419 protein-coding genes, 4 tRNA genes, 3 rRNA genes, 1 other RNA gene, 35 pseudogenes and 1 riboswitch (1 of these 463 only partly in view) are annotated in these 453,156 nt (G+C 72.1%); of the genes and pseudogenes, 246 read left to right on the forward strand and 216 right to left on the reverse strand.

Annotated features, from left to right (window positions below; translation table 11 throughout):
- Window positions 1-129: 129 nt before the first annotated feature.
- From KIF24_RS00755 to rrf, 3 genes are all read left to right on the forward strand, one after another.
- Window positions 130-1,647 (forward strand): 16S ribosomal RNA (locus KIF24_RS00755).
- 386 nt (window positions 1,648-2,033) lie between these two features.
- Window positions 2,034-5,146, forward strand: a 23S ribosomal RNA gene (locus KIF24_RS00760).
- Between the two features lie 92 nt (window positions 5,147-5,238).
- Window positions 5,239-5,355 (forward strand): 5S ribosomal RNA (rrf, locus tag KIF24_RS00765).
- Together the 16S, 23S and 5S rRNA genes form the textbook arrangement of a ribosomal RNA operon.
- Window positions 5,356-5,518: 163 nt before the next feature.
- Here rrf and KIF24_RS00770 read toward each other — a convergent pair.
- Together KIF24_RS00770 and KIF24_RS00775 are read right to left on the reverse strand one after the other, a co-directional pair.
- Window positions 5,519-7,336, reverse strand: a complete 1,818-nt coding sequence (locus KIF24_RS00770; protein WP_221082312.1) for a VanW family protein — start codon at window positions 7,334-7,336, stop codon at window positions 5,519-5,521.
- Window positions 7,337-7,544: 208 nt separating this feature from the next.
- The gene (locus KIF24_RS00775) at window positions 7,545-9,215 is read right to left on the reverse strand and encodes a DUF885 domain-containing protein (RefSeq protein ID WP_221082313.1); all 1,671 of its coding nucleotides are present in this window, start codon (window positions 9,213-9,215) and stop codon (window positions 7,545-7,547) included.
- 178 nt (window positions 9,216-9,393) lie between these two features.
- Between KIF24_RS00775 and KIF24_RS00780 the strand changes: the two genes are divergently transcribed.
- Window positions 9,394-10,395, forward strand: a complete 1,002-nt coding sequence (locus KIF24_RS00780; RefSeq protein WP_230414910.1) for a DMT family transporter — start codon at window positions 9,394-9,396, stop codon at window positions 10,393-10,395.
- Window positions 10,396-10,432: 37 nt separating this feature from the next.
- Here KIF24_RS00780 and KIF24_RS00785 read toward each other — a convergent pair.
- From KIF24_RS00785 to KIF24_RS00795, 3 genes and pseudogenes are all read right to left on the reverse strand, one after another.
- Window positions 10,433-11,493: pseudogene (locus KIF24_RS00785) on the reverse strand (PHP domain-containing protein).
- A gap of 149 nt (window positions 11,494-11,642) precedes the next feature.
- On the reverse strand, window positions 11,643-14,588 hold the full coding sequence (locus tag KIF24_RS00790) for a glycosyl hydrolase (protein WP_221082315.1): 2,946 nt from the start codon (window positions 14,586-14,588) through the stop codon (window positions 11,643-11,645).
- Between the two features lie 181 nt (window positions 14,589-14,769).
- Window positions 14,770-15,489, reverse strand: coding sequence for a M23 family metallopeptidase (locus KIF24_RS00795; RefSeq protein ID WP_221082316.1), 720 nt, complete (start codon window positions 15,487-15,489; stop codon window positions 14,770-14,772).
- Between the two features lie 68 nt (window positions 15,490-15,557).
- On the opposite strand from KIF24_RS00795, the gene KIF24_RS00800 reads away from it, so the two are divergent.
- From KIF24_RS00800 to KIF24_RS00815, 4 genes are all read left to right on the forward strand, one after another.
- Entirely contained in the window at window positions 15,558-15,899 is a 342-nt protein-coding gene (locus KIF24_RS00800) for a hypothetical protein (RefSeq protein WP_221082317.1), read from the forward strand.
- A gap of 85 nt (window positions 15,900-15,984) precedes the next feature.
- A complete protein-coding gene (locus KIF24_RS00805; RefSeq protein WP_221082318.1) occupies window positions 15,985-16,152 on the forward strand; it encodes a hypothetical protein in 168 nt (55 codons plus the stop codon).
- A gap of 130 nt (window positions 16,153-16,282) precedes the next feature.
- A complete protein-coding gene (locus KIF24_RS00810; protein ID WP_221082319.1) occupies window positions 16,283-16,810 on the forward strand; it encodes a tRNA adenosine deaminase-associated protein in 528 nt (175 codons plus the stop codon).
- Between the two features lie 177 nt (window positions 16,811-16,987).
- Entirely contained in the window at window positions 16,988-17,509 is a 522-nt protein-coding gene (locus KIF24_RS00815) for a nucleoside deaminase (RefSeq protein WP_221082320.1), read from the forward strand.
- A 7-nt stretch (window positions 17,510-17,516) separates the two neighbouring features.
- On the opposite strand, the gene KIF24_RS00820 is transcribed toward KIF24_RS00815, so the two are convergent.
- The 3 genes from KIF24_RS00820 to deoD form a co-directional block, all read right to left on the reverse strand.
- Entirely contained in the window at window positions 17,517-17,975 is a 459-nt protein-coding gene (locus tag KIF24_RS00820; RefSeq protein ID WP_221082321.1) for an acyl-CoA thioesterase, read from the reverse strand.
- Entirely contained in the window at window positions 17,972-18,613 is a 642-nt protein-coding gene (locus tag KIF24_RS00825; RefSeq protein ID WP_221082322.1) for a TetR/AcrR family transcriptional regulator, read from the reverse strand. Before KIF24_RS00825 ends, KIF24_RS00820 begins: the two co-directional genes overlap by 4 nt.
- Before the next feature lie 76 nt (window positions 18,614-18,689).
- Complete coding sequence (gene deoD / locus KIF24_RS00830; RefSeq protein ID WP_221082323.1) at window positions 18,690-19,397, reverse strand: purine-nucleoside phosphorylase; 708 nt, start codon at window positions 19,395-19,397, stop codon at window positions 18,690-18,692.
- Window positions 19,398-19,472: 75 nt separating this feature from the next.
- Here deoD and KIF24_RS00835 point away from each other — a divergent pair.
- Window positions 19,473-19,559, forward strand: a tRNA-Ser gene (locus KIF24_RS00835).
- 68 nt (window positions 19,560-19,627) lie between these two features.
- Here the strand turns inward: KIF24_RS00835 and KIF24_RS00840 are convergent.
- The 5 genes from KIF24_RS00840 to KIF24_RS00860 form a co-directional block, all read right to left on the reverse strand.
- Entirely contained in the window at window positions 19,628-20,158 is a 531-nt protein-coding gene (locus KIF24_RS00840) for a hypothetical protein (protein ID WP_221082324.1), read from the reverse strand.
- Window positions 20,159-20,196: 38 nt separating this feature from the next.
- Complete coding sequence (locus tag KIF24_RS00845) at window positions 20,197-20,754, reverse strand: hypothetical protein (RefSeq protein ID WP_221082325.1); 558 nt, start codon at window positions 20,752-20,754, stop codon at window positions 20,197-20,199.
- 43 nt (window positions 20,755-20,797) lie between these two features.
- Window positions 20,798-21,019, reverse strand: a complete 222-nt coding sequence (locus KIF24_RS00850; RefSeq protein ID WP_221082326.1) for a DUF397 domain-containing protein — start codon at window positions 21,017-21,019, stop codon at window positions 20,798-20,800.
- A gap of 428 nt (window positions 21,020-21,447) precedes the next feature.
- Complete coding sequence (locus KIF24_RS00855) at window positions 21,448-22,563, reverse strand: hypothetical protein (RefSeq protein ID WP_221082327.1); 1,116 nt, start codon at window positions 22,561-22,563, stop codon at window positions 21,448-21,450.
- On the reverse strand, window positions 22,560-22,901 hold the full coding sequence (locus tag KIF24_RS00860; RefSeq protein WP_221082328.1) for a PadR family transcriptional regulator: 342 nt from the start codon (window positions 22,899-22,901) through the stop codon (window positions 22,560-22,562). Before KIF24_RS00860 ends, KIF24_RS00855 begins: the two co-directional genes overlap by 4 nt.
- Before the next feature lie 185 nt (window positions 22,902-23,086).
- Here KIF24_RS00860 and KIF24_RS34880 point away from each other — a divergent pair, with 185 nt between their 5' ends.
- Window positions 23,087-23,158 carry a FitA-like ribbon-helix-helix domain-containing protein gene (locus KIF24_RS34880; protein WP_407939883.1) on the forward strand — a complete coding sequence of 24 codons (72 nt, stop codon included), beginning with the start codon at window positions 23,087-23,089 and terminating at the stop codon, window positions 23,156-23,158.
- 200 nt (window positions 23,159-23,358) lie between these two features.
- Here KIF24_RS34880 and KIF24_RS00865 read toward each other — a convergent pair.
- A tRNA-Ser gene (locus tag KIF24_RS00865) sits at window positions 23,359-23,443 on the reverse strand.
- Window positions 23,444-23,524: 81 nt separating this feature from the next.
- On the opposite strand from KIF24_RS00865, the gene ffs reads away from it, so the two are divergent.
- From ffs to KIF24_RS00915, 12 genes are all read left to right on the forward strand, one after another.
- Window positions 23,525-23,614, forward strand: an RNA gene (gene ffs, locus KIF24_RS00870) — signal recognition particle sRNA small type.
- A 226-nt stretch (window positions 23,615-23,840) separates the two neighbouring features.
- Window positions 23,841-25,361 carry a DNA polymerase III subunit gamma and tau gene (locus KIF24_RS32030; protein WP_331460977.1) on the forward strand — a complete coding sequence of 507 codons (1,521 nt, stop codon included), beginning with the start codon at window positions 23,841-23,843 and terminating at the stop codon, window positions 25,359-25,361.
- Between the two features lie 107 nt (window positions 25,362-25,468).
- A complete protein-coding gene (locus tag KIF24_RS32035; RefSeq protein ID WP_230414763.1) occupies window positions 25,469-26,305 on the forward strand; it encodes a hypothetical protein in 837 nt (278 codons plus the stop codon).
- Between the two features lie 58 nt (window positions 26,306-26,363).
- Window positions 26,364-26,621: a hypothetical protein gene (locus KIF24_RS32040; protein WP_230414765.1), complete on the forward strand. Its 258-nt coding sequence runs from the start codon at window positions 26,364-26,366 to the stop codon at window positions 26,619-26,621.
- Window positions 26,622-26,760: 139 nt separating this feature from the next.
- Complete coding sequence (locus KIF24_RS00880; protein WP_221083110.1) at window positions 26,761-27,069, forward strand: YbaB/EbfC family nucleoid-associated protein; 309 nt, start codon at window positions 26,761-26,763, stop codon at window positions 27,067-27,069.
- A gap of 7 nt (window positions 27,070-27,076) precedes the next feature.
- A complete protein-coding gene (recR, locus tag KIF24_RS00885) occupies window positions 27,077-27,670 on the forward strand; it encodes a recombination mediator RecR (RefSeq protein WP_221082329.1) in 594 nt (197 codons plus the stop codon).
- Between the two features lie 205 nt (window positions 27,671-27,875).
- Window positions 27,876-28,064 carry a hypothetical protein gene (locus tag KIF24_RS00890; protein ID WP_221082330.1) on the forward strand — a complete coding sequence of 63 codons (189 nt, stop codon included), beginning with the start codon at window positions 27,876-27,878 and terminating at the stop codon, window positions 28,062-28,064.
- A gap of 261 nt (window positions 28,065-28,325) precedes the next feature.
- Entirely contained in the window at window positions 28,326-29,987 is a 1,662-nt protein-coding gene (locus KIF24_RS00895) for an ABC transporter substrate-binding protein (RefSeq protein WP_221082331.1), read from the forward strand.
- 76 nt (window positions 29,988-30,063) lie between these two features.
- Window positions 30,064-31,068: an ABC transporter permease gene (locus KIF24_RS00900; RefSeq protein WP_221082332.1), complete on the forward strand. Its 1,005-nt coding sequence runs from the start codon at window positions 30,064-30,066 to the stop codon at window positions 31,066-31,068.
- The gene (locus tag KIF24_RS00905; RefSeq protein WP_221082333.1) at window positions 31,065-32,033 is read left to right on the forward strand and encodes an ABC transporter permease; all 969 of its coding nucleotides are present in this window, start codon (window positions 31,065-31,067) and stop codon (window positions 32,031-32,033) included. The genes KIF24_RS00900 and KIF24_RS00905 overlap by 4 nt, the downstream gene beginning before the upstream one ends.
- A 120-nt stretch (window positions 32,034-32,153) precedes the next feature.
- Window positions 32,154-33,281, forward strand: coding sequence for an ABC transporter ATP-binding protein (locus KIF24_RS00910; protein ID WP_221082334.1), 1,128 nt, complete (start codon window positions 32,154-32,156; stop codon window positions 33,279-33,281).
- On the forward strand, window positions 33,278-34,381 hold the full coding sequence (locus KIF24_RS00915) for an ABC transporter ATP-binding protein (RefSeq protein ID WP_221082335.1): 1,104 nt from the start codon (window positions 33,278-33,280) through the stop codon (window positions 34,379-34,381). The genes KIF24_RS00910 and KIF24_RS00915 overlap by 4 nt, the downstream gene beginning before the upstream one ends.
- A gap of 14 nt (window positions 34,382-34,395) precedes the next feature.
- On the opposite strand, the gene KIF24_RS00920 is transcribed toward KIF24_RS00915, so the two are convergent.
- Both KIF24_RS00920 and KIF24_RS00925 read right to left on the reverse strand, forming a co-directional pair.
- Window positions 34,396-34,827, reverse strand: a complete 432-nt coding sequence (locus tag KIF24_RS00920; protein ID WP_221082336.1) for a hypothetical protein — start codon at window positions 34,825-34,827, stop codon at window positions 34,396-34,398.
- Window positions 34,809-35,468, reverse strand: coding sequence for an HNH endonuclease family protein (locus KIF24_RS00925; protein ID WP_221082337.1), 660 nt, complete (start codon window positions 35,466-35,468; stop codon window positions 34,809-34,811). The genes KIF24_RS00920 and KIF24_RS00925 overlap by 19 nt, the downstream gene beginning before the upstream one ends.
- A gap of 108 nt (window positions 35,469-35,576) precedes the next feature.
- Between KIF24_RS00925 and KIF24_RS00930 the strand changes: the two genes are divergently transcribed.
- A complete protein-coding gene (locus KIF24_RS00930) occupies window positions 35,577-37,049 on the forward strand; it encodes an MFS transporter (RefSeq protein WP_221082338.1) in 1,473 nt (490 codons plus the stop codon).
- A gap of 66 nt (window positions 37,050-37,115) precedes the next feature.
- Here KIF24_RS00930 and leuA read toward each other — a convergent pair whose 3' ends face one another.
- The 3 genes from leuA to KIF24_RS00945 all read right to left on the reverse strand — a co-directional run bounded on the left by leuA (window position 37,116) and on the right by KIF24_RS00945 (window position 40,567).
- On the reverse strand, window positions 37,116-38,873 hold the full coding sequence (gene leuA / locus KIF24_RS00935) for a 2-isopropylmalate synthase (RefSeq protein WP_221082339.1): 1,758 nt from the start codon (window positions 38,871-38,873) through the stop codon (window positions 37,116-37,118).
- A 240-nt stretch (window positions 38,874-39,113) separates the two neighbouring features.
- Window positions 39,114-39,662, reverse strand: coding sequence for a nitroreductase family protein (locus KIF24_RS00940; protein ID WP_221082340.1), 549 nt, complete (start codon window positions 39,660-39,662; stop codon window positions 39,114-39,116).
- An 83-nt stretch (window positions 39,663-39,745) separates the two neighbouring features.
- Complete coding sequence (locus tag KIF24_RS00945; RefSeq protein WP_331460978.1) at window positions 39,746-40,567, reverse strand: hypothetical protein; 822 nt, start codon at window positions 40,565-40,567, stop codon at window positions 39,746-39,748.
- Window positions 40,568-40,818: 251 nt separating this feature from the next.
- On the opposite strand from KIF24_RS00945, the gene KIF24_RS00950 reads away from it, so the two are divergent.
- Both KIF24_RS00950 and KIF24_RS00955 read left to right on the forward strand, forming a co-directional pair.
- Window positions 40,819-42,084 (forward strand): aspartate kinase, encoded by a 1,266-nt coding sequence (locus KIF24_RS00950; RefSeq protein WP_221082341.1) that lies wholly within the window; start codon window positions 40,819-40,821, stop codon window positions 42,082-42,084.
- A 5-nt stretch (window positions 42,085-42,089) separates the two neighbouring features.
- Window positions 42,090-43,148 (forward strand): annotated as a pseudogene (locus KIF24_RS00955) (aspartate-semialdehyde dehydrogenase); the annotation flags it as partial.
- A 147-nt stretch (window positions 43,149-43,295) separates the two neighbouring features.
- On the opposite strand, the gene KIF24_RS00960 reads toward KIF24_RS00955, so the two are convergent.
- The gene (locus KIF24_RS00960) at window positions 43,296-44,714 is read right to left on the reverse strand and encodes a sensor domain-containing diguanylate cyclase (protein ID WP_221082342.1); all 1,419 of its coding nucleotides are present in this window, start codon (window positions 44,712-44,714) and stop codon (window positions 43,296-43,298) included.
- A 188-nt stretch (window positions 44,715-44,902) separates the two neighbouring features.
- Here KIF24_RS00960 and KIF24_RS00965 point away from each other — a divergent pair, with 188 nt between their 5' ends.
- On the forward strand, window positions 44,903-45,682 hold the full coding sequence (locus KIF24_RS00965; RefSeq protein ID WP_221082343.1) for a phosphodiesterase: 780 nt from the start codon (window positions 44,903-44,905) through the stop codon (window positions 45,680-45,682).
- A 113-nt stretch (window positions 45,683-45,795) separates the two neighbouring features.
- Window positions 45,796-46,254 carry a hypothetical protein gene (locus KIF24_RS00970; RefSeq protein WP_221082344.1) on the forward strand — a complete coding sequence of 153 codons (459 nt, stop codon included), beginning with the start codon at window positions 45,796-45,798 and terminating at the stop codon, window positions 46,252-46,254.
- A 123-nt stretch (window positions 46,255-46,377) separates the two neighbouring features.
- Here KIF24_RS00970 and KIF24_RS00975 read toward each other — a convergent pair whose 3' ends face one another.
- From KIF24_RS00975 to KIF24_RS01000, 6 genes are all read right to left on the reverse strand, one after another.
- Window positions 46,378-50,163, reverse strand: coding sequence for a S8 family serine peptidase (locus KIF24_RS00975; RefSeq protein ID WP_230414767.1), 3,786 nt, complete (start codon window positions 50,161-50,163; stop codon window positions 46,378-46,380).
- 97 nt (window positions 50,164-50,260) lie between these two features.
- Entirely contained in the window at window positions 50,261-50,596 is a 336-nt protein-coding gene (locus KIF24_RS00980; protein WP_221082345.1) for a hypothetical protein, read from the reverse strand.
- A gap of 101 nt (window positions 50,597-50,697) precedes the next feature.
- Window positions 50,698-50,844, reverse strand: coding sequence for a hypothetical protein (locus KIF24_RS00985; protein ID WP_221082346.1), 147 nt, complete (start codon window positions 50,842-50,844; stop codon window positions 50,698-50,700).
- A gap of 155 nt (window positions 50,845-50,999) precedes the next feature.
- Window positions 51,000-51,266, reverse strand: a complete 267-nt coding sequence (locus KIF24_RS00990) for a hypothetical protein (RefSeq protein WP_221082347.1) — start codon at window positions 51,264-51,266, stop codon at window positions 51,000-51,002.
- A gap of 396 nt (window positions 51,267-51,662) precedes the next feature.
- Window positions 51,663-51,908 (reverse strand): hypothetical protein, encoded by a 246-nt coding sequence (locus tag KIF24_RS00995; protein WP_221082348.1) that lies wholly within the window; start codon window positions 51,906-51,908, stop codon window positions 51,663-51,665.
- A 179-nt stretch (window positions 51,909-52,087) separates the two neighbouring features.
- Window positions 52,088-53,239, reverse strand: a complete 1,152-nt coding sequence (locus KIF24_RS01000; RefSeq protein WP_221082349.1) for a helix-turn-helix domain-containing protein — start codon at window positions 53,237-53,239, stop codon at window positions 52,088-52,090.
- 315 nt (window positions 53,240-53,554) lie between these two features.
- On the opposite strand from KIF24_RS01000, the gene KIF24_RS01005 reads away from it, so the two are divergent.
- Window positions 53,555-55,012 (forward strand): pentapeptide repeat-containing protein, encoded by a 1,458-nt coding sequence (locus tag KIF24_RS01005; protein ID WP_221082350.1) that lies wholly within the window; start codon window positions 53,555-53,557, stop codon window positions 55,010-55,012.
- Between the two features lie 334 nt (window positions 55,013-55,346).
- Here the strand turns inward: KIF24_RS01005 and KIF24_RS01010 are convergent, their stop codons facing one another.
- Together KIF24_RS01010 and KIF24_RS01015 are read right to left on the reverse strand one after the other, a co-directional pair.
- Complete coding sequence (locus tag KIF24_RS01010) at window positions 55,347-55,853, reverse strand: nucleoside deaminase (RefSeq protein WP_221082351.1); 507 nt, start codon at window positions 55,851-55,853, stop codon at window positions 55,347-55,349.
- A 31-nt stretch (window positions 55,854-55,884) separates the two neighbouring features.
- Window positions 55,885-56,718, reverse strand: a complete 834-nt coding sequence (locus tag KIF24_RS01015; protein WP_221082352.1) for a GntR family transcriptional regulator — start codon at window positions 56,716-56,718, stop codon at window positions 55,885-55,887.
- 407 nt (window positions 56,719-57,125) lie between these two features.
- Between KIF24_RS01015 and KIF24_RS01020 the strand changes: the two genes are divergently transcribed.
- The 4 genes from KIF24_RS01020 to KIF24_RS01035 all read left to right on the forward strand — a co-directional run bounded on the left by KIF24_RS01020 (window position 57,126) and on the right by KIF24_RS01035 (window position 59,588).
- Window positions 57,126-57,305 carry a hypothetical protein gene (locus KIF24_RS01020; RefSeq protein ID WP_221082353.1) on the forward strand — a complete coding sequence of 60 codons (180 nt, stop codon included), beginning with the start codon at window positions 57,126-57,128 and terminating at the stop codon, window positions 57,303-57,305.
- Window positions 57,305-57,637, forward strand: a complete 333-nt coding sequence (locus KIF24_RS01025; RefSeq protein WP_221082354.1) for a helix-turn-helix domain-containing protein — start codon at window positions 57,305-57,307, stop codon at window positions 57,635-57,637. The genes KIF24_RS01020 and KIF24_RS01025 overlap by 1 nt, the downstream gene beginning before the upstream one ends.
- The gene (locus KIF24_RS01030) at window positions 57,637-58,008 is read left to right on the forward strand and encodes an HNH endonuclease (protein ID WP_221082355.1); all 372 of its coding nucleotides are present in this window, start codon (window positions 57,637-57,639) and stop codon (window positions 58,006-58,008) included. Before KIF24_RS01025 ends, KIF24_RS01030 begins: the two co-directional genes overlap by 1 nt.
- A gap of 296 nt (window positions 58,009-58,304) precedes the next feature.
- Window positions 58,305-59,588, forward strand: a complete 1,284-nt coding sequence (locus tag KIF24_RS01035; protein ID WP_221082356.1) for an AAA family ATPase — start codon at window positions 58,305-58,307, stop codon at window positions 59,586-59,588.
- A gap of 387 nt (window positions 59,589-59,975) precedes the next feature.
- Here the strand turns inward: KIF24_RS01035 and KIF24_RS33765 are convergent, their stop codons facing one another.
- A complete protein-coding gene (locus KIF24_RS33765) occupies window positions 59,976-60,104 on the reverse strand; it encodes a hypothetical protein (RefSeq protein WP_269440560.1) in 129 nt (42 codons plus the stop codon).
- Window positions 60,105-60,446: 342 nt separating this feature from the next.
- On the opposite strand from KIF24_RS33765, the gene KIF24_RS32045 reads away from it, so the two are divergent.
- The 3 genes from KIF24_RS32045 to KIF24_RS01050 all read left to right on the forward strand — a co-directional run bounded on the left by KIF24_RS32045 (window position 60,447) and on the right by KIF24_RS01050 (window position 63,430).
- Window positions 60,447-60,785 carry a helix-turn-helix domain-containing protein gene (locus KIF24_RS32045; RefSeq protein ID WP_221082357.1) on the forward strand — a complete coding sequence of 113 codons (339 nt, stop codon included), beginning with the start codon at window positions 60,447-60,449 and terminating at the stop codon, window positions 60,783-60,785.
- A 455-nt stretch (window positions 60,786-61,240) separates the two neighbouring features.
- Window positions 61,241-62,485: a tyrosine-type recombinase/integrase gene (locus tag KIF24_RS01045; protein WP_221082358.1), complete on the forward strand. Its 1,245-nt coding sequence runs from the start codon at window positions 61,241-61,243 to the stop codon at window positions 62,483-62,485.
- A gap of 600 nt (window positions 62,486-63,085) precedes the next feature.
- Window positions 63,086-63,430, forward strand: a complete 345-nt coding sequence (locus KIF24_RS01050; protein WP_221082359.1) for a hypothetical protein — start codon at window positions 63,086-63,088, stop codon at window positions 63,428-63,430.
- Window positions 63,431-63,761: 331 nt separating this feature from the next.
- On the opposite strand, the gene KIF24_RS01055 is transcribed toward KIF24_RS01050, so the two are convergent.
- The 3 genes from KIF24_RS01055 to KIF24_RS01065 form a co-directional block, all read right to left on the reverse strand.
- On the reverse strand, window positions 63,762-64,763 hold the full coding sequence (locus KIF24_RS01055) for an SUMF1/EgtB/PvdO family nonheme iron enzyme (RefSeq protein ID WP_221082360.1): 1,002 nt from the start codon (window positions 64,761-64,763) through the stop codon (window positions 63,762-63,764).
- An 18-nt stretch (window positions 64,764-64,781) separates the two neighbouring features.
- Entirely contained in the window at window positions 64,782-65,564 is a 783-nt protein-coding gene (locus tag KIF24_RS01060; protein ID WP_221082361.1) for an aminotransferase class IV family protein, read from the reverse strand.
- A 156-nt stretch (window positions 65,565-65,720) separates the two neighbouring features.
- The gene (locus KIF24_RS01065; protein WP_221082362.1) at window positions 65,721-65,954 is read right to left on the reverse strand and encodes a hypothetical protein; all 234 of its coding nucleotides are present in this window, start codon (window positions 65,952-65,954) and stop codon (window positions 65,721-65,723) included.
- Between the two features lie 90 nt (window positions 65,955-66,044).
- Here KIF24_RS01065 and KIF24_RS01070 point away from each other — a divergent pair, with 90 nt between their 5' ends.
- From KIF24_RS01070 to KIF24_RS01115, 10 genes and pseudogenes are all read left to right on the forward strand, one after another.
- Window positions 66,045-66,893 (forward strand): hypothetical protein, encoded by an 849-nt coding sequence (locus KIF24_RS01070; protein ID WP_221082363.1) that lies wholly within the window; start codon window positions 66,045-66,047, stop codon window positions 66,891-66,893.
- Window positions 66,894-66,960: 67 nt separating this feature from the next.
- Complete coding sequence (locus KIF24_RS01075; protein ID WP_221083112.1) at window positions 66,961-67,422, forward strand: single-stranded DNA-binding protein; 462 nt, start codon at window positions 66,961-66,963, stop codon at window positions 67,420-67,422.
- Window positions 67,419-68,264: an FtsK/SpoIIIE domain-containing protein gene (locus KIF24_RS01080; protein ID WP_407939884.1), complete on the forward strand. Its 846-nt coding sequence runs from the start codon at window positions 67,419-67,421 to the stop codon at window positions 68,262-68,264. Before KIF24_RS01075 ends, KIF24_RS01080 begins: the two co-directional genes overlap by 4 nt.
- Complete coding sequence (locus tag KIF24_RS01085; protein ID WP_230414774.1) at window positions 68,261-68,590, forward strand: hypothetical protein; 330 nt, start codon at window positions 68,261-68,263, stop codon at window positions 68,588-68,590. The genes KIF24_RS01080 and KIF24_RS01085 overlap by 4 nt, the downstream gene beginning before the upstream one ends.
- A 90-nt stretch (window positions 68,591-68,680) precedes the next feature.
- The gene (locus KIF24_RS01090) at window positions 68,681-69,097 is read left to right on the forward strand and encodes a DUF6197 family protein (RefSeq protein ID WP_221082364.1); all 417 of its coding nucleotides are present in this window, start codon (window positions 68,681-68,683) and stop codon (window positions 69,095-69,097) included.
- Window positions 69,098-69,120: 23 nt separating this feature from the next.
- Window positions 69,121-69,774: a hypothetical protein gene (locus tag KIF24_RS34240; protein ID WP_331460979.1), complete on the forward strand. Its 654-nt coding sequence runs from the start codon at window positions 69,121-69,123 to the stop codon at window positions 69,772-69,774.
- The gene (locus KIF24_RS01100) at window positions 69,771-70,835 is read left to right on the forward strand and encodes a hypothetical protein (RefSeq protein WP_221082365.1); all 1,065 of its coding nucleotides are present in this window, start codon (window positions 69,771-69,773) and stop codon (window positions 70,833-70,835) included. The genes KIF24_RS34240 and KIF24_RS01100 overlap by 4 nt, the downstream gene beginning before the upstream one ends.
- Window positions 70,832-72,400, forward strand: a complete 1,569-nt coding sequence (locus tag KIF24_RS01105) for a replication initiator (protein ID WP_230414776.1) — start codon at window positions 70,832-70,834, stop codon at window positions 72,398-72,400. Before KIF24_RS01100 ends, KIF24_RS01105 begins: the two co-directional genes overlap by 4 nt.
- Before the next feature lie 57 nt (window positions 72,401-72,457).
- Window positions 72,458-72,787, forward strand: coding sequence for a helix-turn-helix domain-containing protein (locus KIF24_RS01110; protein ID WP_331460980.1), 330 nt, complete (start codon window positions 72,458-72,460; stop codon window positions 72,785-72,787).
- Window positions 72,788-72,809: 22 nt separating this feature from the next.
- A pseudogene (locus KIF24_RS01115) lies at window positions 72,810-74,335 on the forward strand (LacI family DNA-binding transcriptional regulator).
- A gap of 102 nt (window positions 74,336-74,437) precedes the next feature.
- Here KIF24_RS01115 and KIF24_RS01120 read toward each other — a convergent pair.
- Window positions 74,438-74,514 (reverse strand) — tRNA-Pro (locus KIF24_RS01120).
- Between the two features lie 68 nt (window positions 74,515-74,582).
- A complete protein-coding gene (locus KIF24_RS01125) occupies window positions 74,583-75,476 on the reverse strand; it encodes a metallophosphoesterase (protein WP_221082366.1) in 894 nt (297 codons plus the stop codon).
- A 25-nt stretch (window positions 75,477-75,501) separates the two neighbouring features.
- On the opposite strand from KIF24_RS01125, the gene KIF24_RS01130 reads away from it, so the two are divergent.
- Window positions 75,502-75,957, forward strand: coding sequence for a GatB/YqeY domain-containing protein (locus tag KIF24_RS01130; protein ID WP_221082367.1), 456 nt, complete (start codon window positions 75,502-75,504; stop codon window positions 75,955-75,957).
- Between the two features lie 108 nt (window positions 75,958-76,065).
- Here the strand turns inward: KIF24_RS01130 and KIF24_RS01135 are convergent, their stop codons facing one another.
- Window positions 76,066-78,522, reverse strand: a complete 2,457-nt coding sequence (locus KIF24_RS01135) for a penicillin-binding protein (RefSeq protein WP_221082368.1) — start codon at window positions 78,520-78,522, stop codon at window positions 76,066-76,068.
- Between the two features lie 403 nt (window positions 78,523-78,925).
- On the opposite strand from KIF24_RS01135, the gene KIF24_RS01140 reads away from it, so the two are divergent.
- Complete coding sequence (locus KIF24_RS01140) at window positions 78,926-79,246, forward strand: WhiB family transcriptional regulator (protein ID WP_221082369.1); 321 nt, start codon at window positions 78,926-78,928, stop codon at window positions 79,244-79,246.
- A gap of 4 nt (window positions 79,247-79,250) precedes the next feature.
- Here KIF24_RS01140 and KIF24_RS01145 read toward each other — a convergent pair whose 3' ends face one another.
- From KIF24_RS01145 to KIF24_RS01155, 3 genes are read right to left on the reverse strand one after another with little or no spacing between them, the layout of a single operon-like run.
- A complete protein-coding gene (locus tag KIF24_RS01145; RefSeq protein ID WP_221082370.1) occupies window positions 79,251-80,408 on the reverse strand; it encodes an ArsA family ATPase in 1,158 nt (385 codons plus the stop codon).
- Between the two features lie 53 nt (window positions 80,409-80,461).
- On the reverse strand, window positions 80,462-81,439 hold the full coding sequence (locus tag KIF24_RS01150) for an ArsA-related P-loop ATPase (RefSeq protein WP_221082371.1): 978 nt from the start codon (window positions 81,437-81,439) through the stop codon (window positions 80,462-80,464).
- Between the two features lie 26 nt (window positions 81,440-81,465).
- Window positions 81,466-82,056, reverse strand: a complete 591-nt coding sequence (locus KIF24_RS01155; RefSeq protein WP_221082372.1) for an Rv0361 family membrane protein — start codon at window positions 82,054-82,056, stop codon at window positions 81,466-81,468.
- A gap of 323 nt (window positions 82,057-82,379) precedes the next feature.
- On the opposite strand from KIF24_RS01155, the gene KIF24_RS01160 reads away from it, so the two are divergent.
- The 7 genes and pseudogenes from KIF24_RS01160 (at window position 82,380) to KIF24_RS01190 (ending at window position 90,404) form a co-directional block, all read left to right on the forward strand.
- Window positions 82,380-82,889, forward strand: a complete 510-nt coding sequence (locus KIF24_RS01160) for a hypothetical protein (protein ID WP_221082373.1) — start codon at window positions 82,380-82,382, stop codon at window positions 82,887-82,889.
- A 43-nt stretch (window positions 82,890-82,932) separates the two neighbouring features.
- Entirely contained in the window at window positions 82,933-83,088 is a 156-nt protein-coding gene (locus KIF24_RS01165; protein WP_013736319.1) for a DUF4177 domain-containing protein, read from the forward strand.
- A 22-nt stretch (window positions 83,089-83,110) separates the two neighbouring features.
- Window positions 83,111-83,572, forward strand: a complete 462-nt coding sequence (locus KIF24_RS01170) for a RidA family protein (protein ID WP_221082374.1) — start codon at window positions 83,111-83,113, stop codon at window positions 83,570-83,572.
- Between the two features lie 114 nt (window positions 83,573-83,686).
- The gene (locus tag KIF24_RS01175; protein WP_221082375.1) at window positions 83,687-84,514 is read left to right on the forward strand and encodes an MBL fold metallo-hydrolase; all 828 of its coding nucleotides are present in this window, start codon (window positions 83,687-83,689) and stop codon (window positions 84,512-84,514) included.
- A pseudogene (locus KIF24_RS01180) lies at window positions 84,511-88,125 on the forward strand (adenylate/guanylate cyclase domain-containing protein). The gene KIF24_RS01175 and the pseudogene KIF24_RS01180 overlap by 4 nt, the downstream one beginning before the upstream one ends.
- 209 nt (window positions 88,126-88,334) lie before the next feature.
- A pseudogene (locus tag KIF24_RS01185) lies at window positions 88,335-88,796 on the forward strand (hypothetical protein); the annotation flags it as partial.
- A 130-nt stretch (window positions 88,797-88,926) separates the two neighbouring features.
- Window positions 88,927-90,404: pseudogene (locus tag KIF24_RS01190) on the forward strand (serine/threonine-protein kinase).
- A gap of 25 nt (window positions 90,405-90,429) precedes the next feature.
- Here KIF24_RS01190 and KIF24_RS01195 read toward each other — a convergent pair.
- The 9 genes from KIF24_RS01195 to KIF24_RS01235 form a co-directional block, all read right to left on the reverse strand.
- Complete coding sequence (locus tag KIF24_RS01195) at window positions 90,430-90,732, reverse strand: hypothetical protein (RefSeq protein WP_221082376.1); 303 nt, start codon at window positions 90,730-90,732, stop codon at window positions 90,430-90,432.
- Window positions 90,733-90,867: 135 nt separating this feature from the next.
- Entirely contained in the window at window positions 90,868-92,052 is a 1,185-nt protein-coding gene (locus tag KIF24_RS01200; protein WP_221083117.1) for an acyl-CoA dehydrogenase family protein, read from the reverse strand.
- Window positions 92,052-94,079 (reverse strand): ATP-binding protein, encoded by a 2,028-nt coding sequence (locus KIF24_RS01205; RefSeq protein ID WP_221082377.1) that lies wholly within the window; start codon window positions 94,077-94,079, stop codon window positions 92,052-92,054. Before KIF24_RS01205 ends, KIF24_RS01200 begins: the two co-directional genes overlap by 1 nt.
- 191 nt (window positions 94,080-94,270) lie before the next feature.
- The gene (locus tag KIF24_RS01210) at window positions 94,271-95,872 is read right to left on the reverse strand and encodes an acyl-CoA carboxylase subunit beta (RefSeq protein WP_221082378.1); all 1,602 of its coding nucleotides are present in this window, start codon (window positions 95,870-95,872) and stop codon (window positions 94,271-94,273) included.
- Window positions 95,869-97,128 carry an acyl-CoA dehydrogenase family protein gene (locus KIF24_RS01215; protein ID WP_221082379.1) on the reverse strand — a complete coding sequence of 420 codons (1,260 nt, stop codon included), beginning with the start codon at window positions 97,126-97,128 and terminating at the stop codon, window positions 95,869-95,871. The genes KIF24_RS01210 and KIF24_RS01215 overlap by 4 nt, the downstream gene beginning before the upstream one ends.
- Window positions 97,125-98,807 (reverse strand): acyclic terpene utilization AtuA family protein, encoded by a 1,683-nt coding sequence (locus tag KIF24_RS01220; protein WP_221082380.1) that lies wholly within the window; start codon window positions 98,805-98,807, stop codon window positions 97,125-97,127. Before KIF24_RS01220 ends, KIF24_RS01215 begins: the two co-directional genes overlap by 4 nt.
- Window positions 98,804-99,607, reverse strand: a complete 804-nt coding sequence (locus tag KIF24_RS01225; protein WP_221082381.1) for a TIGR03084 family metal-binding protein — start codon at window positions 99,605-99,607, stop codon at window positions 98,804-98,806. Before KIF24_RS01225 ends, KIF24_RS01220 begins: the two co-directional genes overlap by 4 nt.
- A 25-nt stretch (window positions 99,608-99,632) precedes the next feature.
- On the reverse strand, window positions 99,633-100,250 hold the full coding sequence (locus KIF24_RS01230; protein WP_221082382.1) for a TetR/AcrR family transcriptional regulator: 618 nt from the start codon (window positions 100,248-100,250) through the stop codon (window positions 99,633-99,635).
- A 208-nt stretch (window positions 100,251-100,458) separates the two neighbouring features.
- Complete coding sequence (locus KIF24_RS01235) at window positions 100,459-101,136, reverse strand: Crp/Fnr family transcriptional regulator (RefSeq protein ID WP_221082383.1); 678 nt, start codon at window positions 101,134-101,136, stop codon at window positions 100,459-100,461.
- Between the two features lie 217 nt (window positions 101,137-101,353).
- Between KIF24_RS01235 and KIF24_RS01240 the strand changes: the two genes are divergently transcribed.
- From KIF24_RS01240 to KIF24_RS01265, 6 genes are all read left to right on the forward strand, one after another.
- Window positions 101,354-102,013 carry an adenosylcobinamide amidohydrolase gene (locus KIF24_RS01240; RefSeq protein WP_221082384.1) on the forward strand — a complete coding sequence of 220 codons (660 nt, stop codon included), beginning with the start codon at window positions 101,354-101,356 and terminating at the stop codon, window positions 102,011-102,013.
- Window positions 102,014-102,071: 58 nt separating this feature from the next.
- Window positions 102,072-103,220, forward strand: coding sequence for a CapA family protein (locus tag KIF24_RS01245; protein ID WP_221082385.1), 1,149 nt, complete (start codon window positions 102,072-102,074; stop codon window positions 103,218-103,220).
- A gap of 16 nt (window positions 103,221-103,236) precedes the next feature.
- On the forward strand, window positions 103,237-104,061 hold the full coding sequence (nth, locus tag KIF24_RS01250) for an endonuclease III (protein WP_221082386.1): 825 nt from the start codon (window positions 103,237-103,239) through the stop codon (window positions 104,059-104,061).
- Entirely contained in the window at window positions 104,061-104,666 is a 606-nt protein-coding gene (locus KIF24_RS01255) for a TlpA family protein disulfide reductase (protein WP_407939885.1), read from the forward strand. The genes nth and KIF24_RS01255 overlap by 1 nt, the downstream gene beginning before the upstream one ends.
- A 53-nt stretch (window positions 104,667-104,719) precedes the next feature.
- Window positions 104,720-105,388, forward strand: a complete 669-nt coding sequence (locus KIF24_RS01260) for an NUDIX hydrolase (protein WP_221083118.1) — start codon at window positions 104,720-104,722, stop codon at window positions 105,386-105,388.
- A 63-nt stretch (window positions 105,389-105,451) separates the two neighbouring features.
- On the forward strand, window positions 105,452-106,630 hold the full coding sequence (locus tag KIF24_RS01265; RefSeq protein ID WP_221082388.1) for a MarP family serine protease: 1,179 nt from the start codon (window positions 105,452-105,454) through the stop codon (window positions 106,628-106,630).
- A gap of 38 nt (window positions 106,631-106,668) precedes the next feature.
- Here the strand turns inward: KIF24_RS01265 and KIF24_RS01270 are convergent, their stop codons facing one another.
- From KIF24_RS01270 to eccCa, 3 genes and pseudogenes are all read right to left on the reverse strand, one after another.
- Complete coding sequence (locus KIF24_RS01270; RefSeq protein WP_221082389.1) at window positions 106,669-107,388, reverse strand: phosphatase PAP2 family protein; 720 nt, start codon at window positions 107,386-107,388, stop codon at window positions 106,669-106,671.
- An 82-nt stretch (window positions 107,389-107,470) separates the two neighbouring features.
- The gene (mycP, locus tag KIF24_RS01275) at window positions 107,471-108,631 is read right to left on the reverse strand and encodes a type VII secretion-associated serine protease mycosin (RefSeq protein WP_407939886.1); all 1,161 of its coding nucleotides are present in this window, start codon (window positions 108,629-108,631) and stop codon (window positions 107,471-107,473) included.
- 234 nt (window positions 108,632-108,865) lie between these two features.
- A pseudogene (gene eccCa, locus KIF24_RS01280) lies at window positions 108,866-112,806 on the reverse strand (type VII secretion protein EccCa).
- Window positions 112,807-112,906: 100 nt separating this feature from the next.
- On the opposite strand from eccCa, the gene eccD reads away from it, so the two are divergent.
- A complete protein-coding gene (eccD, locus tag KIF24_RS01285; RefSeq protein WP_221082391.1) occupies window positions 112,907-114,307 on the forward strand; it encodes a type VII secretion integral membrane protein EccD in 1,401 nt (466 codons plus the stop codon).
- A gap of 27 nt (window positions 114,308-114,334) precedes the next feature.
- Here eccD and KIF24_RS01290 read toward each other — a convergent pair whose 3' ends face one another.
- Both KIF24_RS01290 and KIF24_RS32050 read right to left on the reverse strand, forming a co-directional pair.
- Window positions 114,335-114,841: an inorganic diphosphatase gene (locus tag KIF24_RS01290; RefSeq protein ID WP_221082392.1), complete on the reverse strand. Its 507-nt coding sequence runs from the start codon at window positions 114,839-114,841 to the stop codon at window positions 114,335-114,337.
- A 171-nt stretch (window positions 114,842-115,012) separates the two neighbouring features.
- Entirely contained in the window at window positions 115,013-115,474 is a 462-nt protein-coding gene (locus KIF24_RS32050; RefSeq protein ID WP_230414778.1) for a hypothetical protein, read from the reverse strand.
- A 12-nt stretch (window positions 115,475-115,486) separates the two neighbouring features.
- On the opposite strand from KIF24_RS32050, the gene dacB reads away from it, so the two are divergent.
- The 4 genes and pseudogenes from dacB (at window position 115,487) to KIF24_RS01310 (ending at window position 120,790) form a co-directional block, all read left to right on the forward strand.
- On the forward strand, window positions 115,487-116,893 hold the full coding sequence (dacB, locus tag KIF24_RS01295; RefSeq protein ID WP_407939848.1) for a D-alanyl-D-alanine carboxypeptidase/D-alanyl-D-alanine endopeptidase: 1,407 nt from the start codon (window positions 115,487-115,489) through the stop codon (window positions 116,891-116,893).
- 127 nt (window positions 116,894-117,020) lie between these two features.
- Complete coding sequence (locus KIF24_RS01300) at window positions 117,021-118,088, forward strand: zinc-dependent metalloprotease (protein ID WP_221082394.1); 1,068 nt, start codon at window positions 117,021-117,023, stop codon at window positions 118,086-118,088.
- Window positions 118,089-118,101: 13 nt separating this feature from the next.
- A pseudogene (tilS, locus tag KIF24_RS01305) lies at window positions 118,102-119,088 on the forward strand (tRNA lysidine(34) synthetase TilS); the annotation flags it as partial.
- 55 nt (window positions 119,089-119,143) lie between these two features.
- Entirely contained in the window at window positions 119,144-120,790 is a 1,647-nt protein-coding gene (locus KIF24_RS01310) for a gamma-glutamyltransferase family protein (protein WP_221082396.1), read from the forward strand.
- Between the two features lie 70 nt (window positions 120,791-120,860).
- On the opposite strand, the gene KIF24_RS01315 is transcribed toward KIF24_RS01310, so the two are convergent.
- Window positions 120,861-121,823 (reverse strand): GlxA family transcriptional regulator, encoded by a 963-nt coding sequence (locus tag KIF24_RS01315; RefSeq protein ID WP_221082397.1) that lies wholly within the window; start codon window positions 121,821-121,823, stop codon window positions 120,861-120,863.
- A gap of 150 nt (window positions 121,824-121,973) precedes the next feature.
- On the opposite strand from KIF24_RS01315, the gene KIF24_RS01320 reads away from it, so the two are divergent.
- The 4 genes from KIF24_RS01320 (at window position 121,974) to folE (ending at window position 125,829) form a co-directional block, all read left to right on the forward strand.
- On the forward strand, window positions 121,974-122,111 hold the full coding sequence (locus KIF24_RS01320) for a hypothetical protein (protein WP_221082398.1): 138 nt from the start codon (window positions 121,974-121,976) through the stop codon (window positions 122,109-122,111).
- 99 nt (window positions 122,112-122,210) lie between these two features.
- Window positions 122,211-122,786 carry a hypoxanthine phosphoribosyltransferase gene (hpt, locus tag KIF24_RS01325; protein ID WP_221082399.1) on the forward strand — a complete coding sequence of 192 codons (576 nt, stop codon included), beginning with the start codon at window positions 122,211-122,213 and terminating at the stop codon, window positions 122,784-122,786.
- A gap of 326 nt (window positions 122,787-123,112) precedes the next feature.
- Window positions 123,113-125,128, forward strand: coding sequence for an ATP-dependent zinc metalloprotease FtsH (gene ftsH, locus KIF24_RS01330; protein ID WP_221082400.1), 2,016 nt, complete (start codon window positions 123,113-123,115; stop codon window positions 125,126-125,128).
- Window positions 125,129-125,166: 38 nt separating this feature from the next.
- Window positions 125,167-125,829, forward strand: a complete 663-nt coding sequence (gene folE, locus KIF24_RS01335; protein ID WP_221083119.1) for a GTP cyclohydrolase I FolE — start codon at window positions 125,167-125,169, stop codon at window positions 125,827-125,829.
- A gap of 11 nt (window positions 125,830-125,840) precedes the next feature.
- On the opposite strand, the gene KIF24_RS01340 is transcribed toward folE, so the two are convergent.
- The gene (locus tag KIF24_RS01340; RefSeq protein WP_221082401.1) at window positions 125,841-126,551 is read right to left on the reverse strand and encodes a hypothetical protein; all 711 of its coding nucleotides are present in this window, start codon (window positions 126,549-126,551) and stop codon (window positions 125,841-125,843) included.
- Window positions 126,548-129,099 (reverse strand): annotated as a pseudogene (locus KIF24_RS01345) (FtsK/SpoIIIE domain-containing protein). Before KIF24_RS01345 ends, KIF24_RS01340 begins: the two are co-directional and overlap by 4 nt.
- 198 nt (window positions 129,100-129,297) lie before the next feature.
- Between KIF24_RS01345 and KIF24_RS01350 the strand changes: the two are divergent.
- Window positions 129,298-129,855 (forward strand): Rv0361 family membrane protein, encoded by a 558-nt coding sequence (locus tag KIF24_RS01350; RefSeq protein ID WP_221083120.1) that lies wholly within the window; start codon window positions 129,298-129,300, stop codon window positions 129,853-129,855.
- Between the two features lie 4 nt (window positions 129,856-129,859).
- Here the strand turns inward: KIF24_RS01350 and KIF24_RS01355 are convergent, their stop codons facing one another.
- From KIF24_RS01355 to KIF24_RS01385, 7 genes are read right to left on the reverse strand one after another with little or no spacing between them, the layout of a single operon-like run.
- The gene (locus KIF24_RS01355; RefSeq protein WP_221082402.1) at window positions 129,860-130,447 is read right to left on the reverse strand and encodes a hypothetical protein; all 588 of its coding nucleotides are present in this window, start codon (window positions 130,445-130,447) and stop codon (window positions 129,860-129,862) included.
- A gap of 13 nt (window positions 130,448-130,460) precedes the next feature.
- Complete coding sequence (locus KIF24_RS01360) at window positions 130,461-131,630, reverse strand: M23 family metallopeptidase (RefSeq protein ID WP_221082403.1); 1,170 nt, start codon at window positions 131,628-131,630, stop codon at window positions 130,461-130,463.
- Window positions 131,627-132,175, reverse strand: coding sequence for a hypothetical protein (locus tag KIF24_RS01365; protein WP_221082404.1), 549 nt, complete (start codon window positions 132,173-132,175; stop codon window positions 131,627-131,629). The genes KIF24_RS01360 and KIF24_RS01365 overlap by 4 nt, the downstream gene beginning before the upstream one ends.
- A 5-nt stretch (window positions 132,176-132,180) precedes the next feature.
- Window positions 132,181-134,118, reverse strand: coding sequence for an MFS transporter (locus KIF24_RS01370; RefSeq protein ID WP_221082405.1), 1,938 nt, complete (start codon window positions 134,116-134,118; stop codon window positions 132,181-132,183).
- Between the two features lies 1 nt (window position 134,119).
- A complete protein-coding gene (locus KIF24_RS01375) occupies window positions 134,120-137,410 on the reverse strand; it encodes an ATP-binding protein (protein ID WP_221082406.1) in 3,291 nt (1,096 codons plus the stop codon).
- Between the two features lie 49 nt (window positions 137,411-137,459).
- Window positions 137,460-137,822, reverse strand: a complete 363-nt coding sequence (locus KIF24_RS01380; RefSeq protein WP_111212817.1) for a hypothetical protein — start codon at window positions 137,820-137,822, stop codon at window positions 137,460-137,462.
- A 13-nt stretch (window positions 137,823-137,835) separates the two neighbouring features.
- On the reverse strand, window positions 137,836-138,153 hold the full coding sequence (locus KIF24_RS01385; RefSeq protein WP_221082407.1) for a hypothetical protein: 318 nt from the start codon (window positions 138,151-138,153) through the stop codon (window positions 137,836-137,838).
- 340 nt (window positions 138,154-138,493) lie between these two features.
- Here KIF24_RS01385 and folP point away from each other — a divergent pair.
- The 7 genes and pseudogenes from folP (at window position 138,494) to KIF24_RS01420 (ending at window position 143,077) form a co-directional block, all read left to right on the forward strand.
- Window positions 138,494-139,410: pseudogene (folP, locus tag KIF24_RS01390) on the forward strand (dihydropteroate synthase).
- Window positions 139,407-139,772, forward strand: a complete 366-nt coding sequence (gene folB, locus KIF24_RS01395; protein ID WP_221082408.1) for a dihydroneopterin aldolase — start codon at window positions 139,407-139,409, stop codon at window positions 139,770-139,772. Before folP ends, folB begins: the two are co-directional and overlap by 4 nt.
- Window positions 139,769-140,296: a 2-amino-4-hydroxy-6-hydroxymethyldihydropteridine diphosphokinase gene (gene folK, locus KIF24_RS01400; RefSeq protein ID WP_221082409.1), complete on the forward strand. Its 528-nt coding sequence runs from the start codon at window positions 139,769-139,771 to the stop codon at window positions 140,294-140,296. Before folB ends, folK begins: the two co-directional genes overlap by 4 nt.
- Before the next feature lie 29 nt (window positions 140,297-140,325).
- Window positions 140,326-140,811 (forward strand): DUF3180 domain-containing protein, encoded by a 486-nt coding sequence (locus KIF24_RS01405; protein ID WP_221083121.1) that lies wholly within the window; start codon window positions 140,326-140,328, stop codon window positions 140,809-140,811.
- A gap of 119 nt (window positions 140,812-140,930) precedes the next feature.
- The gene (locus KIF24_RS01410; protein WP_221082410.1) at window positions 140,931-142,139 is read left to right on the forward strand and encodes an ABC transporter permease; all 1,209 of its coding nucleotides are present in this window, start codon (window positions 140,931-140,933) and stop codon (window positions 142,137-142,139) included.
- 64 nt (window positions 142,140-142,203) lie between these two features.
- The gene (locus tag KIF24_RS01415) at window positions 142,204-142,509 is read left to right on the forward strand and encodes a hypothetical protein (protein WP_221082411.1); all 306 of its coding nucleotides are present in this window, start codon (window positions 142,204-142,206) and stop codon (window positions 142,507-142,509) included.
- A gap of 76 nt (window positions 142,510-142,585) precedes the next feature.
- Complete coding sequence (locus KIF24_RS01420) at window positions 142,586-143,077, forward strand: hypothetical protein (RefSeq protein ID WP_221082412.1); 492 nt, start codon at window positions 142,586-142,588, stop codon at window positions 143,075-143,077.
- 30 nt (window positions 143,078-143,107) lie between these two features.
- On the opposite strand, the gene KIF24_RS01425 is transcribed toward KIF24_RS01420, so the two are convergent.
- Window positions 143,108-144,103 (reverse strand): ABC transporter ATP-binding protein, encoded by a 996-nt coding sequence (locus tag KIF24_RS01425; RefSeq protein WP_221082413.1) that lies wholly within the window; start codon window positions 144,101-144,103, stop codon window positions 143,108-143,110.
- Window positions 144,104-144,105: 2 nt separating this feature from the next.
- On the opposite strand from KIF24_RS01425, the gene KIF24_RS01430 reads away from it, so the two are divergent.
- From KIF24_RS01430 to KIF24_RS01440, 3 genes are all read left to right on the forward strand, one after another.
- Complete coding sequence (locus tag KIF24_RS01430) at window positions 144,106-144,792, forward strand: ABC transporter permease (RefSeq protein ID WP_221082414.1); 687 nt, start codon at window positions 144,106-144,108, stop codon at window positions 144,790-144,792.
- A gap of 46 nt (window positions 144,793-144,838) precedes the next feature.
- Window positions 144,839-145,561, forward strand: a complete 723-nt coding sequence (locus tag KIF24_RS01435) for an ABC transporter permease (protein WP_221082415.1) — start codon at window positions 144,839-144,841, stop codon at window positions 145,559-145,561.
- Between the two features lie 213 nt (window positions 145,562-145,774).
- Window positions 145,775-146,776: a glycine betaine ABC transporter substrate-binding protein gene (locus KIF24_RS01440; protein WP_221082416.1), complete on the forward strand. Its 1,002-nt coding sequence runs from the start codon at window positions 145,775-145,777 to the stop codon at window positions 146,774-146,776.
- A gap of 533 nt (window positions 146,777-147,309) precedes the next feature.
- Here the strand turns inward: KIF24_RS01440 and KIF24_RS01445 are convergent.
- The gene (locus KIF24_RS01445; protein ID WP_221082417.1) at window positions 147,310-147,453 is read right to left on the reverse strand and encodes a hypothetical protein; all 144 of its coding nucleotides are present in this window, start codon (window positions 147,451-147,453) and stop codon (window positions 147,310-147,312) included.
- Window positions 147,454-147,519: 66 nt separating this feature from the next.
- Between KIF24_RS01445 and KIF24_RS01450 the strand changes: the two genes are divergently transcribed.
- Entirely contained in the window at window positions 147,520-148,620 is a 1,101-nt protein-coding gene (locus KIF24_RS01450; protein ID WP_221082418.1) for a hypothetical protein, read from the forward strand.
- Between the two features lie 58 nt (window positions 148,621-148,678).
- Here KIF24_RS01450 and KIF24_RS01455 read toward each other — a convergent pair whose 3' ends face one another.
- Both KIF24_RS01455 and KIF24_RS01460 read right to left on the reverse strand, forming a co-directional pair.
- Complete coding sequence (locus KIF24_RS01455; protein WP_221082419.1) at window positions 148,679-149,860, reverse strand: NADH-quinone oxidoreductase subunit D; 1,182 nt, start codon at window positions 149,858-149,860, stop codon at window positions 148,679-148,681.
- The gene (locus KIF24_RS01460) at window positions 149,848-150,987 is read right to left on the reverse strand and encodes an SAM-dependent methyltransferase (protein WP_221083122.1); all 1,140 of its coding nucleotides are present in this window, start codon (window positions 150,985-150,987) and stop codon (window positions 149,848-149,850) included. Before KIF24_RS01460 ends, KIF24_RS01455 begins: the two co-directional genes overlap by 13 nt.
- Window positions 150,988-151,097: 110 nt before the next feature.
- On the opposite strand from KIF24_RS01460, the pseudogene KIF24_RS01465 reads away from it, so the two are divergent.
- From KIF24_RS01465 to KIF24_RS01515, 11 genes and pseudogenes are all read left to right on the forward strand, one after another.
- Window positions 151,098-152,058, forward strand: a pseudogene (locus tag KIF24_RS01465) (Rossmann-like and DUF2520 domain-containing protein).
- Window positions 152,059-152,096: 38 nt separating this feature from the next.
- Window positions 152,097-152,945, forward strand: a complete 849-nt coding sequence (gene panC, locus KIF24_RS01470; protein WP_221082420.1) for a pantoate--beta-alanine ligase — start codon at window positions 152,097-152,099, stop codon at window positions 152,943-152,945.
- 31 nt (window positions 152,946-152,976) lie between these two features.
- Entirely contained in the window at window positions 152,977-153,396 is a 420-nt protein-coding gene (panD, locus tag KIF24_RS01475; protein ID WP_221082421.1) for an aspartate 1-decarboxylase, read from the forward strand.
- Between the two features lie 180 nt (window positions 153,397-153,576).
- Window positions 153,577-154,473 carry a septum formation family protein gene (locus KIF24_RS01480; RefSeq protein ID WP_221082422.1) on the forward strand — a complete coding sequence of 299 codons (897 nt, stop codon included), beginning with the start codon at window positions 153,577-153,579 and terminating at the stop codon, window positions 154,471-154,473.
- A 62-nt stretch (window positions 154,474-154,535) separates the two neighbouring features.
- The gene (locus tag KIF24_RS01485; RefSeq protein WP_221082423.1) at window positions 154,536-156,230 is read left to right on the forward strand and encodes an L-aspartate oxidase; all 1,695 of its coding nucleotides are present in this window, start codon (window positions 154,536-154,538) and stop codon (window positions 156,228-156,230) included.
- A gap of 14 nt (window positions 156,231-156,244) precedes the next feature.
- On the forward strand, window positions 156,245-157,120 hold the full coding sequence (gene nadC / locus KIF24_RS01490; RefSeq protein WP_221083123.1) for a carboxylating nicotinate-nucleotide diphosphorylase: 876 nt from the start codon (window positions 156,245-156,247) through the stop codon (window positions 157,118-157,120).
- Between the two features lie 19 nt (window positions 157,121-157,139).
- Entirely contained in the window at window positions 157,140-157,898 is a 759-nt protein-coding gene (locus KIF24_RS01495) for a type III pantothenate kinase (RefSeq protein WP_221082424.1), read from the forward strand.
- A 186-nt stretch (window positions 157,899-158,084) separates the two neighbouring features.
- A complete protein-coding gene (gene lysS, locus KIF24_RS01500) occupies window positions 158,085-159,593 on the forward strand; it encodes a lysine--tRNA ligase (RefSeq protein WP_221082425.1) in 1,509 nt (502 codons plus the stop codon).
- A gap of 114 nt (window positions 159,594-159,707) precedes the next feature.
- Window positions 159,708-160,058 (forward strand): histone-like nucleoid-structuring protein Lsr2, encoded by a 351-nt coding sequence (locus KIF24_RS01505; RefSeq protein WP_331460982.1) that lies wholly within the window; start codon window positions 159,708-159,710, stop codon window positions 160,056-160,058.
- Between the two features lie 520 nt (window positions 160,059-160,578).
- Complete coding sequence (locus KIF24_RS01510) at window positions 160,579-163,113, forward strand: ATP-dependent Clp protease ATP-binding subunit (protein ID WP_221083124.1); 2,535 nt, start codon at window positions 160,579-160,581, stop codon at window positions 163,111-163,113.
- 427 nt (window positions 163,114-163,540) lie between these two features.
- The gene (locus KIF24_RS01515; protein ID WP_221083125.1) at window positions 163,541-164,194 is read left to right on the forward strand and encodes a C39 family peptidase; all 654 of its coding nucleotides are present in this window, start codon (window positions 163,541-163,543) and stop codon (window positions 164,192-164,194) included.
- Window positions 164,195-164,245: 51 nt separating this feature from the next.
- Here KIF24_RS01515 and KIF24_RS01520 read toward each other — a convergent pair whose 3' ends face one another.
- A complete protein-coding gene (locus KIF24_RS01520; protein WP_221082427.1) occupies window positions 164,246-165,148 on the reverse strand; it encodes an HhH-GPD family protein in 903 nt (300 codons plus the stop codon).
- A 97-nt stretch (window positions 165,149-165,245) separates the two neighbouring features.
- On the opposite strand from KIF24_RS01520, the gene KIF24_RS01525 reads away from it, so the two are divergent.
- The 3 genes from KIF24_RS01525 to KIF24_RS01535 all read left to right on the forward strand — a co-directional run bounded on the left by KIF24_RS01525 (window position 165,246) and on the right by KIF24_RS01535 (window position 167,211).
- Window positions 165,246-165,758, forward strand: a complete 513-nt coding sequence (locus KIF24_RS01525; protein WP_221082428.1) for a glycine cleavage system protein R — start codon at window positions 165,246-165,248, stop codon at window positions 165,756-165,758.
- A complete protein-coding gene (locus tag KIF24_RS01530; RefSeq protein ID WP_221082429.1) occupies window positions 165,755-166,348 on the forward strand; it encodes a peptide deformylase in 594 nt (197 codons plus the stop codon). Before KIF24_RS01525 ends, KIF24_RS01530 begins: the two co-directional genes overlap by 4 nt.
- A 146-nt stretch (window positions 166,349-166,494) precedes the next feature.
- Entirely contained in the window at window positions 166,495-167,211 is a 717-nt protein-coding gene (locus tag KIF24_RS01535) for a hypothetical protein (RefSeq protein WP_221082430.1), read from the forward strand.
- A gap of 78 nt (window positions 167,212-167,289) precedes the next feature.
- Here the strand turns inward: KIF24_RS01535 and disA are convergent, their stop codons facing one another.
- The 4 genes and pseudogenes from disA to KIF24_RS01555 form a co-directional block, all read right to left on the reverse strand.
- Window positions 167,290-168,468 carry a DNA integrity scanning diadenylate cyclase DisA gene (gene disA, locus KIF24_RS01540; protein WP_221082431.1) on the reverse strand — a complete coding sequence of 393 codons (1,179 nt, stop codon included), beginning with the start codon at window positions 168,466-168,468 and terminating at the stop codon, window positions 167,290-167,292.
- Window positions 168,469-168,569: 101 nt separating this feature from the next.
- The gene (gene radA / locus KIF24_RS01545; RefSeq protein ID WP_407939849.1) at window positions 168,570-170,021 is read right to left on the reverse strand and encodes a DNA repair protein RadA; all 1,452 of its coding nucleotides are present in this window, start codon (window positions 170,019-170,021) and stop codon (window positions 168,570-168,572) included.
- Between the two features lie 87 nt (window positions 170,022-170,108).
- Window positions 170,109-170,756, reverse strand: coding sequence for a hypothetical protein (locus KIF24_RS01550; RefSeq protein ID WP_221082432.1), 648 nt, complete (start codon window positions 170,754-170,756; stop codon window positions 170,109-170,111).
- Between the two features lie 139 nt (window positions 170,757-170,895).
- Window positions 170,896-171,734, reverse strand: a pseudogene (locus KIF24_RS01555) (UbiA family prenyltransferase).
- Between the two features lie 45 nt (window positions 171,735-171,779).
- Between KIF24_RS01555 and KIF24_RS01560 the strand changes: the two are divergent.
- The 4 genes from KIF24_RS01560 to KIF24_RS01575 are packed head-to-tail and all read left to right on the forward strand — an operon-like array spanning window position 171,780 to window position 175,502.
- The gene (locus KIF24_RS01560) at window positions 171,780-172,517 is read left to right on the forward strand and encodes a methyltransferase domain-containing protein (RefSeq protein WP_221082433.1); all 738 of its coding nucleotides are present in this window, start codon (window positions 171,780-171,782) and stop codon (window positions 172,515-172,517) included.
- Window positions 172,518-172,559: 42 nt separating this feature from the next.
- Window positions 172,560-173,762: an acyl-CoA dehydrogenase family protein gene (locus KIF24_RS01565; RefSeq protein ID WP_221082434.1), complete on the forward strand. Its 1,203-nt coding sequence runs from the start codon at window positions 172,560-172,562 to the stop codon at window positions 173,760-173,762.
- Window positions 173,740-174,846: a type III polyketide synthase gene (locus tag KIF24_RS01570; protein ID WP_221082435.1), complete on the forward strand. Its 1,107-nt coding sequence runs from the start codon at window positions 173,740-173,742 to the stop codon at window positions 174,844-174,846. Before KIF24_RS01565 ends, KIF24_RS01570 begins: the two co-directional genes overlap by 23 nt.
- A gap of 26 nt (window positions 174,847-174,872) precedes the next feature.
- The gene (locus KIF24_RS01575) at window positions 174,873-175,502 is read left to right on the forward strand and encodes a hypothetical protein (RefSeq protein WP_221082436.1); all 630 of its coding nucleotides are present in this window, start codon (window positions 174,873-174,875) and stop codon (window positions 175,500-175,502) included.
- A 68-nt stretch (window positions 175,503-175,570) separates the two neighbouring features.
- On the opposite strand, the pseudogene KIF24_RS01580 reads toward KIF24_RS01575, so the two are convergent.
- Window positions 175,571-176,247 (reverse strand): annotated as a pseudogene (locus KIF24_RS01580) (hypothetical protein).
- Between the two features lie 371 nt (window positions 176,248-176,618).
- On the opposite strand from KIF24_RS01580, the gene KIF24_RS01585 reads away from it, so the two are divergent.
- From KIF24_RS01585 to KIF24_RS01600, 4 genes are read left to right on the forward strand one after another with little or no spacing between them, the layout of a single operon-like run.
- Entirely contained in the window at window positions 176,619-177,104 is a 486-nt protein-coding gene (locus KIF24_RS01585) for a CarD family transcriptional regulator (protein ID WP_007073334.1), read from the forward strand.
- Between the two features lie 56 nt (window positions 177,105-177,160).
- Window positions 177,161-177,856, forward strand: coding sequence for a 2-C-methyl-D-erythritol 4-phosphate cytidylyltransferase (gene ispD / locus KIF24_RS01590; protein ID WP_221082437.1), 696 nt, complete (start codon window positions 177,161-177,163; stop codon window positions 177,854-177,856).
- 13 nt (window positions 177,857-177,869) lie between these two features.
- On the forward strand, window positions 177,870-178,355 hold the full coding sequence (gene ispF / locus KIF24_RS01595; protein WP_221083127.1) for a 2-C-methyl-D-erythritol 2,4-cyclodiphosphate synthase: 486 nt from the start codon (window positions 177,870-177,872) through the stop codon (window positions 178,353-178,355).
- 10 nt (window positions 178,356-178,365) lie between these two features.
- Window positions 178,366-179,607: a tetratricopeptide repeat protein gene (locus KIF24_RS01600; RefSeq protein ID WP_221082438.1), complete on the forward strand. Its 1,242-nt coding sequence runs from the start codon at window positions 178,366-178,368 to the stop codon at window positions 179,605-179,607.
- 63 nt (window positions 179,608-179,670) lie between these two features.
- On the opposite strand, the gene KIF24_RS01605 is transcribed toward KIF24_RS01600, so the two are convergent.
- Window positions 179,671-180,837 (reverse strand): homogentisate 1,2-dioxygenase, encoded by a 1,167-nt coding sequence (locus KIF24_RS01605; protein ID WP_221082439.1) that lies wholly within the window; start codon window positions 180,835-180,837, stop codon window positions 179,671-179,673.
- Between the two features lie 84 nt (window positions 180,838-180,921).
- On the opposite strand from KIF24_RS01605, the pseudogene KIF24_RS01610 reads away from it, so the two are divergent.
- From KIF24_RS01610 to KIF24_RS01635, 7 genes and pseudogenes are all read left to right on the forward strand, one after another.
- Window positions 180,922-181,778, forward strand: a pseudogene (locus KIF24_RS01610) (hypothetical protein).
- Entirely contained in the window at window positions 181,775-182,971 is a 1,197-nt protein-coding gene (fahA, locus tag KIF24_RS01615; protein WP_221082440.1) for a fumarylacetoacetase, read from the forward strand. The pseudogene KIF24_RS01610 and the gene fahA overlap by 4 nt, the downstream one beginning before the upstream one ends.
- Before the next feature lie 175 nt (window positions 182,972-183,146).
- Window positions 183,147-183,356 (forward strand): DUF397 domain-containing protein, encoded by a 210-nt coding sequence (locus tag KIF24_RS01620; RefSeq protein WP_221082441.1) that lies wholly within the window; start codon window positions 183,147-183,149, stop codon window positions 183,354-183,356.
- An 89-nt stretch (window positions 183,357-183,445) separates the two neighbouring features.
- Window positions 183,446-183,580, forward strand: coding sequence for a hypothetical protein (locus KIF24_RS33770; RefSeq protein WP_269440561.1), 135 nt, complete (start codon window positions 183,446-183,448; stop codon window positions 183,578-183,580).
- Window positions 183,581-184,236: 656 nt separating this feature from the next.
- On the forward strand, window positions 184,237-185,628 hold the full coding sequence (ltrA, locus tag KIF24_RS01625; RefSeq protein ID WP_230414784.1) for a group II intron reverse transcriptase/maturase: 1,392 nt from the start codon (window positions 184,237-184,239) through the stop codon (window positions 185,626-185,628).
- Window positions 185,629-185,704: 76 nt separating this feature from the next.
- Window positions 185,705-186,085: an SRPBCC family protein gene (locus KIF24_RS01630; RefSeq protein WP_221082443.1), complete on the forward strand. Its 381-nt coding sequence runs from the start codon at window positions 185,705-185,707 to the stop codon at window positions 186,083-186,085.
- A gap of 70 nt (window positions 186,086-186,155) precedes the next feature.
- Complete coding sequence (locus KIF24_RS01635; RefSeq protein ID WP_221082444.1) at window positions 186,156-187,415, forward strand: outer membrane protein assembly factor BamB family protein; 1,260 nt, start codon at window positions 186,156-186,158, stop codon at window positions 187,413-187,415.
- Between the two features lie 13 nt (window positions 187,416-187,428).
- Here the strand turns inward: KIF24_RS01635 and hisC are convergent.
- From hisC to hppD, 4 genes and pseudogenes are all read right to left on the reverse strand, one after another.
- Window positions 187,429-188,528: pseudogene (hisC, locus tag KIF24_RS01640) on the reverse strand (histidinol-phosphate transaminase).
- Window positions 188,525-189,519: pseudogene (locus tag KIF24_RS01645) on the reverse strand (RDD family protein). Before KIF24_RS01645 ends, hisC begins: the two co-directional pseudogenes overlap by 4 nt.
- 22 nt (window positions 189,520-189,541) lie before the next feature.
- On the reverse strand, window positions 189,542-190,093 hold the full coding sequence (locus KIF24_RS01650; protein WP_331460983.1) for an RDD family protein: 552 nt from the start codon (window positions 190,091-190,093) through the stop codon (window positions 189,542-189,544).
- Window positions 190,094-190,264: 171 nt separating this feature from the next.
- Entirely contained in the window at window positions 190,265-191,470 is a 1,206-nt protein-coding gene (gene hppD / locus KIF24_RS01655) for a 4-hydroxyphenylpyruvate dioxygenase (RefSeq protein ID WP_221082445.1), read from the reverse strand.
- A gap of 140 nt (window positions 191,471-191,610) precedes the next feature.
- On the opposite strand from hppD, the gene KIF24_RS01660 reads away from it, so the two are divergent.
- Window positions 191,611-192,138, forward strand: coding sequence for an Lrp/AsnC family transcriptional regulator (locus KIF24_RS01660; protein WP_221082446.1), 528 nt, complete (start codon window positions 191,611-191,613; stop codon window positions 192,136-192,138).
- On the opposite strand, the gene KIF24_RS01665 is transcribed toward KIF24_RS01660, so the two are convergent.
- Complete coding sequence (locus tag KIF24_RS01665) at window positions 192,057-193,082, reverse strand: ArsR/SmtB family transcription factor (protein WP_221082447.1); 1,026 nt, start codon at window positions 193,080-193,082, stop codon at window positions 192,057-192,059. The two genes, KIF24_RS01660 and KIF24_RS01665, sit on opposite strands and share 82 nt — an antisense overlap.
- 81 nt (window positions 193,083-193,163) lie before the next feature.
- On the opposite strand from KIF24_RS01665, the pseudogene KIF24_RS01670 reads away from it, so the two are divergent.
- The 5 genes and pseudogenes from KIF24_RS01670 to KIF24_RS01690 form a co-directional block, all read left to right on the forward strand.
- Window positions 193,164-194,374, forward strand: a pseudogene (locus KIF24_RS01670) (MFS transporter); the annotation flags it as partial.
- A 169-nt stretch (window positions 194,375-194,543) separates the two neighbouring features.
- Entirely contained in the window at window positions 194,544-195,980 is a 1,437-nt protein-coding gene (locus tag KIF24_RS01675) for an outer membrane protein assembly factor BamB family protein (protein WP_221082448.1), read from the forward strand.
- A gap of 88 nt (window positions 195,981-196,068) precedes the next feature.
- Window positions 196,069-197,736, forward strand: coding sequence for a fumarate hydratase (locus tag KIF24_RS01680; protein ID WP_221082449.1), 1,668 nt, complete (start codon window positions 196,069-196,071; stop codon window positions 197,734-197,736).
- A 247-nt stretch (window positions 197,737-197,983) separates the two neighbouring features.
- A complete protein-coding gene (locus KIF24_RS01685; RefSeq protein ID WP_221082450.1) occupies window positions 197,984-200,959 on the forward strand; it encodes an AfsR/SARP family transcriptional regulator in 2,976 nt (991 codons plus the stop codon).
- A gap of 54 nt (window positions 200,960-201,013) precedes the next feature.
- Entirely contained in the window at window positions 201,014-202,414 is a 1,401-nt protein-coding gene (locus KIF24_RS01690; protein WP_407939850.1) for a class II fumarate hydratase, read from the forward strand.
- A 10-nt stretch (window positions 202,415-202,424) separates the two neighbouring features.
- Here the strand turns inward: KIF24_RS01690 and KIF24_RS01695 are convergent, their stop codons facing one another.
- A complete protein-coding gene (locus KIF24_RS01695; protein WP_221083200.1) occupies window positions 202,425-202,658 on the reverse strand; it encodes a hypothetical protein in 234 nt (77 codons plus the stop codon).
- On the opposite strand from KIF24_RS01695, the gene KIF24_RS01700 reads away from it, so the two are divergent.
- Complete coding sequence (locus KIF24_RS01700) at window positions 202,651-203,046, forward strand: pyridoxamine 5'-phosphate oxidase family protein (RefSeq protein ID WP_221082452.1); 396 nt, start codon at window positions 202,651-202,653, stop codon at window positions 203,044-203,046. The two genes, KIF24_RS01695 and KIF24_RS01700, sit on opposite strands and share 8 nt — an antisense overlap.
- A gap of 311 nt (window positions 203,047-203,357) precedes the next feature.
- Here the strand turns inward: KIF24_RS01700 and KIF24_RS01705 are convergent.
- Window positions 203,358-203,900 (reverse strand): annotated as a pseudogene (locus KIF24_RS01705) (CGNR zinc finger domain-containing protein); the annotation flags it as partial.
- Window positions 203,901-203,986: 86 nt separating this feature from the next.
- Here KIF24_RS01705 and KIF24_RS01710 point away from each other — a divergent pair.
- Window positions 203,987-204,946, forward strand: coding sequence for an EamA family transporter (locus tag KIF24_RS01710; protein WP_221082453.1), 960 nt, complete (start codon window positions 203,987-203,989; stop codon window positions 204,944-204,946).
- Window positions 204,947-205,142: 196 nt separating this feature from the next.
- Complete coding sequence (locus KIF24_RS01715) at window positions 205,143-206,840, forward strand: S8 family serine peptidase (RefSeq protein WP_221082454.1); 1,698 nt, start codon at window positions 205,143-205,145, stop codon at window positions 206,838-206,840.
- 80 nt (window positions 206,841-206,920) lie between these two features.
- Here the strand turns inward: KIF24_RS01715 and KIF24_RS01720 are convergent, their stop codons facing one another.
- Together KIF24_RS01720 and KIF24_RS01725 are read right to left on the reverse strand one after the other, a co-directional pair.
- A complete protein-coding gene (locus KIF24_RS01720) occupies window positions 206,921-207,499 on the reverse strand; it encodes a hypothetical protein (protein WP_230414788.1) in 579 nt (192 codons plus the stop codon).
- A 423-nt stretch (window positions 207,500-207,922) separates the two neighbouring features.
- Window positions 207,923-208,596: pseudogene (locus tag KIF24_RS01725) on the reverse strand (IclR family transcriptional regulator).
- Window positions 208,597-208,659: 63 nt separating this feature from the next.
- Here KIF24_RS01725 and cysS point away from each other — a divergent pair.
- Together cysS and rlmB are read left to right on the forward strand one after the other, a co-directional pair.
- The gene (cysS, locus tag KIF24_RS01730; RefSeq protein ID WP_221082455.1) at window positions 208,660-210,075 is read left to right on the forward strand and encodes a cysteine--tRNA ligase; all 1,416 of its coding nucleotides are present in this window, start codon (window positions 208,660-208,662) and stop codon (window positions 210,073-210,075) included.
- Window positions 210,075-211,195 (forward strand): annotated as a pseudogene (gene rlmB, locus KIF24_RS01735) (23S rRNA (guanosine(2251)-2'-O)-methyltransferase RlmB). Before cysS ends, rlmB begins: the two are co-directional and overlap by 1 nt.
- Window positions 211,196-211,260: 65 nt before the next feature.
- Here rlmB and KIF24_RS01740 read toward each other — a convergent pair.
- Window positions 211,261-212,352 (reverse strand): ABC transporter ATP-binding protein, encoded by a 1,092-nt coding sequence (locus KIF24_RS01740; RefSeq protein WP_221082456.1) that lies wholly within the window; start codon window positions 212,350-212,352, stop codon window positions 211,261-211,263.
- A gap of 319 nt (window positions 212,353-212,671) precedes the next feature.
- On the opposite strand from KIF24_RS01740, the gene KIF24_RS01745 reads away from it, so the two are divergent.
- From KIF24_RS01745 to KIF24_RS01755, 3 genes are all read left to right on the forward strand, one after another.
- Window positions 212,672-212,745, forward strand: a tRNA-Thr gene (locus KIF24_RS01745).
- Between the two features lie 132 nt (window positions 212,746-212,877).
- Entirely contained in the window at window positions 212,878-213,891 is a 1,014-nt protein-coding gene (locus tag KIF24_RS01750; protein ID WP_221082457.1) for a tyrosine-type recombinase/integrase, read from the forward strand.
- A 212-nt stretch (window positions 213,892-214,103) separates the two neighbouring features.
- Window positions 214,104-214,436 (forward strand): hypothetical protein, encoded by a 333-nt coding sequence (locus tag KIF24_RS01755; protein ID WP_221082458.1) that lies wholly within the window; start codon window positions 214,104-214,106, stop codon window positions 214,434-214,436.
- Between the two features lie 152 nt (window positions 214,437-214,588).
- Here the strand turns inward: KIF24_RS01755 and KIF24_RS01760 are convergent, their stop codons facing one another.
- A complete protein-coding gene (locus KIF24_RS01760; RefSeq protein ID WP_221082459.1) occupies window positions 214,589-214,999 on the reverse strand; it encodes a GntR family transcriptional regulator in 411 nt (136 codons plus the stop codon).
- 177 nt (window positions 215,000-215,176) lie between these two features.
- Between KIF24_RS01760 and KIF24_RS01765 the strand changes: the two genes are divergently transcribed.
- From KIF24_RS01765 to KIF24_RS01775, 3 genes are all read left to right on the forward strand, one after another.
- Window positions 215,177-216,412, forward strand: coding sequence for a helix-turn-helix domain-containing protein (locus tag KIF24_RS01765; RefSeq protein WP_221082460.1), 1,236 nt, complete (start codon window positions 215,177-215,179; stop codon window positions 216,410-216,412).
- A gap of 267 nt (window positions 216,413-216,679) precedes the next feature.
- Window positions 216,680-216,892: a hypothetical protein gene (locus KIF24_RS01770; protein ID WP_221082461.1), complete on the forward strand. Its 213-nt coding sequence runs from the start codon at window positions 216,680-216,682 to the stop codon at window positions 216,890-216,892.
- Window positions 216,889-217,152: a hypothetical protein gene (locus KIF24_RS01775; protein ID WP_221082462.1), complete on the forward strand. Its 264-nt coding sequence runs from the start codon at window positions 216,889-216,891 to the stop codon at window positions 217,150-217,152. Before KIF24_RS01770 ends, KIF24_RS01775 begins: the two co-directional genes overlap by 4 nt.
- Before the next feature lie 50 nt (window positions 217,153-217,202).
- Here KIF24_RS01775 and KIF24_RS01780 read toward each other — a convergent pair whose 3' ends face one another.
- Entirely contained in the window at window positions 217,203-217,412 is a 210-nt protein-coding gene (locus KIF24_RS01780) for a hypothetical protein (protein ID WP_221082463.1), read from the reverse strand.
- Window positions 217,413-217,509: 97 nt separating this feature from the next.
- Between KIF24_RS01780 and KIF24_RS01785 the strand changes: the two genes are divergently transcribed.
- From KIF24_RS01785 to KIF24_RS01810, 6 genes are all read left to right on the forward strand, one after another.
- A complete protein-coding gene (locus KIF24_RS01785; protein WP_221082464.1) occupies window positions 217,510-218,700 on the forward strand; it encodes a hypothetical protein in 1,191 nt (396 codons plus the stop codon).
- Between the two features lie 88 nt (window positions 218,701-218,788).
- Window positions 218,789-219,133: a hypothetical protein gene (locus KIF24_RS01790; protein WP_221082465.1), complete on the forward strand. Its 345-nt coding sequence runs from the start codon at window positions 218,789-218,791 to the stop codon at window positions 219,131-219,133.
- Window positions 219,130-219,348 (forward strand): hypothetical protein, encoded by a 219-nt coding sequence (locus KIF24_RS01795; RefSeq protein ID WP_221082466.1) that lies wholly within the window; start codon window positions 219,130-219,132, stop codon window positions 219,346-219,348. Before KIF24_RS01790 ends, KIF24_RS01795 begins: the two co-directional genes overlap by 4 nt.
- On the forward strand, window positions 219,345-220,145 hold the full coding sequence (locus KIF24_RS01800) for a hypothetical protein (RefSeq protein ID WP_221082467.1): 801 nt from the start codon (window positions 219,345-219,347) through the stop codon (window positions 220,143-220,145). Before KIF24_RS01795 ends, KIF24_RS01800 begins: the two co-directional genes overlap by 4 nt.
- Before the next feature lie 55 nt (window positions 220,146-220,200).
- The gene (locus tag KIF24_RS01805; protein WP_221082468.1) at window positions 220,201-222,153 is read left to right on the forward strand and encodes a hypothetical protein; all 1,953 of its coding nucleotides are present in this window, start codon (window positions 220,201-220,203) and stop codon (window positions 222,151-222,153) included.
- 196 nt (window positions 222,154-222,349) lie between these two features.
- Window positions 222,350-222,757, forward strand: a complete 408-nt coding sequence (locus tag KIF24_RS01810) for a hypothetical protein (protein WP_331460984.1) — start codon at window positions 222,350-222,352, stop codon at window positions 222,755-222,757.
- Between the two features lie 120 nt (window positions 222,758-222,877).
- Here the strand turns inward: KIF24_RS01810 and KIF24_RS01815 are convergent, their stop codons facing one another.
- The 48 genes from KIF24_RS01815 to KIF24_RS02045 all read right to left on the reverse strand — a co-directional run bounded on the left by KIF24_RS01815 (window position 222,878) and on the right by KIF24_RS02045 (window position 253,798).
- Window positions 222,878-223,126: a hypothetical protein gene (locus tag KIF24_RS01815; protein ID WP_221082469.1), complete on the reverse strand. Its 249-nt coding sequence runs from the start codon at window positions 223,124-223,126 to the stop codon at window positions 222,878-222,880.
- Window positions 223,123-223,350 (reverse strand): hypothetical protein, encoded by a 228-nt coding sequence (locus KIF24_RS01820; RefSeq protein ID WP_221082470.1) that lies wholly within the window; start codon window positions 223,348-223,350, stop codon window positions 223,123-223,125. The genes KIF24_RS01815 and KIF24_RS01820 overlap by 4 nt, the downstream gene beginning before the upstream one ends.
- Window positions 223,351-223,361: 11 nt before the next feature.
- Window positions 223,362-223,676: a hypothetical protein gene (locus KIF24_RS01825; protein ID WP_221082471.1), complete on the reverse strand. Its 315-nt coding sequence runs from the start codon at window positions 223,674-223,676 to the stop codon at window positions 223,362-223,364.
- 9 nt (window positions 223,677-223,685) lie between these two features.
- Entirely contained in the window at window positions 223,686-224,063 is a 378-nt protein-coding gene (locus KIF24_RS01830) for a hypothetical protein (protein WP_221082472.1), read from the reverse strand.
- Window position 224,064: 1 nt separating this feature from the next.
- Window positions 224,065-225,075 (reverse strand): peptidoglycan-binding domain-containing protein, encoded by a 1,011-nt coding sequence (locus tag KIF24_RS32060; protein ID WP_230414790.1) that lies wholly within the window; start codon window positions 225,073-225,075, stop codon window positions 224,065-224,067.
- A gap of 8 nt (window positions 225,076-225,083) precedes the next feature.
- Window positions 225,084-226,793 (reverse strand): right-handed parallel beta-helix repeat-containing protein, encoded by a 1,710-nt coding sequence (locus tag KIF24_RS34245; RefSeq protein ID WP_221082473.1) that lies wholly within the window; start codon window positions 226,791-226,793, stop codon window positions 225,084-225,086.
- Window positions 226,794-226,808: 15 nt separating this feature from the next.
- Entirely contained in the window at window positions 226,809-227,741 is a 933-nt protein-coding gene (locus tag KIF24_RS01845; protein WP_221082474.1) for a hypothetical protein, read from the reverse strand.
- Window positions 227,742-227,743: 2 nt separating this feature from the next.
- Window positions 227,744-228,913 carry a siphovirus ReqiPepy6 Gp37-like family protein gene (locus KIF24_RS01850; RefSeq protein ID WP_230414973.1) on the reverse strand — a complete coding sequence of 390 codons (1,170 nt, stop codon included), beginning with the start codon at window positions 228,911-228,913 and terminating at the stop codon, window positions 227,744-227,746.
- A 5-nt stretch (window positions 228,914-228,918) separates the two neighbouring features.
- Window positions 228,919-229,839 carry a hypothetical protein gene (locus KIF24_RS01855; RefSeq protein WP_221082476.1) on the reverse strand — a complete coding sequence of 307 codons (921 nt, stop codon included), beginning with the start codon at window positions 229,837-229,839 and terminating at the stop codon, window positions 228,919-228,921.
- A 244-nt stretch (window positions 229,840-230,083) separates the two neighbouring features.
- Window positions 230,084-232,492 carry a phage tail tape measure protein gene (locus KIF24_RS01860; protein ID WP_221082477.1) on the reverse strand — a complete coding sequence of 803 codons (2,409 nt, stop codon included), beginning with the start codon at window positions 232,490-232,492 and terminating at the stop codon, window positions 230,084-230,086.
- 17 nt (window positions 232,493-232,509) lie between these two features.
- Window positions 232,510-232,815 carry a phage tail assembly protein T gene (locus tag KIF24_RS01865; protein ID WP_221082478.1) on the reverse strand — a complete coding sequence of 102 codons (306 nt, stop codon included), beginning with the start codon at window positions 232,813-232,815 and terminating at the stop codon, window positions 232,510-232,512.
- Window positions 232,816-232,832: 17 nt separating this feature from the next.
- Window positions 232,833-233,228, reverse strand: a complete 396-nt coding sequence (locus KIF24_RS01870) for a hypothetical protein (protein WP_221082479.1) — start codon at window positions 233,226-233,228, stop codon at window positions 232,833-232,835.
- An 18-nt stretch (window positions 233,229-233,246) separates the two neighbouring features.
- Window positions 233,247-233,753 carry a hypothetical protein gene (locus tag KIF24_RS01875; RefSeq protein ID WP_221082480.1) on the reverse strand — a complete coding sequence of 169 codons (507 nt, stop codon included), beginning with the start codon at window positions 233,751-233,753 and terminating at the stop codon, window positions 233,247-233,249.
- Window positions 233,750-234,163, reverse strand: coding sequence for a phage tail tube protein (locus KIF24_RS01880; RefSeq protein WP_221082481.1), 414 nt, complete (start codon window positions 234,161-234,163; stop codon window positions 233,750-233,752). The genes KIF24_RS01875 and KIF24_RS01880 overlap by 4 nt, the downstream gene beginning before the upstream one ends.
- A 1-nt stretch (window position 234,164) precedes the next feature.
- Window positions 234,165-234,590: a DUF3168 domain-containing protein gene (locus KIF24_RS01885; RefSeq protein ID WP_221082482.1), complete on the reverse strand. Its 426-nt coding sequence runs from the start codon at window positions 234,588-234,590 to the stop codon at window positions 234,165-234,167.
- The gene (locus KIF24_RS01890) at window positions 234,587-234,949 is read right to left on the reverse strand and encodes an HK97-gp10 family putative phage morphogenesis protein (protein ID WP_221082483.1); all 363 of its coding nucleotides are present in this window, start codon (window positions 234,947-234,949) and stop codon (window positions 234,587-234,589) included. The genes KIF24_RS01885 and KIF24_RS01890 overlap by 4 nt, the downstream gene beginning before the upstream one ends.
- A 1-nt stretch (window position 234,950) precedes the next feature.
- Window positions 234,951-235,292: a phage head completion protein gene (locus tag KIF24_RS01895; RefSeq protein WP_221082484.1), complete on the reverse strand. Its 342-nt coding sequence runs from the start codon at window positions 235,290-235,292 to the stop codon at window positions 234,951-234,953.
- Complete coding sequence (locus tag KIF24_RS01900; protein WP_221082485.1) at window positions 235,289-235,843, reverse strand: hypothetical protein; 555 nt, start codon at window positions 235,841-235,843, stop codon at window positions 235,289-235,291. The genes KIF24_RS01895 and KIF24_RS01900 overlap by 4 nt, the downstream gene beginning before the upstream one ends.
- A gap of 54 nt (window positions 235,844-235,897) precedes the next feature.
- Window positions 235,898-236,308, reverse strand: coding sequence for a hypothetical protein (locus KIF24_RS01905; RefSeq protein ID WP_221082486.1), 411 nt, complete (start codon window positions 236,306-236,308; stop codon window positions 235,898-235,900).
- An 11-nt stretch (window positions 236,309-236,319) separates the two neighbouring features.
- Entirely contained in the window at window positions 236,320-236,721 is a 402-nt protein-coding gene (locus KIF24_RS01910; RefSeq protein ID WP_221082487.1) for a hypothetical protein, read from the reverse strand.
- 37 nt (window positions 236,722-236,758) lie between these two features.
- Window positions 236,759-238,726: a phage major capsid protein gene (locus tag KIF24_RS01915; RefSeq protein WP_221082488.1), complete on the reverse strand. Its 1,968-nt coding sequence runs from the start codon at window positions 238,724-238,726 to the stop codon at window positions 236,759-236,761.
- 4 nt (window positions 238,727-238,730) lie between these two features.
- Window positions 238,731-238,859, reverse strand: coding sequence for a hypothetical protein (locus KIF24_RS33775; RefSeq protein ID WP_269440562.1), 129 nt, complete (start codon window positions 238,857-238,859; stop codon window positions 238,731-238,733).
- Window positions 238,856-240,169 carry a phage portal protein gene (locus KIF24_RS01920; RefSeq protein ID WP_221082489.1) on the reverse strand — a complete coding sequence of 438 codons (1,314 nt, stop codon included), beginning with the start codon at window positions 240,167-240,169 and terminating at the stop codon, window positions 238,856-238,858. Before KIF24_RS01920 ends, KIF24_RS33775 begins: the two co-directional genes overlap by 4 nt.
- A gap of 2 nt (window positions 240,170-240,171) precedes the next feature.
- A complete protein-coding gene (locus KIF24_RS01925) occupies window positions 240,172-240,498 on the reverse strand; it encodes a hypothetical protein (RefSeq protein WP_221082490.1) in 327 nt (108 codons plus the stop codon).
- Between the two features lie 19 nt (window positions 240,499-240,517).
- The gene (locus KIF24_RS01930) at window positions 240,518-242,284 is read right to left on the reverse strand and encodes a terminase large subunit (RefSeq protein ID WP_221082491.1); all 1,767 of its coding nucleotides are present in this window, start codon (window positions 242,282-242,284) and stop codon (window positions 240,518-240,520) included.
- A gap of 46 nt (window positions 242,285-242,330) precedes the next feature.
- Entirely contained in the window at window positions 242,331-242,813 is a 483-nt protein-coding gene (locus KIF24_RS01935) for a phage terminase small subunit P27 family (protein WP_221082492.1), read from the reverse strand.
- A 57-nt stretch (window positions 242,814-242,870) separates the two neighbouring features.
- Window positions 242,871-243,191 carry a hypothetical protein gene (locus KIF24_RS01940; protein WP_221082493.1) on the reverse strand — a complete coding sequence of 107 codons (321 nt, stop codon included), beginning with the start codon at window positions 243,189-243,191 and terminating at the stop codon, window positions 242,871-242,873.
- Window positions 243,188-243,523: an HNH endonuclease signature motif containing protein gene (locus KIF24_RS01945; RefSeq protein WP_221082494.1), complete on the reverse strand. Its 336-nt coding sequence runs from the start codon at window positions 243,521-243,523 to the stop codon at window positions 243,188-243,190. Before KIF24_RS01945 ends, KIF24_RS01940 begins: the two co-directional genes overlap by 4 nt.
- 122 nt (window positions 243,524-243,645) lie before the next feature.
- Window positions 243,646-244,419 (reverse strand): DUF7341 domain-containing protein, encoded by a 774-nt coding sequence (locus KIF24_RS01950; protein WP_221082495.1) that lies wholly within the window; start codon window positions 244,417-244,419, stop codon window positions 243,646-243,648.
- The gene (locus KIF24_RS34250) at window positions 244,416-244,691 is read right to left on the reverse strand and encodes a helix-turn-helix domain-containing protein (protein WP_221082496.1); all 276 of its coding nucleotides are present in this window, start codon (window positions 244,689-244,691) and stop codon (window positions 244,416-244,418) included. Before KIF24_RS34250 ends, KIF24_RS01950 begins: the two co-directional genes overlap by 4 nt.
- 2 nt (window positions 244,692-244,693) lie before the next feature.
- The gene (locus tag KIF24_RS01960) at window positions 244,694-244,900 is read right to left on the reverse strand and encodes a hypothetical protein (protein WP_221082497.1); all 207 of its coding nucleotides are present in this window, start codon (window positions 244,898-244,900) and stop codon (window positions 244,694-244,696) included.
- Window positions 244,887-245,963: an HNH endonuclease gene (locus KIF24_RS01965; RefSeq protein ID WP_221082498.1), complete on the reverse strand. Its 1,077-nt coding sequence runs from the start codon at window positions 245,961-245,963 to the stop codon at window positions 244,887-244,889. Before KIF24_RS01965 ends, KIF24_RS01960 begins: the two co-directional genes overlap by 14 nt.
- Window positions 245,964-246,073: 110 nt before the next feature.
- Window positions 246,074-246,535 (reverse strand): hypothetical protein, encoded by a 462-nt coding sequence (locus KIF24_RS01970; protein WP_221082499.1) that lies wholly within the window; start codon window positions 246,533-246,535, stop codon window positions 246,074-246,076.
- Entirely contained in the window at window positions 246,532-246,825 is a 294-nt protein-coding gene (locus KIF24_RS01975) for a hypothetical protein (protein ID WP_221082500.1), read from the reverse strand. The genes KIF24_RS01970 and KIF24_RS01975 overlap by 4 nt, the downstream gene beginning before the upstream one ends.
- A complete protein-coding gene (locus tag KIF24_RS01980) occupies window positions 246,822-247,256 on the reverse strand; it encodes a hypothetical protein (RefSeq protein ID WP_221082501.1) in 435 nt (144 codons plus the stop codon). Before KIF24_RS01980 ends, KIF24_RS01975 begins: the two co-directional genes overlap by 4 nt.
- A 1,076-nt stretch (window positions 247,257-248,332) precedes the next feature.
- The gene (locus KIF24_RS01985; RefSeq protein WP_221082502.1) at window positions 248,333-248,512 is read right to left on the reverse strand and encodes a hypothetical protein; all 180 of its coding nucleotides are present in this window, start codon (window positions 248,510-248,512) and stop codon (window positions 248,333-248,335) included.
- Window positions 248,505-248,723 carry a hypothetical protein gene (locus KIF24_RS01990; protein ID WP_221082503.1) on the reverse strand — a complete coding sequence of 73 codons (219 nt, stop codon included), beginning with the start codon at window positions 248,721-248,723 and terminating at the stop codon, window positions 248,505-248,507. Before KIF24_RS01990 ends, KIF24_RS01985 begins: the two co-directional genes overlap by 8 nt.
- Window positions 248,710-249,774, reverse strand: coding sequence for a hypothetical protein (locus KIF24_RS01995; RefSeq protein WP_221082504.1), 1,065 nt, complete (start codon window positions 249,772-249,774; stop codon window positions 248,710-248,712). The genes KIF24_RS01990 and KIF24_RS01995 overlap by 14 nt, the downstream gene beginning before the upstream one ends.
- Window positions 249,771-249,983: a hypothetical protein gene (locus KIF24_RS02000; RefSeq protein ID WP_221082505.1), complete on the reverse strand. Its 213-nt coding sequence runs from the start codon at window positions 249,981-249,983 to the stop codon at window positions 249,771-249,773. Before KIF24_RS02000 ends, KIF24_RS01995 begins: the two co-directional genes overlap by 4 nt.
- A complete protein-coding gene (locus KIF24_RS02005; RefSeq protein ID WP_221082506.1) occupies window positions 249,976-250,299 on the reverse strand; it encodes a hypothetical protein in 324 nt (107 codons plus the stop codon). The genes KIF24_RS02000 and KIF24_RS02005 overlap by 8 nt, the downstream gene beginning before the upstream one ends.
- Before the next feature lie 2 nt (window positions 250,300-250,301).
- A complete protein-coding gene (locus KIF24_RS02010; protein ID WP_221082507.1) occupies window positions 250,302-250,541 on the reverse strand; it encodes a hypothetical protein in 240 nt (79 codons plus the stop codon).
- Window positions 250,534-250,851, reverse strand: a complete 318-nt coding sequence (locus KIF24_RS02015; RefSeq protein WP_221082508.1) for a hypothetical protein — start codon at window positions 250,849-250,851, stop codon at window positions 250,534-250,536. The genes KIF24_RS02010 and KIF24_RS02015 overlap by 8 nt, the downstream gene beginning before the upstream one ends.
- A complete protein-coding gene (locus KIF24_RS02020; protein ID WP_221082509.1) occupies window positions 250,848-251,351 on the reverse strand; it encodes a hypothetical protein in 504 nt (167 codons plus the stop codon). Before KIF24_RS02020 ends, KIF24_RS02015 begins: the two co-directional genes overlap by 4 nt.
- Window positions 251,348-252,106: a hypothetical protein gene (locus KIF24_RS02025; protein ID WP_221082510.1), complete on the reverse strand. Its 759-nt coding sequence runs from the start codon at window positions 252,104-252,106 to the stop codon at window positions 251,348-251,350. The genes KIF24_RS02020 and KIF24_RS02025 overlap by 4 nt, the downstream gene beginning before the upstream one ends.
- Window positions 252,103-252,711, reverse strand: coding sequence for a GGDEF domain-containing protein (locus tag KIF24_RS02030; protein ID WP_221082511.1), 609 nt, complete (start codon window positions 252,709-252,711; stop codon window positions 252,103-252,105). The genes KIF24_RS02025 and KIF24_RS02030 overlap by 4 nt, the downstream gene beginning before the upstream one ends.
- A complete protein-coding gene (locus KIF24_RS02035) occupies window positions 252,708-253,169 on the reverse strand; it encodes a hypothetical protein (RefSeq protein ID WP_221082512.1) in 462 nt (153 codons plus the stop codon). The genes KIF24_RS02030 and KIF24_RS02035 overlap by 4 nt, the downstream gene beginning before the upstream one ends.
- Window positions 253,170-253,250: 81 nt before the next feature.
- Complete coding sequence (locus KIF24_RS02040) at window positions 253,251-253,541, reverse strand: hypothetical protein (RefSeq protein ID WP_221082513.1); 291 nt, start codon at window positions 253,539-253,541, stop codon at window positions 253,251-253,253.
- Window positions 253,541-253,798: a helix-turn-helix domain-containing protein gene (locus tag KIF24_RS02045; protein ID WP_221082514.1), complete on the reverse strand. Its 258-nt coding sequence runs from the start codon at window positions 253,796-253,798 to the stop codon at window positions 253,541-253,543. The genes KIF24_RS02040 and KIF24_RS02045 overlap by 1 nt, the downstream gene beginning before the upstream one ends.
- Before the next feature lie 265 nt (window positions 253,799-254,063).
- On the opposite strand from KIF24_RS02045, the gene KIF24_RS02050 reads away from it, so the two are divergent.
- From KIF24_RS02050 to KIF24_RS02060, 3 genes are all read left to right on the forward strand, one after another.
- Entirely contained in the window at window positions 254,064-254,468 is a 405-nt protein-coding gene (locus KIF24_RS02050) for a hypothetical protein (protein ID WP_221082515.1), read from the forward strand.
- A gap of 239 nt (window positions 254,469-254,707) precedes the next feature.
- On the forward strand, window positions 254,708-255,670 hold the full coding sequence (locus KIF24_RS02055; protein ID WP_331460985.1) for a hypothetical protein: 963 nt from the start codon (window positions 254,708-254,710) through the stop codon (window positions 255,668-255,670).
- Window positions 255,621-257,261 carry a hypothetical protein gene (locus KIF24_RS02060; protein ID WP_221082516.1) on the forward strand — a complete coding sequence of 547 codons (1,641 nt, stop codon included), beginning with the start codon at window positions 255,621-255,623 and terminating at the stop codon, window positions 257,259-257,261. Before KIF24_RS02055 ends, KIF24_RS02060 begins: the two co-directional genes overlap by 50 nt.
- Window positions 257,262-257,280: 19 nt before the next feature.
- Here the strand turns inward: KIF24_RS02060 and KIF24_RS02065 are convergent, their stop codons facing one another.
- Window positions 257,281-258,408: a glycosyltransferase gene (locus tag KIF24_RS02065; RefSeq protein ID WP_221082517.1), complete on the reverse strand. Its 1,128-nt coding sequence runs from the start codon at window positions 258,406-258,408 to the stop codon at window positions 257,281-257,283.
- Window positions 258,395-259,396 carry a glycosyltransferase family 2 protein gene (locus tag KIF24_RS02070; RefSeq protein ID WP_221082518.1) on the reverse strand — a complete coding sequence of 334 codons (1,002 nt, stop codon included), beginning with the start codon at window positions 259,394-259,396 and terminating at the stop codon, window positions 258,395-258,397. Before KIF24_RS02070 ends, KIF24_RS02065 begins: the two co-directional genes overlap by 14 nt.
- Window positions 259,397-259,562: 166 nt before the next feature.
- Here KIF24_RS02070 and KIF24_RS02075 point away from each other — a divergent pair.
- Window positions 259,563-260,380, forward strand: a pseudogene (locus KIF24_RS02075) (enoyl-CoA hydratase/isomerase family protein).
- 11 nt (window positions 260,381-260,391) lie between these two features.
- Here the strand turns inward: KIF24_RS02075 and KIF24_RS02080 are convergent.
- Together KIF24_RS02080 and KIF24_RS02085 are read right to left on the reverse strand one after the other, a co-directional pair.
- Window positions 260,392-261,927, reverse strand: a complete 1,536-nt coding sequence (locus KIF24_RS02080; protein ID WP_221082519.1) for an FAD-dependent oxidoreductase — start codon at window positions 261,925-261,927, stop codon at window positions 260,392-260,394.
- A 43-nt stretch (window positions 261,928-261,970) separates the two neighbouring features.
- The gene (locus tag KIF24_RS02085; protein ID WP_221083130.1) at window positions 261,971-262,453 is read right to left on the reverse strand and encodes an MSMEG_6728 family protein; all 483 of its coding nucleotides are present in this window, start codon (window positions 262,451-262,453) and stop codon (window positions 261,971-261,973) included.
- A 102-nt stretch (window positions 262,454-262,555) separates the two neighbouring features.
- Between KIF24_RS02085 and KIF24_RS02090 the strand changes: the two genes are divergently transcribed.
- Window positions 262,556-264,502 carry a potassium channel family protein gene (locus KIF24_RS02090; protein ID WP_230414794.1) on the forward strand — a complete coding sequence of 649 codons (1,947 nt, stop codon included), beginning with the start codon at window positions 262,556-262,558 and terminating at the stop codon, window positions 264,500-264,502.
- Here KIF24_RS02090 and KIF24_RS02095 read toward each other — a convergent pair.
- Entirely contained in the window at window positions 264,420-265,646 is a 1,227-nt protein-coding gene (locus KIF24_RS02095; protein WP_221082520.1) for an APC family permease, read from the reverse strand. The two genes, KIF24_RS02090 and KIF24_RS02095, sit on opposite strands and share 83 nt — an antisense overlap.
- Before the next feature lie 9 nt (window positions 265,647-265,655).
- Window positions 265,656-266,423, reverse strand: a complete 768-nt coding sequence (locus KIF24_RS02100) for a phosphatase PAP2 family protein (RefSeq protein ID WP_221082521.1) — start codon at window positions 266,421-266,423, stop codon at window positions 265,656-265,658.
- Between the two features lie 112 nt (window positions 266,424-266,535).
- Here KIF24_RS02100 and KIF24_RS02105 point away from each other — a divergent pair, with 112 nt between their 5' ends.
- The gene (locus KIF24_RS02105) at window positions 266,536-267,747 is read left to right on the forward strand and encodes a DUF4032 domain-containing protein (protein WP_221082522.1); all 1,212 of its coding nucleotides are present in this window, start codon (window positions 266,536-266,538) and stop codon (window positions 267,745-267,747) included.
- A gap of 18 nt (window positions 267,748-267,765) precedes the next feature.
- Here KIF24_RS02105 and nagA read toward each other — a convergent pair whose 3' ends face one another.
- The 3 genes from nagA to KIF24_RS02120 all read right to left on the reverse strand — a co-directional run bounded on the left by nagA (window position 267,766) and on the right by KIF24_RS02120 (window position 270,810).
- The gene (nagA, locus tag KIF24_RS02110) at window positions 267,766-268,875 is read right to left on the reverse strand and encodes an N-acetylglucosamine-6-phosphate deacetylase (protein WP_221082523.1); all 1,110 of its coding nucleotides are present in this window, start codon (window positions 268,873-268,875) and stop codon (window positions 267,766-267,768) included.
- Window positions 268,872-269,810 (reverse strand): ROK family protein, encoded by a 939-nt coding sequence (locus KIF24_RS02115; RefSeq protein WP_221082524.1) that lies wholly within the window; start codon window positions 269,808-269,810, stop codon window positions 268,872-268,874. The genes nagA and KIF24_RS02115 overlap by 4 nt, the downstream gene beginning before the upstream one ends.
- A 70-nt stretch (window positions 269,811-269,880) precedes the next feature.
- Window positions 269,881-270,810 carry an SIS domain-containing protein gene (locus KIF24_RS02120; protein WP_221082525.1) on the reverse strand — a complete coding sequence of 310 codons (930 nt, stop codon included), beginning with the start codon at window positions 270,808-270,810 and terminating at the stop codon, window positions 269,881-269,883.
- A 196-nt stretch (window positions 270,811-271,006) separates the two neighbouring features.
- Between KIF24_RS02120 and KIF24_RS02125 the strand changes: the two genes are divergently transcribed.
- The 6 genes from KIF24_RS02125 to KIF24_RS02150 all read left to right on the forward strand — a co-directional run bounded on the left by KIF24_RS02125 (window position 271,007) and on the right by KIF24_RS02150 (window position 276,268).
- Window positions 271,007-271,792 carry a DeoR/GlpR family DNA-binding transcription regulator gene (locus KIF24_RS02125; protein ID WP_221082526.1) on the forward strand — a complete coding sequence of 262 codons (786 nt, stop codon included), beginning with the start codon at window positions 271,007-271,009 and terminating at the stop codon, window positions 271,790-271,792.
- 123 nt (window positions 271,793-271,915) lie between these two features.
- Window positions 271,916-272,926, forward strand: coding sequence for an ATP-binding cassette domain-containing protein (locus KIF24_RS02130; RefSeq protein ID WP_269440564.1), 1,011 nt, complete (start codon window positions 271,916-271,918; stop codon window positions 272,924-272,926).
- The gene (locus KIF24_RS02135; protein ID WP_221082527.1) at window positions 272,923-273,936 is read left to right on the forward strand and encodes an ABC transporter permease subunit; all 1,014 of its coding nucleotides are present in this window, start codon (window positions 272,923-272,925) and stop codon (window positions 273,934-273,936) included. The genes KIF24_RS02130 and KIF24_RS02135 overlap by 4 nt, the downstream gene beginning before the upstream one ends.
- Window positions 273,937-274,106: 170 nt before the next feature.
- The gene (locus KIF24_RS02140) at window positions 274,107-274,559 is read left to right on the forward strand and encodes a DUF3263 domain-containing protein (protein ID WP_221082528.1); all 453 of its coding nucleotides are present in this window, start codon (window positions 274,107-274,109) and stop codon (window positions 274,557-274,559) included.
- 79 nt (window positions 274,560-274,638) lie between these two features.
- Window positions 274,639-275,655 (forward strand): hypothetical protein, encoded by a 1,017-nt coding sequence (locus tag KIF24_RS02145; protein ID WP_230414799.1) that lies wholly within the window; start codon window positions 274,639-274,641, stop codon window positions 275,653-275,655.
- 106 nt (window positions 275,656-275,761) lie between these two features.
- Window positions 275,762-276,268 (forward strand): GNAT family N-acetyltransferase, encoded by a 507-nt coding sequence (locus tag KIF24_RS02150; protein WP_221082529.1) that lies wholly within the window; start codon window positions 275,762-275,764, stop codon window positions 276,266-276,268.
- Between the two features lie 6 nt (window positions 276,269-276,274).
- On the opposite strand, the gene KIF24_RS02155 is transcribed toward KIF24_RS02150, so the two are convergent.
- The 8 genes and pseudogenes from KIF24_RS02155 to KIF24_RS02185 form a co-directional block, all read right to left on the reverse strand.
- Window positions 276,275-278,632: an AAA family ATPase gene (locus tag KIF24_RS02155; RefSeq protein WP_221082530.1), complete on the reverse strand. Its 2,358-nt coding sequence runs from the start codon at window positions 278,630-278,632 to the stop codon at window positions 276,275-276,277.
- 37 nt (window positions 278,633-278,669) lie between these two features.
- Window positions 278,670-279,182, reverse strand: a complete 513-nt coding sequence (locus tag KIF24_RS02160; RefSeq protein WP_221082531.1) for a hypothetical protein — start codon at window positions 279,180-279,182, stop codon at window positions 278,670-278,672.
- A gap of 41 nt (window positions 279,183-279,223) precedes the next feature.
- The gene (locus tag KIF24_RS02165; RefSeq protein WP_221082532.1) at window positions 279,224-280,000 is read right to left on the reverse strand and encodes a GTP-binding protein; all 777 of its coding nucleotides are present in this window, start codon (window positions 279,998-280,000) and stop codon (window positions 279,224-279,226) included.
- Window positions 279,978-280,459 (reverse strand): annotated as a pseudogene (locus KIF24_RS02170) (DUF742 domain-containing protein). Before KIF24_RS02170 ends, KIF24_RS02165 begins: the two are co-directional and overlap by 23 nt.
- The gene (locus KIF24_RS02175; protein WP_221082533.1) at window positions 280,456-280,926 is read right to left on the reverse strand and encodes a roadblock/LC7 domain-containing protein; all 471 of its coding nucleotides are present in this window, start codon (window positions 280,924-280,926) and stop codon (window positions 280,456-280,458) included. The pseudogene KIF24_RS02170 and the gene KIF24_RS02175 overlap by 4 nt, the downstream one beginning before the upstream one ends.
- Window positions 280,923-281,174 (reverse strand): hypothetical protein, encoded by a 252-nt coding sequence (locus KIF24_RS32075; protein WP_230414801.1) that lies wholly within the window; start codon window positions 281,172-281,174, stop codon window positions 280,923-280,925. The genes KIF24_RS02175 and KIF24_RS32075 overlap by 4 nt, the downstream gene beginning before the upstream one ends.
- Window positions 281,129-283,483 carry a sensor histidine kinase gene (locus KIF24_RS02180; protein WP_230414803.1) on the reverse strand — a complete coding sequence of 785 codons (2,355 nt, stop codon included), beginning with the start codon at window positions 283,481-283,483 and terminating at the stop codon, window positions 281,129-281,131. Before KIF24_RS02180 ends, KIF24_RS32075 begins: the two co-directional genes overlap by 46 nt.
- The gene (locus KIF24_RS02185) at window positions 283,470-284,657 is read right to left on the reverse strand and encodes a hypothetical protein (protein ID WP_221082534.1); all 1,188 of its coding nucleotides are present in this window, start codon (window positions 284,655-284,657) and stop codon (window positions 283,470-283,472) included. The genes KIF24_RS02180 and KIF24_RS02185 overlap by 14 nt, the downstream gene beginning before the upstream one ends.
- A 369-nt stretch (window positions 284,658-285,026) precedes the next feature.
- Here KIF24_RS02185 and KIF24_RS02190 point away from each other — a divergent pair, with 369 nt between their 5' ends.
- The gene (locus KIF24_RS02190; protein ID WP_221082535.1) at window positions 285,027-287,894 is read left to right on the forward strand and encodes an alpha/beta fold hydrolase; all 2,868 of its coding nucleotides are present in this window, start codon (window positions 285,027-285,029) and stop codon (window positions 287,892-287,894) included.
- A complete protein-coding gene (locus KIF24_RS02195; RefSeq protein WP_221082536.1) occupies window positions 287,894-288,793 on the forward strand; it encodes an ABC transporter permease in 900 nt (299 codons plus the stop codon). Before KIF24_RS02190 ends, KIF24_RS02195 begins: the two co-directional genes overlap by 1 nt.
- A 102-nt stretch (window positions 288,794-288,895) precedes the next feature.
- Here the strand turns inward: KIF24_RS02195 and KIF24_RS02200 are convergent, their stop codons facing one another.
- A complete protein-coding gene (locus KIF24_RS02200; RefSeq protein WP_221082537.1) occupies window positions 288,896-289,594 on the reverse strand; it encodes a DUF4232 domain-containing protein in 699 nt (232 codons plus the stop codon).
- A 405-nt stretch (window positions 289,595-289,999) separates the two neighbouring features.
- Between KIF24_RS02200 and KIF24_RS02205 the strand changes: the two genes are divergently transcribed.
- The 5 genes and pseudogenes from KIF24_RS02205 to paaN all read left to right on the forward strand — a co-directional run bounded on the left by KIF24_RS02205 (window position 290,000) and on the right by paaN (window position 296,275).
- Window positions 290,000-290,449 (forward strand): DoxX family protein, encoded by a 450-nt coding sequence (locus tag KIF24_RS02205; protein WP_221082538.1) that lies wholly within the window; start codon window positions 290,000-290,002, stop codon window positions 290,447-290,449.
- A gap of 327 nt (window positions 290,450-290,776) precedes the next feature.
- A riboswitch (SAM riboswitch) is annotated at window positions 290,777-290,912 on the forward strand.
- Between the two features lie 10 nt (window positions 290,913-290,922).
- Complete coding sequence (gene thrC / locus KIF24_RS02210) at window positions 290,923-292,209, forward strand: threonine synthase (RefSeq protein ID WP_221082539.1); 1,287 nt, start codon at window positions 290,923-290,925, stop codon at window positions 292,207-292,209.
- Window positions 292,210-292,457: 248 nt separating this feature from the next.
- Window positions 292,458-293,477 carry a GNAT family N-acetyltransferase gene (locus KIF24_RS02215; protein WP_221082540.1) on the forward strand — a complete coding sequence of 340 codons (1,020 nt, stop codon included), beginning with the start codon at window positions 292,458-292,460 and terminating at the stop codon, window positions 293,475-293,477.
- A 53-nt stretch (window positions 293,478-293,530) separates the two neighbouring features.
- Window positions 293,531-294,549, forward strand: a pseudogene (locus KIF24_RS02220) (N-acetyltransferase family protein).
- Between the two features lie 52 nt (window positions 294,550-294,601).
- The gene (gene paaN / locus KIF24_RS02225) at window positions 294,602-296,275 is read left to right on the forward strand and encodes a phenylacetic acid degradation protein PaaN (protein WP_221082541.1); all 1,674 of its coding nucleotides are present in this window, start codon (window positions 294,602-294,604) and stop codon (window positions 296,273-296,275) included.
- A 42-nt stretch (window positions 296,276-296,317) separates the two neighbouring features.
- Here the strand turns inward: paaN and KIF24_RS02230 are convergent, their stop codons facing one another.
- Window positions 296,318-296,848, reverse strand: coding sequence for a GNAT family N-acetyltransferase (locus tag KIF24_RS02230; RefSeq protein ID WP_221082542.1), 531 nt, complete (start codon window positions 296,846-296,848; stop codon window positions 296,318-296,320).
- A 216-nt stretch (window positions 296,849-297,064) separates the two neighbouring features.
- On the opposite strand from KIF24_RS02230, the gene KIF24_RS02235 reads away from it, so the two are divergent.
- From KIF24_RS02235 to groL, 3 genes are all read left to right on the forward strand, one after another.
- Window positions 297,065-297,268 carry a cold-shock protein gene (locus KIF24_RS02235; protein ID WP_221082543.1) on the forward strand — a complete coding sequence of 68 codons (204 nt, stop codon included), beginning with the start codon at window positions 297,065-297,067 and terminating at the stop codon, window positions 297,266-297,268.
- 127 nt (window positions 297,269-297,395) lie between these two features.
- Window positions 297,396-298,439 carry a hypothetical protein gene (locus tag KIF24_RS02240; RefSeq protein ID WP_221082544.1) on the forward strand — a complete coding sequence of 348 codons (1,044 nt, stop codon included), beginning with the start codon at window positions 297,396-297,398 and terminating at the stop codon, window positions 298,437-298,439.
- Between the two features lie 275 nt (window positions 298,440-298,714).
- Window positions 298,715-300,337: a chaperonin GroEL gene (gene groL / locus KIF24_RS02245; RefSeq protein WP_221082545.1), complete on the forward strand. Its 1,623-nt coding sequence runs from the start codon at window positions 298,715-298,717 to the stop codon at window positions 300,335-300,337.
- 54 nt (window positions 300,338-300,391) lie between these two features.
- Here groL and KIF24_RS02250 read toward each other — a convergent pair whose 3' ends face one another.
- The 4 genes from KIF24_RS02250 to KIF24_RS02265 all read right to left on the reverse strand — a co-directional run bounded on the left by KIF24_RS02250 (window position 300,392) and on the right by KIF24_RS02265 (window position 302,509).
- A complete protein-coding gene (locus tag KIF24_RS02250; RefSeq protein ID WP_407939887.1) occupies window positions 300,392-300,628 on the reverse strand; it encodes a hypothetical protein in 237 nt (78 codons plus the stop codon).
- Window positions 300,629-300,701: 73 nt separating this feature from the next.
- Window positions 300,702-301,655 (reverse strand): GNAT family N-acetyltransferase, encoded by a 954-nt coding sequence (locus tag KIF24_RS02255; RefSeq protein WP_221082546.1) that lies wholly within the window; start codon window positions 301,653-301,655, stop codon window positions 300,702-300,704.
- Window positions 301,656-301,742: 87 nt separating this feature from the next.
- Window positions 301,743-301,895: a hypothetical protein gene (locus tag KIF24_RS02260; RefSeq protein WP_221082547.1), complete on the reverse strand. Its 153-nt coding sequence runs from the start codon at window positions 301,893-301,895 to the stop codon at window positions 301,743-301,745.
- 74 nt (window positions 301,896-301,969) lie between these two features.
- Window positions 301,970-302,509 carry a helix-turn-helix domain-containing protein gene (locus KIF24_RS02265; protein ID WP_230414805.1) on the reverse strand — a complete coding sequence of 180 codons (540 nt, stop codon included), beginning with the start codon at window positions 302,507-302,509 and terminating at the stop codon, window positions 301,970-301,972.
- A 57-nt stretch (window positions 302,510-302,566) separates the two neighbouring features.
- Here KIF24_RS02265 and KIF24_RS33780 point away from each other — a divergent pair, with 57 nt between their 5' ends.
- Both KIF24_RS33780 and KIF24_RS02270 read left to right on the forward strand, forming a co-directional pair.
- Window positions 302,567-302,866 (forward strand): benzoate/H(+) symporter BenE family transporter, encoded by a 300-nt coding sequence (locus KIF24_RS33780; protein WP_269440565.1) that lies wholly within the window; start codon window positions 302,567-302,569, stop codon window positions 302,864-302,866.
- A 17-nt stretch (window positions 302,867-302,883) separates the two neighbouring features.
- Window positions 302,884-303,747, forward strand: coding sequence for a benzoate/H(+) symporter BenE family transporter (locus tag KIF24_RS02270; protein WP_331461013.1), 864 nt, complete (start codon window positions 302,884-302,886; stop codon window positions 303,745-303,747).
- 61 nt (window positions 303,748-303,808) lie between these two features.
- Here KIF24_RS02270 and KIF24_RS02275 read toward each other — a convergent pair.
- Window positions 303,809-306,293, reverse strand: a pseudogene (locus KIF24_RS02275) (S8 family serine peptidase).
- Between the two features lie 150 nt (window positions 306,294-306,443).
- Here KIF24_RS02275 and KIF24_RS02280 point away from each other — a divergent pair.
- Together KIF24_RS02280 and KIF24_RS02285 are read left to right on the forward strand one after the other, a co-directional pair.
- Complete coding sequence (locus KIF24_RS02280; RefSeq protein ID WP_221082548.1) at window positions 306,444-308,267, forward strand: glycerol-3-phosphate dehydrogenase/oxidase; 1,824 nt, start codon at window positions 306,444-306,446, stop codon at window positions 308,265-308,267.
- A gap of 82 nt (window positions 308,268-308,349) precedes the next feature.
- Window positions 308,350-308,877, forward strand: a complete 528-nt coding sequence (locus tag KIF24_RS02285; RefSeq protein WP_331460986.1) for a hypothetical protein — start codon at window positions 308,350-308,352, stop codon at window positions 308,875-308,877.
- 40 nt (window positions 308,878-308,917) lie between these two features.
- Here KIF24_RS02285 and KIF24_RS02290 read toward each other — a convergent pair whose 3' ends face one another.
- Entirely contained in the window at window positions 308,918-310,318 is a 1,401-nt protein-coding gene (locus KIF24_RS02290) for an FAD-binding oxidoreductase (protein WP_221082549.1), read from the reverse strand.
- 69 nt (window positions 310,319-310,387) lie between these two features.
- On the opposite strand from KIF24_RS02290, the gene KIF24_RS33785 reads away from it, so the two are divergent.
- Window positions 310,388-310,765 (forward strand): DUF4031 domain-containing protein, encoded by a 378-nt coding sequence (locus KIF24_RS33785; protein WP_221082550.1) that lies wholly within the window; start codon window positions 310,388-310,390, stop codon window positions 310,763-310,765.
- Window positions 310,766-310,951: 186 nt separating this feature from the next.
- Here the strand turns inward: KIF24_RS33785 and KIF24_RS02300 are convergent, their stop codons facing one another.
- The gene (locus KIF24_RS02300) at window positions 310,952-311,590 is read right to left on the reverse strand and encodes an HD domain-containing protein (RefSeq protein ID WP_221082551.1); all 639 of its coding nucleotides are present in this window, start codon (window positions 311,588-311,590) and stop codon (window positions 310,952-310,954) included.
- Between the two features lie 155 nt (window positions 311,591-311,745).
- On the opposite strand from KIF24_RS02300, the gene KIF24_RS02305 reads away from it, so the two are divergent.
- Complete coding sequence (locus tag KIF24_RS02305; RefSeq protein WP_221082552.1) at window positions 311,746-313,005, forward strand: FUSC family protein; 1,260 nt, start codon at window positions 311,746-311,748, stop codon at window positions 313,003-313,005.
- Between the two features lie 57 nt (window positions 313,006-313,062).
- The gene (locus KIF24_RS02310; RefSeq protein ID WP_221082553.1) at window positions 313,063-314,514 is read left to right on the forward strand and encodes a PrsW family intramembrane metalloprotease; all 1,452 of its coding nucleotides are present in this window, start codon (window positions 313,063-313,065) and stop codon (window positions 314,512-314,514) included.
- Window positions 314,515-314,525: 11 nt separating this feature from the next.
- Here KIF24_RS02310 and KIF24_RS02315 read toward each other — a convergent pair whose 3' ends face one another.
- Complete coding sequence (locus tag KIF24_RS02315) at window positions 314,526-314,693, reverse strand: hypothetical protein (RefSeq protein WP_221082554.1); 168 nt, start codon at window positions 314,691-314,693, stop codon at window positions 314,526-314,528.
- A gap of 82 nt (window positions 314,694-314,775) precedes the next feature.
- Entirely contained in the window at window positions 314,776-315,114 is a 339-nt protein-coding gene (locus KIF24_RS02320; protein ID WP_221082555.1) for a GroES family chaperonin, read from the reverse strand.
- Between the two features lie 74 nt (window positions 315,115-315,188).
- Here KIF24_RS02320 and KIF24_RS02325 point away from each other — a divergent pair, with 74 nt between their 5' ends.
- Window positions 315,189-316,574 carry an AI-2E family transporter gene (locus KIF24_RS02325; protein WP_331461014.1) on the forward strand — a complete coding sequence of 462 codons (1,386 nt, stop codon included), beginning with the start codon at window positions 315,189-315,191 and terminating at the stop codon, window positions 316,572-316,574.
- Window positions 316,575-316,701: 127 nt separating this feature from the next.
- Here KIF24_RS02325 and KIF24_RS34255 read toward each other — a convergent pair.
- A pseudogene (locus KIF24_RS34255) lies at window positions 316,702-317,379 on the reverse strand (ATP-dependent DNA helicase); the annotation flags it as partial.
- 156 nt (window positions 317,380-317,535) lie between these two features.
- Window positions 317,536-318,941 (reverse strand): annotated as a pseudogene (locus KIF24_RS34260) (ATP-dependent DNA helicase); the annotation flags it as partial.
- A gap of 137 nt (window positions 318,942-319,078) precedes the next feature.
- On the opposite strand from KIF24_RS34260, the gene KIF24_RS02335 reads away from it, so the two are divergent.
- The 4 genes from KIF24_RS02335 (at window position 319,079) to KIF24_RS02350 (ending at window position 322,369) form a co-directional block, all read left to right on the forward strand.
- Window positions 319,079-319,585 (forward strand): DUF402 domain-containing protein, encoded by a 507-nt coding sequence (locus KIF24_RS02335; protein ID WP_221082556.1) that lies wholly within the window; start codon window positions 319,079-319,081, stop codon window positions 319,583-319,585.
- An 81-nt stretch (window positions 319,586-319,666) separates the two neighbouring features.
- On the forward strand, window positions 319,667-320,602 hold the full coding sequence (locus tag KIF24_RS02340; protein ID WP_221082557.1) for a PPK2 family polyphosphate kinase: 936 nt from the start codon (window positions 319,667-319,669) through the stop codon (window positions 320,600-320,602).
- A 131-nt stretch (window positions 320,603-320,733) separates the two neighbouring features.
- Entirely contained in the window at window positions 320,734-321,360 is a 627-nt protein-coding gene (locus tag KIF24_RS02345) for a DUF47 domain-containing protein (protein ID WP_221082558.1), read from the forward strand.
- 4 nt (window positions 321,361-321,364) lie between these two features.
- Window positions 321,365-322,369, forward strand: a complete 1,005-nt coding sequence (locus KIF24_RS02350) for an inorganic phosphate transporter (RefSeq protein WP_221082559.1) — start codon at window positions 321,365-321,367, stop codon at window positions 322,367-322,369.
- Window positions 322,370-322,448: 79 nt separating this feature from the next.
- Here KIF24_RS02350 and KIF24_RS02355 read toward each other — a convergent pair whose 3' ends face one another.
- Window positions 322,449-323,417 (reverse strand): Gfo/Idh/MocA family protein, encoded by a 969-nt coding sequence (locus tag KIF24_RS02355; RefSeq protein WP_221082560.1) that lies wholly within the window; start codon window positions 323,415-323,417, stop codon window positions 322,449-322,451.
- Between the two features lie 69 nt (window positions 323,418-323,486).
- Between KIF24_RS02355 and KIF24_RS02360 the strand changes: the two are divergent.
- Window positions 323,487-324,316: pseudogene (locus tag KIF24_RS02360) on the forward strand (NUDIX hydrolase).
- A gap of 21 nt (window positions 324,317-324,337) precedes the next feature.
- On the opposite strand, the gene mshD reads toward KIF24_RS02360, so the two are convergent.
- The 3 genes from mshD to KIF24_RS02375 all read right to left on the reverse strand — a co-directional run bounded on the left by mshD (window position 324,338) and on the right by KIF24_RS02375 (window position 327,060).
- Complete coding sequence (mshD, locus tag KIF24_RS02365; RefSeq protein ID WP_221082561.1) at window positions 324,338-325,264, reverse strand: mycothiol synthase; 927 nt, start codon at window positions 325,262-325,264, stop codon at window positions 324,338-324,340.
- Window positions 325,265-325,360: 96 nt separating this feature from the next.
- A complete protein-coding gene (locus KIF24_RS02370; protein ID WP_221082562.1) occupies window positions 325,361-326,242 on the reverse strand; it encodes a polysaccharide deacetylase family protein in 882 nt (293 codons plus the stop codon).
- 74 nt (window positions 326,243-326,316) lie between these two features.
- Entirely contained in the window at window positions 326,317-327,060 is a 744-nt protein-coding gene (locus tag KIF24_RS02375; protein WP_221083136.1) for a winged helix-turn-helix transcriptional regulator, read from the reverse strand.
- Between the two features lie 248 nt (window positions 327,061-327,308).
- Between KIF24_RS02375 and KIF24_RS02380 the strand changes: the two are divergent.
- The 5 genes and pseudogenes from KIF24_RS02380 (at window position 327,309) to KIF24_RS02395 (ending at window position 330,759) form a co-directional block, all read left to right on the forward strand.
- Window positions 327,309-328,330, forward strand: a pseudogene (locus KIF24_RS02380) (hypothetical protein).
- A gap of 97 nt (window positions 328,331-328,427) precedes the next feature.
- Window positions 328,428-329,213, forward strand: a complete 786-nt coding sequence (locus KIF24_RS02385; protein WP_221082563.1) for an LmeA family phospholipid-binding protein — start codon at window positions 328,428-328,430, stop codon at window positions 329,211-329,213.
- A gap of 72 nt (window positions 329,214-329,285) precedes the next feature.
- On the forward strand, window positions 329,286-329,363 hold the full coding sequence (locus tag KIF24_RS34265; protein ID WP_311202345.1) for an Ms5788A family Cys-rich leader peptide: 78 nt from the start codon (window positions 329,286-329,288) through the stop codon (window positions 329,361-329,363).
- Between the two features lie 213 nt (window positions 329,364-329,576).
- Window positions 329,577-330,425, forward strand: a complete 849-nt coding sequence (locus KIF24_RS02390; RefSeq protein ID WP_221082564.1) for a sulfurtransferase — start codon at window positions 329,577-329,579, stop codon at window positions 330,423-330,425.
- Window position 330,426: 1 nt separating this feature from the next.
- The gene (locus tag KIF24_RS02395) at window positions 330,427-330,759 is read left to right on the forward strand and encodes a DUF1416 domain-containing protein (protein ID WP_221082565.1); all 333 of its coding nucleotides are present in this window, start codon (window positions 330,427-330,429) and stop codon (window positions 330,757-330,759) included.
- Between the two features lie 124 nt (window positions 330,760-330,883).
- Here the strand turns inward: KIF24_RS02395 and KIF24_RS02400 are convergent, their stop codons facing one another.
- A complete protein-coding gene (locus KIF24_RS02400; protein WP_407939851.1) occupies window positions 330,884-335,254 on the reverse strand; it encodes a S8 family serine peptidase in 4,371 nt (1,456 codons plus the stop codon).
- Between the two features lie 291 nt (window positions 335,255-335,545).
- Here KIF24_RS02400 and KIF24_RS02405 point away from each other — a divergent pair, with 291 nt between their 5' ends.
- Both KIF24_RS02405 and KIF24_RS34270 read left to right on the forward strand, forming a co-directional pair.
- The gene (locus KIF24_RS02405; RefSeq protein WP_221082567.1) at window positions 335,546-336,094 is read left to right on the forward strand and encodes a winged helix-turn-helix domain-containing protein; all 549 of its coding nucleotides are present in this window, start codon (window positions 335,546-335,548) and stop codon (window positions 336,092-336,094) included.
- Window positions 336,095-336,098: 4 nt separating this feature from the next.
- A pseudogene (locus KIF24_RS34270) lies at window positions 336,099-336,957 on the forward strand (hypothetical protein).
- A 9-nt stretch (window positions 336,958-336,966) separates the two neighbouring features.
- Here KIF24_RS34270 and KIF24_RS02415 read toward each other — a convergent pair.
- The 3 genes from KIF24_RS02415 to KIF24_RS02425 form a co-directional block, all read right to left on the reverse strand.
- On the reverse strand, window positions 336,967-339,015 hold the full coding sequence (locus tag KIF24_RS02415; RefSeq protein ID WP_221082568.1) for an amylo-alpha-1,6-glucosidase: 2,049 nt from the start codon (window positions 339,013-339,015) through the stop codon (window positions 336,967-336,969).
- Window positions 339,012-339,392, reverse strand: a complete 381-nt coding sequence (locus KIF24_RS02420) for an SCP2 sterol-binding domain-containing protein (RefSeq protein WP_221082569.1) — start codon at window positions 339,390-339,392, stop codon at window positions 339,012-339,014. The genes KIF24_RS02415 and KIF24_RS02420 overlap by 4 nt, the downstream gene beginning before the upstream one ends.
- Before the next feature lie 70 nt (window positions 339,393-339,462).
- Window positions 339,463-339,837 (reverse strand): DsrE family protein, encoded by a 375-nt coding sequence (locus tag KIF24_RS02425; protein WP_221082570.1) that lies wholly within the window; start codon window positions 339,835-339,837, stop codon window positions 339,463-339,465.
- 12 nt (window positions 339,838-339,849) lie between these two features.
- Between KIF24_RS02425 and mtfM the strand changes: the two genes are divergently transcribed.
- Together mtfM and KIF24_RS02430 are read left to right on the forward strand one after the other, a co-directional pair.
- On the forward strand, window positions 339,850-339,954 hold the full coding sequence (gene mtfM, locus KIF24_RS33790; protein ID WP_046570768.1) for a small membrane protein MtfM: 105 nt from the start codon (window positions 339,850-339,852) through the stop codon (window positions 339,952-339,954).
- The gene (locus KIF24_RS02430) at window positions 339,948-340,565 is read left to right on the forward strand and encodes an FABP family protein (RefSeq protein WP_230414808.1); all 618 of its coding nucleotides are present in this window, start codon (window positions 339,948-339,950) and stop codon (window positions 340,563-340,565) included. Before mtfM ends, KIF24_RS02430 begins: the two co-directional genes overlap by 7 nt.
- 26 nt (window positions 340,566-340,591) lie before the next feature.
- Here KIF24_RS02430 and KIF24_RS02435 read toward each other — a convergent pair whose 3' ends face one another.
- Window positions 340,592-341,440, reverse strand: a complete 849-nt coding sequence (locus KIF24_RS02435) for an aminotransferase class IV (RefSeq protein WP_221082572.1) — start codon at window positions 341,438-341,440, stop codon at window positions 340,592-340,594.
- 67 nt (window positions 341,441-341,507) lie between these two features.
- On the opposite strand from KIF24_RS02435, the gene KIF24_RS02440 reads away from it, so the two are divergent.
- The 4 genes from KIF24_RS02440 (at window position 341,508) to KIF24_RS02455 (ending at window position 344,994) form a co-directional block, all read left to right on the forward strand.
- Window positions 341,508-341,936, forward strand: coding sequence for a Fur family transcriptional regulator (locus KIF24_RS02440; RefSeq protein WP_221082573.1), 429 nt, complete (start codon window positions 341,508-341,510; stop codon window positions 341,934-341,936).
- Complete coding sequence (ygfZ, locus tag KIF24_RS02445) at window positions 341,933-343,045, forward strand: CAF17-like 4Fe-4S cluster assembly/insertion protein YgfZ (protein ID WP_221082574.1); 1,113 nt, start codon at window positions 341,933-341,935, stop codon at window positions 343,043-343,045. Before KIF24_RS02440 ends, ygfZ begins: the two co-directional genes overlap by 4 nt.
- Window positions 343,046-343,111: 66 nt before the next feature.
- Window positions 343,112-343,939, forward strand: coding sequence for a BKACE family enzyme (locus KIF24_RS02450; protein ID WP_221082575.1), 828 nt, complete (start codon window positions 343,112-343,114; stop codon window positions 343,937-343,939).
- 95 nt (window positions 343,940-344,034) lie between these two features.
- Complete coding sequence (locus tag KIF24_RS02455) at window positions 344,035-344,994, forward strand: asparaginase (RefSeq protein ID WP_221082576.1); 960 nt, start codon at window positions 344,035-344,037, stop codon at window positions 344,992-344,994.
- Between the two features lie 5 nt (window positions 344,995-344,999).
- On the opposite strand, the gene KIF24_RS02460 is transcribed toward KIF24_RS02455, so the two are convergent.
- The gene (locus KIF24_RS02460; RefSeq protein WP_221082577.1) at window positions 345,000-345,797 is read right to left on the reverse strand and encodes an alpha/beta fold hydrolase; all 798 of its coding nucleotides are present in this window, start codon (window positions 345,795-345,797) and stop codon (window positions 345,000-345,002) included.
- A 109-nt stretch (window positions 345,798-345,906) separates the two neighbouring features.
- Here KIF24_RS02460 and KIF24_RS02465 point away from each other — a divergent pair, with 109 nt between their 5' ends.
- The 5 genes from KIF24_RS02465 to KIF24_RS02485 all read left to right on the forward strand — a co-directional run bounded on the left by KIF24_RS02465 (window position 345,907) and on the right by KIF24_RS02485 (window position 349,663).
- On the forward strand, window positions 345,907-346,536 hold the full coding sequence (locus KIF24_RS02465; protein WP_221082578.1) for a helix-turn-helix domain-containing protein: 630 nt from the start codon (window positions 345,907-345,909) through the stop codon (window positions 346,534-346,536).
- A complete protein-coding gene (locus tag KIF24_RS02470; protein ID WP_221082579.1) occupies window positions 346,533-347,255 on the forward strand; it encodes a hypothetical protein in 723 nt (240 codons plus the stop codon). Before KIF24_RS02465 ends, KIF24_RS02470 begins: the two co-directional genes overlap by 4 nt.
- Window positions 347,256-347,355: 100 nt before the next feature.
- Window positions 347,356-347,670 carry a DUF2516 family protein gene (locus KIF24_RS02475; protein ID WP_221082580.1) on the forward strand — a complete coding sequence of 105 codons (315 nt, stop codon included), beginning with the start codon at window positions 347,356-347,358 and terminating at the stop codon, window positions 347,668-347,670.
- Window positions 347,667-348,554 (forward strand): alpha/beta fold hydrolase, encoded by an 888-nt coding sequence (locus KIF24_RS02480; RefSeq protein WP_221082581.1) that lies wholly within the window; start codon window positions 347,667-347,669, stop codon window positions 348,552-348,554. Before KIF24_RS02475 ends, KIF24_RS02480 begins: the two co-directional genes overlap by 4 nt.
- 194 nt (window positions 348,555-348,748) lie before the next feature.
- Window positions 348,749-349,663, forward strand: a complete 915-nt coding sequence (locus KIF24_RS02485; RefSeq protein ID WP_221082582.1) for an SDR family oxidoreductase — start codon at window positions 348,749-348,751, stop codon at window positions 349,661-349,663.
- A gap of 30 nt (window positions 349,664-349,693) precedes the next feature.
- Here KIF24_RS02485 and KIF24_RS02490 read toward each other — a convergent pair whose 3' ends face one another.
- The 5 genes from KIF24_RS02490 to KIF24_RS02510 all read right to left on the reverse strand — a co-directional run bounded on the left by KIF24_RS02490 (window position 349,694) and on the right by KIF24_RS02510 (window position 354,308).
- The gene (locus tag KIF24_RS02490; protein ID WP_221082583.1) at window positions 349,694-350,674 is read right to left on the reverse strand and encodes a helix-turn-helix transcriptional regulator; all 981 of its coding nucleotides are present in this window, start codon (window positions 350,672-350,674) and stop codon (window positions 349,694-349,696) included.
- Window positions 350,675-350,680: 6 nt separating this feature from the next.
- Window positions 350,681-351,328, reverse strand: coding sequence for a response regulator (locus tag KIF24_RS02495; RefSeq protein WP_221082584.1), 648 nt, complete (start codon window positions 351,326-351,328; stop codon window positions 350,681-350,683).
- Window positions 351,325-352,632 carry a sensor histidine kinase gene (locus KIF24_RS02500; RefSeq protein WP_221082585.1) on the reverse strand — a complete coding sequence of 436 codons (1,308 nt, stop codon included), beginning with the start codon at window positions 352,630-352,632 and terminating at the stop codon, window positions 351,325-351,327. The genes KIF24_RS02495 and KIF24_RS02500 overlap by 4 nt, the downstream gene beginning before the upstream one ends.
- Before the next feature lie 22 nt (window positions 352,633-352,654).
- Window positions 352,655-353,071, reverse strand: coding sequence for an ABC transporter permease (locus tag KIF24_RS02505; protein WP_221082586.1), 417 nt, complete (start codon window positions 353,069-353,071; stop codon window positions 352,655-352,657).
- 328 nt (window positions 353,072-353,399) lie between these two features.
- Complete coding sequence (locus KIF24_RS02510) at window positions 353,400-354,308, reverse strand: ABC transporter ATP-binding protein (RefSeq protein WP_221082587.1); 909 nt, start codon at window positions 354,306-354,308, stop codon at window positions 353,400-353,402.
- A 159-nt stretch (window positions 354,309-354,467) separates the two neighbouring features.
- Here KIF24_RS02510 and KIF24_RS02515 point away from each other — a divergent pair, with 159 nt between their 5' ends.
- A complete protein-coding gene (locus KIF24_RS02515) occupies window positions 354,468-355,259 on the forward strand; it encodes an EI24 domain-containing protein (protein ID WP_407939852.1) in 792 nt (263 codons plus the stop codon).
- Between the two features lie 355 nt (window positions 355,260-355,614).
- On the opposite strand, the gene KIF24_RS02520 is transcribed toward KIF24_RS02515, so the two are convergent.
- The 4 genes and pseudogenes from KIF24_RS02520 to KIF24_RS02535 form a co-directional block, all read right to left on the reverse strand.
- Window positions 355,615-355,809: a DUF397 domain-containing protein gene (locus tag KIF24_RS02520; protein WP_221083137.1), complete on the reverse strand. Its 195-nt coding sequence runs from the start codon at window positions 355,807-355,809 to the stop codon at window positions 355,615-355,617.
- Window positions 355,797-355,982, reverse strand: a pseudogene (locus KIF24_RS32085) (Scr1 family TA system antitoxin-like transcriptional regulator); the annotation flags it as partial. The gene KIF24_RS02520 and the pseudogene KIF24_RS32085, both read right to left, overlap by 13 nt.
- 272 nt (window positions 355,983-356,254) lie before the next feature.
- Entirely contained in the window at window positions 356,255-356,446 is a 192-nt protein-coding gene (locus tag KIF24_RS02530) for a DUF397 domain-containing protein (RefSeq protein ID WP_221082590.1), read from the reverse strand.
- Window positions 356,437-357,237 carry a helix-turn-helix domain-containing protein gene (locus KIF24_RS02535; protein WP_221082591.1) on the reverse strand — a complete coding sequence of 267 codons (801 nt, stop codon included), beginning with the start codon at window positions 357,235-357,237 and terminating at the stop codon, window positions 356,437-356,439. Before KIF24_RS02535 ends, KIF24_RS02530 begins: the two co-directional genes overlap by 10 nt.
- 340 nt (window positions 357,238-357,577) lie before the next feature.
- Between KIF24_RS02535 and KIF24_RS02540 the strand changes: the two genes are divergently transcribed.
- Both KIF24_RS02540 and KIF24_RS02545 read left to right on the forward strand, forming a co-directional pair.
- Entirely contained in the window at window positions 357,578-357,838 is a 261-nt protein-coding gene (locus KIF24_RS02540) for a hypothetical protein (RefSeq protein WP_331460988.1), read from the forward strand.
- On the forward strand, window positions 357,835-358,089 hold the full coding sequence (locus KIF24_RS02545) for a flavin reductase (RefSeq protein ID WP_221082593.1): 255 nt from the start codon (window positions 357,835-357,837) through the stop codon (window positions 358,087-358,089). The genes KIF24_RS02540 and KIF24_RS02545 overlap by 4 nt, the downstream gene beginning before the upstream one ends.
- Here KIF24_RS02545 and KIF24_RS02550 read toward each other — a convergent pair.
- A complete protein-coding gene (locus KIF24_RS02550) occupies window positions 358,058-359,011 on the reverse strand; it encodes a GNAT family N-acetyltransferase (protein ID WP_221082594.1) in 954 nt (317 codons plus the stop codon). The genes KIF24_RS02545 and KIF24_RS02550 overlap by 32 nt on opposite strands.
- A 132-nt stretch (window positions 359,012-359,143) precedes the next feature.
- On the opposite strand from KIF24_RS02550, the gene KIF24_RS02555 reads away from it, so the two are divergent.
- From KIF24_RS02555 to KIF24_RS02565, 3 genes are all read left to right on the forward strand, one after another.
- Window positions 359,144-360,373, forward strand: coding sequence for a ricin-type beta-trefoil lectin domain protein (locus KIF24_RS02555; protein ID WP_221082595.1), 1,230 nt, complete (start codon window positions 359,144-359,146; stop codon window positions 360,371-360,373).
- A 109-nt stretch (window positions 360,374-360,482) separates the two neighbouring features.
- Entirely contained in the window at window positions 360,483-361,517 is a 1,035-nt protein-coding gene (locus KIF24_RS02560; protein ID WP_221082596.1) for a hypothetical protein, read from the forward strand.
- Window positions 361,460-361,978 carry a hypothetical protein gene (locus KIF24_RS02565; protein WP_221082597.1) on the forward strand — a complete coding sequence of 173 codons (519 nt, stop codon included), beginning with the start codon at window positions 361,460-361,462 and terminating at the stop codon, window positions 361,976-361,978. The genes KIF24_RS02560 and KIF24_RS02565 overlap by 58 nt, the downstream gene beginning before the upstream one ends.
- Here the strand turns inward: KIF24_RS02565 and KIF24_RS02570 are convergent.
- On the reverse strand, window positions 361,957-363,921 hold the full coding sequence (locus tag KIF24_RS02570) for a hypothetical protein (RefSeq protein WP_221082598.1): 1,965 nt from the start codon (window positions 363,919-363,921) through the stop codon (window positions 361,957-361,959). The two genes, KIF24_RS02565 and KIF24_RS02570, sit on opposite strands and share 22 nt — an antisense overlap.
- Window positions 363,922-364,164: 243 nt before the next feature.
- Here KIF24_RS02570 and KIF24_RS02575 point away from each other — a divergent pair, with 243 nt between their 5' ends.
- Entirely contained in the window at window positions 364,165-365,646 is a 1,482-nt protein-coding gene (locus tag KIF24_RS02575) for a S8 family serine peptidase (RefSeq protein ID WP_221082599.1), read from the forward strand.
- A 65-nt stretch (window positions 365,647-365,711) separates the two neighbouring features.
- Here the strand turns inward: KIF24_RS02575 and KIF24_RS02580 are convergent, their stop codons facing one another.
- Entirely contained in the window at window positions 365,712-367,343 is a 1,632-nt protein-coding gene (locus tag KIF24_RS02580) for a ricin-type beta-trefoil lectin domain protein (RefSeq protein WP_221082600.1), read from the reverse strand.
- A gap of 393 nt (window positions 367,344-367,736) precedes the next feature.
- On the opposite strand from KIF24_RS02580, the gene KIF24_RS02585 reads away from it, so the two are divergent.
- From KIF24_RS02585 to KIF24_RS02635, 11 genes are all read left to right on the forward strand, one after another.
- Window positions 367,737-368,306, forward strand: coding sequence for a sigma-70 family RNA polymerase sigma factor (locus KIF24_RS02585; RefSeq protein WP_221082601.1), 570 nt, complete (start codon window positions 367,737-367,739; stop codon window positions 368,304-368,306).
- Between the two features lie 70 nt (window positions 368,307-368,376).
- Window positions 368,377-369,276: a zf-HC2 domain-containing protein gene (locus KIF24_RS02590; protein ID WP_221082602.1), complete on the forward strand. Its 900-nt coding sequence runs from the start codon at window positions 368,377-368,379 to the stop codon at window positions 369,274-369,276.
- Window positions 369,277-369,616: 340 nt separating this feature from the next.
- Window positions 369,617-370,153 (forward strand): hypothetical protein, encoded by a 537-nt coding sequence (locus KIF24_RS02595; protein ID WP_221082603.1) that lies wholly within the window; start codon window positions 369,617-369,619, stop codon window positions 370,151-370,153.
- The gene (locus KIF24_RS02600; protein WP_331460989.1) at window positions 370,150-370,833 is read left to right on the forward strand and encodes a hypothetical protein; all 684 of its coding nucleotides are present in this window, start codon (window positions 370,150-370,152) and stop codon (window positions 370,831-370,833) included. Before KIF24_RS02595 ends, KIF24_RS02600 begins: the two co-directional genes overlap by 4 nt.
- Window positions 370,834-370,897: 64 nt before the next feature.
- A complete protein-coding gene (locus KIF24_RS02605; protein WP_221082604.1) occupies window positions 370,898-371,251 on the forward strand; it encodes a hypothetical protein in 354 nt (117 codons plus the stop codon).
- 52 nt (window positions 371,252-371,303) lie between these two features.
- Window positions 371,304-372,047, forward strand: coding sequence for a hypothetical protein (locus KIF24_RS02610; RefSeq protein WP_221082605.1), 744 nt, complete (start codon window positions 371,304-371,306; stop codon window positions 372,045-372,047).
- A gap of 1 nt (window position 372,048) precedes the next feature.
- A complete protein-coding gene (locus KIF24_RS02615; RefSeq protein WP_221082606.1) occupies window positions 372,049-373,080 on the forward strand; it encodes a hypothetical protein in 1,032 nt (343 codons plus the stop codon).
- A gap of 376 nt (window positions 373,081-373,456) precedes the next feature.
- The gene (locus KIF24_RS02620) at window positions 373,457-374,956 is read left to right on the forward strand and encodes an SCO6880 family protein (RefSeq protein ID WP_221082607.1); all 1,500 of its coding nucleotides are present in this window, start codon (window positions 373,457-373,459) and stop codon (window positions 374,954-374,956) included.
- Entirely contained in the window at window positions 374,953-376,749 is a 1,797-nt protein-coding gene (locus KIF24_RS02625) for an ATP/GTP-binding protein (protein WP_221082608.1), read from the forward strand. The genes KIF24_RS02620 and KIF24_RS02625 overlap by 4 nt, the downstream gene beginning before the upstream one ends.
- Window positions 376,746-378,509: a type IV secretory system conjugative DNA transfer family protein gene (locus KIF24_RS02630; protein ID WP_221082609.1), complete on the forward strand. Its 1,764-nt coding sequence runs from the start codon at window positions 376,746-376,748 to the stop codon at window positions 378,507-378,509. Before KIF24_RS02625 ends, KIF24_RS02630 begins: the two co-directional genes overlap by 4 nt.
- 5 nt (window positions 378,510-378,514) lie before the next feature.
- Window positions 378,515-379,942, forward strand: a complete 1,428-nt coding sequence (locus tag KIF24_RS02635) for a glycoside hydrolase family 19 protein (RefSeq protein ID WP_221082610.1) — start codon at window positions 378,515-378,517, stop codon at window positions 379,940-379,942.
- A gap of 106 nt (window positions 379,943-380,048) precedes the next feature.
- Here the strand turns inward: KIF24_RS02635 and KIF24_RS02640 are convergent, their stop codons facing one another.
- Window positions 380,049-380,447: a DUF4913 domain-containing protein gene (locus tag KIF24_RS02640; RefSeq protein ID WP_331460990.1), complete on the reverse strand. Its 399-nt coding sequence runs from the start codon at window positions 380,445-380,447 to the stop codon at window positions 380,049-380,051.
- 38 nt (window positions 380,448-380,485) lie between these two features.
- The gene (locus KIF24_RS02645; protein WP_221082611.1) at window positions 380,486-381,289 is read right to left on the reverse strand and encodes a hypothetical protein; all 804 of its coding nucleotides are present in this window, start codon (window positions 381,287-381,289) and stop codon (window positions 380,486-380,488) included.
- A gap of 243 nt (window positions 381,290-381,532) precedes the next feature.
- Between KIF24_RS02645 and KIF24_RS02650 the strand changes: the two genes are divergently transcribed.
- Window positions 381,533-382,132 (forward strand): sigma-70 family RNA polymerase sigma factor, encoded by a 600-nt coding sequence (locus KIF24_RS02650; protein ID WP_221082612.1) that lies wholly within the window; start codon window positions 381,533-381,535, stop codon window positions 382,130-382,132.
- On the opposite strand, the gene KIF24_RS02655 is transcribed toward KIF24_RS02650, so the two are convergent.
- The 10 genes and pseudogenes from KIF24_RS02655 to KIF24_RS02700 form a co-directional block, all read right to left on the reverse strand.
- Window positions 382,031-382,552, reverse strand: coding sequence for a response regulator (locus tag KIF24_RS02655; protein ID WP_221082613.1), 522 nt, complete (start codon window positions 382,550-382,552; stop codon window positions 382,031-382,033). The two genes, KIF24_RS02650 and KIF24_RS02655, sit on opposite strands and share 102 nt — an antisense overlap.
- A 322-nt stretch (window positions 382,553-382,874) precedes the next feature.
- The gene (locus KIF24_RS02660) at window positions 382,875-383,531 is read right to left on the reverse strand and encodes a LuxR C-terminal-related transcriptional regulator (RefSeq protein WP_221082614.1); all 657 of its coding nucleotides are present in this window, start codon (window positions 383,529-383,531) and stop codon (window positions 382,875-382,877) included.
- A 2-nt stretch (window positions 383,532-383,533) separates the two neighbouring features.
- The gene (locus KIF24_RS02665; RefSeq protein WP_221082615.1) at window positions 383,534-384,733 is read right to left on the reverse strand and encodes a sensor histidine kinase; all 1,200 of its coding nucleotides are present in this window, start codon (window positions 384,731-384,733) and stop codon (window positions 383,534-383,536) included.
- Window positions 384,734-384,743: 10 nt separating this feature from the next.
- Window positions 384,744-385,403, reverse strand: coding sequence for a carbohydrate-binding protein (locus tag KIF24_RS02670; protein ID WP_221082616.1), 660 nt, complete (start codon window positions 385,401-385,403; stop codon window positions 384,744-384,746).
- A gap of 476 nt (window positions 385,404-385,879) precedes the next feature.
- Window positions 385,880-386,887 carry a LacI family DNA-binding transcriptional regulator gene (locus tag KIF24_RS02675; RefSeq protein ID WP_221082617.1) on the reverse strand — a complete coding sequence of 336 codons (1,008 nt, stop codon included), beginning with the start codon at window positions 386,885-386,887 and terminating at the stop codon, window positions 385,880-385,882.
- A 19-nt stretch (window positions 386,888-386,906) separates the two neighbouring features.
- A complete protein-coding gene (locus KIF24_RS02680) occupies window positions 386,907-388,280 on the reverse strand; it encodes a GH1 family beta-glucosidase (protein ID WP_221082618.1) in 1,374 nt (457 codons plus the stop codon).
- Complete coding sequence (locus KIF24_RS02685; RefSeq protein WP_221082619.1) at window positions 388,277-389,110, reverse strand: carbohydrate ABC transporter permease; 834 nt, start codon at window positions 389,108-389,110, stop codon at window positions 388,277-388,279. The genes KIF24_RS02680 and KIF24_RS02685 overlap by 4 nt, the downstream gene beginning before the upstream one ends.
- On the reverse strand, window positions 389,107-390,114 hold the full coding sequence (locus KIF24_RS02690) for a carbohydrate ABC transporter permease (protein ID WP_221082620.1): 1,008 nt from the start codon (window positions 390,112-390,114) through the stop codon (window positions 389,107-389,109). Before KIF24_RS02690 ends, KIF24_RS02685 begins: the two co-directional genes overlap by 4 nt.
- Before the next feature lie 113 nt (window positions 390,115-390,227).
- Window positions 390,228-391,532 (reverse strand): ABC transporter substrate-binding protein, encoded by a 1,305-nt coding sequence (locus tag KIF24_RS02695; protein WP_221082621.1) that lies wholly within the window; start codon window positions 391,530-391,532, stop codon window positions 390,228-390,230.
- Between the two features lie 202 nt (window positions 391,533-391,734).
- Window positions 391,735-392,498: pseudogene (locus KIF24_RS02700) on the reverse strand (maleylpyruvate isomerase family mycothiol-dependent enzyme).
- Between the two features lie 70 nt (window positions 392,499-392,568).
- Between KIF24_RS02700 and KIF24_RS02705 the strand changes: the two are divergent.
- Window positions 392,569-393,651 (forward strand): UDP-N-acetylmuramate dehydrogenase, encoded by a 1,083-nt coding sequence (locus tag KIF24_RS02705; protein ID WP_221082622.1) that lies wholly within the window; start codon window positions 392,569-392,571, stop codon window positions 393,649-393,651.
- Window positions 393,652-393,706: 55 nt separating this feature from the next.
- Here the strand turns inward: KIF24_RS02705 and KIF24_RS02710 are convergent, their stop codons facing one another.
- Window positions 393,707-394,519 (reverse strand): class I SAM-dependent methyltransferase, encoded by an 813-nt coding sequence (locus KIF24_RS02710; protein WP_221082623.1) that lies wholly within the window; start codon window positions 394,517-394,519, stop codon window positions 393,707-393,709.
- 12 nt (window positions 394,520-394,531) lie between these two features.
- Window positions 394,532-395,296, reverse strand: coding sequence for an SDR family oxidoreductase (locus KIF24_RS02715; protein ID WP_221082624.1), 765 nt, complete (start codon window positions 395,294-395,296; stop codon window positions 394,532-394,534).
- Between the two features lie 181 nt (window positions 395,297-395,477).
- On the opposite strand from KIF24_RS02715, the gene mshA reads away from it, so the two are divergent.
- From mshA to KIF24_RS02730, 3 genes and pseudogenes are all read left to right on the forward strand, one after another.
- On the forward strand, window positions 395,478-396,830 hold the full coding sequence (gene mshA / locus KIF24_RS02720) for a D-inositol-3-phosphate glycosyltransferase (RefSeq protein WP_407939888.1): 1,353 nt from the start codon (window positions 395,478-395,480) through the stop codon (window positions 396,828-396,830).
- 38 nt (window positions 396,831-396,868) lie between these two features.
- Entirely contained in the window at window positions 396,869-397,399 is a 531-nt protein-coding gene (locus tag KIF24_RS02725; RefSeq protein ID WP_221082626.1) for a type III secretion system chaperone family protein, read from the forward strand.
- 75 nt (window positions 397,400-397,474) lie between these two features.
- Window positions 397,475-398,226 (forward strand): annotated as a pseudogene (locus KIF24_RS02730) (hypothetical protein).
- A gap of 381 nt (window positions 398,227-398,607) precedes the next feature.
- On the opposite strand, the gene KIF24_RS02735 reads toward KIF24_RS02730, so the two are convergent.
- Together KIF24_RS02735 and KIF24_RS02740 are read right to left on the reverse strand one after the other, a co-directional pair.
- The gene (locus KIF24_RS02735) at window positions 398,608-399,906 is read right to left on the reverse strand and encodes an MFS transporter (RefSeq protein WP_221082627.1); all 1,299 of its coding nucleotides are present in this window, start codon (window positions 399,904-399,906) and stop codon (window positions 398,608-398,610) included.
- Window positions 399,907-399,983: 77 nt separating this feature from the next.
- Window positions 399,984-401,282, reverse strand: a complete 1,299-nt coding sequence (locus tag KIF24_RS02740; protein ID WP_230414814.1) for an MDR family MFS transporter — start codon at window positions 401,280-401,282, stop codon at window positions 399,984-399,986.
- Window positions 401,283-401,440: 158 nt separating this feature from the next.
- Between KIF24_RS02740 and KIF24_RS02745 the strand changes: the two genes are divergently transcribed.
- Window positions 401,441-402,208: a phosphoglyceromutase gene (locus KIF24_RS02745; protein WP_221082629.1), complete on the forward strand. Its 768-nt coding sequence runs from the start codon at window positions 401,441-401,443 to the stop codon at window positions 402,206-402,208.
- Between the two features lie 78 nt (window positions 402,209-402,286).
- Here KIF24_RS02745 and phoU read toward each other — a convergent pair whose 3' ends face one another.
- Window positions 402,287-402,937: a phosphate signaling complex protein PhoU gene (gene phoU / locus KIF24_RS02750; RefSeq protein ID WP_221082630.1), complete on the reverse strand. Its 651-nt coding sequence runs from the start codon at window positions 402,935-402,937 to the stop codon at window positions 402,287-402,289.
- Between the two features lie 231 nt (window positions 402,938-403,168).
- Between phoU and KIF24_RS02755 the strand changes: the two genes are divergently transcribed.
- A complete protein-coding gene (locus tag KIF24_RS02755; RefSeq protein WP_407939889.1) occupies window positions 403,169-404,374 on the forward strand; it encodes an ATP-binding protein in 1,206 nt (401 codons plus the stop codon).
- A gap of 56 nt (window positions 404,375-404,430) precedes the next feature.
- A complete protein-coding gene (locus tag KIF24_RS02760) occupies window positions 404,431-405,114 on the forward strand; it encodes a response regulator transcription factor (protein WP_221082632.1) in 684 nt (227 codons plus the stop codon).
- A 176-nt stretch (window positions 405,115-405,290) separates the two neighbouring features.
- Here the strand turns inward: KIF24_RS02760 and KIF24_RS02765 are convergent, their stop codons facing one another.
- Window positions 405,291-406,100, reverse strand: a complete 810-nt coding sequence (locus KIF24_RS02765; RefSeq protein ID WP_221082633.1) for a hypothetical protein — start codon at window positions 406,098-406,100, stop codon at window positions 405,291-405,293.
- 73 nt (window positions 406,101-406,173) lie between these two features.
- Between KIF24_RS02765 and KIF24_RS02770 the strand changes: the two genes are divergently transcribed.
- Window positions 406,174-407,118: a Ppx/GppA phosphatase family protein gene (locus tag KIF24_RS02770; protein ID WP_221082634.1), complete on the forward strand. Its 945-nt coding sequence runs from the start codon at window positions 406,174-406,176 to the stop codon at window positions 407,116-407,118.
- A gap of 76 nt (window positions 407,119-407,194) precedes the next feature.
- On the forward strand, window positions 407,195-408,001 hold the full coding sequence (locus KIF24_RS02775; protein ID WP_221082635.1) for a sugar phosphate isomerase/epimerase family protein: 807 nt from the start codon (window positions 407,195-407,197) through the stop codon (window positions 407,999-408,001).
- Window positions 408,002-408,026: 25 nt separating this feature from the next.
- Here KIF24_RS02775 and KIF24_RS02780 read toward each other — a convergent pair whose 3' ends face one another.
- The 3 genes from KIF24_RS02780 to KIF24_RS02790 are packed head-to-tail and all read right to left on the reverse strand — an operon-like array spanning window position 408,027 to window position 410,042.
- A complete protein-coding gene (locus tag KIF24_RS02780; RefSeq protein ID WP_221082636.1) occupies window positions 408,027-408,584 on the reverse strand; it encodes a CGNR zinc finger domain-containing protein in 558 nt (185 codons plus the stop codon).
- Window positions 408,585-408,603: 19 nt separating this feature from the next.
- Entirely contained in the window at window positions 408,604-409,770 is a 1,167-nt protein-coding gene (locus tag KIF24_RS02785) for a glutathionylspermidine synthase family protein (RefSeq protein ID WP_221082637.1), read from the reverse strand.
- A gap of 2 nt (window positions 409,771-409,772) precedes the next feature.
- On the reverse strand, window positions 409,773-410,042 hold the full coding sequence (locus KIF24_RS02790) for a hypothetical protein (protein ID WP_331460991.1): 270 nt from the start codon (window positions 410,040-410,042) through the stop codon (window positions 409,773-409,775).
- A gap of 118 nt (window positions 410,043-410,160) precedes the next feature.
- Between KIF24_RS02790 and KIF24_RS02795 the strand changes: the two genes are divergently transcribed.
- From KIF24_RS02795 to KIF24_RS02845, 11 genes and pseudogenes are all read left to right on the forward strand, one after another.
- Window positions 410,161-411,081, forward strand: a complete 921-nt coding sequence (locus tag KIF24_RS02795) for a proline dehydrogenase family protein (RefSeq protein WP_221082638.1) — start codon at window positions 410,161-410,163, stop codon at window positions 411,079-411,081.
- Window positions 411,082-411,174: 93 nt separating this feature from the next.
- Window positions 411,175-411,975 (forward strand): alpha/beta fold hydrolase, encoded by an 801-nt coding sequence (locus KIF24_RS02800; RefSeq protein ID WP_221082639.1) that lies wholly within the window; start codon window positions 411,175-411,177, stop codon window positions 411,973-411,975.
- Window positions 411,968-412,555, forward strand: a complete 588-nt coding sequence (locus KIF24_RS02805) for a TetR/AcrR family transcriptional regulator (RefSeq protein ID WP_221082640.1) — start codon at window positions 411,968-411,970, stop codon at window positions 412,553-412,555. The genes KIF24_RS02800 and KIF24_RS02805 overlap by 8 nt, the downstream gene beginning before the upstream one ends.
- A 98-nt stretch (window positions 412,556-412,653) precedes the next feature.
- Entirely contained in the window at window positions 412,654-414,066 is a 1,413-nt protein-coding gene (locus KIF24_RS02810) for a hypothetical protein (protein ID WP_230414818.1), read from the forward strand.
- An 85-nt stretch (window positions 414,067-414,151) separates the two neighbouring features.
- Window positions 414,152-415,500 (forward strand): annotated as a pseudogene (locus tag KIF24_RS02815) (efflux RND transporter periplasmic adaptor subunit).
- Window positions 415,497-416,234: an ABC transporter ATP-binding protein gene (locus tag KIF24_RS02820; RefSeq protein ID WP_221082641.1), complete on the forward strand. Its 738-nt coding sequence runs from the start codon at window positions 415,497-415,499 to the stop codon at window positions 416,232-416,234. Before KIF24_RS02815 ends, KIF24_RS02820 begins: the two are co-directional and overlap by 4 nt.
- Entirely contained in the window at window positions 416,231-417,415 is a 1,185-nt protein-coding gene (locus tag KIF24_RS02825) for an ABC transporter permease (RefSeq protein WP_221082642.1), read from the forward strand. Before KIF24_RS02820 ends, KIF24_RS02825 begins: the two co-directional genes overlap by 4 nt.
- 226 nt (window positions 417,416-417,641) lie before the next feature.
- Window positions 417,642-417,851 carry a helix-turn-helix domain-containing protein gene (locus tag KIF24_RS02830; protein WP_110563213.1) on the forward strand — a complete coding sequence of 70 codons (210 nt, stop codon included), beginning with the start codon at window positions 417,642-417,644 and terminating at the stop codon, window positions 417,849-417,851.
- 222 nt (window positions 417,852-418,073) lie between these two features.
- Window positions 418,074-418,175, forward strand: a complete 102-nt coding sequence (locus KIF24_RS02835) for a 30S ribosomal protein bS22 (protein WP_007465623.1) — start codon at window positions 418,074-418,076, stop codon at window positions 418,173-418,175.
- Between the two features lie 116 nt (window positions 418,176-418,291).
- On the forward strand, window positions 418,292-419,365 hold the full coding sequence (locus KIF24_RS02840; protein WP_221082643.1) for an NAD-dependent epimerase/dehydratase family protein: 1,074 nt from the start codon (window positions 418,292-418,294) through the stop codon (window positions 419,363-419,365).
- Window positions 419,366-419,475: 110 nt separating this feature from the next.
- Window positions 419,476-420,339, forward strand: a complete 864-nt coding sequence (locus KIF24_RS02845) for a lysophospholipid acyltransferase family protein (protein WP_221083142.1) — start codon at window positions 419,476-419,478, stop codon at window positions 420,337-420,339.
- Between the two features lie 48 nt (window positions 420,340-420,387).
- On the opposite strand, the gene KIF24_RS02850 is transcribed toward KIF24_RS02845, so the two are convergent.
- Together KIF24_RS02850 and KIF24_RS02855 are read right to left on the reverse strand one after the other, a co-directional pair.
- Window positions 420,388-421,248 carry a DUF5667 domain-containing protein gene (locus tag KIF24_RS02850; protein WP_221082644.1) on the reverse strand — a complete coding sequence of 287 codons (861 nt, stop codon included), beginning with the start codon at window positions 421,246-421,248 and terminating at the stop codon, window positions 420,388-420,390.
- A gap of 289 nt (window positions 421,249-421,537) precedes the next feature.
- Window positions 421,538-422,485, reverse strand: a complete 948-nt coding sequence (locus tag KIF24_RS02855) for an ECF subfamily RNA polymerase sigma factor, BldN family (RefSeq protein WP_221082645.1) — start codon at window positions 422,483-422,485, stop codon at window positions 421,538-421,540.
- 613 nt (window positions 422,486-423,098) lie between these two features.
- Here KIF24_RS02855 and KIF24_RS34275 point away from each other — a divergent pair.
- From KIF24_RS34275 to KIF24_RS02895, 9 genes are all read left to right on the forward strand, one after another.
- Window positions 423,099-423,254: an AMP-binding enzyme gene (locus KIF24_RS34275; protein ID WP_331461016.1), complete on the forward strand. Its 156-nt coding sequence runs from the start codon at window positions 423,099-423,101 to the stop codon at window positions 423,252-423,254.
- 84 nt (window positions 423,255-423,338) lie between these two features.
- Window positions 423,339-423,590, forward strand: coding sequence for a glutaredoxin family protein (locus KIF24_RS02860; RefSeq protein ID WP_221082646.1), 252 nt, complete (start codon window positions 423,339-423,341; stop codon window positions 423,588-423,590).
- 34 nt (window positions 423,591-423,624) lie between these two features.
- Entirely contained in the window at window positions 423,625-424,308 is a 684-nt protein-coding gene (locus KIF24_RS02865; protein ID WP_221082647.1) for an HAD family hydrolase, read from the forward strand.
- 234 nt (window positions 424,309-424,542) lie between these two features.
- Window positions 424,543-425,313 (forward strand): redox-sensing transcriptional repressor Rex, encoded by a 771-nt coding sequence (locus KIF24_RS02870; protein ID WP_221082648.1) that lies wholly within the window; start codon window positions 424,543-424,545, stop codon window positions 425,311-425,313.
- Window positions 425,310-426,638 (forward strand): glutamyl-tRNA reductase, encoded by a 1,329-nt coding sequence (locus KIF24_RS02875; protein WP_221082649.1) that lies wholly within the window; start codon window positions 425,310-425,312, stop codon window positions 426,636-426,638. Before KIF24_RS02870 ends, KIF24_RS02875 begins: the two co-directional genes overlap by 4 nt.
- 8 nt (window positions 426,639-426,646) lie before the next feature.
- A complete protein-coding gene (gene hemC, locus KIF24_RS02880; RefSeq protein ID WP_221083143.1) occupies window positions 426,647-427,642 on the forward strand; it encodes a hydroxymethylbilane synthase in 996 nt (331 codons plus the stop codon).
- Window positions 427,639-429,219: a bifunctional uroporphyrinogen-III C-methyltransferase/uroporphyrinogen-III synthase gene (locus KIF24_RS02885; protein WP_221082650.1), complete on the forward strand. Its 1,581-nt coding sequence runs from the start codon at window positions 427,639-427,641 to the stop codon at window positions 429,217-429,219. Before hemC ends, KIF24_RS02885 begins: the two co-directional genes overlap by 4 nt.
- A gap of 41 nt (window positions 429,220-429,260) precedes the next feature.
- Window positions 429,261-430,244: a porphobilinogen synthase gene (gene hemB, locus KIF24_RS02890; protein ID WP_221082651.1), complete on the forward strand. Its 984-nt coding sequence runs from the start codon at window positions 429,261-429,263 to the stop codon at window positions 430,242-430,244.
- Between the two features lie 386 nt (window positions 430,245-430,630).
- On the forward strand, window positions 430,631-431,131 hold the full coding sequence (locus KIF24_RS02895; RefSeq protein ID WP_230414820.1) for a helix-turn-helix domain-containing protein: 501 nt from the start codon (window positions 430,631-430,633) through the stop codon (window positions 431,129-431,131).
- A gap of 17 nt (window positions 431,132-431,148) precedes the next feature.
- Here the strand turns inward: KIF24_RS02895 and KIF24_RS02900 are convergent, their stop codons facing one another.
- Window positions 431,149-432,165, reverse strand: a complete 1,017-nt coding sequence (locus KIF24_RS02900; RefSeq protein WP_221083144.1) for a GNAT family N-acetyltransferase — start codon at window positions 432,163-432,165, stop codon at window positions 431,149-431,151.
- A 72-nt stretch (window positions 432,166-432,237) separates the two neighbouring features.
- Window positions 432,238-433,369: pseudogene (locus KIF24_RS02905) on the reverse strand (lytic transglycosylase domain-containing protein).
- Between the two features lie 56 nt (window positions 433,370-433,425).
- On the opposite strand from KIF24_RS02905, the gene KIF24_RS02910 reads away from it, so the two are divergent.
- Both KIF24_RS02910 and KIF24_RS02915 read left to right on the forward strand, forming a co-directional pair.
- On the forward strand, window positions 433,426-433,656 hold the full coding sequence (locus KIF24_RS02910) for an FmdB family zinc ribbon protein (RefSeq protein WP_221082653.1): 231 nt from the start codon (window positions 433,426-433,428) through the stop codon (window positions 433,654-433,656).
- Between the two features lie 165 nt (window positions 433,657-433,821).
- The gene (locus tag KIF24_RS02915) at window positions 433,822-436,650 is read left to right on the forward strand and encodes an ATP-binding protein (RefSeq protein ID WP_221082654.1); all 2,829 of its coding nucleotides are present in this window, start codon (window positions 433,822-433,824) and stop codon (window positions 436,648-436,650) included.
- A gap of 51 nt (window positions 436,651-436,701) precedes the next feature.
- Here the strand turns inward: KIF24_RS02915 and KIF24_RS02920 are convergent, their stop codons facing one another.
- The 3 genes and pseudogenes from KIF24_RS02920 to KIF24_RS02930 form a co-directional block, all read right to left on the reverse strand.
- Window positions 436,702-437,238 (reverse strand): phospholipase, encoded by a 537-nt coding sequence (locus tag KIF24_RS02920; protein WP_221082655.1) that lies wholly within the window; start codon window positions 437,236-437,238, stop codon window positions 436,702-436,704.
- A 220-nt stretch (window positions 437,239-437,458) separates the two neighbouring features.
- On the reverse strand, window positions 437,459-438,184 hold the full coding sequence (locus KIF24_RS02925; protein ID WP_221082656.1) for a methyltransferase domain-containing protein: 726 nt from the start codon (window positions 438,182-438,184) through the stop codon (window positions 437,459-437,461).
- A gap of 137 nt (window positions 438,185-438,321) precedes the next feature.
- A pseudogene (locus KIF24_RS02930) lies at window positions 438,322-439,958 on the reverse strand (ABC-F family ATP-binding cassette domain-containing protein).
- Window positions 439,959-440,019: 61 nt separating this feature from the next.
- Here KIF24_RS02930 and KIF24_RS02935 point away from each other — a divergent pair.
- The 3 genes from KIF24_RS02935 (at window position 440,020) to KIF24_RS02945 (ending at window position 441,596) form a co-directional block, all read left to right on the forward strand.
- Window positions 440,020-440,772, forward strand: coding sequence for an ROK family protein (locus KIF24_RS02935; RefSeq protein ID WP_221082657.1), 753 nt, complete (start codon window positions 440,020-440,022; stop codon window positions 440,770-440,772).
- Window positions 440,773-440,858: 86 nt separating this feature from the next.
- The gene (locus KIF24_RS02940; RefSeq protein ID WP_221082658.1) at window positions 440,859-441,227 is read left to right on the forward strand and encodes a tetratricopeptide repeat protein; all 369 of its coding nucleotides are present in this window, start codon (window positions 440,859-440,861) and stop codon (window positions 441,225-441,227) included.
- A gap of 114 nt (window positions 441,228-441,341) precedes the next feature.
- Entirely contained in the window at window positions 441,342-441,596 is a 255-nt protein-coding gene (locus KIF24_RS02945) for a Smr/MutS family protein (protein WP_221082659.1), read from the forward strand.
- A 5-nt stretch (window positions 441,597-441,601) separates the two neighbouring features.
- Here KIF24_RS02945 and KIF24_RS32090 read toward each other — a convergent pair whose 3' ends face one another.
- Complete coding sequence (locus KIF24_RS32090; RefSeq protein ID WP_230414822.1) at window positions 441,602-441,805, reverse strand: hypothetical protein; 204 nt, start codon at window positions 441,803-441,805, stop codon at window positions 441,602-441,604.
- Window positions 441,760-444,012 carry a M28 family peptidase gene (locus tag KIF24_RS02950; protein ID WP_331460992.1) on the reverse strand — a complete coding sequence of 751 codons (2,253 nt, stop codon included), beginning with the start codon at window positions 444,010-444,012 and terminating at the stop codon, window positions 441,760-441,762. Before KIF24_RS02950 ends, KIF24_RS32090 begins: the two co-directional genes overlap by 46 nt.
- A gap of 122 nt (window positions 444,013-444,134) precedes the next feature.
- On the opposite strand from KIF24_RS02950, the gene KIF24_RS02955 reads away from it, so the two are divergent.
- The 7 genes from KIF24_RS02955 to KIF24_RS02985 all read left to right on the forward strand — a co-directional run bounded on the left by KIF24_RS02955 (window position 444,135) and on the right by KIF24_RS02985 (window position 453,005).
- Window positions 444,135-445,385 carry a PP2C family protein-serine/threonine phosphatase gene (locus KIF24_RS02955; protein WP_221082660.1) on the forward strand — a complete coding sequence of 417 codons (1,251 nt, stop codon included), beginning with the start codon at window positions 444,135-444,137 and terminating at the stop codon, window positions 445,383-445,385.
- Window positions 445,382-447,151 (forward strand): sensor histidine kinase, encoded by a 1,770-nt coding sequence (locus tag KIF24_RS02960; RefSeq protein WP_221082661.1) that lies wholly within the window; start codon window positions 445,382-445,384, stop codon window positions 447,149-447,151. Before KIF24_RS02955 ends, KIF24_RS02960 begins: the two co-directional genes overlap by 4 nt.
- Window positions 447,148-447,600 carry a response regulator gene (locus tag KIF24_RS02965; RefSeq protein WP_221082662.1) on the forward strand — a complete coding sequence of 151 codons (453 nt, stop codon included), beginning with the start codon at window positions 447,148-447,150 and terminating at the stop codon, window positions 447,598-447,600. The genes KIF24_RS02960 and KIF24_RS02965 overlap by 4 nt, the downstream gene beginning before the upstream one ends.
- Window positions 447,593-448,402 (forward strand): inositol monophosphatase family protein, encoded by an 810-nt coding sequence (locus KIF24_RS02970; RefSeq protein WP_221082663.1) that lies wholly within the window; start codon window positions 447,593-447,595, stop codon window positions 448,400-448,402. Before KIF24_RS02965 ends, KIF24_RS02970 begins: the two co-directional genes overlap by 8 nt.
- Window positions 448,403-448,696: 294 nt before the next feature.
- Window positions 448,697-449,701 carry a coiled-coil domain-containing protein gene (locus KIF24_RS02975; RefSeq protein ID WP_221083145.1) on the forward strand — a complete coding sequence of 335 codons (1,005 nt, stop codon included), beginning with the start codon at window positions 448,697-448,699 and terminating at the stop codon, window positions 449,699-449,701.
- A 36-nt stretch (window positions 449,702-449,737) separates the two neighbouring features.
- Window positions 449,738-451,291: a fused MFS/spermidine synthase gene (locus tag KIF24_RS02980; RefSeq protein WP_221082664.1), complete on the forward strand. Its 1,554-nt coding sequence runs from the start codon at window positions 449,738-449,740 to the stop codon at window positions 451,289-451,291.
- Between the two features lie 70 nt (window positions 451,292-451,361).
- Window positions 451,362-453,005, forward strand: coding sequence for a serine/threonine-protein kinase (locus KIF24_RS02985; RefSeq protein ID WP_221082665.1), 1,644 nt, complete (start codon window positions 451,362-451,364; stop codon window positions 453,003-453,005).
- Between the two features lie 43 nt (window positions 453,006-453,048).
- Here KIF24_RS02985 and KIF24_RS02990 read toward each other — a convergent pair whose 3' ends face one another.
- A protein-coding gene (locus tag KIF24_RS02990; RefSeq protein ID WP_230414828.1) for a potassium channel family protein crosses the window boundary here: on the reverse strand, window positions 453,049-453,156 show its 3' portion. It continues 564 nt past the right edge of the window; the window shows 108 of its 672 coding nt (coding positions 565-672); its start codon lies off the right edge, out of view — the gene reads right to left on this strand; its stop codon occupies window positions 453,049-453,051.

Below are 453,156 nucleotides of genomic sequence, written 5' to 3' on the forward strand. Positions count from 1 at the left end.
TGCTTGATATGCCAGTGCCAATTGTTTTGTGGCTTGGGCTGGATGGGCTGTTGTGGTCTGTTTGGTTCGGGTTTTCTTTTGGCAGCAGATGTTTTTGTTTGTTGCTGGGATGGCTGTTTCGACAGGTTTTTGTTGGAGAGTTTGATCCTGGCTCAGGACGAACGCTGGCGGCGTGCTTAACACATGCAAGTCGAGCGGAAAGGCCTTTCGGGGTACTCGAGCGGCGAACGGGTGAGTAACACGTGAGCAACCTGCCCTAGGCTTTGGGATAACCCCGGGAAACCGGGGCTAATACCGAATATTCACTGTTGGCCGCATGGTTGGTGGTGGAAAGTTTTTCGGCTTGGGATGGGCTCGCGGCCTATCAGCTTGTTGGTGGGGTGATGGCCTACCAAGGCGACGACGGGTAGCCGGCCTGAGAGGGCGACCGGCCACACTGGGACTGAGACACGGCCCAGACTCCTACGGGAGGCAGCAGTGGGGAATATTGCACAATGGGCGGAAGCCTGATGCAGCGACGCCGCGTGAGGGATGACGGCCTTCGGGTTGTAAACCTCTTTCAGCAGGGACGAAGCGTGAGTGACGGTACCTGCAGAAGAAGCGCCGGCCAACTACGTGCCAGCAGCCGCGGTAAGACGTAGGGCGCGAGCGTTGTCCGGATTTATTGGGCGTAAAGAGCTCGTAGGCGGCTTGTCGCGTCGACTGTGAAAACCCGTGGCTCAACTGCGGGCTTGCAGTCGATACGGGCAGGCTAGAGTTCGGTAGGGGAGACTGGAATTCCTGGTGTAGCGGTGAAATGCGCAGATATCAGGAGGAACACCGGTGGCGAAGGCGGGTCTCTGGGCCGATACTGACGCTGAGGAGCGAAAGCGTGGGGAGCGAACAGGATTAGATACCCTGGTAGTCCACGCTGTAAACGTTGGGCGCTAGGTGTGGGGGGCCTCTCCGGTTCTCTGTGCCGCAGCTAACGCATTAAGCGCCCCGCCTGGGGAGTACGGCCGCAAGGCTAAAACTCAAAGGAATTGACGGGGGCCCGCACAAGCGGCGGAGCATGCGGATTAATTCGATGCAACGCGAAGAACCTTACCTGGGTTTGACATCGCCGGAAATCCTGCAGAGATGTGGGGTCCTTCGGGGCCGGTGACAGGTGGTGCATGGCTGTCGTCAGCTCGTGTCGTGAGATGTTGGGTTAAGTCCCGCAACGAGCGCAACCCTCGTTCGATGTTGCCAGCGCGTTATGGCGGGGACTCATCGAAGACTGCCGGGGTCAACTCGGAGGAAGGTGGGGATGACGTCAAGTCATCATGCCCCTTATGTCCAGGGCTTCACGCATGCTACAATGGCCGGTACAATGGGCTGCGATACCGTGAGGTGGAGCGAATCCCAAAAAGCCGGTCTCAGTTCGGATCGGGGTCTGCAACTCGACCCCGTGAAGTCGGAGTCGCTAGTAATCGCAGATCAGCAACGCTGCGGTGAATACGTTCCCGGGCCTTGTACACACCGCCCGTCACGTCACGAAAGTCGGCAACACCCGAAGCCGGTGGCCCAACCCCTTGTGGGAGGGAGCCGTCGAAGGTGGGGCTGGCGATTGGGACGAAGTCGTAACAAGGTAGCCGTACCGGAAGGTGCGGCTGGATCACCTCCTTTCTAAGGAGCACCATCCGGCGAAAGCTGGTATGGGGCCCGCGGCCTGCGGATGTTGGGTCGGGGTGCTCGGATGGCGGAGACACTGGTGAGTTTTTCTTCGGCAACGGCCGGGTTCTTCTAGTACTGCTGATCTTTCGGGGTTGGTGTGGAACGGGGGGTTTGGTGCGGCTGGGGATGGCGGAGAGCACCCTGTTGGGTCCTGAAGGAACAATCCTGTGGGGTTGGTTTCTTCGGAACCGATGCTGAGGCCCTTTTTGTGGTTTTGGTGTGGTTGCCAGGCATGGCCTTGTCTCGCATACCGCCGGCGGTTGTCGGGCTGGTGTGGGGTGGTGGGTTGTGGGTTGGTTGTTTGTTGAGAATTGCACAGTGGACGCGAGCATCTTTGTGGTCAAGTTGTCAAGGGCGAACGGTGGATGCCTTGGCACCAGGAGCCGATGAAGGACGTGGGAGGCCGCGATAGGCCTGGGGGAGCTGTCAACCGAGCTGTGATCCCAGGGTGTCCGAATGGGGTAACCCGGCATCAGTCATGTGGTGTCACCTGCACCTGAACTCATAGGGTGTGTGGAGGGAACGCGGGGAAGTGAAACATCTCAGTACCCGTAGGAAGAGAAAACAAATAGTGATTCCGTGAGTAGTGGCGAGCGAAAGCGGATTGAGGCTAAACCGGTTGCGTGTGATACCTGTCAGGGGTTGCGTGGTCGGGGTTGTGGGACCCTGCGACACGGGCTGACACTCGTGTGAGGAGTGATAAAGCCAGTTGTTAGCTGAATGGTCTGGAATGGCTGACCGTAGACGGTGATAGTCCGGTAGGTTAAAGCAGCTGGTCTTCTGTGGGTGTTCCCGAGTAGCGGCGGACTCCTGAAATCTGCCGTGAATCTGCCAGGACCACCTGGTAAGCCTAAATACTTCCTGGTGACCGATAGCGGACGAGTACCGTGAGGGAATGGTGAAAAGTACCCCGGGAGGGGAGTGAAATAGTACCTGAAACCGTTCGCCTACAATCCGTCGGAGCCTTGCGGGGTGACGGCGTGCCTTTTGAAGAATGAGCCTGCGAGTTAGTGGCATGTGGCGAGGTTAACCCGTGTGGGGGAGCCGTAGCGAAAGCGAGTCTGAAGAGGGCGTTTGAGTCGCATGTTCTAGACCCGAAGCGGAGTGATCTAGCCATGGGCAGGCTGAAGCGCGGGTAAGACCGTGTGGAGGGCCGAACCCACCAACGTTGAAAAGTTGGGGGATGACCTGTGGTTAGGGGTGAAAGGCCAATCAAACTCCGTGATAGCTGGTTCTCCCCGAAATGCATTTAGGTGCAGCGTCGTGTGTTTCTTGCCGGAGGTAGAGCACTGGATGGTCTAGGGGGCCTACAAGCTTACCGAAATCAGCCAAACTCCGAATGCCGGTAAGTGAGAGCGCGGCAGTGAGACTGCGGGGGATAAGCTTCGTAGTCGAGAGGGAAACAGCCCAGATCACCAGCTAAGGCCCCTAAGCGTGTGCTAAGTGGAAAAGGATGTGGGGTCGCATAGACAACCAGGAGGTTGGCTTAGAAGCAGCCATCCTTTAAAGAGTGCGTAATAGCTCACTGGTCAAGTGGTTCCGCGCCGACAATGTAGCGGGGCTCAAGCACACCGCCGAAGCTGTGGCATTCACATGTGACTTGGTGTGTCTCTTTGGGGGCGCATCCAGGTGTGTGGGTGGGTAGGGGAGCGTCGTGCCGGGGGTGAAGCAGCGGGGTGACCCAGTTGTGGACGCGGCACGAGTGAGAATGCAGGCATGAGTAGCGAAAGAAGGGTGAGAAACCCTTCCGCCGGATGACCAAGGGTTCCAGGGCCAGGTTAATCCGCCCTGGGTGAGTCGGGACCTAAGGCGAGGCCGAGAGGCGTAGTCGATGGACAACGGGTTGATATTCCCGTACCCGCGAAGGAGCGCCCGTGATGAACTTCGTTGTGCTAACCATCCGAACTGTCCAAGGCCTTCGGGTTGAGGGTGGGGAGCGTGGGAACCTGGCGGGTAGTAGTCAAGCGATGGGGTGACGCAGGAAGGTAGCTGAGCCCGGCCGGTGGTTGTGCCGGGGTAAGCGTGTAGGCCGCATCATAGGCAAATCCGTGGTGCATGAAGGCTGAGACGTGATGCCGAGCCGATTCAGGTGAAGTCAGTGATCCTATGCTGCCGAGAAAAGCCTCTAGCGAGTTCTGAGCGGCCCGTACCCCAAACCGACACAGGTGGTCAGGTAGAGAATACCGAGGCGATCGGGCGAACTGTGGTTAAGGAACTCGGCAAATTGCCCCCGTAACTTAGGGAGAAGGGGGGCCGGAGACGTGAAGCCCCGTGCGGGTGGAGCGTTGTATGGCCGCAGAGAGCAGGGGGAAGCGACTGTTTACTAAAAACACAGGTCCATGCGAAGAAGTAATTCGATGTATATGGACTGACGCCTGCCCGGTGCTGGAACGTTAAGGGGACCTGTTAGTTCTTTCGGGGGCGAAGCGGAGAACTTAAGCGCCAGTAAACGGCGGTGGTAACTATAACCATCCTAAGGTAGCGAAATTCCTTGTCGGGTAAGTTCCGACCTGCACGAATGGCGTAACGACTTCCCCACTGTCTCAACCACAGGCCCGGCGAAATTGCAGTACGAGTAAAGATGCTCGTTACGCGCGGCAGGACGGAAAGACCCCGGGACCTTTACTATAGCTTGACATTGGTATCTGAGTTAGCTTGTGTAGGATAGGTGGGAGCCGGTGAAGTGCATACGCCAGTATGTGTGGAGGCAATCTTGAAATACCACTCTGGTTGATTCGGGTTTCTAACTTCGGACCGTTATCCGGTTCAGGGACAGTGTCTGGTGGGTAGTTTAACTGGGGCGGTTGCCTCCTAAAAGGTAACGGAGGCGCCCAAAGGTTCCCTCAGCCTGGTTGGCAATCAGGTGTTGAGTGCAAGTACACAAGGGAGCTTGACTGTGAGACTGACGGGTCGAGCAGGGACGAAAGTCGGGACTAGTGATCCGGCACTTGCGTGTGGAAGCGGTGTCGCTCAACGGATAAAAGGTACCCCGGGGATAACAGGCTGATCTTCCCCAAGAGTCCATATCGACGGGATGGTTTGGCACCTCGATGTCGGCTCGTCGCATCCTGGGGCTGTAGCAGGTCCCAAGGGTTGGGCTGTTCGCCCATTAAAGCGGTACGCGAGCTGGGTTTAGAACGTCGTGAGACAGTTCGGTCCCTATCCGCCGTGCGCGTAGGATACTTGAGAAGGGCTGTCCCTAGTACGAGAGGACCGGGACGGACGAACCTCTGGTGTGCCAGTTGTCCCGCCAGGGGCACGGCTGGTTAGCTACGTTCGGAAGGGATAACCGCTGAAAGCATCTAAGCGGGAAGCCTGCTTCAAGATGAGGTATCCCACCCACCTTTGGTGGGGTAAGGCCCCCAGCTAGACGACTGGGTTGATAGGCCGGAAATGTAAGCCCGGTAACGGGTTCAGTTGACCGGTACTAATAGGCCGAGGACTTGCTCACGAAGATTCTGCTCGCGTCCACTGTGTAACTCACAACAAACAAACAAACCCGCCGGCAGGTTGGTGTGGTGTTGTTTGACATGTTGATAAGGTTACGGCGGTCATGGCGGAGGGGAAACGCCCGGTCACATTCCGAACCCGGAAGCTAAGCCCTCCAGCGCCGATGGTACTGCACCCGGGAGGGTGTGGGAGAGTAGGACACCGCCGGACACACTTCCCGTTCAGGGCCACCCCCCCAAAGGGGTGGCCCTGAACGCATTCCCACACCACACCGTGAAACGCGCGGGCCCGGTCAGCCTGGGGTACCGGATGGAACGGCCCCGCCGGGGCGGTGCGCAGGCGGGGCCGTGCGAAGCTGACTGCCCGACGGGCGTCAGGAAGGCCGCCTGGCGCAGATGAAGCGCGGCTCCGCGCTGTAGGCCCACGTGAACTTCTCCCGCTTGACGACCTTCCCGCCTTTCTTGATGACCCGGAAGGCGTCCTGGGTGAAGCCCTGACTGCCGTTGGCGGGTATGCAGGTCGGTCCCGGGTCCAGGTACACCGTCTTCGGCGAGGTGATGTTCCGTCGGGGGCCGTACTCCGTCTTGACGCTGTCCCAGATCTTCGTGCTCCAGATCGACACCGTCACGGAACTGCCCGTGTAGGAGGTGTCGATCAGGACGCCGTAGTCGGTGTTGTTGCGGAACTTGAAGTCGAGGTTGGGCCAGAAGATGGTCGACTCGATGACCGCCGGGTAGCGGCTGAAGTAGTACGAGTGTGGCTTGTGCTCGACATCCTCCAGTCCGGCGTAGTAGGTGGCGTTGAACAGGGTGGTGGTGAACTGGGAGGTGCCGCCGCCCACGCCCGGCACCAGCTTCCCGTCCAGAATGACCGGCGCGTCGCGATAGCCCTGCGCGTAGCCGCGCTCGCCGGTGTGGCCGTTCAGCGAGAACGTGTCGCCGGGCAGCACCACGGTGCCCTTCACGTCGTTGGCGATCGTCACGATGTTCTGGCTGCGCGGTGACGAGAGCCCACCGGTGAAGTTGGTGGTGAAGGAGGCGACCTTCTCCTTGATCCCCAGCCCGCGGAGCTTCTCCGCGGTGAGCTTCGGCTGCACCGGCTTGAGATCGGCGGAAACCGTACGGTCCCCGATGCGCGGCAGGACGGCCAGCAGGTCCTCGCCGAGCTTGCTGGCGTCCACCTGCTGGCCCGGACGCCCGCCGGTGACCTTCGGCTTGCCGCCGGAGATGGTCATGGCGGCGTTCTTCGCGGGCACCTCGACCGCTGCGAGCTTGCTGCCCAGCGCGGACCGCAGCCGCTTCACGTCGACGCCGGCCGTCAGCTCGCCGGTCTTGTCCGCCTTGAAGCGGAGGCCCTTGGCTATCGCCTCCGGCGGGATCGTCACCGAACCCCGCTCCGTGGTCAGCTCGACCGGCGCCGCCACAGCCGGCTCGGCCAGCTCGGCGACCAGGCGATCCACCTCGTCGGCCGAAGTGGCCGGGTGCTTCTCCACCAGCGGCACCGTCACCGGCTGCCCGCTCAGCCAGCCCGCCTTGACGACCTGTGCGGAATGCTCCGGGTCGACGGTGAGGCTCGGCTTCGGGTAACGCACCTCCGGTTTGGTGCCGGCGAAAGTGATGGCCGGCATGGTCATCTTTCGGCCCTGGTCGCCGACGAGTTCCTCAAGCGCGGCCTCCAGCTTCGGTACGTCGACCGAGACCACCGGTTCGACCTCCCGCGAGCCGACCAGCCGGTCCACGGCATGCGCGTCGGTCGCCGCCGCCGCGGCCACGGTGGCGCCCACGTCGACCGTGAGCCCTACCTCGGCCGGGTCGATCTCGGCCGTCCGCTCGCCCACGCGTACCTGGATGGGGGCGGCGAGTTCGGCCGCGCGCCGGTCCAACTGCGCCCGCAGCTGCCGGACGGCATCGGTCCGGCTGCGCCCACCGAGCTCGGTGCCCAGCACCCTGGTACCCCGGGGCACGTCACCCGCGTACGCCCAGACGGCGACCGCGCCGACGGAGGCCAGTACGGCGGTGGCCACACCGGAGGCGAGCAGGATCCGGAACCGGCGGGATCGGAAGCGCCCGCCGCCCGGCGGAACGGCCGGGGCGGGCCGTACCGGTTCTTCGACCGGCCAGCTGACCGCCTTCACCTGCACGGTGGGCCGGTCGTCGGCGGGCGGTGGGCGTTCTTCGCCGTACAGCGTCACAACTACCTCTTAGGGACATACCACATGCGGAGCCGGGACCCCCAGCCCGGAAGACAACTACGGTAGCCAACGCGGGGCGCCACCGGGATCCGGTGCCCCGCTGCTCATCGCGTTTGCTGGCTACGATCGCCGGGGCGCGTCCCCTCGGTGACTCTCCGCAAGCAGCGGCCCGTACGCTCGCAACCCGACCGGCGAACGAGAGGTCCCGTCAGAGTCGGGCCAGCGCCCGGCGTAGCGGATCCAGCCCGAGCCCGCCGAGGTCGAGCGCCTGCCGGTGGAACGCCCGCAGGTCGAAGTCGGCACCCTTGCGGGCCTTCGCCTCATCCCGGGCCTGGAGCCAGATCCGCTCGCCCACCTTGTACGACGGCGCCTGTCCCGGCCAGCCCAGGTAGCGGTTGAGCTCGAAGCGCAGTATCTCGTCCGGCACCCGGCAGTGTGCCCGCAGGAACTCCCAACCCAGCTCCGGCGTCCAGCGCTCACCCGGACGGAAGTCGAACGGGTTGTCCTTGGGAATCTCCAGCTCCAGGTGCATCCCGATGTCGACGATCACCCGGGCCGCCCGGAACGCCTGGCCGTCCAGCATGCCGAGCTTGTTGCCCGGATCGTCCAGGTAACCCAGCTCGTCCATCAGTCGCTCGGCGTACAGCGCCCAGCCCTCGCCGTGACCGGAGACCCAGCAGAGCAGCCGCTGCCAGCGGTTGAGCAACTCGGCTCGGACCGCGGTCTGCCCGATCTGCAGATGATGCCCGGGGACCCCCTCGTGGTAGACGGTGGTCACCTCGCGCCAGGTGGAGAAGTCGGTCAGGCCCGGCGGCACCGCCCACCACATCCGGCCGGGCCGGGCGAAGTCCTCGCTCGGGCCGGTGTAGTAGATGGAGCCGTCGCTGGTCGGCGCGAGCTTGCACTCGATGCGGCGGACCTGCTCGGGGATGTCGAAGTGGGTGCCGTTCAGGTCGCTGATCGCCTGGTCGGCCAGCTCCTGCATCCAGTCGCGGAAGGCGTCCCTGCCCCGGATGGTGCGCGCCGGGTCGGCGTCCAGCGCGGCCACCGCCTCGTCGATGGTGGCGCCGGGGCCGACGATCTGCGCGGCCACCGTCCGCATGTCGGCTTCCAGCCGGGCCAGCTCCGCGAACCCCCAGGCGTACGCCTCGTCGAGGTCGATCCGGGCGCCGAGGAAGTACTGCGATGCCAGCTCGTAGCGCTCCCGCCCGGCGGCCTGCTTGTCCCGGCCGAGCGGGGCCAACTCGGTGCGCAGGAACTGCCCGAACTCGGCGGTCGCCGCGGTGGCCGCCGCCGCCCCCCGGCGCAGGTCGGCATCGAGTGTGCCATCGGCGCCGAGTCGCTCCACCAGCCCGTGGAAGATGTTGTCGCCGTCCGGGTCCACCCAGGCGTCACACTGTTTGGCCACCTCCAGCAACTGCGCCCGCGAGCTGACCCGTCCGGCGCTCGCCGCCGCACGCAACGTCGTCTTGTACCCGTCCAGCGTGCCGGAGAAGAGGTTCAACCGGGCGGCGATGTTGGCCCGTGCCTCGTCTCCCTCGGTCGGCATCAGGTCGAAGACCATCCGGATGTCGTGCAGCCCGCTGGTGATGACGCTGACCTCGCTGGTTGTCTCGCCCGCGGAGTACCGGTCGAGTTCGAGGCCGAGCCGTTCCTGCATCGCCTCCCGGGCGGTGCGCTCGGCCTCGGTGTCCGGCTGTGTGGCGTCGAGGTCGGCCAGGGTGCGCCGGGTCAGCTCGGCGCGGGCCGCGTACCCGTCCGGCGAGAGATCGTCCAACTGGTCGTCGTAGCCGGCGATGCCGGCGTAGGTGGCGCCGGTCGGGCTCGACGCGGCCCAGTCGGCCACGTAGCGGTTCGCGAGGTCGTCGATTTGTCCCACGCTGTGAACCCTACGCGAGGCGCCCCGGCCGATGCCGCGACCGGCCGGTCAGGGCAGCAGGTCGGCCGGGTCGACGCGCGTCGGCATCGCCACGGATACACCTCCTCGGTCGGTCAACGCCCTACCAATGTAGGTGGCTTCTGTGGTGCGCGACACGGCGGCGGAAATCCGCCGGACAATGTCGCACCCGAGGAGCAGAGTGTCAGGGGTGACAGCGGACTTCACCCCTGACCGGCCGGCGCTGCGGAGCTGGCTGCCCGGCTTCGTCGGCCTCGCCGCGATCTGGGGCTCCAGCTTCCTGTTCATCAAGGTCGGGGTGGCGGAGCTGCACCCACTGCACCTCACCCTCTACCGGGTCGCCGCCGGCGCGCTGACCCTGCTCGTCGTGCTCGTGGTGGTGCGTGACCGGCTGCCTCGCGATCCGCGGGTCTGGGGCCACCTCGCGGTCGTCGCCGGCCTCGGCGTGGCGTTGCCGTTCACCCTCTTCGGCTACGGCGAACAGCGGGTGGAGTCGATGCTCGCCGGCATCTGGAACGCCACCACCCCGCTGGTCGTGCTGCCGCTGGCGGTCCTGGTCTTCCGCACCGAACGGCTGACCGCCCGCGGTGCCGTCGGGCTGGGGCTCGGCTTCGCCGGGGTGACGGTGGTGCTCGGCGTCTGGCAGGGCGTCGGCGGGGCGCACTTCGCCGGCCAGTTGATGTGCTTCGGCGCTGCCGCCTGCTACGGCCTGGCCATCCCGTACCAGAAGAGGTTCATCGCCGGCCGCACGCTGTCCGGGTTGTCCCTGTCGGCCGCGCAACTCGTGGTCGCCACCGTGCAGCTCGCCATCGTGGCGCCGCTGGTGGCCGGCCCGCCGCCGCTGCCGACGGCGCTGTCACCCCGGGTGCTCGCGGCCGTGCTGGCGCTCGGCGCCCTCGGCACCGGGCTGGCCTTCGTGATCCACCTGCGCAACATCCGGATCGTCGGAGCGTCCACCGCGTCCACCGTGACCTATCTGATCCCGGTCTTCGCGGTGCTGATCGGCGCCGTCGTGCTCGGCGAGCGGCTGACCTGGCACCAGCCGGTCGGTGCGCTGATCGTGCTGCTCGGCGTCGCCGTGTCGCAGGGCCTGGTCGGGCGGCGACGACCGGTGGCCGCCGCGGTGGACCGGCGGGCGCTCGCCGAGTCCGCCGCCCGCTGACCGGTCGGGCGGCCGGCCCTTCGCCCGCCGAGCAGGATCAGGAGCGCGTCCAGGCGATCAGATCGCCCGCCGGCCAGGTGTTGATCACACGGTCGGCGGGGACGCCGCAGCGGGCCGCCCGTTCGCAGCCGAAGCGTTGCCAGTCGAGCTGACCCGGAGCGTGTGCGTCGGTGTTGATGGCGAAGACGCAGCCGGCCTCCAGCGCCCGCCGGATCAACCGTTTCGGCGGGTCCTGCCGCTCCGGACGGGAGTTGATCTCCACGGCGGTGCCGTGCTCCACGCAGGCTTCGAAGACCGCGTCGGCGTCGAAGTCGCTCTCCGGGCGGCTCCGGGCCCGGTGCCCCCGATCGCCGGGGCCGGTCACCCCGGCCGGCCGGGACGACACCATCCGGCCCGTGCAGTGGCCGAGGATGTCCAGGTTCGGGTTGGTGACCGCGGTCACCATCCGGCGGGTCATCTTCGACCGGTCGTCGTTCAGCCCGCTGTGCACCGACCCGACCACCACGTCCAGCCGGGCCAGCAACTCCTCGTCCTGGTCCAGCGAGCCGTCGGCGAGGATGTCCACCTCGATGCCGGTGAGAACGCGGAACCCCTCCGGCAGCGCCTCGTTCAGCTTCGCCACCTGGTCGAGCTGGCGGCGCAGCCGGTCCGCGGTCAGTCCCCGAGCCACCTTCAGCCGAGGCGAGTGGTCGGTCAGCACCAGATACTCGTGCCCCAGCTCGACCGCGGCCAGCGCCATCTCCTCGATCGGTGACCCGCCGTCCGACCAGTCGGAGTGGGTGTGGCAGTCGCCGCGCAGGGCGGTACGCAGGCCGGCGGCCTCCGCGTCCAGGTCGGTGCCCTCGGTGGCGACCAGCCGGCGCAGGTAGACCGGCTCCTCGCCGGCCAGCGACTCGGCCACGCAGCGGGCCGTGACGTCGCCGACCCCGGCCAACTCGGTGAGCTTGCCGGCGCGGGCTCGTTCGGCCACCTCCTGCCCGGCAGGGCGGCCAGCGCTCTCGCCGCCGAGCGGAAGGCGCGCACCCGGTAGGTGGCCTCGTTCGCCCGTTCCAGCAGGAAGGCGATCCGGCGCAGGTCGGCGATGGGATCGCGGCTCATGACGGCACTCCGCCGCGCCGCGTGCCGTCCTGGGGCACCAACGCATCGCGTCGATGATCCGCTCGCTGGCGCTCGCTCATGCCCTGCAAAATACGCGCCCGCGCCGCCGGTCGCGGGACGACCGGCGGCGCGGGTGTCGGTACGAGGGATCAGGCGTACGGCAGCCGTACGAGCGAACGGTCACCGACACCGAGGGTGGTGGGGTTGGTTCCGATCGCGGACCAGACCTCCACCCGCACGGTGCCGCCACGCAGGTTGGCCAGGGAGCCGGTGCTGGAGTGCAGCCCGGCCGACTGGGTGTAGTGCTCCCAGCCCGGCACCGGGTCGGTGGCGAAGTAGCGGTACGTCTCCGTCCGCTCCCAGCTCCCGTCACCGGTCAGGTCGTAGGAGATCCGCGCCTGCACCCCGTTGGCGACCGCCTGGCCGGCGTCGAGGAAGAGGTCGAACGCGGTCTGCCCGCCGTTGTGGTTCAGGTTCAGCCCGGTCGCGGTGAACACCACCGGGTTGGTCGGCGTCCCGTCGTGGTTGGTGCCCGCGGCACCGGCCACCGTCGTGGTGCCGGCGGTGCCGACCGCGCCCAGGCCGCCGCCGGACAGCAGGTAGCGGACCGGCTGGTCGGTCGGCGGCGGATCGGTGGGCGTCGGCGTGGGCGTCGGGGTGGGCGTCGGGGTGGGCGTCGGGGTGGGCGTCGGGGTGGGCGTCGGGGTGGGCGTCGGGGTGGGCGTCGGGGTGGGCTCGACGCCACCGCCACCGCTGCCACCGCTCCAGGAGTGCGCGCCGCTGGTGGTGGTGCGCCCGGGTGCGACGTTCAGCTGCGTGCCGTCGGAGAACCGTACGGTCAGCGGTGTGCCGGAGATGTTGCTGGCCACGTAGGTGCGGGCTCCGCCCCGGTTGAACACGGCGGCCAGCGGGTGGTCGGCGGTGATCCCGGTGTCGACCCGGCCGAGGGCGGCCAGGTTGCGGACCCAGTGGAAGGTGTGTGCCCGGCTCTCGCCCTCCTCCGGCGGGTAGCCGGGGTTGGCCCGCAGCTTGGCCAGGGCGGCGTCGGCGTCACCGAGGGCCAGGAACTGCCAGTGGATGTCCTGCCACACCGTCGGCTCGCCGCCGTTGTTGCGGACCAGTTCCTGGTATTTGATCGAGTTGTCGTTCGGGTGGTAGCCCAGGTAGAGGTGCCCACCGGTGATCGGCAGCAGGTTGATGCCCTGGATCATCTCCGGCTCGGCACTGAACCAGGTGGCGTACGCCCCACCGTCGCCCCAGACCATGCCCACGTTGGAGTGCCCGAACGCGGCCGGGAAGTTCTCGTCGTCGACGTCGAACCAGTACTCGTGGATCGCCGCCGCCTGGGTGGTGTAGAGGAAGACGCCGGCATCCCGCACGGCGGTGTTCCCGGTGGCCTGCCCCCACTGGATGAGGGCGTTGGCGAAGTTCATCCCCTCGGACGACGACTCCTGGTTGTTGCCACTGGCGAACGCGCCGTGCCCGGAGGCCCAGTCGTGGCCGGCGTAGATGTCGAAGTCGCGCAGGTACGGGAAGCGGGTGTCCGCCCGGTCGTAGTTGTTGGCGTCCCGGATCAGCAGGTCGATCATGCCGCCGTACTGCTCCTGGCCGGCCCAGGCGGGATCGAACTTGGCAAGCGTCGCGGCGGCGGCGATGTAGTAGCCGTAGTGGAAGTGATGGTCGTTGAGTTCCTGGTCGGAGCCGTACGAGGCCGGGTAGCCGATCAGCGTGCCCCACCGCTCGTCGTAGTAGAAGAGGCGTTCGGTCTCGCCGGCGGAGGCGGTGAGCCAGTCGTTGAGCGTGGACCGGATGGCGTTCAGCGCGGAGGTGCGCGTCTCGACGTCGCCGACCAGGTCCGCGATCTCGGCGATCCGGGCCGCCCGGCCGAGCCCCTTGCCGGTCCAGTAGGTGTCCCCGCCGCGCTGGTCCAGCGGGTTGCTCCGCACCGCGGCCAGGTGTTGCCGCAGCGTGGTCAGGTCGGCGCCGGACCCGGTGGCGACGGCGGGCAACTCCGGCAGTACGCCGTGGAACCGCATCGAGGTGCGGAACTCGCCGACGCCGGTGACCACCTTCATCCGGCCGCGGGCCGACGGGTAGGTCGGTGCGATCGGGGTGGCGCCGGCCAGGGCCTTCCACTGGTGCGGGTAGAGGCTGACCACGGTCCGCGTCTCGGTGCCCTCGCGGGGCGTGGTGGTGAAGGTGTACCGGGTCTCCACCCGGCTGGTCGCCGGGTCGTACGTGTAGGCGACGCGGGTGCCGGTGACGTGCGCGTGCGCGTACCGGCCGTAGCTGGTGGCGAGTTGGGCGCGGGTCGCGCTGTCGCCGGTGGTCGGCAGCAGCGCCACGGAGAAGTACCCGCGGCCGGCGAGGGTGGAACTGATCCGGTTGCCGCTGACGGTCCAGCTGGCACCGGCCGGCGCGTACGCGACGTAGTCGTGGCCCCGGACGGTGAAGCCGATGGTGGTCCCGTTGTTGGACCAGACCGCGGGGCTGCCGCCGGTCGCGTTGATCACCGCGTCGCCGCCGGTGGTCCGGAAGTACGCGAAGGGCAGCCCGTGGCCGATGGTGGCGCGCAAGGTCTGCGCCCCGTCGCTCCAGTACGGGGTGACCGTCCAGTCCGTCCAGTCGGCGACCTGCACGTTGGGTGCGCCGAGACCGGCCACGCCGACCCGGATGTCCTCGACGTAGGGATATTTGAACTCACCCACGCCGGTCGCGGTGCCGGTGATGGTGGCTGTGGAGGTGGCGGAGAAGCCGAGCCCGTCGGTGACCGGTTGGTACGACACCGGGTGCGCGTGCAGCGGTTCGCTGAAGGCGCAGTTCAGGCGCTTCCACAGCAGCGATGACCACCAGTCGTTGGTCGGCACCGGCCCCGGTGGCGCCTCGGCCGTGGCGAACTGCCGGGGGTCGGTGGTGATGTTGCCGCAGCCGCCCGGGAGCGGGCCGACGGGGGTGGTGGTGTAGCTGCCGGCACCGACCGGTGCGGCCTGTGCCGCGGAGGTGGCGGTGACGGCCAGCCCGCCGAGGACGAGGGCCGCGGCGGCGGTGGCGGCCAGGATCCGGCGTTGGGGGCGGCGTGGGACGGGAGGTTTCATCTTTCCTCCATCGCGTGCCGGCCCGGCCGCGCCGGGTCGGCGCACGCTTCGTCGGAATTGAGAGGTTAATTGCCTGAGAGAGCGCTCTCCCAGGTCTTAACCGGACGCTAGTTCACCGGCAAGACCTGCGTCAATGTTTCGGACTGATGAAACGCGGATGACGCCGGACCGGACGTCCCGGCTAGCGCGCGGGCGGCTTCTCCGGGCAGCCGTGCCGGCGGTGCCAGGCGGCGACCTCGGCCGCCGGCTCGCGGTTGCCACCCCGGCGCCACGAGTCGAGGTACTTCGCCGGCCAGACGACGCCCCGCCGGATCCACCAGCCGTCCTCACCGAGGCACGGCGGGGAGATGCCGAAGTGCAGGTGACAGACGTTGTTGGCGTTGCCCGTCCGGCCCAGCGTGCCGACCTGCTGGCCGGCCCGCACCCGTACCCCCGGGTCGATGCCCTCGGCGATCTCGGTCAGGTGTGAGCCGTAGTAACGCACCCCGTCGTCGCCGATGACCGACACCGACAGGCCGCCGTTGTACGGTCCCTGCGGGCCGCGCTTGTCGTACCGGTCGCGCCTACTGACCTCACCGATCGTGCCGTCGGTGACCGCGACGACCGGTTCACCGCAGTCGGCGAAGATGTCCGTCCCCGGATACGCCGAATGGGTCGGGTGGTACGCCACCTTCTTCGCGCGTACCGGAAAGATGTGCGCAAGCCCGCCGGGGGCCGGCGTCGCCGTCGGTGCCGGTTGGTCGGCGGCGTCGGGCGTCGGGTCGGCCGCGGCCGGTGCGCTGGTCGCGGCCGTCGGGCCGGCCGCCGAAGGCGAACCACCCGCACCGCAACCGGCGGCGAGCAGCGGCACGAGCACCAGCACCGCGTACGCCGGGCGGCGTCCGATCGTCAGCGAGACCACGCGGTCATCCTGACAGACTCGGTACGTTGAACGGACAGCCGTCCATGCGGGGGAGGAGTGGGGCGCCGATGATGCCGTACAACCCGTCCGGCCTGTTCCCCTCCGGGCGACCCCCGCGCCCCACCTACCGGGAACCGAACCCGGTCGGCGGCGCCGGTGTCGCGGCGGGAGCCGCCGGGACGCTCGCCTGGCTGGTCCTCTTCGGCCTGCTCGGGCGCAGCCTCGCCGGGTACGCCTGGTGGACGCTGCTCGCCGGTGGTGTGGCCTGGTTCGCCGCCCTGGTCCTGGTCCGGTACGGCGACCGGGGGGTGGCCGCCGGCATCGCGATCGTCACCGCCGGCGGCTGGAGCATCGCCGCCGCCGCGTTGGCCACCCGCTGGGTGACCAGCGGTGACTGGCCCCTCTGGTGACCCGTCGCCGGTGACTGCGTTGCGTGGTCGGGCCGGCACCGAAACCCGTCTTGACTCGATCGCGGTAACTCGGCACGCTCCCGGTATGGCCTGGACGACTCCGCGGCTGGATCCGGATCGCAGCCGCCGCCGCCTCCAGCTTCTGGCGCAGCTGGCCGACGCGCGCGCGGCACGCGAACGGGAACGGCCACAACGCGCCCGCACGGAGCGACTGCGCCAGCTGATCGCCACCCGCCGCCGCCTCGCCGGCTGAGCGGGTCGGAGATACTTCCCCAGGAATGACCGGCCCTTCGGGGCGTTGACCGGTCGCCCGCCGACCCGACCGGCTAACGTGCACGCGTAACGGGTCGGCGTGTGCTGTGCCGAGGCAACTTGGGGGAACCGTGTCGTACTTCGCTGCGGCCGTGGTGCGCGAGAAGGGTGGCTGGACGGCCGCCGAGCTGAACCTGCGGGGCGCCGCCGACGTCGACGAGGTGGCCGAGCGGCTGCGCGACGTCGCTGCCGAGGCCGACCTGTCGTTGCTGTTCGTCGAGGCGGACGACACCTACCTGGTCATCCTGCGTCTCGACGAGGGGGAGGACCTGCGGGTCTTCGGCTCCGACTCGGCGTACGCGGAGGAATCCCGACTGGGCGCCCTGCTGGTCGGTGACCTCAAGACGTCGGTCACCGGGCTGGACGACACCGAGGAGGCGCGTCCGGCCGTCGCGAGTGGCGACGACACCGAGCAGCCGGCCGTCGATCCCGAGGCCGACCCGGTCGGCGAGGCGGACCTCCTCACCGACCTGGGCATCCCCGCGCAGCGGCTGCTCTCGCTCTGCGCCCGCGAGGGGATGATGCCGGCAGACGTCACCGCCGAGATCTGCCAGGTGCTGGGCTGCGTCGACGACGTCGAGGAACTGCGTGAGGTCTGACCCGGTTGGTGCCGGGCCGGTTGGCGGTGCTGAGCCGGCTGACGTGACCGACCCGGCGTTGGGGACGGTGCGGCCGGGGCAGCCCACACCCGGCTCGCTCGGCCGGGCCGGGCCGGGGCGGACGAGGGACTGGCCGACCCGACCGGCACCGGCCGGCGGCAGCGGCACGAACTCTGGATGCGCCGAGCCCTCGAAGTCGCGGTGACCGGTCCGGACGGCGCGGTGCCCGGCGCCGGTTCGGCGGCCCCGGGTGGCGGCGCTCCGGTGCCGGCTGCCGGCACCGGGACCGGGACCGCCAGGGACGATGACGGCGCGGCGGGCGATGTGCCGGTGGGCGCGGTGGTCTACGGGCCGGACGGTGCCGAGTTGGCGATCGGCCGCAACGAACGGGAGTTGACCGGCGACCCGACTGCCCACGCCGAGGTGCTGGCGTTGCGCCGGGCGGCGCAGCTGCTGGGCCGGTGGCGGTTGGACGGCTGCACCCTGGTCGTGACCCTCGAACCCTGCACCATGTGCGCCGGCGCGTTGGTGCTGGCCCGGGTTTCGACAGTGGTCTTCGGCGCCTGGGAGCCGAAGACCGGTGCCGCCGGCTCCCTCTGGGACGTGTTGCGCGACCGCCGGCTCAACCACCGCCCCGAGGTGTACGGCGGTGTGCTGGGGACCGAGAACGCCGCCGTCCTGCGCGCCTTCTTCCGCTGAGGTCCCGTCAGGCGGCCGGGCGGAGCAGCGTGGCGGCCACCGCCCGGGCGGCATCCGTCCACGGGGCCGGCCGCAACGTGGCCTGGTCCAGCCGGACGATCGCCCGGCGACCCTCCGCATACAGCGTGGCGCCGCAGGGCGAGTGGAACCGGAAGGCGTACTTGGCGCTGCTGGTGCCGAAGTGCTCCAGCCAGAAGTGCACGGCGACCGGGCCGGTGCCGGTGATCGGCGCGTGGTACGTGATGGCGAACTCGCGTACCGCGTGGAACAGGTCGGGCGCACTGCCCCGGGCACCCTGGTAGGAGATGCCGTGCATGGACCAGTAGGCGGTCAGTGCCCGCTCCAGCAGCAGCGCGTACCGGGCGTTGTGCAGGATGCCGAGGGCGTCGAGGTCGTCGAAGTGCACCAGGGCATGCTCGACGTGTCCGTACTCGACGGCGGGCTGTTCGTCGACGGCGTGACTCATGACGGGCCTTCCGGTAGGAGGGTGAGGTCGGGGCAGAGCGCCCGCAGGCGGCCCAGCACCGCGAGGCGGGCGTGCCGGTAGGTGGCCGCCGGGTCCAGCAGCCGGGAGCGCATGGCGGCGGCGATCCCGAACGCGTCGATCTCGTACGCCAGCAGGGCCACGTCCGTCCCCGCCGGCAACTCGCCGAGCTCGACCGACTCGGCGACGAGCCGCTCCAGGAACGCCGTCCAGGCCGCGAAGACTTCGGTGAGGCGGTCCCGGACCGCGCCGGGTCGGGCGTTGAACTCGAACTCGGTGGTGGCGAAGAAACAGCCGCCGGGCAGCACCCGGCCGGCGTAGAAGTCGACACGGGCCTCGTGCAGCGTCCGGATCCGGCGGACGCCCCGGGGCGCGCGCAGTGCCGGGCCGATGATCCGTTCCTGCCACTGCGCGACGGCCCGGTCGATGGTGGCGAGTTGTAGCGCCTCCTTGGAGCGCCAGTGCGCGAACAGGCCGGACTTGCTGACGCCGAGGGAGTCGGCGAGGTGCCCGAGGGAGAGCCCGTCGAGACCGCTGGCGGAGGCGAGGCTGACGGCGGCGTCCAGCACGGCGGTGCGGGTGCGCTCACCGCGGGCGAGCCGGCCGTCGAGGGGGGTCATGTGGTGACCCTACTGAAAAAGACCGACCGGTCGTATTAATTCTTCGGGTGATCGTCGTCACCCGATGTCGGCCCGATCAGGCGGTGATCGTGTCCAAGGCGATCTCGACCATCTGGCTGAAGGTCTGCTCGCGCTCCTGCGAGGTGGTCTTCTCGCCCGTCTTGATGTGGTCGCTCACCGTCAACAGCGTCAGGGCGCGGGCCCTGAACCGGGCGGCGATGGTGTAGAGCGCGGCCGACTCCATCTCCACCGCCAGCACGCCGTACTCGGCAAGGCGGTCGTAGAGGTCCGGCCGGTCGGTGTAGAAGGCGTCCGCGGCCAGGATCGGCCCGACCCGCATCGAGATGCCGCGCCGCTCGGCCACCTCCACCGAGGTACGCAGCAGCCCGAAATCGGCGACCGGGGCGTAGTCGATCAGCCCGTCGAAGCGCATCCGGTTCATGTTCGAGTCGGTGGACGACCCGATCGCGGCGATCACGTCACGGAGCTGAAGATCCTCGGTGAGGGCGCCACACGAGCCGACCCGGATCAGCGACTTCACGCCGTACTCGTTGACCAACTCGTGTGCGTAGATCGAGGCCGATGGCATGCCCATCCCGGAGCCCTGCACGGAGACCTCGACGCCGTTCCAGCGGCCGGTGAAGCCCAGCATCCCCCGGACCGTCGAGTAGCAGTCCGCGCCTTCCAGGTAGGTCTCCGCGATCCACTTGGCCCGCAGGGGGTCACCCGGCATCAGGACCCGCTCGGCAATCTCGCCCGGCTTCGCGCCGATGTGCGTACTCATGGCGGAGATCCTGCCAGGCCGGCCCGGCCGGGACCGGTTCGGCGTCGGAACCGGTGGTCCTGTAGCCTGTTCGGCGGTGGCGTGTCCGAGCGGCCTAAGGAGCACGCCTCGAAAGCGTGTGAGGGTTTACGCCCTCCGAGGGTTCAAATCCCTCCGCCACCGCTCGTCAGCAGCGAGAACGCCCGGCACGGTCCGTGAGGATCGGCCGGGCGTTTCGTGAGGATGCAGGCTCAGCAGGGGCCGTGGCCCTCGACGAAGAGGCGGTGCGCCCAGTCGGCGTACCCGGCGATGACCTTGCGGACGGTGTGGCCGTCGTGCAGGAAGAGGTACGCCCGGTCGCCGTCGCGGGCGAGCAGCCCGTCGAAGCGGTACGTCCCCTGTGGAGCGCGGAGCTGGCGTACCGCCGGATAGCTGGCCTTGACCTCGGCGATCGGTGTGCCGGCCGCGATGCCCTCCGGGGTGCGGACCGGGTCGCCGACCCAGAGCAGCACCAGCCGGTCCTCGATGAATATCGGGCTGATCATGTCGTGTCCGGCCAGCGTCGGGCCGCAGCCGTCGACGTCGGTGCGGAGTATGCCACGCCGGGCCAACTCGGTTTCCGTGTCGCCGAAGTCGACGTCGGTCAGGCCATCGAGGTCGACGATGCCGACCGCCGCGACGGGTTCGGGCACGGCGATGAGGCCTGGTGGCATGGGTCCGCTGCCCGTGAACGAGGCAGCAAGAAGCAGTGCGGCGATGAAGCCGAATTGTCGCAATTTCATGGAATCCCCCAGTCACCAACGTGCCGGGGGCGCGGAGGTTATTGCCGGGTCTCCCATTCGTCGGCCAACTCGTCCCAGTAGTCGGCGCTCAGCCCGCGACGCCCGTGCGCGAGCCACCCTTCGGTGCTCCGTTCGACGTGCAGGCCCAGCTCGGCGAAGGGGTCGATCCACCGGCCCGGCTCCACGCCCAGCTCGCTGAGCGCGGCGTTGATCGGCCACTGCGGGCGCGGCCCGTCGAACGCCGCGTCGAAGCGAGGCCCCCAGGCCAGCGCGCCGCCCAACCAGACCGCCGCCGCCTGGTGCCCGGCACCACCGGCGAACTCCGCCTCGACGTACGCCAGCGGGCCGTGCCGCGACCAGCGGGCCAGCACCTCGGTCAGCGTCGGGGAGAGCGCCAGCGTGAACGGATGCTCCGGGCCGGGCTCCTCGACCAGGTAGTCCGGTGGTGTACCGGTCAGTTCCTGCACGAGTTGCGGCGTCACCGGCAGCAGCGCAAAGTCCTGCCGCAGCTCGCCGACGACGGCATGGTCCAGCTCGCGGGTCTCCTCCCGCAACCGCCCGGCGTCCGCGATGACCGCGCTGAGCTGGTAACTCAACCCGCCTCCACAGGCTGTGGATAGAACATGTGTACGACGGAGGTCAGTGTCGGGTCGACAGCTCGCCGACGAACGCGCGCCAGGCGGTCGGGGTGAAGACCAGCGCCGGGCCGCTCGGGTCCTTCGAGTCGCGTACGCCGACCAGGCCGGGTAGGTTGCCGGCGACCTCGACGCAGGTGCCGCCGTTGCTGCGGCTGCTGGTGCGCCACCGTGCGCCGTGCAGCCTCGTGGCTCCGCTCAGCCTCGTGGCTCCGCTCAGCTCCATGACTGCGCCACCTCCCTGATCAGGTCGACCGACTGCTAGCCGGAGAGCGTCTACCGGGCGCACGTTCTTCCACGGTCAGTATCGCCTGCCCACTCATCGTCGCCGACCGCCGACGCCGTGATCTCGCCATGATCCGCGCAACTTCCCTGTTCGTGCTGCCTCCTTGCGATGCTGAGCCAGCAACATCCCCGAAGTTGTGCGGATCATGGGCGCGAGGAGGGGTCGGGTGACGGCGCCGGTCGATGGAGGCCGCCGCGTAGGTCGGTGACGTGACGTCGGCTGGGACGTTCGACCGCTTCGTGTCCCGGGCGCGTGCGCGGGGGTGAGGAGACTGTCCGCGTACCGCCGGGGGAGCCGGACCGGGACGGACCTGGCGTGTGACCAGGGGCCGCTCCCGGTCGGAACGGCCCTGCCCCCGTTGTCGCACCTCAGACCGGCTTGACGGCCTGCTGTGGTGGTTGCTCGCCCGGCCGGGCGACGAGGGTCGTGGCGACGGCGAGCATGAGCCCGGCGGCACTCAGACCGAGCACCAGCCAGGACGGGCCGAACGGGTAGTACCCGCCGGGCGTGAAGGCACTGTGCACGGTGAGGGCGGGATAGCCGTCCGCGTGGTCGTACCGGAAGACCCGCATGACGTTGCCGTAGAAAGCGACCGCCGGCAGCGCCAATACCAGGGACATGCCCCAGAGCCCGGCGGCAGCGCGACGTGGCCCGGGGGACACGGCGACCATCCGGTACCCGACGGCTGCCGCGACCAGCCAGCCGGCGAGCAGCCCGACGGTGGTGCCGATGACGACCAGGGGCAGGAACGCGGCGGTGCGCTCCGGCGACACATTGACCCCGACGTGGCCTGTGCTTGTGGCGACGAAACCGGGGTCTGCAGGGGCTAAGCCGTCTATATCGACGATCAGGCCGTTGGCCTTGGCGGTGAACCGTGCGCCGTGTAACGGAACATAACTGATCGAGCCGTCATCGTGGAAGATGCTCCCCCCGCCGCTGCTCGGGGTCAGGCCGGAGACCGACCAGCCGTCGGCGGCGAACCGCTGCCGGACCTGCTCGGCGTCCCAGGTGCCGTCCACCGAACCGCTCGCGAAGGCCGTTTCGGCGGCCCACGGCGACGCCGTGTAGGAGTAGTTGTCCGGGCCATCCTCTACGCCGGCCTGCTGGGTGAGGCGGGTCATGGCGGCGTCGTCGGGCAGGTCCGCGAACGTCTGGGCGCCGAGCCAGGAGCCGGCGGCGGCACCGAAGCCGCCCATGGTCAACGCGGTGAGCAGCGCCGCGATCGCCATGAACGGCCGACCGGCCGGCAGCCGGAAGCGCAGCCGCAGGCCGCTGGCGATCAGGTGCATGGCCTCGCCGGCACGCGGACGGCGCTGGCCCGGTGTCGCCATCTCCAGCAGCGTGGTGACCACCTCGGTGCCGTGCCGTCGGCGGTGCCGGCGCGGATAGGCGAGCAGCAGCGTGCGGTAGCCACGCTCCAGATTGCGGTCGGCGGTCGGCCAGGCAGTGGTGCTGCGGTCGGGGGCCGGCCAGGCGGCGGTCATCCGGTCACCGTGCCGAAGCTCAGCGCGCCGCCGAGACGCTTGCCCAACTGCGTCTCGGCCGCCGTGGCGTGCCGGCGGAGGCGTTCGATCTGGACCTGGAGCGCGGCGGCACCGGTGTCGCTGAGCCGGTAGTAGCGGCGCAGCCGCCCTTCGACGGCCTCCTCCCGGTCGACGGTGACCAGACCCTGCTCGGCCAGCCGGTCGAGGGCGCCGTAGAGGGTGCCGGGTCTCAGCTTGACCTCACCCGCCGAGAGTTCGTCGACCGCCCGGATCACGCCGTAGCCGTGCAGCGGCTGCCCGGCCAGGGCAGTGAGGATCAGAAAAGTAGGTTCTTGCACGTGGCCAATAGTACGGTCACCGTTATATAACGTCAACCGTTCATGGGGACGGTGCTTCGCGTTCCCCGCCTTCGGCCTCACGTGGGTCGTGGCGGCCCGCGCTAGCCGTGCTGTCAGAGCGGGTCGTCTGACGTGAAGGAGGTCAGACGGTGGCTGCGCTCAGCATCCGAAACCTGGACGATTCGGTGAAGGACGAGCTGCGGCTCCGAGCGGCTCGACACGGTCGATCCATGGAGGCCGAGATTCGGGCATCCTGACCACCACCACCGCCGCCGCCGCCGAGGATGCGCCGCGAGCTGATCTCTTCGAGGCGCTCACCGAACGGTTCCAGCGACTTGGTGGTGTGGACCTGGACGTGCCGGAGCGGAAAACGCCGCCCCGAGCGGCGGAGACCCCAGAGACGATTCAGGGCCGGTCCTCTGGGGACCGGCCCTGTCGTTTTTCCGGCTCAGGTCAGCGGAGGATACGAGATTCGAACTCGTGAGGGTGTAAACCCAACACGCTTTCCAAGCGTGCGCCCTAGGCCTCTAGGCGAATCCTCCGCGAGCCAGGATACAGGTTTGCGCCGGGCCGCCCACCGCACCACCCCCTGAAGATCCTCCACGGGTCGGGTAGGCTGGGGCCACCTCCCGTGCGGCGGTATCTCGTGAACCTCCCCAGGGCCGGAAGGCAGCAAGGATAAGCGAGCTCTGCCGGGTGCACGGGAGGCCTTTTTGTCTCGTGCCCGCGTGGTCTGCCCAGTGGCGGCTCGGGTCCCGGTGGCGGCCGTTGATCGACTCCAGGTCGCTGAAGTGGCGGTGTCCCGAGCACCTCGATGCCGCCGTATCCGCGGAACGGAGTTGATCAGCACTGGTCCGCGCCGCCGTGAAACCGGCGGGGTGGGTGGTCAGGCGGGGCGGGTCGGCGCAGAATGGCTCGGTCGAGAGGAGGCGGGACGCCGTGGCACTGGCGCTCTACCGCAAGTACCGGCCGCGTACCTTCGCCGAGGTCATCGGACAGGAGCACGTCACCGAGCCGTTGTCGCAGGCGCTGCGCAGCGGGCGGCTCAACCACGCATACCTCTTCTCCGGCCCGCGCGGCTGCGGCAAGACCTCCAGCGCCCGCATCCTGGCCCGCTCCCTCAACTGCGAGCACGGACCCACGCCGGAGCCGTGCGGCACCTGTGACTCGTGCCGGTCGCTGGCCGGCGACGGGGCCGGCTCGATCGACGTCATCGAGATCGACGCGGCCAGCCACGGTGGTGTGGACGACGCCCGCGAGCTGCGGGAGAAGGCGTTCTTCGCCCCGGCCAACAGCCGGTTCAAGATCTACGTCATCGACGAGGCGCACATGGTCTCGTCGGCCGGCTTCAACGCCCTGCTCAAGCTGGTCGAGGAGCCCCCGGAGTACGTCAAGTTCATCTTCGCCACCACCGAGCCGGAGAAGGTCCTCGGGACGATCAAGTCGCGGACCCACCACTACCCGTTCCGGCTGATCCCGCCGAAGACCCTCCGGCCGTACCTTGAGCAGCTCACCCAGGCCGAGGGGGTGCAGGTCGAACCGGCGGTGTTTCCCCTCGTGGTGCGGGCCGGTGGCGGCAGCGCCCGGGACAGCCTCTCCGTGCTCGACCAGCTCATCGCCGGCGCCGGCGCCGACGGTGTGACCTACGCCCGCGCCGCCGCGCTGCTCGGCGTCACCGACGCGGCGCTGATCGACGAGATGTGCGACGCCCTTGCCGCCGGGGACGGTGCAGCCGCGTACGCCACGGTCGACCGGGTCGCCGAGGCCGGGCACGACGCCCGCCGGTTCGCCGCTGACCTGCTGGAACGCCTGCGCGACCTGATCGTGCTCCAGCAGGTGCCGGACGCCGCCGCCAAGGGCCTCATCGACGGGCCGGACGACCAGATCGAGCGGATGGCCGCCCAGGCCCAACAGCTCGGCCCGGGAACCCTGTCCCGCTGCGCCGACATCGTGCACGACGGCCTGGTGGAGATGCGTGGCACCACCGCGCCGCGGCTGCTGCTGGAGCTGATCTGCGCCCGGATGCTCTTGCCCGGCGTCGACGACTCCACCGGCGGCCTGCTTCAGCGCCTCGAACGCATGGAGCGTCGGCTCACCCCGGTGGCACCGACGCGCCGCCGGCCACCGCCGGCTCCGCACCCGCCGCCGGCCCTCCGGCGGTACGCACCCAGGCTTCCGCCGCGCCCGCGGCTGCCGCCGCGACCCGGGCCGGGACCGACGCTGCCGCGCCGGCTACCGCCACCGGCGCTGCCGTACCGCCTGTCGGTGGCGGCGCAGCCGCAGCTGCCCTCCGCGACGGCGGGACCGCACCGCCGGTGCGCGACGGCGCGACCGCACCGGCCGGACGTAATGGCGCAGCCGTACCGGCCGGGCGTGACGGTGTGCCGTCCACGGTCGGTCCGGGCGCAGGGGCGACCGACGCGGCCGGTCCCGCCTCGATGGACGCCGGCGCCGGGGTGAACGGGGCGGCCACCGGTGGGCCTGGTCTCCCGGGCCGGTCGGGTGGCAGCCACGACGCATCCGCCGGTGCTGCCACGCCCCGACGACCCGTACCCGCGTCGGCCGTCATGCCTGATCCGGCTACTCCGGAGCCGCCGCGGCCCGGTTCGGCGGCCCCGGGCGTACTGGACGCGGTCGCGGTGCGTCGGGTCTGGCCGGAGGTGGTCGGCAAGGTGAACCGGAGCAACAAGCGGATCGCGGCGCTGATGCGGGCCGCGGTCGTCCGCGATCTCGACGGCGACACCCTCGTGCTGACCGTGAAGTCGGCCGTGCTGGCCCGGATGATGTCCGACCACGCCCACGTGCTGACCGACGCGCTCTACGAGGAACTGGGCGGACGCTGGCAGATCCGCTGCGAGGTGCCCGGCGAGCGCAGCGGCATGTCGCCCGGCAACCCGCGCACCACATCCCGTTCCGCCCCAGCGTCTGATCCGAGCGCCGCCGGTGCCGGCCAGGGTTCGGGTGGTGCCCATGGCCCCGGCCCCGCCGCCCCGTCCGGCTTGCCCGCCGACGTCGGGGACCCGGGCCGGTCCGGTGACGCGACGTCCGCCGCTGTGGCGGGTGACCAGGACGACTGGCCGGAGCCGGCCCGCCCCGGCAGTTCCGCACCGGCCTCCTCGGCCACCGCGGGGGACGATCTGGATGACGGGTGGCCGGAGGCGGCTCGCCCTGGCGGCTCGTCCGCACCTCCGGTCGTCTCCCGACGCCGGACGCTCCGGCGGGCGGTCGAGCCGGTGCCCCGGCGGGCGGTGCCGGCGTCGCCGGTAGCGGTGCCCAGCCGGGCGGTGCCGGTGCTCCGGGCGGCTCGCCGGCCGACGCGAGGGCGGATGTCCCGCCGAGACAGCAGGGCGCGGCGACCAGCGGCAACGGCAGCGTTGGCAGCGGCGCCGGTGGCGCGCCGGTGAGTCGTGCGATCGCGGCGGCTCGGGCGGCGGCGGCCGGCCGGGCGCGCGTACCGCCCAGGTGACCCGGCGGACGGCGGACGTCGAGTTCGCCGGCGAGCCGCCGTACGATCCCGATTTCGACGGCCCGGTGCGCGGCGATGCGGGACGCCCCGGCGGCGCGCGACCGGCTGCCGTTCCCGCCTACGAGGGTTTCGACCCGGGCGACGAACCGCTCGACGAGATCATCGACGAGAAGACGGCCCGCGAGTCGAGCGAGGAACAGGCCGTCCGGCTGCTTCGCGAGACCTTCGGCGGAGCCGAAAAGATCGGCGACTGACCTCCAGGGACACACCCCGCCGAGGTGGAACGGCGACGGGTGCGGCGGGCGGGGTGGGGTCGGTGGGGGCCGTTAGGGTGGGCGGCGGCAGGGAAGACGAGTTGAGGGAGTCATCGTGCGGCCTGGTGGACAGCCGAACATGCAGCAGATGCTGAAGCAGGCGCAGAAGATGCAGCAGCAGATCGCCAAGGCGCAGGCCGAGCTGGCCGAGGCCGAGGTGACCGGCACCGCCGGCGGTGGCCTGGTCACCGCCACCGTTTCCGGTTCTGGCGAGGTGAAGAGCATCAAGATCGACCCCAAGGCGGTCGACCCGGACGACGTGGAGACGCTGGAAGATCTGGTCGTCGCCGCGCTGCACAACGCCACCGAGGCGGCCCGCGAGCTGACCGACCAGAAGATGGGCCCGGTCGCGGGCGGGATGGGCGGCCTCGGCCTGCCCGGATTCTGAGCCCCGGATGTACGAAGGCGCCATCCAGGACCTGATCGACGAGCTGGGGCGGTTGCCGGGCGTGGGTCCGAAGAGCGCCCAGCGGATCGCCTTCCACGTGCTGTCCGCCGACCCGGCCGACGTGAACCGGCTGGCCGGGGCGCTGCGCAAGGTCAAGGAACTGGTGCGTTTCTGCACCAGTTGCTACAACGTCGCCGAGTCCGACCAGTGCCGGATCTGCCGCGATCCGCGCCGGACGGACGAGGTGATCTGCGTGGTCGAGGAGCCGAAGGACGTGGTCGCGATCGAGCGGACCGGTGAGTTCCGCGGCCGTTACCACGTGCTCGGTGGGGCGATCAACCCGTTGGAGGGCATCGGGCCTGACAACCTGCGCATCCGCGAGCTGCTGGCCCGGCTGGGCAGCGGCGCGGTCCGGGAGCTGATCCTGGCCACCGACCCGAACACCGAGGGCGAGGCGACCGCGACCTACCTCGCGTTGATGGTGAAGCCGATGGGCATCGCGGTGACCCGGTTGGCCAGCGGGCTACCGGTCGGCGGCGACCTGGAGTACGCCGACGAGATCACCCTGGGTCGGGCCTTCGAGGGGCGCCGGGCCGTGTGACGGATCGCCGAGCGGCGGGCCGTGGAAGGTGTGTCCGCCGACGACGGGGTGCCGGTGGGACGACGGTGACGCGCTGGTGATGACCTCCGTGAAGTGCGTCGGGTGGGGTCGGCCGGTAGCGGCCGACCCCACCGGTCGCACCTGGTACGAGGGAGGTCGAGGTGCGGCAGGAACGGGACAACCGGCCCTGGCCGCCGAGCAGAGGGTGGACATCTGGGAGATCCGCCGGGAGCCGGAACTGTCGCTGGTCGTCGAGTCGACCGAGGCCTACGGTCCATGGCCGGACGGAATACTGCAGCTCTGCCATCGACTCGATTTCCGGGCTCTGGGCGCACCGGATGCCGGCTTCGATCTGGTGCGTCTGCCCACGTGCCCGGCGCCGCCCACACCGTGAGAGGCTTCGGCCGGTGGTATGACACACTGCTAGTGATCCGCCCGATCGATGTAACAGAATGGTATCGATTGTTTAGGGCTATTGAGGGCTTTTGTCCGTGAGCCCCCTGGTCCGCGTCACCGGGGCCAGGCACTAAGGACACGATCCGGTACCAAGAGCTTCCCGCGCCGTTTCCGGGCGGTCCGAACGGGAGCTATGGTCACCGCCATCGGTGACCCTGTCACCACGTTGTCCGTACCCCCCAGGACGAGGTGAAGCACCATGCGTGCATCCAGGCCGAAGGTCGCTATCGCGGCCGTGGCGGCCGCGGCCCTCGCGGTAGCAGGCTGTGCCGAAAGCGACCGTGAAGGCTCCAGCGGTAGTAGCAAGGACACCCTCGTCTTCGGCGTTGCCGGAGACCCGAAGGTGCTCGACCCCAGCTTCGCCAGCGACGGTGAGTCGCTGCGCGTGGCCCGTCAGGTGTTCGAGACGCTGGTCCGCCCCGAGGAGGGTGGCACCAAGGTCAGCCCCGGCCTCGCCGAGACCTGGGAGCCGGACGCCACCGGCACGACCTGGACGTTCAAGCTGCGTACCGGCGTGAAGTTCCACGACGGCACCGACTTCAACGCCGAGGCCGTCTGCGTCAACTTCGACCGCTGGTACAACGCCAAGGGCCTCATGCAGAGCCCCGACGTGACCGCCTACTGGCAGGACGTCATGGGCGGCTTCGCCGCCAACGAGGACGACACCCTCGGCGAGAGCCTCTTCAAGTCCTGCACCGCCACCGACCCCACCACGGTCAGCCTGGCCTTCACCCGGGTCTCCAGCAAGATCCCGGCCGCCCTGATGCTGCCGTCCTTCTCCATCCACAGCCCGAAGGCGCTGCAGGAGTACGACGCCAGCAACGTCTCGGGCAGCGCGGACGACATCAAGTACCCCGTGTACGCGACCGAGCACCCGACCGGTACCGGTCCGTTCAAGTTCAAGACCTGGGACATCGCCAACAAGACGCTGACCCTGGAGCGGAACGAGGACTACTGGGGCGAGAAGGCCAAGCTGAAGAGCCTGATCTTCAAGACCATCTCGGACGAGAACGCCCGTAAGCAGGAGCTGCGCTCCGGCGGCATCCAGGGTTACGACCTGGTCGGCCCGGCCGACGTCGAGCCGCTCAAGAGTGAGGGCTTCAACGTCCTGACCCGCCCGGCCTTCAACATCCTCTACCTGGGGATCAACCAGAAGGGGAACCCGAAGCTGGCCGACCTGAAGGTCCGCCAGGCGCTCGCCCACGCGGTCAACCGGCAGGCCCTGGTCGACTCGAAGCTGCCACCGGGCGCCCAGGTCGCGGTGAACTTCTTCCCCGACACCGTCGAGGGCTGGAACGGCGACGTCACCAAGTACGAGTACGACGTCGAGAAGGCCAAGGCGCTGCTGGCCGAGGCCGGTGCGTCGGACCTGACCCTGCGGTTCCACTACCCGACCGAGGTCACCCGGCCCTACATGCCCAACCCGAAGGACCTCTTCGAGCTGGTCTCGGCGGACCTCCAGGCGGCCGGCATCACGATCGAGCCGATCCCGCTGAAGTGGAGCCCGGACTACCTCAACGCCACCACCTCCGGCGACGAGCACGACCTGCACTTCCTCGGGTGGACCGGCGACTACGGCGACGGCTACAACTTCATCGGCACCTTCTTCGACCGGCAGAAGGACGAGTGGGGCTACAACAACCCCGCCCTGTTCGAGAAGTTCAAGCAGGCGGACTCGACCGCGGACCCGGCGGCCCGGGTGGCGCTCTACAAGGAGCTCAACGCCGACATCATGAGCTTCCTGCCCGGCGTGCCGATCTCGCACTCGCCGCCGGCCATCGTGTTCGGCAAGGACGTGACCGGGGTCAAGGCGAGCCCGCTCACCGACGAGCGGTTCGCCACCGCCGAGTTCAAGTCCTGATCTGACGCACAGACCGCGGGCGGGCGCTGTACCACAGCGCCCGCCCGCGATCGGCAAAGCACCCTACGAGGCCGCCGTGTTCCGGTTCATCGTCAGACGCCTGCTGCAGTTGATACCCACGCTGTTCGGGCTCTCCATCCTGCTGTTCATCTGGCTCCGGCGGCTGCCCGGCGGCCCCGAGACCGCCATCCTCGGCGAGCGGGGCACGCCCGAGATGCGCGCCGCGATCCGCCGCAACCTCGGCCTCGACGAGCCGATCCTGATCCAGTACGGCCGGTTCGTCCGGCGGATGATCCGCCTCGACCTGGGCACGTCGATCTCGACCAAGCGCGAGGTCACCACGGAGTTCCTCCAGCGCTTCCCCGGCACCGTCGAGTTGACCATCGCCGCGCTGGTGATCGCGATCGGCATCGGCATCCCGCTGGGCTACCTGGCCGCCCGTCGGCGCGGCCGGTTCCTCGACCACGCCTCCGTCGGCGGGTCGCTGATCGGCATCTGCATTCCGGTCTTCTTCCTGGCGTACATCCTCAAGGCGATCTTTTCGGAGAACCTCGGCTGGTTCCCCTCCAGCGGGCGACAGGACCCGACCCTCGGCGCGACCCGGATCACCAACTTCTTCGTCCTCGACGGGCTGATGACCCGGGAGTGGGACGCTGCCGCCGACGCGCTCATGCATCTCGTGCTGCCGGGGATGGCGCTGGCCAGCATCCCGCTGGCGATCATCGTCCGGATCACCCGGGCCAGCGTGCTTGAGGTGCTCAACGAGGACTTCGTGCGCACCGCCGAGGCAAAGGGCCTGACCGAGAACGTGGTTCGCCGCCGGCACGTGCTGCGCAACGCGATGCTCCCGGTGGCCACCTCGATCGGTCTGCTCACCGGTGGTCTGCTCTCCGGCGCGGTGCTCACCGAGACCGTCTTCGCGTTCAGCGGGATCGGCGCCTTCCTCGCCGACGCCATCAGCCAGCGTGACTATCCGGTCCTGATGGGCTTCATCATGATCATTGCGGTGGTCTACGTGCTGGTGAACCTGCTCGTCGACCTCTCGTACAGCCTGATCGACCCGAGGGTGAGGGTCCGATGACGATCATCAGCGGGAAGAAGCGCGAGAAGATCGACAGGCTCGCCGAGCTCGCCGCCCGTGAGGAGGAGCGCGGGGTCAGTCTCTGGCAGGACGCCTTCCGTCGGCTGCGACGCAACCCGGCGGCCATCGTCGGCGCGGTGATCCTGGCCATCTTCGTCCTGGTCGCGGTGGTCGGCCCGTTCTTCGTGCCGTACGGCCCGACGGACACCATCGGCATCCGCGAGGGCGTGGTCCGGGTGGGGCAGGGCATGATCCCGGGGCACTCGGCCGAGCACTGGCTCGGTTACGACCACCAGGGTCGGGACGTCTTCAGCCGGATGATCGTCGGAGCCCGGCAGACCCTGCTGGTCGGCGTGGTCGCCACCATGATCGGTCTGGCCATCGGCGCGCTGATCGGTGGTGTCGCCGGCGCCGCCGCCGGCCTCGGCGGTCGCTGGGGGCGTTGGATCGACACCACCCTGATGCGCTTCATCGACATGCTGCTGGCACTGCCCAGCCTGCTGCTGGCGGTGAGTATCGCCGCCCTGCTCGGGCCGAGCCTGACCACCGTGATGATCGCGGTCGGCATGGTGTCGGTGCCGATCTTCGCCCGGCTGCTGCGCGGCTCGATGCTTGCCCAGTCCAACAGCGACTATGTGCTGGCGGCCACCTCGCTCGGCGTACGCAAGTCGAAGATCGCGCTGGCCCACGTGCTGCCCAACTCGCTCGCCCCGGTCATCGTCCAGGCCACGCTGACGCTGGCCACCGCGATCATCGAGGCCGCCGCGCTGTCCTTCCTCGGTCTCGGCAACCCCGACTCGGCCACTCCCGAGTGGGGCGTGATGCTGGCCGACGCGCAGCCGTGGATCGGCATCCGGCCCGCGCTGGCCATCTACCCGGCGGTCGCCATCATCATCACGGCGCTGGGCTTCACGTTGCTCGGTGAGGCGATGCGTGAGGCCCTCGACCCGAAGCTGCGGAAGTAGGTGTCGTCAGCGTGAGAAGTGAGCTTGTGAGCCCCAGTCGCGCGGGCGAGGAGCGAGCGGAGCGAGCCCCGCAGTCGCGGGCAGAAGCTGGTGTAGCCGCGAACGAAAGGGCGGTGCGTCATGGCACTGCTTGATGTCGAAGATCTTTCCGTCACCTTCGCCCGGCGCGGTCAGCGGACCGTACGCGCCGTGGACGGGGTGTCCTTCTCCGTTGACGCCGGGGAAGTGGTCGGCCTGGTCGGCGAATCCGGCTGCGGCAAGTCGGTGACCTCGCTGGCGATCATGGGGTTGCTGCCCAAGCAGCCCGGCCTGCGAGTGGGTGGCAAGGCGGTGTTCGACGGTTCCGACCTGCTCCGGCTCGACGACCGGTCGCGGCGGGACATCCGGGGTCGCGACATCGCGATGATCTTCCAGGACCCGCTGTCGTCGCTGAACCCGGTCGTGCCGATCGGCCTACAGGTGACGGAGGTGCTGACCCGACACCGCGGCCTCAAGGGCGACGCGGCGGCGAAGGAGGCCGCCGCGCTGCTCGACCGGGTCGGCATCCCCGACCCGAAGCGGCGGTTGAAGGAGTATCCGCACCAGCTCTCCGGAGGGATGCGCCAGCGCGCCCTGATCGCCATGGCGGTGGCCTGCCAGCCTCGGCTGCTCATCGCCGACGAGCCGACCACCGCTCTGGACGTCACCATCCAGGCGCAGATCCTGGAACTGCTGAAGGACCTGGTCCGGGACTCGGGCACCGCACTTGTGATGATCACGCACGACCTGGGCGTGGTGGCCGGCCTGTGCGACACGGTCAACGTGCTGTACGGCGGTCGGGTGGTGGAGACCGCGCGCCGGCGTCCGCTGTTCCGCGAGCCCCGACACCCGTACACCGTGGGGTTGCTCGGCTCGGTGCCGCGTCTGGACGCCGGGCGCGGCGAGCGGCTCATCCCCATCCCCGGCTCGGTGCGGGACCTGTTGCCGTGGCCCGACGGCTGCGCCTTCGCCCCGCGCTGCACTCGCCGGGTGGACGCCTGTGTCGGTGAGCCGCCCGAGATGGTGCTCACCCACGCCGGTCGCAGCTACCGTTGCGTCAACCCGGCCCCGGTGCCCGGCACGGTGCCCGCCGCGGCAGCATCGCCGGCCGGGCCGGCGGACGCCGCCGACGGTGCCGGGTCGGCACCGGCCGTCGACGCCCAGGTCCAGGAGGCGGGTAGCCCGGCCGGCGGGCCGGTGCCCGCGCCGCGCGAGGAGGAGAAGCGATGACCGGCAGCGACATCCTCGTCGAGGTACGGGATCTGAAGGTGCACTTCCCGATCAAGCGGGGAGTGTTGTTCGACCGCACGGTTGGCCACGTCAGGGCGGTCGACGGCGTCGACCTGCGCATCCCGCGCGGCCGGACGTACGGCCTGGTCGGCGAGTCGGGTTGCGGCAAGTCCACGCTCGGGCGGGCGCTGCTCCAGCTCACCCCGCCCACCGCCGGGGAGGTCGACTTCGACGGGGTCGAGCTGACCAAGCTGCCGCCGGGCAAGCTGCGCGCGATGCGCAGGCGGATGCAGATGATCTTCCAGGACCCGATGTCGAGCCTCGACCCGCGGCAGAACGTCGAGTCGATCCTCACCGAAGGCCTGCAGACGCACGGCATCGGCGGCGACCGCGACGGACGTCGTAAGATCATCGCCGAGACGCTGGACAAGGTCGGGCTGCCCCGCTGGGCGCTGTCCCGCTACCCCCACGAATTCTCCGGAGGTCAGCGGCAGCGCATCGGCATCGCCCGCGCGCTGGTGCTGGGACCGGAACTGATCGTCGCCGACGAGCCGGTCTCCGCGCTGGACGTGTCGATCCAGGCCCAGGTGGTCAACCTGCTCGACGAACTGCAGGACAGCCTCGGCCTCACCTACCTGGTGATCGCGCACGACCTGGCGGTGGTCCGGCACATCTCCGACATCGTCGGCGTGATGTACCTGGGTGCACTGGTCGAGGAGGCGCCGAGTGACCGGCTCTACACCGAGCCGCTGCACCCGTACACCCGGGCGCTGATGTCGGCGGTGCCGGTGCCCGACCCGGACGTGGAGGACCGCCGGGAGCGGATCCTGCTCGCCGGTGACCTGCCCTCGCCGGCCAACCCGCCGTCGGGCTGCCGCTTCCATACCCGATGCCCCTGGGCGCAACCGACCCGCTGCGCCGACGAGCGGCCGGTGCTGCGGGAGATCGGCCGTAGCCGGGTCGCCTGCCACTGGGCCGAGCAGGTCGCCAGCGGCGAACTGCGTCCGCACAAGGTCGGCGCGGAGATGGTCCGCCCGGCGGATGAGGGTGAGGATCCCGAGGCGGTCTCCGCCCCCAGCGAGCCCGGCTCCTTCGTCTGAGGAAGGTGACTCCCTCAGCCCTCCGGACGGTTCAGCAGGCCGACGGCGATGCTGTGCACCGCGTCCAGCCCGGCGGCGTCGCCCCACGACGCCCGGCCGCCGGTGACCGCGTACCACTCGTCGGCGTCCTTGTACTGCACGCGCAGGGTGACCTGCCCGTCGGCGAATTCGGTGCGCAGGGTCAGCTCGCCGGTGACCACACCGACCTCGTCGGTCATCACCCCGCCCGGCCCGGACACGATGTCCGTGGTCCGGCTCTGCGGTCCGGGAGCGCCCCCGGCGTCGGCGGTCATCCCGGCGCTCGGCACCTCCACCTCGCCGTCGGCGGTCATCCCGGCCGTGGCCGGACCGGGCGGTGGGTTGCCGGCCGCCGCCGCGTCCGCACCGCCGGAGCCCGGCGCCCGCTCGGGCACGGGGACATCGCCGGTTACGGCTTGCTCTCCCATGCGCAGCCCTCCAACATGTCGGCCAGCGCGGCCTTCTCCGCACTGGTCACCGTCAGCCGCCAGTGGTGCTTCACCGCCACCCAGTCGCCGGCATACTGGCACCAGTATGACCGGTTTGGTGGTTTCCACTGGGACGGATCCTGGTCACCCTTTGACCGGTTGGAGGAGGCGGAAACCGCGAAGAGCTGCGGCCGGTCGAGGTCGTTGGCGAAGTCGCCACGCTTCGCGTCGTCCCAGTCGTCGGCGCCGGAGCGCCAGGCGTTGGCCAGCGGCACCATGTGGTCGACGTCCACGCTGGACGGATCGGTGAAGCTTCGCCCGTCGTAGACGCTCTCCCACCGGCCGCCCACCACGTTGCAGCCGGAGTGGCGGATGCTCTTGCCGTCGCGTTCCAACACCGTGTCCCGGATGTCGCAGTTCTGCCCGGTCTTGTCCCAGTGCGGAAAGCGGCTGCGGCTGTAACCGCGCATCGGGTTGGCCTCGGCGACGGTGAGTTGGTCGAGCATCTGGGTGACGCTGGCGCCGTCGCCACTCGGCAACGCCTCCGGCTCCTCCAGTGGGACGCAACCCGCCGCGCCGAGGATCAGCGCCGCGGCGAGCGCGAGCGCCCCCCGGGCGCGGGCTCCTGATCTGGTACGCACAGACGACACCTCTCCAGCTTGCGGGCTCCCGGCGATCCCGCACAGTACCCGGGCGAGGTTTCGGCGTTTCGTGGTGTCTTACAGATGGCGCACGGCAGATTGGTAGCCATGCCTGAACCCGCCTCCGCCCTCCGGCTGCGAAGCAGCGCCGGCCGGGGCACCCTGGCCGCCGCCGTGCTCGCCTCCGGCATGGTCTTCCTCGACAGCACCGTGGTCAACGTGGCGCTGCCCCGACTCGGTGCCGACCTCGGCGCCTCCGTGGCCGGCCTACAGTGGACCGTCAACGGCTACCTGCTGACCCTGGCGGCGTTCGTCCTGCTCGGTGGGGCGCTGGGCGACCGCTTCGGGCGGCGGCGGATCTTCCTGATCGGCGTCGTCGCGTTCACCCTCGCCTCCGTACTCTGCGGGCTCGCCCAGCGGACCGACTGGCTGGTGGCCGCCCGGTTCCTCCAGGGCGCCGGCGGAGCCCTGCTGACCCCGGGCTCCCTGTCGTTGCTCCAGGCCAGCTTCCACCGGGACGACCGGGCGAAGACCATCGGGGCGTGGTCGGGGCTGTCCGGTGTCTCCACCGCGCTGGGCCCGTTCATCGGCGGCTGGCTGATCGACGCACTCTCCTGGCGGTGGATCTTCTTCCTGAACGTACCGCTGGCCGTGCTGGTGATCCTGGCGACCCTTCGTTGGGTCCCGGAGAGCCGGGACGAGAGCGCCTCCCGGGCCGGGCGGGCACGCCGGTTCGACGTGGCCGGCGCGCTGCTCGGCGCCCTCGGCCTGGCCGGCGTGACGTACGCCCTGGTCGACGCGCCCGGTCGCGGCCTGTACTCGCCGGCGGTGCTGGCGGCGGCCCTGCTGGCGGTGCTCGCCGCCGTGGTCTTCGTGCTCGTGGAACGGCGTCGTGGAGACACCGCGATGCTCCCCACCGGCCTGTTCGGCAGCCGGCTGTTCTCGGTGTTGAACGTCTTCACCGTGCTGGTCTACGCCGCCCTCGGCGGGTTCACCTTCTTCATCGCCGTCTACCTGCAGAACGTGGTCGGCTGGTCGGCGCTGCTGACCGGTCTCGCGCTGCTGCCGATGACCCTGCTCCTGCTGGTCGGTTCGCCCGGAGCCGGTGCGCTGTCGACGAAGATCGGGCCGCGGTTGCCGCTGACCGTCGGCCCGGTACTGGCCGCCGCTGGTCTGCTGATGCTGCGTGAGGTCTCACCGGGGGCGTCGTACTGGCGCGAGGTGCTGCCCGGGGTGGCGGTCTTCGGTGCCGGACTGACCCTGGTGGTGGCGCCACTGACCGCCTCCGTGCTGGCCGCCGTCGAGGACCGCTTCGCGGGGGTGGCGAGCGGCTTCAACAACGCCGCCTCCCGGGTCGGCGGCCTGCTGGCGGTGGCGGCCCTGCCGCTGCTGGTCGGGCTCTCCGGCACCGGGTACGAGCAGCGCGACGAACTCACCGCCGCCTACCGTGGAGCGCTGCTCTGGTGCGCCGGGCTGCTACTGGCCGGCGCGGCCATCGCCGTCCTGCTGGTCCATCGTCCGGCCCGCCGGCCGCCGCCGGCCCAGCCCTGCCACTCGATGCCGGTCTCCACCCCGAAGTAGTAGCCCCACCGGGATGGCCGGCCGGGAGAGGGCTTCCGGTCGACCGGAAGCCCTCTCCCGCACACCTCAGCCTCGGGCGCGGTTGACGGCGCTGGTCACCGCCTTGACGGAGGCGGTGACGATGTTGGCGTCCATGCCGACGCCCCAGACCGTGCGCCCCTGCACCTCACACTCGACGTACGCGGCGGCCTGCGCGTCGCCACCGGAGGACAGCGCGTGCTCGTGGTAGTCGAGCACCCGTACGCTCACGCCGGCCGAGCCGAGCGCGTTGACGTACGCGTCGATCGGGCCGTTGCCGATCGCGGTGACCGAGTGGCGCGCCCCGCCGACGCCGACCTGTGCGGTGATCTCGACCTTGCCGTCGGCGGTGCCGATCGCGTACTCGGTCAGGGTCACCGCCGGATCGGCCTGGTGGTCGAGGAGGTACTGCCCGGCGAAGATCCGCCACATGGTGGCCGGGTCGACCTCGCCACCGTCGTGGTCGGTGACCTGCTGCACCACCCCGGAGAACTCGATCTGGAGCCGGCGTGGCAGGTCGAGCTGGTGTTCGGTCTTCATGATGTACGCGACGCCGCCCTTGCCGGACTGCGAGTTGACCCGGATCACGGCTTCGTAGCTGCGGCCCAGGTCCTTCGGGTCGATCGGCAGGTAGGGCACTGCCCAGGTGAACGTGTCGACCGGCACCCCGGCGGCGGCCGCGTCGGCCTCCAACGCGGTGAAACCCTTGTTGATGGCGTCCTGGTGGGAGCCGGAGAAGGCGGTGTAGACAAGGTCACCGGCGTACGGGTGACGCTCGTGCACGGGCAGCTGGTTGCAGTACTCGACGGCCCGCTTGATCTCGTCGATGTCGGAGAAGTCGATCATCGGATCGATGCCCTGGGAGAAGAGGTTCAGCCCCAGCGTCACCAGGTCGACGTTGCCGGTGCGCTCGCCGTTGCCGAACAGGCAGCCCTCGATCCGGTCGGCGCCGGCGAGCAGGCCCAGCTCGGCGGCGGCCACCCCGGTGCCCCGGTCGTTGTGCGGGTGCAGGCTGAGCACCAGGCTGTCGCGCCGGGGCAGGTGCCGGTGCATCCACTCGATCGAGTCGGCGTACACGTTCGGCATGGCCATCTCGACGGTGGCCGGCAGGTTGACGATCAGCTTCCGGTCCGGCGTCGGGTCGACCACCTCGATGACCTTCGCGCAGACCTCCAGCGCGTACTCCAGCTCGGTGCCGGTGTACGACTCCGGCGAGTACTCGTAGTGGATCTCGGTGTCCGGGGTGTGGATCTCGGCGTACTTCTGGCACAGCCGGGCGCCGCTGGTGGCGATGTCGGTGATGCCGTCACGGTCCAGCCCGAACACCACCCGGCGTTGCAGGGTGGAGGTGGAGTTGTAGAAGTGCACGATCGCCCGGCGGGCTCCGCGCAGCGAGGAGAAGGTCCGGTCGATCAGATGCTCCCGGCACTGGGTCAGCACCTGGATGGTGACGTCCTCGGGGATCAGGTCCTGCTCGATCAGTTGCCGGACGAAGTCGTAGTCGGTCTGGCTGGCCGACGGGAAGCCGACCTCGATCTCCTTGTAACCCAGCTGCACCAGGAGCTGGAACATCCGGCGCTTGCGCTCCGGCGACATCGGGTCGATCAGCGCCTGGTTGCCGTCGCGGAGGTCGACCGCGCACCACCGCGGCGCGGCCTCGACCCGGCGGGTGGGCCAGGCGCGGTCCGGCAGGTCGATCCGGAACTGCTGTTGGTACGGCTGGTACCGCTGGTACGGCATCCGGCTGGGGCGTTGCCGGGCGGTCGGATCGGAGTCAACGTCGGTGGTGCCGGCTGGGTGAGCCATGGCGGAGTTCTCCCGGGGTCATGTGACGTCAGCAGTAGAGGTCGGCAGCGAGGCCGAGCAGAAGATCCGGAACAGTGCTGGCGGCGCGGTCCGACTCCGCGACGAGGTGCCGGCCGTCAGGCCTCGTCGCGGCGACCAAGGAGAAGGTGCACCTGCCACATGACAGAGTGACCCTACGTGATGGGACGACCTCTGGGAAGGTCGGTCCGGACTTTGGGACGAAGCTCGCGAGAGACGGGGTCAGGCGGTGGCGCCTGCGCAGCCCATCACCAGTTCGGCCAGGGGTCGGCGGTGGCGTAGCGAGGTCTCCTCAGCCAGCAGGTCGGCCGGGAGGCTGAACGGATCGCCCAGTTGCCCGACCGCCACCGCCACGTACGGCCGTACGTCGCCGGGCAGGTCGAGGTCTGCTACCAGGCCGCCTCGATCGAGATCGGTGATCTGGCGCACGTGCAGCCCCAACGCGGTGGCCTGGACGGTCAGGTGGGCCACCGCCTGGCCGAGGTCGTACGCCGCGAACGGGTGGCCGGTCTGGCAGTGCGCGGCGAGCAGCAGGATGCTGGCGCGTCCGGCCCACCGCTGCTCGTCGGGCGGCAGGTTGACCAGGATCCGTTTGAAGATCTCGTCGTCGCGGTGCCCCACGACGAACCGCCAGGGCTGCCGGTTGCCGACCGACGGGGCCCAACGGGCGGCCTCCAACAGCGTCGCCACCTCGGCTCGGGTCAGCTCCGCCACCGGGTCGAAGGACCGGGGGCTCCAGCGGAAGGCGAGCAGCGAGGTGAGGTCGGTCATGCCGATAGCGTCCCCTATGGGCGCTTTCGCCCCAGGTGCGGCCTGGACAAATGTGGTAAATGACACCCGTAACGGAGTGGAGATCAGGGCGTTCCCGCGTCCTGGGCAGTGCCGCCGGCCTCGGCGCTCGGCGCGGTCCCGGACGGGTCGACGGGTGGCGCCGTCATGCCCAGCGGTTCACCCTCGACCACCGGCCCGGCCAACTGCACGGTCGCCGGCGCCGGCTCGGGTGGCGCGGCCAGCGTCAGCGTGCCGAACGCCGCCCGTGCCGCGGTCGGCGTGCCGTCGGTGTCGAAGCAGTAGATCCCCACGTCGAGCGGCGGGTTGATCGACGCCGCGGTGGTCTCCACCGAGTAGCAGCTGCCGGTCGCCCCGGTCGGCGCCATGGCCGGCGAGACCGACAGCGGGGCGCGGCGGTCGGTCAGCACCTCGAGCCAGTCGGTGAACGGATGCTGCACCCGGGGGTCGAGTCGACGCGGCAGCGTGTCGTCCCGCTCGCCGACGCGTACGCAGCTCGCCGGCTCCGGCCGGGTCGCCGACGGCAGCGCGCACTGGAACAGGCCGTCGGGCGTCGCCGCGAGCGAGATGTCGGCCGCGCCGCCGAGTGCGCCACCCGGCACGTCCACCCGCCAGCTGCCGTCGTTCGCACTGGTGAACGCGATCGAGCGGTCGGCGGTGCCGTCCACCCGGAGTGTGTACCGGGCGATCAGGTGCCGGTCCTGGGCGGCGGCCGCGAGGGCGGCCAGCTCGTCGCGGGCCGCGTCCAGCCCGGCCGGTCGCGGTGCGGAACTCGGCGGCGGCGAGGGCTCCGGCGGTGGGTCGGCGGAGCAGCCGGCGAACAGGACGGGCAGCGCGAGCGCGAGCGGGCCGGTCAGCCGGCGAGCGGGATGGTGGGCGGGGTACACCCGGCCATTCTCGGTGTTGGACCGGCCTCCGGGCACCCCCGGGAAGGCCGGCGTTTCCGGTGTGTCGCAGGCCACCCTCGCTCTGCGCCCGGGCCGGATCGTGGGATCACCTGACCCTGCGGTCAGAGCGGACCGATACCCTGAGGTCGTCCGACCCGCGCCGCCGGCCACGGTACCGGCGGCGTCGGCACGCTCAGCCCGGTGCCGGCGGCGTCGGCACGCTCAGGGCAACCGGGAGGGAGTGCGCCGTCGTGGCACTCGTGGTGCAGAAGTACGGCGGATCCTCCGTCGCCAACGCCGAGCGGATCAAGCGGGTGGCCGAGCGCATCGTCGCGGCCCGCAAGGCCGGCGACGACGTGGTCGTGGTGGTCTCCGCGATGGGCGACACCACCGACGAGCTGCTCGACCTGGCCAACCAGGTCAGTCCGTTGCCGCCGGGACGAGAGCTGGACATGCTGCTCACCGCCGGTGAGCGGATCTCCATGGCGCTGCTCGCGATGGCGATCCACAACCTGGGGTACGAAGCCCGTTCGTTCACCGGCTCCCAGGCCGGCGTGATCACCACCTCGGTGCACGGCAGGGCGCGGATCATCGACGTCACGCCGGGGCGACTCAAGGGCGCGCTGGACGAGGGCGCCGTGGTGATCGTCGCCGGCTTCCAGGGCGTCTCGCAGGACACGAAGGACGTCACCACCCTGGGGCGGGGTGGCTCGGACACCACCGCGGTGGCGCTGGCCGCGGCGCTGCGCGCGGACGTCTGTGAGATCTACACCGACGTGGACGGGGTCTTCACCGCCGACCCACGGATCGTGCCCAACGCCCGGCACATCAGGCAGATCACCTACGAGGAGATGCTGGAGCTGGCCGCCTGCGGCGCGAAGGTGCTGCACCTGCGTAGCGTGGAGTACGCCCGCCGGGCTGGGCTGCCGATCCATGTCCGTTCGTCATACTCGACCAACACCGGCACCATGGTCACCGGATCGATGGAGGAGCTTCCTGTGGAGCAGGCACTGATCACCGGGGTCGCCCACGACCGCAGCGAGGCCAAGATCACCATCGTCGGGGTGCCCGACGAGCCGGGTGCCGCCGCGAGCATCTTCGACACCGTCGCGGGTGCCGAGATCAACATAGACATGATCGTGCAGAACGTCTCCACCGAGGGCACCGGCCGCACGGACATCTCCTTCACGCTGCCCAAGACCGACGGTCCCACCGCGATGGCCGCGCTGAGCAAGATCCAGGAGACGGTCAACTTCAAGGGGCTGCTCTACGACGACCACGTCGGCAAGGTCTCCCTGATCGGCGCGGGGATGCGGTCGCACCCCGGTGTGGCCGCCAGCTTCTTCGCCGCGCTGGGCCAGGCCGGGGTGAACATCGAGATGATCTCCACTTCGGAGATCCGCGTCTCGGTGGTCTGCCGGGACACCGACCTCGACGCGGCGGTCCGGGCCATCCACGAGGCTTTCGACCTCGGCGGCGACACCGAGGCCGTGGTGTACGCGGGGACGGGGCGGTAGCGCGCGTGGCCGGCCTGCCCACCCTGGCCGTGGTCGGGGCGACGGGAGCCGTCGGCACCGTGATGTGTGAGCTGCTCACCGGGCGCCGCAATGTGTGGGGCGAGATCCGCCTGCTGGCCTCCGAGCGGTCGGCCGGGCGCAAGGTCTGGTGCCGGGGCGAGGAGTTGACCGTCCAGGCTCTCACCGAGCAGTCGCTCGACGGCGTCGACGTGGCGATGTTCGACGTGCCGGACGAGGTCTCCGCACACTGGGCGCCGATCGCGGTGAGCCGCGGCGCCGTCGTGGTCGACAACTCGGGTGCCTTCCGCTTGGACCCGGACGTCCCGCTCGTGGTGCCGGAGATCAACCCGGAGCAGCTGCGCAACCGGCCCCGCGGCATCGTCGCCAACGCCAACTGCACCACGCTGGCGATGATCGTCGCGGTTGCCCCGCTGCATCACGAGTACGGCCTGCGCGAACTGGTGCTCGCCTCGTACCAGGCGGTTTCCGGGGCAGGTCAGCTCGGGGCGGACGTCCTGCACGACCAGTTGACCAAGGTGGCCGGCGACCGGTCGCTCGGCTCGCGCACCGGCGACGTGCGGCAGGCGGTCGGTGACGACCTCGGCCCGTTCCCCGCCCCGTTGGCGCTCAACGTGGTGCCGTGGGCGGGCTCGTTGGTCGACGGCGGCTGGTCGTCCGAGGAGTTGAAGCTGCGTAACGAGTCGCGCAAGATCCTCGGGATGCCCGACCTCAAGGTCTCCGCCACCTGCGTACGGGTCCCCGTGGTGACCGGCCACTCGGTCGCGGTGCACGCCGTCTTCGGCACCGAGATCGACGCCGATGGTGCCCGCGGGGTGCTGCGCAACGCGCCCGGTGTGATCGTGGTCGACGACCCGGAGGCCGGCGAGTTCCCGATGCCGATCGACGCCGTCGGCACCGACCCGTCCTGGGTCGGCCGGATCCGCCGCGCTCTCGATGACCCCCGCGCCCTCGACTTCTTCGTCACCGGCGACAACCTCCGCAAGGGCGCCGCCCTCAACACCGCCCAACTCGCCGAGCTGCTGGCCGAAAACCTAACCCACCCTAACACCCCCACCCCACCCCGCTCGGCCTCACCCCACCCCACCCCGCTCGTCGATCATGCAGTTGTGGTGGTGACGTATCGGACTCTAAGTGGCAAAACGACAACCATAACTGCATGATCGCCGGGGCCGGGGGTGGGGGTGGTTGGATTAGGCGGCGGAGAGGTGGACGCCGTCGCGGCCCTGCCGCTTCACGGCGTAGAGGGCCTGGTCGGCGCGACGCAGGGCGAGTTCGGGTGACTCGCCGGGGCGGGGGAGGGCCACTCCGATGCTGATCGTGCGACCCACCCGGCGAGCCGCCTCGGTGAGCCGTTCGGCGACGCGGACCGCCTCCTCGGGGCGACCCACCTCGATCACCGCGACGAACTCGTCCCCGCCGATCCGGTACAACTCGTCGCCCTGGCGCAGCGCATCCTCCAACGCCCGGGCGAGTCCGATCAGCACCCGGTCGCCCGCCTGGTGGCCGTACGTGTCGTTGACGGTCTTGAAGCCGTCCACGTCGATGGCCAACAGGGCGGTGCGGTCCGGCGTCACGGTGGCGATCCGCTGCCCGAACGGGCCGGTGTGCCGCAGCCCGGTCAGCGGGTCGGAGCTGGCCTGCTCGCGCAGCCGATCCAGGGTGCGCAGCCGGTCCAGGCAGCTCCACGCCTGCCCGGCCAGCAGCTCCAACAGGTTGACCGTGGTCGGGTCCGGCCGCAGCAGCCGCTCGTCGGCGACCAGCAGCACCCCGCCACGCTCCGGCGGCCCGAACGGCACCGCCACCAACGTGCTTACGCCGGCCCGGACCAGCGGCTGATGCTCGTCGGTCGGTGGATGACCGGCCTCACCGAGGGTGTATCCGGCGCCGTAGCGGTGGGCCCGGTCGATGATGCGCCCGACCGCCGGGGCATCCAGCTCGGCCAGCTCGGTACGCATCCGGGTCTCCAACTCGCCCGGGGCGACCGTCGGGGCACCGAGTCGCGGGCCGCCCCGGCCACCGAGCAGCAGGACGGCCGCGGCGAGGGTCGACACGTCCCGGGCCGCGGCGATCGCGGCTGTCACGAGGTCCCACTCGGTGGCGGCGGCGGTCACCGCCGAGGCGTGCCGGAGCAGCTTCTCGCTGCGGCTCTCCGCCGGTCCACCGAGGGCCGTGACTCGGGCGCCGAGGCGGGCGGCGACCCGCTCGGCGACCGCCCGCCACGAGACGAGGTCGGCCGGCCCGGTCCACTGCAGGTCGAGTACGCCGATGGCCCGGCCCGCCGGGTTCAGGACCGGCACGCACACCTCGGCGGTGACGTCGGGGCGTACCGGGATGTGAGCGGCGTCGGCGGCGACATCCGGGACGACGGCGGAACGCCCCCCGGTGTAGACCCGCCCGACGATTCCGGCGTCCGGCGCGACGGTGGCGAAGACCTGCCAGGATCCGGTGGCGGCGACGCAGCGGAGTCGGCCGTGCACGTGCAGCAGGATGGCGATGGTGGCGGGGGTGTACCGGGCGAGGGCATCGACGGCCGCTTCGCAGGCATCGGCGACGGTCGACGCCATGGGCAGGCGGACCGTGACGTCACGGATGACTTTCTGGTGATCCACTCGCACGTCGTTCCAGGTCGGATCCGTTCCCGGTGGCGCCGGGTCGCGGATCAAGCGTACTCACGCGGGACTGAGAGCCAGCTGTGGTCGTACACATGTGCTATCCACAGGATGTGGACACGGCCTGTGGGGCCACGCGCGGGGCGCGGCGGCGATAGCGTGGGGATCTCCGGTCGAGTGGAGGCCCGATGCTCGTCGCCCACCTCAGCGATCCGCACCTGACCACCGGCGTCCTCGCTGCCGAGCCGGCTGCCGGCCTGCACCGGGCGCTCGGCCGGGTGCTGGCGCTGAACCCCCGGCCCGACTGCGTGGTCATCACCGGCGACCTGGCCGATCACGGCCGTCCCGACGAGTACGCCGTGCTGCGCGAGGTGCTCGGGCGGTTCCCGTTGCCGGTGCACCTGGTCACCGGCAACCACGACGACCGGGAGTCCCTGCTCGACGCCTTCGGCGGCACGCCCTGGCTCGGCGGTGGCTTCTCCGCGCACTACCAGGTCGATCACCCTGGGGCGACCCTGGTCGTGCTCGACTCCCTGGTTCCCGGCTCGGACGGCGGCCGGCTCGGTGCGGAGCAGCTCGCCTGGCTGGACGGGGTGCTGGCCGCACGCCCCGACGTACCGGCTGTGGTCTGCCTGCACCACCCACCGGTCGAGGTCGGCATCCCGATCGCCGACTCGGTGCGGCTCGCCGACGGTGCCGAGCTCGCCGAGGTGCTGCTCCGACACCCCCACGTGGTACGCGTCGCCGCGGGCCACCTGCACCGTCCGGTGAGCGCGACCTTCGCGGGCACGGTGCTGTCGGTCGCACCGAGCACCTGGCGGCAGTCGACGCTGACCATGAGTGACGACGAGCGGATCGGGTGGGTCGCGGAGCCGAGCGCACTGCTGCTGCATGTGGTGTCCCGGGCGGGCTGCGTCACGCACACCGTCCAGGTGAGCCACACCGCCGGTATGACCTGCGCCTTCTGACCGCTGCGCGGCGGCGAAGCACGACGCGGATCACTATCGTGGTCCGCTGATGTTGCTGGTGGTCGGTCGGGGCCGTCCGACTCGACAGCCCAGCGGAACAGAGGGGTGTCGTGTTGAAACGTGGTCTTGCGCTGCTGGTGGTGGCCCTGCTGCTGAGTACGCCGGTGGTGACCGGGTGGCTCCTCGGCGACCTGACCGGTGAGGCGGCGCGGCAGCTCGCCGCCGAGGGAGAGTCGCTCGACTACGCGGTGGAGCCGGTCGGTCTGGGCGAGGTCGGCGATCGGGTGTTGGTGGTCGTGGCCGGTGCCCTCATGGTGATGTCACTGGGCCTGTTGATTCGCGCCACCGCCACCCGCAGGCTTGATCCCCGCTGGTGGTTCGTGCTGGTACCGCTGGTTCTGGCCGGCGCGCTGATCGGCCTCGCCTGGCGGATCGCGACCGCCGGAGCGATTGGTGCGAACATCGGCGCCGGCCTCGTCGTCCTCGTCGGCGGGCCGGTGCTCCTGGTTCTTCTCGGCGTCGCCGCCGTACAGGCGTTCCGGCTGCGTCGGCGCCGCAACCGGGTGGTGTGATCGACCAACGGGATCAGTGCAACCGCCAGGGGGCACGTCCATTGATCGGACGTGCCCCCTGACCCCGGTCGGGTGGCCGGTCGACTCGGGGTGGGGCCCCTCTACCGGGCCCCACCCCGACCATCACCGCAGGCCGAAGGCCCGGGTGATGCGCTGGTCGACGCTGTTGCCCCGCGAGTCGCGGGCGGTGGCGCGTAGGGTGACGAACCCCGCGGTGCGCGGGGCGTCGAGGCGGGTGCGCCAGCCGTCGCCGCGGCGGTGGAGCTTGGCGTCGTGCCAGGTGGCGCCGTCGTCGTAGGAGACGTCGAGCGTCACCGTGCGGATGGGGGCAGGCTCGGCTGCCGTTGGCAGATGCAGTGCGGTGACGGTGAGGTGGGCGTTGCGTCTCGTCTTCCCGTCGACGTCGGTGTCCACGGCGTAGTCGAGCTGGATCAGCGACGGGTTCCACACCCCGCCCGGGCTGACCCCGCCTGAGGTGAAGCCCCATTCGGTCCGGGTGGCGGTGGAATACGGTCCGGCCCAGGCGTCGCGCCTGTTCTCCGACACCAGGCGGTACGGCAGCGGCTGTGGGTTCACCAGACCGACGGACAGCATGCGCTGGTACCGGTCGGTTTCGCGGAGGAGCGTATCGCCCTGGTAGAGGCGCAGGACGTTGTCGGCGGCGTAGTTGTCGTAGGTGTCGCCCCGGTGGGCGGTGCCCGAGTCGCCCCAGCCGGGGATGAAGGCGGAGAGGCCGCCGTCCTCGCGGAAGACGCTGGTGTGGTCCAGCAGGCGGGGCCGTTGGACGGGGCCGAACCAGCGTTCCTCGTGCACCGGGCCGGCCCGGTAGGCGGTGGGGGCCGTCCGCTGGCCCTGTTCGCCGGGGATGGTGACCTCGGTGGTCCACTGCTCCCCGGCGGTGACCCAGTCGGTGCGCTCGCCGCGCGCCGGGACCTCGACGAAGTCGAGCGTGCTCGATGCCCCCGACGGGGTCAGGTCGGCGCGCGTTTCGAGCGCCCGCCCCGGGCGCCAGTTGCGGAAGGACATGTCGACCCGGGCCAGGTCGCGCCGGGTGACCCGGTGGGTGAGGTTGGTCGGCACGGCGCCCGCGTAGTCCTGGACCAGGTCGTAGATGTACTCGGTTTCCGGCTGGGAGGTGATGTCGAGCCGGACCCGCCGCTCGTGCCCGAGGCGGGCGATCAACCGCTCGCCCTCGTCACGGGTGAGGGTGGCCACGGTCACCGGCGGCGGGTCACGCGGGTCCCACCAGAAGCTGGGCCACGGGTTGAGTCGCCCGGTGCCGTCGTTGACCACGAGCAGGAGGCGGGCTCCGGCGGACGCGGCCGCGGCGGCCTGCTCCTCCAGTGACACGGTGTCGCTGCGGCGTACGACGACGGCCTTGCCCCGGGCGTTGACCGAGGCGTACCCGGCGCTGTCGCCGGCGCCGGCGAACACCGTGTCGAGGCGGTGCTTCCCGCGCGGCAGGGGCGTCTCGGCGCGCTGCACCCTCAGGTCTTCGTAGGCGCGGTGGCCGGCCGAGACCGTCAGTGCGGGCTGGGTCATGCGCCAGCGGGCGCCGACGGCGAAGGCACCCGTCGTCACCTTGCGGTCGCTCGGCAGGATCCAGACGCTGTCGTACTCGGGGCCCGCGTACCACGCGGAGACCCAGGGGTTGCCTCCGAGTTCGCGGAACAGTTCGAAGCGGGAACCGTCCAGGGTGGAGGGCCGTGGAGTGGTCACGGTGGTCCGGCGGGCTCTGGTGGCGTCGAAGACGACCGTGCGGTCCCGGTCCAGGGTGATCTCGGGTATCGGGAGCAGCGCGAATCCCCGCGAGTACGGCCCGTTGACGCCCTCCACGTCGGTGGTCAGCCACGCCGAGTACGTGCCCGACGGCAGTCGCAGATCCAGGGTGCCGCTCTCGTCGATCTGATACGCCGGCAGCGCGGCGCCGTCCTTGTCCAGCACGACCAGGTCGCCGCGGATCGGCCGACCGCTGCGGTCCTTGGCCTGCAAGGTCAGCTTGTGGCGCGCCCCCTCCTTGCCGACGGCGATCGAGGTGCGGGCGCGGACCTTGCCGGCGGCGTCGGTCGCGGTCAGGAAGCCCGATATCAGACGGTCGGCCGGCACCCGGTCGAAGTTCGTTGTCAGGGTCACCGCGGCGCTGCCGTGCGCCGGAACGGTGACCTGCCGGGCCGACGGGACGACGAGGTCCGCGGGACCGCCGTCGAGCGCCGTGGCGAGGTCGAGGGTGAGGGCGCTGTCGGCGATGTTGGTGAAGCGGACGTCTCGTCCGACGGTGCCTTCGGGCGCCGTCGGCCACTGCGGGTAGCCGAAGTCGGCGCCGACGGTGGCGAACAGAGTCGCGGCCGTGGTCGCGGCGATGTCCACCCGGCCGTTGCCGCCCTGGAACGGGCTGATCTCAGGGGTCGGCTTGGCGGTGCTCACCAGGGCTTCCTTGAGCTGCTGCCCGGTGAAGTCGGGATGTTGGGCGGCCAGCAGCGCGGCAGCGCCCGCGACGTGCGGGGCGGCCATCGAAGTTCCGTCCCCGAACCGATACAACCCCTCGCCCTGGGAGTACTGCGAGCGGGCGGCCAGGATACCGACGCCGGGTGCGGTGAGGTCGGGCTTGATGGCCCGGTCACCGAGGCGCGGACCTTGACTGGAGAAGTAGGCGAGCAGGTCGTCGCCGTCCACGGCGCCGACGGTCAGCGCGGCGTCGGCGGCGCCCGGAGAGCCGACCGTGTAGGACCAGGGACCGCTGTTTCCGGCCGAGATCACGAACAGGGCGCCGGTCTCTTCACTGAGCTCGTTGACCGCCACGCTCATCGGGTCGGTACCGTCGGTGGGATCGCCGCCGAGGCTCATGTTGACGATCTTGGCCTGCCGGTCACGGACCGCCCACTCCATGCCGCTGATGATCCATGACTCCTGACCGAAGTTGTTGTCGGCGAGGACCTTGCCGATGTGCAGCCGCACGCCCGGGGCGACACCCTTCTCCCTGCCGTCCGAGGCGGCTCCGGTGCCGGCGATGGTGGAGGCGACATGCGTGCCGTGTCCGTAGACGTCCTTCACCGTCTCACCGGGAACGAAGGACTCGGTGGCGGCCAGCTGGCCGGCGAAGTCGGGGTGGCCGGCATCGATGCCGGTGTCCAGGACGGCGACGTCGACACCCTCGCCGGTGTTTCCGGACTCCCACACCTCGGGCGCGCCGATCTGCGCGGTGCTGTCGGCGAGCGTGGCCTCGACCTTGCCGTCCAGCCACACCTTGGCGATACCTCCGCCGAGCGCGAGCTGTCCGTCCGTGGAACGGGCGGCCACACCCTCGCCAGTGGAACGGACGGCCGCTGCCTCGCCCGCAGTGATCGAGGACCAGAATGCGCCCGAGCGTTCCACGTCCAGCGCGGCGCCCTGGATGCTGTCCAGCGCCCGGACGGTGCGGGCACCCTCGGGCGCCGCCATCCGCCGAGAAGCCGCCGCGCCGTCGGTGTAGGTGACGATCAGCGGGATCCGATCACGGTGCGCGTCGTCGTAGCCGTCCGCCAGCAACTCGGTGATGTTGAACAGTTCCTCGTCGAGCAGCCCTGCGGACACGTACGCCAGCGCCCCATGCGGGTAGACGTAGGTGTCCCCCTCTTTCCTGTGCGAGGTGTATCCGGTCAACCGCCCGGCGGCATCCCGCACCTCGGGGCTCAACCCCCCGTCGGCGGTCCGGGTCGCGGTGACCTTCTCACCCGTGATCAGAGTGACGGTGAACGTGGTGGATGCGGTAGCAGGCGGCCCGGCCGACGTCACGGAGGAGTACGGCGGGTCGGCGGGTGCGGCCGAGGCCGGGGCGGGCAACGAGGCGAGCACCACGGTAGTGGTGAGCAGCGCCAGCAGACGGCGCCCGGAAAAATGTGTGAACAGCACAGCGTCCCTCAGGTTGGTCAACAGGAAGCGCTGCTAGCGTGTCGATCTTTTGTTTCGGCAAGGGGGCTGTGCCGTTGCGCGGTTGGTGCGACGACGCCCGGTTCAGGCCGGGTCGGCCTCAGCCCTCGATCGACGGAGGGCGGTCGGCGTTGAGATGGAACGCCCGCTCCTCGGCTTCCTGCCGGGCCACGATGAAATCACGCTGCCAGTCCTGGGCGTCGTCCGGGATGCGGGCGACCACGTGCTCACCGTGCATCCGGCCGTCCACGTCGGTCAGGGTGACTCCGACGACGGTGTGCCCGCGCCCCGGTATGGCGTAGTGGCGGACCGCCCAGCGGGCGGACATCCGCGAGGCATGGCTTCGGCGTTTGGCAGCGGCCGTCATGGCCACGGCGACCAGGAGGATTGCGGTCAGCACGATGATGGCGACGGCCAGGAACGCGATGATCCGCACCCACCCGAGGTTACCGGGCATCGTGTCGGCGTGCACCGCGCGGAGACGTCAACGGGCAGCCCGGAATGCGAGCAGGGCCGCTCGTGGGGAGCGGTCATCCCTCAGACCAGCCTGATACCGAGGGCGAACTGCACGATCGTCGCGGGGGCGTCCTGGTCGCGGGCGACCTGGGCGACCACGTCCCGAACCGTTGGTCGGTGCCGGATCGGCTCGCCCCGGTCATCGGCTGGCGGGAGGCGCCGAACCACCCACGGACCGCGAGCCGCCCGGGTTGCCAGTGACGGAGTTGGTCTACCTGCCAGATGCTCCGGCCGGTGCTGCGCCAAGGCGCGGCGGTCATGGATCGGACTCTGCCGCGGTCGGATCGGGCTCGATGCGAGGTCATCCGGCCTGGTGACGCCCGTTACGGCCTGGGTCCGGTTGCGGTACTTCGCTGCGGCACTTCCGGCGGCTGCCTCGTCCAGCCGACGAAGCGGCGGTGCAGCGCGCCAGCCGGTGCCCAGGGCATGTCCTTGGCCGCCTGCACGAGATAGGCCCCGAGGTAGAGGGCCAGCGACACCGGCGCGTCGGCATACTCCGCGCGCAGCTCCCGCCGCCGGGTGGGGCAGGGCCAGGGCAGGTCGCAGCCGCCGCAGCTCCAGATCGGCAGGACCGGGCCGTGGGTGCTCACCGCACACGGCCGAGGAATCTGGCGACGCTCGCGTGGGCCTGCCGGCTGGTCGCCCACTCCACCTGCCAGCACGGGTACGGGGACAGCCGCGACCACCAGGCTCGGCAACCGGCACACATGCCGTCGAGTCCTCGGACGTGGACCGCGAGGATCGCCTGCTCCGGCCCGCCGGTCACTGCTCACCCTCCTGCGGCCAGTGATCACGGTTGATCGGGATGCGATGCCGGGCACGACACGGCAGATCGGCCCCGCACCGGCAGACGCGCCGCCACCGCTGCCACGACCACACGGGCCGATGCCGCCGGGCAAACGTCAACGCGGTAGCCGAGAGGTATTCGTCGTACGAGACGCGCCGCCGGTCCGGGCTCGGCATGGCAACGCCTGTCCCCGCTGGGCTCACCGGTGGTCCCTCGTCCCGTCACTGGTGCGTTGGCCCAGCGTCGTCGGCACGTAGGTGACTGCGTGGATCGGCTGGCGGTGCCACTGCGTGTCCCGCAACCGATTCGCCTGGTCGAGTAGCCTCCGCTGCGCCGCCGCATGCTCGGTGGCCTGGTGGCGCTGGCCGGTTCCGGGCGGCGGAGGTGAGTCCGCGCGCCGCAGTAGCCACCGCATGATGTCGCGCAGCTCGGACCGGATCGTCACAGGTTCCGCCTCCCTCGTCACGGGTGGGAGGGTGGCGACGGCAGCGCGGCTGTCAGGCGTCGCGCTCGGGTTGACGCCGCCACCCGACGGACACGTTGGCGCAGCGGGTACTTCCTGCCGTCGTGTCCTGATCGGAACGCTATGGGCGGCACGGTGTGTGATGGCACACCTACGCACCACTACTGGCCGGAGACTCCCGAACGCTCGCACAGGCCCCGCAGTTCGGTGGAGACAAGCCCTCGGCGCAGCAGCCCACGGGCGATTTCCCGCGCCGCCGTCGATGACCGGGTGTGCTGCGGGCCGACCCGTTCGGCCGCCAGCAGCATCCGCACCGCGTCACGCTCCCGTTCAGCCGCCACCATCGCGCGGGCCATGTCCAGCCAGTAGTACACCTGCCGCACCGCCGGCAACTCCCCGACCGCCACCCCGGCAGCCGCCGGCAACGCCTCCTGTGGGCGCCCGGTGTCGAGCAGGTAGGCCATCCGCCACAACGCCACGTTGCTCGGTCCCCACGCCAGGTCCCAGCTCGTCGTCTCCCCGGTGTGCGCGGCGATCCGCGCCGCCTCGTCGAGATGCCCCTCGGCGGCGGCCTGATCCTTCATTCCGGCGAGGTGATGCGCGCGGGCCAGGTGCAGGAACCCGAGCACATCCAACGCCGTGTCCGCGCCGCTGCCTTCCAGGTCCGCACCGGCCCGATCGCAGTACGCCCGGGCCGGGCTGTACGCGCCGGTGTATGCCGACACCCGCGCCCGATTCGCCGCCGCCACCCCCACCGCAACCCGATCACCAAGCAGGTGCGCAGCCTCCGCACAACGCTCCGCTGCCAACCAGGCGTGGGCTGAGTAGCCCACGTTCAGCAACGAACCCATTGCCACCCCGTACACCGGCACCATCAACCGGTAGCCCGCCCGCTGATCCGTCACGCCGTGCAGAGCCGGCAGGAGATCCACCAGTCGACGCAGGGCACCGGCGTAGTCACACCGCCCGTACAGATCCCGCACCAGCGCCGACTCCCGAGCCACCTGCTCCACAGTGGCGACCCCGACGACCGGCGGTCCATCGAACGGATACGCCATCATCGCCCGCCACACCCGCTCGGCGTCGACACGCGCGCCATCAAGCTGCCGATCAGCAGGTGTATACGGCTGCCCGGTGAGATCGAAGACCGAACACTCCAGGGCCGCGGCCAGATCGACCACCATGTACCGATCCGTACGCTGAATACCACGCTCGATCCGCGACCACGTCGTATGCGAGATACCCGCGCGACTCGCGGCGTGCCGGATACTCCAGCCACGCAACTCACGTCGGGACCGGATGCGCTCACCCACCGACGGGTCAGCAGGTATGGCTCGGCGGGGCACAACGATCCCTTTCGAACAACGGTCAATGCGGCGGCAGCCAGGAACGACAACCGGCAATCATGCCGCCACCGACGGTACCCTGACCGCAGCGCCTCACAGAGCCCCGACCAGACCGACACGGCCCTCCGACGTGCCGTCGCTCGGGGCGGTGGCCGAGGAACGAGAAGCCGGCTGGACGGCGTTCGGGACAATGGCGGCGTGCGATCCTTGGTTGCGCGGCGGAAGCCCCGACCCCAGCAGTCTGATACCGAGCTGCGCCGACTTCCCTGGCGCCTCTCGGCAGTGCTGGTCCTGGGGGTAGTGCTCGGCGGCGGCCTGGTCGCCCTCTGGCTGCTGGACACGTGGGCGAGCCGCCAGGGCGGGATGAGCCCAGAGGCAGGCGCGAAGCTTCGCTTGGAGGCGATCCGGACGGCACTCACGGTGGCCGCCGGCCTCGGCGCGGGAGCGACTCTCCTTGTCGCGTTGCGCCGTCAGTCGATCTCAGAGCGCAGCCAGCAGTACATCGAGCGTTCCCAGCGCTTCGCGGAAGAGGACGCGCGAGAGCAGCGGATCACGGCGTTGTACGTGGCCGCTGCCGAGCAGTTGGGCAGCGACAAGGCTGCCGTCCGGCTAGCGGGGGTGTACGCCCTGGAGCGATTGGGGCAGGACAACCCGAAGCTGCGTCAGACGGTTGTGGAGGTGTTCTGCGCGTATCTGCGGATGCCGTACCGGCCGCCGGTGGAGGTCCTGCGGGCAGATGGGAAGGGTTCGCCACAGGATGCGACGCCGGATGCCGACGTGCCGGAGACGGAGACGGAGCAGCAGCGGCGCGAGGAGCTTCAGGTGCGGTTGACCGCGCAGCGGCTGATCGCTACCCATCTGCGCATGTCTGACATGTCAGACGGTTCTGAGCCGGTCACGTATTGGCGGGGCGCGGCGGGTGAGCGGATGAACCTCGACCTGGTGGGCGCCACCCTCACCAATTTCAACCTTTCGACATGTCACGTGGACCGGCTTGACCTGGCCGGAACGCGGTTCCATGGCGAGGCGGACCTGAACGGCGCGCAGTTCCATGGCGAGGCGGACCTGAACGGCGCGCAGTTCCATGGTGAGGCGGACCTGAACGGCGCGCGGTTCCACGGGGAGGCGGACCTGCGCGAGACGCAGTTCCACGGAAACGCCGACCTGAGCGGGGCACTGTTTCACCGGAACGTGTATCTGGGCGAGGCGCAGTTCCACGGGGACACGTACCTGCACAGGGCGCAATTCCACTCGAACACGTACCTGAGCGGGGCGCAGTTCCACTCGAACGCGTACCTGAGCGGGGCGCAGTTCCACAGGAACGCGTACCTGCGCTGGGTGCGGTTCCACGGGAACGCACACCTGGACGGGGTGCGGTTCCACGGGGACGCGAGCGCGGACCTGCGCGAGGTGCGGTTCCACGGGAACGCTGACCTGCGCGAGGTGCGGTTCCACGGGGACGCCGTCCTGACCGGCGCGCTGTTCCACGGGGACGCGGACCTGCGCGGGGCACAGTTCCACGGAGACGCGGACCTGCGCAGGGCGCAGTTCGACCGTGGCCTGGACCTGGCGGTCTGGGCTACGCCTGCCGCCCAGCTCCCACCCGGTTGGGTCCTCCGCTACGGCACGGATGCGAAGGGCGGATTGCGTCCGGCCGTTCGCGTCGATGGCGGTGCGCCTCCGCCCGATGACCATGGCCGGCCCGCCGGGGACGTCGACACCGGGAGTGACGCCGCGTAGCGCCGGATCGACACCGGGCAGGCGGCAAGCGCCCGAGAAGGGCTGGCCGGAGGCGCATGTGCGCGGCCACACTCCACGACCTTCTCCCCCCGGGGGAGGGAGACGCAGATCAGGGCCGGTATCCCGTCCTGGAATACTGGCCCTGACCTGGCGTTTCCTCTGGTCGGGGTGGCCGGATTCGAACCGACGACCTCTTCGTCCCGAACGCCGATCCACCTTGGCAGCGTATATCGATGAGCCCGCATTCTTACTGTCTACGTAGCGGGTCGTGACAAGCCTTGTCGAACTTTGTCAACCAGTATCAGCGGTCTTGCTGACTTCCTGCTGACGGCGGTCAGTACTTCGGTACAACAGGATCGGGCAGGCCATCAGCCCACGCTCGCAAGACCTGCGCGGCGCTCTCTCTCATGGTTTCCCCTGCCGGCTGCTCCGTAAGGACCCGATCACCGATCGGCAGGCTAAGCTCTCGATATATCTGCAAGTCCTCAAATCCGTACGTTGCAACATCGTAGCTTGTGGCTCCGAACACCAGGCGAGGAATTCGCGCCCAATAGCAAGCGGCGAGGCATAGCGGGCACGGTTCGCTACTGGCGTACATTACCGCATCCGGCATAAGGTGACGCCCGAGAGCCGTAGCCGCTTGACGAATCGCCATCACCTCAGCATGGGCGGTCGGATCACAAAGCTCCACAACGCTACTCGTGCCGGTCGCCACCACTTCGCCACCGACTGCCACTAATGCGCCGAATGGCGTCTTGCCATGCTCTTGAAGCGCTTGCCTCGAAATATCGATTGCCTGAGAGAGGAGCTGTTCATCCAGGGCATTTAGCTTGTCGGTCACGGCTCTCCTCCAAAGACGAGGGACAGGAGACTCAGGTAGGACGACGCTTCTTTGGCCAGGGCCTGAGCTTTGTAACAAACTCAAGCTCCGACCGATCGGCGGGGTAATCGGCGTCAGATATTTCCACCACCCGTCCATCTAGGTCGCAAGAGACGCGACGGCACAGTATGAGCGGCACACCAGCGGGCAGATTCCACATCTGTGCTTCGACTGTTGTCGGCATCCGAGCGGTCACCCTATCGACCATGCGATCGATCTCGATTCCTACGGTCATCAACTGATGTTGAGTGCCGCCAGGCCACGGCTCGTTGCCCTGATCGAGCAGTGCGGGATTCGACTCGACAAGCACCAAAGGAATGTAGGACACGCTCTTAGATAGATAGTAGCCCGTTGAGGAGTCGAAGGACTCGTATCGTCGCCGCAGTACCCCGTCGCCTTGGGTAATTTCCAACGCATTCGAGATTTCTTCGTCTGCTGCAACCTGATCGTAAACGGAGGTAAACCGCTGATCCGAGATCGACATGGCGAGGTTGGTTTCGGCCTCGCCGATCTTTGCCCGCTCCGACTCGGACTTAATGGCAAGGTCTTTCTCGATTTGATGCCGCTCAGACGAACGTACGACCCGTTGAGTCTGAACACGGACGGTCGGAGCTTTCCCTCTTCCCGTCACGATCAAGCCCTGTGCTTTGAGAAGCGCGACCGCGCTCCGGGCGGAATTCATGGAGCATGACCAGCGCTCGCACAGCTCAGCGAGCGTCGGCAGGGGTGCCCCCGGGCGGAGGTCACCTCGCTCGATCTTCATACGGATGTCATCGGCAATGCGCAGGTGGATGGGTGCCTGTACCGCTGTCGGGCGTGGGTCCATGCCTACATCCTTGCAGGTTTGTGGGCGAACCTCTTGCCAGGGACACGACGAGTGCCCTACTGTCCGGTTGTGGGTTTGTGGTCAAACCCACAAAGGTTGGCCCCGGCGGCTCCTACCCCGCCAGGGCCAGCGCAATCAACGTCCCGCTTGACGAACGGAGTACGAAGATGCAGGTCAAGGGTATCCCGGTGGCACCGACGATGGACAGTCGTGCGTTTGCTGGGTTGGCGGTGCAGTTTCGGCCGGCGCGACTGAACGCTGCGGGTGTGTGCCTGTTCTGCGAGACGCGCTGGTGCCAGTTGTCGGCGTGTATCGAGGCTCACCGGTCGTCGCTGTGGGCTCCGTGCCCGGTCTGTGACGGGTTCAGCTTCGGTAGCTGCTCGAACTGCCTGAATGGTGTGGTGGAGGTGGACCGGGCCGGTCTGATCGAGTTGGCCGGTCGGGTGCTGCCGCGCCAGCCGGAGGGCTCTACCTCGTACGCGGTAGCCGGTGACCACCGGCCGTACGTGCTGCTCGACGGTGCGGCGGCTGACGCGGAGATGGCCGGCGAGGTTAGCGGGTCGGCGTACCTGGCGGCGGTGGCCTGATGGAGACGCGCTGGAAGCGGATGCGGTTCGAGCGGGGTTGGTCGCAGCGTGACGTGCTGCGGCGGCTGGCGGTGGCGGCCCGCCGGCAGGGAGTGGCTTTGCCGGCTGAGGAGTCGGTGAAGAAGGCGCTGTCTCGGTGGGAGAACGGGCACAGCCGGCCGACCTCGTTCTACTACGGGCTGTTGGCCGAGGTGTTCGATCTGCCGGCCGACGCCGGTCCGGTGCCGGTGGCTGGGCCGAAGCCGGGCACGGTGACGGCCGAGTTGGCGCAGATGCGCGCCGAGGTGGGGCGGCTTGCCGAGTTGGTGTCGCACCTGGCGGCGGTGGCGTGATGGCCCGGCCATGCAGCAAGCGGATGCGGCGGATCAAGCGAGGGTTGGCGGCGCGGGATGGCGCGCAGTGCTTCTACTGCGGTCTGCCGTTCCTGACGCTGCTCGCGGCGACGGTGGATCACCTGATTCCGCAGAGCCTCCTTCCGGGGTGGGCGCAAATCAACCTGGTGTTGGCGTGCCGGCCGTGCAACCAGCGCAAGTCCGGGCAGCTTCCGCAGGTGTTCCTGCGGACCGCCGGCCTGGTGCCGCCGCTGCGTCAGCCAACCCGTAGCCGCCTCGCGGTGCTGCTCGCCTCGCTGGCGGCCCGCCTCGCGCAGGTCGCGCAGATGCACCGCCGGATGACAACCCCGGTTGTCACCACCTGCCGGTGACGGATGCCGCCTGGCGGCTTGCGTCACGTGATCGAACCGGCAAGCAGCCTCATGCCGGACCCGGGTCCGGTACCCCAGACCGCACCGCACAATCCTCGGACGGGAGTCACCCAGTGACCGCCACGAACCAGAGCCGAATGGACCGGCTGACGCCGGACTCACCACCACCACCAACCCGGTCGGGCGGATCTTCGGACCCGGGTCTCCGGCCATCACAACCGGCTGAAACACTCCGCAGCGGCGTCACGGCCGGACCTGATCCCGCTGGCGGATGTTTCAGCCGAACTGACCCGGAGATGGCCCCGCGCCTGGCGGGTCTGAACGGCATCACCGCCGGTCACGCCCCGGATGGTGAACCGGTCCACGAACCGGCCAGCACCGGTCAGGTTGAGCCCGGCGGGACCGCCGAGTACGGCCGCACGATCCTGCTGACCCCGGCCTCACAGATCCGGATGCGCCCCGTCGCGTGGACGTGGACCAACCGCATTCCCTCCGGCGCGCTGACCGTGATCCCCGGCCGTGAAGGCATCGGTAAGTCCCTCACCCTGGCGTGGCTGACCGCGCAGATCACCCGAGGCATCCTGCCGGGCCGGCACCACGGCACCCCCCGGCCGGTCATCTACGCGGCCACCGAGGATTCGTGGTCGCAGACCATCGGCCCGCGACTGTTCGCGGCCGGCGCGGACATGGACATGGTGTACCGGGTCGACGTGCAACACGACGGAGGCTTTGACGCCCTCACCCTGCCCCGCGACTGCACCGCGCTGGGTCGGGAGATCACCCGGCATGGTGTGGCGCTGCTGGCCGCTGACCCGCTGCTGTCGCTGATCCACTCGGGCATCGACACCCACCGCGACCGGGACCTCCGCACCGCGCTGGAACCGTTGGTGAACATGGCCGACCGGACCGGGTGCGCGGTGGTCGGCCTGGCGCACTTCAACAAGTCCGCCAGCGCCGACGCGCTGAACCTGATCACCGGGTCACGGGCGTTCTCGGCGGTAGCGCGGGCCGTGATCGCCATTGCCCGCGACGACGACGCCGGAGACGGATCGTGCGTCATGTCCCAGGCGAAGAACAACCTCGGCCCCCTCGACGTGCCCTCACTGCGGTACGTGGTGGAGTCCGTCGAGATTCCCACCGACGAGGGACCGGCCTACGTCGGGAAGCTGACCATCACCGGAGAGTCCGACCGGTCGGTCGCAGACATCCTCGGCGACGGGGCCGGCGACGGAGACACCCGCAGCGAGCGCGACGGGGCCGCCGCCTGGCTCAAAGACTTCCTGATCGCCCAGGGCGGCGAGGCAGCATGGGCCGACGTGCGCAAGGCGGCCCGCGCCGAAGGCATCGCAGAGCGGACCATCCAACGCGCCCGCACCCGCGCCGGGGTCACCGTCGAGCGGCACGGCTTCCCCTCGACCACCGTGTGGTGCCTCAACCCCGGCCACGGAGCGTCACCAGTGACGCCAGTCGCGCCACAGTCGCGCCAGTCGCGCCAGCTTCCGGAACGTGGCGCGACTGGCGCGACTGGCCCCGAAGTGGCGTCACTGCCGATCCCCGGTCACGTTCCGTTACCCCGCTAGCCCTCGGCCAGGTGTCAGCGCTGTCAACGCCTGTCAACACCCGGCGCTGACAGCGCTGCATCCGCCCTGACCAGCACCAACACCACCGATCACGAGGGAGTGTCAACGTGTCAGCGCCACCACCCCCGCCGGTCGCACCACGCGGCCAGGCGACCGGGAACCGGCCCGCTCAGAGCCACACAGACGCATCGACGCATGGCCTAACCCCGACCCGGGTCGGATCATGCGCCTACGGACCTCTCAGCGCCCCGCCCTGTGCCCTTCTGCCGAACCGCCTCACCAGCCCTCCACTAGGGACGGACGGGCCGGGAACAGCCGCCACCGGGCCGCACAGCGGCCGGGATGTAGCCCCGCCGGCAGGCATCCGTCACCCGAGCGGGCGTTGCGTCACGGCCAGGCGGCAACCGTCACCACACCGGGTCGCGGCCCGCCCGCGACCGGTCGCGCCGACGCGACCCGCACCGCGACCGACCCGACCAGCACCAACGACCCCGGGTAGCGGGTCGCGGCCACCACCACCCATCCACCGAACCGGGCCGCCGGCCACCCTCCCGGCCGGCGCTGGCAGCGACCGCGACCGGTAGCAACCCGCACCGAGGTAGAGCGCGCTCTACCCGAACCGCTACCCCCTGGCCGTGACCGGAAACGACCACCGCCGACCGGCCAGGGAACCCCGACGCAATGTAGCGGCACCCCGCTACCAGGTAGCGCCACCGCTACCCCTGCCGCTACCGACCCCAGCAGCCCAAACAACCAAAGGTAGCGGTAGAGCAGCACACCACCGACACCCCGAAAACCCGCCCTACAGCCCTTCACCGACCCCCGACAGCCGCTACCGCTACCCCGGAGGACACCGACGTGAGCACCGTCATCCCCTTCCCACAGCGACCGACCCCGACCACCCCCACCGAGGCGGGGGCCACCTCCACCAGCCGACCCGCGCCCGTCGTCAGCGCCGTCTACACCGTCGCCGAAACCGCCGAGATCCTGCGACTGTCCCTCGGCTCCACCTACGCCCTCGTCCGCTCCGGCGACATCCCCGCGATCAAACTCGGCGGACGGTGGGCCATCCCGAAGCGCCGCCTCCACCAATGGATCGACGGACTACCCACCGCCAGCGTCGAAGACGTCGAACGAGAACTAGCCGCAATCGAACGCCGCGAGCAACGCGAGCAGCGCCACCGCAACGGCGCGTAACCGCCGACGTGCTGCTAGGTCTAGCACCACCACCCGCTAGACCTAGCAGCACCGCTAGCGGCAAACCCTCGGCACGACCAGGCACCTAGCGCCTAGCGGCACCACCCGGCCAGAACGGCTGAACCCCTCCACAGCGGCTTTTCGACGTGGGTTCAGCAGCGCTAGGCCACCCGCCCCACCGCCCGGCCAGTTACACGCTCCGTCACCAAACCGAGCGGCGGCACCCGACCTAGCAGAGCTGCAATCGATAGCACCCCGCCCTGCTAGCGATAGCAGACGTGCTAGCAGCCAAACGCCCACACCACCAGCGGCATAGCAGATAGCAGCCCACCAGCACCAACACCCGAAAACCCCGCCAGAACGCGAATCACCACCCCCGCAATCCCTGCTAGCGCGGCCAACCACCGGCCGCGCCACAGATAACACACCGTCACCGACGCAAGGAGATCTACACCGTGGGATTCGTCATCCGAACCGACGCTGGCACCTACCGTGCCAACTGGCGCGACACCACCGGCCGACAGAAGGCCAAGACCTTCCCTACCAGGCGGCAGGCCAGGGACTTTCTCGCGGAGACGGAGGCAGCGCTCAGCCGAGGGCTTTACGTCGACCCGCACGCCGGCCGCGTGCTCTTCGAGGTCTACGCGGCCAAGTGGACCGCCGGCCGCAATGACGAGGTGGTGACCATCGCTCGGGACGCCTCGGTCATGCGGCACCGGGTGCTGCCACGCTGGGGCGCGGTGCCGGTGGGCCGGATCAGTCACTCCGACGTTCAGCAGTGGGCGACCGAGCTGGGTCAGCGCCTGGCCCCGGCGACCGTCCGGGAGTGCTGCCGTCTGCTGCGGGCCGTGCTGGCGCTTGCCGCTCGCGACCGCATCATCGCTGAGAACCCCGCCGATGGAGTGCGCCTGCCCAAGCGCCGCCGCACCGATGCCGATGAGCAGGTCATCACCCGAGAAGCGTTCGCGACCCTGCTGCCGGAGATCCCGAAGCGCTACCGGGCGTTGGTGGCGCTGGCGGGTGGAACCGGGCTGCGGTGGGGTGAGTGCGTCGGCCTGACGTGGGACGCGATCGACCTGGACAAGGCCACGGCAAAGGTCAGCCGGGTCGGTGTCGAGGTGGCCGGCACGGTGACGTTCAAGCCCTACCCGAAGTCCCGCGCGGGCCGGCGCACGGTGCCGCTACCGCCGTTCGCCGTGCGGGAGCTCCGGCGCCACCGCAAGGCCGTCCCGCCGGGCGCGGCTGGTGAGGTCTTCACCAACGAGGCGGGCGGATCGATGCGCCGCACCGTGTTTCGCGCCTGGATCTGGCGACCGGCGCTCGTGCGCGCTGGACTTCTCGGCCAGGTCGTCCAGGTCGGCCCCCGCGCGTGGCGTGCGACCTGGCGCGATCGCAGCGGCAGTGAAGTCAGCGAGGAACTTGCCAACCGCCGGGTAGCCCGCGCTCGCGTCTCTCGCATGGCGCAAGGTGGGCTGCGGTTCCATGACCTGCGGCACTCGTACGCGACGTGGCTCATCACGGACGGCGTGCCGGTCAACGACGTGGCCCGGGTGATGGGGCACGAGCAGATCTCGACCACGCTCGACCGCTACACGCACGCCTTCGAGGCCGGCGCTGACCGGGTGCGGGAGTCGTTCGCTGACTTTCCGCTGACTTCCGAAGAGAACGACGACCAGGACGGCGGGACGGCAGTGGCGTAAACCAATGAGCTAGATCGCGCCAGATATGGCAAAAGGCCAGGTGAGATGCCTTCTCACCTGGCCTTGCCTATCTCGGTCGGGGTGGCCGGATTCGAACCGACGACCTCTTCGTCCCGAACTAGGTCAAGGTCACTTTTTGACATGGACCTCTGGCTATTCCTGCTGGTCAGGGTGTTGGTGCTTGTTGGTTTGGCGAGGTGTCGAAAGCGTCTCCGGGCAAGATCGTCTCCCCATTCTCTCCCAGGACGAGGGGCCCGTACTTGGCTCCTACCGGTACCGGCATCCCGTCGCGCAGGCTCCGCCCTGCCGGGCCGCGCCGACCTGGTCCAGGTGGAGCGCCCCACTGGACGTACGACCTGGACCAGGTCGGCGCGGTCTGGTGGCCTCTGGTGGGCGACGGGTCCCCGGTCGCAGCCGGGGCATCCCAGAGTCGCCGAGGGTCCGGGGCGAGTAGCCCCGGCCGCCGGAGGCCATCCCCGGGTCGTAGGGCCGGAGGCCCTGCCCGCCGGAGGCGAGGTCCTCGCCGCCTGGGAAGCTCTGATGTGCTCCCGTCACGATCTGTGCTTTCCCGCTCACAGTGGCGTCGCTACCTTGATACGTATGGATGAACCGGACTGGGACGAGCAGGAGCGGGGCGAACCTGACTGGGTCTACGACCCACCGGCCGAGGAGGACGGGTACGACCTGGCCGACACGGGCGCCGGTCCCAAGAGCCACCCCGTTGGGATCGCGAAGATCCGGCAGCATCACCCGAAGGCGTACCGCCTGTGGACACGTCAGGCTGACTCGGAGCTGATGAAGGGCTACCTGGCCGGTCGCAGCATTGACGAGCTGGCCGTGTCTTTCGAGCGGCAATCAAGCGCCGTCCAGCGACGCCTTGAGCGGCTGGCCTTCGTCGAGTTGAGTCGACATCGCACTGTGCCAGGTGCGCCCGAGCCGGGCTGACCCAACCGATCCTCCATGCCCTGCGCTGAGTTCCAAGCGGCGCAGGGCATCTGTGCGTCCGACTGCCGGTCCGCCGTTGCCGCAGGCATAAGGCGGAACCGGCAGGGGTCCGGCTACGCGGCCCGAAGGGCCGCCTTGAAGACGTATGGAAAGTTCTCACCGGGCCGACACCAGCACAATTTAGGGTGCGCTTCTCTGGTCTACGGACGCCAAGTGCCGGCTCGCGCCCTGGTGCGTGGTGCCACACCGACTCACCCTGCGCCCTGACGAGCATGCCCGAGAGCGGCTCTGTCGTCCAAGCGGATGCCGCTCGACCTCGCTCGCTCCGAGCCTAGGACTGTGGAATTAGCCTGGCCCCGCGACCGCCTCCGAGCAGACGACGGATGCTGTCGACGGAAGCTGCGCAGCGAAAGCCGGTGTCGTCATCCAACATATCGGCCGACGCATCGTTGAAGATGGAGGGCGTGCAGCGAAGAAACGGGCTTGTGAAGGCGCTTCCTTTTAGCTCGTATCTGCCAGTAGTTGATCCCGTTGCACACCACTCCCAGACGTTGCCACATAGGTCATACACCCCGTATTGGCTTACGCCGCTGGCGTAAGTGCTAACCGGGGTAGTACTTCGGATTCCGCTCTCCCGACAATTGCACTTGGCCGGCGTTCGCTGGCTCCCCCACGGGTAGATATCACCTCGGGTGCCCCGGGCGGCTTTTTCCCACTGGTGGGAGGTGGGAAGCTCCTTCCCTGCCCAACGACAATAGGAATCGGCGTCGCGCCAGGTCACGAAGACTACCGGGTGACTGAGCTGATTGGCGGGAGGGCTGCCGTCAAGCCAATGCTGAGGAGCGTTAGCCTGAGTTGCGGCTACGTATCGGGCATAGTCAGCATTGGTGGTGGGGTAGATGTCCATGTAGAAAGCTGGGAGGTAGATGGGCTCGTTCCGGTCCCCCGCGAAGAACACTCCCGCCTCGACTAACGTCATCAGCTTGCCGTCGATCGGATGCCTGATGTGGTTCTCGTCTCCGGCCGGTGTCGACACTTCGTCGTTCACCTCGGATTGTTTGACGGCAGGCCCAGGGCCGGCAGGCCGATCGGCTGTGAGGTCGAGCTCCCGGGCAAACCGCTCTTGAACTTCCTGGCTGGAAGCAGCGAGTGATGTGTCTAAAGCAGACTGGTTGACTGGTCTGGGAACGAGGTTTTCGCCGCCCGCCTCCCACTTCGACACCATGCGCTCGCTGATGCCGAGATGTCCGGCGAACTCACGGAGGCTCATGCGCTTCGCTTTTCGCAGGACGCGGACCTCGCGTCCAGACCACCGTTGGACCGTGATCGCCATAGCTCGCGGCTCCGTACCTCATAGGGGCTCGGCTGGGATCGCCTCGTACTCCTTGCATAGATCATCTAGGATCGCGTGCTCGGTTGGCAACTCGACGTCATCGATCTGGCTGATCGGCCGCATGCCGAACGTGACGTTGGTAGCGAACGCTGCTTCCATCCCGCGAAGGTCTGCAAGGTTGACCGGGGCAAGGATGGTGTGGTCGTGGACCTGCTGGAGTAGGCGCATCGTTACGCCTGGCAGAACCTCCGCGTTGGGCCACACCACGTCAGCACCATCGAAGAAGCCGAGATTCCATGTGGGACCTTCGGAAAGGTAGCCATCGGCGTCGCTAAAGACGGCGTCGTCGAAGCCGGTGAGCTGGGCGGCACGACGGTGCCACAGCGCTCCAAACAGCCCGATGTGCTTTGCCTCGGGAAGGTCACGGGTGTAGGTCCTGGACTGGACACGCAGCGGAGGCAACGGCAGCGTGCTGGCTTCCCGCAGGGTCACCAGTACGCCGGGATAGCTGGGGCTGCGGCTGGGACTGGCCATGTCAAGACCTGGATCGAACACAGTGACCCGTGCAGCGAATAAGCCGTCACGATCGTCGAGGGCCTGGTGCACATACTGGCGTATGAGGCCACGGTCCAGCTCGACGGCAAACAGCTTCCGGCAGTCTCGTACCAACCGCTCTAGGTGGTGTGAAAGCCCTCGGACGCACCCGTTCTCGACTCGCATGGACGTGAAGTGCCCGTAGTTGATCAGGGCAAGGGACTGAAGTTCCTTGGGCGTGATCGGGGTGCCGTTCAGCTCTGCCATAGGAGCAAGTCTCGCAGGCCGCACGGGCTGAATCGGCCAAGGTTCAGCGGGAGTTCAGCGCTGGGGCAGCGCGGAGAAGTTCAGTGCTGAGGCAGTTACGGGGCGTGGCTGACGCGAGAGAAGTCCGCGATTCTCGATGCATGGACAGAGAAGCGATCAGCTTGACCGTTTGGGTCCGGGAGATGCGGGCGGCACGCCGTGCTCGCGGGCAAGCCGACGGACATAGGTCGCCGTGAAGGGTGACAGGCGTACGACTTCGGTCGGGCTGATGTTCGCCCGGAGCGCTTGGATGACCGCACTGATTGTCTCTTGCCGCGCCTCCTCCTGGGCGGCTTCGGCGGTTCGATAGCGCCTGGTAGCGGCGGCGAGCTGCTGGCGAGGATCGGTCACCAAGAGAGAGTACCGCAACTTACTTGCGGTACTGCCTGTCGTATCGCTACTCTGTTGCGCAACACCGTTTCCTATCGATTGGAGTGTCTGATGAACCGAGGACTGTTCAACACACGCCCGGTGGGCGCGGTGACGCTGGTGGAGACGCCGGTGTCGCGGTCGTACGCGCAGAAGGCTCGGGTGGCGTTCGTCGTCGTGGCGGCGTCGGTCGCGCTGGTGGTGTCCGCTACCGCGTCGGTGGCGCTGCCGCTGGTGCTCGCGGTGGTGGTGGGGCTGTTGTCGGGCGGGGTGTGCGGCCTGGTGGTCGCGTGTGTGGTCCGGGTGTGGCCGGCGTTGCGGGTGCTGTGGTGGTGGGCGGTCGAGATCGTTTCTGCGGTCACGCTGTTCGTGGGCATGGCGTACCTGTCTCGGGCGACGCATCCGGCGGTGCCGCTGGTGCTCCTGGCGGTGGTGCTGGGTGTGGTCTTCGGTGTCGGTCGGCTTCGTCGGCGGGTGTCGGCGTGGGTGTGGTGCGTGGTGGTGCGGCATCGGCTGCGGTTGTGCTTCGCGGAGTTCATCCGGTCGGCGTCGCGGCTGCATCCGGGTCGGTTGCCGCTGATTCTGTGGGCGCGGCCGACGCCGGCCGGGGAGCGGGTGTGGGTGTGGCTGCGGCCGGGCCTGGATCTGATGGACCTGGACGGCAAGGCGGACAAGCTCGCGGTGGCTTGCTGGGCGGGTGAGGCGCGGATGGTTCGTGCGTCAGCCCGGCATGCCGCGCTGGTGCGGGTCGACATCACCCGTCGTGACCCGCTGACCGGCTTGGTGGCCTCACCGCTGTCGGCCTGGGTGACGTGGATGCGCGACGAGAACGCCCCGGTGTCCCCGGCTGTGCCGCCGCTGGGCCTGGACCTGCTGGACGTGCCGGAGCCGGCACCGGAGCAGCGCAACCCGCGCCGCTGAACCAAGACTCACACGCCCTGACCGGGGCGTGTGCGGTGACCGCCACGAGGGCGGCTCACCTCCAACAATCTCGAAGGAGATCGCAATGGCAAACGACACGACCGTGACGGTGGTCGGGAACCTGACCGCCGACCCGGAGCTGCGGTTCACCCCGGCCGGGGTGGCGCTGGTGAAGTTCACCGTGGCGTCCACGCCTCGGGTGTTCGACCGCAGCTCGGGCGAGTACCGCGACGGTGACCCGCTGTTCCTGACCTGCACCGCGTGGCGGGACCTGGCCGAGCACATCGCCGAGTCCCTCGCCAAGGGCACCCGTGTGGTGGTGGCCGGGCGGCTGCGGCTGTCGCGGTGGGAGAACGAGCAGGGCGAGAAGCGCTCCGCGTACGGCCTGGACGTGGACGAGGTCGGCCCGTCGCTGCGGTTCGCCACCGCGACGGTGAAGAAGATGGCCCGCACCCGTAACGGGGACGGGTTCACTCCGGAGACGCCGGCGGATGACCCGTGGTCGACCGCCGCGCCGGCGGTGGGCTGATGTCGACGCTGACCGTTTCCGCCGTACCGGGTGGCATGCCCGCTGACCCGTCCGTGTCGATCTTCGACCCGGTGCATGTCGGGGTGGACGAGTTCGGCCACCCGGTGCGGGTCCCACTGATCTACCGCAACTTGTTGATCGGTGGGGAACCGGGCGGCGGCAAGTCGACCCTGCTGAACCTGATCGTGGCTCACGCCGCCCTGTCGCTGGACTGCCGGCTGTGCCTGCTCGACGGCAAGCAGGTCGAGTTGGGTCAGTGGAAGAGCTGCGCTGACGTGTTCGTCGGCCCGGACATCACGCATGCCCTGGCCACGCTGCGACGGATGCAGATCGTGATGGACAACCGGTACGCCTACCTGGAAGTGGCCGGCCGCCGGAAGACCCAACGCGATGACGTGTTCAGCCCGATCCTGGTCGCGATTGATGAGATCGCCTATTTCTCGGCCACCGTCGGGGACAAGAAGACCCGGGAGGACTTCGCGGGTCTGCTGCGGGACCTGGTGGCTCGGGGCCGGGCGGTCGGCATCATCGTCGTCGCGGCGACGCAACGCCCCTCGTCCGACATCATCCCCACCTCGCTGCGGGACCTGTTCGCGTGGCGGTGTGCCTTCCGGTGCACCACCAACGTGTCCTCCGACATCGTGCTGGGGCACGGGTGGGCCGATCGTGGCTGGTCGTCCAACACGGTCAGTCCGACCAATCCCGGTGTGGGCCTGCTCATCGCCGAGGGCGGCATCCCGCAACTGATCAAAGCCGCGTACCTGGATGACGCGGCCTGCGCCCGGATCGCCATCCACGCCGCCCGCATGCGGGCTGACCGCAGCAAGGAGCGTGCGGCATGAGTATCCGTATCCGCCCCCGGTCGGCCACGTCGCCAACCTGGCCCGCCACCGACGACCACCTGCCGCACCCGGACTGGTGCGCCCGAGGGCACGCCTGCGGCCTGGGCGAGCACCGGGCGCAGCCGGTCACGCTCCGGGTTCCCGGTCACGGTGTGGTGGTCCTGACCCGCGTGCTGGCCGCCGACGGTCGTCAGCACGCCGAGATCCGCACCCGCATCAGCCTCGCGGCCGGCGACGCAGGGGCCCGGGCGCATCTGATGCGGATCGTCACCGAGTTCGACGCGGCCCTGAGGCGGATGGTCCGCCTCCAGCGCCGAACGCCATAGAAACGGGCCGGCAGCACCGGGATTCGCCCTGGAAAAGCACCCCGGACGCCGCCGACCCGCCCCATCAACAGCCCGGAAGGAGCTGCCGTCATGCACGCTACCCAAAACGAGGTCGCCGAGCAGGTGACCACCCCGGCCCGCACGCTGCGGGACGCCGCCCTGTACCTGTCCCGCCACGGCTGGACGCAGGGCGCCTACTACGACGCCACGTCGGGGTCGTTCACGCCCCCGGCCTGTCTGGTCGGTGCGGTCGGCATGGTCTGCTACGGCGGACCGGTCGACGCCCCGGCGCAGATGTTCGACGCCCCCGAGTTCGCCGACTTCGAGTCCGCGTTGGTTCACCTTGACCGGCACTTGGACGCGGTAGTCAGCGACGACGAGTACAAGTCCGGGTTCGACACTGTCTACGACTTCAACGACGCCAAGGACCGCACCTCTGGCGAGGTGATCGCGGTCCTGCGGGCGGCAGCGAACGAGTGGGACCGCACCAACGGCGGTGCGGCATGAACGAGAACACTGTCAAGCCTGGCTTGACGCGCACTCGCACCAAGCGCGCCAAGCGGTCGGTGGAGACCACCGAGTTCGATGCGTTCGTGCGGCGCATCCTGCGGGCGTACGCCCGTCGGGTCGCTGCCGGCGACATCGAGGCGCTGCGGTCGCTCGCGGTGCTGTCCACCGATGTGGACGCCGTGACCCGGCTCGCTGTCGCTGGTCTGCGTCAGCCTCCGTACCGGTACTCGTGGGCGGAGATCGCCGATCGGCTGGGTGTGTCCCGGCAGGCGGTGCAGATGCGCTACGGCGACCGGTCCGACCGCGTCGCCCTGGACGAGCGGCTCGTCCGCGCCGGCCTGGGTGTCACGGTGGCGACCCTCGCGCAGGTGTTCGCCGACCATCACCCCGGTAGCCCGGCATCGTCACTGTGCCCGGGCTGCGGCTTCCGCTACCCCGACGGGGTGACGGACTGCCCGACCAACGCCACTGTCCGCCCCCTGCTCTACCGGCGGCGTGGCGAGGACAAGCAGGCGCTCACCGTGCTGACGCCTGACCAACTCGCCGACCTGCACAACCTGAAAGCCGCCCGGACCAACCGGACGGCAACCCGCAGGGCGGCCCAACCCACGCCACCGGCTTCCCGTGAGGAACCGACTCTGTTCGGCCTCGCTGACGGGAGGGCCACGGCGTGAACACCAACCCGAATCCACCCACTGTCCGGCCGGCGGCCGGTGAGCCCCGGCTGGCGTCGATCGCCTCGTGGGCGGTGCTGGTCGCGTCGTTCGGCCTGTCCGCCGCTACCTGGATCGCGCTGGCGGAACTCGCCGGCTTCACCGACCGCATCACGGTCCCCGGCACCTCGGTCCGCCTCGCCTTGGCCTGGCTGATGCCCATCGCGGTCGACGGCTACGTGGTCGTCGCCCTGGTGCTGTGGATGGCTCCCGTGCCCGCACGGGTGGCCGCGTTCGCCAAGAAGAACACCTACGGTGCGGCCGGCATCGGCATCGCAGCCCAGTCGGCCTACCACCTGCTAGACACCATGTCCACAAACGGCGAACTCTGGCGCGTGGTCCTGGCCGCGATCGTCGGCGCACTGCCGCCGGCCGTCGCTGGCTTGGCCGTGCACATGCGCGCCCTGATCCGCCGGGAAAGCGGCCGAACCCTGACCGCCGCCACCGGCACCGCGCCAGCGTCCCCGGCACCCGCCGAGACGCCAACCCTGACCGTGAACGTTCCCGCCGTCCCGGCACCGACGCCCGGCCGGCCCGAGCTGCCCATCGTTCCTACCGCCGACCCGGCCGATCCGGCACCGCTGCCGGCCCGGCCTGAGATCCCGACCCCGGCCCAAGTGGTCACCCGGCTCGCCACGCCGCGAACGGCCTCCAACCCGGAGTCGTCGGCGTCCCGGCCCGATGCGACTGCCCGCCCCGCCCGTCCCCGACCGAGCAAGCCCGAGCACACTCCGGCTCCGACGTTGGCACCGTCCACCACTGACATTCCTGTCACCGCGTCTGACGCTGCCCAACTTTCGCTGCCGACCGTGGCCCCGGACCTGCTCGCCCGAGCGACCCGCGTCGCGAAGCAGTACCGCACCGAGCACGGCACGCCGATCACCCCGGGCCAACTGGCCGTCCGCCTCAAGGTGACCTCCGACGAGGCCACGCAAGCCCTAGCGGTCATGGACCTCGACCCCAACACCAGCAACCGAACCGTCCAGCCCGCCAACGGCCGCCCCACGAAGGCGACCCGTTGACCGTCTCGACGCTGACCGTCGTACCCGAAGCACCTGCTTCGGGTACGGCCCCGTGCGCCGAGCCGACCACGCCACCCTGGTACGCCACCTCCACCGACATCCGGCTCCAGGCCGCCGCCCGGCTCACCCAACCCGACCTCGCCGGCTGGCTGCGCCATGTCCGCCCGGCCGCCGGCTGCACCCGCCCGGTACGCCTCGTCGGCACCATCGCCACCATCGAGGCCACCACCGGCCGGCTTCTCGCGGAGCGGTCAACGGCGGACATGCCCGACGGCGTCATCTACAAGCCGTGCGGCAACCGCCGCGCCGCCGTCTGCCCGACCTGCTCGAAGCTCTACCAACGTGACGCCTACCAGGTCGTGCGGGCCGGGCTGGTTGGCGGCAAGGGTGTGCCGGAGCAGGTCGCCCACCATCCGGCGGTGTTCCCCACCTTCACCGCCCCCAGCTTCGGCGAGGTGCACACCCGCTACGTCAAGCGGCACACCTGCAACCGCCGCACCTCCTGCGACTGCCGACCCGAACCCTGTCACCCCCGCCGGGAGTCGACCGTCTGCCCGCACGGTGTGCGGCTGGTCTGCTTCGCCCGCCACGAGGACACCGACGCCCGGTTGGGCGCGCCGCTGTGCCTGGACTGCTACGACCACGACGCGCAAGCCGTGTGGAACGTCTCGGCCGGGGAACTGTGGCGGCGCACCACCATCGCCATCAACCGCTACATGCACCGCCTGGCCACCGCACGCGGCATCCCCAGCATCCCCGTGACCTCGCCGCGTACCGGCAAGACCCGGTGGGTGTCCCCGGTGCGGTTGTCGTTCGGCAAGGCCGCCGAGATGCAACGACGCGGCGTCGTGCACTTCCACGCCATCATCCGCCTCGACGGCCGCGACGCCGACGACCCGGATGCCATCATCCCGGCCCCGCCGCAGCTCGACGCCGCCGACCTGGTCGCCGCCGTCGACCACGCCGCCGCCACCGTCGGCTTCACCACCCCCGACCACCCCAACCAGCCCGGCGGCTGGCCAATCACCTGGGGCACACAGGCGCTCACCAAAGTAATCACCGTGGCCGGCCGGGGCGAGGTGACCGACGCCCAAGTGGCCGCCTACCTCGCCAAGTACGCCACCAAGTCCACCGAGGTCACCGGCCACGCCTCCAACCGGCTCACCGCCGACAGCATCGACATCTACGCCGACCCGGCCGGCAACCACACCGAACGCCTCATCGACGCCTGCTGGATGCTCGGCCTCCCCCGCGACTGGCGGCGGCTGCGCCGCTGGGCACACATGCTCGGCTTCGGCGGCCACTTCCTCACCAAGTCCCGCCGCTACTCGATCACCTTCGCCCTGCTCCGCAACCAACGCGTCATCTTCCGCCGTGCCCAGAGCAGCGGACCGCAGGAAACCGCGGCCGGCACCGAGCCGACAACGCTCGTCGTCAACTTCCTGCAATTCGTGGGCGCCGGATGGCACACCACCGCAGACGCGCTGCTCGCCAACGCCTCCGCCGCAATGGCCCGAGAGCACCAGGACGCCGCCCGCGAGTACCTACAGACCCTCGTCGCCTGACGCTCGATTCAGCGTCAAGCCCACCTTGACACCAATTCGGAGAGGAGCACGGAGACCGTGAGCGGCATCGGAGCGGCACGCGCGACCTTCTACCGCTCGGCGGAGGTCGCGGAGATGCTGCGCTGCTCTGAGTGGTGGGTGAAGGAGCAGGCCCGTAGACGCCGCATTCCGTACTGCTGGATCGGTGGCAGCTACCTGTTCACCGAGGAGCACATCAGGGAGATCCTCCGGCTGTTCGAGGTCAGGCCGAGCGGCGATTCCGCCCAGGCACCTGCACCCGGCCGGAGTCCCCTCCGGACCGTCGGCGCGGAGGACGTCCCGGTTGTCCAGCTCAGCGCGCGTGTACCGCGTCGCGCACGTCGCGCCGCGCCGGGCGCGGCGGCATAGGCACCGAAGGAGACAACAGGTCATGGGGTACGCGGAGAAGCGCGGCGACTACTGGCGTGGCCGGTTCAAGTTGGCGTCGGGGAAGTACGGCACGGTGGTCGACTCCACCGGGGTGACGGTCCGTTTTCGGACCAAGCGGGAGGCAGAGCAGGCCGCGAACGACGCCGAGGCGAGGGTTCGCGCAGGCGCGCGACGTGATCCTAGCGCCGGGCGGATGACGTTCGGGGACTACGTGAGCCGCTGGTATGCGGCGCAGGATCTCGCGGCGTCGACCATGCAGAACTACCGCAGGCACATTGAGGAACACTTGCTGCCGGTCTTCGAGCATCGGGCTGTCGCGGACATCGTGGCCTCTGATGTCGCCGCGTGGGAGAAGCAGGAGCGGGCGGCGGGCTACGCGGACTCCAGCGTGAAGACGTGGCGGGGGACTCTGCATCTCGTCCTGGCCGACGCGGTGGAGGAAGGGCTTCGAGACTCCAACCCGGCGGCGAGGCGGCGCGGAAGGGGCAAGCGTGCCGGGCGGTCCCGCAACCGTGGCCCGGAGAAGGTGGTGACCACGGGGTTGGGCGTCCTGCTCGTTGCCGAGCGGGCTGCCCTGCTGTCGGGTCGCGATGACGAGTTCGTCGCCATCGTGCTCAAGGGTTTCACCGGTATGCGGTGGGGCGAGGTCGTCGGGCTGGAAGCCAGTTTTGTCCGCCCGGCTGCCGTGCGGGTCGAATGGCAGTTGTACGAGCTGGACACGGGGGTGCTACACCGTTGCCCGCCGAAGGACGACTCACGCCGCACGGTCGACGCCCCGCAGTGGTTGACAAAGCTCCTGGCGGATCACCTGGCCCGGACCTCGCCGAAGCCTTGCAGCTGCCATGACCGGACGTACGTGTTCCGGGGTCACGGGGTGGCCAACGGCGTGGCGGGACGAACGGGCGCGAAGCTGGTCGACGTGGCCCGTCGTGCCGGGGTGGCAACGGGGACGGTGTCGGCGGTGCTGAATCGCTCGGCGTCCGTGTCTGAGGCGACGCGGGTCAAGGTTGAACGAGCTGCGGCTGATCTCGGTTATGCGCGAGGGGGTTCGGTGGGGGAGCCGGCCGCGCACTGGCGTCGCAACGGCTTCTCGACGTGGCTGTTTCAGCCGGCCGTCACGGGCTGGTACCCAAGGAAGGCACCTCAGAATGCGCGGCCGGTGCCGGTGCTGGCCGAGCCGTGGCCCGGCGTGCCGGTGCGGGGCGGAACGCCCAGGCGCGAGCCGACGTCTGCTGGCTGCCGGTCGCCCAGGGCCTGACGCCGCACGGGCTGCGGCACACCCACAAGACGCTGATGGAGGAGTTGGGCACGCCGCCCAAGCTGATGGATGAGCGGATGGGGCACGAGGACGGGTCGGTGCAGGCCCGGTACTCCCACGTCACGGCGGAGATGCGCCGACGGCTGCTCGATGGCCTGACCCAGGTGTGGGCGTCGGCCCTGGAGGAGCGGTGGGCGATGGCTCCGGGCTCGCCGGTGGCGGCGCTGGATCGGCTGCTGGCGACCGGGCGGGGAGAGGCGCGAGAGTGAACGCACAAGATCGTCTCCCAGATTTCTCCCAGGACAAGCCTGGAACGCAAATCAGGACCAGTCTCCCTCGGCGGAAAACTGGCCCTGACCTGGCGTTTCCTCTGGTCGGGGTGGCCGGATTCGAACCGACGACCTCTTCGTCCCGAACGAAGCGCGCTACCAAGCTGCGCCACACCCCGAGGCGTGCCGACAAATAGTAGCCCACCCGTCCCGGGGCTCAAACTCGGTACCCTCGGGCGCGGGGTGGTCAGCTCGGGATCAGGGTGAGCAGGCTGGCCTCGGGCGCGCAGGCGAACCGGACTGGGGCGGTCGGATGGGTGCCGAGCCCGGCAGAGACGTGCAACCAGGAGTCCGAGCCGGGCCAGCGGTGCAGCCCCTTCGCCATCGACCGGGGCAGTCCGCAGTTGGTGACCAGCGCGCCGAACCCCGGTACGCAGACCTGGCCACCGTGGGTGTGGCCGGCCAGCAGCAGGCCGAAGCCGTCGGCGGCCATCTCGTCGAGCAGCGCCGGCTCGGGTGAGTGGGTGAGTGCGATGGAGAGGTCGGCCGCGGCCGAGATGGGCCCGGCGACCGAGGCGTAGTCGTCCCGTTCGACGTGCGGGTCGTCGACGCCGGCCATGTCGATCGCCCGGCCGCCGGCCTTCACCGTTGTCCGCCGGTTGTTGAGGTCGGCCCAGCCGGCCCCGGTGAGCACGTCCCGCAGCTCCTCGAAGGGCAGCTCGACCCCCTCGGTGTACTCCCGGTCGGGCAGGAAGTAGGTGAAGGGGTTCTTCCAGACGGGCCCGGTGTAGTCGTTGGAGCCGAAGACGAACGCGCCCGGGTAGTCGAGCAGGGGTTGCAGCGCCCGCAGCACGCCCGGCACCGCCCCGGGGTGCGCCATGTTGTCCCCGGTCACCACGACCAGATCGGGGTCGAGGGCGGCCAGTGAGGCGACCCACTGCTGCTTGCGTACCTGATTGGGGGTCATGTGCAGGTCCGACAGGTGCAGGACGCGCAGTGGCTCGGTGCCGGCCGGCAGCACCGGCACATCGAAGCGGCGGAGGGTGAACATGTTGCGCTCGACGAGCGACGCGTACGCCAGGGCGGCGGCACCCGTCGCGGCGGTAATCGTCGCGAGCCGGAATAGTGTGCGCTTTCGCATGCCGATCAGGGTAGTTTGACCGTCCATGAGCACGCTGAAGGACCGCCTCACCGCCGACATGCGCGCCGCCCTGAAGGCCCGCGACGAGTTGACCACCTCCACCCTGCGGATGGCCCTGGCCGCCGTCGGCAACGCCGAGGTCTCCGGCAAGGCCAAGCGCGAGCTCAGCGACGACGAGGTGCTGTCCGTGCTGACCAAGGAGGCCAAGAAGCGCCGGGAGGCCGCGGCCGCCTTCGCCGACGCGGGTCGTACCGAGCAGGCCGCGAAGGAGACCGCCGAGGGTGCGGTGCTGGACCGCTACCTGCCCAGACAGCTCTCCGACGCGGAGCTGACCGAGCTGGTCGCGGGGGCGCTCGCCGCGGGCGGCTTCACCGGCAAGGCTCAGATGGGCCCGGCGATGAAGGCGGCCCAGGCCGCGGTGGCCGGCCAGGCCGAGGGCGGTCGGGTGGCCGCCGAGGTACGCCGCCAACTCGGCCTCTGACGACTCCCCCCGGCGTCCCGACCGACAACTCGCCCGGCGCCCGGACATCGAAACGGGCGGGCACCCCGTTGAGGGATGCCCGCCCGTTCGTCTCGACTCGGCTGCCGATCAGCCGCCAGGGCGGTCGTCCGGCGGCCGGCCCGGGTTGCTGGGTGGACCGTTGCTGGGCCGGCCGTTGCCGCCGTCGTTGTCGTTGTCGTTGTTGCCACCACCGGAGCTGATCAGGATCGTCACGATCCCGCCCTTGATGGTGCGACCGCCGGGGCTGGTGCCGGCGGCGGTGCCCGCCGGGCATTCCGAGGTGATCCGGCTGCTGGAGACGATCGGCTGGAAGCCGGCGCCGGAGATGCGCGACTTCGCCCGCGCGATGTCGACACACCGGACGCCGGGGATGCTGCGCTGGTCGCCCTCGGAAATCTTCTTCCCCGGCGCGTCGAAGTTGATCCGCTTCTTGCCCTTCATGGCGTCGCGCAGCGTCTGCCAGACCGGCGGGTTGATGCCGTCCGCCTGATTGTGCTTCATCTTGACGTTGGTCTGCGGCCAGTCCGGGTCGGCCATGATGCCGGCCACCGCGTACTGCTTGGTCATCGCGACCAGGGCGGCGGTCTTCTCCGAGTCGGTGGTGCCCGACTTGCCGGCCACCGGGGCGTCGACGATGCCCTTGGTCTGTGCGGCGGTGCGGCTGCCGCCGCACTTGGTGGTGGAGGAGTTGTCTCCGACCGGGCAGCGGGCGACGTCGACGGCGGCCCGGGCGACCTCGGTGCTGACCCGCTTCTCGCAGCGCGGGTTGGCCACGTCCAGCTTGTTGCCGTCCAGGTCGCGGATCTGCTGCACCGGGATCGGTTCGCAGTACTTACCGTCGGCGGCGAGGGTGGCGTACGCGTTGGCCAGCTCCAGCGGGGTGGCCTGCGACACGCCCAGGGTGAACGCGCCCCACTGGTGCGCGGCCTCCTTGTCGTTGGCGAACTTCGCGTCCTCGCTCTGCCGGAACTGGATGCCGAGCCGCTTGGCCGCGTCGACCACGTTCTCCGCGCCGACCTGCTGTTGCAGCGGGACGAAGTAGGTGTTGATGGATGCGGAGAAGGCACTCCACATGTTCTGTACGCCGCCGGCCTTCTTGCCGGAGTTGGTCGGGCAGTAGAGGTTGGTGCCCGGGCAGGCCGCGTCGCTGCTGCTGTCGATGATGTACTCGGACTTGAAGGTCTGCGGCGCGTTGATGGTGTAGCTGAGCGGGATGCCCTTCTCCAGCGCGGCGACGATGGTGAAGATCTTGAAGGTCGAGCCGGCCTGGTAGCCGGTGATCCCGTCGCCACCGCTCAGCAGCGGGTTGACCGTGTTCGGGTAGTTGCCGAGCTTCCCCTTCTTGCGCTTGGCCGGGTCGCTGTGCGGCTTGTTCTTCGGGCTCTTCGGGTTGTCGAGCTTGAAGTTCCGGTTGACCGACAGCGCGCGGACCCGGCCGGTGCCGGGCTCGACCACGGCGACCATGGCGGCTTCCTTGGAGGTCTCCGGCTTGGCCCTGCGGACGGCCTTGTCGGCGCCGTCCTGCGCCTGCTTGTCCAGCGTGGTGATGATCGTGTAGCCGCCGCTCTTGAGCCGCCGCTCCCGGTCGTAGGAGGTCGAGCCGAACGTCTCCTGGGCCATCCACCAGCGGTAGAAGTAGTCGCAGAAGAAGCCCCAGGCGTTCTTGTTGGTGGCGACGCAGCCGTTCGGTGCCCGCTTGCCCTTGACCTTGAGCTCGGCGGCCTTGGCCGTGTCGGCCTGCTGCTGGGTGATCGCGCCGATCTTGGCCATGTTGTCGATCACGTAGTCGCGCCGGGCGATCGCCTGCGGGCGGCCGCTCTTGGTGGTCGGGTCGAACGCCGTCGGCGCCTTGACCAGGCCGGCCAGCATGGCAGCCTCTTCGATCTTCAGGTCCTTCGGGTGCTTGTTGAAGTAGACCTGGCTGGCGGCGTAGACGCCGTACGCGCCGTTGCCGAAGGCGGCGAGGTTGAGGTAGCTCTCCAGGATCTGATCCTTGCTGAGCTTCTTCTCGATCTGCAGCGCGTAGTTCATCTCGCGCAGCTTGCGGGCGCTGGTGTCCTCGGTCGCGGCGACCACGTCGGCCGGGTGGGTGGCCGAGTACGCGATGCCCATCCGGACGTACTGCATCGTCAGCGTCGAGGCGCCCTGCCGGTCGTTGCCCGCGGCGCTGTTGTTGACGAAGGCCCGGGCCACGCCGTTGAGGTCGACCCCGTTGTGCTTGTAGAAGTCGTGATCCTCGGCGGCGATGATCGCGTTGCGCATGTTCTCCGAGATGTCGGCGAATTCCACGTCCCGCCGGTTCTCGTCGTACATGGTGGCCAGCGGTGTCTTGCCGTCCGAGGCGAGCAGGTAACTGATCTGGGGCGCACGGGACACGGTCAGCTCGTTCGGCAGCGCACCGAAGGTCTCCGCGCCGGCCTTCGCGGCCAGGCCCGACATCGCCACCGCGGGGAAGGCCGCAGCGGCGACCACCACACCGGCCAACAGCCCACAGATGAGCAGCGATGCGGCGTTGGTCAGGACGTTGTGGTCACGTTTCCGCATCCAGGTCACCTCGACAGGGTACGCGAACAGGTAACGAGGGGCGCTGGGGCGTCTTTTCCCCATTTCCTGCGCGCGCCGTCCTCGTTGTGCTAGACGCGTGGCACCGGGTGTCCGGTTGCGTGGATCCGTGCCGAGTTTCCTCCTCGCGGAGGTGACCCGCAGCGTTTTCGCGGACTCCGGTGGGGTAAGCGGCCGGTCCCGAGCCCGAGAAGCCGGGAGTGTCCGGAATGATGGATTTGGCCGACAACGTTGCGTAATCGGGCGACTACAGAGCATGATGGAGGCGGCGACAGCGCCACATGTCGTCCGTGCCGCCTTGGGGGTAAGGCGTGCCGGACGACCGGGGGGATTGCCGGCTGGCCCGCGACGGCGTCGGTAGTACTGCAAGGGGGGACGTGTACAGATGGGCATGATCACTGACTGGCCGTCGTTGGCGGCGTGTCAGAACGGGGACCCGGACGCGTTGTTCGTACAGGGCGCCGAACAGAACGTGGCGAAGCGGATCTGCCGGAGCTGCCCAGTCCGGTACGAATGCCTGGCCGACGCGCTGGACAACCGGATCGAGTTCGGCGTGTGGGGTGGCATGACCGAACGGGAACGCCGCGCGCTGCTGCGCCGCCACCCGCAGGTCACCAGCTGGCGGAAGATGTTCGAGGCGGCGATGAAGAAGAACGCGAAGGACAAGGCCGGCCAGGACAAGATCCTGGCCGCCGCCGGCAGTTAGACCGTCACGGTCGGTCGCGGCTCATCGCCGCACCGATCGTCCGCAGCCCGTCGACGTCGTGCACGTCGGCGGGCTGCGCCGGCACCGAGACGGCCGGCACCTGCGGAAACGCCTCGGTGAACCGGGTGGCCACCTGCTGCTCGCGTACCGCCTGCTCGGCCAGGGCCGCGTGCGCCCGCAGCACCTCGACGGTGCCCTCGTGGCCGCCGGCCGAAGCCAGCTGGTCTGCGGCGGCGCGACTGGCCGGCGCCTCCAGCCCGGGTACCGCCGGGCGGTGCACCCGGTTGAGCACCAGGCCGGCAAGCGGCATCTTCTCCTCGCGCAGCCGGCCGGCGAAGTAGGCGGCCTCCCGCACCGCGTCCGGCTCCGGCGCGGCGACCAGCAGGAACGCCGTCTCGCGGGCCTGAAGAATGCGGTACGTCTGCTCCGCGCGCTGCCGGAACCCGCCGAACATCGAGTCGAGCGCGGCGACGAAGCCGGACAGGTCGGTCAGCAGTTGCGTGCCGATGACCTTCTGCACGACCCGGGAGAACATCCCGAAGGAGGCGGTGACCAGGCTGAACATGCTGCGCCCGCCGGTCCGGGCCGGGGCCAGCAACAGCCGCAGCATCCGCCCGTCGAGAAAACGGGACAGCCGGGCCGGCGCGTCGAGGAAGTCCAGCGCCGAGCGGGAGGGTGGGGTGTCCACCACGATGAGTTCCCACTCGCCCCGCGCGTGCAGCTGGCCGAGCTTCTCCATCGCCATGTACTCCTGCGTACCGGCGAAGGTGGAGCTCATCGCCTGGTAGAAGGGGTTCGCGAAGATCTCCGCGGCCTTCGCCGGATCGGTGTGCTGGAGCACCACGTCGTCGAAGGTGCGCTTCATGTCCAGCATCATGGCGTGCAGCTCGCCGCCGCTGTCCTCGGCGTCGATCCCCTTCACCTGCCGGGGTGTGTTGTCCAGCTCGTTCAGACCGAGCGACTGGGCCAGCCGCCGCGCCGGGTCGATGGTGAGCACCACCGTGCGCCGGCCGTGCCGCTCGGCGGCACGCAGCGCGAGCGCGGCGGCGGTGGTCGTCTTGCCCACCCCGCCCGCTCCGCAGCAGACCACGATCCGTACGCCCGGGTCGGCCAGGATCTGGTCGACGTCCAGCGGCGGCGCGGCGGTGTCGGAAGGCACCAATCGAGCGTATCGGGCCGGCTCGCTCCGCGCGGCAGGCCGAGGTGAGGTGTGCGTCAATCGCCGCGGACGAGTGCCCTGGCGAGGACATCGAGGCCGGCGCGGTCCACCCCGTCGGGCAGCAGCGGGAGTTCCACCAGGGGCCGGCCCAACTCCACCAGGTCGGCGCGGAGCGAATCCTCCAGTTCCCGGCGGATGACCAGGTCGCGGGCCTCCTCGTGCAGCCCGGTCACGACCCGTTGGTCGACCGGCAGCCCGGCGGCACGCAGCCCCCGCGTCAACTCCGCCTCGGTGACCAACCGGCCCGCCGGCAGCGGTGCCCGGGTGCCGTTGACGATCAGCCGGCCCACACCGAAACCCAGCGCGGTCAGCTCGGCGATCGCGTCGACGGTCTCCTGCACCGGCATCTCCTCAAGCAGGGTCACCACGTGCACCGCGGTCATCGGCGAGCGCAGCAGCGCCGAGACCCCCTCGCTCTGGGTCTTGATCGGCCCCACCTTGGCCAGCCGGGCGGTCTCGGCGGTGACGTTCAGGAACCGCCCGATCCGACCGGTGGGCGGGGCGTCCAGCACCACCGCGTCGTACACCCGTCGCTGGTCGACGGTGCGGGTGGTCGCCTCCTTGAGCTTGCCGGTGAGTAGCACGTCGCGCAGGCCCGGGGCGATAGTGGTGGCGAAGTCGATCGCACCGAACTTGCGTAGCGCCCGGCCGGCCGCGCCGAGCTTGTAGAACATGTCCAGGTATTCGAGCAGCGCCTCCTCGGCGTCCACCGCGAGCGCGCAGACCTCGCCGCCGCCGGGCGCGTCGGCCAGGCGCCGTTCGGCGTACGGCAGCGGCTCGGTGCCGAACAACTGGGCGATGCCCTGACGCCCCTCCGCCTCGACCAGCAGCGTGCGCCGACCGCCGGTGGCCAGGCCCAGGGCCAGGGCGGCGGCCACGCTGGTCTTGCCCGTGCCTCCCTTGCCGGTCACCACGTGCAGGCGGGCGGGCCAATCGGTGCCGGCCCGGTCAGCCGGGCGCTGCGCTGCTCCCACCCGTCGAGCCTATCCATCCGGCGAGGTCAGGCGACCTCGCAGACCCACCAGCCGGTTTTCCGGATCACGGTGAAGCGCAGGTCCTGGTCGGCGATCTTCTCGTCGGCGGTGGTCACCGTCACCGTGGTGGTGACGGTTGCCCGGTCACCGGTCTCGTTGTCCACCGTCGGGGTGTCCCAGCGGAATCGGGGACTCTGGTGGGTCGAGACGTACTCCTCGACCTCGGCGACCTTGGCCCTGATCTTGTCCTGGTCGCGGGCGGCCGTGCAGACCAGCTTCGCCGCCTTGGCCGCGTCCCGCTCCTGGTAGACCGCGGTGAGGAAGTCGTCGACCGCCACCGACGGATCCTGCGCACCTTCGCCGGACTCGGTGTTGCGCAGGGTCAGGAACGCCGCCACGCCGCCTCCCACGCAGAGCAGCAGCACCACGACCAGTGCGACCGAGGCCAACAGTGCCCCCCGCTTGCGGGGTGGGCCGGCTGGCGACTGGTACGCCGGATAGCCGGACGGGGGTGGGCCCGCCGAGCCGTGGCCGTCGGCCGGGGCGGCCGGCGGGGAGGACTGGGCCGGTGGATGGTCGGCGGGGCCGGTCGGGCCGCCGACGGGTGGCTGGGTCATCGGTCCCCCCGGGTGCGACGCAGCACCGCGCTACGGCGGTGAGCGTGGGATCGGGTGGTCGGGCCGGGCGCCCGTCCAGACCGGAAGGGTATCGGTCCCCGGTGCCGTTGCGGAGGGCCCGGTGCCGCGCGCGGGCGGGGTGCCATCGGCTTCCGCTGCTGGGTGTCGCAAATGTGACCGAATGCCATCGGGCGTGCGCGTCCTGTTGATGGGACCGGCCGGCCGGTCCTACGGTCGCTCCGGCACGCCCGGCTCGGGCCGGGCGGATGCGGCCCGGATCGGCGGGCGGCGCCGTGACCAGGTACGACGCCGGGAGGCAGTGCATGCGCGACACGGACAACACCCTCCGAGCCCAGTTCCCGGCCGGGCCACAGCGGGGCGGCCGGACGGCTGGCGGCCACTCCTCCGGCCGGCCGCCGACGAACGAGCGGTCGTACCGGCGGCCCGCCGAGTCGGGCACCAGCGCCGAGCCGGCCGGGGGACGGGAGGAGGACGGCCCCGGGTACGTGATCCACCTGCCCATCCGGGTGACCGACCTGGCTGCCGCGACGGCCCTGGCCGGCCGGGTGGCGACCTCGTTGAACTTCCTGCTCGAACTGGACGCCGGCGAGACCGAGGTGTCGACGGCCGACGACCAGAACAACCGGCACCGGGTCTTCTGCGATCTGTTGCTGCCCGACCGCAGCCGTTGCCCCCAGCCCTACGACCACACCGGCCCGTGCGGGGAGTTGCCGCCCGCCCCCGAGCAGCGGCCCGCGGTCGGGCAACTACCCGCCGAGGAGCGGTCCGCTGTCGAGCAGCGTCCCGCGTCCCGGCCGGCCGGTGGACCGTAGGCTGTGCCCCGAAGTGTCCACGCCACCGAGGGAGCCCTCCACGATGCAGAAGTGGGAATACGCCACGGTCCCGCTGCTGGTCCACGCGACCAAGCAGATCCTCGACAACTGGGGTGAGGACGGCTGGGAACTCGTTTCCGTCGTTCCCGGGCCGAATCCGGAGCAGCTCGTCGCCTACCTGAAACGACCGAAGGCATGAGTGAGCGCGGCGGAGTAGCGGCATGAGCAAGGGGCCGCACGCCAAGCTGGCGGAACTCGGACTGGAGCTGCCGGAGGTGGTGCCGCCGGTGGCGAGCTACGTGCCGGCCGTGCAGTCCGGGCAGCACGTGTACGTCTCCGGGCAGTTGCCGATGGCCGAGGGCAAGCTGCTGGCCACCGGCAAGGTCGGTGCCGGCGTCTCCGCCGAGCAGGCCAAACAGCTCGCCCAGCGGTGCGCCCTCAACGCGCTTGCCGCCATCGATTCGCTGGTCGGCCTGGATAACGTCGTCAAGGTGGTGAAGCTGACCGGCTTCGTGGCGAGCGCACCGGGATTCACCGGCCAGCCCGGTGTGATCAACGGCGCCTCGGACCTGCTCGGCGCGGTCTTCGGTGAGGCCGGTCGACACGCCCGATCGGCCGTCGGCGTCGCCGAGCTTCCGCTGGACGCCCCGGTCGAGGTCGAGGTCATCGTCGAGGTCTCCTGACCCTGCCGCGATCTTGCAGTTCCCACCCGGACGAAGAGCCCTGACTCCGGACGAATCGGGGACCGGAACTGCAAGATCGCGGGGGGTCGCGCCCGGAGTCGTACGATCGCAGCCATGGGAGGGCATGTGACGGGGGCGGTGACCGCCCTCGCCAGCGAACTGCCGGAGTGGGTGACGCTGTTGCGCGCGCCGAACCCCGGGCCGATGACGCTGGACGGCACCAACACCTGGCTGCTGCGGGCCGCGCCCGACGAGCCGGCCCTGGTGGTCGACCCGGGGCCGGCGGACGAGGCGCACCTCGCGGCGATCGTCGCGCAGGGGCCGGTCGGGCTGGTGCTGATCACCCACGGACACCCGGACCACACCGAGGGCGCTGCCCGCCTGCACGACCTGCTCGGCGGGGCGCACGTTCTCGCCGCCGACCCGGCGCACACCATCGGCGGTACGCCGCTGACCGAGCCGGGCGAGGACTTCGGTGGCTTCGGCCTGGAGATCCGCCTGCTCGCCACTCCCGGTCACACCGCAGACTCGGTTTGCTTCCTGGCCGAGCGCGACGGTCAGCACGTGGTCCTCACCGGCGACACGATCCTCGGCCGGGGCACCACCGTGGTCGCCCACCCGGACGGGCACCTCGGCGACTACCTGGCCAGCCTGGAGTTGCTGTCGACGTACCGCGGGATTCCGGCGCTGCCCGGACACGGCCCGGCGCTGGCCGACTGCGGCGCCGCCGCCGACTTCTATCTCGCCCACCGCCGCGCCCGCCTCGACCAGGTCCGGACGGCGCTCGACGAGGGTGCGCGGAGCGCCGCCGAGGTGGTCGCGCGGGTCTACGCGGACGTGGACCGGTCGCTGTGGTGGGCGGCCGAGTGGTCCGTCCGCGCCCAACTCGAATACCTCGACCGGGAATCCGACGGCGGCAGCGCGGGGTTGGACCGACCGTGACCTGCCCGGTGTGTGGAACCGTGGCCGTGCCCGGCGCCCGGTTCTGCCACAACTGCGGCGCCGCGCTGCCGGCCGCCGCCAGCCTGCCGGCCGCCGAGCGCCGGGTGGTGACCGTGCTCTTCGGCGACCTGTCGGACTTCACCTCCTGGTCGGAGGACCTCGACCCGGAACGCGTGGGTGCGGTCACCGACCGGGTGCTGGCCGCCCTCGCCGGGGCGGTCAAGACCTTCGGCGGGCACGTCGACAAGCTGACCGGTGACGGGATCATGGCGGTCTTCGGTGCGCCGGTGGCGCACGAGGACGACGCCGAGCGAGCGGTTCGCGCCGCGCTCTCCATGCAGCGGGCGGTCCGCCGGGTGCTCGACGACGAGCGGGGCGGCGGCGCACCACTGGGCCTGCGGGTCGGCCTGAACACCGGTGACGTGATCGCCGGTATCCAGGCCGCCATCGAGTACACGGTCATCGGCGACACCGTCAACACCGCCGCCCGGCTGGCCGACGCCGCCGCCGTCGGAGCGGTCTACGCCGGCGGGCGCACCGCCGCGGCCACCCGGCACGTCGCGAGCTGGCGGGCGCTGCGTCCGCTGCGGCTCAAGGGCAAACGGGAACCGGTCGAGGCGTACGAGCTGCTCGGCCTGCTGGACGCGCCGGGCACCCGCTCCGGCCTCGGCGACGAGGCGCCCTTCGTCGGCCGGGAGACCGAGATCGGTCGCGTCGCCGGCCGGCTGGCCGAGGTGATCGACCGCGGTGAACCCCGGGTGCTGCTGATGACCGCCGAGGCGGGCATCGGCAAGTCCCGGTTCGCCGCCGAGGTGGAGCGCCTCGCCGCCGGCTACGACGTGGGCGCGGGCCGGTACGCCGCGCACACCGGAGCCCGGGTGCTCTCGGTGCGCTGCGCCGCGTTCGGCGAGCGTCGCCGGCTGGCCCCCTCGCCGACCTGGTGCGCGCCGCCACGGGGCTGCCCAACGACCCGGCCACCGCGGTCACCCGCCCGGCCGTCGAGGAGCGGCTGCGCCGCCTCGGGCAGCGACTCAGCCGCAGCCGCGCCGAACCGGCCCCGGTCGCCGTCGACCAGTTGCTGGCCCTGCTCGGGTACGCCGAGCTGCCCACCGGTGGCCCCACGGACCAGGGCGAGTGGAGCGGTGCCCAGCCGCCCGTCGACGCCGACGCGGTACCCAACGCGGTTGCCGACCTGCTCAGTGCGCTCGCCGAGGAGGCGCCGCTGGTGATGGTCGTGGACGACCTGCACGACGCCACCGCCGAAACCATCCAGGCGCTGGAGCTGACGCTGTCCCGGCTCACCGGGCCGGTGCTGGTGCTGCTGCTCGGCCGGCCCGAGCTGGTGCGTACCGCCGGCACCCTGGCCCGGGTCGCGGACGCCGAGGTGCAGCCGCTGCCGCCACTGCGCGGTGCCGACGCGGCCCGGCTGCTGACCAGCTACCTCGGCGGCGGGCGGCTGCACCAGGCCGACACCGACCGGCTGCTCGCCACCGCCCAGGGCAACGCGTTCTACCTGGCCGAACTGGTCACCCTGTTGATGGAGCGCGGCGCGCTCACCGCCGGCATGGGCAACGACTGGCGGCTGGCGCCCGGTTCACTGGGCAGCCGGCTGCTCTCCCGTGACCTCGCGGCGGTGCTCGCCGCCCGGATCGACGCCCTGCCCAACGAGGCCCGTTCGGTGCTACGCGACGCCGCGGTGGTCGGCGACGCGGTGCCCGACGGCGCGCTGGAGGCGCTGCGGGATCAGCGGGCCGGTCGCGACGGCCGGCCGGCCGCGGTCGCCGCGGTCGAGATGGAACGCGCGGTCGAGGAACTGCTGCAACGCCGGATGCTGCACCGCACCCGCAGCGGGTATGCCTTCGCCACCCCGCTCATGCGGGAGGCCGCGTACTCCGGGATCAGCAAGGCGGAGCTGGCCGAGCGGCACGCCGCACTGGCCCGCTGGGCGGCCCCATGGGCAGCCCAGGCGCCCTCGCGACCGGCCCGGCCGCCATCGCGAGCGGCACGGGCGGGGTCGCGACCGGCCCCGGCGGCTTCACCGAGGCGACCCGGGACGAGTTCGTGGCCGAACACGTCGAACGGGCCACCGCGCTGGCCGACGCCGTCACGCTGCGTCCGGACGCGCCGGCCCGGGCGGTCGCGCCGCTGGGCGTCACCGCCCTCGGCCGGGCCACCCGCCGGGCACTGCACGCGGGCGAGCCGGCGCTCGCCGTCGAGTACGCCGAACGCGCCGCCGAACTGGCCCGCGACGGGGTGCCGGCGGTAGATCGGGTGGTGCACGCCCGGGCGCTGCTCCAGGTCGGCCGGGCCGCCGACGCGCTGGCCTCGGCCGAGAAGATCGCCGCCAACGCGGGGGACCCGTCGACCCGAACCAGTGCCCTGCTGCTCGGCGGTCAGGCCCAGCAGGTGATGGGCGACCTGCGGCGGGCCGAGTCGTGCTGGCGGGAGGCGTTGCAGGTGGCCACCGACGCCGACCTGCCGACCCTGCGAGCGTCGGCGATGCGCCGGCTGGGCATGGCGGACTTCGTGGCCGGGCGGCTGGGGCAGGCGAGCAGCCGGCTCGCGGCCGCGTACCAGGTGAGCCTGGCCGCGCGGGACCGCCGGGGGCAGGCCTGGTCGTTGCAGAACCTGGCCTGGGTGACCACCACCCGCGGCGACTTCGCCGGCACGGACGCGGTGCTGGGCCGGGCGGCCCGGCTCTTCGCCGAGCTGAAGGACCCGTACGGACGGGCGTGGTTGCGTGGCACCACCGCGTTCGCCCGGCTGCTCGCCGGTCGGTTGCGGGAGGCGCGCCGGCTGGCCCGGATCTTCCTGCCGTTCGGTGAGCGGGTCGGTGAGGCGTGGGCGGTCGGCACCCTGCGGGCGGTCGACGCGTACGCCAACGCCGAGCTGGGGGAGTTGGTCGACGCCGACCGGGAGGCCCGTCGGGCGTACCGGGATTTCGCCGCCGCCTCCGACGACTGGGGGCAGGGCTTCGCGCTGGTGGTCCGTGGCGTCGTCGCTCGTGGCCTGGGTGAGCCGGAGCACGCCGCGGACCTGCTCACCGACGCGCTGTCGTACGGCCATCGGACCGCCCATCCGCTGCTCACCGGGATGGCCGGCACGCTGCGCGGTTTCGTCGCCCTGGACATGGGCGACGTGGCCGCCGCGGAGCGGGACGCCCGTGCGGTGCTCACCACCGTGGAGCCACACAACCCGCAGGCGCCGGCCCAGGTCGCCCCCGGGTGCTGCTGGCGACGGCCCGACTGGCGGCCGGCGACTCCGGCACCGCGGTCGGCCTGCTCGCTCCGGTCGCCACCGCCGCCGCCACCACCGGGTCACTGATCTTCTCCCGCCGACAGTCGATGGCGCGTTACGCCTCGGCCCTGCTCGCCCATGGCCAGCGGGAGCAGGCGCTGGACTGGGCCCGGCGGGCGGTGAAGGCGCCGGCCGAGGACGTCCGTAGCCAGGTCATCGCCGCGAGCGTGCTGGCCGAGGCGCTGGTCGCCTGCGGGCGACCGGCGGAGGCGAAGGCCTGGGCCGAGGACGCGGTCCGGCTGGCGTACGCCACCGAGCAACGCAGCGAGCGGGCCGCCGCCGAGGCACTGCACACCCGACTCCGCACCGCCTGACGGGCCGCCCCCGACGAGGCCACCCGATCCCGGATCGAGCAGGATCCCGGATGGCCGACCGATGGAGCCGGGCCGATTCGTCCGATCGTTGCCGGCCGGGTGCGGATCTGACGGTTTCGGGGATGTGGCCTGTCGGTGGTGGCCGCTAGCGTGAATCCTGCACGGGACCGTCAACATGGACGGTCGGGCCGGTCAATGGGAGGGTTCAGATGAGGTTGCCGCGTTCGGTCGCAGGTTGGACGATCGCGGTGTTCGGCCTGCTGGCGCTGGTGCTGGGCGCGGTCGGCCTGCTCTGGCCGGAGGCCCTGCTGGGGGTGCTCGGTTTCGAGATTCCGGAGACCCGCGCGCCGGGGGACCACACGGGCACCTTCGTGACGGCGTCGTCGATGGCCTCTTTCAACATGGGGGTCTACTACCTGCTCGCCACCGCGACCGAGTGGCGGCCCTTCTACCGCTTCACGGTCGTGTTCCGGCTGGTGACGTTCACGGTGTTCACCCTCGCGGTGCTGGCCGACGTGGCACCCGGGCAGTTCTTCGGGGTGGCGGCCTGGGAGGGCCTGGGTGCGCTCGCCACCGCCGCCGGGCTCTGGTGGGACGCGCGTCGCGGGAGCCGGTCCGCCGGCAGCACAGTGACCTCGGCCGATGGTGCGGGGGCGGTAGGCGCCGCCGCTGCGGGCGGGGACGGATCGAGCGCCGGCGAGCCGGTGTCGGGCGACCGGCGTGGTGTCCCGGCGCCGGGCACGGGGCCGGCAACCGATGCGGTTCACTGAGCGGCCGGCCCGATTCGGTATTTTCGAAGTTGTGACCGACACCCCGCCCGGCGCCCTGCCGACGCCCATCGTGCCTGGTCTGACTGATTTGCAGGTTTTTGCCCGAGGTGGCTACGCGACGGTCTACCGGGCCACGCAGATCTCGGTGGGTCGTGAGGTCGCCGTCAAGGTGGAGAACCGGACCCTGGTCAGCGAGCGGGACCAGGCGCGCTTCCTGCGTGAGGCGCGCGCCGCCGGCCGGATGTCCTCCCATCCGCACGTGGTCGATTTGTTCGACGTCGGGGTGACCATCGACCAGCACCCCTACCTGATCATGGAGCTCTGCGACGGGTCGTACGCGGAGCGGATGCGAAACTCCCCGCTGGGCGCGGTCGAGGCCCGTGACCTCGGCGTCAAGATCGCGGATGCGATCGCCCACTCGCATGCCGCCGGAGTGCTGCACCGCGACGTCAAGCCGGCCAACATCCTCCACTCGCACTTCAACCCGGCGGTGCTGGCCGACTTCGGGCTGGCCGTGGTCGCCGAGATGCGCGACGCTTCGGTCGCACTGGAGGTGCTCACCCCGGCGTACGCGCCGCCGGAGATGTTCAACCACAGCCCGCCGTCGCCGGCCGTCGACGTGTACGCGCTCTGCGCCACGCTCTACGCGGTCATGCACGGCCGGCCGCCGCGCTGGCAGGCCGAGCGCAACCCGAGCCTGGTCACCGTGCTGGAGATGTTCCACCAGCCGATTCCGGGACTGCCCGGCATCCCCGAGGAACTGCTCGACGTGCTGCGCGTGGGGATGGCCAACGATCCCGGCGACCGCCCCTCCGCCGCAGAGCTTCGCGACCTGCTCACCAACCTGCCGCTGGGCACGCCGGCCGGCGGGGTGACCGCACCGACCGCACCGACCGCACCGACGGGTGCCGTCGGTGGCCGCCACCCGGCCGGCCCCGACCAGGCGGCGGCCCCCGTGGAGGGTGGCTCGACGGAGCGGCGCCGCGGGCGACGTTGGTTCCTGGGTGCCGCCGGTGCGGTCGCTCTCGCCGCCTCGGCGGGGTCGGGGCCTGGGCGGCGGGTGGCGTCCCGTCGCCGCAGCCCACGCTTCCGGCCCGACCGGCGGCGACCGGCGTGTTCCGTCCGGGCTGCGCCGCCCTGCCCGGGGCGCTTCCCGACGGTGCGCAGTGCGCGCCGGAGTTGGAGTGCTTCGGGCCGGTGCAGGTGCGCGCCCAGCGGGCCGTGGCCAGCCGGGTGCCCTGCGACGCCCGGCACACCTGGGAGAGCTACGCCCAGGGGCAGTTGCGGGCAGCCTTGGCCGACGCCGATCACGACGAGGTCGTCGCCGATCCGGCCGTCCGCCGGGTCTGCAACGCGGAGACCTTCCGGTTGGTCAGCGGGATCCGCCAGATCACCGGTTGGAATCTGGAGGTGCTGCCGCCGGCCGACGCGGACGGTGACCTCACCTATCGCTGTCTGGCCGGGCAGGGCCTCAACGGCCTCGCCTCGCCGACCCTCACGAACGGCTAAGCGCCGGCGACGATCGCCGCCGTGGTCAGTGCCGGCCGTCGTCGCGGCGGTGGCGGTCCCGCATCGCCCGGACCGCGTCCCGGTCGCCAAGCGTCTCCAGCGTGTCCGCGTCAATTCCGGGCAGCTCGGCCCCGGGGTGGGTGGTCGGCTGGCCCGGACCTGGCTGGCCGTCCGCGTCATGCTGCCTGGCAGCGGTCACGGCCACCCCGGCGATGGTGGCGAGCAGGACGCAGAGCAGGGCCATCGCCACCCCCAGCAGATCCTGCCGGCGCCCGACGACCAGCGTGACCAGCAGCCAGGTCGCCGCGAGTGCCGTGACCACGGCCACGGTCCGAGCGTCGGGTCCGGGGAACCGTCTCACCGGTCCAGAATGTCGGAGATCGCCGATCTGTCAACAGTGGCCGGATCCCGGATGTGTAACAGCTGTCACTGATCAACGTCACCGGCCGCTGACTGAACCTGCTCAATACGACTTGTCCTGGCCGAGGACGTGTTGGGCGACGAAGTTGAGAATCATCTCGCGGCTGACCGGGGCGATCCGGCCCGCCCTGACCGCACCCAGCAGCGTTGCCACCCCGTATTCGGTGGTCATGCCGGCGCCACCGAGCGCCTGCACCGCCGTGTCGACGGCGAGGGCGGCGGCCTCGCCGGAGGCGTACTTGGCCATGTTGGCGGAGCTGCCGGCCTCCAGGTCGCGGCCGGCGTCGTACAGCGTCGCGGCCTTCTGGATCATCAGGCGGGCCAGCTCCACCTGCACCGCGGCGTGCGCCAGCGGGTGCGACACGCCCTGGTGCGAGCCGATGGTCCTGCCGCCCCAGACCGACCGGGTAGCGGTGTACTCCGACGCCCGCTCGATGGCGTACCGGCCGGTGCCGGCGCCCATCGCGGCGACCGTGATGCGCTCCGGGTTCAGCCCGGAGAACAGCGCCGGCAGGCCGGCGTCCAGCGACTCGCCGACCAGCGCGGCGGCGGGTAGCCGCACCTCGTCCAGGTAGAGCAGGAACTGGTTCTCCGGGGAGACGATCTCCATGTCCAGCTTGGACCAGGTCAATCCGGGTGCGCCGGTCGGCACGATGAACAGCGCCGGCTTCAGTTGCCGCGCGCCCGCCGAGCCGCCACCGCCCTCCCCGGTCGAGACCCGGGCCACCACGAGGACATGGCCCGCCTCGTCCACCCCGGAGATGTAGCACTTGCGTCCGGAGAGGACCCAGTCGTCGCCGTCGCGGCGGGCGAGGGTGCCGAGGCGGTGGAAGTTGGAACCGGCCTCCGGCTCGGTGATCGCGAAGACGATCTTCTGGGAGCCGTCGGCCAGGCCGGGTAGGTGCCGGTTGCGCTGCTCCTCGGTGCCGTGCCGGTTGATCACGGTGGCGGCGATGGCGGGGGAGACCACGAGCAGCAGCAACGGGCAGCCGGCGGCGGCCAACTCCTCGCAGACGATGGCCAGGTCGGTGATGCCGCCGCCTCCGCCGCCGTACTCGGTGGGGATGTTGACGCCGAGGTAGCCGAGCTGGCCGGCCTCGTGCCACAGCTCGGTGGTGTGCTCGCCGGCCTTCGCCTTGGCCACGAAGTAGCTGTGGCCGTACCGCCGGCCCAGCGACCGGACGGCGTCGCGGAGCTGCTCCTGCTCCGCGCTGAGGTCGAAGCTCATCACGATGCCTCCTCAACAGGGGTGACCACGGCGAGCACGGCGCCGGTGTCGACCTGGCCGCGGGCCGGTGCCGGCAGCTCGGTGACCACACCGTCGGTCGGGGCGAGCACCGGGTGTTCCAGCTTCATCGCTTCCAGGGTCAGCAGCAGGTCACCGGCGGCGACCCGCTGGCCGACCTCGACGTGCACCCGGGCCACCGCGCCGGGCAGCGGCGCCAGCAGCGACCCGGCGGCCAGTTCCACGCCCGGCAGCGGGAAACGCGGCAGCTCGACCAGGCTCGCCGCCCCGTCCGGGCCGTCCACGAAGATCTCCGATCCGACCTCGTGTACGCGGTACGCCCGGCGCACCCCGCCCACGTCGAGCACCACCCGCTCCGGGGTGGCCTCGACCAGGGCGAGGGCCGGCGGCCCGTCCTCGGGTCCGTCTCCGGCCGTCGGGGCGACCGCCGTCCGCGTGGAGGCTTCGCGGACCGCCCGCACGGACCACTCGGCGAGCCGGCCGGCGCGGTCCAGCCGGTAGCGGACCTCGATCTCGCCGTCGGGGCCGGTGTATCGGGTGGCCTGGGGGAACGCCGGCACGTTCCGCCAGCCGGAGGGGATCCCGGCCAGCAGCGGTGCGGCGGCCCGACGGGCGGCGGCCGAGGCGAGCGCCGCCGCCAGGGCGGCCAGCGGGAGCTGCGCGGCGGGCAGCAGCGGAGCGAAGAGCCCGGCGTGTCGGTCCAGGAAGCCGGTGTCGACGTCGACCGCGCCGAACTCCTGGCTGCGCAGCACCCGGACCAGCAGGTCGCGGTTGGTGGTCACGCCGTGTAGTTCGGCCCGGGCGAGGGCGCCGGCCAGGGTGCGGGCCGCGTCGGCACGGGTGGGTGCCCAGGCGATCACCTTGGCCAGCATCGAGTCGTAGTGCACGCCCACCGGCGAACCGTCCAGCACACCCGAATCGAGCCGCAGGCCCCGCGTCGGCGTGAACTCGCCGGTCACCCCCGGAATCGTGAACCGGTGCAGGGTGCCGGCGGCCGGGCGGAAGCCCTGGGCCGGGTCCTCGGCACAGAGGCGTACCTCGATGGCGTGGCCCTCGACCGGCGGAGTCGCCGCCAGCGGCAGCGGTTCGCCCTCGGCGACCAGCAGTTGCAGCCGGACCAGGTCCAACCCGGTGACCGCCTCGGTGACCGGATGTTCGACCTGGAGGCGGGTGTTCATCTCCAGGAAGTGGAACGTGCCGTCGGGGGCGAGCAGGAACTCCACCGTGCCCGCGCCGACGTAGTCGACCGCCCGGCCGGCGGCCACCGCCGCCGCGTGCAGCCGTGCCCGCAACTGCGGCCCGACGATTGCCGGTGCCTCCTCGACGATCTTCTGGTGCCGGCGCTGGATCGAGCAGTCCCGCTCGCCGAGGGCCAGCACCGTACCGTGCCGGTCGCCGACGATCTGCACCTCGACGTGCCGGCCACCTTCGACGTACCGCTCGATGAAGACGGTGCCGTCGCCGAACGCCGCAGCGGCCTCGCGGCGTGCGCCGGCGACGGCCTCGGCGAGCCCCGCGGCGCCGCGGACGACCCGCATGCCGCGACCGCCGCCCCCGGCGGTCGCCTTGACCAGCACCGGGAATCCGGTGACCTGCTCCGCGTCGGTCCAACTGGGCAGCATCGGCACGCCTGCGTCGGCGAGCAGCTCCTTCGCGGCCAGCTTGTCGCCCATCGCGGCGATCGCCATCGCGGACGGGCCGACCCAGGTCAACCCGGCATCGGTCACCGCCGCGGCGAAATCGGCGTTCTCGGCGAGGAAGCCGTAACCCGGATGGACGGTGTCCGCACCGGACCTGCGGGCCGCGTCCAGGACCGCGTCGAGGCGCAGGTACGTCTCGACGGGCGTGTTACCCGGCAGGTGTACCGCCTGGTCGGCCTCGGCGACGAAGGGCGCGTCGGCATCCGCGTCGGAGTGCACCGCGACCGTCTCGACACCCAGCGTCCGGCAGGTGGCGAAGACCCGACGGGCGATCTCCCCCCGGTTGGCCACCAGCAGTCTAGTGATCATTTTGGGCTGAGCCAGCCTTTCGTTTCGCGACTGCGGGACTCCGCTTCGCTGCGTTCCTCGCGCTCACGGGTGCCGGCCTTTCGTTCGCGACTGCGGGACTCCGCTTCGCTGCGTTCCTCGCGCTCACGGGTGCCGGCCTTTCGTTCGCGACTGCGGGACTCCGCTTCGCTGCGTTCCTCGCGCTCACGGGGTCACATCCGGAAGACGCCGAAGCCGCCGGCGCCCCGCACCGGTGCGTTGTGCACGGCCGACAGGCAGAGGCCGAGGACGGTACGGGTGTCCCGAGGGTCGATCACCCCGTCGTCGTAGAGCCGGCCGGAGAGGAACAGCGCGCCGGACTGCGACTCGATCTGCTGCTCGACCATCATCCGCATCGCCGCGTCGGAGTCCTCGTCGAACTCGTGACCGCGGGCGGCGGCGGCCTGTCGGGCCACGATGGACAGCACCCCGGCCAGCTGCGCAGGCCCCATCACCGCCGAGCGCGCGTTCGGCCAGGTGAACAGGAACCGTGGCTCGTACGCCCGGCCGCACATGCCGTAGTTGCCCGCCCCGTACGAGGCACCCAGGTTGACCGTCAGGTGCGGCACCTTGGAGTTCGACACCGCATTGATCATCAGCGCGCCGTGCTTGATGATGCCGCGCTGTTCGTACTCGGTGCCGACCATGTAGCCGGTGGTGTTCTGCAGGAAGATCAGCGGGGTGTCGGCGGCGTTGGCGAGCTGGATGAACTGGGTCGCCTTCTGCGCCTCCTCGCTGAACAGCACGCCCCTGGCGTTGGCCAGCACGCCGACCGGATAGCCGTGCAGCTCGCCCCAGCCCGTCACCAGCGCGGTGCCGTAGGCCGGCTTGAACTCGTCGAACTCGCTGCCGTCGAGCACCCGGGCCAGCACGTCACGCGGGTCGAACGGCACCTTGAGGTCGGCGCTGACGATGCCGAGCAACTCCTCCGGGTCGTACTTCGGCGGCTGTGGCATCGGGTTGCGCGGCCCCGGCCCCTGCTTGCGCCAGTTCAGCCGGCGTACGCACTGCCGGGCCAGCCGGATGCCGTCGCGCTCGTCGGCGGCGAGGAAGTCGGCCAGTCCGCTCCTGGTGGCATGCATCGCCGCACCGCCCAGCGACTCGTCGTCGGCGTCCTCGCCGGTGGCCATCCTCACCAGCGGCGGCCCGGCCAGGTAGACCTGCGACCGCTCCTTGATCATAATGGTGAAATCCGACATACCGGGCACATAGGCGCCGCCGGCCGTGGCGTTTCCGAAGACCACGCTGACCGTGGGGATCTTCTCGGCGGAGAGCCGGGTCAGGTCGCGGAACACCCGGCCGCCCGGGATGAAGATCTCCGCCTGGGTGGGCAGGTCCGCCCCGGCCGACTCGACCAGATTGACCATCGGCAGCCGGTTGGCCAGGGCGATCTCGCCGGCCCGCCGGGTCTTGGCGAGCGACCACGGGTTGACCGCGCCGCCGCGTACCGTCGGGTCGTTGGCGACGACCAGGCACTCGACGCCCTCCACCACACCGATCCCGGTCACCACGCTGGCCCCGACGGGGAAGTCGGTGCCGTACGCGGCGACCGGGGACAGTTCCAGGAACGGGCTGTCCCGGTCCAGCAGCAGCTCGACACGCTCCCGGGCAAGCAGCTTGCCACGCCTGTGGTGCCGGGCCACGTACTTCTCGCCGCCGCCCGCCCGCGCGTGATCGAGCGCGGCGTCCAGGTCGGCGAGGCGCTCCAGCAGCGCCGCCCGGTTGGCCTGGTGCGTCGGCGAGGCCGGGTCGACCGGGCTCTCCAGTGTGGTCACAGGCCCATGCCCTTCGCGACGATCTCGTTCATGATCTCGGTGGTGCCGCCGCCGATGCCGAGAATCCGGGCGTCCCGGTAGTGCCGCTCCACCTCGGCGTCCCGCAGGTAGCCGAAGCCGCCGTGCAGTTGCAGCGCCTGGTCGACCACCCAGTCGCCGGCCGCCACCGCCACGTTCTTCGCCATCGCCACCTCGGTCACCACCGGCTCGCCGGCCGCCACCCGGGCCGCCACCTCGTGGACGTACGCGCGGGCGGCCTCGGCGCGGGTGTGCATCTCCGCCAGCCGATGCCGGACCAGCTGCCGGCTGGCCAGCGGTCGACCGAAGGTGGACCGGTCCCGGCACCAGTTCACGGTCAGTTCGACGCAGCGCTGCGCGATGGCGTACGCCTGGGTGGCCAGCGAGAGCCGTTCGGCGGCGAGCTGCTGCATGATCGCGAGGAAACCGGTGTCCTCCTCGCCGATCCGGTTCGCCACCGGCACGCGAACGTCGGCGAAGGAGAGTTCGGCGGTGTCCGAGCAGTGCCAACCCAGCTTCTCCAGCCGCCGTCCGACGGTGAATCCGGGCGTGCCCTTGTCGATCACCAGTAGGCTCAGCGAGCCGCCGCCCGGAAGGCCGGTGCAGACCGCGGTGGTCACGAAGTCGGCCCGTACGCCGCTGGTGATGTAGGTCTTCGCGCCGTTGACCACGTAGTGGTCGCCGGCGCGGCGGGCGTGGGTGCGGATGCTCGCCACGTCGGAGCCGGCGTCCGGTTCGGTGATCGCCAACGCGCCGATCATCGAACCGGCCAGCGTCGGCCGGACGTAGCGGTCGATCAGGTCGCTCCCGGTGCTGGCCGGGCTCTCGGCGCCGGCGGTCCCGGTGGCTCCGGTCGGGCCGACGGCGCTCTCGGGGCCGGTCGACCGGCCGCCGAGCCGGCCACGGAGTCCGCCAGCGAGCCGGCCTCCGGCCGCGGCGACCATGTGCGGCAGCGCGATGCCGTGCGTGAAGAGCGCGGCGACCAGCCCCGACGAGCCGCCGCAGCGGATGATTTCCTCGGTCACGACGATCGAGTCGAGCAGATCCCCGCCGCTGCCGCCCATCGACTCGGGAAAGCCGATGCCGAGCAGACCGATCTTCGCGGCGCTGGCGTGCAACTCGCGGGGCACCTCGCCGGCCCGCTCCCAGTCGGCCAGGTGCGGCAGCACCTCGCGGGTCACGAAGGCCCGGGTCAGCTCGCGCAGTTGCCGCCGCTCCGGCGTGTCCACGATGGTCATGCCCGCAACTCCGTAGGCAGGTCGACGATCCGGGAGCGCAGCAGTTCGCCGAGGGCCTTGGCCTGCGGGTCGAACCGGGTGGAGGCGGCCACCCCCGGCCCGAGCAGCCCTTCGATCACGAAGTTGACCGCACGCAGGTTCGGCAGTTCGTACCGCGCGACGGCCAGCGGGGCGGTCTCCGGCAGCAGCTCGGCGAGCCGCGCCACGGTGAGCCACCCACGCAACCAGGCCCAGGTGGCATCCGTGCGCGCCCAGACGCCGAGGTTGGCATCGCCGCCCTTGTCGCCCGAGCGCGCTCCCACCACCTCGCCCAGCGGCGCGCGCCGGCTCGGGCCGGTCGAGTGCGAGGAAGGTCCGGTCGATGCCTGGTGTCCTAGCGGGGTCTCCGCGGGGCACGTCACCGGCGGCGGGGCGATCGGCTGCCGGGTGCCGTCCGGCAGCACGGCGAGATGGGCGACGGCGTCCTGCGGCACCGTGTCGGCGGTGAAGACGCCGTACGGGGTGGCGTCGCCGGGCAGCGTGGTCAGCGTGCAGCCCGGGTAGGAGGCCAGCGCCAGTTCCACCGCCGCCGCCGAGAACGCCCGCCCGGCCCGCGCCCGGTCACCGTCGCGCAGGTGTACGTGCAGCAGTGCGCTCGCCGACTCGGTGTCGGCGGCGTCCGGGTGGTCGGTGCGGGCCAGGATGAACTCCAGCCCCTCCTTGCCGACCGCCTGCTCCAGTTGTGCCCGGACCAGGGCCGCCTTCGCCGGTATGTCGAGCCCGCAGAGCACGAACGTCATCGAGTTACGGAAGCCACCCAGGTTGTTGACGCCGACCTTGAGCGTCTCCGGCGGGGGCGTGCCCCGGACGCCCCGGACGCGCACCCGGTCGGGTCCGTCCTGGTCCAAGCGCACCGTGTCCAGCCGGGTCACCACGTCCGGCCCGAGGTAGGCCGGTCCGCCCACCTCGTACAGCAGTTGGGCGGTGACCGTCTCGACGGTGACCGCGCCGCCGGTGCCGGGATGTTTGGTGAGCACCGCCGAGCCGTCCGGGTGCAGCTCCGCGATCGGGAAGCCCGGCCGGTGCCCGCGGTCGGGCAGCTCGGTGAAGAAGCTGAAGTTGCCGCCGGTGACCTGCGCCCCGCACTCGACGAGGTGCCCGGCGACGGTCGCCCCGGCCAGCGCGTCGAGGTCCTCGCGCCGCCAGCCGAAGCGGGCGACGGCCGGGCCGACGACCAGCGAGGCGTCGGTGACCCGGCCGGTCACCACGACATCCGCCCCGGCGTCGAGGCAGGCGGCGATGCCGAACGCCCCGAGGTACGCGTTGGCGGTGAGCGCCTCCGGCCTCGCCAGGGCGTCGCCCTGGACGTACCCGATCCGGACGGGCAGGCCGAGGCGGCCGGCGAGCGAGCGGATCGCGGCGGCCAACCCGGCCGGGTTGAGCCCACCGGCGTTGGTGACCAGCGTGACCCCGCGGTCGAGCGCGGCGCCCAGGCAGCCCTCCAGCTGCCGGAGGAACGTCTTCGCGTAGCCGAGGTCGGGGTCGCGCATCCGGTCCCGGCCGAGGATGAGCATGGTCAACTCGGCCAGGTAGTCGCCGGTCAGCACGTCCAGATCGCCGCCGTCGAGCATCTCCCGCCAGGCGGAGAACCGGTCACCGTAGAAGCCGGAGGCGTTGCCGACCCGGAGCACCCCGCTCATGACGGCGTGCCGGTGTCGGCCGTGGCCTGCGGGGCACGACCGGTGCCGGGCGGGCCGGCGAACGCCTGGGCCACGTCCAGCCACCCGTCGGCGACCGGCCCGGTGGCGACCAGGGCAAGGTCGGCGCGGTGCCGGCGCCGGGTCACCAGCAGGCAGAAGTCGAGGGCCGGGCCGGTCACCCGGTCGGCCGCCCCGGCCGGGCCGAAGGACCAGGTGCCGCCGGTGGGAGCCGCCAGCTCCACCCGGACCGCCGCGGTCGGCACCGGACGGCCGTGCGCGGCGAAGCTGTGCCCGAGTGTACGGAAACCCAGGAACGCGATGTGCCGCAGCCGTCCGGTGGCCGGCCGGGTGACGCCGAGCGCCTCGGCCACGTCCTCGCCGTGCGCCCAGGTCTCCATGATCCGGGCGGTCGCCATCGAGGTCGGCGACATCCGGGTGCCGTACCAGGGCAGCTTGTCGCCGGCCGGGACGGCGGCGAGGTCGGCCGCGAGCGCCGAGCGGCCGGCCCGCCAGCGGGCCAGCAGCGCATGGGGCGGGGCGAGGAACGACTCCGCCCCGGCGTCGACCAGCCGGGCCGGACCCGGCGTGGAGGTGAGCGTGGCGTAGAACGCGTCCGCGTCGGTCGCGGCGAGCCGGGCCACGTGATCCGTCCACGCCAGGTGGGCGATCTGGTGGGTGATCGTCCAGCCCTCGGCCGGGGTCTGCCGCGCCCAATCCTGCGCCGGCAGCGGCGCGACGAGCGCATCGAGTTGCTCGGACTCGGCGGCCAGATCCGTGAGCAGTGCGGTCAGGTCGACCATCGAACCTCCGGGCGGGTTGGACCGGTCAGCGGGTCTCCGCGGCGGTCAGCAGCATCGCGAGCTGGTGTTTCCAGGGGTGCAGCAGGGCGGCTCGGCGGGCCGAGTCGTCGCTGAGCAGGTTGGCCACGCCGAGGCCGCGCAGCAGGTCGAGGGTCGCCTGGACCGCCTCGCGCACGCCGGGCCGCCGCTCGTCCACGCCGAGCAGCTCGACCGCCAGCCGGTGCATCTCGCGGCCGATCCGGGTCTCCACGGGCAGCAGCGCGGCGCGCAGCTCGGCGTCGGTGCGGGCGGCCACCCACAGCTCCAGTGCGGCGACGAAGAGCGGCCCGGTGAAGGCGGCGGCGAGCAGGTCGACCACCCGGTCCAGCCGGCGGGGACCGGCGGGCAGGGTGTCGGCCTCGGCGCGCAGCTCCGCCGCCCGGCGCTCGGTGAGATGACCGACGGCGGCGGTGACCAGGGCGGTCCGGGTCGGGTAGTGATGCAGCTGGGCTCCCCGGGAGACGCCGGCCCGGGCCGCCACGACCGTGGTGGTGGTGCCGGACCAGCCGTGCTCCACCAGGCACTCGACGGTCGCCTCCAGCAGCCGGGCCTGGGTGGCGCGGCTGCGTTCCTGTTGCGGGACGCGGGTCGATGCGGGAGGCACCCGCCCAGCCTGCCGCCCGGACAAACAAACAGTCAAGACTGACTTTTTGTGGTCGCGTCAGGCAGGCCGTTTCAGCCGGGAGAACGGACCCGCACTGCGCCCTTGTGCTACGTCAGCCAGCGCAACGGGTTCAACCTGAGCCGTCGCGCGGTTGAACGCAGCGCAAGGGCGCGTGCGCAGAGACGGTTGGCCGGGCGTCGGCCGGGTCTCAGACCCGTGCGCGGCGGGCCAGGCGCTCCGGGTCGAGGATGATGATGCTCTTGCCGTCCAGCCGCAGCCAGCCACGCGAGGCGAAGTCGGCCAGCGCCTTGTTCACCGTCTCGCGGGAGGCGCCGACGAGCTGGGCGATCTCCTCCTGGGTCAGGTCGTGCGTCACCCGCAGCACGCCGCCGTCGCGGGTGCCGAAGCGGCCGGCCATCTGGAGCAGGTTCTTGGCGACCCGGCCGGGCACGTCGGTGAAGATCAGGTCGGCCAGCGCGTCGTTGGTCCGGCGCAGCCTACGGGCGAGCACCCGCAACAGCTGCTCGGCGATCTCCGGACGGTTGTTCAGCCACGGCCGCAGGGCCTGCTTGCGCAGCCGGGCCAGCCGGCTGTCGGTGACCGCCGTGGCCGTCGCCGTACGCGGCCCCGGGTCGAACAACGACAGCTCGCCGACCATGTCCGACGGGCCCATCACGGCGATCAGGTTCTGCCGGCCGTCCGCCGCCCGGCGACCCACCTTGATCTTGCCGGACAGCAGGATGTAGAGACTGTCGCCGGGCTCACCCTCGTTGAAGACGACCTCGCCCTTGCGGACGTCGATCGTCTCCATCTCCTTGGCGAGTGCCTCGGCAGCCTCCGGGTCGACACCCTGGAAGATCCCGCTGCGAGCCAGTACCTCGTCCATCGCGCACCTCCGGTTGCGCGTGCCGCCCATCGGCCGGGTCCGCCGTCCGCTGATCCCTCGCGCGCCGACCAGTCTAGGCGCACGTGAGCAGGAATCAGAGGTCCACCCCTGGAATCTTGATCGTTGGGCGTAACGTGCCCGTCGTGATCGCGCACTAGGATCCCGCCCCTGGTCGGGCCGGTGCGGGCCGGTCGGGTCCCGGCCATAGGGTCACGGCGTGCTGAACGAGCCCCTGCTGACCGCCCGGCGCGAGGATGAACGGGACATTCCGCTGCTCATGTGGCGTGCCGCGCGGCCGCTGCGGGCGATCAGCTCCGCCCCGCTGGGCGGTGGGCTCGGCCTGCGGCGGTGGGTGCTGAACGCGACGGTGCCGATGTCGTACGACCGGGACGACCCCGCCGACCACCTGGCGGCGATGGCCCGCGGGCTCGGCCTCGACGGGCCTGGAGTGGGCCTGCTGACCGGCGTCGACGTCGGCGAGGTGGTCACCCGGACCGACACGGGCGTGCAGGTCTGGACCACCGTCGGCCTGGGCACCCCGGTCCCCGCCGCCGCTCCCGCGACGGGCGCACCGGCGCAGCCGGTCGGCACGGTCAACATCGTGGCCTACGTACCGGCCCGGCTCGGCGACGCGGCACTGGTCAACACGGTGGCCACGGCCACCGAGGCGAAGGCCCAGGCGATCGCGGAGCTGGGGCTGCCCGGCACCGGCACCCCGACGGACGCCGTCGTCGTGCTCTGCCCGCCGGACGGGCCGGCCTGCCCCTACGGTGGCCCCCGTTCCACCTGGGGAGCGCCGCTGGCCAGGGCGGTACACGCCGCCGTACTGACGGTCGGGGCCGACACCGTCGGATGGTCGGATCGGCTTCCGGGCTGAATCTCCTCACCCGATCGGCCGTCGTCGTCGCGTTTTCCGCACGGTAGGGTCGCCTCCGATGTACTCTCCCGCCCCCCTCGCGTCCCGACCGCGCCGCCGCGCCGCGGCCGCGCTCGGCGCGCTGCTCGCCGCACTCCTCCTCGCCGGCTGCGCCACGACCGACGAGGGCCCGATCTGGCAACCCGGTGCGGGCGGTGGTGACACGGGCGCACCGGTCGAGTCGAGCGCCCCCGCCGTCAAGAAGATCTCGCTCTCCGCCACCGGTGACATCGTCATGGCCATGGCGCCCGACCGGCTGCCGCCCGACGACGGCAAGGGCTTCTTCGACTCGGTGAAGAAGGCGATCGCCGCGGACGTCGCGATGGGCAACCTGGAAGAGCCGTTGACCGTGGACACCGGGGCCGGCAAGTGCGGGGCGAACTCCACCCGCTGCTTCCAGTTCCGGGCCCCGCCGGAGTATGCCGCGCACCTCGCCGACGCCGGGTTCGACCTGCTCAACCAGGCCAACAACCACGGCTACGACTTCGGGCCGGAGGGGTACGAGAACACCCAGAAGGCACTGGAGGAGCACGATCTCGCCCACACCGGGGCGCCCGACCAGATCACGGTGGTTCAGGCCAAGGGTGTCAAGGTCGCCGTCGCCGGCTTCTCGTCGTACCGCTGGTCGAACAGCCTGGTCGACATCCCGGCGGCCAAGAAGGTGATCGCCAAGGCGGCCACCATGGCGGACATCGTCGTGGTGCAGGTGCACATGGGCGCCGAGGGGTCGGAGATGACGCGGGTGCGCCCGGGTACCGAGATGTTCCTCGGCGAGAACCGGGGCGACCCGATCAAGTTCTCCCGCGCGATGATCGACTCCGGTGCCGACCTGGTCGTCGGCCACGGACCGCACGTGCTGCGCGGCATGGAGTTCTACCAGGGCCGGCTCATCGCGTACAGCCTGGGCAACTTCGCCGGTGGCGGCAACTCGCTGAGCAACAACGGCCGCCTCGGCTGGGGCGGCGTCCTCAAGGTGTCGCTCGAGGCGGACGGCAGCTGGGCCGGAGGCTCGTTCACCTCCACCTACATGAACGGTGCCCGCCTGCCGACGATCGACCCGGACGACCGGGGCCTGGGGCTGCTCCGGGATCTCACCAAGCTCGATTTCCCGGACACCGGTGCCCGGTTCACCGACGCCGGAAAGATCAGCCCACCGGCCGAGGACTGATCAACGGCCCACCGGGATGGGTCGGCGGAAGGTGTCGTCCCGGCGACGTAGGCTGGCCGTCGTGACCAGAAGCGCCACCGAGACCGACCTGGGTCGTACGCGCCGGGCGCGCCGGATCGGCCGCGTGCTCGCCGAGACGCACCCCGACGCGCACTGCGAACTCGACCATGGCAACGCGCTGGAGCTGGCCGTCGCCACGATCCTCTCGGCACAGTGCACGGACAAGAAGGTCAACGAGGTAACTCCGAAGCTGTTCGCCCGCTACCCGGGCGCCGCCGACTATGCCGGGGCGGATCGCGGCGAGTTGGAGGAGATGATCCGACCGACCGGCTTCTACCGCAACAAGACCAACTCGCTGATCCAGCTCGGCCAGGCCCTCGTCGAGCGGTACGACGGCCGGGTTCCCGGCCGGCTGGCCGACCTGGTCACGCTGCCCGGGATCGGCCGCAAGACCGCCAACGTCATCCTCGGCAACGCCTTCGACGTGCCCGGCATCACCGTCGACACCCACTTCCAGCGGCTGGTGCAGCGCTGGGGGCTGACCACCGAAAGTGACCCGGTCAAGATCGAGCACGAGATCGGGGCGATGTTCCCGAAGCGGGACTGGACCATGCTGTCGCACCGGATCATCTTCCATGGGCGCCGGGTCTGCCACGCACGCAAGCCCGCCTGCGGGGCGTGCACACTGACGAAGCTCTGCCCGTCGTACGGCGCCGGGCCGACCGAGCCGCCCGCCGCGGCGAAGCTGCTGAAGGGACCCCGGGCCCGCGACCTCGCGGTGGCCGCCGGAGTCGATCCCGAACTCGTCCCGGTGCAGGCGGTCCAGGCGGAGGCACCGTGATCCGCCGGCTCGCCCTGCTGTCACTGCCGCTGTTGCTGCTGGTCACGGTGGCCTGCACCACCGAGACCGAGGCTCCGGAACCCGCCCGGGAGGATGCGGTGGCCACCCGTCCGTCGCCGTTCCAGGACTGCGCCGGTCTCACCGACGGCCCGGCGGACCCCGTCGACGGTGCGGCGGCGGGCGACCCGCTGCCCGAGTTGACCCTGACCTGCTTCACCGGCGGCGACCCGGTCGCCCTCCGCGACGTGCGCGGGCCGGCCGTGTTCAACATCTGGGCCTCCTGGTGCCCACCCTGCCGCAAGGAGTTGCCCGCCTTCCAGCGGCTCAGCGAACGGGCCGAGGGCCGGTTGCGGGTGATCGGGGTGAACAGCCGGGACAGCCGCGGTGCGGCCCAGTCGATCGGCGAGGACTTCGGCGTCCGGTTCCCGATGCTTGTCGACCAGGGTGAGGCGGTGCAGCGGGCGCTGCGCCGCAACGCGGTCCCGCTGACCGTCTTCGTCGACGCCCAGGGCCGGGTCCGGCATGTCGACAGCTCCGGTGCGCTGGACGATGCCCGCCTCGCCGAACTCGTCCAACAGCACCTCGGCCTCACGGTAACGGCGTGAGCGAGCACCAGCGGGCGAGGAGTCAGCGAGCGGGCCAGCCACCGCCGGAGTGGATGCAGCCGCTGCTGGGTCGGCTCGGCACCGCGCGCACCGAGGACTTCACCCAGCTGCGTACGCCGGAGCGCGGCGGCCGGGACAGCGCCGTGCTGGTGCTGCTCGGCGAGGATGTCGCCACCGGCCCGGACGTGCTGGTCCTTCAGCGGGCCGCCACTCTGCGTAACCACCCTGGTCAGCCGGCGTTTCCCGGTGGTGCCGCCGACCCGGGGGACACCGACGCCGCGGCCACGGCCCTGCGCGAGGCGAACGAGGAGGTCGGGCTCGATCCGGTGAGCGTCACCGTCCTGGCGCAGCTGCCGAGGTTGTGGATCCCGGTCAGCGACTTCGTGGTGACGCCCGTGCTCGCCTGGTGGCACGAGCCACACCCGGTGCATTCCCGGGAGCCGGCGGAGGTCGCGCACGTCGCCCGACTGCCGATCGACGAGCTGGTCGACCCGGCGAACCGGGTCCGGGTACGCCACCCGAGCGGCTGGGTCGGCCCGGCCTTCTCCGTCCGCGGGATGCTCGTCTGGGGCTTCACCGCCGGGGTGCTGGCCGCGCTGCTGGAGATGGGCGGCTGGAGCCGGCCGTGGCCGCATGGCCGATTGATCGATCTTCCACCGACCGGCGCGTCGCCCGCCCCGTCGGCCGGCACCGACGAGGTCGACGAGAGCGCCCTGCGCTGACCTGACCGTCACCTTGCGCAAGCGATCGTCATCTCGCGAGCCTGCTGCCCGTACGCTTGAGTCGTGTCGGCCGTGGATCTCGTTCTGCTGTTGCTCATGCTCGTGTTCGCGATCAGCGGATATCGACAGGGGTTCGTCATCGGGGTGCTCTCGTTCTCCGGCTTCTTCCTCGGCGCCCTGATCGGTCTCCAGGTCGGGCCGCGGTTCGCCCAGCAGTTCGTGGACAGCGGCACCCGGGTGCTGATCTCACTGGTGGCCATCTTCGGCCTGGCCGTGGTGGGTCAGGCCCTCGCCGGCTGGCTCGGCTCCCACCTGCGCCGCACGATCGCCAGTGACGTCGGGCGGCAGGCCGACGACATCGGCGGTGCCTTCGTCTCGCTCTTCGCGGTGCTCCTGGTCGCCTGGCTCGTCGCCGTGCCGCTCGGTTCCTCCTCGCTGCCCTGGCTCGCCGCCTCCGTGAAGAGCAGCGCACTGCTCAACGTGGTCGACCGGGTGCTGCCCGACCAGGCCCAGCAGCTCTCCACCGCGCTGCGGGACACCGTCGACACCAACGGCTTCCCGGACGTCTTCGACGGGCTTCGGCGCACCCCGGCCCAGCAGGTCGAGCCGCCCGACCCGGCGCTCGCCGGCTCCGAGGTGGTGAGCAGCGGCCAGCGTTCGGTGGTGAAGGTGCTCGGTTCGGCGCCGAGCTGTTCCCGGCGGATCGAGGGCTCCGGCTTCGTCTACGCCGACGACCGGGTGATGACCAACGCGCACGTGGTCGCCGGCACCCGTTCGGTGGCGGTGGAGCTGCGCGGGGACCGGTACGAGGGTGAGGTGGTCGCCTACGACCCGGACCGGGACCTGGCCGTGCTCTACGTGCCCGGCCTGCCCGGCCCGTCGCTGCGGTTCGCCGCCGGCAACGCCTCCACCGGCGCGGACGCCATCGTGCTCGGTTTTCCGTTGGACGGGCCGTACAACGCGCAGTCGGCCCGGGTCCGCGACGTCGACCGGATCACCGCGCCGGACATCTACTCGTCGGGGAACGTGACCCGGGAGATCTACACGATCCGGGCGCTGGTCCGCAGTGGCAACTCGGGCGGGCCGCTGATGTCCTCGAACGGCCTGGTGCTCGGAGTGATCTTCGCGGCTGCGGCCGAGGACCCGAACACCGGTTTCGCGGTCACCGCCGCCGAGGCCCGCCCGGTGGCGTTGGCCGGCGCCGAGCGTACCCGGGGTACCGACACCGGCGACTGCACCTGACGTCCGCACCCGGCCGGACGCGCGGTGAAGCCGGCGGGTCAGCCGGGCCAGGCCCGGGGCCAGACGGCGAAGGCGGTGCTGGTGGCGGCGACCACCGCCACTCCGAGCAGCCATCCGGCGAGCACGTCGCTGGTCCAGTGGACGCCGAGGGCGATCCGGCTGAGCCCGGTCACCAGGGCGATCAACAGGGCGCCGAGCCGGACCGCCAGGCGGGCCGTGGACCGGTCCCCGGCCCGGGGCAGGAACACCACCACGAGAACCCCGGCGGCGAGTACCGCGTTCAGCGCGTGCCCCGAGGGAAAGGCCAGACCGGGCGCCTCCGCCACCGGGTCGGCCAGGTCCGGTCGGTGGCGACCGACCAGCAGCTTGAGCAGCGGTCCGAGCAGTCCGCCGAGCAGCACGGTCGTGGCGACCCAGACGGCGAGCCGCCGGGCACCGCGGCGGATCAGCCAGATCACCAGCACCAGCGCCGCGGCACGCAACGGCATCGGCGCGAGGGTGTCGGTCCAGACGCTCATCACCCACACCCAGGCCGGATGGTCGAGGGCGTACCGGTGCAGGTGCGCGGCGATCGCCGCGTCCAGCCGGAGCAGCGGCGGCCAGTCGCCCACCACCAGCGTGGCGAGCAGCGTGAACGGCACCAGGGTCAGCAGGCCCGAGGTGGTGGGTGCGGACCGCGGCCCCGATGGATCGTCCGGGCGCCGGCGAGGGCGCCACCCGGTTGGTGGCGCCGCACCGCGCCGGCCGTAGCTGTTCACGGCGATTGTTGTACCCGCTGTCCGGGCCGGAGTAGCCGCGATCTGCCGAATCTGTTCCACCCGGCACCCGGACGGCGGCCGGTCAGCGGTGGGAGTGCCGGAACCTGCGCACCATGAGCGCAGCTCCGCTGAGCAGGGCGACGAAGATGGCCGACCCGAACCAGAGCCGCTCCGACGCGGCGTCGTCCTGTGCTCCGGCGGCCCGGGCCCGCCACTGCGTCTCCTGCCGCGACCCGTCGAGGCCGAGCTGCTCGGCGTCCGGGTCGCCCGCCGTCAGGGAGCCGGGTGCCGGGCCGAACCCGGCCACCCCCGGCGGGTCGTTGTCGTCCAGCGGGTTCTGGTGCACCAGCGGCACCTGCGCGGTCAGTGCCCGGATCGGGTCGATCAGGCCGTAGCCGAACCGGTCGTCCCGGCCGGTGGGGCCGATGTCCTTCGCGGTGACCAGCAGCCGGTTCACCACGTCCCCGGCGGACATCCGCGGGTAGCGGGACCGGACCAGGGCCGCGGTGGCGGTGACCAGCGGCGCCGCGAAGCTGGTGCCCTGCACCCGCCAGTACCCGCCGGGAGGGCGAGCGCCGACCAGCCCACTGGCGGGGGCGGTGAGGATGGTGGCGCGCCCGGTGATCGCACCGTTCCAGAGGTTGTCGCTGCTGCGTTCCAGACCGGAAACGGCGATCACGCCCGGCTCCCGGGCCGGGTACCAGACCTTCGCGTCGGGTGAGGTGGCGAGGTTCCCGGTGCAGGCGACCACCACCACGTCCTTGGCGAAGGCGTAGTCGATCGCCGCGGCCAGGGCTGCGCTGTCGCCACTCCCACCCAGCGACAGGTTGATCACCTTGGCGCCGTTGTCGACCGCCCACCGTACGCCCTTCGCCACGATGAGCGCGTCGTCGTAACGGTTCTCCTCGTCGAGAACCCGCACCGGCAGGATCCGGGCGTCCGGTGCCAGCCCCACCACGCCCCGACGGTCGTCGTTGCGCCCGGCGATCAGGCCGGCCACCGTCGTGCCGTGCCCGACCGGATCCGGATCGAGCGCCCCGCCGGAGGCGACCAGGTCGAGCCCGGGCAGCACCTGACCGGCCAGATCCGGGTGGGAACCGTCCACCCCGGAATCGATCACGGCGACGACCACGCCACGCCCGGTCGACGTGCGCCAGGCGAGCTGGGCGCCCAGTTTGTCGAGCTGCCACTGTTCGTCACGGACCTGGTCGGGGCGTTCGGCCGGGTCGGGCGCGTAGGCCACCGGAACGCCGAGGGCGGGTGCGGCGCCCGGCACGGCGGCGGCGGAACGACCGCGACGGCGGCCGACAGCACGGTGGCGGCCGCCGCGAGCAGCGCCCGGTGAGCGAACCGTCGGGGCCCTGGCGGGCCGCTGTGCCGCACCCTGGTCACATCCTCAGCCATTCGTCGCAGGACACATGACGATCGGAGATTACCCGTTCCATCCCTCTCCCAGGGACGTTCCGTGGAGTCGGCGTCACTGTGGCGGCAGATGGGCCAACTGGACCAGGCGTACGCCCTCGCGCCGGGTGGACAACCGGCCGCGCCCGGGCGGCAGCGGACCGGGGCGGACCGGGCCGACCAGCGCACCCTCCTCCGGGCTGCCCGACATCACCAGGCCCGAGGTGGACAGCTCGCGCAGTCGCTGCACGACCGGCTCGTACTGGGCGCGGGCGGCACCGCCGCAGCGCCGGACCAGCACCAGGTGCAGCCCGACGTCGCGGGCGTGCGGCAGGTGCTCCTCCAACGCCCGTAGCGGGTTCGCCGGCCCGCTCGCCACCAGGTCGTAGTCGTCGACCAGTACGAACAGTTCCGGGCCGGACCACCACGACCGGTCGCGTAGCTGCGTCGGGCTGACCTCGGGGCCGGGGATGCGGCCCTGCATGTAACCGGCGGCCGACTCGACCAGTTCGGCGGTGTGCGCGGCGGCGGTGCCGTACCCGATCAGGTGCGGCGTCGAGACGGCACCGAGCAGGCTGCGCCGGTAGTCGACGAGGATCACCCGAGCCTGTTCCGGCGTGAACCGGGTGATGATCGAGGCGGCCAGGGCGCGTAGGAACGACGACTTGCCGCACTCGGCGTCGCCGTAGACCACGAAGTGCGGTTCGGCGGCGAAGTCGAGGACCACCGGACGCAGATCCGCCTCGGCGATGCCCACCGGGATCCGTAGCCCGGCGGCGGCGTCGAGGTCGAGGTCGGCGTACGGCAGCACGGCCGGTAGCCGCCGCACCGGGGCGCGGCCGGCCCGGACCAACCCTCGCTGACCTGCTTCACCAGCCCGGCGGTGTCCGTGCCGGCCGCCTGCGGCAGCGCGGTGAGGAAGTGCAGGCTCTCCGAGGTGATGCCACGCCCCGGCGTCTGCTCCGGCACCTGCGTCGCCGCGCGCCGGGCGACCAGCGAGTCGGACGGGTCGCCGAGTCGCAGTTCGAGCCGGGAGCCGAAGAGATCCCGGATGCCCGCCCGGAAGTCCAGCCAGCGCACCGCGGTGGCCACCACGTGCAGGCCGTAGGAGAGCCCCCGGGTGGCCAGGTCGGTGATCAGCGGTTCCAGGTCGTCGTACTCGCCGCGCAGGGTCGCCCAACCGTCGACGACGAGAAAGACGTCGCCGAACCGGTCGGCATCGGCTTCACCGGCGACCCGGGTGCCGCGCCGCTGCCGCCAGGTGGCCATCGACTCCACGCCGGACTCGGCGAAGGCGCGCTCCCGTTCGGCGAGCAGGGTGGACATCTCGCCCACCGTGCGCCGGACGCCGGTCGGGTCGGCCCGCCCGACGACCCCGCCGACGTGCGGCAGGTCGCGCAGCGCGGCCAGCCCGCCGCCACCGAAGTCGAGGCAGTAGACCTGCGCCTCGGCCGGGGTGTGGGTCAGCGCCAGCGCGCAGATCAGCGTACGCAGCGCGGTCGACTTGCCGCTCTGCGTACCGCCGACCACCGCGACGTGGCCGGCCGCCCCGTCCAGCGCCAGCCAGAGCAGGTCCCGGCGCTGTTCGTACGGCTTGTCGACCACGGCCACCGGCACCTGCAGGGCCCCGTGCAGCTCGGGGTTGCCGAAGGTCAGCCCGCGTACCGGATCCACCGCGAGCGGGCCGACCAACTCGTCCAGCACGGGAGCGCCGGCCAGCGGGGGCAGCCACACCTGGTGTGCCGGCGGACCCTGCCCGGCCAGCCGGCCGATCAGCAGCTCCAGCAGGATCTCCCGGCTGTCGTTCTCGTCCGGCACGGTTGGCGGGGCGGGCGGTTGCGGCACGGGGGTGAAATGGGTGCCGAAGGCGAGCAGGCGCGGGCGGCCCGGTCCGGCCGCACCGGCCGCCGGGTCGCGCCGGCGCACCGGCCCGGAGACGTACGCGGCCTTGAAGCGCAGCAGCGGCTCGGTGCCGAAGCGCAGGTAGCCATGCCCCGGAGAGCGGGGCAGCTCGTGCGCGTCCGGTGCACCGAGCACCGTGCGGGACTCCAGGGCGGAGAAGGTCCGCAGCCCGATCCGGTACGACAGGTGTGTGTCGAGTCCCCGCAGCCGGCCCTCCTCCAGGCGCTGGCTCGCCAGCAGCAGGTGCACGCCGAGTGACCGGCCCAGGCGGCCGATCTGGACGAACAGGTCGATGAAGTCGGGCTTGGCCGACAGCAGTTCGGAGAATTCGTCGCAGATCAGCAGCAGCGACGGCAGCGGGGCCAGTGGACTGCCCGCCGCCCGCGCCCGCTCGTAGTCGCGCAGGCTGGCGAAGTTGCCGGCCCGGCGCAACAGCTCCTGCCGGCGGACCAGTTCGCCGTTGATCGCGTCGACCATCCGGTCGACCAGCGGCAGCGCGTCCGCCAGGTTGGTGATCACGGCGGCGGTGTGCGGCAGCCGGTCGAACGAGGCGAAGGTCGCCCCGCCCTTGAAATCGACAAGCACGAAGTTGAGTTGCTCGGAGGAGTGCGTGGCGGTCAGCCCGAGCACCAGCGTACGGAGCAGCTCGGACTTGCCCGACCCGGTGGCCCCGATCAGCAGCCCGTGCGGACCCATGCCGTCCTGCGCCGACTCCTTCAGATCCAACTCGATCGCGCCGCCGTCCACGCCGACGCCGATCGGCACCCGCAGCCGCTCGCGCGCGGGCCTCGACGCCCAGCCCTGCTCGGCGGTGTAGCCCTCCGGTTCGCCGATGCCGAGCAACTCCGGTAGGCCCGGCTCGGCGCCGGGTGACGCGTCGGCGCCCCGGGCACCGGCCAGCCGCAGCGGTGCCAGCCGGCGTCCCGTCGCCTCGGCCTCGGTGACCTCCAGCGCGTCGGCGGTGCCGACCTCGACCGCCCCGTCCGCGGAGTGCGAGTGCAGGCGACCGCCCCGCAGTTCCAGCAGCAGCGCCGACCGGTCGAGCAGGCGCGGCGGTGGGTTGTCCAGGTCGAGCAGGGTTACCGCGTCGATCCCGCCGTCCCCGGCCAGCTCGGTGGCGCCGGTCAGGTCACCACCGTCGAGCACGACCACCACGTGCGGCCCGCCGGTGGCCGGCCCGGCCGGGCTGAACCGGGAGCGGCTGGCCAGCACGTCGTCGAGCAGTCGCTCCAGCTCCACCGCGGAGCTGCTCACCAGCCGGGCCGGGCCGAGGGCGTCGCTGCGGGTCGGATGCTGGGCGTGCGGCAGCCACTTGACCCATTCCCAGACGGCACGCCGTTCCGGTCCGGCGCAGACGGCGACGAGCAGTTCGTCCGGCGCGTGGAACACCGCGAGCTGGGTGAGCATCGCCCGGGTCAGTGCCTGTGCGGGCGGCGACCCGGTCGGACCGACCGGTGCGGCCCGGACGAAGACCCGGGCGAAGCTGCGCAGCGACAGGGCCACCGGCAGGTCGGGCACCACCGAGTAGGCGTCCAGGAAGCGACGCAGCGCTCCCGCGGTCATCGGCTCCAGCTCCTCCAGCGGGCGAGTGACCGGCGGCACCAACGGAGTGGCCAGAGTCTGCGGCCCGACGGCGACCCGGACCACGGCGAAGTCCGGATCGCCGGGGCGCCGCTCCCAGACCCGGTGGCTGTCCACCGTCGACCAGAGCAGCGAGGGATCCGGGTGCCGGTAGGAGAGGCCCGCGCGTTGCCTCGCCGCGGTCTGGCGTACCTGCCGCCGCAGCGTCGCCAGGTGCCGCAGGTACTCCCGGCGGGCCGCCATCATCTCGGACTTCTTCGGCGTGCCCGAGGCGCTGCCCCAGGAGGTCACCAGCATGGCCAGCGAGGAGAGGCCGAACATGCCGCCGACCACGTACGAGTACGCCCCGCCGCCCCGGCCGAACATCATCGCCATCGCCACCGTACCGCCGAGCATCGGCAGCACCATCAGCAGCTGCTGCCAGCGTGCGCCGGTGACGGCCGGGATCTCCGGCGGTGCCGGTACCGGCAGCTCACCGAGCGGAATCTCGGGCGCCGGGCGTCGCGGCGGCCGCCGGATGACGACAGTGGACACTCGACCTCCTGACAGCGCACGGTAACCCGAGCCTGGCTCATGGTAGGTAAAGTCCTATCGTCCGCGCAGCAGCCGCCCCGCCAGATATGGAGATCAGCCGATGACAGTCGGCCTGGCCCGGGTCACCGTCAGCGCGCCCCAACGACGGGTCGACGTGGCCCTGCCGGAGCACGTCCCCCTCGCCGAGTTGCTGCCCGAGGTGCTCCGTCACGCCGGCGAGGGGCTCGCCGACGACGGTGAACGGCACGGCGGCTGGGTGCTCCGGCGGGCCGACGGCACTGTCCTGGTCACCGGGCAGGCCCTGCTCGCCCAGGGCGTCCGCGACGGCGAGGTGCTGCACCTGGTGCCGGCCCGGTCGCAGTGGCCCGAGTTGGAGTACGACGACGTGGTGGAGGCCGTCGCCGACGGCGCCCGCCGGCGGGGCGGAGCCTGGTCGCCCGGTGCCACCCGGGCGGTGGCGCTCGCCGGTGCCGGCGTCCCGCTCACCGTCGGACTGCTCGCCCTGGCCGCCGGCGGGCCGGCCGACGCCGCCGGCTGGCCGGCCGCGACCGTGGTGGCGGTGCTGCTGGTGCTGGCCGGCACCGTGCTGTCCCGAGCACAGGGCGACGGACCGGCCGGCGCCACCCTCGGCGGTTACGCGTTGCCGTACGCGGCCATGGCCGGTGCCCTCGCCGTCAGCTCGGGCGACCCGGTCGGCCCGGTCGGCGCGCTGCCGTGGATCGGCGCCCCGGAACTGCTGGCCGGCTCGGTGGCGTTGCTGCTGGGGTCGGTGCTCGGCCTGCTCGGGGTGGCCACCCGGCTGCGGGTCTTCGTGGCCGGCGTGGTGGTCGGCGCGGCCGGCGCCCCGGCCGCCGTCGGCGGGATGCTGCTCGGGCCGGCCGGTGCCGCCGCCGTGCTGCTCTGCGTGCTGGCCTTCGCGATCGGGGCGATCCCGCTGTTGGCGATCCGGTTGGGCAAGGTGCCGCTACCGCCCGTGACCCTGCCCAGTGGCGCTCCGGACGATCCGGACCGGGCCCGTGACCTGCCGGACCGGGGTCGGGTGTACGCGGCCGTGACCCGCACCGAGGAGATGCTCAGCGGCATGCTGATCGGGCACGGGGTGCTGGCCGTGGGTGCCGCCGTGCTTCTCGGCGTCGCCGGCGCTACGGCCGGCCGGCTGCTCGTCGGGGTGACCTCGGCGGTGCTGCTGCTGCGGGCCCGGGTCTTCGCCGCGGTGCGGCACCGGGTGCCGCCGGTGCTCGCCGGGCTGGCCGGCTACGCGGTCCTCGGCGGGGCGCTCGCCGGTGCTGGCGGCGCGCCGGGCCGGCTCGCCCTGGTGGCTGGTGGGCTGCTGCTCGCCCTGCTGGTGGTGGCCGGTGGCACCACGTACGCCCGCCGCCCGGTCTCGCCGTACGTCGGCCGGGTCGCCGACCTCACCGACACCGTCCTGGTGGTTTCCGTGGTGCCGACCGCCTGCGCGGTGCTCGGCCTCTACGAACGGGCCCGGGGACTGCTCGGTTGAGCGCCCCGGGAACCGCCGGGACGTGGGTCAGTGGGTGGACTCGCCGCGCTCCTCGGCCTCCTTGGCCCGCCGGTACGACGCCCGGATCTCGGCCTCGGCCTCGGTGCGCCCCACCCAGGTCGCACCCTCGACCGACTTGCCCGGTTCCAGGTCCTTGTACACCTCGAAGAAGTGCTGGATCTCCAGCCGGTCGAACTCGCCGAGGTGGTGGATGTCGCGTAGGTGTTCCTGCCGCGGGTCCTCGTAGGGGACGCAGAGGACCTTGTCGTCGCCGCCCTTCTCGTCCGTCATCCGGAACATGCCGATGGTGCGGCACCGGATCAGGCAGCCCGGGAAGGTCGGCTCGGGCACCAGCACCAGGGCGTCCAGCGGGTCGCCGTCCTCGCCCAGGGTGCCCTCGATGAAGCCGTAGTCGGCTGGGTACTGGGTGGAGGTGAAGAGCGTGCGGTCCAGCCGGATCCGGCCGGTCGCGTGGTCCACCTCGTACTTGTTGCGGTGACCCTTGGGGATCTCAACCGTGACGTCGAAATCCATCTGCACGCTCCCTCGCTCGCCGGCGCTGGCTTGACGGAACCGGCGGCAGGGCCAGGCAGGCGAATGCTCACCCACCGACTCCGGCCGCCGCATAGTCTTCGGACCGAAGTAGTGTCACCCAGGCGCGTTCCCGGTGGGGGAGGAGGGGGTCGTGGGGAGGGAAGATTCACACTACCGTCCGGGCGGTGCCGCCGAAGGTGGTACGGGCCAACCGTCCGTGAAGCCGGCTGCCGGGCGGGTGCCGGTGCCGGAGGCGCAGATCCTCCGGCCGCAGCCGCCGACACCTCCGGCCCCCGGTCCCGCCTCGCCGTCCCCGACACCGCCCGCCCCAAATCCCGCCTCGCCGTCCCCGGCGACGCCGGCCCGGGGTGTCGCCACCGGCCGGGCCGTGGCGCCCGCCGCCGCCGTCCCGGCGAGCCCCGCCGCCGCTGCGACCGATCCGGCACCGGTGCCGACCGGCTCGGCGTCCGCCCCGACCGGCTCGGCGGCGATCCGGTCCTCGGCGGAGCCGACCCAGGAGCCGAGCACCGGGACCGGCCCCGGGCCGACCCTGGCCCCCGCCCGACCGCCGGGAGCCGCCGCCGGCACCCCGGCGACCCGCCGGGCGGCGCGGTGTCCCCGTCCCCGCGGCACCGGCTGCCACTGGTGCTCAGCGCTGTGCTCGTGCTCGTCCTGGTCGCGGTGGGGCTGGTCGTGGTCCGGCCCGGGCCGGTGGGCCGGTGGCTGGGCGGCGCTCCGGCAACACCGACGGCCACCGGGCCAGCCGAACCCGCACCGGTCGCGGTGCTGACCGGCGCCGACATCGGCGCACCGCTACCCAGCGCCGACGGGCTCCGGGCCGCGCTCGACCCGCTGGTCGGCGACGACGCCCTCGGCGGCCGGGTCAACGTGGCGGTGGCCGACGCGCTGACCGGGGAGCCGCTCTTCGACCGCGGTGGCGGTGAGGGGACCGTGCCGGCGTCGGTCACCAAACTGTTGACCGCGGTGACGGCCCTGACCGCCCGCGGTCCCGGCCACCGGATCCCGACCCGGGCGGTGGCCGGCGCGCAGCCGGGTGAGGTGGTGATCGTCGGTGGCGGAGACCCGACGCTGGCGGTCGACACGAAGGGCTTCTACCCGGGTGCCGCCAGCCTCACGGACCTCGCCGACCAGGTGCGCGCGGCGCTGGACGGAGTCGCACCGACCAGGGTCGTCGTCGACTCCTCGCGCTACTCCGGCCCGGTGTACGGACCCGGCTGGGACAGCGACGTCCCCACCGGCGGATACGGCGGTGCGATCACCGCGCTGATGCTCGACGGGGCGCGCAGGGACCCGAAGGCCGGCCCGGGCTGGGCCGAACGGGTGTCCCAGCCCGACCTGACCGCCGGTCGGGCCTTCGCCCAACTGCTCGGTGTGCCGGCTGACGCCGTGCGCAAGGGCACCGCACCGGCGGCGGCCGGGACGACCGGGGCACCATCCGGCAGCACCGGGCCCGGCACCGAGCTGGGCGTGGTGCATTCGCCACCGCTGATCCGCCTGGTCGACATCATGATCAGCGAGAGCGACAACATCGTCGCCGAGTCGCTGGCCCGCCAGGTTGCCCTGGCCCGCGAACGGCCCGCGTCGTTCGCCGGTGCCGCCGCGGCGATGGCCGAGGTGGTGTCCGAGCTGGCACTGCCGACGAGCGGGCTGACCCTCGCCGACGGCAGTGGCCTGTCCCGGCAGAACCTGATCAGCCCCGTGCTGCTGACCGAGCTGTTGACGCTCGCGGCCAGCCCCGACCGGCCCGAACTCGGCGGCATCTTCGGTGGGCTGCCGGTAGGTGGTTGGTCCGGCACGCTGCGTGACCGCTACGGGGCGGCAGCCGGTACGGCCGCCGGCGCCGGCGTGGTCCGCGCCAAGACGGGCACGTTGACCCGGGTGCACGCCATCGCGGGAGTGGTGACCACGGCCGAGGGCCGTCTGCTCACCTTCGCCGTGCTCACCGACGACGTGCCGCCGGACGGGATGGACGCGGCGCGGGCGGCACTCGATCGGATCGCCGCCGCCCTCGCCGCCTGCGGCTGCCACTGATCCGGCCGCGGCCGTGCCTGACCCCGGCCGGCGGGCGGTCCATGCCGGCTGGCGCCGGGCCACGCCCCCGGTCGCCCGTGCGCCGACCGGCGAGGTCGGGTGTCGTGGCGCGGGTACGGTGGGTCGCATGGCGCAGTTCGTGGACTGGGATCTGGCCACCGCGACCGCGGGGGCCCTGGGCAAGTCGGGCCCTCGGGTGACGTACCCGGAGGCCACCGAGGTGGTCGCCGAGCTGCGCCGGTTGACCGACGAGGCGGCCGGGCACGTCGCCGACTACACCGGGCTGACCTCGCAGGTGGTGCACCCGCCGGTGCGGGTGGTCGATCGGCGTGACTGGGCTGCGACCAACATCGCCGGCCTGCGCGAGGTGATCACACCGCTGGTCGGCCGGCTCGCACAGGACAAGCAGCCCGGTGTGTTCACCGAGGCCGTCGGGTCCCGGGTGACCGGCGTGCAGGCGGGCACCGTGCTTGCCTACCTGTCCGGCCGGGTGCTCGGGCAGTACGAGGTCTTCTCCGCCGACCCGGGGCAACTGCTGCTGGTCGCGCCGAACATCGTCGAGGTGGAACGCAAGCTGGCTGCCGATCCGCGTGACTTCCGGCTCTGGGTGTGCCTGCACGAGGTGACCCACCGGACGCAGTTCACCGCCGTGCCGTGGATGCGTGCGTACTTCCTCGGTGAGGTGCAGGCATTCGTGGACGCCGCGCAGGGCGGCGAGCATCTGCTGGAGCGGCTGCGCCGGGGGATGGGCACCCTCGCCGACGTGGTGCGGAACCCGCAGAGCCGAACCAGTGTGCTGGATCTCGTGCAGACGCCGGGACAGCGCGCCGTGCTGGACCGGCTGACCGCGCTGATGACCCTGCTGGAGGGCCACGCCGAGTTCGTGATGGACGGCGTCGGCCCCCGGGTGATCCCGAGCGTCGAGCGGATCCGGGCCAGCTTCAACCGTCGCCGCGAGGCGGGCAACCCGGTGGAGAAGGCGGTCCGGCGGCTGATCGGCATCGACGTCAAGATGCGGCAGTACGCGGAGGGCCGCAAGTTCGTGCACGCGGTGGTGGACCGGGTCGGGATGGCCGGCTTCAACCGCGTCTTCGAGTCACCGTTGACCCTGCCCCGGCTCGCCGAGTTGAGCGAACCGGACGCCTGGGTGGCGCGGGTGCACGGGCCGGTCGGCCCGGTGCCGACCGCCGGCTGAGCACGCCGCGTCGATGGCCCCGCTCGCCCCGCCGGTCGCCGCGATCCGGGTCGCGGTCCGCCATGCGCTGGCCGACCTGCCGGCGGACGGGCCGGTGCTGGTCGCCTGTTCCGGTGGTGCCGACTCGCTCGCCCTGGCCGCGGCGACCGCCTTCGTGGCACCCCGGGCCGGCCGCCGCGCCGGACTGGTGACCGTCGACCACGGATTGCAGGCCGGGTCGGCGACCCGGGCCGAGGCGGTGGCGCGGTGGGCGGAACAGGCGGGCCTGGCACCGGTGGAGGTGGTCCGGGTCGAGGTCGCCGGCCGGCCGGGCGGCCCGGAGGCGGCGGCCCGCGAGGCCCGCTACCAGGCGCTGGTCGAGGTCGCCGGGCGGCACCGCGCGGCGGCCCTGCTGACCGGGCACACCCGGGACGACCAGGCCGAGACGGTGCTGCTCGCGCTGGCCCGGGGCGCCGGCCCACGAGGGCTGGCCGGGATGCCGCCACGCCGGGACCTGGGCGGTGTCGCCTTGGTGCGACCGCTGCTGGAAATCGCGCGGGCCGAGACCCGCGGCGCGTGCGCGGCGCTCGGGTTGACGCCGTGGGAGGACCCGCACAACAGTGATCCCGCGTACACCCGGTCCCGGGTCCGCGCCGACGTGCTGCCCGTACTGGTCCGGACCCTCGGGGCGGGCGTGCTGGACAATCTCGCCCGCACCGCCCGGCTGCTGGCGGCGGACAACGCGGTCCTGGACGACCTCGCCGGGGAGGCACTGGCCGCGGCCCGGCATCCCGACGGCGGGCTGGCCGTCAGGGCGCTCGCCGACCTCCCCACCGCCGTGCGGGGTCGGGTGCTGCGTGTCTGGGCCCACGAACTCGGCGCGCCGCCGGCCGCGCTGTCGCACCGGCACATGGCCGCGCTCGACACGCTCGTCACGGCGTGGCGGGGACAGGGTGCGGCGTACCTGCCGGGCGGGCTGCGGGTGCTCCGCCGGGACGGCCGCCTGCTGCCGGAGCGGCCCCCGCCGCCGGGGCCGGCCGGTGCGGGGCGCCCGCCCGGCCGGCGGGTGGGGGACGGTGTGCTCGGGGAATGACCTACCCCGGCAGCCACTCTTCGCCCCGCGCGCGGCCGTGGCCACCAGCCAGCCGTTGGCCGCGGCAGCGGGCCTGGGCGTGCTGCGGCGCGGCGGAAACGCCGTCGACGCCGCGCTGGCCACCGCCGTCACCCTGACCGTCGTGCAGCCTCCGTCGAACGACATCGGTGGCGACCTGTTCGCCATCGTTTGGGACGGGGAGCGGCTGCACGGTCTGAACGCCTCCGGCCGGTCACCGGCCGGGTTGACCCGCGAACTGGTACTGGCCGCGACCGGCGGCCGGGGCGTCGCGCCCGTCGAGGCGCTGGGCGGCGCCCAGGCCACCGGCCCGGCGATGCCGGCCCGGGGCTGGCTGCCGGTGACCGTGCCGGGCGTGCCGGCGGGCTGGCGCGATCTGCACGACCGGTTCGGTTCGCTGCCCTTCGCCGAGCTGTTCGTCGACGCCATCCGTTATGCCGAGCGCGGGCATCCCGTCTCCACCGCCACGGCGACGGCGTGGGCCCGGGCGGTCGCCGGCCACGCCGGGTCGACCGGTCCGGAGTGTGCGGACTTCGCCCGGGTCTTCGCGCCGGGCGGACGGGCACCCGGTGCGGGCGAGTGGTGGCGCAACCCGGACGCGGCGCGGACGCTGCGGCTGATCGCGCAGAGCCGGGCGGAGGAGTTCTACCGGGGGCGGATCGGCGCGGCCCTGGCCGACCACGCCGCCCGCACCGGCGGGCTGCTCACCGCCGACGACCTGGCGGCCCACACGAGCAGCTGGGTCGATCCGATCTCGGTGCGCTACCGGGGGCACGAGGTATGGGAACTGCCGCCGAACGGGCAGGGTCTGGCCGCCCTGCTCGCCCTGGGCATCCTCGACGGCTTCGACCCGGCCGAGGCGTCGCTCTGGCCGCACCGGCAGATCGAAGCGATCAAGCTCGGCTTCGCCGACGCACACGCCCACGTCGCGGATCCCGACCGGAGACCCGTACCGGCGGCGTTGCTCACGCCCGGGTACCTGGCCCGGCGCCGCGCGGCCATCACCGCGGGCGCCGCCGACCCGGTTGCCGGCGAGCCCGAGCGCGGCGGCACGGTCTACCTCTGCACGGCCGACGACGGCGGCATGATGGTCAGTCTGATCCAGTCCACCTACCTGGCCTTCGGCTCGCACGTGGTGCTGCCCGGGTACGGCTTCGCGGTGCAGAACCGTGGCCTCGGCTTCCGGCTCGACGCGGACCACCCGAACGTGGTCGGCCCGGCGAAGCGGCCGTATCACACCATCATCCCCGGCTTCCTGAGCCGGGACGGAGCGCCGGTCGGGCCGTTCGGGGTGATGGGCGGGCACATGCAGCCCCAGGGCCACGTCCAGCTGATCTCCGCGACCGTGGACGCGGGGCTCGACCCGCAGGCGGCGCTGGACGCGCCCCGTTGGTATTGGCACACGGGCCGCTCGCTGCTCGTCGAGGAACACCTGGCCGCCGGGCCGGGCGGTGCGGCGCTCGTCGCCGACCTGCGGGCCCGGGGTCACCGGGTCACCGTCGCGCCGGAGCCCAGCGTCTTCGGGTACGGACAGGCGATCTGGCGCCGTGCCGAGGGCGGGTACGTCGTCGGCTCCGAGTCCCGGGTCGACGGGGGTGTGGGCGGCTTCTGAGGGTCGGCGCAACCGATCGCTTCCGACGCCGTCGCGCCGGGCGGCCGACCGGAGCGACGGCTGCGGCCGGTCAGCCGGTCGGGGCGCGGTCGCGAAACGTGGTGCGGTACGCGTGCGGGGTGGCGCCGACCCGGCGGGTGAAGTGGTGTCGCAGGGCGGCGGCGTCGCCGAAGCCGGCCCGGTCGGCGACCGCCTCCACGGAGAGCCCGGTGTCCTCCAGCAGCCGCCGGGCCAGCAGGACCCGCTGGTTGGTCAACCAGTCGTGCGGCGTGGTGCCGGTCTCGGCGCGGAACCGGCGGGCGAAGGTACGCGGCGCCATCCCGGCTCGCGCCGCCAGCTCGTCGACCGTGATCTGCCGGTCCAGGCGCCCCATCAACCACTCCAGCACCGGCTCCAGGGTGGGTGCCTCCGGTGCCCTCGGGATCGGCGCCTCCACGTACTGCGACTGGCCGCCGTCGCGGTGCGGTGGCACCACCATCCGACGGGCCAGCTTGGTGGCGGTGGCCGAGCCGTGTTCCTGGCGTACCAGGTGCAGGCAGGCGTCGATGCCGGCGGCGGTGCCCGCGCTGGTGAGCAGCCTCCCGTCCTGCACATACAGCGAATTGCAGCGGACCTGGGCCTTCGGGTGCCGTCGCTGCAGTTCGTCGACGTGCCGCCAGTGGGTGGTGCACTCCCGGCCGTCGAGCAGCCCCGCCTCCCCCAGCAGGTAGGCGCCGGCACACACGCTGAACAGGTGGGCCCCCCGTTCGGCGGCCCGACGCAGCGCCTCGTGCACCTGCACCGAAGCGGTGGTGGCGGGGTCGTGCGCGGGGACGGCGACCAGATCCGCTTCGTCGAGCGGGCCAAGGTCGGCGCTGGGCACCAGGTGGAAGCCGGCGGAGGTGCGCACCGTGGCACCCTGCGGGCTGCACACGTCGAAGCGGTAGCCGGGCAGGCCGTCGGCGGTGCGGTCGGTGCCGAACACCTCGGCGAGCACGCCGAGCTCGAACGGGGCCACCCCGTCCAGGGCGAGCACTGCGACCGAGCGGAGCATGTGACGAGGGTAACCGCACGGGTGGCGGAAAATCGAGCATGGATGGCATCCCTGCCACTGTCCGGTGGGTGGCGCGAACCGCAGACTGGCAGTTGTCCGGTGCGCACCGGCGGCGACAGACACCAGCAACGCGTGAAAGCGAGCGCCGCCATGGGATTCCTGCTCTTCCTGCTCTTCTTCCTGCTCCTTGCCCTCCTGTCCGCCGTGGGACTGACCGCCGACAGCCGTGACTCCGCGGACTGGAAGCCGTCCGAGGGGGGTCGCCGGTGGCGATCTCACCCCTGCTGAGGTGATTGGTCCTGCCAGTCGGGAAAATCCGGGCCGGGGTCGCGCCGAAAGGGGCGGCCCCGCCGACGAAGAACCCGGGGCGTACGGCAGGCTATGGGCATGGCTGACGGCTCCTGGTACGACGCCGACATCGACCACGTGATCATTTCCGAGGCGCAGATTCGCGAGAAGACCGCGGAACTGGCCAAGCAGGTCTCCGCGGACTACGCCCACGTCTCCGACGGGTTGCTGCTCGTCTGCGTGCTCAAGGGTGCGGTCATGTTCATGGCCGACTTCGCGCGGGCGCTCGGTCGTCAGGGTCCCCCCGCTGAGTTGGACTTCATGGCCATCTCGTCCTACGGGCAGGGCACCACCTCCTCCGGCGTGGTGCGCATCCTCAAGGACCTCGACCGGGACATCGCCGGCCGGCACGTGGTGGTCGTGGAGGACATCGTCGACTCCGGGCTCACCCTCTCCTGGCTGCTGCGCTACCTGGAGTCGCGGTCGGCGGCCAGCGTCGAGGTGGTCGCGCTGTTCCGCAAGCCGGACGCGGTCAAGGTGCCGGTGCCGGTCAGGTACGTCGGCTTCGACATCCCGACCGAGTTCGTCGTCGGCTACGGTCTCGACTTCGGCGAGCGCTACCGCGAGTTGCCGTACGTCGGCGTGCTCAAGCCGGAGGTGTACGCCCGCTCCTGACCGTCCCCGCCGCCGGCTCCCGGCGCCGCGCCCGACCGGCGTTCAGCCGACTTTCAGCTGATCGGACTACCGTGGACCCCGGTGGCGCGGGGGTCAGCTCCGGGTCACGCCGGCTGACAGCCGGTTCGCCGTGCGCGTAAGTGCCGGGCTCGCCAGCTCACATCCGTCTCGCACGGTGTACCGTCGAATGACCGTGGTGCGGCAATCCGCGCCCCGGGGCCGAGGCCGGCCCGCACGGCGGCTCCGGCAGCCGCCCCGCGGCGACACCCACAGTCGGTCAGGACGTCGATCAGGAGGATGCGGGCGTCTCGGCGCTCGACAACAGCATGGAACGTACGCGTTTCTTCCGCCGACCGGTGTTCTGGGTCATCCTGGTCATCCTCGGCGCCGTCGTGCTCAGTCAGTTGTTCACCGGTGGTCCCAGCTACCACCGCGTGGACACATCCGTCGCGCTGGACCAGCTCAACAAGGGCGGCATAGAAAAGGTCGTCTTCCAGGACAAGGAACAGACGATCCAGCTCGAACTGGCCGAGGAGGCCGAGTTCGGTGACACCACGACCAAGCTGATCGAGGCTCAGTTCCCGTACGAGGTCGGCAACGAGGTCTGGAACCAGGTCCTCGACGCCAAGGCCAACAACCGGGTCACCGGGCCGGCCGACACCGAGGTGTCGTCCGACAGCATCTGGGTCAGCCTGCTGGTCAACCTGCTCCCCATCGTCCTGCTCGTGCTCCTGCTGCTGTTCTTCATGTCGCAGATGCAGGGCGGCGGCTCCCGGGTGCTCAACTTCGGCAAGTCCAAAGCCAAGATGATCACCAAGGACACGCCGAAGACGACGTTCGCGGACGTCGCCGGCGCCGAGGAGGCCGTCGAGGAGCTGTACGAGATCAAGGACTTCCTGCAGAACCCGGCGAAGTACCAGGCGCTCGGCGCGAAGATCCCGAAGGGCGTACTCCTGTTCGGCCAGCCCGGCACCGGCAAGACGCTGCTCGCCCGGGCGGTCGCCGGCGAGGCCGGGGTGCCGTTCTACTCGATCTCCGGTTCCGACTTCGTGGAGATGTTCGTCGGTGTCGGGGCCAGCCGAGTCCGTGACCTGTTCGAGCAGGCCAAGGCGAACGCGCCCGCCATCGTCTTCGTCGACGAAATCGACGCCGTCGGCCGGCACCGTGGTGCCGGCATGGGCGGCGGCCACGACGAACGCGAGCAGACTCTCAACCAGTTGCTCGTAGAGATGGACGGGTTCGACGTCAAGGGCGGCGTCATCCTGATCGCCGCCACCAACCGGCCGGACATCCTCGACCCGGCGCTGCTGCGCCCGGGTCGGTTCGACCGTCAGATCCCGGTCGACGCCCCCGACATGGAGGGCCGCAAGGCGATCCTCCGGGTGCACGCCAAGGGCAAGCCGTTCACGCCCGACGCGGACCTCGACGCGGTGGCCAAGCGGACGCCCGGCTTCAGCGGCGCCGACCTGGCGAACGTCATCAACGAAGCGGCCCTGCTGACCGCCCGTAAGGAGCAGCGGGCGATCTCCAACGAGTCGTTGGAGGAGTCGATCGACCGGGTCATCGCCGGCCCGCAGCGGCGTACCCGGGTGATGAGCGACCAGGAAAAGAAGATCACCGCCTACCACGAGGGTGGGCACGCCCTGGTCGCCTGGGCGCTGCCGCACGCCGCGCCGGTGCACAAGGTGACGATCCTGTCCCGCGGCCGGTCCCTCGGTCACACCCTGGTGCTGCCCACGGAGGACAAGTACACCCAGACCCGCGCCGAGATGATCGACACCCTGGCGTACGCGCTGGGCGGCCGGGCCGCCGAGGAGCTCGTCTTCCACGAGCCCACCACCGGTGCCGGCAACGACATCGAGAAGGCCACCCAGCTGGCCCGCGCGATGATCACGCAGTACGGCATGAGCTCCAAGCTCGGCGCGATCAAGTACGGCACCAGCGGCGACGAGCCGTTCCTCGGTCGCAACATGGGCCACGAGCGGGACTACTCCGACGTGGTCGCCGCCGAGATCGACGGCGAGATGCGGGCACTTATCGAACTGGCCCACGACGAGGCCTGGGAGATCCTGGTCGAGTACCGGGACGTCCTGGACAACGTGGTGCTCGAGTTGATGGAGAAGGAGACCCTCTCCACCGCCGACATGGCCCGGATCTGCGCCCGGGTGGTCAAGCGGCCGCCGATGGCTCCGTACAACGGCTTCGGCAAGCGGCAGCCCTCCACCGAGCCGCCGGTGCTCACCCCGGCTGAGAAGGACGCGCTCAAGGTGCAGGCCGAGGCCGACGGCGCGCAGGCGACCGTGGGTGGCCCCAGCTCGAACAACTCGGACGGTTCGCACTGAGCACCGACGACACGGCGGCCAGTTCCCCACAGCGGGGACTGGCCGCCTCCGCAACCGAGCCCGACAACGGCAACCTCGACTACATCGCCGCACGGCTGGTCAACGGTCGCCTCACCGGCCGCCCGGTCGAGGAAACCATGGATCTCGGCCGGATCGAGAAGGCCGTGCGCGAGATCCTCATCGCCGTCGGCGAGAACCCGGACCGTGACGGCCTCCTGCAGACCCCGGCCCGGGTGGCCCGCGCGTACGCCGAACTCTTCGCCGGCCTGCGCGTCGACCCGGCCACCGTGCTCACCACCACCTTCGAGGCCAACCACGAGGAACTGGTCCTCGTCCGGGACATCGACGTGATGAGCCTCTGCGAACATCACCTGCTGCCGTTCCGCGGCAGTGCCCACATCGGCTACATCCCCGGGCCCGACGGGCGGATCACCGGCCTGTCCAAGCTGGCCCGGCTGGTCGAGGTCTTCGCTCGCCGGCCGCAGGTGCAGGAGCGGCTCACCTCGCAGGTCGCCGACCTGCTGATGGAGCGGCTGGCACCGCGGGGCGTGATCGTGGTGCTGGAGTGCGAGCACATGTGCATGGCGATGCGCGGCATCCAGAAATCCGGTGCCAAGACCATCACGTCGGCGGTGCGCGGCACCCTGCAGCGGGATGCCAAGTCCCGCGCCGAGGCGATGGCCCTGATCATCCCGCGCTGACCGGCACGAGATCAGGCGGCCAGCATCGCCAGGACGATCCCGGCGGTGGTCACCACCGCCGGCACCAGGCAGGCCAGCGCGCCGAAGCGGGCAGTGCGATCCACCCGCTCGCCGGACCGGGGCGGGAAGAGCCGGCCCACCGCCAGCCAACCCACGCCGAACGCGACCGCCGGTGCCGGCAGCCCCACCACCAGCGCCAGGACGGTCACCGCACCAGCGCCCGTCAGCGCATAGACACCCACCAGGAGCAGTGGAACGATCAGCCCCAGCGGCGCGTACACCAGCAGGTTGCGCGGGCCGGACGGCCAGTGCGCCACTCGTGGGAGGCCGCGGACCGCGAGCGTGTCGTCCGCCGCGTGCGCCCACCGCCCGGCGTCGCGCAGCGCCGACAGCGCCACCGCCGGACCACCGGCCATCGACCGGGCCGCCTCGGTCAGCTCCGGCGGCGTCGGCACCAACGAGATCGGTGGTACGCCCAGCTCACGCAGCCGGGCCTCCTGGGGTGCCAGCCGGGTGCGTACCGCCGCCAGCTCCTCCCGGGCGGCCTGAACCGTGCGGGCCTGCTCGCTCGCGGCGGTCGCCGCGCCCCGGCGTACCCCGTCCAGCTGCCGGGCGGCGGCAAGGTAGTCGGCCCAAGCGGCCGGCACCGGATCCTCGGACGCGCCAGCCGCCCGCTGCCGAACCGGCCGGCCGGCCGTGGTCTGTGCCTGACCGGGAGTCATTCCGGTTCCTCCGCCTCGTCGTACGGCACCAGCACCACGCCGCGGTCGCCGGGGCCGTCCCACAGCACGATCCGATCGGGTCGGGGGCGCCACTCGACCGGGCGGCCGAACACCGGCGTGAGCTGGGCTCCCGGCACCCCCGCCACCGCAACGGCGGTCAGCTTGTCGACCGTTTCGTCCGGCTCGATCAGCGCCGCGAACGACGGCACCGTCCGCCACCAGCCGAGCAGGTGCTGCCCGGCCGGCGGGGCGTCCCGTAGCAGCGTGCGCAGCCGAGCCGGCGGCAACTGCTCGGGCGGCGCCACGTCGAGCCCGAAGACCACCAGGTAGGCCGGCTCCCCGCGGTCCATCACGGCGAGCAGCCCGGCCAGGTCCACCGTCTCGACCGGGTGCCGCCCGGCCAGCTCCGCCGCGAGGCGTCGGCCAGTGGCCGTGCCTCGGGGTCCGGCGCGGCCACCACGAACCGCGCCGTACCCGGCGAATGGTGGATCGCCGTGCTGCGGGTGGCGGTCGCCAGCAGCCGGCTCGCCGCCGAGCGGGGACCGAGGACGGCGAGATTGCGCCCCGCGGCCGGTCCGAACGGCACCGCCACCGTGCTTCGCGCGACGTCCACCGCCCGTCCGAGCAGCGCTGCTGGGGCCAGTGCCTGCCCGGAACGGGCCGCCCGGTAGCGGGGATCGTTGCCGAGTAGCGGGCGCGCGTACCCGGCGAAGACCACGGGTGAGGTAGCGTCCTTCGGACGGGCCGCCCAGAGCCGATGGCGCAGCCCCTCCACGGCGTCCGGCTCGTCCGGAGGGTCCGGATACCGCACCAGCCGCTCGTGACCCCGGATGGCGCCCCGAGGACCGCCGAGCCCACCGGCGGTGTTCACCACCGCGCTGCCCAACGGCAGTCCCGCCGCGGAGTCGTTGGTGGGCTCCAGCACCGCCCCGCCGCCGGGCAGCGCGACCCGCACCGGGAACTGGCCGAGCAGCGAATCCCGCTGCCCACCGTCGGAGCGGGCGCCCAGGCCCAGATCGCCCTCGCCGGCGAGCACCAGGTGCACACCGTACGCCCGACCGGACCTGGTCAACGCGTCCAGCCGGACAGCGGCCTCGGCGGCCAGCCGATCCCGTTCGGCGAAGAGCACCGGCAGGCTGTCCACCACGCAGACGATCCGGGGCAACGGACGGTGCCGGCGCAACTCGGCGAAACGCTGGCCACCGGCGCGGGCACCCGCCTCGACACGCCGCTGGACCTCGGCCGTCAGCTGGTCCAACAGGTCCAGCACGTATTCCCGATCGGCGGCCATCGCGGCGGCCCGGACCTGCGGGATCCAGGACCGGTCCCGCTCGGTCTGCAGGAATTCGGCGTACGACTCGCCCGCGCCGAGGTCCACCAGGTAGAGCGAGAGCTCCTCCGGGCCGTACCGGGCGGCGAGACCGAGCAGCGCCGTGGTCAGGAAGGCCGACCGGCCGGCCCGGGAACGGCCGCTCACCAGCCAGTGCGGGGTCAGTTCGGTGAAGCCGAGCGAGACCGGCCGGCCACCGGCGTCGCCGACCGTGCTGGCCAACCCGTCCGTCGCGTCAGCCTGCCACAGGTCGCCCTCCGCTGACGGCAACAGATCCGAGAGGGACAGCCGGCTGCCGGCCTCGATCTGGGCGGCGACCCGGCGGCAGACGCGGTCGACCAGTTCGACCGGTGGATCCGGTTCGAGGAAGACGGGCGAATTCAAGCCACCCGGAGGGCCGGTGCCCCCGGTGGCGAACGGTGCCCCGGGCGGGTCGCCCAGCAGCGCGTACGCCGTCCGCGTCGAGACCGTGGTGGCGCTGGGCAGCGCGGGCCGTCCGGTCGGCCACCCGGCGACAACCAGGTGCAACCCGGCGGGCGGCCCCAGCTCGGCGAGCTTCTCGATCCGCGCCAGGTCGGTCGGCCCGGCCTGCTCGGGCAAGGCGGCGAGCACCAGCAGCAGCGAACGGTCGTGCCGGCGGGCACCGGACGAACCCGGAGCCACCCACCGCTCCGCCTCGGTGAGTACGGCCCGCAGCCCGGCGGTGTCCGTGGCCGGCGGGGAGAGCACCCCGGCGTCGCCGAGCGCCGCGAACGGCGCCAGTGTCGCGCCGGTCGCGTCCACCGCGCGTACCAGTAGGGATCCCGCCGGTGTCGCCGCCAGCAACCGCAGCAGCACGGCCCGCAACAGCCCGGCTACCCGTGGGTCGTGCGCATCGGTGTCCGACACGAGGTGACCGGTGCCGAGCAGCGGAACCAGGGCGGGAAAGCGGGCGTCGTCCAGCGGCGCCGCAGTGCCGATCCGGACGAAGGGCGGTGGGCCCTCACCGGCCGGAGCGGCCGGCTCGACGGTATCCATGGTGGCGCCGGCCCAACCCGGTGCGAGGAGGGCGGCCGCGGCCCGCATCCGCTCAGCCAGCGCGTACTGCCGACGCTGGTCGGCCGGAGCCGGCCGGGTCTCGTCGAGAACCGTTGCCGCCGCGGCGACCGTCGCGGCTGCCCGGCGGTGCAACGCGGCGGCGCGAAGCGTCCGTGCCGTCGGACCGCCCACCGTGTCCACCTCCTCCGCCCGAGGTCGGCACCCACTCGCCGGGCAGAGAAGACGGTATCCCAGCGGAGGCTCGACCTCCGGGATGCGCCGCGGCGGTGCGTGGGTGTTGTCGTGGATCTCACCGGTCGGCAGTGTTCCGTCACGATCTGCTGAATCTGGGGCATTGGGTCCACGGCGTCCAGCCGATAGCCTCAGGGGGTGGAATCAGTGCCGCCCTCCGCCGGTTCCCAGGTCTCCCACGTACCGGCGCAACGGACGCCGCCGGAGGAACTGGCGCCGCCCGCGGTCGCGCCGGTCCCGCAACAACCCCGGCGGCGGCTGGGAACCGTGCTGACGGTGGTCGCCGGGGTGGTCGCGGCGCTGTGCCTGGGCGGCGGGGTGGTCGGCTACCTCGTCTACGATCGAGCCACCACCCCAGACCGCAGCGCTCCTGACGTGGTGGTCGACAACTACCTCCGTGCGTTCCTGGTGGACCGGAATGATGTCCGAGCGGACCTCTTCACCTGCGGGGGCAACACGGATCTGGACCAGCTCCGGCTGCTCAGGGAGGATCTGGCAGCCCGCGAGGAGCGGTTCGGGACCAGGATGTCGGTCAGCTGGGGAAGACTTCAGGTGGATCAGGACGGCGACCACGCCAAGGTGCAAGTCGACCTCACCTTCTCCGCTCAGGTAGATGGCATCAGGCAGAGCGATCGGCAGTCGTGGACGTTCACCACGCGGCTGAGCGAGGGCTGGAGGGTCTGTTTCGGCGGGGCGGCCAGCTAGGTTGCTACTCCACCCACAGCATGTGGACCGGGACCTCCAGGGTGGTCGGTGACTGGCCGCGCCAGGCCCAGCGGTACCACTCCACCTCGGGCGCGACGCGTACGCAGATGTCCCCCTCGGCGCCCGAGTAGGTCTCGGTTACGGCGCGCAGGTCGCGATGCTCGACGACGCCGACCATGTGCACGACCCGGCGACCGGTGACCGAGTCCGCCTCGAAGACCGGGGTGGGTGCCCGGTGGGCGGGAGCGTCCAGCGAGACGAGCCGCAATCCGCTGTCCGGCGTGGTCCGGGGGCCGACCGTCTCGACCCAGACCCGCTCGACCGGCACCAGCGGCGCGAACACCTCCACCTGATCGGATTCGGCGCGGTACCACTCGTGTTCCGGGATGACCGGGACGTAGGTGCGGCTGTTCTGCACCACCCGCTCGTCGGCCCGCAGGTCGCCACGCCAACCCAGCCCGGGCAGCCCGACCAGCACCCGCTGTCCGCGTAGCTCGACGCGTCCAACCGCCGGGACGATCTCGATCGGGCGCGGTGGCTGCGGCGCCCAGTCGGGCTGGCCGGCGAACGGGTCCGGAAACGGCTCGGTCATGACGGTGGGTGGTTCACCCGGCGCCCTTCAACGGCGCGCCCTTCGACAGCATGAACGGCACCGGGTCGATGGCGCCCCGGCTGCTGCGGTCGCCGTCGACGTGCACCTCGAAATGCAGGTGCGGTCCGGAGGAGTTGCCGCTGCTGCCCACCTCGCCGATCACCTCACCAGCCTGCACGGTGTCACCTGGGGCGACCCGGGGACGACCCACCAGGTGACAGTAGCGGGTGATGAGGCCCTGGGCGTGTAGCACGTCGACGAACCACCCGCAGCCGCCCTTGCCCGGCCAGCCGTCCACGTCGCAGCTGAGTCGCCCCCGCCAGTCGGGGTCGCAACGGGAGACCAGGACCCGGCCGGTCGCCGCGACCCTGATCAGGGTGCCCTTCGGAGCCGCGATGTCCACGCCGTTGTGTCCGGGACGGCTGGCGGTCCGGAAACCGGAGCCGACGCCGCCCGGGATCGGGGCGGTCCATCCGGAGGCGGCGATCTCGCCGGCCGCGGCGGCGTCGCACACCTGCTGCCCGGCGATAAACGCCGTCCGGGCCGCACCGCCGGCCAGCGCGTTGACGATCCGGGCAGCGAGTTCCTCGTGCTTGGCGTACGCGTCGGGATAGGCACTGATCTGCACCCGTTGAGCGGCCTCGGTGAGCGGCAACTTCTCCCAGCCGGGCACGCCGACGAGCTTCTCGTAGAACCTGCGGGACGCGTACTCGGGGTTCATCCGCTGGGCGACGGTGCCCCACGAGGCCCGCTGCTGGAACAGCCCGACGGAGTCGTGGTCGGCACCGATGCCCTCGTTGGGGATGTCCTGCGACTCGCCGACCGTGCGGTTGGCGAGGTTCAGCAGCCGGGACTCCTGCATCGCGGTCGCCACGGCGATCACCCAGCCCCGCGGTGGCACCTTCATCTCCTGGCCAACGTGGATGATCACTGCGGCGTTGCGCAGTTGGCGCTCCCCGTACTGCGCGAAGCGGGGCATCCTGCCGGTGACGTCGACCTCGAAGTCCCCGGTGCACTCCAGGTTGGCCGGAGTGAGTTGCTCGGCGGCGTCACCGCCCAGGTCGGTGAGGAAGAAGGCGCCGGCGCCACCCGTGCAGCAGAGCAACGCGAGCGTCGCGGTGAGCGCGGCGGCGAGGGCGCCGACCCGGACCGGCCGGCGGCGCGGGCGGCTCTCGTCACTCATTCCGGCTCCCAGTCCACTGCGTCCACCAGCCACCGCCCGTCCGGTGCCACCAGTTCGAGCCGGAGCTGTCCGGTGTCGAGCGTGATCAACGCCTCCACGAAGGTCTCGCCGCGAGGACGCAGGGTGACGCCCTCGGTCAGCTCGCCGGCGGGTACGCCGGCCGGGTCCACGCCGGCGAGCCTGTCGCGGAGAGCGGGGGTCGAGAGCGGACGCAGGCCCTGCTGCCACTCCTCCGCGGTCTGACCGCGCTGACCGAGCCATGCGGCGGCGAAGCGCTCGGCGACCCGCTCCGGGGTGGCCGCACCGGGTCGGGTCGTCGGTGACGGTGCGGTGCTCGTCGAGATCGCCCCGTCGTCCCCCGTGCTGGGATGCACGGTGGTGATCGGATCAGGTGGGCGGTTGCTCAGCCCGGCGGTGGGGTCGGCGGGGCCGGCGACCAGCCGGGCCGCGCCGACCACGCCGAGCACCAGCACGGCGATGCCGAGGGCGACGCCCAGCCGGGACCGCAGCAACCGGGTGACCAGGAACTCGACCGCCCGCCGCACGGCACTTACCGGGCCTCGGAGCGGATCTGGGGTGCCGGCCTCTCGGGGGCCTGCTCCGCTGATCCCGGGCGGTAGATGACGAAGGACGGGTTCTCCTCCGGCACGTCCGGCTCGGTCCAGGAGGCGGGCTGGCGGCGACGGGGTCGGGGGGCGACCGGCCGGTCCCCGGTGCGTCGCTCCCGGGCCGGACCGTCGGTCCCGCCCGCCGCCCGGTCATCCGGACGCTTCCCGGGGGTGGGCGCGTCGCTCGGGACCGGATCCGGGCGAGCCTCCGGGCGCACCTTCGGCTGTAGCGGCGCCGCGGCGCGGCGTCGTCCCACCACGGGCTCGGCGGTGCCGCCGGGTTCGGCGACGTCGAGCCGGGACGCGGTCCGCATGTCCCGGAAGAACCGCCGGTGCCAGGAACCCGCCGAGCTGACCGCCTCGCTGCTGTCCTTGCCGCCGAGTTGGGTGATCCGCCGGTAGGGGCGCAGCAGCAGCCAGCCGACCACCCCGCAGAGCCAGACCAGCACCACCTGGAGCCAGCCGGGCAGCGCGGGCGTGCTCGTGATGAGGTCGACCGCGAAGAGGTAGACGGCGGCACCGGTGCCGAAGATCGCGATGTTGAACAGCGCCGCCACCACGGCGTTGCCGAGCCGGCGCAGGCCGGCGCTGGCCGGCCGGAGCAGACCGACGGTGCCCAGGATCGGCGCCGCGATCACCGCCCACCGGAAGATCAGGAAGCCCAGCAGGACCAGCAGCGACGCGGTCAGGTCGAACATGGCGAAGAGCAGGGCGGCGACCACCGCGATGAATCCGGCGCCGACCCGGTCCATGTCCCGGACGCCCTGGAGGTACTCGTAGGCCTCCGGGTCCTCCCGCTCGATCTGTGCCGCCACCGTCATCCACTGCTGCTTCTTGGCGTTGATGGTGGCCTCGCGTGTCTGCGGGTTGGCCCGGATCTTCTCGGCCTCCTCCCAGGAGAGGGACTTGGCATCGTAGAGCGCTGCGCCGTACTTCTTGGCGGTCTCGCTGTCGGCCGAGCCGAGCGCGCCGCGCAGCCAGTTCCGGTAGAGCATCGCCTCCGCCGCCGTGTCGCTGGCCCGGACCGCGGGAGGGCGCTTGTCCGTGCAGGCATCCGGGTTGGGCATCGCACACCGGTCCGGCGGAACGTCCTTCGAGGCCGGACCCACGGCGTCGTGCACGACGCCCAGCGTGGAGACCAGGGCGCCGTCGGCGAGGTTGGCGGACTTGACCGGCCAGGCGGCCAGCGCGGTGACCGCCACCATCACCACCAGCGCCCACCCCGCCGTCGTCATCGCGCCGCTCATGTCGGACTGGCGTGAGCGCCAGAGCAGGTAGAGCCCGACGACGCAGAGCGTGACGATGCCGAAGACGCTGAACACCTTCTGGTAGATCGCCTTGGTGGCCTGGTCCACCAGCGGATCCGCCCAGCCCCACATCGTGCCCGGATCCCAGGCGCGCTCGCGCAGTGCGTTCGAGGCGCCGATGATCGCCGTCGCCATCATGAACTCGCCGTTGGCGATCGTGTTGGTGAACTTGTAGTCCGGGTGCAGCAGCGTGGTCGCGCAGCCGGTCTCGACATCGTAGGTGCTGTAGCTGTAGCCGGCGTAGCCGTAGTCGCTGTAGTAACCCTTCGGGCCAGGTAGCTTGGAGGCGTCGGGGCGGGACGCGAACCAGCCGGCGATGCCGGAGTCCGGCGCGTTCGGTGTCGGCGGCTTGAGGCAGCTGGCTTCAGTCGAGGCGACCTGATTGAGCTTGGCGACACAGGCGCGGAAGTCGACCTGCCACTCCTGCGTCGTGCACAGCTCGGCGGGGGCCTGGTACGCGGGCGGCGCCGCATACGCCGGTGTGGCCGTGAGGCCGGACCAGCCGATCGTGGCCGCGGCGAGGACGCCGAGCGCCAGCAGGAGCGCCGTGATCCGTGCCCGGGCCCTCGCCATGTCACGCCTCCAGGTCAGGCAGCACGGTCGGCAGCACCCCTGCGGCGGCGGCGATGGCGGCGGGAGTGGTGTCGAGGTGGTCCAGTAGTCCGTCCACGTAGGAGACGTCGACCCGGACCTTCTGGATCCGGCCGTCCACGTCGCGCATCACGAATTCCCGGAAGCCGAGCCGGTGCGCGGAGGTCGCGTCGGCGGTGGAAAGCGAGGCGAGGGTGGCCTCGTAGCCGTCGTCGACCGGTACGCGCAGCAGGCGCAGCGCCTCGGAGGCGATCTCCGCGTCCTCGGCGATCCGGCCGACGAAGACGGTGGAGACGAGGTTCTGCACGTCGAGGCCGAGGATGTCGCGGGGGTTCTGCGAGGCGACCAGCGCGGCGAGGTTCCACTTGCGGGAGTCGCGGGCGAGCCGGACGAGGAACGAGCGGCCGGAGCGCCAGCCCTCCATGAAGTGTGCCTCGTCCAGGCCCACCAGCTTGCGGGACGACATCGAGCCGCCGTAGCAGCGGCGCACGGCCAGCCGGTGTGCGGTGTGCAGCATCGGCAGGGCCAGTGCCTCCTCGGCCGACCAGTACTCGCGCTCGATCTTGAGATCGGGCAACCGCAGGCCCGCCATGGTGATCACAGTGAGCGCCGCGTCCGCGCCGAGCAGGCCGTCCGGCGGGCGGCCGAAGAAGAGCATCGCCAGCGGCATTTCGGCGGTGTCCAGCAGCAGGTTGGCCAACTCCCGGCCGGCGTCGTCGTCGAGCTGGCCGAGGCAGGCGACCACGTCGTCGAGGGTGGAGGTCTCCTCGGCGGGCACCTGGCGGACGGCGTGCCGGAAGAGGGTGGCGGTGGATGCCTCGCGGGCCACCTGTGGCGGCACCAGCATCATGCAGATGTCCTGCACCAGCATCCGCCGCTCGGCCCGGGCGTTGGAGACCGCGATCTCGAACTCCCGGTCCCCGCCGGCACCGGCGCCGAACTCGCTGCGGAGCGGTGTCGGGATCAGCGAGTACGGCGCCAGGGTGCCGTGTTCGGAACCGGTCAGGTTCAGCACGCGGGAGTAAGGTCGCAGCTCCGGCATCGCGCAGAGCCGGGCGAGCGGCCCGGAGGGGTCGAGCAGGGTCACCTGCACGCCCCGGCGGGCGGCCAGGTAGCCCAGCGCGCCGAGCAGTGTCGACTTGCCGCCGCCCGGCTCGGCCACGAAGACCGCCAGGCCGGAGCGTTCGCGGATCTCCATCGGAAAGTGCAGGTCGAGGAAAACCGGCCGGCGGCAGGTGCCCGCGGTACGCCCGATCAGGTCGCCGCGCCGGTCGCCGACGGTGGACGCCGCCTGCGGCAGCGCCGCCGCCAGCAGGGGGACCGGCATCCGGCGGACGTATCCGGTGTTGGCGATCGGCTCGCCGGGGATGAACTCGCGGGCCAGCCAGTCCTGGTTCTTCGGGTGTTGCAGCGAGACGCGCAGCTCGCGGGAGTAGAGCTGGATAAGCCGGCGGGCCCGTTCCAGACACTCCTCCCGGGTGCGTCCGCCGACCGCGATCCGGTGCCAGCCGTGAGCGCGGGCTGAGTCGACCGGCAGCCCGGTGGTCATCTCGTCGCCGATCACCAGTGCGCGCTTGGCCAGGCGCTCCAGCTCCGGCGGAGCGTCGATGCCGTGTTCCGCGTAGTCGAGCTGCTGCGACCGGATCATTCGTAGCCGGTGTTCGAGGTTGCGGAAGGAGTCGCCGGAGCCGAGGATGTCGACCCGGGTGGAGAGTTCCATCGGCCACGGCAGGCGCTCGTGGAAGTGCAGCCAGGGCTCGTGCCGCTCGGGGATCTCCAGCGGTTCCATCCGGCCGACGGCGAGCACCGCCACGTGCCGCTCCTCGCCGGTCATCCGGTTGACCAACTTCACCGTCGAGCCGTACGGGGTGCGGTAGCGCTCCACCTGCTCGGTGAGGGCGAGCAGGTCACCGCGTTCCCAGCGGCCGTCGGTGATGGGCGAGAGCGCGCCGGGCGGTGCCATGCAGAGCGCCACCGACCGGTAGAGCAGCCACTCCAGTTCCTGCGCGGTGACCCGCCGCCCGCGCATGCCGAACGCGCCGAGCACCTCGTCGAACTGCTCGACGGTGCGGCCCAGCCGGCGTCGCTCACCGTCGGCGACGCCGCGGCCGAAGGTGCGCAGCAGTCGCTCGGTGAGCGAGTCGCCGAGCGAGCGACGGGCGAAGGTGACGCCGAGGTAGGTCTGCCCCTCGGCGTGGTTGACCGAGAGCAGGTGCCGCTGCGCGGCCACCAGATGCTCGGCCCAGCCGGGGGTGCCGGGGACGTCGGGCAGCGGCGCGGTGGTGTTGGCGTCGATGGTGCGGGCCCACTCGTCGGCCGGGAAGGGCCGGGTGGTCCGGCGTAGGTGCAGTCGGAAACCGGCCAGGCCGGCGTACTGCTCGGAGATTGCCGAGAGCAGCGCCTCGCGTTCCGCGTCCGGCCGGAAGGCCCAGCGGACCTCGGGCAGCCAGTACCAGGCGGTGACCGTGTTGGGGGTGAAGGTCAGGTGACCGGCGATCTCGGTGATGGCCAGCTCGACCGCCGGATCGCGATCACCGAACTTGATCTTCGGTGCGCGGACCCGGGCCGGTTTGACCGGCCGCTCGCGGCCGTCCACGGAACGCTGTCGGGGGGCGGCGGTGGTGCGGGTGGCCGGCGTAGCTGCCCGACGCGGCGTCCCGGTCGTGGCGTCGCTCGGGTGCGCCTCGTCGGGAACGGATCGGTCCTCGCGGGCGGGAAGGTCGTCGGCGGGCGGCCGGGCGCTGGGCAGCCGGTCGCCGGGCGGCGGGGCCTGCCGGGCGGGAGCCGGCGGCCGGGCGGTGGCCGACGCGCCGTCCTCGGCCGGTCGGACCGGCGACGCGGCGGGTGCGCCGCCGGGCGGTTGCGTGGGTACCGGGGACGGTGCCGGTCGGTGGTTCGCCGGTGCGGGCCCGGCGGTGGGCGGCGTCGTGGCCGGGATCGCCTGCTGGGGCACGGCCCGAGCGGGAAGCGCGTTGCCCCGCTGGGCGGAACCGGGCCGCGGGTAGGCGCCGCCGAACAGATCGAGGAAGGGTGAGTCGATGTCGGCACCGTCGCGGGTGGCCGGGCCGGGTTCGGTCGGGGCCGACCGGCGTTGCGGCGGGCGGGGCGCCTGGAAGACACCGACGCTGCCGTGACCTGGAGTGGCGGCGAGCGCCGGGTCCAGGGTGGCCTCGTCGAGCTCGCCGGATTCCGGGTAGTCGAACGACCGCGCACGGTTACCGTGTGGTGCGGGCGGGCGTCCGGCCGGGGATCCCGGCGTGGCGGAGCGGCTCATGCGATCGCCCTGCCCGTGTCCTCGTTCGGCCCGTACGGCGTGCAGCCGGTCATGCCAGTTCCTCCCGGATCCTGATCCTGCTACCGACCAGGCGTGGATCGCGCTGCTCGGCGGCCGGCTCCCGGGTGCGTCGCCAGTCGGTCAGGGCGGTCCGGATCACCATGCGCGCCGGACGGTCCGGGTCGACGTACCGGAAGACGAACGAGGTGGTCACGATGGCGAGGGCGATCTCCCAGGCGGGGAAGAGCTCGACCTGCAACGTGAACAGCCAGTGGATGAACATGTAGAGGGGAACGAGCAGGATGAACAGCCCGTACTGGGCGTACGGCAGGTGGACCGGAAGGGTGTAGCCGGGCGGCCCGAGATAGACCAGGCGGGCCCGGTAGATGTCGTCGTCGGTGCGCAGCCGCATCTCGTGCCCGCGCCTATTCGAAGATCAGGTTGATCAGGAAGTCGCCGATGAAGAAGAGGGTGGCGGCTCCGGCGATGAAGGCCAACCCGACGATCGCGATGGCGGAGCTGGTCAGCACCTTTGAGATCTCACCCCGGCTGGCGCGGCCGATGAAGATGACGCCCAGCACGGCGAGCAGGATCGGAGCGATCTTGCTGGCGAAGAAGGTGACGACGCCCTCGGTGTTGATCCCCTTCGGCTCCTCGGCGGCGAGTGGGATCGAATGCGCCAGGGTGGAGAGCAGGTGGGCGGCGCTTGTTGACGCCGATTCCATCAGCTCGATGGCGATCACTGAAACCTCCCCAAGTCGCGGCCGGCGGCGCCGCGGTGGTGCAGTAGGCCTTGCGGGATCGGTGCTCACTCGGCGCAGTGTCCGAGACGCTGCGTGCGTTGCTCACCACGGAGGGTGGCGGTTTTCGGGCGGATTGCCCCCGCTCTGGCCCTCCCTCCAAGCGTCGCCATCTCGATGCTGGGCAATTTCACAGCGTACGGGCCGCCCCCCTTTGCGACAAGCCGCGAAGAGTCTGCCCGAAGCGACCCGGACGACCGATCGTACACTTGTTTCAATTCGCATGTCAGTGCCCTGGACCGGGCTGCCTGCGGCGGGTGGAGCGACCGGTACGGTCCTAGTCGTGACCGATCTGGTGCGAGCCCCGGCCCCGGTGGTGATGGGCGTCCTGAACGTCACGCCCGACTCGTTCTCCGACGGCGGACGCTACGCCGACGTCGAGGCCGCTGTCGCACACGGCGTCCGGCTGCGAGCCGACGGAGCCGGGTTGGTAGACGTCGGCGGCGAGTCGACCCGGCCCGGTGCGGAGCGGATCGACGCGGAGACCGAGATCACCCGGGTGGTGCCGGTGGTCCGGGAACTGGTCACGGCCGACGTGCCGGTCAGCATCGACACCACCCGCGCCCGGGTCGCCGAGGCGGCCCTCGACGCCGGGGCGGTCGTGGTCAACGACGTCTCCGGCGGTCTGGCCGACCCGGACATGGCCCGTGTCGTCCGCGACGCCGGCTGTCCCTGGGTGCTGATGCACTGGCGGGGCCACTCCCGGCGGATGAGCGAGCTGGCCCACTACGGCGACGTGGTCACCGACGTCCGCGCCGAACTCGGCCAGCGGGTGGACGCGGCGCTCGCCGCCGGAGTGGCCCCGGACCGCATCGTCGTGGACCCGGGTCTCGGCTTCGCCAAGACAGCCGCACACAACTGGCAGCTCAGCGCCCGGCTGCCCGAACTGCTCGACCTCGGCTATCCGCTGCTGTTCGGCGCGAGCCGCAAGTCGTACCTGGGCCTGCTGCTGGCCGGCGTCGACCGGACGCCGCGTCCGATCGACGGGCGGGAGCCGGCCACCGTCGCCACCAGCCTGCTCGCGGTCGCGGCCGGGGCCTGGGGGTGCGGGTGCACGACGTCCGTGCCACCGTCGACGCGCTCGCCGTCTGGCAGGCCACCGGCCGTCCCCGCCTCGCCGCCGGGTGGCCGGCCGGGGACGCGGTGGTCGCCGGTGCCGGGAGCCGGCCCGACGGAACGGACCGGGAGGCCCCGTGGTGAGCGACCGGATCGAACTGACCGGCCTGCGGGCACCCGGCCGGCACGGGGTGTACGACTTCGAACGCGCCCGTGGGCAGGAGTTCGTCATCGACGCGGTGCTGGAACTCGATCTCGCCCCGGCCGCCCGATCCGACGACGTCAGCGACACCGTTCACTATGGCGAGTTGGCCGAGCGCCTGGTCGAGGTGGTGGCCGGCGAGCCGGTGAACCTGATCGAGACCCTCGCCGACCGGCTGATCGAGGTCTGCCTGGCCGACCCGCGGGTGTCCGGCGCGACGGTCACGGTGCACAAGCCCGAGGCGCCGGTCCCGCACGCCTTCACCGACGTGGCCGTGACGATGCGCCGGACGCGTACCAGATGACCCGTGCCGTGCTCTCCCTCGGCAGCAACCTCGGTGACCGACTCGGTCACCTGCGCACCGCCCTCGCCGCGCTGGGCGAGAGCGTCCTGGTGGTCTCCGGGGTCTACGAGACCCCGCCGTGGGGCGACGCCGATCAGCCGGCGTACCTGAACGCCGTGCTGCTGGCGGCGGACCCCACCGCCGGTCCGTACGACTGGTTGGTGCGGGCGCGGGCGGCGGAGCGAGCCGCCGGCCGGGCCCGCGATCCGCGGCGGCGTTTCGGGCCCCGAACGCTCGACGTCGACGTCGTCGCGGTGTGGACCGCCGACGACCAGCCGGTGTTCAGCGACGATCCCGAGCTGACCCTGCCGCATCCGCGGGCACATCTGCGGGCCTTCGTACTCCGGCCGTGGATCGACATCCAGCCCTACGGTCAACTGCCCGGACATGGATGGTTGACCGACCTGCTCACCTCCGGGCCGGTCGCCGCCGAGGTGCCGGAACTGAGCCCTCGACCCGATCTGACGTTAGAGTCGACGGCATGAGTGAGTCGCCACCGCCCGATGGGTCGCGGATGGGCCCCACCCGTATCTCGACCCTGGTGGTGACCGCTCTCGCCGCCGCAGCGGTCGCCTGGTTGCTGGTCAGCAGCCTCTACTACGACCAGCTCCCGCCGCTGCCGTGGCTGCCGGTGGTCACGCTGGCCGGGCTTGCCGTGCTGGAGGCGTACGCCGCGATCAACACCCGGGGTCGGATCGAGCGCCGACCCGGCCGCGAACCGGTCAACCCGCTGGTGGTCGCCCGGTTCGTCGTACTGGCCAAGGCGTCCGCCCTGGTCGGCGCCATCTTCGCCGGCGGATACGCGGGGCTGGCGGGCTGGTTGTTGGTGCAGCCCACCCGGGCGGCCACCGACGACCGTCCGGCCGCGGTGGCCGGCCTGCTGGCCTCGGTCGCCCTGGTCGCTGCCGCGCTCTGGTTGGAGCGGTCGTGCCGGGTCCCGGACCGGCCCGACGACGAGAACGAGCCGGACGACTGGGAGAGCCGCCCGGGCCGTCGCTGAGCAGGGGGTTACGCCCCGGCTCCGAGCGCGGGTACGGTGCCTGCGACCGCAAGGCAACGCCCCGCCGCCGGTCCGCCCGCGCGTCGGGGAGTCCGGGCGGCCGCTGGGAGGCAGGAAACATGGGGTACGACGAACCGGTGCGGAGCGGACCGCCGGAGCCGACCTCGGACGCCCCCGGGGCGGGCCCGCTCCCCGAGGAGACCCACGCGGAGCCAGGCCCGGACCGGTTCGGTGTCCACATCGTCTGGGAGACGCTGCTGCTGCTCGGCTTCGGCGCGCTGGTCTACCTGGTGTGGCGGGAGGATCCTGCGGTGCTGCGGGGCAGCGGTCTGCGGGGCCTCATCGTCGAGGTGGTCGGCCTCGGCCTGCTGGCGCTGGCCGCCGGGCTGAGCCTGCGGACGGCTGCGGTGAACCTCGCGATCGGGCCGGTGGCGGTCGCGGCCGGACTGCACTTCGCCGAGCAGAGCGACCGGGGCGTGCTCGTCGTCGGCGCCGCCGCCGGGGTGGCCGCGATCGGTGGGCTGCTGCTGGGACTGGTGGTCGTGCTGCTGCACGTGCCGGGCTGGGTGGCCAGTCTCGGCGGCGCGGCCGCCGTCGTCGTCTATATCGAGCAGCGGTCCGCGCCCGTGCTCGTGCAGGGGAACTACGATCCGCGGAGCACCGCGGGGCAACTCTTCGTCGGCTTCGCCGCGATCGCGGTGTTCGGCGGGCTGTTCGGCGCGGTGGGCCCGATCCGGCGGTTGGTCGGTCGGTTTCGCCCGGTCGCCGATCCGGCCCGTCGGCGAGGTGTGGCCGCCGCGGTCGCCACGACCGGCGGGTACGTCTGCTCCACCCTGCTGGCGATGCTCGCCGGCGCGTTGGTGGCCGCGGCGGACGGTGCGGTGACTCCGGTTCCGGGGCTGGACTGGACGGTGCTGGCGGTGGGCACCGCGCTGCTGGCCGGGACCAGCGCGTTCGGGCTGCGGGGCGGTGTGTTCGGCACCCTGGTGACGGCCGGAGCGATCGGGTTGTTCCTCGCCTACGCGTCGGCGCGCGGCTGGACGGTCAGCCGGTGGGCGGTCGCCGGTGCCGTGCTGGCCGCCGGACTGGCGGTAACCCGCCTGGTCGAGACGTACGGACGCCCGGCGCCAGGACCGGCGGCCCTGCCGGTGCCGCCGTCGCCCACCACGGACGCCACACCGGGCGGTGGGTGGAGCGTGCCGCAGCCCGAGCCGGTCGCGGACTGGCCGCCCGTCATGCCGGCCCAGCCCACCGCGAGCACCACGGACCCGTGGGGACCCCGGCGGTGGGAGACCGGCCCGCGTACCTGGGACGCCGAGGACCGGTGAGGGTGGGACCCGTCCCGCGCCCGTCGGCGCGGCGAGAAGTGATCTCGGCGGTTAGGCTCGGCGCATGACCGAGACATCATCGATCTCCGGCGGCCGGTCGTTCGAGGAGCTGGACGTCCTCCCCACCGAGGAGTTGCGGGAGCAGGCGTTCGCGTTGGCCCGGGAGCGCCGGGACGTGGGGTTCTTCTGGTCGGTGCTGCGGCACCTGCCGAACGCGGACGAGGCCGCGGCGCTGGACGGCGCCCCGAACTCGGTGGGGCCGACGATCGACGAGGCGGCTGCCCTCTGGCGGGAGATGACCGGTCATGGCTACGAGGAGTCCGCACCGCTGCTGCGTGCCGCCTTCATCGACTATCTGATGAAGCACTGATCGGTCGAGCCCGGCGTAACCCCATAAATGGGGCCTCGCGTTTGCCCGCGTCGATCCGTTGGGAAATAGCGGGGCCATGGCTCTCACCAATCGATACAAGTCCGCACCGGGCGCCGGCACCCTCGCCGCGCTCATCCTCGTCCTGGTCTTCGGCAGCCCCTGGTACGTCGACTGGGCCAGGGACAACACCGACCCGGACAGCGCCGGCGGGTGGTTCCTGAGACTGCTCGCCTGGCCGGCCTGGCGATTCGACTCCTCCGACTCGATCCAGGAGGTCTTCGCCGACGACCTGAAGGCGATCCTCGTGGTCGTCCTGACCCTGGTGTTCCTCTACCTGCTCCCGGGCTCCCAGCTTGCCCGCGCGCGGGGCACGCTCAGCCAGTTCTTCGCCGGCTGGGCGGCGTACATCTTCGCGGGCGCCTTCGCGGCCCTGCTGACCACGCTGATCCGGACCGACCCGTCGCTGCTGGGCGCCTTCCAGGCCGCCGGTGACGGCGCGGAGTACGGCCTCTTCACGGGCTGGATCATCGGCATCGCCACCCTGGGCGGCTACCGGGGACGGCGCTGACGGCGTGGCCGGCCGGCTGCTCGTTCGTCCTCAGCCGGCCGGCTCTGCCAGGGCCAGGATGCGCTCCCGGGTGAGCATCCCGACCGGCCGCCCGTCCTCGGTGACGACGGCGTGGCCACCGGTCGAGGTGAGCAGCACGGCCAGCGCGTCGTACGCCGAGCCGCCCAGCGGCACCGCCGGCAGTTCCGTCCCGCCGTCGGCGGGCAGCGGATCGAGGACCTCGCGGGTGACCGGGGTGACCGCCAGCCGGCGGATGCCCCGGTCGGCCCCGACGAACTCGCGGACGAACCCGGTGGCGGGGGTGCCGAGCAGCGCCGCCGGTTTGTCGTACTGCTCCAGCCGGCCGCCCTCGGAGAGCACCGCGATCCGGTCGCCGAGCCGGACGGCCTCGTCCAGGTCATGGGTGACCAGGACGATGGTCTTGCGCACCTCGGCCTGCAACCGCAGGAACTCCTCCTGCAACCGGGTGCGCACGATGGGGTCGACGGCGGAGAACGGCTCGTCCATCAGCAGCACCACCGGGTCGGCGGCGAGTGCCCGGGCCACGCCGATCCGCTGCCGCTGGCCGCCGGAGAGCTCGTGCGGGTAGCGCCGGCCGAACTGCGCCGGATCGAGACCGACCAGTTCCAGCAGCTCGGCCACCCGACCTCGGGTGCGGTCGGCGGACCAGCCGAGCAGGCGGGGCACCGTGGCGACGTTGGCGGCCACCGTCTGGTGCGGGAAGAGCCCGACGTTCTGGATGACGTAGCCGATCTGCCGCCGCAGTTTCACCGGGTCGACCCGGGTGACGTCGGAGTCGCCGAGCAGGATGCGGCCCGCGGTCGGCTCGATCAGCCGGTTGATCATCCGCAGCACGGTCGACTTGCCGCAGCCGGAGGGACCGATCAGCACGACCAGCTCGCCGGCGTCGACGTGCAGGCTGAGCTCGCGGACCGCCTCGGTGCCGTCCGGGTAACGCTTGGCGATGCCGTCGAGGGTGATCGAAGCCGCACGCTGATCGCCGCCGGCGACCGGGGTAACGTCCACGTATGTCCTTCCGCCTGAGCTACCGGGCCGACCCGGGTAACCCGTGGTTCTCCTGGCAGTACGTGCGGGACAACTCTGACACGGTGCTCGCCGCCCTGCGCGATCACACCACGCTGACGCTCCGGGCGGTGCTGATCGCCGCCCTGATCGCCGTCCCGCTGGCGGTGGTGGCGTACTGGTTCCGGCCGCTCACCGGGCCGATTCTCGCACTCACCGGAGTGCTCTACACGGTCCCGTCCCTGGCCGTGTTCGCGTTCGTCGCGCCCTACCTGGGCATCGGTGCCGCGACCGTGCTCAGCGTGGTGGTGCTGTACGCGTTGCTGGTGATCGTCCGTAACACCGTGGCCGGGCTCAACCAGGTGCCGGCGGAGGTCCGCGAGGCGGCGGAGGGGATGGGGTACGGCCGCTTCGGGCGGCTGCTGCGGGTCGAGCTGCCACTGGCCGTGCCGGGCATCCTCACCGGCCTGCGGCTGGCCACGGTCTCCACGGTGGCTCTGGTCACCGTCGGCGTGGTGATCGGCCGCGGCGGCCTCGGGCAGATCATCTTCGCCGGTTTCCAGAACAACCTCTACAAGGCCCAGATCACGACCGGGACGCTGCTCTGTGTCCTGCTGGCCCTGGTGCTCGACCTGCTCCTGGTCGGAGCCGGTTGGCTGCTCACCCCGTGGCTGCGCGGGCGGGCCGGATGAGCGCCGCGACGGCCGGCCGGCGGCCGGTGACCGGTGGGAGGCCGCGATGAACCCCGTGCAGCAGGCGGTGATCTGGCTCAACGACCCGTTGAACTGGACGAATCCCGGCGGCATCCTGGACCGCCTCGGCGAGCACGTGAGCATGTCGGCCGCCGCGGTCCTGCTGGGCTGCCTGGTGGCCTGGCCGCTCGGGCTCTGGTTGGGCCACACCGGTCGCGGGGGCGGACTGGTGGTGCTCGTCTCCAATCTCACCCTGGCGGTGCCCACGCTGGCCCTGCTGACCATCCTGCCGTTGACCTTCCTCGGGTTCGGCCGGCCGGCGGTGGTGGTCGCCCTGGCGGTGTTCGCGGTGCCGCCGCTGCTGGCGAACGCGTACACCGGGGTGCGGCAGGTCGATCCGCAGACCCGGGAGGCGGCCCGCGGCATGGGCATGACCGGCATTCAGGTGCTGCGCCGGGTGGAGTTGCCGCTGGCGGTGCCCTATCTCGCGGCCGGGTTCCGGACCGCCGCCGTCCAGGTCGTCGCCACGGCGGCGCTGGCGACCTTCGTCAACGGTGGCGGCCTGGGTGAGATCATCCGGTTCGGGTTCGGCCTCAGCATCGCGGTGGGCGGCGGGCAGATACTCGCCGGCGGGTTGCTGGTCGCCGGGCTCGCACTCGCCGTCGAACTGCTCTTCGCGCTGGTCGAGCGGCTGGTCACCCCCCGTCCGCTGCGCCGGTCCAGGCGTGGGGCCGGGCGGCGCGCGGCGGACGCCGTCGCCGGCTCCTGACGTCGGCGGCACCACGGCCGGCACTGGTCGGTGCCCCCGCGGGCGGGTGCGGCGGGGACGGAAGGTGACGTTCCGGTGACGAACGCTTCGTTGGGTTGTCGGTGGCCCGGGTCAGGATGTTGGGTGGAATTCGCGGGCGGCCGGAGGGCGGATCGCCCGTCGGACACGCGGCCGGCCCGGGACGGGTCGCGCCGGGACACGGAAGGCGGGCTCATGCGCGCAGGTAGAAGACTGTCCATTGCCGTCGTCGGTGCCGTCGCCGCGGCGACGGTGCTGGCCGGGTGCGGCGACGCCGGCTCCTCCGGCACCGAAGCACCGCAGCAGGGGGCCTCGGGGGAGGGCTGTGCTCCGGTGGCCGGCGAGCAGTTGGTGGCGCTCGAGGACGACAAGTCCCTGCAGAACGCCGACAACATCATTCCGGCGATCAACAGCAAGGTGGCCACGCCACCGCTCGTAGCGGCGCTCGACAAGGTCTCCGCGGCGCTCGACACCCCGAAGCTGGTGCTGCTGAACAAGGCGGTCGACACGGACCGCAAGAGCGCGCAGGTCGCCGCGCAGGAGTTCGCCGCCGCCAACGGCCTCACCGACGGAGTCGAGCAGGGGTCGGGCGGGCGGATCACGGTCGGGGCGGGCAACTTCACCGAGAGCGAGATCATCGCCGAGCTCTACAAGATCCAGCTCGCCGCCGCCGGTTACCAGGTCAACGTGCAGCAGATCGGCAACCGCGAGCTGTACGAGCCGGCGCTGGAGAAGGGCGAGATCCAGGTCGTGCCGGAGTACGCGGCCACCATGGCCGAGTTCCTCAACGGCAAGGTGAACAGCGGCGCCCAGCCGGTCTCCTCGCCGGACGTCGACCAGACCGTCACCGCGTTGCGGGGTCTCGGCGAGCAGGTGGGCCTGAGCTTCGGCGCGCCGGCCGCCGCCCAGACCCAGAACGCCTTCGCCGTCACCAGCGAGTTCTCCGAGAAGTACGGCGTGCGGACCCTGTCCGAGCTGGCCGAGAAGTGCTCGGGCGCGGCGACGGTGCTGGGCGGTCCGCCGGAGTGCCAGGAGCGCCCGTTCTGCAAGCCGGGGCTGGAGCAGACCTACGGGCTGGCGGTGGGCTCGTTCTCCTCGCTCGACGGGGGTGGACCGCTGACCAAGACCGGTCTGCGTAACGGCACGATCAGTGTCGGCCTGGTCTTCTCCACCGACGCGGCCTACGCACAGAACTGAGAGAGACCGGCAACAGGACTGGCGGGGCTGCGGCGCGCCCTGGCGCTTCGGCTGGCGGCGTTGTCGTCGTCGGCCGTGCAACACCGGCATGGCCTCCTCCTCCACCTTGCCATCCTCGGCCAGGACCCGCCTCGCCGCCACCGCCCTGTTGCCGGTCTCTCTGAGTCGGTCGTCGCGGGCGTCCGGACCACCTCGGCCCGGGCGCCCGCGGTCGTCGTCGCCCGGGCCGGCGCCGGGGCGAGCCCCGAGGGCTGTTGAACTCTCGCGGGGCACCTCCCGTCGAGCCGTTCCCAGGTGACGCAACTCTCGGTAGGCTGCGGACCCATGCCCGCCCCGGTGCCCGCCGATTCGCGCAATCCACAGCTGCTCACCGCGCTCTTCTGGGGCGGTGTGGCGCTGGCCCCGGTCGCGGCGCTGATCCTGCTGGTCTCCGACGGCAACGGACCGCTGCGCCTCGCCGCGGTGCTGGCCATCCTGGCCGTGGTCCTGATCGGGCTCTCCATCACGCTGCGTACCGAGGGTGGCGGGCGGGCTCACACCGAGGAGCTGCGCGAGGAGATCGACGAGCTGCGGCGGGAGCTGCGCGGTGAGATCGTGGCCGCCGCCCAGCGAGGCAACCAGGCGCTCGACGAGGCCCAGCGGGTCCAGGAGGCGTTGACCGGGCTGCGTCGCCGCATCGACTCCGCCGGCGCCCCGTCGGTTGGCGCCGAGGAACCGCCCGGGCCGGGCCGGGCCGGGTGCCGGTGCCGGAACCGGAGGCTCCGGCGCGTTACGCCGAACGGCCGGCCGGACAGGCCGGGGTGTACGGCACGGCCCAGGCCGCGGGGCACGGCCCGGTGGGCGGGTACGGCGGGGAGCGTGCGGCCGGTCACGGCGGTGACCGCCCACCCGGTGGCTCCGCCGGGGTCTACGGTTCGCCGGGAAGCCGGGAGCAGGACAACCGTTCCGGCGATCCGGCCGCCCGCCCGCCCGGTGTGGTCCGGCACACCGAGACCGTGCACGTCACCACTCGACACACCGTGGTGGACGGTGGTGGCGGTGAGTCCGGCAACCGGTACGGCGGTTACGTGCAGCCCTGGTCGGCCCAACAGCCGGAGGAGCGCGGCCGGGACGGCCGCGGCACGGACCGCGACGACCGTTCGCGGTCCCACGCGGACGAACGCCGTTCCTGGTCCGGCTCGGCCCGAGACGACGAGCGTTCCTGGGCGGGTGCGGCCCGCGACGATCGCGACTGGGAAACGCCGCCCGACGACCGGGGTTGGGACGGCGCTGCCCGGCAGTGGGAGGGGGCCGCCGAACCGGCTCCAGCCGGTCCGGAACACCGGGTGGACGACACCGGCCAGTACTGGGCGCAGTTGCGCGCCGGTGATCGTTGGGCCGCGGTGCGCGACGACGACCGCGGCCGGGAGCTGCGGATCGGTGAGCGTCGTGCCGAGGTGCACGCCGATCCGGGTGGCACGGAGTACCGGATGGAGGACCGCTGGGCCAGCATGCGCCGCGACGAGCCGCGTCGGGGTGCCCACGGCGACGAGCCATGGCGCGACAGTTGGGGCGAGCCGGAGGATCGCGCGGCGCTACCAGCCGGTGGCGTGCCCGTGCCGGAGGAGTGGCGACCACCCCGCCAGCGCGGATATCAGCCCGAGCCGGCCCACGGGTACGAGCCCGAGCCGGTCCACGGCTACCAGGCCGAGCCGGGCTACGGCTACCAGGCCGAGCCGGCCCACGGCTACCAGGCCGAGCCGGTGCGCGGACGGCGTCCGGAAGCGTACGGCCGGCGACACCAGGTCGAGGAGCCCGACTACGGCTACCCGACCCACGACGGCGGTGCCAACCGCTGGCGCTGACCGTGTGGTGGGCCGGCAGCCGACCCGCCGGGAGCGTTCGGCCAACGGCGCCCCAGGATCATTTGTCTATGTCGCCGACCACGAAGAACATCGATCCCAGGATGGCGATCAGGTCGGGCACCAGGCAGCCGGGCAGCAGGGTGGCCAGCGCCTGCACGTTCGCGTACGACGCGGTGCGCAGCTTGAGCCGCCACGGCGTCTTCTCACCTCGGGAGACCAGGTAGTAGCCGTTGATGCCGAGCGGGTTCTCCGTCCAGGCGTAGGTGTGCCCCTCGGGCGCCTTGAGAACCTTCGGCAACCGGGTGTTGATCGGCCCGGTGAGCCGGTCGACCCGGTCCAGGCACTGCTCGGCCAGGTCGAGTGAGGCGTACACCTGGTCGAGCAGCACCTCGAAGCGGGCGTGGCAGTCGCCGGTGCGGCGGGTGACCACCGGTACGTCGAGCTGGTCGTAGGCGAGATACGGCTCGTCGCGGCGCAGGTCCAGGTCCAGCCCGGAGGCCCGGGCGACCGGGCCGGAGGCGCCGAACGCGGCGGCGTCGGCGGCGGAGAGCACGCCCACCCCGACCGTACGGGCCAGGAAGATCTCGTTGCGCCGGATCAGGTTGTCCAGGTCGGGCATCCGGCGGCGCACCTCGCCGATCGCGGCGCGGGCCCGCCCGGTCCACCCGGACGGGACCTCCTCCTTCAGCCCGCCGACCCGATTGAACATGTAGTGGATCCGCCCGCCGGAGACCTCCTCCATCACCGCCTGCAGCGTCTCCCGTTCCCGGAAGGCGTAGAACATCGGGGTGATCGCGCCGATCTCCAGCGGATACGAGCCGAGGAACATCAGGTGGTTGAGCACCCGGTTCAGCTCGGCGAGGGTCATCCGCAGCCAGGTGGCCCGCTCCGGCACCTCCATGCCCATCAGCCGTTCCACGGCGAGCACCACGCCCAGCTCGTTCGCGAACGCCGAAAGCCAGTCGTGCCGGTTGGCCAGCACGATGATCTGGCGGTAGTCGCGTACCTCGAAGAGTTTCTCCGCGCCGCGGTGCATGTAGCCGATGATCGGCTCGGCGGCGAGCACCCGTTCGCCGTCCAGGACGAGCTTGAGCCGCAGTACGCCGTGGGTGGAGGGGTGCTGCGGCCCGATGTTGAGCACCATGTCGGTGCCGAGCTGCTCACCGCCGTCACCCGCCACCAGCCCGGCGCCGGTGCCGACGGTCAGCTCGCGCAGGTCGCCCGTGGTCATACCCGCCATCGTGCCATGAACGTCCGGTCCCGGCGGTGCACGCCGACCGGCTGCCACAGCCACCAGTGCCCGCCGAGGCCGGCCGAATCGGTCAGCTCGGCCGCCGCCGACGCTTCGGCCAGCGCCCGCACGTATCCGACCGGGTCGCGGCCGGCCAGGCTCAGCGGTGGTCGTCCGCCGTCGGCCCCGAGCGCCCGCAGTGCGTCCCGCTGCGATCCCAGGGAGTACGCGCACCGGGCGACCCGCTCACCGGCGGAGGCGACCGAGTCGATGGCGACGTGCGCGGTGATGTCACACGACCCGTCCGGCACCGGCGCCACCTGGCGCCCGTCGCGGTACCCGGTCAACGACCCGCCGATCGGCCGTGCCCCGCGCAGGTGCCCGTAGTCCACGGCCAGCACCAGTCCCCGGTCGACGTGCCTCACGGCGTCGGCCCACGCCTCGTCTCTCGTCCGCCCGATCTCGGCACGCTCCGGCCTGTGGGTGGGGTCGGTGGGGGCTGCCCGGGCACCCGACCCGGCCGGACTCGGACCGTCCGGCACGGCCTGCGCAGCGGCGCCCGGGTCGACGCAGGCCGGCCCGGGCCACCACGCTCGTAGCCATGCCGCGTCCTCCTGGCCGACGGGCGCGCCGGTCGTCTCCTCGCCGGTGGTGGGGTCGACGAGGAGGTGGTGCCAGCCGTCCTCGGTGCAGGTGGCCAGGTCGAGGGGGACGTTGTCGAGCCATTCGGTGGCCAGGAGCAGGCCGGTGATGCCGGCGGGGATGTCGTTCGTCCAGGTGATCCGGTCGGGCAGGTCGGCGGGGCGCGCGGCGAGTTCGACGGCGGTGAACCGTACCCGCCGGGCCAGCGGAACCGGCGCGGCGGGCGACGGTTCGGCGGACTCGGGCGAGGCGACCCCCACGGAGAGAGCATCGAGGAGTTCGCCCCGGCCGGCACCGACGTCCACCACGTCGAACGGGTCGGGGTGGTCCAGGGCGGCGTCGAGTTGGTGGATCAACCGGAGCAGGGCCGAGGCGAAGACCGGGGAGGCGTGCACGCTGGTGCGGAAGTGCGCGGCCGGGCCGGCTCCGGAGACGAAGAAGCCCGCCGGCCCGTAGAGCGCCAGCTGCATCGCGTCCCGCCAGAGCATCGACATCGGGCCCTCCTCCACACCGGTGAACGATTTCACACATCCTTGTTTCGGATCCGTGTCAGCGACGCATACTTGGCCTCGACCGGTACCCCACTCGAGGACTGGATCGTGACATGAGCGCACCGCTGCGCACCCGCCTGGCCGCCCGTCGGCGGTCCGCGCCCGTGGCCTCGACCCGGGCCGCCACCCCTGCTGCGTTGACGATCGGCGTCATCGGCGCGGGTCGGGTCGGCGCCACCCTGGGCGCCGCGCTGACCGCCGCCGGCCATCGTGTGGTCGCCGCCACCGGGGCCTCCGGGGCGTCCCGGGCCCGGCTGGCGTTGCTGCTGCCCGCGGTCCCCGCCGGTCCGCCGCCGAGGTCGCCCGGGTCGCCGCCGACCTGCTGCTGATCGCGGTACCGGACGACGCGCTCGCCGGGGTGGTGGCCGGTCTGGCCGCCGATGGTGCGCTGCGCCCGGGCCAGGTGGTCGCGCACACCTCGGGGCGCACGGCCTGGCGGCGCTGGCCCCGGCCCGCGCAGCTGGCGCCCGCCCGCTGGCGTTGCACCCCGCGATGACCTTCACCGGTTCGCCCGACGATCTCGGCCGGCTGCCGGGCATCTCGTACGGGGTGACCGCGCCGACCGAGTTGCGCCCGTTGGCCGCCCGGCTGGTCGCCGACCTCGGCGGGGTGCCCGAGTGGATCACCGATGCCGACCGACCGCTCTACCATGCGGCGCTGGCACACGGCGCGAACCACCTGGTGACCCTGGTCAACGAGGCGGCCGATCGGCTGCGCGACGCCGGGGTGGGCCAGCCCGAGAGGGTCCTGGCCCCACTGCTGCACGCCGCACTGGAGAATGCGCTGCGCCTGGGCGACGACGCGCTGACCGGCCCGGTCTCCCGAGGCGACGCGGGCACCGTGCAGCGGCACCTCGCCCAACTCGCCGCCACCGCACCCGAGTCGGTCGCCCCCTACCTGGCCCTGGCCCGGCGTACCGCCGACCGGGCCGTGGCCGCCGGCCGGCTGCGTCCGGTCGACGCGGAGTCGCTGCTCGGCGTCCTGGCCGGTCAGCAGGCCGGGGTGGCGGCGTGACGGCCGGCGGAACTCAGCTGTCGAGCGAGGTGGATCACATGACGGAAGTGGTGCACACCCGTGCCGAACTGGCCCGGTGGCGGGCCGCCCGCACCGGGACGGTGGGGGTGGTGATGACGATGGGCGCGCTGCACGAGGGGCACGAGGCGCTGCTGCGAGCCGCCCGTGAGCGGGCCGACCACGTGCTCGTGACGATCTTCGTGAACCCGTTGCAGTTCGGGCCGAACGAGGACTTCGACCGCTACCCGCGCACGCTGGAAGCGGATCTCGACGTGTGCCGGCGGGTCGGTGCCGACCTGGTCTTCGCCCCCTCGGTGGCGGACATGTACCCGGGCGGCGAGCCGGCGGTACGGGTCAACCCCGGGCCGCTCGGCGAGGATCTGGAGGGGCTGAGCCGCCCGGGCTTCTTCCACGGCGTGCTGACCGTGGTGCTGAAGCTGCTCCAGCTCACCCGAGCGGATCTGACCGTCTTCGGCGAGAAGGACTACCAGCAGTTGACCCTGGTCCGGCGGATGTGCCGGGACCTGGACGTCCCGGTCGAGGTGGTCGGCGTGGCCACCGTTCGGGAGCCGGACGGGCTGGCGCTGTCCAGCCGCAACCGTTACCTCTCCGGCGCCGAGCGGCGGGTGGCGCTGAGCCTGTCCCGGGCGTTGCGGGCGGGTGCCGAGGCCGCCGAGGCCGGCCGTGACGCCGCCGCGGTGCTGACCGCCGCGCACGTCGCCTTCGGGGTCGACGGGTCCGGGGTGCGGCTCGACTACCTGGTGCTCACCGATCCCGACCTGGAGCCGGGTCCGGTCCGCGGCCCGGCCCGGCTGCTCGTCGCCGCCTGGGTGGGCGGTACCCGATTGATCGACAATGCCCCGGTCCGGCTCGCCCCGGCCTCCTGACCCCGGTCACGTTCGCGCGAAAGGCATCCTGATGTACCGCACCATGCTGAAGTCCAAGATCCACCGGGCCACGGTGACCCAGGCGGACCTGCACTACGTCGGCTCGGTGACCGTCGACGAGGATCTGCTCGACGCGGCCGACCTGCTCCCCGGCGAGCAGGTGGCGATCGTCGACATCACCAATGGCGCCCGGCTGGAGACCTACGTCATTCCGGGCCGGCGGGGCAGCGGCGTGATCGGCATCAACGGCGCCGCCGCCCGCCTGGTCCAGCCGGGCGACCTGGTCATCCTGATCTCGTACGGGCAGATGGACGACGCCGAGGCTCGCGCGTACCGGCCCCGGGTGGTGCACGTCGACGCGGACAACAAGGTCGTCGACCTCGGCGCCGACCCGTCGACCGCGGCCCCCGGCACCGCCGGCACCCCCGTCGCCAACCCCTTGTCGGTGTAGGACGCCGTCGTCGCTGGCGAGGTGACCCGAGGGCGGTCCTCTCGGTCGCTCGTGACAGAACGCCCCCTGGCCGGCGGCCGTGACAGATGCGCCGCGATTCCGGTCTGTCACCGGAAGGTCATTTCTGGTTACCCTGAGGGTGCCGTCGGGGGACGGCCGCTGACTGGGGGAGGCGGCGTCATGCAACGTGCGACGAGAACCCTGGTCGCGGCCCTCACCGTGGGAGCGCTGCTCGCGGCTTGCACCGGGTCCGGCGGGCTGGACGCTGACCTGGTCGACGACTGGCCGGCACTGCCGTCACCCGGCCCGTTCACCCCCGCCGCCGGGGTCTGCCACGAGGCCGACTTCGCCGACGTGGTGCCCCTCGGGGCGTACGCGCCGGTGGACTGCGCCGCCTCGCACCGGGTGGAGACGGTGCACGTCGGTGCCTTTGCCGGAGGGCAGGACGACCCACCGGCGACCGGTTCGCCCGAACTGCGTACCGCCTTCGCCCAGTGCGACGACCGGGCCAGCGGCCACGTCGGCGACAACTGGCGGGCCGGGCGGCTCCGGTTGGCGGTCGCGGTGCCGTCCGAGCCGGGCTGGGTGGCCGGTTCCCGGTGGTACCGCTGCGACCTGATGGAGGTCGACACGGTGGAGGCGGCGGCGACCGTGGTGCCGCGTACCGGCTCCCTGCGGGACGCGCTCCGGGCACCGTCGGCGCTGAGGCTGGGCTGCCAGCAGACGCGTACCGGCCGGGGTGGCGTGGTGCAGACCCTGGTGCCGGTGGAGTGCGCCGAGCGCCACGACGCCGAGTTCGCCGGGGTGTGGCCGGCACCGGATCGCCCGTACCCGACGCGGAACGCCGAATGGGCGCCGTTCTACGCCGGATGCCGCTCCGTCCTCGCCCGTTGGGCCGGCCTGCCCGACGATGGTGACCTGGTCTTCCGCAGCGACGTGGTGGTCCGCCCACCCGGCGCCGGTCGGTGGCGGGTCGGCGACCGGGGTGTGCGCTGCTACCTGTGGCTCAGCGATCGCAGCGTGACCGGGTCGCTCAGCGGCGCCGGGCCGGCCGGGCTGCCGGTCCGGACGAAGTAGCCGGAACCACTCGTCCCGCCCCCGCCGCCCGAGCCGAGAGACATTCGGGTTGACTGTGAGGCATGGACCTACCGACCGTCGGCCTGCCGGCACTGCCGAGGTTGCTGGCCGCACCGGCGCCCGGCTGGGTGGAGACCACCGACGTGATCGTGGTCGGCTCCGGGGTGGCCGGGCTGACGGCGGCGCTGCACCTGCGCGAGGCGGGCCTGCACGTCACCGTGGTCACCAAGGTCAACATCGACGACGGTTCGACCAGATGGGCGCAGGGCGGCATCGCCGCGGTGCTCGACCCGGCCGACAATCCGGCCAGGCACGCCTCCGACACCGAGATCGCCGGCGTGGGCCTGTGTGACCCGGCGGCGGTGCGCGTGCTGGTCGAGGAGGGGCCGACCCGGTTGCGGGAGCTGATCCGTCTCGGTGCCGAGTTCGACCGCAACGCCGACGGCTCGCTGATGCTCACCCGGGAGGGCGGTCACCGGGCCGATCGCATCGTGCACGCCGGTGGCGACGCTACCGGTGCGGAGGTGCAGCGGGCCCTGCACGCCGCGGTACGCCGTGACCCGTGGATCCGGCTCGTCGAGCACGCGCTGGTGCTGGACCTGCTGCGTGCCCCCGGTGACGGTCCGGACGGGCTCGGCCCCGCGTGCGGGATCACCCTGCACGTCCTCGGCGAGGGCAGCGAGGACGGCGTCGGCGCCCTGCTGGCTCGGGCGGTCGTCCTGGCCACCGGCGGGATGGGCCAGGTCTTCGCGGCGACCACCAACCCGGCCGTCTCGACCGGCGACGGGGTCGCCCTGGCCATGCGGGCCGGGGCGGCGGTCACCGACGTGGAGTTCGTGCAGTTCCACCCGACCGCACTGATCGTGCCGGAGCACTCCCGGGTGCCCGGCGCCGGCCACGCGCAACAGCCGCTGGTATCCGAGGCGCTGCGGGGCGAGGGCGCGCACCTGGTGGACGGCGACGGCAAGCGCTTCATGCTCGGCCAGCACGAGTTGGCCGAGTTGGCGCCGCGCGACGTGGTGGCCAAGGGCATCCACCGGGTGCTGCTGGCCACCGGCGACGACCACGTCTACCTCGACGCCCGTCACCTTGGTGGTGACTTCCTGGCCCGGCGCTTCCCCACCATCGTCGCCTCGTGCCTGGCCATCGGTGTCGACCCGGGCAGCGAGCTGATCCCGGTGGCGCCGGCCGCGCACTACGCCTCCGGCGGGGTCCGCACCGACCTGCACGGCCGGACCTCCATCCCCGGCCTCTACGCCTGTGGTGAGGTCGCCTGCACGGGCGTCCACGGCGCCAACCGGCTGGCCAGCAACTCGCTGCTGGAAGGTTTGGTCTTCTCCCGACGGATCGCCGCCCACGTCGCGGCCGGGCTGCCGGAGCAGGCCAACCCGGCCGACACCGGTGCCTGGCGCGGTGGCGGTGGTTGGGTGGTGCCCGCCGCGGTGACACCGCAGTTGCAGCGGGCGATGACCCGCGGTGCCGGCGTGCTCCGCTCCGCCGCGACGCTCACCGGGACCGCCACCGGCCTGGTCGAACTGGGTGCCGGTCGCGGCATCCCACGCACCGCCGACTGGGAGGCGACGAACCTGGTCACGGTGGCCGCCGCGCTGGTGGCCGCCGCGTACGCCCGCCGGGAAACCCGGGGTTGCCACTGGCGGGAGGACTTCGGATCGGCCGACGAGCGGTGGCACGGCCACCTGGTCGGTGCCATCGGGGCGCAGGGCCGGTTGACCACCCGCTGGGAGGAGATTCCGTGACGGCTGCGGATCGGATGCTGCGTGCGGCCGGGCTGGACCCGGACCAGGTGCGCCGGATCATCGAGAACGCCCTGGTCGAGGACCTCGGCCCGGACCGGCTCGACGTCACCAGTGTCGCCACCATCCCGACGGCGCAGACCGACACCGCTGACCTGGTGGCCCGGGCCGACGGCGTGGTGGCCGGGCTGGCGGTGGCCGCCGCCGCGTTCGAGCTGACCGCCGAGGTGACCGGGATGGACCGTACCGTCGAGGTGTCACTGGTGGCCCACGACGGCGAACGGGTGGCTCGCGGCGACGTGCTGGCCACGGTGACCGGCCCCACCCGGGTGCTGCTCACCGCCGAGCGGACCGCCCTCAACCTGCTCTGCCGGATGTCCGGGGTGGCCACCCACACCCGGGCCTGGGCGGACGCGCTGGCCGGCACCAAGGCGATGGTCCTCGACACCCGCAAGACCACTCCGGGCCTGCGCGCCCTGGAGAAGTACGCGGTCCGCGCCGGCGGTGGCACCAACAAGCGGATGGGCCTGCACGACGTCGCCATGGTCAAGGACAACCACAAGGTCGCCGCGGGCGGGATCACGGCCGCCTACCGGCGGGTCCGGGAGGCGTTCCCGGACGTGCCGGTGCAGGTGGAGGTGGACACGCTCGCCGAGGCGGTGGAGGCGGTCGAGGCCGGGGCGAACTTCCTCCTGCTGGACAACATGTCTCCGGCGGTGCTCGCCGCCGTGGTGGCGGCCGTGGCTGACCGGGCAGAGCTGGAGGCGACCGGCGGGCTGAGGCTCGCCGACGCCGCCGCGGTGGGGGCGACCGGCGTGGACTTCCTCTCCGTCGGCGCGCTCACCCACTCGTCGCCGATCCTGGACATCGCCCTGGACCTGCGGCTTGAGTAGGCCCGTCTAGGCTGCGTGCGTGCTGCTCTGCATCGACATCGGGAACACCAACACCGTGCTGGCGACCTTCGACGGCGACAAGCTGGTGCACTCCTGGCGGATCAAGACCGACGCCCGCTCGACCGCCGACGAACTGGGTCTGATGTTCCGCGGACTGCTTGCCGGTGACGCCGTCGAGATCACCGGTGTGGCCGCCTGCTCGACCGTCCCGGCCGCGCTGCGATCGCTGCGCACCATGCTGACCCGCTACTACGGCGAACTGCCGAGCGTGATCGTCGAGCCCGGCGTCCGCACCGGGGTGCAGCTGGCCATCGACAACCCGAAGGAGGTCGGTGCCGACCGGGTGGTCAACACGCTGGCCGCGTACACCCTCTACGGCGGACCGTCGATCGTGGTCGACTTCGGCACCACCACCAACTTCGACGTGATCAGTGGCCGGGGCGAGTTCCTCGGCGGCGCGTTCGCACCGGGCATCGAGATCTCCTTCGACGCGCTCGCCGCCCGGGCCGCTCAGCTGCGCAAGGTCGAGGCGACCAAGCCCCGGTCGGTGATCGGCAAGAACACCGTCGAGTGCCTCCAGGCGGGCTTGTACTTCGGCTTCGCGGGACAGGTGGACCGGATCGTCGAGCGGATGGCAGCCGAACTGGGTGAGCTGAGGGCGGTCATCGCCACCGGCGGGCTGGCCCCGCTGGTGCTCAACGAGTGCCGGACGATCACACACCATGAGCCGATGATCACGCTGATCGGGCTGCGCATGGTGTACGAGCGGAATGTCTGATCTTGTTCCTGGCTCTTTGCGGTGGGGTTTGGTCGACCAGGTCCGGTTTCGGCGGCGGCCACGCCGAACGAGAGGGCGGCAGTGGGGTCGGTCATGACCGGCGGGCTATCCAGTAACGGTCGGCGAGGCGCTTGAGTACGCTCGGGGCTTGACCCCGCCCGAATTCTCCCGCCGAGGAAGCGTGCCGTGACCCAGCAGAGCCCCGTGCCAGTCGACCCCGCCGACGACCTTCCCGAGCAGATGAAGGTCCGCCGGGAGAAGCGGGACCGGATGCTCGCCGACGGCGTCGAGCCGTACCCGATCAGCTACCCGCGTACCGCCACGTTGGCCGAGGTGCGGCAGCGCTACGCGGACCTGCCCACCGACACCGCCACCGGCGACCAGGTCTCGGTCACCGGTCGGGTGATCTTCGTACGGAACACCGGCAAGCTCTGCTTCGCCACCCTGCGCGACGGCGACGGCACCGAGCTGCAGGCCATGCTGTCGCTGGATCGGGTCGGCGCGGTGCGGCTGGAGGACTGGAAGCGCCTGGTCGACCTCGGCGACCAGGTGGGAGTCACCGGCGAGGTGATCACCAGCCGCCGGGGCGAGCTGTCGGTGCTGGCCGAGCAGTGGGCGGTCACCGCGAAGGCGCTGCGCCCGCTGCCGGTGGCCCACAAGCCGCTCAGCGAGGAGGCCCGGGTCCGGCAGCGCTACGTCGACCTGATCGTCCGTCCGCAGGCGCGTCAGATGGTACGTACCCGGGCCGCAGCCGTACGCAGTCTGCGTGATTCGTTGCACGGACAGGCCTTCATCGAGGTCGAGACCCCGATGTTGCAGTTGCTGCCCGGGGGTGCGGCGGCCCGACCTTTCGTGACCCACAGCAATGCACTCGACACCGATCTGTATCTCCGAATCGCGCCGGAACTGTTTCTCAAGCGCGCCGTGGTCGGCGGTGTCGAGCGGGTCTTCGAGATCAACCGCAACTTCCGTAATGAGGGCATCGACTCTTCGCACTCGCCGGAGTTCGCGATGCTGGAGGTGTACCAGGCGTACGGCGACTACAACACCATGGCCGAGCTGACCCGCAATCTTGTCCAGCAGGCGGCGGTCGCGGTGAGCGGGTCGACGGTGGTCAGCCATGCGAGCGGGCGAGAGTTCGACCTCGGTGGCGAGTGGCGTTCCGTCAGCCTGTTCGGCGTGCTTTCCGAGGCGCTCGGCGAGGAGGTCACGGTCCGCACCGAGCGAGCCCGTCTGGTCGAGTACGCGGACAAGGTCGGCCTGGGTGTCGACCCCAAGTGGGGGCCGGGCAAGCTGGCCGAGGAACTCTTCGAGGAACTGGTGGTACCCGGCCTGGAGGCGCCCACCTTCGTTCGGGACTATCCGGAGGAGACCAGCCCGCTCACCCGCGGTCACCGCAGCGAGCCGGGCCTGGCCGAGAAGTGGGACCTGTACGTGCTCGGGTTCGAGCTGGCCACCGCCTACTCGGAGCTGGTCGACCCGGTGGTGCAGCGGGAGCGGCTGGTCGCCCAGGCGCAACTGGCTGCCCGGGGTGACGACGAGGCGATGCGACTGGACGAGGACTTTCTCCGGGCGATGGAGTACGGAATGCCCCCGGCCGGCGGCATGGGAATGGGAATCGACCGGCTCCTCATGGCGCTGACCGGCCTGGGAATTCGGGAAACCATCCTCTTCCCGTTGGTCCGCCCCGAGTAGTCCTACGAGAATCTACCGGGTCGTTACCGCATCCTATTGACGCGGCAAGCATCTCACGGGTTATTGTGCTCTTGCAGTTGACCGGAGCAGCCCTGCTCGAAAGGAATGTGGGACGTGGCCAAGCAGATCATTCACAAGCTGGTCGATGACCTGGACGGCGGGGACGCGGACGAGACCGTCAAGTTCGCGCTCGACGGCGTTCAGTACGAGATCGACCTGTCGGGTCCGAACGCGGAGAAATTGCGTGAGGCATTCGCCCCGTACATCGCCAGCGGCACCAAGGTCGGTCGCGGCGGTGTGGTCGTCGGCGGGCGTGCCGCCCGCGGCCGGGGTGGCGCCACGGCCGATCGTGAGCAGAACAAGGCCATCCGGGCCTGGGCCCGCAAGGCCGGCAGGGACATCTCCGACCGGGGCCGGATCCCGCAGGAGATCGTCGACGAGTACCACTCGAAGGCCGGTCACTGAGACCAGGCCCACGGTCGCCCATGGCGCCGGCCCGGGAGCAGTTCTCCGGGCCGGCGCCACCGTCTTCGGGTCGGTCCGGTGCCGGAGCCCATCGCCGGGCGCCGTCGCCCGGCCTCCGGTGCGGCTCGACCGCGGGCTTGGCCACCGGGACTGATTTCGGTCGGCGGGGCGTTGTCCACAGCCGGTGGACTCGTTGTCCACAGCCTGTGGAGGGCGCCCGAGGGGGTGCCTTCGACATGCCGGGACGCCTCCGTGCGGCGCTCCCGGCGCTCCCCGGCTACCGGCCGAATTTCGCTCTGCGCGTACAGATGCCATGCCCGGAACACCCGCTGAGCGTGGATGGTTGGGCAAAACGACGCGTACCGGACCGACGAGGTAGACACACGAGGTCAGCCGAGTCGGTTCGCGGCGATAGAGTGAAGAGGCGCGGACGCCCGTCCCGGGCGCTTGCGTATCCGGCCCCGCCGAGGATCTTGACCACCAAGATCGAGTGCGCACGGCACGTGAGGAGCACGAGGGCATGTTCGAGCGGTTCACCGACCGAGCGCGACGGGTTGTCGTCCTGGCCCAAGAAGAGGCCCGGATGCTCAACCACAACTACATCGGGACAGAGCACATCCTGCTCGGTCTGATCCACGAGGGCGAAGGCGTTGCCGCGAAGGCTCTGGAGAGCCTCGGCATCTCCCTCGAGGGCGTCCGGCAGCAGGTCGAGGAGATCATCGGTCAGGGTCAGCAGGCGCCGAGCGGGCACATCCCGTTCACGCCCCGGGCCAAGAAGGTGCTGGAGCTGTCGCTGCGCGAGGCGCTGCAGCTCGGCCACAACTACATCGGTACGGAGCACATCCTGCTCGGTCTGATCCGTGAGGGTGAGGGCGTCGCGGCCCAGGTGCTGGTCAAGCTCGGCGCCGACCTGAACCGGGTCCGTCAGCAGGTGATCCAGCTGCTCTCCGGCTACCAGGGCAAGGAGCCGGCCGCGGCGGGCACCGCGCCGGGTGAGGCCGCGCCGTCGACCAGCCTGGTGCTGGACCAGTTCGGCCGGAACCTGACCCAGGCGGCCCGGGAGGGCAAGCTCGACCCGGTGATCGGGCGCGAGAAGGAGATCGAGCGGGTGATGCAGGTGCTCTCCCGCCGTACCAAGAACAACCCGGTCCTGATCGGTGAGCCCGGCGTCGGCAAGACCGCCGTGGTCGAGGGGCTGTCCCAAAAGATCATCAAGGGCGAGGTGCCCGAGACGCTGAAGGACAAGCAGCTCTACACGCTCGACCTGGGTGCGCTGGTGGCCGGTTCCCGTTACCGCGGTGACTTCGAGGAGCGCCTGAAGAAGGTGCTCAAGGAGATCCGCACGCGGGGCGACATCATCCTGTTCATCGACGAGATCCACACCCTGGTGGGTGCGGGTGCCGCCGAGGGCGCGATCGACGCGGCGAGCATCCTCAAGCCGATGCTGGCCCGCGGCGAGCTGCAGACCATCGGCGCGACCACGCTCGACGAGTACCGCAAGCACCTGGAGAAGGACGCCGCGCTGGAGCGGCGGTTCCAGCCGATCCAGGTGGGTGAGCCGTCGCTGGCGCACACCATCGAGATCCTCAAGGGCCTGCGGGACCGGTACGAGGCACACCACCGGGTGAGCATCACCGACGCCGCGTTGGTGGCTGCCGCGACGCTGGCCGATCGGTACATCTCCGACCGGTTCCTGCCGGACAAGGCGATCGACCTGATCGACGAGGCCGGTGCGCGGATGCGGATCCGCCGGATGACCGCGCCGCCGGACCTGCGGGACTTCGACGAGCGCATCGCCCAGGTGCGTCGTGACAAGGAGTCCGCGATCGACGCGCAGGACTTCGAGCGTGCCGCGCAGCTGCGGGACAAGGAGAAGCAGCTGCTGGGCCAGAAGGCGCAGCGGGAGAAGGAGTGGAAGGCCGGTGACCTGGACGTCGTCAGCGAGGTCGACGACGAGCAGATTGCCGAGGTGCTGGGCAACTGGACGGGCATTCCGGTCTACAAGCTGACCGAGGAGGAGACCTCGCGCCTGCTGCGCATGGAGGACGAGCTGCACAAGCGCGTCATCGGCCAGGAGGACGCGGTCAAGGCGGTCTCGAAGGCGATCCGGCGGACCCGGGCCGGCCTGAAGGACCCGAAGCGCCCGTCGGGCTCGTTCATCTTCGCCGGCCCGTCCGGTGTGGGTAAGACGGAGCTGTCCAAGGCGCTCGCCGAGTTCCTCTTCGGCAGCGAGGACGCTCTCATCCAGCTGGACATGTCCGAGTTCCACGACCGTTACACGGTGTCCCGGCTGGTGGGTGCCCCTCCCGGTTACGTCGGTTACGACGAGGGCGGGCAGCTGACCGAGAAGGTGCGCCGTCGGCCGTTCTCGGTGGTCCTGTTCGACGAGATCGAGAAGGCCCACCCGGACGTGTTCAACACGCTCCTGCAGATCCTGGAGGACGGTCGGCTCACCGACGGTCAGGGTCGGATCGTGGACTTCAAGAACACGGTCATCATCCTGACCACCAACCTGGGTACCCGGGACGTCGCCAAGGCGGTCTCGCTGGGCTTCCAGCAGTCGGAGGACTCCGAGTCCACCTACGACCGGATGAAGCAGAAGGTCAACGACGAGCTCAAGCAGCACTTCCGGCCCGAGTTCCTGAACCGGATCGACGACACCATCGTCTTCCACCAGCTGCGTCGGGAGGAGATCCTCTCGATCGTCGACATCATGATCCAGCGGATCGAGGCCCAGCTGCGTAACAAGGACATGGGTCTGGAACTGACCGAGAACGCCAAGAAGTACCTGGCGGCCAAGGGCTTCGACCCGGTGCTGGGCGCCCGTCCGCTGCGTCGCACGATTCAGCGGGACATCGAGGACAACCTCTCCGAGCGGATCCTGTTCAACGAGCTGACCCCGGGTCAGATCGTCGTGGTGGACTGCGAGGGCGACCCGAACGACATCGACAAGTCCAAGCTCGTCTTCCAGGGCTCCGACCGGCCGGCCCAGGTGCCGGACGCCGTGCCGGCAGACCTCGGCGGCAGCACCGCTACCGCGGGTGCCGACGAGTAGGTCTCCAGCCGACAGCGGCGGTCCGGTGGCATCTGCCACCGGACCGCCGTCGTCTGCTGTCCCCGTGCCCGGGGCGACCGGTGGGTGGGTCGGCCACCGACCGCCGTCGGTCACCCGGAATACGGACATTGCTCGCGGCTGGCGGTCCAGATCCCATGCCGGTCGCCGCGGTCGACTCCGGGCCGCGGGGGTGTGGCCGCCGTCACGGTTTGCTGCGGCATGGGCCGGAGCCGGGGGGCGTTGTACTGGGGGTAACCGCGGCGGTCCTGCTCAGGCGGGCCCGGAATGCCGGGCCTGCCGGGGCCGTTGAACACCTGGCCGGGAGCTTCGGCCCGACAGCCGCGGGCGCTCCTGCTGCTTCCTCCCGACGCGGTATCCACATCCTCACTTCCAGGTGTCGTGTCGATCCCCGAGACGGAAGGCAATGATCATGACTACCTTGATTCGTAGGGCTGCCCTGACCGCTGCCGGTGCCGTCTGCGCCGGTGGCATGGTCGCCGCCCCGGTGGGCGCGCTCGCCGCTCCGCCGAGCACCAGCCCGCTGGCCGCGGTGGCCGAGCGCGGGCACGGCAAGGGCGAGCGGCAGCTGAACGTTCGTTACGAAGCCCAGCCCAACTTCTACTACTGCGGCCCGGCGGCCGTACGTAACGCCCTGACCGCCATGGACAAGGACGTCTCCCAGGACGACCTGGCCCGTGACATGGGCACCACCGAGCGGGGCACCGACTCGGCACATCTGATCACCAAGGCCCTGAACGAGAAGGCCGGTAGGGATGTCTACCGCACGGTGGAGATTCCCGGTCGGGCCGCCGACAAGGCAGAGACGGACCGGCTGCGGGACGACATCGTCCGTGCCGTCGACGACGGCCGGAGCGTGGTGGCCAACGTCATCGGCACCGCCACGGACACCGACGGAGTGAGCCATTCGTTCGAGGGCGGCCACTACATCTCGGTGACCGGCTACCGGGGCGACGGTGACCAGGTGAAGATCGCCGACTCGGCCAACCCCGCCCAGGCCGAGTACTGGATCAGCGCCGACGCGCTGGCCGACTGGATCGCCAGCCGGGGTTACTCCGCCTGACCCACGAGAGCACATCGAACGGCTGAGGGCCGGCCCGCGCGGGGCCGGCCCTCAGCTTGCCACCGGCGCCGGCGGCTCGTCCCCGACCAGGCGGAACGACGTCTCGCCGATCGGCTCGACCAGCCCGTCGGTGACCAGACCGGCCAGCGCGCGGGCACGCTGCACGTCGTCCGCCCACACCTGATCCAGGCGTTGGTGCGGCACCGGCCCGGTCGCCTCACGGAGCAGCCCGAGCAGCAGGCCGCGAACCTGGCGGTCGGTGCCCGCGTACCGCTGCGGGCGGCGGGTCGGGCCGAGCGGGGCAACCTGCCCCGAGGCTCGCCAGGCGCAGGCCGTCTCGACCGGGCACGCGCCGCAACGGGGTGAGCGGGCGGTGCAGACGAGCGCCCCCAACTCCATGATGGCGGCACTGGCCAGGGTGGCGGCGGCCGGCTCGTCGGGCAGCAACTCCTCGGTGGCGACCAGATCGGCGGGCCGGGTCGCCGGGCCGGCGTCCGGTTCTCCCGCGATGGCCCGGCAGACCACCCGGCGCACGTTGGTGTCGACCACCGGGTGCCGCTGGCCGTATGCGAAGGCGGCCACCGCCCGGGCCGTGTACGTGCCGACTCCGGGTAGGGCGAGCAACTGCTCCAGCCGTGCCGGGACCGCGCCGCCGTGGCGTTCCACGATGGTCACCGCGCAGTCGTGCAGCCGTACCGCGCGGCGGGGGTAGCCGAGCCGCCCCCACATGCGGATCGCGTCGGCCGGGCTGTCGCCGGCCAGGGCGGTCGGTGTCGGCCAGCGGTCCAGCCACGCCTGCCAGGCGGGCAGCACCCGGGCGACCGGGGTCTGCTGGAGCATGACCTCGCTGACCAGGATCGCCCAGGGGCTCACGTCGGGTCTGCGCCACGGCAGGTCCCGGGCGTTCTGCTCGTACCACCGGCTCACCCGGCCGGCGAAGGTGGGTTCTGTCATCGCGCCGCCGATGATCTCACGCGCGGCGGTCCCGGCGTTTGGACGGTCCGGGCGGGCCGCCGCCCGGAAGCGCGCACGGATCGGGCAGAATGCCCGGATGAACGAGCTCGCGATCACCGTCATCGGCCGGGACCGGCCCGGCATCGTGGCCGACGTCGCCGAGGTGCTCGCCCGGCTCGGAGCCAACCTCACCGACAGCACGATGACCCGGCTGCGGGGGCACTTCGCGATGACCCTGATCTGCGTCGGCCCGGCCGCCGCCGAGGTCGAGGCCGCCCTGGCCCCGCTCGCCGCCGACGGTCAGCTGCTGGCCACCGTGCGCGCGGTGACGCCCGACGGCGCGGCGGTTCCGGCCGGCGAGCCGTACGTGATGGCGGTGCACGGTGCCGACCGGATGGGCATCGTGGCGGCGATGACCCGGGTGCTGGCCGAGGCCGGCGGCAACGTCACCGATCTGAGCACGCGGCTGTCGGGGTCGCTCTACGTGGTGGTCGCCGAGGTCGAACTGCCACCGGGTGCGGCCGAGGTGCTCCTCGGGCGGCTGGCCGACGCCGCCGCCGGCCTGGGTGTCGAGGTGACCCTCCGACCCGCCGAACCGGATCTGCTGTGAGTGGCGAGCCGGGCCGGCCGGAGCCGGACCCACGGGCCGAGACGTACGAGGGCCTCGGCGACTGGGCGCCGGAGGCGTTGGGTGCCGGCCGGGTGATCCCGGTGGTGTCGGCGCCGCAGGCGGTGCTCAGCCGGGCGGGTGCGGAGGTCGACCCGACGGCCGGCGAGACCGTGCAACTCGCGGCCGACCTGATCGCCACCATGCGGGTCTCGCCCGGCTGCGTCGGTCTGGCCGCCCCCCAGGTCGGGGTGGGTGCGCAGGTCTTTGCGGTGGATGTCACCGGCCATCCGAAGGCGATCACCGTGCACGGCGTGTTCGCCCTGTGCAACGCCCGGGTGGTCGAGGCGACCCGGTGGAAGGCGGGCCGGGAGGGGTGCATGTCGGTGCCCGATCTGACCGGCGACGTCAAGCGCGCCAGTCGGCTGGTGGTCGAGGGGATGCTGCCGGGCAGCGGCAAGGTCGCACGCCTGGTTACGGACGGTTTCGAGGCGCGCGCGTTGCAGCACGAGATCGACCACTGCGCCGGCCTGCTCTTCCTGGACCGGGTCGCCGGCGCCCACGCGATCTACCAGCGCAAGGTATATCTCTGAAGCACGTGCACGGTCACCGTCGGTGACGCAGCGAGCCTGCCGTCGGGGCGGACCATCGTGATTGGAGGGTCGGATCGGATGGGGCGGTCGAGCCACGGCGCGTCGTTACCGTCCGTCGCTCACGCCGCCGCTACGGTGGAGGCATCATGCGTCTGACGGTCGGCCCCCTGTCTCCCGCCGTGTACTGGCGGCGTCGTGCCGTCGTGCTCGGCGCGGTTCTGCTCTTCCTGGTTGTCCTGCTCTACTCGTTCAACGGGCCGGACGGCGGCAACGACGCGACCGGCGACGGCGAAGCCGACCCGGTCGTGGCGACCGGCACGCCGGATCCCACCGGATCGGTGCTGACTCCGCAGACCGGTTCACCGCCGTCGGGCGACGCCGGTGCCGACCCGTCCACTCCGGCGGACGATCCCGATACCGAGCCGAGTCTCAGCAACGACCCACCGACGGTGGATCCGGCGACGGACGAGGGCACCTGCGTGGACTCGGAACTTGCGGTGACCGCCCTGGCGCTGCCCGCGCAGGTCGCCCCCGGCGCCTCCGTCGATCTGCACCTGAAGGTGCGCAACCGGTCCGACCGAACGTGCAGCCGGGATGTCGGCGCGACCGTCCAGGAGCTCTACATCAAGTCCGGCGCCGAGGTGGTGTGGTCCTCGGACACCTGCGGCACCGCCTCCGGTTCGGACGTGCAGTCCTTCACCCCCGGGTTCGAACGCTCCTACCAGGTCGGCTGGAACGGCCGGGGCAGCAGCCGGTGCGCCAACGGGCTGGCGAACGGCCCGACCGTGCCCGCCGGAACGTACGAGGTCTTCGCCCGGGTGGGCACCCGACTGAGTCAGCCGGCGAAGCTGACCCTCGGCTAGGGCGTCCGACGCGGCCGGTCGTTGCCTGGGGCCCGCCGCAGGCCGGCCAGGACGTCGACACGCACCAGGGTGGCCCGGTCAGACGTAGCGCTCCAGGATGGAGGCCTCGGCCAGCCGGGACAGTCCCTCGCGTACCCCGCGGGCCCGGGCGTCGCCGACGCCCTCGACGGCCTGGAGGTCCTCCACCGTGGCGCCCAGCAACCGCTGGAGGCTCCCGAAGTGCACCACCAGCCGGTCCACCACGGCCACCGGCAGCCGGGGCACCTTGGCCAGCAGCCGGAACCCACGAGGGCTGACCGCCGCGTCCAGCGCGTCGGAGACCGCTGGGTAGCCGATCGACTTGGCGACGGAGACCAGGTCGATCAGCTCGGTGGCGCTGAGCAGATCCAACTCCACCAGGGCCTCGTCGAGGGTGCGGGACTTGCGGCCGGTGGGCAGGTAGTCGCGGATGACCAGGGTGCGGTCGGCGTCGACGCCGGCCATCAGCTCGTCCAGTTGCAGGGCGAGCAGCCGGCCGTCGGTGCCCAACTCGACCACGTAGCCGGCGATCTCGTCGGCGATCCGGCGGACCATTTCCAGCCGCTGCACCACCGCCACCGCGTCGCGTACGGTGACCAGATCCTCGATCTCCAGCGCGGAGAGGGTGCCGGAGACCTCGTCCAGGCGGAGTTTGTACCGTTCCAGGGTGGCCAGCGCCTGATTCGCCCGGGAAAGGATCGCCGCCGAGTCGTCCAGCACGTGCCGTTGGCCGTTGACGTAGAGGCTGATGATCCGCATGGACTGGCTGACCGAGATCACCGGATAGCCGGTCTGCCGGGCCACCCGCTCGGCGGTGCGGTGCCGGGTGCCCGACTCCTCGGTCGGGATGGTCGGGTCGGGCATCAGGTGCACCGCCGCTCGGACGATCCGGGTGCCGTCGCTGGAGAGCACGACCGCGCCGTCCATCTTGCACAGCTCGCGCACCCGGGTCGCGGAGAACTCGACATCCAGCGGAAAACCGCCGGTGCACAGGCCCTCGACCACCTTGTCGTAGCCGAGGACGATCAGCGCCCCCGTCCGACCGCGCAGGATGCGCTCGAGGCCGTCGCGCAGCGCGGTGCCCGGTGCCATCAGGGCCAGGTTGGCGCGCAGCGGGTCGCCGGCACCGCCGCCTCCGGTCACGCTCACGCTGATCGGACGGGCGGGCGAGCCCACGGCGCCGGTGCGGGCGTGGGGTGTCGCGCCGGCAGGCTTGGTGGTATCGCGGTCGATCGGCACGGGCACAGTCTACGGACTGCCGTGCGGTGGGTGCTCTCGTGGTTACTGTGATGTGTCACGATTCCGTCCGGCCCGTCCGGCGCGCCCGTCGGAGACACCGCTCACTCCGCCGAGGCGCGGGCCGCGGCCTGCAACGCCGACCGGACGTCGCCGACCTCGACCACCCGCATCTGCTCGGGACCGGCACCGCTGCTCGTCGGCCCGCAACCGGGCGGCACCAGGGCCAACCGGAAGCCGAGGCGGGCCGCCTCGGCCAGCCGGCGGGGCACCGCGCCCACCCGGCGCACCTCGCCGGTCAGGCCGACCTCGCCGATCGCCACCAGGTGGGGTGCGATCGCCAGGTTGAGCCCGCCGGAGGCGACGGCGAGGGCGACCGCCAGGTCGGCCGCCGGCTCCACCACCCGGATGCCGCCGACGGTGGCCGCGAAGACCTCCCGATCGTGCAGGGTGAGTCGTTCGGTGCGCCGCTGGAGGACCGCGAGCACCATCGCCAGCCGGGCCGAATCCAGCCCGGAGACCGTGCGCCGGGGCGAGCCGGCCACCGTGGCGCCGATCAGCGCCTGCACCTCCGTGACCAGTGCCCGGCGACCCTCCATCGCCACCGTCACGCAGGTGCCCGGCACCGGCTCGGCGTAGCGGGTCAGGAACAGCCCGGAGGGATCGGCGAGACTGCTGATGCCGCCCTCGTGCATCTCGAAACAGCCGACCTCGTCGGCGGCGCCGAACCGGTTCTTCACACCGCGCACCAGCCGCAGCGACGAGTGTTTGTCGCCCTCGAAGTGCAGCACCACATCGACCAGGTGCTCCAGCACCCGGGGGCCGGCGACCTGGCCGTCCTTGGTGACGTGCCCGACCAGCACGGTGGCGACGCCGCGCTCCTTGGCCACCGCGACCAGGGCGGCGGTGACGGCCCGGACCTGGGTCACCCCGCCGGGCACCCCCTCGGCGCCGGTGGTGGAGATGGTCTGCACCGAGTCGAGGACGAGCAGACCGGGCTTGACGGCGTCGAGATGACCGAGCACCGCCGCGAGGTCGCTCTCGGCGGCCAGATAGAGCTGATCGTGCAGGGTGCCCATCCGCTCGGCGCGCAGTCGCACCTGGCTGACCGACTCCTCGCCGCTGACCACCAGGGACGGGCTGCCTGCTCCGGCGGCCCACTGCTGGGCGACGTCGAGCAGCAGGGTGGACTTGCCGACCCCCGGCTCGCCGGCGAGCAGCACCACCGCTCCGGGCACCAGGCCGCCGCCGAGGACCCGGTCGAGCTCGCTGACGCCGGTGGGCCGGGCCCGGGCCGGCGCCGCGCTGATGGTGGCGATGGGCCGGGCCGGCTCGGCAGGCATCCGGGAGCTGACCACGCGGCCGGAGACGGTCGGGCCGGTGACCGTGCACTCGACCACCGATCCCCACTCGCCGCACTCGGGGCAGCGTCCCACCCACTTGGGTGGCTGGTGGCCGCAGGCGTCGCACTCGTACGCGGGACGGGGCTCGCGGGCCGACGCCCTGCCCCGCCCGCCAGCCGGTGTCCGGGACGGGGTCGATCGGGAGATGCTCACCGGGGGGACGCTAATCCCCGGGTACGACGGCGGCGCCGCCGGCACGGGTCAGCCCACGCCGGCGACGCCGGAAAGCACTGGAACGGCTCAGTGGCCGCCCTCGCCCTCGTACTCGGTGTGCCGCTCGATGATCGGCGACGGCGGCGGAACCGGAGTGAGCGGCACGGCCACCGGGACGGAGCTGGTGACCGTGTCCGCGCCGCCGAAGTCGAAGGCCAGCGTGATGTTCTGGCCCGGGAGCGCCGACTGGCTCAGCCCGACGAGCTGGAGCACCTGCTCACCCTCGGTGTTGAGCTGCGCGTAGCCCAGCGGCGGGACCTCGACCCGGGCCGGCCCCGCGGTGGGGGAGGCGGACGGTGACTCGTCCGGCGAGGGTGACCCGGTGGGCGACGGGCTGGTCGCGGCGGCGACCGTGGTGATCACCACGGCGCGGGCTTCCGGCGAGGTGACGGTCACGGTGACCGGGTCCGGCGAGTCGTTGTAGAAGACCACGTTCAGCACGGCGTCGTCGCCAGCCTGGTAGCCCTCGATCCCGGGGTAGGCGATCAGGGCGCCGCGGACGGCGTACCTCCCGTCGCCGACCTGGAAGTCGACGCCCTGGGCCGACGGCACCTTGTTGGCCGTCTCGGCGATCTGGCCGGCGCCGCACCCGGACAGCAGCAGCATCCCGGCCGCCGCCGCGATCCCGGGCAGCAGCACGGCAGCCCGCCGGGAACCCCTGATCGAGCGCGTCACGTCGGTCCTCCTCGTCACGATCACACCCGGCTACGCCGCCGGAACCGCTGGCCATGCCCGCGCAGACCGCGCTCCAGGGTAGTTGGGGCCGATCTCGGCCCGCACGGGGACCCGGCGCGGTCACCTGCCGGGGTGCGGCTCAGATCAGCCGCCCGTTCGTGACCAGCAGGACGACGTCGATCAGGGCCACCAGCATCACCGCCCGGAAGGCGGCCACCGGGCGCCCCCGGCCCGGTCGGCCGCCCGGCCCGCGTACCAGGACAGGATGAAGATCACGACGGTGGCCGCGATCGCCGCGAGGCCCACGCCCGACGGCGGCCCGGGCGGGCCCAGCACCAGCGTGCCGGTCGCCGCGATCAACAACCCGACGGCGGCGGCCCGGCTGCCCGTCGAACCCAGCCGGTGCGGCAGCCCGCGGACCCCCGTCCGGGCGTCGTCGGCGAGATCCGGCAGCACGTTGGCGAAGTGGGCGCCGGCACCCAGCAGGGCGGCGGCGGCCACCAGCCAGAACGGCGGCGTCGGTGCACCGGGCAGCGCCAGCACCACGAAGGCGGGCAGCGCGCCGAAGGAGATCGCGTACGGCAGCACGGAGACCGGGGTCGACTTCAACGGCCAGTCGTAGAGCAGGGCCGACACCAGGGCGACCGTGGCCCAGAGTGCCGCCACCGGATTCGTGGCCAGGGCCAGCGCCACGGTGGCGCCGGCGGCCAGCGTCGCGGCCACGGCGATGGTGCGCCGGGAGACCACGCCGGACGCCACCGGTTTGTCGGTACGCCCCACCGCGGCGTCCCGCTCGGCGTCGAGCAGGTCGTTGGTCCAGCCGACCGCGAGCTGGCTGGCGGTCACGGTGAGCGCCACCGCGGCGATCCCGCCGGGCGGATGCCCGACGCCGGCCGCGAGCAGACCGGCCACTGTGGCGACCGCGGCGGTCGGTTCCGGATGGCTCGCTCTGACCAGCCCTAACACCGTCGACGACATAACGGAAGTCTGGTCGTTACCGGGGAGTCGTGCCACGCTCGTGCCATGCGTGCAGCCGGCCCGAGCCTGCCCCGCAACGATCCGCGCCAGTACGACGACCTGGCCGGTGAGTGGTGGCGGCCGGACGGTGCGTTCGCCATGCTGCACTGGCTGGCCCGGGCGCGGGCGGCGCTGGTGCCGCCCGCGACCCGACCGGGTGCGCTCCTGGTCGACCTGGGCTGCGGCGCCGGCCTGCTCGCACCGCACCTGACCGGCAAGGGCTACCGGCACGTGGGGGTGGACCTGACCCGCTCGGCCCTGGCCCAGGCGGTCGCGCACGGCGTGACGGCGGTGAACGGCGATGCCACGGCGGTGCCGCTCGCGGACGGCTGCGCCGACGTGGTCGCCGCCGGTGAGCTGCTGGAGCACGTGCCGGACTGGCGCGCCGCGGTCGCCGAGGCGTGCCGCCTGCTGCGCCCCGGCGGCCTGCTGGTGCTGGACACCCTCAACGACACCGCCCTGTGCCGGCTGGTCGCCGTCCACCTCGCCGAGCGGCTACCGACCGTGCCGCGCGGAATCCACGATCCACGGTTGTTCGTGGACGACCGCGAGCTGCTGGCCGAGTGCGCCCGGCACGGCGTCGACCTGAGCGTCCGCGGCATCCGCCCCGGCGTGCCCGGGCTACTTCGGTGGCTGACCCACCGGGCGCTCGGTGGCGTAACGACCTCCGATCGGGCACCGCGCATCGTGCCGACCGGCTCGACCGCCGTGCTCTACCAGGGTCGTGGGCTACGTAACGGATAACGGGTTCCGGCGGGGGTACGCCGAAGGGCGAGGAGGGCTTCGATGAGTGGAGACAGCGCCGGTGTCGGCCTGAGCGAGCGCGGCAGGCCGGCGCTGGACGCCGCCCGGCGGCTGGCGCCCCGGCTGGCGGCCCGGGCCGCCGCGCACGACCGGGACGGCTCGTTTCCGGTGGCCGACTTCGCCGACCTGCGGGCGGCCGGGCTGTTCGGGCTGATGGTTCCCGCCGAGTTGGGGGGCATCGGCGCGTCGTTCGCCGAATACGCGACCGTCGCCACCGAGTTGGCCCGGGGCAACGGCGCCACCGCGCTGGTGTTCAACATGCACGCCTCGGTCACCGGCGCACTTGGTGCGGTGACCGAGGAGATGGCCGAGGCGCTCGGCATCCCGGCGGAGGCGCTGGCGGCCCGCGACCGGTTGTTGCGGGCGGCGGCCGACGGGGCGTGGTACGCCGTCGCGATGAGCGAGCGCGGCGTCGGCGCCCGGCTGTCCCAGCTCAGCACGGTCTACGAGCCGGTCGTCGGCGGCTGGCGGATCAAGGGCGGCAAGACCTTCTGTTCAGGCGCCGGTCACGCCGCCGGATACCTGGTCGCCGCCCGCAGCGTCACCGATCCGTCGATGGTCTCGCAGTTCCTGGTCCCGGCCGGCGACGGGCTGACCGTCGAACCGACCTGGGACGCCCTCGGCATGCGCGCCACCGCCTCGCACGACCTGCACCTCGACGTCACCGTCGCGGCCGACCGGCTGCTCGGCGGGGTGGAGGGGCTGGCCCTGGTGGTTGCCCAGCTCATGCCGCACTGGCTGGTGGCCAGCTACGCCGCCGTCTACGTGGGAGTGGCCCGGGCGGCTGTCGACGCGGCGGCGGAGCACCTGAACACCCGCAATCTCGCCGGCCTGCCGGCCGTCCGCGCTCGGCTCGGTCGCGCCGACGCCGCGGTCGCGGCGGCTCAACTGGTGGTCGCCGAGGCGGCCCGCCGGGTGGACGAGGCGCCGGGCGACGCGGAGACCAACCGTTGGGTGTGGCGGGCCAAGCTGCTGGCCGGCACCACCGCGGCGGACGTGGCGGCGTCCATGCTGGAGGCGGCGGGCACCTCCGCCACCCGGCGCGGTCATCCGCTGGAGCGCCTCTACCGGGACGCCCGTTGCGGGTCGCTGCATCCGGCCACCTCCGACGTATGCGCCGACTGGCTCGGCATCGCCGCCCTCGGCGGCGACCCGGACCGTGATGGATCGGCCCCTCGTTGGTGAGGGTGGAGCGCACGAGCGAGAGGAAGGTGGGACCGTGTCCGTACCGGTGATCGCGGGCCTGGGCACGGCCCAACCGCCCTCCGCGAACCAGCAGGAGTTGTGGGAGAGGTTCTTCTCCCGGCACTTCTCCGGCACCACCCGGGCGCTCGCCGAGCGGATCTTCGCGAACTCGGGGGTGACCCGGCGGCAGGCGGCGGTCAACCCGCTGATCGAGGATGTCTCCGACTGGCCGACGGAGCGCCGGATGCGCCGCTATCAGGTCGAGGCGCTGCCACTGGGCAAGGAGGCGGTCGGTCGGGCGCTGACCGCGGCCGGCCTGGACGCCGGTGACGTCGGTCTCTTCGTCGTCTGTTCGTGCACCGGGTACGCCACCCCCGGGCTGGACATCCTGCTCGCCCGGGACCTGGGGATGGCCCCGTCGACCCAGCGGATGTTCATCGGCCACATGGGCTGCTACGCCGCGCTGCCAGGGTTGGGCGCGGTCGGTGACTTCGTCACCGCGCGGGGGCGCCCGGCACTGCTGCTCTGCGCCGAGCTGACCAGCCTGCACCTGCAGCCGTCGTCGGCCCGGGTGGACACCCAGCAGATCGTTTCCCACGCGCTCTTCTCCGATGCCGCGGTCGCCATGGTGGTGGTTCCCGGCGGCCGGGGGTACGCCCTGCGTGAGGTGGCGTCGGTGACCGACACGTCCACCGCCGACCACATGACGTGGGACGTGACCGACACCGGGTTCCGGATGGGCCTGTCGCCGAAGGTGCCGCAGGTGCTGTCGGCCCACGTCCGGGGGCTGGTCGACGACCTGCTGGCCCGGCACGGCACCAGCCTGTCGGAGGTGGACGGCTGGGCGGTGCACCCGGGTGGGCCGCGCATCCTCAACGTGGTCGAGCGGGAACTGGACCTGGCGCCCTCGGCGCTGGCCGCGTCGCGGGAGACCCTGGCCGGGCACGGGAACTGTTCGTCCCCGACGGTGCTGCTGATCCTCGACCGCCTGTTCCGCGCCGCGCCCTCCCCGCGTCGTGTGGTGATGCTGGCCTTCGGCCCCGGGTTGACCCTCTACGCGGCGCTGCTGGAACGGCACGCCTGACGACCGTGCGGGCTACCCTGGTCACCATGAACGTCGATGCGGCTGGTCGGCTGCGCGGAGCCCTGCTGGCCGGCGCCGGGGTCGCCGCGCTGGTCCTCGGTGGTTGGTGGTGGCAGGCGGAGGCGCCGTCACCGGCCCGGCCCGGCGCACTGGCCGGCGTCGGGGTCTCGCCGGACGGATTCCCGCTGCCCGCCAGCTACCGGCCGGAGAACCGGGCCACCGGCGCCATGGTGCGCGACGATCCCGATGCGGCTTCCTCCTACCTGGTGGTGGATCCCCGCACGGGCGCGGTGGTCGGGAGAGGGGAGACGGGGACTGCCGGCGTCGCTCCCGACGCGGCTGCCACGGGCAGGTGGCCCAGGGACGGCGAGGTGGTGTGGACCGAGCGGGCGCTGCTCGACGCGGGCGCCGCGGTCGTCCGGCAAACCCGGATCTCCCACGACGAGCGGCACCTGCTGTGGTTCAGCTGTACCGGCCCGGGTGAACTGCTGGTCGTCGTGGCCGGTGCCCGGGCGGCGGACCCGATGACCGTCGGCTGCGACGGTGCGATGGCCACCACGGAGGTCATCGGCACCGGTGCCGCGATGCGGGTGTCGTTCTCACCCGCCGGTGCGGATCCGGTTGAGGTGGAGGCCCGGCTGATCGTCCTGCGGTGAGCGGTGCCGGTCCGCCGGCGGCCGTCACGCCGGTGGGGTGCCTCGTCGGGCGAGTCGGCCGGTCGGGCTCAGCCGGCCAGCCGGGCCAGTTCGAGCTGGTGGTCGGCGATCGAACCGACCGCGGGTACCACGAGGGTGATCCGGCCGTTGTGGTCGGCGAGCACCGCGGTGGCGGCGTCCGGACTGGCCGGCACGTGCAGGAACGCGCGCAGGCCGCCGGCCGGGTCGGCGAGCATCCGCACCCGGGTGTCCGGCGGTGCGGCTGCGGGTGTGCTCCGACGACCGCGACCACGGTCACCCCGTCCGGCGCCACCGCCGCCGCCTCGGCGACCCGGTCGGGGCAGGCGCACCCGTCGACCAGCAGCACCAGGGCGGGCAGCAGTCCGCGCAGCGGCACCGGCGACTGCCCGGCGTCGACCAGGTCCAGGGCGGGCAGCGGGCGACCGGTCAGCTGCGCGGGCGCCGGGTCGGGGGTGCTGGTGGTTGGTCCCGGGGAACGGCCGGTCCGGGGCCAGCTGGCGGCGGCCAGGCCGGCGATGGTGGTCACGAGCGCGACGACCAGCACGAGCACGGGGAGGGCTGGTGGGCGCCAGCGGTGGTGGTGGTCCGCCGGCCGGCGGCGCAACTCGCGACGTACCTGTTCGGCCTCGTCGGCCAGAGCGGAGGCGTCGTCCGGGACGACCACTCGACCCCACTCGGGCGGCAGGTCGGGCAGCCCCGGACCGTCGGCGTCAGCCTTGCCCATTACGACCCCCTTGGACCTTGCGGGTGCGCGGAGGCGGCACTCCTCCAGCCTCCCGCATCGGGCGCGGTCTCGCTACCGCTGCCCGCAGCCGGGCGCGGGGGGATACCATGGGGTGGGTGCGTAGCCTCTGATCTCGGCGCTTGCGCCTCGGAACCTCAGCGCTTGCGCCGCCGGATCTCCGCGTTCGTCGCGGCTGTGTCCGGTGGTCATCCCTAGGTTACGGAGCGTGTTCGAATCATCGGTTGGGCGGTCTGTCAAGCCGAAGAAATACCTCTCACAGGGCCCCTGAGCTGCGCCAACGGTCAGGACAGCGGTGAGACATCGGTGCCTGAGCGTGTTACCCTAGACACAGCGAAAGGGGTTTCGAACCTATGGTTTTCAGTGTCGGCGAGACCGTTGTCTACCCCCACCACGGGGCCGCACTCATCGAGGCAATCGAGACTCGGGTCATCAAGGGCGAGCCCAAGCAGTACCTCGTCCTGAGGGTCGCGCAGGGTGACCTGACGGTCCGGGTGCCAGCCGAGAACGCCGAGATCGTGGGCGTGCGCGAGGTGGTGGGCGAGGAAGGCCTCGGCAAGGTCTTCGACGTTCTCCGGGCTCCGCACACCGAGGAGCCGACCAACTGGTCGCGGCGTTACAAGGCAAATTTGGAAAAGCTGGCCTCCGGCAATCCGCTGAAGGTGGCCGAGGTCGTCCGCGACCTGTGGCGCCGCGAGCGGGAGCGGGGGCTCTCCGCGGGCGAGAAGCGCATGCTCGCCAAGGCCCGCGACATTCTCGTCGGCGAGGTCGCGCTGGCCGAGAAGAGCACCAAGGACGAGGCGGAGACGTTGCTCGACAAGGTGCTGACCGAGGCCTAGTCCGCACAGCATCGTCGTACCCGATTCGTAGCGAAGAAACCGTCGAGGACCGCGACGTGACCGCGCAGCTCAATCCGCGCGGTGACGTCGCGGTCCTTGTGCCTGCGGCCGGTGCCGGCGTACGCCTGGGGCCTGGTCGCCCGAAGGCGCTGCGGCTGCTGGCCGGGGAACCCCTGCTGGTGCACGCGGTCCGTCGGCTGGCCACGGCCGGGTCGGTGCACACGATCGTGGTCGCCGCCCCGGTCGCGGAGGTCTCCGTGGTGCGCGACCTGCTCGCCCCGATCGCACCGGTGACGGTGGTGCCCGGTGGGGCGGAACGGCAGGCCTCGGTGGCCGCCGCGCTCGCCGCCGTGCCGGCCGGCCCCGACATCGTCCTGGTGCACGACGCGGCCCGCGCGCTGACCCCGGCCGCGCTGGTGGAGTCGGTGGCCGCCGCGGTCCGGGCGGGTCATGGCGCGGTGATCCCCGTCCTGCCGGTCGTCGACACGATCAAGGAGGTCGACGCGGCTGGGCTGGTGCTCGGCACGGTCGACCGGGCCGCACTACGCGCCGTGCAGACCCCGCAGGGCTTCCGCCGGGCGGTGCTGGCCGCCGCGCACGCCGCTGCCGGCGACGCCCTCACCGACGACGCCGGGCTGGTGGAGAAGCAGGGCGTGCCGGTGTACTGCGTGCCCGGCTCGGAACACGCCATGAAAATCACCAGACCCTTCGACCTGGCCGTGGCGGAGCATCTGCTGGCCACGGAGCGGTAGCGCGTACCCTCGGATCATGATCGTCCCTCGGGTGGCCATCGGGACCGACGTGCATGCCTTCGAGGCCGGCCGGCCATGCTGGGTGGCCGGCCTGCACTGGCCCGAACAGGACGGCCTGGCCGGGCACTCCGACGCGGACGTGGCCGCCCACGCCGCCTGCAACGCGCTGCTCTCCGCCGCCGGTCTGGGTGATCTCGGGGCCAACTTCGGGGTCGGTCAGCCCGCGTGGGCCGGGGCCAGCGGGGTGGCCCTGCTCACCGAGACGGCCCGGCGGGTGAACGCGGCCGGCTACGCCATCGGCAACGTGTCGGTCCAGGTGGTGGGGAACCGGCCGAAGATCGGTCCGCGTCGGGACGAGGCGCAGCGGGTGCTGTCGGAGGCGGTCGGCGCGCCGGTCACCGTCACCGCCGCGACGACCGACGGCCTGGGATTCACCGGACGCGGCGAGGGGCTCGCCGGGATCGCGGTTGCCCTGGTGTACGAGCAGCCGAGCGCCTAGGCTCGCCGCGATGTCCGCCGACGTGCCCACCGACCCGCCCGCCGCCGACGGCTACCTTGAGCGCGCCACGCTCCTCGCCGAGCTGGGCCGCTACGACGAGGCCGTCGCCGAACTGGGTTTCGCCCTCGCCCTCGACCCCACCGCCGCCGCGGTGTCGACCATGCTGGCCCGGGTGCAGCTGGCCGCCGGCCGGCCCGCCGAGGCGCTTGCCGCGGCCGAGGCCGCCGTGTCCGCCGCACCGGGCCAGCTCCCTCCGCTCGTCGCCCGTGGCCTGGCCCTCGGTGACCTGGAACGGCACGCGGAGGCGGCACGCACCGCCGACGAGATCCTGGCGCTTGGCCGGGACGACGGGTATGCCCAGCGCAGCGCGGCGGCGATCCTCGCCGGCTCCCGCAACGGCCAGCCCGCCTTGAACGCGGCCTGGCACGGGGTGGAACTGGCCCCCGAGGAGCCGCAGGCGCATCTGGTGCTCGGCCTGGTCGCGGCCAACATGCAGATGTACGACCTGGCCGAGCGGGCCTACCGGGAGGCGCTGCGGCTGGATCCGCGACTGGCCGAATCGGGCGACGACGTCGGCGTGCTGAGGTTGGAGCAGCGACGCTGGAGCGCGATGCTGGAGCGACTGGCCGAGGCTGCGGTGGGGAACCTGCCTCCGACCGATCCGGGCCGCCCCGACGGGGCGCGGGACGGGCCGAGTGGTGCCGCCGAGGATCGGGACGAGCCAGACCGTCCCGGTGAGAGCCGACCGGATTTGGGCCGTCCCGGCGTCGGCTCGTACGAGCCCGGCCGGATCGACGAGGGCCGGGAAGTGTCGGCGTTCGGTGGGACCGGCGCGGGCCAGCTCGGTGCCGGGTCGGCCGACGTGGGGCCGGTCGTCGCGCGCCGGACCGTGCCGGCCGGCCTGCGGCAGCTCGTGCTCTGGGGCGCCGGTTGGTCGCTGGTGGCCGCGGTGGTGGTCGGCTGTTCCGCCGCGACCAGTTCCGGGTTCTCCCGGCTGGTGGCGGCGTTGGCCGCGGCAGGCGGCGGCATCGTGGTGTGGCGGCACGCGGCGGCACTGCCCGGCCTGAGCCGGACCGTGCTGCCCGTGCTGCGGCGCACGGACCGCCCGCTCGCCTTCGCCGTCTACGCTGCCGGCGTCGGCCCCGCGCTGATCCTTCTCTACGCCCTGTCCGGCAGCCCGTGGTCACTGGTCCTGGCCGTCGCGGTCGCCACTGCCGCCGGGTCGGCGGTCTTCTCCAGGCCGGTGGCCTGACCGCCTCCCTGGCGCCCGGGCCCGTCGCAGGCCGGCGAAGATCCGTATGACACGCCCTACGCCCTACGGGCGGCGGGCCCAGGTCCAGGCGTATGCGTCGTCCTCGCAGTCCGTCGCGGCGTCGCAGAGGTCGAGGGGCCGGAAGGTGTCGACCATGACCGCGAGCTCGTCGAAGAAGTCCACCCCGATGGAGCGTTCCGCCGCGCCGGGCTGGGGGCCGTGCGTGTAGCCGGACGGGTGCAGCGAGATCGAACCCTGCTCGATGCCGGAGCCGCGCCGGGCCTCGTAGTTGCCGCCGGTGTAGAAGAGCATCTCGTCGGAGTCGACGTTGTGGTGGTGGTACGGCACCGGGATGGCGTCCGGGTGGTAGTCGACCTTGCGTGGCACGAACGAGCAGATCACGAAGTTCGGGCCCTGGAAGGTCTGGTGCACCGGCGGCGGCTGGTGGATTCGCCCGGTGATCGGCTCGAAGTCGTGGATGGAGAAGGCCCACGGGTACAGGTGCCCGTCCCAGCCGACCACGTCGAACGGGTGGTTGGCGTACACGTGACGGGTCCAGCCGCGTCGGTGGCGGACCAGCACCTCCACGTCGGTGCCGTCGGCCAGCAGCGGGGTGTCGGGACCCCGGACGTCGCGCTCGCAGTACGGCGAGTGCTCCAGGAACTGGCCGCGGACGGACAGGTAGCGCTTGGGCGGGCCGATGTGTCCGGACGCCTCGATGGCCAGCAGTCGGGTCGGCGCGTCACCGGTGGGCACCAGGCGGTGCACCGTCGAGGTCGGGATGATCACGTAGTCGCCGGCGACCGCGTCCAGCACGCCGAAGGTCGACTCGACCCGCAGCGTGCCCGCCTCGACGTACAGGCAGTGGTCGCCGGTGGCGTCGCGGAACAGCGGGGACGGTCGGTCGGCCAGGACGTAGGCGATCCGCACGTCGTCGTTGGCGAGGACGTAGCGGCGGCCGAGGATCGGGTCGGCCCCGGTGCCGTCGAGCTTGTGGGTACGCAGGTGACGGGGCTTGAGCGGCAGGTTGGGTGCCCGGGTCACGGCCGGCGGGGTGAACTCCTCGGCGGCGACGATCGCGGTCGGGGCGTACCGGTGGTAGAGCAGGGAAGAGTCGGAGGAGAAGCCCTCCTGGCCCATCAGTTCCTCGGTGTAGAGGCTGCCGTCGGGCTGCCGGAACTGGGTGTGGCGCTTGCGCGGCAGCTCGCCGACGCTGCGGTAGTACGGCATGTCGCCTCCCGGTTACCAGACCGAAGCGTCCGATTATCGGACACTGTTGTCCGCTTCTTGTAGCGTCCCGTACATTGTTGTCTCGTGTCAACGCAGCTGCCAGCCCTCGTCGCCGGCCTGGTCGACGACGCCGCCGTCTTCCCGCCGGGCAACGCGTCGCTGCCCGACGCCGTCGCCGCCCACCGGCGGCACCGCACCGCGTGGTACGCCGACCTGGTCGGCCCGCTGCTGCTGCCGGTGTCCCGGCTGGCGGAGCTGACCGGCCTGCTCGGCGACGACGAGCGGATCACGGTCGGCGCGGTCGGCGACGTCCCGCTCGGCCAGTTGGGCAAGGCGTGTGCCGGCGCCGACCCGCGCGTCGAGATCCGGCAGGTCGAGGCCGCCGTGGCCAAGCGTGGCGAGGACCCGCTGCCCGGCACGGCCGACCTGGTCGAACTGGCTCGCACCGCCGGCGGTCCCACCGTCTATGCCGAGATCCCGCTGACGTTCGGGCTGACGGCGGCGCTGGACGCGCTGGCCGCCGCCCGCGCCGAGGGCTGCCCGTGGCGGCCAAGTTCCGCACCGGTGGGCTGGCCGCCGAACTCTTCCCCGGTCCGGCCGAGCTGGCCGCGGTGATCGGGGCGTGCCGCGACCGGCGGTTGCCGTTCAAGCTGACCGCCGGACTGCACCACGCGGTGCGGCACGTCGACCCGGAGACCGGCTTCACCCATCACGGCTTCGGTAACGTGCTCGCCGCGACGTTGGCCGCCGCCGACGGCGCCGGTGTGGCCGCCGTCGCGGAGCTGCTCACCGTGCGCGACGAACGGCCGCTGGTGCAGGCCACCGACGGCCGCCACGACGTGGCCCGCCCGCTGTGGGTCGGCTTCGGCTCGTGCAGCGTCGTGGAACCACTTACCGATCTGATCCGGCTGGGGCTGGTGAACGGAGGCTTCGAAGCATGAGCTGGGTGAGCGGTGCCGACGGTTCCGGTTACGGGGTGCACCACCTGCCGTACGGGGTCTTCCGTGCGGGCGAGGGCGAGCCGCGCATCGGCGTACGTGTCGGGGGGTTCGTGCTGGACCTGGCCGGCGCGGAGGCCGCCGAGCTGGTGCTGGCCGGCGGGGCGCTGGGCCGCTCGACGCTGAACGCGTTCCTGGCGCTGGGCCGGCCGCAGTGGACCGCCGTGCGGCAGCGGATCACCGCACTGCTCACCGACCCGGCGCACCGGGCGGCGGTGGAGCCGCTGCTGGTGCCGATGGACCAGGTACGGATGGAGCTGCCCTTCGAGGTGGCCGACTACGTGGACTTCTACTCGTCCGAGCACCACGCCACCAATGTCGGTCTGATCTTCCGCCCCGGCCAGCCGCCGTTGCTGCCCAACTGGAAGCACCTGCCGATCGGCTACCACGGGCGGGCCGGGACCGTGGTGGTCTCCGGCACCCCGGTGGTACGACCGCACGGTCAGCGGCCCAGCCGGGAGGGCCCGGTCTTCGGCCCCTCGGCGCGCCTGGACATCGAGGCGGAGGTCGGCTTCGTGGTCGGCGTGCCGAGCCCGCTGGGCCACCGGGTGGCCGTCGCCGACTTCGCCGACCACGTCTTCGGTGTGGTGCTGGTCAACGACTGGTCGGCGCGGGACATCCAGGCATGGGAGTACCAGCCGCTCGGCCCGTTCCTGGGCAAGTCGTTCGCCACCTCGGTCGCCGCGTGGGTGACTCCGCTGGACGCGCTTCGGCACGCCTTCGTCGCGGGCCCGGAGCAGGATCCGCCGGTGGCCGGGTACCTGAACGACGAGCCACACCTGGGGCTGGACCTGCGGCTGACGGTGAGCTGGAACGGCGAGCCGGTCAGCGAGCCGCCGTTCGCCGGCATGTACTGGACGCCGGCCCAGCAACTGGCGCACCTGACCGTCAACGGCGCCTCGCTGCGCACCGGTGACCTCTACGCCTCCGGCACCGTGTCCGGCCCGCGGCGCGACCAGGTCGGCTCGTTCCTGGAACTGAGCTGGGGCGGCACCGAGCCGGTCACCGTCGGCGGTGCGGAACGGACGTTCCTCGCCGACGGTGACACGGTCACGATCACCGCCACCGCTCCGGGGCCCGACGGCACCACCATCGCATTGGGCGAGGTGACGGGCACCGTGCTGCCGCCCAACTGACCTGTACCCGACACCGGTCCTTGATCGCACCCGCTGTGCGATCAAGGACCGTCACCGTCTTCGTTGATCGCCTCGGAATTCCGTCGCCACGCGGCGCCGGGCCGGCCGGCGCCCCCCGTTCCGGTCGGCCCGGTCCCGGCCGGCGGCATGTCGAAAGCTGAGGGAGATGACGACGATGCATGATCTCGTGGGCGCGGTCTGGCGGACCAGCAGCCGCTCGAACGACCAGGGCCTCTGTGTGGAGGTGGCCGACAATCTGGCCGGTGTCCACGGTGTGGTGGGCGTACGCGACTCGAAGGACCAGGCGGGGCCGGTGCTCGTGGTCAGCCCGCCGGGGTGGAGCGCGTTCGTCGACGCGATCCGGGCGGGACGGTTCACCGGCTGACGCCCGAAGGGGTCTCCGGTGGCGGATTCTCCGGCCGGGGACCCCGAGCCGCGTGCACACCGCGTACCGTCGACGCCACGGGAGGTGGGATGTCGACTGTTGCGGTCAACGGAGTGGTCGCGGCGACCGCGACCGACCTGTGGCGGGTGCTCACCGATCTGCCCCGGCGCGCGTCCGGCGGAGGTCCTGTCGAGGTGCTGACCCCCGGTGAGTGTGCGCCGTGAGGCGCTGTTGGATTGTGTGGAGGTGAGAGACCTTCTCCGTCGGGCCGTCGCAGCGGTCTGGCGAAGCTGGGGGCAGCCTGATCCGGGAGGTGCCGGGGAGGGTGGCAAGCGGCCCTGACAACGCCGGGGCGTGTCAGCACTGCCAGATGGTGCGGGTCCGGCTAGCGAATCGGAAAGGCATACGCGAGGAACCGGCGTTTACGTCTCCTAAGTGGTCACCGGCTCGAACCTGGCGGATCTGGGCCGGTCGCGGTGCGCACCTGCTCTTTCAGACGGGCGGGGAACTTCTGAGCGGGGATTTTCACCTCCGCAGGGAGGCCATGGTGAAGGTCTGCGGCGTAGCCGTGGCGATGCCGCGGGGACAAAGTCGGGTGCCTCCTTCGATGAGCGATCCAGCAGTGAACACGGGAACCGTCCGGCGGCGGGTCCCGACGGCGGGCAGCCAGTCCGATGGTCGGGATAGGCACATCGTCTGCTGAACGCGTCGGGCGGGGCGGAGCCGTCGTAGTACTCCGAGGTCGGGAGAGCCGACCACATGGGGAAGGACGGCAGCGGTTTCGAGAAGGAAGGACGCTGTAATGCCGAAAGACGCGCCACTGAACGGCGGCGCTCCACCGGAACACGTCCGTGAGGACGGGTTCGGGTGGGTATCGAGGATGCAGACCAAGCTTCACCGTTGGGCTGCGGCTGATCCTGGCCGCAGGTTCGACGACCTGTTCAACCTCGTGCACGACCCGGCGACGCTGATCGTGGCGTTCGAGCGGGTCGCGGGCAATACCGGGGCGCGGACTGCCGGTTCGGACGGCCTCACGGTTGCCCGGATCGAACGGGAGATCGGCGTCCCGGCGTTCCTGGACGACATCAGGTCAGCGGTCAAGGACGGTTCTTTTCGTCCGCAGCCGGTGCGGGAACGCAAGATCCCCAAGCCGGGTGGGTCGGGCAAGGTCCGCAAGCTGGGCATCCCGACCGTTGCTGACCGGGTCGTGCAGGCCGCCCTGAAACTCGTCCTGGAACCCATCTTCGAGGCCGATTTCGAGCCGGTCTCGTTCGGGTTCCGGCCCAACCGGCGAGCACACGACGCGATCGCCGACATCCACCTGTTCGGCAGCCGAGGCTACCGCTGGGTGCTGGATGCCGACATCGAGGCGTGCTTCGACACGATTGATCACACGGCCCTGATGGACCGGGTGCGGCATCGGGTCAAGGACAAGCGTGTGCTCGCGCTGGTCAAAGCGTTCCTCAAGGCCGGGGTCCTCACGGAGCTCGGCGAGGAACGCGACACCCCGACCGGCACACCGCAAGGGGGCATCCTGTCACCGCTGCTGGCCAACATCGCGTTGAGTGTGCTCGATGAGCACCTGCACCGTGAGTGGAAGCCCGGCGGGCGGATGTCGACGGACAATCGGCGCCACTATCGACGTGATCGGGGGCAGGCGACGTGGCGACTGGTCCGCTACGCGGACGACTTCGTCGTCATGGTGTTCGGCACCCGAGATCACGTCGAGGCGCTGCGCGAGGACGTCGCGGCCGTGCTCGCTCCGCTGGGACTGCGACTGTCGCCGTCCAAGACGCGGATCGTGAACATGGCCGACGGGTTCGATTTCTTGGGCTTCCGCATCCGGTGGAGACGCAAGATGGGCACCCGCGACCAGTGGCACGTCTACACGTTCATCGGTGACCGCCCAGTCCGGTCACTGAAGGACAAGATCCGTGCCCTGACGCGCAGGTTGTCACAGCAAGACCTGGGAGAAACGCTGATCCGGATCAACCAGATCACGCGTGGCTGGGCCAACTACTTCCGACACGCCGTCGCCAAACACACCTTCGACCGGCTCGGCTACTTCATCTGGTGGCGAGTTGTTCGCTGGGTCAAGGCCAAACGACGCTGGAGATGGAAGGACGTCCACCGCTGGCTACGCACCCCGACCGGGTGGCGGACCATCACGGCGGACGGGATCGAACTGCACAACATCGCGTCGACCGCCGTTACTCGGTATCGCCGTCGCAGCAGAATCCCTACCCCCTGGGCAACAACGAACCAAGCCTGACGGCAGAAACCGTGGAGAGCCCGTTGCGTTGAGAGGCGCACGGCGGGTTCGGCGAGCGGTCCGCAGAAACGGGCCGGTGGCAACACCGGAACCGCGCTGCGGGCCGACTCGACTCGGTCCGGGCACGTCCTGGCGGGAGACGCGGATCCGGCCGGACGGCGGCATGCGGGCTGAGGAGTTCGTGGTCCTGTCGGTCGAGCCGCCCCGGCGGCTGGTGCTCGGCTCGCCAGGTGACGGCGTCGACTACCGGATCATCTGGACGCTGCGCGACGTGCGCCGTCGACGGCGCCGGTATGCCGCGGTGACGGTGGCGGTGACGGCGCAGCCCGCCGCGCCGTCCGGACGGGCGGTCGCGTTGCTGCTCGGTGGGCTGGCCGCGCAGGCGGTGGAGAAGGTGCTGCGACAGGATCTCGCCGCGCTTGCCGCCGCCGTCGATCGGCCCGCCGAGGCGGCCTGATCGCCATCCGGTTCGGGGCTGACCCTGCGCCGCACCGGCCGCTCGGTAGGGTGCCGGGCGGAGGTGCGGCATGGGGTTGGCGACGGGGCGACGGGTCGTGGCGGCGCTGGTGGCGTTGGGGGTAGCCGCCGTGGTGGCGGTCGTCACGTACCGCGTCCTCGCGCCGGCTGAGGTCAGCACCGTCGCCCGGGGCGACTACCCGCCGCTCAGCGTGCCGGATCCCGGAGTGGTCGGCCGCCTGCCGGTCGCTCCGCTGATCGTCGACGGTCGGCTACGGGTGTATTCGGGTTCCCGCCAGGTCTACGCCGACCAGCCGGTCGACGGCCGGTACCGGAGCACCCCGTACTGGTCCTACCGCCGTTGGCCGGCGAGCCTGGACGCGGTGGTGGTGAGCGGGACGACCGTGGTGAGCCGCTGGTCCGACGGGCGCCTGGTGGCGCTCGACGCGCGTACCGGGCGGGTCGCCTGGCGGGCGGACGGGCCGCGGCCGGACCGGGCGCGGACCGCCCGGCGTACCGGCGCGGCCCTCGTCTGGGATCCCAGCGGCCTCACGGTGACCAGGGTCGCCGGTGGCCGCGACGTGGTGGTCTCCTCCGGTGCCGGTGAGGTCCGGGCGGTCGACCTGGCCGGTGGCCGGGAGCTGTGGCGCGCCGCGATCGGCTCGGGCTGCCGTGCGCCGATCGGCACCGGCGGCGGGCAGCTCCTCACCGTGGATGGCTGCACCGGGCCGCCGGTGATCGAATTCCGTGCGGTGGCGACCGGCGAGGTGAGCGCCCGCTGGCAGCCGCCGGATCACTCCGGCGAGCTGACGGCGACCCTGGTCGGCTGCGTGCCGGGTGGTGCCGGCTGCGCCGGGCTGCGGACGGCGGGGTCGGCGGACATGGCGGCGCGGGGTTGGCTGCTCGGAACCGGTGACCCGGCGCGGGCACCGGCCCTGGACGGGCCGGGTGTGGCGTTGGTCGATCGGACGGCGGTGGCGGTGGCGGACGGCGTACTGATCGGCCGTTCGGCCTCGGACGGCACCGAACGCTGGCGGGCCGCGGTGGGGCCGGCCCGGGTGATCGCCGTCCAGCCCGGCCGGGTGCACGTCCTGACCGAGCAGAACGAGCTGGTCAACCTGGACCCGGCGACCGGCGTCGAGTTGTCGCGGTTCGTGCTCGACATCGGGTCCGACGGGACGGGATGGGCGCCGGGTTCGGCCTACGCGGCCGACGGGTACGTGGTGGTGGAGCGGCTACGCCGCCCGGTCGATCAGGACGCGGACGACCAGCGCTACTACCTCACCGCGGAGGCGCTGATCCTCGCCGCGACCGGACCGATGGGCGAATAGCCCTCCGCAGCCGTCAGACGAGCGCCGCCTCGGCCGCGGCCAGGAAGGCGTCGTTCTCGGCCGGCGTCCCGATGGTGACCCGCACCCCGTCGCCGGGGAACGGACGGACGATCACGCCGCGCGACTCGCAGGCCCTGCCGAACTCCACCGCCCGGTCGCCCAGCGGCAGCCACACGAAGTTGGCCTGGCTCGGCGGTACGTTCGGGACCAGCTTGCCCAGCGCCTCGCCGACCCGCTCCCGTTCGGCCACCACCAGGGCGCACCGCCGCCGCACCTCGTCCGCCTGGCCGAGCGCGGCAAGCGCCCCGCCTGGGCGGCCGTGCTGGTCGAGAACGGCGTGACGACCTTGCGGACCGCCGCCGCCACCGCGGGCTGGGCGACCAGGAAGCCGATCCGCAGACCGGCCAGACCCCACGCCTTGGACAGGGTGCGCAGCACCGCCACGTTGGGCCGGTCGGCGTAGCCCAGCCCGTCCGGCACCTCGGCGTCGGTGACGAACTCCCGGTACGCCTCGTCGATCACCACCAGCACGTCGTCCGGAACGGCGTCGAGGAAGCGGTCCAACTCGGCGCGGCGCACGGCCGTGCCGGTCGGGTTGTTGGGGTTGCAGACCAGGATCATCCGCGTGCGGTCGGTCACCGCCGTGGCCATCGCCGCCAGATCGTGCCCGTGCCCGGCGTCGTTGGGCACGGGCACGCTGGTCGCGCCGCTGGTCGCCGCGATGATCGGGTACGCCTCGAACGAGCGCCACGAGTAGACCAACTCGTCGCCGGGCAGGCAGGTGGCCCGCACCAGGTGCTCGGCCAGCGCCACCGAACCGCAGCCGGTCGCCACCCGGTCGGGGTCCACCCCGTACCGCTCGGCGAGTGCCTGACGGAGCGCGACCACGCCCATGTCCGGGTAGCGGTGCACCCCGGTGACCGCCTCGGTGACCGCCTCCACGACGCCGGGCAGCGGGCCGTACGGCACCTCGTTGCTGGCCAGCTTGATGGCCTCGGGTAGGCCCAGCTCGCGGGCCAGGTCGGCCGGGCTGCGACCGGGCACGTAGTTGGGCAGCGCGTCCAGGTCGGCGCGGGTCAGTCGCACCGTCGGCTGGCGTCGTCCATCGGTCATGGGGTCTCTCCCGGGGGGTTGGCGCGGTCGTCGGAGGTACGGGGGAGCTGGACCACCACGGTCTGCGCCCGCTTGTCGTGCAGCGCTCGGCGCAGCGGGTGGTCGAAGAGCGGCGAGAGCATGTCGATCAGCTGGAGCAACAGGCCGAGACCGCAGCAGTACCAGAGCAGGGTGGGTAGGCCGAGGGTGTTCCACCGGCGCAGTGCCCGACCGAAGCCCAGCGGAGCGTCCGCCTCGACCGGCACCGCCTTGACACGCAGCAGCCGTTTGCCGAAGGTCTGCCCGTTGGCCGCCATCGAAGGCACCTCGTACGCCAGCCAGAGCGAGGTGGCGATCAGCAGGATCACCACGATCAGCGCGCCCGCCTGCTCACCGGCCGCCGGCAGCGGCTCGGTGGTGCGGTCCTGGGTCTGCACCCGGCGCCAGAACTCGTCGATGGCGGGGGACACCTCCCGGAGGTAGCGCCAGACGAACCAGCCGTTCACCAGCGCGTTGAGCGCGAAGACGACGCCGAAGTCGATCAGCCGGGCGCCCAGCCGGGCGCCGAACGACGCCAGTGGCAAACCGTGTGGCCGGGGCTCGGGCGGGCGTCCGGGCCAGGTCGGGTACGGCCAGCCGGGCGGCGGGCCGTGCCGTGCGTCGCCGGTCGGCCAGCCGGGCGGCGTGCCCTGCGGCGCGTCGCCCGCCGGCCAGCCCGGTGGCGGGCCCGGTTGCCAGTTGGGCGGGCGACCGGCCTCGGGGCTGCCGCCGGGCGGAAAGCCGGTGGCGGGCGGCGCGGGGTGTGCCCGGCGGCGGATGACGTCGGCTCGGGCGCGGCTGCCGGCTCGGCCGGTGGCTCGGGTTCGGCCGGTGGCTCGGGTTCGGCCGGCGGTGGGCCCTCGGGCGGTGTCGCGTCGACCGGGATGGGCGCGCCGATCCAACCCTCGCCGTCCCAGTACCTGCGGGTCTCCGGGTCGGCGGGGTCGACGTACCAACCGGGTGCCACACTCACGAGGTGGCCTCGCTGCGCTCATTCACCCCGACACCTTAACGACGACGGTCTCGGCGAACTTGTCGTGGAGGCACTGCTGCCAGGGCCTGTCCCACAGCTGCCAGAGTCCGTCGACGTAATTGCCGCCGGGCACCAGCGACCCGCCCACGAACTGGACGAGGTACCGCTTTCCCGCCATGTGGCGGTCCAGCGTGCGGGTCGGGTCGAGCGGGACCACGCGAAGGTTCATCACCTTCTTGCCGACGGTCTGCCCGCTCCGCTTCAGGTATTCCACGTGGTAGAGCCAGTAGATCCCGAGCATCAGCACGAGCAGCCCGAGTTGCAACAGCACGGTCAGCACGAGGAACGCTCCGAACACGTCCGGCTCGGGTGGGACGGGCGCGCCGTCGGGGTCGGTCCGGGTGATCTCGCGGAACATCCGGAACCAGACGACCAGGAACACCGGCAGGAAGAGCGCCATCAGGATGCCGCTCGCGATCGCCGTGTCGATCAGGTGTGCCAGCAGCCGGTCGCCGAAGCTCGCCAGCGGCTGCCCGCCCGGCCCCAGCACCGGCGGGGTGGGCCGGCCACCCACCCCGGTGGGGGCGGCCCCGGCGGGGTGGGTGGCGGCGGAACCTGACCCGGCGGGGTGAACTGCGACGGAGCCGGGTAGGGGCCGGCGGGCGGCGCGACGCCGCCGGCCGTGGGGCGGGCCCGCCGGACGGCGGCGTCGGATGCGCTGGAGGCTGGGTCACGCTCGACAGTGTTACAGGTTGCCGCGCTTTTCCTGCTCCCGCTCGATCGCCTCGAAGAGGGCCTTGAAGTTGCCCTTGCCGAAGCCGAGCGAGCCGTGCCGCTCGATCAACTCGAAGAAGACGGTCGGGCGGTCCTGCACCGGCTTGGTGAAGATCTGCAGCAGATAGCCGTCCTCGTCCCGGTCGACCAGGATCTTGCGGGACTTCAGTTCCTCGATCGGTACCCGGACCTTGCCGATGCGGGCGCGCAGCTCCGGGTCCTCGTAGTACGAGTCCGGTGTCTCCAGGAAGTCGACGCCGGCGGCCCGCATCGCGTCCACGCTGGCCAGGATGTCGTTGGTGGCCACGGCGATGTGCTGGGCGCCCGGGCCCTGGTAGAACTCCAGGTACTCGTCGATCTGCGACTTCTTCTTGGCGACGGCCGGCTCGTTCAGCGGGAACTTCACCTTGCGGGTGCCGTTCGCGACGACCTTGCTCATCAGGGCCGAGTAGTCGGTGGCGATGTCGTCGCCGACGAACTCCGCCATGTTGGTGAAGCCCATGACCCGACGGTAGAACTCGACCCACTCGTCCATCCGGCCCAGTTCCACGTTGCCGACGACATGGTCGACCGCCTGGAAGAAGCGCTTCGGCTGCACCCCGGCGTCGATCATCGGCTGCCGGTCCACGATCGGGCCGCGGGCGGCGAACCCGGGCAGGAACGGCCCGCGGTAGCGGGACCGGTCCACCAGCGTGTGCCGGGTGTCGCCGTAGGTGGCGATGGCGGCCAGCCGGACCGTGCCGTGCTCGTCGGTCACCTCGTGCGGCTCGACCAGGCCGGTCGCGCCCTGCGCGGTGGCGTGGGCGTAGGCGGCGTCGACGTCCGGCACCTCCAGCGCGATGTCGCCGACGCCGTCGCTGTGCCGGGCGACGTGGTCGGTGCCGTCGGCGCCGGGCCGGACCGCGCCGGTCAGCACGAACCGCGCCGAGCCGCTGGTCAGGACGTATTCGGCGTGGTCCCGGTAGCCCTGCTCCGGGCCCCGGTAGGCGACGCAGGTCATGCCGAACGCGGTGGAGTAGTAGTGCGCCGCCTGCTTGGCGTTGCCCACCAGGAAACGAACGTGGTCGAGGCCCTTGACCGGGAACGGGTCACCGCTGGTGTCGTGGTCGACGGCGCCGATCAGGGCGTCGACGTCGACCTCCTCGGTCGGCTGGGGTCGGTCGATCGCCTGGGTCATGGTGGCCTCCCTCGCGTACCGGCCGGCCTCGTGGGCCGACGGGATGGTGTGCTTGTGCCGAGCATCGCGGGGTGCGGGCTCACTGGGCAACCCTCTCCTCCAGTGCTGGTCAGGTTGCACAAACGGTATGGTATTGCCGTATGAACACTGGTCAGGTTGTCCAGCTCGACGAGCTGGATGCGCGGCTCATCGAACTGCTCGCCGAGGAGCCCCGGATCGGGGTGCTGGAGTGTTCGCGCCGGCTCCAGGTGGCCCGGGGGACGGTCCAGGCCCGACTCGACAAGCTGGTCGGCCGGGGCGTGATCGCCGGCTTCGGGCCGGACCTGGGCCCCGCCGCACTCGGCTTCACGGTGACCAGCTTCGTCACCCTGGAGATCAGCCAACGGCACGGGCACGACCCGGTCACCCGTCACCTGGCGGCGATCCCCGAGGTGCTGGAGGCGCACACCATCACCGGTTCGGGTGACCTGCTCTGCCGGATCGTGGCCCGCTCGAACACCGACCTCCAACGGGTGATCGACCAGATCGTGGCGTACGAGGGGATCACCCGGGCGTCCACCATCATCGCGCTCGCCGAGCAGATCCCCTACCGCGTCCTCCCGCTCCTGCGCTCCGCCGTGCGGTGGGGGTCGCCGGCGAGCGCGTCGCCGAGCGGAGTGCGCCGGTAGCGGACCGTGCGACCGGAGCGGACGCGGGCGACCAGACCCGCCTCGCGCAGCACCGCCAGGTGGTCGCCGACGCCGCCCAGGCTCAGCCCGAGCTGCACGACGAGCTGGCTGGTCGTGGCGGGCAGGGCGAGCGCCCGTAGCAGCGCCGCCCGGGTCCGCCCGACCAGCCGGTCCAGCACGTCGTCGGGCCGGGTGGGATCGGGCGGCCCGAGCAACTCGGCCACCCCGGAGGCCCGGTAGACGATCGCGAACGGCCACGGCGGCTCGACATAGTTGATCATCATGCCGAAGACCGTGGGGATGAACAGCAGACCCCGACCGTCGAGCGAGTAGCTGCGTGGATCGCGGTCGGCCACCTCGATCGCGCCGAGGCCGCCGCCGGAGACCCAGCGCAGCCGCGGGTCCAGATCGGCGACCGCGGCGCCCCAGCCGTACGCGAGCAGGCGGCCCGCACGGTGCACCAGGTCCCGTTCCAACACCGCCCGCAGGCGGGGCCAGTCCGGCTGGACCAGCGTCGCCCAGCTCGCCTCGATCGCGTCGGCGAGCTGGTCCACCACGTCCGGCGACTCGTAGATCCGGCGGGCGTACGCCGGTGGCGTCCGGAGCCCCGCCAGATTGCGGGCCAGTTCGTCGCGGGCCTGGGCGAGTGGGGTGGCGCGGACCACGGCAAGCTCCTCGGAGAAGTCCTGGCCGGTGCCGCTGGGTGCGGGGTGGATGAAGTCGGCGTTGTAGCCGCCGCGCCGCAGCAGCGCCAGCAGCGCGCCCACCGCCGGCAGTCGTCTGCGCAACTCGTCGTACGCCGGCCGGACCCGGGCCACCCACGGCGCCAGCCCGGGCACTGCGTGTTGACCCGTGCAGAGCCGCAGCGCCCAGACCGCCTCGCCCAGCGGCGAGATGGCGTACCGGCTGGCCGCCATGTCCGACGGGGTGACCTCGATCCGCATCGTCCGACCTTTCGTTCCCGAGCGAAAGGATAGAACGGGCCGGTCCGGGCCGCCACGCTGGTCGGCGTGACCAAGACCAGCATGAACGCGCCGGCCGACCGGCCGGCCACCTTCCGGGACGTCTTCGCAGTCGTCGAGTTCCGGGTGATCTTCGCCAGCTTCGGCGTCTTCGTGATCGGCGAGACGGTGAAGATGCTCGCGCTGTCCGTGCTGGTCTACGAGCGCACCGGTTCCGGCCTGCTGGCCGCCCTGGCCTACGTGACCGGTTTCCTGCCGCACGCCCTCGGCGGTTTGTTCCTGCTGGCGCTGGCCGACCGGTGGCCGGCCCGCCTGTTGATCGTCGGCTACGACCTGCTGCGCCTCGCCACGGTCGCGGTGCTCGCCACCGGTGTGCTCCCGCCACCGGCAATGCTCGGTCTGGTCGCCGTGGTGGCCCTGTTCGGCCCGGTCAGCAGCGCCTCGCGGGCCGCGTTGCTGCCCGAGATGCTGCGCGGCGACGGGTACGTGCTGGGACGCTCGCTGCTCACCGTGGCCGCCGGGGGCACCCAGGTGGCCGGGTTCGCCCTCGGTGGCCTGCTGCTCGGCCTGGTGGGGCCGTACGGCGCACTCTGGCTGACGGCGGCCACCTGCGGCCTCTCCGCGCTGCTGGTGCGCGTCGGCCTCGCCCGCCGCCCGGCCCGCGCCCGGTCCGCCCTCGCGGCGGGGCCGGCGTCGGTGGGGCGATCCGGGAGACCCTGCGGGTCAACCGGAAACTGCTCGCCGACCGCCGGGTCCGGGGACTGCTGCTCGCCCAGTGGCTGCCCGGCTCGCTGCTGGTCGGCGCCGAGGGGGTGGCCGTGCCGTACGCGGCCGACCTGGGTCCGGGGGCGAGTGCCGGTGTGCTGCTGATGGCCGGGGCGGGCGGCATGCTCGTCGGCGACCTGCTGGTGGGTCGGTTCGCGGCGCCGGCCCGCCGGGAACGCTGGACGCCGTGGCTCGCGCTGCTGCTCGGCGTACCCATGCTGCCATTTCTGGCCCGGCCGGCGCTGGTGCCGGCCGCGATCCTGTTCGCGGTGGCCACCGCGGGCTTCGCCTATCAGCTCGGGCTGGCCCGACGGTTCCTCGAAGCGGTTCCCGAGATGCGCCGCGGGCAGGCGTTCGGGCTGGTCAACACCGGCATGATGGCGACGCAGGGGCTGGCCGCGGCGGGTGGGGGCGCGCTGAGCGAGGTGCTGGCGCCGGGCGTCGTGATGGCGGTCGCCGGCGCCGCGTCGGTGGTCGCCACGCTGGCCCTGTGGCCGGTGCTCGCCCCCACCGTGCCGGACCGTCGCCGCCCGCACCCCGTCGCACGGTAGCGTCACGGTCGCCGAGGGTGGGGTCGATGCGGGGCGCCGCCGCCCGGGGCGCCGACGAGGGGTCCTTCCTGCCACGACACGCGGTGCGGTGCGGGCGGTGGCGGGCGGGGATGGCTACCGTGTCCCGGTGGCGAAGGGGAGCGGCCTCGGCGTACGTGGCTGGCTGCTGCTCGGCCTGACCACGGTCGTGGTGCTCGCCGCTACCGGAGTATGGAACCCATTCCCCACCATGTGGGACTGGGTCAACCGGCGCCAGCCGATCTCCGAGCCGGACGTGACCTGGCAGCAGCGGATCGGCGGCACCCCACGCAGCGTCACCATTGCCGGTGATGCCCTCGTGATCGAGCAGCGCACCCGGGTGGAGGCCCGCAGCCTGGCCACCGGCAGCCAGCTCTGGGAACGCAAGGCGGACTGGAGCGCGGTGGCCGGCGCCGGGCCGGACGCCGTGGTCGCGGTGGGCCGGCTGCTGGTGAAGGGGTACGAGGTGCTCGACCCGACCACCGGCGTCACCCGGCGGCGCGACGGCGACGCGGTGGCTGTCTGGACATACCGGAACCTCCTGCTCGACGCGCACTGCGTGGCGGCCACCGACTGCACCCTGAGTGCCTGGGATCCGCGCGGGACGGCGCCGCTGTGGACCGCCTTCCTGCCCGGGGTCAGCACCGGCCTGCTCGCCGACAACCCGAACCTGCTCGACACCCGCCGGTTCACCACCAACCGGATCGACGACGGGGTGGCCGGCCCGGAGGCGGTACCACCACTGCTCGGTTTCCCGGTCGACGGTCGGGTGCACGTGGTGGACACGGCCACCGGCCGAGTGCTCCAGAACGTCGAGCCCGACCGGGACGAGCGGCTCGCCGTGATCGGTGGTCGCCTGTTGCGGATCACCGCCCGCTCCCAGGACGGCAACTGCTACTTCGCGATCTCCGGCCGGGACTCGGCCACCGGGCAGGAGGCGTGGCAGCAGTCGGGGATCAACCTGCGCACCGCCGACAGCGCCGGCTGCGTGCAGCGGGAGGACCCGTACGGCGCCCGGAACGTGCTGGTCGGTGTCTCACCCGACGGTCGGGAGGCCGTCCTCGACGGGTACGACGGTCGGTTGTTGCTGGTCACCGCCAACTCCGAACGGGTGCTCGCCGTCGACGACCGGTACGCCGTCGTGCGTACCGCCGACGGTGGCGGGGTCTCCGCCCGCGAGCTCGGCCCCGGACAGGTCCGGTGGAACCGGCCGACCGGTGAGAAGGCGGGTGCGGCGCTGACCCCGTACGCGGCGATCGTCGCCGACCAGAAGCCCAACCGGTTGGTCGCGCTCGACCCGCGTACCGGGCGGGAACTGGCCGTGCTGCGAACCTCGGCGAACGCGCTCGCGGTCGGCCCCGCCGGCATGGTGATCGGGGAGGGCCGGGAGATCGGCTACCTCCGCTTCGGCGCGACGGGTGGGAACCCGTCGGGCGACGGCAACGGGAGCGACGGCGGCGATCCCGGAGCCGGCAGCGACCCGCGACCGCAGCACACCTGCGGTGCGAAGAACGAGTCGTGCGCCACCCCCGACCCCGGCAAGTGACCATCCACCGGGCCGGATTCGGGCGGCGTCGCGGTACCCCACCCGGCGGCTGGGACTGATCGACCCTTCTGCCCTAGGCTTTGCCGTCATGAGCAGCGCCGCCGACTTCTCGTACGCCTCCCTGCTGCCGACCGGTCCGGACCAGACCGAGTACCGCCTGATCACCGACGAGGGCGTCGACGTCGTCAACGGTCCGGGCGGTCGCCGGTTCCTCACCGTGGAACCGGCCGCGCTGACCGCGTTGACCGCCGAGGCGATGCACGACATCGCACACTTCCTGCGCCCCGCCCACCTGGCCCAGCTGCGGTCGATCATCGACGACCCGGCGGCCTCGCCGAACGACCGGTTCGTCGCGTTGGACCTGCTGCGCAACGCCAACATCGCCGCCGGCGGGGTGCTGCCGATGTGCCAGGACACCGGCACCGCGATTGTGATGGGCAAGCGTGGCCGGCACGTGCTCACCGACGGTGGCGACGCCGAGGCCATCTCGCGCGGCGTGTGGCAGGCGTACACCCGGCTGAACCTGCGCTACTCGCAGCTGGCCCCGCTCACCATGTGGGAGGAGCGGAACACCGGCAGCAACCTGCCGGCCCAGGTCGAGCTGTACGCGGAGGATCCGGACGGCCAGCCGGACGCGTACAAGTTCCTCTTCATGGCCAAGGGGGGCGGCTCGGCGAACAAGTCGTACCTCTACCAGGAGACCAAGGCGCTGCTGAACCCGACGCGGATGATGCAGTTCCTGGAGGAGAAGCTGCGGTTGATCGGCACCGCGGCCTGCCCGCCCTACCACCTGGCCGTGGTGATCGGCGGCACCAGCGCCGAGTACGCCCTCAAGACCGCGAAGTACGCCTCGGCGAAGTACCTCGACGCCCTGCCCACCTCGGGCTCGATGACCGCGCACGGCTTCCGTGACCTGGAGCTGGAGGCCGAGGTGCTGGAGCTGACCCGCAACTTCGGCATCGGCGCGCAGTTCGGCGGGCGCTACTTCTGCCATGACGTACGGGTGGTGCGGCTGCCCCGGCACGGCGCGTCGTGCCCGGTGGCGATCGCCGTGTCCTGCTCGGCGGACCGGCAGGCGGTCGCCAAGGTCACCCCGTCGGGCGTTTGGCTGGAGCGACTCGAAACCGACCCGGCCCGCTTCCTGCCCGAGGTCACCGAGGCGAGCCTGGACCCGACCGAGGTGGTCCGCGTCGACCTCAACCGGCCGATGGACTCCATCCGCGCCGAGCTGTCCAAGTACCCGGTCAAGACGCGGCTGTCGCTGAACGGCCCGCTGGTGGTGGCCAGGGACATCGCCCACGCGAAGATCGCGGAGCGGCTGGACGCGGGTGAGCAGATGCCGCAGTATCTGCGCGACCACGCGGTCTACTACGCCGGCCCGGCGAAGACCCCGGAGGGCTACGCCTCCGGCTCGTTCGGCCCGACCACGGCCGGGCGGATGGACGCGTACGTGGAGAAGTTCCAGGCCGCCGGCGGGTCGATGGTGATGCTGGCCAAGGGCAACCGGTCGGCGCAGGTCACCCGCTCCTGCGAGCAGCACGGCGGCTTCTACCTCGGCTCGATCGGCGGCCCGGCGGCCCGGCTCGCGCAGGACTGCATCAAGCACGTCGAGGTCCTGGAGTACGCGGAGCTGGGCATGGAGGCCGTCTGGAAGATCGAGGTGGTGGACTTCCCGGCCTTCATCGTCGTCGACGACAAGGGCAACGACTTCTTCGCCGAGGTGACCAAGCCGGTGCTCACCATCGGCCGCCACTGACGGCAACCGGTGCCCGCCGGGCCGACCGTTTGGCGAGAGTCTGCGGCGGTGTCGACATCGGTGCGCCCGCCCGCGGGACGGGCGGGCGCACCGCCCCCGTCGGATGCGTCACCGTCATCCCGCACCAGTGTCGTCCCCGGTCCTTTCGATCTGCTCTCACCTCGCTCTCACCACAGTGGTGCGCTGCGTAACCGGCGCGGCTACCCTGCTGGAGCTACGCAAGTTGCACGGCGGGGGCTGACTGACGATGCGCTTCGGGATCCTGGGACCCTTGCGGGTCGGCGCCGGGGAGGGCACCCTCACCGCCGGCCGGGACCGGATCGTCCTCGCCGTGCTCCTGCTGCGGTCCGGTCGGATCGTGCCGGTGGACGAGTTGGTCGACGCGGTCTGGCAGGAACGGCCGCCCGCCACCGCCCGCGCCCAGTTGCAGACCTGCGTCTTCCGCCTGCGGCAGCGCTTCGCGGCGTTGGGGATCCCGCCGGAGACGATCGTCACCGATCCGGTCGGCTACGGCGTACGGACCTTCGGCGGCGAACTCGACGCCGAGGTGTTCGGCGCCGAGGTGAACGCGGCGCGCAGCGCCCTCACCGCCGGTCAGCTCGCCGAGGCCCGCCGCCACTTCCGCACCGCGCTGGCGCTCTGGCGGGGACCGGCGCTCGACGGCATCGCCAGCCCCGGCGTGCGACGGCGGGCACACACCCTCGACGAACGGCGGTTCGACACGCTTGAGGAGTGCGTCGACATCGAACTGCGGCTCGGCCTGGCGGCCGACCTGATCGACGAGCTGACCGATGCCGTCGAGCGCCAGCCCCTGCGGGAGCGGCTGCGCGGGCAGCTCATGCTCGCCCTGGCCGGCGTCGGCCGGCAGGCCCACGCGCTCACCGTCTACCAGGACGGCCGTCGGTTGTACGCCGAGGAACTGGGCATCGAGCCGGGCCCGGCATTGCAGGAACTGCACCAGCGGGTGCTCGCGGGTGACCTGGCCGTGGCCGGCCCCGGACACCAGCCGATGCCGCCGGTCCGGGCGCTGCCCCGAGTGATCAGCGACTTCACCGGGCGCCAGGAGACCATCGCGCGGCTGGTCAAGGAGATCGAGGAGGACCAGGCCCGGGTCCAGCTGATCGACGGTATGCCGGGCAGCGGCAAGACCACCCTCGCGGTGCACCTCGCGGCCCGGCTGGCCGACCGGTACCCCGACGCGCAGCTCTTCATCGACCTGCACGGGCACAGCGCCCGCTCGCCGCTCACCCCGGCCGCGGCCGTGGCGGCCCTGCTGCGGCAGCTCGGTGTTCCGACGGAGCGGATCCCGCCGGACCTGGACGACCGACTGGCGATGTGGCGCACCGAGCTGACGGCGCGGCGTGCGCTGCTGCTGCTCGACAACGCCGGCAGCGCCGACCAGGTGACGCCGCTGCTGCCGACCGGGCCCGGCTGCCTCACCCTGATCACCAGTCGTCGCCGGCTGGTCGGTCTCGATGAGGGGCGACCCTCCTCGCTCCCGGTACTCGATGCGGGGGAGGCCGTCGAACTCCTCGGCCGGGTGGCCGGTGAGGCGCGGGTAGCTGCCGAGCCGGTGGCCGCGGCCGAGGTGGTGCGCCGCTGTGGCTACCTGCCCCTGGCGATCCGGCTGGCCGGCGCTCGCCTGGCCCACCGTCCTCGGTGGCGCATAGCCGACCTGGTCGAACGCCTCCGCGACGCCGGCGACCCACTGGCGGAGCTGGCGGCGGGGCAACGGTCCGTCGGCGACGCCTTCGCCCTGTCGTACGCCCAGGTGACGCCAGCGGCGCAGCGAATGTTCCGGCTGCTCGGCCTGCACCCGGGCATCCGGTTCGACAACACCGTCGCCGCCGCGCTCGCCGAACTGCCACTCGCCGAGGCTCAGGACGTGCTCGACGAGCTGGTCGACGCGCACCTGGTCGAGGAGCCGGAACCGGGCCGGTACCGGCTGCACGACCTGGTCCGTGAGTACGCCCGCACACTGTTGGACGAGCCGGGAAACTCGGCGGAGTATCGGGCGGCGCTGGAGCGGCTGCTCGACCACCACCTGTACACGGCCGCCGAGATCGCGCGGAGAGCCGAGTACCCGAGCAGCCGGCGGGGGTTCGTCCTGCCGGAGCCACCCCGCGCGGATCTGGTGGAGGTGTGCGCGAGGCAGGGGCTCAGCTGGGCCGACGAGAACCGGATGGCATTGACAGCCCTGTCCCGGATGGCGGAGGAGGAGTTCCCCCGGCACTGCTGGCAGATGGCCTGGGCCTGCTGGCGGCCGTTCTGGAACGGCGGGCAGATCGACGAGCTGACCGAGATGCACACCGTCGGATTGCGAGCGGCGGAGGCGCTGCGCGACGACTCGGCCGTGGCGCTGATGCTGAACTACCTCGCCTCCGCCTGCTACCGGCGGGCCGAGTTCGTGTGGGCCGTCCGACTGTTGGAGCGGGCGGTCGAGGCCAGCCGGGGGGACGTGTGCGGAGAGCAGCTCGCGAACAACATCTGGAATCTCGGCGCTGCCCACTCAGCCAACGGCGACCACCGCCAGGCCATCGAGTACTTCAACGAGGCTTCCCGGGTGCTGCGGCGTCTGGACCGCCGGGCCGAGCTGACCAATCTCAACAACACCACGTACGGGCTGCTGTGCTGGGGGCACTACGGGGAGGCACTCCGGAGCAGCCGGACGCACATGGCGGTGGCGCGGGCGGCGGCCGATCATCGGCAGTTGGCCAACGCGGTGGGGCACACAGGGCTGATCCGCTACCGCATGGGTGACACCGATCCGGCCCGGCGGCTGCTGCGGGCCGGGCTGGCCCTGCACCGCAAGGTCGGCAACCGGTTCGACGAGGGGGACGTGCTCAACGGGTTGGGAATGATCGAACGGGAGGCGGGCCGGCCGGCGGCGGCGGCGACGCTGCACCGGGAGGCGTTGATCGCGATGGCGGACGCGGGGGACCGGATCGGGCAGTGCGCCTCGCGGAACCTGCTGGCCCGTGCCCTGCTCGATCAGGGGGACGTGCAGAGCGCACTGGACCTGTTCCGCCGGGTCCTGCGGGACGCCACCAAGGTCAACCATCGGCACCAGCAGGCCCAGGCGCTGGACGGCGTCGCCCGCTGTCTGCGGCTGAGCGACCCGGCGGCGGCCCGGTCGCACTGGACGCGGGCGCTGGCCCTGTTCCGGCAGCTCGACGTGCCCGACCAGGACGAGGTGGCGGCGCTGCTCGCCGCGCTGGACTGAGCCGGCTGTCGCGATCATCTGCACGTCCCCGCCCGGCGCGGCAGGATGGTAGGCGTGACGACTAGGGAGACGACCGGCTACCGGATCGAACGTGACTCGATGGGCGAGGTCGAGGTGCCCGCCGAGGCGCTGTGGCGGGCACAGACACAGCGGGCGGTGCAGAACTTCCCGATCTCGGGCCGGGGGATCGAGCCGGCCCAGATCCGGGCGCTGGCCCAGATCAAGGGTGCGGCGGCCGACGTCAACGGTGACCTGGGCGTGATCGACCCGAACGTGGCCGCGGCCATCGCCGCCGCCGCCGCGCACGTGGCCGACGGCGGGTACGACGACCAGTTCCCGGTCGACGTGTTCCAGACCGGCTCCGGCACGTCGTCCAACATGAACACCAACGAGGTGATCGCCACGCTCGCCGGCCGGGAACTGGGCCGGGACGTGCACGCCAACGACGACGTCAACGCCTCGCAGTCCAGCAACGACGTCTTTCCGTCCTCGATCCACCTTGCCGCCACGGAGGCGGTCGCGCGGGACCTGCTGCCGGCGCTGGCCCACCTGGCCGGCGCGTTGGAGGCGAAGGCCGGTGAGTTCGAGACCGTGGTCAAGGCCGGGCGCACCCACCTGATGGACGCCACTCCGGTGACCCTCGGGCAGGAGTTCGGCGGATACGCCGCCCAGGTCCGGTACGGCATCGAGCGGCTGGAGGGGGCGCTGCCTCGACTGGCCGAACTGCCGCTGGGCGGCACGGCGGTCGGCACCGGGATCAACACCCCGCTCGGCTTCGCCGCACGGGTGATCGAGAAGCTGCGCGACTCGACCGGGCTGCCGCTGACCGAGGCGCGGAACCATTTCGAGGCGCAGGGTGCCCGGGACGCGCTGGTGGAGACCTCCGGGCAGCTGCGTACCGTCGCGGTCGGGCTCTACAAGATCGCGAACGACATCCGCTGGATGGGCTCGGGCCCCCGCGCCGGGCTGCGCGAGCTGCGCATTCCCGACCTCCAACCGGGCTCGTCGATCATGCCCGGCAAGGTCAACCCGGTGGTCTGCGAGGCCGTCCGGCAGGTCTGCGCGCAGGTCATCGGCAACGACGCGACCGTGGCCTTCGCCGGCTCGCAGGGCGACTTCGAGCTGAACGTGATGCTGCCGGTGATGGGCCGCAACATCCTGGAGTCGATCCGGCTGATCGCCGCGTCGAGCCGCCTGCTCGCCGACAGATGCGTGGTCGGCCTGGTCGCGGACGCCGAGGTCTGCCTGTCGTACGCCGAGGGCTCGCCGTCGATCGTCACCCCGCTCAACCGCCACCTCGGGTACGACGAGGCCGCCTCGATCGCCAAGGAGGCGCTGGAGAGGCAGATCTCCATCAAGGAGGTGGTGCTCTCCCGGGGGCACGTCGACTCCGGCAGGCTCACCGAGGTCCAGTTGGAGGAGGCGCTCGACCTGCTCCGGATGACCCATCCCTGAGCGGGGTCGGTCAGCCCGTGGCGGGCCGGCGCCCGGGTACCCAGGCGAGGAAACGGGCGAAGATCGCGGCCGGATCCGGGCCGCAGTCCGGGTGGAGGCGGTACAGGTCGGCGGTGGCCTCGTGCAGCACCCCGCAGAGGTAGACACTGAGCGCGATCCGGTCATGGGCGCTGTTGAAGGAGATCGCGGAGTCATGGAGTTGACCGGCGCACGCTGGGCAGCACCGCCGTGCTGACGTGATCACCTTTCCCGGTGGGGAGGTCCTGGAACGGTTGGCGCGGGAGCGGGTCGTCTGGCTGTGCACGCTGCGGCCTGACGGCTCACCGCACCTGACGCCGGTCTGGTTCCTGTATCTCGGTGGCGCATGGTGGATCGGCACCGGCGAACGCAACCGGAAGGTCCGCAACATCGCCGCTGATCCCCGGGTGTCGCTGGCGCTGCCCGACGGTGACGCGCCGGTCGTCGCGGAGGGCGAGGCGAGCATCGTCCGCCAGCCCTTTCCGTCCGACATGGTCGAGGGGCTTCGCCAACGGTACGACGGTTGGGACGTCACGGTGGACGGTCCGGACGGCCGCTATGTCCTGCTCCGGGTCGCGGTGACCCGCTGGCTGATGGCCGGCCGCGCGCGCTGACCCGCCGGCCCTGCCCGCTGACCCGCCGGTCGCCCACTCCGGTCCGCCCGGCGCGCATGCCGCCGCCCTGCCGCCCGGCCCTTGCGCCCCTGCCGGCCTTCCGCCCCACTCACTGGCTCCTTTGCTCTGCTTCACCCGACGCAACGGTTTCCGTGGACATCTGTTGCGTGGGTTGAAGCAGAGCAAAGGAGCCGAGGGGCATGGTCCTCCCCCTCGGGACAGCCGAAGTCGCCGAGGATCGTACTGCCGCGGACGGGTGAGGGTGCGCGTGGACGATCGGTCAGCGGCCGCAGCGCCCGGGGCGACGGGTCAGGGCGGGCGGCGGCCTTGCGGGCGCGGTAGGCGCTGACCGCGGCCCGGTTGCCGCAGCCCGCTTCGCAGAACCGGCGGGAGCGGTTCTTCGAGAGGTCGACCAGCACGTTGTCGCAGTCGGGGTGCTCACAGCTGCGCAGCCGACGCAGCTCGCCGCCGCGCACCACGTCCGCGATCGCCATCGCCGCCTCGACCGCCATCCTGGTCGCGAGGGGGGCGTCCCGGGGTACGGCGTGCAGGTGGTATGGCTCGGTGTCGTGCGTGATGAGCTGGGGCAGCGCGCGGTGTTCGCGGAGCAGCCCGTTGACGATCGACACGATCTCGTCGACCTCGGCGTACCAGAGCCGGCGTAGCCGGGGACGCAGCGCACGTACCGCCCGCAGCTCGGCCTCGCTGTGCTCGTGCCGCCCGCTGTAGGCGTGGGTGACGTAGAAGGCGTCCAGGGCGGCGATGTCGGGCAGCCCTTCGCCGTCCGGGCTGTCGGTGTTGACCAGCGCGGCGGCGGCGATCAGCGAACATTCAGTGTCATGGGCGAACAGCAACTTGACTCCTGTCATGACCCCGGTCTAACGTCATCGGCGTAACCCTAGTTTGCCCATGGCGGGCGAGTCGCGCCAAGGAGAGCCTGATGCGTCAACCGTCCGCCGCCGGTGTCGGCCTCGCCCTCGCCCTGCTCTCCGCGGTCACCTTCGCCACCTCGGGCACCTTCGCCCGCTCGCTGATCGACGACGGCTGGTCGGCTGAGGCGGTGGTCATCGCCCGGGTCGGTGTCGCCGCCCTGGTGCTGACGACGCCCGCGGTGCTGGTGTTGCGGGGGCGGTGGTCGGTGCTGCGCCGCAACCTCGCCTCGATCGGCGTGTTCGGGCTGCTCGGGGTCGCGCTCGCCCAGGCATGCTTCTTCAACGCCGTGCGTTACCTGCCGGTCGGTGTCGCGCTGCTGCTGGAATATCTCGGCATCATCCTCGTCGTCGGATGGATGTGGCTGGCGCAGGGACAGCGCCCCCGGCGGCTGACCGTGGCCGGCTCCGTGGCGGCCCTCGCCGGCCTGGTCTTCGTGCTCGATCTGACCGGTGCCGGGCGGCTCGACCCGGTCGGCGTGCTCTGGGGACTGGGAGCGGCGGTCGGACTGGCCGGCTACTTCGTGCTCGCCGGCCGCGCCGACGCAGCCCTTCCATCGGTCGTCATGGCCAGCGGCGGGATGGCCGCCGGCGCTGGAGTGTTGCTGCTGCTCGGCCTGGTCGGAGGGCTGCCACTGCGGGCAACCTTCGACACCGTGCAGTTCGCCGGGCAGCAGACGAGCTGGCTCGTACCGATCGCCGGGCTCGCGCTGGTCGCCGCGGTTGTCGCGTACCTCGCGGGGATCGCCGCGGTCCGCGTCCTCGGTTCCCGGCTGGCGTCCTTCGTCGGGCTGAGCGAGGTGCTGTTCGCGGTGCTGATCGCCTGGTTGCTCCTCGGTGAGCTGCCGACGGTCGGGCAACTGCTCGGCGGGGCACTGATCGTCGCGGGGGTGGCGCTGGTGCGCCTCGACGAGTTGCGGGCGCCCATCGAGTCGGCGCAACCGAAGGCGCCGGAGCCGACGTTCGCGTGACACGCTGGCGGGGAGACCCACTGCCGACCGGGGTCGTGCCGGACGCGACAGTGTCGACCCTGGCGGACCTGCCCGCCGTCGTGGCCGGCCTTTCCGGCGAAGAGGATCTTCCAGCGCAGATCCGACGCCGGTCTGGCGAAACCTCGGCTGTTGATGTCTGATGACGCCACGTACCTCAACGAGAGGATTCGATGTGGTGAGCAAGCGCTTCACCGTCGGTGCCGTCGCGACCGCGGCGGTACTGGCACTCACGGTGACGGGCCTGGCCGTGCCGGCCAGCGCCGACCCGACGGCCCAGCGGACCTTCACCGTGGTCGCCGAGGACGGCGTCTCCGCCGACGCGGCCATCGCCGCGATTCGCTCGGCCGGTGGGACTGTGGTGTCCCGGGCCGACGAGGTCGGCGTTTACCAGGTGAGCAGCGACCGGGCTGACTTCGCGACGAAGGCGACCTCCGCCCCGGCGCTGATCGGCGCCGCCGAGCAGCAGGCGATCGGGCGCAAGCCCCGGTTGGACCGGGTCGAGCAGGAGCACCTGCTGGCCGCGGCCACCGCCAAGGGTGCCGCCCGGAAGCCGGGTAAGAAGCCGGCCAAGATGGACCCGCTGGACGACAAGCTCTGGGGCCTGGAGATGATCCGGGCCGACAAAGCGCGCAAGGTCGAGCCCGGCGACCGCCGGGTGACCGTCGGCGTGCTCGACACGGGTGTCGACGCCAGCCACCCCGACATCGCCCCGAACTTCAACTGGGCGCTGTCGCGCAACTTCGCCCCCGACATCGTCGACATCGACGGGGAGTGTGAGGTGGCGAGCTGCCTCGACCCGGTCGGCACCGATGACGGCGGGCACGGCACCCACGTCGCCGGCACCGTCGGCGCCGCCGCCAACGGCTACGGCCTCTCCGGCGTCGCACCCAAGGTGTCGCTGGTCGAGCTCAAGGGCGGCCAGGACTCCGGCTACTTCTTCCTCAACCCGGTGGTCAACGCCCTGCTGCACGCGGGCCGGTCGGGCCTGGACGTGGTCAACATGTCGTTCTACGTCGACCCGTGGCTCTACAACTGCACGGCGAACCCGGCCGACTCGCCGGAGGCGCAGGCGGCACAGCGGGCCACCATCCGGGCCATGAAGCGCGCGCTGACCTTCGCCCACAACCGGGGCGTCACCCTCGTCGGTGCGCTGGGCAACAGCCACGAGGACCTGGGTGACCCGCGGACCGACTACTCCAGCCCCAACTACGGGGACGTCCCGCCGTACCCGCGCGAGATCGACAACGACAGCTGCTGGGATCTGCCCACCGAAGGCGCGCACGTCATCAGCGTCTCTTCCGTCGGCCCGTCCGGTAAGAAGTCCGACTTCTCCAACTACGGCACCGAGCAGACCGCCGTCGCCGCGCCGGGCGGCTGGTACCGCGACGGCTTCGGCACCGACACGTTCCGCACCGACGCCAACATGATCCTCTCCACGTACCCGAAGAAGGCCCTCCAGGAGGAGGGCGTGGTCGACGAGGACGGCAACATCGTGCCGGGCGCCGAGACGTTCGTGTTCAAGGAGTGCAAGGCCAACGGCGAGTGCGGGTACTTCACGTACCTGCAGGGCACCTCGATGGCGGCGCCCCACGCGTCCGGCGTGGCGGCACTCATCGTGAGCCGGTACGGCAAGCAGCGGGGCCGGGCCGGCTTCGGCCTGGCACCGAACCTGGTCGAGCAGCACCTCTACCGGACGGCCGCCGAGCACGCCTGCCCGGAGCCGCGGTTGCAGAGCTACGTCCAGGAAGGGCGGCCCGCCGAGTTCGACGCCTACTGCGCCGGCTCGGTCAACTTCAACGGCTTCTACGGTTACGGCATCGTCGACGCCTACGCGGCGGTGACCGCCCCGCTCAAGCCGAAGGCCCGTCCGTGACGGCACGCACCACTCGCCCGTGACGGTCGGTGGGGCGGCTGGTCGGGATCTTTCCGGCCGGCCGCCCCGCCGTTTGCCCGTCATCGGTGCCGGCCCCGGTCGACCAGGGCGGCCCGGACCTCCCGCAGGACCGACGGGAAGTCCTGGTGTGCCCGACGGAGGGTCACGTGGAGCACCAGCCAACCCGCCCTGACGAGCGGGTAGAGCCGCTGCCCGTCGAACTGCACCGCCACTCGGTGCTCCGGCCAGGCGAGACCGGTGTGCAGGATCGCGCCCCCCGGCACCTGCACCGGGTGCTGGGTGGCCGGGCGCGGCAGCCCGGCCAGGACCAGCCGTGCGCGTAGGTGCGACTCGGCGGGCGAGAGGGCGGCCGGATCGGCCAGCTCGAAGACCCGGCGGGCCCGGCGTGCCCCGGGGCGGTCGTCGTTGGCGGTGGCGACGTCGGCGAGTGCGGCGGTCGTCGTCAGACCTCGCCCGAGCAGCGCGTCGACGATGCCTACCGCGCGGACCGGCTCCAGCCACACGGCGCTGTCCCAGGCGGCCTGGGCCGCGTCGGTGTGCGCAGGGGTGCCCTTGATGGGGAGCCGGGCCAGGGACTCCCGGGCCAGGGTGTGCACCTGTAGGCCCCGTTGGCTGCGCAGCCCGGCCGGGGCCGGCACCAGGACGTGGACGGCTTCGGTGACGCCGGCGGCGTGCTCGACGCCGTGCAGGAACGCCGCGGACGGGCCGGCGACGGCCGCCCCTCCGGCAACTGGAGAGCCACCGCGCGGCAGGCCAGGGCATGGTCCCGGTCGAGTCGGGCGTCGGCGTAGATGTCGTGCCGCAGCCGCACCCAGGCGGAGCTGCGGAGCTGGTAGGTGGTGAGCAGGCCCCGGCGGACGGCGTCCGAGCCGCGGAAGACCTGCCAGGCCAGGGCCTCCGGTCGGTGTGCTTGAGCTGGCATGACAGCAGACTGCGTGCCCGGCGACCCCCGCCGCGACCCCTGTGGACAACGCGCGCCACCGCCGCACCGCCCGGCTGTGGAAAACGCCCGGCCCCACCCGTTTCTGTGGTACGACAGCGGACTCCGGCGCGGTGGCGGTTCAGCGCAGCGCGGCGGCGACGGCGGTGGCGGCGGCGAGGACCTGCGCACCGACCGCCTCGCCGTCCAGCGGGGCCAGCGCGACCACCCCGACGCTCGCCTCCAGGCCGGGCACCCCGAGCACCGGCGCGGCCACGCCGTACGCCCCGGGTTGCAGCTCACCGATGGTGCTCACCGGGCCGGCGGCGCCCGTCCGCCCGGCGAGGATGGCCCGCCCCGCCGCGCCGCGCCCCAGCGGATGCCGAGCCCCGGTCCGGTACGCCACGTGGAACGACGTCCAGCTCGGCTCGACCACGGCCAGCGCCACCCCTTCGCCGCCCTCCACCACGGTCAGGTGGGCGGTTGCCCCGGCCTGCTCGGCAAGACGCCGCAGCGCGGGCAGCGCCCCTCGGCGAGCAGCGGCTGGGCCCGCCGGGCCAGGTGCAGCACCCCGGCGCCGAGGCGCAGCCGGCCGTCGGCGTCGCGGCGCAGCATCCCGTGCCCGGTCAGCGGGCCGACCAGCCGGTAGACCGCGGCCCGGCCGATGCCCAGCCGGTTCGCCGCCTCGGTGACGGTCAGCCCGCCCGAGGCGTCCGCGACCAGGTGCAGCAACCGCAGCCCCCGGTCCAACGTCTGCGACGCCTCGCCGCCGGGCAGGGTGGGCGGCGGGTCGATACCGGGCGTCGGGGTGCTCACGACCAGCAGCGTACGACCCGGCTCCGGCGGACCGGGAAAACGACGGACGGCTACCCTTGTACGGTGACGCTACGCCTGTACGACACCGCCACCCGATCGGTGCGGGACTTCGTCCCGCGGGAAGCCGGCACGGTGGGGGTCTACCTGTGTGGTCTCACCCTCCAGGCGCCACCGCACATCGGTCACCTTCGTTCCGGCGTCAACTACGACGTGTTGCGCCGCTGGCTGCTGGCCGCCGGCCTCAGGGTCACCTTCATTCGCAACGTGACCGACATCGACGACAAGATCCTGGTCAAGGCGCAGGAGCTGGAACGGCCCTTCTGGTCGATCGCGTTCGCCAACGAGATGAGGCTCGCCGGGGCCTACCGGGCGTTGAACGTGCTGCCGCCCACCTACGAGCCGCGGGCCACCGGGCACATCCCCGAGATGCACGAACTGATCGCGCGGCTGATCGAACGGGGGCACGCCTACCGGGCCACCGACGGCTCCGGCGACGTGTACTTCGACGTGCGGTCGTGGCCGGCGTACGGGGCGTTGTCCAACCAGTCGCCGGACGACATGCAGTCGGCCGATGACGCCCCGGACCGCGGCAAGCGTGACCCGCGCGACTTCGCACTCTGGAAGGGCGCCAAACCGGACGAGCCGGCGGACGCCGCCTGGCCGTCGCCGTGGGGGCCGGGCCGGCCCGGCTGGCACATCGAGTGCTCGGCGATGTGCTGGCGGTATCTGGGCGCGGAGTTCGACATCCACGGCGGCGGGCTCGACCTGACCTTCCCGCACCACGAGAACGAGTTGGCCCAGTCCCAGGCCGCCGGCCTGTCCTTCGCCCGGTACTGGGTGCACCACGGCCTGCTCGCCATCGGCGGGACGAAGATGGGCAAGTCGCTGGGCAACGCCCTCGACCTGGACTATGTCGCCTCGCTCGGGGTCCGCCCGGTCGAGTTGCGCTACTACTACGTCGCCGCGCACTACCGCTCGCGGATCGACTACTCGGAGGAGGCGCTGCGCGAGGCGGCCGTCGCGTACCGGCGGATCGAGGGTTTCGTGCAGCGGGCCGCCGAGCGGGTGGGGGCCGGTGGTCCCGGCGAACTGCCGGCCGCGTTCGCCGCGGCGATGGACGACGACCTGAACACCTCGGCCGCGCTGGCCGTACTGCACGAGTCGCTGCGCGACGGCAACAACGCGCTGGCCGGCGGCGACGATGTGACCGTCCGCACGACGCTCGCCAGGGTGCGCGCGATGCTGGATATCCTAGGGGTCGACCCCCTCGACCGGGCGTGGGCCGGCGGCGCGCGGGCGAGTGACCTCCGTGGCGTGGTGGACTCGCTGGTCGCCCTGGCCCTGGAACAGCGCGCGCAGGCCCGGGTCCGCAAGGACTGGGCAGCCGCCGACGCGCTGCGTGATCAACTCAAGCGGGCCGGAGTGGTTGTCGAGGACACCCCACAGGGCCCGCGTTGGACTATTGGAGAGCATGACTGATGGCCGGCAATTCGCAGCGCCGTGGCCGGCGGGTGGCGTCGAAGACGAGCGCGCCCAAGGGCTCCGGTGGCAAGAACAAGGATTCCCTCGCCGGCCGGGGCCGCACCCTGCCGGCCGACGAGCGGCCCTGGCACAAGGCGTACTCGGGCACCGAGAAGCTGCCCCAGCGCACCGCCTGGAAGCAGGAGAAGGAGCGCCGGGCGGCGGTCGAGGAGGGACGGGCGCCGAAGATCGGCAAGCCCGGTAGCAAGGACACCACCTGGGGCCGGGGCGGCGGCCGGGGCGCGGCTCCCGCCAAGCCCGTCCGCGGCAAGCAGCCCGCCGGGCGGGGCGGCCCCGGGTCGCACCGGGGCGCAAGTCCAACCCGGCGAAGGACACTCCCGAGCTGCTCGTCGGCCGGAACCCGGTGCTGGAGGCGCTACGCACCCAGGTCCCGGCCACCGCGCTCTACAACGCGCAGGGCATCGAGATCGACGACCGGGTGAACGAGATCATCCGCACCGCGGCCGATCGGGGCATCGCCATCCTGGAGGTCAGCCGCGCCGAGCTGGATCGGATGACCGGGGGCGTGCTGCACCAGGGGGTCGGCCTCCAGGTGCCGCCGTTCGCGTACGAGTCGTTCGAGGATCTGGTCGCCGCCGCGCTGGAGCAGCCGGCCCCGCTGCTGGTGGCCCTGGACGGAGTCACCGACCCGCGCAACCTCGGTGCCGTGATCCGTTCGGCTGCGGCGTTCGGCGCGCAGGGTGTCTTCGTTCCGGAACGGCGGGCGGCCGGGATCACCGCGACCGCCTGGCGGACCAGCGCGGGTGCGGCGGCCCGGGTGCCGGTGGCCCAGGTCACCAACCTGACCCGGTCCCTGAAGGCGTGCCGGGATGCCGGCTTCATGGTGGTCGGCCTCGACGCCGACGGCGAGACCGATCTGTACGACCTGGAGGCCGCCGTCGGTCCGCTGGTCGTGGTGGTGGGATCGGAGGGGCGGGGGCTGTCCCGGTTGGTGGGGCAGACCTGCGACCTGACCGTCAGCATCCCGATGATCTCCGAGGTGGAGTCGCTGAACGCGAGCGTGGCCGCCGCCGTCACGTTGGCCGAGGTGGCGCGCCGGCGGGCCGTCGAGGGCTGACCCCGCAGCACGTACGCGAAGGGCGGGCCCGCCGACAGCGGGCCCGCCCCTTCCCGGTTGCTACGTCAGATGCGCTGCCCGCTGGCGGCGTGGAAGACGTGGTTCTGGCCGGCGCGCGGCTTCACGAAGATCGTGTCGCCCATGCTCGGCATGGTCCGCCGGTCGGTACGCACCACGAACCGCTCGGAGGCGCCGTCCAGCGCGGCGTGGCCGTAGACGTTGGCGTCGGAGCCGAGGTCCTCGACCAGCTCGACCACGACCGGCATGCCGCCCTCGGTCGGGCTGACGATGTCGCAGTCCTCCGGGCGGAAGCCGACGGTCACCTTGCCGTCGCCGCCCTCGGCGCCGGCCGCCTCGGCCTGCTCCCGGGTCAGCGGGAGGAACATCTCGGCGAAGGCCGCGCCCTGCTCGGTGAGCGGCACGGTCTTGATGTTCATGGCGGGCGAGCCGATGAAGCCGGCGACGAAGACGTTGGCCGGGGCGTCGTAGAGCGCCCGCGGGGTGTCCACCTGCTGGAGCACGCCGTCGAGCATGACCGCCACCCGGTGACCCATGGTCATGGCCTCGACCTGGTCGTGGGTCACGTAGACGGTGGTGATGCCGAGGTTGGCCTGTAGCGAGGCGATCTGGGTACGGGTCTGGACCCGGAGCTTGGCGTCGAGGTTCGACAGCGGCTCGTCCATCAGGAAGACCTGGGGCTCCCGGACGATGGCCCGGCCCATCGCGACCCGCTGGCGCTGACCGCCGGAGAGCGCCTTGGGCTTGCGGCTGAGGTACTCCTCCAGCTGGAGCAGCGCCGCCGCCTCCTTGACCCGCCGGTCGATCTCGGCCTTCGAGGTCTTGCGCAGCTTCAACGCGAACGCCATGTTCTCGTACACCGACATGTGCGGGTAGAGGGCGTAGTTCTGGAAGACCATCGCGATGTCGCGGGCCTTCGGCGGCAGGTGGGTGACGTCCCGGTCGTCGATGTAGATCGCGCCGTCGTCGACGTCCTCCAGGCCGGCGAGCATGCGCAGGCTGGTTGACTTACCACAACCGGAGGGACCGACGAGGACGAGGAACTCGCCGTCGCCGATCTGAAGGTCGAGCTGGTTGACCGCGGGGCGTTCGGTGCCCGGGTAGATGCGGGACGCCTTCGCGTAGGTGACCGTAGCCATGAGGGGACGCTTCCTTTCACCGGCAGGAACGTGCCGGACGATCCGAGTGAAGGAGCGACCGGCACGGATGCCCGCGCCGGCGCCACGGTCGGCCTGGGGTGAGCCCATGTCGTCCGTGTCACTGCACGGTAAACGGCTTTCGCCGGGATGCCAAGGTTCGCCGACCGTCGGCACTTCTGGAGCATTCGCATTCCGGTCACTCGGGCACGGTCGGACACGAATCGACGCTCACACGTCGGGATGTTGACGTTTCCCATGCTCGGGACCCCTGCCGAGCAGGAAAAGCGGACGTCGGTCGCTATGCTGGCCACGACACAACGCCCCTGTAGCTCAGCTGGCCAGAGCACCCGCCTTGTAAGCGGGATGTCGCCGGTTCGATCCCGGCCGGGGGCTCAAATCATTCACTACCTGCGCAAACGTCGGTGAGCCCTTGAGAAAGGCAAACCGTACGATGCTTAGGGACTACCCGCCTATGCACTCCGCGGCTGATCCGCGCTGGTGGGGCCTCGGACGAGGGTTGGCGACATGACCCGCCAACACCCCAAGATCCGACGCCGTGACCCCGGCCCCTACCGGGCCTGGATCGCCTCCTGGACGCTCAGCCTTCAAGCCGCCAGGCGTAGTCAGAAGACCATCGCCGGCTACGTCGACGCGGCCGCGTTCCTCGCCGGCTGGCTCCTGGCCCACCATCCGACCCTGACCGATTGGGATCAGGTAAACCGCGACCACGTTCGCGGCTTCTTTGCCTGGCTTGCCCGGCCGTCGGGCGACGGAAAGCCGTGCCCTCATGCCCTGGTTGATCCTTCGGCCGCGCCACCGGGGTGCCGGGGCTATGGGAAGGGGTACGTCAACCACGTCGGTCGAGGACTGCAGCAGTTCTTCAGCTGGTACGCCGCAGAGGAGGACCTGCCCAACCTCTTCGACAAGGTCGACGTGCCGGCGGCGCCCAAGAGCGACGAGGCTCCGCCTGCGGTCCTGACCCCGGAGCAGCTGGGCGCGCTCATCAAGGACTGCGAACGTGGCAGAGACTTCGAGAGCCGCCGCGACGCGGCGATCTTGCGTCTGTTCGCCGCCGGCGGACTCCGCCTCGCCGAGCTGGCGCTGCTCCAGGCCGACGACGTCAGCCCACACGGCCGGACAGCCGTGGTCACAGGTAAAGGCAGCCGGCAGAGGATCGTGCCATTCGACCAGCGCGCGGCTTTGGCGCTCGACCGGTACCTGCGGCTGCGGGCGAAGCACCCTGCGGCCAGCCTGACCTCCGCGTTATGGCTCGGGGTGCGCCGGCGTCAGGGCATGACCCCGTCTGGCATCTACCAGGCGATCGTCCGACGAGGGCGGCGTCTCGGGGTGCCCATTCACCCGCACCTGCTGCGTCACACCTGGGCGCATCGGTGGCTCGACGCCGGCGGGGCTGAGGGCGACCTCATGGCTCTGGCCGGATGGGACTCGCCGCAGATGCTGCGCCACTACGGCCGGTCCGCACGATCTGCACGGGCTCGCCGGGCGTACGACCGGATCGACGTCATGGGTGGGATTTGATCATTTAGTAAGGGTTCCTTAACCAGGAGTTAAGACGATGTGTGGGTAGCCGGCCGGGTGGTCCTTGCGTTGTCAACGGTTGCTGGCGGTGGAGAGACAGGGGATGACCTTGGGATCTCGGACCGTTACCGTGCTGTCACGCGGCTGGGACGACGAGGGTGAGACGTGGGACCAGCCGCCGACCCGCCAGCAACCCAGGAGGCTCACCCCAGATGGACGATCAGGAGACCCGCACATCTGCATCTCTGCGTCCCGACCAGCTATGGCTTCTCGCGGCCGCTGTCGTGACGGCCGTGGTGGCCACGGTGCATCTACTATCCCACGACCTCGACGAATCGCTGTCGCCCATGCTCGCCGGAGTTGTGGTCGGATCATGGTGCGTGTACGCCACCACCAGGTCCGAGGCGCGGACGGCTGACCGCATCGACGCCCTACGGCGCGAACTGCAGCAGCACCGGACCGAGGACTTCGCAGCAGGATTCGTCGAGGGCGCGGGCGGCGTCGGCACCGGCCGCGTGGTCCCGATACGCAGGTCTGCGACGTAGACCGCTGAGGGTCGCCGTCGGGTGGGGCTGGGTGAGAGCCCGCCCCGACGGCGGATCCCTCCAGCACGAGACCGGAGATCGTCGATCTTGACGGGCGATATTCGTCGACGTCAAGGCGGTTAAGCCATAGGTGAAACATCCACGGGTTGCCGTTACCGGCAGGTCAGCTCAGTCGTTGATGCGGGGTACTCCCCAACGATCCGACCGCCCACCGTCACCACCAGGACGTGCTCGCCGACTGCGACACCCAACGCGTGACGTTGCGCGTGTGACGCTGGCAGACTCACCACCGACGCACCCCGCGGCACTGAGACGCGGTGCCGCTCTGCTGCATAACGCACCCGCGTACCGTAGCTCGGCTCGGTCTCCACCAGACCCTCGGCGCGTAGCACCCCCAGGGCCCGCCGTACCGTCTCGCGGCTCACGCCGTACGTCTGCTCTAACCGTTTGCTCGACGGCAGCAACCCTCCCGGCGCGACCTCGCCGGCCTCGATCGAGGCACGCAGCAGGTCGGCAAGCTGCTGGTAGACAGCCCGCCGACCTGCCGCGCCGAAGTCGATCATTTTCCGAACGGTACGGCCGACTCTCCACATAGGTGCCTGGGATCCGGGGATCCCCGGCCCCTCGGCGCGCTCCCGGGCGGACCAGGCTACGCCGGCGTACCGTCTGAGGTGGCGGCCCGTCGGTTGTAGCGGTCGGCGGGGCCGCCGCCCAGACCGCTACCTGGGGGAGTCCCTACCATGACCCGATCCACCGGACAGATCCTCGCCGACCACCGGCAGCGCGCGAGCCTCACCCAAGAGCAGCTCGCCGAGCGCTCCGGTATCAGCGTTGAGACCATCCGCAAGCTGGAGCAGGGAGTCCGCAAGAGCGCGCGCATGGACACGCTGCACGCCCTGGCTCGCGCCCTCGGTCTACCGACTAGTGCGCTGATCGGCGACCAGGCCGAGGCCGCGGCCCGCGCCGAGCCGGATCACCGGCCGCTGTCGCTGGCCGAGATCCGCCGTGCCGTCGCACCGGTGCGCGGCCTCGCCGGCACCACCCTCGCTGTGCCAGCCGGTGACCCGCCGACGCACGACGTGCTTCGCGCCCGACTGCACGCAGCCGACCGGGCGTACCAGGCCAACGACTACGGCACCGCGTTGTCGGCGTTGCCGCCGCTGCTGCTCGATGTTCGGGCGGCCGCCGGGATGGCCGACAACGAGGCCCGGCCGGCAGCGCTGGTGCTCTTCGCCCGTGCCCTCCACCTCACCGGCAATCTGCTGATCCAGCTGCGGGCGGGCGACCTCGCTCAGACCGCGCTCACCGCCGCCCTCGACGCCGCGGAGGAGGCCGGCGACCAGGTCGTCGCGGCCACCGTCGTCCAGGGCATGACCTGGCTGCTGATGAGGCAGGGCAGGCTCGCCGAGGCCGCTGAGCTGGCCACGTGCACCGCCGACCAGATCGAGCCTCGGTTCTCCCGGGCCGCGCCGGCAGAGCTGGCGGCGTGGGGCTGGCTGGCCATGGGGGCTGCGGCGGCGTACGCCCGCGACAACCGCCCGGACGTGGCGGCCGAGCTGGTCGACGCGGCCGCCGCGGCGGCGGTCCGGATCGGAGAGCGGGCACCGGGCGGGGAGCACCTGATGATGGTCGGCGGCTTCGACGTCGGCCGGGTGCAGATGCAGCGCGTCGAGAACGCCGCGGTCGGCGGCGACGCCGGCCGCGTACTCACGCTGTCTGAGGCGGTGCCAGCCGGGCCGACGCCGGTCGGGTCGAGCTGGCAACGGCACCGCCTGGACGTGGCATGGGCGCACACCGATCAGCGCCAGTACGCCGACGCCACTGCCGTGCTGCTCGACCTCCAGGAGCGGGCGCCGGCGTGGCTGCGGCACCAGCGGTACGCCCGCGATGTCGTCCGGCAGATCGCCGAGGGCCGGCGCCGGGCGATGTCGACGGAGCTGGCCGGGCTGGCCGCGCTGGTCGGCTGTATGCCGTAGCTGGCACGCCACGTACCAGCTACCGGCTGGTAGCTGGTAGCTGGTAGCGAGTGCCCCTGGTTGATCGCCGATCTACACGCGACTCTCAGAGCGTGAGTCGCCGGTTACCGTGCGCCGCCCCCGTGGTGCACGGCAGCCGAGCTCACCGCGGCGGCAGCTTCTCACCAGGACCCGATGCTGGTCCGATGCCGCCGTGTCGGAGAGACCGGCGGTCGATGCAGGGGATGCTCGGCCGCCGGGTCCCGACTCCGGGGAGGGCGGCCGAGCATGAACTGGCGATGGTGGACCAAGCGGCGGCGGGCGGCGAGTCAGATCGACCGGACCGGCCCTGCGACCGCGTACATGCACAGGTGCGGCGCCCTGTCCTGCGAGGGCGACTGCCAGCCAGCGTGGGCTGGGCCGACCGAGCTGCACCCGATGCCACTGCTCGGCACCCCGGCCGAGCGGTACCGGGGCGGCGGCGGACGGTCCCAGGCGTGACAGGGCAACCCGACGCGACGGCCGACGAGAACGTGCCCGTGGTGCTACGGATGATGCGGCGAGGCATGTGGGTCTACGTGCGGGTCGACTATGCCGCCCTGTACGGCACCGTCGTGGAGATCTCGGGCCAACGGTTGTCGGAGGTGAGCGGTGGTCCGCTCGCGCCCATGTGGGCCACCGTCGACCTGCACGAGATCCCGGGGCTCGTCGTGGGTGACGCGAGGACCTGGACGCCTCCGGCCGGCGGTCCCGCGACATGACAGTGAGCGGCCCCCGTCCCCATGAGGACGGGGGCCGCTTCACGTTCCGACTACGCCTCGGGCCGGCCGGCCTTGCGCATGACCTCGGCGCGGCGCAGCTGGTAGACGCCGCGGGTCGACAGCGGCTTGGTTCGCCACCCCTGGCCCTCGTCACCCCACTCGCGGGCGCGTTGCTCCGGGTCGGCGAGTGAGCGCTGCACGGTGCGGGCGGACACCTCCAAGACCTGGGCGGCCTCGCGGACGGTCATCCACTCGCTCAAGGTCCGCTCCCCAGGTTGTCGCCGGTGTCCTCCGGATGATCTCACGACAGTCGCGCCAGCCATAGCCACGCCCGACAGCGTATCGGCGTGGCGACACTTGCGCCAGACGCGCCAGACGCGACATGATGGCGGCATGACGAACTGGTTCCGTGCCGACTCTGCGGCCTGGGGTGAGCGCATCGCCCTCGCCACCGCCGTAGCGCTGACCGCCAAGGGCGAGTACGACCTGGCCGTCCTGGCGCACTTCGACAAGGCGATCGCGTGGCTCTTCCCGGTGATGCTCGACGTCTACGTGATCACGAGCTTCCACAAGCGTCGCCGTGCGGACATGCTCGTCGCCCTTGCCCTGATGCTGGGCTGTCAGGTGGCCGTCCACCTGGTGCCGGTGTTCATCGCCCCGGGTGAGGAGGTCCCCTGGGGCCTCGTGATGGCGGTCGCGTGCGTCGCTCCGATCGTCGTGGTCAGGGTGAAGATGCTGACCGGAAAGACCACAGCCGAGCACGCCGCGGAAGAGCACGCCGCCCGGAAGACGGAAGAGGTTGCCCAGCTACACGCCCGGGCGGAAGAGGCCGACCGGAAGGTGAGGGAAGAGGCCGCCGCCCGGAAGGCGGAAGAGACGGCTCGGCGGAAGGCGGAAGAGACCGCCGAAGCGGAACGGACCGGCCGCGAGGTCACGGAAGCGGAAGCCGTCCGGGACGCGGAAGAGCACGCCGCGGCCGCCCAGAAGGCGGCAGCAGAGATCAGCCGGCTCACCCGCCACTCCGAGGAGGTGCAGGCGTCCGCTCGTGACGCCCGTGCCCAGGCCGCCGCAGCCTCCGAGCTGGCGGCCCGGACCGCCGGCCAGCTGGAGGAGGCACGGGCGGCCGCTGACCGCGCCGCTGGAGAGCGTGCCGCCGCAGAGCAGCGCGCCGCGGCCATTGCTGAGGCCCGTCAGGCCGTCGTCGACGAGCTGGCCCGGATCCGTGCCGCGCACGACCGACTGGCGCAGCGCGTTGAGGGGAACGCGATCCGGAAGACCCGGAAGTCGCTCCCTTCCGGCCCGACGGCCCGGAAGAGCGGACCGGCGGTCCCGATCGACCTGCCGGAAGAGGTGCCGCCCGTTCCGGGCGTCAGCCAGGAACTCGCCGCCCGCGTGCTTGAGGCGCTGCGGGCGGAACCGGAAGCCAAGCAGGACCGCATCGCCGAGCTGGCCGGAACGACGGACCGGACGGTCCGGACCGTCCTGCGCGGCCTGGCGGCCCTTCCGGCCGCCATCGAAGACACCGCGACCGACCGCGCCGCGGTCTGAGGCTGACCACCCCGAAACTCGCGCGGGGCCCGACCCACGCCTCCTACAGCCAGGCCGGGCCCCGCATCTCCCAGAGGAGGAACTCATCATGCACGCCCCCTACACCGCCACCGGCACGGTCCCCCAGGACTCGCCGCTGCGCGCGATCGCCGGCCGCACCGTCACCGCGCCAGCGGAAACGCTGGAGGACCTGCTCCGGCGCGTCACCGAGATGCGCAAGGCCGGCGTCACCCCGGTCGTCCAGGTGGCCCGGCCGGTGCGGTGGCTCTGGATCGCCGGCGCACTGACCGGCACCACGGTCATCGCGGTCGCCGGCGGCGTCATCGCGATCGTCGTCGAGCAGTACGAACTGGCGTGGACCGCGGCCGGGGCCATGCTCCTGGCCGTCGTCGGGATCTACGCCGTGCTGTCGCACATGGAGCTGGAGCGATGAGGGCCACCATCGCGGTCCTGATCATCGCCGTCGTGTCGCTGCTTGCGGTCATCGCCCAGCTCAAGCACAAGCGGGTGCTGGCAGTCGGCCTGGTCGTGCTGGCCGGCATCCTGGTCGGCAACGCGCCCGGCCTGGTAGGCGACGCCGGGCAGTGGCTGGCCGACTTCCTGTTCATCACCGTGCCCGACTTCGTCCGCGGCCTGGTGGACGAATGAGGCCAGTCGAGGGTCTGCTGCTGGCCGGGGCGGTCGGGGTCGCCGTCCTGCAGTCGCCCACCGGCCGGTCAGCGGCGGCCGCCGGCATCGGCAAGGCCGTCCGAGGGGCCGGCCCCACCGCCGGCCGGGTGGGGACCCTGGCAGCAGGTGCGTGGGCGCCGGTGAGCGCCTGGCGGCGGCGGAGCCCAGGCGGCGGCCCCGACTTCTGCCCGCTCGGGTGCGACTGGTCGCAGCCGCACCCGAGCATCAAGGGGCTGGACGATCACCTGCGTAAGGCGCACCGGGCAGCGCCGGCCGCCCCGGCGCCGGCGCCGGCCACCCGGAGCGCGACGCAGACCGCGCCCGCCAGCGGCGGTACCCGCCCCGCCGAGGAGGTCACGGAGATCGCACCCGGGGTCCGAATCAGCCGAACGATCACCCAAGTAATCGACAAGATTGGATTGCATATGGACGAGTTTCGCGCCGTGAACAGGGCACTCGCCGCCGCCGGCGAGATCGAACCGAAGACCCTGCTGCAGCTACTGGAGGTTCTGACCGGTGTGCAGACCGCACTCACCGGCGTCGCCAACCTGGTCAACGACGTCACCGACTACGCCGACCGGCAGATGTGGGTCGACCTGCGGGCCGTCAGCCTGCTGTACGACGCGGCGGGCAACGTGCTGGTCGAAACCCAGACGATCCGGGCCGCCATGAAGAAGATCCGCGACCTGTACGCCGAGGAGATCGCGGTCGAGGAGAAGGCCGACGAGGGCAAGGTCCGCCCACTCAACCCGCAGGTCGTCCAGACGGCCGCATGACCGCCGGCCCGGGTACCACCAGGTGGTGCCCGGGCCTGACGTGGAAGGAGCCGGCGTGGCCCGCCGCAACCTGAACCCCCGCTACACCCGCTCGGAGCCGATCCCGGAGTCGTCGCCGCGCCGGTCCGTCGAGCCCGCCCCACCCCGCCGGTCCGGCCTGGGGCGGTGGTTGCGCCGGCACCGCTGGCAGCTGGTGCCCGTCGAGGTCGCCGCCGGCGCGTACGTCGCCGCCGGCGTTGCCGACGTCTGGCCCGCCGGCGCGTACACCACCCTTGCTCTCGCCGGCGGGACCGGGCTGCTCCTGGCCCGGCGTCTCAGCCCAGCCGAGCAACTCTACGGACGCGTGGCCACCGGCGGCACCGTCGCCTGGGTGGTCCTGGCCGACCTGGCTGGACCGTGGAGCATCGGCGCGGCCGCGCTGTGGGCCGCCGGACTGTGGGCTGGCGGCACCCCCTGGTGGCGGTCCCACCGGGTACGCGGGCGGATCCGCGTCGACGAGCTGGTCGAGGCGTGGCCCGACTGGTCCGGCCGCAGCGGTGTCGGTGGCGTCCGGATCGTCTCGGCCACCGCCGGACGGATGTACGACCGGCTCCGCCTCGAACTGGTCCGTGGCCAGCAACGGGCCCGGCTCGTGGTCGACCACCTCGAGGACCTGGCCTCGGTGCGCGGGATCCCGCCGTGGTGGCTGCGCGTCGACCCGAACGGTGGCGGCAGCGACCCCGGGCAGCTGGACCTCCTCGTCACCCACACCGACCCGTGGCGCGACCGAAACGGCAGGCCCGTTGACCTGCCTCACCCGGCCGCGGAGGATCCCGCCGGCTGGAGCCAGCCCGCCAGCATCCGTGATCCGCTGCCGTACGGCGTCGACGTTGACGGCGTGACCGCCGCGGTGGCGCTACGCAACGAGCGCGGCGGCCGCCTCCTGGCGCTCGCCGGCAAGAAGGGCGGCGGCAAGACCGTGCTGCTGCACGACCTGCTGGCCGCCCTGTGCCGCATGACCGACGTCGACATCGCGATGATCGACTGCAAAGAACACGGCAAGGCGAGCCGCCCATGGGTGCCGCGGCTCATCCGCCGGGCCACCACCCCGGTGGAGGCACTTGACCTGCTGCGGTGGGCCGGCGAGGAAAACGACCGACGCGGCGCCGCCTCGCCGGACCCGGTACTCCAGCCCACTGCCCAACACCGCGCCCTGGTCGTCGTCATCGACGAGTACGGCGCCCTGGTGCTCGTCGACGAACGAGTCAAGGAGCACGTCGAGGCCCTCGCACGCAAGGTCCGGTCTGCCAGTGGTGGCCTTGTCATCGCCGACCAGCGCCCGGACTCGTCGACCTGGACCGGTGCTCTGCGCGGGCAGATCGACGAGGTCATCGCCGGTCTGATGGAGAACCGCCGGGACGTCAAGGCGATCATGCCGACGTTGGAGGGCATCGACCCGACCGACTTCGAGTTGCCCGGCCAGATGGTGCAGCAGGCAGGCAAGCGTGGCAGGCAAGCCGAGACGCGGGCATGGCGCCTGGAAGAGCCGGCCGATATCGCGGCCATAGTCGAGGCGTGCCGGGACCGGTGTCCTGCGCCGGCATCACCCAACACCCCAAGATCAACATTGGAGGACACCATGGAGCTCCCCCGGCGCGGTGCCGGTGCCGACCGCGTACGCGACCAGATCCGCGAGACCCTCGACGCGATCGCCGCCCAAGACCACACCGACGTGCCCCGCCTGTCCGCCGAGGAGATGCGTCGCCGCGGCCAGGACGTCCCAACCCCTCCCCCTACCGACGAGGAAGCCACGCTCGACGGGCGGATCATGAAGGCGATTCGCGAAGCGCCTCAGGGGGGGATCGCGATGGCCGACCTGGAACGCGAGGTAGGGGCGCCCAGGTCGACCATCCAGATCCGGTGCTCCACCCTGCGCCGGCAGGGGAGGGTCTACGCCCAGCCGGCCCGAGGGCGTCACGCCCGTTGGCACATCACCGAGAGCAGCCAACCCGCCATAGCCAACGCCTAACACCTCTAACGCCCAGGCCAGGCCCTCAGAACGGGGAGACGCGCGTGCTCGCGGACGCGCGAAGACATTAGGTGTTGGGCGATACCGGCCATCCGATCACTGATGGGCAAGGAGGGGCAGTCGGTGGCGCGATGCCTCCGGTTAGGGCGTCGGCAAGCTGACACCGATCTCACCGGGTCCCCGCTACGGTGCCTCGGTGAGAAGAGCCCGCATAGTCCTGATCAGCACTGCCGTTCTGCTCCTGGCCGCTTGCGGCAGCGAGACTGCCACCACTACCGACGCCACTCCGCCGGCCGTCGCCACGTCTGCCGCTGCGGCACCGGCGGTTGGCGGAGCTCCGCCAATACCGGACGAGGCCACCACCGCGGCGTACATCGACGCCCTCAAGAAGATCGACCCGGACATCGTCGGCAAGAAAGACGACCGCTCCATGGTCAACCGGGGCCGAGACCAGTGCACCTCCGTCAGCGAGTGGCCGGACGACGAGGCGAGGCTGATCGACCTCACCAACAAGAGGTTCACCGCGCCGACCCATCCCGAAGGGTTCGGCAAGGAGACGGCCAAGGAAATCCTCAAGGTCGTCCACACCTACATCTGTCCCTGATCATTTCCGCCAGACGCGACAGCACGCCCCCGCCGGCCGAAGCCAGCGGGGGCGCTGCGGTTTGGACGTGCCTGCTCGGGGCGTCGCCGGTGGCACCGCATCGGCGTCTCTACCGGTGGCCTACACCCACCCGCCGGTGAGGAAGTGGGCGCCCAGCCACGCCATGAACGCCAGCAAGGCGAACCGGCGTAGCTGTGTCCAGCCGGATCGTGGTCGTTGCGGCTGACCTGGTAGCCCCCGCTGCGTACCGAACCAGGCCCAGATGTGCTCCGACAACGTGTCGCCGGCGCGGCTGTTGGCCAGGGCCATGCCCTCCACGACGGCGAAGTAGCCGAACCAGATGATCCAGGCCCACGTCCAGCCGGTCACGGCATATCCGGGCGGCGGGTGTGCTTGGCGACGTAGCCGGACGCGAACGCCACCGCCGAGGCGGCACTGGCCATCAGCAGCACCGCCACCGCCGCCGGTAGGTCGCCCTCCCTGCCGGGGGTGTGCACGTACGCGTCGACGAGCCAACAGGCGACCCCGCCGACCGCGACGCCGAGCGGCGCACCAGCGGCGCCGGCCTTGACCTTCTTCTCGACCTTCTGCATGGCGAGCCTCCTCATACTCTCTCGATGCGGTCCCGCTCGGACGGCGGGACAGGGGCCGGCGGGATCGGTTCCGCACCGGTGAGGCGCAGCTGGTAGGCGTAGCCGCCGGCGACCTGCCGCCAGTAATCTCGGTCGCTTTCGGCCCGGGCGGCCCGGTCGTCGGCCCGGTCACGGGCCCGGGCCAGGTCCCGGACGGATTCCCGCTCGTGTGCCCGGGCGCCTCGCCGCAGCGAGCCGACACCGGAGAACAGGGCCTGGATGGTGGCGAGCCCTCCGCCGCCGAGCAGCGCGGCGATCACCGCGGTGATCACCTCAGACGTGGTCACGAGCCCCCCTCACTCGGCCTGGCGCGTCGCCTCCAGCCGTACCGTGGCCACGTCCCGCCAACGCCCGTACAGCAGCAGGGCGAACCCTGCGAGGGCGAGGCTGGCCACCACCGACGCCGGCGCAAGCGACGACACGAGCACCACGGCGTACACGCCGTGCGCCGCCCACAGCAGGGGCAAACCGATGTGCTCACCGATCCACCGGTCCGTTGCCGCGCCGGCGGCCGCGAGCACCCCGCCGAGGACCAGGAAGCTGGCCCACAGGTACACCAGCGGGCCGGTGGCGTCCTGGACGCTGGGGGTGGGGTAGGCGGCGGCGCCGACACCGGCGGCGGCCATCATGGCGTAGCCGGCGACCCTCGACCACCGGCGCGGCTGCGAGGCCACCTCACCCCTGCTTCGTGGTGACAAGCCGCTTGAGCAGCTCATCGGTTAGCGCCCACGCCAGCTCGGGGCTAGCGGCCAGCTGGGCGGCGAGGGCGGACAGCGGGATGGCGCCGCTCAAGCCGTGGAGGTCGAGGGCCTTGGCCAGCTGGGCGTAGTTGATCGTCGGGGCCGGCTGAACGGGCGGCTTGGGCGCGTGCATGGCGATCAGCTGCCGCCAGTACGCGTCATCGAGCCTGGTCCAGGTGGGAGCCAGCGCCGACCGGCCGTCACCCTCGTAGCCCGGGCCGAGCACCTGCCGTTCGAATGCCGTGACCGCGGCGGCCGAATGGTCGCCGTAGTCTCCATCGACGATCAGCGGCTCTGGGCCCTTTCTCCTCGTGGGATGCTCGGCCCTGATGTCCAGCCGGTTGAGCCGGAACTGCAAATCCTTGACGGGCTCGCCCTGATCGCCGTGGCGGACATGCCTGCCCATGTCGTCCTCCAGTAGTCCGATGTGCACGAAGTAGCGGCGGAACAGCGGTCTCTGGTCGCGGTTCGCCTTGATCGAGTCGCGGAAGAAGCTGAAGTGGGTGTGCCACAGGTGGGACCGGTCGCCGGTGCTGCGTCTCCCGAGCCGGTCCCAGCGCTTGACCACCTTGCCGTCGGGCGAATAGATGATCTCCCGGATGTCCCGGGTGTCCGGGGCGTTGGCGACGCACTGCGCCACGCACCAGATCGAGAACGTGAAGAGGTTGTGGTTGCGGCCGCCGGAGCTGACGCGGAACGTGCCCACGTCCAGGGCGGCGGCGTCGAGGGTCAGGCCGTTGCGGTCCCGGGACGACTCGACCACGGAGTAGTCGTTCGTGACGACCCGGTCAGATCCACAGTGGTAGCCGCCGCGGTGGTTGGCATCACCGACGATGCCGACCTCGTTGGGTTCGAGATCCTCGTCGCGCGCCCGGTTCGGGTCGCGGTTGAGATGCGCGAGTAGCAGGCTACGGACGGCTAGTAGGTTTGCCGGTGCACGCGTCATCGGACCTCCTAGGGTGCGGGGTTGAGGATCGGTGTTCCGTCCGTGTACTGGTTGTCGGACCACTCGATCACCTCGGTTTGCACGAAATCACACGGGCCGTATTCGTGGGTGCCGGTCCACCGGCAACCGACCACGGAAACGCCGGCAATTCCCGCGCCGCCGCCCAACTCGCCGCGCATTTGCATTGCCCACCCGCCGCCGTCGATCGTGCAGTGGTGGATCTGGACGTCGGTGGTCGGCCCCTGCTCGGTGCCGAACCTGACGGCCTGGCTGGCGCCGGGACCGCGCCCGGCTGAGATCCAGCACTGGTGCAGCGTGGTCCGGCCGGTGTCCAGGGATTGGATGCCGTCCGAGTGGGGGTCCACGTTGTGGATGTTGTTCCCGGCGACCAGATTCGAGCGGATGGCCACCGAGTAGGCTGCGCCCTGCCATGCGTCGATTGCGCCGGAGTCGGGGGACGCGGACGCCATGCCCTGAATGTCGCACTCGACCAGCCACAGATAGTGGCCGGACACCGCGATCCCTGTTTCGCCGCTGCCCTGAAACTCGCAACGATCGAAAATGGCGAGTGGCTGCATTTGGTCGGGCGTGCCGTTCGCGTAATTGACGTCGACACACCAGAACGCTTCGCTTGGCATTTCCCACCGGCAGTTTCGGAATAGCCATGTGACGCCGTTGGGGACGTTCAGAACAGTTGTGGCGGTGAAAAGGATGTCCTCCCAGACCACCACGGACAGGATTGCCGTATCTCCGGTGATCGGGTGGGTCAGGATGTACGAGTCGGACCCGGTCGAGGTGCCGAGAGTCGCCCGCTCGTCCAGCACGACACCGGTCGGCACGCCCACCTCGACGCCGGCCTCATACGGCTCTTCGGGTGCGGTGGCCGGCGGCGGCAGCGGCGGCACCCATTCGCCGTCGATCCGGATGCGCCGGACGGTCGGGCCCTGCCAGGTGCTGCCGTCGGGGATCGGGTCGATGTGGTCCTCGGGATTCAGGCTGCCGACGAACTGCAGCGCGCCAGGGGCAATCACGTACTCGGAGCCGCTCTGCACGTACGCGGTGATCTTCGTCGGGTGGTCGTGGACGGTCGCGGCTTTGCCAGCGAGCGCGTCGACCAGGCCGGTGACGGCGGACTGCGGATGGGTGTGCGTCTCCGGTGGAAACACGGTCGGCTTGCCGGTGATCGCCGACCATGCCGGTGCGCCACCGCCGCCGCCGAGGGAGTCGACGTAGCTCTTGGTCGCCGCGTGCTGTGGCTGGGTCGGGGTCGCCGATAGGGTCAGCGGCCCGGTCATCGTGCCGCCGGCCTTCAGCAGGGCCTGGTCTTCGGACACCGCCGGGAATCCATCGGCAAGGCGCAGCGGCCCCGTCATGCTGTCGCCGGCTCGGGAGACAGGGTCGACGCGGCCGATCAGCAACACGCGAGGGCCACCGTTGGCCGACACGTACAACCACTTGATGTTGTCGGGGCCTTGAAACTCTGGGGCGAGGCCGAGCGCGTCGCCGCCCTGGGAGGTAACGGCGTCCGTGGCCTGGCCGGCTGCCGTGACCAGGTCGGTGTACCGGGTGCCGTCCACCCGCGAATCCCATGCGGTCAGGGTGACTCCACCGGCGGCGAGGGACAGCCGGGCGGTCACGCCGGGAATCCCGACATCGACGGTGTCGCCGAGTAGCAGGGCGTAGTCGGCGACGCCGCCGCCGTACCAATAGCGAGCCACAGTCGTCCTCCCTGGCTAGTAGTTGATCGGCCAGGAAACGGCCTGGAGATTCATGAACCGGTCAGTGCCGATGCCCCCGCCCCAGACCTTCACAGTGACGATCCCGGTGCTCGCGGTGATCTCACCGACCACCTGCGCTCCCGACGACACGACATGGCCGACGATCTCCTGGTCGTCGATCGGCCGGAATCCGGTGGGGATCGTGCCCAAGGTGCTGGTCTGGCCTGCCACTAGAGGCCCTGACACCCGTTGCGGCGTGACCGTCATATAGGCAGACCCGTTCCGCCGGCGGATCCGGTTGAACCGCGTCGTCCTCCAGTTGGCTGCGACCAGCCCGAGGGATGTGTGGGCGTTGTCGCCGGTGACGATCCACTGGCTGCCGGTGGAGACGATCGACCGGCCCGTATCGGTCTCCCAGCACCGCCGACCGAGGGCGTGTGGCGGCTGGGAACCCGACGTGCATACGTACTCGCCGTCAACGCCGAGATACCAGCCACGGCGGGCGATGCTCGCGTTGGCGAGGCTGCCGCCAGCGGGGATCGCCACCTCTCCAAGGCTGATCTCGAAGACGCCGGAGCCGCGTTGCTGCGTGACCGCCGGTAGGGCGGCGCCGGCGACTCCGGTGATGATCGCGTGCCGGGCGAGCATCGTCTCCCAGTCCAGCTGCACCACGACGTGGTCCCGGCGCGTCGCGGCCCCGCCGTTGGTGACGCCGGTGGCGATCTGCAGGTCTGTGGTGTTGTCGTAGGCGACACCACACAGACGCGCAGCGACTCCCGCGCGAAGCCACAGGTTGCCGCCGGACAGGTAGATGGGCACCGGGTCGGAGGGAGAGCCGAACAGTCCGGATGGGCTGGCCCAGCCGATCCCAGATGCATACTCGGCCTCGGTGACCTCGGCCTCGCCCTCGTCGGGGTAGTCCTCGTGGGGGAAGGAGATCTCGGCCAACGTCAGATCCTCTCGGTGCGGGCCGCGCGGCGGGCGAGGGTGCGGTTGCCGGCCACCCAGGCGGGGTCGGTGGCGGCGGCCTGGGTGCCGATCAGCGCGGTGCGGACGCGGCCGGTGCGGGGCACGACCTGCAGCCGCACGGCGCGAACGATGTCGGTTACCGGGGTCGTCGGGCCGGGCAGGACCAGGGCCAGGTCGCCGAGGGTGTAGGCGTCGCCGTAGACGACCTGCGGCGTGTCGACGGTCTCGGTGGTGATGGTCAGCTGCTCCCGGCCGCCGTCGAGGGTCTCGTCGCCGGCGTGCTCCAGCTGTTCGGTGTCGGCCTCGTTCTGCGCGTCGACGAACTCCTCCGAGCGCCACCAGGTGGCCACGGCGGCCGCGTCGACGCGTTCGACGATGGTGCGGTCGGTGCCGCGGCCCTCGCCGGCGACGATCGCCACTGTGCACGTCGGTGCTTCGGTTGTGACTTGCAGCTGCCGCAGCGTCCCGGTGGCAAAGCTGAACCGGGCGAAGCCTGTGCGGTCGCGCGGGGCGTACACCTCGGCGACGAGGTCCCGGTCGACCTGGCGGACGCGGAAGCCCAGCTCGCCGCCGGGCACACCGGTGCCGCCGAGCACGGCCAGAGCCCGCAGCTCGACGTAGAGGTCCTGGAAGCGGCTGGCGTAGGTGAGGGTGGCACCGAGGCCTGCGCCGTCGCCGATGACCAGCTGCGGCACCCGCCGGGCGGTCAGCGCGGCCGGCCCGCCATTGTCGTCGACGAGGTCGAGAATGAGGGTGCCGGCTGGGCCGGTGCCGGTCCACTGGGCGTCGACGGTCTGTTCGGTGGCCGGGATCGAGGGGTCGGGGTAGGTGATGCGGTTGGCCAGGTGCGCGCCGTCGTCGCCGAAGTCGACCATCCACCGGCCGGCGGCGTCCGGACCGGTGGCGGTCCGGACGAAGTCCAAGCCCTCGATCGGTCCGGACTTGAAGATGGCACCCTGGTCGCGGATGACGACCCGGTGTCCAGGCAGCAGAGCCTCGGTCAGCTCCGCGTACGCCGGCGCGATGACGCTACCGGCGACGATCGCATTGAAGCGGATTTCGGCGTCGACCTCGACATACCGGATCGGGTTGGTCACGGGCACGCAGTGCCGGTCGGTGATGGTGACCTCGGTGTCGAGCAGGCCTGGCATGCTGGTCACAGCGTCTCCCATAGCCGTTGGTAGGTCAGGACCACCCCGGCGCCGGCGGACACACCGGAGAGCACGAACTCGACATCGTTGAGGCCCTCTTCCAGCGGCCACAGATCGCCGGTGATCGCGCTCCACCACACCTGCCCGGCGGGGCCGGTAGCGGTTGGCGGTTCGGAGGTGATCAGGACCTCGTCGTCGGATCCCAGCGGCCCGTCACCGTCCCAGTCCGGGTCGAGGCTCCAACTGGCCCCGAGGGTGTGGTTGATGGCGGTGAAGGTTGTCATCGGGCCCCGGATCCGCCAGTCCGGCCACGCGGGCGCGTCGCCGTCGTTGAGGAGCAGCTCACGGCCGGGGATCCGGGAGCTGCTGACCGACATGAACGGCGCCAGGAACCGGCGGCCGGGACGCTGGGTGCGCTCGACGACGACCGGGTTGATGTCGCGGAAGAACCCGTCGGGGCACCACAGCTGCACAGTGGGCTGCTCGTGCCGGCCGATCCGATCCGGGTGTGTGTCGTAGGCGCCGGGCTCCAGCTCCGCGGTGATCTCCCGGACGGTGCCGTCGGCCTGAGCGATGCGCAGCACCCCACCCCGCACAAACGCCCGGCCCAGGGGCCTCCACCGATCCAGCATCTCCACCCGGGACGCCCCGCGGACGAACGTGTCGAACGTGATCAGTCGGCCATCGACCCACACATGGCGAGTGGTGGTGCCGCCGCGGGCCCGGTCGTCACGGGTCTTGACTCGGGGAGTCACGCCGAGGCCGGTCACGGTGCCGTGGAGGATCCAGTAGCCCAGCTCCCGCCGAGACAGGGGCCAGTGCACGCCGTCCGCGTCGATCCACGTCCACTCCTCGACGTCCAGCGACGGCGCCGGCGGGGTCGGTGGGGTCGGTGTCGTGGTGGACGGTCCTACGGGTATCGGCACTGATCACCCCTTCCTGCCGGCCCTGGCACGGCGGGCCCGGCGGGCCTCGATCGCCGAGATCTGCTGCTCGGTCGGGGCCTGCCCCGCGAAGTGGTAGTGGGTATCTCCACCAGAGGGCGGCGCCGAGGGCGGCGGCGGCTGGTACGGCGGTGCCGGGGCGGCGGCCGCCACCCCGGCGGATCGGCGTCGCCTGGCGCCCACGGCCCGCCGCCACCGACGCTCGGCCCGCCGGCGGTCTGCAGGCTCATACCGGCCGGCACCCAGCCGCCGGCGGCGGGGTGAATGCTGCCGCGGCGGCCTTCGCGACCGACGCGGCGGCCTTACCCACCGACCGGACCCGGTCGTACAGGCCGCGGGCCAGGCCGTCACCGGTGTTCCATCCCAGCCGCATCGCCACCTTCGACGGCGAGTTGATCCCCAGGAACTCGCGGATCTTGGCGGGGATGAGGTTGGTCAGCTCACGGACCTTGCCGGTCACGAGGTGCCAGGCGCCGGCAATGCCGTTACGGAGCCCTTCGGCGAGGCTGCGGCCGATGCCGGCCATCCGGTCCTTGAGGCCGCTCAGCGCCGAGATCAGCTTGCCGGGCAGGCCACGGACGAAGGTGACCACGGCGGTCAGTGCCGAGATCGCCCGGGATCGCGCGGACTGCACCGCGGTAGCGATCGTGGTGAAGGCCATCTTCCAGCCTGCGATCGACTTCACGACCCGGTCCCGGGCCCAGCCCACGATCGCGGAGACGGCCTTGAAGGCCGGGGTGACAATGTTCCGCCACCACCAGAGCACGACCTGCGCGACCAGCGTCCACCCGCGTTTCATGTGCTCGAAAGCGGGCTTGAGTGCGTTGTTCCAGAGCCAGAGCCCCGCAGCGCCGACCGCGCGCATCGCGCCGTCGACGATGTTCCGGAAGGTCTCGGACTTCTTGTAGGCGATGACGAGGCCGGCGACCAGGGCCACGATCGCCAACACGACCAGGCCGACGGGGTTGGCACTCATCGCGGCGTTGAGCAGCCACTGCGCGGCCGCCCATGTCTTGGTCGCCACGGTGGTGGCCACCATCGCGACCCGGGAGGCGATCGTAGAGACGACCGACCGCTTCTGGGCGGCGTCTCCGGCGGTGGTCGCCGCGGTGGCCACGCCCTGGGTCACGGCCTGGGCGCGGGTCGCGGTGGTCGACGCGGTCAGCGCGACGGCCAGCTGCGCGTTGCTGGCGGCCAGCCGGCGGTTGGCGATCGCCGACGCGAGGGTCAGCGCCGGCGAGACGGCCTGGGCGACGTTGGCGGCCAACTGCGCGGTCTTGACCACAACCAGGCCGGCCGCGAGGTACGGCAGGGCCTTGGCGAGCAGGTCGGCGTGGTCAGCCGCGAACTTCATGACCTCGCCACCGACCTTGAGTGTGTCGGTGAACCCTGGCCCGGCGTCGGCCTGCAGCGACTTGAACAGCGGTCCGAGTTGCTGCAGCGCGGTGGCGGCCTGGGCGCCGAGGTTGTCCCAGTCGACCTGGTCGAGCCGGTCCATCAGGCCCTCGAGCGCGGGCAGCGCGGCCGCGGCCAGCTCCATGAACGCGCCCTGGACACGGCGCTTGAAGGTCTCGATGCGGGTGCCGACGTTGTTCTGCAGGGTGTCGCCGGCCGACGCGGCGGCGCCCTCCAGCTCGCCGAGACCAGCCGTCGCGGTGCTCGGGTCCATGGCCAGCAGGGCGCCCTTGAGATCCTCCGACTGTGTGCCGAGCAGGCCGAAGGCGATCTCGGCGTGGTTGGCCTGACCCTCGGTCTCCTTGAGTCGCTTGATCACCTGCGCGAAGGCCTCAGCGGCCTTGGGCCCGCCCTTGGCGAAGGTGCGTTGCATCTTGTCGGCGTCGAAGCCGAGCGCCTTGAAGGAGTCCCGGGCGGCCTTGGACCCGTCGACCGACCGGATCGAGAATTCTTTCAGCGCGTCGGCGGCCTTGTCGGCGTTGTACCCGCCCTTCTCGATGGCCTGGGACATCAGGCCCAGGCTGGTGGAGGCGTCGAGCCCGATCGCCTTGAAGTGGACGCTGTACTCATTGAAGGTGTCGAGAAGGTCCTGGCCCTTGTTGACGCCGAGCTGGGTGCCGCGCACCAGGACGTCGAAGGCCTCTTCGGCGTTCTTCGCGATGCCGGTCTTGAGCATCGTGGAGACCGACGCGCCAACGCGGTCGTACTCCTCGCCCATGATCTTGCCGACGGAGATGGCTCGGGACGCCACCTGCTCGATGTCCGCGGTGGCTGCGTCCGGGTCGATGACGCCGTGCTGGAAAATCGACCGGACCGCATCGGAGACTCCGGCCGCGGAGTCGCCGAAGCCCTTCTTGTAGAGGTCTCCGGCGACCTTCCCGGCCTTCGCCGCGGCCTCGGGTGTCGCGGCGATCTGCGCTGTCAGCAGCGCGTCGACCTTGCTCTTCTCCAGGGCCTGGTCGAGGCCCTGGACGAGCATCCCGCCGGCGGCCACCCCGCCGGCGAGCGCCGCGGTGCCGGCGATCTTGCCGACCATCCGCGCCGTCTTCTTGAAGCCTTCGGCGAAGGAGCGGCCGGTCTTCTGACCGGCCCGCTCCGCCACTGGGGCCGCCTGCTCGGCGTCCTTGACGCCCTTGACGTCGACGCCCATCTTGATCAGGAGGTTCGCGATGGTGGCCACGCAAACCTCCCTCTGTGTCAGCCCGGGTCGGCGGCCGGGCGCAGGTCGGCGCCGCCCATGGCCTTGTTGATCCCGATGACGATGGCGAGCATCTCTTCGGTGGACTGCTCCCGTCGGCGCCGGCCGGCGCCCCACGTCAGCAGGAAGTCGCCGTACGGGTATGGGGCCCGCCGGCGCCGGTTGGCGTTGGCCACCGTGTGCGCGATCAGCGCCGCCAGGCGGTCATCGCGTTCGCCGCAGAGCGGCCCGTGCAGTTCCTCGTAGACCTGCCACTCGGTCAGTTCCCGAGACGAGATCCGCGACAGCATCTCGGCGACGGTCATGCCGCCGAGATGAGCGGTCAAGCGGAAGTAGAAGGCTCGCTCGGGCCGTCGGGAAAATCCTCGGTCAGCTCGTCGACGTCCTCGTCGCTGAGCCCGGCGAGGCGCTGGGCGACGTCGTAGACCCGGCCGAGCGCGGCCGCCGACTTGCGGCCGAGGTTCTCGACGTCGTAGGGCTTGAACAGCGGCTGACCGTCCTCGTCGACGACCGACGCGGCGACCAGGCGGGCCCGCAGGTTCGCCAGGTTGACGTCGCGGTTCTTGCCCTTGCCCTTGATGCTGGCGGCCTCGAACTTGTCGCGCTCGGCGCCGGTCATGCCCTTGACGCGGACGGTGCCGCCCCACTCGGGCACCTCGACGTCCTCCGAACTGGAGTCGTCGATGGCGAGGATCTGGTCACGGGTGAGCAGGGTCATGGGGTTCCTTCCCGGGCGTCAGGCGGACGCGCCGATGATCACGATGTCGTAGGTGACGGGGGTGCCGCTGCCGCCGTTGGCGACGGCGAGCAGGTCACCGGTGCCGGCCGTAACCGGATAGGCGGTGGCGTCCGACGTGGCGACGACCAGCAGCCCGCCCGGGCGGACCACCACGGTGTCGGTGTCCGCACCGGCCCAGGTGGCCCACGCGTTGGAATCCGCGCCCCCGACCACGACGGTGTTGGTGTTGCCCGCGGCCGCGGCGACGATGAGGGCCTTGACGCGGGCGAAGGTCACCGCGTTGCCGAGGGCGTCGACGAGCACGCCGGCGAGGTCCAGGTCCTCGCTGTCAGAGGCGGCCAGCGTGCGCCGGTCGTGGAAGACCCGGTCGGCCTGCCCGGCACCGGTGCCGTCGTCCAGGTTGACGCGCCGCAGCCACGACAGCGGCACCGACGCGGCCGCGAGGTCCAGGTCGCTGCGCAGGTCGGCGGCGAGGCTGACCGCGAGCTTGGTGGTCAGGGTCACGACAGCACCGGCTTCCCGGACACCTTGAAGGTCAGGGACGCGCTGAGTTTGTCGTCGTACGGGGCGGACGGCTCGAAGCCGGTCAACACTGCCTTGATCGACCAAGTGGCGGCCGGGCTGGTGGGGAACACCAGCTGGTAACTGCGCGGCTCGTCGTCGTCGAAGTCGGCGATCAGGAGGTCGTGCTTGTCCGGGTCGTAGTTGACGTCCACGCTGACCTCGCCGCCGTCCTTGAGGGAGCCGAGGTGCTCCATCCAGGCGTCCGGGGAGTCGTGGGCGGTGACGTCGAGGGTCTCCCGGCTCAGGCCCGGCCCGGAGATGTTGGTCGAGTTGCCGAGCGTGGTGAAGACCTCGGGATCGGCGCCGTCGCCGCGCTGGAGCTGGGTACCGAAGCCGTCGATTCCGGCCATGTCATGCCTCCTGCTGGGTGTTGACCCGGAATCGCACCGGGACGTGCCTGAGCTGCGGATCGGGAGCGCGCAGGGTGCGCGCGTCGAGGAACCTGATGGACACCACCTGGTGGCCGGCGATGGCCAGGGCGTCGCGCTGGTGGTCGAGCAGCTCGACAAGCGCGTCGACGACCTCCGTGGGGCGCAGGTAGCCGTCGACCTTGTCCCACAGGTGCAGGGTGATGTCTGCCTGCCGGCCGAACGTGTCGTGGGTGTTGTCGGGCTGCTCGACCGCCTCACCGATCACCAGGTACGGGTGCTCGGCCGGCTCGGGGACGTGGTCGTAGACCCGCTCGTCCAACAGTCCGGTGATCCGGGCGCTGGCGCGCAGCGCGCTGTAGAGGGCGATCTGCAGCGGCCGGGCGACCAGCCGGGCCGGGCCGGTCACCGGTACCGCCTGCTGATCCGCCGCGCGACCTCGCCGGCGAGACGCTGCTCGGCCCGCGCGATCGCCTCCTGCAACGCAGGCTGCGGCTCCTGTGACGTGGTGCCTTCCTCGGGGAACACCATGTAGTACAGACCGTCGTCGAAGATGCCGACCTCGACCGCGGCCTCCCGGCGGTCCTCCCGGACGTCGATGCCTTCGCGGCCGGCGCCGCTGTCCACCGCGGCGCCGGTGTACCAGTCCTCGCGGACGTCCTCGGCGACCTGGCGCAGCGCCCTCATGCTCTCGGACTCGACGTCGGCCGGCAGACGCCGCAACGCCCGGCGCAGCTGGCCCATGCCTTCGACTCGCACCCTGGACACGTCAGGTCTCCTGCTCGATGTGCTCGGCGGCCGCCCGCAGGTACACCGGCGTCGACGGCCGGACGGTCGACATCACCCGCCAGTACGGGCGGGAACCGTCAGCGGCACCGGCGGGCCGCAGCTCGTCGCCGCGGCGGACGTCACCCCGGGGCAGCACGTAGATCCACGCGTCGTGGCGGGCACCAGCCTGGTCGGCCTCGACCTGCTCGCCGGCGCGCGGCTGGGAGATCCGGGCCCGGACCGTGCCGACCCAGCTGCGGGTGACAGTCCGCCCGCCGGCGCCGTCCTCGACGGCTACCGGCCGCCACACGTCCAGCAGCGTGTTGAGGGTGTGGCCGATCATGGGCGGACCGCGTACCGGGCGAGCACCCGCAGCTCGCCGGTGGTCAGTTCCATGCCGGGGGTGTTCCAGCGGATCCGAGAGTCGCCGATGTCCTCGCTGTCGGCGCCGGCCGGGTTGCGGCGGCCGGCGATGGCCAGCCGCAGGCAGATCCGCCGGACCCGGCGGGCCAGGGCCTCCGCGTCGTAGCCGGCGGTCAAGGTGACGCGGACGGCCTGGTCGTGGCACGGCCAGCAGCGACGCAGCCGCGTCAGCACCCCGGATTGCGACCAGGTGTAGTCCACGCCGTGGGTTAGCGGCCGCTCGGTGCCGTCCAGGTCGACCTCCACCACCTCGGCGACGGCGGTGACCGGCCAGCGCGGCAGGAGCAGCTTCTCGGCGCCGGACCCGTCGACGGTGACCGTGGTCTCCGCCAGCGTGAGGGGCTGGCCGACCTCGTCGTCGATGACCGCCGTGGCGTCCTCCAGCAGCTCGGTCAGCGTCTGGTCGGTGTCATCGTCGCCGAGGGCCCGCAGCCGGTTCCGCAGCTCGTCCGGCGTTGCGTACACAGTCACCTCCCGAGGGGCGAGGGTGGCCCGGGCGCTCCGCCTGCGCGCCCGGGCCGGCTCCTACTGCTGCTCCCCGCCGTCCGAGTCACCCGGGGCCGGTTCGGCGTTGAGCATCTTGGTGAGGTGGTCGACCAGGCTGACCCGAGCGCGGTCGCCGCGTTCCTGCTCGACCTTGAGCGCTCGGGTAGCGCGGTCGCGGTCGTCGCCGACCCACTCGGTCACCTTGGTCACCGACGCGTCGGGCACCTCGTCGCCGTCGGCCGGCGTTGACGCCGGCGGGGTGGTCTTGGTCTTGCCGGGGGTGATCCGCCGCGGCGGCGTGTCCTTCCCTTCGGCGTCGACGAGCACGGCATAGCCGCCGTCGACCAGCGCCTTGGCTTCCTGCGCGTCGACCAGGCCGGTCTTGCCCGGCTCGATCGCCTGCTCGGCGGTGGCGTACCGGGTCCGCATCCGGACCGTGACCTTGGACACCGGGACCTCCCTCAGCTCAGCGGGGCCACACGGGCCCCGCCACGCAGGACGACGGCGGACAGCACTCCGCCGGTGGACGGGGAACCGGTGACCGAGGCGATGGACGCGCGCAGGTACCGCCGCCGCCCTCGGTAGCCGATCTTGCGGACCGCGTTGTCGTCGGACGCCGTGAGGGTCGGCTCGCTGCCGACCAGCTCGTCATCCGGCACCGCCTCCCAGTCGGAGCCGTTGTCGCTGTGCTGGACCTCGAAGACGTAGCCGCTGCCGTCGGTGATGGTGCCCGAGGTGATCACCACCGCGGCCATCTCGTAGCCGGTGAGGTCCACGGTGCTGCCGTCCGCCGCGGCGGTCCGCGCCGCCGGCGCCAGGGTGATCGCCGCGTTGATGTTGCTGACCAGGTCTCGCCTGCTCATGCTCGTATCCTCCTAGGGTGCTGCGGTCGGGCCTGGATCAGGCGACGACCTTGCCGCGGACGAAGGCCTCTTCCAGGACGGGCATCCCGTCGGTCTCCAGCCGGCCGATGAACCCGACCTGGTTGGTCTCGGCGTACAGCTCGACCAGGCGCTGGACCTCCATGTTCAGCGCGTCGGCGATCCAGTACTTCTTGAAGTCGCCGAGCAGGGTCACGTACTGGCCGTCGGTGTAGGTGTTCGGGCAGAACTCCGACATGCCGAACGGCAGGTCGAGGATGGTGTCAGGCCGGTCGGTGGCCAGGCCCGGCCGCCAGATGTAGACGCCCTCCTGGTCCTTGAGCTTGCGGATCCGCTTGACCGTGTCGCGGTGGAACAGCCAGCGGGCGTTGGCCAGGTAGCCGGCCTTGAGCGTGTACTTCATGTCGATCAGGCCGTCGGCGTTGATGTCCTGCTCGTCGTCGCTGATGTCGCCGACCGTGACGTCCCGGCCAGTCGAGATGCCCATCGGCGACGCCGTGAACAGGCCGAGGGGCTTCTTGTTGCCGTCGCCGGTCATGAAGGCCTTCTCCTGGCTCACGGCGAACTTGTAGGCCAGCCGGTCCCTCACAATGTCCTCGGCGTTACCGCGGGTCAGCCGCAGCAGCTTCCGGCTGACCTTGACCCGCTTGGCGAGGGGGTTGGGGGTCAGCTCGCGCTTGCCGAACCGCAGCGAGTCGTCCTGGTTGCCGGTGCCGAACTCGGTGGTCCATTCGGCGTCGTCGAGGTCGGTGTCCAGAGTCGGCACACCCAGTGATGCGGCCTCGGTGAGGGTTTCGGTGTGCGCCCACCGACGGATGAACACCTCGTCGTCCAGGCGCTGCAGCAGTCCGCTGACCCACTTCTGCGGGGCGACGAGGTAGCCGCCCTCCGGGTCGGATCCGGCCTGCAGCGTGCGGGCTTGCTCCGGGCTCAGCGTCGAGCGGCCGCCGACGATGTACTGCCGGAAGGCGGCGGCCCGCTCGCCGTCGCCGGCGCGGTCGGGCCCGTTGTTCTCCCGGGTCGGCTGGTCGTCCGGGTCGCCGTCGATGCGGCGCTCCTTGGCGCGTAGCCGCTCCTCACGGGTGATGTCCTGGTCGTGGCCGTCGACGTCGGCCATCAGGCGGTCGAACTTCTCCGACTCCTCGGCGGTCAGCCGGCGGCCGCCGTCGGCCTGCGCGGTGTCGAGGATGTCGCGAGCCTGCTTGGCCAGGCTCGCGCGCTCCTTCTTGCGGGCGTTGATGTCCACCCTGTGCTCTCCTTCGTGATGGGTCCGCGGCCTGGCAGCAGCGGGATGGTCAGCGGGCGTTCCCGGCCAGCTGCAGCCGGCGTCGCGCCCAGTCGAGGTCGTGGCCCTGCCGGGTCGGCTCGGGCGCCGGCGGCGGGTGTTGTCGCCGAGCGGGCCGGCACCGGTCCGATCGAGCAGCTGCCGCAGCGCGTCGATCGATCCGGCGTCGAGGCGGTCCAGGAGCCCGCGTACGGACTGCAGCAAGTCGTCGTCGACGCCGAGCCCGCCGCGGCCGGACTCGACGACCGCGCTGGCGTCCATCGGCAGGGGCACGCTGGACAGCTCGTACAGTTCCCACTTGACGGCCGTGCCGCCGCGCCAGTAGTCCTGGGTCTTCGGGTCCTCCCACTCGACGACGGAGAAACCGATGCTCACGGCGTTGAGGTAGCCGTCGCGGTACTTGCGCTCGACGGTGGCCGCGAAGTCGTCCTTGCGGTCGAAGCGGATGTCGAACATCAACCGCTTGGAGTCGTCGACCTCCGTGTGCTCCGACCGGCCGATCGGCAGGCTGTCCCGACCCCAGTAGCGGTGCCCATACCCGAAGATCGGGTTGGCGCGGTATCGGTCGAGCTGCGCGCCGTCCATCTTCAGCGCAATGCCGTCGCCTTTCTCGCCTTCGGTGGCGCCGACGAACCGCAGCAGGTCGCCGTCATCGTCGTCGGCGGCGCGTACCATGAACGCGCGGGTGTAGCCGAGCTTCACCGGTTCACCTCCGGGCCGGCCTGGCGATCGCGCGGCGAGCGGGCCTGACGGTCCGCCGGCGCAGCGGGGCGCTGCGCCGGCCGGCGCCGTCGTCCTGCTCGTCGTCGCGATCGCGCTTGTCCTGGTCGGTCACTTCGCCCCTCCCTGGCAGGTACAGCCCGGGTGCACCGGGCAGGCTCGTTCCGGATCGGGTTGCTGGCCAGGGCCCAGCGCAGGGCCCATGTTCAGCGGCATCCAGTAGGTCTCGCCGACCCCGCCGGGCAGCGGGTTGCTGTTCTCCTTCTCGGCGATGTCGTCGCCGTTGAGCACGCCCATCTGCCGGCCCAGGTTGTAGGCCTCGTAGCGGGTCTTGATGTCGGCGCGTAGGAGCGCGTCGACGAGGTGCTCAGCGAAGTAGCGGCCACGCTCAGGACCGACGAACAATCTCATGTTGATCATCTGGTCCCAGGTGATGAGCCAGCCCATCAGCGTGTCGGTGACGTACTCCAGGCCCTGGTGCTCGATGTTCGAGAACGTGGCGCGGTCCAGGTCCCCGAGCTTGTGCGGGGGTATGCGCAACCAGCGGGCCATCTCGTTGACCTGCAGCTTGCGGGTCTCCAGGAACTGGGCGTCTTCCGGGGGCATGCCGATCGACTCCCACTCCAGTCCTTCCTCGAGGATCGCGACGCGCTGCGCGCGGTCGAGGCCGCGGTGGATGTTGTCCCAGTCCGCCTGCAGCCGCTTGTGGCCGTCCGGAGACAGCTTCTTGGGGTGCTTGAGCACCCCGCCCGGCCGTGCGCCGTTGCCGAACAGGGCGCTGCCGTACCGTTCCAGGGCCATGCCGAGGCCGATGGACTGGCGGGCCATCGCGACCACGCTGTAGCCGCGGATGCCGTCGTAGCCGAGGCCGCCGATCGGCAGGACCTCGTCGGGGAACAGCCGGGTGTGGATGCCGTTGACGTCGTCGCTGTACCGGTAGGTGAGGGTCATCCGGCCCGGGCCGGTGCGCTTGATCTCCGGGGTGATGCGGTCCGGTCGCAGTGGCCACAGCTCGATGACGTCGCCGCGGTTGTTCCAGACGACGTTGAGGTAGCCGGTACCCCAGGTCAGTGCGTGGGCCTGCGCGGTGCGGCGGACCGCGATCGGCGGCATCAGCGGGTTCGGCTCGTCGTGCAGCACCCGGTATACAGGGTGCTCACGGGCCCGGCGCTTGCCCCTGTCGAGTCGCTCATAGACCAGGTGCGGCAGCTTGGCCAGATCAGTGCTGATCACGTTGACGCCGGCAAAGAACGGCCCGTAGTGCAGCGCGGTCTCCTCGGACACCCACACGCCGGCGGCCGTCGACGCGCCGCCCGCGAACCATTCCTCGACCCACTTCTCCGGGGTGGCCACGCCGGAGGTGGGCCCGGTCGACGCGCGCCGTCCCGGGGTGGCCACCGTCCGGCCGATCAGTCCGCCGCCCACGGCTACGCCGCCTCGCCAGCGACGTGGCCTCGAGGTTGCGCGGCGGCCTGGTCCTCGTCGACGTCGCCGGCGGCGGCACGGGCTGCGGCGCGGCCGCCGGCGATGCCCATCCACACCACCAGGGCGCCGACGCCGGCGAGCGCAGGTCCGGTGCCGAACCACACCCACAGTCCGGCCAGCAGCATCGCTGTCCCGGCCGTGGTCACCCAGTCGAAGACGCCGAAGACGTCGACCAGGCCGCGCCAGGCGTCGCCGGCGGCCGCCGCGATCAGCTCAGCCGGCGTACGCCGCGGCGGTGCCTCATCCTCGGGGGTGACCGGTACGTCCACGTCGATCACCTCCCTCAGGTCAGCCGGCGGCACCGCCAACGGTGGCCAGGCCGCGGTAGTCGTAGACCGAGTCGCCGTCGCCGACTCGCATGCGGCCGTCGATGGCGAAGAACAGCGCCGGCATTCCGTCGATCCGGACGTGCTCCTTGGCCCGGTCGGGCTTCACCGGCCGATACCGGTCCGGGTCGTCCGTGGGACTCTTGGCCTTGAGGTGCTCGGCCATCCACCGGGCGACCGGGTTACCGCCGTGGCGGTACTCCTGGGCGGCAAGGGCCCGGGAGAACTCCGTCATCGGACCGGTCATACGCTCGTAGGTGGTGCCGGACTCGATCAGATCCAGACCGGTCCGGTCGACGATTTCCTGCCGCACCGGCTCACCCGACCACCGATCGTAGGTGACATCTACGATCCGGAAGAGGTCGTGGTCTTGCTCGATCGCGGTGTAGATCGCCTGGTAGTCGATCGTGTTGCCGTCGGTGGCGGTGATCCAGCCCTGGTCCACCCACTGCTGGAAGGCGCCGTCGGTGTTCGCGGCCAGCTCCGGCACGACCGCCTCGGGGATCCAGAACCGCCAGCGGATCTGGCCGTCCTCGAACAGCAGGCACCACGCGGTCATGTCCAGCTTGCTGGACAGGTCGAGACCGCCCCAGCAGCGCAGGCCTTCTTGCTTGGGCAGCAGCCAGTCCGGGTTGGGTGCCAGCTCGCCGGTGTTGAGGTCCCACAGGTCCATGGACACGTAGCGGTAGAGGGCCTGGACCCGCTGGTTCATCTGGAACTGGCGGAAGGCCTTCTCCCTGGCCGCGTTCTGCTTCGCGGCGAGGGCGTGCCGCCGCAGTGCCTCGCGGCTCTTGAACTGATCCAATGCCGGATTCGCCCAGCGCCAGTTCCGCTCGTCGTAGATGTCCGTCGACACCGGCAGGTGCGGGTGCCCAGGGTGCGCCCGGCGGACCCGCTGCAGCTCCTCCTCAGTACGGGGCAGCTTCCGGACGAACGCGAAGGTGTGCGGCGACCTGGTCGGGTCCTCCATGATCCGCTCGGCCTCGTCGATCATCTGCGCGCCGAACGACAGCGGCTCGTCCGTCTCGGTGGTGGTCGTGAAGAGCAGCTCCTGCTCGCGTGCGCCGTCGGCGGTGTCCATCGCCTCCCACAGCGATCCGTCCGGCTGCGACAGGACCTCGTCGAGGTTGAAGCCGTGCGGGTTGTGGCCTAGCTCGCCCTTGGCGTCGGCGGTGATGACCTCGTAGATGCTGCCGGAGCGCTCGTCGACCAGGCGGCGCTCGTTCTTGTAGTACTTGAGCCGCCGGGAAAGCACCGGGGACAGCTGGATCATGCGCAGCGCGGGCCCGAAGACCTTCTCCGCCTGCTTGGTGTCGGCCGCGGCGTTGTAGACCTCGGCGGCTTCCTCGTCGTCGCCGACGAAGAGCAGCAGCTGGATGGCGGCCGCGATCTCGCTTTTGCCATTCTTGCGGCCCATCACGATGTGCGCCCGGCGGTACCGGCGGACATAGCGCTGCCACTCCGTGGACCAGATCACCTCGCCGAACAACGGCCGGATGATCTCGTGTTCCTGCCAGTCGCGGAGCACGAACGCGCGTCGGCGGTAGGGGCCCTTGATGTGCCGCAGCAGCTCGGCCGGGAAGGCGACGGCCCGGTCGGCGCGGGGCTCGCAGTAGTGCGCGCCCCTCCTCGGGCACTGCTTGTCCCGGAAGGTGTACCCGCAGGTCGGTCCCTTGCGGTCTCGCGGCCGCCACCGCCGGTTGTGGTCCGGGATCCAGTCGCCCGGCACCCGGCCGGCCCGGGCGCGCGGCCGCGCCGGCCGCCGCGGTGGCGACTCAGCCCGTGAGGAGGTCCTCGGCGGGGTCACGTCGACCATCTCCACCGGTCAGCTGGGCCCGGTCCGACGGGGTCAAACCGAAGCGGGCCGCCCAGGTCTGCAGCTGCCGATCCGCCTGGCCCAGGATGACCGTCCACGGGTTCCGGGTGACCCGGTTGCCGGTCTGCTTCCCGTTCTTGTCGAAGACGGGCAGCTTGACGACCTCACCCTCCTGGTCCAGGGCGGCGGCCGCCTTGCGTCGGCGGGCGGCCGCGTCGCAGACGATGGCGAAGGTTTCGACGTCCCAGGCCGTCAGCACGCCCTTGCGGATCAGATCCGGGGCGTACTCCGCCCAGATGTCCACCGCAGCCCTGGTGAGCCACTCCGGGGGCTCGATTTCCGTCGTCGACGGCACCGGCTCGTCGGTGTTAACCCGGTCAGACCGGGTCCCGCGCACCAGCTTGAGCGCCGTCGGCGCCGGGTGCGGACCACGTTTGCCCACAGTGGACACCCCTCTCGGATACGGCAAGTGCGAAAACTCGTCAGCGAGAGAGCCGCCTTACCGCGGCGTTTCGACCCCCCTGACCTGCAGAGATCCGACCCGCCCCTCCCCATCGATCGACGGGTGGTCGGCGGCGCCGTGGCCAGGGTCCGCGCCGTGCTCGGCGTGGGTGGTGATGGTCGAGCACTTTACCGCGTGCGGTCGGTATGCGGCCAGAGCCGCCGCGCCAGCGACCAACACGATCTCGATGTCCGGAAGGGCTTTCTCCAGATCGCGGACCATGCGCTCGGCGTTGGCCTGCGACACCGTGGGTATCGCCACCACCAGCGTGTCACCTGACCGCACCACCAGGCCCTCGCTCAGCTCCAGCTCGCTCACTCGATCTCTTCTCCTGGTCTTGAGGTACGCGGACGACCGAAGCCGCCGTCGTGCTGAACCGTCTTTTGGCCGTGGCACTTGCGGCACAGCGCCTGCAGGTTCCACTCCTCACGGTTGCTGGTGTCCCCGTCGATGTGGTCGGTGTGTCGTGAGCTGCGCTTCTTACAGCCCTGGCACCACGGGTGAGCAGCCAGGAACTCTGCTGAAATCCGTAGCCAGTCCTCGTCGTAGCCCAGCTCCTGCCGGGTCGGCCGGGGCCGCTGGTGCCGGCCGCAGGCATCCCCTCCCGGACAGCCGGGGCGGGTGCAGCGCCGTGGTGCGCGGGTCGGCATCGTCCACCCCCGGAAGATGCGCCGAGCGCCCCGCACTGGTGGCGCGGGGCGCTCGGTCCCGGAGCCGATCCCGGGTGACTGGCAGGGTAGATCGTGGGGCAGGGCAGACTCCTGCTCCCCGATCATGCACCGGATTCGGACATTCCTGCAAACCCGGGACCGTCGTTCTGGCCGTTCGGATGATCAGGTAGCCAGGCTCCGCCGTGGCCGGAGTGTCCGGATCGGATCCGTTCGGTGGTGACGGCGCGGGCCTCGGTCTGCGCGGCGATGTGCTCGGCGAGGACGTTGATGCTGCCGTCGACGTCGTCCCACACCGACAGACACTCGAGGCAGAACGCCGATTTGCGGGCCAGGTTGACCCGCAGCGTGTCGGCTTTGCCGCAGGTCAGGATCGGGCACGTGGCGCGTGGCCGGTAGGCCTCGCTGGTCCAGCCGATCAGGGCCTGGGCTTGGGCCCGCCAGAGCCGCATCGCCCGGCACAGCGCGGCGACCTGGTCGTCGTCCACGATCCGCAGCTCGCCGGCGGCGGCGGCCAGCTGGCGGATGTTGCCCTGGGTGGTGTCGCGCAGTGGCAGGTCGAGGTCCCAGCACCACCGGGCGGCCTCGGCGGCGATCGCGGCGCCGCGGCCGAGGGCCTCCCAGTGGCCCGGTGGTGTGGACTGCGGCACGGGCCGGGCGCCCGGGTTGTCAGTCGACGAGGTGACGCCGTGGACCGCGATCTCGGCGAGCTGCGCCAGAAGCCCGTCGTGTGTCTCGGTGTGCACGCCGACGAGCTTGGTCCGGCCGCCTCTGGTCTTGGTGTAGAGGGTTTCGTGGGCGCGGTAGCAGTCAGTGAGCTGGGCGGCGTAGGCGCGGATGTCGTCGACGAGCAGTTGCCGCCGGCGGGACGGCGTCACGGCGAGTCCTTGCCGGTCTGGGTGGTGAGGCCGAGAGCGGCGAGCACCCGGGCCGGTACGGGAGTGTCTCCGCGTTCCCACCGTCCAATCTCGCCAGGGCGGGTGCCGATCCGGCGGGCGAGGTCGCCTTGGGTCATCCGCATCTCCCGGCGGAGTCGCCGCAACCGTGTCCCGTCGCGTGGGGCGGGCGGCGGGCCGGGGGTGACGGTGGCGTAGTGGCGGGGGTGACGGTAGGCCACCGGGCCGAGGTCCGGGTCGGCGTTCCAGCGCACGGCTACTCCTTGCCGTTGGCGAGGGTGTGGAGGGACTCGGCGATCGACACCAAGGCGGCGGTCCGGACGACGTCGGCCAGGTCGGGCATCGCGGCGCGCATCTCCCGGGCGGCCATCGGCGAGAGGCTGTCGGCGGCGATTGCGGCCGCCGCGTTCTGGAGCTGGGCGAAGGCGTTGCGGGCGGCGGTCATCGGGTCAGGGTGCGCCATGGTGGTCCTCCTGAGGTTGGGCGGAAGTGGCCGGGACTGAGCCCGGGGGCCAGATGTACGGATCTGCGCCAGCGGGGGCGCGGGAGCGCCGGTGGTAGACGTCGGGGGAGTCGGGGGCCCGGATGGGCTGGGTGGGTTGGCGGGTCGGACCGGGCTGATCAGCGCGATGCCCGCCCCGACCCGCCCCGGGCCCCTTCCCGGATGACGGCACCTGCTGTTCCTGCTGGTGATCGCCGTCATCAGGGCGCACGTCGGCCCCGGTGGTGTCGTCCGGATCGGCGTCGGGATCGTCTGGTCGATCAGTGATCGGATCAGCGTCCGGATCACTGTCATGTCGCTGTTTCGTCGCTGATCTGTCGCTGATCTGTCGGTGATCGGCGGGGTCCTGCAGCAGCAGCCCGCGAGCGGTCCAGGCGGCCCGCTCGGCGGCCGTGGGGACCGGCAGGAGGGGCAGGTCGGCCTCGTACGGGGTGCGGTGGCCCTTGTGCTCGTTGCAGCGTCCGCAGACCGTGACGAGGTTGGTCCCGTCGGGGCCTGCGGGCTGGTCCGGGTCGACGTGGTCGTAGGCGAGCACCTTGCGTCGGTCCCGGGCGCGGCCGGCCTTCGGGGACAGCGGTCCGGAGCGGCAGTAGCGGCAGCAGCCGCCGTCGCGGTCATAGACCATCGCCTTGAGCCGCGGGTCGCGCAGGTCGGCTCGCTGGGCCCGGTTCCGCAGATACTCCGCCTTGGAAGGGTTACGGCGGAGGAAGGCGTGGATGCGGTAGGCGTAGCCGTCGATCCAGGGGGCGTCACCGAGGCAGGCGCATTCGTCGCCGGGGCGGTGCAGCCGGGGGGCCTGGTCGAGCACCGAGGTGCAGAGCAGGTCGAGGATCTGGCGGCGGCCGCGGCAGTACCGCAGTGCGGTGCCCTCGGTGAGGTAGCCGTCGGTCAGCTGGTGCGACGCGGCGGACTTGAGGCGGGCGGAGGCGGCCTGCAGCGCGTCGACGCGGTCGCCGCGGCCGCCGGCGAGGACGTCCCAGACCGGGTCGTCCGCGAAGGTGTCGCTCTCCAGCCAGTACGGCATTAGCGGATCAACCTAATGATCATCATGGATGCTCCTCCCTATATGCGGGTGGCGCGGCCACCCTGGTTCGGGGTGGCCGCGCCGTTCGTGTGCTGCTCAGTGCATGGTGGCTACATGCCGAAGTACCGCCGCCACCGCGACCTGCGCGGCGGATCCTGCGCCACGATTTCGGCCTGCCAGCCCAGGCAGCGGGTGCACAGCGGCCCGAGCCTCGGGTCGAGGCCGATCGCGGTCTGCTCGCCGTCGGACGCCCAGGCGCAGCCGTCCCGGCAGGCCATCAGGTCGTGGCAGCCGCACGCCCTGCACACCGGCACGCCGCCGAGCGCTGCGTGCTGGGCGAGGTCGGTCCGGAGCTGCGACAGCTCCTCGGCGAGGCGGGCCCGCCCGAGGTTGGCGAGGTCGAGCTGGTGGCGGTAGCGGTCGGCCTTTGCCTCAGTGTGGGTGAGCGCCTGGTGGAGGTCGTCGACGCGCACCCACGCCTGCTGTAGGCGGGCCTCCATGTCCCGGCACTGCTGGCGGGCACGGTCGATCTCGGTCACGGTGTCGGTCGAGGCAGGTGCGGGGTGGGTCATCGGGAACCTCCATCGTTGGCGGGGCGGCAGGCGGGGCGGCAGGCGGGGCAGCGTGATCCGGGTAGGCCCCAGACCGGCCGGTAGCAGCCGGCGCAGGACACGTACTCGTAGCCGGCCGGCGGCGGCAGGTCGTTGTGGCCGGTGTCGGCCGGGGCATCGCCGGCGAGCGCGGCGTCGACCCGGGCCCGGCCGCGGCGGGCACGGGCGGCGGCCTCCTCCGGGTTGCGGACCTCTCGGGCGGCCAGGTCGGCCTCCCAGGCGGGCCGGCCGCGCCAGCGTGGCCGCGTCACCGACGCCGTCGCTTTGCCGCTCGTCGGGCGGCCCGGTTCCCGCCCGGCGGTACCTGCGCCATGGCGTGCTGAATCGCCGCCATGTCGCCTCTCCCGCCGCCGGATACCGTCACCGGCGCCGCGTCACAGCTCGGCTCCCACCGCTGGCCGACCAGCCGCCACCGACACCCGGGACGACTATCCGAAACGGTGACCGGCTGGGTACAGCGGCACATCGCCCCAGCCAGCAGCCGCTCCGCCAGCCCCAACGCCGCCGCCGTGGGCGACCGGTGCCCGTCAGAGATGACCCGCGCGCCTCGGTAGGCGGCGAATGCGTACCACTGGACATCCTCTGCCGGCTCGTCGTCGTCGCCGGTGTGTCCGATCTCGAACCCAGCGGCGCCGGCCCGGTCCACCAGGTTGGCGCACGCGATCACGATGTCGTCGTTCATCCTTGGCTTTCCTCTTTCGGCTGGTCGAGGGTGGTCACGGGTCGGTCCTCACGCGCTCGGGCGAATCGGGATGACGTCGGCCAGGGCCTGGCCGGGCAGGCCGGGGTCGGGCAGGTCGGTGTGCCGGATCTCGCCGGCGAGGACCCGCCGGGCCAGGGCCGCGCCAGGGCCACGCCGGGGGCCTGGCGGGCCGCGAGGTCAGCGCGTCACGCCGGCACCGGCCGCTCGGAGGCCGGCGGCGGAGCCGGGGTGTCTGGGCGCGGACGGCGGCCAGGTGGTCGACGAGGTCGTCGGGCGGCAGGCTGCGGACGTACGCTCCGAGGGACTTCGGCGGGCGGCGGGCGGCGGTCTTGATCTGTTCGATTACCCGGGTCGCTTCGTCGTCATCCACACCGAGTCGAGCGGCGACGTAGGCGATGGTTCCGCCGCGCTGCTGATGATGTTGAGAGGTGACTGGAGGAGAGGAGTTGCGTTCCCCCGTGGGAACTTCCGTGGTTCCCTGTGGGGAACCACGGAAGTTCGAAAGGGAACTACCGGCCGGTGGAAGGGAACTACCAGTTGGTGCCGGTAGTTCCCCAGTAGGAACTACGGAACTGTCGGTGGTTCCCTGCTGGTCCTGGTCGGTAGTTCCCTCCGTCGGCGCTGCGGCGGCGACCGGGATGGTCAGCCGGTACAGCGTCGGCCGGCGCGTGATCACCCGGACCGGCACCAGCCAGCCCGCGTCGACCAGGATCTGTAGCGTGGACGTCACCAGGGCGCGCTTACCGATGCTGGCCTGCGCCACGGCCCGGTCGTAGGTCAACCAGGCCAGGTCGGCGGCCGCCGTCCGATCGCCCTGGGCATCCCGGACGTGGCGGGCGTACGTCAGGGCGAGCAGTTTCGCGCGGGGCGGCAAGGACGACTCCCAGACCGCGTCCTGGTAGACGTCGGCGTGCCAACGAGCCGGGGCCGTCATCGGCCACCCGCAGCGTGTCGTGGGTGTGCGGTACGGTGAGGCTTCACATTTGGTCCTTCGGGATCGTTGACGGCGCGGCACCTCTGACCAGGTGCCGCGCCGTTGTTGTGGGTGGGCAGGGTCATGCGGCCCTCGTCTTGGGGCGCAGGGCCTCCAGCAGCACCCGGCGGTGCTCTCTGATGTCATTGCTGGGCCGCGGTTTCGGTGCCGGCAGCGGCGGCGGCGCGGTCTGCTCGGCGGCGGCCGTGTCCGGGTCGCCGTAGCGCTCGCTGAGGACCTGGGCGAGACGCGCGTCAGACATGGGTCACCTCCAACTGGTCGAGCAGGCTCGGCCCGTCCTGCGCGTCGACCGGCAGGGTCGAGGCGGTCGACGCAGCAGCGAGGCGGCGCGCGATGGCACGCCGCTTGCGCCAGCAGCCGGCACCGACGCGGCGAGCGCGGGACACGGGCGTGATGCACGGGGTGTCGCAGTCCAGGCAGGGCACCACCGGCAGGTCGTCAGGCCGGTCCACCGTCGGACTCCTCGGGGGGTGTGTGGTCGGGGCACAGACCGCTGTCCGGGTCGGGAGTGGCACCGCAGGGGGTACGTCCGGTGGGAGGCAGCCACGGGCAGGCGGGCGGGCCGCCGGGGTGCGCGTCGATGGCCATCCGCGTGAGACCGGCGAGCATGGCGGTGGTGAGCGCCGCCGCGTCGCTGCCGTCGACAGGGACGGACGAGAGTCCGGATCTGCCGTAGGTGGGGCTGGAGTGGGGGTGGTCGTACCAGGTGCGGTTGTGCCAGTCCGTCCACCGCAGATGGAAGTCGTCCTCCCGCTCCTGCCGGATCGACGGATCGGTGAGGCCGGGCGAGTACGGGCCCCGGGTCAGCTCAGAAAGCCGTGCCAGAGGGGTGGTGTGACCGCCGTAGTGGCCCAGCTTGCTGCGGACGGTGTGGATCAGGCGGCGTCCTACCAGCGACGTCAGCACGGGCACCAGGCGGTCCGCGGCGATCCCACCGAGCACGCGGTCGATCCCCGCGAGCGCACCCTCGGCGGACGGGTACGCGCGGCGGGCGACGACGTCGACGAGAACCTGCCCGTCGAGGGTGATCGCGTGGACGTGGTACGGGGCGCCCCAGTCGGTCAGCCCGTACGCGGCGATCAGCACGGTGTCGGGGTCGTCGAGGACGTCGCCGGCCCACGCCACGGCGGCCGCACGCAGCCGCAGCCACGATGGCCGGGCCGCGGCGGACCGTTCGGTGACGACGCAGCCGGCGCACAGTCGCCGGCCACGATCGATGAACTCCAAGGGGTCGGGTCTGGTGGCCGCGCACCGGGCGCAGGTCCGTGCGGCCGTCCAAGCGGCCTGCCGGCCCGGCGACAGCGCTGGCAGCGGCGTCGACGCGGTGATCTCGTACAGGTCGGTGTGCTTGTTGCCGTGGTAGAACAGCGTCGCTGCCGGCTTCTGGCCCTCGGCGGGGCGGCGGCGCAGACGCCGCAACATCGTCACGGTGGCCAGGCCATCGGGGATCTCACCGACCCGGTACAACGGCCGGCCGGGGTTGAGCTTACGACTGGCGGTCATGATGACCCTTCACTCGTGCGGACATGGGCGCGGATGTACTGGCGGTATCGGCCGGCGTCCGGGCCGGCCAGGACGTGCGGGTTGCCGACCTCGATGAGGCGGCCGGCGGCGCCGAGTTGGGCGCGGAGAGCGGTGATCTCCTCGTAGGTGCCGACAGCCCAGATCTCCAGGCCGAGGCTGGTGTGGGCGCGAGGCTTGGCGCTAGGCATGGCGGCCGCCGTGCGGCCACGGCCCGGGAGGCTGGGCGTTGAGGGCGGCGTAGCCGGCGCGGGTGAGCCGGTAGCGCGGCGGGCCTACATGCCGGAGGTGGGCGAGCGCGGCGATCGTGATGGCCAGGAGCCGGTCCCGGTCGTCGGCGGGCAGCTGCGCGATGGCGTCGGTCACCTGCTGGCCGGGGCAGATGCCGGCGTGTGGGCAGGCCTCGGCCTCGGTGTGTTCGGCGGCTCCGGCGACCAGGACCGCCAGGGCGGCGCGGTCCTGGTCGAGGCGGGCCACAGTTGCGGGGTCAGGAGTCAGGTCGTCCACGGTTACTCCTTCTCGCCGAGGATCCGGGCCTCCAGCTCGCGGGCCGCCTCCTCGATGGCGGTCTCCGGGCGGGCGGCGGCTGGTGCGGTTTCGGGGTGCTGGGCGTCTCCCGGCCGGCCGAGCTTGCGGCAGGTGGCGCAGGCGGTCAGCTCGGTCCACGGGTCGGCCGGCTCGCTGTCCTGCCGCACGTAGCGGTGCGGCAGGACAGCGGGCCGGCCAGGGCGGCGGACCGTCCTAGACACCGCTGGCCGTGACGGTCAGGCCCAGCAGCGGGGCCAAGCGCTCGACGACGAGGCGGCCCTGGTCGAGCGGCAGCAGGGTGAGGGGCCCGCCGGCGACCTGTACCGCGAGGCACGCGGCGCGGTCGACGTCGTCGACGGAGACGTGGCCGGGCAGCTGCAGCTGGGCGGTCACCGAGATGGCGTCGCCCATCGGCAGGACCAGGACGAGCCGCTCCGGGACGCCGCGGTGCACGCCGCCGGTGGCCGGCAGGCTGGGCACCTCGGCGTCGCACAGCGCGGGCCGGCACCAGTCCGGGTGTTCGAGCGTCATCGCGACTCCTCGGCGGGGATGCGGGGCAGGACGACGGTGTCGCTGACGGCCGGGGTGGCCGGCGACACCGGGGAGGGAACGGCGGGCTCCGGGGCGACGGGCGCGGGCGGTAGCCAGGTCTCGTCGTAGGCGGGCCGCTCGGCCAGCAGAGTGAGGGGCCCGAAATAGTCCACGGCCAGGGCCGGCCCGTACATGAAGCCGCTGACCGGAGCGATCAGGAGAGTTTCGCCGTGGTCGTCGGGCTCGCGTCGGTAGTGGATGGAATGCAGCAGCGTGCCGTCGGCGCCGCGCCACGTTTGGCCGGGTTCGAGGGCTGGCACGTACGGCTGGATCTCCACCAGCGGGTGGAAGTGCTCGTCGACGAGCGGCAGGGTGACGATGTCGCCCCGGCAGCCCGGGAGAGTTACCCGCATCTGCAGGTCGCCGTGGGAGACGATCGTCGCCTCGGGGATCACCAGACGCACGACGGTGCCGGGCGGGGTGCGGTCGTAGGTCGTCACCGGCCACCGTCCCTGGGCTGCTCGGTGACCTTCACCCTGAGGGCCTTCGCGTGCTGGCGGGCGGCCGCGCGCAGCGCGGTCCGGGCCTTGGCCTTGCTCCGGCCGCAGTCCACGACGGCCACCTCGCCGCCGCCGGGTCGGTGGGTCACCTTCCAGCCGGCCTCGCGGCTGTAGTGGGCTTCCGCCACCGGGTTGTCGTTCTCGGGCCGGTAGATCGTGTCTAGGGTGATCACGGCGTACATGGGCGCGGAGCGGTCGTACCCGTACTCCACGATGCGGATCTCCGGGGTGCCGTGCGGGCGCCAGGGCGGAGCGATCGCGTCGAGCTGGCACCACTGCTTGATCAGCCACGAGTAGTCAGGGCCGGTCTTGTCCGTCCATACCCGGACCGGCGCGTACTGGGTGGCCTGCTCGATGCGTTCGACGGTCTCCCAGCGATTCATGGGTGACATGAACTGCCAGCCCGGGGCCAGCCGGTTCGCCTGCGGGCGGGTGTCGTCGCAGCCGGTGCACTGCTTGTTCCCGCCGCAGCTTCGGCAGGTCGGCTCGTTCTTGAGCAGCACCTCCGTGGCCAGGCCCCGGCGGTGGCGCAGGATCCGCACGACGTTCGTCACCGAGACGCGGTCGCCCAGATCGAAGACCTCCCGGCGTAGCTGAGACATCGCGTGGTCGACGTCGACGTCGTCGGGCAGGTTCGGCACCTTGGCGTTCGCCTCGTACCGGCGGAGCCAGTCGGTGTCGGTCGTGTGGGTCATCGGCGTGCCTCTCGCTGGTCGCGTAGCCGTACCCGGGGCCGCGGTCGGACGGGCTTGTCGTCGAGATCCGGGTCGTAGGTGGCCAGCGCCCCGGGCGCGAACTTCTTGGCGCGGTACATCGCGGCGTCCGCCTGGCGCAGCGTGAGGGCCAGGTCGCCGATTACCACCGGGGCCAGGCCGACCGTGGCGTGCACGCAGATGAGCTCGCCGCCGGGCAACTGCACCGGCCAGTACTGGGGCGGGCCGCCCGGCATCCGGCCGGCCAGCACGAACTCGTCGCCGCCCATCCGGGTGGCCATCGGGAAGTCGTGGAGACTGTCAGCCACCGCCTTGAGGACGGCGTCGCCGGCGGCGTGCCCGAACTCGTCGTTGATCTCCTTGAAACCGTCCAGGTCGAGCATCGCGAGCACGTAGCTCGTCTGCGCGAACCCGAACGCGTCCGCCAGGCCCGCTCGGTTCAGCAGGCCGGTGAGCGGGTCACGCCGGGACTGCCGCTCCGCCTCCTGCAGCAGCCCCACCAGCTCCCGGTTCTGCTGGCGCAGCGTCGCCAGCTGGGCTCGCAGCGTCGCCACCTCGGACCGTCGCACCAGCCGCGCCGCGTTCACCGCTCGCCCCCGGACCTGGTGAACGCCACCTCGTCCTCGCGGCCGGTCTGGCCCGGGGCTGGCCACGTTGCCGGGTGGGCCGGGTCCGCCGGCGGGCTGTCGGCGGCAGGCCCGGTGACCTTGCACCAGATGTGCAGCTGCCAGCCGTGCCACAGCGTGCCGGCGTCGCTGTTGCCCACCCAGTGCCAGCCGCGGCCGGCCCGGTCGCGCAGCAGCTCGATGTCGAGCTCGTGGTGGACCGTGTCGACGCCGAGCATCACGGCCCACGCGTCGACCGCCGCGGCGGCGTTGTCATCGAACCGCAGGTTGACGTACCCAATGGACGGGTCGGTCTCGATGATCATTGGGGCGGGCAGGGACTCGGTCACCGTGCGGGCGATCACCCGCAGCAGGTACGCCCGCTCCGCTGGGTTCTTCCGATGCCTCACGTCGTAGGGCTCCGGTACGATCTGTGCCATCTGGGTCTCCTTGATCTATGGCGGGTCAAGATCCGGTCTTTTGTGAGCCCCCGACCGTGTCCGCGGTCGGGGGCCCGCTTGTTACGCCGCCCGTTTCCGGGCTGCTCGCGCCTTCGCGCTGGCCAGTGCGGCCTTGCGCATGTGGGCCCGACGGAGCCGGTCGACGGCGGCCGCGAGGTCCTCGGGCGACAGGACGCCCTCCGGGTCGGCCTGCTGTTCCAGCCGTCGCCGGCGTCCCTCGTTGGCGGGTCCGAGCGCGGCCGTGCGCTGCTCGCTGGTCGTGCGGGCCCACCGGTGCAGCACGCCGATCGCGCCTGCGAGGCTCCGCTGGCTCGCGGGTAGGGCTGCAAAGCCCTGGCTCTCGCGGCCCATCAGGCGACGCCGGCCTGGTCGCGGTCGGCTCGGAAGGCGTCGCGGGTCTCCGGCTGGAGGACCCGGATCAGCGCCGCGTGGACCGACGCGCTGGCTCGCGGGGAGTGCCCCAGCTCGAGCTTGGTCACGTACGCCCGGGATACCCGGATGCGAGTCGCCAGGTCGGCAACCTCGATGCCGCGGTCGATGCGGATCCGCCGGAGGGCGTCCCCATCGATCGGGACGGCCGTGGTCGGTCGTCTGCGGGTCGTCGTCATGCCCGCAGTGTAGGCACGGCTAGGAACATCTAGCAACAGGAACAGCCGGGAACAGAAATTTGCATATCGCCACCTGCCGTGAGACGGCGATTCACGTTGATTCACGTTCGTGACTTAAAACAACCTTGAGGCCAGGGCTCTAGGTGTTCCCTGCTGTTCCTGCGAGACTGTTCCCGTGTCGAGGAGAGGCAGCGGTCCGGTGGACGAGTCAACGCGCCGACGGGAGGCGGGGGCGATCGTCCGGCGGGCGAGGCGTGCGCGAAACATGACGATCGACGCGGCCGCCAAAGCGGCGACGGTCGGGCCGGTCACCTGGCGAAATATAGAAGTTGGTGAGCGCGCCAAGGCGTGGACCTTGGAAAAGGTGGACCGGCAGCTCGGCTGGCCGCCTGGGTCCCTTGAGCGCTACATCCGTGGCGACGACACCGCGCTGACCGGAATCGACTCGGCGGGCGGCACAAGCTCGGTGGACGATGTCGACCTCGTCCTCAGTCTTGATCTACCTGACACCACCAAGGTGATCCTCATTCGGGCCGTCAGGTCGGGTGGCGAGCCGCTCGACGCGATCCTCGCGATGGATCTCGCGGACGCCGACAAGGTCACCGCCATCCAGGCGCTGCGCGAGCTGTTCACCCAGCGTTCGGCCGCCACGCCCGCCCGCAGCGCCTAGTTCACCGACCACCCGCTTATCGACTTTGCGCACGGATGACCAGCGCTCACCAGCCCGAACCGTACGACGTTCAGGCGCTCCCTGCTTGTAAGCGGGATGTCGCCGGTTCGATCCCGGCCGGGGGCTCCATCTGTATCACGCGCGGCGCACCGGGCTGACACCTCGATGTGGCCGGGTGTTCAGGCAGACCCGTTAGGCTCCGCCTTCACCCGTCACCACGAGCAGGGACGCCCGCCGCCGTGCACCATGCCAACCACTACTACGGGCACTCGCACGTGCTGGCCCGGTACTGCGGACTCGACGACCGGGATCCGCCGCGCATCCACGGCTACCTCCAGCACGGCTGGAACATCGGCGACGGGATGGCCCCCGACCACGAGTTCGTGCCGGGGGTGCCGCTGTTCCTCTGGTCCGAGCGGACCCGGCGGCGGGCCTGGTCGCTCGGCCGCCGGCAGACGTACGTGGTCGGCTCGCCGTGGGCCTACCTGCTGGCGATCGAGCCGGCCGGCCCGCCGGAGCGGGAGGGGACCATCTGGTATCCCTTCCACGGTTGGGAGGGGCAGCGGGTGGTGGGCGACCACGGCCGGCTGATCGACGAGATCCGGGCGGTGGAGCCGGGGCCGGTGACGGTCTGCCTCTACTGGCAGGAGTACCGGTCGACGCGGGTGCGGCAGCACTACGAGCGGGCCGGCTTCCGGGTGGTCTGCCACGGCTACCGGGGTGGCCGCTGGAGCGACCTCGACCGCGGGTTCCTGCACCGGCAACTGGCCGAGCTGCGGCGGCACCGGCGGGTCGCCTCGAACCGCCTGTGCAGCGCGGTCTTCTACGGCATCCTGGCCGGCTGCGAACCGGCGGTCTACGGCGACCCGATGCAACTGGCCGGCGAGGCGCCGGTGTGGGGCGGCCAGCCCCGGATCCGTCGGCAGTGGGCCGACCTGCACGGCCCGCAGGTCGCCCCGGACATCGCCCGGGAGTGCGCGGTGGCCGAACTGGGCGCCGACCGCCTGCTTCCGCCGGCCGAACTGCGCCGGCTGTTTCGCTGGCCCGAGCCCGCGCCGGTGGCAGCCGGCACGGGGGCGACGCCGACGCGGCCCGCGACCACGCCGCGCCACCCGGTGCGACGGGCGGGCGGCCTGGCACGGAGGTGGCCCGTTGAGCGTGCAGCTGCTCGGGGGCGAGATGCTCGCCTGGTCGGATCTTGACGGCATGCACGGCACCGGACCGGTACGGGGACCGGGACTGGCCGCGCTGCTGACCGCCGCGTCCGGCCGCACCCTCGTGGTCGGGCCGCACCATCCCGAGCTGCTCGACGCGTTGCCCCCGGCGGACCTGACGGTCCTGGTGCGGGGCCTGCCGGACGCCGAGGCACTGGCCGCGCGGTACGCCGATCGGCCGGGGGTGCGGGTGTGCTGCGGCGGACCGGAGAAACTCACCGGCATGCCGCCGTACGACACCGTGGTCGCCCTGGACGGGCTGGCCCGGCTGAGTTCCGCCGAGGGAGCGGAGCTGCCCTGGGGCGCGGCCTTCGACCTGCTCACGTCGGTGCTGCGGCCGGATGGCCGGCTGCTGCTCGGGGTCGAGAATCACCTCGGGCTGCACCGGCTGCTGGCGGTGCCACCCGAGAGCACCGACTCCGACTGGGCGGCGCTCGGCGAGTACGACGACACCCGCCCGGCGGGACTGGTCCGCCTGCGGGCCCACCTGGCGGTGGCCGGGATGCGGATCCGCGGCACCTGGGCGACCTTCCCGTCACCCGTCGCCCCCGCAGCCCTGCTCGGCACCGAACTGCTGACCGACCCCACCCTTACCGGCTTCCTCCAGGCCACGGTGGCCGGCAGCGGGCGCGTCTCCGTCGCGCCGGACCGGCCGCGGCTGGCCGATCCGGATCGGCTGGCCGGGGCGGCGATCCGGAACGGGGCCGTCCTGGAACTCGCACCCGGCTGGGTCGTGCTGGCCGAACGGCCGCCGGGAAACCTGGCTGAGCAGGCCGCCACCGCCGCGGCGGTGCTCGTGCACGGCGGTCGGCTCCGGGAGATCCACCGTGACCCGGTGCGCGGATGGCGGTTCGCCGACGGCGCGGAGGTTCCGTCGGGGCGTACCGTCGAGGATCTGGTGGTGGCCGCGTCGCTGCGGCGGGACCTGCCGGCGGTGGGTGCGCTGCTCACCGGCTGGCAGTCCGGTGTGGCGGCCGGCGTCCCGGCGGACCGGGTGGTCCGCACGCCGGCCGGCACCTGGCACGGCCTCGCCGATCCGACCGCGCCGGCGGCGGTGCTGCGGCGGCTGGCGTCCCGGCTGGTCGACGCGGGGCTCGCCCACCTGTGGCCGGCCGGTGAGCTGGCCGCGACCCTGGCCACGATGGCCGGCCAGGAGGCGGGTCCGCCTGTCGACGACGTCGGCGGCGGCACCGCCGGGGGATGGCGGGAGCTGCTGGTGGATCGGGAGCGGCTGGCTCGCGAGCTGGCCGAGGCTCGCGCCCTCCAGCGGTGGTACGAGCGGACGCTGACCGAACGTGACGGCGAGCTGAAGCGGTTGCGCCGGATCGTTTCGCTGCTGGACGGCACCCCCACCGCTCGGGCCGGCCGCCTCCTGCTCGCCGGTGCCCGCACCGCCCGCCGCACCGCCCGCACCGCCCGCTCCACCCTCCGCCGCCTCCGCCCCCCGACTAACCCCCACCCCACCCACCCCCCACCCCACCCCACCCCCACCCCCCACCCCCGCTCACGTCGATCATGCAGTTGTGGCGCCTCAGAAATGGCACGAAAGGCACACTTTTCTGGCGCCACAACTCCATGATCGGCGAACGGTGTGGGGGTTAGGGGTTAGGGGTTAGGGGTGGGGGGAGGGTGGTGTAGAGGTGTTCTAGGTGTTGGGTTTGGCGGTGGAGGTCGAAGTCGGTCTCGGCGCGATGGCGGGCTGCCTTGCCGAGACGGTCGCGCAGTGCGTCGTCGGTGAGCAGCCGGCGGAGGTTCGCGGCCAGGGCGGACGGGTCACCCTCGGCGCAGAGCAGGCCGTTCGCCTCGTGGGTGACCGCCTCGGGGATGCCGCTGTGGTATGTGGAGACGACCGGCACGCCGACGCCGAACGCCTCCAGGATGGTGGTGGGCAGGCCCTCGGTGTCGCCGTCCGACGCGGTCCGTGACGGTGCCGCGAGGATCCGCGCCCGGCCGACGTGCCGCATCACCTCGGGTGGCGGGAGGGTGCCGGCGAACGTCACGTCCACGCCCAGCAACTCGGCGCGGGCGCGTACCCGTTCGTGCAGCGGGCCGGTACCGACGAGCAGGACCCGGGGACGCAGGTCGGGCAGCATCCCGACGGCCTCGACGAGGTCGTCGACCCCCTTCTTCTCGACGAAGCGACCGACGAAGACGACGTCCCACTCCTTCGGCCCGGCCGCCGGCTCCGGCGGTACGGGTACCCCGGTGTGGTGTACGCGGACCTTCGCGGGATCCGCCCCCAACTCCACCGCCCTGTCCCGGATCGCCCCGGAGACGGCCAGGACCAGCGTGGCCCGGTCGAACATGGTGCGCAGGTTGCGCCGGTGCCGGACGCCCCGGGGGCCGGGGGCGGCTGCCTGCCGGGTCACGTCGAGGCCGTGCAGGGTGACGACCAACGGGATGCCGAGCTGGGTGGCGGTGCGGCTGATCAGCCAGCCGTCCCCGCCGAAATGGGCGTGCACCACGTCGGGTCGCAGCCGGGCCAGCAGCCGGCCCAGCCGGGGCGAGCCGCCGGTCAGGCGCAGTCGCAGCCATTCGCGGCGGCCTCGTGGCGTGTCGGGGCAGACCACCACGTCGCTGTCCCGGGAGAGCGCCGAGACGACCCGGATCGCGCCCAGGTAGACCGGACGCCAGGTGGGCAGCGCGTCACCCTGGTTGCGGATGAACGTCTCCGACCCGGGCAGCAGGCAACTGCGCCAGATCACGGCGACCCTATCTCCGGACATCTGCCCCGATCTCCGCCGCCCCGGGCTGCGCGCCGGCCACGGACCGTTCCTTGGCCCGGCGCCGGCCGAGGATCCGGTCGCGTACCTGGTGCCGCAGCTGCGGGGGGATCAGCCAGATCTGCACGAAGGCGAGGTAGTCCAGGGCACCCGGCCGGCCGTGCCGGCGTGCCTCGGCGAGCAGCAGGCGGAAGACCCGGAAGCTGCGGGTGGGTGCGGCCATCGAGCTGATGACGCTCATCGTAGTCGCCGCGTAGGCCCGCGGGGTGATCAGCGGGCGGATCCCGCGCAGCCACTCCAGCTGCGCCTCCCAGGGCGAGCTGAGACTGATCCGCGGGCGGTTCTCGTCCTGGTGCCACAGCACGAGCGGCTCGGCGGCGATGAGCAGGTCGACGTCGGCATGGCTGGTCGCGCGTACGGTCCAGTCGAGTTCCTGCTGCCGGCGCAGGCCGACGGTGAACGGCACCCGGCGCAGCAGTTCGGTCGGCGCCATGATCGTCGAGGTCTGGATGAAGCCGTCACCGTGGAAGAGCCCGCGCCGCAGGGTGAGGTACTCGCAGATCGGCTCGCCCGGCTCCGGCAGCCGGCGGGGCATCACGAACTCCGCCCGGGGCGTCTTGTTGATCAGGCGACTGGCGATGATCGGGTTGGCCACCGAGGCCTGGCGGGCCAGGTCGAGCTGCACGGCCAGCTTGTCGGGCAGCCACTCGTCGTCATCGTCGAGCAGCGCCGTCCACCGGGCCCGCGCCTCGCCCACGCCGACGTTTCGGGCGTTGGGCGCGCCACCCTTCCCGGGCAGTTCCACCACCCGCAGCCGGGGGTCGCCGATCTCGGCCAGGGCCTTGCAGGTCTCCTCGTCGGGACCGTCCACCACCACAACGACCTCGATGTCGGTCACGGTCTGGGCGAGGGCGCTGCGGACCGCCCGGGTCACCAACGCCGGCCGGGCGAAGGTGGGGATGACCACGCTGACCTCGGGTGTGGATGGCATGACCACCTGCTCACTCGTGCCGGGTACGACGTGCGGGCAGTGCGACGCTAGGTGGCGTGGACGGCCCGCCGGTGAATGGCAGGCGGCTGCCAGGCATACAGCTCTGGTCGTGGCGGTCCTCCCCGACCGGCGGACCCGCCCGGGGAGGGTGGCGCACCGCGCCGCTATGGTCGCCGTACCAGGAGCACGCCGTGGCGCGGCGGAGGGATGGTGGGCGGTGGCGGATGCGGAGCTGGTCGTCGAGGTGGCGGGCGCGGTGGCCACGGTGGTGATTCGCAACCCGGGCCGGCGCAACGCGATGACCCCGGCCATGTGGCGGCAGCTGCCGGTGCTGCTCGACGGCCTGGAGGCCGACCCGGCGGTACGCGCGCTGGTGCTCACCGGCGCCGACGGCACCTTCTGCGCCGGCGCCGACCTGGGCGACCTGGACGAGCTGCTGGAGGCGGGCGACGGCAGCATCGCGGTCGCGGCGGAGGAGCGGCTGGCCAACTTCGCCAAGCCGACGGTGGCCGCGGTGCGGGTGCCTGTGTCGGCGGCGGCTGTCAACTCGCTGTCGCCTGCGACCTGCGGATCGCCGCCGCCGACGCGCGGTTCGGCGTACCACCGGCCCGGCTCGGCCTGGTCTACCCGGCGCCGACCACCCACCGGCTGGCCCGGCTGGTCGGCCCGGCGGCGGCCAAGCATCTGCTTTTCACCGGTGAGCTGGTGGACGCCGGGCGGGCGCTGCGGATCGGCCTCGCCGACGAGGTGCTGCCCGGTGCCGAGCTGGACGGCCGGATCGCCGGGCTCACCGGCGTGATCGCCGAACGTTCGCAGCTCAGCGTCGTCGCCGCGAAGGAGATCATCGACGGCCGGCCGGACGACGGCCGGATGGCCTGGTGGCACGGGCAGGTGCGGGCCAGCGGCGAGGCCCGGGAGGGCGTCGCCGCCTTCCATGAGCGCCGCCCGCCCAGGTTCCGGTGGACGCCGCCCACCGGGAACTGAGCCGGCGCAGGTCAGGCTGGCCCGCGTCGGGCGAGCAGGCCACGGGGCCGGACCGAGTGGACCGGCTCGGCAGCCCCGCCCTCCGCCCGCAGGATGTGGTTCGCCGCGACGATGCCGGTGGCCGCCGCCCGTTCCATCAGGGCACCGGGAAAGTCGGTGCGGATGCCGTCGCCGGCCAGGTAGAGCCCGCCGGCCTCGGTGCGAACCCGGGGCCGCCCGGCGTGCCCGCCGGGGGCGAAGGCGGGTGCCTTCGCCTCCACCCGGGCGCGCAGCTCCCGCACCCGCAGACGGTCCACCTCCGGCCAGAGCGTAGCCAACTCGGTGCGCATCCGTTCGGCCAGCTCCACGGCCGGCACACCCGCCGCGCAGGCGTACGCGTGCAGCTCGATCACCGAGCCGCCACCGCGCTCCGCCCAGCGCCGGGACTCGCGCTCCAGCCGGTGGTACAGCGTCACCGAGTCCAGCGTGGACTGCCTGGACACGCCGCTGAAGATCGCCCGCCCCGGGTCGACGTCCCCGTCGCACCAGTAGCGCGCGACCGCGTACGGAGGACCGGGCCGGCCGTACGCGGGCATCGCCGCCGCCAGGGCCGGTGCCTCCCGGGCCAGCGACGGGGAGTCCGCGACCAGCGCGGCGAGTGCCGGCGGGTCGACGGCGAGCACGACGTGCCCGGCCTGGTGGACCCCGTCGGGGGTCTGCACCTGCCAGCCGGTGGAGTCGTGGTGCACTGCGGTCGCCGGGACGCCGGTGCGCACCTGGCCACCGTGTCGCTCGACGTGCCGGGCCAGGGGTGCCCAGATCGCCGTGGCATAGTCCTCGTCCGGGCAGTCGAAGGCCAGCCCTTCCGGGTTGCCGAGCAGGTAGAAGTGGAACTGGGCGATCATCTCGGCGGCCGACATCTCCGCCTCGTGGTTGAAGAACGAGTGGGAGAAGACCTCGAAGAGCATCGCCCGCGCCCGGTCCGGCAGCCGCAACGAGGTGAGCAGCCCGTCGGCGGTGGCATGGTCGAAGTCGGCGTAGGTGCCCACCGGGTCGTACGCGAGCAGCGGCAGCGCGGCGTCCCGGTCCATCCCGCGCAGGTCGCGCAGGCGCAGGCTGGGACTGCGGGCAAGCAGGGTGAGCAGGTTCGCCGGCGGGGCGGGTGGCAGCCGCCCGAACTCCTCGGTCGGCCACTGAGCGCTCAGCACCGGATAGCCGGGGACGGCCCGCAGGAAGCCCAACGCCGGGTCGATCCGGCGCAGGATGTTGCGCCAGTTGTAGTACTGCCGGAAGAAGGCGTGGAAGCCGTGCTCGTTGGTCAGGCGGGTGCCGTCGGCGAGCGTCTCCGGCCAGGCACCGAGCCGCCCACCCAGGGCCGGCGAGGCTTCCAGCACGGTCACCTCGACGCCGCGCTCGGCGAGCACCACCGCCGCGGACATGCCGGCGATCCCCCCGCCGACGACCACCGCGGAGACCGGTCGCGGCACCCGGGGTGCACCCACGCCGCCCGGATCCACCTCGTGCGGGCGCACGCCGATGAGCCGCCCGAACAGCTTTGACAGCGCCATGCGCGACCTCCCGCAGCGATCCACCTCAGTGTGCTCGCCCCGATCACCGTGGGCAGTGCCGGGGGCGGTCCGAGGTGGGCCAGACGTACTCCAGGTCGTCCGGGACGCCGTCGCCGAAGATGGGGCGGTAGTGCGCCGGATCCTTGCGCAGCAGCGAAGAACGGTGGCTCAGGTGCACGTCCGCCCGGCCGAGCCACGGCGGCAGCTCTCCTGCGCTGGCGAGGTCCCGCTGGCTGCGGACCCGGTCGATGCCGCAGGCGGCGGCGAGGTCGGCGGCGAGCGTCCGCGCGCAGGTGTCGGCCCGACCGGCGGCGCACCAGACCGCGCAGACGTCCAGCCCGTACCGGGTGAGGGCTTCCTCGTACCCGGCCCACATCCGTACCGCCGGGTGGTTGCGCCAGCCGTACCGGGGCCAGGTCAACCCGCGTAGCACCTGGATCGCCTCGACCCGCTGCTTGCCCAGCCGTCGTTGGTCCAGCGCCCCGGCGCTGGCCAGGAAGTCCGGGTACGGCAGGAAGGTCTGCATGCCGCTGCCCCTACCCGCGAAGGGCCTGGACATGCCGTTCGGAAGGGACAGTCATGATCAGTGGGACTGCGCGAGCTGCGACCGCCTGTCTACCATCGGACCATGGCGGAGCCGCTGCTCGATCGGGCCCGGCGGGCCAGCCGCCGGTTGCGGGCCAACGGGGAGTCCCGGGCACACTACGTGATCTGCGGGCAGGATCCCCTGGCCTACTGGGTGGTGCGGACGATGCTCGCCACCGAGACGCAGGACGGCCGGGTGCGGATCACCCTGATCGTGCCCGACGGCCGACGCACCCCGGGGCCGGACGGTCGTGACCTGCCCGGCATCGAGGTGATCAGGGCCGAGCGGCTGGACGAGGCCGCCTTCCGCCGGGCGGGGCTGACCGGCGCCGCGGGGCTGGCGCTGCTGCACCAGGACGACGTGGGCAACATGCACGCCGCCCTCTGCGCGCAGGAGGTCGAGCCCCGGCTGCGCCTGGTGGTGCGGATGTTCAACACCGGGCTGGCCAACGGCGTGCTGCAGATCTTCCCCGACTCGGCGGTGCTGTCGGACGCCTCGATGGCCGCCCCGGCCTTCGTGGCCGCCGCGCTCGGCGAGGTCGCTTCGACGCACTTCCGGCACGGCGGGCGCACCCTCTACGTGGCCCGGCGCGACGACGTACGCCCGAGCGAGATCGTCTGCGGGGTGGCCGACACCCGCGACCCGCAGCAGGAACTGGTGCTCCCCGCCGACGACCGGGACGCCGACGTGGTGCTCGCCGAGGCCGCTGGCCGGGCGGCCGGCACCGAGCTGGCCGCGCGCCGGCTGGTCCGGGCCCGACGGCGGCGCCGACCGGTGGCGATGGTGCTCCGCGCGATCCGCAGCTTCGCCACCCGCAAGATCGGGCTCGCGGTGCTCGTGCTGCTCGCCATGGTGGCCGCACTGGGCGCGCTGTACGCCAACGCGGCGCACGTCAGCTGGGCCGACGCGCTCTACCTGACCCTGGTCACCACCCTCACCGGGCAGGATCCGGACACCGCCAAGTCGGCCGCCGAGCAGGTCATGCAGGTGGTGCTCAACCTCGCCGGGCTGGCATTGATCCCGCTGATCACGGCGGTGGTCGTCGACGGTGTGGTCCGCGCCCGGCTGGCCCTGCACACCGGGCGGATCCTGCCCGAGCGTTTCGGGCACGTCGTGGTGGTGGGGCTGGGCAACATCGGTACCCGGGTGATGGCCCAGCTCAACGACTTCGGCGTCGAGGTGGTGGCGATCGACAAGAACGCGGACGCGCGCGGTGCGGGGCTGGCCCGGCGGCTCGGCGTACCGCTGGTGGTGGGCGACGCGGGGCAGGAGGAGACGCTGCGGGCGGCCTCGGTCGCCACCTGCCAGGCGCTGGTGGTGGTCTCCACCGACGACGGGGCCAACCTGCGGGCCGCGCTGAACGCCCGGGCCATCAACGACCAACTCCGGGTGGTGCTGCGGCTGTTCGACGGCGACTTCGCCGAGCGGGTGCAGCGGGCCTTCGGCATCGGCACCTCGCGCAGCGTCTCCTACCTGGCCGCACCGTCGTTCGCCGCCGCCCTGCTGGACCGCGCGGTGATCGCCACCATCCCGGTGGGCCGGCACGCGCTGCTGGTCACCGAGGTTCCGGTGGCGTCCGGCTCGGCGCTGGACGGCCGGCCGCTCGCCGACGTCGGGCGGGCCGGCAGCGTACGCCTGCTCGCGCACGCCAGGACCGGGCAACGCCTCGACTGGTCGCCCGACCCGCGAATGGTGATCGTCGCGGGCGACCGGTTGACCCTGGTGGCCCGGCGAGCCGGCCTGAACGCGTTGCTGCGCGAGACGGCACCGCCCCCACCGCCGGATCCGGAGCCGGCGGCGGCCTCCGCCCGCGCGACGGCCTCGGCTGAGCACCCGCGGCATCGGAGGTGTCAGCGGCGGCGCCGGGCACAGCCGCCGTCAGCCGCGGCGCCGGGCATGGCCGCCGTCAGCGGCGGCGCAGGGCGTAGCCGGCGGCGCCGACGGCGAGCACCGCGAAGCCGGCGAGCACGCTGGTCCGCGGCAGGCTGACCGCGAGCAGCAGGCAGCCGAGCAGCCCGGCCACCGCCAGCGACTGCACCGGCAGCCGCCTGCCCCGATCCCGGCCCAGGGTCAGCGCCGCGGTGTTGGTGATCGCGTAGTAGACCAGCACCGTGCAGGCGGAGAAGCCGATCGCCCCCCGTACGTCGCCGAGCAGGACCACCAGGATCACCACGGCGGCCACCGCCAGCTCGGCGCGGTGCGGCACCCGGTGAACCGGATGGACCGCGTCTAGTGCGCCGGGCAGATCGCGGCGGCGGGCCATCGCCAGAGTGGTTCGGCCCACCCCGGCCAGCAGGGAGAGCAACACCCCCGTCACCGCGACGGTCGCACCGGCCCGGACCAACCACTCCAGGCCGGGCAGGCCGGCGGCGGACACCACGTCGGCCAGGGGCGCGGCGGACGCGGCGAGCCGGGCCGGTCCGAGCACCCCGAGCGCGACGACGGCCAGCAGCAGATAGATCGTCAGCACCACGCCGAGCGCCAGCGGCACCGCCCGGGGGATGGTCCGCTCCGGCTCGCGGACCTCCTCGCCGAGGGTGGCGATGCGGGCGTACCCGGCGAAGGCGAAGAAGAGCAGGCCGGCCGCGGTGAGCACGCCGCGGGCCGAGCCGCCGGGCTGATCGATCCGGCTGACCTGGACGCCGGTGGCGCCGGCCACCGTGACCAGGATCAGCACCGCGATCACGACCAGCACCAGGACCCGGGTGGCGGTCGCGGTCTTCGCCACGCCGCGCAGGTTCACCGCGGTCACCGCGACGACGGCAGCGACGGCGACGAGCCGGGCCTGCCCCGGCCAGAGGTACGCCCCGATGGTCAGCGCCATCGCCGCGCAACTGGCCGTCTTGCCGACCACGAAACCCCAGCCGGCGAGGAAACCGGCGAACGGGCCGAGCCGCTCCCGGCCGTAGACGTACGTGCCACCGGACTCGGGGTAGCGGGCGGCCAGTCGGGCCGAACTGGTCGCGTTGCAGAACGCGATGAAGCCGGCCAGGGCCAGCGCGACCAGCAGGCCGATGCCGCCGGCCGCCGCCGCGGCGGGAGCGAAGACCACGAAGACGCCCGCACCGAGCATCGACCCCAGCCCGATGACGACCGCATCCGGTACGCCCAACCGGCGCGCTAGTTGATCCACGAGGACACCCTAGGAGCGCTGGGTGAACGGTCGGTCCCACTGCCGTAGCCGGCCGGGTAACGGCAGGGCGTCCCAGGGCGCGCGGTGCAGCAGTCGGTCCAGCAGCAGCCCCAGCAGCAACCCGGCCACCGAGTCGGTCAGCCAGTGCCACCCCAGGTATGTGGTGGTGCACAGCACCACGGCCGGTGGCACGATCCGCACCACGAGCACCAGCCGGTCGGGCACGGCCCGGCCGAGGCTGGCCAGCAGCGGCACGAGCAGCAGCGCGAGCACGCCGTACCAGACGATCGCGTTGGCGACGTGCCCGGACGGGTAGGACTGGGCGAACCGCACCGGCAGGTCGTCCTGAAAGAGCGGAAGCGTCTGCTCCGGCGGCAGGAACGGTTCCTTGACGCTGGCACTCGGCGCGGGCCGGGCCGTCCAGACCTTCAGCGGACCGATGGTCAGGTAGGTGAGGACGAAGGCCGCCACCGGGACGAACAGCGGGCGCACGGACCGCAGCCGGACCGCGAGCAGGACCCCCAGACCGGCCGCGATCAGCGTCAGCGGGGTGCCCTGGCCGAGGTAGTTGAGGACGATCGCGATCCACCGGGCGGCCGTGGGCCGGTGCGCGTCGGCCCAGTCCGCCACCGCGCGGTCGAGCCCGAAGAACCAGCCGGCGGCGAGGGCGGCGGTCAGCCCGGCGAGGGCGGCGAGCAGCAGGGCGTCGAACCACCAGCCGGCCGGGCGCACCGGTGCCGGCCGCGTCCTCCGGCGTACCGGTGTCGTCTCCCGCACCCGGGCCACGCTACCGGCCGATGCCGGTGGCCGGGTGTGCGCGGTGCGCGGCGACTGTGGGCCCAGCCACGTGGGGAAGCTTTCCGGCGGGGAAAGCGTCAGACTTGACGCCGTGCGGATCACCTCGGCCCTCGTCGACCCGGCGCTGCTCGACCTTCCCTGGTCGACACCGCTGGAGCAGTGGCCGGCCGAGCACCTGGTCGCGCTGCCCCAGGGCATCTCCCGGCACGTGGTGCGCTTCGTGCAGCTGGGCGGGCACGTCTACGCGGTCAAGGAGACGGGCGAGCGGGTCGCCGAACGGGAGTACGACCTGCTGCGTGCCCTGGAACGGATCGACTTCCCGTCGGTGAAGGCGGTGGCGATCGTCGCCGACCGGGAGTCCGACGCCGGTGAGCCGCTGGATCCCGTCCTGATCACCCGTCACCTCCAGTTCTCCCTGCCGTACCGGGCACTGTTCTCGCACACGCTGCGGCCCGAGACGATGGGCCGGCTGCTCGACGCGCTCGCCGCGCTGCTGGTCCGGATGCACCTCACCGGCTTCTTCTGGGGCGACTGCTCGCTGTCGAACACGCTGTTCCGGCGGGACGCGGGCGCCTTCGCCGCGTACCTGGTCGACGCCGAGACCGGCGCGCTGCGCAGCGTGCTCTCCAACGGCCAGCGCGGTGAGGATCTGGAGATCGCCCGGGTCAACATCTTCGGCGAGGCGCTGGACCTCCAGGCCGCCGGCCTGCTGCACGACTCGATCGACCCCGAGGTGGTCTGCGAGGAGGTGGTGCAGCGCTACGAGCGGCTCTGGCACGAGATCACCTACGAGCAGCAGGTCGAGCGGGAGGCCCGGCACGACATCGAGGGGCGCATCCGTCGGCTCAACGAGATGGGTTTCGACGTGGCCGAGGTGGCCATGTCGAGCATCGACAACGGCCGCTACCTGATCCGGCCGAAGGTGGTCGACGCCGGCTACCACCACCGCCGGCTGCTGCGCCTCACCGGCCTGGACGCCGAGGAGAACCAGGCCCGCAAGCTGCTCAACGACCTCGACGCGTACCGGGCGGAGAGCGATCTGATCGACGAGCAGCAGGCCGCGCACCGGTGGCTGACCGAGGTGTTCGAGCCGGTGGTCCGGGCGGTGCCCGCGCCCCTGCGGCGCAAGCTGGAGCCGCAGGAGGTGTTCGCGCAGATCATCGAGCACAAGTGGCTGCTCTCCGAGCGGGCCGGCCGGGACGTCGGGATGCGCCACGCGGTGCAGTCATTCCTGTCGGACGTGCTGGTGCACCGCCCCGACGAGCAGGCCGTCCTCGGCCTGGAGATCCCTACGGCGGGCTGACCGGGCGCACCGCCCGCGTCACTGCACCCAGGCGCCGGCCCGCATCACCCGGACGACCTCCAGGTCGTCGTCGAGCACCACCAGGTCGGCGCGCAGGCCGACCTGCAGGGCCCCGACCTGGTCGCCGAGGCCGACGGCCAGGGCCGGGGTGGTGGACGCCATCCGCACCGCGTCGGGGACCGGCACACCGGCCGCCACCGCGTTACGCAGCGCCGCGGCCATGGTGAGCGTGCTGCCGGCGATCGCGCCGTCGCCGGAGAGCCGGGCCACCCCGCCGGCCACGGTGACCTCCTGGCCGCCCAGCTCGTACTCGCCGTCGGGCATGCCGGCGGCAGCCATCGCGTCGGTGACCAGCGCACACCGTTCCGCGCCGGCGGTCGAGGTGGCGAAGGCGAGGGTCCCCTCGTGCAGGTGCACGCCGTCGGCGACGAGTTCGCAGACCACGTTCGGCGCGGTCAGCAGCGCCACCACCGGGCCCGGCTCCCGGTGGTGCACCGGGCGCATCCCGTTGAACAGGTGGGTGCCGACGCTCGCGCCGGCCGACACGGCGGCGCGGGTCTGCTCGTACGTGCCGTCGGTGTGACCGACCGCGGCGACCACCCCGTGCCGGACGAGCAACTCGACGGCCGCCAGCGCGCCGGTCCGCTCGGGAGCCAGGGTGACCATCCGTACCGTCCCGTCACCGATTTTGATCAGCTCGGTCAGCTCGTCGGTGGTCGGGTCGCGGAGGAACTCGGGGTTCTGCGCGCCGCAGCGAGCGGCGGAGAGGTACGGCCCTTCGAAGTGGATGCCGGCCAGCAGGCCGTCGCGGACCAGCGGCGCGAAGGCGGTGGTGGCCGAGCGCATCAGCTCGAAGGGTGCGCTGACCAAGCTGGCCAGCAGGCTGGTGGTGCCGTGCGCCAGATGGAACGCGGCAGCGGCGCGGGCCTGCCCGGCGTCGCCGGTGGTGAAGGTGTGCCCGCCGCCGCCGTGGGTGTGGATGTCCACGAACCCGGGGACGATCCAGTGCCCGTCCCGCACCGACGGGTATTCGGCGACCGCGGTGATCCGATCATCCCTGACCTCGACGCAGCCCTGCCCGATCACCCCGCTCGGGGTCACCACCCTGCCGTTCACCCGTATGGTCACCGCGTCTCCAGTTGGTCGAGGGCGAGCAGGGCGGCGCCGAGACAGCCCGCCTCGTCGCCGAGGGCGGCCGGGACCAGTCGTGGCTCCCGGTGGAAGGTCAGTCGGTCCCGCATCGCGGCACGCAGCGGGTCGAACAGTCCGGCGCCGGCCTGGGCGAGGCCGCCGCCCAGGACCACGGTCTCCACGTCGTAGAGGGCCTGCCCGGTGGCGAGGCCGTCGGCCAGCGCCTCGACCGCCTCCTGCCAGACCCGGCTGGCCAGTTCCTCGCCGGTCGCCGCGCGGGCGGCCACCTCGGCGGCGGTCACCGTCGTCCGGCCCGTACCGGCGGCGCCGAGTTCGGCGTAGCGGCGCGCCACGGCGGAGGCGGAGGCGACCGTCTCCAGGCAGCCGCGGCGCCCGCAGCCGCAGCGCGGCCCGTCCGGGCGGACCAGGATGTGGCCCAGCTCCCCGGCCGCGCCGTGCGCGCCGGTGACGGCCGAACCGGCCACCACGTGCGCGGCGGCGATGCCGGTGCCGATGGCCACGAAGAGCACGTGCCCGGCGTCGCGGCCGGCACCGATCCGCGCCTCGGCGAGGCCACCGGCGCGGACGTCGTGGCCGAGCGCCGTGGGCAGGCCGAGCCGCTTGGCCGCCAGCTCGCGCAGGGGTACGTCCCGGAAGCCGACGTTCGCCGACCAGACCGCCACGCCGCGTGGCTCGTCGACGACGCCCGGCACCACTATGCCGAGCGCGGTCGGGGTGTGGCCGTCCGCGCGGGCCTTGCCGGCCAGTCCGTCGGCCACCGCCAGGACCGTCTCGATGACGGCGTCGGCTCCGCGACCGGCCTCGGTGGGGTGTCGTTCGGCGTGCACCACCTCGCCGTCGGCGCGGATCAGGGCGCACTTCATGCCGGTGCCGCCCACGTCCAGCGCGACGACCACATTCCCGTCGTTCACCTGGACACCGTGCCGGTGCCGGTGCGAGCGGTTGCGGTGCTGGTCGGCGGGTGCGCTCGCGGACGCCCGCTCACGCGAGCACCACGGAGCGGCTCAGGTGCCGGGGCGCGTCGGGGTCGAGCCCGCGGCTGGTGGCGAGGGCTACGGCGAAGCGCTGGGCCAGGATCAGGTCGGCCATCGGGTCGACCGGCGTGCGCCCGGCCGCCCACCGGCCCAGGACGGTGCGGCAGCCGTGGGTGCGGCTGTGTGCGAAGGCCGCGCCGGTGGCGGCGACGTCCTCGGGCAGACCGTCCGGCAGCTCACCGAAGGCCCAGACCAGCCGGCCGGGGGCGGCCACCGAGATGGGGCCGTGCCGGTAGTCCATGGCGGGGTACGCCTCGGCCCAGAAGGTGGCCGCCTCGCGGCACTTCAGCGCCGCCTCCTGGGCCAGCCCGATCGTCCAGCCTCGGCCCAGGAAGGTGACCTGCTCGATCAGGCTCGGGTCGATCGGCAGCGGGGCGCGCACGGCGACCTCCGCGTCGGCGACCAGGGCCGTCATGTTGTCGCCGAGGTTGGCGCGGAGCAGCGCCAGCGCGCTGGTGGCGAAGCGGGTCTGCACCACCGAGCGTTCGTCGGCGAACGGCATGGTGACGGCGGCGTCCGCGACCTCCACGGACGGTGAACCGGGGTCGCCGACCAGCACCGTGGTCGGCGTCCGCCCGCGCAACGCGGCGAGCAGGTCCAGCACCTCGGTGGTGGTGCCGGAGCGGGTGATCGCCAGCAGGCGGTCGTAGCGGCGGCCGGCGGGGAACTCGCTGGCCTGGAAGGCGTCGGTCTCGCCCTGGCCGGCGGCCTCGCGTCGGGCCGCGTACGCCATGGCGATGAACCATGACGTGCCGCAGCCGACGACGGCGACCCGCTCGCCGGGGCGCGGCAGCCGGTCGAGCGCCTGCGGCGCCAGTTCGGTCGCCTGGCGCCAGCAGTCCGGCTGGCTCGCGATCTCCGCGTGGACGTACGCCATGAGAACTCCTCGCAGGGGCGGACCGGTGCGCAATACGGCTCATTAATCCGGTCTTTCGAGCGCCATTCTGCGCGAAACCGGGTGGCAATGGCAACCGCAGTGGCGATCGAGCAGCCCAGGGTTTTGCCTCATCGTAGTTTCGAGCACTAGTGTGCACGCAACCAATCACCGGTCGTGCAGACACGGAGGCTCCGGGGTGGACCGCTACGCGAGATGGAACGCCCTGCTCGAAATGCTGACCGACTCCGGTCGGGTCACCGTCGAGGAGGCCGCCGGGCGGCTGGACGTCTCTCAGGCGACCATCCGGCGGGATTTCGACCAGCTCGCCCAGCAGCAGATGATCACCCGCACCCGGGGTGGGGCGGTCGCCAACGGGGTCTCGTACGACCTGCCACTGCGTTACAAGACGGCCAAGCACTCGGCAGAGAAGCAGCGGATCGGCGCCGCCGCGGCGGCACTCGTCTCGCCCGGCACCGTGGTCGGCCTCAACGGCGGCACCACCAGCACTGAGGTGGCCCGGGCGCTGGCCGTCCGGCCGGACCTCAACACCAATGCCGAGGGCGCCCAGTTGACCGTGGTCACCAACGCGTTGAACATCGCGAACGAGCTGCTGGTCCGCTCCCGGATGAAGGTCGTGGTGGCCGGCGGGGTGGTGCGGCCGAAGTCGTTCGAGCTGGTCGGGCCGCTGGGCGGAGCGCTGCTGCGCGAGGTCACCCTGGACGTGGCGCTGCTCGGCGTGGACGCGATCGACCCGCAACTCGGCGCCGCCGCCCACCACGAGGGTGAGGCGGCGATGAACAACCTGATGGTGGTCCGGGCCAAGCGGGTCGTCATCATCGCCGACTCGTCCAAGCTGGGCGGTCACGCCTTCGCCCGGATCTGCCCGGTGGACCGGGTCGAGACGCTGGTCACCGACTCGGGTGCCGCGCCCGAGGTGGTCGACGCCTTCCGGGTCGCCGGCGTCCACGTCATCTGTGCCTGAGGCGCGACGAAAGACCCACCGACAGGTTTCCTCCGGCGTGGCGGTGTATACCGGGCATTGCCTTCCGGTGCATACCACGTATGGTGTCGGTCGTCACCCACACACCTACGGGGGAGGTGCAGCTTGCCAGCTGTCCTGGAAATCGAAGGTCTACGAAAGACGTACCGAAGTCGACGACGCGGCACCCGCAACGCCCTGGACGGCTTCGACATGCGGGTCGAAGCGGGGCAGGTGCACGGCTTCCTCGGGCCCAACGGCTCCGGCAAGACCACCACGCTGCGTACGCTGCTCGGCCTGATCCGGCCCGACGGCGGCCGGATGGTGATCCTCGGGCACGAGGTGCCCGCCCAGCTGGACCAGGTCGCCTGGCAGGTCGGCGCGATCGTGGAGAGCCCGCAGTTCTTCCCGCACTTCAGCGCGCGGGACACGCTGTCGCTGCTGGCCGGCGCCGGTGACCTGCCTGCCCAGCGGGTCGACGAGGTGCTGGAACTGGTCGGCCTGCGCGAGCGGGCCGGCGAACGGGTCAAGACGTACTCCCTCGGCATGAAGCAGCGGCTCGCCGTCGCGTCGGCCCTGCTGAAGAACCCCCGGCTGCTGATCCTGGACGAGCCGGCCAACGGCCTCGACCCGGGCGGCATCCGGGAGATGCGCACGCTGATGCGCGACCTCGCCGAGTCGGGGATGACGGTGGTGCTCTCCAGCCACATCCTCGGCGAGATCCAGCTGATCTGCGACTCGGTCACCATCATCTCGCTGGGCCGGCGGGTCGCCTTCGGGCCGGTCGAGGAGGTGCTGGCGCAACACTCGTCCGGCGCCGTCCGGGTGCGCCTGGAGGCGGTCACCGACCTGCCGGTCGCCGCCACCGCGCTGACCCGCGCCGGGGTACGGGTCACCACCAACCCGGACCATCTGATGCTCGCCGGGGTGGACAAGCCGGCCACGGTCACCCGGTTGCTCGCCGAGCAGGGCCTCTACGTCAGCGAACTCGCGCCGATCGCGGTCGACCTGGAGAGCGTCTTCCTCGAACTGACCGCCACCGCGCCGGTACCCGGCCAGCACCGGCAGGTCGACCAGTCCGTACGAGTCGACGGGGCGGAGCCTTCCGCGTCCGCCGGAGGAGGTTGGGGCGCGTGAGTCTCTTCCGTACCGAGTTGCGCCGGCTGGCCAAGCGGCGCTTCGCCCGCTGGATGACGGCGGGGGGCCTGCTGGTGCTGGTCCTCGTGGCCGCGGGCATGTTCTTCAGCAACCAGAAGATCGGCCCCGAGCAGTGGGCCGCGGCCGAACGGCGCGCCGAACAGCAGTACCAGGAGCAGGTCCGCTGGGCCGAGACGGAACGCGCCAACTGCGAGCGGGCGAAGGCGTCGGGCGCCAACGTCGACTACTACCCGCCCGACTGTGCCGACATCAGCCCGCCGCCCCGCGAGTCGATCGAGGCAGAGTGGTTCCTGCCGTCGACCTTCGACTTCCGGGAGACCTTCGGGGAACTGCTGATCCCGCTCGCCGCGATCCTGGGCATGGTCGGCTTCGTGGTCGGCGCCTCCTTCGTCGGCGCCGAGTGGAACACCGGCGGCATGATGAACCTGCTGCTCTGGCGCCCCAAGCGACTGACCGTCCTGCTGACCAAGCTGGGCGCGCTGCTCACCGGGCTGGTAGCGCTCGCCCTGCCCGCCACCGCGGCCTGGTTCGGCAGCATGTGGCTGATCGCCAACTGGCGCGGGAGCACCGCCGGGATGACCTCGGGAACCTGGCAGTCGTTCCTGCTCACCGGGTTGCGCGGCATCGTGCTGGCGCTGGTCGCGGCCACGGTGGGCTTCGCCCTGGCCTCGCTCGGCCGGCACACCGCGATGGCGCTCGGTGGGGCGATCGCGGTCATGGTGGTCGGCCAGGTCGGGCTCGGCATCCTGCTGGAGATCGCCGGGGTCCGCTTCGCCGAGGCGTGGCTGCTGCCCACGTACGCGTTGGCCTGGATGACCAAGACGATCACCTTGCAGGACTGGCGGTCCTGCAACGCCACGTACACCGGTGAGTGTCAGCCGGCCACGCTGGACATCACCTGGCAGCACTCGTCGGTGCTGTTCACGGCCGGGGTCGTGCTCTTCCTCGGCGCGGCGCTGTGGGCGATGCGCCGGCGGGACATCACCTGAGACGACGGTGGGCGCGACCGGGGTGCCGGTCGCGCCCACCTCGCCGGCATCCGGCCGTGCACGGGGACGGCCGGATGCGCGCCGCGCCGGGGTGCGCCGGGTGGCGGCCCTGGCTAGGCTGGGAGGCCCGGTTGGCCGTCGCCCGTGCCGGCCGCCCCGTGAGGAGTCCCATGCAGCCCGCCGACGCCACCCCGGCAGCGCCGACCGGCCCGGACGCCGTCACGGTGCCGCCGCCGAGGTCGGCCCCCGAGGTGGAGTCGGCCCCGGCGTTCGGTGACCCGGAGGACAGCGCGCCCGGTGACGCCTCGCCGGACGACCCCGGCCGGGTCGGTGCCGCCGATGCCGGTGTGCGGGACAGCCCCGCGGCCGGTGCCGGCACGCCGGACGGCGGGCTCGGTGAGCGGGAGCGGGAGGTCCTCGCCTTCGAGCGGCAGTGGTGGCGGCACGCCGGCGCCAAGGAGCAGGCCATCCGGGACCGCTTCGGGCTCTCCGCCACCCGCTACTACCAGCTGTTGAACACGCTGCTGGACAACCCGGCGGCGCTGGCCGCCGATCCGGTGCTGGTCGGCCGGCTGATCCGGCTGCGCGCCTCCCGCGCCCGTAACCGGCGCCGCATTTCCTAGCCGAGCTCCGGGCGATCTTGGTGCAAATCTCTGGGGGCCAGCCGTACCAAGATCTGCGACGGGTGGCCAGGATCGGCGAATGCCGGACCATGGGGTGGGTAGCCAGGGTGCGGAGGTGGCGGCGATGACCGGAGGCGGCACCGCGCAACCGAGGCGGACGGCGCACGCGACCTACCCGCCGGGAGAGCCCGGGTTGCCCGAGGCGGTCCCGGCGGAACGCCGGCGGGGCGTGGCGGTCGGTGCCGCGCCGACCATGCGGGTACGCTCCGCCTCCGCGCCGCCGCCGGGCCGGGCGGCCAACGAGGATCTGGTGTTCCGGTTCGGCCCGCTGGTCGGCGTGCTGGACGGCGCGACCGTGCCGGAGGGCTTCGACACCGGCTGCGTGCACGGGCCGCAGTGGTACGTCCGGCACCTTGCCGCCCGGCTGGGCCTGGCCGAGGCGGCTCGCCCGGCCGCGACCCTGGTGAGCAACCTGGCCGCGGCGATCCTCGGCGTCCGCGCCGACCACGGCGGGCAGTGCGACCTTGATCATCCCGGCACCTTGTCGAGCACCGTGTGCCTGCTGCGCGACGGCGGCGACCAGGTCGACTATCTGGTGCTCTGCGACAGCCCGCTGGTGCTCGACACCGGCGGCCGGGTCGACGTGGTGGTCGACGACCGGCTGGCCGCCTCGGTGGCCCGCCTGCGCGCCACCGCCACCGCGCTGCCCGAGTCGGCCGACCGGGCCACCCGGTTCCGGCACGCCGTCACCGCGCAGCGGGAGCAGATGAACCGTACGCACGGTTACTGGGTCGCCGCCGCGGACCCCGAGGCGGCGTACCACTCGGTGGTGGGGACGCTGCCGCTGCGCGGGTCGGCCACACTGCGCCGGGCGGTGCTGCTCACCGACGGGGCCTCCGCCGCCGTCGAGGAGTTCGGGCTGTTCGACTGGACCGGCCTGCTCGACCTGGTGACCGCCGACGGGCCGGGCGCACTGATCGAGCGGGTGCGGGCCGCCGAGCGGGACCATCCGGACCGGCTGCGCCGGCACAAACCGGCGGACGACGCCTCGGCCGTGTACTGCGAGTTCACCCGGCCGGATGACCGCAACGCGTGAGCCGGGGGCGGAAACTCGGCCCGACCGGCCGGTCCTGCGTCCCCGGAGGGGCCGGCCGTCGCCAACCGGGTGGACTTGTGCCGGCAGGCGCGGAAGACTGCGGCACGTGACGGGTGCGGTCCGGTTGGAGCCGGTGGACGAGCAGAACCTCGAACCGCTGCTCTCCGTAGCGGTCGCCGAGGCCGAGCCGACTGACGTGATGCCGCCCGTGACGGCGCCGGCCGGCTGGTCGCACGCCCGGCGGGCGGCGTTCCGGGAATTCCACCGGGCCAGCTTCGGTGGCCTCGACGCGCCCACCCGCACCGCGATGTACGCGATCGTGGCCGGCGGCGAGGTGGTCGGCATGATCCGGATGAGCCGGCGGGACGAGCCCGACGTCGCCGAGGTGGGGATGTGGCTCGGCCGGTCGGCCCGTGGGCAGGGCATCGGCCCGGCGGCGGTGCGGGAGCTGTTGAACCTGGCGGCGGCGGCCGGCATGCGGGTGGTGGTGGCGGACGCGTCGTCGGAGAACCGCGCGGCGCTGGCCGTGCTCGAGAAGTGCGGCGCGAAGCTGCGCGAGGACGACAACCGGGTCTACGCCGAGATCTCCCTGGACAACACGCCGCCCTGTTGAGGGCGCTCAACCACGCTGCTCCGCGTACGCCGCCAGCCAGGCCACCTGGGCCGGATCCAGCGAGGGTCGCACCCTCGCCCGGGCCGTGGCGACGTGCGCGGCGGTGACCGTGGCGGCGGCCAGCGACTCGCGCATCGCGGCCAACGCCGCCTCCCGGACCAGGGCCGCGCAGTCGGCGGCCGAGAAGCCGTCCAGTTCCGCGCCGAGCGCGGCGAGGTCGACGTCCCGGGCGAGCGGCACGTTGCGCGCGGCGACCCGCAGGACCTCCGCCCGTGCCCGCTCGTCCGGCGGCGGCACGTAGACCAGCCGCTCCAACCGCCCGGGCCGCAGCAGCGCCGGGTCGACCAGGTCGGGGCGGTTCGTCGCGCCGACGACCACGACGTTGCGCAGCACCTCGGCCCCGTCCAACTCGGTCAGCAACGCGGCCACCACCCGGTCGGTGGTGCCACCGTCGGTCGCCTGGCCGCGCACCGGAGCCAGGGCGTCCACCTCGTCCAGGAAGATCAGCGTCGGTGCGGCCTCCCGGGCACGGCGGAACAGTTCGCGTACCGCGCGTTCGCTCTCGCCGACCCATTTGGACAGCAGCTCCGCGCCCTTGACCGACAGCACGTTGGCCCGGCCGGACCCGGCCAACGCGGTGACCAGATAGGTCTTGCCGCAACCCGGAGGGCCGTAGAGCAGCACCCCGCGCGGGGGCTGCACGCCGAGCCGGGCGAACGTGTCCGGGTAGGTCAGCGGCCACAGCACCGACTCGGTCAACGTCTGCTTGACCTCCACCAGGTCACCTACGTCATCGAGGCTCACCCGGGCCAGTTCGAGGCTGGCGGCGGCCATGGTGGTCGGCCGCACCACCTCCAGGGCGGTGGTGAAGTCTGCCATCAGCACCGTCGGTGTCTGCACCGACTTCTGGCGCAGGGCCGCGCGTACCCCAGCCTCGCGGACCAGCGCGGCCAGGTCGGCGGCGACGAAACCGGGGGTACGCGCGGCGACCTCGTCCAGCCGCACGTCGTCGGCGAGCGGCACCGGTCGGGTGAGCACGGTCAGCTGCTCGCGGCGCCGGGCGGCGTCGGGCAGCGGCACGTCGATCCGCAGCGAGAGCAGGTCCGGGGCGCGTAGCGCCGGATCGACGGCCTCCGGCCGGCTGGTGGTGCCGACCACCGCGGCCCCGGCCCGGACGATCTCGGCCGCGCACTGGCGGAACACGGTCGGCACCGGCCCCGCGGTGTCCGCGGGAGCCAGTGCCTCCACGTCGGTGACCAGCAGCACGGCCGGCCCGCCGGCCAACACCTCGGCCGTCACCGTGCGCAGCCGCGCGGCGGCCGAGGAGTTGCTCAGCGCCGCGACCTCGGGCGCCCAGAGCGGGTGTACCCGGGCACCGATCTGGGCGGCCACCGCGTGGACCAGCGCCGCCTTGCCCGAGCCGGCCGGCCCGCCGACCAGCACCCCCAGTGCCACGGCGGTGCCCAACCGGCCGAGCACCTCCCGGTGGTGGAAGCCGAGGTCGAGCAGCTCGGTCAACTGCTCGGCCTGCGACCGCAGGCCGGGGAGTTCGTCCACCGACGGCACGTCCCGCGGACCCGACTCGGTGCCGGTCCGGTCGGTGCCCGCGGCCCCTGGGCCGAGGCCGGCCCGGGTGGTTCCCGGACCCCGCGCGCCGGTCCAGGAACGGGTGCCGGCGCCGGCCGCGTCAACCGTCGACCAGCGGTCCGTTCCGCCGGCCACCGGGCGGCCACCCGGGTTGCCGGCCGGCGGCCGGCCGCCCGGCCCGGTGCCGGGATCGGCGTGGGTGGCGTGGCCACGTTCCCAGCCGACGACCGTCTCCATGGTGACCAGTGCGCCCGGGTCGGGCTCGGCGGCGACGACCCGCAGCAGGGTGCTGGTCCACGCGTAGCCGACCCGGGTGGAGAGGCTTCGCCGGGCGGCCTCGACCAGCGTGCGGGTCGAGGCGTCCGGCAACACGTCCTGCGGGAGCAGCGAGACGTCGTCCCCGGCGGTGACCACCTTGCCGAGCAGCGCCAGCCGCAGCATCTCCGGGGAGACCACCGCGACGACCTCCGCCGGCCCGGCCAGCCGTACCCGGCGTGCCGCGGTGACCGGTGCGGGGCTCACCAGCACCTGCCCGCCGTCGCGCACCCCGAGGTTGCCCAGCATCAGGTCGTCGGCGTGCAGCAGGGCGGCGCTCGCCGTCGGCTCGGCCGCCGCGACGATGCCGCCGGTCAGCCGCCGGCCGGCCAGCCGCACCGGGTCGCCGGGCCGCAGCGCGAGCGCGGTGAGCGCCTCCGGGTGCACCCGGACGATGCCCCGGCGGGCGTCCAGCGCGGCCGGCCGCAGGCTCGCGATCAAGGTCAGCTCGGGTTCGCCCACCGCCCGACCCTAGTCGGCCCGGTCATGCCTCGTCCGGTCAGGCCGGTGGCTCCTCCCCGGTGAGCAGGGACGGGTCGCGGCGGATCAGTTCGGCCAGCCGGGCCGCCGGGTCCGCGCTCACGTCCTGGGCGGAGGACCAGCCGGGTACGGTGTTGGCCGACATCGGCCAGGCCGGCGGCGGCGTGGCGGGCTGCGCGGTCACCGTCACCGCCTGGTCGACCCAGGCCACCCTCAGGTCGTACGCCTGCCCGTCGTGCTCGACCCGGGCGGTGACGGCCGACCCCGGATGTGCCGCGACGGCCACGCGCAGCGCCTCGGCGACCTCCTCCACCACGTGCCGGGGCGGTGCCTCGTGGGCCGGCTCGTGGGTGCCGGCCCAGCCGGGCCCCGCGTTGCGGCCGTCGGCCCGGCGTTCCCCGAAGCCGGGCGCCCGGTCCGGCTGTGGCCCGGACGGCTCCCCGGTCGCCGTGGCCGGTTCCGTAGACCGTCGGCGCAGCGCCTCCTCGCGCCGGCGCATCCGGGCCAGGGTCTCGTCCAGTCCGCCTCTCATCCGCCTCACCCCTTCCCACGAGGGGCCGCGAGCCGGTCGGCTCAGGCCCGCTTCTCCCGGGTGGCCCGGTCCAGCGCACGGTCCAGGACGACCAGCAGGGCGTCCCGCACCGAGAGCCGGTCCCTGGCGTCGAACTGCACCAGGGGTACATGTTCGCCGATCGCGAGGGCCCACCGGATCGCACCGAGATCGTGCGCCAGCCGGCCGTCGAAGGCGTTCACCCCGACCACGAAGGGCAGACCGGCCCGTTCGAAGAAGTCGATCGCCGGGTAGCAGTCGTCCAGCCGGGCGCTGTCGACCACCACCAGCGCGCCGAGCGCGCCCCGGGCCAGGTCGTCCCACATGAAGCCGAAGCGGGTCTGGCCCGGTGTGCCGAACAGGTACAGCTTCAGGCTGCGATCGATGGTGACGCAGCCGAAGTCCATCGCCACCGTGGTGGTGGTCTTCCCGGAGCGCTGTCCCGGGTCGTCGACGCCGATCCCGGCGGTGGTCATCTCCGCCTCGGTGGTCAGCGGGGCGATCTCCGAGATCGAGCCCACGGTGGTCGTCTTGCCGACCCCGAAGCCACCGGCCACCAGGATCTTGACCGGGATCGGCGGTGCGGCGCGCGGTGTGCCGGTAGCCGCGGGGGTCGCGGCCGGCGGCCGGTACGGCAGTGGTGCCGCCGGTGGATGGACCGGCGGTGGTGCCGGTGGTGGGGTGGCCCGTCCGATGGACGGCGGGGTCGGTGCCGGGCCGCCGTAGCGGGCTGCGGCGCTGTTGGCGGCGAGCGCGCCCGATGGGGCGACCGGCCAGTCAGGAGATTGCACGGAGTCCATCAATCACTCGCAGGATGACGTCGGGGTCGAGGGCCTCGTCGGCGTCGGTGACGTGTACGTCCAGCTGGCCGGCGGCCCGCAGGTCGCCGACCAGAACCCGGGTCACGCCGAAGTGCAACCGGGTCCGGGCGGAGATCTCGGCAACCGAGATCGGCTCACCGCAGAGCGCCACGATCGCCTGGAGTTCCGGGGTCAGCCGGGCGGCCGTGACGCTCCACGGTTCGGTGGTCGGCCGGGCGGTCACCTGGGTCTCCAGGCCGATCGTGGGTCGGCGCCGGCCACCCGGCCGGCGGTGAGCACGAAAGGGCGTGGCCCGGACGGCCCGGCCACCTCGGGCTCCGACCCGATCGCCGCCGGTGCGTCCGCCGGACCGGCGGGGCCGGTCGGGGAACACTCACGCAGGTACGGCCGGATCCGGACCACCGGCTCCTGCTCCGCACCGGCGGCGTCGGGGTTCATTGCTGTACGGAGTTCTTGAGTTCGACGATCAGACGCGGGGTGAGCGCACCACCGGCTCGACCGGCGAAGAGGGTCATCTCGTAGGCGACGGTGCCCAGATTGGCCGACCGGTCGGCGACCACGCCGAGCACCGAACCACTGCTGATCGCGCTGATCAACAGGTAGCCCTCGGCCATGTCCACCACGACCCGGTTCAGCCCGCCCAGCGCGTACCAGCTGGCGGCACCGCCGGCCAGGCTGGTCATACCCGACACGACCGCGGCGAGGCGCTCCGCGTTGGACCGGTCCTTGATCGCGGACATGGCCATCAGCAGCCCGTCCGATGACACGGCGATCGCCTCCAGCACGCCGGCGGTACCCGAGGTGAAGGAATCCAGCAGCCAGTTGAAGGTGCGTGCCTCGGGGCTGAGGTCACCGGCCGGATGACTCTGATGGTCGAGGTTCTCGTGTACGTGCGGGCTGGTCACCGTGGCGTTCCTTCTTCGTCGCTGCGGTCGGTACGGACGTCGCGCAGAGCCCGGGCGACGCCCGTCTCGAACGCGTTGATGCGATCGCGGACCTCGGCCGGGTCGCCCGGGTCCTGGATGAGCGGTTGCTGCGGGAGTTGCGCGATCAGGTTCGCCCCCGGCACCCGCCGGGACAGCTGCGGGCCGGCGGATGCCGGCTCGGTCAGCTGCGGAAGCGCCCCGGCCCGGCTCTGCTCGGCCCGGCGCACCCCCGACTCGAACTCCTCGACCGCCGCGCGAGCGGCGGTCGGATCGGCGCCGGTGGCGTCCACCGGACCCGCCCGCGGTGCCGTGCCCGGCAGGCTGGCCCCGGGGACCCGCTGCCTGACTCCCGGCATCGGGCCGGGCGGACCGGTCCGCACCGGCGAGACCTGCGACGGCACCGCGGTGGCCGGGTCGGCCCCGGCCGGCTCCGCGACGGCCGCCGGCGCGGCGTCCGGACTCGTGGCGAAGGCGTCCCAGGACTCGGACAACTCCAGGCTCTCGGTGGCCCGGCTGAGCAGCTTCGGGTCGAACCCGGGTAGCGCCGCCGGGTCGGTTGCCGGCCGGGCCGGGCCGAGCACCGCAAGCGCGTCCCCGGCACGGCCACCGGTTCGGGCTGGTGCCGGATCGGCAGGGCGGCTGCGGGGGCGGACCTGCCGAGCGGCAGCCCGGCCTGCTCGGGCGTCCCGACGACCAGCGACGACCGCGAGATCCGCAGGTCGGCGGTGACCCCGCCACCGGGGGTGGCGGAGAGGCCGACCGCCCACCCGTGCCGGCGGGCCAGCCGACCCACCACGAACAGTCCGAGCACCTCGGTCGGGGCGAGGTCCAGCCGTTCCCGCCGGGTGAGCCGGGCGTTCTCGTCCGCCAGCCGGGCCTCGGTCATGCCGATCCCGTGGTCCACCACCGTCAGGCGTGCACCGTCCTCGGTGAGTTCGCCGCCGACCAGCACCCGGGCGTGCGGCGGGGAGAAGACGGTGGCGTTCTCCATGAGTTCGGCGAGCGCCAGCACCAGATCGCCGACGATCGCCGGTGCCGCCGCGACCTCGGTCGGAACCCGTACGTCGACCCGGGTGTAGTCCTCGATCTCACCGAGGGCCAGGCGGACCACGTCGGCCAGCGGAACCGGCGCGACGTGCGCGACGTCGCCCGTCGCGCCGGAGAGCACCACGAGGTTGCCCGCGCTGCGCCGCAGGCGGCTGGAGATGTGGTCGAGCCGGTACAGGTCCTCCAGCCGCCCCGGCTCGGTCTCCTGTTGCTCCAACCGGTCGATCAGGGCGATCTGACGACCGACCAGGTTCTGGGTGCGTCGACCGACGTGGCCGAACATCTGAGCGACGTTGCGGCGGCTCGCCGCCTGCCGTTCCACCAGCCGGGCGGCCGTGCTCTGCACCCGCTCGAAGGCCCGGGCCAGGTCGCCGATCTCGTCCCGGGCGCGCACCTCGACCGGGTCGAGGTGAACCGGCTGGGCGTTGTCCGTCTCGTCGTCGGCCACCCGCACCAGTTCGGACTCGGCGACCCGGGCCACCCGGTCGGCGGAGCGGGTGAGCCGGGTCAGCGGTCCGGTCACCGTGCGACCGATGGCCAGGGCGAGCAGCACGACGACGACCAGGATCAGCGCGACCAGGACCGTCACCCAGTACGCGCCGGCCAGCGCCGCCTGTCGTTGGGCGCGGACCTCGGCGGTGACGTCGGCGACCAGCTTCTTCTCCACGAACTGACCTAGCGTGATCAGCGAGGAGATGGTCGGGAAGAGGGCCTGCACCGGCGTCCCGGCCACCGCGCCCACCGGGTCCAGGGTGCTCTGCTGGAGGAACTCCGGGCTGGTCCGGGCGTCCACCGCGGTCTGTTCGATGGTCACCAGCGCCTGCTGCTCGGGGGTGAGCAGGCCGAGCATCTTGTCGCTCTCCGACTGGAGGGTGGCCATGTTGGCCACGAAGGCGGTGGCGAGCTGTGGGTTCGGCGACGCGGCGACCAGCACGATCAGGGCGCCGCCACTGCTGAGTCCTTCGCTCTTGCGCAGGATGCTGTCCAGCGCCAGCACCTGCCGGCCGGCCGAGGTGCGGGTGTCCACGTCGTAGGGCAGCCGCAACGAGTCGATCAGGGCCAGGTGAACCGGCCCGTAGGCGCCGATGACCTGCGCAGGTGCGGCCTGTCCCGCCAACACCGCCGTCCGGACCTCGGCGAGCTGCTTGACGCCGTCGACCGCCCTGCCCACCTCGACCGGCAGTTCGTCGTCGAACCTGGCACGCAGATCGACGATCTGGTCGTCCACCTCCGCGATCTCCTGCACCAGTTCGCTGCGCTGGACCTGCCCGAGCAACAGGCCGATGGCGAGCATCCGTTCCCGCTGGAGGTGTTGGAGCAGCGTGCCGACCCGGCTGGCGACCTGGACGGTGCTGTCGATCTCGCCCGCCCGCTGGGCCACACCGACCCGCTCCCAGACCACCGGAAGGGTCAGCCCGAGCATGCAGAGCAGCGGGATGATCACAAGGAGGGTGAGCTTGCCCCGGATCCGGAGCCTACCGAGCAGCATCGAAGGGCCTCCACCGGTCCGGCTCGTGGACCTGTCCGGTCGGCTGGAACGCCGGTGGCTGCTCGCCTGCCGGACGCACCGCCGTCGGCTCCCACCCGGCGCCGGTGAGCGTGGGCGGCTCGACGAGCCCGTTGCCGGCCGATCCGATCGTGGGGACGGCGTTCCTCGGCCGGGACACCCAGCCGGTCACCGCGAGGGTGACCAGGAGCAGGCCGGCGACGCCCCCGGCGCCGAGGATCAGCAGGCCCTCCCGGTCCATCCGGTCGATGCGGTCCGCCAGCAGCCGGTCGATCTCGTCGAGGAGGACCGGCTGGAGCTGCCTCGCGGCCTGTTGCGCCTCGTTCCGGGCCGCGAGGAGCCGGGTCGTGTCGACCGTCCCCGCCCGGTCCACCGGCTGGGAGTGCAGCGCCATCGCCTCGACCGCCCGCTGGTAGGCGTCGAAGGGGGTGAGCACGGTCGCGCCCAGATCGGCGCTTTCCGATCGGTCTACCACGGCCCGAAGGTTGTTGGCCAGGTCGTTGGCCGGTTGGAGAGTGGCGCTGCGGAGGGTGGCCAGCTGGCTGAGGGAGGCGATCCGGTCGCCGGCGGGCCGCCGGCTGATCAGCACGGCCAGGTCGGTGAGCCGCCCGGCGGCCACCACCGCCTCCGGCATCTCCTCCCCGACCCCGTCCTGCAGGAAGTACGAGTCGGGGCCGGAGTCGCGGATCAGGCCGGAGGATTCGCGTATCCTGCCGTGCAGGGCCAGCAGCAGGTCGGTGACCTCCCCGTACACGGTGAAGGCGACTTCCGGGTCGGCCAGTGAGCGCTCGGGCAGCGCCTCCAGCTTCGCCCGTAGCCCGGCCCACCGCTCGCTGCTGCTCAGCTCGCTGCCGATGCGGGCATCGACCGTCGCGGCTCGCTCCACCGCCCGATCCAGGGTGTCCCGGCGCAGCGAGCGGCCGGTCACGGCGGCGCTCTGGGCGTCGACCAGGGCGTCGGTCACCGGGCCGAGGGCGCGAAGATACTCGACGCCGAGTCGTTCCCGTTCGACGACGTCGCGGTCGGTGTCGATGAGCCGGTGGGCCTGCACGACGAGGAACGCCACCGGCAGCAGCAGCGCGGTGGCGAGTAGCAACGGCAACAGCCGGCCCGGTGTCCTGGGCCGGCGACGGACCCGCGGAGCGGGAACGGTCATGATTGTCTCCTCCGGCGGTGGCGCGGGTTCCCCGACGGTGTCGACGAGCCGGTCCCGTGCGTCGGACCGGAAAACTAATCGAAGCGGGATGGCCTGGTATCGATCTGAGACGGTCAGGTTTGCGTCACTTCGAGCGAAGTAACTCGTACCCGTCAATGTGGTCACCTTCAGTGTCGTTGCTGGAGGTGATAGGCGAACTTGGGCATGGATTCCGATGAAAGGGATGAATTTCCACGATGCGAAGTTGTCCCAAAGGTTCGCCCACCGACGATGTGCGGTCGACCTTCCGGCGAAGCCGATCGGCCAGCCAGAACGGACGTACGGCGGATCTCAGCTAATACTCAGGATCCGGGCCGTACCGTGTGCCGAATGAGATCGCCGATCCCGGCCGCACGAATCCGACGTGCCCTGCCCACCGGTCGCCGGGCCATCGTCGCCTCGGTGGCCGTGGCCCTGCTGGCGGTGGCCGTGGTCTGGGCGATCTGGCCGGACCGGCCGGGCTTCCGCACCGAGTCCGCGATGCTCACGGTCCGGTCCGGCCCGAACGGCGACGAGCCGGTCGACCTCGACACCACGTTGTACCTCCCGCGTGACGCCGCCGCCGGCCGGCAGGTTCCGGCGGTGCTGCTCGCCCACGGCTTCGGCGGCACCAAGAACTCGGTCCGCACCGACGCCGAGGACCTGGCCGACCGGGGCTACGCCGTGCTGACCTGGACGGCCCGGGGCTTCGGCCGCAGCGGCGGCCGGATTCACCTGGACAGTCCCGACCACGAGGTACGCGATGCCCAGCGGCTGCTGGACTGGCTGGCGGGCCGCCCGGAGGTCCGCACGGACGCGGCCGGTGACCCCCGGGTCGGGGTGGTCGGAGGCTCCTACGGCGGTGCCCTGGCGCTCCTGCTCGCCGCCCAGGATCAACGGGTGGACGCGATCGTTCCCATGATCACCTGGAACGACCTGTCCCGTGCCTTCCTGCCCGAGAACAGCGGCGGGGATCCGACCCAAGGGGTCTTCAAGTCCGGCTGGGCCGGCATCTTCTTCGGCGGGGGAGGAAACGTCGGCTCCGGACCGGCCGGGATCTCCGGCAGCACCGCCGAGGCACCCGAGGGTGCTCCCGCCCCCGGACCGCCCAGCCCGGCGCCGGGACAGGGGCCGGGGACAGCACCGGGCGCCCCGACGGGCAGCGTCCCGGCCGACCCCTCCTGCGGCCGGTTCGCCGCCGACATCTGCGCCGCGTACCTGCGCATCGCCGCCGCCGGCCGGGCCGACCAGGCCGCGGTGGACCTGCTGCGGCGCTCCAGCCCGGCCGGCGTGCTGGACCGGATCGAGGCACCCACGCTGCTGGTGCAGGGCGCGGCGGACACCCTCTTCCCGCTCGGCGAGGCCGACGCCAACGCCCGCGGCATCGCCGCGAACGGCACGCCGGTCCGGGTCGCCTGGTTCACCGGCGGCCACGACGGCGGTGCGGGGCCGCAGAGCGACTCCGACCGGGTGAAGTTCCTGACCGCCCAGTGGCTCGACCACTACGTCGCGGGCGACGGCGACGCACCGGCGGACACCTTCACCTTCTCCCGGATCGCCGGCTTCGACGCGATGGACCGAGGACTGGTCGCGACCGGCTACCGCACGGCCGACTACCCGGGCCTGGCCGGCGAGTCCCGGCGGGAGGTGTCGCTGGCCGGGCCGCCGCAGCGGGTGGCGAGCCCGCCCCGGGGAAATCCGGCCGCCATCTCGTCCGTGCCCTTCGCCGGCTCGCTGAGTTCGCTGCTCGGTGGGGTCGCCGGCGACATCCCCGGGCAGCATGCCCGGTTCGAGTCGCAGCCGCTGGCCGAGGCCGTGGACATCGTCGGGTCGCCCACCGTGCCGGTCCGGGCCGCCTCGGCCAGCGGCGAGGCGGTCCTCTTCGTCAAGCTCTACGACGTCGACGAGGAGGGTGCCGCCACCCTACCCAGCGGGCTGATCGCCCCGATCCGGCTGGCCGACCTGCCCGCCACGATCGACGCCGCCCAGCCGGTCACCGTCACCCTGCCGGCGATCGTGCACCGGGTCGAGGCCGGGCACCGGCTCCGGCTGGTCGTCGCCACCTCCGACCAGGCGTACACCTCCCCGATCGAGCCGAGCGTGCACACGGTCGTGGTCGGGGACGCGCGGTTGAGCCTGCCCACGGTCGACGGCGACCCCATCCCCACCGAGGCGGCGCTCTGGCGCTGGGTGCTGGCCGGGCTGCTCGCCGCGATCGTGGTCGGGCTCGTCGTGCTCGTGGCCGTGCTGCGCCTGCGGCACCGCCGTCAGGACACCTCCGTGCATCCGGCGTACGCGGACACCCCGCTGGCCGTGCGCCACCTGCGCAAGGAGTACGCCGACGGCTTCGTCGCGGTCTCCGAGGTCGACTTCGAGGTGCACCCCGGTCAGGTGGTCGGCCTGCTCGGGCCGAACGGTGCCGGCAAGACGACCACCCTGCGGGTGCTGATGGGGCTGACCCAGCCGACCGCGGGTGAGATCTACGTCTTCGGACACCGGCTGGTGCCGGGTTCGCCCGTGCTGTCGAGGATCGGTTCGCTGGTCGAGGGCCCCGGCTTCCTGCCGCACCTGACCGGCCTGGAGAACCTGAGGGCGTACTGGCGGGCTACCGGCCGGCCGGCGGCCGACGCCCGCTTCGAGCAGGCGCTGGAGATCGCCGGCCTGGGCAGCTCGGTGCATCGGCCGGTACGCAAGTACAGCCACGGCATGCGGCAGCGGCTGGCCATCGCCCAGGCGATGCTCGGCCTGCCGGATCTGCTGGTGCTCGACGAGCCGACCGACGGGCTGGACCCGCCGCAGATCGCCGAGATGCGTCGGGTGCTCAAGCGGTACGCCACCGACGGCCGGGCGGTATTGGTCTCCAGTCACCTGTTGGCCGAGGTGGAGCAGACCTGCACCCACGCCGTGGTGGTCAACAAGGGCCGGATCGTGGCCTCCGGGCCGGTGGAGGAGATCGTCGGCGACTCGCCCAGCGTGCTGTTCGAGGTGAGCGACCCGGCGGCGGCCCGGGGGGTGCTCGACGGTTTCGGCGGCGTACGCGTGCTCGACGACGACGCCGGGCACCTGGTGGTGGACACCAACGGCACCGCCCGCAGCGAGGTGGTCGCCGAGCTGGTCCGGGCCGGGATCGGAGTGGACCGGGTGGTGCCCCGGCGCCGCCTGGAGGACGCCTTCCTCGCTCTGGTGGGCGAGAACTCTCGGGGAAGCGGGGACCGGTGATGGCGGGATCGACTGTCGAGCCGACGCGGAGCACGGCCGGGGCGGAAGCCTCGGGGGCGGCGGCCGGCTACCGGCCGTCGCGGACGTTGCCGTTCGGCGCGGAGTTCCGCCGGCAGGCGTCGCGGCGGCGCACCCAGCTGGCGCTCGGCTTCATGGTGCTGCTGCCGCTGATCATCCTGATCGCGTTCCAGTTCGACTCCAACGACGACGACAACGGCGGGGGCGAGTTCGGCAGCCTCATCGACCTCGCCACCTCCGGCGGACTCAACTTCACCCTCTTCACGATCTTCGTGTCGGCCTCGTTCCTGCTGGTCGTGGTGGTGGCGCTGTTCTGCGGCGACACGGTGGCCAGCGAGGCGAGCTGGGGGAGCCTGCGCTACCTGCTGGCGATACCGGTGCCCCGGGCCCGGCTGCTCACGGTGAAGCTGGTGGTCGCGCTCGCGTACTCGGCGTCGGCTCTGGTGCTGCTCGCCGGCACGGCGCTGCTGATCGGGACCCTCCGCTACGGCTGGTCGCCGCTGCGCAGCACGGTCGCCGCGCAGCTGGAGCCGGCCGAGGGGCTGCTCCGCCTGCTCGCGGTGCTCGGCTACCTGGCGGTCGTCCTGCTGGTGGTCGCCGGCCTGGCGTTCCTGCTGTCGGTGCTCACGGACGCGGCCCTCGGCGCGGTGGGGGGCGCGGTGCTGCTGTGGATCCTGTCCAGCATCCTGGACCAGATCACCGCGCTCGGCGCGATCCGGTCGTTCCTACCGACCCACTACAGCACCGCCTGGCTGGGGCTGCTCTCCACGCCGGTGCAGACCGACGACATCGTCCGGGGCTCGGTCTCCGCGATCTGCTACGCCACCGTTTTCTGGGGGCTGGCCTTCTGGCGCTTCACCCGCAAGGACATCACCAGCTGAGGGCGTCGCCGCCGCGGCTGCTCCGGCCGGTCACCGCCACCGGTCCGGGCCCTGTCGAGCTGAGCCGTTCGCGCTGTCGGCCGTAGGGCGCGGAGCATCCGGTCAGAGCAGCGGGACCGCCGTGGTGGGCGGCGGGGTCGGCGATTCGGGGATCGGCCGGGGCGTGGTCGGCTCGCGCTTCTTCCAGGCGCTCACCCCGAGCCGGTCGGTGTTGCCCAGGTCGATCCGTCCCTGGATGGCCACGTCCTGGGCGGGGCGACCCGGCAGCGGGGCGACCGCGAGGTGCTCGGCGTTGGTCGCGACGACGGTCGGGTCGTCGACCAGGTTGCGCCAGAGCAGGGCGGTGCCGGCTGCCTCGCCGGGGGCCAGGACCAGCGGCCGGGGCGGGTCGTCGAAGCCGGAGGTGATCCCCTTCGCGCCGTCGATCACGCGAACCGGAATCGGGTTGCCGTCGGCGTCCCGGAGCTGTGGCGCCGGGTAACCGTTCAGCCGGTAGGGGCGGTCGCCGCAGTTGACGAGTTCCACGCCCATCGCCCGCAGACCCATCGCCGCGCTGACGCCGAGATACGTCATCCGGACACCCGAGTCGGGACAGGCGGCCGGCGGGTCGGCCATCGCCGGCGGCAGGACGTCGGGTGCGGCGGGCGGCTGAGCCGGGGCCGGAGGACGGTCCACCGGGCTGCCGGGCACATCGGCCGGCGCACAGCCGCCGAGCAGCACGATCCCGGCGAGCGCGAGCGTGAGCCGTCGGTGGTTTCCCGCCGGCACCCCGCCGTGGCGCTCTGCTGTTGCCCCTGGCATCCGGGCATCATCGCACCGACCGCAGGCCGCCGTGGATTCCCACCCGGCGCCGTGGCATCCGAGCCGCCGTCCGTCACCACCACCACTGCTGCCGTCGCCGTCGCTGCCGCCTTGGTGTCGAAGGGCGGCAGGTCGAACTCGTTTGAGATCTTGGACAGTTCCTGTCAGCGGCTGACGGGAACTGTCCAAGATCTGCGTGTGGCCGGACTGTGCGGTCTTTCGGCGAGTCGTGGTCGGATCGGCGGCGCGCGGTTGCGGGATGCGGCGTTGCGGGTGCAACCGCTTTCCGAAAGTTTCGGCCGCTGAAAGGAGGTTGGGAGCGTTCCCACTAGAAGGGAAATCATCGACAATGATCTTTTTGGCTCCGCATTCTGGTGCCATCGTCCAACTGCAACGGAGGTATCGATGCGTGCTGACCGGTTCGGCGGACCGGCCCTGTCCCTCTTCCGCATGGTGATCGGCCTGCTCTTTCTCTGTCACGGCCTGGCGTCGTTGTTCGGCGTCTTCGGCGGCGCCCGCGGCAGCGGCGAACCCGTCCCCCTCGGGCAGTGGCCCGGTTGGTGGGCGGCCCTGATTCAGGCCCTCTGTGGTGCCCTGGTGTTCGCCGGGCTCTTCACCCGGCCGGCAGCGTTGCTGGCATCGGGCTCGATGGCCTACGCGTACTTCGTGGTCCACCAGCCGGAGGCACTGCTGCCGCTGCGCAACCAGGGTGAGCTGTCCGTACTCTTCTGCTGGTCGTTCTTGCTGATCGCGGTGCTCGGCCCGGGCACCTGGGCGCTGGACACCCTGCGGCGGCAGCGCGGCGTCGAGGCGATCGATCTCGACGCGGGCGCGCCAAGCTCCGTGCCGGCCTGACGGTGGCCCCTCAGCGGCACCGGGGCACGCGACGGTGCCGCTGAGACGTGGCCGTGCACCCGGACCGGTTGCGGCCGGCAAGCGTCTGGACCGGCGCCCGGCAAGCGTCTGGATCGGCGCCCGGCAAGCGTCTGGATCGGCGCCCGGACCGGCGCACCGCAAGCGTCCGAACCGGCCGCACGCCTGCCCGGCCGCACGCCTGGCGAACGGCCGTACCACCCTGGGCACAGGACCACCCGGGGTACAAGCAGGTGCAATTGCTCACAGGCTGAGATTGGCGGGGGACGGGCCCGGCGGGATTGCCTAGACTCGGCGACACAACTGCATACCTCATCCAGAGGGGCTGAGGGATACGGCCCGACGACGCCCCGGCAACCACCCCGCCCGCTCATCGTTGAGTGTTCGGCGAGGCAGGTGCCAATTCCGTCCCCGTCGCAGGGTGCGATGCGGGGAAAGATGAGAGGACTCTCGACATGACGTCGACGCTCGCCCCGTCCGGCATCGACACCGCCGCCAGCCCCGCCCGCGCCCTGGTCTGTCGCGCCTGTTCGACCCGCTACCCACTCGTCGCCCAGCACGCCTGCTACGAGTGTTTCGGCCCGCTGGAGGTCGACTACGACGCCGCCGCGCTGGCCGCCGTGACCCGCGCTCAGATCGAGGCCGGGCCGCAGAACATCTGGCGCTACGCGGCCCTGCTCCCCGCCGGCCAGGACCCGACCTCCCGGGTCACCCTCGACCCCGGGCTCACCCCGCTGATCGCCGCCCCGCACCTCGCCGCCGAGCTGGGCATCACCGCGCCGCTGTGGGTCAAGGACGACAGCGCCAACCCGACCCACTCGTTCAAGGACCGGGTGGTCTCGGTGGCGCTGACCGCTGCCCGGGCGCTCGGCTTCTCCCGGTTCGCCTGCGCCTCCACCGGCAACCTGGCCAACTCGGTCGCCGCGCACGCGGCCCGGGTGGGGGTGCCGTCGGTGGTCTTCATCCCCGGCGACCTGGAGCAGGGCAAGATCGTCACCAGCGCGGTCTACGGTGGCGACCTGGTCGCGATCGACGGCTCGTACGACGACGTGAACCGGCTCTGCGGCGAGCTGGTGGAGACCGACGAGTTCGAGGACACGGCGTTCGTCAACGTCAACGTCCGGCCGTACTACGCGGAGGGCTCGAAGACGCTCGGCTACGAGGTCGCCGAGCAGCTCGGCTGGCGGATCCCGGCCCAGGTGGTCATCCCGATGGCCTCCGGCGAGCTGCTCACCAAGATTGACAAGGCGTTCAGCGAACTGGTCGAGATCGGTCTGGTCGAGGCGCCGGCCGCCGGCTGGAAGGTCTTCGGTGCGCAGTCGGCCGGGTGTAACCCGATCGCTACCGCCCTGCACGCCGGCAGCGACGCCATCACCCCGGTCAAGCCGACCGGGATCGCGAAGTCGCTAAACATCGGCGACCCGGCCGCCGGTCCGTACGCCCTCGAAGCGGTGCGCCGCACCGACGGCTGGATGGATTTCGCCGACGACGACGAGATCCGCGCCGGTGTCCGCCTGCTGGCGCGTACCACCGGGGTCTTCGCGGAGACGGCCGGCGGGGTGACGGTGGCGGTGCTGCGCAAGCTGGTCGAGTCCGGCCGGCTGGACCCGGCGGCCGAGACGGTCGTGTTCAACACCGGTGAGGGCCTCAAGACGCTCGACGCGGTCGCCGGCGAGGTGGGGCCCACCCACCGGATCAAGCCGTCGCTGCGGGCCGCTCGCGACGCCGGTCTCCTCGGCTGAGCCGCGCGGGACCGATCCGCCGGGTAACTGGGTTTTCGCGGTGAGTGCGGAAAACACGCCGCCGGGGACTTGACGGCAGGAATCGGACGGCGCAAGATGCTCCGTGCGGGAGGGCGTTTCGCCGTAGACTTTGAGTCTTTACGACCCAGCGCCGGAGGCGTTGTGCGATCGTCCCTCCCGACCAACGTCCGAGCGGGCCAGCGGAAAATCGCTGGCCCGCTCGTCTGTCTCTGCCGCACGCTGCCCGCATGACCATCACCGTCACCCCCTTCGGGCCCGCCGACGAGACCGCGGTCGAGCAGGCCTACCGGATCGGGTCGGCGTACGTCGCCGCCGACCTGCCCGACTTCCCGCCCTTCTGCCGGCAACGGTTCACGGGGATGATGAACCATCCGATGCCGGGCAGCGGGCCGGTGCGCCTGCTGGCCCACCTCGACGGCGAGCCCGCCGGTTACCTCCTGCTCGACCTGCCGCAACTGGACAACACCGAGAACGCCTCCGCCGAGCTGGTGGTGCACCCGGAGTGCCGCCGGCGGGGAGTGGGCCGGGCGCTGGTCGAGCACGCCCTCGGCGTGCTGCGCGCGCAGGGGCGTAAGCGGGTGAGCGCGATGAGCCTGGCGCACCTGCCCGGCGCGCCCGACCGCCCCTCGGTGGCCGCCGCCTTCGCTGCGGTCTTCGGTGCGGTCGACGCCCTGCCCGACATTCGGCGCCGACTGAACATCGCCGATCTCGACCAGGCGAAACTGGACTCGCTGCTGGTCGACGCCCGGGCCCGGGCGGCCGGTTACCAGGTGCTGCACTGGCGCGGAGGCACTCCCGAGGAGTTCGCCGCCGACGTGGCGTATCTCGACGGACGGCTGCTGGAGGACGCGCCAATGGGTGACCTGGCGTGGGAACCGGAGCAGGTCGACGCGGAGCGGCTGCGCGGCACGGACCTGGCGCTGGAGGCGCGCGGCAGGCGGCGCTACCACGTCGGCGTGCGCCACGAGACGTCCGGCCGGTTGGTCGCGTGGACGCTGCTGGACGTCGGGCCGTCGGCGGACTGGCACGCCTTACAGCAGATCACCATCGTCGACCCGGAGCACCGGGGACACCGGCTCGGCCTGCTCGCCAAGATCGAGAATCTGCGGCACCTGCTCGCGTACGAGCCCGCCGTCCGGGCGATCGACACCTTCAACGCCGGCAGCAACGATCACATGATTGCGATCAACGAGCAGTTGGGCTTCCGGTCCATGGACCGGTGGAGCAACTGGCAGGTGGCGCTGTGACGGTCCGGAAGACCGATGGCGGCGGTCAGCGGGCGGCGGGCAGGCTCGCGACCATGGGCATCGCCGTGACGCCGTACGAACCCGCCGACGAGACCGCGCTCGACGCGGCGTACCGGGTCGTCTGCGCGGCGCTGACCACGGACCTGCCCGACCTGCCGGTGGGCGACCGGGCCGAGTTCGGCCTCGACGCCGCACATCCGCCCTACGGCAGCGTCGTTTACCGGGCGTTGGCCCGGCGGGACGGCGTGCCGGCCGGGCACCTGCGGATGCGGCTGCCCCAGCTGGAGAACACCGGCAACGCCACCGTCGAGCTGATGGTCGACCCGGCCCACCGGCGGCAGGGGGTGGGCCGGGCGTTACTGGCGTACGCCCGGCGGGTGGCCGCCGAGCACGGCCGCGCGCGGCTGATCGGTGAGACGGCCGGCGCGCTGCCCGGTGAGCCGGCGCGGAGGTGCCCGGCGCGGCCTTCGCGGCGGCGGTCGGGGCGCAGGCCGCGCTGGCCGAGGTCCGGCGCCGGCTGGACGTCGGCCGGCTCGACCACGCGGCTCTGACCGCGCTGCACGAGACCGCTCGCGGGCGGGCCGCCGGCTACCGGATGGTGGCGTGGCGGGGCCCGGTCCCCGAGGCGTACGTCCCCGACGTGGCCCGGCTGGAGGGCCGGCTGCTCACCGACGCGCCGACCGGTGATCTCGCCATCGAGGCCGAGAAGGTGGACGCCGCACGGATCCGGGAGGCCGAGCGGATCCGGGCCGCGCGCGGCCGGCGCGACCACCACGTGGGCGCGGTGCACGAGGCGACCGGCCGGCTGGTCGCCTGGACGATGATCGACAGGGGCCCGTCGACGCCGTGGCACGCCTGGCAGGAGATCACGATCGTCGATCCGGCGCATCGGGGGCACCGCCTCGGCCTGCTCGTCAAGGTCGAGAACCTGCGGCATGCGCTGGCGCACGAGCCGGCGCTGACCGTGATCGACACCTGGAACGCGGCGGCCAACGACCACATGATCACTATCAACGAACAACTCGGCTACCACCCCGTCGACGCCTGGACGGACTGGCAGCTGACGCTCTGAGTTGTGACACGCCCCTACTGATCTGGTGCCCTTCTGTTGCATGATGGCGGGCATGACGGACACCCCGCACCCCCTTTACGACAGGCACGCCGAGACCCTCAACCGTGCGCTGACCGCGATCACGGAGCGCGGGTACTGGTCCGCCTACCCGGAGTCACCCAGCCCGCGGGTGTACGGCGAGACCGCCGCCGCCGACGGCAAGGCCGCCTACGAGGCGTACCTGGGCGGCGACTTCCCGCTCGACCAGCCGGGCGACGGCGACCGGCTGGCCACCGAGACCAGCCCGTTCGGCGTCGCGCTGAACGTGCGCTATCCGCACGCCACCCCGGACCAGCTCGTCGCCGCCGCGTCCGCCGCGCTGCCCGCCTGGCGCGACGCCGGCCCGCAGGCGCGGGCGGGCGTCTGCCTGGAGATCCTGGACCGGCTGCACCGGAACGTCTTCGAGCTGGCCAACGCGGTGCAGTTCACCAGCGGCCAGGCGTTCGTGATGGCCTTCCAGGCCGGCGGGGCCCACGCACTCGATCGTGCGCTGGAGTCGGTCGCCTACGCCTACGCCGAGATGACCCGGCACCCGGGCGCCGCCGGCTGGGAGAAGCCCGCCGGCAAGGGCGACCCGCTGCGGATGACCAAGACGTTTCACGTGGTGCCCCGGGGAGTCGCCCTGGTCGTCGCCTGCAACACCTTCCCGACCTGGAACTCGTACCCGGGACTGTTCGCCTCGCTGGTCACCGGCAACCCGGTGGTGGTCAAGCCGCACCCGCGCGCCGTGCTACCGCTGGCCATCACGGTTCGGTACGCCCGCGAGGTGCTCGCCGAGGCCGGCTTCGACCCGAACCTGGTGCTGCTCGCCCCCGAGGCCCCCGGCGAGCGGTTGGCCTCCACGCTGGCCCTGCATCCGGCGGTCAGGATCGTCGACTTCACCGGTTCCACCGAGTACGGCGACTGGCTGGAGGCCAACGCCCGGCAGGCGTCGGTGTACACCGAGAAGGCGGGCCTGAACACGGTGGTGGTCGATTCGACCGACGACTTCGCCGGGATGTGCCGCAACCTGGGCTTCACGCTGACGCTCTACAGCGGCCAGATGTGCACCACCTCGCAGAACATCCTCATCCCCCGCGGCGGGATCGACACCGACCAGGGGCACAAGAGCTTCGACGAGGTGGCCGCCGGGATCGCCGCGGCGATCGGCAAACTCACCGCCGACCCGGCCCGCGGTGTGGAGCTGACCGGTGCGATCGTCAACGACGGCGTGCTGGAGCGCCTGGACGAGGTCACCAAGGTCGGCCAGCCGGTGTTGGAGTCACGGGTCGTCGAGCACCCGTCGTTCCCGGACGCCGTCGTGCGTACGCCGACCATCGTCAAGCTGGACGCCGACGACACCGCGACCTACGCGCGGGAGTGGTTCGGGCCGATCTCCTTCGCCATCGCGACCGACTCCACCGCGCACAGCCTTGAGATCCTGCGCTCGACCGTGCGGGAGAAGGGTGCACTCACGGCGGCGGTCTACTCCACCGAAGAGGCGGTGCTGGACGCCACCGAGAAGGCCGCGATCGAGGTCGGGGTGCACCTGTCCGGCAACCTCACCGGCGGCGTCTTCGTGAACCAGTCGGCGGCCTTCTCCGACTTCCACGGCAGCGGCGCGAACGCGGCGGCGAATGCGGCGTTGACCGATGGCGCGTACGTCGCCAACCGCTTCCGCATCGTGCAGAGTCGCCGGCACAGCTGAGAGCTGGGCGCGGGTTTGCGGGTGGGGCGAGGCGCCCGACGCCTACGCCGCGCGGCGCATCTGGAGTTCGCGGAGGGCGGGAATCCTCGGGTGCGGGACGCGCACGCCGGTGTCCACGAAGCCGAGCCGCTGGTAGGCCCGGTAGGCGCGGTCGTTGCCCACCACCACCTCGAGCATCAGTTCGTCGCGCCCGCAGGCCCGTGACCATGCGGCGACCCCGGCGACCAGATCGGCGAGCAGGCCGTTGCCTCGCCAGGCCGGGGTGAGGTAGACCGCGTAGAGCACGGTCAACCCGGGCTCTGTCGGGTGTGCCATCCCACCCGCGTGCCCGACCAGCCGACCGCCCGGGTCCGCCACGAACTGTGCCGTGTGGGTGCCGGCCGAGACCTGGGCGATCCGGGCGGCGTACTCGGCGTGCGGGCGGGCTGCCGCCTCGGCGATCGTCTCCAGGAAGGCCAGCGGTGCGTCGGCGAGCATCTCCAGGCGCAGCGCCCGCATCCGGGCGGCGTCCGCCGGCTCGACCCGGCGGACGGGTGCCCGCCGCATGCCGGTTCCGTCGGTGACACTCGTCATGCCCGGATACTTATCACAATGACGGACGACGATGCCGAAGGGCTGCAATACGTCCGATTTGTGGTCGTGCGCCTCCGTCACGCCTCGTGTACCGTGCGATTTCGGTCACCCGTTTCAGTGGTCGTCGCCGATTGCCGAGACCGGTGGTTCCGGGTCGTCGGCGCGTGCGTCGGCGACCCGAAGTAGTGGCACGCCGCGCAGAGTGAGGACAAGACCGTGGCACAGGGCACCGTGAAGTGGTTCAACGCCGAGAAGGGCTACGGCTTCATCGCCGTCGACGGCGGGCAGGACGTCTTCGTCCACTTCTCCGCGATCGAGATGGACGGCTACAAGGCGCTGGACGACGGCCAGCGGGTGGAGTTCGAGATCGCCCAGGGCCAGAAGGGCCCACAGGCCGAGCAGGTACGCCTCATCGCCTGAGGCAGGTCCCCACCCGCCGACCGATCGCCGGCCAGGGGCGGCGTGATCGTGGCCGGAGGGGGGCTGCGGTGCGGACGCCTCACGAGGGAAGATCATGGACCGATCCGGCCATCGCTGAGGAGCGTCCATGTCCGACCAGCCACCCCCGGCGGGTCCGTCCTCGCCCACCCCCGGCGAGTCTCCCGGCACGCCGCCGGCCTGGGGCGGTCATCCCGCCGGCCCGGCGCCCGGCCAGCCGCCCCACGCCGCGGTGCCGCCCTATCCGGGCCAGCCGCCCTACCCCGGTCAGCCGGCCTACGGCTGGTACCACCCGGGCGGGTACGGGCACGATCCTTCCGATCCGCTGGTGACCCCGCCCGGGGCGGGGCTCGGCGCCTGGTTCGCGCGTTGTGCGGGGGCGGCCCGCCGGGGCTGGCGCCCGCTGCTGCCGATCCTCGTGCTCACCCAGGTGCTGCCCGGGGCGGTGCTGTCGGTGCTCACGCTGGCCGTCGATCCCTCGGCACGCTGGGACGCCGAGCTCGCCGGTGATGCCGCCGCGCTGCCCGCGACCTTCTGGACGGACCTGTCCACGCTGCTGGTCGTCCTGCTCGGCGGCAGTCTGCTTCTCGGCCTGGTGCAGTGCCTCGGCTGGGCCGCCGGCACCTGGGTGATCGCCCGGCAGGCGGCCGGCGAGCCGGTCACTGCCGGCGCGGCCCTGCGTTACGGCCTGCGCCGGGCGCCCGGACTCTGGGGTTGGTCGCTGCTCGTCGTGCTGATCGTCGGCATCGGGTTCTGCCTGTGCTTCCTGCCCGGCGTCTACGCGGCGTTCGCGCTCGCCATGGCCGGCCCGGTGTACCTGTTCGAGCGGCGGGATCCGATCGGCCGGTCGCACCGGATGCTGCGCGACCGGCTGGGGCTGCTGCTCGGCCGGGTGGCGCTGGTGGCCGCCGCCGTGATCAGCGTCTCACTGGTCACGGGCCTGGTCGAGTCGGTGGCGATCCTGCCGTTCGGCGCCACCGCGCTCGACTCGCCGGGCACGGCGGTGGGAGTCGTCCTCACGATCGTGGTGGTGTCGGTGTTGACGCTGCCGGCGTACCTCGCCCAACTGGTCGGGCTCGTCGTCACCTACGCCGAGCAGCGTGCCCATGAAGGCCCGGTCAACGGCGCGCAACTGGCCGCCGAACTCGGCTGACCCGGGCCATCGTGCTTGCACTCGGCAGGGCAGAGTGCTAAACAAGTCATTGGCACTCGCATGGCGTGAGTGCCAACTGGTCGGGACGGTGGGGCTGCGGTCGCGCTCGTGACATAACCACGGGTGGGGCACGTGGCCGGTCGTCGCGGGCTATCCGGCCCGGCCGAGGAGACGTCGCCGTCGCCAGGTGGCGACGTCCCAAGGTGCGTACACCAGACGGCCCATCCGGGGCACACACTCGGGTGGCCCGTGAGTGTCCAGGAGGACAACGCCGTATGGCCAAGATGATCGCGTTCGACGAAGAGGCGCGCCGCGGCCTCGAGCGGGGCATGAACCAGCTCGCCGACGCCGTAAAGGTGACCCTCGGCCCCAAGGGCCGCAACGTCGTGCTCGAGAAGAAGTGGGGTGCCCCCACCATCACCAACGATGGTGTGAGCATCGCCAAGGAGATCGAGCTCGAGGACCCGTACGAGAAGATCGGCGCCGAGCTGGTCAAGGAGGTCGCCAAGAAGACCGACGACGTGGCCGGTGACGGCACGACGACGGCGACCGTCCTGGCCCAGGCCCTCGTCCGCGAGGGTCTGCGCAACGTGGCCGCCGGTGCCAACCCGATGGCCCTGAAGCGGGGCATCGAGGCCGCGGTCGCGAGCGTCTCGGAGGAGCTGCTGAAGCTCGCCAAGGACGTCGAGACCAAGGAGCAGATCGCCTCCACCGCCTCCATCTCCGCTGGTGACAGCAGCGTCGGCGAGATCATCGCCGAGGCGATGGACAAGGTCGGCAAGGAAGGCGTCATCACCGTCGAGGAGAGCAACACCTTCGGCCTTGAGCTTGAGCTCACCGAGGGTATGCGCTTCGACAAGGGCTACATCTCGGCCTACTTCATGACCGACCCGGAGCGTATGGAGGCCGTCTTCGACGACCCGTACATCCTGATCGCGAACAGCAAGATCTCGTCGGTCAAGGATCTGCTCCCGATCCTGGAGAAGGTCATGCAGGGCGGCAAGCCGCTGCTGATCATCGCCGAGGACCTGGAGGGCGAGGCCCTGGCCACCCTGGTGGTCAACAAGGTCCGCGGCACCTTCAAGTCGGTCGCCGTCAAGGCGCCGGGCTTCGGTGACCGCCGCAAGGCCATGCTGACCGACATCGCCATCCTCACCGGTGGCCAGGTCATCAGCGAGGAGGTCGGCCTCAAGCTGGACGCCGCCGGCCTCGACATGCTGGGCCGTGCCCGCAAGGTCGTGGTGACCAAGGACGAGACCACGATCGTCGACGGTGCCGGCGATGCCGAGCAGATCCAGGGCCGGGTCAACCAGATCCGGGCCGAGATCGACAAGAGCGACTCCGACTACGACCGGGAGAAGCTGCAGGAGCGCCTGGCCAAGCTGGCCGGCGGTGTTGCGGTGATCAAGGTCGGCGCGGCCACCGAGGTCGAGCTCAAGGAGCGCAAGCACCGTATCGAGGACGCGGTCCGCAACGCCAAGGCCGCCGTCGAGGAGGGCATCGTCCCGGGTGGTGGCGTCGCGCTGGTGCAGGCCGGCAAGACCGCCTTCGACAAGCTCGACCTGGCCGGCGACGAGGCGACCGGTGCGCAGATCGTCAAGATCGCGCTGGACGCTCCGCTGCGGCAGATCGCCGTCAACGCCGGCCTCGAGGGCGGCGTCGTGGTCGAGCGGGTCCGCAACCTGGATGCCGGTCACGGCCTCAACGCTGCCAGCGGCGAGTACGTCGACCTGCTGGCCGCGGGCATCATCGACCCGGCCAAGGTGACCCGTTCGGCGCTGCAGAACGCCGCGTCGATCGCCGCGCTGTTCCTCACCACCGAGGCCGTCGTGGCGGACAAGCCGGAGAAGACCCCGGCCGCCCCGGCTGGCCCGGGTGGCGGGGACATGGACTTCTGAGTCCAGCTCCAACCGCAAAGGGGCGGTCCGCGTCAGCGGACCGCCCCCTTTTCGCTATGTCGGCAGCGGTCGCTGGTTCCGTCGCTTCTGCGCCCGGTCGTACGGCGGGCGGTGCGGAACCGGTTCGTCCACCAGGGTGACCGGTTCCTCCGGCGGCTCACTCGCTCCGGTCATCTCCGCGAGCTGCGCGGCGTCGCCGTAGTCGAGCCGGTCGATCGCCAGTTGGTCGGGGAGTTCGTGTACCGGGGTCCAGGTGACCGGCGGCGCGTCCTGGGTCTGATCGTCCTCCATGGTCATGCTGCCTCCTCTACCCGAACGGTAGGGGGCGTCGATGACCCGGGCGGGCGAATGGCAGATTCAAGAACTATTGGCTGTCTGCCGTCTCCGTGGTTCGGAGCGGCTTCCGGTAGAGAAAGAACACCCGCTCGATACGGGCGCCCGCGCTACCCGAATAGAAGGGGATCGGCCCGACCCAGCCAATCTGCGCGGCCTCGACTCCCGCCGCCCGCTGGTCGCGCAGACAGCGACGCAGGAGGACGCCGCCGATGCCCGACCCTTCGGCGGCGGGCGCGGTGCCCATCGGTCCGAACCAACTCGGCCGGGACGACCCGTACGCCGCAAAGCCGAGCACCTCACCGTGGCGTTCGGCCAGGTGGCAGCCGGCGTCGGGGCGGCCGAGCGAACCGGCCAACTCGGCATCCCAGGTGCCGCCGAAGGTCGCCTGGGCGAACGCGGCGAGCGCCGGCAGGTCGGCCGGCTCCGCGCGGCGTACCGTCACCGCCTGCCCGGCCAACCGGGCCTCGGCGACCTCCGTCGACCGCAGCGCCGGCGACCCGTCGTCCGACAGGTCGGCGGTCATGTTCCAGGCGGTACGGTCCTGCCGGTAGCCGAGCGCGAGCGCGAGACAGACGGCCGGGGTGTAGCGCACGTCAATGCCCGGCCAGGCATAGTGCGGCGGGTTTCCGGCGAGCAGCACCTCGCCTGCGCCGAGGTCGGCCAGCGCCCGTTCGGCGTGCCCGAGCAGGGCCCGCCCGACGCCCCGCCGCCGCAGCCGCGGCTCCACCGCCAGCAGATCCACGTGCCCGACTCGCCCGTCAGCGGCGGAGAGGGAGCTGATCAGTACGCCGACCAGCTCTTCCTCCCGGTGGGCACCGAGCACCCGTACCGTCCGGTCGGCGGCGGCCCGTGGCCAGAGCGTCGCCACGAGCGGCCCCGCCTCGGCCGCGTCCTCCGGCAGGTCGAGCGCCCGCCGGCAGAGTGCCGCCACCTCGGGCGTCTGCTCGACGGTCAACTCGGCGATGCTGATCCCGGCGTCCATGGCTGCCGACCCTAGATCAAATCAGGCGCCGGTGTCAGTCCTGACCGGCGTCGCCTCCCATCATCGGCGGTCAGCGCGGCCCGACGGTCAGGATTGACCGGTGACGTGAACGGCCCCGCAGCACAGGGCCACGACGAGGGCCGGCACGCCGAGCAGGATCAGCAGCGCCAGGCCACGCCACCGGGCTGTCGAGGGGAGCGGGAGGGGAGTCGCCGTCGCCGGGGAACGACCGTCATCCATGAGTCCGCAAGATAGCAGTTCCAGGCTTCCCCGAATTTATGATCTCCGGTCTGGTCAGCCGCGAGGTGTGCGGATCAGCAGGCTCGCCTCGACCTCTTCCGTGCCGACCGCGGCGTAGAAATGAGGGGTGTCGGCGGCCCAGGAGACGTGGTCGCCGGGGCCGGCCGACAGGGCGCGCCGACCGGCCCGACCCGGGCCTGGCCGCGGAAGACGGACAGGTGCTCGGTCGCGCCGGCCGGGTGGGCGGGCGAGACCTGCTCGACGCCGACGACGATGCGCAGGGCGAACAGCTCGTAGGTGGCGGCCGGCTCCTCGAAGACCTCCAGCAGCGTCGACACCACCGCCTCGCCCCGCACCGGTGAGGCGGCCGTGGCCGGGGCGCCGCGGTCGAGTGTCAGCGCGCTCATCGGCACACCGAGTGCGGCGGCGATCGCGTAGAGGGTCTCCAGTCGCGGATCGCGGGTGCCGTTCTCCAGTCCGGACAGGGTCGCCTTTCCCACGCCGGCCAGGCGGGCCAGTTCGGAGAGGGTCAGCCCGCGCGTTTCACGCAGCCCGCGCAGCCGCCGGCCCACTGCCGGCCCCTGGTGCTGGGGGCTTGTCCCGCGCGTGGTCATCTGCGTATGGTGCCACCCGGCGTCCGTTCCGTTTACGGAACGACGGGAGGAGCGCTGATGGATTGGGTACGACCGGTCGTCGCCGGCCTGCTGAGCGCGATCGTGGGCTACGCGAGTTCGTTCACGCTCGTGCTCGCCGGGTTGCAGGCCGTCGGCGCCAACTCGGCCCAGGCCGCCTCGGGCCTGCTCGCCACCTGTCTCGGCATCGGGGTAGCCGGCGCGGTGCTGACCCTGCGTTACCGGACGCCCATCGCGATCGCGTGGTCCACGCCCGGCGCGGCCCTGCTCGTCGGGGCCGGCCCGGTGGCGGGCGGCTTCCCACGGCCGTCGGTGCCTTCCTGGTCTGCGCGGCGCTGACCGTGGTCGCCGGCCTGGTGCCGTGGTTGGCGCGCGTGATCGCGGCCATCCCGCGGCCGGTCGCCGGTGCGATGCTTGCCGGCATCCTCGTGCCGCTGTGCACGGCTCCGGTCCAGGCCCTGGTGGACGTCCCGGCACTGGCGGTGCCGGTCATCGTTACCTGGGCGGTGCTGCTGCGCTTCGCGCGCGGCTGGGCGGTGCCGGGCGCGCTGGTCGCGGCGGTGGCGGCGATCGGCCTGACCGGGCAGCACGCGGGCCTCGCCGACGCCACGCTGCGACCCGCCCTGGCCTGGACCGTCCCCACCTTCGACCTCGGTGCCATCGTCGGCCTCGCACTTCCGTTGTTCCTGGTCACCATGGCCGGCCAGAACGTACCGGGCGCCGCGGTCCTGTCCAGCTACGGGTACCAGGCACCACTGCGGCCCGCGCTGGTCACGACCGGTCTGGTGAGCGCGGCTGGTGCCCTGTCCGGCGGCCACCAGGTAAACCTCGCCGCCATCACCGCCGCCCTGACCGCCGGTCCCGAGGCCCACCCCGACCCGCGCCGGCGCTGGATCGCCACCCTGGCCCTGGCGGGCGGCCAGGTGCTGCTCGGGATCGGGGCGGGCGTGGCGACCGCGCTCGTGTTGCTCTCCCCGCCGGTGCTGGTGATCGCCGTCGCCGGCCTGGCCCTGCTGCCCGCCCTCGGCTCGTCACTGGGCAACGCCGTCTCCGACCCGGCCATGGTGTTGCCCGCTGTGGTGACGTTCGTCGTCACCGCGTCGGGCGTCGCCGTGCTCGGCATCGGCGCCGCGTTCTGGGGCCTGCTCGCCGGCCTGGCCGCCTTGCTGGTGCTGCATCGCCGTCGGCCCACAGCCGATGCTGTGCCGCTTCCCCGGTGATCGACCCTGCCGACGGTCGATCGCCCGCCGATCCCGGTCACCGCTCAGCATGCCCCGCGCGTCAGCTGCGGGCGGCTGAGACGGCGGCGTAGGCGTCGACCAGCCCGGCGCCGACGACGTTCCCCGTGCCGCCGCACTCGTCGGTCTGGTTCCGAGATCGGTGGCTGGCCTCGACCGGGGTGGCCGTCTCGCGCAGGATGCGCCGGGTTCGATCGAGGTCACCGACGAGTTCCGGGTTGGCCGACCACATCAACGCCACCACGCCGGCCACCTGCGGGGCGGCCATCGACGTGCCGTCGAGCACCGCGTACCCACCGCCGGGCATCGCGGAGAGGACGTCGGCCCCCGGCGCCATCAGGTCCGGCTTGGTCACCCCGCCGGCCGCCGGGCCGCGGGAGGAGAAGGCGGTGACCCGACGCCGGCCGTCCACCGCGCCCACCGTCAGCACGTCCGCGTACGGCGCGGGCGGGTCCTGCACCGAGCCGCAGAACGGGCCGGTGTTGCCGGCAGCCGCGACGACGAGGATCCCGGCCGCCTCCAGCGCCTCGGTGGCCGGCCGCAGGGTCCGTGGGTCGCAACCCTCGATCGGCGGGCAGCCCCACGAGTTGGTCAGGATCTCCGGCGCCCGGGCCGGCCGGCCCCGGATGAAGGGGTCCCCGCCGGGCGGAAAGGGCGCCAGCATGAACTGGAGACAGTCCAGGTAGTACGCCGGGCTGCCGAGATTGCGGTCGAGATTGACGCAGCCGACCCACTGCGCACCGGGGGCCACGCCGATGCCGCCCCGGCCCACCGCGCTGCCCGTCGTGTGGGTGCCGTGCCCGCTCCGGTCGGTCGGCGTGCGGGTGGCGTTCCAGGGGTCGAACCACGAATCGTCGCCACCCCGGAAGCCCTCGGCCAGGCTCGGGTGTTGCCCGTCCACCCCGGAGTCGGAACTGCCCACGGTGATCCCGGCACCGGTGACCCCGAGTCCGGACCAGACCCGGTCCGCACCGATCATCGTGATGTTCCACGGCGGGCCGGTCGGGGCGGTCGCGCCGCCGGCGCCGCGACCGGGGGCGCCGGCAACGGGCGCAGCCGCTGGCTCACCAGCACCCGCGCCGCCTCGGGGCGGCCGGCCAACCAGGCCCGCACCCCCGGTCCGCCAGCTACCTCCACACCGTTGACCAGGTAGTAGGGGGTGTGGTCCAGCCGCAACCGGCGTAGGTCCCGCCGTAGGTCGGCCTGGGTGCGCTCGGCGGTGTCGACCAGTCGTCGGTAGACCTCCCCGACGCGGGCGTCCCGCCCCGCCCTTCCCGGCCCGCCGGTCAGGTCGGTGAGGTCGGCCTGTTCCCGCAGCACCACGAAGAGCCGCTCACCGTGCAGTCCCGGCTGGCCGGCGGTGGCACCGACCAACCCGACGGTGAGCAGCAGAGCCAGGGCGGTCGCCGCGGCCACCGCCCGGCGCGGCGGACGGGCCGCCGGGCGGGCCAGCAGCAGGCCGTACGCGGTCGCCAGCAGGAGCCCGGCGGCGAGCCTGGCGCCGGCGGCGACCGCCACCCAGAAGGGCACGTCCCGCGCGCCGACCAGCAGCAGACTGATCTCCTCCGGATCGGTGAAGGCGAGCGGACCGAACATGCCGAGCCCGACCAGCCAGGCGGTCGGTGTCCGGTTGGTGGCCCCGGCGGCGCGGTGACTCAGGGCGCGCAGCGCGGCCAACGCGAAGCCCGTCGGTGGCAACGTCACCAGCAGCGGCAACTGGGCGCCGGACTGGCCGCCGCCGGCACCGACCAGCAGCAGCACCACCCCGGCCACGAGGCCGCCCACCAGCACCAGCCGGGCGGGCCGGGGCGGCTCGCCGACCTCGAACCGCCCCCAGAACCGAGCGTCCAGCAGCGCACCGGCCAGCACGCCGACCGCCGCCGCGGCCAGTCCGGCGAGAACGGTCTCCACCAGCCCGCCGAGCGCGCCCAGCCAGACCCAGGGGAGCAGCAGGGTCAGCCCGGCGGCCAGGGCGAGCAGGGTCACCACCGAAGGGCGCACGTTGGAGCGCGGCGCCCGTTCGTCCGGACCGCCCGCGCGCTCGTCCGGACCGCCCGTATGCCGGCCGGGTTCGCCGTCGGGCCGCCCGGGTCCGCCATCCGGCCGGCCGGGACCGAGGACGTGGTGCGACAACCGGCTCGCGGCCAGGGCCAGCAGCGTGGCCGTCACGGTCAGCGCCGCGAGGTACGCCTCGTGGTGCACCGGGGGGATGGCCCGCAGCAGTCCGAGCACGGCGAGCACGAGCGCCCCGGCCAACCACAGCCGGCCGGCGACGCGGACCGCCGCCGAGCGGGGATCAGGGCCAGTGGCAGGGCCGCGGCACCGATCAGTGGCACGGCGAGCAGGCAGACCACCGGCCAGAGCGGCACCCACCGGTCCATCCCGCCGATCAGCAGCACCTGGTCGACAGCCCAGCCGCCGGTCTGCGATCCGATCGTGACCGCGACCACCCAGCAGCCACCGAGCACCGCCAAGAGCACCGCCCATGGGCTGCCGCCTCGGCCGGGTGTGGAGTAGTCCGCCCGCATCCGCACACCTTACGAGGTGGGTGGCCGGCCGGAGGGCTCGCTCGCGTCTCATCGGCAGGGCAGGCGGATGAGCGCGGGGCGCCGCGGAGCACCGCCCGGCCGGACGGGCGCGGCATGTCACCGGCCGGCCGGTAGGGCTACCGTGGACGGGTGCGCGATCCACACGTCCTACGGTCCGTCGCCGGGCAACTCTCGCCCTCCCGCCGCACCGCCGACCTGCGCAGGCTGCGGGCCGAGCGGTTCGACGTGCTCATCATCGGTGGTGGTGTGACCGGCGCTGGCGCGGCCGTCGACGCCGCCTCCCGGGGCCTGAAGGTGGCGCTGGTGGAGGCGCGCGACTTCGCGGCCGGCACGTCCAGCCGGTCCAGCAAGCTGATCCACGGCGGCCTGCGCTACCTGGAGCAGCTGGAGTTCAACCTGGTGCACGAGGCCCTCACCGAGCGGGGCCTGCTGGCCACCCGGCTGGCACCGCACCTGGTGCGTCCGGTGCCGTTCCTGGTGCCGCTCCCCGCCGGGCAGGGCATACGCGATCTGCCCGGCCGACTGTTCCGCCGGGCCTACTACGGGGCCGGGGTGGCCGCGTACGACGCCTTCGCCGGCCTCTTCGGTGGTGGCCGTGGAATGCCGCTGCACCGGCACCTGAGCCGGGAGGGTGCCCGCCGGGTCTTCCCGAGCCTGCGCTCCGACGGGCTGGCCGGTGCGATCCGCTACCACGACGGCCAGGTCGACGACGCCCGCCTGGTGATCACCCTCGCCCGCACCGCCGCCAGCCTGGGGGTGACCGTGGTGAGCAGCACCCGGGCGGTCGGGCTGATCCGACAGGCCCGGGAGGTCACCGGGGTCAGGGTCCGTGACCTGGAGGCACCCGCCGGTTCCCCGGAGGCCGAGTTCGAGGTACGCGCCCGCACGGTGATCGCCGCCACCGGGGTCTGGACCGACGACATGTCCCGGATGCTCAACGATGTCGGGCTGCGCCGGGGCATCCGGGTCCGGGCCTCCAAGGGTGTGCACCTGGTGGTGCCCCGATCGGCGATCACCGGCGAAGCCGGCCTGATCCTGCGCACGCCCAGCAGCGTCCTGTTCGTCATTCCGTGGGGTGGACACTGGATCATCGGCACCACGGACACCGACTGGCGGCTGGACCGCTCGCACCCGGCGGCCTCCGCCAGCGACATCGACTACCTCCTCCGGCAGGTCAACGCGGTGCTGGACCGGCCGCTCACCACCGCCGACATCGAGGGCGTCTACGCCGGGCTGCGCCCGCTGCTGGCCGGCGAGGCGGACTCCACCTCCAAGCTCTCCCGGGAACACGCCGTCATCGAGCCGATGCTCGGCCTGCTGCTGGTCGCCGGTGGCAAGTACACGACGTACCGGGTGATGGCCGCGGACGTGGTCGACCGGGCCGTCCGCCGGCTCGGCGGGCAGCGGCCGTCGCGCACCGCCGACCTGCCGTTGCTCGGCGCGGACGGGTACGCGGCCATGTGGCGGGACCGGGCCGACCTGGCCCGCCGCCACGGGGTGCCGGTGGGGGTGGTGGAGCACCTGCTGGAGCGTTACGGCAGCCTGACCCTCGACCTGCTCGCCCTGATCGACGCCGACCCGCTGCTGGCCTCCCCGCTGGCGGGCGCGCCGGAGTACCTCGCCGCGGAGGTGACCTACGCAGCCCGGGCCGAGGGTGCGTTGCACCTGGAGGACGTGCTGACCCGGCGTACCCGGATCTCGATCGAGACGAGCCATCGGGGCCTGGAGTCGGCCGGGCACGCGGCCGAACTGATGGGCGCGGTGCTGGGCTGGGGCGCCGCCCGCCGGACGCGGGAGGTGGCGCACTACCGGGCCCGGGTGGAGGCCGAACGGCAGTCGCAGCTGATGCCGGACGACGCGACCGCCGACGCGGCGCGGCTGGGCGCTCCGGACGTGCGGGGCTATGCCGCGGACCGGGGTGTCGACGACGGCGCGGCCGGCCTGGCCCGCTGACGGATCCATTCTGGAGATCGCAGCCGATGGATATCCATCCAGCCGGTTACGTTCGCTACCTACGGTGGGGTAAGTTCCGCGCGTGATTGCGCTTTCCCAGTCACGGCTGGCCGCCCTGTCCGTCACCGCCCTCCTGGCGGTCGTTCTCACTGGCTGCGCGCCGTTCGGCGGTCAGGCCGAGTCGCCGGAGGCGGCGAGCACACCGGTCGACGGTCCGCCCGAGGTCGGGGGCGCCGCGACCGCCGGCAGCGGGCGGGTCAGCCTGTTGCAGAACCTCGGCACCGACGGCCCACTGCGCACCCTGAACGTGGCACCGGACGGCCGCTGGGAGTGCGTCGACTGCGCGGGTGACGGGGTCACGTCGACCGGTGCGCTCACCGGGGAGCAGCGCGAGCGGTTGCAGTCGCTGCTCGCCGAACCGGCCCTGGCCGAGGAGACCGACGAGGCGCGCGGATACCGGGTCACCTGCATCGGCTCCCTCACCTCCAGCCTGCTCACCTCGGCCGGCCTGATCACCTCGCAGGACTGTCCCGGTGAGGAGCGACCGCCCGTCGCCGAGGAGATCATGCTGCTCCTGACCCAGAACACGCCCGCCGAACTGGTCGGCTGAGGCCGCCCTTGCGGGGGGGCCAGTCCGGTCGGCGACGAGGTCAGAGCACCTTGCCGGGGTTGAGCAGGCCGGTCGGGTCGAGTGCGGTCTTGATCGCCTGATGCACCCGGATGCCCACCGGGCCGATCTCCCGGGCGAGCCAGTCCCGCTTGAGCAGGCCGACACCGTGTTCGCCGGTACAGGTGCCGCCGAGGTCCAGGCCGAGCCGCATGATCTCGTCGAAGGCCCGCCTGCCGCGCTCCAGGCTGGCCGGGTCGGCTCGGTCGACCACGATGTTGGGGTGCAGGTTGCCGTCACCGGCGTGACCGACCACGCCGATCGGCACCCCGCACTCGGTCGCGATCCGGGCCACCCCGTCGAGCAGCGCGGCGAGCGCGCCCCGGGGCACCGCCAGGTCGTCGATGATGAGGCCGCCGTTGCCGCTCGGGTAGGCGTCCGCGGCGTACTTCTCCATGGCCGGATGGGCCAGCCGTCGGGCTTGCAGCAACGCGGCGGCCTCCAGCGCGTCGGTGGCCGCGTACACCTCCTCGGCACCGGCCGCCTCGCAGACGGCCGCCAGCGCGGCCAGGTCCGCTGCCGCGCCGGTGCCGGTGTCCGCGGCGGCCAGCAGCAGCGCCTCGGCATCGGTGCGCAACCCCATCGGCTGGTACGCCTCGATCGCCCGCAGGTGGGTACGGTCGAGCAGTTCGAGCAGGCTGGGGGAGAGCCCCTGGGCGGCGATCCGCGCCACCGCCTCGCCGGCCTCGGCCGTGGAGCCGAAGACGGCCACCAGGGTCAACGACTCCGCCGGGGCGGGCCGCAGCGCCACGGTCACCTCGGTGATCACTCCGAGGGTGCCCTCGGAGCCGACGAAGAGCCGGGTGAGGTCGTACCCGGCCACCCCCTTGGCCGTACGCCGCCCGGTGCGTAGCACCTCGCCGGAGGCGAGCACCACCTCCAGGCCGAGCACGTACTCTGCGGTCACGCCATACTTGACGCAGCACATGCCGCCCGCGTTGGTGGCGATGTTGCCGCCGATCGTGGACGACTCCCACGACCCGGGGTCCGGCGGATACCACAGGCCCTGCTTGCCGACGGCGGCGGTGAGTACGGCGTTGACCACCCCCGGCTGGACCACCGCGGTCCGGGTCACCGGGTCGATCTCCAGGATCGCGTCCATCGCGATGGTGCTGATCACCACCGCACCGTTGACGGCGTTCGCCGCGCCGGCAAGTCCGGTGCGGGCACCCTGTGGCACCACCGGCACGCCGTGCCGGCCGGCCGCCCGGATCACTGCGGCCACCTCCGCGGTGCTGCGCGGCCGGGTCACGACCAGCGGTGTTCCCGCCGCGCACAGGTCGGCCTCGTCCCGCGCGTGGGCGCGGAGCAGATCCGGGTCGGTGTGGACCGCCTCCGGCCCGAGGGCGGCTCGCAGTTCGTCGAGGAGCGGGGAGGTGGCCATGCGGCCGAGGCTACGACCGGCCAGCGATGATCACCAAGCTGGGGGTCGTCGCCGGGTACGGTGGCTGCCGTGATCTACGTCGACCGGCCGGCCTGGCCGGCGCGGGGTCGGCTCTGGTCGCACCTGATCAGCGACGTCGCCCTCGCCGAACTGCACGCGTTCGCCGAGACGCTGGGCGCGCCCAGGTGTGCCTTCGACCGGGACCACTACGACATTCCCGCGGAGCGCTTTCCGATGGCGGTCTGGCTGGGCGCACGCGTCGTCCCGAGCCGCGACCTGGTCCGCCTCCTCCGCAACGCCGCCCTCCGCCGCCCCAAACACCTCACCCCCGCCTCCACCCCGCCGCCCCGCCACCCCGCCGCCGCCCCCGCCGCCGCCGTCGATCATGCAGTTGTGGCACCTCCCAAAAAGGTAGAAGGCGACAAAGCACCTGCCACAACTGCATGATCGACGGGGCAGGGCAGGGCAGGGCGGGGCGGGGCGGGGCAGGGCAGGGCGGGGCGGGGCGGGGCGGGGCGGGGCGGGGCAGGGCAGGACGGGGCAGGACGGGGCAGGGCAGGACGGGGCAGGGCGGGGTGGGGCAGGGCGGGGGTGGGGCAGGGCGGGGGTGGGGCAGGGTGGGGGTGGGGGGTGTTAGGGGGTGAGGGTGGTTAGTTCGCGGGTCAGGTTGGTGCGGGCGCGGTTCGTCCAGGAGGTGGCCAGGGCGGGGACGCGGTACAGGGCGGGGAGGGCGAGCAGGCCGGAGAGGACCCGGGCGCGGCCGGTCCGGTAGTCGGGCTCGGGCACGTGGGCGTACTCCCGCCGGATCGCGGCGGCGTACCGGTCGTACTCCGGCTCGGGTGCGGCCAGCACTGCCAGGTCGGCGTCGCAGAGCAGCCCGCCGGCACTGTCCGCCGGCTCCACCACGTGCCCGGCGGTGAGCAGGACCAGGCGGCCCACCTCGGCGACCTCGGCAGCGGGCAGCCCGGTCCGGGCGAGCAGGGTGCCGGCGAGCACCGCGCTGTCGCGTTCGTTCCGGTCGCCCGGCACGCGGGGGTCGTACACCGCGTCGTGGCACCACGCGGCGAGTCGGACCAGGTCAGGTCGCGGCGCCGTCGAGGCGTACCGGTCGACCACGTCGAGCACCGCGGCCAGGTGCTCGACCGTGTGGTAGTGCCGATGCGGCTCCCGCCACCGCCTGACCAACTCCTCCCCGGCGACGTCCACCGCGGCCGGGTCGGTCGACCCGGCGGCCAGAGCGGCCGTTCGCCACCGTTCGATCAGCTCCGTCACCTGGCCGAGTCTGCCCGACCTGACCCATGCCGCACCGGATGCCGCATCCCGTAGCGGCCACCGGCTCGCTCGCGGGGAAGACCCGGACGGAGGGCGTCGAGCGGACGTGCCGCGTCGGCGAGGAATGTCCCGGCGGGTGGAGGGTAGTCCCGGCCATGGCGGTGGGCCGGAACCGACGATTTCCGCTGCTGCGTCGTGCCACGCGCGACCGCCGGCCCGACCTGGATTCGGCCCGGATCGCCGAGACCGTGGCGCAGCTGCACCGCCGTGGCAGGGCCACCCTGCGTGACCGCCTGCACCGGGTGCGGCTGTCGCTCGGCCTGGCCGCGCAGGCGGGCCTCGCGGCCGGGCTGTCCTGGGTGGCCGCACACGAGCTGCTGGGCAACCCGCAACCGGTGTTCGCCCCGATCTCCGCCGTCGGCACCCTGGCCGTCTCGGTTGGCCAGCGATTCCGCCGGACGGTGGAGCTGATCCTCGGGGTGGGCGTCGGGGTGTTGGTCGGCGACCTGCTGATCTACTTCCTCGGCACCGGACCCTGGCAACTCGGGCTCATCGTCACCGCCGCCATCGTGCTGACCGTCTTCGCCGGGGGCAGCGTCGCCATCGTCATCCAGGCCGCGGCGACCGCGGTGCTGATCGTGACGCTCAGCCCGTCGGTCGGGGACGTGGAGATACCCCGGTTCATCGACGCGCTCGTCGGTGGCAGCACCGCGCTGCTGGTCACCGCGTTGCTGCTGCCGCTCAACCCGCTACGGGTGCTCAACCGGGCCGCCCGTCCGGCGCTGGACCTGCTCGCCACGCAGCTCGACACCACCGCGAACGGCCTGCGGGACCGGGACCGGGACCGGATCCAACAGGCGCAGGACCGGCTGCGGGACAACAAGCAGGAGCTGGCCACCTTCAGCGAGGCGATCGAGGGGGCGAAGGAGACCGCGCTGCTCTCCCCGGCGCGCTGGCACCGGCGCAGCGAACTGACCCACTACGCGGAGGCGGCCGACCCGATCGACCGGGCGATGCGCAACAGCGGCACGTTGATCCGCCGGGCGGTCACCCTGGTCGAGGATTCCGAGCCGATCCCGGAACCGATGCCCGACGCGGTCGCCCACCTCGCCGAGTCGGTCCGGCTGTTGCAGCGGGAGTTCGCCCAGGGTGAGGAGCCCGAGCAGGCCCGGGAGCGGTCACTTCGCGCGGTCAGCGAGGCCGGCCGGGCGTACGGCGAGGGGGTCGGCTTCTCTGGCAGCGTGGTGGTGGCTCAGGTGCGCACCACCGCCAGCGATCTGCTGGTGGCCTCGGGGATCAGCCAGGAGGAGGCCAACCGGCTGGTGCGGCAGTCCTTCGGCGAGCAGGACCGACCGGGGGCACCGGCCGGGCCGGAACCGGCCGTCAAGCCGCCCGCCGCGCCGGCCGTGGGCTGAGTCGGCGGGGCGGCGGATGCCCCGACCGGCCGGGCCGCGGGTGACTACGCTGACCGCATGGTCGACACCCCGCCCGGCGGATCGCCGTCGCCGTCGCCGTCCGTGGCCGCCGCACCAGGCGCGGGTTCCGGCGTACCAGGAATGCCACGCCGCCGCCTCAGCTGGCGGCGGGCGCTGGTCCTGACCGGGGTGATCGTGCTGATCGCGGCCTGCGCGATCTTCATGCTCTTCACGCTCGGCACTAGCCTCGGCCCGGAGGCGCTGCTGGTCGGTGCCGCCGCCGCGGTGCTGCCGGTCCCGGTGCTGGTGGCCTGCTTCCTCTGGCTCGACCGGTACGAACCCGAACCGCTCAAGTATCTGATCTTCTGCTTCGCCTGGGGTGCCTTCGTATCCACGGCGGCGTCGCTGACGGTCAACGAGACGGCCGCCGGCTGGTTCGAGGACCAGGGGCTGCCGGTCGCGCTGACCGCCGTGCTGGTCGCGCCGTTCATCGAGGAGTTGACCAAGGCGCTCGGGCCGATCCTGCTGCTGATCTTCCGGCGGCGGGAATGGTCGGGCATCACCGACGGCCTGGTCTACTGCGGGCTCTCCGCGATCGGATTCGCGATGGTGGAGAACATCCTCTACCTGGGTGGCTACGGTTACGCCTCGGGCGTCGAGGAGTACGGCCCGGCCACCGGGGCGCAGCAGGTCTTCGCCATCTTCATCGTCCGGATCCTGCTGTTCGGTTTCGCCCATCCGCTGTTCACCTCGATGACCGGTGTGGGCCTCGGCATCGCGGCCCGCTCGGCGGACCGGCGGGTCCGGTTCTTCGCCCCGGTCGCCGGCCTGCTGCTGGCGATGATGCTGCACGGGACGTGGAACCTGCTGCCGACGCTGACCCAGGCCACCGGAGAGGTGCTGATCTCGCTCTTCGGGTTCGTCGGAGTGATGGTGCCGATCTTCTTCGGCATGGTCGGCCTGGCGGTGTGGCTGCGCGCCTGGGAGGGCCGGCTCACCGAGCGGATCCTGCCGGACTACGTCCGGGCCGGCTGGCTCAGCCCGCCGGAGGTGGCCGCGCTGAGCAGCCTCGGCCGGCGGCATGCGGCCCGGGTGTGGGCCCGGCGGGTGGGTGGTGACGCCGGCCTTCGGGCGATGCGCGCCTACCAGTTCGCGGCGACCCGGCTCGCCCTGCTGCGTGACGGCGCGACGCGGGGCCTGGATCGCCGCCCCGTCGACCGGGAGCGGACGGCGCGGGAGGAACAGGAACTGCTCGACTCGATCACCGCCTACCGGTCGTTCTTCGTGGGCCGTGACCCGCAGTCCCCGGTCGGAGTCTGGGACGGGCGCCGCTATCACCTGCGCTTCCCCGACGGATCCCAGCGCCCGGTGGAGGCACCCGAGGAACCGGTGGTGCCGATCCCGGTGGTGCTCGTCCCACCGCCTCCACCACCGTCGTTCCCCGGTTACGGCCCGCCCGGCTGGTACGGTCCGCGTCCCGCGGCGCCGTGGCCGCCCGGTCAGCCCTGACCGGGCGGGCCTCAACTCATCAGGCTGGTGAGAAAGTCGCCGAGCCCCTGGGCCATCATCATCAGGGCCGCTCCGATGGCCTTGAACAGCTGCGCGGCCCCCTCCGGCCGGAACGCCATGAAGTAGATCAGGAACGCGAGGCTTCCCCAGGCCAGCACCTTCTTCACGAAAACCGGCATCGTCCCTCCCCAGAGCCGGTGGTGCGGCTGGCTTCCCGCCGGGGAGCGCGGCAAACGGCTGCCGGGTCGAGGGCCCGGAATCTCAGAGGTAGAGCCCGGTGGCGCTCTCCTCGACCCGCTCGGCGGCGACCGCGTGCACGTCGCGCTCGCGCAGCAGCACGTAGCCGCGGCCGTGCAGCTCGACCTCGGAGCGATCGTCGGGGTCGAAGAGCACCCGGTCGCCGGAGACGATCGCGCGTACGTGCGGACCGACGCCCACCGCGATGGCCCACGCCAGGCGTTTGCCCACGGCCGCGGTGGCGGGGATCACGATGCCGGCGCTGGAGCGCCGTTCGCCGTCGCTGCCCTCCAGCCGCACCAGCACCCGGTCGTGCAGCAGCCGGATGGGCAGGCCGGAGTCGAGATTCGGGTCGGCTGTCACGCCGCAGACGCTACCGTGTCCTTTCCGGCCCGCCGCCGGTGGTCAGCGGGGTTGGCGCGCTGGCCGGCGGGGCAATGGGTGGCGGAGCCGCTCTACCGTCAGCGTTCGGGCGTATCCTGTCCGCCCTGACGCGGTGCGCGGGCCAGATCTTGCCGGAGGTGCGCTTGAGCCGATTCGAGCGGATGCGCGGGCGCCTGCGTCGCGCGTACGAGTCAGGACGCGAGTCGGTCCGCGCCGGGCGCGACACACCGGCCGACGTCCCCGAGCCGGCCGAGACGGCCCCGCCGTCGAGCCCGGGGCCGGCCGCACCGCCGACCGCGACGGTGGTCGGTGCGGAGCCGCCGGCCGCGCTGCACAACTCCACCTCCAGCCGTGACGACGCGGACGTGCCCCACGCCCTGCGGATCGCCGCCGCCTGGTCGTGGCGGCTCATCGTCGTCGGCATCGTGTTCTGGGCGCTGCTGAAACTGGTCGGCACCATCAGCATCGTGATCATTCCGCTCGCCGTGGCGCTGCTGCTGTCGGCGTTGCTGGCACCCGCGGTCGGCTGGCTGCTGCGGGCACGCCTGCCGAGGTCGTTGTCGACCGCCGTGGTGCTGGTCGCCGGGCTGGCCGCGGTGATCGGCACGCTGACCCTGGTGGTCAACGAGTTCATCAAGGGCGTACCGGAACTGGCCGCCAAGTCGACCCAGGGCCTGCAGCAGATCCAGGAGTGGCTCAAGACCGGGCCGTTGCACCTGTCGGACAACGACCTCGACCGATACCTGGAGGAGAGCCAGCAGTGGGTCGACAACAACACCGAGCGGTTCACCAGCGGTGCCCTCTCCACCGCGGCCACCCTGGCCGAGGTGCTGACCGGGGCGGTGCTGGTCCTCTTCGCCACCTTCTTCTTCCTGCGTGACGGCAACCTGATCTGGCGTTTCATGGTGCGGCTGCTGCCGGTCGGCGCGCGCTGGAAGGTCGACGACGCCGGCCGGGCCGCCTGGGCGACCCTGGTCGCGTACGTCCGGGCGACGGTGCTGGTCGCCTTCATCGACGCCGTCGGCATCGGCACCTTCCTGGTCATCTTCGACGTGCCGTTCGCCTTCCCGCTGGCCGCCCTGGTCTTTCTGGGGGCGTTCATCCCGATCGTCGGTGCGACGCTCTCCGGCGGCGTGGCGGTGCTGGTCGCGCTGGTCGACAGCGGGCCGGTGACCGCGTTGATCATCCTCGGTGTGGTGATCGGGGTGCAGCAGGTGGAGGGGCATATCCTCCAGCCACTGATCATGGGCAGGGCGGTGGCCATCCACCCGCTCGCGGTGATCATCGGCCTGGCCGCCGGCGTGGTGCTCGCCGGGATCACCGGTGCGCTGGTTGCCGTCCCGCTGATCGCGGTGCTCAACACGGCGGTTCGCCGGCTGGCCGCCCGCAGCGTCCCCGACACGCCGCCCGACGCGGTCGTCGTCGCCCGCGCGCCCTGACCCCGTCGCGCTCCGTGGGGGTGCCGCCGCCCCGGCACCCACCTCGCACGCGGCGCTGGGCTACGGCCTGGCCGGCGGTCGGCCGCTCGGGTGGCGGCGGGGGCGCGACCGGTGAACCACCGGTGGCTCAGTCCGTCGCGAGCCGGGTCAGAGCGCCCCGGACCACCTCGGGTCGGGTGGTGTACCAGAACGGGGGTAGCGAACGGCGCAGGAACGGGCCGTAGCCCCGGGCCGTCTCCAGCCGGGAGTCGAGCACCGCCACCACGCCCCGGTCCCCGGTGGCCCGGATCAACCGGCCCACCCCCTGCGCCAGCCGGACGGCCGCGATGGGGACGCTGACCGCGGCGAAACCCGAGCCGCCCTGCGCGTCCACCGCCGCCGCCCGCGCCGCGGCGAGCGGTTCGTCGGGTCGGGGGAAGGGCAGCCGGTCGATGACCACCAGTTGACACGAGTCACCCGGCACGTCCACCCCCTGCCACAGCGACATCACCCCGAACAGGCAACTCGACCGTTCCTCCCGGAACCGCCGGACCAGCAGCGGCAGCGCCTCCTCTCCCTGCAGCAGCACGGGCAGGTCGGTCCGGTCGCGCAGCAGCTCCGCGGCCTGCTGCGCCGCCCGCCGGGAGGAGAAGAGCCCGAGCGTACGCCCGCCCAGCGCGGTGACCAGCGTGAGCAGTTCCTCTCCGGCGGCGTCGGGCAGCCCGGAAACCCCGGGTCGGGGCAGGTGCGCGGCGACGTAGAGGATCCCCTGCCGGGGATAGTCGAACGGCGAGCCGACGTCCAACGACCGCCACCCGAGGCCGGAGTCCGCGAGCTCACCGGGCTGGCCCGCCTGCCGGCCCCCGTTGGCACCGGCGGCCGTGGCGGCGCCCACCGGACGTGCCGAGCCGGACGGTGCCGCCCCGTCCCCGGCTCTGCCCTCGTCGGGGCGGCGCTGCCCGAGGCACCGCCAGGCCCGCTCGGCCGCCGGGTGGCGTCGGCCAGGGCGGCGGCGGCCGGCGACGGCGGGGTGGGCGGGGGCGCGTCGAGGCCCAGGGCCCGGGCGACCGTGTCGAACCGGCCGCCCAGCGCGAGCGTGGCCGACGTGGCGACCACGGTCCGCTCGTCGTAGAGGTGGGTGGCGAGGGTGCCGGCGACCGAGAGCGGCGCCACCACCAGTGCCCGCCGTCCGGTGGCGTCGTTGCGCTCCACCCACGCCACGTCGTGGTCCGCCTCCTCCAGCAACCGCTGGGCGGTGGTCGACAGTTCGTCGAGGACGGCCTTGGCCTGCTGCTTGCGGACCGGATCGGGGTCGTCGGCCTTGATGTCCCCGAGGCTGTCCAGGGCCGCGCGGGTCGCGGCGTCCAGCAGCGTGCAGGACTCCCGCAACGGTTCCGGCAGGCCGCTGGTGATCCGCCCCACCGGAGCCTCGGCCAGCCCGACCGCGAGGGCGTCGCCGGACGCGGTCAGCGCCTCGGCCGTCTCCGGCCGCAGCAGCGGACGGGCCCGCCGGGCGGACCGGTCGATCAGCTCCGGGGTCAGCTCCGCCTGGGCGGCCGAGGAGACCCGGTCGGCCAGTTCGTGGGCCTCGTCGACGACGAGCAACCGGTGTGGCGGCACGATGTGTCGACCGGCGAGCATGTCGACCGCGAGCAGGCTGTGGTTGGTGACCACGATGTCGGCCTCCCGCGCCCGCACCCGGGACGCCTCCGCGAAGCACTCCGGGCCGTACGGGCAGCGGTTCGCGCCGACGCATTCCCGGGCGGGCATGGAGACCAGCCGCCACGCCTGGTCGTCGACGCCCGGATCCAGCTCGTCACGATCACCGGTGTCGGTGTCCACGGCCCAGTCCCGCAGGCGCTGGATCTGCTTGCCGAGCCGGCCGGCCTCACCGAGCCAGCGGGTGCCGCCGCCGGGACGCTGGACCGGGGCGTCGAAGAGGGTGTCCTCCGGTTCGTTCTCGGCGGAGTTCTCCAGACGGGCCAGGCAGAGGTAGTGGTGCCGGCCCTTGAGCACCGCGAACGTCGGACGCCGTCCGAGCATCGGTTCGACCGCGTCGGCCAGCCGCGGCAGGTCGTGCTCGACCAGCTGGGCCTGCAACGCCAGGGTGGCGGTGGAGACCACGACCGGGCCGTCGACCGTCAGGGCCGGGGCGAGGTACGCGAGGGACTTGCCGGTGCCGGTGCCGGCCTGCACCAGCAGGTGTTCGCGGGCCGCCACGCACTCCTCGATCGCCGCGGCCATCTGCTGCTGGCCAGGGCGGGCCGCGCCGCCGGGCACCGCACCGACCGCGGCGGCCAGCAACCCGGCCCCACCCGGCCGGTCGCCCCGTCGGCGTGCCTTGTCACGGGTGGTGCCGGGGCCGGTGGCGGTGTGGGGCGCAGTCACCGTGGCACGGTACCCGCCGGGCCCGACGTGGTCCGTACCGAACGGCCGTGTTGCGGCGTCACGGCACGGAATACCTCCTCCTCGTCCGGTAACTTCCCGACGGCGACGCGTGGGCGGAATCGGTTAGGGTGCGACTCATGCCGAGCGACGTGGTCCGTGTGGTCTACCGCAAGTACGACGGCAGCGCGCACCGCGACTACCCGGCCCGCCGCCTGGCCGAGGACGACCTCGGCATCTGGCTCGGGGTGCCGGCCGGCACCAGCTCGGTGTACCACGGCCGACCCTCGGTGGAGCAGATCCCCTTCGTGCTGCTGGTGCCCCACCATGCCTGGTGGACCGGCATGTTCAACCCGCCGCCGCGGACCAGTGAGGTCTACTGCGACATCGCCAGCCCCGCCCGGTGGGAGGGCGAGGACACGGTGCACCTGATCGACCTTGACCTGGACGTGGTCCGCCGCCGCGAGACCGGCGTGGTCGAGCTGCGCGACGAGGACGAGTTCGCCGAGCACCGGGCCCGCTTCGGCTACCCCGACGAGCTGGTGACGGAGGCCGAAACGGCGGCACGGTGGCTGCTCGGCGCGCTCGGCGACGGCACCGAGCCGTTCGCCACCTCGTACCGAAAGTGGCTGGCCCTGGTGGTCTGAGCGCACCGCCGCGCCACCCGGCCGGCGCGCCCGGCCCACCGCCGTTCGGCGGACGGGCGGCCCGCGGGTGATGATGCTCCGATGGTGGACGACGACGGTGTAATCGACGTGCTGGCGCCGGCCGGCGGTACGGTGCGGGACCTGCTGCGGGCGTTGCCCGGCGGGCCGATCGACCTCGGGGCGACGAACCCCCGCTCGACCCCCGGGCTGCCCGGGGAACACGTGACCGGCCCGGACCGCAAGGGTTGGGCCCGCCGGCAGGTCGAACTGGTGGGCAAGGGGCTGGCCCGCCGGCAGGAGATGCTCTTCGCCGGCGCGAAGGCCGATCCCGGCGCCGGGCGGCGGGTGCTGCTGGTGCTCCAGGCGATGGACTGCGGCGGCAAGGACGGCACGATCAAGCGGGTGGTCGGCGCGATGAACCCGCTCGGCGTGCAGATTCGGGCGTTCGGTCCGCCGACCGCCGAGGAACTGCGGCACCACTTTCTGTGGCGGATCCGGCGGGCCCTGCCCCCGCCGGGCCAGTTGGGTGTCTTCAACCGTTCCCACTACGAGGACGTGCTGGTGCCCCGGGTGCAGGAGCGGGCGCCGGAGGACGTCTGGCAGCCGAGGTACGCCGAGATCGACGAATTCGAGCGGGAACTGACCGCCGCCGGGGTGGTCGTGGTCAAGGCATTCCTGCACATCTCCTACGCCGAGCAGGCCCAGCGGCTGCTGGCGCGCCTGGACGATCCGACCAAGCACTGGAAATACCACCCCTCGGACGTCGACGCCCGCGCTCGCTGGGACGACTACCAGGCGGCGTACGCCGATCTGCTCGGCCGGGGCGGCACCGACGTCGCGCCGTGGCACGTGGTGCCGGCGGACCGCAAGTGGTATCGGGACTGGGCGGTGGCGCATCTGTTGCGTGAGACGTTCGACACGCTGGATCTGGGGTACCCGCCCGCCGACTTCGACATCGAGCGGGAACGGGAGCGACTGCTGAGGACCACGGGGCCTTCGAAGGTGTACGGCAATTGAACGAGCGGTGAATGAGAGGTGGTCGGGGGTGGGCCGCCGAATCGCCGATCCGACGGTTCCCTAGCATTCCTTCAGCAGGGCGCCGGAACGGCGGCTGCGACCCTTCCATCTGACACGACGAGGTCCGTGCCGTGAGGTTTTCCTTTCGCCCCAACGAGGGCGCTTTTTACGAGCTCTTCACCAGGGCCGCGCAGAATCTGGTGCGGGGGACCGGGCTGCTCAACGAGCTCTCCCTGCCCGATGTCGAGGTGCAGTCGGTCAGCGAGCGGCTCACCGAGGTGGAGCACGACAGCGACCAGATCACCCACGAGTTGTTCAAGAAGATCAACTCGACTTTCGTCACCCCGTTCGACCGCGAGGACATCTACCGTCTCGGGTCGTTGCTCGACGACGTGATGGACCACCTGGAGGCGGTGGGCAACCTGCTCTACCTCTACGGGTTGACCAAGTTGCCGTCGCTGCCCCGGGAGATGCACGAGCTGGTGCACGTGCTCGACCAGCAGGCGAAGCTGACCGCCGACGCGATGCCCCGGCTGAAGTCGATGAAGGACCTCGAGGATTACTGGATCGAGATCAACCGGCTGGAGAACGACGGCGACCAGGCGTACCGGATGCTGCTGGTCCGCCTCTTCTCCGGCGAGTACGACGCGTTGACCGTGCTGAAGATGAAGGAGGTCGCCGACGAGCTGGAGGCCGCCTGCGACGCCTTCGAGCACGTCGCCAACACGGTCGAGACCATCGCGGTCAAGGAGTCCTGATCCTGTGAGTCCCGAGCTCATCGCCGTGCTGGCGGTGATCGGGGTAGCCCTGGTGTTCGACTACACCAACGGCTTCCACGACGCCGCCAACGCGATCGCGACCAGCATCTCCACCCGGGCGCTCACCCCCCGGGTGGCCCTGGCCATGGCGGCGGTCGGCAACTTCATCGGCGCGCACTTCGGCGCCGAGGTCGCCAAGACCGTCGGCAGCGGCCTGGTCGAACTGCCGACCGGCGTGTCCAGCCTCGGCATCGTCTTCGCCGGGGTGCTCGGCGCGATCACCTGGAACCTCGTCACCTGGTACTTCGGGCTGCCCTCATCGTCGTCACACGCCCTGATCGGTGGCCTGGTCGGCTCGACCGTCGCCGCCTCCGGCACCGTGCTCTGGTCGGGCATCGGCGAGAGTGTGATCATCCCGATGATCCTGTCGCCGATGGTCGGTTTCATCCTGGGTTACATCGTGATGGTCGCCGTGCGGTGGATCTTCCGCAACGGGCACCCGGGCAAGCTGAACCGGGGCTTCCGCTGGGCGCAGATCGCCTCGGCGGCGGCCATGTCGGTCGGCCACGGGATGCAGGACGCGGCCAAGACCATCGGCATCGTCGTGCTCGCCCTCTTCGTCGGTGGCTACCAGGACGACGCGAGCTACATCCCGGAGTGGGCGTTCTGGACCTCGGCGGCGGTGCTGGCGGCCGGCACCTACGCCGGCGGCTGGCGGATCATCCGGACCCTCGGCCGGAAGATCATCGACCTGCGCCCGCCGGAGGGCTTCGCGGCCGAGACCGTGGCCAGCGGCGTGCTCTACTTCAACGCGCTGGTCCTCGGCGCCCCGATCTCGACGACCCACACGATCACCTCGGCGATCATGGGGGTTGGCGCCACCAAGCGGCTCTCCGCCGTGCGCTGGGGGGTGGCCGGCAACATCATCGGCGCCTGGATCCTGACCTTCCCGGCCGCCGGCTCGATCGGTGCCCTGATGTTCTTCCTCGTCCGCCCCATCTTCAGCTGAGCTGTCCGGAAGGCCCCGGGTCGACGCCCGCACCCGCGTCGACCCGGGGCCTGTCCCGACTCGACGGGGCGACCGGCGATCAGGCGTACGAGACGCCGATCTGCGCGCGGATGTCGTCCAGCAGGGCCATGATCTCCAGGGTGGCGGAGTGCGGCACCAGCGGGCTCTCGGTCAGCCCCTCGGCCAGGCACCGCTGCACCTCGATGGCCTCGTGCTGGTAACCCGAGCCGGCCAGTTCCGCCCTGATCGTCTCCGGCTCCGCGCCGGCCCGGTGCACGGTGAACCCGTCCGGCCGGAAGAACGGCTGGGGCAGGTCGATCCGCCCGGAGGTGCCGGTGATCGAGGCGGTCAGGCCGGTCGCCCCGACCATGCCGCAGCTCAGCGTGGCGATGGCTCCCGAGTCGTACCCGAAGAGCAGGCCGGTGTTCTCGTCCGTGCCCTCCGGGCCGAGCTTCGCCCACGACCGCACCTGCTGCGGCGCACCGAGCAGCAGGTGGGCCAGGCTCACCGGGTAGACGCCGAGATCCAACAGCGCGCCGCCACCGAGTGCCCGGGCCCTCATCCGGTGCTCGGGTGGGAAGGGCCCGGCGACGCCGAAATCGGCCTGGACGTTGGTCACCTCGCCGATCGCGCCCTCGGCGATCAGCTCGCAGACCCGCAGGATGAGTGGGTTGCACCGCATCCACATCGCCTCCATGAGGAAGACCCCGGCGGCGCGAGCGGCGTCGATCACTTCGGTGCTGGTGGCCAGGTCGAGGGTGAACGGCTTCTCCAGCAGCACCGGTCGACCGGCGGTCAGACAGGTCAGCGCCGCCTCGTGGTGGGCGGCGTGCGGGGTGGCGACGTAGATCACGTCGATGTCGGCATCCGCGGCCAGTTCCGCCCACGAGGCGTACGCCCGTGGTATGCCGTGCCGCTGCGCGAAGCGCTGCGCGGTCTCGGCGGTCCGTGAACCGACCGCGACCAGTTCGGCCCCCGGCACCAGCCGGAGGTCCTCGGCGAATCGGGCGGCGATGTGTCCGGTGGCCAGGATGCCCCAACGAGTCATGGCGTGACGCTACCGAAGATCACCTTGGGGCTGTACTGGGCATCCACGGGTCGGGACTAGGCTCGGCGCATGACGACCGACGGCGGCTTCCCGGTGCCGCCCGCACTGGTGCGACACGCCCGCCGGTTCCGGGCCCTGGGCGGGGCTCCGGCGGTGCCCGGGTGGCGGCCACCGTGCTGCTGCTCCGCCCGGCCGGCGAGGGCTTCGAGGTGTACCTGATCCGCCGGGTCGCCGCCATGGCCTTCGGTGGCATGTACGCCTTCCCCGGCGGCGGGGTCGACCCTTCCGACTCCACCACCCACCTGGACTGGGCGGGTCCGGAGCCGGCGGACTGGGGGGTACGCCTCAACCTGGCCCCGGCCCCCGCCCAGGCGGTCGTCTGCGCGGCGGCCCGTGAGGTCTTCGAGGAGGCCGGGGTGCTGCTCGCCGGCCTGGATCCGAGCGGCGTCATCGGCGATGTCAGCGACGACGGTTGGGAGGCCGCGCGGGCAGACCTGGAGCAGCGGCGCACCGGCTTCGCCGAGTTGCTCGCCCGGCGGGAGCTCACCCTCCGCTCGGACCTGCTGCTGCCGTGGAGCCGGTGGGTGACCCCGGAGTTCGAGCCGCGCCGCTTCGACACCTACTTCTTCGTGGCCCTCCTCCCGGACGGCCAGCAGACCCGCGACGTCTCCGGCGAGGCCGACCACACCCTCTGGGTCCGGCCCGGCGAGGCCTGTGAGCGCGCCGCGGCCGGCGAGCTGACCATGCTCCCGCCGACCCTGGTCACCCTCGGCGAGGTGGCCGCCTGCGCCGACCTGGCGGCGGTGGTGTCGGCGGCTGCCACCCGGGACGCGGCGACCCCGATCACCCCGATCCTGGATCTCTCCGACGCCGCCGCGCCCCGGTTCCGCCTGGTCTGACCTCAGGGCCGGGCGGTCCGCTCAGCCGAGGTGATAGTTGACGTGGGCGGACCAGCGGGCGAAGCCGATCCGCTCGTAGAGTGCCACCGCGCCGGTGTTCGACTCGTCCACGTAGAGCATCACCCGATCCAACCCACGCCGCTCGCGCAGGTAGGCCAGCCCGGCCGTGGTCAGTGCCCGGCCGAGCCCGCCGCCGTGCGCGGACGGCTCCACCCCTAGCACGTACACCTCGCCGATGCGGGCCGAGCCGGGCCGCTCGTGGACCTTGGTCCAGTGGAAGCCGAGCAGCCGGCCGGTCGCCGACTCGACGGCGAGCAGGAAGCCGGCCGGGTCGAACCACGGCTCGGCGAGGCGTTGGCGCAGCTCGCCCAGGGCCCACCGACCCTGCTCCGGATGGTCGGCGAAGGCTCGTGCGTTCAGCGCCAGCCAGTCCTCGTCGTCGGTGCCGGGGCGGAACGCGCGCAACGTCACCCCGTCGGGCAGCCGCGGTTCGGCCAGTGGCGCGGTGAGCGGCCGGCGCAGCTGCCACAGGACGCGCGCACGGTGGAAGCCCAGATCCACCGCCAACGCCGCGGCCGAGGGATGGTCGCCGTGTGCCCAGGCGCGCAGCGGCCCGGTGGCGGTCGCCAGCACCGCCCGGGCCAGCGCCCGGCCGGTCCCTCGCCGCCGGTACGCCGGATGCACCACGAGTTCCACACCGACGCCGCTGCCCGGGTCGGTCGTGTCGAGGTGGGCGTACCCGGTGAGCGTGCCGTCGTCGGATCGGGCGACCAGGTGGGTCGCCGGGGCATCCTCGTCGCGCAGCCGGAGCAGGACGTGTTCGTCGAACGGATCCGCACCGTCGGCGTCGCCCGCCGTCCGGGCGAGCGCCAGCACCTCGGCGGTCTCGGGCGGCCCGAGCCGGTCGAGGCGGCTGACCTCGTCGCTGGTCGCCTCGCTGCTGCTCATGCCGGCACTCCACGGTGCCCGGTGATTGGCTCGTTCATCGCGGTCACCGTACCCAAGCGGACCGGCCGCCGGGTGACCAGGCGGGATGGTCCGCCGTCACATCCCTCGCTGCGGCAGTGCCTGGATGTCGTACCGGCTGGTCAGCTCCGGCAGGATGCGGTACAACGCGTTCACGGTGCCCTGCCGGTCGCCGCCCGCGTCGTGCAGCAGGACGATCGACCCGGGCCGCACCCCGTCGACCACCGAGGTGGCGATCCGGGTCGCGCCGGGCGCCCGCCAGTCGGACGGGTCCAGCGTCCAGTGCAGGGGCACCATGCCCAGATCCCGGGAGACAGAGACGACCGAGTAGGTCCAGGCGCCGCCGGGCTGCCGGTACCAGGAGATCGGCGCGTCCGGTGCCGCCGCGCGGATCGCCGCGCTGGTCCGCAGCAGGTCGGTCCGGATCCACTCGGGCGACCGGGCGCCCAGGGCGACGTCGTGGTCCCAACTGTGGTTACACAGCGTGTGGCCATCGGCGACGATCTGCTGAATGAGCCACGGGTACGCCTCGGCGTTCTCGCCGACCACGCAGAAGGTGGCCGTGATGTGGTGCTCCCGCAGGATCGCGAGAACCTGGGGGGTGTAGTCCGGGCTCGGCCCGTCGTCGAAGGTGAGCGCGACGCCGCCGGTGCCGGTGCCGACCCGGGTGCCCATGGGGCCGATGCTCGGGTCCTGCTCCGGCCCGTTCGGCTCGCCGCCGGGTGGCGGCTGACTGGTGTCGGCACGTGGCTCGGTGTCGGCGCGCGGCTCGGTGTCGACGGGTGCGGACTGGTCGGCGTACTCGGGATGGTCGGCGCCGGTCGCGGTGACCGCGGAGTCGGTGCGTACCGGCCCGGGCACCAGACTCCGCCCGAGCAGGTACGCCGAGCCGAGTACCGCAGACACCACGAGCGTGATGATCCCGAGGGCGCGTCCCGCCCCCACGTCGTTACCGCCCACCGCTGCCCCTCCCGCTGGCCAACTCGGCAGTCACCATAAGGCGCGCTAGTTGGCCAAAAGGGGCATACGGGAAATTATGCCTCGACGGTGAGGGCGCGTACCGCCAGCGGCGCGTGCTCGGGAGCCTCGGCCAGCGTCCGCGACGGTTGGACGACGAACTTGTAGCCCACCTGGCGAACGGTGCCGATCATCGACTCGTACTCCGAGCCGAGCTTGGCGCGCAGTCGACGCACGTGCACGTCGACCGTCCGGGTGCCACCGAAGTAGTCGTAGCCCCACACCTCGCGCAGCAACTGATCGCGCGTGAACACCCGCCCCGGGTGCTGGGCGAGGAACTTCAGCAGCTCGAACTCCTTGTAGGTGAGATCGAGCGGGCGACCCTTCAGCTTCGCGGCGTAGGTGTCCGGGTCGATCATCAACTCGCCGGCCCGGATCGAGCCGCCGGCGCCGGCCGTCGAGTTGCTCAGCCGGCCGACCGCGAGCCGCAGCCGGGCCTCCACCTCGGCCGGGCCGGCGGAGGCGAGGATGACGTCGTCGACGCCCCAGTCGGCGTTGAGCGCGATCAGCCCGGCCTCGGTGACCACCGCCACCAGCGGGACGCCGAGCCCGGTGGCGTGCAGCATCCGGCAGGTGGCCCGGGCCTCGCTCAGCTCGGAGCGGGCGTCAACCAGCACGGCGTCCGGGCTCGGGCCGGCAACCAGTGTGCGGACGTCACGCGGTGCGGTGCGAACCGAGTGCGGCAGCAGGTCCAGTGCCGGCAGCACTGCGGATGGTTCACCTGCCCGTGCGGTCACCAGCAGTAGGATCTCCACGATCACCTCCGTCCCGGCGGCCCGTCGCGGGCCGCGCGCGACCAGCGGCACTCCGGTCAGGGTGTGGCGCTGGGAACTTCCGTGGGTCCCGGCGTCGCTGACGGGCGGGTTTCGGGATGAGCGTAACCGATTGCCCGGGCAGCGCCTCGACGCGGTTTCCTGTTTGCCCTATCTGCCCCTGATCGCGGCTCAGGTTTTAACGTCACCGAAACCGTGGCACCCGCGATTTGCGGTTGGTCTGGCACGATCGGTGGGTGTTTCCCTCCAGCTCGCCCGAGACCGGCCGCGAACAGTGGGTCAACGACCCGCCTCCGGCGCCGCGTACCGGCCCGGCCGTGGACAACGACGAGCGGCGACGCTCCGGTGGACCGCGACGCCTGCGCCGTGGCGGTTCGAGTCGCCGCGCCGACGACGCGCCGGACGTCGACGACGAGGAGGAGTCGGAGCCGCCGGTCGCCGTACGCCGGCAGCTCTCGCTCGCCATCGGCGGCTTCGCGGCGCTGCTCGGGCTCGGGCTGGTCGTCGCGGCACAGACGTCCGGACCCGGGCATCGGCTGCCCTTCACCGTCGTGGTGCTCACCGTGCAGCTGCTGTTCGTGCTCGTCTGGACGATGGTCAGCCGACCGCCGGCAATGGCGGTGGTGATCGGGGTCGGCGCGCTCAGCGCGCTGGCGGCCGACACCCTGGCCGTGCAGTCGGCCGAGGCCCGCCTGGGGCCGCTGCTCGGCGTCGCGATCGGCGGGGTGGTCGCCGCGGTGCTCGGCCAGCTGGTCCGCCGGGTCGACCGGGTCCGGGTCACCGACTCCCTGCGGACGACCGCCGCCATCGTGTTCGGGGTGGTCGCCCTCGCCATGCTCATCGTGCTCAGCCGGATCCCCGCCGGCACCCAGGCGATCGCCGTCTGTCTCACCGCGGCCGGGGTCGCGCTCACCGTCGCCCGGCTGGCCGACGCCGTCGCCGCCTGGCCGCGGCTGGCGCCCCAGGTGCCCCGGGGGCGGGCGGCGTGGTCGGCGGCGCGATGGTCGGCACCCTGGTCGGCGCCCTCCTCGGTGGTTACCTGGTCACCCCGTTCACCCCGACGAGGGCCGCGGTCATCGGCCTCGTCGCGGCGGTCGTCGCGGTCCTGGCCGATCTCGCGGTCAGCTATGCCGAGGCGAGTCGCCTGATGGCGGGCGAGTTGCCCTCGGTCTGGGCGGCGCGCCACGTGCAGGGGCCACTCGGCGGCTTCGCCATGGTGGCGCCGGCCGCCTACCTGATGTGCCGGCTGGTGCTCTGACCGGCCGGTCGGGCGCCGCGCGGTTGAGAAATCCGGACGACGGGTACCACCGGTTCGCCGCCGGGCGGCATCGAGGTAGGACGAGACAGGAGGCGGCGTGGAGCGCGAGCAGACGTACGGACGGCGACCGCGGCGACGCGGACGCAAGGTACTGGTCGGGCTCGTCGTCCTGCTGCTCGTCCTGGCCGGGCTGCTCGCCATCGCCGACCGGGTGGCGGCCACGATGGCCGAGCGGACCATCGCCGACGAGGTCCGCCAGCAGGTGGCCGAGCAGAGCGCGCAGTCCTCGCCACCGGAGGTCGAGGTGGGCGGCTTCCCGTTCCTCACCCAGGTGCTCGACGGCCGGTACGAACGCATCTCGATCCGGCTGCGGGACGTGCGGGGCTCGGTGCTGGGCGACGCGGTCGCGCTGCCCAGCCTGGACGTGGACGCCCGCAACGTCCGGGCCTCGCTGGACACCCTGCGCACCGGCCAGGGCGAGGTGGTGGCCGAGACCGTCAACGGCACCGGCACCATCGAGTACCAGAGCCTGGCCGCCCTGCTCGACCGGGACGGGCTGACCCTCGGCGAGCGGGACGGGCAACTCGCCGTCACCGCCCCGGTGGACGTGCTCGGTCAGCGGCTCACCGTCACCGGCACCGCCGACATCGTCGTCGGTGAGCAGGGACAGATCGCGCTGAAGTTCGACGACCTGGACGCCGAAGGGCTGCCGGACGTGCCGCTGGCCCGCGCCCTGGTGAACAACTTCGCCCGCAGCATCTCGGTCGACGTGCCCCTGCCGGAGCTGCCCTTCCAGCTCACCGTGCGCGAGGTGCGCCCGCAGCCGCAGGGACTGACGGTGACCGCGGACGCACGGGACGTGCCGATCAACTCGGTCGGCTGACGCCGGGACCGGCGTCCCGGATGCTGGTCGGCCCGCTGGAGATATCCGGGATCGCTGGTAGGCTCCCTGCTCATGGGGACGCTCCTCACCAAACGGCGCGCGGTCGACCTGTGCCGCGTGGCCACCTGCCTGTGTCGCCCCGTCATCTGACGGCGGGGCTGTTTCGGGCCGCCTAGCGGCCATCGGCACTCGGGGTAGGCGTACCTAACATCCCGGTGCACCCCACCGGACGCCCGGCAGCGGCGCCGTCGCACAAACCCGTGATCCGTTCCTAGCTATGGGTCCCGCGCGTGGTGCGACAAGTCCATCTCCAACGGCCTCCACGCGCTGGCTCACCATCCATCCTCACCAGGGAGTGATCTGATGAGTCGCGACACCGCACTCGTCTCGGCCGAGTGGGCCGAGAAGAACCTCGACGCCCCGGGCGTCGTCTTCGTCGAGGTCGACGAGGACACCTCGGCCTACGACACCGGCCACATCGCCGGCGCGATCAAGCTCGACTGGAAGACCGACCTACAGGATCCGGTCCGCCGGGACTTCGTCAACAAGGCCCAGTTCGAGGCGCTGCTGTCCGAGCGGGGCGTCGGCAACGACGACGCCGTCATCCTCTACGGCGGCAACAACAACTGGTTCGCCGCGTACGCGTACTGGTACTTCAAGCTCTACGGCCACCGCGACGTCAAGCTGCTCGACGGCGGCCGCAAGAAGTGGGAGCTGGACGCCCGTCCGCTGGTCACCGACGCGGTGACCCGTCCGGCGACGCAGTACGTCGCCAAGGAGCCGGACACCAGCATCCGTGCCTTCCGCGACGAGGTCGTCGCCGCGATCGGCGCCAAGAACCTGGTCGACGTGCGCAGCCCCGACGAGTACGCGGGCCGGCTGCTCGCCCCCGCCCACCTGCCGCAGGAGCAGGCGCAGCGCGGCGGCCACATCCCGAGCGCGATCAGCGTGCCGTGGTCGAAGGCGGCCAACGAGGACGGCACCTTCAAGTCCGACGACGAGCTGCGCACGATCTACGGCGAGGCCGGGCTGGACGACAGCAAGGAGACCATCGCGTACTGCCGGATCGGCGAGCGTTCCTCGCACACCTGGTTCGTGCTCCAGGAACTGCTGGGCCACACCAACGTGAAGAACTACGACGGATCCTGGACCGAGTACGGCTCGCTGGTCGGGGTGCCGGTGGCGCTCGGCGACGAGCCGGGGGAGGCCTGAGATGACCGCACCCACCGCTGCCACCGCCGCCGGTTGCGCGGCACCGGACCAGGCCGCCCCGCTGCCCGCCGGCCTCGACCTGGAGAAGGAGACCGTCATCACCGGTGTCGTCCGCTCCGCGCAGGGCGAGGCAGTGCCGGGCGCGTACGTCCGCCTGCTCGACTCGACCGGTGAGTTCACCGCCGAGGTGGTCACCTCGCCGGCCGGGCAGTTCCGCTTCTTCGCCGCGCCGGGCAGCTGGACGCTGCGGGCGCTCTCCCGCCACGGCAACGGCGACACCGCCGTGACGGCCGGCCGGGGCGTCAACGAGGTGTCCGTGACGGTCACCGACTGACCCCAACTCTGATCGGCCGCGTGGCCCGGTCCCTCCTGCTGCGAGGGGTCCGGGCCACGGGCCTGTCCGCCGGTGGTGGGCGCCGATCCGATGAGGAGCGGCGCCCACCACCGGTCGAGCAGGGTCAGATGCCGGTTGCCCTGGTGCAGGTCGAGGTCGGATCCAGGGCGAAGTCGAGCGTGCCGACGATGCCCGCCTCGATCCGGTGGCGCCGCACCTGCGGCACCCAGCCGTCCTTGGCGACGATCACCTCGTAGCGGCCCTTCGGCAACCACCAGGCGTACCTGCCGGTGGAGCCGGCCGTCAGGGTGGTGCCGGTGCCGGTCGAGATCAGGTTCACCCGGACGGTCGCCGGTATGCCGACCGTCACGCCACCGCAGGTCGTGCCGGTGACGGTGCCCTGGATCTTGCCCCAACTGGCGGGCGGGGACACGTTCATCTCCACCGATACCGCATCGGTCCCGTACGGCGTGTCCGAGGCGATGGCCAGTTCGCCGGCGTACCGGCCCGGCTGGGCGACACCCGCCGCCGCGGTTGCGGTGAGCGTGACGGTCACCGTCCGCGACGCACCCGGGGCGAGCGTGAAGCTGGTCGGGGACGTCTCCAGCCACGGCAGGTCCGCCTCGGCGGCGCAGAGTTCCAGGCCACCGAGCCGCTCGCTGTCCGCGCTGCCCACGAAGGAACTGGGCGAACCGCCGATCTTGTAGGTGCCGCAGGCGGCGGCGCCCCGGTACCGGCTGAATTGCGCGTTTGGCAGGTCACGCCAGGCGCCGGCGGCCGGGTCGTAGGCGATGGTGCGGTTGCTGACCGCCGTCGACCCGTCCGTCACGCCGCCGGCCAGCACGAGCATCCCGCCCGCCGCCGCGAACTGCGAACCCCACAACTCGGTCGGCATGCCCGGCAGCGGACTCCAGGCGTCGGCCGCCGGGTCGTACCGGTAGGCGTCGGTGTACTCGGTGCCGCCCGTGCCACCGGCGCAGTAGACCGCGGCCCCGATCCCGCCGCAGGCCAGCCAGGCCACCGGGTGCGGGTAGGCGGCGCCGGTGCCGAACGAGCCCGTCGCCGGGTCGAACACCACCAGCCGGTCGGTGTCGGTGCAGGTGGCGTCGGCGCAGCCGCCCACCAGGTAGACCTTTCCGCCGAGCACCGCCGCGCCGGCCGCCGCGACCGGGGCCGGGTTGGTGGCCCCGGGCAGCGTGCTCCACGTCCCGGCGGCCGGGTCGAAGACGTCGACCGTCGCGACGGTGCCGTCGTCCGCGCCCCATCCGCCGATGACGTAGAGCTTGCCGTCGACCGCTGCCGCGGCCGGCTTGGAGCGCACCGTCGGCAGGTCAGGCAGGGCCGTCCAGGCGTCGGCCCCGGGGTCGTACGCCCATGCCTTGCGCTCGGTGCCGGTGCCACCGCCACCACCGACGGAGTAGACCTTCCCGTCCAGCCAGGCGGCGGCGTTGTCGTAGATCGACGCCGGCAGGTCGGCGATCTCGCTCCACGCGTCGTCGGCGGCCGTGCCCGTCTCGGGTGCCGCCCCGCCGTACGCGGTGCCGGTGCGCTCCTTGCTGATCCCCTTCATCTTCTGTTCGCGCAGCGGTGCACCGTCCTGCTTGAGCAGGTCGAACTGGCCGGAGCGTTCCAGCAGGTCCACGGTGGCCGGTGCGGTGCCGGTGTTGCTCACCGTCACCCGGGTGGTACGGGTGCTGCCGTACGACTGGTGTGACTCGATCGTCGTCGGGCTGACGGTCAACCGACCGGCGCGAAGGGCGAAGTTGGCCCGCTTCACCCCGTCGGCGGCCACCGTGACGTCCTTCGTGGCCGACCGGTACGGGGTGCGGCTGGCGGTGAACGGGTGGCTGCCGGTCAGCCCGGAGAAGAGCCAGTAGAAGCCGTCCGGCTTGGCCGGGTCCTCCGGGGTGGCCGCGGACACCGCCCGGTCCTCCGGTCGTTCGTCGCTGACCACCGTCACCCCGGCCAGCGGGGCACCGGTGTTGCGGTCGGTGGTGGTACCCACCACCAGCCCGCCGGGTACCGGCGAACACTCGCGGTTGACCACCTCCACGTCGTCCACCTGCCACCACCAGGCGAAGGTGCCCTTGAAGCGGAAGCGGACCAGTGCGGCGGAGGCGTTGGCCGCCGGGGTCAGCGGCACCTCCTCGACCCGGGGGCCGCGCCGGCTGGACGTCTGGTGCCAGACGTTGGTCCAGGTGGCACCCGAGTCGGTCGAGACATCGATGTCGGCGGTGTCGGTGATCCCGACGGCCCGCCAGTCGCTGCGGAAGCGCAGCACCGGCGCGGCGGCTCCGGTCAGGTCCAGGTGCGGGGCGACCAGGTCGGTGTCCTGGGTGTTGCCGGTGCCGAGGGCGTCGCTGTCGATGATGGCGAAGCCGCCGGAACCGCCGGTGAGGTTGCCGCGCGAGCGGGGGTCGTCGAAGACCCAGCCGCCGGAGGCGGTCCGGTTGGTCACCGTCCAGCCGTCCGGCGCGCTCGTGCCGTCGAAGCTCTGGGTCAGCAGCGGTGCGCCGAACTGGCCGGTGTAGCCGGCGGCGGTGCAGGCGGCGTCGACGGGTACCGCCACGTTGACCGTGGTGGCGTCGCCACCGACCGGCACGTCGCGGGTGACGGTCTGGTAGCCCGGGTACCGGGCGGTCACGGTCAGCCGGTACGAGGTGTCGCCCGGCACGGTGAAGGAGTAGCGGCCGGTCACCGGGTTGGTGAAGACCGGGTCGCCGGGGCGGCCGGCCACCTCGACCTTCGCGTACAGCGGCCAGCCGTGGCCGGAACCGTCGGTGATCTTTCCGCGCACCGTGACCGTCGGCGTCGCCACGAGGGTGAAGTCACGGGTGACCGCACCGCCCTCGGGCACGGTGACGGTCGCCGACTGGCCGGCGTAGCCGTAGGCGCTCACCGAGAGGGTGGTCTCGCCGGCCGGCACGCTCAGCGCGTACCGCCCGTCGACGCCGGTGGTGGCGCTGCGGGTGCCGTCGGTGACCTCCGCTCCGGTGAGCGGGTCGCCGTCGCTGTCGGTGACCACGCCGGTGATGCGGCCCACCAGGCCCCGGGGTGCGTCCCGCACCGCCGCGTACGCGTCGAGGCGGCCCTCCCCGAAGACGTTGTTGTCGGCCGGGGTGCCACCGCAGGTGGTGGCGTCGACGTCCCGCGCCGTCCGGTCGAGCAGTTCCTCCGTGGCGGCGATGTCGCCGCGCAGGCTCGGTGCCGCCGCCCAGACCAGTGCGACCGTCCCGGCGACGTGCGGCGCGGCCATCGAGGTGCCGCTGAACGAGGCGTACCCGCCGTTGCGGACGCTGGACCGGACGCTGCTGCCGGGCGCGGCGATGTTCGGCTTGATCAGCTCGGTGCCGGAGCCCCGGCCGGAGAAGCCGGCGATGGTGTTGTTCACGTCGTACGCGCCGACCGCGTACGCGTTGGCGTTGTCGCCGGGCGAGCCGGCGCTGCCGCAGGCCGGGCCGTCGTTGCCGGACGAGAAGACCGGAAACATGCCGGCCGCCCGCCAGGCGGCGACGGTCTGCTGGTACCAGGGGTCGCCCCCGTCGCCGCCCCAGGAGTTGTTGACGATGTCCGGGCGCAGGTCCGGCCGGGGATTCTGCCCGTTGGCGTCGGTGGGTGCGAGCACCCACTGGCCGGCCGCGAGCAACGACGCGTCGGAGCAGTTGTTCGACTCACAGCCCTTGGCCGCGATCCAGCGGGCGCCGGGGGCGACACCGATCTGGTTGCCGGCGCCGTCGTCACCGACCATCGTGCCCATCGTGTGGGTGCCGTGGTCGTTGTTGTCACAGGGTGCCACGCCGCCGCAGACGCCGGCCGGGTCGAACCAGTTGTACGCGTGGTCGAAACTGCCCCCGAGGTTGCCGCGGTAGGAGGTGACCAGCGCCGGGTGGTCGTACCGCACACCGCTGTCGATGTTGGCCACCACCAGTCCCTCGCCGCGGTCGCCGAACTCGTCCCACACCTGGGGGGCGCCGATGTTGGCCAGTCCCCACTCGACCGCCGCGGTGCCGGCCCGCGCGGCCTCGGTCGTGGTGGGCCGCACCAGGGGGTAGCTGCGGCTCGGTGTGATTCGGGCCACCTCCGGCCGGCCGGCGATCTCGTCGATCAGCGCCTTGTCGCCCTCGACCCGCAGCGCGTTGGCGATCCAGTACGCGGTGTGCGGCACCTTCCGCTCGTCGAGCATCGTCCGCAGGTCGCGCTGGGTGCGGGTGGCCGTGCCGGTGAGCAGCCGGTGCACTTCGCGGGCCCGGTCGTCGGGGTCGGGCAGCCTGCCGGCCTGCGCCAGCGGTGCGGTTTCGGTCAGGTAGACCAGGAACGTCGCGGTCGACGCGGTGCCGAGCTGGTCGAGCAGCGCCGGGTCGACGGCGGCCCGGTGCGAGACCGACTGCGGTGCCGGTGCGGCGACCGCCGGCTGGGCGGTGAGGCCCAGGACGGCGGCGGTCAGCACCGCCACCGCCCGCCACCGTGCTGATCGGGTGGATGGTCGTGTGAACAAGGTTCCTCCCCCACGTCGTCGGTCCCGATCGGTTCGGGGCCTGGACATCCGCGAGCCGGGGCGCGACGTCGCGGCGCGGCCGGGGCGGTGTGGGTGGCTGGTGGTGGTGCCCGCCCGCATGAGAGTCATGCTCTTGCCCGGACAGTCGGTGATCAATGGGTGGGGTCGGTCAGTACTCGGTCAGTGACGAGGCGCGATCCTGACCGTTAGGCTGAAACCGGCGCCATCGGTGACTGTCATTGGCGATTGGTGGGAAGTCGCAGGTCAGATCGGTGCGCTCGGGGAGGCGTCGTGTCCGGTGGAGAGATCCCGATCCTGGTCTGCGTCAGCTCCGACGCCACCGTCCGGCAGCGGGTGATGCAGCGGTTGGACGGAGTGGGGCCGGTGGTGATCTGCGCCGACCTGGCCCAGTTGCGGGCGATGTTCCCGGCCCCGGCGGTGTCGCCCGGGGCGCCGGGCGGCGGGTCGGGCGACGAGCCGGCGCAACGCCCGGCCAGTTGCGGAGACCTCGTGGTCGATCGGGCCGGGCACCTGGTGACCTGGCGGGGGGTGCCGCTGGGGCTGACGCGCACCGAGCGGGAACTGCTCGCCCGGCTGGTCAGTCCACCGATCACGCTGTGGAGCTACGAGCGGCTGTTCGCCTCCGTCTGGGGCGGTGCGTACCTCGGCGACACCGCGATCCTGCACTCGGCACTCAAGCGGCTCCGCCGCAAGCTGCGGACGCTGCCCGACGGGCCGCAGGTGCAGACCGTCCGCGGCGTCGGCTACCGCCTGACCGTGCCGCCGGAGGCCGCCGACGGGCGTCCCGGCGAGGCCGTCACACCCCGCATGACACCATGACCGGGTGAGCAGCTCGGTCGACGCGGGGCAGGCCCCGCCCACGGGTCCCCGGTCGCCGGATTCCGGTGCCCGGTGGCCGCGCTGGTTGATTGTGGTGACCGTGGCCTGGGCGGTGCTGCTCGCCGGCCTCACCTGGGCCTCGTCCCGGGACGACCCGCCGACCGTGCGCGAACAACGCACCCTGGCGCAGGCCGGGCCGGTGGTGGACGGCGCGATCGGTGAGCTGGTCGCGGCGGCCGGTGCCGGCGTGCCCGCGCTGGCTCCGCCCGAGATCGACCGGGGCTGCCGGGTCACCCCGTTCGCCGACGGTGCCACCCTGGTGCGTACGGCCGAGCTGGCCGTGCCGGTGGGCGAGGAACGGGCGCTGCTGGAGCAGGTCGCCGATCGGCTGCCCGCGCGGTGGCGGGCCGGCGTGCGGTCCACCTCCGACGGCCCCGGCTGCGCGCCGATGCGGGCGATTTCGTCACCGTGGCCGGCCGGCCGGTCGCGGACGGCCGGATCCGGTTCACCGTCGACACCGGGTGCCGCCTCGCCGGCGAGGCAGACGCCGGCGACGCGGCCCTCCCGCGGGGCCCGAGGCCGGCGCGTTGGCCGAGGCGCTGGCCGCCCTCGGCAGCCCGGCCGCCGACCCGGAGGCCGCGGTGCAGGCGCCCTGCCCCGGCGGTGGGGCGGCCCGTACCGTCCGATCGGTCGCCGGCCCGGTCACGACGCCGCCGCCGGGCGCGCTCGCGTCGCTGGCGGGCGGCACGCCGGTGGTCGACACGCCGGAGCTGTACGCCTACCGGCGCGACGGCGTGGCGGTGCTGGTCGACCTCCAGGCGGAGCGGATCCTGGTCTCGGCGACCACCGGCTGCGCCGGCTGACCGGCAGCTTCACTCCGGCCGGCTGGACTCCTCGCGGCTGCGACCCAGCGCGTCCACCCGGCCCCACCGGCCGGGGATGTCCAACAGTTCCACCCGACCCATGCCGGACGGCACGTACGGGTCGATGATCAGGTGCTCGCCCTGCGGTTCCAGCCCGAGAATGACCCGCAGCAGCAACAGTGGCGTCCCCGCCGACCATGCCTGCGGGCTGCACGCCGTCGGGTACTGCACCGGATACTCGGTGAGGTCGCGCTCGTAGCCCGCGAAGGCTTCCGGCAACCGCCCGGCGAAGTAGTGGGACGCGGCCAGCATCGACTCGGCGATCCGCCCCGCCTCCTCCCGGAAGCCGTACCGCCACAGTCCCCAGGCGATGATCGAGTTGTCGAACGGCCAGACGGTGCCGACGTGGTAGCCGATCGGGTTGTAGCGCCCCTGGTCGTCGGCGAGCGTGCGGACCCCCCAGCCGGAGTAGAGCCGCGGCCCGAGCAGGTGTTCGGCGACCCGTGCGGCCCGGGACTCGTCGACGATGCCGCTCCAGAGCAGGTGCCCGATGTTGGAGCTGAGCGCGTCCACCGGGGTGCCGTCGGAGTCCAGGGCGAGCGCGTAGTACTCCTTGTCCGGCAGCCAGAAGTCCCGGTTGAACCGTTCCTTCAACTCGGCGGCCTCCCGCTCCAGGCGGTCGGCGTACTGCGGGTCGTTGAAGCAGAGTCGGGCCAGCCGGGCGCCGCGCAGCTTGGCGTCGTAGGCGTAGCCCTGCAACTCGCAGGTGGCCCGGGGGAAGCTCGGCAGCCGGCCGTCCGAGTAGGAGACGGCGTCCCACGAGTCCTTCCAGCACTGGTTCTCCAGGCCGGTCTTCGGATTGCGGGTCTGGTACCAGAGATACCCGGTGCCGAGCAGGTCGCCGTAGCTGTCGATCCAGGCCAGGGCCGCCCGGACGGAGAACTCCAGCCGCTTGACCAGCTCGACGTCGCCGGTCCACCGCTCGTACTCGTCGAGCAGGATCACGAACAGCGGCGTGGAGTCGGCCGCGCCGTAGTAGGGCGAGTGGGGCTGCTCCTCGAAGCCGGAACTCTCCCCGTAGCGCAGCTCGTGCAGGATCTTGCCCGGCTCCTCGTCGCGGAAGTCGTCCAACCGGTGCCCCTGAAGCCCGGCCAGCATGGTCAGTGTCGGCGGGATCAGCTCCGGCAGGAACGGCAGAACCTGGAGCGAGGTGATGATGCTGTCCCGGCCGAACAACGTCATGAACCAGGGCAGGCCGGCGGCCACCAGGCGTACGCCGAGCGCGATCGACTCGTACCGCAGCGCGGCCAGGTCGTTGAGGCTGCGCTGGTACGCCCCGGCCAGTGGTTGGCAGTCGCAGCCCAGCTTCGGCGCCTTGGCGACGAACTCGCCGTGCTCCGCCTCGATCGCCGCCGTGGTCCGGTTGCCGGCGAACGGCAGCAGGGTGCGGATGTCCTGGCCGCGGGCACCGTAGATCACGGCGGTGACGGTCAGCCGGGTGGTCCACTCGCCGTGCGGCCCGAGCCGGATCGGGAAGGTCATGCCCTTCCGGTCGACCTGGGCGGGTGCGCTGCTGTGGATCAGCGTCTCGCGGTGGAACGCGTCCCGCCGGTAGTTCAGCCGCAGTGTGTCCTCGCCGGGCGCGGCGGTGTTGTGGCCGTTCTTGCCGCGGATGTCCTTGATCTCGAAGATGTCGGCGAAGTCCGCGGCGATCTCCATCCGGAGGGTGAAGCTCGTCTCCTCCCCGGAGTGGTTGAGCACGGTCAGCTCCTCCTCGAGGCTGCCGCTGATCGCCCGACTCCTGATCACCGAGACCTTGGTGTCCAGGAAGTGGCTGGGCTCGCCCGGGACCAGGAAGTAGCGGGTCCGGTGGGACTCCGCGTCGTCGATGGAGAGCGCGTGTAACCGCCCGCCGTCGAGCAGCAGCCGCCAGGTGGAGAGGAACCGGGTGTCGAAGGAGAACAGGCCGGTCGGGAAGTCCAGTGCCGCCTCGACGTCCCCACGGCGGTCGCTGACCAGGAAGGTGTTGCCGTCCAGGATGCTGACCAGTTGCTTCACCGCGTCCACCTGGCGTGCTTGCGGGCCACCTCGCGCGGGTCCCGGGTGCCCGGCGGTGATGGGAAGAAGTGCCGGAAGGCGAGGAACAGCACCACGTTTCCGCGGTAGGTGCCCTCGTTGCGGAACACCGCGGCGATCGCCTGCGCCCGTCCGGTGATCAACCTGTCGAAGAGGTCCATACCGCAGTACCAGATCGCATCGCCCTGTTCCGGACGCTGACTGACCTCGACCGCGCCCTGTTGCATCCGGACCAGCCAGTGCTCGGTGACGCGGCCGTCGGACAGGTCGATCCGAAGCGTGCCCGCGACCGAAGCGCGCAGGGTTTCCGGGGCACGGTCCGGCAAGGTCGCGAAGAACTGCTCGGTCGCCTCGGTCACATCCGAATCGTAGGCATTGGTCCGCGTTGTCGGGCGGGTTCCGCCGCGTTGCCGCGCGCTGTCCGGCCACTCAGTAGACGAGCGCCTGCGCGCCCTCCGCCATCGCCTCCTCGACGAAGACCGCAGCCCCGGCGATCCGGACACCGGGGAGCACGTCGCCGGAGTCGATGTCCCGGCGGGCGGCGCACTGGGTGCAGGCGGTCACCGTGCCGGTGGCCAGGATCACGTGCAGCAACTCGGCCAGCGGGGCCGAGTGCGGCAACGCGAAGTCCTGTGCCCGGCCGGGCAGGGCGAACCAGGTCGACTCGCCGGTCAGCCAGAGCGAGACGGGCACCCCGGCGGCGGCGGCGGTGGCCGCCACGGTGAATGCCTGGGCGCACCGTTCCGGCGCGTCGGCGCCGGCGGTGGCCTTGACGACGAGAGTGCGGGCCATGCCGCCCAGCATAGGATGACCCGGATGGTCACCGAGATCGGGTTCGTCAGCCTGCTGGTCGCCGGCCTGGGCGCGCTCGCCGGTGGTCTGGTCTACCTGGCTGTCCGCATATCGAGAGGCAAATGGTGAGCGCGAGCGAAGGCGATTCGGTGAGTGACAACCCGCTGGCGCCGCCGCCCTGGCTGAACGCGCCGCCGGTCGAGCCCTATCCCTTCGAGGAGAGCCACGACCTGCGCGTCGGCCCGAAGTTGCACCCCGCGCTGGACGGCCTGCTGCCGTACATCGGCGTGTGGCGGGGCCGGGGCCGGGGCGGGTTCCCCACCATCGAGGACTTCGACTTCGCCCAGGAGATCCGGATCAGCCACGACGGCCGGCCGTTCCTGCACTACGCGTCCCGGGCGTGGATCCTCGACGAGCAGAGTCGCCCGGTGCGGCCGGCGGGCCGGGAGGTCGGCTGGTGGCGGCCGGTGCTGGACGGCGACCGGGTCACCGATGAACTGGAGGCCCTGCTGACCACCCCCACCGGGGTGATGGAGCTGCACGTCGGCCGGCGTAAGGGCACCCAGGTCGAGTTCGTCACCGACGCCGTGGTGCGTACGGCCACCGCCAAGGAGGTCAGCGCCGGGCATCGTCTCTTCGGCATCGTCGAGGGTGCCCTGCTCTACGCCCAGGACATGGCCGCCGTCGGCCAGCCCCTGTCGCCGCACCTGTCCGCCCGCCTCATCCGGGTCGCCGGCTGACCCCTCGCCCTGCCGGTGCCGAACTGTCAGGGCAGCGGAAACCCGAGCAGCTCCTGCAACGCGCGGGTACGCGGCCCGGGGAGCAGCGGCTCACCGTCGAGGGTGTGCACCGCCACCAGGCCGCGTACGGACGAGGTGAGCCAGACGCCGTCGGCGTCGCGCAGCCCGACCGGGGTGACCATGCGTTCGGCGGCGGCGCAGCCGATCTCGCCGGCGTGGGCGAGCAGCCAGGCGACGGTGGTGCCGGGCAGGATGCCGGTGCGGCGGGCCGGCACCGTGCACAACGTGTCGCCGGTCGACCAGACCAGGTTGGCGGTGGGGCCCTCCAGCGCGTACCCGTCCGAGGAGATCCAGAGCACGTCGTCCACCCCCGCGCGGGCCGCCCAGCGGCGGGCCGCGCTGCTCGCCCCGTACGAGGTGGACTTGATGCCGACCGGGAGCCAGTCCAGCTCAGGTCGGGCCGCGGCGGGCACGCCCAGGGAGAGGGTGACCACGCTCACCCCGTCGTGCCGGGCCTGCCGGGCCGCGGCGGGCACCGCGGCGAGGGTGGCGTAGACGGTGGGCGGGCCGCCGCCCTCCGGCCCCCGGGTGCAGACCAGGCGCAGCGCGCCCTCCACCTGGGTCGGCCAGCCTGCCGCGATGTCGTCCAGCAGCTCGACCAGGGCCTCGTCCGCCGGCAGGATCAGCTCTATGGCCGCCGCGCCGGCCCGCAGCCGGGCCAGGTGCTCCGGGCGCAGCCAGGGTCGGCCGTGACGCAGGTGCATCGTCTCGAAGAGGCCGTCGCCGCGCAGCACACCGAGGTCGTCACCGCGCAGCACCGGTTCGCCGGCCGGCAGCACCCCCCGCCCCAGCACGGCGATCCGCGACGCCACCATGGGGGCCGAGCATAGTGCGGTGCCCGTCACGCCGGGAGACACCGGACGCCCGAACTATGATCGGTGGGTGTCCGAATCCTCCCTCGCGGAACTGCTCCGCGCCCGTGGGCTGCGGCTGACGGCGCAGCGACAGTTGATCCTCCAGGCCGTGCTGGATCTCGGGCACGCCACCCCCGAGCAGGTGCACACGGCGGTACGCGAGGTCGCCGCCGGGGTCAACATCACCACCATCTATCGCACGCTTGAGCTGCTGGAGCGGCTTGGCCTGGTCACCCACACCCACCTCTCGCACGGTTCGCCGACCTACCACGCAGCCGGTGCGGACCAGCACGTACACCTGGTCTGCCGGGAGTGCGGCGCGATCGACGAGATGGATCCCGAACTGCTGCGCCCGCTGGCCGACCGGTTGGCGGGCGAGCGGGGCTTCCGGGTGGACATCGGCCACGTCTCGTTCTTCGGCGTCTGTGAACGTTGCGGGAACGAGGGCCAGGAATGATCGATATCGCGGGTGCAGTGGCCGTGGAGCGCATCGACGAGGCCAGCCGGGACCAGCCGGAGCCGGCCCACCTCGCCGCCGGGGTGCGGGGGGTGGCCGCGCACTACGGCGACCCGATGCGCGAGCAGCGCCGGTTGGACACGGAGGTCGGTGTGGTGGACCGCTCCCACCGCGGCGTCATCGCGGTGCCGGGCGCCGAGCGCATCTCCTGGCTGCACACCCTGACCACCCAGCACCTCGCCGAGCTGAGCCCGTGGCAGGGCACCGAGCTGCTGGTGCTCTCGCCGCACGGCCACGTCGAACAGCACGCCATGGTCGCCGAGGACGGCGTCACCACCTGGCTGGACACCGAGCCCGGGGCCACCGGGGGGCTGCTGACCTACCTGGAGAAGATGCGATTCTTCAGCCAGGTCGACCCGCGCGACGTGACCGCCGAGCACGCGCTGCTGTCGCTGGTCGGGCCGAAGGCGCCCGAGGCGGTCGCCGTGCTCGGCGTGCCGGCGCTCGCGGAGCCGGACGTGGTGGGGGTGCCGGGCCCGAAGTTCCGGTCGGGCGAGTTGCCGTACCGCCCGACCGCCCGCTACGACGTGCAGCCGCTGCCGGTGGGCGGATGGGCCCGGCGCGGTCCGCTGGGCGTGGACCTGCTGGTGCCTCGGGCGGCGATGGAGCAGGTGGTCACGCAGCTGCGCGGCAACGGTGTTCCCGCGGTCGGGTTGTGGGCGTACGAGGCGGTGCGGGTGGCCGCCCGCCGGGCCCGGGTCGGTGTCGACACCGACCACCGGACGATCCCCGCCGAGGTGGACCTGATCGCCCCCGCCGTGCACCTGGAGAAGGGATGCTACCGGGGGCAGGAGACGGTCGCCCGGGTGCACAACATGGGTCGGCCGCCGCGCCGGCTGGTCCTGCTGCATCTCGACGGGGTGACCACCGACCAGCTGCCCGCCGCCGGGATCCCGGTCACCCTGGACGGCCGGACGGTCGGTTTCGTCGGCACCGCCGTGCACCACCACGAACTGGGCCAGATCGCGCTCGCGGTGCTCAAGCGTTCCGTGCCCGACGACGCCCAACTCCGCGTCGGTGACAGCGCCGCCGCCATCGACCCCAGGTGAGCAACCCTCGGCACCGGCGGTCTCCGCCGGCACCGGCGGCCGGTCCGGCGTTCTAGGATCGCCGGCATGACGACAGGGACGTTGATCACGGTTGCCCCCACCGGCGCGGAGTCGGCCAAGACGGAGGTGCCGGCGTTGCCGGTCACCCTCGACGAACTTGTCCTCACCGCCAGGGAGTGCGAGGCGCTCGGCGCCTCCGTGATCCACGTCCACGTCCGGGACGGCGAGGGGCGGCCCACCCTCGACCAGGGCCGGCTGCGCGCGGCCGTGGCGGCGCTGCGGGAGAGCACCGACCTGATCGTGCAGCTCTCCACCGGCGGCGCGGTCACCGACCCGGAGGCCCACCGGCTCGCCGTCCTGGACGCTGATCCGGACATGGCCTCCTGCACGATGGGCACGGTCAACTTCGGCGACGACGTCTTCCTCAACCGCTGGGGATTCATCGTCGACCTGCACGGGCGGATGCAGGAACGAGGCATCGTCGCGGAGTACGAGATCTTCGACCTCGGTCAGCTGACCGCGTTGCAGCGCCTGCTGGGCAGGTACGGCCTGCCGCACGGCGGCCACGTCCACGTCGACTTCGTGATGGGGGTCCCCGGCGGGATGCCGGGAACCACGGCGACCCTCGTGGCGGCCCAGCAGATGCTGCGCGACCTGCCGGAGGGCACCACGTTCTCGGCGACCGGGGTCGGCCGTACCGCCATCCCGGTGATGCTCGCCGCGCTCTCCGCCGGCGGTCACCTGCGGGTCGGGATGGAAGACACGGTGACGTACGCCAAGGGCCGCCCGGTGGAGTCGAACATGCAGCTGGTGGCCAGGGCGGTCGGCTTCGCCCAACTCGCCCAGCGTCCGCCGGTGAACACCGCCGAGGCCCGGGAGATGCTCGGCCTGTAAGGCGCGACGACGCTCTGCGTTCCTTCGCACCCGGAGGTGGCGTGCCTGGTCACCCCGGTGCCTGACCGGCCGCGAGCCTCGGTACCGTCCACGTTGTGGGAAAGAGCTACGAGGGTGGCGTGCCGCTCGCCGAGGTGGTCCGGTCCGACTTCGTCGAGGGCGTGCACCGTGGTTCGGTGGTGGTCGTCGACGCCGCCGGTGGGGTTCTGGCCGGCGCGGGTGACGTGACCTCTCCGATCTTCCCGCGCTCGTCGAACAAGCCGATGCAGGCGGTCGGGATGCTCCGTGCCGGGCTGCGGTTGACCGACCCCGCCGACCTGGCCCTCGTCTCGGCCAGCCACGCGGGGGAGGAGTTTCACCTGGCGAGGGTCGCCGGGCTGCTCGCCGGTGCCGGGCTCGACGAGGACGCGCTGCACTGCCCGCCGGACCTGCCGGCCGGCGAACAGGCCCGGATGGCGGTGCTGCGGGCCGGTGGCGGCCCGACCCGGATCCGGATGAACTGCTCGGGCAAGCACGCCGGGATGCTGTTGACCTGCCGTTCCGCCGGGTGGCCGGTGGACGGGTACTGGCGAGTGGAGCACCCCCTCCAGCAGCTGCTGCGCGACACCGTCGAGGATCTCACCGGCGAAGAGGCGGTGGCGGTCGGCGTGGACGGGTGTGGTGCCCCGGTGCTGTCCGCGTCGTTGACCGGGCTGGCCGGCGCGTACCTGCGGCTGGTGGAGTCCGAGAACGACCCGGTGGCGAGTGCGGTGGCCGACGCGATGCGGGCACACCCGGAGATCGTCGGTGGTACGCAGGCCGACGACACCCGGCTGATGCGTGGCGTACCCGGGCTGCTGGCGAAGATCGGCGCTGAGGGTGTCATCGCCGCGGCGCTGCCCGGCGTCGGTGCCGTGGCATTGAAGATCGACGACGGCGCGGGACGGGCCCGGATGCCGGTGCTGGTTTCCGCGCTGCGCCGCCTCGGGATCGCCGCGCCGGTGCTGGAGGAGTTCGCGGCGGTGCCGCTCTTCGGTGGCGGCCTTCCGGTCGGCGGCGTACGCCCGCTCTGGTAGCCAGGTCAGGGCAGGAAGTCGAGCAGGGCCGCGTTGACCGGGCCCGGGCGCTCCAGCGGCAGCAGGTGGGCGGCGTCCGGCACGTCGGGCAGGCGGATCGCCTGCGGCGCCTCGGCCGCGATGCGGTCGGCCAGTTGCCGGATGTCGGGCACGTCGGCCGCGCCGGCGCCGACCAGCACCGGCATGGTCAGCTGGCCGAGCCGGCCGATCGCCGGCGGGTCGAGCTCGGCGACATCCACCGCGCTGAGCGCCAGCTCGGCGGCGAGTGCCCGCTCGTCCATCGCGGTGGCGAAGGCGATCAGTCGCGGGTCGACGTCCGCCGGATCGCGTTCCGGGCCGACCACCCAGAACCGCACCTCGCCCGCGGCGGTGCCGGCGAAGTCCTCCGGGTCGACCTCGCCGACCAGGGCCTCCCACAGGTCGTTGGTCCGCTCCGACCAGTCGTGGCCCGACACGGCCGAGCCGAGCAGGGCGAGCGCGCTGACCCGGCCCGGGTGGGCGAGCGCGGTGTCGATGGCCACCGCCCCACCGAAGGAGCACCCGACCAGCGCGGCCCGGGCCAGGCCGAGGGCGTCGAGCAGGCCGGCGACGTCGTCATGGTGGGCGAAGGCGGTGGTCGGCAACTCGGACTCGCCGTAGCCGCGCAGGTCCACGGCGACGACCCGGTGCCGGGCGGCGAGTACGTCGATCTGTTCGCGCCACATGCGGCGGTCGGCGATGCCGGCGTGCAGCAGGACGACGGGGGAACCCGTGCCGGTCTCGTCGCAGGCCAGCCGGGCGCCATTCACCTGGATCTTGATCACCGCAGAACGGTACGACCGGGCACGAGTGGCGCGCAACCGCGCGGTGACGTTGCTAACTCCGGCAAGCGATTTGCTTGCAACTGCTAGCGGCGCGGGCTACCGTTGAACCATGGCCACTTCCAAGGACCTTCCCGATGTCGGCGGGTTCATTCGTGACCTGCGGCGCAACGCGAAGATTTCGCTGCGGCAGCTCGCCGAGCAGGCGGGGGTCAGCAATCCCTATCTCAGCCAGATCGAGCGTGGCCTGCGGCGGCCCAGCGCCGAGGTGCTCCAGCAACTCGCCAGCGCACTGCGGGTCTCCACCCCGGCGATGTACCTGCGGGCCGGGCTGCTCGACGACAAGGAGGGCCAGGGTGTGCTGGCGGCCATCGCGGTCGACCCGGACCTGACGATGGCCCAGCGGCAGTCGCTCACCCAGATCTACGAGACGTTTCGCCGGGAGAACAACCGGCTGGCCGAGGCGACCGCGGCGGCCGAGACCGCGAGCGCGGGTGCCGGCGACGCGAACCTCCCGACCGGCACCTCCGGTGTGCACGACGGCACCGCGCCCGACGTGGCCAACCTGGCCGCAACCGGGCCCACCACCGAGGAGGGCACCCCGACCGAGGCCGTCCTCGAGTCGGTCGCCGTGACCGAGGCGGGTGCGGCCCCCGCGCCGACCCGCAGCCCTGCCCCGAAGACCGCCCGCAAGGTGGTCCGCAAGACCGCGACCGCGACTCAGGAGGAGAAGCAGTCATGAACCAGCCGAAGACCAACCGCATCCCTGCCCCGATATACGCCGCCGCCGGTGCCGGCGAACTGGCCCTGCAGCAGTTGCGCAAGCTGCCCACCGTGGTCGGTGAGCTGCGCGACCGGGTCGTCGCCGACGGTGGCAAGGTCGTCAACGACCTCGGCGGCAAGGCCGTCGTCACCGGATTCGAGCTGCGCCAGAAGGCCAACGACACGCTGCGCAACGCGAACCAGACCGTCGAGTCGCTGCGGCAGCGGGCCACCCCGACCGCCGACCTCAACCGGCTGCGCGAGCACGCCGACCTGGCCGACCCGGACCGGCTGCGCGAGCTGGCGACCCGGAACGCGACCGTGATCGTGGCTGGTGCCCAGGCGGCGCAGGAGCGCGCGCTGGCCGTGTACGGCGCGCTGGTCGCGCGCGGCGAGCGGGTGGTCGGCGTGGGCGTGCTGGGGGCCGCCGACACGGTGAACGCCGACATCGAGGCGACCGGGGCCACGGTGGAGCCGGCCACCGAGCCGCCCGCGACCGCGACGCCGGTTGCCGAGGCAACTCCGGCCGCGGTGCCGAGCCCGGCCGAGGTGGCCGAGATCGCGGAGGCCAAGCCAGCAGCCGCGAAGAAGTCCACCCGCACCAAGACGACGACCACGCAGCCCACGGTCAAGCGGACCACCACCCCGTCGGCGAAGCTGCCCCGGGGCACCAAGCGGAACCGCCCGACCACCGAGTGACGATTGCGACCGCGCGGTTGGCGGTCTCGCCGAACTGCCGGCGATCCCGGGCCACCGTCCTGTCGGACGAACCCGGGGTCGCCGGCATAAGCTAGCCGTCATGGCCAACGCCGCGCCGATCTTCGTCTTCGATGTCCGCTACGTGATCGACCTGATCCTCTTCGTCTTCGCGCTGGTCGTGCAGGGGGTGGCCCTCGTGCATGCCGTCACGCAGCGTTCCGACGCCTTCCCCGCCATCGGCACCCTGCCGAAGGGCGGTTGGATCGCGATCCTCGCGGTCACCCTGCTGCTGACCCTGCTCACCCAGAGCACGCTCAGCATCTTCGGGCTGATCGGCATCGCGGCGGCGCTCATCTACCTGCTCGACGTCCGGGTCGGCCTGCGCGACCTGGGCGACAACAGAGGATCCTGGTGAGGGCCTTCCGCTGGCCACCACCACCGGACGGTGGCCCGCGGACCTGGGGCCCGGGGCCGGGCGCGCCGCGCACCGGCCGGCCACCCCTGCCCGAGCCGGAGACCGAGCTGGTCGACACCCCGCACGGCGTACGACTGGAGCGGCTGGTCACCGGCATCGGTGACCCGGTCACCGTGTTCGCCCACGGTCTGGGTAACGGCATCGCCACCACCCGACCCTTTGGCAGCGGCGTCACCGGCCGCAGGGTCTTCTTCCAGTTCCGGGGCCACGGCCGCTCCGACGCGCCCGACGGTCCGTGGAGCCACCTCGACCTCGCCCGCGACCTGCGGGCCATCGCCGATCTCAGCGGCGCCACCCGCGCCTTCGGCGCCAGCCTCGGCGCGGGCGCGCTGTGCCGCCTGCTCGTGCAGAGCCCGGAGCGTTTCGAGCGGCTCGTCTTCTTTCTGCCCGCCGCCCTCGACCGGCCGCGGGGGCCGGTCGCCCAGGCGCGGCTGACGGAGCTGTTGACGGCGGTGGAGAGCGGAGATGCCTCGGCGGTGGCCGAGGTCGTCTCGGCGGAGCTGCCGCCGGCCGTACGCAACACCCCCGCCGGCTGGGCCTATCTCCGCCAGCGGCTGGACCATCTGCTGCGCGACGGGCTGGCCGGCGGGCTGGCCGATTTGCCCGGGCAGGCGCCGCTGCCCGACGCCGGGGCGCTCGCGAAGGTGACCGCGCCGGCTCTGGTCATCGCCGCCGAGGGCGACGACCTGCACCCGGTGCAGGTGGCCGAGCAACTCGCCGCCGCGCTGCCCCGGGCGACCCTGCACCGTTACGCCCGCCCCGGTGTCCTGTGGACGGACCGCGCCGACCTGCGCGGGCGGATCTCCGACTTCCTCAACGGGTAGCCTGCCCTGTCATGGGCGTCACACACCACGGCCGTACGCACCGGCTCGACCTCGCCGACCCGACCCCGCGCGAGTGGGAGTGCACGGTTCTGAGAGGGTCGTTCCCAGACTGGGATGCGCAGGACCGACCGCGTGTCGCGAGTCGCAGGGATACCTGACGTCGGTTGTCAGGTATCCCTGGCAGCGTGGAGCCCATGACGAAATCGCTTACCGGAAGGGTGGCGCTGGTCGCCGGGGCGACCCGGGGGGCCGGCCGGCAGATCGCCGTGCAGCTCGGCGCCGCCGGTGCCACCGTTTACGCCACCGGGCGCAGCAGCCGCGCCGGCCGCTCGGAGCTGGATCGGCCGGAGACCATCGAGGAGACCGCCGAGTTGGTGACCGCGGCGGGCGGCACCGGGATCGCCGTCCGGGTCGACCACCTGGTGCCCGACGAGGTGCGGGCGCTGGTGGCGCGGATCGACGCCGAGCAGGGCCGGCTCGACGTGCTGGTCAACGACGTGTGGGGCGCCGACCCGCTGATCACCTGGGAGAAGCCGGTCTGGGAACAACCACTGGAGGCCGGCTTCCGGACGCTGCGGCTGGCCGTCGACACCCACGTGATCACCAGCCACTTCGCCCTGCCGCTGCTGATCCGCCACCCGGGCGGCCTGGTGGTCGAGATCGGCGACGGCACGAAGGCGTACAACGACGGGAACTATCGGCTCTCGGTCTTCTACGACCTGGCCAAGACCTCGGTCAACCGGCTCGCCTTCAGCTGGGCGCACGAGTTGACACCGCACGGCGGCACGGCCGTCGCGCTCAGCCCGGGGTGGCTGCGCTCCGAGGCGATGCTGGAACACTTCGGCGTCACCGAGGAGAACTGGCGCGATGGCGCGGCCACGGATCCGCACTTCCTCATCTCGGAAACCCCGGCGTTCGTCGGGCGGGCGGTCGCCGCGCTCGCCGCCGACAGCGACCGGAGCCGGTGGAGCGGCCAGTCGGTCTCGGCGGGCGACCTGGCCAAGGTGTACGGCTTCACCGACGTCGACGGCAGCCAGCCGGACGCGTACCGCTACATCTCCGAGGTGGTCGACGCCGGCAGGCCCGCCGACGTGACCGGCTACCGCTGACCGTCACCACCCACCGCTGACCGTCGCCACCTACCGCTGGTCGTCGGCGTAGAGCGCGGCAGCCCGCGCTGTCGCGCCGGCCATTCGCGCCCGCAACTCGGGCGGGTCGAGCACCTCCACCTCCGGACCCAGCCCGAGCAGCTGGGTGTACGCCACCTCGACGGACTCGACGGGCAGTCGGGTGGTCACCCAGCCCTGCCCGTCGGGTTCGCCTGCGGCGAGGACCGCCTCCGCGTACCCGAACGGGATCTCGGTCAGGTGCCGGAGCCGGCGCAGGCCGGCGGGGCTCAGCCGGATTGTCACCTCGGCCCGCAGCATGCCCCGCAGGAACGCCTCGGCCTGCGCCCGCCAGTACCCGGCCAGGTCGAAGCCCGGCTCCCGGTCGAAGGTCTCCTCGTGTGGCTCGACGGCGCTGACCCGGTCCACCCGGTAGGTGCGGACGTCGTCGCCGACCCGGCCGATCAGATACCAGGTGCCGCTCTTGAGCACCAGGCCGTAGGGGAGTGTCCGCCGGGTGACCTCCCGCTCCCCGCGCCGGTAACGGAGGGTGATCACCCGGTCCCGCCAGACCGCGCCGGCCAGCTCGGCCAGCCACGGTGGTGGTGCCGTCTCGCGGTACCAGCCCGGCACGTCCAGGTGGAACCGCTGCCCGGCGCGGGCGGGGGCGTCCCGCAGGCTCGGCGGTAGCGCCGCGAGGAGCTTCAGCTCCGCCGCCGCCACCGCGTCGGCCAGCCCCATCTCACCGGCCGGGCCGGGCAGCCCGGCGAGGAACAGCGCCTCCGCCTCGTCCCGCCTCATTCCGGTCAGCCTGGTCCGGTAGCCGCCGAGCAACCGGTAGCCGCCGGCCCGCCCCCGGTCGGCGTAGACCGGCACCCCGGCTGCGGAGAGCGCCAGCACGTCCCGGTAGATCGTCCGCTCGGAGACCTCCAACTCCCGCGCCAGTTCCGCGGCCGTCATCACCTCACGGGCCTGCAACAACAACAGCAACGAGATCAAGCGTGACGCCCGCACCCACCCTCACCGTCCGCCGGGAGTGAGCAACCCCCGGTCGTACGCGGCGGCCACCGCAGCTGCCCGGTCGTTGACCCCGAGCTTGGCGTAGACGTGCAGCAGGTGCGTCTTGACCGTGGCTTCGCTGATGAACAGCCGGGCGGCGGCCTCCCGGTTCGACGAGCCGCGCGCCACCAGCGTCAGCACCTCCAGCTCGCGCTGGCTGAGCGGCTCCTCGGCCGGCCCCGGGTCCCGCAGGCGGCCCATCAGCCGGCCGGCGACGCTGGGCGAGAGCACCGACTCGCCCCGGGCGGCGGAGCGTACCGCCCGGACCAGTTCCTCCCGGGGTGCGTCCTTGAGCAGGTAGCCGGTGGCGCCGGCCTCGATCGCCGGCAGCACGTCGGCGTCGGTGTCGTACGTGGTCAGCACCAGCACCTTCGCCGGGCTGCCCGAGCGCACCAGCCGGCCGATCGCGGTGACCCCGTCCATGCCGGGCATCCGCAGGTCCATCAGCACCACGTCGGGGCGCAGCGTCGCGGTCAGGGCCAGCGCCTCGGTGCCGTCCGCCGCCTCGCCGACCACCTGGAAGCCGGGGTCGCCGGTGAACATGCCGCGCAGTCCGTCCCGGACCACCGGGTGGTCGTCGACGATCAGCAGGCGCACCGGGCCGGTCAACCGGCACCGCCGGGCAGGGCCGGTACGGAGGCCGAGATCGCGGTGCCGCCGCCCGGCTCGGACTCCACGGCCAGCTGGCCACCGACCCGGGTGATCCGCTGCCGCATGGCGGTCAGCCCGTAGCCGCCGTCCGGTTTCGGTGCCGCCGACCCGTTGGTGGCGTCGAAGCCCGCCCCGTCGTCGCGGACGTCCAGCGTCACCACGTCCGACATGTACGACAGGGTGACACCGACGCGGGAAGCGGCGGCGTGCCGGGCCACGTTGGCCAGCGCCTCCTGGGCGGCCCGCAGCAGGGTCACCTCGACCTCCGGATGCAGTGGGCGGGGCGAGCCGGTGGTGCTCACGCTGGCCGGCACACCGTGCAGAGCCGACCAGCGCCCGCCCAGTTCGGTGAGCGCGTCGGACAGCCGGGCCGTCTCCAGCGGCTCCGGGCGGACGGCCCGTACCGAGCGGCGGGCCTCGGTGAGGCTCTCCCGGGCCAGGGCCAGCGCGTTGTCCACGTGCCGCCGCCAGTCGGCGGAGCGGTCCCGGGTCTGCTCGGCCGCCTCCAGCTGGGTGATGATGCCGGTCAGCCCCTGTGCCAGGGTGTCGTGGATCTCCCGGGCCATCCGCTGCCGCTCGTCCAGCACGCCGGCCTCCCGTGCCTGGGTGACGAGTTGGGCGTGCAGCCCTTCGTTCTCCCGGATCGTCTCGGCGAGCTGGCGGTTGGCGGCGCCGAGCTCCGCCATCAACCGCTTGCGCTTGGCGTGCTCCCGTTCGCCGACGAGGTTGAACCAGCTCACCGCGCCGGCTAGGACCAGGTTGACCAGCACCAACGCCAGCCATAGCGGCCAGTTCGACCACGAGGATGGCAGGCCGCCGCCCTGTGCGGTGGCGACCAGCACGGCAGTGGCGGCCATGCCGACGAACCGCCATCGCCCGGTCAGCACGAGGAAGGCGTGCAGGAATCCGACCCAGGCGAAGAAGCCGTACCACGGGTTCGCGGCCACCAGGACGGCGGCGAAGGCGAGCAGCCCGACGTAGTAGACCGCCATCGACCGGTGTCGCCCCTGCCAGTCCGGGTGCAGGGTGACAAACCAGCCGATCCAGCCGGCGGATGCCGCGGCGATGACCAGGGTGGGCAGCATCGGCAGGCCGCCGGGTGCCGGCGCGAAGGCGGCCAGCAGCGAACCCACGAGCAGCCCGCCGAAGGGCAGCACCCGGTGGAAACGCGCCTCCCGCGCCCGCCAGTTGGCCAGCCGGTCGTCGTCGGTGGGCACCGTGTCGTCGCGGCCGGCCGTCGCGTCGCCTCCGCTGCTGGTCATCCCGTCCCCGCTCACCACGCGCTCACTCCCAGCGGAACAGCTTCGCCGCGCCGGCGCCGGCCGCTACCGCGATGACCGCCATTATCCCCAGGTGCAGCGGCTGCGGGGCGGTGCCGGTCCAGGCATCGAGCAGCGCCTGGACGCCCGGCGGCGTGTACGCGCCGATCTCGGCCAGGAAGTCGGGCAGCAGAAACCTGGGCAGGTACACCCCACCGAAGAACATGATCACCATGAACACGGGTACGGCCAGCGCCTGGGCCGCCTTGGCCGTCGGAGCGACCGCCGCGACCAGCAGGCCCACCGCGAGCAGCGCCGTCGCGCCCAGGGCCAGGGCTGCCGCGAATCCGAGCGGATGCTGCGGCAATGGTGAGCCGAACGCCAGCCGGGCGACCACGGCGAGCAGCACGGCACTGGCCAGGATGCCCACGAGGGCCAGCACGAGCTGGGCGGCGAGCAGCGCCAGGGGCTGGCCGGGGTGGTCGCCAGCCGGCGCAGGATGCCGCGCTCGCGGTAGGTGGCCAGCACGGTGGGCAGCGCGTTCACCCCGACCATCGCCAGCGTGATCACCAGCAGCGACGGTGTGAAGTACGTGACGAAGGACTGGTTGTCGAAGTCCGGACTGGGCTCGCGGAGCGTGGGAATCAGCCCGAGCACCACCAGGATCAGGGTGGGCAGGGCGACGGTGAGCACCAGCGTCGGGACGTCCCGCAGCTGGAGCTTCGCCTCAGTCTTGAGGATCTGGCCGAAGGCGTGCATGGGTGTTCCCCTCAGTCGGTGAGCCGGTGCCCGGTCAGCTCGACGAACGCGTCGTCGAGCGTGGCCTGCTCCAGCCGGAGGTCGGCGGCGATGATCTGGTGGCGGGCGAGGACCGAGGTGACCGCGTGCAGCACGTCGTCGGTGCCGGTGACCACCACCTGGGCGCCGCTGCGGGTCACGGCGGTCACCTGCGGCAGCTCGATGAGCAGCCGGTCGTCCATCGGCGCGGACGGCCGGAACCGGATCCGCTGCTCCGGGGCGACCGCCGAGACCAGCCCGGCCGGGCTGTCCAGCGCCACCACCCGCCCCTGGTCGATCACGGCGAGCCGGTCGCAGAGCCGCTCGGCCTCCTCCATGAAGTGGGTGACCAGCACGATCGTCACCCCGCTGTCGCGGACCCGTTCGATCAGGCCCCAGGTGTCCCGGCGGGCCTGCGGGTCCAACCCGGTGGTCAGCTCGTCCAGGATCGCGATCTTCGGGTTGCCGACCAGTGCCAGCGCGATGGAGAGCCGCTGCTTCTGGCCGCCGGAGAGCTTGTCGTACCGGGTGTTGCGCTTCGCGCCGAGCCCCAACTCGTCGATCAGCCGGGCCGGGTCGGCCGGGTCACGGTAGAACGAGGCGTACAGCTCCAGCGCCTCCGTGACCCGCAGCCGGTCGGGTAGCTGGCTCTCCTGGAGTTGCACCCCCACCAGTTGGCGGAGCCGGGTGGCGTCCCGGCGGGGGTCGAGCCCGAGGACCGACACCCCGCCCCCGTCGGGGACGCGCAGCCCGGCGACGCACTCCACAGTGGTGGTCTTGCCGGCACCGTTCGGGCCGAGCACCCCGAAGATCTCCCCGGTCTCGACGGCGAACGACACGTCGTCCACCGCCACGGTCCCGCCGTACCGCTTGTACAGGTTGGTCACCTCGATGACCGCCATGGCGTCGCCTTTCGCCGTCGGTGTTCCGGATACCGCTCCAGGGTCGCGAAGGCGGGCCGGCGGCGGATCGACCAGCCGGCGGTGATCTCCGCCGGCACCGGTTGACCCGACCGATCCGCCAACCGGTTGATGCGGCAGGCAGGCCCTAGGCTCTTCGGCGTGAACGCATCCGGAATTCCCGGCACCGCCGTGGGCGCCGCCCGCCGGTTCGCCGGCGGGGCCGCGCTGCTGCTGCGGGGCATCGGTCTGTACGTGCGCAGCCCCGGACTGATGCTGCTGGGCGTCGTACCGGCCGTGATCTCCGGGGCGATCTTCCTGGCCGCGTACGCCGTCCTGGTGTTCTTCGTGAACGACCTGGCCGTGGCGGTGACCCCGTACGCCGACGACTGGCCGACCACGGCGCGCAGCCTGGTCCGGGTGATCGCCGCGCTGGCGTTCCTCGGCCTCGGCGGCCTGCTCGCGGTGCTCACCTTCACCGCCGTCACCCTGGTCATCGGCGACCCGTTCTACGAAAAGATCTCCGAGCGGGTGGAGCAGCGGTACGGCGGCGCGCCGGACACCGTCGAGGTGCCGTTCTGGCCGTCGCTGCGCCGCAGCGCCGCCGACTCGCTGCGCCTGGTGGCCCTGGCGGCAGTCTTCGGCGTCCCGCTGTTCGCCGCCGGCTTCATCCCGCTGATCGGCCAGACGGTGGTGCCGGTGATCGGCGCGGCGGTCGGCGGCTGGCTGCTCGCCGTGGAGCTGGTGGGCTCACCCTTCTACCGGCGGGGCAAGCGACTGCCGGACCGCCGAGCGGCGCTGAAGGCGGACCGCGCCACGACGCTCGGGTTCGGGGTGGCGGTCTTTGTCTGTTTCCTCATCCCGCTCGGTGCCGTGCTGCTGATGCCGGCGGCGGTGGCCGGCGCGGCGCTGCTGGCCCGCCGTTCACTGGGCCAACCCATCACGGAGGGCTGACGTCGACTGTTGCTTGCGCCGGCGATGGCGCCCGCCTGACGGTCCAGCGAGGTCGGCTGGCCTTCCGGTCGGCCCCGGCTCTAGCGGCGTCCCGATCGTTTGGCGAAAAGCAGGACTAGTCCGACAACAACCGCGACGGTCACGACGACGCAGAGCAGCACGGCGACATGCCATGGCCTCAGAGAACCCATGCCGGGCACCGTACCGTCCAGGCGGACAACGTGTCGCGCCCGTGTCCGCCCCGGCGCAGCTCTCGGCCACGATGGACACAGCCAGTCGGGCGGGTGCCCGGGCGAGTGGCTGTGGCCGTGGGGTGAGTCGCCCGGCATGGGAGGGGCGCTCTCGGGCGTTTGGGTCAGGCCCGCTCGGCGACCTGGGCAACGAAGGTGCGCCACGCCGTCGGCCCGAAGGCCAACGCCGGACCGGCCGGGTCCTTCGAGTCGCGTACGCCGACGACACCGGAAAGATTGTCGGCGACCTCGACACAGTCGCCACCGTTGGAGCTGCTTCGGGTGCTCTTGCGCCACTGTGCGCCGGTTAGGTCCATGATGTCGCCGCTTCCCTCAAGAGTTCCACGGATCGCCCCCGGGGTAGCGCCTCACTCCGGACGCGTTCCCAACGCCTTTCGAGCGTAGCAAGGTCCGCTGCCTGCTCTATGATCTGCGCTCGCGCTTGACTGTCCACATGCGCAACCCGCGTGCCGTCCGCTAGATCGAAGATGGTGGGATGCGTCCGGTGGACGTCCGGCCGGTCCCGTACGCCGAGCGGCGTCGCTCCCCGGCGAGATCCGGCGGCGTCAGGGCCGGCGGGTGAGCGGGGATCTCGCCGCGCACATCCCGTGCCGCCCGTCGTGGCGGTGCATGGCGTGCGGTGCGGCGTTGGCTGCGCCGACGAAGCGGGCCGCGCCGGCCCGGAAGGTGGCGCGGTGCCGTGTCGTACGGGCAAAGCGAAGCGCCCGCCCCGGTGCGTGGGAGGGGCGCTCTCGCGCGTCCGGGTCAGGCCCGCTCGGCAACCCGGGCGACGAAGGCACGCCACGCGGACGGGGCGAAGGTCAGTGCCGGGCCGGTCAGGTCCTTCGAGTCCCGTACGCCGACGATGCCGGGCAGGTTGTCGGCGACCTCGACGCAGTTGCCGCCGCCGGAGCCGCTGCGGGTTGACTTGCGCCATGTAGCGCCGATCAGGTCCACGAGTCCACAACTTCCTTCATTAGCGCGATCGACTGGCGGCGGGGAAGGGCTTCGTTGCGAACCGTCTCCCACCTCTCAAGCAGAGTATCCACATCATCATCCTTGTCGACCACGACCCCGCCAAGCTGGTTTTCCATCTCGCCCACCCACCGGTGATCAGGACAGCGCGCGAGACTGAAAGGCCCGGTCAGCCCCACATGCATGCTGACCTCGTCCGGCAGGATGTGCACACCGATATGGGGACGCTCGGCAAGCGCAATCAGGTGCTTAAGCTGCCCTGCCATGACGTCGCGGAAGTCCTCGGCCGCACGACGAAGCACGGCCTCGGCGACGACTGCGACGAACTGCGGGGCGTGCTCCTGAGTGATGGCTGTCTGCCGCTCGATCCGATCGGCGAGCCGCTTGTCGACTTCCTCTTCACTGAGCGTGTCGTCGCAGCGGATGACGGCCCGAGCGTAGTCCTCCGTCTGAAGCAAGCCGGGTACAAGGCAGGGTTGAAAGCATCTGAGTTGCGTCGTGTTGCGCTCAGCGTCAAGCCAGGGCAGGAACCAGGATGGTGTACCCAACTCGGCGGCTAGGCGCTCAAACAGCCCGCCGGTACTCAGCACGCGGTCAGCGCCGCGGATGAAGTCCAACGTCAGCGCCCGCGTGCCACCCTCTACGGCGCTGACGTGGGACGCGCTGAAGCCCGCGCCACGACCAAACGCCTCTTGCGTCATGCCGGCCGCACCGCGGGCTCGACGGATCTCGCTAACGATGAAGGCGCCTAGCGCGGTCGGTACGTCAGGCATTCAGGGCTCCTCAGATTGAAAGATCGACTACCCGCCTTGCCACAGATTCAGCGCCCGTTTCGCCAGCTCAGCCCGGCTGCCGGAAGCACCTTCCGAGAGTAACGGCCTCCATATCAGAGTGTCACTAGACAGCACGCGCGAGCAGAGGCCCCGGGTGACTCGCTCGCCTTGCCGTCAGGGGTCGCCCCGACCGGCGAGCACCACGGGGCGGCCCCTTCCAACTTCGACGGAGGAGGTCCGCTGTGCGTGCGAAGAAGTCCGTGAGCGTCGTTCCGGCGTCGCGCTGGTCAGACCGGCACAACCGTCCCCGTGTCCGGTGACGCCCCGGGTCTGCCCCGGCGTGTACCTCTTGACCCGGGAGGCGTCCCCGCAGTTCTGCGAGCCCATTGTGGTCCGGGTGATCCGGCAGTTGGACCGGACGACGTACGACGGGTGGGCGTGGGTGGACGTATACCAGCTCGACAGGCACGGAGACGCCACGGCCCGTCGGGCGTTGTTTCTGATGCCTGCGGGGATGCGTCCGGTGACCGTCGCGCCGATCCCGTACGCCGAGCGGCGTCGCTTCCCGGCGAGGTCCGGCGGCGTCAGGGCCGGCGGGTGAGCGGGGATCTCGCCGCACACGTCCCGTGTCGCCCGTCGTGGCGCTGCGCGGCGTGCGGCGCGGCGTGGCCGTGCTCTCCGGCGAAGCTGTGCCTGCTCGCGGAGTACAAGGGCAACATGCCGGGACTCATGGTCTATCTCGTGACGCTCCGCGAGGAGGCCGCCGAACAGCTCGCCGGGCTGGACTCCGGCGAGCGGCCGGCGAACCTGCACGTCCGCTTCACGGACTGGGTTCCGGCCCGCTCGGGATAGCGGGCCGCAGCTCGCGTACGCAGGACCACTGGCTGGCCACCAGCCGGTAGCCGAGCCGGGCGTTGACCGCCAGCATCGGGGCGTTCGCCGCGTCGTTCCCGGTGTACGCCACGGTGACCCCACCGGCCGCCGCCCAGTGCAGCGCGGCCAGCTTCGCCAACCGGGCCAGCCCTCGCCCACGGAACTCCGGCACGGTGCCGGTGAAGTCCGACCACATCCGCGCGCCGTCCCGCTTCACCAGGCTGATCGCGGCCAGCACGCCGTCGACCTCGGCGCCGGTGCTGGCCTCCCGGTCCAGGCCGACGTTGTCCCACGTGACGGCGAGCCAGTCGGCGTAGCCGATCGAGCCGGCGACCACGTCGCCCGGCTCGTCGGCACTGGCCGACACCTCCACCTCGTACACCCGGCGGGGGTCGACGCCGGCCAGCGGGACCAGCCGGACGCCGTCGGGAGCCTCCGGCAGCGGCGGCAGTGAACGCAGTTCCACGGCCGAGAAGTGTTCCCGGCGACTCGACGCGAAGCCGTGCCGGCGGGCGAACGGCAGCGCCTCCGGCAGGGCGCGCCCGCGCAGCCGGGCCAGGTCGAGCGGGGCCAGGTGCTCCAGCGCCCGGGCCAGCAGCGCCGCGCCGATCCCGCGCCGCCGCTGGTCGGGGTGTACGTGCAGCAGCGACACCTCGCCGACGGCCGCGCTGGTGCGCTCGTTGCGGGACGCCGACACCCAGCCGACGACGTCTCCGTCGACCTCGGCGACGAAACCGGCCCAGTGCTGGTCCGCCGGTGGCGTGGCGATCAGCTGCCGGGTGGACGCGACCCCGCGTACCAGGAAGGGGAACACGAGCGTACGCAGCGTCACCACGGACGGTGCGTCGTCGGGGTTCGCCGGGCGGACCAGCGCGGACGTCCGTCTTCTGGGAATCGGCATGCGCGGGAGGGTAGCCGTTTTCCAAACCGGACCGATGGTCGGTGAACCAGCGGCGGTCCCGCGCCGTCATGCGCGTGCCGCACCCGTACGAGGACCTGGTGCGTCCCGTCTGTCAGGCCGATGGAGGGCTACATGATTCTGGGTACTGGCTCGCGTTCGATCCGCCGTTTCTGGACGAGCACGAGAGCTGCGGTGGTCGTCGTGTCGGTGCTCGCTGCCGGCCTGATCGTGGTGATGTCGAGCAGCTCCGACGCCGTCGCCGGTGAGCGGGTGAGGTTCGTCAACGCCACCGGCGAGACGTTGTGGATCGGCTCGGGCGAGAGTGGCGACGGCTCGCGCAGGATCGGCGGCATGCCGGTCCTGCGACCGGGCGAGTCGAAGAGCATCGTCATTCCGGACGGCGGTCAGCCGGGCCACTGGCGCGGCAGGTTCTTCGCCCGGCAACGGTGCAGCGGAGACCCCGGCAGCACTTTCAAGTGCCTGGTGGGCGACTGTGGTCCCCACCTGGACCACTGCGTGCGGGGCGCGGAGCCGGTGAGCCTGGCCGAGTTCAACTTCGACCAGAACAACCCGGCGGCTCCCTGGTACAACGTCAGCTATGTCGACGCGCTGTCGACGACGATCACGATCGAGGCGCCCGGTGCGCCGAACCCGGCCCTCGCCGGAAGCTGCGTCCGGACGGACTGCTCCGGTGGGCAGATGCTCGCCGCCTGCCCCGAGGCCCATGCCGTGCGTGATCCCCGGCGTGGCGACCGGATAAATTGCGTCAACCCCAACCGGGACGCGGAGAGCGCCTACACCGCCGCGCTGCGTCCCTTCGGCCCGCGGGCCTACCTGTGGTCGACCCACGACAAGGTCCCGGGCAACCAGACCGTCTTCAACTGCCCCGGGTGTGCGGACTTCACTGTCACCTTCCGCAACGGGGGTGCCTCGGCGGCCCCGCCCGCCCAGAGGCGCGACACGCGGGACTCATCCGAGTTCGCGCTGCGGGGATATGCCGACAAGTGCGTCGACGTGCCGGGTGGTGTCTCGGCCGACGGTGCACAGTTGCAGCTCTGGCGGTGCAACGGCACCCCGGCCCAGCGGTTCAAGCGCGGCCCGAACGGCTCCCTGGTGGCGCTCGGCAAGTGCATGGATGTCGCGTGGGCAAAACGGGACAACGGGACGAAGGTGCAGCTCGCGCACTGTAGTGGTGGGCCGGCGCAGATCTGGGTGGCCGAGCGGGGGATGCTGCGCAACCCGCACTCGGGCAAGTGCGTCGACGTGCGCGACTGGAACGCTGGCGACGGTGCCCCGTTGCAGATCTGGGAGTGCAATCCCGCGGGACAGGCCAACCAGACCTGGCGGGCGATCGGTCGCTGAGCAGCCGCAGCGGACCGACTTCTGGACGGCTGACGGTTCGCCCCGCGCTGCCTGGCGGCGGCTGGTTGTGCGGTGCCCTGTAGAACGGACCGGGAACGAAGGGATGCGAATGGAGTCAGGGTGCGGCCGGCGGACGGCGAGGCTCTGGTGGACGCTGCCGTTGCTGCTGGCGGTCCTGTCCGTGCCGCTCGTTCCGGCGGCTGCGGCCAGCGCGGCGCCCGAGGAGACCGGCAGGTACTACGTCGTCGGGCCGCCGGTCGACGGCCAGCGGGAGTACCTGTACAGCATCGCCCTGGTCACCCTCGGCAACGGTAACCGGTTCCGCGAGATCATCGATCTGAACCGGGGCCGCAGGCAGCCCGACGGCGCGACCTTCACCGACGGCGTCGAGCTGGGACCTGGCTGGATCCTGGTGCTGCCCACCGACGCCGATGGGCCGGGGGTGCGGACCGGCGCGCTTCCGGCGATCGGGCCGCCGACGCCCCGGCCGACGCCTCCGCGGTCGCCGAGCGCGTCGGCGCCGCCCCGAGCGCGTCGGCGCCGCCCCGAGCACGGCGGCGCCGTCGCCGAGCGCCACGACCCGGCCGCCGCCGTCGAGCGCGGACCCCTCGCCTCCGGCGGCCGGCCCGGTGACCCCGGCCGTCGCCGCCCCGGGCCGGAGTCTTCCGGGCTGGCGGGTCTCAGTCCCAACCTGATCCGGATCGGGGCGGGCGGGCTGGCGGTGCTCCTGGCCGTCGTGGCGCTCCTGGTGCTGCCCCGGCGGATGCACCAGAGGCGCTCGGTGGGTCTCGACGACGGACCGTGGCCGCCGGAGCGGCATCACACACCGACGCCGGCGGAGCTTGAGGCCGACGTGCCGGCCACCCCGTCGACCTCTCCACCTGCGCCGGCAGATGACCTACCGCCGGCGCCACCCGGGTCGCCGGTGTCGCGGCCGCCGGCCGACTGGCCACCCTGGCCGACGCCACGCCGACGCCGGTACCTCCTCAGCCGATGGCAAGGGACGAGCCGGCCGACGCGGCGGGCGACGGCGGTCCGGCGGAAGCCGGTGACCTGCCCCGGCCGCAGCTGCCGGTCGACGGCGACGTGCCGTACGTCCGGGCCGAGGTGCGCACCGGGGCCGGCCCGGTCCTGGTGCGGCTGATCGGCGTCACGACTGGTCCGAGCACGCCCGCCTACAGCTGGCTCGCCGACGACGAACCCGCGCCCGCGGCAGCGGTACCGCTGGTGCTGGGCCGCAGGGGGGGATGGCGGCTTCAGGTCGACCTCGGTCGGGCCCCCGACGTGTTCACCCTGGTCGGCGACCTGGACGAGTGCCGCCGGCTGGCTGCCGAGTACGCCCGGCAGTTGCACGCGGGCGGGATCGGGGTCGGCGTCGTCGGTGACGCACTCGGCGGCGAGACCATCGACGGTTGCCGTCGCCTGACCGGGCTCCCCGAGCCGGGCGAGATGAACTCCGACCGGTATGTCGTGATCACCGCGGGCCTGCCGCAGGGGACCGGGATACGCGGGCTCGCCGCCGCCACCGGCGGTCGCTGCATACCGGTGGTGATCGGTCCGGTGCCGGACGGCCGGTGGTCGGCTCAGCTCGGCGCGGAGGGCTGAAGCCGAGCCATGACGGTCGGCAGCGGTCCCTTCGGCAGTTGCGGCACGCGCTGCCAGGCGCCTGCGTCAGCGCGGTACGCACGGCGTACCCGGACCCGTGGGTAGGAGCGGCTGCCGAGGATCAGGTCCACCTGCGCGGTGCGCAGCGGTTCCGCCTGGGTGCGGACCCGGGTGAGCGGGGCGAGCAGGTCGGCCGTTGCCGTCACGTCGATCGTCCGCGCCCTCGGCACCTGGAGTTCCAGCAGCAGCCGTCCCGGCTGGACCGGTGGCCGACGGCGGTGGAGTCGCAGCCAGTTGCGCGGCAGTCGGAGGCGCTCCGCAGGCAGCAGGGCGTACGCCCGACGGGTGCCGACGGTGGGCCAGCGCCGCACCTCGTTGGGCAGGCCGGCGATCGAGCGGGCCGGGGAGGCGCAGCGGATCCGCAACGATCCGGCTTCGCACGTGCCGGCCGAGGTCAGGTTGCCGGAGCGGTCCAGATCGAAGGTGTCCACCGCGAAGATCCGGTCCAGGCGCGCCGCCGGCAGAAGATACGCCTCGCGGAGGCCACGCAGGTGCTGTAGGCGGGCGGGCAGGTGCGCCCGGAGCAACTCCATCGGGATCGCACCGCCCGGCTCGACCCGCACCCGCAGCACTCGACTGCCCTCCGGCATCGACCTGGGATCCAGGAACGCGAGCAGGAAGAGTTCGGCGCTGGGCATGCCGTCGGCGATCGACCGGGCGTCGACCGGCGAGACGACGAACGCCTCGAACTGCTCGGCGTTGACCTGCTGCGCCGCGGACAGCCACGCCGGGCCGTACGCCGTCCGGCGGTTCTCGGCGGCCAGCTCGGGACGGGGGAGCGGCGTTTCTGGAACGGCGGCCGTAGGCTCATCCGCCTCCGCCGGTCCGAAGTCCGGCGGCGCGGCGGCCGGCGGGGACGTGGTGCCTGCCGTGGTGCCTGCCGTGATGCTGACGCTGGCGGACACCGGCACCAGCAGGCCGGCGGGGGTAGCGCGTAGCGCCGGCGGGCCGAGGGCGAACCGGGGCCGGTGGGCCCGCCACTCGACGGGCTTCCCCGCGTGGTCGAGTGCGCGTAGGTCCTGCCGCCCGTCCACCAGCTCCGCGCTGCCACCCGGCGGCGGTGTCCAGATGGTGGCGCCGGTCGTCTCGGCCAACTCCTGCGCCTGCGCGCGTAGCCGCTGCTGCTCGTCCGGGTCGGACGGCCAGGTGAGCCAGAGCCGCAGTTCGCTGCCGTATAGCGGCAGGTCGCCCAGCAGGGCGGCGAGCTGGCCGCCGTCGTACACCCGCTGGGTTCCGCCGTAGTCGCCGACCAGGAAGCCGCCGGCCCGTGCGGTGACCGCGATGGTCACCAGCCCGTCCGACGCCGAGCCGAGCCGGTGCGCGGTGGCCCGCCGGGTGACGAAGTCGGCCCGGGTGGCCAGGACGACCCCGCCGTGCAGGGGCAGGCCCACCACGCCGGTGCGGGGACGGACCAGGCCGTGGTCCACGGTGAACCAGCCGGGCAGCGGGGTGGCCAGCTCCGGCGGCTGGATCACGAGCCAGTCGCTGACCCGCCGGGTGGTCCGGTCCAGCGGCACCGCGTGCAGCGGCTCGTTCCCGATCTGCCGGTCGTGGTGCCGGACCACCGCGCCGTCGGGGCTCACCAGGACGTCGTGGGCGAGTAATCCGGCGACCTCGCTGAACAGCTCCGTGTGCCGGGCGCCGTCGGCGGCCAGGATCCGTACATCGTTCGCGGCCTCGCCGGAACGCCGGACCAGGTCGGTGATGTCCGATGCGGTCAACGGCCGGTCGGGCTTGCGCGGCACGACCAGCCCACCGCGTTCACCGGGCTCCAGCCAGAGATCGAACAGTCCGGTGATCCGCCGGTGCCGGCTGAGATCGAAGCGGCGGGTCGCCGGCGGCTCGTCGATGATCGCGTCTGTCGTCGCGGGCATGGCGTTCATGCGCTCTCACCACCGTCCATTCGGCTCGACGTTCACGGGTGGCCTCGCTCGACCTGTGCCCCTGGGCGCCCGGCCTCCGCCTGGGCCGCATGCCGGGCCTTACGCCCTCCACGACGAGGATCCTCGGCGACTGGTTCAGCTCAACTCGAACGTTTCTGCCGATCGGATTGAACGTAATCGGCGCTGATCCGCTGTAGAGGGTGTCGGCCGGTCGGCCGGCGCCTACTGAAGGAGGACGGATCAGTGCTGGCGAACGTTGGACGCCTGCTGGCGGGTGTGGCGGTTGCCTGCTGCCTGGTCGTGGCGATGGCCGGCACCTCGGCGGCCCAGAAGGCACCGCCGGACCCGCAGGCCTACGTCAAGTACTACGTCGTCGCCGCCGCGTACCAGGAGCAGCCGGAGACCCTCGCCGCGATCGCGATCCGGTTTCTCGGCAGCGGCGAGCGATCCGCGGAGATCTACAACCTGAACGCCGGACGGGTGCAGCCGGACGGGGCGAGCCTGACCGACCCGTCCCGACTCAATCGCGGCTGGTACCTGGTGCTGCCGTGGGACGCTGCCGGCGAGGGGGTGAAGTACGGCCAGATTCCGTCCGGCCCGAAACCGACCACCCGGGCTCCCGCGCCCACCGGCACCGCGAAGCCGCCCGCCAGCCCCAGCCCCAGCCCGAGCGCCAGCCCCAGCGGCAGCCCGTCGCCGACCGGCACGAAGGCTCCCGGTTGTACCGCCGTCGCCGCGTCGAGCAGCCGTTCGGACTGGGCGCAGCTGCGGATGGCGGCCGACGGCGCATGGGACCTCAGCCGTGGCAACGGCGTCATGGTGGCGGTGGTCGACTCCGGGGTCGACGGCGACCTCGAACAGCTCAACGGCCGCATCGCGGTCGGTGCCGACGTCACCGTCGGCAACGGACGCGGTGACACCGACTGTCACGGGACCGGCACGGCGATGGCGAGCATCATCGCCGCGAACGCCAGCGGCGAGCGGACCCCGGCCGGTCTCGCACCGGACGCCACGATCCTGCCGGTACGGATGGTGGGCGCGTCGGGCAAGAGCCGGGCCACGGACGCGGCGAACGCCATCGAGGTGGCGGTGAGCGCGGGTGCCTCGGTGGTGGCCCTCGGCTCGCACGTGGATCTGTCCGCCCCGGCGGTCGTCACCTCGCTGACCACCGCGCTCAACCACGACGTGCTGGTGGTGGCGGGTGCGCCGAGCAAGCCCGTCACGCTCCCGTCGCCCGGTGAGCCCGACGCCACCGGCGCTCTGCTGCTTGTCGGTGGGGTCGGCGCAGACAACCAGTTCGTCGAGGAGTACCAGCCGACCACCGTGGAGGTGGTCGCGCCCGGCGCGGACGTGACCAGCGTGGGGCAGGGTGATGCCGGCCCGCTGAGCTACACGGGCACCCGCTTCGCCGTCGCCTTCGCCGCCGGACAGGCGGCGCTCGTCCGGGCGGCCTATCCCGAGCTGAATGCCGTCCAGGTCGAGCAGCGGATCCAGGACACCGCCGACGCGTTGGGCGGCGACGCTCCCGACGAGAGGTACGGCGCTGGCATGATCAATCCAGCCGCGTCCGTCGCCCGGCCGGTCGAGGACGAGCGGCCGGTCGGGGTGGGCACGGACAACGGTGGTGGTGGCGGTGGCATGGGTGCGCTCGTCCTCCTCGGCCTGGCACTCATCGGTGGCGGTGCCTTCCTGACGTTGCAGCTCCGCCGCCGCGCCCTCGGCTGACCAGCGCCTGACGAAACGGGGTACGGGCGAAGCGCCCGTACCCCGTTCCCGTGTCGAGTTGTCGGTTACCGCTTCCGCCAGGTCTGCTCGGCGTTCCCGACGTAGATCCACAGCTCGAGTGGCTTGTCGGCGCTCTTGGCGTTCATGTCGACGTCGACGGACTTGCCGTTGAGCTTGCTGATGATGCCGCCCTTGGCGTTGAACTGCCACGACTGGGCCGGGTTGCCGCTACAGACGGCCACCTGGATCGCGGTGCCGTCCGTGGAGCCGGCCCAGGCGATGTCCATGCAGAGCCCACGGGCGCGGATCGTGCCGTCCGTGCGGAAGTCCCACCACTGGGCCGGATCCTCCGTGCAGGGCTTCAGCAACAGCCGGGTCCCGTCACCGGTCTTGCCGGAGCTGACGCATCTTCCGCTACGCGGGTGGAAGATCATCTTCATGCCGGCCGGCCGGACCGGTTTCGGCGCGGCGGTGGTCTGCTTCGGCGCGGCGGTGGTCGGCTCCGGCTCGACCGGAACCAGCTCGATGATCGACTGCCTCGGCGTCGGCTTGGTGGTGGGTGGGTCGGCCGACGCGCTCGGCTGCGGCTCGGGCGCCGAGGCCGACGGTGACGCCGAGGGCTCGGCCGGTGCGGGCCGGCCGAGTCGGGTGTCGAGCAGGTAGAGGTCGGTGAGAGCCTTCACCGCCCGCAGAAACGTCTCGGTCGGTTGGTCGAGGGTGCCGCCGGCCTGTCGCACGGCGGTGGGACCGTTGCGGTAGGCGGCGAGCGCCAGCAGGTACGGGTCGCCGTCGAGGTTGGACAGCTCGGTGACCAGGCTGCACATCGCCTCGCCGACGGTCGGGATCGCCACCGTCGGGTCCCAGGCCGAGCCATCCGCTGGCCCGTACGCCCGCCACACCTCGGGGAGGAACTGCGCGATGCCCCGTTGCCCGGTCGGGCCGAGCAGGTTGGCGTCGAACCCGGAGAGCGCGTTCAGTTGGGCGGCGACCATCGGTGGTGTCACCTGATCGCAGACCGATCCGGCCCGCACGACGAGCGGGACGTACTCGGCGGGCACGCCCTTCGCGTCGTTGGCCGGCGGGGGCGTCGGCGTGGGGACGCCGTTCCCGCCGAACTGCCTCAACCGCTCGTAGTACCCGGCGTAGCCGCTGACCAGGTCGACGTACCCGATGGCATCGGCGGGCACCCCCTTGGCCTCGGTTACCGCGGGCAGGCCGGCATGGAACGCGGCCACCGAGAGACGCCAGTGGTCACCCGAGATGCCGGCCAGCCGAAGTTGGCCGCTGAAGTCGCACATCTGGTGGGCGAGCGCCAGGATGCTCGCCGAGATGTCCGAGCGTCGCGCGTCCGGCCACGGCTTCCACGCCCTCCAGTCGTCATCGTCGAGGCCGGCGATGCCCCGGCCACCGGAGGCGGTCTGCCGCGCCCGGTTGTTCAGACCCGACTCGGCCATGAGCTGCCCGGCGATTCTCGCCGGATCGAGCACCGGGCAGGAGCGGGCGGCGGCGGCGATGGCCGTCATCTGCTTCTGGGTGACCGGATCGCCGACCACCGTGTCGTCGCGAGCCGAGGCGACACTCCAGTTGATGGTTGCCAGGACGGCGGAGAGGACGGCCAGTGCGGCCAGGCCGGCCGCCAGCGCTTTGCGCGGCGTACGGCCGAAGGTGAACCTGGTGGATCGGAGATCGGTTGTCACGGGGGCCATCCCTTTCGGCGTGGCGACACTGTCGTGACGAATTTCCAGCGCCCGGCGTTCAGATCCGGCATGGATTTCTCTCGGGAATGTGCCGCACAGACTGAACCGGCTGGGCCGGGGAGCCGTTGATCGGGCAGCGCGCGGCTCCGGCAGGTTCGCGGTCTGGCCGGAGCGAAACCGTCGACAGGGAAAGAGCATGACGTTGAACAGGGAAGACTTGTGCGGTGCGGCGTCCGTCGGTGCGGTCGCGGCCGGCCAGGTGCACACTCGACCTACGGGCGATCTGCGGGTCGTTTGCAGTGCGGCTATGCTGCCTGTGAGGGCCGTGGAAACGGGGGCGCGTCACGTTCACCCGGCCCGCAGGGTGCGATCCGTCCGTCAGGGAGGCGGTCTGTGTCGGCGGTGCCCAACGAGTCGGCTGGACCCTGTCTGTCGGACAGCGCCGCCTTCGATTCGTCCGCCGCCGCGACTCTGCTGAGGCAGGTCGTCGAGGAATATCATCGGCCCCTGCACCGCTTCCTCACCCGCCTGCTGCTCGGGCAGCAGGATCTTGCCGAGGACCTGGTACAGGAGACGTTCCTACGCGCGTGGCGGCACGCGGAAAAGCTCGCCGCCGACCCGTCGAAGATCGCGCCCTGGCTCTACACGGTCGCCCGGCACGTGGCGATCGACGCGATGCGGGCCCGGCAGGCCCGGCCGCCGGAGGTCAGCCTGCCGGATCTCAACCGGATGCCCACCTCGGACGACGAGATGGATCGTGTGGTGAACGTCCACGCGGTGCGGCTCGCGCTGACGATGATCAGCCCGGAACACCGTGAGGTGCTCCACGAGATGTACTACCGGGGCGCCTCCGTAGCCGAGGCGGCGGTGCGACTGGGGATACCCGAGGGTACGGTGAAGTCCAGAGCCTTCTACGCGGTGCGCGCACTACACGCCGCGCTCGGCTCTACCGAAGCGTCCTGATGTCAAGGTCGCCCCGGACCCTGGAACCAGGAAACACCGCGTGGTGCCGACCCGTTGAGGAGAGGGCTGGATGCGCGCAGGCGGGGATCACACCACGGCCGAGCGGGAGAGGCTGACTCTCTACCTGCTGGGGGCCCTGGAGGACGCTGAGCGCGAGTCCTTCGAAGATCATCTCGCCGGCTGCTGGCACTGCCTCGACGAGGCAGCCGCTATCGGCCCCTCGGTCGGCGGACTGGCCGGGCTGGGTGACGCGGACTGGTCACCTCCCACCGCCGAGACGCCGACGCCCGCGCCACCCGCCGCCGAGAATCCGGTGCTGTCCGCGTCCGTTTCGGCGGCGACGGACGCCTCCGACGCGGCGGCGGCCACCGACGGCCGCCCGGCGCGGGACGGCAATGATGATCTCGGTCGCGCTTCGGGGCCCGACGGGGCGGCCGGGACGCGGGAGCGCGACGCCGGTGACGCGGAGACCGGTCCGGTCCGCGGGGCCGGCAGCCGCCCGGCGGGTAGACGTCCGTCCGTCGGGCGTCCGCCGTCGACGGCCGGTTCGCGGCGCCGGCGGCAGGCCCGGTGGGTCGGTGCCGCGGCGGTCGTCCTGGCGTTGGCCGGCGGTGCGGTGGCCGTCAACGAATGGGCCGCCGGCCCCGACGCGGTGCTGACCGCCTCGGGGGAGGCGCCCGGCTACGGTGCCAGCCTCTCCGTCGCCATCACGGTCGGCGACGGGGGTAGCGCCACCATCCGGATCACCGCCACCGGCCTGCGGCAGGGCCTCCGGTACCGCCTGTTCGCCGTGACCCGCGACGGTGCGACGCACGTGGTGCGCGACTGGACCGCCTCGTCCGGGCCGCAGGAGGTGGCCGGCGAGACCTCCCTGCCCATTGACGAGCTGTCGTTCATCACCGTCGGGCTGGTCGACGGCTCCGCGATCGTGACCGCGCCGATCGCCCAGGATCCGACTCCGCCGCGCTGAGCGCAGGCCCCAGCCCCGCACCGGACTCGTCGACGATCCCGACGATCGGCGGATCGCAGGCCTGGGCCGGAGGAGCCGGCCAGGGCCCGAGTGGCGGCAGTCAGCAGCGCAAGGGCAGGAAGTAGCGATCGACGCGATTCTCGCCACGGCAGGGTAGACCCGGATCGCCTGCTCGCGGGCTGACCCGGTGGATCGCTCGGTGCCCCGCCGCGAGCGGGTCGAGGAAAAATCCCGAACTCGTGCTGAACCGAGCGGCCGGCCGCGCCGTAAAGCGGCCGTCACCGGTGCCGGTTGCGCGCCCGGTGACCGCGAAGGCGAGCGGCGAAGGGAGGCGAGGCGGATGGGCAACGGGTCCGTGGCGTTGCGGCGAAACGCGAGATCAGGGCTGGACGAGCCACCCGCCGTGCGGGCGTACGACGACGGCCCGGCCTGGCGGCGCGACAGCCTCTCCGACGAGGGCATCGGGTGGATCGGCGCTCACGGTGGTGCCGGCGCGACCACGCTGACCCGCTTGCTGGGCGGCACCGACATCGGCTGCCGCTGGCCGGATCCGGCCCTCGCCGAGCCCGCTCAGGTCATGGTCGTCGGGCGGACGAACCTGGAAGGGCTGCGGGCGGTCTCCCGCGCGCTGCACGCGATGCGTGAGGGCCGGCACCCGGCCGGGATGCGGTTGCTCGGCGTGGTGCTGATCGCCGACGCGCCCGGCCGGCTTCCGCCGCCGCTGCTCGGCCGGATCCGGCTGCTGCGGTCGATCGCACCGGTACACCGGCTGCCGTGGATCCCGTCATACCGGGTGGGCGGGGAGCCGAAGCGACCGCCGGGGCAACTGTCCCGCCTGTCCACGGTGATCTCCCCCGAGCGACGGAGGCAGCCGTGACCAGGGCTGTCCCGCGCGCAGCGACCGTCGTAGCCCTGCTGGGGATGGGCCTGCTGGCGCCCTCGGCGGCGCTGGCGGCCGAGGACACCTACACCGTGAAGATCCATGGCGGGGGTGCGGTCTACAACTACACCCTCTGCCTGAAGACCACCACCACCATGGCGCGACCGCGCGGCAACGGCAGCGACCGAATTTGCAGCGGGAAGAGGAACTCGACCAACGGGTCCTACGACCTGTCCGCCCCGTACACGTCGGGCGACACGGTGAAGATGGACATCGAGATGCACACCGGTCTCACCGGGGAGTCGGTCACCAAGGACAACGTCGAGATCACCGGGGCGACCAGCTGCACGATCTCGGGCCTGGTGCACGCCGGGAAGTTCGAGTGTGACACTCCGATCAACAGCATCAAGTTCTCGCCGCCGGCGATCGAGGCATACACGATCGACACCAACGAGGACCGGGCGGTCTCGAAACTGCTCGACTTCATGGCGTGGCTGGTGAGCGCCGCCGCTGTGGCCGGCCTGCTGATCACCGCCGCGACGCTGGCGTCGCAGGTGCGTCGCGGTGCCCTCGAAGAGCGGACCGAGTACGTGAAACACCTCGCCTTCGTCCTCACAGCGTGCCTGCTGGCGACCACTGCCGGCCCGATCATCGCGTGGCTCGACATTACCGGGTGACACCCGCCCGGGCCGGAGTCCGCCCGAGTGGAAGAACGACCGTCCTGACCTCGAAGGAGACACAATGATCCTCTCCGACATCTACTACCTGAGCGTGCTGCGGATTTCAGCGGTGCTCCAGGCACCCGCCTATCCCGAGCGCGCTGGCGTCCCGCAGCCCGAGACCGGTGGATCACTGCCGGAAGGACTCGCCGAGAAGGTCGAGCAGGCGCTGGGCCTCGTCGCGTGGATCGGGACGGCGGCTGGTGTCGTCGGTGTCCTGGCCACCGGCGCGGTCATGGCCATCTCGCACAAGCGCGGCGAGAGTTCGGAGCACATGAGCCGCCTCGGCATGGTGCTGGGGGGCTGCATCCTGGTCGCCATGGCCGGGCCGATCGTCACCTGGCTGTTCGGCAGCGGAGGCGGGGGCACCAACTGACCGCCCATCGACCGCGCTCCCGAGCGCTCGTCCGTCCAACAGGGTAGGTGCCATGAGACCGAGATACGCATCCGGCGACGAGCCGGACGAGGAAAGGCCGTTCTGGCAGCACCGCCGCTGGCAGCTGTCGGCCGCCTTTCTCGCCCTCGCCCTCTGTACCGGCACGGTCGCGGCGCTCAGTGGTGGCCGCGACGCCAACTCCAGCGTGTCGGCCCCCGCCGGGCCGGTGATCGGCATGCTCGGCCCGGACGGATCCCGGCCGCAGGACTGTCGCACCGACGACTCCGCGCAGCGGTTGCCGAGCGAGGCGCCACGGGACATCACCTGGCGACCGCTCAACGGGGCGCAGACTCCGCTGTCCGCCTCGGCGGGGCCGCTGAAGACCACCGGGCCGCTGCTGTGGTGTTTCGCGCACACCCCGATGGGGGCGGTCATGGCGGCGCACACCATCTCCCGCCAGATGAGTGGGCCTGACTGGCAGGCGGTCAGTGAGCAGCAACTCGTACCAGGTTTGGGGCGGGACTACTTCGACGCGATGCGTGCGTCGATGCCGGAGACCGGGCCGGTGCAGACCGTCAACGCCCTGGCCGGATTTCTCGTGCTGAGGTACTCGCCGAGCACCGCCACCGTCCGGGTCCTGGTCCGGCAGGCGAACGTGCTCTACGTGTCCCTCGACTACATCGTCGACTGGAACGGTGTGGATTGGCAGCTCCGGCCGCTGAACTCCGGGGGCCTGTACAGCCGGGTCAACCCCGTCGTCTCGCTCGTCGGCTTCGTGCTGTGGAACGAGGTGTGACGTGGCAGAGTGCGCTACCGGTGACGCCGTCTACATCGGCACGGTCGGGCAGGTGGTCGGCTTCTTCGAGCGGGGCATCGACGGCATTCTCAGCGACATCGCCAGCGCCATCCTGGGTGCGGCGGTCGAACTCTTCGCCAACCTCGGCGACATCCCCACGATCGGCGACGAGAGCCTCAACGACAGCATCCACCTTCAGACCGACTGGTTGGTCGTCACGATCGCGGTCGCCTCGCTGCTGGCGGCGGCCTTCCGGATGGCGCTGGAACGCAAGGGGCAGTCCCTCGTCGTGGCGCTGATGGGTCTGGTCCGCATGGTCCTCACCGTGTCGGCCGCCTGGTGGGTGGTCAACTGGCTCGCCAGCGAGGCGGACGCCTACACCGATCATCTCTACGAAGAGGGCATCAAGGCACAGCTCAAGCTGATCGCCAACTGCGGCACGGACGGCCTCACCGCCTTCCTGCTGATCATCATCGGGCTGTTGCTGCTGATCGCCGGCTGTATCCACATCATCCTGATGTACATCCGGCTCGGCGTGATGGTGCTGCTCACCGGCACGCTGCCGTTGGCCGCCGCGGCCTCGATGTCCGAGTGGGGCGGGGGGTGGTGGCGCAAGCACATCGCCTGGATGGTCGCCTGGCTGGCATTCAAACCGGTGGTCGGGCTGATCATGTATTCGGGTGCGGCCATGATCGGTGCCACCGACGACATGGAAGGCGCGGACAACGCCAAGCACTACAAGATCGCCGGCGCCGCCGTCCTGCTGATGGCCGCGGTCGCACTGCCCGCGCTGATGCGGCTGGTCGTGCCGGCAATGGCGAGCCTCGGCTCGCGCGACGGCGTCGGCGCGGGCGCCGCCGCCGGTGCCGCCGGCGCGGGAGCGGTGGCGAGTGGCGCCAAGAAGATCGCCGGCGGCGCGGCCTCGGCGGCCTCCGCCGGCAGGTCCCGGGGCCGAGCGGCGGCAGTTCGTCGCCGGGCGGCGCCTCGGGTGGCGGCCGGTCGGCCGGCGGCTCCGGGGCAGCCCATCCGGTAGCGGTTCCGGTAGCGGGTCCGGTGGTGGTTCCGGCGGGTCCGGTGGCGGTTCCGGCGGGTCCGGTGGTGGTTCCGGCGGTTCCGGCGGTTCCGGTGGCGGGTCGGGCAGCGGTGGGTCGAGATCCGGGCAGATCGCCCGGGGTGCGGTCGGCGTCGCCGCCTCGACGGTCGGTGCCGCGGCCTCGGCGGTGCAGCTGGGCGCACGCGCCGTGACCAGCACCCACAAGCACGCCAGCAACATCGCCAGTGGAGCGCTGCCCGACAGACATGACTAGGGCCTGCGGCGAAGTCCCTGGCTGGCCTGCGGCGGGCTCAGGTTCAGCCGGAGACTTCGACACACGCCCTTGCTGAGGTCCGGGACAAGGAGAAGGCTCATCGTGAGTACGACAGCGGAATCCATGAAGACACCGACGTACGGCAACTGGCGTCGCCCCCGCAAGGCGGGACTGGGCTCGCTGGGCCTGGTCGGGACCGTCGGCCTGTTCGGTGGGCTGGTGCTGGTCCTGATCTCCTCCCTGGTCTCCCTGAACGCGGCCGTGGTGGTAGGGCTTCCGTTCGCGGTGCTGCTGGCGCCGCTGGCGTTCCGCACCGCCGACGGTCGCAACGTCTACGACATGGCCGCCGTCCGGATCGGTTGGCTGCGCCGCAGGTCCAAGGGGCAGCATCTGTACGCCGCCGGGCCGCTGTCGACGCGCCCGGGTGGCCGGTTCCGCCCACCCGGGCTGCTGAGCCGCGTGGTCATGATGGAGGGACGCGACCCGTACGACCGCCCCTTCGGGGTGCTCTACCACCGCAACCGCAACCAGTACACCATCGTGCTCAGCTGCGAGCCGGACGGCGGTTCGCTCGTCGACCCCGACCAGGTCGACACCTGGGTGGCGCTCTGGGGTGAGTGGCTGTCCCGGTTGTCGCACGAGCCGGGACTGCGCGGCGCTTCGGTGGTCATCGAGACCGCGCCCGACCCGGGCACCCGCCTCGCCACCGAGGTGCTGGGTCGGATCTCCCCGAATGCTCCGCCCGCCGCGCGTGCCGTGATGGAGGAGGTGGTGCAGACGTACCCGGACGCGTCGTCGGAGATGAACACCTTCCTCACCCTCACCTACTCGGCACCCGGCGGTGCCCGGCGGGACCACGACGCGATGCTCGCCGACCTGGCGCTGCGGCTGCCCGGCGTGCTGGGTGGGCTGGTCGCGGCCGGTGGCGGCTCGGCGGAACCGCTGTCGGCCGAGCGGATCGCCGAGGTCGTCCGGGTCGCCTATGATCCGGCCGTCGCCGCGGAGGTGCTCGACGTACGCGCCCAGCACGGCGGCACCGGCCTGGAGTGGGCCGACTCCGGGCCGGCTGCCAGCGTCGAGACGGTCACCCACTACCAGCACGACTCCGGGGTCTCCCGCAGTTGGCTGCTGACCCTGGCGCCGCGCGGCACCGTGCGATCCGGCGTGCTGCGCAGCCTGCTGGACCCGGCACTGGGCATCCGCCGCAAACGGGTGGCCCTGGTCTACCGCCCGATCGACCCGGCGACCTCCGCCAAGATCGTCGAATCGGATCGCCGGTCCGCCCAGTTCATGGCGAACTCGACGCGTGGCCTGGTCCGGGCCCGTGCGATCTCCGAGATCGAGGCCGCCGAGCAGACCGCGGCGGAGGAGGCTTCCGGTGCGGGCCTGGTCGAGTTCTCGATGTTGGTGACGCTGACCGTCGACTCGGTCGCCGACGTACGTGACGCCGACGTGACGATGCGGAACCTGCTCGGTGCCACCCGCATCGCGATGCGTCCGGCCGACCGGATGCAGGCCGCCGCGTTCTCCTGCGCACTTCCGGTCGGCATCCTGCCCTGGGAGCAGACGATGATCCCGCACGAGTTGAAGGAGGCGCTGTGACGCCCGACGGTATTCGCCTGCTGGATCTCGGCCAGGGCTGGCCGCGGCATGCCTCCGGACGGGCCACGGCAATGTCGGATCTGGTGGTGCCGGCGGCGGAGACGCAGGACCGAGAGCCCGACGAGACGGGCAAGCAGACTCCCCGGGCGCTGCGGCGGGTACGCCGGCGGCAGGCCCAGCAGGAGGTGGCCGAGCAGCGGTACCTACGGCGGCTGGCCCGGGCCAACGCGGACGAAAACGTGCCGCACCGCGGCTCGTACACCCTCGGCGGCGGCCGGGTGGCCGCGTTGGATCCGCCCACCATGTGGCGGGCGACCACCGTGCAGGCCTGCGGGCTCTGGCCCTTCGCCTCCGGCTCCGGCGCCCCGATGACCGGCATTCCGCTCGGGCAGCACATCCATACCGGGGCCACGGTCTGCGGTGACCCGCTCAACTGGTTCACCCGGGCCCGGTACATCTCCAACCCGTCGCTGTTCATGCTGGGCATGCCCGGCCTCGGCAAGTCGACGCTGATCAACCGGATGCTGATCGGGCTGAGCGCGCAGGGCGTCGTGCCACTGGTGCTCGGTGACCTCAAACCCGACTACGCGGACACCGTCCGTGCCCTCGGCGGGCAGGTCATCTCCATCGCCCGTGGCGTCGGCGGGCTGAACATCCTGGATCCCGGCGCGATGGGCATGGCCGCCGCGAAGATCGGCGGACAGGCGGGGCAGGCCCTGGCCGCCGAGACCCACGGTCGGGTCCTCAACATGGTCGCGGCGCTGCTCACCATCGTCCGGGGGGTGCCGATCACCGACCACGAGCAGTCGGTGCTCTCCGCCTGCCTCCGTCACCTGCGCGAACGCACCGCCGTGGGGCGGACGTTCCGGCTGCCCCAACTGCTCACCGTGCTGGAGGAGGGGCCACCACGGGTGCGGCAGGTCACCCTCGACCGGGGCCAGGAGTCCCGCTACCGCGACGCCGTCGACCCGCTGCACCGGTCGCTGCTCGGCATCCTCGACGGCCCGCTCGGCGACACCTTCGCCGCGGAGACCTCGACCCGGATCGACCCGGACGCCACCGCCGTCTGCATCGACATCTCCCGCATCGGTGAGGCCGACGGGCAGTTGACCGCCGCCGCGATGCTCGCGGCATGGTCGGACGGGCTGGGTACGGTGGCCGCGTCGCATGCCCTGGCCGATGCGGGGCTGGCGCCCCGGCGCTGGTTCTTCACCGTGCTCGACGAGTTGTGGCGACCCCTGCGGGCGGCCTCCGGCATCGTCGACCGGATCGACGCCCTCACCCGGCTGAACCGCTCCCTCGGCCTCGCCGATGCGAAGATCACCCACACCCTGAAGGACGCCGAGGCGCTCGGCAACGAGGCGGACAAGGCCAAGGCCCGGGGTTTCGTCGAGCGCGCCGGCATGGTGGCCTGCGCCGGGCTGCCCAGGGCGGAGATGGAGGATCTGGGTCGGGTGGTCGGGCTGTCCCGGCGCGAGATCGAGCTGGTGTCGTCCTGGTCCTCGCCGCCGGGCTGGGCGCAGGACGGTGGAAACGAGGAGCCGCCCGGCCGGGGCCGCTTCCTGATCAAGGTCGGTGGACGCCCCGGCATCCCGATCCGGGTCGCGATCACCGACACGGAACGCCACCTGCACGACACGAACAGCCGCTGGGTCGCCAACGGCGACGCGGACCGGCTGAGGGCCGAACGGGCCGCCGTGGTACGCGCCGTGACCGGAGGCGACCTGCTCGGCAGCGCCGGGCCGGTGCCGCACGATGACGTCCAGGAGCAGCACGACGCGGGGCAGCGATGAGCCGCCCAGGTGGGATCGGGCAGGAGTACCTGCCCTGGCTGATTCCCGGTTTCGCGCTGATCAACCTGGTGATCTTCGCCCTGCTGTGGCTGGGCGGCGCGCTCGCTGCCGCGCTTACCGGGCACGGCTGGCAACCCGCACCGTTCACCCTGGACGTCTACCTCAGTCTGATCGGCGGCGCCACCGAGAAGGTCTGGCCAGGGGTGCCGCCGTACCTGGTCTACGGCGGGGCGGTCACGCTCGTCCTGCTCGGGGCCTCGCCGGCGGCCGGGCTCACCCGTGGGGTCGTACGCCGCCTCGGGCAGCCGCGCAGCCTCGCCCGGGCCGGTGAACTCAGCGCCCTGACGGGCAAGGGGATCGAGGCCCGCGCCCGTCAGTTGCGTCCCGGGCTGAAGGACGTCGGCCGGCTGCATCCCGACGACACTGGCAACCTGCTCGGCGACCTCGTGCCCGCCGGGCCGGAACTACGCTCCTCCTACGAGGACGTCGAGCTCGACCTGATGGCCCCGCGTGCCGGCAAGTCCACCGGGATCGCCGTTCCACGGGTGCTGCGTGCCCCCGGGGCGGTCATGCTGACCTCGAACAAGTCCGACGTGTTCACCGTCACCCGGCAGGAGCGGTCGAAAGCGGGCCGGGTGTGGACCTTCGACCCGCAGGGCATCGCGTACACCGAGCGAGAGATGTGGTGGGACCTGCTCAGTGGCTGCGACACCATCGAAGGTGCGCGGCGACTGGCCGGCCACTTCGTCAGCTCGGTGAACGACGACTCGTCCAAGAAGGACTTTTGGATCGCGGCGGCCCAGAACACGCTGACCGCACTCTTCCTCGCCGCCTCTCGCAGTGGCGCGTCCGTCAACGAGCTGCTGGCCTGGCTCGCCGACCCCGCCGACCGGACGCCGATCGATCTGCTCCGCGACCTCGACATGCCGGCCATGGCCGACCAGTTGCAGGGCACCGTGCGTGGCGCGGTGGAGACCCGCGACGGCATCTACGAGACCGCCCGGCAGTGCGTCGCCTGCCTGCTCGATCCGCGGATCGTGGCCTGGGTAAGCCCTGACCCGCTACTGCCAGAGTTCGTCCCGGAGGAACACGTCCTCAGCCGGGACACCCTCTACCTGCTTTCCAAGGACGGTGGTGGTTCCGCCGCAGGGGTGATCGCCGGGCTGGCGGACGCCGTCATCCGCGCCGGCGTGGTCGCCGCCGAACGGATGGGCGGGCGGCTGGATCCGCCGCTGACTGCGATCCTGGACGAGGCGGCAAACGTGTGCCGCATCTCCGACCTGCCGGATCTCTACAGCCACCTCGGCTCGCGGGGCATCAGCGTGGTGACGTTGTTGCAGAGTTACCGGCAGGGTGTCCGGGTGTGGGGTGAGGTGGGAATGGACGCGCTGTGGAGCGCGGCCACCATCAAGCTGCTCGGTGCCGGTCTGGACGACGCCGACTTCGTGGACAAGGTCGCCAAGCTGGTCGGCCAGCACGACGTGCGGACCCCCACCTACTCCCGCTCCAAGGACGGCTCGTCACGGTCGGTGTCCTACCGGCAGGAACAGGTGCTGCCGGTGGACAAGATCCGAGCCCTGCCCAAGGGCACCGCCCTGCTGCTGGCCACGGGGGTGCGGCCGGCGCTGATCCGGCTGCGTCCCTGGTACAAGGAGCCCGACGCCGGGGCGATCTCCGCGGCGGCCAGGGCTGAGGTGCAGGCCATCACCGACCGGGCCGCGGCGAGATGGAGCCGCCGCGAGTCCCGCCAGGTCGGCTGAGCAACATGGCCTTGAAGGGGATGCAGGCGGCCGGCCGGGCGACGAAGTCGCTGACCAGTTTCGACTCGGCGCAGCTGGCCTGGTTGATCATCTCGGTGATCGGGATGCTCCCGCTGTCGGTGCTGGCGACGTTGGCCCTGATAGTCCTGGTCGTCATCTTCGCCATGGCCGGCGGGTCGCAGATGACGTCGTCCTCGCCCGATCCGTCCGCCAGCAGCGGATCGACGTCCAGCACCAACGCCCTGATCGAGTTGGCCGGCGGAGACGGCCGCGGCAGCTTCAGCGCGACGAGCGTGCCGGATCAGGACCTGGTCGCGCCGATCAGGGCCGCCGCCCGCGAGTGTGGCCTGCTGACCCCCGTGATCATCGCGGCGCAGATCGACTACGCGTCCGCATTCGACGCGGACAAGGAGGGCCCCGGCGGGCGCAAGGGGCTCTCCCAGCTGACGCCCGAGGTGTTCGACGAATACGGTGAGGACGACGACGACAGCGGCGAAGCGTCCGTGCTCGACGACGAGGACTCGATCCACGCCCACGCCCGATACTTCTGCCACCTGGCCGAGGAGACCGATCGGCTGCTGACGGAGAGGAAGGTGGTCGGCGACCACCTCACCCTGACCCTGATGGCCTGGGAGATCGGCCTGGAGACGGTCGAGGCCCAGGGCGGCATGCCCGTCCTCGCCCTGGGCAGCTACCCGTTCCAGATCCGGGGGCTCTTCGCGAAGTACACCCTCGGTGGCGAGGGGGCCGACTCACCGACCGCCCTTGCGACGGAGGAAGGTTCGGACGACGACCCGGACGCCGAAGGGGCAGCGCTGCTCAGCGAGTCAACCTTCGGCGCGATGTTCCCCAACCGGAACTCCTTCTACAGCTACGCCGGGCTGACCGACGCAATGGAGAAGTTCCCCGCCTTCGCCGGCACGGGGAACGAGCAGACCCGCAAGCGGGAACTGGCCGCCTTCCTGGCCAACATCGACCACGAGTCCGGCGGCCTGGTGCACGTCGAGGAGATCAACCGGGCCGCATGGGGCAACTACTGTGACACCGGCCAGTCCTACGGATGTCCCGCCGGGCAGACCGCCTACCACGGCCGCGGGCCGATCCAGCTGAGCTGGAACACCAACTACAAGACCGCCGGCGACGCGCTCGGTCTGGACCTGCTCAACGAGCCCGACCTGGTGAAGAACGACGCCTCGGTGGCCTGGCAGACAGCGCTCTGGTTCTGGATGACCCAATCCGGCGCGGGCACGATGACCGCGCATGCCGCGATCATCGACGGTGAGGGGTTCGGCGAGACGATCAGGACCGTCAACGGTGCCCTGGAATGCGGTGGCGGCAACCCGGCGCAGGTGCAGGCACGGGTCGAGGCGTACCAGCGATTCACCGCCAGGTTGGGCGTCGACCCCGGGGCCGACAACACGCTGACGTGCTAGCCCGGCGGGCATCACCGTGACGACGACGTGTGTGGTTCGTGCCCGGTCGATGACCCCCGGGGACTGCGGCGACCGTTTCCACGGCCGCCGCAGTCTCGTCAACCCGTCAGGAGTCGACGGTGAACGGCTCCACGACGGGCGACGCCTTGGCCCGATGCGCTCCGGTCTTGCAGCCGGCGAAGGGCCCAGCCGGGTCACGAAGGGTGGTCATCACCGGGCCCAGGTAGTCCCGATGCCAGTTGGCCGGGCCCAGCGGCCCGCCGGGGTGACCGGTCAGCTCTTGCCAGGTCATCCAGAGAGCGTGGAGGTGAGCCACCGCCTCGGCATGATTCCACCAGCTCGGGCACCAGGGCGTGGACGAGGTCACTTCCCGTCCGTACGTCGGCAACAGGACATGCTCGACCCAGATGCACAGGTGGGCCAGAGCCTCGTCGTACTCCTCGCCGTCGAGGTAGTAGATGAAGCGCGGCGGTGGCGGCGATGGTGCCGGCGGATGCACGGTCACGGCTGCCGGCTGCTCTCGGCGTCGCTCGGCCAACGCCGTCACTTCCGGCCCTTGCTCTTCTGCTGCCCGCTCGCCCCAGCCAGGTTGTTGCCGTAGGCGGACATCCGGGTGGACGACGAGCTCTGCACCGGCCCGATCCGCTGCACCTCACCGCCCTGCTGCTGACGAACAGAGGCCTCCTGGGAGATGGCGCGGAGCTGATTGCCGACGGGACCGTCGGCGAGCCGTGCTTGACGCAGGGAGTTCAACAGGTCACCAGAGACCGACTCGTTGTGCACGTTCGGGCTCGCCTGGACGTAGTCGATCCGGTCGTTCACGTGGTTGGTCCAGTCCTGACTTCTGGCGATGGGCCGGTCCCGAGGGACCGCGTCCCGCACCTCGTTCCAGTTCTCGGTGATGGTCTGGGTCTGCCGCTGGTAGGAGGCCAGGAGCTCCTCGCTGGCCACATCGTTGCCGGGCAGGTGCATGTTGGTCCCCCGCAGGTCGCGGTCGTCGGGATGCTGATACGTCCGGTCGGCGAACTCGTGGCCGCCCACCTCGTGGTCGAGACTGCCATCCGCGGTCAGGCCCGGTTGTCCCGGCTGTGCGTAGGAAAAGCTGGGGTCGTAGGTGACTTCGTTGGGCTGGCCGTGCGGGGTCGCATGCCACTGCGCGGACTGTCCGTTCCCGGCCTCCGAGAACCGGACCCGGTCCAGATTCTGCGCCGTCTGGTCTCGCAGCTCAGCCCCGTCCGAGTCCGAACTCGACCCCGAGGACCGCGGCTCCCCGCCGTTCAACTCACGAACCCGTCGCTCATAGCTCAGCCGGCTCATCTTGATGTCTTCCGACTTGTTCCTGCCCACCGTGCCCCCTCCGTCGTGGTAGCTCCCGGATGCCCGAAGAACCGGACGACCGCATCACGGACCAGCGGCCCGAGCGGTTCAACCCGGACCCGCAGAACTTCCGGCACCCGGATCGTCAGCCTGTTCCGGGCCGCGTCTCGGCCCAACTGGGTCCTTCGCCTCAGGTGCCGCGAGAGGGAGGTCACTAGCCTCCGTCACGGGGTGCCCCGGGCAGACCGTCCGGGCTTGGGAAAGAGAACAGCTGTGGATATCGAGACATGCCCGTCGAATGACGCGGACGTCGACGCCGTACGCCGGATGCGGGCCATCTTCGCCGCGAACTCCCAACCGCTGTACTCCTTCCTGCTCCGGCTGACCCGGGGACAGCGCGAACTCGCCGAGGACCTGATGCAGGAGACCATGCTGCGGGCGTGGCGCCGGCTGGAGGATCTGCCGGAAGAGGCGGACACCGTCCGTCGATGGCTCTTCATCGTCGCCCGACACCTGGTGATCGACGCCGCCCGGGCACGCGCCGCCCGTCCGGCGGAGATCTACGGGATCGACGTGGCGTGGATGCCGTCGCCGGACAACGCCTTCGAGGAGATCGTGGACCGGTTCGCCCTGGCCGACGCGCTCCGTCAGCTCACCCCCGAGCACCGCGCCGTGCTGGTCGAGCTCTACTACGGTGGCGCCTCGGTCGCCGAGGCTGCCACCCGGATCGGGATTCCGGAGGGGACGGTCCGGTCGCGGTCGTTCTACGCCCTACGAGCCGCGCGGGGAGTTCTCGGCTCGGTCGACGAGGGCCGCCGCGGCCTGCCGCCGGGTCCGCAGCTGCCAGCTCGCGGCAGCTACCGCCACCGGTGAGAGCCAGCCCAGCCCGGCGGCGACCGCGCGAACGGCACCGAGCAGGTCGGCCGCTTCGAAGTGGCCGTACACCAGACAGCCGCGCACCGGTGCGCAGAGCAGTGCCGTGATCGCCCGGCGTTCGGTGGCGCCGGTCAGGATGATCACTGGTGACCAGCGGGCGAGGGCGCGGATCAGATCCTGGTCGTCCGGCGCGGTGACCCGGTCGTCCAGCAGGATCACCGCGGGGCGCAGCCGCTGGGCCAAGCGCACCGCCTCGCCGCCGTCACCGGTGAGAGCCACGACCTGTATCCGCTCGCCGGAGTGGAGCACCGCGCCGAGAGCTGCCCGCTCCGAGGTGTCGGGGTGGCCGATCAGCGCAGTGACCGGCTCCGTGTCGCTGGCGGTGCCGTTCCTCGACCGTCCGTTGGCATCGCTCATCGGCCGGTCGCCGATCCGTCCCTCATGGCTACCTCATCCGAGCGCTGTTGCCGGGCGGAAGAGCCCGTCGCTCGTACGACGACGGTGCGGGCCGCGGCGTTCAACCGTGGGCGCCGGACGAGATGCCCGGCGGAGCGCCGAACAGGGGCTGGGCGGCGGCGAGCTCTGGGTGCTCAGTGTTCCTGCGACTCCTGTCGAGCTGATCCGTTTGTGCCATCACCCGCCGGGGCAACCAGGTCGGTCACCGCGATCCGTTCACGCCATCAGCTCGACAGGGCGCACACACCCTCATAACCCAGCCATCCGTACCGACGTGCGCCTACTACCGGCCCGTCCACCGCACCACCGCTTCGGTGCGGTTGGTGGCCTGCAGCTTGATGAAGATGTTCGCCAGATGGTTCTTGACCGTCTTTTCGGTAAGCAGCAGCCGGCGGGCGATCGCCGCGTTCGAATGCCCGGCGCACAGCAGCGCCATCACATCCTGCTCGCGCCGGGTCAGGCCGAACTCCTCGCGCCGTTCCCGGGCCTTCTCCGTCCGGTCGGCGTCCTCCTGTTCGCGGGCCGCCTGCTCGCGAAGCACGGAGATGGTGATCGAGGCGCTGCGCGCCGACAGCCAGCCCTGGCCGGCGGCCACGGCCCGGACCGCACGCAACAACTCGGCCGGATCGAACTCACCGTGCACCAGGTAACCGCGGGCACCGCCGCGGAGCATCCCGGCGATCAGATCGTCGGCGTCGTCGCTGGTCAGGACGAGGATGCGAGAGTACTCCGCGAGCTGGCCGACCACGCTGAGGCCGTCGGCGATCGGCATCCGGTGATCCAACAGCGTCACGTCCGGACGTAGCCGCCGTGCCACGGTCACCGCGGTCCGTCCGTCCGGTGCCTCACCGACCACGGTCACGTCCTCGGCGCTGGAGAGGTAGCCGCGCAGGGCCGTCCGGACGATCGGATTGTCGTCGACGATCATGACTTCGATCATGGCTACCATCCGTCGGGTCGAGCCGTGGCGGTGTCGGTGGCAGCCGATAGCGGAACCCGGGCCACCACCGTGGTGCCCGTTCCGCTGCCCGATTCCAGCCGTAGTGCGCCGCCGACCGCCTGGGCGCGTTCGGCCATCCCGATGATGCCGAAGCTGCCCTCGGCGGACAGCGCGGTCAGCTCGCCGGGCGGGACGAAGCCAGTGCCGTCGTCCTGGATGGTCAGCACCACGTGCCCGTCCCGTTCCTGCAAGCCGACCTGGACCAGGGTGGCGTCCGCGTGTCGGGCCACGTTTTCCAACGCTTCGTCCAGGATCTGGGTCAGCTCGTACCGGGCCGCCGGGGTCGGCTCCTCGACGGCGGTGACGTCGAGCCGCGCCGGCACCCTGCTCCATTCCGTCCAGGCATGGCACACCTGGCGCAGGTGCTCGGGGAACGGCCGGTCCAGTGCGTCCCGACGCAGCCCGGTGAGCAGTTCGCGGGCCTCTCGGATTGCGGTGTCGGCTCCGGCGGAGACGGTGCTGGCGAGTTCCTCGGCCAGGTCGGGCTGGCGGCGGAGCAGGGTGGGAAGGGCGACGGCGGCGAACGAAACACCGCGCAGGGTCTTCGCGACCGAGTCGTGCAACTCGCGCGCCAACCGCGCCCGCTCCGAGGCCGCCGCCGAGTGGTAGGCGCCGGCCACCGCTGCGATCGAAGCGTCGAGGTAGCGGGCCAGGGCCGCGGTCACCACGGCTGCGCCGTAGCCGCAGACGATGTTCATCATCGGAAACGCCAGCACGAACGGCGCCGAAATGGAGTCCACCGTCCCGTCGGTCCGGAGCAGGTGCGTCGCCACGGCCAGCCCGAGGCCGGCGTCGGCGAACCAGAGGGGTAGCGCGCGGGCCCCCAGCAGGGTGCCGGTGAGCGCGGCAAAGCCGGCGGCGTAGCAGAAGAAGGCCACGTTTCCCTGGTCGAGCACCAGTACGGCGATCATGATGACCGCGTCGACGACCAGGAATCCCAATCGCCATCGGATGACGCTCGGCCATCGGCTCAACACGGTGACCTGGACGGTGGTGGCGACGGTGATGAGCACGAGGGTGCCGACCGTCTGCCAGGGATCCTCGGCGAGCCGGATGCCGACGCCGACCGCCGCCAGTGTCAACGCCAACCTGCCGAGCAGCATGGCCCGGCACAGCGCGACGTACGCGACGAATCGGCTCATCCGCTCGCGGTCAGCTTATGGTGATCTTGTCGATGTCGGGAGCTGGGTCGGTGTCGTTGTAAAAGGCGATGCTGACCCGCCCGGCCGGGACGGTTGCGGTGTATCGGAAGGTGCGGGGAGTGTCCCAGTCGGTCCCGGTGAGGTGGTGCGTGGTCGGTGGGGCACCGTTGATGGAGATCTTGAGGCTGCGTTCGCCCTTGACCTCGTACCCGACGGTTATGGTCCGGCTGCCGGCGGCGGCCGTGGTCAGGTAGGCGGTGAGCCTGCCGACGTAGCGGACCCGGGCACCGCCCTCGCAGGCGGGACAGGCGGCGATGCCGGCGCCTTCGCCGAGTACGTTGCCGGGGTCCTCGGCCTCCACGCTGACCGGCCTGAACGACGGCGCTTCGGTGGAGCGGTCCAGGGTGGCAAGCGGCGGTGCTGGCGCCACCGGCCCGACCGACCGGCCCGGCGCCGGTACCGAGACCGGTCCGCTGCTCGGCGCACTCGGCTCGGCGGCCGTTCCGGCGCTCTGCCTGGTGCGGCCAGCCGAGGTCGGGAAGACGCTGGGGGAGGACGAGGCTGGCGGGACGGTCGGGTCGCTCGTCGCGGCGGGGGCGGCGGCGCCGTCCGGCCGGTTCTCGTCCGGGGCCAGGAGCGATGGGACCGCGATCGCGGTCAGTGCAATCATGCCGGCCAGGGTGCTGATTCCCACCAATTGCCGGGTGCGGGTCGAACGATCCGGTGCGCCGCCGAGGATGCGGCGGCTCGGATCGGCCGCATTCAACGCCGTTTCGGTGGGCACCGTTCGACTCCCCCACGGATCGAGCCACGAACCCTGCGCGTGACGCGCCCACGGTACATACCGGAATTGGTCACAGACAATGCCGGACCGGCCCGATCCGGGCGGGATCGGCGGCTCTACGGGCAGTGAATGCCGGACCCTCCGGGCGGGCCGGTGCCGGCCGGATGTCCTGGCGCGACGGCCGTGAGCAGTGCCGAGCCGCCCTGGCGCCGGCCGATACGGGCGGCTCGGCCAGCCGGGCATCGTAGCCGCCCGGTTCCGACGCCCCTGGGGCGAAAGACCCAGCCCGTCGGGGAAACCGCGAGGCGTAATGAGGATGAAATGCCGAACATCACAGTCCTCAGAGGTCGGTTGGCCGGACCTCAGGCGGAGTCGCGGATGATCAGCTCGGTCGGGAGGATCAGGGCCGGCTCGACCGCCTCGCCGGCGGCGAGGCGGAGCAGCAGCCGGGTGCCCTGCCGGCCGAGTTCCAGAATCGGCTGCCGGACGGTGGTCAGCGGCGGGTCGGTGTATGCGGCGGTCTCGATGTCGTCGAAGCCGATCACCGCGACGTCGTCCGGCACCCGCCGACCCGCCTCACGCAGCGTCCGCATCGCGGCGTGCGCCATCAGGTCGGACGCGGCGAAGACGGCGTCCAGGTCGGGATGGGCGGCGAGCAGTTCGCGCATCGCCGCCGCGCCGGACTCGCGGGTGAAGTCGCCGACCGCCACCATTTCGGGCTGCCCGGCGGCGGCCACCGTGTCCCGGTAGCCGGCGAGCCGTTCGATCCCGGCGACCATGTCCTGTGGGCCGGCGATGGTGGCGATCCGCCGCCGGCCGCCGTCGATCAGGTGCCGCACCGCCCGGGTGACGCCGCCGACCTGGTCGACGTCGACGTACGGCACCTGGGCGCCGTCGAGCGGCCGGCCGCTGCACACCACCGGGATGCCCAGCGCGGCCAGCCGGGCGGGCAGCGGATCGGCACCGTGCAGCGAGGCGAACAGCACCCCGTCGACGTGCCGACCGGTGGTGTACCGCGCCACCCGCTCGTGCCCGGCCGGTGAGCCGGCCAGCATCAGCACCAGCTGCTTGTCGGCGGCCTCCAGCTCCTGCGCGGCACCCCGGATGATGCCGGGGAAGACCTGGTCGTCGGAGAAGACCCGGGTGGCTTCCTCGGGCATGACCAGGGCGATCGAGTCGGTCCGCTGGGTGACGAGGGTGCGTGCGGCCAGGTTCGGCACGTACCCGAGCTCGGCGACCGCCTGGCGGACCGCCTCCTGGATCGGCGCGGCGACCGTGGTCGAGCCGTTGACCACCCGGGAAACGGTGGCCCGGGACACCCCGGCCCGTCGTGCCACCGCTTCCAGAGTGGGCCGCTGTGCCCCCGTCATCGGCGTTACCACCACCTCTTCACAGCCCGTTCCGGGAGATCACCTCCTGGTACCACCGGGCACTGGACTTCGGTGTACGCCGCTGAGTGAGGTAGTCGACGTGCACGATGCCGAAGCGCTTGCGGTACCCCTCGGCCCACTCGAAGTTGTCAAGCAATGACCATACGAGATAGCCGCGCAGGTCGACGCCCCGGGCGATCGCCTCGTGCGCCGCGCGCAGGTGCCCGTCGAGGTAGGCGATCCGGTCGGTGTCCTGCATCGGGCTGGTCACGTCCGCGGCGGCCTTGTCCGGGAAGGCCGCGCCGTTCTCGGTGATCAGCAGCGGCACCGCCGGATAGTCGGTGGCGATGCGTTCCAGCAGCCGGGTCAGGCCCGCCGGTTCGATCATCCAACCCATGTCGGTCAGCGGCCCGACCGGCGCCAGGAACTGCACCGCGCCCTCGGTGCCCGGGTACGCGCCGCCGCCACCGGCACCGTCCGGCCGCCCGGCCACGTAGGTCGGCGCGTAGTAGTTGACCCCGAGCAGGTCGATCGGCGCGGCGATGATCTTTTCGTCGTCGTCCCGCACGAAGGCGGGCTCGACGATCCGGGCGACGTGCTCGCGGACGTCGTCCGGGTACCCGCCGACCAGCAGCGGATCCAGGAAGATCCGGTTGTGCAGGCCGTCGACCAGACGCGCGGCGGCGGCGTCGGCCGCGCTGTGCGGGTCGGCGGGGCGTACGTCGGCCGGGTTGAGAGTGATGCCGACCCGGCCGGCGCCGCCCGCGCGCAGCGCCTGGGCGGCCAGGCCGTGTCCGAGCAGCAGGTGGTGCACGGCGGCGAAGGCCGCCCCCGGATCCTGCACCCCGGGGGCGTGCACCCCGTTGCCGTAGCCGAGGTAGGCCGAGCACCACGGCTCGTTGAGCGTCGTCCAGGTGCCGATCCGGTCGCCGAGCCGGGCATACACGGCGGCGGCGTAGGTGGCGAAGCTCTCCGCGGTGTCCCGGTTGGTCCAGCCGCCGTGATCCTCCAGGGTCTGCGGCAGGTCCCAGTGGTAGAGCGTGACGATCGGGTCGATGCCCCGGCCCAGCAGCGCGTCGGTCAGCCGGTCGTAGAAGTCCAGCCCGCGCGGGTTGACCGGCCCGGTGCCGTCCGGCTGGATCCGGGGCCAGGACACCGAGAAGCGGTACGCCTGCAGGCCCAGCTCGGCCATCAGTGCGACATCGTCGGCGTACCGGTGGTAGTGGTCGCAGGCGACGTCACCGGTGTGCCCGGCGTGCACCCTGCCGGGAATCCGGCTGAAGGTGTCCCAGATCGATTCGCCGCGCCCGTCGTCGCGCGCCGCCCCCTCGATCTGGTACGCCGCCGTGGCCGCACCCCAGAGAAAATTGTCGGGAAATCGCAGTTCAGTCACGCTTTGACCGCACCTTCCATGATGCCGCCGATGATCTGGCGGCCGAACAGGACGAACACCAGCAGCAGCGGCAGTGTGGCGATGGCCGTACCGGTGAAGACCTGGGACATGTCCTGGTAGTAACCGTCGGACAGGGCCCGCAACGACAGCTGCACGGTCGGATTCTCCGGGTCGTTGAGCACCGCGTACGGCCACAGGAAGTCGTTCCAGGTGGTCATGAAGGTGAGCAGGCCGAGCACGGCGGCGGCCGGCCGCAACGCGGGCACCACCACGTTCCAGTAAATCCGTGCGGTGCCGCAGCCGTCCACCCGGGCCGCCTCGATCAGCTCGGTGCTGACCGCCTGGCCGGCGTACTGCCGCATCATGAACACCCCGAATCCGGTGACCAGCGCGGGCATGATCACCGCAGGTAGCCGGTCGTTCAGGTTCAGCTTCGTCATCAGGATGTACAACGGGATGACGCCCAGTTGGGTGGGCACCATCATCGTCGCGATGATGACCATCAGCAGCGCGTTGCGGCCCCGGAACCGCAGCTTGGCGAAGGCGAATCCGGCGAGGGTGGAGAAGAGCACCACCGAGGCGGTGACCGTGATCGCGACGATCGCCGAGTTGATCAGGCCGGTCAGGAAGTACGCGTCCGTGTTGGCGAACAGCCGGGCGATGTTGGCGCCCAGGTTGCCCCCGGGAGTCACCGGCGGCGGCAGCTGTCCCATCGCGTCGCTGGAGCGGCTGGCCACCACGAACATCCAGTAGATCGGAAAGACCGACAGTCCTGCGGCGGCGATCAGTGCGAAGTACGTCAGCGGGCTGGCCCGCCACAGCTTGCTCATCGCGGGCCTCCCGTGCGCTTGCCGTTGTCCGGGCGGGCGCCGGCGCCGAGCCGCCGGATGATCAGTACGTTGATCGCCGCCACGATCGCGATCAGGGCGAAGAGCAGCCAGGCGACCGCCGAGCCGTAGCCGAAGTTGTAGTACGGCGCGAAGGCGTTCTCGAACATGTACATGGTCATCGTCTGCGACTCACGCATGGGTCCGCCGCGGATCGCGTTGGTCCCGGAGTGGAACAACCGGGGCTCGGTGAACAGCTGGAGCCCGCCGATGGTGGAGATGATGACGCAGAAGATGATCGTCGGTTTGAGCAGCGGCACGGTGACGCTCCAGAACTGCCGCGCCCGGTTCGCGCCGTCGATCGCCGCGGCCTCGTAGAGGTCGCGCGGGATGGCCTGCATGGCGGCCAGGAAGATCAGCGCGTTGTAGCCGGTCCACCGCCAGTCGACCATCGCCGAAATGGCCACCCAGGAGGCGAAGCGGTCGGACTTCCACCCGATCCCGTCGATGCCGACCAGGTCGAGCATCCAGTTGACCATGCCGAACTCGCGACCGAACAGCACACCGAAGACGATCGCCACGGCGGCTGTGGAGGTGACGTTGGGAACGAGCACCGCCATCCGCCATCCGGTGCGCAGTCGTAGCTGCCGGTTCAGCAGGTTCGCCAGCCAGAGCGCCAGGAGCAGCTGCGGCACGGTGCTGATGACGAAGATGCCGAGGGTGTTGACCACCGAGTGCCAGAAGTCGCTGTCGGCCAGTAGTCGGGTGTAGTTGTCGGCGCCGACGAAGACGGGGTCGCTGCCGAGCAGGTCCCATTCGTGCAGGGAGACCCAGAAGGTGTACACCAGCGGCCACGCCCCGAAGATCGCGAAGATCACGAAGAAAGGGGCGATGTAGAGGTACGGCGAGTACTTCGCGTCGATCCGGCTCAGCCGGCCGGCCCGGGACGGGCGGGTGTCACGCGACGCCGGTGTGGCCGGTGGTCGCGCGTCGAGGTGCAACGCCATGACCCGTGGACTCCTTTCCATGCCCCCGCCCCGCGCCGATCCAGGGCAGGTTGCCGTCGCCGCTGACGCGGCGGAGCCTGGATCGGCGGCGGGGTCGGTGACCGTCGGGTCGGTTACTTGGCGGCGGCCTTCTTGGCGTTGTTGATCGCGTCCTGCCACCCCTGTTCGGGGTTGCGCTGGCCGAGTTCGACGGTGCGGACGGCGTTCTCCACCTCGGTGCGGACGGCCTGGTTCTTCGGTCCCATGTAGACCGGCTTCAGGGTCTTCGCGCCCGCACCGAAGATCTTGCCGACCGGCGCGCCGGAGAAGTACGGGTTGGTGGCCTCGGTGATGGTGGGATCGTCCAATGCCTGCGGCGAGGACGGCAGCGGACCCTTGGCCTTGAAGGCGCCGATGTGACCCTCGGGGCTGGTCAGGAACTTGGCCAGCTTGATCGCCTCTTCCTGGTGCTTGCTCTGCTGTGGCACGGCCAGGTGCGAGCCGCCCCAGTTTCCGCCGTCCCCCGGCACCCGGGCGATGTCCCACTTGCCGTTGGCCTCTGCCCCCGCGTTGCCCTCGATCACCCCGGTCATCCAGGCCGGGCAGGCGATGGTGGCGAACTTGGCCTGCTTGAAGGCCGAGACCCACTCCTCCGACCAGGAGCCGTACTTGCCGGAGAGGCCGGCGTCGATGATGTTCATCGTGGTGTCCCAGGCCTGCTTCACCGCGGGGTTGCTCTCCACCACGAGGTTGTCGCTGGTGTCGTAGTAGTGGTAGCCCTGCGCGTTGCCGGCGGTCTGCAGCACGATGGTGTTGAAGGTGTTGGTGGCGGCGTCGAGGAACGCGGCGCCGGTGCCGGCCGCCTTGAACTTCTCGCCGGTGGCGATGTAGTCCTGCCACGTCGGCCAGAGCTTGGAGACCTCCTCACGGTCGGTGGGCAGGCCGGCCTTGGCGAACAGGTCACTGCGGTAGCACATCGCCATGCCGCCGACGTCGGTGCCGAGCCCGATCAGTTGCTGGCCGTCGGCGGTGAGCCCCTGGTTCCACTTCCACTCCAGGAAGTTGCCCTTGAGTTCGGCGGCGCCGTGGTCGAGCAGGTTGACGAAGTTGCCCGGGTTGGCCTTGTACTCGACCATCAGTCCCTCTTCGATGGCCACGACGTCGCCGGCGCCCTTGCCCGCGGCGAGCCACTGGGTCAGCTTCGGCGAGTACTCGTCGAGGTTGCCGCCGGTGCCCCGCTCGACGATCTTCACGTTCGGGTTGGCGTCCATGTACTCCTGGTACAGCTGTTCGTAGCCGAACTGCCCGAAGACGTCGACGGTAAGCGTAATCTTGCCGTCTCCGGCGTCCTCGCCGCCGCCGCAGCCGCTGGTGGCGAGCAGTGCGCCGGTGGCGGCCAGGGCGACCGCCGCGAGGCGGTGGCGCGGGAAAGTGCCCATTGTCTGATGACCCCTCTCAGGTCGGGTGGTGGTGGAGTATGTCTGAGAGCGCTCTCCGGTAGCCTGCGGTCCGCCCCGGACCGGTGTCAAGAGAGCGCTCTCTCGGTAGGGTCACAGAATGGCCACGAGCGGGCCTCTCGGCCACCGGGGCGCGCTCGTGGCCACGGGTCAGCGGCTGGACCGATGCCGGGCGGGCATGGGCTCAGCCGGTGCGGACCCCGTCGAGCAGGGTGCGGTCACCGGCCATGGTCAGGGTGTCGAAGCTGACCCGCCCCCAGAGCGCCAGCAGCAGGTCGCTCGCCGTGCCGCTGACGTGCACCCGGGCGTGGTGGTCGTCGTGGTCGAGGATGGTGCCGGTGTCGAGCAGCGCCACCCCCTCGCCGCGCAGCCGCAGGAACCACTCCTGGTCGGCGTCGGTGGCGGACAGCCGGACCACCCGTGCCACGGGCCGGTCGCGATCCGCCGGCCGGCCGGCAGCCAGGTGTCCAGCACCTCGCTCACCCCGTCGGCCGCGAGCTTCGCCTCGATCGGCTCGCCGGCGGCGATGGCGAGCTGGGCGTCCCAGCGGTGCACCGCCGTCTCGTGGGCCATCCGGCGGGGCCAGAAGCCCGCCTTCTTCGGCTGCGGCGCCCAGTTCCACGCCGACGCCTCCGGGTCCAGGGTGTCGAAGAGCGCCATCAGCTCGTCGTACGCCTGCTGCCACTGCTGGACGGCGGTGACCCCCGGGGCGGGCTCGACCGGCCGCGACCGGCTCTGCGGCGGTGCCGTCTGCTCACCCGAGCCGGCGACGTCGCGGACCCACCGGTAGACGCCGGTGAGGTGCCGGGTCAGGTCGGTCACCGTCCAACCGGGGCAGGACAGCACGGGTGTCTCGGGTGGCGCCTCGGCCACCGCGGCGGCGAACGCCGGGCCCTCCGCCCGGAGCGCACCGATCCAGAAGTCCTTGCTGCCGTGCAATCTGCTCATCGCCATCCTCCCGGGGGTGACCGGGCCACCAGTGGGCGCCGCGGCTACCCCTCAGCCTAGGGTGAAAGGCGTGTCTGACGTCTACGCCCAGCCGACAGCCGCCGCGCAACCCGCCACCACCGGCGATCTGGGGCAATACACCACATTGCGCCTCGGTGGGCAGGCCGGCCGGCTCGTCACCGCCACCAGCGCCGAGGAGATCACCGCCCGGGTTCGCGAGGCGGGGAAGGAGATCCTCCTGCTCGCCGGCGGCAGCAACGTGGTCATCGGCGACGTCGGCTTCCCCGGCACCGTGGTGCTCGTCCGCTCCCGCGGCGTGCGGGTGCTCGCCGAGGACGGGCAGACCGTGACGGTACGTGTCGAGGCCGGCGAGCCCTGGGACGACCTGGTCGCCGCGACCGTGCGCAACGGCTGGTCGGGGCTGGAGTGCCTCTCCGGCATCCCGGGCTCGACCGGGGCCACCCCGATCCAGAACGTCGGTGCCTACGGCCAGGAGGTCGCCGAGACCATCACGGAGGTGCAGGTCTACGACCGGGTGGCCGGGGCCCTCGATCGGGTCGCCGCCACGGACTGCGGATTCGCCTACCGGTCGAGCGTCTTCAGGCGCAGTGAGCGCTGGGTGGTGCTCTCGGTGGACTTCCGGTTGGCCCGCTCGCCGCTGTCCGGGCCGGTGCGCTACGCGGAACTGGCCCGGGCGCTCGGCGTCGGAGTCGGTGACCGGGTGCCGCTGGCGCAGGCGCGGAGCACGGTGCTGCGACTGCGGGCGGGCAAGGGCATGGTGCTGGACGCGGCCGACCCGGACACCCGCTCGGTCGGGTCCTTCTTCACCAACCCCGTGCTCGACGGCGCGGCGTACGAACTGCTGCGGCGCCGGGCCGCCGACATCGGTGAGCCACCGGCGTGGCCGGGTGCCGCGGACGTCGTCAAGATCAGCGCGGCCTGGCTTATCGACAAGGCCGGCTTCGGCAAGGGGTATCCGGGCCCAGAGGGGGTGGCCATCTCCAGCAAGCACACCCTCGCCCTGACCAACCCCACCGGCACGGCCAGCACCCAGGCCCTGATCACGCTCGCTCGCGAGATCCGAGACGGCGTACACGCCCGTTTCGGCGTCACGCTCCACCCCGAACCCGTCCTCGTCAACTGCACCCTCTGACGCCCGCCGCCGCACCAGGTCGGCCGCTCGCTCCCGTCAGGCGAAAACCTCTTGATCAACGACGGTTGGGTGAGGTGGGTGCGACGGTGGGCCAGGGGACGGTGAGTTCGCCGAGGCGCCAGCGGCGCGGACGGTCGAGGATCGGCCAACCCCGCGCGCGGACGGCCGACACGGTGTGCAGCCAGCGCTGGCGGGGGCCGAAGGCGGCGTAGCCGGCGGCGGCGCGCCAGGCGTCGTCCAGCGCCCCGATCAGGTCGTGGATCCGTTCACCCGGGACGTTGCGGTGGATCAGCGCCTTGGGCAGCCGCTCGGCCAGTTCGGCGGGGCCGTCGAGGGTGGCCAGCCGGGCGGCCAGGGTCAGCGAGCGCGGCCCCTCGGCGTCGAGCAGCACCCAGCCGCCCAGGCGGCCCAACTCGTCGCAGGTGCCCTCCACCAGCAGCCCGCCCGGCGCCAGTCCGGCGGTGACCGTGGCCCAGGCGCCGGCCACCTCGCTCTCGTCGTACTGCCGCAGCACGTTGAACGCCCTGACCAGGATGGGGCGCAGGCCGGCCAGTTCGAAGCCGCCCCGGGCGAAGGTGAGGCCGGGTGGGTCGGCGGCGGGCCGGGCGTCGGCGACGCGTACCGGATCGATCTCCAGCCCGACCACCCGCACGTCGGCGCGGACCCCGGCGGCGAGCCGGGCGCGCAGCTCGACCGCGGTCACCGGGGTCGCTCCGTAGCCGAGGTCGACCACCAGCGGGTCGGGTGCGGCCCGCAGCGCGCCGGCGCAGGTCTCCACGATCCAGTTGTCCACCCGGCGCAACCGGTTGGGATTGGTGGTCCCCCGGGTCACTTCCCCCAGCGGTCGGGACGCCCGCGTCGCCATCATGGAATCCCCGGCTCAGCTCGCCCGGTGCACCTTGTGCTGGGCGGCCTGGGCCAGCGGGCGGACGACCAGCCGGTCCACGTTGACGTGTTGCGGTCGGGTGGCGCACCAGGCGATGCAGTCGGCGACGTCCTCGGCGACCAGAGGCTCGGCCACCCCGGCGTAGACGGCCTCCGCCCGGTCGGCGTCACCGCGGTAGCGGAGCAGCGAGAACTCGTCGGTCCGCACCATGCCCGGGTCGATCTCGATCACCCGGACCGGCCGGCCGCACAGCTCCAGCCGCAGCGTGCCGGCGATCGCGGTCTGCGCGTGCTTGGCCGCGGCGTAGCCGCCTCCGCCCTCGTAGACGGTGAAGCCCGCGGTCGACGAGACGACGACTACCGTGCCGGCGCCGGAGGCTTCCAGCGCCGGCAGCAGCGACTGGGTGACCCGCAACGTGCCGAGCACGTTCACGTCGTACATCCACTGCCAGTCGCCGACCGCGCCGGACTCCACCGGATCCATCCCACGTGCCCCGCCCGCGTTGTTGACCAGCAGGGTCACCGGTCCGGGGGCCTGCTGCGCGGCCCGCGCGAGCCCGGCAACCGACTCGTCGGAGGTGACGTCGCAGGCCACCGCGGTGGCCGCGCCTCCGGCCTCGGTGATCTGGGCGACCAGGTCGGCCAACCGATCGGTACGCCGCGCCGCGGCCAGGACGTGGAAACCCTCGCGGGCGAGCCGTCGGGCGGTGGCGGCGCCGATCCCGCTGGAGGCTCCGGTGACGATGGCAACGCGACTCATCCGGCCATTCTCACCCCCCGGCCGCGGTCGCCGGACAGCGCCGTCGCCATGAGGTCGGTCACGCCGGGGGCCCTGGCCGACGTATTTCCGACTGCCGATCGGGAAGATGGCATCCGGCGTGGAGGTTGACGCAGGAGCGCCGGTCGTGCGGACGGCATCAACCGTGGTCGAGGGAGCGGACGTGGTGGAAGAGCACACCGGTGTCGGTCGTCAGCGAGGTGCCCTCCCGTGGCCGCGGCCACGGCGGATCGCGACGCTCTCGGTGCACACCTCACCGCTGCACCAGCCGGGCACCGGCGACGCGGGCGGGATGAACGTCTACATCCTTGAGGTCTCCCGGCGGCTCGCCGAGGCCAACGTCGAGGTCGAGATCTTCACCCGGGCCACCTCGGGCGACCTGCCACCGGTGGTGGAGGTGGCCCCCGGGGTGCACGTCCGGCACGTGATGGCCGGCCCGCTGGAGGGGCTGACCAAGGAGGAACTGCCCGGCCAACTCTGCGCGTTCACCGCCGGCGTGCTGCGCGCCGAGGCGGCCCGCCCGCCGGGCCACTACGACCTGATCCATTCCCACTACTGGCTCTCCGGCCAGGTCGGCTGGCTGGCGAAGGACCGTTGGGGGGTGCCGCTGGTGCACAGCGCGCACACCCTGGCCAAGGTCAAGAACGCGCAGCTGGCCATCGGCGACCGCCCGGAACCCAAGGCGCGGCTGATCGGCGAGGAGCAGGTGGTCGCGGAGGCGGACCGGCTGGTCGCGAACACCCGGGTCGAGGCGCGGGACCTGATCGGCCGGTACGACGCCGATCCGACCCGGGTGGCGGTGGTCGAGCCGGGGGTGAACCTGGACCGGTTCCGGCCGGCTACCGGCGACCGGGACGCCGCCGCTGTCGACGCCCGCGCGCGGCTGGGCCTGCCGACCCGCGGTCACCTGGTGGCCTTCGTCGGGCGGATCCAGCCGCTGAAGGCTCCGGACGTGCTGATCCGCGCGGTCGCCGCGCTGCGCGAGCGGGATCCGGCACTGGCCCGTGACGTCGCCGTGGTCATCTGCGGCGGCCCCAGCGGCAGCGGGCTGGACCGGCCCACCGCCCTGATCGAGCTGGCCGCCTCGCTCGGCGTGGCCGACCGGGTGCACTTCCTGCCGCCGCGCACCGGCGCGGACCTGACCCTGCTGTACCGCGCGGCCGACCTGGTCGCGGTGCCGTCGTACAACGAATCCTTCGGCCTGGTCGCGCTGGAGGCCCAGGCGTGCGGTACGCCCGTGGTGGCCGCTGCCGTCGGTGGCCTGGTCACCGCGGTGCGGGATCAGGTCAGCGGGGTGCTGGTGCGCGGTCACGACCCGGCCGACTGGGCGGGCACGCTCGGCCGCCTGCTGCCCGACCGAGGGCGCCGGGCCGAGTTGTCCGTCGGTGCGGCCCGGCACGCCCGCAACTTCTCCTGGCACCGTACGGCCGCCGGCCTGCTGACGGTCTACGGGGAGACGATCGCCGCGCACCGGGCCCGCCTCACCGCCGAGCTTGCCGGCTCCTGCTCCTGGTGACCGCGCCGCCCGGCGGCGACCGTCGTAAGGTTGGTGCGATGAGTGATCTCGGGGTCCTGATCGAGTCCGTCTGCGCGGAGCGGGAGCTCACCTGCGAGCCCACCGGCCCGGCGTCGTACGCGGTGACCCTGCCCGGGACGCACAAGCTGAAGACGGTCTGCAACCTGATCGTCGGCGAGCACGCCCTGAGGATCGAGGCGTTCGTGATGCGCCAGCCGGACGAGCACCGTGAGGAGCTCTGGGCCTGGCTGTTGCGGCGCAACGCGAAGATGTACGCGGTGTCGTTCTCCATCGACGCGGTCGGTGACGTCTACCTGACCGGCCGGGTCAATCCCGCCGGTGTCGACGCCGACGAGCTGGATCGGCTGCTCGGCGCGGTGCTGACCTACGCCGACGAGTCGTTCGACACGATGCTGGAGATCGGCTTCGGCAGCTCGATCCGGCGCGAGTGGGAGTGGCGGGTCAAGCGGGGCGAGTCCACGGCCAACCTCGCGGCCTTCGCGCACCTGTTCGAACCGTCGCGGGGCCGGACGGCTTCGCCGGCCGACGGAGGTTCGGAGCGCTCCTGACGGGTAAGCCGCACCGCGCGGTGCGGCGCTGGGACCCGCCGCACCGAGACACGAGTGTGAGGAGCGTGAGCGTCCATGGCTCAGCGAAACAGCTCGGGTCGCGGCGGGACCGCGACCAGGACCAAGCGGCAGAGCGGCAACCAGACCCCGAACACTCCGCGGATCTCCGAGTCGGAGATCTCCCGGATGCGGGTGGACGACATCCGCGGGCAGCTGCGCCGGTACGGCGTCTCCGGCATTTCCGCCCTGCGCAAGCCGGAACTGGTGAAGACGCTGGCGAAGACGCTCCGGTCGGGCGGCGCGGGACGCCGGAGCAGTGGACCGGCCGGACGTGCCGGCGCCACGAAGACAACCGCGGCGAGGAAGGCCGCCCCGCGTAAGGCGGCGCCGGCCACCAGGAGCACGGGGGCCCGAAAGTCCGCCGCGTCGGCCACGGGGCGCGCAAGGCACCGGGCCGGGCCGCCACCGGCCGGGCGACCTCGCGGTCGGTCCGGTCGTCGCAGGTCATCTCGTCGCCCGAGGACCGACCCGAGCGTCCGGGCCGCAGCCTGGTCACCACCAACCACGATGTCATCCGGCGTTGGGCCCGGGCGCGGGGGGCCAGGCCGGCGACGATCAGTGGCACCGAGCGGGAGGGCCGGGCCGGCGTGCTGACCTTCAACATTCCGGGTTACCGGGAGAGCAGCCGGGTACGCGAGATCACCTGGGACGAGTGGTTCCACACCTTCGACCTGCGCCGACTGAACCTGATCTACCAGGAGCAGATGCGCGACGGCCGGCAGAGCAACTTCTTCCGGACCGAATCACCCGATCGTGAGGACGGTTGAGACGTTTGCGGGAATGCCGATCGGGTACCCGCTGTTCGCCATGAACGAGGGCCCGAAGTGCCGTCGGGGGCCGGAGGCGGTCGCTGCGACGGGCGAGACACCCGACCAGGTTGAATCGGGACGACGGGCCGAACTAACTTTATTGAACCGCGCCACGCTCGGAACCGTTCGGGGGAGCGGCGGATCGATCAGATCTGTGCACCGGGTGGGGCGTCGGGGGACGGGTGGACCGACACCGTTGGGGGACGGTGGCCCACCTGTTTGACCGGCGGCGCGAGCGGGCGTCGCTTACGGGGGTGAGTGTCGCCCGCCGCCGCCGGTCGTACGACGCGATGTGCCCGGCACGGGTTCGTGCCGGGCACATCGCGTGATGCCCGCCGTTCAGGCGTGGGTGGCCGGTGCCGGCCTGGCCGTCCTGCGGAGCCGGGCGGCCACGTGCCGCTCCCGGGGTGGGCCGGCGAGCAGGTGGCCACCGGCCGCCAGCACTCCCAGCGCGCCGACGAGCAGCCAGTGCCCGTCGCCCCACTGCTGGAGACTGAACCCGCCGAGCGTGGGAGCCACGAACGACGCCGCCGGGAAGGACAGGAAGAACACCGACTGGTAGCGGGCCCGCAGCGCGGGCGGCGCGAGATCCGCGTTGATCTGCGCGTTGGGTGGCGCGGCCAGCATCGAGCCGACCGTCCAGACCACACAGGCAGCCAGGTAGAACGCGAGTTGGTCGGCAAGGGCGAGGACGGCGAAACCGACGGCGAGCAGCGCCGTGGAGACGGCCAGCACGTGGGCCTTGCGGTGGCGGTCGATGAGCCGGGGCACGAAGAGTTGGCCCAACACGATCAGTACTCCACCCAGCGCCACCACCGACCCGTACGCCGATGGGCCGAGCCCGTCCGCGCGCATCGCCAACGGCATGATCGTCGAGGCCTGCATGGTCAGCACCGCGAGGACGAAGGTCAACCCCACGAAGGCCAGGAAGTGCCGGTCGCGCAACGCGGTCTGCAGCCCCGGGCCGCGTGACCGGCTCACCCGGGTGTCCGGTGCCGGAGCGGCCGGTGGCCGGCGGGCCAGGGTCTCGGGAACCTTCCACGCGATGAGTCCCGCCGTGGCCAGCGTGGCGATGGCGTCCACCAGGAACAGCGCGACGTAGCTCGCCTCGGCCAGCAGCCCGGCCAGCAGCGAGGCCACGGCCATGCCGAGGTTGAACGCCCAGAACTGGAGGTTGAACGCGCGGGATCGGCGTTGCTCGGGCACCACGTCGACGATCGCCGCGACGAAGGCCGGGCTCGGCATCGAGTGGGTGACGCCGACCAGCAGGGCGAGCGCCGCGATCATGCCGAGGTGCTGGCTGAACGCCAGCGCGACCATCAGGACGGTGGTGACCAGGTGTGCCGCCACCAGGGTCGCCCGCCGTCCCCACCGGTCGGCCAGGACCCCGCCGAGCAGCACCCCGGCCGCCCCACCCGCACCGTAGGCACCGACGACCACCCCGGCCAGCGACTCGCTGGCGCCCCGTGCGGCGGTCAGGTAGAGCGACAGGAAGATCATCGCGAACGCGCCGGCCCGGTTGATCAACAGGCCGGTCCAGAGGTACCAGAAGGTCGCGGGCAGCCCGCCCGCGGTGTCGGTCAGCCAGCGACGCGGTACCCCGGCCGCCGGGCGGTCGTGCTGCGCTGCGGCCCGCACTCCGACCTCCCCAATCTGTTCGGTTACCTAACAGATCTTGCCTGAGCGGCGGGGCCGGGGAAGGCCGGGGGCGGCGGTCACCCGCGGGTGGTGGCAACCGGCTCGGCCGCCCGAGGTGCGGCGGGCTGCGGTGCGGTCGACTGGACCGTCACCACCGGCGCGGCACCCGCCGTGCGCAGCGTCGCGGCGCGCCGCTCCCGGGCCGGGCCGGAGAGCAGGTGACCCACCGCCATCACCGCACCGATGGCGGCGCAGCCGAGCCAGAGCGTGGCATTGCCGGCCTGCTCGCGCACCAGGCCACCGAGGATCGGCGCCGCCGCCCCGGCCAACTGCCAGGAGAGCGAGAAGACACCCTGGTAACGACCGCGCAGCTCGGCCGGGGAGAGTTCGGCGATGAGGGTGGCGTTCGACGGCGAGTTGAGCATCTCGCCGATCGTCCAGATCAGCACGGTGAGCCCGTAGAACCAGGCGACGTCGGCGAACGCGGTGAGCCCGAAGCCGGCTCCCATGACGATCGCGGCCAGGGCGAGCACGTGCGACCGGCTGCGGCCCTTCATCAGCCTGGGTACGAAGAGCTGGCCGGCCACGATCAGGACGCCGTTGAGCGCGATCACCGAGCCGTACGTGGCGGGGCTCAGGCCCGAGTCGGCCATCGCGATGGGCAGCATCGAGATGTGCTGGAGGAAGACCAGCGCACCGAGCAGGTTGAGGGCGACGAACCCCAGATACACCCGGTCGGTCAGGATGGCGCGCAGCGCCCCGGCGGGAGCCGCGCCCCGCGGCATGCCGACGGTGACCGTCCGGGTCTCCTTCACCTTGACGAAGATGATCAGTGCGGTGACCACCGTGGTGGACGCGTTCACCACGAAGAGCAGCAGATAACCGGCCTGCGCGGCGAAGCCGGCGAGCACCGCCGCGCAGGCGAACCCGAGGTTGATCGCCCAGTAGTTGAGCGAGAAGGCCCGCAGCCGATCCCGGTCGGGCACCACGTCGATCATCATCGCGCCGAAGGCGGGTCGCGCCGCCTCGGCGAAGAGGCCGAGCAGCAGCGCACCCGCCGCGACCGTCCACAGGTCCCGGGCGAAGCCCAGGGCGAGCATCATCGCGGCGGCGCCCAGGTGGGCGGTGAGCAGGGTCGGTCGCCGGCCCCAGCGGTCGGTCAGGGTGCCGCCGGCCGTGGTGCCGACCGCCCCGCCCACGCCCCACATGCCGAGCACCAGACCGGCCTGGTAGGCGGAGAAGCCGCGTTCCTGGGTCAGGTAGATGGCGAGGAAGACGAGGACGAACGAGCCGAGCCGGTTGATCAGCGTGCCGGTCCACAGGTACCAGAAGGTCCTCGGTAGTCCACCTGTGGTGTCCCGGAACCAACCCCGCATCGCGCGCACGCCGGCGCCCCCGTTTCGTAATGACTGTCTTTCCGGTTGATCCTTACAACCTAGTGGTGCGCCGGAAGCAGGGTCACCCCGATTTCCACGTGGTGGTCGTCACGACCCTTGCCGCGCGTCCCGCTACCCGTTACGGCAGGATGATCGGTATGACAGCTAGCGAGGGGCCCACCGTCGGGACGCTGGTCCTGCTGCGGCACGGCGAGAGCGACTGGAACGCCAAGAACCTCTTCACCGGCTGGGTCGACGTGGACCTGACCGAGAAGGGCGAGAGTGAGGCGCGGCGCGGCGGCGAGCTGATGCGCGAGCACAGCCTCCTGCCGGACGTGGTGCACACCAGCGTGATGCGCCGCGCGATCCGTACCGCCGAGTTGGCGCTGAACGCCGCCGACCGGCAGTGGATCGCGGTACGCCGGTCGTGGCGGCTCAACGAACGTCACTACGGCGCGCTCCAGGGCAAGAACAAGAAGCAGACCCTTGACGAGTACGGCGAGGAGCAGTTCATGCGCTGGCGCCGCTCGTACGACACCCCGCCGCCGCCGATCGCCGACGACGACCAGTGGTCGCAGGTCGGTGACCCGCGGTACGCACTGCTGCCGACCGAGTTGATGCCGCGCACCGAGTGCCTCAAGGATGTCGTGGAGCGGATGCTGCCGTACTGGTACGACTCGATCGTGCCGGACATCCTGGCCGGCCGTACGGTGCTGGTGGCGGCGCACGGCAACTCCCTGCGGGCGTTGGTCAAGCACCTGGACCAGATCAGCGACGAGGCGATCGCGAAGCTCAACATCCCCACCGGGATTCCGCTGCGCTACGACCTGGACCCGCTGCTGCGCCCGCAGACCCTCGGCGGCACCTACCTGGACCCGGCGGCCGCCAGGGCGGCCGCCGCAGCGGTGGCCAACCAGGGCCGCTGACCGGCCGCGCCGGACGGGCGCCGATCGTCGGCACGGGCCCCTGCCGCTTTGCGCTGGCCGGGGGCCCGTGCTCGCAGCTCAGCTGGGGGTGACGGGTTCGCCGGTGATCAGGTAGACCACGTGCTCGCCGCTGTTGACCGCGTGGTCGGCGAAGCGCTCGTAGAAGCGGCCGAGCAGGGTGGCGTCGATGGCGGTCTCCACCCCGTACGGCCAGTCCGCGCCGAGCAGCACCCCGAACAGGCCCTTGTGCAGCTCGTCCATCGCGTCGTCGTCGCTGTCCAACTCGGCGGCGACGGCGGCGTCGGGGCGGGCCAGCACCGAGGCGATCTTCTCGGCCATCCGGTCGGCGATGGTCGCCATGTCCGTGAAGATCGGGCGCAGCTCGGCCGGCACGGCCGGCGACGGGTGCCGGCGCAGCGCGGTCTTGGCGACGTGATCGGCCAGGTCGCCCATCCGTTCCAGGTCGGCGGCCACGTGCAGCGCGGTTATCATGGCCCGCAGGTCGGAGGCGACCGGTGCCTGGCGGGCCAGCAGATCGCAGACTCGCTCCTCCACCTGGCGGTAGAGCCCGTCGATCTCGGCGTCCCGTTCGATCACGGACTCGGCCGCCCGACGGTCGGCGGTGAGCAGGGCGCGGGTCGCCTGCCGCAGCGCGGCCCGCACTCCGTCGGCCATCTCCACCAGCAGCTGGCTGACGCCCCGGAGTTCGGCCCGGAACTCGTCGCGCATTGTCACGTCCTGTCCGTCGGCGCCGGCGTCCGGGCCGGCGAGGCTTCGCGCTGGTACACCGCACAAGCTAGGGGCACCGGAAGGATCGGAGGTGAACGCTGATGAACTCCGCCGGACCCAGGGGTGAACTTTCCCGGAAGTGAGAGTGCTTCGTCCCGTTCTGGGCGGTAGTTAGGTTAACTATGACCATACGATCGCCGAGTGACGTGGGCGGTGACGGTAAGTGTGGCCGTGGCCCTGGTGGCCGGGGTCGCCGCTGGTCTGTGGCTGTCCCGGATTCCGTTCGGTAAGGGGAGGCTCGCGATCGCCGACGAAGTGCAGGTCGGGCTCGGCCGCCGTGCGATCGACTCGCTACGCGCGGGGGTCGTGGTGCTCGACGCCGACGATGTGCCCGTGCTGGTCAACCCGGCCGCGCGGGCGATGGGGTTGCTACGCACCGGCGGCCAGCCGGGTTCGGTCATCGCGCACCCGCTGGTCCGGACCCTGGCCGGGCAGGTCCGGCGCACCGGCGTGCGGCGCGAGATCGAGCTCGACCTTCCCCGGGGCCGCGACAACGCCGGCGAGAACCCGCTCGGCGTGCACCTGCGGGCGATGGGGCTGGGCAACGGTCACGTCGCGGTGGAGGCGGCCGACGTGACCGAGTCGCACCGGCTGGCCCGGGTCCGCCGGGACTTCGTGGCCAACGTCAGCCACGAGTTGAAGACACCCATCGGGGCGCTGCAACTGCTCGCCGAGGCACTGCTCGACGCCACCGAACCGGCCGACGATGGCCGACCGGATCTCTCCGAGGACCTGGTGGCCGCCCGTCGGTTCGCCGAGCGGATCCAGCACGAGTCGACCCGGCTGGGGCGGCTGGTGCAGGAGTTGCTGGAACTGACCCGGCTCCAGGGCGCCGAGCCCCAGCCGGCCCCGGAACCGGTCGCGGTCGACTGGGTGATCTCCGAGGTGATCGACCGTACCCGGACGGCCGCCGCCGCTCGCCGGATCGAGGTGACGGTGCAGGCCGAGCGGGGGCTGACCGTGTACGGCAGCGACAGCCAACTGGCCACCGCGGTGGCGAACCTGGTGGAGAACGCCGTCAACTACTCGGGCGAGGACACGGCGGTGCGGATCACCGCCCGGTCCGCCGGCGAGCACGTGGAGATCGCCGTCGCGGACCAGGGCATCGGCATCGCCCCCACCGACGTGGACCGGATCTTCGAACGGTTCTACCGCGCCGACCAGGCCCGGTCCCGGGCAACCGGCGGCACCGGCCTCGGACTGGCGATCGTGAAGCACATCGCCAGCAACCATGGCGGCCGGGTGGATGTGGCGAGCACTCTTGGTGGCGGGTCGACGTTCACCCTCCGGCTGCCCGCCCGTCCGCCGGACGACCTCCTGGCGACATTGCCGCCTGCTGGGATCGAGCCGGGTCCGGCCGAGCTCCGGCAGGTCTGACCGGATGGATCAGGCTGGGCTCCGCCCGGCCCGACCCGAATTGAAAGGAAACGCCGTTGAGCCGCGTACTGGTGGTCGAGGACGAGGAGTCGTTCTCCGACGCCCTGTCGTACATGCTCCGGAAGGAGGGGTTCGAGGTTTCGGTGGCTGCCACGGGCACGTCGGCCCTGACCGAGTTCGACCGGACCGGCGCCGACATCGTCCTGCTCGACCTGATGCTGCCGGAGATGTCCGGCACCGAGGTGTGCCGGCAACTGCGCCAGCGCTCGCACGTGCCGATCATCATGGTCACCGCCCGGGACAGCGAGATCGACAAGGTGGTTGGCCTGGAGATCGGCGCCGACGACTACGTCACCAAGCCGTACTCGCCCAGGGAACTGGTGGCCCGGATCCGGGCGGTGCTGCGGCGGCAGAGCCCCGAGGCGCCCGAGTCGGGTGCACCGACGCTGGCCGCCGGCCCGGTCCGGATGGACATCGAGCGGCACGTGGTGACCGTCGACGGGGGCACCGTGCAACTGCCGCTCAAGGAGTTCGAGCTGCTTGAGCTGCTGCTGCGCAACGCGGGCCGGGTGCTCACCCGGGGGCAGCTGATCGACCGGGTCTGGGGTGCCGACTACGTCGGCGACACGAAGACCCTGGACGTGCACGTCAAGCGGCTGCGTTCGAAGATCGAGCCGGAGCCGTCCGCCCCGCGCCACATCGTCACGGTGCGCGGCCTCGGCTACAAGTTCGAGCCCTGATCCGAGCCGTAACCACCGGCCGCTCTGCCCTACCGAGGGGTTCACATCCCGTGACCGCTCCGCCGACTACGCTGAGTGGGGTCAATGGGCAGCGAGCGGTGGGTGGTTACCCGACGTGACCGATGTCGCCGGGTCCGGGTGGGCAGATGTCCGCGAGGGCCGGAGCCGGGTCACCGTCAGAGCGGATCAGCGGGGTGGGGGGCGACCAGGCCCTGCCGGGTCCGCGCCGCGCACAGCTCGGCCAGCCTCGCGTAGGCCGGCTCGCCGACGAGCGCGGTCAACTCCGGGCGGTACGACAGGTACATCGGCTCGGTGCCGACGTGCGCGTCGGTGGAGGAGGTGCACCACCAGTCCAGGTCGTGCCCGCCCGCGCCCCAGCCGCGCCGGTCGAACTCGGCCAGCGTGGACACCAGCACCTTCGTGTTGTCCGGCCGCTTCACCCACTCCTGGTCCCGGCGGATCGGCAGCTGCCAGCACACGTCCGGCTTGTACTCCAGGGGGTGCGCACCGTCGCGCAGCGCCTGGGCGTGCAGCGCGCATCCGCCCCCGCCCGGGAAGTCCGCGTCGTTGAGGAAGACACAGGGGCCGTCCTCGCGCTGGGTGGCGGTGCGCCGGGCGGGGTTCTTCCCGTCCACGGTGTCGTTCTCGGTCCAGTTCTTGAAGCCGCGCCGGAAGTGCTGCCAGGTCGCCGGGGTGAGCCGTTTCACCGCGGTGCGGACCCGCTGCTCGTCGTCGGAGTCGGTGAAGAACGCGCCGTGCGAGCAGCAGCCGTCGGCGGCGCGGCCGGCGACGATGCCGTGGCAGCCCTGGCCGAAGATGCAGTTCCACCGGGACAGCAACCAGGTGAGGTCGGCCCGGACCAGGTGCCGCTCGTCCGCCGGGTCGACGAATTCGATCCACTCCCGGGGGAAGTCCAGCGGCACCTCGCGGCTGCGCGGGTCGGTCGGGTCGTCCACCAGCACGCGGAGTTCGGTCTGCCCTGTCACCCGGCCCAGCGTACGCGTGGTCCGCCGGGTAGTCCGGTGAGTGACGCGAACCGCTTGGCCTAGGGTTCTCCCCATGCGACTGGGTGTTCTCGACGTCGGTTCGAACACGGTGCACCTGCTGGTGGTCGACGCCCACCGCGGGGCCCATCCGTGGCCGGCGCACTCGGAGAAGACCGTCCTGCGGCTCGCCGAGCAGATCGGTCCGGACGGCGCGCTCCGCGAGTCCGGTGCGGATGCCCTGGTCACAGCGGTCAGCTCGGCCCGTACCTCGGCCACCGGGCTGGAGGTCGACGACCTGATCGCCTTCGCCACCTCCGCGGTGCGCGACGCCACGAACGCCGCCGAGGTGCTGGCCCGGGTCCGGGAGTCCACCGGCGTACGCCTGGAGGTGCTCTCCGGTGCCGACGAGGCGCGGATGACCTTCCTCGCGGTCCGGCGTTGGTTCGGCTGGTCCGCGGGCCGGCTGCTGGTGCTGGACATCGGCGGCGGCTCGCTGGAGATCGCGGCCGGCGTCGACGAGGACCCGGACTTCGCGGTGTCGCTGCCGCTGGGCGCCGGTCGGCTCACCCGGGACCGGCTGGGGATCGATCCGGAGAGCACCGCTCCGCCCACCCCGGCGACGGTTGACGAGTTGCGGCAGTACGTCGAGGGCCTGCTCGATCCGGTGACCGAGCGGATGATCGAGGTGGGCTGGGAACGACCGGTGGCCACCTCCAAGACGTTCCGTACCCTGGCCCGGCTCGCCGGCGCGGCGCCCAGCGGTGCCGGGCTCTGGGCCCGGCGCAGGCTCACCCGGGCCGGGTTGCGACAGGTGCTGGGCTTCATCCGGCACATCCCACCGGCGCAGCTGGTCGAGCTGGAAGGGGTGAGTGCGGGCCGCGCCCATCAGGTGTTGGCCGGTGCGGTCGTCGCCGAGGCGGTGATGCGCCGGCTCGGCGTCGACTCGTTGGACGTCTGCCCGTGGGCGCTGCGTGAGGGCTTGATCCTCAGCCGGCTGGACCAACTGGCGCCGGTGTGATCCCGGCCGTCCCCGCCGTCCGTTTTAGGGGCTCTCGTCCCGGCGGCTCGAATCGATGCCGGCTACCCTCGGTGGTGTGACTTCCCGCGTCCCGGTGCTCCTGTCCAGTTCCTCGGTCTTCCCTGAGCGGACCGCGGCGGCCTTTCAGCTGGCCGCGGCGCTCGGCTACGACGGGCTCGAAGTGATGGTGTGGACCGACGCGGTGAGCCAGGACGCCGGCGCGCTGCGCGGACTGGCCGGCCACTACGGGGTGCCGGTGCTCTCCGTGCACGCGCCCTGCCTGCTGGTCACGCAGCGGGTGTGGAGCACCGACCCGTGGGAGCGGCTGCGCCGGGCGGCGGCGCTGGCCGAGACGCTGGAGGCGCCGACCGTCGTGGTGCATCCGCCGTTCACCTGGCAGCGGGACTACGCCCGCAACTTCGCCGAAGGGCTGGACCGGGTCGCCGCCGAGTTCGGCGGGCTGCGGTTCGCGGTGGAGAACATGTACCCGGTGCGGATGGCCGGGCGGCAGTTCGTCCCCTACGTGCCGGGTTGGGATCCGACCGAGACCGGTTACCCCTCGTACACGCTTGACCTGTCGCACTGCGCCGCCTCGCACACCGACGCCATCGAGATGGCCGACCGGATGGCCGCCGGCCTGGCACACGTGCACCTCGGTGACGGCACCGGCGAGGGACGCGACGAGCACCTGGTGCCCGGACGCGGCACCCAGCCGTGCGCCGGGCTGCTGCGCTCGCTGGCCGGCCGGGGGTTCACCGGCTCGGTGGCGGTGGAGGTGACCACGAGGGGCGCGAAGAGCCGGCAGGTCCGCGAGGCCGACCTGCGTGCCGCACTCGCCTTCGCCCGCCAGCATCTCAACACCCCGTCACCGGTGGACGCCTGACCGCAGCCCGGCCCGGCGCGGCAGGTCAGGAGACCGGCGTCAACGGGTCGGTCTGGCTGGGCACCGCGGCCCGCTTGCGGGCCCGATGGGCGGCCACGTGCGAGCGGGTGGCGCAGCGCTCCGAGCAGAACCGCCGGCAGCAGTTGGACGAGGTGTCCAGGTAGACGTTGCCGCAGCGGTCGTCGGCGCAGACACCGAACCGGGCGCTGCCGTACTCGCAGAGCCAGACCGACAGGCCCCACACCGCGCCCGCCAGGTATTCCGAGCTGACCGAGGCGCCCCGGCTGGTGACGTGCATGTGCCAGTCGCTGGAGTCGTGCCCCGAGATGCGCGGCTGCACCGGGAACGCCTCCAGCAGCGAGTTCAGCTCCGACACCGCTTGGGTGTCCCGCCCGGAGGTGCCGTACTCGAAGACGTCGCGCAGTCGCTTCTGCGCCCGCCGGAAGGTCGGCAGATCCCGTTCCGCGACCTCGTCGCGCATCCACCCGTGATCGTCGCAGAAGATGGCCCGCAGGTCGTCGAGGCCGTCCAGGCGGGCGTTGACGAGGTCAACCCCGGTCCGGGCGTACGCGTCGAAGTTCACGCCTCCAAAGGTAGACGACTCAGCCGGGGCGTGGTGCGTCGATGTAGTGCGGGAGAAACCGCGCGTAGCCGTCGGTGATCAGACTGGCGCTCTCCCGCAGCCCGGCCCCCGCCGACTCGCCGTCGACGATCCAGCTGCCCAGCACCGTCCGGCTTCCGGCGAACTCGGGAAGCGCCCGGAACTCCTGGTAGCAGAAGCCCTCATCGCCGTAGTCACCCGGACTGGCCATTTCCCCGGTGGCGGTCACGATCCGCACCGCGGCGCCCTCCCGACCGAGCAGGGGCTTGGCCACGTACTCCGGCATGCCGCGCGGTCCGTCCAGGTATGCCGGCAGCAGCAGTTCGTGCCCCGGGTACAGCTCCCAGAGGACGGCCAGCAACGCCTTGTTGGACAGCAGCAGCTTCCAGGCCGGCTCGATCCAGGTGGTCGGGGTGCCCGGTCGCAGTGCCAGCGGCCCGTACGGCTCGGCGAGCATCCACTCCCACGGGTAGAGCTTGAAGCAGGTGGTGATCGGCCGATCGGCGGTGTCGACGAAGCGCCGGCCGTCCCAGCCGACGCTCTGGATCGGCAGCAGCTCGACGTCCAGCCCGGCCTGGCGGGCGGTCTCGGCAAGGTAGCCGGCGGTCATGTGGTCCTCGCCGGTCTCCTCCTCGCTGGACCAGACCACGTGCACCCGCCGGTCGTGCAGGCTCGCGCCGATCTTCGCCCAGGCTCCGACCAGCCGCTCGTGCAGGCTGTTCCACTGGTCCAACTCCGGCCGGGTGTGCTCCAGCCAATACCACTGGATGATGCTCGCCTCGACCAGCGCGGTCGGGGTGTCCGCGTTGTATTCCAGCAGCTTCGGCGGCCAGCTGCCGTCGTACCAGAGGTCGAAGCGGCCGTAGAGGGTGGGCGGCTGCTCGCGCAGCGACCGGGCGACGGCCTCGGCCGCGACGGCGGGGATGCCGAACTCGGCGTACCGGTTGCGGGCCACCACGTGCTCGGCGGCGGCCAGCGACATCCGGTGCAGTTCCTCGGTGGCCTCCTCCAGCCGCAGCACCTCGTCCAGCTCGAAGGCGTACGCTGCGGTCTCGTCCCAGTACGACATCACCCCGCCGTCGGGCAGCTCGGTGTCGACGTAGACGAGACCCTGCTCGCGGATGGTGGCGTCCCAGCCGGGGCGCGGGGTCACCTGGTCGCGACGCACGCTCAGCCGCCACAGGAGGCGAGGTGGGTGCCGAAGCCGCCTCGCTCGGGCACGGCCGCGCCGACCGGCTCGGCCGCGCCGCGTCCGGCGGCGGGCGCCGGGATCCGCATGGCCAGGGCCACGGTGTCAGCACCGCCGGCCGGCCCGAGGGCGCAGTCGTCATCGTCGTCGTCGGAGGGCATGTTGCAGCCGGAGAGGGCGAGCGCCAGGGCGGTGAGCGCGCCGAGCTGCACGGAGGCCGACCGGAGTCGGCGGCGAGGGCTTTGTTCCACGCCCATCGTTGTAGCCGATGAATGCCAAGCCTGTCCGCCCCGGGGGAGGGTGAAAGCGGGCTCGGGCGGGGTGGGAGCTGAGCGTTCCAGGCGGCCGGACGGGCGTTACGCTCGGCTCATGCTCCGTTCCGTCATCCTCGCCGCCTCCCGGTCATCCCGGGTCGAGCGGCTCGTCGCGACGGTCCCGTTCTCCCGGGACGTCGTGCGCCGGTTCGTCGCCGGCGCCAAGACCGACGACGCGTTGCGCGCGACCCGCGAACTCGTCGACGACGGTCTCGCGGTCACCCTCGACAACCTCGGCGAGGACACCGTCACCGGTGCGCAGGCCACCGCCACCCGCGACGAGTACCTCACCCTGCTGCGGATGCTCGCCGAGGCGAAGCTGACGCCGGCCGCGGAGGTGAGCGTGAAGCTGTCCGCGCTCGGCCAGGCGTTCGACGAGCAACTGGCCTACGACAACGCGCGGGCGATCTGCGCCGCCGCCGAGGCCGCGGGCACCACCGTCACGCTGGACATGGAGGACCACACCACCACCGACTCGACCCTGGACATCCTGGCCAAGCTGCGTAAGGACTTCCCCTCGACGGGGGCGGTGCTGCAGGCGTACCTGCGGCGTACCGAGTCGGACTGCCGCGAACTGGCCTCGACCGGGTCGCGGGTGCGGCTGTGCAAGGGCGCGTACTCCGAGCCGGAGTCGGTCGCCCACCAGTCGGCCCGCGAGGTCGACAAGTCCTACGTCCGCTGCCTCAACATCCTGATGTCCGGTGCCGGCTATCCGATGCTGGCCACGCACGATCCGCGCCTGATCGCCATCGGCGAGGACCGGGCCCGCTGGTTCGACCGTGACCCCGACCGCTTCGAGTTCCAGATGCTCTACGGGATCCGGCCGGAGGAGCAGGCCCGCCTGGTGGGCGAGGGCTACACCGTCCGCACCTACGTCCCGTACGGCGACGACTGGTACGGCTACCTGATGCGCCGCCTGGCCGAGCGCCCTGCCAACCTGGCGTTCTTCGCCCGCGCCCTCACCTCCAAGAAGTAACCTCCCGCCGGATCAGGCCCGCCGACAGTCCCCGGTCGGCGGGCCGCGACATCGTCCTTGACGGTTTTGGCTAATTGGGCTAGCTTTCTGGCTATGGCTACTAGCTTTGTCGGGCGGGCCGGTGGGCGGATCGCCTACGAGGTGCACGGACAGGGGACGCTTGTCGTTCTCGCGCACGGCATGGGGGAGGACCGCCACTCCTACCGGCACCTGATCCCGCTGCTGGTCGAGGCGGGCCACCGGGTCGCCTCGATCGACGTTCGGGGGCACGGCGACTCCAGCGCCGGCTGGCCGTCGTACGCCCCCGCGGAGGTGGGTGGCGACCTGCTCGCGGTGGTCCGCGACCTCGGCGACGGTCCGGCGGTCCTGGTCGGCAACTCCTCCAGCGCCGCGGCCGTGGTCTTCGCGGCGGCCGACGCGCCGGAACTGGTCCGCGGCATCGTGCTGGTCGGCGCGTTCGTCGCGCAACCCAGGCTCAATCCCTTCCTGCGCCTGGCCCAGGGCGCGGTGCTGCGCAGCCCGCGGCTGTTCGGGATGTTCCACCGCACACTCTTCCCCGTGCACCGCCCCGACGACGACGCGGAATACCGCAGGCGGTTGGTGACGGCGCTGCGCCGGCCCGGCCGGATGGCGCCGGTGCGCGGGGTGATCGAGCCGGTCGAGCCGCACTGGACCGCCCGCGCCCGGCAGGTACGGCAGCCGGTACTGGTGCTGATGGGCACGAAGGACCCCGACTTCCCCGACCCGGCCGCCGAGGCTCGGGCCGGCCGGCGGCTCTTCGAGGTCGCCGAGGCGCGCATGATCGCCGACGCCGGCCACTACCCGCACGCCGACCGGCCGGCGGCGATGGCCGCCGAACTGGTCGCTTTCGTGGCGGTGACCGATCGTGCCTAGGGCCGGGCTCAACCCGCAGGTCGTGGTGCGCGAGGCGGCCCGGCTCGCCGACGAGGTCGGGTACGAACGACTCACCCTCGCCGCACTGGCGAGCCGGTTCGGCGTCGCGCTGCCCAGCCTCTACAAGCACGTCAAGGGCGCCGACGCGCTGGCACAGCGGCTGTCCGCGTTGGCCACCGCCGAGATCGCCGACGAGATGACCACGGCCGCCGCCGGCCGCAGCGGCGAGGACGCGCTCCGGGCGGTCGCCGCCGCCTACCGCTCCTACGCCCGCCGGCATCCCGGCCGCTACCCGGCCACCCAGCGGGTGCCGGACCCGGCCGACCCGGAGCACCTGGCCGCCGGGCAGCGCGCGGTCGGCGTCGTCTACGCGGTCCTCCACGGGTACGGGATCGGTGGCGCCGCTGCGGTGGACGCGGTGCGGATGTTCCGCGCCGCCGTGCACGGCTTCGTCTCGCTGGAGGCGGCCGGTGACTTCGGCCTGCCCCACGAGGTGGACCGCTCCTTCGACCAGATGATCGCCGCGCTGGGCGTCGCGTTCCGCTCCTGGCCCGCGTTGGCGGAGCCCGGCGCTGCCTGACCGGTCAGCTGTCGCCGGCCGCCACCTTTCGCCGGCACCACCGCAAGCCTTACCCTTCGCCGGTGGATCAAGGGGGCCCTGCGGGCGACGACCAACCGATGCCGGCCGATGCGAAGCCGAACGACGTGACGGCGACTCCCCCCACGACGGCCCGCGACCCGGCGACCGAGGCGGCGCAACCTCCGGCGGTGGCGGCGCCCGGCGTCGGTCCGGTGCCCGGGAGCCGGCCGCGTCGACGGTGGCCACTGTGGGCGGCACTGGTCGCGGCGGTGCTGACGCTGAGCGGCGGCATTCCGGCGGTGCTGCGGGCCGGCGGGTTGTCCGACGGCGAGGTCGGCGAGCCGGCCACGGCCGCCTCGCCGACGGAGAACCCCACCACGATCGCCGCCCGACAGGTCGCCGAACGGATCAGCGCGCAGCTGGACGAACAGGCCGCCGCGCTGCTCAGCGGCGACCGGTCCGGGTTCCTCGGTATCGCGGACCCCGCCGCGCGGGGCGACCTGCGCCAGCGGTTCGCCGCGCTGCGGGCGCTGCGGGTGACCCGCTGGGAGGCCCGCCCGAGCGGCCTGCCCACGACGGCCGGCAAGGCCGGCGAATGGCGGCTGGCGGTCGAGTTCCAGTACTGCTTCATGGTGCCGGACTGCCGTCCCAGCCCGCTGATCGTCGAGACCCGGTGGCGTGACGGCGCCGAGCCTCGGCTGCTGGCGTTCGGGAGGTCGAAGACCGCGCCGTCGATCGGTGACCGGGCCAACGGGCAGCCGGGCAGCCTCCCGTGGGAGGTCAGCGAGCTGGCCACCAAGACGGGTAAGCGCACGATCGTGGCCGCCCCACCGGCATACCGTCACCGCCTGCCGGGCCTGTTGAAGCGGGCCGAGGCGGCGGCGAGGGTGGCCGACGAGTACGCGGTGACCGGTGTGACGCCCGACCGGTACCGGATCTTCTACGCCGGGCCGAAGGAGTGGAAGCGCTGGTACGGCGGCGACCGTCCGGAGTGGAGCGCCGGGTATGCGATCAACGTCGGTGGCGGTCACTACGAGGTGGTGCTCGCGCCGGACAGTTTCGACTACGGCCCCGGCCTCGACGAGGTGCTCCGGCACGAGTTGGCACACGCCGCCACGTTGCCCGAGAAGCGGGACTACTCGGACGGGTCGACCTGGTGGCTGGTCGAGGGGCTGGCGGAACTCGCGGCGGTCGACGGCCAACCCGTCGCCCGGTACGCCGGCCTGAGCGACACCCGGCGACTGGTCAAGGGCGACTGGGACGGCAAGCTCGACACGATCGCCCCCGGCGAGGACACCTCGGACAAGGCGGTGACCGGCAGCTACGGGATCGCGTACCTCGCCGCCCGCTACTTCCTCGACCGGTTCGGCGCGGAACGCCTGCTGGCCTTCGCCAAGGTCGTGCTGCACGATCGCCGGATCCCGCGGCAGACCTCCGAGGAGATCTTCGACGAGACCTGGGCCAGCCTGCACAAGGAGTGCGTCGCGTACATCCGGTCGGCGGTGCGCTGACCGGCGGCGCGGTGCCGCCGAGATCGACGAGGGCTCGTAGCATGTGCCCGTGCGCCGCACCGACTCGCCGCGGCTGCCCGCAGCCATGCGGCCCCGCCTGCTCATCGCCCTGCTAGCCGCCGCCGTCCTCACCCTCACCACCGCCGCCTCCTGTGGCGGCGACGAGCCGTCGATCGCGCTCTCCTCGGCCGCGCTGGCCACCGTGGCCGAGGTGATCGACGCCCCCGCCACGGTCACCGCCCGGGCGGCGGCCACCCTCACCGCGCCCGCCGACGGTACGTTGACGCGCCTGCGGGTCGAGCCGGGCCAGCGGGTCAAGCGCGGCCAGGTGCTCGCTGTGATCAACTCGCCGACGGCGCGGGAGCGACTCCGTCAGGCACGCACCGCACTCGACGCCGCCAGGCGTGCCGGTGGCGTCGGTGGCGGCGGTGACCTCGCCGGTTCCTGCGGGGCACCGACCGGGCAGCCGCCGAGGCACACACCGCCGCCCGCGCCGCGGCGGTGAGGATCAGCGATCCCAACCTCCGCAAGGCCCTGATCAAACAGGTCGACGCCGCGCAGCGCCGGTACGCCGCCGCCGCGCGTACCGCCGAACGGACGGTACGCGAGGTGCAGCGCGGCGTGCGCAACCTCAACTCCGCCGTGAACGCGCTGGCCACCGCCCAACGACTCCAGGCACAGCAGGCGTACGACCTGGCCAAGGCGACCGTCGACGCGCTGACCCTGCGGGCCCCGATCGCCGGGGTGGTGCAACCCGGCGGCGTGAGCGCCGGTGGTGGTTCGGCGGGTGCGCTCGCCGGGCTGCTGGAGTCGGGCGGCGTGCCGGCCGGGCTCGACCCGGGTGCCCTGGGTGCCGCGCCGGCCGGACCGCCGCCCGGGGTGGACAGCGCGATCCCGGTCGGTGGCCGGGTCACCGCCGGCACCCCCGTAATGACCGTCGTCGATACCGGTGAGTTGGGCCTGCTGGCGGAGGTCGACGAGACCGACGTGCTGCTGGTGCGGGTCGGGTTCACCGGCACCGTCGAGCTGGACGCGGTCACCGGCGCCACGTACGACGCGACCGTCCGGTCGATCGACGTGCTGCCCAGCACCTCCCCCCGGGGCGGGGTGAGCTACCGGGTCCGGCTCACCCTCGGTGCCGGCCGGTTCGGTGAGGCCGAGCCCGCACCGACCCCGCGTCCCGGCATGAACGCGGTGCTGCGGTTGCGGGTCCGGGAGGCGGCGGACGCGGTGACGGTGCCCGCCTCGGCGGTCTTCTCCGCGGACGGGCGGGACACGGTCTGGCTGGTCCGCGACGGCCGGGCCGACCGGGCGGTGGTCACCGTCGGGGTGCAGGGCCAGGATCTGGTGCAGATCGTCGACGGGGTGCGGGCCGGCGACCGGGTGGTCGTCCGCGGCGCCGACCAGGTCCGCGAAGGCCAGGAGATCGGGTGAGCCGGGCCGCGGCGGTCGAGGCGGTCGAGGTGTCCCGGACATATCACCTCGACGGCGTCTCCGTGTCGGCTCTGCGGGGCGTGTCGCTGACCGTCGGGGCGGGCGACTACGTGGCGTTGGTCGGGCCCTCCGGATCGGGCAAGTCCACGCTCATGCACCTGCTCGGCGGTCTGGACCGGCCGACCGCCGGCCGGCTGGTGATCGGCGGCCGGGAGGTGGGCACGCTGTCCCCACCCGAGCTGGCCCGGTTGCGCAACGAGACCATCGGCTTCGTCTTCCAGGCGTTTCACCTGCTGGCGCGCACCTCGGCACTGGACAACGTCGCGTTGCCGCTGGTCTACCGGGGGTTGGGCGCCCGCCAGCGGCGTGAGCGCGCCGCCGCGATGCTCGGGCGGGTCGGCCTGGGACACCGGCTGCACCACCGTCCCAACCAGCTCTCCGGCGGTGAGCAGCAGCGGGTCGCCATCGCCCGGGCACTGGTCACCGACCCGACCGTGCTGCTGGCCGACGAGCCGACCGGCAACCTGGACAGCACCACCGGCGCCGCCGTGCTGGAACTGCTGGAACGGCTCAACGCCGAGTCGGGGGTGGCGTTGGTGATGGTCACCCACGACGCTGAGGTGGCGGCCCGGGCGCGGCGGCGGATCGTGATGCGCGACGGGCTGGTCGTCGCCGACAGCGGAGTCGTTCCGGGCGACCGCGGGGCGAAGCCGGCTGCCGGGGCCGGCCCGTGAGGCTGACCGAGGCGTGGCGGGTGGCGTGGGACGCATTGCGGGCCAACCGGATGCGCAGCGCGCTGACCATGCTGGGGGTGGTCATCGGGGTGGCTTCCGTGGTGCTGCTGGTGGCCATCGGTACCGGCACCAAGCAGAAGGTGGAACAGCAGGTGGAGGGGCTCGGCTCCAACCTGCTGCTGGTCGTGCCGGGGCGACTCGACGTGGGCGCCGCGCCGGCGCTCTCCCCGCTGACCCTGCAGGACGTGGACGCGGTCGGCCGGGTGGTCGGCGACCCGGCCCGGGTGGCGGTCACGGTCGCCTCCGGCGCCACCGTCCGGGCCGGCGGCCGGGAGGATTTCACCACCGTGCAGGGGGTGCTGGAGACCACCCCCACCGTGTTCGCCCGGGAGCTGGCCCGGGGCCGGTACCTGACCCGCTCGGACGTGGACACCGGCCGGCGGGTCGCGGTGCTCGGCGACTCGGTCGCCCGGTCCCTCTTTCCCGACCGCGAGGCGGTCGGCCAGCAGGTCAACGTGGCCGGGGTCCGGTTCCGGGTGATCGGCGTCTTCGTCCCGCTGGGGCAGAGCCTCGGCGTCGACCGGGACGACGAGGTGCACATCCCGGTGACGGCGGCGCAGCGACTGTACGGCACCCAGCGGGTCGACGCGATCGCGGTGAAGGCACCGGACCGGGAGCGCATCGACGAGCTGGGCGAGCGGATCGTGGCCGAGTTGAACGACCGCCATCCCGGCACCGAATTCAGCGCCGTCACCCAGGAACAGATCCTCGGCGTGCTGGGCGACATCCTCGGCATCCTGACCGGCGTGCTGGCCGCCATCGCGGGCATCTCGCTGCTGGTCGGCGGGGTCGGCGTCTCCAACATCATGCTCGTCTCGGTGCGTGAGCGAACCCGGGAGATCGGGTTGCGCAAGGCGGTCGGCGCCCGGCCCCGGGACATCGGGATCCAGTTCCTGCTGGAGGCGGTGCTGTTGACCTCGGTGGGCGGGTTGATCGGGATGGCGCTGGGCGTGGGTGGTGCGCTGCTGGTGGCGGCCCTCTCGCCCATCCCGGCGGCGGTGACCTGGTGGTCGCTGGCGCTGGCGTTCGGCGTCTCGGCGGCGGTCGGGATCGTCTTCGGCGTGGTGCCCGCGCAGCGGGCCGGCCGGCTCGATCCGGTGGTGGCCCTGCGCGCCGAGTGACGCCCGCGTTACCGGCGGCCGAGGTTGATCGGAGCCGGAATTCCGGGTGCGGCACCCGACCAGGGGTTTTTCGCCGCGAGACCGGAGTCGAATCATGATCAGTTGCAGGAAGGGATCGCGCCGGTCACAGCCGCCCCGCTACCGTACTGGTAACACGCGCGTCGCCGGCCGCGCGGGAGGACCCGTGTGGCGGCACGCGCCGGGCATGGGATGGGTCGGGTGAGCCATGGCCGGGTCGCAGTCCGACGGTCGGCTGTCGGAGGTCAGGTTCCTGACCGTCGCCGAGGTGGCGACGGTCATGCGGGTGTCGAAGATGACGGTCTACCGGCTGGTGCACAGCGGCGAGTTGACCGCCGTGCGGGTGGGTAGGTCGTTCCGAGTGCCCGAGCACGCGGTGCACGAATATCTTCGCGGCGCCTTCCAGGAAACCGCCTGACCCACGTGCGGGGCCGGGCCGCGGCGGCCCGGTGAAGGGTCGTCGGCCGGGGGCGCGTTGGTCCCGCTGACGCATCCCCGCTACGCTGGACTCCGATCGTGACCACTGGTGCGCTCCGTCGCCCACCCCGCCGGTCCGGTCCCTGTCCGCAAGCGGTCGCCGACGCCACAAGCTCGTGGTGTCTCCCCGGTCGCGCCGCACGTTGCATCGAAAGGCTGTCGTATGGGCTCGGTGGTCAAGAAGCGCCGCAAGCGCATGGCTAAGAAGAAGCACCGCAAGCTGCTGCGTAAGACCCGCGTCCAGCGTCGCCGTCTCGGCAAGTGACGGTTGCCGGGCGCGTCCCGGCTCCGTCCTCGCCAAACCTGTCGACCCTCGGAGGCTCAGGTGATCAGGCCGTGGCTGCTCCGGCTCGGTCCCACCTGCCGGGGGAGGTGCCAGACATGACCCCCGGTGGCTCCCAGAGCCTTCCGGGGGTCGTCGTCGTGACCGGGGTCAGTCGATACCTCGGCGCACACGTCGCCGGCCGGCTCGCCGCCGATCCCCGGATCGACCGCGTCATCGGCATCGACCTGCCCGACTCGGGCCCAGAGGTCGGCGGCCTGCTCGACCAGGTCGAACGGGTGCACGTCGACCCCGGGTCGCTCGGCGGGCTCCTCGCCGACCTCGACGTCGACACCGTGGTGCATCTTGCCCTGGTCACCGCCCCCGATCCGCAGCACGGCGGTCGGGCGGCGATGAAGGAGCAGAACGTCATCGGCACCATGCAGCTGCTTGCCGCCTGCCAGCGGGCGCCCCGGCTCCGGAAGATCGTCGTCCGCTCGTCCACCGCGGCGTACGGCGCCTCGTTCCGGGACCCGGCCGTCTTCACCGAGGAGACCGAGCCGCGCGAGGTGCCGCGCGGCGGGTTCGGCCGCGACATCCTCGACATCGAGGGGTACGTCCGCGGCTTCCGCCGCCGGCATGGCGACGTCACCGCCACCGTGCTGCGGTTCGCGCCGTTCATCGGCTCCACGGCGGACACCACGCTGACCCGCTATTTCTCCCAGCCGGTGGTGCCCACCATCTTCGGCCGGGACGCCAGGTTGCAGTTCCTGCACTTCGACGACGCGTTGGAGGTGCTGCACCGGTCGGTCGTCGAGGATCATCCGGGTACGTACAACGTCGCCGGGCCCGGGGTGCTCGCGCTGTCCCAGGCGATCCGCCGGGCCGGCCGGATTGCCGTGCCGGTGTTGGAGCCGGGCCTGTCCGGCGCGGTCGCCCTCGCCCGGACCATGGGCTTCGGCCGCTACGGCCTCGACCAGGTCGACCTCTTCGTGCATGGCCGGGTGGTGGACATCTCCCGGCTGGAGCACGAGTACGGTTTCACGCCCCGCTCGACGGCCGTCGCCTTCGACGACTTCATCCGCGCGCACCACGGCCGTGCCGTGGTGACCCGGGAACAGCTGGCCGCCGCCGAGCAACTGGTGCTCGACCGCATCCGGCAGGTCCGTGCCGCCGTCCGGGAGCGGTCGTGACCGGGCCGGACGACCAGCGTGACGACTCCCGGCTGGAGGACCGGTACGCCGTACCGCCGCCGGTCGTGCCGGACGCGGACCCGGTGCGGCGCAACGGGTATCAGCCGGCCCTGCCGGCCGTGCCGGATCAGCCGGGCGATGTCTGGGACCGTCGGGTCGCCGGCGGCCTGGCCTTCCTGCGTCGGCGGTTGGCCGGCGACTACGAGGTGGACGAGTTCGGCTTCGACCCGGAGCTGACCGAGGCGGTCTTCCATCCGCCGCTGCGCCGGCTCTACCGGGACTGGTTCCGCACCGAGGTCAGCGGCCTGGAGAACGTGTCCGACGGGGCGGGACTGGTGGTCGGCAACCACTCGGGCACCGTGGCCCTGGACGCGCTGATCCTCTCCACCGCCCTGCACCACGAGCACCCGGCCCACCGCCATCTGCGGCTGCTCGCCGCCGACCTGGTCTTCCGGGTGCCGTTGGTCTCCGAGATCGCCCGCAAGACCGGGGGCACGGTGGCGTGCAGCCCCGACGTGGAGCGGTTGCTGCGCGGCGGCGAGCTGGTAGGCGTCTTCCCGGAGGGCTTCAAGGGCGTCGGCAAGCTGTACGCGGAGCGCTACAAGCTGCAACGCTTCGGTCGGGGCGGCTTCGTCTCGGCGGCGCTGCGCACCGGCACCCCGATCATTCCCGTCGCCATCGTCGGCGGCGAGGAGATCTACCCGATGCTCGCCGACATCAAGCCGCTCGCGCGGCTGCTCAAGTTGCCGTACTTCCCGGTGACGCCGACCTTCCCGTGGCTCGGGCCGCTGGGCATGGTGCCGTTGCCCAGCAAGTGGCTGATCGAGTTCTGCCCGCCGATCCCGACGGCCCATCTGGTCGACTCCGCGGACGATCCGCTGGTCGTGTTCAACCTCGCCGACCAGGTGCGGGAGACTATCCAGCAGACCCTGTACCAGTTGCTGGAACGGCGTCCGGATCCGTTCGGCCCCTAGACTCCAGGTGCACCGAGAAGCGGCGCCGCAACGCCAGCCCGCTACCGGTCAGGAGCAGCGGCCCGGGACGGGGCCAAGATCGTCGCTGGTGGTGGTGGCGTGCCGGCCGCAGGCGATGGCGGCGCGCAGTGCGTCGGCGCGATCGGCGACCGACTCCAGCAGGGCCAGCGACTGCGAGGTACGTCCCCGGTCGGCCCGGGTGCCGCTACCGGTCAGCGCGTCGAGGGACCGCCGCTGCCGGGTGAGGAACGCGTCGACCGCGTCCAGGGCCGCGGGATCCGAGCGCTGGGTGGCCGCCCCGGTGAGCAGGCGTACGCCCTGCCGGGTGTCCGCGTCCATGTCGTCCAGCACCGCGCTGTACCCGGCTCGGTTGCCCCGCAGCGAGGACGCCTCGGCAAGGCGGGTACGGGCGAAGTCGAGGAAGAGTTGGCCCCGGCTGATGTCGGATCCGGTCAGCGCGAGCTGGGCCCGTTCGGTGCCGCGCTTCATCCCGTAGAGCGCGTCACCGGGTACGGCGTCTTCGCTGGCGGCCGAGATGCCGGAGACGGCGACGGCGCCGACCGCGATGCCGACCAGGATCGCACCCCGGGCCCGGGCCCGGCGGGCGGTGACGGCCGGCAGCAGTGATGCGCGGCCGGAGGTCGATCTCTCCACCGGCTGAGCTGCGGCGGGTGTGCCGATGCCGTCGCGGGTGGCGGTGGCCAGCAGCATCGCCCGCAGGCCGGTCCGGAATTCCGGGTCGACCTCGGCCGCGGGCGGGCTGGTCCCGAGCTTCTGGCCGAGCAGGACGAGCGGCACGAGCTGGCCGTCGTCCCGGGATCGGACGTGATGGCGTCGGCCGCCGTTGGCTTCGTCGAGAAGCTGCGCGAAGCGCTCGGCGCGCCGACGGGAGAAGAGGGCGTTATCCACCGCGGCACCTCCTCTCGCTGGTCACGGCCGGTCGGCCGGGTGCACCGCCAGCGACCGATGACCTCGTGACACCACGGCGAAGGCCGTCGTTGGCATCGTCGCAGGTCATCCGGAGGGGCCCGGGTGTTCCCGGCCTGTAACCGGTCGCACCCGGAAAAACGCGCCGGGCCGGGAGCGGGTTACGGGCCGGCCGGTGCCGAAATTACGCAAAGTGATCGCTTCTTGGTCACGGAGAGTGCGAAGCCACCAGGGCTACCGGTGGTGGCTGCGACGGTGCCGCCGGTCCGGGTCACGGCTGGAAACCGTCTGGGAGCAGCCGGGCCAGGGCGCGGACGGCCCGGTACTGGAGTGCCTTGATCGCGCCCTCGTTCTTGCCCATCGCCCGGGCCGTCTCCGCCACCGAGAAGCCCTGGAGGAAGCGGAGGACGATGCACTCCTGCTGCTCGGGATTGAGGCGCTTGACCGCCGTCAACAGTGCGACGTTTGTGATGTGTTCCACCACCGCGGCCTCCGGGCTGCCCTCCGGGCCCCGGTCCTCGCGGTCGGCGTCGAGCACGTCGCCGGTGGTCACCTCCAGCCGGTACCGGCCGGACTTGAAGTGGTCGGCGACCAGGTTGCGCGCGATGGTCACCAACCAGGCCCCGAGGTCGCGGCCCTGCCAGGTGAAGCTGCCGATCCGTTTGAGGGCCCTCAGGAAGGTGTCGGAGGTGAGGTCCTCGGCGAGTTGCCGGTTGCCGACCCGGAAGTAGACGAAGCGGAAGACGGTGTCGACGTAACGGTCGTAGATCAGCCCGAACGCCTCGGCCTCGCCGGCCTGGGCGCGTTCGACCAGAGCCCAGACCTCGGTGGCCGGGTCGGACGGGTCGGGACGGCTCGGGAATCCGGTGGAGGTGCCGGTCGAGGCGCTCACCGCCGGAAGTACCGCGGTCTCGGTCGTCGACACCTCGGTCACCGGAGCGTCACCGCCGCGGCGGGCCTGTGCCGGCATCGTCGGCCGGCTCGGCGAGGCGACCCGACCCCCGGCGGGTTTCGCGTTGCCGCCGGGTACCGGTGGTCGATGCGGTGGCTCGTTCTGGTGTGGCCGGCTGCCCACCCGCCCCGCGGCGCTCTCGCCCCGGACGGTGAGGTTGCCCGTCACATCCTGCGGGCTGTGGGCGCCGCCGCGTTCGTTGACCGGCGTACGGGCGACCGGACCGGTCAGTCCGACCGGGCGTTCCACGAAACCGAAGGCGGTCATCGCACCGTCTCCGTTCCGTGGGTCGGCGCCGCGTGGGCGACGACCGGCCGACCGGCCGGGTCACCACCGGGCAGCGCGGCTCCGGGGCGTGCCGACGGGCGGCAGTTCCCCTTGAGGTGCTGGTCCAATGCGCTCAACGGCACGGGGGCCTCCTCGGGCTGAGGGGTGTCGACTCACGGCAAATGGGGTGAGCCGACCCGAGTGATGATAGGGCCAACGTCACCCGCGCGTGGCAAGTCCGTTACACAGGGCCGAAGTATTTCCCGACGTGTCGCACACCTGGCGGACCGGTTGTCCGTCGGGTGTGGTTGACAATCGATCGCCCGGCTGTTCCCTGGCGGAGTCGCCGTTCGGCCTGGTAGCGGGCCAGATCGGCCGGGCGGGAGCCGGCCGGGCGGCGGCCGGCACGGCGCCCCGCCCCGACGCCGGCAGCGACCTGTCACCACGCCGGTCCGGCACCGTGGGTGACGCCGCCCCAGTTCCGTGCACGGGACCGCGTCGAGCGTCCTGGGCGCGGTCCGCGTTGTGCCAAGAGGAGCATGGCGCCGACCGGTGGACGCGAGACGTGGCCGACCGGATCGCGCTGTGCCAGACTCAGCCACCGTGCGGGCCGGTGCTCGCGGCGCATCCGTCGGTGGCCGAGTCGGCGGTAGTAGGCGTGCCGCACCCGGAGACCGGGGAAACTGTGCGGGGAGACCGGGGAAACTGTGCGGGGAGACCGGGGAAACTGTGCGGGCGTACCCGGCGCCAGCGTCGGGGGACCGGGTGACCGGGGCGGAGCTGATCGTGCCGTCCCCGGCGGCCCTGCCCGAGACTGACCAGTCGGCACCGGCCGGCACGACGGAGGAGACCGATGCGTGAGCCCCGCCTGACCCTGATCACCCGACCCGGCTGTCATCTGTGCGAGGACGCCAAGGCGGCGCTCGACCGGGTGGTCGCGGTCACCGGCGACCGGTGGACCGAGCGGGACGTCAGCGGCGATCTCGAAATGGAACGCGAGTACGGCGACCGGCTGCCCGTGGTGCTGCTCGACGGCAGGGAGCACGGCTACTGGCGGGTCGAGGAGGAGCGGCTGCTGAGGGAGCTGACCACCCCGCAGCTGTAGCGCCCGCGCTGGTGGCGGCGGATAGGCTGCGGCGATGACTTCGGCATGTCCGCACCTGGTGTGGGACTGGAACGGCACCCTGCTCAATGATCTCGATCTGGTCGTGGCCTGCACCAATGCGGTGTTCGCCAGCGAGGGCGGGCCGACGGTGACGGCGGACGAGCACCGGGTCCGGTTCCGCCGGCCGATCGCCGACTACTACGCGGAGGTGCTCGGCCGAGCGGTGGACGACGAGGCGTTCGGCCGGCTGGACAAGATCTTCCATGACGCGTACCGCCTGGGCCTGACCACGTGTGCGCTGGCGCACGACGCGTTGGACGCGATGGCGGCCTGGCCGGGCAGCCAGTCGCTGCTGTCGATGTGGTTCCACGACGAGCTGGTGCCCGCGGTCCGCACCTACGGGTTGACCGGGCGGTTCGCCCGGGTGGACGGGCTGCGGGCGCAGGTCGGCGGTGACCGCAAGGCGGAGTCGTTGGCGCGGCACCTCGACGAGCTGGGGGTGGACGGCGGTTCGGTGGTGCTGATCGGCGACTCGGTCGACGACGCCGACGCCGCGCTCTCGGTTGGCGGTCGTGCCGTCCTGTACGCCGGCGGTTTCACCGCCCGTGCCCGTCTGCGCTCCTCCGGTCACCCGGTCGCCGACACGCTCACCGAGGCCGTGCAACTCGCCCACCAGGAGAGCACGCCGCGCGTGATTGGTCAGAGAAGTCGGGATTGAGCAATAATCGCGCGGGCGGCCGTGGTGAGCGGCCACGGTCGATCTTGCGGGACGGAGGGGCTGGTGAAGGCGCGGCGCGTGCCGACAAGATCGCGATTTGTGCACGTCTTCACAAGCGCCTACTCTGTAGTTCCGACGCGCCCCGCTAGCACAGCCGGCATCACCGGTCGCCAGTGGGAGTCCCGAAACGGCCGGCCGTTGGAGTTGGTCGAGGATCGCACCGCACGGAGTCTCATGAGTCAGCACCGTCACCCCGGCGCGCCCGGCCGCGCCGGTGCCGTACCGGCGCTCCCGGACCTGCCCGAGGCGACGGTGGCCCGGCTCCCCGAATACCTCCGTGCCCTGCACAATCTCGCCGAAACCGGTCACGAGACGGTTTCCAGCGAAGGGCTGGCCAGCGCCGCCGGGGTGAACTCGGCCAAGCTTCGCAAGGATCTCTCCCAGCTCGGCTCGTACGGCACCCGTGGGGTCGGCTACGACGTCGCGTTGCTGATCGAGCAGATCGAGTATGTGCTCGGGCTCACCCAGCGTCGGGCCGTGGCCCTGGTCGGCGTCGGTAATCTCGGTCACGCCCTGGCCGGCTACGACGGCTTCGCCAGCCGCGGCTTCCGGATCGCCGCCCTCTTCGACGCCGACCAGGAGCGGGTCGGCGAGGAGATCAACGGTCTGGTCGTCCGGCACGTGGACGAGCTGCCCCGGGTGGCTGCCGAGGAGTCGATCGCGATAGGCGTCATCGCCACCCCCGCGACGGCCGCCCAGCGGGTGGCGGACCAGCTGGTCGCCGTCGGTGTGACCAGCATCCTGAACTTCGCGCCGTGCGTACTCTCGGTCCCCGAGGGGGTGGACGTGCGCAAGGTCGACCTCGCCATCGAGCTGCAGATCCTGTCGTTCCACGAGCACCGCAAGGCATCCCTGACCGCGCTCCCCGCCGCCGGTGGGTCCGCCCTCACCGCCCTGCCCGGCGGCCTCGCGGTCACCGAGAGCCAGGAGGCGATCGGCACGTGAAACTCCTCGTCGTCGGCGCGTCGTACCGCACCGCACCGGTCGCCACCCTGGAGCGACTCGCGGTGTCACCCAGCGGGCTCGACCGCACCCTGGACCGCCTGATCGCGCAGCCGTACGTGAGCGAGGCCGTCCTCGTCTCCACCTGCAACCGGGTGGAGGTCTACGCGGCGGTGTCCGGTTTCCACGGTGGTCTCGGTGACATCTGCGCCGTCCTCGCCGAGCAGGCCGACTGCCCGCCGGCCGCCCTGGCCAGCCACCTCTACGTGCACTTCGACGCCGCCGCGGTGGACCACGTCTTCCGGGTGGCCGCCGGCCTGGACTCGATGGTGATCGGCGAGGCCCAGATCCTCGGTCAACTGCGCGACGCCTATCACTGGGCCAGCGGGGCGGACACCGCCGGGCGGTTGCTGCACGAGCTGATGCAGCAGGCGCTGCGGGTGGGTAAGCGGGCGCACTCGGAGACCGGCATCGACCGCGCCGGTCAGAGCGTGGTCACGGCCGCGTTGGGGCTGGCCGCCGGCCACCTCGACGACGACCTCACCGACCGTCCGGCGCTGGTCGTCGGGGCGGGTGCGATGGGCTCGCTGGGCGTGGCGACGCTGTCCCGGCTCGGTGCCGGGCCGCTGACCGTGACCAACCGGAGCACCGACCGGGCGGTCCGGCTGGCCGAGTCGTACGGCGCGGGTGCCCGGCCGATGGCCGAACTGGCCGACACGCTTTCCACGGTGGACATCGTAGTGGCCGCCACCGCCTCGACCGAACCGGTCCTCACCCGCGAGGTGGTCGCCGCGGCGACGGCCGAGCGTGGTCCGGAGCGCGGGCCGCTGGTCCTGCTCGATCTGGCCGTACCCCGCGACGTCGGTCCCGGCGTGGCCGAACTCCCCGGCGTCGAGGTGATCGACATCGACCGGATGGCGGCGCTGCTCGCCGATGGTCCGGTCGCCGCGGACGCCGCCGCCGTCGAGCGGATCGTGGCCGGCGAGGTCGAGTCCTTCCTCACCTGGCTGCGCGGCGCCGACGTGGCTCCGACCGTCGCCGCGCTACGTGGCCGGGCCGACGACGTGGTCGCCGCCGAGCTGCGCCGGCTCGCGCAGCGCCGCCCGGACCTCACCGACGACCAGCGCGCCGAGGTGGCCCGCACCGTGCACCGGGTGGTTCAACGGCTGCTGCACCAGCCGACCGTGCGGGTCCGCCAACTCGCTGCGGAGCCCGGCGGTGACCAGTACGCGGCCTTGCTGCGCGAGCTGTTCGACCTTCAGGTTCCGCAGACCTCGCCGGTGGACACCGTCCCCGACATCACCCCACCGACCGGAGGCGAGCGATGAGCGAGGGCATGCGCGGACGGCTGCGTCTCGGCACCCGCGGCAGCAAGTTGGCGATGGCCCAGTCCAGGCAGGTCGCCGACGCGCTGACCGCCCGGACCGGACGTCCCGTCGAACTGGTCGAGGTGGTCACCGCCGGTGATCGGTCCAGCGCTCCGGTGCACCGGCTCGGCGTCGGCGTGTTCGTCTCCGCGCTGCGTGACGCGCTGGTCGCCGGGACGATCGACTTCGCGGTCCACTCGTACAAGGACCTGCCCACCGCGACCGCACCCGGGCTGCACATCGCCGCGGTGCCGCCGCGGCAGGATCCCCGCGACGCGCTCGTCGCCCGGGACGGCAGGACGTTGGCCGAGCTCGCTCCCGGAGCGAATGTCGGCACCGGCGCGCTGCGCCGGATCGCCCAGCTGCACGCGCTGGGCCTGCAACTGTCGGTCACCCCGATCCGGGGCAACATCGACACCCGGCTGGGCCGGGTGCTCGGGCCGGAGGCCGACCTGGACGCCGTCGTGCTGGCCCGGGCGGGTCTGGCCCGCATCGACCGGGCCGACGCGATCACCGAGACGCTCGACCCGATGCTGATGCTGCCGGCTCCCGCACAGGGCGCGCTGGCGGTGGAGTGCCGGGTCGACGACCCGGATCTGGTCGAACTGCTCGCCACGCTCGACGACGCACCGTCGCGCGCCGCGGTCACCGCGGAACGGGCGATGCTGGCCACCCTGGAGGCCGGATGCTCCGCTCCGGTCGCCGCCTACGCCATCGTCGCCGAAGGCGAGCCAACCGGCTCCGGCGCCGAAGGCGATGTCGTCCAGGAGATCTACCTGCGCGGGGCGGTGATCAGCCCGGACGGCACCCGTGAGATCCGGCTGTCCCGCACCGGAACGCCCGCCGACGCGGCGGAGATCGGCAAGGCACTCGCCGCCGAACTCCTCGAACTCGGCGCCGACTCGATCCTCGGCCCGCACGAACACGACGCCCCGGGGACCCAGCAATTTGGGAGCACAGAATGACCCGCACCCGTAAGCCCGTAGGCCGTATCGCGTTCGTCGGGGCTGGACCCGGCGACCCGGGCCTGCTGACCCGCCGGGCGCACGACGCCCTGGTTGAGGCCGACCAGGTGGTGTACGACCGGGGAGTCCCCGAGTCGCTGCTCGACGTCGTCCGGGCCGAGGCCAGGCAGGACGCCCAGTTCACTCCGGCGGAGGGCGCGCCGGGCGATGTGGCGAAGGTGCTGATCTCGGCCGCCCGCTCCGGTCAGAACGCGGTGCACCTGGTGGCCGGCGACCCGTTCGGCCACGACTCGGTGGTCAAGGAGGTGCAGGCGGTGGCGCGTACCGCCGCGCACTTCGAGGTGGTGCCCGGGGTGGGGCAGGCCGAGGGGGTGGCCACCTACGCGGGTGTGCCGCTGCCGGGTGTGCGGACCGCCGCCGACGTCGAGGACGTCGGAGCCTTGGATTTCGACGCGCTGGCCGCCGCAGTGCGGCGCGGCTCGCTGGCCCTGGCGGTCGACGCCGGTGATCTCGCCGCGATCCGCGACGGGCTGCTCGCCGCCGGGGTGGACGGGACGACCGACGTCGGGGTGACCGGGGACGGCACCGGGGAGACGCAGTACACGACCACGTCGAGCGTGGACTCCTTCGTCGCGGCGGCACTCGGCTTCACCGGCCGGGTCGTGCTGACCGTCGGCGACGGCGTGGGTCAGCGGGACAGGCTCAGCTGGTGGGAGAACCGCCCGCTGTACGGCTGGAAGGTGCTCGTACCCCGGACCAAGGAGCAGGCCGGCGCGATGAGTGCCCGGCTGCGCGCGTACGGAGCGATCCCGTGCGAGGTGCCGACGATCGCGGTGGAACCGCCGCGTACCCCGGCACAGATGGAGCGGGCGGTCAAGGGTCTGGTCGACGGCAGGTACGCCTGGGTGATCTTCACCTCGGTCAACGCGGTGCGGGCGGTCTGGGAGAAGTTCGCCGAGCACGGTCTGGACGCCCGGCACTTCGGCGGCGTCAAGATCGCTTGTATCGGCGATGTCACCGCCGACGCGGTCCGCGCGTTCGGCATCCAGCCGGAACTGCTCCCCGCCGGTGAGCAGTCGTCCGAAGGGCTGTTGGCCGAGTTCTCCCCGCACGACGAGGTGCTCGATCCGGTCGGCCGGGTGCTGCTGCCGCGCGCCGACATCGCCACCGAGACGCTCGCCGCCGGGCTCACCGAGCGCGGTTGGGAGGTCGACGACGTGACCGCGTACCGCACGGTCCGGGCCGCTCCGCCGCCCGCCGAGATCCGGGACGCGATCAAGTCGGGCGGGTTCGACGCGGTGCTCTTCACCTCGTCGTCCACGGTCCGGAACCTGGTCGGCATCGCCGGCAAGCCACATGCGCGTACCGTTGTCGCTGTCATCGGGCCCAAGACGGCGGAGACCGCGACGGAGTTCGGCCTGCGGGTCGACGTCCAGCCCCCGCACGCGTCGGTGCCCGATCTGGTGGAGGCGCTCGCCGGCTACGCCGTCGAGCTGCGGGAGAAGCTCGCCGCGATGCCGGCGAAGCAACGTCGCGGTTCGAAGGTGCAGGGGCCGACCGCGCTGAGGTTCCGGTAGTCGCTGAGGTTGTTCCGGTAGTAGTCGTCAGGGAGGGCCAGATGCCGTACCCCGAGATGCGGCCCCGCCGGCTGCGGCGCACCGCTGCGGTGCGGCGGCTGGTCTCCGAGACCCGCGTCGACCCGGCCGAACTGGTCGTGCCGATGTTCGTCAAGGAGGGGCTGAGCGAGCCACGGCCCGTAGCCTCGATGCCCGGGGTGCTCCAGCACTCGCGCGATTCGCTGCGCAAGGCGGCGGTGGAGGCGGTGCAGGCCGGCGTCGGCGGGATCATGCTGTTCGGGGTGCCGGCGTCGCGCGACGAGTGTGGCTCCGGCGGCACCGATCCGGACGGCATCCTCAACGTCGCGATCCGGGACGTGGTCTCCGAGGTCGGCGATGCCACCGTGGTGATGAGCGATCTCTGCCTGGACGAGTTCACCTCGCACGGCCACTGCGGGCTGCTCACCCCGACCGGCGAGGTCGACAACGACGCCACCCTCGCCGCGTACGCCGAGATGGCGGTCGCCCAGGCCACCGCCGGGGTCACCATGGTCGGCCCGTCCGGGATGATGGACGGCCAGGTCGGGGTGGTACGCCGGGCACTGGACGCGGCCGGTCACACCGACGTGGCCGTGCTGGCGTACGCCGTGAAGTACGCCTCGGCGTTCTACGGCCCCTTCCGGGACGCGATGGAGTCGGCGCTGGAGGGGGACCGGCGCACCTACCAGCAGGACCCGGCGAACCTGCGCGAGTCGCTGCGCGAGGTCGCGTTGGACGTCGCCGAGGGCGCCGACATCGTGATGGTCAAGCCGGCGCTGCCGTACCTCGACGTGGTCGCCGCGGTCCGTGCCGCGGTGGACGTCCCGGTCGCCGCCTACCAGGTCTCCGGCGAGTACGCGATGGTCGAGGCGGCTGCCGCGAACGGCTGGATCGACCGGGAGCGGGTGATGCTGGAGACGCTCACCTCGATCCGCCGGGCCGGCGCCCAGATCATCCTCACCTACTGGGCCGTCGAGGCGGCCCAACTGTTCCACGAGCGCTACTGACCCCTGCCCGCCGAGCCCGGCCGGCGCACCGCCGGCCACCACGGCCACCACTCTGAGTATAGATTCCCCGCCCCCACCTCTACCCTCCGCGCGCCCTTTGCTCTGCTTCAACCCACGCAACAGTCACGGCTTGTTACGACCGGCCACATGGCAACCGAACTTCGCCGTCGCTCCAGTGCTGGTCAGCCCCGATTGCGTGGGTTGAAGCAGAGCAAAGGGCGGGAGGTGTGACCCGGCAGCGGCGTGAGAGAGCAACGTCGCCGTCACACAGAGTGATTGTTACGCAGAGTGGCGCACGCAGCAGGATGCCGGTCAGGTGGGCGGGATATCCACAGGCTTGTCCACAGGGATTGCCGGACTGGTGTCCCGGGCGGCAGGGTCGGTGGATGGCTTCCGTTTGCGAACCCCCGGATCTCGGCCCGACGGTCGGGCCGTTTCCCATCGCCGGTCTGGTGCGGCGGGCGCGGCGGATCGTGGGGCTCAGCCAGCAACGGATGGGCCGGTTCGCCAAGGTCGCGCCGTCGACGGTCGCGCGGGTCGAGGCGGGCACACTGACGCCGAGCCTGGCGGTGCTGGAGCGCCTGCTCGGCGCGGCCGGCCTCTATCTCGTGGCCGTCGACCAGGACGGGCGTGTCGTACTGCCGATGGAGGTCTGGGACGACACCCTGGATGGTGCGGGCCGTCGCTACCCGGCACACCTGGACACCATCCTGGATCCGGAGGCCGGCGAGTGGTGGGCGGACATCTACGGCCTGGCCCGCCCGCCTGAGACGTACCATCGCTGCCCGATGGATCGGGAGGCCCGGCGACGCCGTAGCCAGTGGGAGGTGCGGGTGGCCAAGTACCGCAATGTCCCGCCGCCTCCGGATCCCCGGACCTGGGACTGAGGGCCGGAGCCGACGGTTCAGCGTGTCGCGTCGAGCCGGTGGACCAGGTCGGCGACGTCGACGCTGTACTCGCACCAGTCCCGGTCGGTGCGGTAGCCCAGCTCGGCGTTGACCTTGAGCATGGCCTCGTTGGCCTGGGCGTTCCAGGTCTGCACCTCGGTCAGCTGCGGCTCGGCCGAGCGCAGCTCCAGCAGCATCCGCGCCTTGATCGCGCGGTCGATCCCGTAGCCCCGGTGATCCTGCACCACGATGGTGTCGTACTGGTCGGCGCGGGTCGGGTGCTGCGCCGGCACCACCACCTCGGTCAGGCCGGCCACCTCACCGGTCTGCTCGTGCAGGGCAAGCACGATGTACGGTTTCATCCCCCGCCGGTGCAGGCAGTCGAGGCTGTCCCGCAGCCGCTGCGGATCGTACGAGCTGGGTCGCAGCTCGCCGTCCTCGACGTCCCGGATCTCGGCCTTGGCCCGCGCGTACGTCTCCATCAGCTCGTCCGGCGGGCCGCCGGGATGGAAGTCCACGCGGTAGCCCGTGCCGAGCCCGGTGGACATTCCGGCCAACTCGCCCCAGTCGACGCCGGAGAGGTCGAGCACGCTCCGGGTCTCGACGTACTCCCGGCTGAAGCGGAGCGACTCGTAGAAGGCGACGGCGGGAGTGTCGCCCACCACCTCCACCCCGATCGACTCGAAGCCCTCCTGGTAGACGCGGCGGGCGGCGCGCAGCACCAGATCACGGCCGAGACCGCCGCGCCGGACGGACGGGTGGACCAGCACCTCCAGCACGCCGATGTTGCCGAGCAACAGCACGTGCACCTGGCCGAGAATGGCACCGGGGGTGCCGTCGGCGGCCGGCTCGTCCTGGGCCACCCAGGAGATCCGCCGCTCGCCCGGCATCACCTCGGCGAGGTATTCCCGCAGGGAACTCACCCGCCACGGCGGGTCCTGCGGAAGATCGGCCGCCAGGACCGCGTTGAGCGTGTCCAGCAGCGACGCGATCTCGGCGGACGACGCGGTCCTGGGGTCCCACTCGCGCACCATCACCCGTCTAGCTTGCCGTTAACCGCAGCTCGGGGGAAGTGTCCAGTTCTCCAATGTACGCGGACGATCACCTCACGTGCGGCTGGCCTGTCCGTACCGGTTGGCCGCGTCGAACACCGCCTGGGCATACCTGCGGACGTCGTTGTACGACAGGATCGCGTTCCACCAGTCACCCGGGATGGTGAGGTTCCGGCCTCCCTTGCACAGGTACATGCCGGCGGCCAGCGCGGCATCGTGGATGTTGTGCGGGTCCTCGCGGCCGTCGTTGTCCGCGTCGGCGCCGATCTCCTGCCAGGTGGTCGGGATGAACTGCATCGGCCCGATCGCCCGGTCGTAGGTGGTGTCGCCGTCCAACTCGCCGCGGTCGGTGTCGGTGATCCGCATCCGGCCGCCCTGGCCGTCGAGCGGCAGACCGATGATCTCCGGAATGGCCCGGCCGTCCGTGCCGAGCCGGGCGTTGTTGGCCTGCCCGTGTTGGGACTCGACCATGCCGACCGCGGCCAGGGTGGTCCAGCTCAGGCCGCAGCTGCGGTTGGTCTCGGCGAGGACCAACTCGGTGTAGCCGTACGCCTGCATGGCGATCGGGTCGATGCCGACCTTGGCGCCGACCTCGCGGGCCCAGCCGGCGAGGGCGTCGGACGGGCGCCCGCCGGTCGGTGGAGCTTCACCCGGCGCGGCCGGCGGCGTCGCGCCCGGGGCAGCGTCGCGGTGGGCGGCGGGAGGTCACCGAGCGGCGGCAGGTCGCCGGGCGGCGGTGTCCCGTCGGACGGCGCGAGGTCGCCGGGCCCGGCGGACACACCCCGTCGGCGTCCGCCGCAACCGGCCTGGGTGCGCCGAGAGTTGCCGGCACCAGCAGCGCACCGGCGGTGGCGGTCGCCGCCACCAGGGCGAGCAGGAACACGCCGGGCAGGGTCAGCCGCCCGCTGGGCCGCCGCGACCAGTCGCGAGCCGCCCGGACCGTGGCGCGTGGCCCCGGCAGGCGTACGGCGGGCGCGAAGGGGAGCCGGCGGCGCCGGGCGGTCGGCGAGCCGGCGTCCGGTGTGGACCCGTCGGGCCCGGAATCCGGCGGCCCGCCGGATTCCGGTGCGGGCCGTCGGGGCCGGGGCAGCCTGGTGGCCGGTCCGTCCGGGTCGGCGCCGTAACCGGCGCGCGGCGTGGCCGGTCGGAGGGGCCGAAGGGTCGTGCGCTCTTCGCCGTCTGCCACAAGTCGAGTATCACCCATGTCCGCGCGGACGTCAGGTCCGGTCGTAGGCTGAGGCAATGCCCCGGTACGAGTTCCGATGCCGCGCCTGCGGCGACACTTTCGAGGTCAATCGCCCGATGGCCCGCGCCGGCGAGCCAGCCGCCTGCCCGCAGGGGCACTCCGACACGGTGAAGCTGCTCTCCACGGTCGCGGTCACCGGCCGGGGTGGTGGCGCGCCGGGTGGCACGCCACCACCTCCACCCGCCGCCGCCGGCGGCGGCTGCTGCGGTGGTGGCTGCGGCTGTTGAGGCCGGCCCCGGCCGAGCGCGGTTGGTGATCCGGGTGATGCCTGTCTTGTCCGGACGCAGGGTCCGATGGCACCTTGGGTCGGAGCCTCGACCGGCCGTTCTCACGATGCGTGATGATCTGGTGTCGGGAAGTATGGAGCCGAGACCAGGGGGGAGGTTCCACGCATGTCGCCACGGATCCACCTCCCGAGCGGCTGGGTGACGTTCGTCTTCACCGATATCGAGGGCTCCACCAGGTTGGCGCAGCTGCTCGGGCCGGGTTACCGGCCGGTGCTGGCGGAGCACCGGCGGCTGCTGCGCCGGACGATCGCGGCGACCGAGGGAGCGGAACTGCTGACCGAAGGTGACTCGTTCTTCCTGGCCTTCGGCAACGCCAGCGCAGCGCTGACCGCCTGCCTGACCGCCCAGCGCGCACTCGGCGAACACGACTGGCCCGCCCCGGAAGCGGCACCCCGGGTGCGGATGGGCCTGCACACCGGCTGGGCAGAGCCGCGCGACGGCGAGTACGCCAGCCCTGAGGTGCACCGGGCGGCCCGGGTGGCCGCCGCCGCGCACGGCGGGCAGGTGCTCTGTTCCGCCGTCACCGCGCGGTACGCCGATCCACTGCCGGCCGGCGCGTCCCTGCTCGACCTCGGGCTGCACCGGTTGCGGGGCTTCGACGACCGGGAGCGGCTCTTCCAACTCGTCGCCCCTGGGCTGGAGCGGCAGTTCCCGCGGCCGCGTACCGCCGACGCGGTGACGCACAACCTGCCGATCCAGGTCACCTCGTTCGTCGGCCGACAGACCGAGCGCGCCGAGCTACGACAGCTCGTGGCCCGGCACCGGCTGGTCACGGTGCTCGGCGCGGGTGGGGGCGGCAAGACCCGGCTGGCCGTGGAACTCGCCACCGACCTGGTCGAGGAATATCCGGACGGGGTCTGGTTCGTCGACATCGCCGCGGTCACCGATCCGGGGCTGGTCGCCTTCGCGATCGCCGCGGTGCTCGGACTGCGCCCGGAGCCGGGCCGCCCGATGGTCGACACCCTGGTCGAGTACGCCGCCGCCCGCCGGATGCTGATCGTGCTCGACACCTGCGACGCCCAGCCGGCGGCCTGTGCCGAGGCGGTCTCCCGGCTGCTCGCCGGCGGCGTCGGCCTGCGCGTGCTGGCCACCACCCGGGAACCGCTGGCGCTGCCCGGCGAGGTGGTGTGGCGGATCCCGCCGCTGTCGGTCGACCCGCCACCCGACGGCACCGAGAGTGACGCGGTCGCCCTGCTGATGGACCGCACGGCAGCGGCCCGGGGCGGCCGGCAGCCGGACCCGGCCGAGTCGGCCGACCTGCGGCGGGTGGTCCGGCGGCTGGACGGCCTGCCGCTCGCCATCGAGCTGGCCGCGGCCCGGCTGCGGGTGCTCTCGGTCGGGCAACTCGCCGAGCGGCTCGACGACGTGCTCGGCACCCTCGACGCGGGCCGTGAGGAGCCGGAGCTGCCGCCGGCCGACCGGGGCCACGCCGGCAACCAGCAGGACACCGTCGACCTGGTCGCGGCGGCGACCGGCGCCAGCCCACCGACCCCGGCGACGCGGGCGGTGGTGCGCTCGGCGATCGAGCGGCACCTGACCATGCAGGCCACGGTGACCTGGTCGTACCGGACGCTCGGGCCGCGCGCCACGCGGTTGCTGCGCTGGCTGGCGGTCTTCGCCGGCCCGGTGGACCTGGCGACGCTGGAGTGGCTGCTCGGCGACGATCCGCTCGACCCGCTCTCGGTGCTGGTGGACAAGTCCATGGTGCTGGCGGAACCGCACGCCGCGGGCAGCACGTACCGCATGCTCGACCCGATCCGGGCGTACGCCGCCCGCCGGCTCGCCGAGGCCGGCGAGGAGCAGGCTGCCCGCAACCGGCACGTGGCCTGGTCGGCGCATGCCCTCCAGCGGGCACACCTCGGCCCGGACGGGCAGCCGATGACCCTGTCGCTGTACGCGCTGGATCCGCTCGCCGGCGAGTTGCGCGCGGCCCTGCGCTGGTGCGCCACGGGTGGCAGCGCCCGTGCCGGCCTGCGGCTGGCCGCCGGGCTGGACCAGTGGTGGCGGGAGCGCGGGCTGGCCCGGGAGGGGCGGCTCTGGCTCTTCCGGTTGTACGGCCGGCTCGCCGAGACCGGTGAGTCGATCCCGGAGGGCGAGCTGGCGGCGGCGTACCACATGCACTCGCTGCACGCCGGGGGCGACGGCGAGTTCGCCGAGGAGCTGCGCTACTCGCAGCGGGCCGAGGCGGCGGCCCGGCAGGCCGGTGATGCCGGCCTGCTGGCCCGGGTGCTCGCCGGCCGCGCCGCCCCCCTGGTCGACATGGGGCAGTTCGCCGAGGCGGAACGGGTCTGCCGGGAGGTCATCGACTGGGCACACGATCAGGGAGTCGACTCGGAGGCGCTGTTCGCCGTGTTCCGCCTGGCCGAGTTGCGGTGGCGGCGGGGCGCGCTGGACGAGGCGGCGGAACTGCTCGGCGCGGCCCGGCCGGTGGAGGCGTCCCGCCCGGCCGATCGCGGGCGGCGGTCGGTCGACATGCTGCTCGGCATGGTCGCGTTGGCCCGGGGCGACCTGGTTGCCGCGCACGAGCACCTGCTGGTGGCGTTGCGGTCGCGGATGAACCACGGCTTCCACGGGCGGGCCTGCGACACGCTGAACGCGATCGCGGCGCGGTGTGCCGCCGGTGACGAGTCGCTGACCGCCGCCCGGCTCTTCGGTGCGGCGCAGGCGACCCGGGCGGGGCTGCGATCGACCCCCGGCATCTACGACGCCTACTGGACCGAGCGACAGGCGGCGCTGCGGCTGGTGCTGGGTGACGCCACCTTCGACGAGGCCTACGGGGAGGGTGCCGAACTGGGCCTGGACGAGGCTGTCGCACTGGCGCTCGGCGTCGAGCATCCGGACCTGGCCGCCGATTCGGCGCGGTTCGCGGCCCGGACGGGCCGGTCCGCGCCGCGCCGCGCCAGCACCGTCGACCGGCACACCGAACACGCCTGACGAGCCGGACGTCCGGCCGGGTGTCGGCCGGACGTCCGGTGGGTGCGGTGGTCAGACCCGGGCGTGGCGTTCGGCGTCGGCCTTCATCCGGGCGGCCCGGTCGATGTCGGACTGCTGCACGGCGGCGACCGATCCGAAGATCGAGACCGCCTGGTAGTAGGTCCAGGCCAGACTGAGGCAGGCCGGTCGGACGATGGAGCTGTAGGTGGCGCAGACCCGCTTCAGGTCGGCGTAGAAGGCGCTGTCCAGGCGGGACTTGTTGGCGCTGAACCGGCCGGCCGCCTTGTAGTTGCGGTAGCCGAAGTCGTGCCGGGCACAGGAGAGGGAGAAGCTGAACCCGAGCGGGTTGTCCGGGCTGGACGAGCAGTAGTCGGTGGACCAGTCGAAGTTGTACTCGGCCCATGGGGCGCGGTTCTGCCGAGCCGAGTACCAGGCGTTGTAGCTGCTGGCGCTGGTCTGGGTCCAGCTGGACAGCACGGACGCCTTCTGGGCGGGGGTGACGGCCGCCGTGGCGGGGGAGGCCACGGCGAGGGCGGTGAGCAGCGCGAGTACGCCCGAGGTGAGGATGGTTGCGAGACGTCTGGGCACGGTGGTACCTCCGCGGGGGTGGGCGGCGGGATGGTTACCGGTGCGTCACCGGGGTCTGATCAGTCTCGATCGATGTCTCGGCCGGTGGGCGTACCCCGTGAGAAATATTGGTGACCTGTGCCGAAACAGACGAATGCCCTGGACAACAAGGGTGTCCAGGGCATTCGCCCGCGCTGGGGCCCGGCGGTGTCGACCGCGGTGGCGGCTCCGACCTGTCGGGTCAGTCGAAGAAGCGGGCCAGGTGGGCGGCGGTGATGCCGTCGTCGTCCGGCCCCAAGGGGGTGAGGTCGGCGAAGACCGACGCGCCGTCGGTGCCGGCGTGCAGCGGGTACCAGCGCGGTGTGCCCGGTGGACGCATCACGCAGACACCCTTGATGGTCTGCACGTCGAGCAGCCGGACGTGGGTCGGGTCGGCCACCGCGTTCACGTGCCCCCACCAGGGGCTCATCACGTGCAGCACACCGCCGGGACGGAGCACCCGGTGGCACTCGTCGAGCAGCGGCAGGAAGTCGATCAGGTGTTCCAGGATGTGCACCGCGAACAGAACGTCCACCGAGTCGTCGGCCAGCGGCAGCGAGCCGGAGAGGTCGGCGACGGCGTCCACGCCCGGCGCGGGGAAGATGTCCAGCCCGAGGTTGCCCGGCCACTGCTTGGTGGCACCGCAGCCGAGGTCCACCACCACCGGGTTCCGTCCGTCCACCCGGACCCGGCACCAGACGCCGAAGACGCCGGCCAGTCGGCCGACGCGCTCGCGTACCAGCCGCAGTTGCGCCGGCTCGTCGACCTCGCCGGTCAGGTGGGCGACGCCCCGGTCGAAGCGGACCTCGATCCCCAGCGGGCGCAGTCGCTCGTCGTGGCGGACCTGATCAGCCCACGCCTCGGCGAGGAAGCCGTCTACCGCCCGCAGCCGCTCGGCGGAGGGCGGAGTGTGTGTCAACGCGACCATGCCGGTCACCTCCGGCCGGCCCGTTACCCGGATCCGTGCCCGGTATGCGCTGCTTGTCCGTCAATCCCGCTGCGGGCGTCCGAGTCGGCGCGGGATGGGCCCGTCATTCTCGCCCCGCCGGCCGGATTCCGCCGGCATCAGGACTCGGCGATCCGCCCGCCGTCCACCCGCAACCGCCGGTCGACGCGCACCGCGTCCAGCATCCGCCGGTCGTGGGTCACCAGCAACAGCGTCCCCGGATAGCTCGCCAGCGCGGACTCCAACTGCTCGATGGCGGGCAGGTCGAGATGGTTGGTCGGCTCGTCCAGCACCAGCAGGTTGACCCCGCGCCCCTGCAACAGCGCCAGCGCGGTGCGGGTCCGCTCACCCGGGGACAGCGTCGCGGCCGGCCGCAGCACGTGCTGCGCCCGCAGGCCGAACTTGGCCAGCAGCGTACGCGCGTCCGCCGGTGCCAGGTCCGGCACGGCCGCCCGGAAGGCGTCGAGCAGCGGCACGTCGTCGAGGAAGAGCCGACGCGCCTGGTCCACCTCGCCGACCACCACCCCGGGCCGAGCGTGGCGTGGCCGGCGTCCAGCGGCAGCCGGCCGAGCAGGGCGGCCAGCAACGTCGACTTGCCGGACCCGTTCGCACCGGTCACCGCCACCCGGTCGGCGAACGCGATCTGGAGGTTCACCGGACCGAGGGTGAAGTCGCCGCGACGCACCACGGCATCGCGGAGGGTGGCCACGACGGCGCCGGACCGGGGTGCGGCACCGATCTCCATCCGCAGCTCCCACTCCTTGCGCGGCTCCTCGACCACGTCCAGTCGCTCGATCAGGCGTTCGGTCTGCCGCGCCTTCGCCGCCTGCTTCTCGGTCGCCTCGGATCGGAACTTACGGGCGATCTTGTCGTTGTCGGTGGCCTTGCGCCGCGCGTTGCGGACACCCTTCTCCATCCAGGCCCGCTGCGTCCGGGCCCGTGCCTGGAGCGCGGTCCTCGTGTCGGCGTACTCCTCGAATTCGGCACGCGCCTGGCGGCGGGCCACCTCCCGCTCCTCCAGGTACGCCCCGTAGCCACCGCCGAAGTGGTTGACCTGCTGCTGGTGCAGGTCCAACTCCAGCACCGAGGTCACCGTGCGGGCCAGGAACTCCCGGTCATGGCTGACCAGCACCGTGCCGGCGCGCAACCCGGTGACGAATCGTTCCAGCCGGTCCAGGCCGGCCAGGTCCAGGTCGTTGGTGGGCTCGTCGAGCAGGAAGATGTCGTACCGGCTGAGCAGCAGCGACGCCAGTCCGGCGCGGGCCGCCTGGCCTCCGGACAGGCTGGTCATCTCCTGGCGGAGGTCGACGGCCAGACCCAGCTCGGCGGCCACCTCGTCGGCCCGCTCGTCCAGGTCGGCCCCGCCCAGCCCCAGCCAGCTCTCCAGGGCGGTGGCATAGGCGTCCTCCGCACCCGCCGCGCCGACGGTCAGCGCCGTGGTCGCCGCGTCGAGGGCGGCCTGGGCGTCGGTCACCCCGGTGCGGCGGGCCAGGAAGGCCCGGATCGTCTCCCCGGGACGCCGGTCCGGCTCCTGCGGCAGGTGTCCGACGCTCGCGCCGGGCGGGCTCACCGTGACACCGCCGGCCTCGACCGGGAGCAGACCGGCGAGGGTACGCAGCAGCGTCGACTTGCCGGCCCCGTTCGCCCCGACCAGGCCGACCACATCGCCGGGCGCCACCACGAGGTCCAGCCCGGTGAACAGAGTCCGCTCACCGTGACCGGCGGCGAGGCCCTTGACGATCAACGTGGCGCTCACAAGGAGTCGAGCCTACCCGTCGGCACGCGGCCGGACCTCACGACGAGGCAGACTCACGGACGTGCTGACCACTCTGGCGATCGACTGCGGGGGCGGCGGAATCAAGGCGTCGGTACTCGACGGCGCGGGCACGATGCGGACCCGGCCGATGCGGGTGCCCACGCCGTACCCCCTGCCGCCGGACCTGTTCGTCCGGACCCTGCTGGATCTGGGCGGCCGGCTGCCGGCGGCGGACCGGGTGACGGTGGGGATGCCGGGCATGATCCGGCACGGCGTGGTGGTGAGCACCCCGCACTACGTGACCCGTTCCGGCCCGCGCAGCCGAGTCGATCCGGCGCTGCTCGCCCAGTGGTCCGGGTACGACGCCCGCAGTGCCCTCTCCGCCGCGTTCGGCCGGCCGGCGTTGGTGCTCAACGACGCCGAGGTGCACGGCGCCGGGGTGGTCGCCGGCACCGGCTGCGAACTGGTGCTGACCCTGGGCACCGGGCTGGGCAGCGCACTCTTCGACGGTGGGGTGCTCGCTCCGCACCTGGAGCTGTCCCATGCGCCGGTTCGCTGGGGCACCACCTATGACACGTACGTCGGTGAGCCGGAGCGTCGCCGGCTCGGCGACGCGTTCTGGTCCCGGCGGATCCGGCAGGTGGTGGAGGGGCTGCGTCCGGTGTTCCGCTGGGACCGGCTCTACCTGGGTGGGGGCAACTCCCGGCTGATCCGACCCGAGCAACTCGCCCGGATGGGTGACGACGTGGTGGTCGTCCCCAACAGCGCGGGCATCGTCGGCGGCGTCCGGGCCTGGGACCTCGCCGCGGTGTAGAGCAGGAAAGGGCCCGGGAACAGTCGCGGTACGGCGGATGTTGTGCCAGCGTCGGGACAGCGGTGCGACACGGAGGGGTGGGCGGCATGGATCTGTTGGCCGAGTACCGGCGGGCGACCCTGTTCTTCGAGGCGGGCGACCCGAGTGGCGCGGCCCGACTGCTCGAACCGATCGTCGAGGCCGAGCCCGACAACGCCGCGGTACGGCAGTTGCTGGCCCGGGCCTACTTCCAGTCGGCGCAGCTCGGCCGCGCCGAGGAGCACCTGCGGGAACTGGTCGACCGCAATCCCAGCGACCACTACGCCCACCACGTGCTGGGCCGGACGCTGGAGCGGCTGAACCGGCACACCGACGCGCTGCGCCACCTGCGCATCGCGGCGGCCATGCACTCCTCGAACGACGACTACACGACCGCCGTGCGCCGGGTCGAGACCCGGGTCGGCGGCGGCCGCTGAGACCGGGCACGGGTCGAGGGGCAGCCCAGCCGGCTGCCCCCTCGACGTCCGCGGGCCCGGCGGTCGCCGTGCCTACGATGGCCGCATGGCAGCCGACCGGACGGTGGACGCGGTATGAAGCTGAAGCTGGACCTGCACGACGTCTTCAACAGGGGCCAGGACATCGACCGGGCACTGCGCGGGATCATGGACGAGGCGGTGGCCAAGAAGGCCACCCTCGTCGAGATCATCCCGGGCAAGGGCTCCGGCCAGCTCAAGAAGCGGGTGCTGCGCTTCCTCGACCAGAAGGACGTCAAGCAGCTCTACCACCGGGTCGAGAAGGACTCCAAGAACTTCGGCCGCCTCTTCGTCCACTTCCGCTGGAAGTAGCCGCCTCACAGCGGGTAGGTGCGGGCCACGGCGAGCATCTCCGAGCTGTGCGAGCCGGCGACGCCGACGTCCGGCGGGCGGGGGCGGAAGCCGGGCAGGGTTTCGAGACCGTCACTGGCGTCCATCGCGCGCAGCTCGACCCGGTCGGCCCGGGGCTCGACGGTCAGCGTGACCTCGACTCCGTCGGCCGGTGGGGCGTGGAAGACCACCCCGAATCCCCACCGGCCGTCGCGTTGCTCCACCGGCACCGGTCGACCCGCCACCTGGGCGCCGCGCACCGTCGCGGTGGACGTGTCGACGTGCAGGGTGACCAGGCGTACCTGGCGTTGCGGGGTGAGCCGCAGCCGCAGGGTGCGCTGGCCGGCGGTGGTGGTGTCGGCCAGCACGTCCAGCCGGGGGCGGGCAGCCCGGCCGCCTCCGCCGGGCCGCCGAGCAGGTCGTCGGCGCCGATGCCGGGGAACTCGTCGGCGACCTGGACCGGCCCGTCCACGTATTCGTCGGTCCAGGGCTGCGGGTCGGCTTCGTGGCTGAGCCAGCGGGCCTGGCCGGTCCCGGCGTCCAGCGCGTACATCAGGTGGGTGGGGACGGGATGCGCGGCGTCGAAGCGGTCGACGGCGGTGCCGGTCGTGGCGAAGACCGTCGCCGCCAGCGCCGCGGCCCCGGCGGGCAGGACGCCGAGCCGCCGGGCCCGCAGGGCCACCATGCCCCGCTGGCCGCCGGCCTCCGGATGCAGCAGGTCGACCACCGGCAACGCGGCCAGGCCGAGCAGCACCGCGAAGAGCGCCGCGACGCCGCCCATGCCCATGCCCAGCGCCGGAAAGAGCAGCACCACGGTCGGCAGCAGCACGACCACCGCCACCGCGGCGGCGACGGTCACCGCGATCACCGGTACCGGGCCGTCGGGTCGGGTGGCCAGCGCCACCAGCCCGGCGAGCGCGCCGGCCAGAGCCGGCAGGGTCGCCAGGTACGCCCCGCCGGGCACCAGGACCGCGAGCAGCACGCCGAGCAGTGCCAGCCAACCCAGCCCACCGATGGCCAGCGCGGCCGGGCCGATCCGCCGGCGGGTCAACGCGTACCAGGCGAGGACAACGGTGGCGGCGAGGGCCAGTACGGCCAGCCGGTACCAGGTCGGCCGGTAGGGGTCGAGCAGTTCGGCGTTGCCCGGCCGGATGGCCACCACCGCCGCCCAGAGGAGTTGGGCGCCCACCGGTGCGATCACGATCGGCGCCAGGGCCAGCCCGAACGCGGCGGCCAGCCGGCCACCGGTGACGCGGCCCCGGCGACGGGCCAGCCAGCCGAGCGCGACCACGCCGGCCAGCGCCAGCAGGGCCAGCGGCAGCACCAGAACGCCCGGGTAGCGGGCCAGACCACCGGGGACGGGGAAGTAGGTGGCGTCCTGGCCGGCGCCCAGGTCGCCGAGGTCGAGCCGCCCGAACTCGCGGGCGAGGCCCAGGGTGTTGTCCCCGTGGTGCTGGAGGCTGGCCCGGTCCATCGAGGCCGGGGTGTCCAACGGGGTGTGGTAGATCGCCCCACCGTCGAGGTACGCCGAGTTTAGCCCGACGAACTCCTCGTCGAGGAAGGCGGTGAAGTCGGTGTCGTTGGGCAGGGCGCGGTACACCTCCACGGCGAACGAGGTGCCCACCGGGTGCGGCGCGGCACGACCGAAGACCTCGACCAGCGCGGCGTTCTGCGGCGACGTCTCGAACATGATCACCGGCCCGGTCCGGCCCCGCGCCTCCAGGTTGAGCACCACTCCCTTGCCGGCGGCCAGTGGGTGCTCGGAGGCGAACGCCGACGCCCCGCACAGGCACGCCTCCTCGGCGTCGGTGAGGACGAACACGATGTCGTTGCGGGGCCGGGGGCCGGTGGTCAACGCGCGGGCCGTCTCCAGGATGGCCGAGACGCCCGCGGCGTCGTCGTTGCCGCCGGGTCCGGTCTGCACGGCGTCGTAGTGGGCGACCAGGAACACCGTGCCGCTGGGGTCGGTGCCGGGCAGCCGGGCCACCACGTTGCGGACCCGGGCCAGGGTGGCCCCGCCCGCCGCGCCGCTGAGCTGGCCGGCCTCCTCCGCGACGGTGTCCTGCACCTGGGTCTGAAGGCCGAGGCCCCGTAGGAAGACCTCCAGGTGGGCGCGGACCGCGTCGTTGGCCGGGCTGCCCGCGACGTGCGTCCGCCCGGCGACGAACGGCACGTGGGTGTACGCCCGGCCGGCGCTGAACTCCGCCGCGGGTGCGTCGCTCGGGCGGGGTGCCGGCGGACGCAGGTCGAGCAGCGCGGTGGCGCCGACGGCGACCAGCGCGACGAGTGCCGCCAGCGCGGCGAGGGCCGCCGACGCGGCCGGGTGAGGGCTCGTTCGGCGGCGGGGCTTGGGGGTGCGCCCACGGGTGGCTCCTCGGGGGGTGGGACTGGGGTGCACATCATCCTCCATGTCACCCGAGACGGCCCCGTCATGTTGTGTGCGAACGTTGTCTAATACAGGATCAGCAGGGCACTCGGAAGGAGCCCGACATCACCAGCGATCTCCCGCCTGTCGCGGCGGTGACCCGGCCGCACCGGGGGACCGGTATGGCCGGTCCCTCCGTGGCGTCCTGGCCCTATCCGCAGGGGGGCCTGGGCAGCAACCCCAATCTGCCGCCCGGCGAGCGGCTGCGGGTGCTGCTGGTGGAGGACGACGAGGGTGACGCGTTCCTCGTCGGCGAGTTGCTGACCGAGACGAACTCGGGGATCGATCTGCTGGTGGCGACCAGCCTGAGCGAGGCCCGCCAGCGGATCGCCGGGGTCGACTGCGTGCTGCTCGACCTGGGCCTGCCCGATGCTCAGGGGCTGGACGGGCTGCGGCAGGTGCTGGAGATGTCCGGCAGCGCGGCGGTCTGCGTGCTGACCGGCCGCTCCGACGAACACCTGGGCATCGTCGCGGTCGCCGAGGGAGCGCAGGACTACCTGGTCAAGGGCCAGGTTGACGGGGTGCTGCTGACCCGGGCGCTGCGTTACGCGGTGGAGCGCAAGCGGGCCGACGAGAACGCCCGACGGCTGCGCGAGGTGGAGCTGCGGCAGGCCGAGTCGGCCCGGTTGGAGCGCGGGCTGCTGCCCCAGCCGCTGATGTCGACCGACCAGATCGCGGTGCACACCTTCTACCGGCCCGGTCGGCACGCCGCGCTGATCGGCGGGGACTTCTACGACGTCGTGCAGACCCATCCCGACCGGGTCGACCTGATCGTCGGCGACGTGTGCGGCCACGGCGTGGACGAGGCGGCGCTCGGCGTCGAGTTGCGGGTGGCCTGGCGGGCACTGATCCTCGCCGGAGTGCCGGACGACGAGGTGCTGCCCGCGCTGGAGCAGGTGCTGATGAGCGAGCGCCGGCTCCAGGAGATCTTCGCGACCGTCGCGACCGTCCGGCTGGACCTCGGTGCCAACCGGGCGACCGTGCGGCTGGCGGGTCACCCGCCACCGGTGCTGCTCGCCGCGGGGCGGGTGACACCGGTGCCGGCCCGAGGTGGCCTGCTGCTCGGCGTACGCCCCCGCCGGCCCATCGCCTTCGACCTGGAGTTCGACACCGATGACTGGTCCCTGTTGATGTACACCGACGGCTTGATCGAGGGCCGGGTGGGCGAGGGCGACGAACGCCTCGACGTGCCCGGCCTGACCGGCCTGCTCAACGAGCCCGCCGGCCGGACGGTGCCGCTGCCCGACCTGCCTGCGTGGCTGGTCGGCCGGGCCGAGCAGCTCAACGACGGCCCGTTCGCCGACGACGTGGCGATGTTGCTGGTCAGTCGCGGTGGTGGCCGGTGACGCCCGTGGGTGCCGGGTGGAGCCTGCGGGGCCGGCTGGCGGTGCTGATCGCGGTGGTCGGGCTGCTGCTGATCGGGGTGGCGGTCGCCGAGGCGGTGGTCGCCACCCGCAATCGGGCCCAGATCGACGCGGTGCTCAACAAGACCGGCCCGCTGCGCGTCAACTCCCAGGAGTTGCTCGCGGTGCTGGTCGACCAGGAGACCGCGATCCGGGGATACGCGCTGACCGGTGACCGGGAGAGCCTCGGCCCGTTCGACGCCGGCCGGCAGCGGGAGCAGGAGCTGGCGGCCTCGACGGATCAACTGCTGGTGAACTATCCAGGGCTGCACGACGAGTTCGAGCTGGTGCAGCTGCGAGCCGAGGAATGGCGGCAGACGGTCGCCCTACCGGTTATCCAGGCCATCGAGGTCGGCGGCGCCAGCGCCGGTCGTGAGCTGTTCACCGACGAGTCACGGCAGCGGTTCGACGAGATCCGGGTCGCCGTCGACGCGCTGCAGAACGGCATCCTCGAACTGCGCGACGAGGCTGCCGCCGACGTACGCGAGACCAGTAACCTGCTGGTGTTACTGCTGATCATGGCGGCGCTCGTGGTGCTGGTCGCCGGGGTGCTGCTGCTCACCTCGCTGGAGCGGATGGTGATCCGCCCGCTGACCAACCTGGCCGGGCAGGTCCGGGACGTCGCGACCGGCGACTACGGCCACGACATCGCCGGCACCGGGCCGCCGGAGTTCCGGCGCCTCGGCGAGGACGTGGACGTCATGCGCCAGAAGATCGCGGCGGAGCTGGCCGAGGTACGCGCGGCGCGTGAGCGGATCGAGTGGGTCAACACCCAGTTGCAGCGGCAGGCCGAGGAGCTGACCCGCTCCAACCGCGACCTGGAGCAGTTCGCCTACGTCGCGTCGCACGACCTACAGGAGCCGCTGCGTAAGGTGGCCAGCTTCTGCCAGTTGCTCCAGCGGCGCTACGCCGGCCGGCTCGACGAGCGGGCCGACCAGTACATCGCGTTCGCGGTGGACGGTGCGCAGCGGATGCAGCGGCTGATCAACGACCTGCTGGCGTTCTCCCGGATCGGCCGGCTCACCGCCGGCTTCGCCGACGTCGACCTGAACGACCTGATGGCGGAGGTCGCGGCGCAGACCGAGCCGGCCCGCCAGTACGCCGACGCCGAGCTGACCTGGGGTGAGCTGCCCGTGATCCGCGGCGAGGAGCCGTTGTTGACCAATCTGCTGGTCAATCTGGTCAGCAACTCGGTGAAGTTCCGCCGGCCCGACGTGCCGCCGAAGGTGCACGTCTCGGCCCGGCTGGTCGGCGAGGACTGGGAGGTCACCTGCCAGGACAACGGCATCGGGATCGAGCCGGAGTTCGCCGACAAGATCTTCGTGATCTTCCAGCGGCTGCACGCCAAGGACGCGTACCCGGGAACCGGGATCGGGTTGGCGATCGTGAAGAAGATCGTGGAATACCACGGTGGCCGGGTCTGGGTGGACACCGACGTGCCCGAGGGTACGGCGATCCGGTTCACGCTGCCCGCGTTGCCGGCCGACATCGAGGCCTCCACGACCGCCACCGGGACGGACGGGCCGGCCGCCGACGTGGCGGGAACGGGCGTCGACGCGGCGGCTGGTCAGGTCGGTGACGCGGCCCCGGCCGGTGACGGTACGGTCGGCGCGGAGGCCGACGGCGGATCGGCGGAGCGTCCCGCGGCGGGCGCTGGCCTTTCGCCGGGCGGCACTGGACGAGATGGCATGAAGGAGGCGGTGGGATGACCGCGCCTGAGGACGGCAACAGCCCGATAGAGGTGCTGTTGGTCGAGGACGACCCGGGTGACGTGCTGATGACTCAGGAGGCGTTCGAGGAACACAAGCTGCGCAACCGGCTGAACGTGGTGTCCGACGGTGCCGAGGCGCTGGCCTACCTGCGCCGCGAGGGGCGGTACGCGGACGCCGTGCTGCCGGACCTGATCCTGCTCGACCTGAACCTGCCCCGCCGGGACGGCCGGGAGGTGCTGGAGGAGATCAAGCGGGACGAGGCGCTCCGCCGGATTCCGGTGGTGGTGCTGACCACCTCCCAGGCCGACGAGGACATCCTGCGCAGCTACCAGCTGCACGCCAACGCGTACGTGGCCAAGCCGGTGGACTTCGAGCAGTTCATCTCGGTGGTCCGGCAGATCGACGAGTTCTTCGTCAGCGTGGTGAAGCTGCCGCCGCGTGGTTGACACCCTGCTCGACGATGTCGCCGGGCTGTTGCGGGAGACCGCCGACCGAGTCGTGCTGCCGTTGTTCCGCCACCTCGGTGACGCCGACGTGTCCGAGAAGGCCCCCGGTGAGCTGGTCACCGTGGCCGACCGCCGGGCGGAGGAAGCGATCACGGCCGGGTTGCTCCGGTTGCGACCGGGTTCGGTGGTCGTCGGTGAGGAGGCGGTGGCGGACGACCCGGCGCTGCTGCGTCACCTGCGTTCCGCCGGTGACGTGTGGCTGGTCGATCCGGTCGACGGCACCGCCAACTTCGCGGCGGGGCGACGCCCGTTCGCGCTGATGGTCTCCCTGCTCACCGACGGTGAACCGGCGGCCGGCTGGGTGTTCGACCCGCTGGCCGACGCGTTGGCCAGCGCCCGCAGTGGCGAGGGTGCGTACCTGGACGGGCATCCGCTGCGCCTGCCGGTCGCGGGGCCGCCGGTGGGTGAGCTGCGGGGTGCCGCGATGACCAGGTTCCTGCCGGGACGCTCGCGGCGCACGGTCGAGGCGGGCGGCGCGCGGATCGGTGAGCTGCTGCCGGGCCTGCACTGTGCCGGCCGGGAATATCTCGACGTGCTCACCGGCCAGCAGCAGTTCGTGCTCTTCTGGCGCACCCTGCCGTGGGATCACGGCCCGGGCACGCTGCTGGTGCAGGCCGCCGGCGGGGTGGCCCGCCGACTCGACGGCAAGGACTACCACCCCGCCGACACGGAGCACGGCCTGCTGGTCGCCGTCAACGACGAGGTCTGGACCGAGGTCCACCAGGCCCTCCTCCCCGCCTGACCAACTCCACCCCGCACCCTGTCGATCGTGAGGTCGGCGGCGGAGCCGGAGATCGAAGTCGCCGCCAATCTCATGATCAACCTCGTGTTGGGTGCGGAGGGTGAGTGCGGGGTTGCGGTGGGGTGATGGTCGATGGCCGGTGGGGGTCGGGGGACTGGTGGTCGGGGGTGGTTCCGGTATTCTGACCGGCGGCCTTCCGCCAGCAGGCCGCCGACCGGCGCCGGCGGGGCCGCCGCCGCGCAGCGCATCACCGGGGCCGGCGGCCGACGAAAGGATGCTTTCGTGCGCAGGTCCATGCCCATCCGGCGGCGGGTTCACCGGCCGCTGATCGCCCTGCTCGCCGCCGTGGCGTTGTTGCTCGGCGGCGGTGCGGTGCCGGCGTACGCCGAACCCGACGAGGGCGGCAGCAAGAAGCTGCGCGATGCCCTGGAGGCGACCGCCAAATCGCACATCGAAGCCAAGCGCAAGCTCGACGGTTCCAAGAAGCGGCAGAAGCAGATGGCCGCCGAGCTGGCCGGGCTGGAGGATCGGCTGGTCGAGCTGACCGCCATGGTCGGCGAGGTGGCCGCGCAGTCGTACCGGGTCGGCCGGCTGAGCCCGGCGGCCGTGCTGCTGGACAGCACCACCCCGGAGGCGTTCGTGCAGCGGGCCGCCAACCTCGACATGATGGCCCAGCGCGACGGGCGGCGGGTGCGGGAGCTGAGCGAGGCGCACGAGCAGGCCCGGCAGGCCAAGTTGGCGATCAACGCCGAGGTGCGCGAGCAGACCAAGCAGCTCGCCGTGATGGCGAAGAAGAAGAAGGAGGCCGAGGCGGCCCTGGCGGCGGTCAGCTCGGGCAGCAGTGGCGGCTTCAGCGGCGGCAGTTCCGCCTCGGCGAAGCCGGCGCCGCGCAACTCCGACGGCTCCTGGCCGGGCGAGTCCTGCTCGGTGAACGACCCGACCACGTCGGGCTGCATCACGCCGCGCACCCTGCACGCGTTGAAGCAGACCCAGGCCGCGGGGTACAAGCGCCACGTCTCCTGTTACCGCAGTGGTGGCTCGGGTGAGCACCCCAAGGGCCGGGCCTGCGACTTCGCCGCCGCGACGAACGGGTTCGAGGACCGCACGGCGACCGGCGGTGACAAGTCGTACGGTGACAGTCTGGCCGCCTGGCACGTCCGCAACGCCGATCGGCTCGGTGTGCTCTACGTGATCTGGTTCCGGCAGATCTGGCATCCGGGCACCGGCTGGCGGGCGTACGGCGGAAGCGGCAGCCCGGCCGCCGACCACACGAACCATGTTCATCTCTCGATGTACTGACCCGCCGTCCCGGGACGGCTGCGTACCATCGCCACGATGAACTCTCCATCGCCTGAGGTGGCCGTCCCACCCGCGCCGCCCCAACTGGCGACGGCCCGGGCCCTGCCCAACGGGCTCGCCGCGTTCCTGGTCTTCTACTCCAGCGGTGCGGTGCTGGTCCTGGAGACCGCCGCGCTACGCCTCGTCGGGCCGTACGTGGGGGTCACCCTCCAGGTGACCAGCTCCGTCATCGGCATCGCGCTGGCGGCCATCGCGTACGGGGCGTGGGCGGGCGGCTGGCTGGCCGACCGACGCAACCCGCGCACCATGCTGGCGCCCGCGCTGGTGCTGTCCGGCATCGCCACCGCGATCACCTTGCCGGCGGTGCGGTACGCCGGTGAGGTGCTGCGGGGCGGTGCGACAAGTGCCATCCTGCTGCTGGTCGCGGTCGCCGTGTTCGCACCCGCGATGCTGCTCTCCGCGGTCACCCCGCTGGTGGTCAAGCTCCAACTCGCCGACCTGCGCCGCACCGGCCAGGTGGTCGGCCGGCTCTCCGGCATCGGCACGCTGGGCGCCGTCACGGCCACCCTGGTCACCGGGTTCGTGCTGGTCGCCGCCCTGCCCAGCACGGTCATCCTGTTCGGGCTCGCCGCCTCGCTCGGCATCGTCGGCATCGCCCTTGGGGTGTACCTGCACCGGCAGGACCGGGCCGCGTTGCCCGGCCCGGGGCGGCTCAAGGCCGCTCTGGCGGTGCTCGGCCTCGCCGGCGCCGGGTTGACCATGGTCGCCCCGAATCCCTGTGACGTCGAGACGGCGTACCACTGCGCCCGGGTCGAGGCTGATCCCGGCCGGACGAGTGGGCGGACGCTGCTGCTCAACTCGGCCCAGCACTCGTACGTCGACCTGGCCGACCCGACCCACCTGGAGTACGCCTACACCCGGTGGATCGGCGCGGTGGCCGACGTGGTCGCCCCACCCGGCCAGCGGCTCGACGCGCTGCACCTGGGCGGCGGCGGGTTCACCGTGCCGCGGTACCTGACCGCCACCCGGCCCGGCACCGACAACCTGGTCTTCGAGATCGACGGTGGGCTGGTCGAGCTGGGGGAGCAGCGGCTCGGCGTCCGCCAGGGGCCGGACCTGCGGGCGGTGGTGGGTGACGCCCGCCTGCTGGTGGCCGCGGAGCCGACGGACAGTCGGGACTACGTGGTGGGTGACGCCTTCGGACACCTGGTGGTGCCCTGGCACCTGGCCACCCGGGAGATGGCCGCCGAGATCCGGCGGGTCACCCGGCCGGGCGGGGTGTACGTGCAGAACGTCATCGACTACCCGCCGCTGCGGTTCGTCCGCAGCGAGGTGGCCACCGTCGCCGCCGAGTTCGGGCACGTCGCGTTGATCGCCCCGCCGGAGGCGCTGGCGGGCGAGCGCGGCGCCAACTTCCTCATCGTGGCCTCCGACGCGCCGCTGCCGCTGGCTGCCGTGCGGGCCCGGCTGGACGCGGGCAACGAGCCGGCCAGCCTGCTCAGCGGCGGTGACCTGGCGGACTTCGTCGGCGAGGCGCTGGTGCTGACCGACGACTACGCCCCGGTGGACCAACTACTCGCCACCGCCTGATCGGGTGACCCGCTGACCGAATCCGACCAGAAAGGTGTAGGCGGCCCCGCGTCGGGCAACAACGCCGACCATGAGTGGTGGGGTACGCAGGGGTGCGCAACTGCTCGGTGAGCGGTACCGGCTCATCGAGCAGGTCGGTGCGGGCGGCATGTCGGTGGTCTGGCGCGGCTACGACGAGGTGCTCGGCCGGCAGGTCGCGGTGAAGGTTCTCGCCGCCCGGCTGGCCAGCGACCGGGCGTTCCGGCACCGGATCCGGATCGAGGCCCAGGCCGCCGCCCGGCTCTGCCACCCCAACATCACGAACGTGTACGACTACGGCGAGTCCGAACCGGTCGGGCTGACCGTGCCGTACGTGGTGATGGAGCTGATCGACGGCGGCCCGCTGACCGCGCGACTGGCCCGCGACGGGCACCTGCCCTGGCGGGAGGCGGTGACGGTGGCCGCCGAGGTCGCCTCCGCGTTGGCCACCGCGCACGCCCGGGGGGTGGTGCACCGCGATGTCACACCCGGCAACGTGATGTTGACCCCGACCGGGGTGAAGATGGTCGACTTCGGCATCTCGGCGCTGGTCGGGGAGAGCGAGAAGGGCCTGGACGGCGCCCTGCTCGGCACTCCCGCCTACCTCGCCCCCGAGCGGCTCGACAACGGGCAGGTCAGCCCGGCCACCGACGTCTACGCGGTCGGGCTGCTGCTGTACCGGATGCTCACCGGGCGGCTGCCCTGGCAGGCCGACACCACCACGCAGATGCTGCGGGCGCACATGTACCGCGAACCGGAGCCGATGCCGCCGGTGCCCGGGCTGCCGACCGGCGTCGTCGAGCTGGTCCGCCGCTGTCTGGCGAAGCGGCCGACGGACCGACCGGCCACCGCCGAGCTGGCCCGGACCCTCGCCGTGGCGGCCGGAAAGGTGCCGGTGCCCTCCGCTGCCGCCGTCGCCGAGCCGATGGCCCTGGCCGGCGCCGACACCACGATCCTGCCCTGGTCCGCGGCGACCGGCGCGCTGCCGCTGGTCGGCCTGCGAACCCGTCGCGCGTTGGCTCGGCGACGCCGGGTCGAGGCGGTGGCGGCCGCGGGCGTGTTGATGGCCGTCACGGCGGTGGTGTGGGGCGTCACCTCGCACACCCCGGCCAGCGGCGGAATCGACCAGCCGGCCGAGGCCCGGATCGGCGCCGAGCGGCGGATTCCCTGCCAGGTCACGTACGCCTTGCGGAAGGACTCCGGCAAGGACTTCACGGCCGAGCTGAGCCTGACCAACACCGACGACCGGGAACTGCGCGACTGGACGATGAGCTTCGCGTTCCCCGGGCAGCAGGAGGTGACCGGCGCGACACCGGCGGCGGTACGCCAGCAGGGCCGGGCGGTGGCCGTACAGGCGGCCCCCGAGCGGCCCGCCCTCGCATCGGGTGCCACCGAGAAACTGAGCCTGACCGGGCGCTACACCGGGACGAACCCGCTGCCGGTGGAGTTCCGGGTGGGTGGTGCACTGTGCGGGGTGCAGGTCTCGGGCGTGGCCGGCACCGCGCCGACCACCAAGCCGGCGCCCACCAAGACGGTGAAGGCGGCGGCCGGGAAGGCCGGCTCCGGCGGGGCCAGACCGAAGCCGGGCGGTGACAAGAAGAAGCCGGCGGCGACGAAGGCCGAGGCGGACAAGGGCAAGCCGGACAAGGGCCAGCCCAAGCCGGCGAAGCCCGGCAAGGGCCGGGGCGGGAAGTAGCCGGCCACCGCGCCGGCCACGCGGCCTCGGCTGTCCGGCCGGCTCAGGACAGCGCGGAGAAGCGCTGGACCTGCTCGATGGTCCCCTCGACGATGAGCGTGCCGTCCCGGGCGAGTTCCAGGGCGTCGGAGACATAGCGGAACTGCTTCTC

Origin of the sequence: Micromonospora tarapacensis (assembly GCF_019697375.1) — a bacterium.
Classification (GTDB): Bacteria; Actinomycetota; Actinomycetes; order Mycobacteriales; family Micromonosporaceae; genus Micromonospora; species Micromonospora tarapacensis.

Excerpts from the sequence above, each read along its gene's own strand:
- KIF24_RS00780 (WP_230414910.1), top strand. The coding sequence starts at position 9,394 with ATGTCGCACCCGAGGAGCAGAGTGTCAGGGGTGACAGCGGACTTCACC.
- KIF24_RS00790 (WP_221082315.1), bottom strand. The coding sequence starts at position 14,588 with ATGAAACCTCCCGTCCCACGCCGCCCCCAACGCCGGATCCTGGCCGCC.
- KIF24_RS00800 (WP_221082317.1), top strand. The coding sequence starts at position 15,558 with ATGATGCCGTACAACCCGTCCGGCCTGTTCCCCTCCGGGCGACCCCCG.
- KIF24_RS00805 (WP_221082318.1), top strand. The coding sequence starts at position 15,985 with ATGGCCTGGACGACTCCGCGGCTGGATCCGGATCGCAGCCGCCGCCGC.
- KIF24_RS00815 (WP_221082320.1), top strand. The coding sequence starts at position 16,988 with ATGCGCCGAGCCCTCGAAGTCGCGGTGACCGGTCCGGACGGCGCGGTG.
- KIF24_RS00820 (WP_221082321.1), bottom strand. The coding sequence starts at position 17,975 with ATGAGTCACGCCGTCGACGAACAGCCCGCCGTCGAGTACGGACACGTC.
- KIF24_RS00825 (WP_221082322.1), bottom strand. The coding sequence starts at position 18,613 with ATGACCCCCCTCGACGGCCGGCTCGCCCGCGGTGAGCGCACCCGCACC.
- deoD (WP_221082323.1), bottom strand. The coding sequence starts at position 19,397 with ATGAGTACGCACATCGGCGCGAAGCCGGGCGAGATTGCCGAGCGGGTC.
- KIF24_RS00840 (WP_221082324.1), bottom strand. The coding sequence starts at position 20,158 with ATGAAATTGCGACAATTCGGCTTCATCGCCGCACTGCTTCTTGCTGCC.
- KIF24_RS00850 (WP_221082326.1), bottom strand. The coding sequence starts at position 21,019 with ATGGAGCTGAGCGGAGCCACGAGGCTGAGCGGAGCCACGAGGCTGCAC.
- KIF24_RS00855 (WP_221082327.1), bottom strand. The coding sequence starts at position 22,563 with ATGACCGCCGCCTGGCCGGCCCCCGACCGCAGCACCACTGCCTGGCCG.
- KIF24_RS32035 (WP_230414763.1), top strand. The coding sequence starts at position 25,469 with ATGCCTGATCCGGCTACTCCGGAGCCGCCGCGGCCCGGTTCGGCGGCC.
- KIF24_RS00880 (WP_221083110.1), top strand. The coding sequence starts at position 26,761 with ATGCAGCAGATGCTGAAGCAGGCGCAGAAGATGCAGCAGCAGATCGCC.
- recR (WP_221082329.1), top strand. The coding sequence starts at position 27,077 with ATGTACGAAGGCGCCATCCAGGACCTGATCGACGAGCTGGGGCGGTTG.
- KIF24_RS00895 (WP_221082331.1), top strand. The coding sequence starts at position 28,326 with ATGCGTGCATCCAGGCCGAAGGTCGCTATCGCGGCCGTGGCGGCCGCG.
- KIF24_RS00905 (WP_221082333.1), top strand. The coding sequence starts at position 31,065 with ATGACGATCATCAGCGGGAAGAAGCGCGAGAAGATCGACAGGCTCGCC.
- KIF24_RS00910 (WP_221082334.1), top strand. The coding sequence starts at position 32,154 with ATGGCACTGCTTGATGTCGAAGATCTTTCCGTCACCTTCGCCCGGCGC.
- KIF24_RS00915 (WP_221082335.1), top strand. The coding sequence starts at position 33,278 with ATGACCGGCAGCGACATCCTCGTCGAGGTACGGGATCTGAAGGTGCAC.
- KIF24_RS00920 (WP_221082336.1), bottom strand. The coding sequence starts at position 34,827 with ATGGGAGAGCAAGCCGTAACCGGCGATGTCCCCGTGCCCGAGCGGGCG.
- KIF24_RS00930 (WP_221082338.1), top strand. The coding sequence starts at position 35,577 with ATGCCTGAACCCGCCTCCGCCCTCCGGCTGCGAAGCAGCGCCGGCCGG.
- leuA (WP_221082339.1), bottom strand. The coding sequence starts at position 38,873 with ATGGCTCACCCAGCCGGCACCACCGACGTTGACTCCGATCCGACCGCC.
- KIF24_RS00940 (WP_221082340.1), bottom strand. The coding sequence starts at position 39,662 with ATGACCGACCTCACCTCGCTGCTCGCCTTCCGCTGGAGCCCCCGGTCC.
- KIF24_RS00965 (WP_221082343.1), top strand. The coding sequence starts at position 44,903 with ATGCTCGTCGCCCACCTCAGCGATCCGCACCTGACCACCGGCGTCCTC.
- KIF24_RS01015 (WP_221082352.1), bottom strand. The coding sequence starts at position 56,718 with ATGGACCCACGCCCGACAGCGGTACAGGCACCCATCCACCTGCGCATT.
- KIF24_RS01025 (WP_221082354.1), top strand. The coding sequence starts at position 57,305 with ATGGAGACGCGCTGGAAGCGGATGCGGTTCGAGCGGGGTTGGTCGCAG.
- KIF24_RS01030 (WP_221082355.1), top strand. The coding sequence starts at position 57,637 with ATGGCCCGGCCATGCAGCAAGCGGATGCGGCGGATCAAGCGAGGGTTG.
- KIF24_RS01035 (WP_221082356.1), top strand. The coding sequence starts at position 58,305 with ATGGCCCCGCGCCTGGCGGGTCTGAACGGCATCACCGCCGGTCACGCC.
- KIF24_RS01050 (WP_221082359.1), top strand. The coding sequence starts at position 63,086 with ATGGATGAACCGGACTGGGACGAGCAGGAGCGGGGCGAACCTGACTGG.
- KIF24_RS01055 (WP_221082360.1), bottom strand. The coding sequence starts at position 64,763 with ATGGCGATCACGGTCCAACGGTGGTCTGGACGCGAGGTCCGCGTCCTG.
- KIF24_RS01060 (WP_221082361.1), bottom strand. The coding sequence starts at position 65,564 with ATGGCAGAGCTGAACGGCACCCCGATCACGCCCAAGGAACTTCAGTCC.
- KIF24_RS01070 (WP_221082363.1), top strand. The coding sequence starts at position 66,045 with ATGAACCGAGGACTGTTCAACACACGCCCGGTGGGCGCGGTGACGCTG.
- KIF24_RS01085 (WP_230414774.1), top strand. The coding sequence starts at position 68,261 with ATGAGTATCCGTATCCGCCCCCGGTCGGCCACGTCGCCAACCTGGCCC.
- KIF24_RS01090 (WP_221082364.1), top strand. The coding sequence starts at position 68,681 with ATGCACGCTACCCAAAACGAGGTCGCCGAGCAGGTGACCACCCCGGCC.
- KIF24_RS01125 (WP_221082366.1), bottom strand. The coding sequence starts at position 75,476 with ATGCGAAAGCGCACACTATTCCGGCTCGCGACGATTACCGCCGCGACG.
- KIF24_RS01130 (WP_221082367.1), top strand. The coding sequence starts at position 75,502 with ATGAGCACGCTGAAGGACCGCCTCACCGCCGACATGCGCGCCGCCCTG.
- KIF24_RS01135 (WP_221082368.1), bottom strand. The coding sequence starts at position 78,522 with ATGCGGAAACGTGACCACAACGTCCTGACCAACGCCGCATCGCTGCTC.
- KIF24_RS01140 (WP_221082369.1), top strand. The coding sequence starts at position 78,926 with ATGGGCATGATCACTGACTGGCCGTCGTTGGCGGCGTGTCAGAACGGG.
- KIF24_RS01155 (WP_221082372.1), bottom strand. The coding sequence starts at position 82,056 with ATGACCCAGCCACCCGTCGGCGGCCCGACCGGCCCCGCCGACCATCCA.
- KIF24_RS01160 (WP_221082373.1), top strand. The coding sequence starts at position 82,380 with ATGCGCGACACGGACAACACCCTCCGAGCCCAGTTCCCGGCCGGGCCA.
- KIF24_RS01165 (WP_013736319.1), top strand. The coding sequence starts at position 82,933 with ATGCAGAAGTGGGAATACGCCACGGTCCCGCTGCTGGTCCACGCGACC.
- KIF24_RS01170 (WP_221082374.1), top strand. The coding sequence starts at position 83,111 with ATGAGCAAGGGGCCGCACGCCAAGCTGGCGGAACTCGGACTGGAGCTG.
- KIF24_RS01175 (WP_221082375.1), top strand. The coding sequence starts at position 83,687 with ATGGGAGGGCATGTGACGGGGGCGGTGACCGCCCTCGCCAGCGAACTG.
- KIF24_RS01200 (WP_221083117.1), bottom strand. The coding sequence starts at position 92,052 with ATGAGCTTCGACCTCAGCGCGGAGCAGGAGCAGCTCCGCGACGCCGTC.
- KIF24_RS01205 (WP_221082377.1), bottom strand. The coding sequence starts at position 94,079 with ATGATCACTAGACTGCTGGTGGCCAACCGGGGGGAGATCGCCCGTCGG.
- KIF24_RS01215 (WP_221082379.1), bottom strand. The coding sequence starts at position 97,128 with ATGACCATCGTGGACACGCCGGAGCGGCGGCAACTGCGCGAGCTGACC.
- KIF24_RS01220 (WP_221082380.1), bottom strand. The coding sequence starts at position 98,807 with ATGAGCGGGGTGCTCCGGGTCGGCAACGCCTCCGGCTTCTACGGTGAC.
- KIF24_RS01225 (WP_221082381.1), bottom strand. The coding sequence starts at position 99,607 with ATGGTCGACCTGACCGCACTGCTCACGGATCTGGCCGCCGAGTCCGAG.
- KIF24_RS01235 (WP_221082383.1), bottom strand. The coding sequence starts at position 101,136 with ATGGACGAGGTACTGGCTCGCAGCGGGATCTTCCAGGGTGTCGACCCG.
- KIF24_RS01245 (WP_221082385.1), top strand. The coding sequence starts at position 102,072 with ATGTACTCTCCCGCCCCCCTCGCGTCCCGACCGCGCCGCCGCGCCGCG.
- nth (WP_221082386.1), top strand. The coding sequence starts at position 103,237 with ATGGGTCGGCGGAAGGTGTCGTCCCGGCGACGTAGGCTGGCCGTCGTG.
- KIF24_RS01260 (WP_221083118.1), top strand. The coding sequence starts at position 104,720 with ATGCAGCCGCTGCTGGGTCGGCTCGGCACCGCGCGCACCGAGGACTTC.
- eccD (WP_221082391.1), top strand. The coding sequence starts at position 112,907 with ATGACAGTCGGCCTGGCCCGGGTCACCGTCAGCGCGCCCCAACGACGG.
- KIF24_RS01290 (WP_221082392.1), bottom strand. The coding sequence starts at position 114,841 with ATGGATTTCGACGTCACGGTTGAGATCCCCAAGGGTCACCGCAACAAG.
- KIF24_RS01300 (WP_221082394.1), top strand. The coding sequence starts at position 117,021 with ATGGCGCAGTTCGTGGACTGGGATCTGGCCACCGCGACCGCGGGGGCC.
- KIF24_RS01315 (WP_221082397.1), bottom strand. The coding sequence starts at position 121,823 with ATGCTCCGCTCGGTCGCAGTGCTCGCCCTGGACGGGGTGGCCCCGTTC.
- KIF24_RS01320 (WP_221082398.1), top strand. The coding sequence starts at position 121,974 with ATGGGATTCCTGCTCTTCCTGCTCTTCTTCCTGCTCCTTGCCCTCCTG.
- hpt (WP_221082399.1), top strand. The coding sequence starts at position 122,211 with ATGGCTGACGGCTCCTGGTACGACGCCGACATCGACCACGTGATCATT.
- ftsH (WP_221082400.1), top strand. The coding sequence starts at position 123,113 with ATGGAACGTACGCGTTTCTTCCGCCGACCGGTGTTCTGGGTCATCCTG.
- KIF24_RS01340 (WP_221082401.1), bottom strand. The coding sequence starts at position 126,551 with ATGACTCCCGGTCAGGCACAGACCACGGCCGGCCGGCCGGTTCGGCAG.
- KIF24_RS01355 (WP_221082402.1), bottom strand. The coding sequence starts at position 130,447 with ATGACCGAGCCGTTTCCGGACCCGTTCGCCGGCCAGCCCGACTGGGCG.
- KIF24_RS01360 (WP_221082403.1), bottom strand. The coding sequence starts at position 131,630 with ATGAGTGACGAGAGCCGCCCGCGCCGCCGGCCGGTCCGGGTCGGCGCC.
- KIF24_RS01370 (WP_221082405.1), bottom strand. The coding sequence starts at position 134,118 with ATGGCGAGGGCCCGGGCACGGATCACGGCGCTCCTGCTGGCGCTCGGC.
- KIF24_RS01375 (WP_221082406.1), bottom strand. The coding sequence starts at position 137,410 with ATGAGCCGCTCCGCCACGCCGGGATCCCCGGCCGGACGCCCGCCCGCA.
- KIF24_RS01380 (WP_111212817.1), bottom strand. The coding sequence starts at position 137,822 with ATGCGGCTGCGCACCGACGACGACATCTACCGGGCCCGCCTGGTCTAT.
- folK (WP_221082409.1), top strand. The coding sequence starts at position 139,769 with ATGACCCGTGCCGTGCTCTCCCTCGGCAGCAACCTCGGTGACCGACTC.
- KIF24_RS01405 (WP_221083121.1), top strand. The coding sequence starts at position 140,326 with ATGGGCCCCACCCGTATCTCGACCCTGGTGGTGACCGCTCTCGCCGCC.
- KIF24_RS01410 (WP_221082410.1), top strand. The coding sequence starts at position 140,931 with ATGGGGTACGACGAACCGGTGCGGAGCGGACCGCCGGAGCCGACCTCG.
- KIF24_RS01415 (WP_221082411.1), top strand. The coding sequence starts at position 142,204 with ATGACCGAGACATCATCGATCTCCGGCGGCCGGTCGTTCGAGGAGCTG.
- KIF24_RS01420 (WP_221082412.1), top strand. The coding sequence starts at position 142,586 with ATGGCTCTCACCAATCGATACAAGTCCGCACCGGGCGCCGGCACCCTC.
- KIF24_RS01430 (WP_221082414.1), top strand. The coding sequence starts at position 144,106 with ATGTCCTTCCGCCTGAGCTACCGGGCCGACCCGGGTAACCCGTGGTTC.
- KIF24_RS01435 (WP_221082415.1), top strand. The coding sequence starts at position 144,839 with ATGAACCCCGTGCAGCAGGCGGTGATCTGGCTCAACGACCCGTTGAAC.
- KIF24_RS01440 (WP_221082416.1), top strand. The coding sequence starts at position 145,775 with ATGCGCGCAGGTAGAAGACTGTCCATTGCCGTCGTCGGTGCCGTCGCC.
- KIF24_RS01445 (WP_221082417.1), bottom strand. The coding sequence starts at position 147,453 with ATGCGGCGACGCAGCCCGGTCAACGCCTCCTGGACCCGCTGGGCCTCG.
- KIF24_RS01455 (WP_221082419.1), bottom strand. The coding sequence starts at position 149,860 with ATGGCGGGTATGACCACGGGCGACCTGCGCGAGCTGACCGTCGGCACC.
- KIF24_RS01460 (WP_221083122.1), bottom strand. The coding sequence starts at position 150,987 with ATGTCGATGCTCTGGCGGGACGCGATGCAGCTGGCGCTCTACGGGCCG.
- panC (WP_221082420.1), top strand. The coding sequence starts at position 152,097 with ATGACGGAAGTGGTGCACACCCGTGCCGAACTGGCCCGGTGGCGGGCC.
- panD (WP_221082421.1), top strand. The coding sequence starts at position 152,977 with ATGTACCGCACCATGCTGAAGTCCAAGATCCACCGGGCCACGGTGACC.
- KIF24_RS01480 (WP_221082422.1), top strand. The coding sequence starts at position 153,577 with ATGCAACGTGCGACGAGAACCCTGGTCGCGGCCCTCACCGTGGGAGCG.
- KIF24_RS01485 (WP_221082423.1), top strand. The coding sequence starts at position 154,536 with ATGGACCTACCGACCGTCGGCCTGCCGGCACTGCCGAGGTTGCTGGCC.
- nadC (WP_221083123.1), top strand. The coding sequence starts at position 156,245 with ATGCTGCGTGCGGCCGGGCTGGACCCGGACCAGGTGCGCCGGATCATC.
- KIF24_RS01510 (WP_221083124.1), top strand. The coding sequence starts at position 160,579 with ATGTTCGAGCGGTTCACCGACCGAGCGCGACGGGTTGTCGTCCTGGCC.
- KIF24_RS01520 (WP_221082427.1), bottom strand. The coding sequence starts at position 165,148 with ATGACAGAACCCACCTTCGCCGGCCGGGTGAGCCGGTGGTACGAGCAG.
- KIF24_RS01525 (WP_221082428.1), top strand. The coding sequence starts at position 165,246 with ATGAACGAGCTCGCGATCACCGTCATCGGCCGGGACCGGCCCGGCATC.
- KIF24_RS01535 (WP_221082430.1), top strand. The coding sequence starts at position 166,495 with ATGCGTCTGACGGTCGGCCCCCTGTCTCCCGCCGTGTACTGGCGGCGT.
- KIF24_RS01560 (WP_221082433.1), top strand. The coding sequence starts at position 171,780 with ATGCGTGCAGCCGGCCCGAGCCTGCCCCGCAACGATCCGCGCCAGTAC.
- KIF24_RS01565 (WP_221082434.1), top strand. The coding sequence starts at position 172,560 with ATGAGTGGAGACAGCGCCGGTGTCGGCCTGAGCGAGCGCGGCAGGCCG.
- KIF24_RS01570 (WP_221082435.1), top strand. The coding sequence starts at position 173,740 with ATGGATCGGCCCCTCGTTGGTGAGGGTGGAGCGCACGAGCGAGAGGAA.
- KIF24_RS01575 (WP_221082436.1), top strand. The coding sequence starts at position 174,873 with ATGAACGTCGATGCGGCTGGTCGGCTGCGCGGAGCCCTGCTGGCCGGC.
- KIF24_RS01585 (WP_007073334.1), top strand. The coding sequence starts at position 176,619 with ATGGTTTTCAGTGTCGGCGAGACCGTTGTCTACCCCCACCACGGGGCC.
- KIF24_RS01600 (WP_221082438.1), top strand. The coding sequence starts at position 178,366 with ATGTCCGCCGACGTGCCCACCGACCCGCCCGCCGCCGACGGCTACCTT.
- KIF24_RS01605 (WP_221082439.1), bottom strand. The coding sequence starts at position 180,837 with ATGCCGTACTACCGCAGCGTCGGCGAGCTGCCGCGCAAGCGCCACACC.
- fahA (WP_221082440.1), top strand. The coding sequence starts at position 181,775 with ATGAGCTGGGTGAGCGGTGCCGACGGTTCCGGTTACGGGGTGCACCAC.
- KIF24_RS01620 (WP_221082441.1), top strand. The coding sequence starts at position 183,147 with ATGCATGATCTCGTGGGCGCGGTCTGGCGGACCAGCAGCCGCTCGAAC.
- KIF24_RS33770 (WP_269440561.1), top strand. The coding sequence starts at position 183,446 with ATGTCGACTGTTGCGGTCAACGGAGTGGTCGCGGCGACCGCGACCGAC.
- ltrA (WP_230414784.1), top strand. The coding sequence starts at position 184,237 with ATGCAGACCAAGCTTCACCGTTGGGCTGCGGCTGATCCTGGCCGCAGG.
- KIF24_RS01635 (WP_221082444.1), top strand. The coding sequence starts at position 186,156 with ATGGGGTTGGCGACGGGGCGACGGGTCGTGGCGGCGCTGGTGGCGTTG.
- hppD (WP_221082445.1), bottom strand. The coding sequence starts at position 191,470 with ATGACCCAGGCGATCGACCGACCCCAGCCGACCGAGGAGGTCGACGTC.
- KIF24_RS01660 (WP_221082446.1), top strand. The coding sequence starts at position 191,611 with ATGAACACTGGTCAGGTTGTCCAGCTCGACGAGCTGGATGCGCGGCTC.
- KIF24_RS01665 (WP_221082447.1), bottom strand. The coding sequence starts at position 193,082 with ATGCGGATCGAGGTCACCCCGTCGGACATGGCGGCCAGCCGGTACGCC.
- KIF24_RS01680 (WP_221082449.1), top strand. The coding sequence starts at position 196,069 with ATGAGCAGCGCCGCCGACTTCTCGTACGCCTCCCTGCTGCCGACCGGT.
- KIF24_RS01685 (WP_221082450.1), top strand. The coding sequence starts at position 197,984 with ATGCGCTTCGGGATCCTGGGACCCTTGCGGGTCGGCGCCGGGGAGGGC.
- KIF24_RS01710 (WP_221082453.1), top strand. The coding sequence starts at position 203,987 with ATGCGTCAACCGTCCGCCGCCGGTGTCGGCCTCGCCCTCGCCCTGCTC.
- KIF24_RS01740 (WP_221082456.1), bottom strand. The coding sequence starts at position 212,352 with ATGGCTACGGTCACCTACGCGAAGGCGTCCCGCATCTACCCGGGCACC.
- KIF24_RS01750 (WP_221082457.1), top strand. The coding sequence starts at position 212,878 with ATGACCCGCCAACACCCCAAGATCCGACGCCGTGACCCCGGCCCCTAC.
- KIF24_RS01755 (WP_221082458.1), top strand. The coding sequence starts at position 214,104 with ATGGACGATCAGGAGACCCGCACATCTGCATCTCTGCGTCCCGACCAG.
- KIF24_RS01760 (WP_221082459.1), bottom strand. The coding sequence starts at position 214,999 with ATGATCGACTTCGGCGCGGCAGGTCGGCGGGCTGTCTACCAGCAGCTT.
- KIF24_RS01765 (WP_221082460.1), top strand. The coding sequence starts at position 215,177 with ATGACCCGATCCACCGGACAGATCCTCGCCGACCACCGGCAGCGCGCG.
- KIF24_RS01770 (WP_221082461.1), top strand. The coding sequence starts at position 216,680 with ATGAACTGGCGATGGTGGACCAAGCGGCGGCGGGCGGCGAGTCAGATC.
- KIF24_RS01790 (WP_221082465.1), top strand. The coding sequence starts at position 218,789 with ATGCACGCCCCCTACACCGCCACCGGCACGGTCCCCCAGGACTCGCCG.
- KIF24_RS01795 (WP_221082466.1), top strand. The coding sequence starts at position 219,130 with ATGAGGGCCACCATCGCGGTCCTGATCATCGCCGTCGTGTCGCTGCTT.
- KIF24_RS01800 (WP_221082467.1), top strand. The coding sequence starts at position 219,345 with ATGAGGCCAGTCGAGGGTCTGCTGCTGGCCGGGGCGGTCGGGGTCGCC.
- KIF24_RS01820 (WP_221082470.1), bottom strand. The coding sequence starts at position 223,350 with ATGCAGAAGGTCGAGAAGAAGGTCAAGGCCGGCGCCGCTGGTGCGCCG.
- KIF24_RS32060 (WP_230414790.1), bottom strand. The coding sequence starts at position 225,075 with ATGACGCGTGCACCGGCAAACCTACTAGCCGTCCGTAGCCTGCTACTC.
- KIF24_RS01850 (WP_230414973.1), bottom strand. The coding sequence starts at position 228,913 with ATGCCAGGCCTGCTCGACACCGAGGTCACCATCACCGACCGGCACTGC.
- KIF24_RS01865 (WP_221082478.1), bottom strand. The coding sequence starts at position 232,815 with ATGACCGTCGCCGAGATGCTGTCGCGGATCTCGTCTCGGGAACTGACC.
- KIF24_RS01870 (WP_221082479.1), bottom strand. The coding sequence starts at position 233,228 with ATGACCCTGCTCACCCGTGACCAGATCCTCGCCATCGACGACTCCAGT.
- KIF24_RS01880 (WP_221082481.1), bottom strand. The coding sequence starts at position 234,163 with ATGGCCGGAATCGACGGCTTCGGTACCCAGCTCCAGCGCGGCGACGGC.
- KIF24_RS01895 (WP_221082484.1), bottom strand. The coding sequence starts at position 235,292 with ATGATCGGCCACACCCTCAACACGCTGCTGGACGTGTGGCGGCCGGTA.
- KIF24_RS01910 (WP_221082487.1), bottom strand. The coding sequence starts at position 236,721 with ATGAGCAGGCGAGACCTGGTCAGCAACATCAACGCGGCGATCACCCTG.
- KIF24_RS01945 (WP_221082494.1), bottom strand. The coding sequence starts at position 243,523 with ATGCCGACCCGCGCACCACGGCGCTGCACCCGCCCCGGCTGTCCGGGA.
- KIF24_RS01960 (WP_221082497.1), bottom strand. The coding sequence starts at position 244,900 with ATGGCGCACCCTGACCCGATGACCGCCGCCCGCAACGCCTTCGCCCAG.
- KIF24_RS01965 (WP_221082498.1), bottom strand. The coding sequence starts at position 245,963 with ATGCCGTACTGGCTGGAGAGCGACACCTTCGCGGACGACCCGGTCTGG.
- KIF24_RS01970 (WP_221082499.1), bottom strand. The coding sequence starts at position 246,535 with ATGACCCACCCCGCACCTGCCTCGACCGACACCGTGACCGAGATCGAC.
- KIF24_RS01980 (WP_221082501.1), bottom strand. The coding sequence starts at position 247,256 with ATGAACGACGACATCGTGATCGCGTGCGCCAACCTGGTGGACCGGGCC.
- KIF24_RS01985 (WP_221082502.1), bottom strand. The coding sequence starts at position 248,512 with ATGTCTGACGCGCGTCTCGCCCAGGTCCTCAGCGAGCGCTACGGCGAC.
- KIF24_RS01995 (WP_221082504.1), bottom strand. The coding sequence starts at position 249,774 with ATGACCGCCAGTCGTAAGCTCAACCCCGGCCGGCCGTTGTACCGGGTC.
- KIF24_RS02000 (WP_221082505.1), bottom strand. The coding sequence starts at position 249,983 with ATGCCTAGCGCCAAGCCTCGCGCCCACACCAGCCTCGGCCTGGAGATC.
- KIF24_RS02015 (WP_221082508.1), bottom strand. The coding sequence starts at position 250,851 with ATGACGCTCGAACACCCGGACTGGTGCCGGCCCGCGCTGTGCGACGCC.
- KIF24_RS02025 (WP_221082510.1), bottom strand. The coding sequence starts at position 252,106 with ATGACCCACACGACCGACACCGACTGGCTCCGCCGGTACGAGGCGAAC.
- KIF24_RS02035 (WP_221082512.1), bottom strand. The coding sequence starts at position 253,169 with ATGGCACAGATCGTACCGGAGCCCTACGACGTGAGGCATCGGAAGAAC.
- KIF24_RS02040 (WP_221082513.1), bottom strand. The coding sequence starts at position 253,541 with ATGGGCCGCGAGAGCCAGGGCTTTGCAGCCCTACCCGCGAGCCAGCGG.
- KIF24_RS02045 (WP_221082514.1), bottom strand. The coding sequence starts at position 253,798 with ATGACGACGACCCGCAGACGACCGACCACGGCCGTCCCGATCGATGGG.
- KIF24_RS02050 (WP_221082515.1), top strand. The coding sequence starts at position 254,064 with ATGACGATCGACGCGGCCGCCAAAGCGGCGACGGTCGGGCCGGTCACC.
- KIF24_RS02065 (WP_221082517.1), bottom strand. The coding sequence starts at position 258,408 with ATGTCCGGAGATAGGGTCGCCGTGATCTGGCGCAGTTGCCTGCTGCCC.
- KIF24_RS02070 (WP_221082518.1), bottom strand. The coding sequence starts at position 259,396 with ATGCCATCCACACCCGAGGTCAGCGTGGTCATCCCCACCTTCGCCCGG.
- KIF24_RS02080 (WP_221082519.1), bottom strand. The coding sequence starts at position 261,927 with ATGGCGCTGTCAAAGCTGTTCGGGCGGCTCATCGGCGTGCGCCCGCAC.
- KIF24_RS02085 (WP_221083130.1), bottom strand. The coding sequence starts at position 262,453 with ATGCAGACCTTCCTGCCGTACCCGGACTTCCTGGCCAGCGCCGGGGCG.
- KIF24_RS02090 (WP_230414794.1), top strand. The coding sequence starts at position 262,556 with ATGGCGGAGCCGCTGCTCGATCGGGCCCGGCGGGCCAGCCGCCGGTTG.
- KIF24_RS02120 (WP_221082525.1), bottom strand. The coding sequence starts at position 270,810 with ATGGCGTACGTCCACGCGGAGATCGCGAGCCAGCCGGACTGCTGGCGC.
- KIF24_RS02140 (WP_221082528.1), top strand. The coding sequence starts at position 274,107 with ATGCAGCCCGCCGACGCCACCCCGGCAGCGCCGACCGGCCCGGACGCC.
- KIF24_RS02145 (WP_230414799.1), top strand. The coding sequence starts at position 274,639 with ATGCCGGACCATGGGGTGGGTAGCCAGGGTGCGGAGGTGGCGGCGATG.
- KIF24_RS02160 (WP_221082531.1), bottom strand. The coding sequence starts at position 279,182 with ATGAGAGGCGGACTGGACGAGACCCTGGCCCGGATGCGCCGGCGCGAG.
- KIF24_RS02165 (WP_221082532.1), bottom strand. The coding sequence starts at position 280,000 with ATGGACTCCGTGCAATCTCCTGACTGGCCGGTCGCCCCATCGGGCGCG.
- KIF24_RS02180 (WP_230414803.1), bottom strand. The coding sequence starts at position 283,483 with ATGCTGCTCGGTAGGCTCCGGATCCGGGGCAAGCTCACCCTCCTTGTG.
- KIF24_RS02185 (WP_221082534.1), bottom strand. The coding sequence starts at position 284,657 with ATGACCGTTCCCGCTCCGCGGGTCCGTCGCCGGCCCAGGACACCGGGC.
- KIF24_RS02190 (WP_221082535.1), top strand. The coding sequence starts at position 285,027 with ATGAGATCGCCGATCCCGGCCGCACGAATCCGACGTGCCCTGCCCACC.
- KIF24_RS02195 (WP_221082536.1), top strand. The coding sequence starts at position 287,894 with ATGGCGGGATCGACTGTCGAGCCGACGCGGAGCACGGCCGGGGCGGAA.
- KIF24_RS02200 (WP_221082537.1), bottom strand. The coding sequence starts at position 289,594 with ATGCCAGGGGCAACAGCAGAGCGCCACGGCGGGGTGCCGGCGGGAAAC.
- KIF24_RS02205 (WP_221082538.1), top strand. The coding sequence starts at position 290,000 with ATGCGTGCTGACCGGTTCGGCGGACCGGCCCTGTCCCTCTTCCGCATG.
- thrC (WP_221082539.1), top strand. The coding sequence starts at position 290,923 with ATGACGTCGACGCTCGCCCCGTCCGGCATCGACACCGCCGCCAGCCCC.
- KIF24_RS02215 (WP_221082540.1), top strand. The coding sequence starts at position 292,458 with ATGACCATCACCGTCACCCCCTTCGGGCCCGCCGACGAGACCGCGGTC.
- paaN (WP_221082541.1), top strand. The coding sequence starts at position 294,602 with ATGACGGACACCCCGCACCCCCTTTACGACAGGCACGCCGAGACCCTC.
- KIF24_RS02230 (WP_221082542.1), bottom strand. The coding sequence starts at position 296,848 with ATGACGAGTGTCACCGACGGAACCGGCATGCGGCGGGCACCCGTCCGC.
- KIF24_RS02240 (WP_221082544.1), top strand. The coding sequence starts at position 297,396 with ATGTCCGACCAGCCACCCCCGGCGGGTCCGTCCTCGCCCACCCCCGGC.
- groL (WP_221082545.1), top strand. The coding sequence starts at position 298,715 with ATGGCCAAGATGATCGCGTTCGACGAAGAGGCGCGCCGCGGCCTCGAG.
- KIF24_RS02250 (WP_407939887.1), bottom strand. The coding sequence starts at position 300,628 with ATGGAGGACGATCAGACCCAGGACGCGCCGCCGGTCACCTGGACCCCG.
- KIF24_RS02255 (WP_221082546.1), bottom strand. The coding sequence starts at position 301,655 with ATGGACGCCGGGATCAGCATCGCCGAGTTGACCGTCGAGCAGACGCCC.
- KIF24_RS02260 (WP_221082547.1), bottom strand. The coding sequence starts at position 301,895 with ATGGATGACGGTCGTTCCCCGGCGACGGCGACTCCCCTCCCGCTCCCC.
- KIF24_RS02265 (WP_230414805.1), bottom strand. The coding sequence starts at position 302,509 with ATGACCACGCGCGGGACAAGCCCCCAGCACCAGGGGCCGGCAGTGGGC.
- KIF24_RS33780 (WP_269440565.1), top strand. The coding sequence starts at position 302,567 with ATGGATTGGGTACGACCGGTCGTCGCCGGCCTGCTGAGCGCGATCGTG.
- KIF24_RS02290 (WP_221082549.1), bottom strand. The coding sequence starts at position 310,318 with ATGGCCACCTCCCCGCTCCTCGACGAACTGCGAGCCGCCCTCGGGCCG.
- KIF24_RS02305 (WP_221082552.1), top strand. The coding sequence starts at position 311,746 with ATGGCGGTGGGCCGGAACCGACGATTTCCGCTGCTGCGTCGTGCCACG.
- KIF24_RS02310 (WP_221082553.1), top strand. The coding sequence starts at position 313,063 with ATGGTCGACACCCCGCCCGGCGGATCGCCGTCGCCGTCGCCGTCCGTG.
- KIF24_RS02315 (WP_221082554.1), bottom strand. The coding sequence starts at position 314,693 with ATGCCGGTTTTCGTGAAGAAGGTGCTGGCCTGGGGAAGCCTCGCGTTC.
- KIF24_RS02325 (WP_331461014.1), top strand. The coding sequence starts at position 315,189 with ATGGGTGGCGGAGCCGCTCTACCGTCAGCGTTCGGGCGTATCCTGTCC.
- KIF24_RS02335 (WP_221082556.1), top strand. The coding sequence starts at position 319,079 with ATGCCGAGCGACGTGGTCCGTGTGGTCTACCGCAAGTACGACGGCAGC.
- KIF24_RS02340 (WP_221082557.1), top strand. The coding sequence starts at position 319,667 with ATGGTGGACGACGACGGTGTAATCGACGTGCTGGCGCCGGCCGGCGGT.
- KIF24_RS02355 (WP_221082560.1), bottom strand. The coding sequence starts at position 323,417 with ATGACTCGTTGGGGCATCCTGGCCACCGGACACATCGCCGCCCGATTC.
- mshD (WP_221082561.1), bottom strand. The coding sequence starts at position 325,264 with ATGAGCAGCAGCGAGGCGACCAGCGACGAGGTCAGCCGCCTCGACCGG.
- KIF24_RS34265 (WP_311202345.1), top strand. The coding sequence starts at position 329,286 with ATGGGGACGCTCCTCACCAAACGGCGCGCGGTCGACCTGTGCCGCGTG.
- KIF24_RS02390 (WP_221082564.1), top strand. The coding sequence starts at position 329,577 with ATGAGTCGCGACACCGCACTCGTCTCGGCCGAGTGGGCCGAGAAGAAC.
- KIF24_RS02395 (WP_221082565.1), top strand. The coding sequence starts at position 330,427 with ATGACCGCACCCACCGCTGCCACCGCCGCCGGTTGCGCGGCACCGGAC.
- KIF24_RS02425 (WP_221082570.1), bottom strand. The coding sequence starts at position 339,837 with ATGCTGGGCGGCATGGCCCGCACTCTCGTCGTCAAGGCCACCGCCGGC.
- mtfM (WP_046570768.1), top strand. The coding sequence starts at position 339,850 with ATGGTCACCGAGATCGGGTTCGTCAGCCTGCTGGTCGCCGGCCTGGGC.
- KIF24_RS02430 (WP_230414808.1), top strand. The coding sequence starts at position 339,948 with ATGGTGAGCGCGAGCGAAGGCGATTCGGTGAGTGACAACCCGCTGGCG.
- KIF24_RS02435 (WP_221082572.1), bottom strand. The coding sequence starts at position 341,440 with ATGGTGGCGTCGCGGATCGCCGTGCTGGGGCGGGGGGTGCTGCCGGCC.
- ygfZ (WP_221082574.1), top strand. The coding sequence starts at position 341,933 with ATGATCGATATCGCGGGTGCAGTGGCCGTGGAGCGCATCGACGAGGCC.
- KIF24_RS02450 (WP_221082575.1), top strand. The coding sequence starts at position 343,112 with ATGACGACAGGGACGTTGATCACGGTTGCCCCCACCGGCGCGGAGTCG.
- KIF24_RS02465 (WP_221082578.1), top strand. The coding sequence starts at position 345,907 with ATGGCCACTTCCAAGGACCTTCCCGATGTCGGCGGGTTCATTCGTGAC.
- KIF24_RS02470 (WP_221082579.1), top strand. The coding sequence starts at position 346,533 with ATGAACCAGCCGAAGACCAACCGCATCCCTGCCCCGATATACGCCGCC.
- KIF24_RS02475 (WP_221082580.1), top strand. The coding sequence starts at position 347,356 with ATGGCCAACGCCGCGCCGATCTTCGTCTTCGATGTCCGCTACGTGATC.
- KIF24_RS02485 (WP_221082582.1), top strand. The coding sequence starts at position 348,749 with ATGACGAAATCGCTTACCGGAAGGGTGGCGCTGGTCGCCGGGGCGACC.
- KIF24_RS02500 (WP_221082585.1), bottom strand. The coding sequence starts at position 352,632 with ATGACCAGCAGCGGAGGCGACGCGACGGCCGGCCGCGACGACACGGTG.
- KIF24_RS02510 (WP_221082587.1), bottom strand. The coding sequence starts at position 354,308 with ATGGCGGTCATCGAGGTGACCAACCTGTACAAGCGGTACGGCGGGACC.
- KIF24_RS02535 (WP_221082591.1), bottom strand. The coding sequence starts at position 357,237 with ATGCCTGACGTACCGACCGCGCTAGGCGCCTTCATCGTTAGCGAGATC.
- KIF24_RS02550 (WP_221082594.1), bottom strand. The coding sequence starts at position 359,011 with ATGCCGATTCCCAGAAGACGGACGTCCGCGCTGGTCCGCCCGGCGAAC.
- KIF24_RS02555 (WP_221082595.1), top strand. The coding sequence starts at position 359,144 with ATGATTCTGGGTACTGGCTCGCGTTCGATCCGCCGTTTCTGGACGAGC.
- KIF24_RS02560 (WP_221082596.1), top strand. The coding sequence starts at position 360,483 with ATGGAGTCAGGGTGCGGCCGGCGGACGGCGAGGCTCTGGTGGACGCTG.
- KIF24_RS02570 (WP_221082598.1), bottom strand. The coding sequence starts at position 363,921 with ATGAACGCCATGCCCGCGACGACAGACGCGATCATCGACGAGCCGCCG.
- KIF24_RS02590 (WP_221082602.1), top strand. The coding sequence starts at position 368,377 with ATGCGCGCAGGCGGGGATCACACCACGGCCGAGCGGGAGAGGCTGACT.
- KIF24_RS02595 (WP_221082603.1), top strand. The coding sequence starts at position 369,617 with ATGGGCAACGGGTCCGTGGCGTTGCGGCGAAACGCGAGATCAGGGCTG.
- KIF24_RS02605 (WP_221082604.1), top strand. The coding sequence starts at position 370,898 with ATGATCCTCTCCGACATCTACTACCTGAGCGTGCTGCGGATTTCAGCG.
- KIF24_RS02610 (WP_221082605.1), top strand. The coding sequence starts at position 371,304 with ATGAGACCGAGATACGCATCCGGCGACGAGCCGGACGAGGAAAGGCCG.
- KIF24_RS02630 (WP_221082609.1), top strand. The coding sequence starts at position 376,746 with ATGAGCCGCCCAGGTGGGATCGGGCAGGAGTACCTGCCCTGGCTGATT.
- KIF24_RS02635 (WP_221082610.1), top strand. The coding sequence starts at position 378,515 with ATGGCCTTGAAGGGGATGCAGGCGGCCGGCCGGGCGACGAAGTCGCTG.
- KIF24_RS02655 (WP_221082613.1), bottom strand. The coding sequence starts at position 382,552 with ATGAGCGATGCCAACGGACGGTCGAGGAACGGCACCGCCAGCGACACG.
- KIF24_RS02660 (WP_221082614.1), bottom strand. The coding sequence starts at position 383,531 with ATGATCGAAGTCATGATCGTCGACGACAATCCGATCGTCCGGACGGCC.
- KIF24_RS02665 (WP_221082615.1), bottom strand. The coding sequence starts at position 384,733 with ATGAGCCGATTCGTCGCGTACGTCGCGCTGTGCCGGGCCATGCTGCTC.
- KIF24_RS02670 (WP_221082616.1), bottom strand. The coding sequence starts at position 385,403 with ATGATTGCACTGACCGCGATCGCGGTCCCATCGCTCCTGGCCCCGGAC.
- KIF24_RS02675 (WP_221082617.1), bottom strand. The coding sequence starts at position 386,887 with ATGACGGGGGCACAGCGGCCCACTCTGGAAGCGGTGGCACGACGGGCC.
- KIF24_RS02685 (WP_221082619.1), bottom strand. The coding sequence starts at position 389,110 with ATGAGCAAGCTGTGGCGGGCCAGCCCGCTGACGTACTTCGCACTGATC.
- KIF24_RS02690 (WP_221082620.1), bottom strand. The coding sequence starts at position 390,114 with ATGGCGTTGCACCTCGACGCGCGACCACCGGCCACACCGGCGTCGCGT.
- KIF24_RS02695 (WP_221082621.1), bottom strand. The coding sequence starts at position 391,532 with ATGGGCACTTTCCCGCGCCACCGCCTCGCGGCGGTCGCCCTGGCCGCC.
- KIF24_RS02710 (WP_221082623.1), bottom strand. The coding sequence starts at position 394,519 with ATGATGGCGACGCGGGCGTCCCGACCGCTGGGGGAAGTGACCCGGGGG.
- KIF24_RS02715 (WP_221082624.1), bottom strand. The coding sequence starts at position 395,296 with ATGAGTCGCGTTGCCATCGTCACCGGAGCCTCCAGCGGGATCGGCGCC.
- KIF24_RS02725 (WP_221082626.1), top strand. The coding sequence starts at position 396,869 with ATGAGTGATCTCGGGGTCCTGATCGAGTCCGTCTGCGCGGAGCGGGAG.
- KIF24_RS02740 (WP_230414814.1), bottom strand. The coding sequence starts at position 401,282 with ATGCGGGGTTGGTTCCGGGACACCACAGGTGGACTACCGAGGACCTTC.
- KIF24_RS02745 (WP_221082629.1), top strand. The coding sequence starts at position 401,441 with ATGACAGCTAGCGAGGGGCCCACCGTCGGGACGCTGGTCCTGCTGCGG.
- phoU (WP_221082630.1), bottom strand. The coding sequence starts at position 402,937 with ATGCGCGACGAGTTCCGGGCCGAACTCCGGGGCGTCAGCCAGCTGCTG.
- KIF24_RS02770 (WP_221082634.1), top strand. The coding sequence starts at position 406,174 with ATGCGACTGGGTGTTCTCGACGTCGGTTCGAACACGGTGCACCTGCTG.
- KIF24_RS02795 (WP_221082638.1), top strand. The coding sequence starts at position 410,161 with ATGCTCCGTTCCGTCATCCTCGCCGCCTCCCGGTCATCCCGGGTCGAG.
- KIF24_RS02800 (WP_221082639.1), top strand. The coding sequence starts at position 411,175 with ATGGCTACTAGCTTTGTCGGGCGGGCCGGTGGGCGGATCGCCTACGAG.
- KIF24_RS02810 (WP_230414818.1), top strand. The coding sequence starts at position 412,654 with ATGCCGGCCGATGCGAAGCCGAACGACGTGACGGCGACTCCCCCCACG.
- KIF24_RS02830 (WP_110563213.1), top strand. The coding sequence starts at position 417,642 with ATGGCCGGGTCGCAGTCCGACGGTCGGCTGTCGGAGGTCAGGTTCCTG.
- KIF24_RS02835 (WP_007465623.1), top strand. The coding sequence starts at position 418,074 with ATGGGCTCGGTGGTCAAGAAGCGCCGCAAGCGCATGGCTAAGAAGAAG.
- KIF24_RS02840 (WP_221082643.1), top strand. The coding sequence starts at position 418,292 with ATGACCCCCGGTGGCTCCCAGAGCCTTCCGGGGGTCGTCGTCGTGACC.
- KIF24_RS02855 (WP_221082645.1), bottom strand. The coding sequence starts at position 422,485 with ATGACCGCCTTCGGTTTCGTGGAACGCCCGGTCGGACTGACCGGTCCG.
- KIF24_RS02860 (WP_221082646.1), top strand. The coding sequence starts at position 423,339 with ATGCGTGAGCCCCGCCTGACCCTGATCACCCGACCCGGCTGTCATCTG.
- KIF24_RS02865 (WP_221082647.1), top strand. The coding sequence starts at position 423,625 with ATGACTTCGGCATGTCCGCACCTGGTGTGGGACTGGAACGGCACCCTG.
- KIF24_RS02870 (WP_221082648.1), top strand. The coding sequence starts at position 424,543 with ATGAGTCAGCACCGTCACCCCGGCGCGCCCGGCCGCGCCGGTGCCGTA.
- hemC (WP_221083143.1), top strand. The coding sequence starts at position 426,647 with ATGCGCGGACGGCTGCGTCTCGGCACCCGCGGCAGCAAGTTGGCGATG.
- KIF24_RS02885 (WP_221082650.1), top strand. The coding sequence starts at position 427,639 with ATGACCCGCACCCGTAAGCCCGTAGGCCGTATCGCGTTCGTCGGGGCT.
- hemB (WP_221082651.1), top strand. The coding sequence starts at position 429,261 with ATGCCGTACCCCGAGATGCGGCCCCGCCGGCTGCGGCGCACCGCTGCG.
- KIF24_RS02895 (WP_230414820.1), top strand. The coding sequence starts at position 430,631 with ATGGCTTCCGTTTGCGAACCCCCGGATCTCGGCCCGACGGTCGGGCCG.
- KIF24_RS02900 (WP_221083144.1), bottom strand. The coding sequence starts at position 432,165 with ATGGTGCGCGAGTGGGACCCCAGGACCGCGTCGTCCGCCGAGATCGCG.
- KIF24_RS02910 (WP_221082653.1), top strand. The coding sequence starts at position 433,426 with ATGCCCCGGTACGAGTTCCGATGCCGCGCCTGCGGCGACACTTTCGAG.
- KIF24_RS02915 (WP_221082654.1), top strand. The coding sequence starts at position 433,822 with ATGTCGCCACGGATCCACCTCCCGAGCGGCTGGGTGACGTTCGTCTTC.
- KIF24_RS02925 (WP_221082656.1), bottom strand. The coding sequence starts at position 438,184 with ATGGTCGCGTTGACACACACTCCGCCCTCCGCCGAGCGGCTGCGGGCG.
- KIF24_RS02940 (WP_221082658.1), top strand. The coding sequence starts at position 440,859 with ATGGATCTGTTGGCCGAGTACCGGCGGGCGACCCTGTTCTTCGAGGCG.
- KIF24_RS02945 (WP_221082659.1), top strand. The coding sequence starts at position 441,342 with ATGAAGCTGAAGCTGGACCTGCACGACGTCTTCAACAGGGGCCAGGAC.
- KIF24_RS02965 (WP_221082662.1), top strand. The coding sequence starts at position 447,148 with ATGACCGCGCCTGAGGACGGCAACAGCCCGATAGAGGTGCTGTTGGTC.
- KIF24_RS02975 (WP_221083145.1), top strand. The coding sequence starts at position 448,697 with ATGCCCATCCGGCGGCGGGTTCACCGGCCGCTGATCGCCCTGCTCGCC.
- KIF24_RS02980 (WP_221082664.1), top strand. The coding sequence starts at position 449,738 with ATGAACTCTCCATCGCCTGAGGTGGCCGTCCCACCCGCGCCGCCCCAA.
- KIF24_RS02985 (WP_221082665.1), top strand. The coding sequence starts at position 451,362 with ATGAGTGGTGGGGTACGCAGGGGTGCGCAACTGCTCGGTGAGCGGTAC.